The following is a 461,373-nucleotide window of genomic DNA, read 5'->3' as shown; positions in this document are numbered from 1 at the left end:
GTTTTTGAGATGACCCGGCTCTGACGCGCCGGTGGCCGTGGACAGCTTTCTTCTGGCCATCAAGTCGCGCCGGGACGTTCCGAGTTCCGAGCTCGATTTGCTGGTACGCCGCGTGGTGGTCATCTTGTCGAGTTCCCGCTGCGGGTCGAGTCTCTTCAAGGAAGCGCTCTCTCAGCATCCGCGCATTGCCTCGCTGGACGGTGAGCTGGATCCGCTGCTGGCGCTGTCCGGCAATGGCTTCAATCAGAACTCGGACAGCGATTGCCTCGAGTGGGTGGCCAACACGGCGGAGCTGACTAGCAGCATCATGGACGAACTTTCATTCGTCTCGACAGAGCTGCTGGACCATGAGTCGCTGCTGAGGAAGTGGAAGAACCGGCTGCTGCTGCAGTTTCCCACGCACTTCCTGAGGGCTGATGCCGCGCAAGGCCTGGAGCAATCGCTGGAGGTCGCGTTGAGCCAGATCGACCGTCATGACTGCCGCAGCGAGGCCGAGCTTCAGGCGTTGATCCTCGCCACCGTGTTCCACGACGAGCCCTGGCGCATCGGCTACTACGACGGCAGCGCAAGGCCGGCTGCGGGCCTCTATTTCGACGAGCCTGTGAAGATCGAAGAGCCGCCGTTCGTGGTGCCCACGCTGAGACGCCGTCGCTTCGGTCTGGCCGATCTCGGTAATTCCGTGCTGCTGTTCAAGTCCCCGTCCGATGCCTATCGGATTGGCACCTACGAGCAGCTCTTTCCCAATGCGAAGGTGACCTACATCCACCTGACGCGCGGCTTCGCGCAGTCCGTCAACGGCCTGATGGACGGTTGGCTCTACCCGCTGGGGTTCTTCTCTCACGATCTCAGCAAGATCGGCTGCCAGCTTGCCATTCGCGGCTATTCGGATGTGGTGCCATTCGGCGGCAAATGGTGGAAGTTCGATCTGCCTCGCAATTGGAGACATTACACGCGCGGCAGGTTGGAGAACGTCTGTCTGAACCAGTGGTACTCCGCGCAGGATGCCATTCTACAAAGTGGTGTCTGCAGCCTGCGCGTGTCTTTCGAGCAGTTCATGGCCGACCCCGCCGCGGTGCTGGGATCGATCACCGACCACCTGGGATTGCCCGCCATGACCTTGCCAGGCGAGCTTCCTGTGAAGATGGCGACCGAGGCACCGCGTGCCCGACGCTGGCAAAAGCGTAGCGATTTGATTCTGCAATTGGCGCAGCGGGCCGAGGTGCGAGAAATGATGAGCCGGTTGGGCTACACCATGGAGCCGGACACATGGGTATGAATGCCAGGTTTCTGCTGCCTTACCTGATGGGCCAGCGCCGCGACGGCTTGCGCCGCGTGCTCGACGTGGACCCGCATGAATGGGAGGTGATCGCCGATGACTCGCTGAACGCCACACGGATCGACGATGCCGTGGTCAAGTTGAACCACTTGGGCCGCCTCTACGCCATGCTGGCCGCACGTGTTGCAGCGGCGGCCCGCGGTGGCATGCGGCCTGTCAGCGTCGCCGGGGACTGTGTCTCCAGCCTGGGCATGTTGGCCGGACTGCGGCAGGCCGGTCGGGCACCTGAGCGGGTGCTGTGGCTGGATGCGCATGGCGATTTCCACACCTGGGCGACGAGCCAGACGCAATACATCGGGGGCATGCCGCTCGCGATGTTTGTCGGCCGAATCGACACCGGGCCGGATCCGCGCAACCAGGCGGTGCGCGATTGTCTGGCCTGCATCGGCGCGCAGGCCTATCCGGAATCACAGATTGTGTTGGCTGATGCGCGAGACCTTGACCCTGGAGAGCGGGAGGCTTTGCTGGGCTCTCGAATCGTTCGTGTCTCGCTGGACCAGGTGCTGGCGCAGCTGCAACCGCGGGAGCGGATCTATGTGCATTGGGATACGGACGTCATCGACGATCGCACCCGAATGCCGGCACTCAAGTACCACGTGCAGCAAGGCCCCAGCGCGGCAGATGTGCAGGCGCTCTTCAAGGTGCTGCGTGGCCATGACGTGGTGGCGGTGTCCGTGTCGGCGTGGCATGCGGAGCAGGATGTGGGGGACCAGACTGCGCGGAGCTGCATGGAGGTGTTGAACACGCTCATTGAGAGCTGATTTCCCTGGACGGCCCGACATTCTGGAATCCAGGACCGCGTTACGCTCGCCAAGTGAGGAATTGTTTGAAGTCAGCCGGATTGAGACTGGACCGGGTGGGGCGCTTCAATCGATTCGCGAAGGTGTCCTCACTTCACACGTCCGCCATTGATTGAGGTCACCGTCCGAAAGCAGGTGCCCTGAGTCGATCAATGCGCGGAGACGGCGCTCTGTGTCATCAAAGGCGTCGTCGTCGTCGTGAATCTGACGTGCCTTCAATGCGCGATCTACGTTCGCCATGATTGCGGCCACCTTCGTACCCCAGGGCTTGACCGACTCCAGTATGAGTGCGTCCAGTTCTTCTTGAGAGAGCGTCACAATGTCTGTTCCGAGCTTGCCAAAGCGAGCATTGTCATTCTGAAATTCTTCGACGGGATGACCGACGAAGCGGCCGGTCAGGCGCGGGGAGGTCATCGAGATGGATGGAATCAGCGATATGAGCCCCGGTGACGGCCCCGGACCTTCCCGATTCAAAGACGTTGATCGGCCACATCCCGTGGCGGCGGCGTGGCGCCCCTTGTTGAGAGACATCGTGCGTTGTTTTGCACACGGGGATTACGCCCTCTCCGCGGGTATCTCGGGCGTGGAGCCCATTTCGGCAGGGATCGCTGAACAGATTCGCGCCTACATCACGGAATACGGCGCCAGATTGACAGAGCTGCCGGAGGCCGCTTGGCAATCGTCGGTGTCGCAGTGGTATGACCCGCATTGGGAGGTGCTGGTCGACCTGTGGACCGTGGAAGAGGGCCCGAGTGACCTGGTGCTGAAGGCGCGGGTGCGGGAGACGGATTCGGGCGATCGAATCACCGTTGAGATGGTTTACGTCCCATAGCTGGCACAGGCGCACGCCATGCGTCAATCAAGCGCCGGTCAACGGGGAATGTCGACCGGCTGTGGCGGAGCAGGGTTTGGGCCCTCGTCAGCAGTTCGGGCCGTTGAAAGGACTTGGTCAGCCGCGCCGAGTCGCAATGCTTGTGGTGCACAGCAAGCCAGCATCGGATGCCAGGTCGGCGTTCTGGCGCTCGACGGCTCCCGAAGATGACGGCCTTTGGCGGAAATGTCCCTCAGCTCAGCGCCTTGGCCAGCATCGGCAGACTGATGTCCATCCGGTAGTCGACCGCCGTGTGGTCGTCGTCGAACTCTTCGTAGGTATGGCGGACGCCCAGGTCGTTCAGGCGCTGGTGCATGCGGCGAGCGCCGTAGACCAGGTTGTATTGATCGACGTCCCCGCAGTCGATGTAGAGCGCCTTGAGGGCTTTCAGGCCCGGACCGTGAGCCTCGACCAAGGTCAGCGGGTCCCAGGCCATCCAGTTGGCCCATCGCTCGGGAATCAGCTCGCAGGTGTCCAGGGTGACGGGCAGCCGGACGCCGTAGGCCGCAGAGGGATCGGGGTCGAAGCTGGCGGCCTGGGCCAGCATCATGATGATGTGGATGTCGCTGTCCTTGGGCTTGCGGGCCGCCCAGAAGGCGTCCACCCATCGTCCGATGTCTGGCTGCTTGGCCAGTGCGCGCAGCACGGGGACAAACTCGTGGCGGTAGAGCAGCTCGAAGCCCATATCGCCGGAATGCACGGCGGCCGCGCTCCAGAAGTCCGGATGCAGCAGGGCGTGGACCATGGCGCCGTAGCCGCCGCTGGACTTTCCGAAAAGGCCGCGTCGGCCGCTGCCGCCGCAGCTGAAGCGGTCCTCCACGAAGGGCACGACCTCGGCGCGAAGGAAATCGTCCCAGCGCCCCATGGCCACCGAGTTGACGTATTGATTGCCGCCGAGCTTGGTGAAGCAGTCCGGGAAGGCGACCACCACCGGCGGCATGGAGCCGGAGGCAATCAGGCGATCCAGCCGCTCGGGGACGTTCTCGCCGAAGCTCTTCCAGTTGGTGTGCGCCGGGCCGCCGGCAGTGAAGCCGACGATGTCGACCAGCAGGGGCAGATCCCGGCCGTCATGGCCGTGGGGAATGTAGACGTCCACGAGACGCCGGGTGGGGGCGTGGACGAGGTTGCCAGCGAGGACTTTGCTGTCGAGCGTCAGGCGATGGACAGTACCGGCGGGGGTGGTCGGGTCTTTGTGCATGGGGTCTGGTCTCGGGTGGAGGTGAGTGCACCGTGGGTGGGGACCATCATCGCGCAAGCGGGGAGGGTGGGGCTTGCGGTGGCGATCTCTTCGGGTCTTGAATGAGCCTCCGCAAAATCCGGCGCGGTTCACTACTTCATCGCGCCCAATGCCGCTTAAGAAGTACCTGGGCGCGCTAGAAGAGCTGGGGATGGACCGCAGCCGCGTCGAACTGATCACCGTGGGGGTTTGAATGGCAGTCAAGTTTTTTATCGGCGAGTACCGCGTTCTCTGGGAGGCCTTGACGCGCCATCAGGCGGAGTTGGAACGGGAGTCGGAAGCTACCGAGGACGAGGATGCCCAGTTGCTTGTGGATGACAAGCTGCAGAAGATCGAGGACATGCTTCGAAGTATTGCCATTGCCGCGAAAGCGGATTGGGACATCGACCTGGCGTGACTTGGTCGTCGCAGCGTGCAGAAGGTGCCTTATAGCGCAAGCCAACGGGCGCGAACGCACCTTCACGCGGTGGCGCTGCGGCCCACTGGCTCTCGCTTCGCGGCCTGTTCACCGGGGCGCGCATCGCCTATGAGTCCGCTGATTCACGGCGGTTGACGTCGTATAAGGACACCAGTGGGAACGGTGCCGTCCTTTGCCCGTTCTGGGAAGCCGAATGGGAAAAGGCCCCAAAACGACAAAAGCCCCAGAGGTTTCCCTCTGAGGCTCGAATCGGTTGGTGGAGAGGAGGAGGATCGAACTCCCGACCTTCGCATTGCGAACGCGACGCTCTCCCAGCTGAGCTACCCCCCCAACAAGCCAGCGACTATAGCAGAGAATCGCTGCACGCAAGGGCGTCCGGCCCTGCTCCTGGAGCGACCCGAATGAGCGTCCGTCCAACTCCCGAATGGCTGCAAGCCCAGTATGACAATCGCGCCCGCGTGACCAACAGCGCGGTGCTGCTGGACCGCTGGGCACGCGCGTCCGCACTCGCTCGCGAACATCTGTCCTCACGCCTGGATCTTGCCTACGGCAGCGATCCCGCCGAAACGCTGGACATCTTCCTGACCAACACCGCAGAGCCCGCGCCGGTGCTGGTGTTCCTGCACGGCGGCTACTGGCGCGCGCTGGACAAATCCGATCATTCGTTTCTGGCGCCCGTGTTCACCGATGAGGGCGCCATCGTCGTGGTGCCGAACTACAGCCTCTGTCCGTCGGTGACGATGGACCGCATTCCGCTGCAGATGACGCAGGCGCTGGCCTGGGTCTGGCGACACATCGCCGACTTCGGTGGCGATCCGAACCGGATCATCGTGGTCGGCCATTCTGCGGGCGGTCAGTTGGCCTGTCTGATGCTGGGCTGCGATTGGAAGTCCATCAGCGTGGAACTGCCGCGGCATCTGGTGAAGGGCGCACTCAGCCTGTCCGGCCTGCATGACCTGACCCCGCTGCCGCGGGTGCCGTTCCTTCAGCAAGACCTTCGCCTGGATGAAGCCACCGCCCGTCGCCTGAGTCCGGTGCGCATCGAGTCGCCCGAGCCGCCGTTGTATGCGGTGGTGGGCGGCCTGGAGAGCGAGGAGTTTCTGCGTCAGACCCAGGCGATCCGCGCAGCCTGGGGCGCTCGCGCGGTGTCAGTGTGCGAGGTGTTGCCCGGCTTCGACCATTTCACCGTGCTGCACGACCTGGCCGATGCCGAGGGGCGAAGCCATCAACTGGCGCGCCGGCTGCTCGATCTGCGTTGGTACAGCGCCTTGATGTGAGCGGCGGGAAGCCGCGCCCGGCACGCTACCAGCGGCAGCCCTTGTCGCGCGCCGCGTCGCGCACCAGCGGCACCACCGCCAGAACGCCGGAGTCCGCATAGGCCTTGCGACAGTCCTGTTGCTGCGCCTTCTTGATCTGCTCCGCCATCTTGTCGTCCGGCTTGGGCGGCGTGGGCACCGCCTGGAGCACGCCGTAGGCGTTGCCACGCGGCAGCGCCGGTCCCCGCTGCGGGCGCAGGTCCAGGTTGAGCCGCGGCGCGCTGGGCGGTGTGGAGGCCGGCGTGGCCACGTCATAGCCCACCCGCGAACCCGCATCCGGCGCCCCAACGCTGGGCTGCGTGGTCGTGGGCGTGGTGGAACCGTCCAGCGAGGTGCGATTGCTGGGTGAGGGCGCCGTCTTCGGCATGGATGGTGGCGTGGCGTTGGGCGTCGATGGGCTGTTCGTGGTCGTAGTGGACGGCGACAGGGTGGGTGCGGGCGTCTGCGGTACGGGAGCGGGCGCGGCTGCCGGCGTCGGCGCGGGGGCTGGCGCAGGCGCGGGTGTAGGTGCAGGTGCAGGCGCGGGTGCGGGCGCTGGCGCTGGCGCTGGTGCAGGTGCAGGTGCAGGTGCAGGTGCAGGTGCAGGTGCAGGCGCAGGTGCGGGCGCGGGCGCAGGCGTCAGCGGAGGCAATTGCGGAGGCGCCGTCAGATCGGCCGGCGGCGGATTGGCCAGGCGAGGGCGCACGCTCGGATCGCGATCCAGGCGACGCAAGCTGGTGGCTGGCGTCTCGGCGAGCGTGGGGAGCGGGGGCTCCGGCAGGTTGAGCGAGGTCGATGGCGCTTGCAGCGGTGCATCGGCGCTGCTGGCCGGCACTCGCTGCAGGCCGTCGCGCTGGGTGGTGAGGCGGGACGGGGCGGGCGTGCCCGTGTCAGGCAGCGTCAACGGCGTCGGGGTGGGTGCGGGTGGGGGCGTCAGCAGAGGTTCCGTGGGCGGCGCTGGGTCCACAGCCGCGGGCGCCGGCAATGGCGCTGGCTCCGGCTTGGGTGACGCCACGATGGGTGGCGTAGCGGCCGGTGTAGGGGCCGGCGGCGCAGGCGTGGGCGCTGCGGTCTGGGGGCCAGGACTTGCCGGGGCGGTCAGCGTAGGCGTGGCGCTGGGGGGCGTCGGAGCGGGTACCTTGCGCGATGGGTCCGGCGCACGCTCGGCGGGTTGCGTCGCTGCGGGCGCAGGGCGAGCGGGCTCGATGTCCCCCAGCAACTCGTCACCCTGTTGCTGGCGCCATTGGCCTTGTCGAGCCGCACCCGGTGCCGTGAGCCGCTCGTTGGGTGCCGGTTCGGGACGGACAGTGCCGCCAAAGCGCGGCTGCTGGGCGGTGCCGACCGGGCCGCGCTCCGGCACGATCTCGGCCGGCTCGCCGGAGCCGGGCTCCGGACGGTCGCTTTGCAGTCGGACATTCAACTGGCCCCAGACGCCCTCGCCGGGTTTGGCGCTGCCGCCCGGCGCGTTGCCGATCACCAGCACCAACAGCACATGCAGCAGCACGGCCAACAGCAGGGCCGAGCCCATCTGGTCGGGCACCCGAGCGGGTAAGGCCGGTGGAACGGGATGAAGGACGGCGGACAAGTTGGCGCGGGGCTGTCGGCGCGAAGGCCTTTCGGTCGATGGGAATCGCGCGCGGCGGGGCCGGCGGTTCAGCGAGGCGCGCGCGCATGCGTATCGAGGCGCAGCATAGCCCGGATCAACTGCCCACTCCTCGGAGGAAATACTTGATCAGGCCCTTGGCGACAAAGCCCACCAGCCCGAATCCCAGCCCCAGCAGCAGCACGAAGGTGCCGAAGCGGCCCGCCTTGGACTCCCGCGCCAGCTGAAGAATGATGAACACCATGTAGAGCATGAACGCCCCGACTCCGAAGGTCAGGCCGAACTGCGCGATTTCCGCTTCGGTATAGCCGAACATGTCAGCGCTCCGAGGCCACGGGCCGCACCAGATCGCGGTAGGCATGCCAACTGGCATGTCCCAGCCACGGCAGCACCACGATCAGGCCCAGCATGGCGGTGGCCATGCCGATCAGTGTCATCACCAGGATCAGCAGCGCCCACATCGCGAGCGGGGCGGGATGGGTCATCACCACCCGCCAACTGGTGAAGACCGCCGCCAGCAGGCTGACCGGGCGGTCCATCAACAAGGGCACGGCCACCACCGACGAGGCGAACACCGGGGCCGCCAGCAGCGCGCCCAGGGCCAGCCAGGTCTCGAACAGCCAGCCGCGCTCGGCCAGCACGACATGGCGCAGGAAGTCTTCAGGCGTGTCGATCGGGCCCGCAGCAAAACCGGTAATCAAGGCCGCCGAGCACAGCATCCAGCCACCGCCGGACACGGCCAGCAGCAGGCCGAAGGCGACCAGACGTCCCCGTGTGGGCTGCCAAGCCCGCAGGGCGGTGGCCACCGTCGCGGGCCGATGCTGCTCAAGCGCCCGGCTGCAGGCGTAGAAGCCGCCAGCGAGGATGGGCGCCACCAGCAGGAAGCCACTGAAGGCGCCCGCCAGCAGCCAGAAATGATCATGGGCGACCGCCACGATCAGCGCACCGGCCAGCGCCAGCAGCAGGCCTTGCAACAGCGAGGGGACGGGGCAGCGCCACAGGTCGCCCCAGCCGCGAGCCAGCCAGCTGATCGGCCGGAGCATCGGAATGGCGCGCACGCCGAAGCTGCGGGACTCGCGCAGCGCGTCCTCGGTGGGCAGGCCGAAGCGTGAGGCGCGGGGCTCCGGCGCGGGGCGGGGACGTTCAGGCGGAGGAGTGGTGGGCATGGTGCGCAATGCTGCCGTGCCCGCAAGGATCAGGGATTGATTCTGATCATGCAAGACGCCTGCAGAGGCGACTGCCTTGAATGAAAGGAAGCGGTGGCTGGACCGATGCCGGTCCATTCGCGGCCAAAGGCCCGTCCGCTGCCGCGTGGATGGACGCGGGCCGCCGCCAGGGGCGACTCAGGTGCCAGGTGTGGCCTGGGCCGCCAAGTCGGCGCGGCGAGCGCCAGTGAAGCGCTTGGCCCAGTAGGCCTCGCGCATGTCTTCCACCCGCACCGCACCGCCGACGCGTGGCGAGTGGATGAACTTGCCCTCGCCGACATAGATGCCGACATGGGAGAAGGTCGCGCGCATGGTGTTGAAGAACACCAGATCGCCCGGCTTGAGCTCGTCCTTGCTGATGGCCACCAGGCTGGACAGCTTGGCCTGCTCATCCGCGCGACGGGGCAGCACCAGGCCGACGCTTCGCTCGAAGATGTGACGCGTGAAGCCGCTGCAGTCGAATCCATTCGACACCGAATTGCCACCGCGACGGTAGGGCACGCCCAGGAAGTTCATCGCGGACATGACCAGGTCCGAAGCCTTGTCACGCACTTGGTTCAGCAGCCCGGCGTTCTCCGCCTGGGTTTGCGCCTGCGCTTGCGCGACGATGCCGCGCTGCTGCAGGAAGCGGGAGACCGAGTCCCCGGCGGCCACACCCGCCGCACCCATCATCGCGGTGGGCGGCAGGCCGTTGGGGGCTGTGGGCGCGGCGCTCGTGCTGTTCGCCGTGGCCGCGGCGAGGGTGGCCATCGCCGGGGCGACGGGCAGGGCCGCCGCTTGCGGCGCAGGGCTGGTCGCAGCGGTGGCCGTGCCGGTGGCGCGCATCAGGCTTTGGCCGTAGGCGCCCATCATGGTGCCGGCCGGCGGAGCGGCGTCAGGCTTGGCGTCGCTCTTGGTTTGTGCGGTCTGCGTCGCCGAGGGCTTGTCTTGTGCGCGGTCCGACGCCTTCTCCGCAGACTTCTCAGCGGTCTTGTCAGCCAACTTGTCCGAAGACTTCTCGCCGGCCTTGAGCTCGGCAGCCTTCAGATCGGTTGTCTTGTTGTCCGCCGACTTCTCTGCGGACTTGGACTCTGCTTTTTTGTCGGCCTTCTCAGCCTTGTCGGCCTTGCCTTCCGACTTGTCGTCGACCTTCGCCACTTTGGCCGACCCCGCCTTGCTGGACTTGGCGTCCTTGTCGCGAGCGGCCTGCGTTTTGGTCGAGTCGGCGGAGGACTTCTTGGTCGCCTTATCCGCCTTATCCGTCTTGTCGGCCTTGCTCGACTTCGAGGACTTGGCGCTCTGCGCGTGGTCTGCCGTGTGGGTGCCGTCTGCCTTCTCGGCCTTCTCGGCCTTCTCGGATTTCTCCGAGGCCTGCGATGCCTTGGCCGGCTCGGCCGCCTGCTCGCTCGCCGCTTGCGCCCAGCAGTTGCCGCCGATCAGGGCACATGTCAACCCCAGTGCGGCCGTGGCGCGCTGGACAGCTGTCTGGCGTGGGGAGGAGGGGGAGAGGAAGGAGACGTTTCTCATCGGTGTTGGGCGCGGAGCTTAGGAAGCCTCCGCCCCCCGGTCAAGCGTCGCGCCTCCGGGATTGCCCGTGGATGACGCCTGGCTGCGGGAAATCACGGACGCCTGGGCGGCCGGTCCTTCCCTCGGAAAAGCCTGGATTGGACCATAGGGCTTGTAACGAAGTCTGTTTGCAGACGTTTCAGAGCGTGTGCTTTTTTGCGCCTTATCGGTTTGAAAACCCGGGGACAGGTCAGGGTGTCGTCAGACCTTGCGCATGAAATCGAAGGACGGCGACTGAAGAACGCCGACACGGAGACCCGACATGCGCTATCAGGACTTCCACGATCGTTCCCTCAACGATCCCGACGGCTTCTGGACCGAGCAGGCCCGACTGATCGATTGGGAGCACCCGTTCGACGAGGTCTGCGATGTCAGCCGTCCCCCGTTCGCCCGCTGGTTCGTCGGGGGACGGACCAACCTCTGCCACAACGCGGTCGATCGCCATGCCGCGCAGCGGCCGGATGCACCGGCGCTGATCTGGGTGTCGACCGAAGTTGGCCAGGAGCGCACCTATTCGTTTGCCGAGCTGCTGCGCGAGGTCAGCGCCATGGCGGTGATCCTGCAGCAGCAGGGCGTGAAGGCCGGCGATCGGGTGCTGCTCTATATGCCGATGATTCCCGAGGCCGCTTTTGCGATGCTGGCCTGCGCGCGCTTGGGCGCGATCCATTCGGTGGTGTTTGGCGGCTTCGCCAGCCATGCGCTGGCCAACCGGATCGACGATGCACAGCCGCTGTTGATCGTCAGCGCCGATGCGGGCAGCCGCGGCGGCAAGGTGGTGCCCTACAAGCCCTTGCTGGACGAGGCGATCCGTCTGGCCGCCCACAAGCCGGCGCGCATGGTGATGGTGGATCGCGGCCTGAGCGCCTTCGAGCGCGTGCCCGATCGCGATCTGGACTACGCCCCGATGCGCGCGGCCGCCCTGGATGTGCCGCTGGACTGTGTCTGGATGCCGTCTGACGCGCCCAGCTACACGCTCTACACCAGCGGCACCACTGGCAAGCCCAAGGGCGTGCAGCGCGACACCGGCGGCTATGCGGTGGCGCTGGCGGCCAGCATGAAGCACATCTTCGATGGGCGTCCGGGCGAGACCTTCTTCTCCACCAGCGACATCGGCTGGGTGGTCGGGCACAGCTACATCGTGTATGGGCCGCTCATCGCGGGCATGGCCACGCTGATGTATGAGGGCCTGCCCACCTGTCCCGATGCCGGCATCTGGTGGCGACTGGTCGAGCAGTACCGGGTGACCGGCATGTTCAGCGCCCCGACCGCGGTGCGGGTGCTGAAGAAGCAGGATCCGGGCTTCCTCACCCGCTATGACCTGTCGTCGCTGCGGGCGCTGTTTTTGGCGGGCGAACCGCTGGACGAGCCGACGGCACGCTGGATCTCCGAAGGCATCGGCAAACCCATCGTCGACAACTACTGGCAGACCGAGACCGGCTGGCCAATCCTGACCCTGGCCCGTGGCGTGGCGCCGGCCGAGCCGCGGCTGGGGTCGCCGGGTGTGCCGATGTATGGCTATCGGGTGCAGTTGCTGGATGAGCAGTCGGGTGAGGTGCTCACCGGCGCGAATCAGAAAGGCCTGCTGGTCATCGAAGGTCCGCTGCCCCCAGGCTGCCTGCAGACGGTCTGGCGGGATGACGACCGCTTCGTGCGCACCTACTGGTCGGGCACGCCGGGCCGGCAGGTGTATTCGACCTTCGACTGGGCGGTGCGGGACGAGGACGGCTACTACTTCATCCTGGGCCGCAGCGACGACGTCATCAACGTGGCCGGCCATCGGCTCGGCACGCGCGAGATCGAGGAATGCATTGCCGGTCATCCCGCCGTGGCCGAGGTGGCGGTGGTGGGCGTGGCCGATGCGCTGAAGGGTCAGGTCGCGCTGGCCTTTGCGGTGCTGCGCGATCCGGCGCGTGCGGCCACGCCGGCGCTGGCCCTGGCGCTGGAGGGCGAGATCCTGAAGAAGGTCGACAGCGAGCTCGGTGCGGTCGCCCGGCCATCCCGGGTGCGGCTGGTGACGGCGCTGCCCAAGACCCGATCGGGCAAGCTGCTGAGGCGCGCGCTGCAGGCGGTGGCCGAAGGCCGCGAGGTCGGCGACCTCAGTACCATCGACGATCCCAGCGCGCTGGAGCGGATCAGGGAAGAGCTGTCGGCAGCCCGCTGACGATCGGGCGCAGGCCGCGCCAGTCCTCGCGGATGTAGTGCAGCACCGCATCCTCGTGATGCGGTCCGATGATGCGGTGCGCGGCCTGCTTGACGTCGTCGCTGGCATTGGCCACCGCGATCGCATGGTGGGCAGCGCGGAGCATGGTCAGATCGTTCACCTGATCGCCGAAGACCACCAGTTCGCGGTCATGCAACTGGTAGCGCTGCGCCAGGGTGGCAATCGCCTGGTCCTTGCTTGCGCGACGATCGTGGATGTTGAGCCACGGCCAGCCCGGCATGTAGAGGTCTTCGGCCAGATGGGTGGTGACCTGGTCGCCGCACAGCGCGTGGATCTCGGCCTGTAGCGCGGCCAGCGGCTCGGCACGGTCCACCACCAGCATCGTCACCAGCGGATCCTCCAGCTGATCCTGCAGCCGGTCGACCTGGCGCAGCCTGGGGTCGGCATTGCGTTGGCGCTCGGTGACGAAGCGCTGCTGGCCCGCGTTCTGGACCTCTTGCCAGAAGAGCTGGTCGCCCTTGGGACCGTGCGTGGCGATGAAGGGCATCAGGCCGTGACGCCGCACCAGCGCAAAGACCGCCTGGCCCAGTGCGGGCGCCATCGCATTGACGAGTTCATGGCGGCCGGTGCGCAGGTCGCTGATGTAGGCGCCATTGGAGGACACCACCGGCAGCGTGATCGGCAGGCCGTCGAGGATGCGCGCGATCGACACCACATGGCGGGCGCTGGCCACGGTGAAGGCCAGGCCTTCGGACAGCAGTTCGACCAGGCCGTCACGGGTGGCGGGGGACAGACGCGCCTGCGGATCGAGCAGGGTGCCGTCCATATCGGAGACATAAAAGCGCATGGTTCGGGAGCGACAGCAAAGACAAGAGCCCCGCCAGCGGCGGACGGTGCAGGCGTGCGAGGACCGGGCATGGCCAGCGGGCCGGAGGGCGGGTCTGCATCGTACGACGGTCGGGGCGTCAGATACTGGGGACCATGTCGACCGAAGTGCCTCAGGACGCCGCCGCCGGCGTCATTCCGCCCGCCGCCTTGCGTCCGGTGCTCGACCCGGCCACCCGCCGCTACCTGCCCTGGGTGGTGGCGTTGGCCTTCTTCATGCAGACGCTGGACACGACGATTCTCAACACCGCACTGCCCGGCATGGCCCGGGACCTGGGGGAGAACCCGCTGCGCATGCAGTCGGCGGTGGTGGCCTATCTGCTCACGGTCGCGCTGCTGATCCCGGCGTCCGGCTGGCTGGCGGACCGCTTCGGCACCCGCAGCATCTTTTTGTGGGCGATCGGCCTGTTCAGCGCGGGCTCGCTGCTCTGCGCCCTGGCGCCCAGTCTCCAGTTCCTGGTGATGGCGCGGGTGGTGCAGGGCGTGGGCGGCGCGCTGTTGGTGCCGGTGGGGCGATTGGTGGTGCTACGTGCGTTTCCGAAGGCGGAGTTCCTCTCGGTGATGACCTTCATCACCTTGCCCGGGTTGGTCGGGCCCTTGCTCGGTCCGACGCTGGGCGGGGTGCTGACCCAATACGCCAGCTGGCACTGGATTTTCCTGCTGAACCTGCCGGTGGGCCTGGTGGGCGGCTGGGCCTGCCGGCGCTACATGCCGCAGCTCAAGGGCCCGGCCGGTGCGCGCTTCGACTGGGGCGGCTATGCGCTGTTCAGTTTCGGGTTGATGCTGCTGTCGCTCGCGCTGCAGGGCTTCGGCGAGCATGTGGTGAGCGCAGCGATCTGCCTGCTGATGCTGGTGGCAGGCGTGGCCTGCATGATGAGTTACTGGCTGCATGCCAGCCGCACCGAAACGCCGCTGTTCTCGCCGGTGCTGTTCGCGGTGCCGACCTTCCGCATCGGGCTGATGGGCAACATCTTTGCGCGGCTGGGCAGCGGCGCCACCCCGTTCCTGACGCCGCTGTTCCTGCAGGTGGGACTGGGGTTCACGCCCAGTGAGGCGGGGCTGTCGATGATTCCGGCGGTGTTGGGCGCGATGTTCACCAAGACGCTGGCGATCCGGCTGATCCGCTGGGCGGGTTATCGGCGGGTGCTCATCGTCAACACCTTGCTGCTGGGCGCGCTGATTGCGAGCTTTGCGCTGATTCCCCGGGATGTCGGCCATGTCTGGCTGGCGATTCATCTGGGCACCTTCGGCATGGTGAACAGCATGCAGTTCACCGCGATGAACACGCTCACGCTCGGCGACCTGGATGAACGCACCGCCAGCAGCGGCAACAGCCTGCTGGCGGTGGTGATGCAGTTGTCGATGAGCCTGGGGGTGGCCACTTCCAGCGCGTTCTTGCTGATGTTCGCGCAAGGCGTGCCGCGCACCGACGGCGAGGCGATGGTGCCCGCGTTCCACGCTACCTACCTGGCTCTGGGCTTGATGGCGGCGATGGCGGCCTTCATCTTCCATCAGCTTCGGCGCGACGAAGGGACCTCCGACGAGAAGAGCGACTCCCGGTTGGTGGAGTAAGGCTCAGCAAGAAAAACGGGGCATCTTGCGGATGCCCCGGAGGTTGCGATCGATGCTGATGTCGGGGCAGATGTCGGGGCAGATGCCGATGTCGATGTCGAGGTCAACGCCAACGCCGATTTTTCGTCGGCATGACCGTACCGGCCGGCACCGGGGCCGACCGCTATCCGGCGAGTCGGCCCCGGGATTCAGCCGCAGGTCATGCCGGCAGGTCGAACACCAGCACTTCGGCGTCCTGGCCCTTTTCGATCACCAACCCGTCTTCCTTGGCCAGTTGCAGGGCGTCGCCGGCCTCGAGTGCCTCACCGTTGACGGTCAGATGGCCGCGCACCAGGTGCACATAGCTGAGCCGTCCGTTAGCCAACGGCAGTTCCGCCCGTTCATCGCCATTGAACAGTCCGGCATAGAGCTTGGCATCCTGATGGATGGACACCGAGTTGTCCGCACCGTCCGGCGAGGCGACCAGGCGCAGGCGGCCGCGCTTTTCCTCATCGGCGAAGTGCTTCTGCTCATAGCCCGGCGCCACGCCCTGGCGGTCCGGCATTACCCAGATCTGCAGGAAGTGGGTCTGGCCGTCCTTCGAATGGTTGTACTCGCTGTGCATCACGCCGGTGCCCGCGCTCATGCGCTGCACGTCGCCGGGGCGGATCACGCCGGCATGGTCGCCGCCGGGCTTGCCGTTGCCCATGCTGTCCTGGTGGGCCAGTTCGCCGCTCAGGACATAGCTGATGATTTCCATGTCCCGGTGACCGTGGGTGCCGAAGCCGGTGCCGCCGGCGATGCGGTCCTCATTGATCACGCGCAGCGGTCCGAAGCCCATGCGCTGCGGGTTGTAGTAGTTGGCGAACGAGAAACTGTGGAAGCTCTTGAGCCAGCCGTGATCGGCATATCCACGATCCGAGGACTTGATCAGTTCACGCATGTTGTTGCTCCTGTTTGGCTTGCGATGGGCTCACTGTAGGGAAGTGCGCCTCTGCCGAGGGGGAGGGGCGTTGAAGCCAACGTTCAAATAAGATGAAGGCATGTCACAACAAGACAAACGACGGGTGCTGACGCCCGAGGCGCTGGCCATGATGGACAGCATTGCCCGCAGCGGCAGCTTTGCGGCCGCAGCCCGGGAGATGGGGAAGGTGCCCTCGGCACTGACCTACAGCGTGCGCCAGCTGGAAGACGCGCTGGACGTGCTGCTGTTCGACCGCAGCTCCCGCCAGGCGGTGCTGACGGCGGCGGGCCATGAGCTGCTGACGGAAGGCCGCCGGCTGCTGCAGGAGATGGATGCGGTGGCCAACCGGGTGAAGCGGGTGGCCACCGGCTGGGAAAGCGAGCTGACGATCGCGGTGGACGACGCGATCGCGCGTCGGGCGCTGTTCGATCTGATGGAATCCTTCTATCTGCCCGCGGACGACGGCAAACCCCCGCCCACGCGCCTGAAGCTGCGCACCGAGGTGTTGTCCGGCACCTGGGAGGCGCTGCTGTCGGGCCAGGCGGACCTGGCGATCGGCACCAGTGCGCAGCCGCCGGGCAGCTCGGTGGTGTGCGAGGTGCTGGGCCCGATGGAGATGGTGTTCTGCGTGGCGCCGCACCATCCGCTGGCCGGGATCGAGGAGATCCTGACCTCGTCGCAGATCACCCAGCATCGCATCGTGGCCGTGGCCGATACGGCGCGGAATCTGGCGCCGATCACCGTGGGCGTGGTGCCGGGGCAGGAAGTGCTGACCGTGCCGTCGATGGCCACCAAGCTGGAAGCCCTGTTGCGCGGACTGGGCTGCGGCTTCCTGCCGACCTCGATGGTGCGGCGGCAGGTGGAAGCGGGCCGGCTGGTGATCAAGCCCACCTATCAGGGCAAGCGCATTTCACCGATGCAGTACGCATGGCGCAATACCGGCCATCCACCGGCCAAGGCGCTGTCCTGGTGGTTGAAGCAGCTGCAGAGCGAAACCACGCGGCGCGCCTTGCTGGAGCAGCATGAAGGGCTGCTGTTGTGACGCTGGCGGAGCGGGCGTCGGGCGGCTTGTCGGAGCCGCCGTCGGAGCGCACTTCGGGGCACACGACGGAGCCAACGACGGAGCCCACGTCGAGGCCTGCGTCGGGGCCTTATGTGGGCCGCTTTGCCCCATCGCCCACCGGTCCGCTGCATGACGGATCGCTGGTGGCGGCCCTGGCCAGTTGGCTGGATGCCCGGGCCCATGGCGGACGGTGGCTGATCCGAATCGAGGATGTCGACGGTCCACGCTGCCCGCCCGGCACGGATACGGTGGTGCTGTCCCAACTGGCCCAGGTGCGACTGCTGCCGGATGAGCCGCCCATCTGGCAATCCCGACGCGGCGCGGCCTACCAAGCGGCACTGGATCATCTGGTGGGCTCGGGCTGGGCCTATCCCTGCGCCTGTTCGCGCAAGGACATCGCCGAGGCGATCGCGGCGCGCGGCGACGAGCGGGCGCGCCATGGTGAGCTGGTCTATCCGGGCACCTGTCGGCATGGGTTGGCCGGCAGACCGGCCCGCGCCTGGCGTTTACGCACGACAGCCACGTTGTCGGATGAGCGGGATCGTCGGATCGACTGGACCGATCGCCGGCTGGGGCCTCAATCGCAAGACCTGACCCTGGACGTGGGGGACTTTGTGCTCCGGCGTGCGGACGGGCTGTGGGCGTATCAGTTGGCGGTGGTGGTGGATGACGCGTGGCAACAGGTGACGGATGTCGTGCGAGGTGAAGACTTGGCTGACAACACGCCGCGGCAGGTTCACCTACTGGAACGACTGGGTCTGCCGTGTCCTCGCTACCTTCACACGCCATTGGTGCTGGGCGACAACGGCGAGAAACTTTCCAAGCAGAACGGCGCACAGGCGCTGGATCTGAGCGATCCGCTCGCGGCCTTGCAGCGTGCCGGCGCTTCGCTTGGGCTCCCGCGCTTGTCCGCCGATGCCATCGGAGACTGGCTCGGTCAGGCGGTGAAGGCCTGGCCGTTTCGATCCTAGGCGCAGGCTGGCGCAAGGGCGTCGTGCTGGCGCAAGGTCGTGAGTCCTGGCCTTGGCCGGGAACTCGTCCGGTCGACAGACTCCGGTGCCCCTGGCCCCTCCTGTCTTGTCCATCTCATGCGATCCACTCCGTCCACCGCGTCCACCCCGTCCACTCCGCCCACTCCGCCCACTCCGCCCACTCCGCCCACCGTATCTCTCTCGACCCTCTCATCTGTTCTCTCGGCGCTCATCCCGGGTTGCCGCAGCAGTCTGGCTCGGCGCCTCGCCACGTTGGCGGCCTGCTGCCTGCCGCTGGCCGTCGCCCCCTCGGCCATGGCGCAGACCCTGTCCACCCTGCCCAGCGAGCCCGCGCCGGGACGGGGCGTGATTCCCCACATCAGCAGTCACCTGGCCGCCATGCCGTCGTTCTTCGAGCTGGACAAGCAGCCGATGGAGCAGGTCACCCCGCTGATCTTCCGCCAGTACGTCCACGGCACCGAAGGGTCGATCGTGAAATGGACCTTCAAGAAGGGGGCGGTGGTGCCGCTGCACCATCAGCCTCATGAGCAGCTCACCTGGATCACCCAAGGGCGCTGCGAAGTGTTTTCGCAGGGACGCAAGTTCGTGATGACGGCCGGAACCTTCATGCTGTTCCCGCCCAATGTGCCGCATGAGTTCCATTGCACCGAAGACACGGTGAACATCGATTTTTTCGCGCCGCGTCGGCAGGATTGGATCGATGGGGTGCAGCCGCCTTCAGCCCAGGCGTCGGCCCAGGCGGCGGCGCAGGCGCAGGCGGAGAAGCGTCCTTAAGCTCGCCGGGCCCTGGCGGCCCTGGGGCGCCGGACGTGGTGCTTCTCTGTCTGTACGCGCGCTCGGCAGCGCCCCACGCGGGCACACCGGTGGGGCGTCGCTCATCCGTGCGGCCCAAGGCCCGGCGGCACGTCAGGCGCGCGCGCAACTGGCATGATCTCGGTTTCCAGCTTTTTCGAATCAAGGAACACCGATGAAGACGACCGCCAGCGGCCTGCAGTATGACGACACCACGACCGGCACCGGCGCCACCGCGCGCGCCGGCCAGGACGTGAAGGTCCATTACACCGGCTGGCTCTACAAAGACGGCCAGAAAGGCGCCAAGTTCGACTCCAGCAAAGACCGCGGTGAACCCTTCGAGTTCGAACTCGATGGCGGCATGGTCATCAAAGGCTGGGATGAAGGCGTGCAAGGCATGCAGATCGGCGGCACCCGCGTGCTCGTCATTCCGCCCAACCTGGGCTACGGTGCCCGCGGCGCCGGTGGCGTCATCCCGCCCAACGCCACCCTGATGTTCGAAGTTGAACTGCTCGGTGTGAGCGGCGGTTCGGAAGCGGTTGAACTCAACAACCTGGTCAAGACCGACAGCGGTTTGCAGTTTGAAGACACCGTGGTCGGAGAAGGCGCCGTCGCCGAAGCCGGCAAGCGCGTGACCGTCCACTACACCGGGTGGCTCTTCAAGGACGGCCAACGTGGGCGGAAGTTCGACTCCTCCAAAGACCGCCGCGATCCCTTCCGCTTCCACCTCGGAGGCGGGGAAGTCATCAAGGGTTGGGATGAAGGCGTCCAAGGCATGAAGGTCGGAGGAACGCGGTTCCTCGTCATCCCCTCCGAACTCGGGTACGGCGCTTACGGCGCCGGGGGGGTGATTCCGCCGCATGCGACGTTGTTGTTTGAGGTGGAGTTGGTGGCGGTTTAATTGGCTTTGGCCTTGGCCTTGGCCGTGGCCCTGGCCTAGGGGGCTCTTCGGGTTTCGCCGGGAGCCCCACAGTTCGCTGCACCCCGCCGGGTCTCGCCCCGGCAGGCGAGTTCCTTTGTCAGCCGACAAAGGAACCAAAACGGCTTGGGTTCGACCCTTTTGCACTCGCTACCCATTGGTCGTCCCTCTCTCGCTTTTCGCTCGCGAGACTCCTCCGACGATGCCCTGCCACCCCCACCACCGCCTTACTCGCACCGCCTCTCTCTAAACGCTTGCCCGCTGATCGCGGGACGCGCCAACCGTTCAACGCATTCCTTCACCCATCTCCGACACTCGCCCTCGGCGGGCTCGTTCACGTAAGGCCCTCCAACACCGCAGTCTGCACACCTCGCTGCATCACCCCCTTAGCCTCCACCACACAGGCTCAGATCGCAGTGGTCCCCAACACTTCGCTCCCCCTCCCATCCATCGACCGCGTCACCTCCCTACGGGACATCCATCTCATGGTCACGCCACCTCGGTAAGGCACATCCACTGCATGGCCGCACCACCTCGGTGAGGGATATCCACCCCATGGCCGCGCCGCCTCGGTCGGGATCATCAATTTCATGGGCCCGCCATGCGGCGCGCATCAATGCAGTCCGTCCGAGGCGGTGGAGACCCTGAACATGCCTCCGAGCGGGGCGCTTTCCTCCCTCTAGCGCTCGGCAGCGCTCGACCGCTTTTATGCAGCGTCGGCCGCCCGCTCAGGACTTTCCCTGAGCCGTGATTTCGACAGGGATTTCTCACACAGCACGTTCCGTATGTAATAAAAATACATCTGCCTGCTTGATGTTTTGGGTGTGGCGGCAGGATTGGCGATCAATTCTGTACTTAAACAACATACGGAGACAGCGATGAAGCAAGGTTTGAAGCCCTCGGCGTGGCGCGTCGTGGCGCGGTGTGGGTTGATGGCGACGATGGCGGTGGCGGGGTCTGCAGTGCAGGCGCTGAACCCCAAGGACACGTCGGTGCAGATGTTCCAGTGGAGCTGGAACGACATTGCGACCGAATGCACCCAGTGGCTTGGGCCGCAGGGCTTTGGTGCCGTGCAGATTTCGCCGCCTGGCGCGTCGAAGGTGGCCAATGGCTGGTGGGGCGTCTATCAGCCGGTGAACTACGCGAACCTCACCAGCCGCATGGGAACGCCCGCCCAGTTGCAGTCGATGATCAACACCTGCCATGCCGCCGGCGTGCGGGTGTATGCGGACATCGTCGTCAACCAGATGGCCGACGGCGCCGGCACCGCCACCGATGGGTCGACCTGGAACGCGACCTCGCTGAGCTATCCGTACTTCAGCGCCAATGACTTCCACGGCAACTGCACCATCGCCGATGCGGACTACAGCTCGCCGGCCGGGCGCAGCAATGTGATGAATTGCCGGCTGGGCGGTCTGCCCGATCTCGCCACCGAGAACAGCTATGTCCAGGGACAGATCACCACCTACCTCCGCACGCTGCTGAACATGGGGGTGGATGGCTTCCGCATCGACGCCGCCAAGCACATGCCGGCCAGCGCCTGGCAGACGATCATGGCGTCGGTCCGTTCGACGAATCCGCTGACGCAGGCCGGCGAACCGATCTGGCTGACACAGGAAATCATCAACGACGGCGGCGTGAACCGGGCGGACTACCTGCCCGTGGGCACGATCAACGAGTTCCAGTTCACCTACGCCATGCGGGACATCTTCCGCGGCAACAACGGGCTGAGCCTGTCATCCATCCCGTCGGTGATGGGCACCTGGGGCAACTGGGGTGGCACCTGGGGCTTCCTGCAGCCGCAGAACGCCACGGTGTTCATCAACAACTGGGACACGGAGCGCAATGGCGGTTCATTGAATGCCAGCAACTTCACCGGCGCCATCAACGACACCCAAGGAACCAAGCGCTACGACCTGGCCAATGTCTTCATGCTGGCACAGGGCTACGGCGAAGTGCAGTTGCACTCGGGCTTCCGCTTCACCAATGCAGACAGTGACCGTCCGACCGTCAGTCCTTATGCGGGCGGCGCGCCGCAGATCAATGTCAACTGGGACTTCATCCACCGCTGGGCACCGATCGCCAACATGGTGAAGTTCCGCTCGGCCACCAGCGGGCAGGCACAGAGCAACTGGACGGTCGGCAACAACCCCAACCAGGTGGCCTTCAGCCGCGGGAATGTTGGTTTCGTGGCGCTGAACAACAGCACCGCTGCCTGGACCCGAACCTTCGCCACCGGCTTGCCCGCGGGCAACTACTGCAACGTGATCGATGGCAACCGCAACGGCGCCGGGACGGCGTGTACCGGCAGCACGGTCGTGGTGGATGCCAGTGGCAATGCCAGCATCACCGTCCCGGCCAACGGCGGCAGCGTCGTGCCCGCCGTGGCGATCTACACCGGGCAGACAACGTCCGGCTCGTCCGGAAGCGGCTCCTGTGCGGTGACCTTCACGATTGCCAATGCCAACACCACGTTGGGACAGAACCTCTATATGGTCGGCAATCAGACCTCACTGGGCAACTGGACGCCGGGCAGCGGGTTTGCCTTGGCCATCCAGGGATCCGGGGCCAATGTCCCCTGGTCCGGGACCGTCAATCTGCCTGCCGGTGCGGGTGTGCAATACAAATACGTGAAATGGAACGGCAGCAGCGCGGTCTGGGAAAGTAACCAGTCCACATCGAGCGGAAATCGTGAGTTCACCAGCTGCGCCTCTGGCGCGGTCAGCCGGGCGGATGGGAATTTCAAACCCTGACCCTTGAGGGCCCGCATCGGGCAGGGCACCTCGGGTGCTCTGGGGTGCGGGCCGAAGCAGTGTGTCTTCGATCCGCTTTGGCGCTGCGACGTACTGACCCGAGCTATGCGACATGGCGACCCGTCGAGACCTGTCTCGCCGCACGCGCAGCACCTGTCGCACGTGTTTCCACCACTTCCTTCATGGAGCGTGCTCATGACCTCATTGATGACAAGCATCCCGTCGCTCATTGTGTTGATTGCAGGCCTGAGCTGCGGAGGCGCCTGGGCAAAGGACCGGGACGAGCGATTGACGCTGAGTGACCGCACCACCTCGGCGAAGGGCCAGCTCAAGGGCCGAGATGGCGTGCGGTATTCCTTCGAGGCCAAGCCTGGTCAGCGGCTGGTGGTCCGGTTGACCACGACAAATCCCAGCGCTTACATCAACGTCTCCAAGGAGGGCGGGACCGAAGCCTTGTGCCAGGGCTCGCTGACTGAGAACGTGTGCACCGTGGAGGCTGCTGAGGCGACGGCGTATGTCGTCGACGTCTACTTGATGCGCAACGCGGCTCGACGAGGGGAAAGCGCACGCTATACCCTGTCCATCGAGCCGACCGCAGTCCATACCGAGAAGTCCGGCTGATCACTTCACGCGAGCAGGGACGGGCGCCGCCGACTATCGTTGCGAACAACGAGAACCCTGCAGCGATTCCACAACGGCTCATCAGCGGCATCAGCGACATCAGCGACCCCGCCGCTCGGAGGGCAGGGCTTCACCACCGTCCTGCGCGGCGATCAGCCCCAACGCCTGGACGCCAGAAGCCACGTCCTCCAAGCCCCCACCGGCGAGGCTGACCTTCGGCGCCTTCCCCAACTGCGGAAAGTGGTTCAGAAGCGACCGCTCGTACCCCGGGTCGTAGTGTTCAACGACGAGTTCCCGAAAGACGGACGCCCAATCCCCATCCTGCGCGAGCATCTGCCACCGCCCGACGCGTTCGCGCCCGCGCAGGGCGATGAGCCCTTCGAGGAGCCGGCCGAACCCGGCGGGGTCTGACTGGAAGTGTTGATAGTCTTCGAGCAGCAGCTGCACGCGCCCATCGAGTGCCATCTCGACCCAGACGCACCGCGCCTGCGACCTGAGCCGCGAGTGAAGCGACTCGGGCAACTGCACCCCGCCGATCTTCCGGCTTTCGCTTTCCACGAACACCGGCCGACTGGTATCCAGGGCCTGCATGGCTTGCCACAGCGCGGTGTCGAACGCTTTCTGACTGGGTTGCGGCTGCCCGGGCAGCGCTCCGAGGATGGAGCCTCGATGCCTGGCGAGGCCTTCCAGGTCGAGCACCTGATGGCCGGCTTCGCTGAGCGCATGGAGGAGTCGGGTCTTGCCGGTCCCGGTGCGTCCGCAGAGGACGATGAAGTTGATGGTACCGGGCTGGGAGCTCAGGGTCCGGATCACTTCCCCGCGAAAGGCCTTGTAGCCTCCCACGAGCTGAAGCGATTTGAAGCCGATCTGGTTCAGGAACCAGTTCATGGCGCCCGACCGCTGCCCACCGCGCCAGCAATAGACCATGGGTCGCCAGTGCTTGACCATCACCTCCCGATGCTGGTCCAAATGGCGTGCGATGTTGCGCGCCACCAGGGCGGCGCCGACCTTGCGGCCTTCGAGCGGATCCTGCTTGTAGAGCGTCCCGACCTGATGCCGTTCATCGTTCTCCAGCACGGGCCAGTTGACGGCCCCGGGCAGGTGGTCTTCAGCGAATTCGGCGGGCGACCGCACATCGATGACGGTGCTGAACTGCGCGAGCCGATCGAAGGCGTCGGCGGGTTGGATGACGTGATACTGGCTCATGCGGGGGGAGGGGGTGACGGCCGCGCCGATGCAGCGCCTGTGGGCAGGAGCGCCCGCGCAGAGGGCGCGTCCATCAGGTCGCGGACAGCACGTCCAGCAACTCGCCTTCGATCTGCAGTTGCAGGCGATTTTGCTGCAGCGCGGCGCCGTCGAGCAGGAAGGTATCTTCCACCCGCTCGCCCAGCGTGGAGACCTTGGCGAGCTGCAGGTTGATCTCGTGACGCGCCAGCACCCGGGCGATGCCGTAGAGCAGCCCGGCGCGGTCGGTCGCGCTGACCGACAGCAGCCAGCGCTGGGCGCGCTCATCGGGCCGCAAGGCAATCCGCGGCGTGAAGGGGAAGCTCTTCACCCGACGAGACAAGCGCCCCCTGCGCGGTTCCGGCAGCGGCCCCTGGGCGATCAAGGCCAGCCCGAGCTTGGATTCGACCAGCGCGGTCAGGTCGCGATGATGCAGGTCCAACTCCGGCGCGATGACCTGGAAGGTATCCAGCGCATAGCCGCTGCGGGTGGTGTGCACCTTGGCGTCCAGGATGTTGAAGCCGGCGCTGTCGAAATAGCCGCAGGTCCGCGCGAACAGGTCACGCTGGTCGCGGGCATACACCAGCACCTGCAATCCCTCACCGAGCGGCGAGGGCCGTGCCCGTACCACCGGCTCGGTGCTTTCGACATGCCGCCACAGCGCCCGCGCATGCCAGGCCAGGTCCTGCGCGTCATGCCGGGCGAAGTAGCTGAGGTCCAGCGTCTTCCACAGCGCATCCTCGGTGCCCGGCAGTTGCGCCAGCAGCGCCAGCGCGTGGCGGGCCTCGGTCTTGCGGGCCTCGATTTCCGCATCCATGTTGGGCTTGGCGCCACCGAGCGCGCGCAGCGTCAGCCGGTAGAGGTCCTCCAGCAGCTTGCCCTTCCAGGCGTTCCACACCTTCGGTCCGGTGCCGCGGATGTCGGCCACGGTGAGCAGATACAGCGCGGTCAGATGCCGCTCGTCCTTCACCAGCGCGGTGAAGTGCTGGATGACCTCGGGGTCGGAGAGATCTTCCTTCTGCGCCACGCGCGACATCGTCAGATGCTGCTCGACCAGGAATTCCACCAGCGCCGCATCTTCCTTCGACAGCTCGTGGGCGCGGCAGAAGCGGCGGGCCTCGATCGCGCCGAGGTCGGAGTGGTCACCGCCTCGTCCCTTGGCAATGTCATGGAAGAGGGCGGCGATGTAGAGCACCGACGGCCGATCGAACTGCGCGGCGAGCTGCGAGCAGAACGGATATTCGTGGTTGTGCTCCGGAATGAAGAAGCGCCGGATGTTGCGCAGCACCATCAGGATGTGCTGGTCCACCGTGTAGACGTGGAACAGGTCGTGCTGCATCTGGCCGACGATGCGCCGGAACACCCACAGATAGCGCCCCAGGACCGAGGTCTGGTTCATCAGTCGGAAGGCATGGGTCTGGCCCTGCGGTTCCTCCAGGATGCGCATGAAGGTTGCGCGGTTGGCGGGGTCGCGGCGGAAGGCGCTGTTCATCAGCCCGCGCGCGTTGTAGAGCGCGCGCAGGGTCTTCGCCGACAGACCCTTGATGCCGGGCGTCTGCTGGTAGATCAGGAAGGTTTCGAGGATCGCATGCGGATGGCGCTGGTAGAGATCGTCGCTGGCGATCTCCAGCATGCCGGAGCGCTCCAGGAAATGCGCGCTGACCGGCTGCAGGCCGTTGTCCCGCGTGCCGTTGATCTGGTCTTCCAGGTTGAGCAGCGTGATCTGGTTGAGCTGGGTCACCGCCTTGGCGGCCCAGTAGTAGCGCCGCATCAGGCGCTCGGAGGCGCGCAGCGTGCGGGTGGACTCATAGCCGAAGCTCTCGGCCACGGCCGTCTGAAGGTCGAAGACGAGCCGGTCTTCGCGGCGTCCCGCCACCAGGTGCAGCCGGCAGCGGATCAGCCGCAGCAGACCTTCGTTGCGCTGCAGCTGATGGGCCTCGAACGGCGTGATCAGGCCCTTGGTGGCCAGTTGCGGCCAGGTCTTGCCCAGCCCGGCACCCCGCGCGATCCACACCAGCACCTGCAGATCGCGCAGACCGCCGGGGCTTTCCTTGATGTTGGGCTCCAGCGCGTAGGGCGTCTCTTCGTACTTGTTGTGGCGCTGCCGCATCTCGAGCGTCTTGGCTCGCATGAAGGCGCGCGGGTCCATCGCCTGGCAGAAGGCCTTGTCGAACTGCTTGACCAGCGGCTTGGCGCCGGCGAGCCAGCGCGACTCCAGCAGGGCGGTCTGGATGGTGACGTCGCCCGCCGCTTCGTTGAGGCATTCCTCGACGGTGCGGACCGAGGAGCCGATCTCCAGACCGATGTCCCAGCAGGCGGTGATGAAGGATTCGATCGAGCGCTTCAGCGGCCCGGGCTGTTCGGGCGTCAAACCTTGCGGCAGCAGCAGCAGGACATCGACATCCGAATGCGGAAACAGCTCGCCTCGCCCATAGCCGCCCACCGCCACCAGGGCGGCTTCGGGTGTCACGGCGGACAGGCCGGAATGGCTCCAGAGCTGCTGCAGCGTGGCGTCCACATGCCGCGCCAGCAAGCGCATCAGCCGCGTGGCGGCGGACACGGTCGCCTTGGATTGGGCGAAGTCCTGCAGCAGTTGCTGCTTGCCGGCCTTGAATTGCTGACGCAGGTCAGCAATGGACATGGCAGCGGCATCGGCCGCGGAGATCATCCCGGCCACCTCATCGGACGGCGGCGCGTTCATGGCCTCAGGCCTGAGCGGTTTGCGGCAGGATGAACGCCGGCGGCGCGGGCGTGCCGGCCGACTGGGTCAGGATCTCGTAGCCGGTGTCGGTGACCAGCACGGTGTGTTCCCACTGGGCCGACAGCGAACGGTCCTTGGTCACGATGGTCCAGCCGTCGCCCATTTCACGGATCTCGCGGCGGCCGGCGTTGATCATCGGCTCGATGGTGAACACCATGCCGGGGACCAGTTCCTCCAGCGTGCCGGGGCGGCCGTAATGCAGCACCTGCGGCTCTTCGTGGAACTTCTGGCCGATGCCATGGCCGCAGAACTCGCGCACCACGCTGAAGCCGGCGTTCTCGGCGAAGGTCTGGATGGCGTGGCCGATGTCGCCCAGGCGCACACCCGGCTTGACCTTCTGGATGCCCTTCCACATGGCGTCGTAGGTGAAGCTGCACAGGCGCTTGGCGGCGATGCCGCCGTCGCCGACGACGAACATGCGGCTGGTGTCGCCGTGCCAGCCGTCCTTGATGACGGTGACATCGATGTTGACGATGTCGCCGTTCTTCAGCGGCCGGTCATTCGGAATGCCGTGGCACACCTGATGGTTGATCGAGGTGCAGATCGACTTGGGATAGGGCGTGTAGCCCGGGGGCTGGTAGTGCAGCGGGGCCGGAATGGCCTGCTGCACGTTCACGATGTAGTCGTGCGCCAGCTTGTCGAGGTGTTCGGTGCTGACGCCCGGCTTGACGTGCGGGGTCAGCATGTCCAGCACCTCGGAAGCCAGGCGTCCGGCGATGCGCATGGCGTCAATGTCGGCGCCGGTCTTGATCGTGATCGTCATAAGGCCGGCATTTTAGGCGCTCGCCCGAGTCCGCGCTGAGCTTGGGGCTCGGACAGTGCCAATTGCCGCACTCGGGGCCACCCCTGAGTCGCCGTTGAGTCGCCGTTGAGTCGCGGTTGGACCGCCGTTGCGCCGCCCGACAGCCGCCGTTGCGCCCAACTTCGGCCGCCCTTGAGCCGAAGTCGGACCACCTGCCGGCTTCATGCCGATGTCATGCCGACGTCACTCGGCCCAGCTCACTCGGCCCAGGTCACCACGCCGGTGAACGCGGTCACCAGCACCACGATGCCGAAGGCAATCCGATACCAGGCGAACGGTACGAAGCTGTGGCTGGCGATGTAGCGCAGCAGCCAGCGCACGCAGATCCACGCGCTGACGAACGAGAAGAACAGGCCGACGGCGAACAGCGGGATGTCGCCGGTCGACAGCACCGAGCGTTCCTTGTAGAGGCTGTACAGGCCGGCGCCAATCAGCGTCGGAATGGCCAGGAAGAAGCTGAAATCGGTGGCCGCCTTGCGCGACAGGCCCAGCAGCATGCCGCCGATGATGGTCGCCCCCGACCGGCTGGTGCCCGGGATCATGGCGATGCACTGCACCAGGCCGACCTTGAGGGCGTCCAGCGGCGTCATCTCGTCCACATCCTGGATGCGCACCGCACTCTGCGGCCGGCGCTCGGCCCAGAGGATGATCACGCCGCCGATGATGAAGGTGCTGGCCACCACGATCGGGGTGAACAGATGTTCCTTGATCGCCTTGCCGAACAGCAGTCCCAGCACGACCGCCGGCAGGAAACCGATCAGCACATTGATGACGAAGCGGCGCGCCCGCACGTCATTGCCCAGGCCGGCGGCGGTGTCTCGCAGCCGTTGCCAGTAGACGATGATGACCGCCAGGATCGCGCCGGTCTGGATGGCGATGTCGAAGACCTTGCCGCGGGCGTCCTCGAAACCGCCCAGCAGCGCACCGGCCAGGATGAGGTGACCGGTCGAGGAGATCGGCAGGAATTCGGTCAGGCCTTCGACGATCCCCATGATCGCGGCCTTGATCAACAGCACAGTGTCCAAAACGTCGGCTCCAAGAGCGGCGCCTCGCTCGGGTCCGGAGGCAGCCGGCCGGGATGATAGCCGTGACAGGCGTCACGTTTGGTGCGGTGCAGCACCCTGGGCAAGGGGGCGTGCGGATCCCGTCTTCACCGGATCTTCAGGTTGTGACGGGATGCGTCTGGGAGCACCGCCTCGCGGAACGGATGGCTTGCCCGCCGGCAGGGGCGCGGCTACAGTACTGACCGGTTAGTCAGTACGAGCCCGCTCTTCATGCCCCGCGCCCCCATTCCAGCCCCGATGCGGCAACGTCGCAAGGAAGCCCGTCCGCAGGAACTGCTGGACGCGGCGCTGGCGCTGTTCGTCGAGAAGGGCTTCGCCGCCACGCGCTCGGAAGAGGTGGCCGCACGCGCCGGCGTGTCCAAGGGCACGCTCTACCTGTATTACCCGTCCAAGGAAGAGCTGTTCAAGGCGGTGGTGCGCGAATCCATCGGCACCAAGATCGCCGAGGGCGTCGAGGAGTTGGGCAAGCACCAGGGGTCGATGGCCGACCTGGTCGCCTGGATGCTGCGCGAATGGTGGGAGCGCATGGGCCTGACCCCCGCCGGCGGCATCCACAAGATCATGCTGAGCGAGGCCCGCAACTTTCCCGAGCTGGCGAAGTTCTATGACGACGAGGTCATCGTGCCGAGCTGTGCGCTGCTGGCGGAGGTCGTGCGGCGGGGCGTCGCCAGCGGTGAGTTTCGCGAGGTGGATCCGGACACGGCGGTGATGGTGCTGATCGGGCCGGTCCTGCATCTGGTGCTGCACCAGCATTCGCTCGGTGCCTGCGGAATCGACGCCGGACCCAAGCCGGAAGCCGGCAAGGTGCTGGAACTTCAGCTCGAACTGATGTTCGAGGGACTTCTCAATCGCCCGCGCGGGGAGCGGACCCCCGCCTTCAAGGGACAACCATCCGCCTAGAATGTCGCCCGCATCGGTGCGCCATGGGGCCGCCAGAGGACTGAACATGAATTTCGAACAAGCTCGCTTCAACATGATCGAACAGCAGATCCGCCCCTGGGATGTGCTGGACACCTCGGTGCTGGCCCTGCTGGCGGTGGTCAAGCGCGAGGATTTCGTGCCTGCGGCCTACCGCAACATGGCCTTCACCGACGTCGAGCTGCCGCTGGCCGGTGGTCGGCGCATGGTGCCGCCGCGGGTGGAAGCCCGCTGGATGCAGGAACTGCAGGTGCAGCGCCATGAGAAAGTGCTGGAGATCGGCACCGGCAGCGGCTACATGGCCGCGCTGCTGGGCCACAAGGCGCAGCAGGTCTACACCGTCGAACCCGATCCGCAACTGGCGGCCCAGGCCCGCGACGCGCTGCGCCGCGCCGGCGTGCTGAACGTGACCGTGGTCGATGGCGACGGCGTGGCCGGTCTGCCGGCCGAGGCCCCGTTCGATGTGGTGCTGCTGTCCGGCTCGGTGGACGAGGTGCCTCAGGCGCTGCTGGACCAGGTCAAGGTTGGTGGACGACTGGGCGCGATCGTCGGCAGCGAACCGGCCATGGAAGCCCGCATCATCCGCCGCACCGGCGAGCGCGAGTTCCAGCGTGAAGACCTGTTCGAGACGGTCGTGCAGCGCCTGGCAGGGTTTGCCCCGGCGTCGACCTTCCACTTCTGATCCCCGCGATGCGTGAGCTGAGTGTCCGGGAGGTGGCCGCGCTGGCCGGGCAGCAGCCGCAGGCGCTGCTGCTGGATGTGCGCGAGCCCTGGGAGGTGGCGCTCGCCCGCATCGAGGTGCCGGGTCTGGCCTGGCTGCATGTGCCGATGGGCGATATTCCCGCGCGCATGCAGGAATTGGAGCCCGAGCAGCCTGTCGCGGTTTATTGCCATCACGGCATGCGAAGTCTGCAGGTCGTCGCATTTCTTTCGCGACAGGGGTTCGATGTCGTCTATAACCTCGCCGGCGGTATCGATGCCTGGTCGCGGGAGATCGACCCGACGGTGCCGCGCTACTGATCTCGTCAATGCCCTGATACCCACTGCGTCGCGTCGAGCCGATGAAGCCCGCGCACGCACATCAAACAGATAAGAGGAAGCCTCATGGCCGCTGATCGCCGTACGTCTCCGACCTTCCGCCTGCCGCGGTTCACGCTGCTGGTGGCCGCCCTGGGCCTGGCCGGCGCGGCCCAGGCCCAGAGCCTGCAAGAGCTGTACGACGCGGCGCGCGCCTATGACGCCACCTACCTCGCCGCCCGCGCGTTGGCGGACTCGGCCCAGTACCGCTACGGCCAGGCGTTCGCCCTGGAGCGACCCACCGTCGGCGTGGGCGCCAGCGCCACCCGCACCGAAACCGACCCGCCCGGCAGCGTGCCGCGTGACCGCTACGGCAGCACGGTGACCAATGTCGGCCTGACGGCCAAGTATGCGGTCTTCAATCGCGGCAACAGCGTCACCATCGAACAGTCGCGCCTGAATGTCGACGTCTCGCAGTCCGACCTGGAATCGGCGGAACAGGACCTGATCGTGCGCGTCGCGCAGGCGTATTTCGATGTGCTGGCCGCGCAGGATGCGCTGGGCACCTCGCGCGCCAACAAGGCGGCCATCGCCGAGCAACTGGCCTCGGCCAAGCGCAACTTCGAGGTCGGCACCGCCACCATCACCGACACCCGCGAAGCGCAGGCCCGCTTTGACCTGGCCACCGCCCAGGAACTGGCGGCGGACAACGATCTGCGGGTGAAGGGCGTGACGCTGGACCAACTGGTCGGCCGCGTGGGCGTTCAGCCCAAGCCGCTGGCCGCGCCGGTGGCGCTGCCGCCGGTGGTGCCGTCGTCGGTCGATGTCTGGGTCAGCCAGGCCGAGGGCAATCACCCGGTCATCCGCAAGGCGCGTCTGGGCCTGGATGTGGCGCGGCTGGAGATCGACAAGGCCAAGTCGGCCCGTCTGCCCACCGTCGACCTGACCGGCAACCTCGGCGCCCAGCGCCAGACCGGCACCGGCCTGACCTACACCGGCAACACGCCCAGCGCGAGCGTGGCGGTGGCCCTGAACATGCCGATCTACAGCGGCGGCGCCATCACCAATCGCATCAAGGAAACCGTCTCGCTGGAAGAGAAGTCCCGCAATGACCTGGACTTCGCCCGTCGCAGCGTGGAGGAGGGCACCAAGCGCGCCTTCTTCGGTGTGCAGTCGTTGCAGGCCCAGGTGAAGGCCTATGAGGCCGCGGAAGCGTCGACCAAGCTGGCCCTGGAGGCCACGCAACTCGGCTACAAGGTGGGTGTGCGGGTCAACCTGGATGTGCTGAATGCCCAGACCCAGCTCTACACCACCCAGCGCGACCTGGCCAAGGCCCGCTATGACGTGCTGGTCAACGGCCTCAAGCTGCGCCAAGCGTCGGGCCAACTCCGCCCTGAAGACGTCACCGCGGTGAATACGCTGCTGGCGCCGTGAGCGCCGGCCGGGTCGGTAGATGCATCGGCTGATCCGCGGGCTGATCTGATCCTTCACGGCGCCCCTCTCGGGCGCCGTTCACATTCTGACTTTGTGTCGCCAAGTGTGACTGGCGGGCGCTCCCGGGGACAGGTGTTGACACCTCTCGCCCTGTGTCGCCAAGTTGCTCGGCGACAATCGATGCCATGCTGTACGTGATTTCTCCCGCCAAGTCCCTGGACTACGACACGCCGACGCCGCCGGAGGTGGCCGCACTGGCGGCGCGTCCGCAGTTCGTGCCCCAGGCGGCCGAGCTGATCGAGATCCTCAAGATCAAGCGCCAGGCGGACATCGCCGGATTGATGGACATCTCCGACGCACTCGCCTCGCTGAACCTGGCGCGGTATGAGGCCTGGTCCCCGCGCTTCACCGAGCTCAACAGCAAGCCCGCCGTGCTGGCGTTCAATGGTGATGTCTATGACGGGCTGCAGGCCAGCTCGCTCAGCCTGGACGATCTGCAATGGGCGCAGCAGCATCTGGCGATCCTGTCCGGGTTGTACGGGGTGCTGCGTCCGCTGGATCGCCTGCAGCCGTACCGGCTGGAAATGGGCACCTCGCTGGCCAATCCGAAGGGCCGCAACCTCTATGCCTACTGGGGCGACACGATCGCGGAGCATCTGAACGAGCGCAGCGCCCAGTTGCAGACGCCGGTGATCGTCAACCTGGCATCGCAGGAATACTTCAAGGCGGCGGCGCGTCCGGCGCTCAAGCCGCGGGTGATCGACTGCCAGTTCGAGGACTGGAAGGGCGGTCGCTACAAGATCATCAGTTTCTTCGCCAAGCGGGCCCGCGGCCTGATGGCGCGTTATGCAATCCAGCATCGTCTCCAGACCCCGGCGGCGCTGCAGGATTTCGACCTGGACGGCTACGCTTACGCGCCGGATGCCAGCGAACCCGATCGGCTGGTGTTCCGCCGCCGTGTGTCGGATTGAGATCAGGGGCTTTTCATGAGCAGCTCACAACACCTCACAACCGAACTGCGCCAGTGGATCACGGCGCAGCTGCGCAACGGCATCACCCGCGAAGCGCTCTACCAGGCCATGCTGAGCAGCGGCTGGCAGGCTGATCTGGCCCGTCAGGCGCTGGAAGAGCAAAGCGAGGAGGCACCGCCTTCCGTCAGCCTGTCGCTGCCGGCGCTCCAGGAGCCACAGGTGGCGATTCCGGCCGGCAGCTTGCCGGAGCCCGATCTGGGTGATGGTCGCTCGGTGCTGTTGCCCGATGGCCACCGGGTGCAGGTGCTGACGACCCTGCAGCGGCCTCGGGTGGTGGTCTTCGGTGGTCTGCTGACCGAAGAAGAGTGCGATGCGGTGGTGGCGGCCGGACGGGTGCGTCTGGCGCGATCGGAAACGGTGGCCGCGCAGAAGGAGGGCAGCGAAGTCAATGCGGCCCGCACCAGCGAAGGCATGTTCTTCGAGCGTGGCGAGAACGAGGTGGTGCAGCGCATCGAGGCCCGTATCGCGGCCTTGCTGCGTTGGCCGCTGCGCAACGGCGAAGGGCTGCAGGTGCTGCGCTACCGGGTCGGTGCCGAGTACCAGCCGCATTACGACTATTTCGATCCCCGTCATGCCAGCAGCAAGGCCATTCTGGAGCGTGGTGGCCAGCGGGTGGCTACGCTGGTGATGTACCTGAACACGCCCACCCGCGGCGGCGCCACCGTGTTCCCTGACGTCAAGCTCGATGTGATGGCACAAAAGGGCAATGCGGTCTTCTTCAGCTACGACCGGCCCGAGCCCGGCACGCTCACCCTGCACGGTGGCGCGCCGGTGCTGGAGGGGGAGAAGTGGGTCGCGACCAAGTGGCTGCGCGAGGGCGAGTTCATCTGAGCATGGATCTGTGTGCTGTTTGGCGGACACTGACCCGCATCCTGGCCTCACCGGCGCGCGGGCGCGGTTGCTGAGGTCGGCCCCGCCGTAGGCTGTCTTCATCCCGTGGAGATCGCTTGCGATCGCACGTTCTGCTGGCGCTCGCCGTGGCGCTTATCTTGTCGAGGTTCACCATGAAATCGTTGATCGCCGCCAAGCGTGCCGCCCTGATGGGCCTTGTGATGAGTGCTTCGTTCGCGCTGGTTGCACCCGCTCAGGCGCGCATGCAGACGGCCGCGCCTGCGGCTCAGTCGGAACAGGCGCCCGCGGTGGCCGGCAAGAAGGCTGCCAAGAAGAAGCCGGCAAAGGTGGCGAAGAAGTCGTCGACAGCCAAGAAATCCGCAGCCAAGAAGTCGGGCGCGAAGAAGGCGCCCCAGCATGCGAAGAAGGGTGCGGGCAAGTCCGGCGCGCAAGCCACGCACGCCTCGGCGGCCAAGGTGGCGAAGAAGCGCAGCCCGGTGCATCGCCTGTCGGCCTGAGTCACGCAACGAGTCGCGCCACAAGCGCTTGGCCACGAGCGTCCGCGCTCTTCTACAAGCGCTACGTGACACGCGCTACGCGACAAGCGACAAGCGACACGCGCCAGCCGACATGCGCTGAGCGACATGCGCGGAGATACATGCGCTGAGTCAAAAGCCCAGACAACAAAAAGGCAGCCTCTCGGGCTGCCTTTTTTGCGTCATCCGCCGGAGCGGTGGGCGCTGCTGCCGGAGGCAGCGGGATGCTTGATGCGGTCTTGATCGATTCTGAGCTGGCTGTCGGGGCTGACGTCGCTGCGGACTGCAACGGTGTGGCCAGGCCCGGACGGCAGTGGGGGTGCTTCAGGGCGCCCCGACCGGCTCACGCCTTCCGATGGGGGAGGCTCGGGACATCAGACGCGCTTGCGGTATTCGTGGGTGCGGGTGTCGATTTCGATGTTGTCGCCCTGAGCCACGAAGATGGGCACGGGGATTTCGAAACCGGTGGCGATCTTGGCAGGCTTGAGCACCTTGCCCGAGGTGTCGCCCTTGACGGCCGGCTCGGTCCAGGTCACTTCACGCACGACGCTGGTCGGCAGCTCGACGGAGATGGCCTTGCCGTCGTAGAACACCACTTCAACTTCCATGCCGTCTTGCAGGTAGTTGATGGCGTCGCCCATGTTCTCGGCTTCCACCTCGAACTGGTTGTACTCGGTGTCCATGAACACATACATCGGGTCGGCGAAGTAGGTGTAGGTGCACTCCTTCTTCTCCAGGATGATCTGGTCCATCTTGTCGTCGGCCTTGAAGACGACTTCCGTGCCCGAGTTGTTCAGCAGGCTCTTCAGCTTCATGCGCACGGTGGCGGCATTACGGCCACCGCGGCTGTATTCGGTCTTCAGCACGACCATGGGGTCCTTGCCGTGCATGATCACGTTGCCGGCGCGAATTTCTTGAGCGATCTTCATGATGATTCCGGGAAAGAGTCCGGGGACAGTCACTGGATCAGAACTGTTCCGGCAGTGGCGCGTCCCACGATGTTGTCGCGGTCGATCCGTCTGGATCGACCCGCCAAAGTGAGTCCGTCAGGATGGGTCGGTCTGGACCGATCTTCCCGGGGGATCGCGGCGAGCGCGGTTTCCCTGGGAGTCGACCTCTGGATCTCGACCCGTCTGGCTGACGCAGGATTGCTTCAAGCGGGACGCGAAAAGCCGCGCATTCTAGCCCGAAACCCCAGCCTCGCGCGAAACGAACGCCTTCAGTTCACTGACCAGGTCGGACTGCGCGCCCAATCCGGCACGCCAGCGTTCGGCGTGCGCGGTCAGCTCAGGCCATCGGTGCAGCGCCTGTTCGGCCTCCTCCGACCACGGCGCGAGCCCGTTCCAGGCGCGGGACAGTGCAGACCAGCTTTCTCGCAGCGCAGGCGGCTCGAGCGCCAATTCGGTCGCCAGGAAGGCCTCCAGCTTGGCGCTGTGGGCGCCGTCGTCCTGGAAATAGATCTGCCAGAGCATCGGGCGACCCGCCCACTGGGCCCGAACGAAGGAGTCTTCGCCGCGCACCAGGTTCAGATCGCAGGACCAGAGCAGCCGGTCGTAGTCCGCCTGGCTGAGGTAGGGCAGCGCCAGGGCCCGCTGGCCTTCGCGCAGCAGCGGCGGCACGGCCTGCTGAGCGGCGCCGGGGCACATAAGCAACAGCCAGCGATCGCCTTGCCGGTCCAGTGCGTCCAGGAATTCGGCCCAGGGCGCATGCGGGTAGGCAAACAGGCTCAGCACCCGTTCGCCCGGGGCGGGCGCCCAGCCGCGCGTCGCCAGCCAGCGGTGCGGCTCATGTGCCTGCGCGGCGTCCAGGAGCGCCGGCTCCCGGAGCAGGCCGCCGGTGCGTTCATTGAAACCGGGGTAGAAGAACCATTTGTCCAAGCCTTTTCCGGGGCCGGACATTTGCGGCGACCGCAGGCCGTGGCTGCGCTCGACATAGTCCTCCGCGCTCAGGTATTCGAGGTTGATCCAGACCGGCGCCGTCGACCGGGCCGCCATCGCGCTGACGAAGGCCGGTGGCAGCTCGCAGCCGAAGGTTTCGATGACGACGTCGCCTGGCGCGGCGGTGTCCGCCTGCGTCCATGGCCGGCAGCTGAGTCCGGGCACGGGATCAGGCTGCATCCAGGCCAGTGCGGACAGATCGTCGCACCACAGCCGCACCGACTCGCCCCGCTGCGCCAAGTCGCGGCCCAGGCGCAGGCTCACGCCGATGTCGCCGTGGTTGTCGATGACGCGGCAGAAGAGATCCCACTCGCGCGGGGTGGCCGGTCCCACCGAGGTGGGTGCGGGCGAGGGCAGGTCGTTGATGGGGCCAGTCGGGCGATGAGGATGGGCAGGCACGGAATGGGCGGATGACGCTGAGGTGAGGAGACGGTGCGAAGCGCGGGTGGCGGGTGGCGGGTGGCGGGTGCAGCGAGGGGCACTGGCAGCTTGCCGAGGTGGCACCGGCCAGCGCGCCCGAGCGCGATGTGTGGATGGCACCATCAGCCACCTCGCTGGCCGGGCGATTATCCGGCGGCACAATTCCGGCCATGAGCAACATCCCAGCCGACACCCCGAGCCAGGTGCCGGAGTTTCCGTCCGCTGCTGACGATCTCCCCGCCGGAACCGTCGGCCCGTCCGACACCGAAGCGCAGCCCATCGACCATGCCGACGCCTGGAATGCGCAGAGCGACGCCATCGAGGCCGCTGAAGGTCGGCGCGTGGCCGACATGGAGTCGGCCGCGCGGGCGGCGCGCGACCGGGTGCTGGCCGAGGTCGCCGCACTGCCGCAACTGCCGGGCGTCTACCGGTATTTCGATGCGCAGGATCATGTGCTGTATGTCGGCAAGGCGAAGAACCTGCGCAAGCGGGTGTCCAGCTATTTCCAGAAGGATCATGGCGGCACCCGCATCGGCATGATGGTGGCCCGCATCGCGCGGCTGGAAACCACGGTCGTGCGGACCGAAGCCGAAGCGCTGCTGCTTGAGAACAACCTGATCAAGGCACTGAACCCGCGGTTCAACATCCTGTTCCGGGACGACAAGAGCTATCCCTACATGCGCCTGTCCAGTCATGCCTGGCCGCGCATCAGCTACTACCGCGGTGCGGTCGATCGTCGCCATCGCTACTTCGGCCCGTTCCCGACGGCCTGGGCGGTGAAGGAGTCGATCCAACTGATCCAGAAGGTCTTCCATCTGCGCACCTGCGAAGACACCGTCTTCAACAACCGCAGTCGGCCGTGTCTGCTGTATCAGATCCGTCGATGCTCCGGCCCGTGCGTGCCGGAGGGGCAGACCGACGACTACCGCCGCAACGTCAGCAACGCGGAGCGTTTCCTGCTGGGGGAGACTCAGGAGGTGATGGATGGGCTGCAGGCGCAGATGATGGCCCACGCCGAACGGATGCAGTACGAGCAGGCGGCCGAGCTGCGCAACCAGATCGTGTCCCTGTCCAAGGTGCTGCAGCAGCAGGCTGTGGATGAGAACAGCGCGACCGGGCGTGACCGGGATGTCGACATCCTGGCGGTGAAGCTGCAGGGCGGTCGGGCCTGTGTCAATCTGGCCATGGTGCGCGGCGGGCGTCATCTGGGCGATCGGGCCTATTTCCCCAAGCATGTGGAGGATGGGACGGCCGTCCAGTTGATCGATGACGACGATCTGCCCATGCCGGAGGCCACCGCAGAGGAGCAGTCCACCGGGCTCGCCGATGGCTCCGAAGCCGGCGAGCGAGCGGAGTTGGCTGACGCTGCGGAACGCGCTGCTGGCGCTGGTGGCGCTGATGGCGCTGATGGCGCTGATGGCGCCGAGGGTGCCCGAAGCGTGGAGGGCGCAGATACCGCCGGTGCCGCCGATGGCGCCGGCGAAGCGCTGGACGCGCAGGCCCAACCGGCCGCAGCGCCTGCGCAGACTGGGCGGGCAGCGCGGCCGCAGCGGCCCAGCCCGGAGCGCCAGGTGCTGGAGGCCTTCATTGCGCAGCACTATCTGGAGGCGCCGGTGCCGTCGTTGCTGGTGCTGACCGATGCAGTGGATCCAGCCTTGTCCGAAGCGCTGAGCCTGCAGGCCGGCTACCGGGTGACCACCCAGGCCCAGCCGCGAGGGCAGCGCCGCATCTGGCAGGAGATGTGTGCCAAGGGCGCCGAGCTGGCGCTGGCCCGTCTGCTGTCCGAAGAGGGTTCTCAGCAGGCCCGCACCCGTGCGCTGGTCGATGCGCTGGACCTGAGCGTGGCGGAACTGGACAAGTTCCGCATCGAATGTTTTGACATCAGCCACACCGCAGGCGAGGCGACACAGGCCTCGTGTGTGGTGTTCGAGGGGCACCAGATGCAGAGCAGCCAATACCGGCGGTTCAACATCGAGGGCATCACCGGCGGGGACGACTACGCGGCCATGCGTCAGGTGCTGACACGCCGTTACAGCAAGATGGCGGAGGCGGCTCAGAATGGGACGGGTCGGTTGCCGGACCTGGTGCTGGTGGACGGCGGCAAGGGTCAGGTGTCGATGGCGCGCGAGGTGTTCGAGGAACTGGGCCTGGACCTGAGCCTCATCGCGGGCGTCGAGAAAGGCGAGGGCCGCAAGGTCGGCCTGGAAGAGCTGGTGTTCGCCGATGGTCGCGAAAAAGTCTATCTGGGTCGCGACTCCGCCGCGCTGATGCTGGTGGCGCAGATCCGGGACGAGGCTCACCGCTTCGCCATCACCGGCATGCGGGCGAAGCGGGCGTCGGTGAGAACCGGCGGCTCGCGGCTGGAGGATGTGCCGGGCGTGGGGCCGAAGAAGCGGGCGCAGTTGCTGCAGCGCTTTGGCGGTGTGCGCGGCGTGGCCGGGGCCAGTGTGGAAGAGCTGTGCAGTGTGAAGGGCATCTCCCGCGAACTGGCGGAGGAGATCTACCGTGCGCTGCATTGATCCATGTGGCGGGGTGGCCGCAATGCGGGTGCGGACGGCGTGGCGGGGATCGATGCCGGGCGCGCCGTCGCTGCCGATGTCAGGTGAATGGATTTCAACAAGGATCAGGACATGTCGACACCCATCCGGGGTCTGAAGGGCGCGCCGATGGCGCGCAGCGGTCGATGGGCGGCCCGGTTGGGCCTGAGTCTGCTTCTGGCGGGCTGCGGCAACCAGGCGCCGCGTGCACCCGCGGCGCCCGAGCCGGCTGCCGAGCCGGTGCGTCCCAGCGCGCCTCGTCCGGCGCCGGCGCCGGATCTGGCATCCGGAAGCCGTGGTGGCGCGGGGGCCGGAGGGGCGGCGCCGATGCGGTCGCTCGGCGCACCGCTGCCGGTCAGCACCCATGAGGCGCTGCGGCGGCAGGCGGCGCAACGCCTGGTCGCCGCCAACCCGGATCGCATCTACATGGGCGAGGTGCCGGCGGTGCTGCTGGCGATCCCGGTGCTGGAGATCGAGCTCAACCGAGACGGTTCGGTCAAACACATTCGGGTGCTGCGTCGGCCTGGTCAGGCGGTGGACACCATCGATCTGGCCATCGCCGCCGTGCACAAGGCCGCGCCGTTCGGCGACGTGAGCCGGCTGCCTCATCCGTGGAAGTTCAACGAGGTCTTCCTGTTCAACGACGATCGCCGGTTCAAGCCGCGCACCCTTGACGAGTGAGGGTCGTCGCGGAGCGGCCTGAGAACTGCCTCGCGGAGGCGCCGCCGATGGGGTCCGCAAGGGGCGTCCCCAATCCAGCGATCCGGTGGCACGGGCTTGCCAAGCGACGTGCGACGAACGGCTTCATCGGGTTGACATCCGCCCGACTGATGCGAGGAAAGCGGCGTGACTCGGCGCATGATGGGGACCTCGTCGCTCGCGAGCGGGAGTCCGGAGGTTCCGGGCCACTGATTCAGAGGCGAAACCGCATAAAAAGGTGGGCACAATGCCGTCCATGTTTCTGACGCTGCCTACCTTGCTGACCTGGGCCCGCATCGTGGCCATCCCGCTGATCGTCGGGGTGTTCCATCTGCAGATGTCCCCCGCCCATCAGAACCTGCTGGCCACGGTGTTGTTCATCACTGTCGCGCTGACCGACTGGGCGGACGGTTATCTGGCACGCAAGCTCAACCAGACCTCGTCCTTCGGCGCCTTCCTGGATCCGGTGGCGGACAAGTTCCTGGTGTGTGCCGCGCTGCTGGTGTTGCTGGAGCAGCAGCGCGTCGATGCGCTGGTGGCGCTGGTGATCGTGGGGCGCGAGATCGCGATCTCTGCGCTGCGCGAATGGATGGCGCAGATCGGTGCGTCGCGGTCGGTGGCGGTCCACATGCTGGGCAAGCTCAAGACCACGGTGCAGATGGTGGCCATCCCGTTCCTGCTGTATGACGGCGTGCTGTTCGGTTGGGTGAACACCCGGCTGTGGGGCACCTGGCTGATCTACCTCGCCGCGGTGCTGACCATCTGGTCGATGGTGTACTACCTGCAGAAGGCGCTGCCCGAGATCCGGGCAAAGGTGCGCTGAGCCTGCGGGCGGTCCGTTCATCTCGGGCTGCATCGCGTCGTTCGGCGGCGAGCGCTGTCGCTCGGGCGACTGGCGCGCATGTCCCGGCTATCGGGACTTCTCCCTGATCGGGCGAGCGGGTGAATCCGTCTAGAATCCGCTTCCCGCGCCGCTCGGGATGTCGTCGGGCTTTGATCGATGAGATGTCGGCGGCGCGACCGGTTCGGTGGTGATGGCCGCCTGGGCGGTGGGCCGTCGCGGTGAAATCAAAGAGGGGGTACCTTCGTGAACAAGTCCGAATTGATCGAGCACATCGCCAAGCAGGCAGACATCTCCAAAGCCGCTGCCGGGCGTGCGCTGGAGGCTGTGATCGGCGGCGTGAAAACCACGCTCAAGAAAAACGGCTCCGTGTCGCTGGTGGGCTTCGGTACCTTCAGCGTCTCCGAGCGGGCGGCCCGCAGCGGACGCAATCCTCAGACGGGCGATGCGATCAAGATCAAGGCGGCGAAGGTGCCCAAGTTTCGTCCGGGCAAGGCCTTGAAGGATGCGGTCAACGGAGGATCGAAGCGCGGTGGTGAGCAGGGCGGCGCGTCAAAGCGTTGATCTGAACGCCTCCGCCACGCGGTGATGCGAAGGCCGAAGCCAATCGGTCTGGGGTGCCACCGCTGAGGGACCCGACCTCGGAGAGGTTCCTCGAATGTGTCCACGGGCATCTTGAGTGTCCGTGCGCTGGCCCAGCGACATGGGTGGTTGTACAGAATTCCTCGGGCGCTTAGCTCAGTTGGTAGAGCGGCTCCTTTACACGGAGTAGGTCGGCGGTTCGAGACCGTCAGCGCCCACCATTCCCGAGGCTAGAATGCCGCAGCTCAAAGGCGAACCCAGGTTCGCCTTTGTCGCATGTGATGTCATCTGTGATGCCGCCGGCAAGCGGGCTCCCTGGGAGCGCCGCCACCGGGCTCGGCTGCCGTGTCCACCTGAGGTTGTTGATGTTTGATTTCGTACGCAAGCACACCCGGCTGTTCCAGTTCGTGCTGTTGATCCTGATCCTGCCTTCCTTCGTGCTGCTGGGTGTCGAGGGTTACAGCCGTTTCCTGGACGGCAGCAATGCCGCCGTGGCGAAGGTCGATGGCCACAACATCACCCAGGCCGAATGGGATGTGGCCCAGCGTCAGCAGGTGGACCGCATGCGCGCCCAGATGCCGACGGTCGACGCCAAGCTGTTCGACTCGCCGGAAGTGCGCAAGAACGTGCTGGACAACCTGGTGCGCGAGAAGGTGCTGCAGGCGGTGGTCCGCAACGAGCATCGCACCGTCACCGATGAGCAGCTGATCAACCTGATTCGCAACGACCCGCAGTTCGCGGTGCTCCGGGGTCCGGACGGCAAGCTCAATGTCGCGCTGCTGGCGGCCCAGGGCATGACGGCCGACAGCTTCCTGGCCCGTCTGCGCCAGGACATCCAGAACAACCAGGTGCTGGCGCCGATCACCGAAAGCGCGCTGGCCTCGCAGGCCAGTGCCAATCTGGCCTTCGACGCCTTCCTCCAGCAGCGTGAGCTGCAGTTCCAGCGTTTCGACGCCAAGGACTTCACCGCCAGCCTGAAGCCCAGCGACGCCGACCTGGAAGCCTTCTACAAGGATTCGAAGGTCTCCGCCGCCTACCAGCTGCAGGAATCGGCCCAGATCGAGTACGTGATGCTGGACGCCAGCGCGCTGCAGGCCGGGCTGACCGTCAAGCCGGAAGATGTCCGCAAGTTCTATGACGACAAGGCCAACCAGGCGCGCTTCTCGCTGCCGGAAGAGCGTCGTGCCAGCCACATCCTGATCAAGGCCGGTGACGGCATGACGGCCGATGCCAAGGCCAAGGCCAAGGCACGCGCGGAGGCCCTGCTGGCGGAAGCCAAGAAGAATCCGGCCGGATTCGCGGAACTGGCTCGCAAGAACTCCGAAGACGAAGGCTCGGCCGCCCGCGGCGGCGACCTGGACTTCTTCGGTCGTGGCGCGATGGTCAAACCGTTCGAGGATGCTGCCTACGCGCTGAAGCAGGGTGAGATCAGCGAGTTGGTGCAGAGCGACTTCGGCTATCACATCATTCAACTGACCGCGGTGCGCGGCGGCGGCGTGCGCCCGTTCGAGTCGGTGCGCCCGGAGATTGAGGCCGAGCTGCGCAAGCAAGACGCCCAGAAGCGTTACGCCGAAATGGCTGAAGACTTCAACAACACCGTCTATGAGCAGAGCGACAGCCTGCGTCCGGTGGCTGAGAAGTTCAAGCTGACCGTCCAGAAGGCCACCGTGCAGCGCAAGCCGGCCGCTGACGCCACCGGGCCGCTGGCCTCGGCCAAGCTGCTGGACGCGGTGTTCAGCTCGGATGCGCTGAACAACAAGCGCAACACGCCGGCCGTCGAAACTGGCGCCAGCCAAATGGTGTCGGCCCGTGTGGTGTCGCACCAGGCAGCGCGTGTGCCGGCGCTGGCAGACGTCAAGGACAAGGTCGCGGCGCAATGGATGCGTCAGCATGCTTCGGAGGCGGCCGTGAAGGCCGGCCAGCAGCGCCTGGCCGATCTGAAGAAGAGCGGTGGCGTCGAGGGATTGGGTGAGGCGATCGTCGTGTCGCGTGCCAAGCCGGGCAACCTGCCGCAGAAGGCGCTGGTGGAAGTGATGCGCGCCGACGTGAGCAAGCTGCCGGCCTATGTCGGTGTGGATGCCGGTGAGGGCGCCTACCTGGTGGTGCGCATCGGCAAGCTGCTGCCGCGTGATCCGGCGGTGGTCGATGCCAAGCGGGCATCCGACCAATACGCCCAACTGTGGTCCGCGGCGGAAGCGCAGGCCTATTACGGCGCGCTGAAGACGCAATACAAAGCCACGGTGAAGCCGTCGGCATTGAAGGCGGCGGACGCGGCATCAGCTGCAACGAATTGATGGCCAGGCGCCGCTGAGGCGCTTGGCTGAATGGCCTGATCGGTCGCGCACGGCTTCATTGAAGCGGTGGGTCGGCCGGTCATTGAGAAGCGGCATGGTGATGAGAATGCCGCGAATGAAAAAAGATTCAGAAAGTACTTCCCAACAAGAGGAAAGTTGGCCATAATCTAAGGCTTCTCCGGTGGCTATAGCTCAGTTGGTAGAGTCCCAGATTGTGATTCTGGTTGTCGTGGGTTCGAGTCCCATTAGCCACCCCACCGAATAAGGAAACGCCGACAAGACGAAAGTCTTGTCGGCGTTTTTCTTTGTGCGTCGGGAGACGCTTTGAACCCATTGCCGCTGCCGCTCTGTCGAGACGGGGACGGGGACGGATACGGATACGGATACGGACCGGGGACAGCCAAGACGGACCGCATTGCCGGCAACGATCTGCGCTTTGGAGCGGTCGTCATCTCCTCATCCTCAGACCGTCAAGTTCTGCATTGCCGCATTGCCGCATTGCCGCGTTGTCAGCAGCGAAGCGTTGGGCCAGTCGAGCATCCCTCCCGGATGCCCCTGGAATCGGGTATGCGCGGCACTGGCGCGCGATTGGTGGCCTTTCCGCGGCTCACAATCGATTCATGTGCAACCTGTACCACATGAGCCCGAAGGACGACTTCGAGATCTACGTCCGCCGGCACATCGGCAAGCTGTGGCTGCCCGAAGTGGTGGATGACCGGGTCGGCGCTGGACGCGTCGCATCGCCGGTAGTGATCAAGCCGACGGTGGGGCCTTTCGATACCGGCTTCTTTCTCCGCGCGGTCGTGCAGGGCGGCCGTCTGGGGGTGAAAGGTGAATGGGGGCAATGGGGCTTGATCCGGCCGGGCGCGCCGTCTCGACGCGACATGGTCCAGCCGAAGGCTGTCCCCGGAAAGAAGACGCCGGCCCCGCGCCCGCGCAGCACCAACAACGCACGCGCCGAAACCGTCGCCACGTTGCCGACGTTTCGGGAGGCCTGGCGCAGCGGGCGACGGTGCCTGATTCCGGCCAGTTGGTACCAGGAGCCGAATTGGGAGACAGGGCGCAACCGCTGGTGGCAACTGCGTCGTGCCGACGGGCTGCCGTGGATGCTGGCCGGCCTCTGGAACGAATGGATCGACCCGGTCACCGGCGAGCTCGTTCCCAGCTACACCCTGCTGACCTGCAATTGCGACGACCATCCGCTGCTGCGGCGTCTGCATCGACCTGACCCCAAGCTGCCCCCGCAGGCGCAGGACAAGCGCGCCGTGATCCACATCGAGCCCCAGGATTGGATGGCTTGGATGGGCGGCGACGAGGCCCATGCGCGCGCGCTGATGCACCCGCCGCCGGCCGAGTTCTTCGACCTTTCTGATGCGCAGGCCACGGATGCTCTGCTTCGCGAGCGCGTGTTTGCGTCGCCCGATGACCTTCCCGATCACCTTTCCGATGACGGCCGATAAGACGCCATGGTCGACCGCGAGGCGCTCGACCGTGCGCCGGCCGCTGCCGTTGGACGCGCCGTGATCGCTTCCGATGTTCGGCGCCCTGAAGCGGTAGTAGAGTGCCGTCCTGACTTTGACCCTCAACCAGGACTGACCCATGCCAAAAGGCGAACAACGCAACGACAAGGCCAACAAGAAGCCGAAGAAGGACACTGGCTCCAAGGAAAGCACCTCGTCCTCGGTCTCCACACGCCCTGTGGCTCCCATGACCGCCGTCATGCCCAAGGGCAAGCTGAAGAACAAGCCGGGTTGATCGCCGGGCGAGCTGACCCGGGCCCGCGAGGACTCAGGGGCCTTGGGTCAGCACCGCACCGTCAGCGCTGAGATTCGCATCCGCCAGTGGGCGGAACACGCTTGCGCGCTTCGCAGCGGCTCAGACAAGGCCCTGTTTGCTCGCCAGCACGGCCGCTTCGGCCCGGCTGGAGACATTCAGCTTCTTGTAGATCGACTTGATGTGGTCGTTCACCGTGAACCACTTGATGCCCATCAGGTTGGCGATTTCCTTGATGGTGAAGCCCTTGCTGAGGTAGGTCAGCACCTCGTTCTCGCGAGGGGTCAGCCGTTCCCATTCGGGCAGCGGCTCCAGCGTGACGCCCCGCGTGCTGGGCGAGGCGCTGGAGGTGAGGGTGCCAAAGCCGGAATTCAGACCCATCGGACCGGAATCCCCGCTGGATCCGGGTCGGAAGTGCGACAGCAAGCGCCGCGCGATCGCCGGTGACAGCGGCGGCTGGCCGCGCACGATGCGCTGCAGCTCCTCCACCAGCACTTCAAATCGGTCTTCCTTCAGCAGGTAGCCGTCCGCACCGCGTTGCAGGGCGGGGAAGAGGTGATCGTCATCCGAATAGAGCGTGGTGACGATCTTGACCGCCGGCTTGTTGGCCAGCTCTCCCAGGAACTCCATGCCGTTGCCGTCGGGCAGCTCCAGGTCGACCAGGATGAGCTTGAAGCCGCTTCCCGGCCCACCTTCGGCCTCGACCTTGGCCAAATGGCGACGTGCGCCTTCGAGGTCGCCGGCTTCGGTGATCTCCATGCCGTCGCTGAAACTCTCGCGCACGACCCGGCACAGGAAGCTCCGGGCTACCGGGTTGTCTTCGACGATAAGTACTTTGACGGCCATGGTGTGGAGAAGCAAAAGCTTCTGCATCCTAGCAAAGGGCCGTCACCTTGCATGCCCCGCGAAGAAGGGTGTGGGCGGTTCAGGAATTGACCACGACCAGTTTGCCCACCACCTGGCGGGAGCTCATCCGCGCAAACGCCTTTGGCAGGTCCTGCATCGGCAGCACCTGATCGATGACCGGCTTGATCTTGCCAGCGGCATACCACTGGGCCAACGCGCCCATCATCGCGGCATTGCGCTGCGGTTCCCGCTTGGCGAATTCCCCCCAGAACACCCCCACCAGCGAGGCCCCCTTGAGCAGCGTCAGGTTCAGCGGCAGCGACGGAATTCCGCCCTGCGCGAAGCCGACGACCAGGTAGCGTCCGCGCCAGGCGATGGAGCGGAAAGCGGCTTCCGCCATGTCGCCGCCAACAGGGTCAAGGATCACGTCCGGACCTTTGCCCTCGGTCAGGGTCTTGAGCGCATCGCGCAGCGGCGTGGTGGTGTAGTTGATGGTGGCGTCGGCGCCCAGGGCCAGGCATTTCTCGCATTTCTCGTCGGTGGAGGCGGCTGCGATCACCCGTGCGCCAGCCGCCTTGGCGACCTGGATTGCCGCCGTGCCGACGCCGCCTGCCGCACCCAGCACCAGCACCGTCTCGCCCGCCTGCAGGGCCGCTCGATCGATCAGTGCGTGATGACTGGTCGCATAGGTGCAGATGAAGGCCGAGGCGTCCTCGAACGGAAATCCCGCCGGCAGCGGCAGGGCCAGTGCGGCCGGCACCAAGGCGTGGGTGGCAAACCCCCCGGTGCCGGTAAAGGCCGCCACTGAATCGCCCACCTTGAAGCCCGTCACCCCGTCGCCGACCGCCTCGACGATGCCGGCGAACTCGGTGCCCGGCACGAAGGGCAGCGGCGGCTTCATCTGGTATTTGTTCTGGATGATCAGCAGGTCCGGGAAATTGAGGCTGGCCGCCTGGATGGCCACCCGCAACTGACCGGGGCCGGGTGTGGGTGTCGGCAGTTCCTTCCATTGCAACGCATCGACCCCTGTGGGGTTCTCGCACAGCCAGGCGTTCATGGGGAGTCTCCTTGATGGAAGGGTCGGTAGGGATCCGGACCGTTGGCGGCGTGCCCCGGCGCTGAAGCAGCGTCGGGACCCGATGCGGTCGGGCGGATGATAGGCAGACGGGGAGAGACCCTGCGTCGCTGAGGTGACGTGCTGCCTACAATGCCCTCATGCGCATACTCATCGCCAATGACGACGGCTATCTGGCCCCCGGCCTGCATGCCCTGGTGGCCGCCTGCGAAGGGCTCGGCCAGATCGAAGTGATCGCGCCCGAGCAGAACGCCAGCGGCACGTCCAACTCCCTCACCCTGAGCCGACCGCTGTCGGTCTACACCGCCGCCAACGGCTTCAGGTATGTGAACGGCACGCCGTCGGACTGCGTCCATCTGGCGCTGACCGGCCTGTTGGATTACCGGCCCGATCTGGTGCTGTCCGGCATCAACAACGGCGCCAACATGGGCGACGACACGCTCTACTCCGGCACCGTGGCCGCCGCCACCGAGGGCTATCTGTTCGGCATCCCGTCGATCGCCTTCTCGCAAGTGGAAAAGGGCTGGTCCCATCTGGAGGCGGCGGCCGCGATGGCGCGTCAGTTGGTGCAGCAGGTGATTGCCGGCGGACTGGATCAATCCTTCCTGCTGAGCGTCAACATTCCGAACCGCTCGGATGCTGCCTCGCTGCCTCGGCGCGTGACCCGGCTGGGTCGACGGCATGCCAGCGAAGCCACCATCCAGCAGCGCAGCCCGCGCGGCGACATGATCTACTGGATCGGACCTGCCGGGGATGCGCGCGAAGCCGGCGAGGGCACGGACTTCCACGCCACGTCCAACGGCATGGTGTCGATCACGCCGTTGCAGGTCGACCTGACCGAGCATGCGTCACTCGGCAACTGGCGCCAACGTCTCCAGCTCGACGCCGGCACATGAGCGACCTGCCGCCGCGCGGCAAGCGCTTCCCGCTCTCGTTGGACCAGCTCGGCGCGCCAAAGGCCGCCGGGGCCAGCGATGCGCGCGAGCCGCTCAAGCCTCAGCGGCATTGGCAGCAGGCCGCGGCCATCAAGGCGCGCCAGGTGCCGCCCAGCGGGCTCGGTCTGGACTCGGTGGGCGTGCGTCAGCGCATGGTGCAGCGGTTGCGCCGCGACGGTCTGAGTGACGAGCGGGTGCTGCAGGCGCTGGCCACCGTGCCTCGGCATGCCTTCGTGGACACGGCGCTGGCCACCCAGGCCTATGAGGACACCAGCCTGCCGATCGGCCACGGGCAGACGATCTCCAAACCGTCGGTGGTAGGACGGATGATGGCGCTGATGCTGGCCGCACCGGGGGCGCAGCAGCGCGGCGATCTGGGCAAGGTGCTGGAGATCGGCACCGGCTGCGGCTACCAGGCGGCGCTGCTGATGCAGGTGGCGCGGCAGGTGGTGTCGATCGAACGCCTGCGCCCGTTGCACGACAAGGCCCGCACCCATCTCGCCGGTCATCCGCAGATCCGGCTGGTGTATGGCGACGGCATGCTCGGCCATCCCGCAGCGGCGCCCTACGACAGCATCATCGCCGCCGCCGGTGGCGATGACATTCCACCCGCCTGGCTCGATCAGCTCGCCCCAGGCGGCCGGTTGGTCGCACCGATGACGGCCCCGAGCGGGCGCGGTCAGGTGCTGGTGTTGATCGATCATGTTTGCGACGCACAAGGCTCGCGTTTTGTGCGCAGCCTGCATGAAGCGGTCCTCTTCGTGCCCCTAAAATCGGGCGTCATGTAGCGCCAGCTCGGGACAACCGAGGCGCACATGGCTCCGCAACGACAAACACGAACGCATGCAACAACTTCTTCGTCTTCCGCTGCTTTGGTCTTCCGTGCTGGCAATGGCCCTGGTGGGTTGCGCCGGTCCGGCGCATCGCGCACCGGTCGAGGAACGCAGCGTCGGCGGCCGGCCGGCCCCCGTCGTTTCGACGACCCCGCCGCCCAGCCCCGCCGCTGAGCTGCCCAAGCCGCTGCCCGGCGCGGAGAATGCGGGCAAGCCCGGCTACTACAGCGTCAAGCCAGGAGACACGCTCATCCGCATCGCCCTGGACAACGGCCAGAGCTGGCGGGATGTCGCCCGTTGGAACGGGATGGACAATCCCAACCTCATCGAAGTGGGTCAGGTGTTGCGGGTGGTGCCGCCCGGTGTGGATCCCACCGCGGTCACCACACGTCCGCTGACCTCGACCAAGGTCGAAGCCCGTCCGCTGGATGGCAAGGCCCCCATCGCCTCGGGCACGCCCGCCAGCGGCGCTTCCGCGCCCGCGGTGACGGCGGCCCCGGCCAGCACCCCGGCGCCGGCCACGGTGCCGGCCCTGCCGCGTGACGACGACGACATCACCTGGGGCTGGCCCGCGTCCGGTTCGGTGATTGCGGGCTTCGACGAAGTCCGTAACAAAGGCCTGGCGTTCTCGGGCAAGCCCGGTGATCCGGTGTTTGCTGCGGCCGATGGCCGCGTGATGTACGCGGGTGCGGGCTTGCGCGGATACGGCAACATGATCATCATCAAGCACAGCACGAACTATCTGACGGCTTACGCGCATAACCAGACCCTCCTGGTGAAGGAGGACCAAGTGGTGCGCAAGGGCCAGAAGATTGCTGAGATGGGTTCTACCGACGCGGATCAGACCAAACTGCACTTTGAGGTGCGGAAGCAGGGCAAGCCGATCGACCCTGCGAAACTGCTGCCCGCGCGTTAGTAGGCGCTGAAGGAGGCGCCGCGACATGAACCAACGCGCCGCCTCGATGAACGGGCACGACCTGCCCGATGGCCGGGACCCCGGCCCCGGTCGTTTTGTCATCCCACCGGGCCTGGCGGCGCGTTCGCTGTCGGGTGAGCCCGCGCCGGCAGAGACCGAACTGGATGCCGAGGCGGTCACCGGGTCCGATGTCGACGACGAGGCCCAGGCGCTGCGCAGCAACGGCGCGAAACGTGACACGGCCGCCGGCAATGCCTTGCTGGCCCCGGCCGATGGCGATGTCGGCAATGCGCTGCAGGCCTACTTGCGCGACATCCGGCGCACCCCGCTGCTGACCCCTCAGGAAGAATTCGAGACCGCCACCCGCGCCCGGGCCGGCGACTTCGAGGCCCGCCAGGCCATGATCGAGCACAACCTCCGCCTGGTGGTGAGCATTGCCAAGAACTATCTCGGTCGCGGTCTGCCGATGAGCGACCTGATCGAAGAGGGCAACCTCGGGCTGATGCATGCCATCGGCAAATTCGAACCCGAGCGCGGCTTTCGCTTCTCGACCTACGCCAGCTGGTGGATCCGCCAGGCGGTGGAGCGGGCGCTGATGCATCAGGCGCGCCTGGTCCGGCTGCCCGTCCACATCGTCCGCGAACTCAACCAGGTCTTGAAGGCGCGTCGCGCGCTGGAGGCCCTGGCCGCCGAGCGTGGCGGCGAGGGTCAGGTCCGAGCCGAGGATGTGGCGCAGGCCCTGGGGCGGCCGGTGGAAGAGATCGCGGAGCTGCTGGCCTATTCGGAACTGCCCAGTTCGCTGGATTCACCGGTCGACCGCAATGGCGAGGGCGGTGAGTCGATGGTGGATCTGGTCGCCGACGAGCAGGCCATGGATCCCGTCGGCCAACGGCTCAGCCATGAGTTGGAGGATCTGTTGAAGAACGGCTTGGCCGCGCTCAGCGAACGCGAGCGCGAAGTACTCGCCGGGCGCTACGGCCTGGCGGACCGGGAGCCGGAAACCCTGGACGTTCTCGCCGTTCGACTTCGACTGACCCGGGAGCGCATCCGACAGATCCAGATCGAGGCCTTGGCCAAGCTCAAGCGCAACATGATGCGGCTGGGCATCGATCGCGATTCGATCTTCTGATCGCGCAGCGCCATCGCGCGGCCATCGTTTCAGCCACGGCACGAGGAATCCACGACCCGATCCCGCCGCACGCAACGGCGGGCTGTGGTGCGGGGATAATCGCCGCCCATGACTGATGTATCGGAATGGCTGAAGGTCGAATCGCTGGACCTCGAAGCGCAGGGCGTCGCCCACAACAGCGAGGGCAAGGTGGTCTTCATCGAGGGCGCATTGCCCGGTGAGGAAGTGCAGGTCAGCGTCGGCCGCAAGAAGAACAACTGGGAGCAGGCCGCCTTGGTGGCCATGCGCCGTGAGAGTTCTCAGCGGGTGCGCCCGGTGTGCCCGCATTTCGGGCTGCATGCGGGCGCTTGCGGTGGCTGCAAGATGCAGCATCTGCATCCGGCGGCGCAGGTGGCCGTGAAGCAGCGGGTGCTGGAGGACAACCTCTGGCACCTGGGCAAGGTCAAGGCAGAAAGCCTGCTCCGCCCGATCGAAGGGCCGGCCACCGGTTATCGCTACCGCGCCCGCCTGTCGGTGCGCTATGTGCCGAAGAAGGGCCATGTGCTGGTCGGCTTCCATGAGCGCAAGAGCCGCTACATCGCCGACATGGAAGTCTGCAAGGTGCTGCCGGAGCGCGTCAGCGCGATGCTGATGCCGCTGCGGGAGCTCGTCGGCTCGATGGAAGCGCGTGATCGCCTGCCGCAAATCGAACTGGCGATTGGTGACAGCGCCGGCGTGCTGGTGATTGCCCTGGTGCTGCGTCACCTGGAGCCGCTGAGCGAGGGCGACGTCGGCAAGCTGCGGGCGTTCGGCGCCCTGCATGGCGTGCAGTGGTGGCTGCAGCCCAAGGGGCCGGAAACTGTTCATCTGCTGGACAAGGACGGCCCCGAGCTGGCCTACACCTTGCCGGAGTTCGGTGTCGTCATGCCGTTCAAGCCGACGGACTTCACCCAGGTGAACCACCACATCAACACGGTGCTGGTGGGGCGAGCACTTCGTCTGCTGGGCGTGCAGCCGGGGGAGCGGGTCATTGACTGGTTCTGCGGCCTGGGCAACTTCACGCTGCCGCTGGCCACGCAGGCGAGGGAGGTGCTCGGCATCGAAGGCAGCGAAGCGCTGGTCCAGCGTTCCCGCGAGAACGCCGTGCGCAATCAGCTCGACCACAAGGCATCGTTTGTCGCCCGCAACCTGTTCGAGATGACACCTCAACTGCTGGCCGCCGATGGCGAATCTGATCGCTGGCTGGTGGATCCGCCGCGCGAAGGCGCCTTCGCGCTGGTCAAGGCGCTGGCGGATCTGGTGCAGGATCCGTCGCTGGCACCGGGTTGGACGCCGCCCCGTCGCATCGTCTATGTCTCCTGCAATCCGGCCACGCTGGCGCGCGATGCGGGGTTGCTGGTCAACGTGGCGGGCTATCGCTGCACGAATGCCGGAGCGGTCAACATGTTCCCTCACACAGCGCACGTGGAATCGATCGCCGTCTTCGAGCGCTGAGGTGAGGGGTTAGGCGCGTGCGCTTGCCCATCGCCTTCGCCCCTGATCACAGGAGGGGCCGAACAAATGCCGCAGAGGTGACTCCGCGGCATTTTTTTCGTTTGATCGGCGCACACATCCCTCATGACCTGCCTGCGTCCTTGTGCCGCGCACTGCTGCGGCGTTGTGCGCGGATCGGGGCACGGTGGGGGGGGGGGGATGGTCGGCGGACTAGGGCAAAGAAAAAAGAGCCGCGAGGTTGCCCTCGCGGCTCTTTGGTTCTGGCGGGGCCCTCGATGTCAATCGAGCGCCTGTCGCCTCGAACCGCTCAGTCGCGGTCGCCGCCGAAAATTCCCAGCAGCTGCAGCAGCGCGGTGAACACGTTGTACAGGTCCAGGTAGATGTTCAGCGTGGCGCTGATGTAGTTGGTCTCACCGCCGTCGATGATGCGCTTGACGTCCACCAGCAGGAAGGCCGAGAAGATGCCCAGCACGGCCACCAGCAGCGCCAGTTGCACGCCGGTGGACTGCAGGAAGACGTTGGCAATGCCTGCGATCATCGCGATCACCGCGCCGACGAACAGGAACTTCGACAGGCCGGACAGGTCGCGCTTGACGACGGTGGCCAGCGTGGACATGGCAAAGAAGATGGCCGCCGTGCCGCCGAAGGCGGTCATGATCAGCGTGCCGCCGTTCTTGAAGCCCAGCACCGCGGCCAGCAGCCGCGACAGCATCAGCCCCATGAAGAAGGTGAAGCCCAGCAGGGCAATGACGCCGGTGGACGAGTTCTTGGTCTTTTCGACTACGAACATCAGGCCGAACGCCCCGACGAAGAACACCACCATGCTCAGTCCGGTGCCCATGGCGGCCATGAGGCCGGTCTGGACACCGATCCAGGCGCCCAGCACCGTCGGGATCAGCGACAGGGCCAGCAGCGCGTAGGTATTGCGCAGCACGCGCTGGCGGTCAGCGGCGAAAGAGGAATTCAGGCCGCCGAAGCCGCCCGGATTGCCTTGTGGTTGCAGGCTGTGGTCGTTCATGCGCGTGCGCCTCATGAAGTGGAAGTTGATGTCATTCTAGGCGTTCGTGTTTGGCCTTCGATAAAGTGCGACTCTCACCATTGACATGAACAGGATGACCATGAAGCAGAAGCCCTATCTGAGCCTGGAGGATGTCAAGCGCATCGCCGCTGCCGCCGAGGCCGAGGCGGTCAAGCACAACTGGGCGGTGACGATCGCGATCGTCGATGACGGCGGGCATCTGCTGTGGCTGCAGCGCCTGGACAATGCCGCCGCCACGTCGGCGGTCATCGCGCCCGCAAAGGCCAAGACCGCCGCGATGGGGCGGCGCGAGTCCAAGGTCTATGAGGACATCGTCAACAACGGCCGGGCCGCGTTCCTCAGCGTGCCGCTGGAAGGCCTGCTCGAAGGCGGCGTGCCGGTGATGGTGGAAGGCTTTTGCGTCGGCGCCGTGGGCGTGAGCGGTGTGAAGTCCAGCGAGGACGCGCAGATCGCCAAGGCCGGGATCGCCGCACTGGGCTGACCGGGGCGCCATCGCCCCTTGCCCAGCCTGGCGACAGAGGGGCGGGGAGGGGCGATTGGGGCGATTGGGGCGATTGGGGGGGGCCTGCTGGTGCAGGTCGGCGCGGCGCGGGGTGTCAATCGCACACCGGTGGTGTCCTGCTGATGACAGTTTGCGCAAATGTGCTCGGTAGATACCCTGGCGGGTTATACTTTGCAGGTTTACCCGCAACCTACCGCGTCCGGCAACCTCCACCCCCAATCCCCTCGGATTCACTCTCACGAGTGCCCCGATCAGCGTCCGTCACCTCGGTCGCCTCCGTCAGTCCCGTCAGTCCCGTCAGCTCCGTCAGTTCCTTCACTCGCTCGATCCAGCCGCGCCCCCGTTGTCCAGGGTGCCGAGGCGGCAAGCAGCGAGGCGGACGACCCAGCTCACGATTCGGCCGACGGTCAGGCTGACGATCAGGCACCGGACCGCTGTCGATCAGGGCCAGGAGCAGAGCAGGGCGCGCGCACAACAACGGAGTTCCCCGTGCTGCCCGATCTGCTTTCCGCTCCTCCCGCGATCCTCGCCCTGGCAGACGGCACGGTCTTCAAGGGTTCCGCGCTCGGCGCCGCCGGCCGGACCGTCGGTGAAGTGGTGTTCAACACCTCGCTCACCGGCTACCAAGAAATCCTCACCGACCCCAGCTACTGCCGCCAGATCGTCACCCTGACGTATCCGCACATCGGCAATTACGGCGTCAATGATGAGGACGTCGAGGCTTCGAAGATCCATGCCGCTGGCCTGATCATCAAGGAGGCGCCGGTTCTGGACTCCAACTTCCGCAAGAACCGCTCGCTCCGCCAATACCTGCGCGACGAAGGCACCGTCGCCATCGCCGACATCGACACCCGCCGCCTGACCCGCGTGCTGCGTGAAAAGGGCGCCCAGAACGGCTGCATCCTGGCCCTGGAGGCCGGTCAGCAGATCACCCAGGCCCACATCGACGAGGCGATCGCCCAGGCCAAGGGGGCGCCCAGCATGGCCGGTCTGGACCTGGCCAAGGTGGTCAGCCGCACCGAGCGTGAAGTCTGGACCGAAACCGAGTGGACCCTCGGCCAAGGCTACGGCCAGCAGACCGCGCCACGTTTCCATGTGGTCGCCTTCGACTTCGGCGTGAAGAGCAACATCCTGCGCATGCTGGCCTCGCGCGGCTGCAAGGTCACCATCGTGCCGGCACAGACGCCGGCCTCCGAGGTCTTCGACCTCGAACCGGACGGTGTCTTCCTGTCCAACGGTCCCGGAGATCCGGAGCCCTGCGACTACGCCATCAAGGCCACTGCGCAACTGATCGAAGCCGGCATCCCCACCTTCGGCATCTGCCTGGGTCACCAGATCATGGCGCTGGCTTCGGGCGCCAAGACCTTCAAGATGAAGTTCGGCCATCACGGCGCCAACCATCCGGTCAAGGATCTGGACAACAACCGGGTGAGCATCACCAGCCAGAACCACGGTTTCGCGGTGGATCCCGACAGCCTGCCGGCCAACCTGCGTGCGACGCATGTGAGCCTGTTCGACGGCACGCTGCAGGGCCTGGCCCGCACCGACAAGCCGGCCTTCTGCTTCCAGGGTCACCCCGAAGCCAGTCCCGGCCCGCACGATATTTCGTACTTGTTCGACCGCTTCATCGGTCTGATGTCCAAGGCCTGATGAAGAGAGAGACCCGTTATGGCAAAGCGTTCTGACATCCAAAGCATCCTGATCATCGGCGCCGGCCCGATCATCATCGGCCAGGCCTGCGAGTTCGACTACTCCGGCGCCCAGGCCTGCAAGGCGCTGCGCGAGGAGGGCTACAAGGTCATCCTCGTCAACAGCAATCCGGCCACCATCATGACGGACCCGGACACCGCGGACGTCACCTACATCGAGCCCATCACCTGGCAGGTGGTCGAGAAGATCATCGCCAAGGAGCGCCCCGATGCGATCCTGCCCACCATGGGCGGCCAGACCGCGCTGAACTGCGCGCTCGACCTGCACAAGCACGGTGTGCTGGACAAGTACAAGGTCGAGATGATCGGCGCCAATGAGAAGGCGATCGAAAAGGCCGAGGACCGTCTGAAGTTCAAGGACGCGATGACCAAGATCGGCCTGGGTTCGGCCAAGTCGGGCATCGCGCATTCGCTGGAAGAGGCCTGGAGCGTGCAAAAGCGCATTCAGGCCGACATCGGCGGTGACGGCTTCCCGATGGTCATCCGCCCCAGTTTCACCCTGGGCGGCACCGGCGGCGGCATTGCCTACAACCCGGAGGAGTTCGAGGAAATCTGCAAGCGCGGCCTCGACCTGTCCCCGACCAATGAGCTGCTGATCGAAGAGTCGCTGATCGGCTGGAAAGAGTATGAGATGGAAGTGGTCCGCGACAAGGCGGACAACTGCATCATCGTGTGCTCGATCGAGAACCTGGATCCGATGGGCATCCACACCGGTGACTCGATCACCGTGGCCCCGGCCCAGACGCTGACCGACAAGGAATACCAGCTGCTGCGCAATGCGTCGATCGCCATCTTGCGCGAGATCGGCGTCGACACCGGCGGCTCCAACGTGCAGTTCTCGATCAATCCGGTCGACGGCCGCATGGTGGTCATCGAGATGAACCCGCGGGTGTCGCGTTCGTCGGCGCTGGCGTCCAAGGCGACCGGTTTCCCGATCGCCAAGATCGCGGCCAAGCTCGCAGTGGGCTACACGCTGGATGAGCTGCGCAACGACATCACCGGCGGCATCACGCCGGCGTCGTTCGAGCCGAGCATCGACTACGTCGTGACCAAGATTCCGCGCTTCGCCTTCGAGAAGTTCCCGATGGCCGATTCGCGTCTGACCACGCAGATGAAGTCGGTCGGTGAAGTGATGGCCATGGGCCGCAACTTCCAGGAATCCTTCCAGAAGGCCCTGCGCGGCCTGGAAACCGGCATCGACGGCCTGAGCGAGCGCAGCAGCGACCGCGAGGAAATCATCCAGGAAATGGGTGAACCCGGTCCGGAGCGCATCCTGTTCCTGGGCGACGCCTTCCGCATCGGCATGACGCTGGAAGAAGTCTTCGAAGAGACCAAGGTCGACCCGTGGTTCCTGGCCCAGATCGAGCAACTGGTGAAGATCGAGCTCAGCCTGAAGGGTCGCACCCTGGCCGGCCTGAGCACCGATGAGCTGCGCCTGCTGAAGAAGAAGGGCTTCTCCGACAAGCGTCTGGCCAAGCTGCTGGGCACCAACCAGCATGAGGTCCGCAAGACCCGCCACGCGCTGAATGTGCGTCCGGTCTACAAGCGCGTGGACACCTGCGCCGCCGAGTTCGCGACCCAGACCGCCTACATGTACTCGACCTACGACGAGGAGTGCGAGTCCAACCCGACGGACAAGAAGAAGATCATGGTGCTGGGCGGCGGTCCGAACCGGATCGGCCAGGGCATCGAGTTCGATTACTGCTGCGTCCATGCCGCGCTCGCCATGCGTGAAGACGGCTACGAGACCATCATGGTCAACTGCAATCCCGAGACCGTCTCGACCGACTACGACACCTCCGACCGCCTCTACTTCGAGCCGGTGACGCTGGAAGATGTGCTCGAGATCGTGGCCAAGGAAAAGCCGGTCGGCGTGATCGTGCAGTACGGCGGCCAGACCCCGCTGAAGCTGGCGCTGGACCTGGAAGCCAACGGCGTGCCGATCATCGGCACGACCCCGGACTCCATCGACATCGCCGAGGACCGCGAGCGCTTCCAGAAGCTGCTGCATGAGCTGGGCCTGAAGCAGCCGCCCAACCGCACCGCGCGCAATGAAGACCAAGCCGTGGCGCTGGCCAACGAGATCGGTTACCCGCTGGTGGTGCGCCCGAGCTATGTGCTGGGCGGCCGCGCGATGGAAATCGTGCACGGCGACAAGGACCTCGAGCGCTACATGCGCGAGGCGGTGCGGGTCTCCGAGAAGTCGCCGGTGTTGCTGGATCGCTTCCTGGAGGATGCGGTCGAGGTGGATGTCGACTGCATCTGCGATGGCGCCGACACCATGATCGGCGGCATCATGGAGCACATCGAGGCGGCCGGTATCCATTCCGGTGACTCGGCCTGCTCGCTGCCGCCGTACACCCTGTCGCAGGAGCTGCAGGAAGAGCTGCGCCGCCAGACGGCGGCCATGGCCAAGGCACTGAAGGTCATCGGACTGATGAATGTGCAGTTCGCGATCCAGGGCGACGTCACCAAGGGCCTGGCCGAAAACACCGTCTATGTGCTGGAAGTGAACCCACGGGCCTCGCGCACTGTGCCGTTCGTGTCCAAGGCGACCAGCCAGCCGTTGGCCAAGATTGCCGCGCGCTGCATGGCGGGCGTCAAGCTGAAGGACCAGAAGGCTGCCCATGGCCGTCCTCCGGTGGAGATCCAGCCGCCGTATTTCAGCGTCAAGGAAGCCGTGTTCCCGTTCAACAAGTTCCCTGGCGTGGATCCCATCCTCAGCCCGGAAATGCGTTCGACCGGCGAGGTCATGGGGGCGGGGCGCACGTTCGGCGAGGCGATGCTCAAGAGCCAGCTGGGTGCGGGATCGCGCCTGCCGCGCCAAGGCAATGTGCTGATCACGGTGAAGAACGGCGACAAGGTCCGTGCGGTGCAACTCGCCCGCGATCTGACCGAGCTGGGCTTTGGCGTGGTGGCGACCAAGGGCACCGCCGCGGCCATCAGCGAAGCCGGCGTGCCGGTGCGCGTGGTCAACAAGGTCAAGGATGGTCGCCCGCACATCGTCGACATGATCAAGGGCGGCGACATCCAACTGGTGTTCACCACTGTGGATGAGACCCGCACCGCGATCGCCGACAGCCGCCACATTCGCCAGGCCGCCTTGGCCAACCGTGTGACTTACTACACCACCCTGGCGGGCTGTGAAGCCGCTGTGGAAGGGATGAAGCACAAGGACGGCCTGCTGGTGCAATCGCTGCAGGAACTGCACGCAGAACTGCATTAAACTGGTTCATCCATTCCGCCGCCGCTGCTCAGCGACCCTGAGCGGCAGCGGCGGTTTGTTTTGTTTTTCAAGGTTCTAGAGACATGGCCACGATCCCATTGACCAAGCGCGGTTCTGAAATGCTCAAGGAAGAACTGCATCGACTCAAGACGGTCGAGCGGCATGCGGTGATCAATGCGATCTCCGAAGCGCGCGCGCAGGGCGATCTGTCCGAGAACGCCGAGTACGAGGCGGCCAAGGACAAGCAGGGCTTCATCGAAGGCCGCATCCTCGAAATCGAGGGCAAGCTGGCGGCCGCGCAGGTCATTGACCCCGCGACGGTGGATGCGGGCGGCAAGGTGGTGTTTGGCACGACGGTGGACCTGGAAGAGGAAGCGTCCGGCAACGAGGTCACTTACCAGATCGTCGGTGACGACGAGGCTGACCTGAAGCAGGGCCTGATCTCCATCAGCTCGCCCATCGCGCGCGCGTTGATCGGCAAGGAAGCCGGCGACGTCGCCGAAGTGCAGGCCCCCGGTGGCATCAAGCGCTACGAGATCGTCGACGTCCGGTATGTCTGACGACCACCCCCTACCGGCTTGCGCCGGCCCCCTCAAGGGGGCGAGCCTGACGGTCCGGCGGAGCCGGTCCCGTGGGCTCCGCTGGGTTGGGGTTGAAGGCCTGCGCTGACGGGGCGCGTGCGGCCATGACCGGGGGCCCCTTACCGGCTGCGCCGGCCCCCTCATGGGGGCGAGCCTGACGGTCCGGCGGAGCCGGTCCCGTGGGCTCCGTTGGGTTGGGGCTGAAGGCCTGCTCTGACGGGCGCGTGCGGCCATGACCCGGGGGCCCGCTACCGGGGCTGCCCCGGCCCCCTCATGGAGGCGAGCCTGACGGTCCGGCAGAGCCGGTCCCGTGGGCTCCGCTGGGTTGGGCTGAAGGCCTGCTCTGACGGGGTGCGTCCGGACACTACCGGGGGCGACCCATCCCCTACCGGCTGCGCCGAAGGAGCTGAGAAATGTTGATTCGAATCCGCGCGTTGCTCGCCGCGCTGTGGGCCGGTGAGCTGATGGCGGTGGCGCTGCTTGCAGCACCCAACGCGTTCGCGACGCTGGAGCGCGCGATGGCCGGCAAGTATGTGGCGCGGCTGTTCGAGATGGATGCACGCGTGGCGTTGGCCGCCGGCCTGGTGCTGGCGATGATGTCACGCCGCCTGCAGCGCGACGGCGTCGTGCAGGGCTCCGTGATGAGCGGGGACCTGATCCTGCCGCTGCTGGCCATCGGCCTCACCGTGTTCGGCTACTACGGACTGCAGCCCATGATGGAAGCCGCTCGGAATGGGCAGGGCAGTTGGACCTTCCTCCAACTTCACGCCGTGTCACTCGTTTGCTTCGGCCTGCGGGCGCTCGCCGTCCTTGCATTGGCTTGGCGCGTGTTGCCTCGGGGCGCAGCCGCACAATGATCAACGCATGCCGGTTCTGATGCCGGGATCGGTTGGACGCCTGACCCGCGTCGGCACCGAACTACGATTCGCAGCATCCGAAGCTGAATGCAAAAGACGGCCCGTGGGCCGTCTTGCTGTTGGCGCCGAGGAGTACTGATCTGAGGGGATCAGGCTCCTTCGGCGGGGTTGGGCGCTGGATAGCGATGTCGAATGCGGGGCTGAATGCGGCCCCGAAAGGGACAGCTTACTGGGCGCCCTTTTTGACGCTGGTCTGCCGGGGCTTCTTGGCGCGCTTGACTTCGCCGCCCTGGGTCACGCGCTGGTTGCCCAGCACCTGGACCTTCTTGATCTGAGGGCGGTTGTTGCCACTCTTGGAGAACTTCACGATCTTGACGACCTTCGGTCCCGGGCGGGTGTCTTCCTTGACGGCCTTTTCCTTCTCCGGCATCGGGCGCCACAGCACCAGCAATTTGCCGATGTGCTGGATGGGCGCCGCATCGAGCTCCTCGGTCAGGGTGGCCAGGATCTGCTCGCGACCGTCTCGGTCGTCGGACATCACCCGGACCTTGATCAGTCCGTGGGCCTTCAAGGCGGCGTCCACTTCCTTGGTCACCGCAGCGGTCAGTCCATCCGCGCCTATCATCACCACAGGATCCAGGTGGTGGGCGTCAGAGCGTTTTTCCTTGCGCTGGGCAGGGGTCAATTGAATAGCAGGCATCTGCTTATTATCCGTGCAATGAAAGTCGATACCAAAAGCAAAAAGGTGAACAAGGCGTGGCTGAATCAGCACGTCAACGATCCCTACGTCAAATTGGCCCAAAAAGAAGGCTATCGCTCCCGTGCCGCCTTCAAGCTCAAGGAGATCGACGAGGAATTCCAACTGATCCGCCCCGGACAGGTGGTGGTGGACCTGGGCGCCTCACCCGGCGCCTGGAGCCAGTACCTCCGCCGGCGCTTCGCCCCGAAGGAGGCCGGCGTCGGCGGCGCCGCGGTAGGCGCCCTCAACGGCCGCATCATCGCCCTCGACCTGCTGGAGTTCGAGCCGATCGAGGGTGTGGAATTCATCCAGGGCGATTTCCGCGAGGACGAGGTGCTGGCCCAACTGGAAGCGGCCCTCGGTGGGGCCCAGGTGGACCTTGTGGTGTCGGACATGGCCCCCAACCTGTCAGGCATCGGCAGCACCGACGCCGCTCGCATCGCCCATCTGATCGAGTTGGCTCTGGATTTTTCGGCGCGTCACCTCAAACCCGATGGCGCGTTGGTGGCCAAGGTGTTCCACGGTGCCGGCTATGACGAACTGGTTCAGGCGTTTCGCGATCAATTCCGCAAAGTGAAAGTGGCTAAACCGAAGGCGTCCCGTGATCGGTCGTCTGAGAATTTCCTGGTCGGCGTGGGATTGAAGGTGCGCTGACCGGGGATTGACCTCTCAGCAGGTGCCCGCTCCCCGTCCAGGGCATTGGCGGCGGGGAGGGGCGGCAGCAAGGCTTGCTGATGAGGCAAAGGTTGAAGTTTTCCAGTCTTTTCAGGCTGGCAGCCAGGGCGTGAGCCCGACATCGATCAGAAATTTGCTGAAATTTCCGGCCTCAACGTCCCGGGTGGAGGAGGATGACGCTGGAAATGGACAGTGATTGAGTTGAAAAACCCGCCGGCTGGTCCGCTGGCTCCGCGGGATGACGGCGCGAAAGTGCGCTGCGAGTGGGGTCGAAACTGGGTGGCCAAAGGGATGGCAGGCTGTGCGGGATGACCCGCAAAGCCCCTGTTGATCGGGTAATTCGGCGATCAATGAGGAAAGTTGCTCTTGCTTTGGCGGCTCGGACAGGCGCGGCCATGGCAATATCTATCGACGCGCGTGGGATTGCCAATCATGGTCAGGCACTTGACTGCCATAGAATCAACCCCATGTGCCGTGAATGACCGGCGCCGCCGTTGTGAGGCGGCGCAGCGGTGACGGAATGACAAAGGAGTCGCGGTGAACAATCAGTGGTTCTCTAAGGTGGCTGTGTGGATGGTGATCGCCCTCGTGCTGTTCACCGTCTTCAAGCAGTTTGATCGCAGCGCAACGCAGGGGAATCCGATCGCCTACTCCGACTTCCTCGATGAAGTCCGCGCGAAACGGATCAAACAAGTCACGCTGCAAGAAGGCGGTACCGGCACCGAGATCGTCGCCCTGACGAACGACGGCACCAAGCTGCGCAGCACCGCGACCTATCTGGATCGCGGCCTGGTCGGTGATCTGATCAACAACGGCGTCAAGTTCGACGTCAAGCCCCGGGAAGAGCCCTCGGTCCTGATGAGCATCCTGCTCAGTTGGGGTCCGATGCTGCTGCTGATCGGCGTGTGGGTGTACTTCATGCGTCAGATGCAGGGCGGCGGCAAGGGCGGCGCCTTCAGCTTCGGCAAGTCCAAGGCACGCATGCTGGACGAAGCCAACAACACCACAACCTTCGCTGACGTCGCCGGTTGCGACGAAGCCAAGGAGGAGGTCAAGGAGCTGGTCGACTTCCTGAAAGACCCCCAGAAGTTCCAGAAGCTGGGCGGGCGCATCCCGCGTGGTGTGCTGCTGGTCGGCCCCCCGGGAACCGGCAAGACCTTGCTGGCCAAGGCCATTGCCGGTGAGGCCAAGGTCCCGTTCTTCACCATCTCCGGTTCTGACTTTGTTGAAATGTTCGTCGGCGTGGGCGCGGCCCGCGTGCGCGACATGTTCGAGCAGGCCAAGAAGAGCGCCCCCTGCATCATCTTCGTCGACGAAATCGACGCCGTCGGTCGCCACCGTGGTGCCGGCCTGGGCGGCGGTAACGACGAGCGCGAGCAGACCCTCAACCAGATGCTGGTCGAGATGGATGGCTTCGACACCAACCTCGGCGTGATCGTCATGGCGGCGACCAACCGTCCCGACATCCTGGATCCCGCCCTGCTGCGTCCGGGCCGCTTCGACCGCCAGGTCTATGTGACGCTGCCGGATGTGCGCGGCCGCGAGCAGATCCTGAACGTCCACATGCGCAAGGTGCCGGTCGGTCAGGACATCCGTGCCGACATCCTGGCCCGTGGCACGCCCGGTTTCTCCGGTGCCGATCTGGCCAACCTGGTCAACGAAGCCGCCCTGTTTGCTGCGCGCCGCAACGGCCGCGTGGTGGACATGCAGGACTTCGAGAAGGCCAAGGACAAGATCATGATGGGCCCCGAGCGCAAGTCCATGGTCATGCCAGAGGAAGAGCGCAAGAACACCGCCTATCACGAGGCCGGTCACGCCCTGGTGGCGCGTCTGCTGCCCAAGACCGATCCGGTCCACAAGGTGACGGTGATCCCGCGTGGTCGCGCCCTGGGCGTGACGATGCAACTGCCCGAAGGCGACCGCTACAGCATGGACAAGGAGCGCATGCTCTCGACCATCTCGGTGCTGTTCGGCGGACGCATCGCTGAAGAAGTCTTCATGAACCAGATGACCACCGGCGCGAGCAACGACTTCGAGCGCGCCACGGCCATCGCCCGCGACATGGTCACCCGTTACGGCATGACCGATGAGCTGGGCCCCATGGTCTATGCGGACAACGAAGGCGAGGTCTTCCTGGGCCGTTCGGTCACCAAGACGACCAACATGTCCGAAGAGACGATGCGCAAGGTGGATCAGGAGATCCGCAAGATCATCGACGAGCAGTACTCGACCGCGCGCAAGCTGATCGAGGACCACAAGGACAAGATGCACGCCATGGCCACGGCGCTCCTGGAATGGGAAACCATCGACGCGGAGCAGATCGAGGACATCATGGAAGGTCGTCCGCCCCGTCCTCCCAAGGACTGGACGCCGCCGAGCAACAAGACCGACAGCGGTGGCACGCCTGCGGTCAGCACCGGCAGCGCGCCTGCAGCGGCCTGATCCGCTGATGACACGGCCGGCAGCGCGGGTGCTTTGGGCACCAGTTCCGCCAGCACGGATCGGGGCCTGACGGCGGGCGAGACTGCGGCACGCCGCATCCACCGCCTCTGCCTAGTCGATCGCCTCAAGAGAAAGGCCGGTTCCTGCGAACCGGCCTTTCTTCATTTTCGACCTATGCTCTCGGTCGTTTCCCGTTTCCCGTTTCCCGTTTCCCGTTTCCTGGCCATCGGCTCAAGTTCTATCGATCTCGAACTCGCCGACGCGTCATCAGGAGTAGGGTGCGGGTCGTTGGGGATGCGTCGCTGCCGGCGGCCGCCACTGCAGACGTCTGCCCACCCGTTCTTCCGTTCTTCCGTTCTTCCGCCTTCCATCCATGAGTGCTTCGCAGATCTGGACCACCACCCGCTTCGACCTCGACCTGGCCGAGCGTCCGTTGGTCATGGGCATCGTCAATGTCACCCCTGATTCGTTCTCGGACGGCGGGCAGCACAACGATGCGGTCCGGGCGATCAACTTCTGCGAGCGCTTGCTGGGCGAGGGGGTGGACATCCTCGATCTGGGCGGTGAGTCGACCCGTCCCGGAGCGCCCAAGGTCACGGCCGAGGAGGAATGGAAGCGGCTGGAGCCGGTGGTTCGCGCGGCCTTGAGTCTGGGCATACCGGTCTCGGTGGACACCTGCAAGGCCGAGGTGATGCGTCGGGCGCTCGATTTGGGCGTGGACATCATCAATGACGTGCAGGCCCTGCGTGACGCCGGTGCGGAGGCGCTGGTGGCCGCGCATGGATCGGTCGGTCTTTGCCTGATGCACATGCGTGGCGATCCCGCCAGCATGCAGCAGCAGACCCAGTACACCGATGTGGTGGACGAGGTGCGCGACTTCCTTCAGGCGCGCCTGAATCGCATGCTGTCGCTGGGTGTGGCTCGGCAGCGGATCACGCTGGATCCGGGTTACGGCTTTGCGAAGACGGTCGAGCAGAACACCGAGCTGCAGCGGCGTCAGCATGAGCTGCTGGCACTGGGCTGTCCGCTGCTGGTGGGCTGGTCGCGCAAATCGACGCTCGGTGCCTTGACCGGACGCGCGGTCGATGAGCGCTTGCCGGCGAGTCTGTCGGCGGCGCTGGCGTCGGTGGCGCGGGGCGCGCGGGTGGTGCGGGTGCATGATGTGGCAGCCACGGTGGATGCGCTGAAGGTCTGGCAGGCCTTCGGAGGTCCCTTGAACACCGGCGCTTAGCCCGCGGAACCGTTCGCTGCATGGGCGACAATCCGTGAATCAGAGAATTCAGGAGGTCGCACCTTATGAGCCGGAAGTATTTCGGTACCGATGGGATCCGTGGCACGGTGGGTCAAACCCCCATCACCCCCGATTTCATGCTTCGCCTGGGTCATGCGGTGGGTCGCGTCCTCAAACGCAGCTATGCCAAACCCAGCGTCCTGATTGGCAAGGACACCCGCATCTCCGGCTATATGCTGGAGTCCGCCCTCGAGGCCGGCTTCGCGTCGGCCGGCGTGAATGTGCTGCTGACCGGACCGTTGCCCACGCCGGGCGTCGCCTACCTCACGCGGGCACTGCGCCAGCACCTGGGCGTGGTGATTTCGGCCTCTCACAATCCGTTCGCCGACAACGGCATCAAGTTCTTCTCGTCCAAGGGCGAAAAGCTGCCGGACGCCTGGGAGCTGGATGTGGAAGCGGTGCTCGAAGAGCCGCCCGTCTGGGTCGATTCCGCGAGCCTGGGCCGCGCCCGCCGGCTGGATGATGCGCAAGGCCGCTACATCGAGTTCTGCAAGGCCTGCTTCAGCGGGGACCTCAGCCTGCGCGGCATGAAGCTGGTGGTGGACGCTGCCAACGGGGCGGCCTATCAGGTCGCGCCGGCGGTGTTCCATGAGCTCGGTGCGGAGGTCATCTCCATCGGCTGCAAGCCGGATGGCTTCAACATCAACGACAAGGTCGGCGCCACCGCACCGGCGGCGCTGGTCGACGCCGTGCGAACCCACGGCGCGCATTACGGCATTGCCCTGGACGGCGATGCCGACCGGCTGCAGATGGTCGATGCCGACGGCCGCCTCTACAACGGCGACGAGCTGCTTTATGTCATGGTGGCCGATCGGCTGGCCCGCGGTGAGCGGGTGCCCGGTGCGGTCGGCACGCTGATGACCAACATGGCGGTCGAACTGGCCCTGCGCCAGCGGGATGTGGAATTCGTCCGCGCCAAGGTCGGCGACCGCTATGTCCTCGAAGAGCTGGCTGCCCGCGGCTGGCAACTGGGCGGCGAAGGCTCCGGCCATCTGCTGGCGCTGGACAAGCACACCACCGGTGACGGCATCGTCAGCAGCCTGATGGTGCTGGAGGCGGTGAGCCGCAGCGGTCGACCCCTGGTGGATCTGCTCGACGGTGTGTCGCTGTTCCCGCAGACGCTGATCAATGTGCGACTGCAGCCCGACCAGCAGGACTGGAAAAGCAATGCCGCCCTGGCGCGCACCGAGGCGGAAGTCACCGCCGAGCTGGGCGACCGCGGCCGTGTGCTGATCCGCAAATCCGGCACCGAGCCGCTGCTGCGGGTGATGGTCGAAGCCAGCGAGAAGGACCTCGCACAGCGCTGCGCCGAGCGGCTGGCCGAGGCGATTCGCGGCTGACCGTCGGAGCCCGGCCATCGGTTCGGGGCTGCGCAGACGAAAAAAAGCCGAGGCGTGAGCCTCGGCTGAAGTTGCATTGGTTCTGGCAGCGTCGAGGCGCTTACTTCTTCGGGGGCATCAGGACGCGGTCGATCACATGGGCCACGCCATTGGTGGCAGCCAGGTCGGCCTTCTGGACCATCGCGTCCTCCACAGTCAGGAAGCTGCCGGCACGGGCGACGGCCAGCGATGCGCCTTGCATTGACTTCAGGCTGCCGGCCTTGGCATCGGCCGAGGCGACCTTGCTGCCCACGACGTGATAGGTCAGGACCGACTTCAGCAGCGCCGGATCCGCCGCCAGGGCTTCCATTTGCTTGGCGGGCACCGCCTTGAAGGCCTCATCGCTGGGGGCGAAAACGGTGATCGGGCCGGCGGCGCGCAGTTGCTCGCGCAAGCCAGCCTGGTCGACCAGGCGGTTGAAGGTGCTCAGTTCCGGCTCGCGCTTCAGGCTGTCAGCCAGCGGGGCAGGGGCCGGCGCGGTGGCGCAGGCCGTCAGGGCCACCAACGCCGCAGCGCTCATCAGTCCCCCCATCGCACGCAGGGTCGTGCGCACAGTCAGCTTCGATGCAGTCATCATCAGTTCTCCTCAGGCTCCGTTGACGGGCCTCTCGCCCGACGGCCGCGAGCGTAGAGACCGAACATGACAACGGGGTGAATCCAATATGACAACTCGTCGCCAGTCCGGCTCTTCCGGGCGATTCCCCTCTGAGGGCGGGTGCCGCGCACCCCGGCGACGGTCTGTCACCAACGTCATGGTTGTGTCACATTCGGGTCATAGCATCTGGTTCCGTTCGCTTACCAACCCTCGCGATAGGACTGAATGACCATGAATCAATTCCGTGCTGGCTTGTTGTTCGCCGCTTGCGCCACCCTGTTTTCCGTGGCCCACGCCCAAGAGGTGACCGGTGCCGGCGCCTCGTTCCCCGCGCCGATCTACACCAAGTGGGCGGATGCCTACAACAAGGCCACCGGCGTTCGGATCAACTACCAGTCCATCGGTTCCGGTGCCGGCCTGAAGCAGATCCAGGCCAAGACGGTCGATTTCGGTGCCTCTGACGCGCCCCTGAAGGACGACCAACTGGCCAAGGACGGCCTGGTGCAGTTCCCGACGGTCATCGGCGGCGTGGTGCCGGTGGTCAACATCAAGGGCGTGGCCCCCGGCCAGATCAAGCTGACCGGCCAGGTGCTGGGCGACATCTACCTGGGCAAGGTCACCAAGTGGAACGATGTGGCGATCACCGGCCTGAACCCGGGCGTGTCGCTGCCGGATGCCACCATCGCCGTGGTCCGTCGCGCCGACGGCTCGGGCACCAGCTTCCTGTTCACCAACTACCTGTCGAAGGTGAACGCCGAGTGGAAGTCCAAGGTCGGTGAAGGCACGGCCGTGAACTGGCCCACCGGCGCGGGCGGCAAGGGCAACGAGGGCGTGTCGTCCTACGTGACCCGTCTGCCGAACTCGATTGGCTATGTCGAATACGCCTACGCCAAGCAGAACAAGATGACCCATGTGCAGATGAAGAACGCCTCCGGCGCCTTCGTCGCGCCCAGCGATGACGCCTTCAAGGCCGCCGCCGCCGGTGCCAAGTGGAACGAAAGCTTCTACCAGGTGCTGACCGAGCAGCCGGGTGCTGCCAGCTGGCCCATCACCGGTGCCACGTTCATCCTGCTGCACAAGCAACAGGACAAGCCGGCCGTGGCTGCCGCGTCGCTGAAGTTCTTCGACTGGGCCTTTGCCCAAGGCGACAAGATGGCCGACGATCTGGACTACGTGGCCCTGCCGGCCGCGGTGAAGGAACTGATCCGCAAGCAGTGGGCGGACAACGTCAAGGACAGCTCGGGCAAGGCGATCAGCTACAAGTGAGCCTGACCGAGTGACGACAGCCCGGTGATCCTGGTCCAGGGACACCGGGCTTTCGCACAAGACGGATCGGCCGCTGCGGCGCAGTCCTTGCCGGATGGCGCCCCGCGGATCGATCCCGGCGGACCGATCGAGGCGGCCGCCTGATGCGCGCGAGAAAATCAGAAGCAACCAAGAGCGGAGGCCCTGTGGCCGCAATACTTCCAGCCAATCCCCTTGACCATCAGCGTGCGGACGAGCACGCCCGCCAGCAGGGAAAGCCGCCCGAGCGCCGCCGCGTCGCGCCCTGGGCCGACACCGTGTTCGCCGTGCTGGCGCACAGCGCCGCCTGGCTGACCCTGGCCGTGCTGGCCGGCATCATCCTGTCGCTGGTCATCGGCGCGTCCCCGGCCATCAAGCAGTTCGGCCTGGGTTTCCTGACCAGCACCGACTGGGATCCGGTTCAGGAGAAGTTCGGCGGCCTGGTGATGATCTACGGCACGCTGGTGACCTCGTTCATTGCGCTGCTGATCGCTGTCCCCGTGAGCTTCGGCATTGCCCTGTTCCTGACTGAGCTGGCGCCCAACTGGCTGCGCCGCCCGCTGGGCATCGCGATCGAGCTGCTCGCTGCCGTGCCGTCGATCGTCTACGGCATGTGGGGCCTGTTTGTCTTCGGCCCGCTGCTGGCCACCTATGTGCAGCAGCCGCTGCAGTCGCTGCTGGGCGGCGTGCCTTACCTGGGCACGCTGGTCTCCGGCCCGCCGGTGGGGCTGGGCATTCTGTCGGCCGGCATCATCCTGGCCATCATGATCATTCCGTTCATCGCCTCGGTGATGCGCGATGTGTTCACCGTCACGCCGGCGATGCTCAAGGAATCCGCCTACGGACTGGGTTCCACCACCTGGGAGGTGGTCTGGAAGGTGGTGCTGCCCTACACCAAGACCGGTGTGATCGGCGGCATCATGCTCGGACTGGGCCGTGCCCTGGGCGAGACCATGGCGGTCACCTTCGTGATCGGCAACATGAACCAGCTGAACTCGCTGTCGGTGTTCGAGGCGGCCAACACCATCACGTCGGTGCTGGCCAATGAATTCGGCGAATCCGGCCCGGGCAGTCTGCACCAGGCCTCGCTGCTGTACCTGGCGCTGGTGCTGTTCTTCATCACCTTCGTGGTGCTGGCCTTCTCCAAGGTCCTGTTGAACAAGCTCAAGAAGAACGAAGGAGCTCGCACATGAGCGCGACCACCGCCGCCCGTCGGGCGATGTACCAGAAGCGACGTCGCGTCAACATCGTGGCGCTGACACTGTCGATGGCCGCCATGTCGCTGGGCCTGATCTGGCTGATCTGGATCCTGTTCGAAACCATCACCCAAGGCATCGGTGGCCTGACCTGGGCCACCTTCAGCCAGATGACGCCGCCGCCGAACTCGGAAGAGGGCGGTCTGGCCAACGCGATCTTCGGCTCCGCGCTGATGGTCTGCCTGGCCACGCTGATCGGCACGCCCATCGGCGTGATGGCCGGGGTCTACCTGGCGGAGTACGGCCAGAAGACCTGGCTGGGCAACAGCGTGCGCTTCATCAACGACATCCTGCTGTCCGCGCCGTCGATCGTGATCGGCCTGTTTGTCTACACCATGATCGTGCTGCGCTTCCGCGGCTTCTCGGGCTGGGCCGGCATCTGCGCGCTGGCGCTGATCGTCATCCCGGTGGTGATTCGCACCACCGAGAACATGCTCAACCTGGTGCCCAACGCCCTGCGCGAGGCCGCCTATGCACTGGGCACGCCCAAGTGGAAGCTGATCCTGACGGTGACGCTCAAGGCCGCCCGCGCCGGCGTGCTGACCGGTGTGCTGCTGGCACTGGCCCGTGTCTCGGGTGAAACCGCGCCGTTGCTGCTGACCGCCTTCAACAACCGGTTTTGGTCCACCGACCTCTCCGGTCCCATGGCCAACCTGCCGAAGGTGATCTTCGACTTCGCCATGAGCCCCTACGGCAACTGGCAAAAGCTCGCCTGGGCGGGTGTGTTCATCATCACCATCGGGGTGCTGGTGCTCAACATCGCGGCCCGCGTGCTGTTCAAGAACAAGCATTGAGGCGGTGGGCTCACCCGCCACGCCTCATCGTCCACCAGAATCAAGACATCCAGGAGGTCCGACCATGGACGCCAAAGTCGATATGCCAGTGACCGAGCGCGCAAAGCTTTCGGTGCGCAACCTGAATTTCTATTACGGCAGCTTCCACGCGCTGAAGAGCATCAACCTCGACATCCCCGAGCACAAGGTCACCGCCTTCATCGGCCCGTCGGGCTGCGGCAAGTCCACGCTGCTGCGCACGCTCAACCGCATGTTCGAGCTCTATCCCGAGCAACGCGCCGAAGGCCAGATCCTGCTGGACGGCGAGGACATCCTCACCAGCAAGGAAGATGTGTCGCTGGTGCGTGCCAAGGTCGGCATGGTCTTCCAGAAGCCGACGCCGTTCCCGATGTCCATTTACGACAACATCGCCTTCGGCGTGCGTCTGTTCGAGACCCTGTCCCGCGCCGAGATGGATGAGCGGGTGGAGTGGGCCCTGAAGAAGGCCGCGCTGTGGAACGAGGTCAAGGACAAGCTCAACCAGAGCGGCTCCGGCCTCTCCGGCGGCCAGCAGCAGCGTCTGTGCATTGCGCGCGGCATTGCGATCAAGCCGGAAGTCCTGCTACTGGACGAACCCTGCTCGGCGCTGGACCCGATCTCCACCGGCAAGATCGAAGAGCTGATCCATGAGCTCAAGCACGACTACACCGTGGCCATCGTCACCCACAACATGCAGCAGGCGGCCCGTTGCTCGGACTACACCGCTTACATGTATCTGGGCGATCTGATTGAATTCGGACCGACCGCCGAGCTGTTCATGAAGCCTAAGCGCAAGGACACCGAGGACTACATCACCGGACGGTTCGGCTGAACGCCTGACCGGGACGGGCGCCGCCGCCCGTCCGATGCCGGACCAGACCCGAGGCGCCCCAGGCGCCGCACCGGCGCAGGGATGGCGGCAGCACCCCGACGACATACGGAGAACCTGACATGACAGACAAACATCTCTCCACCCAGTTCGATGCCGAACTGAGCGGCATTTCCACCCGCGTCCTGGAGATGGGCGGCCTGGTGGAATCCCAGGTGGCGCAGGCGGTGGAGGCGCTGAGCACCTTCAGCGGCGACATCGCCAGCCATGTGCTCAAGCAGGAGGAGCTGGTCAATGCGATGGAGGTGGAGATCGATCGCGATCTGTCCACCATCATCGCCCGCCGCCAGCCGACCGCACGTGACCTGCGCCTGCTGATCGCGGTTTCCAAGACCATTGCGAACCTGGAGCGCGTCGGTGATGAGGCCGCGCGCATCGCCCGCACGGTCCAGCGCCTGATCAACACCGGCGTGTCGAGCCGGCTGCGTCTGCCGATGTCGGACCTGTCGTATGAGGCCGAGCTGGCCACTGCGCAGCTGCGCAAGGCGCTGGACGCCTTCGCCCGTCTGGATGTGGACCGCGCCCTGGAAGTGCTCAAGGCCGACGACCAGATCGACAAGGAATTCGACGGCCTGATGCGCAAGCTCATCACCTACATGATGGAAGACCCGCGCACCATTTCGTCCAGCATCGACCTGGTGTTCGTGGCCAAGGCGATCGAGCGGGTCGGCGACCACGCCAAGAACCTGGCGGAAGTGATCATCTATGTGGTGAAGGGCACCGACGTGCGTCACAACACGCCGGATGCCGTCGAGCACATGGTTCGCTGAGCCCATCGCGCACGCTGAACGCTGAGAACGCAAAGAGGAGACTCACGCATGAGCCGTATCCTGGTCGTCGAGGACGAATCCGCGATCGCTGAACTGATCTCGATCAACCTGCGTCACGCTGGTTTCGAGGTGACCCTGGCCGCGAATGCGGAACAGGCGCAACTGGAAGTCGATCGCGTGCTGCCGGACCTGGTGGTGCTGGACTGGATGCTGCCCGGTCAATCCGGACTGGGCCTGGCCCGTCAATGGCGCGGTGCGACCCGCACCCGCGAGCTGCCGATCATCATGTTGACCGCCCGCGCCGAAGAGGCCGACAAGGTCTCCGGCCTCGACGCCGGCGCGGACGACTACCTGACCAAGCCGTTCTCCACCAACGAGCTGCTGGCCCGCATCCGTGCGGTGCTCCGCCGCAAGGCGCCGGAGGCGCTGGATTCGGCGGTGGACGTGGGCGGCCTGGTGCTGGATCCGGGCACCCGTCGCGTCAGCCGCGAGGGGGTGGAGGTCAAGCTCGGTCCGACCGAGTTCCGCCTGCTGCACTTCTTCATGACCCATCCGGAACGGGTGCACAGCCGCTCGCAGCTGCTGGACCGCGTCTGGGGCGACCATGTCTTCATCGAGGAGCGGACGGTGGATGTTCACGTCAAGCGCCTGCGCGAAGCCCTGGAGAAGGTCAGCTGCCAACGCATGATTGAAACGGTGCGTGGCGCCGGCTATCGATTGACCCAACACAGCAGCGCCCTGTCCGCCTGAGACCGAGCTCATGACCTGGGTGTTGTCGCGGGTGCTGATGCTGGTGATGACCGCTGGCATCGGGGGGTGGATCGGTTGGTTCCTTGGTCACTGGATGTTGGCGGCCCCGGTGGCTGCCGCGCTGGGGGCAGGGGTGGCCGTCGGTCTGATGGCCTTGTGGGATTCGGTGCGGGCGCACCGGCTGGTGGTCTGGTTGCGGGGCGACCAGACCGAGGATGCGCCTCGGCTCGGCGGTCTGTGGGGCGAGCTCTCCTACCGCATGGAGCGCGGCCTGCGCGATCGCGAGCGGCGCTATGAGCGTGAGCGTCAGCAACTGGAGCAATTCCTGCTGGCGATCGAGGCCTCGCCAAACGGCGTGATCCTGCTGGATGAGAACGATCACATCCAGTGGTGCAACAGCGTGGCGGCGGATCATTTCCAGCTCGATCCGCAACGCGACAAGCTGCAGCGCATCACCAACCTGGTTCGGTTCCCGGCCTTTGTCTCCTATCTCCAGTCGCATCAGTTCGGCCAGCCGCTGGCCCTGCACAACGCGCGCGGACGGGCGCACCTGCAGGTTCTGGTGCGCGACTACGGCGTGGGGGGGGAGTGCCGCAAGCTGGTGCTCTCGCTGGACGTGACCGATCGGGAGCGCTCGGAATCGATGCGGCGGGATTTCGTGGCGAACGTGTCCCATGAGATCCGCACGCCGCTGACGGTGCTTTCGGGCTTCATCGAGACCATGGCCAGCCTCAACCTCACCGAGGTCGAGCGCAAGCGGGTGCTGTTCCTGATGCAGCAGCAGACCGCCCGCATGCAGTCGCTGGTGGGGGACTTGCTGACGCTGGCGCAGTTGGAGGGCAGTCCAAGGCCCTCCGCCGACCATTGGGTGGCGGTGGATCCGCTGCTGATGCGCATTGCGGCCGATGCGCAGGCGCTGTCGGCGGGTCGTCACGAACTGGCCTGCGAGCGTCAGACCCATGCGGAGCTGGCGGGCGTGGAGACCGAACTGCTCAGCGCCATCGCCAACCTCATGAGCAATGCGGTGCGCTACACGCCGGAAGGCGGTCGTGTGGAATTGCAGTGGCGCTGGCTGCCGGACCACGGGGCGGAGATCGCGGTGATCGACAACGGTCCCGGCATTGCACGCGAGCATCTGCCGCGCCTGACCGAGCGCTTCTACCGCGTGGACGGCAGCCGTGCGCGCGACACCGGCGGTACCGGCCTGGGGCTGTCCATCGTCAAGCATGTGGTGCAGCGTCACGGCGGCGAGCTGCGCATCGAAAGCGAACCGGGCAAGGGCTCGAAGTTCCGCCTGCTGTTCCCGGCCGCCCGGGTGCGACTGGCTGATGCGCCCGCCATGGGTGAAGAGTCTGCGCCGGCGGCCTTGGCCGGTGGCGAGGATCGTTGAGGGACTCGGTTTCATCGCGATGACTGCCGCCTGATCGGCAAGCACCAAAGCAAACGGCCGCTCGAGGGAGCGGCCGTTTGTCATTGGCAACGTCTCATCGTAGCCGGTGCAGCACCACATAGCTGCCGGTGCGCTCGGTCGGGCGGCGCACCACCGCGACGGCCTGCCAGCCCGCCGGTGGGGCCGCCGCAGCGTCGCCCTGGCTGATCAGGCCGAAGCTGCAGGCGCTGCGATCCAGCGGTTGGGTCGCCTGAACCGTCCAGCCGCCTTGGAACTCCAGCGCAGCCAGCACATGCAGAGGCAAACCCGGCGCGGCGATGCAATCCACCTCCGCGGGCAGACGGGCGCCGATGCGCTCCACCAGCGGTTTGTTGCTGCGGGCGTAATTGAGCGGATGCAGGCCCAGCGTCATGGCCAGCAGCCAGGCCAGGGCCACCCCGCCGGCCGGCAGCGCCAGACTCTTCCAGATCGCATGCCGATGGCGGGTTGTGCGCCAGCGCACCAGCCAGATCCAGGCCAGGGTGCCCAAGGTGGCCAGCACGAAGGTCAGCCACCCAAAATCAGGCTCATAGCCCTGCGCCAGCCGGCGCACGTTGGCCAGGAACTTCGCCGGCCAGCCGAGCTGCAGCGCGCTGTAGTAGAGCCAGAGGAAGATCGCACCCGCGCTGAAGAAGAAGACCGAGAACCAATCCAGCAGCGCGCTGGCGCTGCGTTGGAAGGTTGGCAATGCGAAGCTGGCCAGCACCGCAAGCGGGGGCAGGGCGAGCAGCAGGGCGCGCTCGTCCGCATTCATCAGCAGGCTGCACAGCAACGGCACCGCCGCCGCCAGCGCCGGCACCGACAGATGGCGACGTTGCAGATGTGCGCGCCAGCGCCACATCGACCACAGCGCCAGCGGCCAGGCGGGCCAGCAGAACCATCCGACCAGACGCAGCCATTCCAGCGGGCTGCGGCCATTGGCGTGAATGCGCCAGGCCCAGCCATGCATCGGCCAGGCCGCCAGCGTGGCCAGCACCATCGCCCCGAGCAGCCACGGCAGCAGTTGGCGGGCTTCGTCGTAGACGGACCGGTGGGTGAGCCACAACGCGCCCACGGCCAGCGCCAGCGCCACCGCGGGTGCTCCGCTGGTGGCCAGCACGGTGAGCGAGAGCAGCAGCGCCAGTCGGGACTTCCATCGCCGGAACGGCACGGCTGCCAAGCCGTAGACGAACAGGGTGATGCCCAGCAGCTGCAGGATTTCGGGCGTGGTCTCGTGCCCCAGGCGCAGCAGGCCCAGGCTGGCGATCAGGGCCAGCAGACTGCCGTCGGCCATGGCGCGGGCGTAATCAACCGCGTGGGCCTCGCCACCGAAGGCAAAAGCCACCGGCTGCGCGGCTTCGGTGCGGGCCAGATGCAGGCAGCTGTACCAGACCAGCGCCAGGACGGCGGCCAGCATCAGGCCGAAGGGAATCCGGGCCGCCAGCGACGGCTCGAGGAATGGGAGCAGCTTGATGAACAGGCCGCCGATCCAATAGGGCAGCAGGCCGCCTTCCGCAGGCAACCCGGCGATGGCGGGCTGCAGCCAGGGCGCATGGCCCTGCGCGATGCTCGCCATGTAGCCGAAGGCGGTGAGGTCCGCATTGCGCCAGGGGTCGCGGCCGAACAGACCGGGCAGCACATAGGCGGCGCACAGGAGCAGCAAAGCCCAGCGCGGGATCGGATGGGCGCTTCGCTCGGCCACGACGGCCGGGGTGGGCAGATTCATTCGCGTCTGTCTCGTTGTCGTTGTGGGATGCCGGAGCGCATCATGCCGCAGCTTGGGGCTGCCGATGTAAAGCAGCGCCGTCGCTGCGGCTGGGGTCGCTGTGCCGACGCAGGCCAGGTGGGCCAAGCTGGCTGCTGTGGCCCGTGCGTGGGGGCGCTGCGGACAAGAAAAAAGGCAGCCGGAGAGGCTGCCTTTGTCGGATGGCGTTCGAGGGGCGCGGAGCTTGTGATCGGGTCGGCAGCGGAGGGAACTCCGTGGGTGCCGCCTGAGTATTTGCCGCGCCGCCTGTCGGCGGTGCCCGATTACTTCTTGTTGGGGACCAGGCGCGAGAACTTGTTGCGGAACTTCTCGACGCGACCGCCCAGGCTGTCGATGCTCTTCTGGGTGCCGGTGTAGAACGGGTGCGATTCGCTGGAAGTTTCCAGCTTCACCAGCGGCAGCTCGCGACCATCGTCCAGCTTGATGGTGTCACGGGTCTGAACCGTCGAGCGGGTCACGAATTGGAAACCGTTGGACAGGTCGACAAAAGCGACGTCACGGTAGTTGGGGTGAATGCCTTCTTTAGCCATTTTGGGAGCCTCGCTGCAATGCCGCCAGCCACACCACACCGTGCAGTGCACTTATCGACAGCGGAAAAACGCGGAGTATAGCTGAAAAGCCTCGCCACCCCCAATGCCCGCACCAAATGAAGAAGCCGCCCCGAGGGGCGGCTTCGTGAAGTCCTGCGTTGGCATCGGCGGGCGTCTTCTGCCCGGGTACCGGTGCCGTGCGCCTGAGACGGGTCTCAGCCGCCGCGACGCATCATGTCGAAGAAGTCGATGTTGTTCTTCGAGGACTTCATCTTGTCGAGGATGAACTCCATCGCCTCGATCTCGTCCATCGGGTAAAGCAGCTTGCGCAGGATCCAGCTCTTTTGCAGGATTTCCGGCTTGAGCAGCAGCTCTTCGCGGCGGGTGCCCGACTTGTTCAGCAGGATCGACGGGTAGACCCGCTTCTCGGCCATGCGACGGTCCAGATGGATTTCGCAGTTGCCGGTGCCCTTGAACTCTTCGTAGATCACCTCGTCCATCTTGGAGCCGGTGTCCACCAGGGCGGTGCCGATGATGGTCAGCGAGCCGCCTTCCTCGATGTTGCGCGCGGCGCCGAAGAAGCGCTTGGGGCGCTGCAGGGCGTTGGCGTCCACACCGCCGGTCAGCACCTTGCCGGAGCTGGGCAGCACGTTGTTGTAGGCACGGGCCAGGCGGGTGATCGAGTCCAGCAGGATGATCACGTCCTTCTTCAGCTCGACCAGGCGCTTGGCGCGCTCGATCACCATTTCGGCCACCTGCACATGGCGCGCAGCCGGTTCGTCGAAGGTGGAGCTGATGACCTCGCCGCGCACGGTGCGCTGCATCTCGGTCACTTCTTCGGGGCGCTCATCCACCAGCAGCACCATCAGGTGGGCGTCGGGATAGTTGGCCGCGATCGAGTGGGCCAGATGCTGCATCATGACCGTCTTGCCGCTCTTGGGCGGGGCCACGAGCAGGGCGCGCTGGCCTTTGCCCAGCGGGGCGATCAGATCGATGATCCGGCTGGTGATGTTGTCGTCACCGCGGATGTCGCGCTCGAGCCTGAACTGTTCCTTGGGGAACAGCGGGGTCAGGTTCTCGAACATGATCTTGTGCTTGGATTCCTCCGGCGTCAGGCCGTTCACGCGGTCCACCTTGACCAGCGCGAAATAGCGTTCGCCGTCCTTGGGCACGCGCACTTCGCCTTCGACCATGTCACCGGTGTGCAGGTTGAAGCGGCGGATCTGGCTGGGGGAGAGGTAGATGTCGTCCGTCGAAGCCATGTAGCTGGCTTCGGGGGAGCGCAGGAAGCCGAAGCCGTCAGGCAGGACTTCCAGCACGCCGTCGCCGAACACTTGTTCGCCGGCCTTGGCGCGCTTTTTCATGATCGCAAACATCAGCTCCTGCTTGCGCAAGCGTGCGACGTTGTCGATCTCCAGTTCTTCGCCCATGTTGATCAGGGCGGAGACGTGAAGCGCCTTCAGTTCAGAAAGATGCATGGGTTGAACCCGGTGGTCTGTCGTCCAGAGCCTGCCAAGGCCAGGGACACAAACAACGGCGAACCCCAGGCGTCGCGCATCGCTTGTCGCGTCCCCATCGGTTCAGGGGGACGGGCCGTCCGGTCGCATGCGAGAGAGAAGGATTGCTCCGACTTCGCGTCACGCGGCGGCAAGGAATGAAACCTTGCGGGTCGCTTGAGCAGTCCTTTGGGGCACTGCGTGCCGCGACCAGCGGCAAAAAAAGTAATGCGGGAGCTTGGGCGCCGAGTCCACGCGCTCACCTGAGGGGCTGTCCGCCGAATTGCGCGAGGCGCTTTGCGGTCTTGAGCCGGCCCAGGAGGGCGTGTTGGCAAAAGTTCGTCGAGGCCGCTCGGCCCCGACGAATTGGAGAGATTATAGGTGGGCGTCCAGGAAGGACGTCAACTGGGCTTTGGACAAGGCGCCCACCTTGGTGGCGGCGAGCTGTCCGCCCTTGAAGAGCATCAGCGTCGGAATGCCGCGGATGCCGAACTTGGCGGGCACTTCGCGGTTGTCGTCCACGTTGAGCTTGGCGATCTGCAGGCGGTCGCCGTAGTCCTTGGCCACTTCGTCCAGGATGGGGGCAATCATCTTGCAGGGCCCGCACCATTCGGCCCAGTAGTCGACCAGAACGGGCTTGTCGGCTTGGATGACATCGGCCTCGAAGGACGCGTCGGAGATGTGTTTGATCTGTTCGCTGCTCATGTATGGGGTCCTTGCTTGAAGTCCCTGCTGGGTCGGCTGGGTGCGGCCCGCTCGACAATCCCGCCGCGCGAAGGCGTCAGGGATCAAGGCACAATGATTCTTACACAAGCCCAGAGCCCTCATGTCGAGTAGGCACTCGCCGCAGTTGCGGGTGCCCCGATGGAAGTCAAGGGGGCTGTGCCCGCGCCTTTTTGTGATCCCACCCGCCGCACCGTGCCGAACCGCCCATGACGCCTGATTTCCCGCTGGATGCCGCCCCCGAGAGCGCGGCCTTCTGGGACCGGCTGGCGCAGCGGGCCGCCGCCTGGCTGGAATCCCAGGAACTTTCCCCCCGGGATGCGGTGCTGCTGCTGCCCTTTGCGCAACATCTGGCGCCTGCCCGGCGCGCCTGGATGAAGCTGTCACGCTGGCAACCCCGGATCGAGACCACCCACAGTCTGGCCTCCGCCCTCGGCCCCAGCCCGCTGCCGCAGGCGCAGCAATTGAGTTTTGATGCCGCAATCGATGCGCTGGCCGCCTGGGCGTTGCTGCGCGAGCAAAGTTGGGCGCAGGCGCTGCGGCAGGAAGATCCGCGTGCGTTCGAGGCGGCCCTGCAGCGTCTGGTCGAAGCCGCTCATGCCTTGGCCCGCGCTGCTCAGCTTCGGTCGCCGCAGGCACGGCTTGAGTTCTGGGCGCTGGCCCGCCAGACGGTGGCAGCCCAGAGCGGCGCCGGTCATCTGGAGCGCGCCTTGCTGATGGTGGCCATCGAATGGGCGGCGGCCGATCCCCGCGAGCCGGCCACCGATGCCTTGTTCCAATTGCGCCCCAGCGCCTGGCTGCACCTGCAGTCTGGCGGTCCGGATGCGCTGGCGGATGCCTTGCTGTGCGAGGCGGCCGCCGCCGGCGTGCCCTGTCTGCGCCTGAATGCCGACCTGTCGCTGGACGCGGTGTTTGCCGATGCGCCGCCGCAGGCCCGGCTGGAGCAGACGGTCTGCGATGACTTCGAAGACCTGGCGCAATGCAGCGCCGCGTCGGTGCTGGACCATCTGCGCGCCGGCCGGGCGCCGGTGGCGCTGATTGCGCAGGACCGGGTGTTGATCCGCCGGGTGCGTGCATTGCTGGAGCGCCAGGCCGTGGGCATCGCCGACGAAACCGGCTGGACGCTCGCCACCACCGCGCCCGCGGCGCAATTGATGGCAATGCTGCGGGCCACGCGGCGCGAGGCGACCGTCGATGAATGGCTGGCCTGGCTGAAGACGCCGCTGGCAGCCTCGCTGCGCGAGCGCGCGGGCGGCGGGGCCTTGTCGGCCTTGGAGAGCCGATGCAGGAATCGCGGATGGTCGTCGCCGCAGGCCGTCCATCCGGAGCGCCTCACGCCGGGCAGCGCACGGTTGTGGACCTCGTCCCGCGAGGCCTTGCAGCCCTTGCAGGCCGGCACCGCCCGCAGTCTGGAGGACTGGCTCAAGGCGTTGGCCGAAGTGCTGGATCAGCTCGGCGCCGATGAACAACTCGATCGTCAGCCCGCCGGCGGCCCGCAACTGCTGGATGCGCTCTGGCTGCGTCGCTCGCCGTGGCCGGGCTCGGCGCACGAGGCGGTCTGGCGGGATTCGCAATTGAGTGCGTCGGAGTTCGTGGCCTGGGTGTCGGCCACACTGGAGGCGGCGCAGTACGTACCGCCGCTGCAGGGTGAGCTGCAGGTGATGATCACCCCGCTGGCGCGCGCCATGCTGCGGCCCTTCGGCGCGGTGGTGCTGCCGGGCGCGGATGCCGCGACGCTCGGCCCGGTCCCGCCCGGTCCCGTGCTGATCGGAGACAGCCTGGCCCGGCAGCTCGGGCTGCCCACGGTCGAGGACAAACGCAGCGCCATCGCCTGGCAGTTTGCCCAGCTGCTGCGGGCCCCGGCGCTGACCCTGTTGCGTTGCGGTCATCACGGCAGCGAGCCGCTGGCCGCCAGTCCGCTGCTGGAACGACTGGATCTGGCTCTGCAGAACGGCGGTCACGGCCGCTTGCCGCTCTGGCACGATCCCCGCATCGAGGTCGCCGTGCCGGTGCAGACCCACACCCGTGCCCAGGCACAGGCGCAGGGGCGGCTGCCGCGGGCGCTCAGTGCCAGCGCGGTCGAATCGCTGCGTCAGTGCCCGTATCAGTTCTTCGCCCGTGTGCTGCTGGGCTTGCGTGAATCGTCCGAGCTGGAGGTGCAGGCCGACAAGCGCGACTACGGCACCTGGCTGCATGAGGTCCTGCACCAGTTCCATCGGGAGCGATTGGAGGGCATCGACCCCGAGCTGGACGACCCCGCCCGGTTGGCCCGCGCCGGGGAGGCGCAGATGCAGGCACTGGGCCTGTCGGCCGCCGAATTCCTGCCGTTCTCCGCGAGCTTTGCCCGCTTTGCGCCGACCTACCTGCTGTGGCTGGCCGAGCAGGAGTCGAAGGGTCAGCAGTTCGCTGCGGGTGAACTGGACCGCGTGGTACATCCCTGGGCGCCGGTCGAGCCCGCGCTGGCGGGCCTCGCGCTCCGAGGGCGGCTGGACCGGGTCGACGACAGCCCGCAAGGCCGATGGTTGCTGGACTACAAGACCGGCAGCGTCAAAAGCCTGAAAGACAAGGTGGCCGATCCGCTCGAGGACACCCAGCTGGCCGTCTACGCGGTCCTGATGGGCGCGGAGGATGGCCGGCCCGTGCGCGCCGAATACCTCGCGCTGGACGATGCCAAGGGGCCGGTGGCGATCGAGCATGAGGACGTCGAAACGACGGCCAGCGTGATGCTCGACGGCCTGGGTGAGGACCTGATGGCGATCCGCCGCGGCGATCCTCTGCCCGCCCTGGGCGAAGGCGTGGCCTGTGACTACTGTGAAATGCGTGGGCTGTGCCGTCGCGACGATTGGGAAGGAGCGGCGCCATGAACCCCGCAGGAAAAGCGCCGGACGTATCGGACCTATCGGACGCATCGGAAGCACCAGACGCGCCCGCCGCCGTCAGCGCTTCGGCCGCCGCGCCCCTGCAGGCCGCCTACACCCTCAACGGTTCACCGGTGGCCCGGGAGCGCTTCTATGCGCTGGCCTGCGACCCGGCCCGCAGCGTGGTGGTGGAAGCCTGCGCCGGCGCAGGCAAGACCTGGATGCTGGTGTCGCGCATCCTGCGTGCCTTGCTGGAAGGCACGCCGCCGCAAGACATCGTCGCCATCACCTTCACCCGCAAGGCCGCCGGTGAGATGCGGCAGCGGCTCAACGAATGGCTGCATGAATTTGCGCATTGCGATCACGCGGGTCGCGTGGTGGCCTTGCGTCAGCGGGGCCTGTCGGAGGCGCAGGCCCAAGCCTTGGCCGCCGATCTGCGCGCGCTTCAGCAGCGGCTGCTGCAGGGTGCGCGGGCGGTGGAGATTCGCACCTTCCATGCCTGGTTTTCGCAGTTGCTGCGGGCCGCGCCGCTGGAGCTGCTGCAGGCGCAAGGACTGTCCCCCGAACTTCAGCTGATCGAGGATGAAAGCGACCTCATGCCGGAGCTCTGGCAGCGCTTTCATGCCGCAGTCCTGGAGGATGAAGCCTCGCTGGCGGACTATCAGCAGCTCAGCCTGGCCCATGGCCGCAACAAGCTGTTGGGATGGCTGGCGGCGGCCTTTGACAAGCGGGTCGAGATCCGTCTGGCCCATCAGCACGGCCGATTGCTGGACAGCATGCCCGGCCCCGAGGACGTGGTGCCCGAACTGGCCGCCTTTGACGATCCGATGCAGGCCTTCGCGCCGCTGCGCCCGGCGCTTCAGCAGCTTGCGATCGCCTGGGGCACCGCCAAGAACGCGACGCCGCGCAAGGCGGCCACCGCGATCGAAATGGCGCTGCAACTGGGCGATGACGAGGCGCTGGCCGCGATTCGGCAAGCGATCTTCACCGCGGAAGGCACCCCACGAAAGAACCTGGGCGACGACCCGGCCTTGATGGCGGTGGTCGATCGGCTGCAACGGCTGCAACTGGCCATCGACCAGGGTCAGGCGCGTGCCTGGCATCGACAGATGTGCGGCCTGGCCCTGCAACTGTTGGACCAGTTCGATGCGCTCAAGCGGGAGCGCGGCCTGGTCGACATGAACGACCTGGAGCGCGGCGCGCTGGCGCTGCTCGGCGATGCGGCGCTGTCGGGCTGGGTGCAGGAAAAGCTCGACAGCCAGGTCCGGCATTTGCTGATCGATGAATTCCAGGACACCAGTCCGCTGCAATGGCACGCGCTCTATGCGTGGCTGTCCAGTTACGTCGGGGCCGGTGGCGGCGCCAGTGGGCAGCGGCCGCCGTCGGTGTTCATCGTCGGCGATCCCAAGCAGAGCATTTACCGATTCCGGCGTGCCGAGCCCCGCGTGTTTGCCGCGGCGCGGGATTTCGTTCGCGAAGGCCTGGACGGCGTGCTGCTGGCCTGCGACCACACCCGGCGCAATTCGCCGCAGGTGCTGGCGGCGGTCAATGCGGTGTTTGAGTCGGCCACGCTGGCGCAGCAATACAGCGGCTTCCGGGCGCACACGACGGAATCCGGCGATGGCCATCCGCTGGACGGCGTCTTCCACATCGCCGATGACGGCCCTGAAGAGGCGATCGCCGGATCGTCCCGCGAGGAGGGCGTCTGGCGGCCCAGCCTGACGCAGGCGCGGCGCGAGCCCGAGCTGCATCGGCGAGAGGCGGAAGCCTGCCGCATTGCGGCGGCCATTTCGCAACTGCTGTCGGGCGGACAGGTGCTGCCGGGCGACATCTTCGTGCTCGCGCGCAAGCGGGACGGCCTGCGGGTGCTGGCGCAAGTGCTCAAGGCGCAGGGCATTGCCCATGCGGCGCCGGAGGACATGCCGCTGCTGGAGGCGCCGGATGTGCGAGATCTGCTGGCCTTGCTGGATGTGCTCGCCTCCAACGGACACAACCTGTCGCTGGCGCATGCGTTGCGCAGCCCGCTGTTCGGCGCGTCGGAAGCGGACCTGCTGACACTGGCCGCTGCATCAAACGCCGTGCGCTGGCTCAAGGATGCGGACGACGCTGCGGCCGATGAAGACGATCGACCCGCCAGCGACCCCGACGCGGAGCTGGATGTCGGCCTTTCAGAAGCGCGGTTGGAGGGCGTCGACGGACGCGACTTCGCGGACGCCGAAGTTGCCATGATCGAAGCGCAGGCCGTCGGTGAGCGTCCGAGCGAGCCGATGACGCTGGATCTGTTCGATCCGCCGCCGGTACCGGCGATGGAAACACCTGCGGCAGCGCCGGCCTCGGCGGATGACAGCCGGAGTTGGTGGGACGCGCTGATGCAGTCCGAGGCCGAGGCGCTCAGTCCTGCGCTGTGCCGTGCCCGGACCTTGTTGCAGCGCTGGAACACGCTGGCCATTCAGCGCAGCCCGCACGATCTGCTCGACGCGATCGTGCACGAAGGCGACTTGATGGCGCGCATCGCGGCGGCGGTGCCCACCAGTGAGCGGCGTGCGAGGCTGCACGCGGTCGAGGCCTTGTTGGCGTTGGCGCTGGAGCTCGATGGCGGTCGCTATTCCGGGCTCTATGGGTTTGTGCGGTCGCTCAAGGGGCGGGCCCTGAAGCTGGGCGCACCTGCCGAGCCCGATGCGGTGCAACTGCTGACGGTGCACGGCGCCAAGGGGCTGGAGGCTCGCGTCGTGATCATGATGGATGCGGAAGCCGGACCGGCCCGCGCCGAGCACATGGCCCTGGCGATTGCGTGGCCGGTGCATGAGCCGGTGCCTCGCACGGTGGCCTTCATCGTTTCCGAGACCCGACCGCCGCCGTCGCTGCAGGCCCTGTTGGATGACGAAAAGGAACAGCGTCAGCGCGAAGAGCTGAATGCGCTGTATGTGGCGATGACCCGCGCCCGCAGCCAACTGCTGTTGAGCCGCACCCCCGCCAAGCGCGTCAGCAGCACCGCAACCTGGTGGACGCGGGTTCAGCCGCTGGCCACGCCCGTGGTGGTGCCTCCGTTGGAGGAAGGTGGCAGTGCCTCTGAGGGCGAGACCGCGCTGCTCAGGCAACTGCCGCAGGCGCCACCGCGGGTGACGCCGGAGCCGTCCGAGCAGGTGGGCGCCGCCTCCGATGCGGCGGGGCTAGGGCAAGGGCCGGAGGCGGTCGACGACAGCGCGGCGCTGGGCGAGGCGCTGCACCGGGTGCTCGAATGGCACAGCGGGCCGCAGGGGCGGGCGCATCCGCTGGAGCGCCTGATGGCGGCCGCGGCGCAGATGTACGGCCTGGATGCACGCCGCGACGAGCGGCTGCAACGCAGCGTCCAGGCGATCCTGGGCAGCGACGCGTGCGCGCCGTTCTTCGATGCAGACCAACTGCTCTGGCAGGGCAATGAAGTGCCGCTGAGTTGGCGTGACCTGGACATGCGGCTGGATCGACTGGTTTGCCGACGCGACGGGGCGGATGCTGTGCCGACCTGGTGGGTGCTGGACTACAAGCTGCATCCGGCGCCGCAGAACAATCCGGAGTATTTGGCGCAGCTGTGGCGCTACCGTGAGGCCGTGCGGGCGCTGCAACCGGATGAGCCCGTGCGCTGCGCTTTCATCACCGGTCAGGGGCGGTTGATCGACTGCACGGAACGCGTCATTTCCGAATTTGGTTTGGAGCCGCAAATTTCAGGCTAGAATCGCGGTCTTGTTCGGGGCGTAGCGCAGCCTGGTAGCGCATCTGCTTTGGGAGCAGAGGGTCGCGAGTTCGAATCCCGCCGCCCCGACCATTTATTTCGAGAAGCCGCAATGTCTTTGGACCTTGCGGCTTTTTCTTTTTCCGTTCACGGTCACGGCTGGGCGAACGTTTCCCGCGTCGGCCACCTGACGGCTGGCAGATCGGCGCAGACCCGCGCGCCACTCGGCACCAGTGGCGCACCGGTGAGCGATTCCCGGTCGATCGGGCCCCGATTCGAAACCGGGTGACTCAGCCGCAGTCGCAGCTGTAGCCGCAGCGTCAGGCGTAGGTGTTGATGTTTCGCCCGAGCGTGCCTTCGGTCGCCAGGCTTGTCGGCTGGGGCAGGGCGTTCAGCAGTGCAGCGGCGCCGGCTTCCTGCGTGTCCAAAGCCTTGCGCAGCACCAGCAGGCTGGCGGCGTTGCCGACCGTGCCAGGCGTGCTGCTGGACGCATTGCTGACCGCTGCGGCGACGCTGGAGGAGGTGGTGATGTCCATGTTGAAGATATCGGCCATCCAATCACCGACTTGAGCGCGGCACGCACGAAGCCATACCGACGGCGCGGTCATCCTGCGTTGCAGCCACCATCGAGCGGAGCGGCCTGCGGGCAGAACGGCGATGTCTGCGCACATCCGCGCCCGTAACTAAGTGGAAACCCCAGTCGTTCTCTCATGTCATTCCGATGACGGCCGGAGACAATCCGCGCTGTTTTTTGTCAGCAAGGCGCCTGACGCCGGTCACGAGCCGGGCGGCGGGCGCCACCGAAGAATCGAGAGCAGAAGATGGCGCTACAGCACTTGACCGACGACGAGGTCCGCACCTGGTCGCGGCAGCAGAAAGACGAGTGGTGGTTCAAGAACGTCTTTCGCGGTGACATGGCGCAGCTCTCGCTGCGCTCGGGCTTCACCGGTTTCATCCTGGGCGGTGTGCTGGCGGCGACGTCGCTCTACATCGGCGCCAAGACCGGCATCAGCGTGGGCGTGGGCCTGACCTCGGTCATCCTGGCCTTCGCCATGTTCCGCATCCTGCACAACCTCGGTTGGGCGCAGGACTACACCATCCTCGAAAACAACTGCACCCAGTCGATCGCGACCGCGTCCGGTTATGTGGTGATGCCGCTGATCTCCAGCCTGGGCGCCTACATGCTGGTCACCGATCGCATCGTGCCGTGGTGGCAGATGATGATCTGGATGACGGTGACCGCCGTGCTCGGCGTGCTGGTGGCGTTCCCGATGAAGCGCCGCTTCATCAATGAGGATCAGCTGCCGTTCCCCGAAGGCCGTGCCTGCGGCGTGGTGCTGGATTCGCTCTACACCAGCGAAGGCGGCGAGGGCATGTTCAAGGCGGCGCTGCTGGCCAAGGTGGCCGGCGCGGCGGCGATCTACCAGGCCATCGTCAGCGACGGCTGGATGAAGCTGCTTCAGTTCAAGATCCTGCGCATGGACCAATGGGCCGGCATGAAGGAGCCCTGGGTCTTCCATGATCGCCTCGACGAGTACTACTACATGTGGGCGGTGAAGGCCGAGCTGTGGATTCCCAAGATTCTGGGCGTCGATTTCCGCGCGCTGGGCCTGCGCCTGACGCTGGACGCCGCAATGATCGGCGTGGGCGGCCTGATGGGCATCACGGTGGCGACCAGCCTGCTGGTGGGCGCGGTGGTGAACTTCGCGGTGCTGGCACCGCTGATGATCCAGGCCGGTGACATCGTGCAGCGCGTGGCGCCGAACGGGTCGCTGGTGCCGATCTCGCGGGTGGAGATCGTCAACCAATGGTCGATGTGGTGGGGCGTGACGATGATGGTCGCTGGCTCGCTGACCAGTCTGCTGGCCAAGCCCGACCTGTTCCTGGCGGTGTTCAAGGTGTTCAAGCGTCGCAAGGCCGCCGAGCCGGGCTCGGACCTGCTGCGCGACATCGAACTGCCGCTGTGGGTGTCGTATGTCGGCGTGCCGGTGTTCGGTTTCCTGGCCGCCTATTTCGCGCACGAGTTCTTCGGCGTGCCGTTCCTGATGGCGCTGGTCTCGCTGCCGCTGATCTTCGTGCTGACGGTGATCTGCACCAACTCGATGGCGCTGACCTCCTGGACGCCCACCGGTGCGCTGTCCAAGATCACCCAGTTCACCATGGGTGCGATTGACCGCGCCAATCCTGCGGCCAACCTGATCCCCGCCGGCATGACCGCCGACGTGGCCTCGAACGCGGCCAACCTGCTGTCGGACATCAAGCCGGGCTACATGCTGGGCGGCAAGCCGCGGCATCAGGCCATGGGCCATGTGATCGGCATCCTGGCGGGCGTGCTGTCGTGCGTGCCGCTGTACTTCCTGCTGTTCTTGCCCAAGGGCGCGGACGGCATCCGCAGCACGGCAACGATCATCTCGGAGCAGTTCGCAATGCCGGCGGCGGTGCAATGGCGCGGCGTGGCCGAGATCATTGCCAAGGGCCTGCAAGGTCTGCCGACCTCGGCCCTGATCGCGATGGCGGTGGCGGCGGTGGTGGCGATCGCCATCGAGGTCCTGCGCATGGTCACGCGGGGCAAGTTCCCGCTGTCCTCGGTGTCGATCGGCCTGGGCGTGGTGCTGCCGCCTGAGGCGACCTTCTGCATGTGGGTCGGCGCCATGCTGTTCTTCGTGCTGGGCAAGGTCTACAAGACGCCGGGCACCAAGGGCTGGAAGTACTGGGTGGATGGCTGCGAGCCGGTCTGCGCGGGCCTGATCTCGGGTGCGGCGCTGATGGGCATCGGCAATGCCATCGTGAATGTGCTGATCTAAGTCAGCGTCGTGGCCGCGCCGCCGGAAGCGGCGTGGCACAATCCGGGCCCTCAGGTCGGCATGGGAATGCTGACCGAGGGCCTGATTTTTTGGCTGATCTGTTTCTTGACCGTCATCCTTGATCGGTCAGTGCTGAAGTCACCGTCTGCCCGTAGCTCAACTGGATAGAGCAGCTGCCTTCTAAGCAGCAGGTCGGGGGTTCGAGTCCCTCCGGGCAGGCCAAAATTCGCTTTGAAAATCAACTACTTGGCGCGTTTCGCTGATTTCTGGGGAAGAGCCAGGGAAGAATTCGTGATCGCGCCTTCCAACTTGCCCATTTCCACAGCGTTCTGGCCGCCGTCGATCCACTTCGCGTAGGTCGTCAAAAACATCTGGATCGTGTGCCCCATCTGCTTGGCGGCGAACGCCGGCGTGACCCCCGACATCAGCATGATGGTCGCGTAGGTGTGCCGGGTCTCGTATGGGCTGCGGTAGCGGATGCCCAGGCGTCGCAGCGTCGGCCGCCAGTACATTTCCCGCGGCGGCTCGTCGTCAGTGAACCGGGCGCCGGTCCGGGGATCGAGGAAGACAAACCCGTCGAGCGACTTCATCAGCGTGTGCGCCTTCATCGCCTGGAGCGCGCTGCGAGACCGGCTGTTGAGCGAGACCGCGCGTGCCGTGCTCGTCTTGGTGCGGACTTCATGCTCCCTGAGGACGATGATCTCGCTCAAGATGAAGTGGTGGAGGCGCCCGTCGACAGGCCGCCATCGCAGCGCCAGGCTTAGCGAGAAACGCATGGCGTACAGGTCCTTGGCGGACCTGCATCAGCGGCTCACGACATGGGAGACCGCTTCCGTTCCTACAAATCCGGATCCGCCTGAGGCCCCGCATTCAGCATGACGCGGTTGCGCACCTGCGACGCAGGTATTGGCTGGATCCCCGCCGCACCTTTGGCCCAGGCGGAGGTCGCCGTCATCATTTGGACCGCAGATTGGTTGATGACAAAATCGACCGTGCTATTGCTGGCGCTGTTACGAGCGCAATCTCGCGACAACAGGGTTTTGCAGTAGCCATTCGCCGCACTGATGTTTGTGTCGTGTGGCGCGATGACGAGGCTTGAATCGTCTCGCCAGACGGGATAGAACGAAAGGTTGGTGGGCGTAAAGTCGTTGCCTTCGATAAGGGTCACCACATTCTCAGAGGCTGCAATGCCCATCCAAAAATTGTTGTCGTAGAGATTGTTGACCAAGTGAACCATGCCGTATTGGGTGGCCCATGGGCTGCGCCCCACCTCCGGCGAACGGCCAGAGGAGTTATAGATCTTGTTGCCGATGATGGTGATGGTCTGACCCTCGGCGATCAACAGCATGAACCAATAGCTGCGTCCATCACAGAAATGGCCGTAATCAGTGGTTCCGTCCAGGACGTTATTCGAAATTGTCACCCGGTCGGCCGGCCCCCAACCTGTCACGATCATCTGACGACCAATGCGTGCGAAGTAGTTGTGATCGATCCACACGTCACTTGCGCCGTCGATCGTGATGGCGTCACCACCCCAGATCACGCCATCATTAATGTCAGTCAGGGATAGGTTTCGAATGATGATGTTTGAAACGCCATCCCGGAGATAGAACCCTTTGCCCTTGATGCCCGCGTTCTTGCCGACACCCACAATGGTTTTGTTCGAACCGACACGAAGCGGCGTGCCGCCAGCGGTGTCGTAAGTCAAATCGAACAATTGGCGACCGCTGCAGTAGCTGTTCCAATCAAGGATCTTCTCCTGTTTCCCATTCACCGCGCAGTTGTTGCTTGAATATGCACAGGCTTTGCCGGTGGTGGAGCCCTCTGTGTTGATGAAGTCGATCACGCCAAGCACTCGGATCACTCGTGGAGTGCTGTCGATGCAGGTGGAGCCGTTATATCTGTCGCACAGCGCGGATTTCAGCTGTGCTGGAGTGGACACATCGACCACTTCTCCGCCCGCGCCACCCGTGACGCCTGCGCCGAATCCCACCGGGACAGTTTTGACCTTGAGACCCACGGACTTATTGGCGTCCAGCTTGACGGTGCAGGTGAGGGCGGATCCACATTCCGCCGCATCCCCAAGCCACTTATCGACGCCATACGTGCCATCCGTAACGGCCGTGAGCACAACCTTGGCGCCTGCAGCATAGGTCGAACCAGACGTCGCTCCAGCAATGGTGCCATTGGACGGAGGTTGAATCGTCAACGTGTGTTCAGCCAATGCAGAAGCATCGTTGGAGGGCGAACTTGCCGGAGTTGAGGGCGCTGGCGATGGTGAGGCAGGCGGTGAGCTCACAGGCGGTGGGCTCTCCGGGAGGGGATTGGCCGGGGGCGAACCCACCGGAGAGGAGCCCACCGGAGGGGAGGTACCCGTCTCGTTGTTGCCTGACTTCTCGTCCTTGGAGCCGCCACATGCGCCTAGCAGCGCCGACACTGAAATGACAAGCGCAGCGGCTGCGCTCCGGCCAGGCAACCAACGAGCAAGACAAAACATCGTGAATATCCAGGTTGCGGCCGAATGCGGGCGCGCCCAGATGACGAGCTTTCCCTTTTGCGAACGGCCTCTGCTTTAGTTAGGCACGAGGAAGTCGCCTTACCCAACGGCGCCCCTACGCAATCGCGGCGAATAGCCGCCCCTCGATAGGCGCGACATCATCTCGGTGCCGCGCTCAGTTCTTATGTCGTGAATCTTAGAAGCCCGGGGTTCGTGACGCGGTAAGCTCTTGTAAGAAGCACCCTGACGATGCTCGCCTCATGCGCCGGTTGTCGTTTCCATGCCGCTGTCTCCGCTGGCGCGGGCCGCCGACTGGCGAAACCTGATCGCCGAGTGCCTTCGCGACACGATCGGACCTCTCCGAATCCGGGCGAGATGCCCCTTTGGTTGATCGCGAACTGCTTGGTGCCCGGAAGCCGCCTGAATGCGGAGATCCGCAAGAACCACCCGGGGTGCTCAGGTCGTGGGAGGCGCCTTCACGATCAGGACCGGCATCGGTGCCAGCCGCGCGACCAGTTCCGCATCGCTGCCAAGCAAGGCCCGGCTCATGCCTCGGCGTCCATGGGAGCCCACAACGACCAGCCCCGCATGCACCTTGACCGCGTGAGACACGATGACCTCTGCGACCCGTCGGCCAGGATCGTCCAGGATGGCGGTGGAGGGCACGACGTCAGCCGCGCGGGCCTGGGCGATGGCCTCGTCCAGCAGGCGCTGGGCGGCGTCGTGCTGGGCCTGGATGGAGGACTCGACCAAGGCGGCGTTCGAGAAGGCCACGTTCAGGGGGAGGTCGAACAGCACATGGACCACTTCCAGCTCGGACGGTTGGCCACGTACCAGACGCAGGGCTTCGGTCAGTGCCGCTTTGGCGGGATCACTGCCATCGTAGGCAACGAGAACTTTGCGAAACATGGTGAACCTCCAGGGTCGTTTCCGTCTTCAGTCGCGGGTGATCAACAGCAAAACGATTGTCGACAGCAGGATCGAGAGCGCAATCGCCAACAGCGCAAGGATCACCACGCCGATCCAGTTCATTGCCATTTCGCAAGCTCCCTGAAGCGATCGCCCAGATGAGAGGGGTTGGGGTCTGACATATCGGAGCGTGCGATGCGGGGTCGCGGCCGTCTGTGCGTCAGCGCACCGCCGCTGGCTTGAGGATGTGGCGGCGCCAGCGTGCGCAGCCGGGGCATCAGTCCTCAGCTCTCAAGCCCTCAAGCCATGTCGTGGTCGCGCAGCATCACCGGCTCTCTGGAGCCTGACGCCAGCCGGCGACGCACCACGGCGTCGATCTCGTCGGCGTGAGCCATGTAGGTGGCCAGCGGATCGTCATTGGCCCCGTGCGGGTGATAGCGGTAGTGCAGCGTCTCCTTGCGGATGCTGGCTCCCACCGGCTGCTCGCCGACCAGCACCCAGAACCGCACGCATCCCGACATCAGGTGAAAGAACGCTTCCGGCTTCATGGGGATTCCCTGGACAGACGATGACGGTCGAGCATGCGCCTGTGCCAGCGCATTCGTCTGTTCGCTTGGACACCCACCTCCCCGCAGATCGTGGGAAGAACGCCGACCGCAGCAAACGACAGAGCTCTGCCTGCGAACTGTGGGTCAGACGGTGCAGCGGCGGGCCGTGCGTTGCCGCGATCGCCAGCAGGTTCCGCATCGACGCCCTTGAAGATCAGCATTTCACCGATCGCGCTGGGCGTCTGCGCCGCTAAGGATCCTTCGATCCCCATCAAGCGGAGCCATCCATGGAGCGCATCAGAACCGGCGACCCTCGGACCGAGCCGGCCTCGTCCGCGCCGGGGCTGCGACCCCGCCGGCAAGAGGCCTTGCAGGCGCAACTGGACGGCAGTCCACGCATGCTCGCTCAACGGCGCAGCCTGGCGGTCCCCCTGCAGGGCGGTGTGCCGACGCGCCGTCAGCGGCCGCTGTCGCACGAGTCCCACGCCACCGCCGCTGCGGTGGCCCCGGTGCAACGCATCCCGGACAAGGATCAGCTCTTCATCCAACGATTGCAGGAGGTGGCCGGCGTGGCCCCAGGGGGCATGGCGCCGGGCCCTCATCTGACGGCCTACATCCTGGCGCACCCCGCCGAGGTGGGACCGACCGTCTCTGCAGCGGTCATCGCGGCGGCGGCGGGTGGGGCGCTGAACTTCATGGCCTTGAGCGGCGTCATCGTCGCTGCCCTGGCGGGACAGCACGCCGCACCCGGCCAGTTTGCGGCAGATACCGCCTTCAATGCCCAGGTGACAGCCGCCTTGCTCGCCAATCCGTTCATGCAGACGGTGCTGAATGGCACGTTGCAAAGCCAGGTGCCGGGCCGGCGCGGCACTGCCCCGATTGGCGGGGCCATTCCCGCGTTTCCCGCCGGCACCGACGACCGCGTGCTCGAGTCTGCCGATCTGTTCAATCGACTCACCGCCCTGCCGGCGCCCCTGCCACCGGTCGCGGTGACGCCAACCACGCTGCTGCAGAATCCCGGCGCCGCCATGGGCAATGGCAATCTGGACATCGGGCCCGCCGCCGCCCGCGGCAACCTGGTGCATGAGTTCGGCCACCACCTGGAGGACAACCTGGCGCCGGCGGACTTCCTGACCGTGCACAACTTCCTCTCCGCCCGCACCCGTCCGCCCCCTGGCGGACCGGGCGTGGCCATGCCTGGCATGGTGGGCATGCGGGATGCAGGCTACGTGTTCGAGCACCATCCGGGCTATGACATCGAGATGCCGGAGATGAATGCCGGCGGATTGAACGGCCGTGCACCCGCCAATGGCCGTTTTCAGCAGGTGATGAAGGCGCTGGCGACACCGTTCGTGGCGGGTGGGCAGATGCTGTACCGCGCGCTGCAGGCCACGCCCTTGCGCTACCTGGGGCTGCTGGGCAGCGGGCTGACTCAGCAGGCGGGACGCCTGGTCAGTGCCGTGACAGGTCGGCGCGAGCCCCGCAACTGGGGTGGTCACGGCGTGGAGGATTTCTTCGCCTTCAATGCCAACAACCCGCAGCTCAGCTACAGCTCGGTGGTGCATCGATTTGGCGGGCCCGGCTACACGGGCACCACCGAATACCTGTCTACGACGGTCGAGTTCTTCAATCGGCCCAGCCACGCCCGCGAGCTGGTGAATCAGGATCCGCTACGGGCTGCCTTGTTTCTCTACCTCGGCAACCGACCGCAATACCTGCTGGTGAGGGCCGCGTTCAACCTGGCCAATGCGCCGACGGATCTGGATGATTTGATCCATGCCATTCGATAGGCGACCGGGATGGCGCTCCGTGGAGCGCCTGGCGCGGCAGCCCTGAGGCGCGACAGGTCACGCGGGTGCGTCGCGCTTCACGCGGCGGGTTCGAGTGGCTTTGCCGCCTGCAAGACCGTCGGCAGCAACTCGCTCACCGTCGGGTGGATGCGGACGCCATTCATCACCTCGGTCCACGGGCGCTTGGCCACCATCACGTCCAGCAGCGACTGCACCGCCTCGTCCCCGTCCACCCCGAGGATCGACGCCCCGACGATGGCCTTCGACGCTTCATCCACCAGCAGTTTGATGAAGCCCAGGTCCTCGCCCTTTTCGACTGCCCGGCCCACCCGGGTCATGGGGCGCGTCCCGATCAGCGCCGGCCGACCGCTCGCGCGCACCTCGCGCTCCGACAACCCGATTCGCGCCAGCGGCGGATCGGTGTAGAGCGCATAGGTCACGACGCGATCGCCGATGCCGCGATTCGCGCCATCGAACAGGTTGGCGGCCACCACCTCGAAGTCATTCCAGGCGGTGTGGGTGAAGGCGCCGCGACCGTTGCAGTCGCCCATCGCCCAGATGTGCGGCACATTGCTGCGCAGTTGATCGTCCACCTGCACATAGCCGCGCTCGTCCATCCGGACGCCGGCCTGATCCAGGCCCAGGTCGTCGGTGTTGGGTCGCCGACCGGTGGCCATCAGCAAATGGCTGCCCTGCACGCTGGGCTCGCCCTGAGTGCAATTGACGTCAATGCTCACGCCGTCAGGCTGGCCGTCACCGTCGATCCGCCTGGCTGCCCGCACGCAGTCGGCATTCAGTCGGATCGTGATGCCTTCCGCTTCCAGCATCGCACGCAGCGCTTCGGCGACATCGGTGTCCTCCCGCGGCACCAATTGCGCGCCGCGCTGCACCACCGTCACCTCGGCACCGAAGCGGCGGAACATCTGCGCAAACTCCAGGCCGATGTAGCTGCCGCCGACCACCACCAGGTGTTCGGGCAGCCGGTCCAGCCGCATCACCGACGCATTGGTCAGAAACGGCACCTGATCCAGGCCCTCGACGCCGAAGGTGGCCGGCCGTCCGCCGACATTCAGGAAGATCCGCTCGGCCTGCAGCCGACGCTCACCGACCACGACCGTGTGCGGGTCCACGAACCGGGCATGGCCGCGCACCAGCTCGACCTGCGGCATCGCACCGATCCACTTCTCGACGCTGTCGCGTGATCGGCCCGCAATGCGGTCCTTGCGCGCGAGCACCTCAGCCAGGTCGACGCTGGCACCGCCGGGAATGCGGATGCCCCAGCGCTGCGCATGGCGGACCATCCAGGCCGCATGCGCGCTGGCCACCATGGCCTTGGTCGGGATGCAGCCGGTGTTGACGCAGGTGCCGCCCACCCGGGCGCGTTCGATCACCGCCACCCGCCAGCCGGCTTGCGACATCCGCTCCGCCAGCGGCGGGCCGGCCTGTCCGGCACCGATCACCAGGGCGTCGAAGGAATCGGTCATGGGGGGGCTCCTGCTGCGGTCGATGGGGCCGGCCAGGGTAGGGTCGTCCTGCGCAGGGCGCAAGCCACCTTGGGGCCATGTCATGCGTGGCAAAGGGCGATCCCTCGTCCGAGGCGGGATGACCCCAGCGATGCGCACGTCGGTCTGCCGCAGTGGGCCGGGCGTCGGTCGATCTTCGGAGATACTGCCGACCGTTCAAAGCGCCCGTCACGTCCATGTCCCCGACCCCCATCTCTGAGATCACCGCGACGCTGCCCAATGGTGAGCCGCTGGTGATCACCGCCGACGAGCGCGCTGCGCTCTATTTCATCCCGCAAGCGCCCGGCGGCATGCCGGTGAGCGAAGCGATGCAGCAGCGCCTGCAGGACAAGGGCCTGGCGACCGGCATCCGGGAAGATGGCCGCCGATGGCTCACCGAGCTCGGTGACCGGGCCCGACTCGGGAAGATCTAAGGACAAGGCGCGCGGTCTCACTGCCGAAAGGCGTGTTCCGGAGCCCGCAGCAGGGAAGGTGTGGTGTCGCTGTCCCCCGAACAGGGGTCAGCGGCGCTGGTATTGGGTCGAACCGAACAAGGTCTCCCGGGCCTTGTCGTCCACCAGCGGGCGGCGCCGATCGGCCAGCACCTCCACCCCCAGCTTCACCGCCGGGCGAGCGGCGATCTCATCGAACCAGCCCTTGAGGTGCGGATAGTCCGACAGCTCCACGCCCTGGTTTTTCCAGCTGCGCAGCCACGGGAAGATCGCGATGTCGGCGATGGTGTAGGTCGATCCGGCGATGTACTTGCCGTGCGCCAGCTGCCGATCGATGACACCGTACAGCCGCTTGGCCTCGTTGGTGTAGCGGTCGATGGCGTACTCGATCTTCTCCGGCGCGTAGATCCGGAAGTGATGCGCCTGGCCCAGCATCGGCCCCACGCCGCCCATCTGGAACATCAGCCACTGCAGCACCTCATAGCGCCCCCGGGTGTCGGCCGGCAGGAACTGGCCGGCCTTGCCGGCCAGATACAGCAGGATGGCGCCGGACTCGAACAGGGCCATCGGCCGGCCGTCCGGCCCGTCGGGATCGATGATGGCCGGGATCTTGTTGTTGGGACTGATGCCGAGGAATCTGGACTCGAACTGCTCGCCCGCGCCGATGTCCACGGGAATGACCCGGTAGGGCAGCCGGCATTCCTCCAGCATGATGTGAACCTTGTGGCCATTGGGTGTGGGCCATGAATACACTTCGATCATCTCGCGTTCTCCATTGTGGCGCCGGGCGACGACCACACTGAACGCGCATCGACATCGGCACAGACAGGCTGTGACCGGATCGACAATCGGTGTGTCGCGCCGAAGCGCATCGTCCAGCCTCATGGTAATCAAACAAATCAAGCAGTGGTTCACCGTTCGCGCCAACGCAGCGCGCTGGCGTCCGCTGACCGAATGGGCCGAGGAGCGAGGCGGCCAACTGCGCCATGCGCGCGACGGTCGCGGTTTCGTGATCGATCTCCCGCGCCTGCTGCCCGGGCTCACCCGCATCGAGTGGGGACCGTCCCAGCGCAGTTACATCAGCGGTTTCGAGCTGCGCATGCGTTGTGAGCTCAAGCTCAATGCGGACATGCAGATGATGCTCATCGAGCGATCGCTGATGGACCAGCTGGAGCGCAGCGTCTTCGAGGCCTATACCGACACCTTGCGCACCCGTGCCGACACCGACACGCCGGAAGAGATGCGCTGGCTGGTGATGTTCCCCAAGCAGACCGCGATCGATGCCAAGCTCGTGCGCCAGCGCTTCGGCGCGGTGGGCGTCAACAGCGAGCTGTGCGCGGCCTGGCTGGATCCCGCACTGTCCGAGCGGCTCGGTCAGGCCACCCAGGACATCCTCACCGAGGGTCGCCCCTTCGTGCTGATGAGCCTGCGCGGCAACGTCTATCTGCGCACCGCCATGCCGCAGGTGTCGCTGCCCGAGGTGCAGGGCTTGCTGCAGGTGCTGGAGGCGGCTGCCCACAGCGCGCAGGCGGTGCACCTACGCATCGGCGAGGGCGGCCCATGGCCCACCACGACCTCGGTCGCCTGGCACAACCGCCCGTCCGAGGGTGACTACAGCGCCTCGGCCTGAGGTGAGCCGGCGCACTCAGCCGCGGGCCTGCTGGGCGAAGTGCCATCCCAATTCAGCCATCGGCTTCGCGCCTGCGCCGGCCTCGCGCGCCTGCGCGCTGGAGGCGGTGCCATCCTCCACCCGCTTGGCGATGCCCTGCAGGATGGCTGAGATCCGGAACAGGTTGTAGGCCAGGTAGAAGTTCCAATCCTTCATCACGGCGGCTGCGTCGCCGCGTCCGGTGCGGTCGCAATAGCGGCGCACATAGCTCAGCTCGTCCGGAATGCCCAGCGGGGCCAGGTCCACGCCGCCCAGACCGCGCGCGGCACCGCTCTTGCGGATGTGCCAGGACATGCAGTGATAGCTGAAATCCGCCAACGGATGGCCCAGCGTGGAAAGCTCCCAGTCCAGCACCGCAAGCACCCGGGGTTCGGTGGGATGGAAGACCAGGTTGTCGAGCCGGTAATCGCCGTGCACGATCGCCACCTCGCGCTCATCCCGCGCCGAATCGGGGATGTGCTGGGGCAGCCAGTCGATCAGCCGGTCCATCGCCTCGTTCGGACCGGTGACCGACGCCTGGTACTGCTTGCTCCAGCGTCCGATCTGGCGCTCGAAATAGTTGCCCGGCTTGCCGAAACCGGCCAGGCCCACCGCCTGCACGTCGACCTGATGCAACGCCGCAATGACCCGGTTCATTTCTTCATAGATGGCGGCGCGTTCGGCGGTCGATAGACCCGGCAGCGACTGGTCCCACATCACCCGCCCTTGGACGAAGGCCATCACATAGAAGGCCCGGCCGATCACCGATTCGTCCTCGCACAGCGCCAGCATGCGAGGCACCGGTACATCGGAGCCTGCCAGCGCACGCATGACGGTGAACTCGCGTTCAATGGCATGGGCGGACGGCAGCAGCTTGGCCACTGGCGCCGGCTTGGCCCGCATCACATAGCTGGTCTGCGGCGTGATCAGCTGGTAGGTCGGATTGGATTGCCCGCCCTTGAACTGCTCGATGCGCAGCGGCCCCGAAAAGCCGGGGATCTCGCGTGCCAGCCAGGCGGCCAGTGCCGCTTCGTCGATCGGATGCGTGGGGGCACGGGTGCCGGTGAATGCGTCGTCCACGGAGTCTCCTGTTGGATGTTGGGAACCGCGCTCCCCCAGGGCCGGGACGGGGAAGCGGTCAGCGGTTGGCAATCGCCAGCAGCTTGTCCTTGTTCAGCACGACCAGCCGGGTGGGTTCCACCCGTACCGCGCCTTCGCGCTCGAAGCCCTTGAGTTCCTGATTCACCCGTTGGCGGGAGGCCCCCAGCAACTGGGCCAGATCCTCCTGCGCCAGTTGCAGGCCGATCCGGATCTCCTCGGTGCCCTGGGTCACGCCGTAGCTGCGCGCGAGCAACAGGATCTGCTTGGCCAGCCGCGAGGCCAGCGGGCGGGTGTTGAGATCCTCGACCACATCGAACATCAACCGCAGGCGTCGGCAATTCAGCCGCAGCAGCGCTTCGTAGAGTTCGGTGTGGCGTTGCAGCAGGTCCTTGAAGTCGGGCTTGCGGATCACCAGCAAGGTGGTCTCGCCGTGGGCGCTCGCGTCGTGGGTGCGGGGCAGGCCGTCGAACAGGGCGATGTCGCCGAACCAGGTGCCAGGCTCGACATAGGTCAGCGTGACCTGCTTGCCGGAGAGCGAGACCGAGCTCACCCGCACCGCACCGCGGGCCACGCCCACCCATTCCTCGGCGGGCTCGCCGCGCACCGACATGAGGGCGCCGTCGCTGAGGCGTCTGACGAAGGCGCGCGCCAGAATGTCGCTGCGCAGCGGCAGTGACAGTTTGGAAAACCACGGCCCCGACTCGATGTTGTTGCGTTCGGAAATTGTAAGAACCGAGCTGTTCATGCTTTGTCGCTGGCGTGACAGGCCAGTCGTCTCCTTTTGTTGTCCTTCACTGTCCGGCCTATTGTGAATGACTCCTGCTTGCTGCCCATCGGCCGCAACCATGAGGCGCAACGCGGCAAGCGCTGTCCCCCATCTCTCCCGCTGTTAGGGGAAGGCAGGGGTGTTCGAGGCTTCTCCGCCAGGGTTGCCGTGCTAGAGTGAAACGCACCCTCAACAGCAGTCACAGCGGGAATGAACCGAGACCATCACGACCCGTGCGGGCAACCGCCAGCGCTCAGTGTCCTCGTGCTCGCGTGTTGTGCGGTGATGTCGACCCCCGCCTGGAGCCTGGGTGTGGGTCGTCCGCAAGCGGCCTCGGCACTGGGCCAGCCGCTGAACCTGTTGTTCCCCATCCAGCTCGGTCCGGGCGAGACGCTCACCGCAGATTGCATCCGTGCCGAAGTCCTGGCCGGTGACAACCTGGTGCTGCCCAGCGCCTTGCAGTGGCAACTGGAAGGTGATGGCGCGGCACCACGCGGCGTGCGACTCCGGAGCACCCAGGCGATCGATGAGCCGCTGGTCTCGGTGCAATTGAGCGTCGGCTGCCCGGCACGCCTCACTCGCCAATTCACCGCCTTCATCGATCCGCCCGGGCACAGCCAGGATGCTGCGGCCGCGGAGCCCGGCGCGGTGGTGACGACGCTCACCGCTCCCGCCGCCACGCCGACCGCAGGTCAGACTTCGCGTGAAGCCCGGGGCCGCGAGGAGGGCGCCAACTCGACCGGGCGGGTCAATCCTTCGCGGCTCGCCGAGGTCACTGCGACCGTGGCAGCCTCCGCGCCCACCGCCGCTGGCAGCGCGCCGCAGCGCGCGCGTCGGGCGGCGGCGCGTCGCGCGCCGGACCACGCCATGGTGGCGTCACCGCCATCCGCACAGCGGGCCACGGCGGCGCCACGCCTGTCGCTCGAACCCGCCGAGGCGCTGACCCTGCCCAGCCCAGCCCAACTGGCCGCAGAGGCCGCAGCCAGTGCGGCCAGCGCCGCCGAGTTGGCACAGCGGCAATTGCAGTCCATGGAAAAGCGGGTGGCGGACCTGCAGACGGAACAGCAACGCACCCAGGCGGCGCTGCAGGCCCTGCGCCAGGAACTGGTGATGGCCCGCGAGGCCGCGTCGGGCGACAGCGGCCGCATGACCTCGGTCTGGCTGCTTGGCCTGACGCTGCTCAGCCTGGGCCTGGCCGCCAGCACCGTGCTGCTGTGGCGAGGTCGTCGGTCGCCGCGGGATGCGGAACAGAGCTGGTGGAGCGAATCCAGGCAGGACGCCTCGGCGCTGGCCGATCCGACGGCGTCGGCCACAGGCGCTGACGGTGCGGTGTCGCGGCCCGGTGGACTGTCACCGCTGCCGGCGTCGGCGCCCGCAGTGGCATCGGCGTTCTCGTCGTCTGCGGCGTCGGGCAGTCCGTCCGCTGCGTCGGGTTCGTCGTTCTACGCGCCCATGCCCAACACCGTTCCCGCGCCGTTGCACGGCCATGAGCATGAGGGCGACCGTCCGGGGTCAAGGTATGAACGGCATGATGACGAGGCCGACGACGAACCGCTGATCGACACCAGCACGGTGCCGATGCCGCTGAACATCACCGATCCTGACCGCACGATCGAGTTTCCTCCGCGCGCGATGCGGCCGGCGGCTGTCCCGCACACGCGGCCGCCGGTCAGCTCTGCGGTGGACGACGCGATGGCGGCGCTCGACCATCTGGATTCTCTCGAGTTGCCCAGTCTGCCGTCGCCCAGCCCGAAGTCCTCCGGTCTGCAACTCGCGCCGCTGCACCTGGACACCCAGCCGATGCCGCTCGCGGTCGATCCCGGCTTCCCGGCGCCGGTGACGGTGGAGGAATTGATCGACCTGGAACAGCAGGTCGATTTCTTCATGGTCCTGGGCCAGGACGATGCCGCCATTGAGCTGCTGTCCGGCCGGTTGGGTGAGCGTGCGGCGGCCAGTGGCTTGCCCTATCTCAAGCTGATGGAGCTCTACCAGCGCCGCGGCGACCGCGACGCCTACGACCGCATCGCCTCCCGTTTTGCCCAGCATTTCCAGGCCCGTCCGCCGTCATGGAGCGAGGACCTGAACGAAGGCACCGGGCTGGAGGCGCATGAGGAATTGCTGCAGCGCCTGGAGGCCGCCTGGCCTGATCCGGCCGGCAGCATGAGCCTGCTGCAGGATCTGCTGTCGCGCCACCAGGAGTACAGCGGCGACCTGGGCCTGCCGGCTTACCGGGACCTGCTCATGCTCTATGCCGTCGCCCGCGACCGGGCCGAGCACGAATTGCGCAACGGGGATGTGGATGTGGTCCTGCCGCTGGACGCCACCACCAATCCGGACATGATGGCCACGATGGTGTTCCAGGCGCCTACGTCGCCGGGCAAGTCGCCGTTGCGAGCGGCCGTGGTGCAGTCGGTGGACCTGGACCTCTCGCTGGTCGACGACGAACCGCCCGAGGCGCCCAAGCCGCTCTGAGAGCGCCGCCCCATGCGGCATGCGCTTGTGGAGGACGGTTGCGGCGACCGTCAGGACAGCAATCGCGCGACCGTGGCCATGGCCATGACGTGACTCACGACGACCACGACGACCACGATCGGGATCGGGATCGGGGTCGGCATCAGGATCGCACGTGACGCCTCCTTCAGCCTCAGACCTTCTTCAAGCGGGCCAGCGCCAGATCCAGCGTCTCGTCCTTCTTCGCGAAGCAGAAGCGGATGATCTTCGCGTCGCTGCCGCGGCTGTAGAAGGCCGACATGGGAATGGCGGCGACGCCGATCTCCCGGGTCAGCCACTGGCACAAGGCCATGTCGCCCATCGCGGCCAGCGATTCGGGCAGGCGGCTGTAGTTCACCGACTGGAAATAGCTGCCGGGGCAGGGCAGCAGCTGGAATGCGGTGTCGGCGAGACCGGCGCGAAAACGGTCGCGCTTGTGTTGGTAGAAATCGCTCAGCCCCAGATAGGGTGCGGGATCCCGCATGTAGGTCGCCAAGCCGACCTGCATCGGCGCATTCACCGAGAACACGTTGTACTGGTGCACCTTGCGGAACTCGGCCATCAGCGACGCCGGCGCGGTGACATAGCCGATCTTCCAGCCGGTGACGTGATAGGTCTTGCCGAAGCTCGACACCACGAAGCTGCGGGCCGCCAGCGACGGCAGCCGGGCCACGCTCTGGTGCTGCTGGCCGTCGTAGACCATGTGCTCATAGACCTCGTCGCTGATGACGACCACCTCGGTGCCGTCCAGCAGCGCGGCCAACTGCTGCAGCTCATCGGCGGTCCAGACCGCGCCGCTGGGGTTGTGCGGGCTGTTGATCATCAGCGCCCGGGTGCGTGGCGTGATCGCGGCGCGGAGGCGATCGATGTCCGGGCGGAAGGTCTGCGGGTCCAGCGGCACCGGCACCATGGTGCCGCCGGCCAGGGCGATGTTGGGGGCGTAGCTGTCATAGGCGGGCTCCAGCACGATGACCTCATCGCCGGGATGCACGATGGACAGCAGGGCGGTGAGGATCGCCTGGGTGGCGCCGGCGGTGACGGTGATCTCGGTGTCCGGGTCATACCGATGGCCATACAGCGCCTCGACCTTGGCGGCGATGGCCTGGCGCAGTGCGGGAACACCTGGCATCGGCGGGTACTGGTTGTGCCCGGCCCGCATGGCGTCATTCACCGCATCGAGCAAGGCGGGGTCGCCCTCGAAGTCCGGAAAGCCCTGACCCAGGTTGACCGCCTGGTGCTGCTGGGCGAGCGCCGACATCACGCTGAACACCGTCGTGCCGAGCTGCGGCAGGCGGCTGGCGGGCGCTGGCGTGTAGGGGGGGCGGGGAGTGATCGAGGAGGTCGTCGTCATGCTCGGTGTCCGTAGAGGTCCTTGGATTCGAAGGGCGGGCCGGTGACCGGTGACAGACTGTGGTGATCAGCCGAGTTCACCGCCAGTGTGGACCGCCGTGATGACCGGTCGTGGGCCCGGGCGGGGGGCGCCTGCCATCGTCACAGGCCGTAATCAGTGGCGTCGCCGCTCATGGCGCGCTGCAGCAGCGTGCGGTTGAGCCGGTCCGACAGCAGCTCGGCGAAGCTGTAGACATAGTTGCGCAGGTAGGCGCCTTTCTTGAAGGCGATCCGCGCCACGTTCTGACCCAGCAGATGGCCCAGCGGACGCCACACCAGTTCCCCGTTGGGCGGGTCTTCCCGCACCGCCATCTCGGCGACGATGCCGATGCCCAGTCCCAGGCGGACATAGGTCTTGATGACATCGGAGTCGATCGCCTCCAGCACCACGTTGGGCGTCAACTGCCGTTGGGCGAAGGCGCGGTCGATGCGGGTGCGGCCGGTGAAACTCGGGTGGTAGGAGACCAGCGGCTCGGCGGCGATCTGCTCCAGGTGAACCCGCTCGACCTGCGCCAGTGGATGCTCCGCCCGCATCACCAGCACGTGCTGCCATTCGTAGGCGGGCAGGGTCACCAGCTCGTCGAACTGCGACAGCGATTCGGTGGCCAGGCCCACATCTGCGGTCTCGTCGATCAGCATGCGGGCGACCTGGTCCGGACTGCCTTGGTGCAGCCCGATGTTGACCTGCGGGAACTGCTTGCGCAGCTGCGTGACCGGCCCGGGCAGCACATAGCGGGCCTGGGTGTGGGTGGTGGCGATCGACAGGGTGCCGGCGTCCTGCTTGGAGTATTCCTCGCCGATGCGCTTGAGGTTACCGACCTCCCGCATGATGATCTCGACCGACTTGAGCACCTGCTGGCCCGGCTCGGTGATGCTGCGCAAGCGCTTGCCGTGGCGCGAGAAGATGTCCACGCCCAGCTCTTCCTCCAGCTCAAGAATGGCCTTGGAGACCCCGGGCTGCGAGGTGTAGAGCGCCTTGGCCGTCTCGGTGAGGTTGAGGTTGCGGCGCGCGGCCTCTTGCACGAAGCGGAACTGGTGCAGGTTCATGGCTTGATCGTGAGTGCTTTCCGGAGCGTCATTGGCGCGACCGTGGGTGGGGACCGTTCGCTGGGCTGGAGAGGGCTTTGACTGGCTTTGACTGGCTTTGGCGAGCTTTGGCAGGCTTCAGCGCGACACTGCTGACGTCACGGCTGCTGCGCGGCGGGACCTGTCGCGGGGCGATCGTCCACGCCGGAAATCACCTCCAGCGTCGCCGCCGACATCGCACGGATGACCGACGGCTGCTCACCGATCGCGTCATGCAGCACGAAGCGCACGGCGGGATGGTCCCGCTCCAGCGCCTCGATCAGCGGCGGCACATCGCGGCGCACATGGCCGCTGGAGCCCAGGAACATCGGCACGACCTGGATCCGGGTGCAGCCGCGTGCGATCAGAGCGCCGGCGGCGGTGGCGATGTCGGGGGCCATCAGCTCGAGGTAGCCCAGCGCCAGCGGCAGGTCGGGCCGCTGAGCCTGCAGTTCCGCCGCGATCGACTGGAAGGGGCGGGCCCAGGCCGGGTCGCGCGCGCCGTGGGCGAACAGGAGCAGGCCGTCTTGTAGAGAAGTGGTCATGGCAGTCATCGGAAACGCACCAGCCACCAGAAGGCGGCCATGGAAATGCCCAGGTACAGCAGGCTGGGCACCGAAGCCACCAGCCAGGGGGTCCAGTCGCGCAGCATGCCCAGATGGCCGGCCACCGCATTCAGCACCACGAAGCTGATGCCCAGCATGATGCCGCCGAACACCTTGACGCTGATGCCGCCCGCGCGGAAATGCAGGTAGGCAAAGGGCAGGGCCAATGCCACCATCACCATGCAGGCGAACGGATAGAACGCCTTGCGCCAGAACTGGATCTCCGGCTGCTGCGAAGACTGTTCCTGCGACGACAGATGGCGGGTGTAGCGGTAGAGCTCCAGCGTCGACATGTTCCAGGTCGGCTGAACCGCAGCCGACACCACACCGGCCGGCAACTGGCTCTGCCAGCTGTATTGCGGCAGGAGCAGCTCACGCACGGTGGGGTTGTCGGCCAGCTTGTCCTGCGGCGAGTCGGGATTGGGCGCGTCGGTGGTGCGGCCCGTCAGCCGGCCCAGCGGCGTCGGCGCGCGCGACCACTGCATCAGCCGCACATTCTGCAGCTGCCAGCGGCCGCCGGGGTCCACCGTGGCCTCCTTGGCGGTCAGGCGGGTGGCCATGGCGCCTTTGGGATCGAACTCCAGGATCAGCACCTCTTCCATCACGCCGTTGGCCTTGGCCCGGCCCACATGGACCGCATAGCTGTAGTCGCCGTCGCGGTCCTTCATCCAGGCGCCGGCAGCGTTGGTCACGCCGCCGCTGGCGCGTGACTTGAGCAACTGGGCCTGACGGTCCGCCCAGGGATTGACGTAGTCGCCCATCACGAAGGCCAGCGCCGCGAAACCCAGGGCCAGGGTGCTCAGCAATCCCAGGGCGCGCTGCGGTCCGAGACCGCCGGTACGCAGGATGGTGAACTCGCTCGACTGAGCCAGCCGGGCCAGGCTGAAGATGGTGCCGATCAGCACGGCGATCGGCATCAGCTCATAGAAGCGTCCCGGCAGCTTGAGGGCGCAGGACCACAGCGCCAGGCCGACGCCCAGGCCCAGGCGCTGGAAGCGGTCCAGGTCGTCGATGAAGTCGACGAAGAAGAACAGGCCCAGGAAGCCCGCCATGACCAGGGCGAAGGAACTGAGGATGTCGCGGTACAGCAGCCGCCGCACGGTCTTCATGCGGGCACTCCGGGAGTGGGATGGTGGATGGACATCGGGCCGCCCATGCCGGAGGCGGGGGCGATGATGGTGGAGGGCGGCGAGGAGGGATCGTCAGGCTCGCCCGGACCCGACGGCCCTGACGGACCGGAGGGCGTCGATGGTGGGGGCGGTGCGCTCTTGCTCGGGCGGCGCAGGGACAGCCGGTTGCCCATGTCGCGCCAGATCAGCAGCAGCACGGTGACGATGAAGGCCGCACCATGCAGCGCCAGCAGGCCGCTGCCCAGCTTCATCTTGCCGTTGGTCACCCAGCTCTGGCTGAGGTTGATCAGGTTGAAATACACGATGAAGGCAAGCAGCGCGAACATCAGGTTCCAGTTGCTGGCGCGACGGGGATTGGTGGCGGAGATGCCGATCCCCAGCAGCACCAGGTTCAGGCAGCCCAGCACCATGCCGAAGCGGTAGGCGAGTTCACCGTCGCCGATGTTGCTGCGGTCCAGCATCAGGTCGGCGGTGGTGCGGGTCTTGGGCGCGCGGGCATTGGGTGAGCGCATCACCTCGTCGTCCACCACGACGGTGTAGCGCTCGAAGCGGGCGATGGCCTTGTCGCCGTTGCGGGTGTCGACGTCATTGCGCTGGCCGTGCTCCAGCACCAGCAGGCGCTGGTTGTCCTTGTTGACCAACGTGCCGCGGGCGGAGGTGGTGACCGACTCCAGATGCTGGCTGTTGCTCATGATGAACACATTGCGGGCGGCGGTCTCGTCCGCCGGGTCGCGTTCGATGAAGAACACCCGGCTGCCGTCGCTGGAGGTCTGGAACTGGCCCGGTGCCACCCGCGAAAGATCGCTGCGCTGCTCGAACTGTTCGCGCAGCGCGGCGCTGCTGCTGTTGCTCCAGGGCAGGACCAGCGTCATCAGCACGGTCACCACCAGCATCACCGGGGAGGCCATGGTCAGCACAGGCCGAACGAAGCGCGACAGCCCCAGACCGCTGGAGAACCAGACGGTCATTTCCGATTCCTTGTACATGCGGCCCAGCGACATCACCACCGAGACGAACAGCGACAGGCTGAGCATCACCGGCAGCTGCGACAGGGTGAGATAGCCCAGCGACAGCAGCACATGCTGCGGGGCGACCGACCCCTTGGCGGCCATGCCCAGTGAGCGCACCAGCAGCATCGTCACCACGATGGTGAGGATGACCACGAAGGCCAGTCCGAAACTGCGGGCCAGTTCTTTGCGTACGGTTGAATCGAATAACATCCGGGCACTCTATCTACTTCTCGTCATTATGGACTTCCGTTCTCAGGTGGCGTCGATCGACGCGCTGGCGTCGCACGGTGCAGACGCTCTGCTGCTGGTGATCGGCGGGGATGCCTTGCCCGCCGGTCTGGACAAAACCGTCGCCGCCCTGATCAAGGACGCGATCAAACTGGGTGACTTCGAACTGAAGGCCGGTCAGGCCCTGACGCTGGTTCGTCCGGCTGGTCTGAAGGCCGCACGCCTGGTGGTGGCCGCCAGTGGCAAGTCGCTGAAGGCCGCTCGCTCGGCCGTGGCCAGCGCGCTGGGTCAGGTCAAGGGCCGCGGCGTGGTGAACGCCTCGATCGCCTTCGCCGGCTTCGACGACGGACTGACCGAATCGCTGATCGAGCAGACCGTGCTCGCCGCCGATGAAGCTGTCTACCTCTACCGTTTCACCAAGCCCAGCGCACCGGCCGCGCCCAAGCTCAGCAAGCTGACGCTGCTGGTGGGCAAGGACGATGCCAAGGCCGTCAAGGCCGGCCTGACCCGGGGTCAAGCCATTGCCGCCGGCATCGAACTGGCACGCGAGTGCGCCAACCGCCCACCGAATGTGGCCACGCCGACCTTCCTGGCCGATCAGACCAAGGCCCTGGTGCGCAGCCATGGCATCAAGGTCGAGGTGCTGGATCAGAAGGGCATCGAGAAGCTGGGCATGGGCTCCTTCCTGTCGGTGGCCAAGGGCTCGGACGAGCCGCCGCGGTTCATCGTGGCCCGTTATGAAGGCGCGCCCAAGACCCAGGCCCCGGTGGTGCTGGTGGGCAAGGGCATCACCTTCGACTCGGGCGGCATCTCGCTGAAGCCGGGTGCCGGCATGGACGAGATGAAGTTCGACATGGGTGGCGCGGCCAGCGTGCTGGGCACCCTGCGCGCCGTGGCCGAACTCAAGCCGAAGATCAACCTGGTGGTGCTGATCGCGGCCTGCGAAAACATGCCCAGCGGCCGCGCGGTCAAGCCGGGCGACGTGGTCACCTCGATGTCGGGCCAGACCATCGAGATCCTGAACACCGATGCCGAAGGTCGCCTGATCCTGTGTGACGCGCTGACCTATGCCGAGCGCTTCAAGCCTGCGGTCGTGGTGGATGTGGCCACGCTGACCGGTGCCTGCGTGATCGCCCTGGGCGGTGTGCGCAGCGGCATGTATGCCAGCGACGACGCCCTGGCCGAATCGCTGAGCGCCGCGGGCGAAGCCGCGCTGGACCCGTGCTGGCGCCTGCCGCTGGACGACGAGTACGCCGAAGGTCTGAAGTCCAACTTCGCCGATGTGGCCAACGTCGCGGGTCGCGAGGGCGGTTCGATCACCGCCGCCAAGTTCCTGCAGCGTTTCGCCAGCAAGTACCGCTGGGGTCACCTGGACATCGCCGGCACCGCCTGGAAGGGCGGCGGCGCCAAGGGCGGCACCGGCCGTCCAGTGGGTCTGCTGACCCATTTCGTGCTGTCGCAGGTTCGCTGATCGGCGCAGCGTTGCTGAGTCGCGATCGGAAAAGCAGAAAGGGCGCCGGGTGACGGAGGTCAACTTCTACACCGGCGTGCCGGACCGGCAGGTCTACGCCTGCCGGCTGCTGCGCAAGACGCTGGCCGCCGGCCTGAAGACCGGCGTCTGGGGACCGATGCGCTTGCTGGAACGTCTGGACCAGGCGCTCTGGACCTTCGAACCGGGTGAGTTCCTCCCCCATCTGCTGCTCCGTTCGGACAGCCCCGCGCCGCTGCGCGAGCGCACGCCGGTGCTGCTGTCGGACCGACTGGATGACCTGGTCGGCTGCCAGGCGCTGCTGAACTTCGAACCCGAGCCGCCGCCCGGGCTGGAACGCTTCGAGCGGGTGCTGGAACTGGTGTCGACGGATCCTGAGCAGGTGGCCGCGGGGCGCAATCGCTTCAAGGCCTACAAGCAGCTCGGTGTGACCTTGAACCACCATGTGATTGGCAGCTGATCCGGCCGGGCATCGGCGAGCCGCATCCCGCGGCACGCCAGCTCGGCGCACCACTGCAAAAAAAGACCGGCCTGTGCCGGTCTTTTTTTTGTCTGGATTTCACCGGTGCTGTCCTGTCTGGCGCTGTCCAGATCTTTCTGGATTCGTCTCGTCTCGTCTCGACTGGACTGGACTGGACTCGATTGGCCCGGCCCGGACCGGAGTGGAGTGGAGTGGCCAGGCCAGGACCTCTCCTCCTTTGTGCCGGGCTCGCCGCACGGTGCGGCGGCGGCATCGCTCAATCGGCGCGCATCGCCAGATCGCGCTCGGCATCACCCAGCCAGATCCATCCGCCCTCGGGCAGATCGGCGGGAAGTTCCAGGGCGCCGATGCGCTGCCGATGCAGCGTCAGCACGCGGTTGCCCACCGCTGCCACCATGCGCTTGGCCTGGTGGTAGCGGCCTTCGGTCAAGGCCATCTGCAGGCGGCCATCCGGCAGCACCTCGGCCGACGCGGCCTGCACCGGCTCTTCGGCCAGCGCCGGAATGCGCTCTTCCAGCAGCACGCCTTCCAGCAGACGGCGAATCTGCGTGTCATCCACCGGGGCCTTGCAGACGGCCTGATAGAGCTTGGGCACGTGGTACTTCGGGCTGGTGAGCTTGTGCTGCAGCGGGCCGTCGTCGGTCAGCAGCAGCAGGCCGGTGGTGTCCTCATCCAGGCGTCCAACGGGCTGCACGTCCCGCTCGCGCAGGGGTTCCGGCAGCAGGCTGAGCACGCTGGGATGGTGTTTGGGCTTGCGCGAGCATTCATAGCCGGCCGGCTTGTGCAGCAGGATCAGCGCTTTCTCGTGATACGGCCAGGGCTTGCCTTGGACTTCGAACACCAGCCCGGCGGTGTCGAAGGTCTCATGCGGATCGTCCAGCACGCGGCCCTGGATGGTCACCCAGCCGTGCGCGATCATCGCCGCGCAGGTGCGACGGGTGCCGAAGCCCTGGGTGAAGAGGATCTGCGCAATGGCCACCGGGCGCGCCGGGCGGGCGGCGCGGGGTGGCGTCACGGTGCCCGGCGCCACGGGGCCCGATGCGGCGGGGCTCGACGCAGCGGCCGGCGAGCCTGACGGATCGCCCGGATGGGTGGCGGCGGAAGTGGACGAAGAAGCAGACGAAGAGGGCGGAGCAGAGGCTGTCATGCGCGTATTGTCTCGCGCCACGCCGGAATGTCCGGCAAACCGGTGGCGCTGCGGATCGCGTCCACCACGGCCCGTGCGACCACTTCGGCGGCCACCGCCCCCAGCACGGTCATGTCGCCGTCGACGTCCTGGGCGCCGGTGGCCAGCGCGAACATCACATCGCCGTCCATCACGGTGTGCACGGGCTGGATGCTGCGCGCGAATCCGTCGTGCGCGATCTGTGCGAGTTTCGTGGCCTGGGCCTTGGTCAGTCGCGCATCGGTGGCGATCACGCCCAGCGTGGTCGCGCTGCCGGCCAGCGCACCGCCGGGCCGCTCGCCAGACAACAAGGCCTGTACCGTCGAACGCGGGTGTCCCTGCGCATCCCGACTGCCGGCCAGCACCTCGCCGGTGTGGGGATCCACCACATCACCCACCGCATTCACTGCCACCATCGCCGCCAGCGTCACCCCGCCGACCCGAACCGACGCCATGCCCAGGCCGCCCTTCATCGCCCGGTCCACGCCCAGCAGCTTGCCGACGGTGGCACCGGCACCTGCGCCGATGCTGCCGCGTTGGGCGTTGTCGGCGGTGGCGGCGTCACAGGCCGCGCGTCCGGCGTCGGCGGTGGGGGCGGTGTCAACACCGCCCAGCCAGAGATCGAACAGCACCGCCGCCGGCACGATCGGCACCCGCACCGCGCCGACCGCGAATCCGTGCCCGCGCTCCGCCAGCCAGCGCATCACGCCATCGGCGGCCGCCAGACCGAAGGCGCTGCCGCCGGTGAGCACCAGCGCATGAATCGCCGCCACCGTGTTCTCGGGGCGCAGCAGCTCGGTGTCTCGCGTGCCCGGTGCGGCGCCGCGCACATCAACACCGGCCACCGCGCCGGCCTCACACAGCACCACGCTGCAGCCGGTCGCCCGGCGGGTGTCGGTGAAATGCCCGACCCGCAGGCCCGCAACGTCGCACAGGCTGCCGGGTGAGGGCGAGGTGGGCGCGGATGGGGCGTCACGCCGGGGGGGCGTGGCGGGTGTGGAGCGCTGGGTCATTGGCGAGCGGTGGCTGGGTGCGGGCAGGGTGAGAGCGTGCAGTCGGATGATGCCTCGGCGCCCGCCCATCAACACGCGCTCAGAAGTTTTGATGATCCGATGGTCGCTCGATTCGATGATCGCTCGACTCGACATCGCTCGATCCGACATCGCTCGATCCGACATCCCGCACCATGAGCGACCGGCCACGGACCAGGTTCAGATGCAATGCCACGAGGTTTTCAGGGCCGCAAGCCTTGCACCGATCCCCATCGCTATCGGGTGCCCGTGCCGGTGGTGGTTGCCGGCTTGAGGTTGCCGCAGTCGCTGCCCAGCCATCGGGCTTCGCCGGTGGAGCGCAAGGTCTCGGTCTTGCCGCCGCGCTCGGTGCGAACCTCGGTCTTGGTGGTGTAGCGGTCATCGCCCTGGAAGACCAGCTCGGTATTGCCTTCCGAGGTGGGATCGGCGCAGCGGAAATGGCCGGTCATGACGTTGCCGTTGCGCTTGATGTCGTGGTCGCACTTGCCCTGGGTCTGCGGCAGCATCGCCTTCTCGGCCTGTTCTTTGCTGACGCAGGACTTGATGGTGATGGCGCCGCCGCTGCCGAGGTCCATGCTGACCCCGCGCGAGGCCATCATCTGTTCGACCATCTTGCGCTGCTCCGGGGGGAGGGCGGCCATCTGCTTCTGGGCCTGCTCCAACTGGGCCTGACGCGTGGCATCGAGCTGAGGTTGCTGCTTGATCTCCCACAGTCCGGGCTTGATGGTCTGGGCGACGGCGGGCACTGCGAGGCAGGCCGTCAGCAGCAGGGCCAGAGCGGGGCGAAACGGACGGTGACGGGACCAGGTGGGGACGCCGCCGACACGACACATCGCGTGCAGGCGGGCCCAACGGCGGGGAATCGGCATGACGAACTCCAGCGCCGCGAACGGCCGCGACGCGAGTCGGCAGTGTAGGTCGGTGATCCCCGGCGTCGACTCCCACCAAATGGTGCTTTGCGCAAGGAAAGCGCCTGCGGCGGCACGTTCACTGCGCCGGTTTCGCCCGCCCGCAGGTCCAGGCGACGGCCGGTGATGGCTGGTGATGGCCGGCGAATTCAGGCGGTCGCCCTGCCGTACCGTGGCGTACGGCTAGGGCCCTGGTGTCAGACGAAAACGCCGGCTTGGTCCTGCATCCGAGCGCTGACTTCGCCGAGGTGATGCAGCGAATCGCCGAACTGCATTTCCATCACGGTCAGCCGTTTGAAGTAGTGGCTGCCGACATATTCGTCGGTCACGCCGATGCCGCCATGCAATTGGACGCACTGCTGGCCGACGAAGCGCATGGACTGCCCGAGCTGGACCTTGGTCTGGGACAGGGCGCGGCGGCGGGCGGCGGATGGCTCGTTCAATTTGAGCGTGGCGAAGTAGCTCATGGAGCGTGCGAGTTCCAGCTGCATCTTCACGTCGGCCATGCGGTGGCGCAGGGCCTGGAAGCTGGCGATGGGCACGCCGAACTGATTGCGGGTGTTGAGATAGTCGGCGGTGAGCGTCACGAATCGGTCCATGACGCCGACGGCCTCGGCCGCTTGCGCGGCGATGGCGACATCGATGGCGAGTTCGAGCACCTCCAGGCCGCGGTCGGCGGCGACGAGGCGAAGGGCGGGGGTGTGGGACAGGGTCAGCTCGGCGGCGCGGGAGCCGTCATGCAGCGCATAGGGGCGAAGGCTGAGGCCTTCGGCGTCCTTGGTCACGAGATAGAGCGCGAGGCCTTCGGCGTCCTGTGCGGGCACGATGAAGGCATCGGCCTGATCGCCGGCGGGCACCAGGCTCTTGAGGCCGGTCAGGCGGCCGTCGGTGGCGCGGGTGTCGCAGAGATTGAGTTGGTAGCGTGCGCGGCGTTCCTGATGCGCGAGCACCACCAGCGCGTCGCCACTGGCGATGCGGGGCAGCCAGTCGGCCTGAACCGCGTCGGGCGCCTGGGAGAGCACGGCGGGCGCGACCAGGGCGGCCTGGGCATAGGGCTCCATCACCAGACCGCGGCCCAGTTCTTCCATCACCACCATGGCTTCCACCGGCCCGAAGCCCAGTCCGCCATGGGTGTCCGACACGGCCAATGCGGACAGGCCCAGCCCGGCCAGCCCGTCCCAGACGGCCCGCGAGAAGCCGCCGGCCGTGACGATCTGGCGCCGCTGATCGAAGGAATATTCCTTGTCCACAAAGCGCCGCACCGCATCCCGCAGCGAGGTCTGGTCGTCACTGAAGTCAAAGTTCATTGCTGTCTCCTGTCGTTTCTCGGTCCTGTCGATTCTCGGAAGCATCCGACAAGCCCGCCCGAATCAAGTTCCACGCCCCACCAGCATCGCCCACCGCGCCCACCGCGGCATTGCAAGAGGCGGCGCGCAGCGCTCGCCGCCCCCCAAGCGGAGCACGGAGATCCGGCTCTGCCGGGCTCCTGCTCGCCCCCCTGGGGGGCCGGCGTAAGCCGGTAGGGGGGCTCCCAGCCCAGCGGAGCACGGAGATCCGGCTTTGCCGGGCTCCTGCTCGCCCCCCTGGGGGGGCCGGCGTAAGCCGGTAGGGGGGGTCACCCCAACACCGTTTGGGCGACGATGTTGCGTTGGACCTCGTTCGATCCGCCGTAGATCGTGGTCTTGCGGTAGTTCAGGTAATGGCTGGCCAGCGGCGCGCAGTGCGCCGCACCCACATGGTCGCCTTGCCATCCGGCCTCCATCGCGTCCTGGATGAACGGCGTGGAAAACGGCCCCGCCGCCAGCATCAGCAGCTCGCTGTAGCGCTGCTGGATCTCGCTGCCGCGAATCTTCAGCAGGCCCGCCACATCCAGCGACTGCTTGCCGCTGGTCTCGGCCGAGAGCACCCGCAACACCATCATCTCCAGCGCCACGATGTCGACCTCCAGCAGCGCGACCTGGTCGCGGAAGCGGCCGCCGTCGGCCGCGCCGTCCAGCAGGCCTTCCGCCTTGGCAATGCGCTTGAGCCGCTCCAGCTCCCGCTTGGCGCGGTTCACATCGGCGATGTTGGTGCGCTCATGGGCCAGCAGATACTTGGCATAGGTCCAGCCCTTGTTCTCCTCGCCGACCAGGTTCTCCAACGGGACCTCGACGTTGTCGAAGAACACCTCGTTCACCTCATGCTCGCCGTCCAGCATGATGATCGGCCGCACGGTCACGCCGGGCGATTTCATGTCGATCAGCAGGAAGGAAATGCCGGCCTGGGGCTTGACCGACGCGTCGGTGCGCACCAGGCAGAAGATCCAGTCGCCGTACTGGCCCAGGGTGGTCCAAGTTTTCTGCCCGTTGACCAGGTAGTGATCGCCGCGACGTTCCGCCCGCGTCTTCACCGAGGCCAGATCGGAGCCGGAGCCCGGCTCGCTGTAGCCCTGGCTCCACCAGACGTCGCCACTCATGATGCCGGGCAGATGCCGGCGCTGTTGCTCCAGCGTGCCGAAGGCCATGATCACCGGTGCCACCATCACCGGGCCGAACGGCACCACGCGGGGCGCGCCGGCCAGGGCACATTCCTCTTCGAAGAGATGGCGCTGGATCGCATTCCAACCCGGACCGCCGAACTGCCGAGGCCAGGCCCAACCGTGCCAGCCCTGCTGGCCCAGGATCCGGGCCCAGCGCTGCAGATCGTCCTTGGTCAGCCGCAGGGCGTTGTGCACCTTGTGGCTGATGTCGGGGGGCAGGTGGTCGGCCACCCATTGCCGGATCTCGGCACGGAAGGCTTGTTCTTCCGGGGTGAAGTTGAGGTCCATCGCTTGTCTCCTGAATCGCTGGATCGCAACGCGGTCGCGACCGGCACTCGTCGGCGCCTGGGGTCACGCATCGCGGACTGCGGCAGTTTTTAGCACGCCCGTTCGCTTTTCCCCTGTCTCGACCGGGACAAAGGCTCATCCCGCCCGCGATGCAATGCCGGGGCATGACGGACTGCATCCTGCCTCGCTTCATGCACCGCTTCGTTCACCGCTCTGTTTACCGCTTCGTGCGCTCCGTCTTGCGTGATGCCGCGGCAGGGGCATGGCCGCGCGCCCACCCCGGCATGCGGTGACGCGGTGCATCCCTCTGCGCGCGGGCAGAATGCGCAGCCGACGACCCTTCACCAGCCGCTCCAGGAACCCCCATGACCCCAGCACAGCCACTTTCGCATCCGGTGCTCGCCATTCACGGCGGCGCCGGGACGCTGCTTCGCAGCGGCATGTCGCCTGAGATGGAAGCCCAGTACCGCGCGGCGCTGCAAGCCATCCTCGAGGACGGCGGTCGCGCACTGGCGCGCGGTGCGACGGCGATGGAGGTGGTCACCGAGGCGGTTCGCCGGTTGGAGGAGAACGAGCTATTCAATGCCGGGAAGGGCGCGGTCTTCACCGCTGATGCCCGTCACGAACTGGACGCCAGCGTGATGGACGGTCGCACCCGCGCCGCCGGTGCGGTGGCTGGGGTGCGGCGGCTGCGCAATCCCATCCTCGCGGCGCGCGCGGTGATGACCCACAGCGGCCACGTGATGCTGGTGGGCGAGGCAGCGGAGGCGTTTGCCGAATCGCACGGGCTGGAGACGGTCGCGCCCGATTGGTTCGACACCCCGCAGCGGCACGCGCAACTGCTCAAGGCGCGCGAGCTGGCGCGCGGCCAGATGCTGGACCACGACGGGCAGGCGGCGGTGGCCGGATTGGCGGCCGATCGGTCTGCTCAAGCGCCGTCGCAACTGCGTTCCCCCTCGCCGGGCGCCATTACCGGGCCGATCGACGAGCAGACAAAGTTCGGCACCGTCGGCGCCGTGGCGTGCGATGCGAACGGCCATCTGGCGGCAGCCACGTCCACCGGCGGGATGACCAACAAGCGGCCGGGACGGGTGGGCGATTCGCCCATCATCGGCGCCGGCTGCTATGCGGACGACCGCAGCGTGGCCGTGTCGTGCACCGGCACCGGCGAAGCCTTCATGCGGGCCTGCGCGGCCCATGAGGTCTCGGCCTTGATGCGGCATGCCGGCCTGTCATTGGCCGACGCCTGCCAGCGCGTGGTGTTCGAGGAGCTTGCATTGGTCGACGGCGATGGCGGACTGATCGCGGTCGATGCCGGGGGTCAGGTCTGGATGGGCTTCAACACCGAGGGCATGTACCGCGGCGCGGTCCGGCCGGGTGAGGCACCCGTTGTGGGGATCTATCGCGACGAATGACGAGCGGGGCGAAGGGTCCGTCGATCCATTGATTGAGGGATCGTCCGACTGACCCATCGACCCGACTGACTGATCATTTCAGCCCTTGGGCGATCGCAGCAAAAAGGCGACCCGAAGGTCGCCTTTTTATCATTGCCGACGTCGCTGCGGGTCAGGCTGCGGCCTTGTTGCGCCGACGGCGGATGCCGACCACACCCAACAGTGCGACAGCGGACAAGGCCAGCGTGGCCGGCTCCGGCACGCGCTGGTTGGTCGGCGGCGTGGTGGTGCCGCTGACCGAATAGAGCTTCACAAAGTCATAACCCGCGTAGGCGGTGCCCAGTCCTCGGGTCAGGCCGCCGGTGGTGCCGTCCTTGCCGGTTGCCGTGCCGCCGAGTTGCGAGTTGTAGGCGGTGATCAGCCACCAGCTGGAGCTGATGCCGGCGGCATTGATGGCCTTGTCGCTGCCGCTGACCAGATCGGCATAGCTGCCCACCAGGCTCCAGCCGCCGGACGAAGTCAAGGTGCTCGCGGTCTTGCCGGCGATGGTGGACGAGGGCGTGATGCCGGAGGTCGAGCCGGTGTAGGCCAGCACCGAGATGTCGCTGTCGTATTGCGACCAGCCGATCTTGACTTGCGTCAGCTTCACCAAGTCATCGAACTTCAGCAGGATCAGGTCCTGATAGCCATAGTTGTCGAGGGCATGGTTGGGCGAGGCGGTATCGCCGCTCGGCGCGACAACGCCAAAGCCGCTGCCCGAGTAGTACGCCAGGTTGCTCGCAGCAAACGCACCGGTGCTCACATAGGCGCCGGCGCTGTTGGTGTTGATCGCGGCAGAGTAGGCCGAGTAGCTCACATTGGGCGCCGCATCGCCGGTCTCGGCGCAGTTGGTGGCGCAGTTGCTGGCGGTCCAGGTGGAGGCGGCCTGTGCGCCCAACGGCAGCAAGGCCATCAGGGCCACGGAAGCCAGTCGTTGAATCAATCGTTGTGGTGCGTGTGCATGGCGCATGTCGTTCCCCGGTCCCGCCGACGTATCGGTGTCTTTGTTGGTGCAGTCGTGACCAGTAAAGCAAGCCCCGGGCCACCCGTCATGAATCCTTTGGCGACAGGCACTTGAATTGCCCTGGCGCCGATTCCTGGGGTGCCAATGTAAATTTTCCTGACAGCGCGATCAGCCCCTCACCTGAGGGTCTGGCTCAGGGCCAGCGCCTCCTTGTGGCTCTCGAATGACGTGCTGCGCAGGGCGGCGTCCAGTTCTTCCCGCGCCTCCGCCTTGCGACCGGCCTGTGCCAGCGCGGCGGCCAGGTGGTAGCGAATCTCCGGATTGGCGGGCTCGCGCAGGCGCGCATCCCGCAGCAGCTGCAGCGCACGATCGCGGTTGCCGGCCAGGTGATGGGCCCAGCCGGCAGTGTCGATGACCAGCGCATTGCGTGAATCCACGGCCAGTGCCCGGTCGCCCAGGGCGGCCGCGCCGGGCGCATCGCCCAGGCGGATCAGAACGTTGGCCTGGTTGTTCAGCGCTTCGACGTCCGAGGGGCGCAGCTTCAGCGCCCCGTCATAGCTGCGACGGGCCGCGCCGAAGTTGGCGGCGCGGGCCTGGGCATCGCCCAGCGCCTTCCAGGCAACGACGTCATTGGGATGGGTCTTGAGCCAGCGTTCCGCGAGGTCCTGGGTCGCCTTGCCGGCGCCGTCCTGCGCCGACATCGCCCGCATCAGCGCCAGCAGGCTGCCGCTGGTCGGCTCGACTTCATGCGCCTTGCGCAGCGACTCCAAAGCTTGCGCCGATTGATTGCGGGACTGCGCCACATCGGCCAGCAGGGTATGGCCTGAGGCCCGACCGGGTTGCAGCTGAAGAACCTGGCGCGCCTGTTTTTCCGCCAGCGTCGCATTGCCCTGGCGCAGGGACACGCTGGACGACAGCGCCAGCGCGGGGATGTGCTGTGGCGCGGCGGAAAGGGCCTTGTCCAGGCTGTAGGCCGCGCCGGTGAGGTCGTTGGCGGCGAGCTGCAGCGTGGCGATGTCCACCAGCGCCTGCGGCTCGAACCCGGAGCGCCGGGCGGCGCCGTTGAGCGTGGACCGCGCCCCCGTGGCATCCCGGTTGGCGAGCTGGGCGCGGGCATAGGTGGTCATCGCCTGAACATCGTCCGGCGTCTTGGCCAGCAGCCGCTTGGCCGCCTCCAGTGCCGCGCCCGCCTGGTCCTGGCGCATCAGCCAGGCGACCAGCGCCTGATCCGCCCGGGTCTGGCGGGGCGGACTGGCCTCCACCGCCTTCTCCAGCCAGCGGCGCACCTCGGCCGTCTGACCGCGCGCCTCGCCCAGCAGGGCAAGTTCATAGAGCACGTCAGGGTTTCGTTCGTCCGCTTTCAGCAGGGCGTCGAGCCGCTGCTGGGCCGCCTCCCACTGGCGCTGTGCGATGTCCAGGCGCGCCAGCCCCAACTGGGGTTCGACCAGCGAGGCATCCAACTGCAGTGCCTGCTGAAAGGCCAGACGCGCGCCGCCGAGATCGTTCGCCGCACGGCGGGCCACGCCCAGCATCATCCAGGCAGCGGGATTGGCGGGCTGCTGCTTGACCAGCCGTTCGCCCACGGCCACCGCCTTGGCGGGCTGTCGGTTGCGAAGGTGCAGGGTGGCCAGCGCCATGCCGGCATACGACTGCTTCTGATCGCGCTGGAAGGCTTTCTCCAGCTCATCGACCGCACCGCCCAGTTGACCGCCGCGCATCAGCGACAGGCCCAGCGCGGTGTGGAATTCCGGCGCATCCCGGCCCCGCAGCGCGTCCTGCATAAGGGCGGTGGCGCGCGCGTGGCGGCCCTGGGCCATCTGCAGCGAGGCCATCATCACCAGCGCCTGGGCGTCACCGGGGAAGGCCTTCAGGTAGGCCTCCAGCACCTCGCCGGCGCGTTCCAGATTCGGCTCGGCCGCGTAGACCTGGGCCAGCAACTTCGACAGCGGGCTGTTGGGTTGCTGACGCTGCGCAGATTCGAGATAGGGTTTGGCCTTCTGCAGTTCGCCCAGGCCGTAATGGGCCAGGCCGTTGAGCATCAGCGCCTGCGGGCGGTAGCGGATGAAGTCGATCGGCACCGGATCGAGCTGCGACGTCACCGCCTTCAGCGAGGCCTTTGCCGCCAGGCCGTCGCCACGCCGCTCGGCGAGCACCGCGTTCAGATAGAGCGCGCGCGGCTCGGTCGGCGCCTGCTTCAACAGCCGCTGGAGCACGGTTTGGGCGTCGTCGTTGCGGCCCAGGTCGACGAGGATGCCTATGCGCGCCAGTTGGGCCTCCAGATGGCGACCGTCCGCCGCGAGGGCGCGGTCGTAGCCTTGGAGCGCCTCCTCCAGACGGGCCTGGACATGCGCAATGCTGGCCCACTGGTAGAGCGCCTCGGCGCTGCTCGGCGCGAGCTTCAGCGCGCGTTCGGCCGCCACACGTGCGGCATCGAACTGGCGCAGGCGCAGGCGCAGCGGCACTTCGGCCAGCCAGGATTCGGCCGTGTTCGGGTTGAGCGCGCGGGCATCGTCGATGAGCGCCTGGGCTCGCGCGGTATCGCCCAGGTCCGACGCCGCACCGGCACGCACCAGCAGCAGCGGCTGTCGGATGGTGTCGGGCAGACCGTCAGGCGACAGCGCCGCCAGCTTGAATACCTCGGCCTGCTTGCCCTGGGCCACCAACGCCTGCGCCAGCGGCACCGCCACTTCGGCGCGGTTGATGCCCAGCTGCAGGGCTTCGTTGAACTCGATTTCCGCCGCCGCGGCCTCGCTGCGCGACAGCAGCGCCTTGCCCAGCAGCACATGCACGCTCAGCATCCGTGCGTCCTGCTGCAGCGCGTTCTTGAGCTGAAGGATGGCGCCGTCCACATCCCGCTGCTCGAAGCGCTTGAGCGCGTCCTCGTAGTAGCGCGAAGCCTTGACGCTGTCGGCCAGCGCCGGTCCGGTCAGCATGACCAGCACCGTGGTCGCGAAGGCGGCAGCGGTGCGGCGTCGGAATGAGCTCATGGGATTCCCGGGAACCCGCGCGGGCCGCTGTCCGCCGTCCGACGCCGCCCCTGGGGCAGGTGCGGCCCGTGGGGCGTGGCGCGGCCGGCGGGGCTTATTTGCGGTAGTTGTCGAAGGTCAGCGGCAGGTCCGCCAGGTCCTTGCGCAGCACGGCCTGGGCCGCCTGCAGATCGTCCAGGGCCTTGCCGGTGATGCGCACGGTATCGCCTTCAATGGCCGCCTGCACCTTCAGCTTGCTGTTCTTGATGGCGGCGACGATCTTCTTCGCTTCGGCCGCTTCCAGGCCGGCCTTGATCTTGTAGACCTGCTTGACGCGGTCGCCGCCGAGCTTCTCGATCTTGTCCTGCTTGTCGACGAAGCCCAGCACCACGCCTTGCTTGGTCAGCTTGGCATAGAGCACGGCCTCGATCTGCTCGAGCTGGAACTCGGCATCGCCGGTGGCGTGGATTTCCTTTTCCTTCTCCTTGAACTCGATGGCGGCGCTGGTGCCCTTGAAGTCGAAGCGGGTGGCGATTTCCTTGGTGCTGGCGTCCACGCTGTTGCGGACCTTGACCATGTCGGGTTCGAGAACGGTGTCGAAGCTGGGCATCGTGAGGTGTACGGCTGAGAGGGAAGAATGCCGGCCGGCGTCATCGAGACCGGTGCCAGCGCGCGGTGTGAACCGGCGCGGGCCGGGCGGCGGAGATATTGGGCGAGAATTCTGCCATGCAGTCCGCCCCCATCACCCCCCCGACCGAGCGCCGAGAAGGCCTGATCATCGAGACCGACGTCAACCTCAAGCCCTACAACACCTTCGGCTTGCCGGCGGTGGCGCGGCGGTTGGTGCGCATCCGCGAGGAACTGGACGTGCGCCGGGTGGTCGATCATCCGGAACTGGGCCGCTCGCCCAAGTTCGTGCTGGGGGGCGGCTCCAACCTGGTCCTGACCCGCGATGTCGACGCCGTCGTGCTGAAGATGGAGATCCCCGGCCTGCGGCTGATCGAGCGCGAGGACGCCTGGATCATCGAGGCCGGCGCTGGCGTGGGCTGGCATGAGGCGGTGGCCTGGTCGATTGAGCAGGGCATTCCCGGCCTCGAGAACCTGGCGCTGATCCCGGGCACGGTCGGCGCAGCGCCGGTGCAGAACATCGGTGCCTACGGCATCGAGATGAAGGACCGTCTGGAGAATGTCGATGTCGTGGACCTCACCACCGGCCGTCGCGTGACGCTGCCGGCCGAGGTCTGCCGCTTCGGCTATCGCGACAGCGTCTTCAAGCAGACCGGCTACGGTGGCCTGGCCGGCAAGAGCGTGATCACCACGGTGCGGCTGCGCTGCCCCAAGCCGTGGCAGCCGCAGCTCGGCTATCTGGACATCGAACGCAAGATCGCCGAGACCGGCATCGTGGCGCCCGACGCGCGGCAGGTGTTCGACTGGATCTGCGAGATCCGTCGCGCCAAGCTGCCCGACCCCGCGCTCATCGGCAACGCCGGCAGCTTCTTCAAGAACCCGGTGGTCAGTGCCGAACAGTGCCGGGACATCATCGCCCGGGATCCGCACATCGTTCACTATCCGATGCCCGACGGCAGCTTCAAGCTGGCCGCCGGCTGGCTGATCGATGCCTGCGGCTGGAAGGGCAAGAGCGTCGGCGGCGCCGCGGTCTATGAACGCCAGGCGCTGGTGCTGGTCAATCGCGGCGAGGCCCGGGGGGCGGAAGTCGTCACCCTGGCGCGGGCGATTCAGGAAAGCGTCTATGGCCGCTTCGGAATTCGGCTGGAGCCGGAGCCGGTGGTCGTTTGAAGCGCCGCAGGCGCCTGCGCGCCATCGGCTCTCTGAACCAACCGGCCATGCCCAGCCGTGTTTGGCCGCGCGTCGCTGCGTTTCGACGCGATCAGGTGGCCGCCTCGGGCCCCGCCGGCGGTGGAGCAAAGCGCTGCAGGCAGGCCTGCAGCGTCTCCAGGTCCACAGGCTTGGACAGGAAGGCGCTGATGCCGGCTTCATCCGCCCGCTGGCGAGATTCCTCAAAGGCATCGGCCGACAGCGCCACGATCGGCAACTGACCGCGCGGCGCCGGCAACTCGCGCATGGCGCGGGTGGCTTCGAAGCCATCCATCTGCGGCGTGTGCAGGTCCATCAGCACCAGATCGAAATCCTGCTGCCGCAAGGCATGCAGCGCCTGGAGTCCGTTCTCGCACAGGATCGGATGGTGGCCCAGCTTGTTGAGCATGGCCTCGATCACCAGCCGATTGGTCGGATGATCCTCCGACACCAGCACCCGCATGCCGGCCACGGGCGCCGCCGGCACCTCCAGCACTGAGGGCAGGGGACCCGGACGCGCCGCGGTGCCTGACTGAGGTCCCGGCCGCAGCGGCAGGGTGAGGGTGAAGCGGGCGCCCTGGCCGGGCGCGCTTTGCACATCGATGTCACCGCCCATGGCGCGGGCCAGGCGTCGGGAGATCTCCAGTCCGAGTCCGGCGCCGCCGTGGCGGCGGGAGGTGCTGGCGTCGCCCTGACTGAAGCGCTGGAACAGGCGCGCCAGCGTCTCCGCGTCGATGCCGGGACCGGTGTCGCTGACGTCGAAGATCAGCAGGTCCTCGCCCAGCGGGCCCACACCGCGCTTCAACTGACAGCCCACCTGACCGCGGTCACAGAACTTCAGCGCATTGCTCAGCAGGTTCATCAGGATCTGGCGCAGCCGTGTCGGATCGGCCTGGACCCAGGTGGGGACGTCGTCCTCCATGCGGAACTGCAGGGCCAGGCCCTTGGCGCTGGCCTGCGGCCGGCTCAGTGCTTCCAGTTCGCGCATCAGCGCACTGAGCTGCAGCGGTTCCGGCGCGATCGACAGCCCGCCCGCTTCCATGCGGGTCACATCCAGGATGTCGCCCAGCACCGCCAGCAGATGTCGGGCGCAGTCATTGGCGGCCTGCCACTGGCCCTGCTGGGCGGTGTTCAGTGGCGCCTCCTTGAGCATGCCCAGCATGCCCAGCAAGCCCTGCAACGGGGTGCGCAGTTCGTGGCTCATGTTGGCCAGGAAGACGGTCTTGGCGCGGTTGGCAGCTTCCGCATCCCGCTGGGCGTCCTGCAGCCGCGCGGCCAGCGCCTCCTGTTTCCGGCCATACCGCTCCAGGCGCCGGAACTGACGCATCGACACCCAGGCAAACAGCACAATCAAGGCCGACAGCACCGCCGTGAGACCGAGGCTCACCAGACTCTGGCTGCGGATGACCTCATTGCGATGGGTGACGTCCTCCGCCACGTGATGGGTGGAGGTCAGCGAGAGCTCGCGGATCGGCTCGGCCAGCGGCTCCATGCGTTCGATGACGTCGCCCAGCCGCTCCGGGTGCTGACGGATCAGGGCGGCATCCAGCGGCAGGGCGTCGGCCCATCGGATGAAGTCCTTGGTGCGCGCCAGGGTGCGCTGGTAATCGGGATGGCGGGAGAGCACGACGGCCGCATGCTCGCTCTCCACCAGGTTGAGCCGGCTGACGAAGATCTCGTAGCGCTGTGCCACCTGATCCGGGTCAACCACCAGGCTGGGACCGGCGGCCTGCTCCAGCGCCAGGCGCAGCTTCAGGTATTCGGTCTCGAACTGGAACAGGCTCCAGACGAGGTAGTCGTCCTGGTAGCGCCGCGTCCCGTTGAGCAACTGGTATTGCCGCGCCTGCAACCACGCGACGCCGACCAGCGCCAGCACCAGGAACAGGCTCATCGACGTCATCAACAGACGCCATCGACGGCGAAGGGCAAGGCTGCGGGACTGGGAGGCCATGGTCAGCGAAGCTCCAGGCGCTTGAGCTGCCAGGCGGAACGACCGTAGTAGACGCTGTTGCGGAGCTCGGCGTGGCGGTCGAAGGGGTAGATGATGAACAACGGTCCCTTGTCGCGCAGGGGCATGGGCTGGTCGTCGATCAGGCGCGCCACGATGACGTCGTAGCGCTGGATGTCCGCCACGGGCAGGATCACCTTGTAGTCGTTGATCGCCTTGGCCTCGATCGTCTGACCCTGCGCGCCGACCAGGTTCAGCACATCGCGCAGCAAGGGGCCGGTGAACTTGCGGGCGGTCGGGTACCAGGGCGTCTGGGTCCGGAAGCTGACCTGCGGCAGTCGCTCCAGCATTGCCATGTCGAATTCCGCCCGGCCGCCCTGGTTGGTGTGCCGCAGCGCGCCGCCGATGCTCAGCACGACCGGCCCGGTGGGCGCCGTCAGCGGCGGCGACGGCGCCGTGCCATCCGCCAGAACGGGCGATCCGCTCATCGACAGAGCACAGAGCAGCAGCCCGGTCAGGGCGGAACGGCGCGCGGGCAGCATGGGAGCGTTCGACAGCCCTTTGTGGGGGCGGCGGCGGTCAAAACCGCGCATGGTAATCGGCAGGGCCGGCGCCGCCAGCGCCGGTACCACCCGATTACAGGGGCCCGAGTCGGATTTACGCCACAGTGAGGGCATGACCCGATCCGGCCTCGCAGCGTCGCCCGACCCCCGTGTGCTGTCGCTGCGGCGACAAGGCCGCCACCGTCCAGCCCGGAAGATGCCACCATTCGAAAGACAACAGGAGACAAGCCCGATGATGCGCGTGGTCACCCCTCGTCCCGAACAGGCCGCTGTGCAGTACAGCCACTGGCCTGCCCGTCTGCCCCGCCAGTTGGCGATTCCGCAGACCTCGCTCTGGTTCAACCTGGAGGTGGCCGCCACGCGGTATCCGGACAAGGCGGCCACCCAGTTCCTGGGGGCCACGCTCAGCTTCGACGGCTTGCGCCGTCAGGCCGAGGCGCTGGCAGGCTGGCTGCAGGCCCAGGGCGTGACCAAGGGCGAACGGGTGGCGCTCTTCATGCAGAACTGCCCGCAATACCTGATCTCGTTCTATGCGGTGAACCGGGCCGATGCGGTGGTGGTGCCGGTCAACCCGATGAACCGGGAGGACGAGTTCATCCATTACCTGACCGACCCGCAGACCCGGGTGGTGATCTGCAGCGGCGAGCTGGCCGGCATCGTGCACGCGGCGGCGCAACGCCTGCCCGAGTCCCAGCGTCCGACGATCCTGGTCACCCACTATGGCGAGATGCTGCCCGAGGGCGGCCCCGATGCGGACTGCGGCGCGCCGGCGCCGATGGTGGCCTGGCTCACGGCCCGTCACGCGCTGCCACCGGGTGCCACCGCCTGGCCGCAGGCGCTGGCGGGCGGCCATTTGCCCGGGCCCCACACCGCCGGCCCGGATGACCTGGCCATGTTGCCTTACACCTCGGGCACCACCGGTTTGCCCAAGGGCTGTGTCCACACCAATGCCACGTTGATGTCCAACAGCTGCGGCGGCTGCCAGTGGGGCCATGCCAGCGCGGAATCGGTGGGCCTGGCCGTGGTGCCGATGTTCCACATCACCGGCACGCTCTACGGCGTGCTCGGACCGGTGTTCATCGGCATGACGCTGGTGATCATGCCGCGCTGGGATCGCGAACTGTGCGGACGGCTGATCTCGCGCTATCAGGTCACTCATTGGACCTGCATCCCGACCATGATCATCGACCTCTTCGCCAGCCCGAACTACCGCAGTTTCCAGCTGGGCAGCCTGCGCTACCTGAGCGGGGGCGGGGCGGCGATGCCCAAGGCGGTGGCCGAACGGCTGCAGGAGGAGTTCGGCCTGACCTTCGCCGAGGGTTACGGCCTGACCGAGACGGCCGCGCCCAGCCACGGCAATCCGCCGGAGCGCGCCAAGCTGCAATGCCTGGGCATTCCCCTCTTCGGCGTGGATTCGCGCATCGTCGATCCGACCTCGCTGGAGGAACTGCCGGTGGGTGAGGTGGGCGAAATCATCACCCGCGGGCCGATGGTGTTCAAGGGCTACTGGCAGCAGCCGGAGGCCACCGAGGCGGCCTTCGTGACGCTGGACGGCCAGCCGTTCTTTCGCACCGGCGACCTGGGCCGCATGGACGAGGAGGGCTATTTCTTCATCACCGATCGACTCAAGCGCATGATCAACGCGAGCGGCTACAAGGTCTGGCCCTCGGAGGTGGAGATGCTGCTCTATCGCCATCCGGCGGTTCAGGAGGCGTGCATCATCGCCGCCAAGGACGCTTACCGGGGCGAAACCGTCAAGGCCGTGGTGGTCCTGCGCGCGGAAGCGCGTGGCAAGGTCACCGATCAGGACATCATCGGCTGGGCCCATGAGCACATGGCCGCCTACAAGGCGCCGCGGGTGGTGGAATTCGTCGAATCGCTGCCCAAGTCCGGATCCGGCAAGGTGATGTGGCGACTGCTCCAGGAGCAGGAACCCAAGTAGGGCGCCCCCTCTCGCACCGAGGCGCAGCACCGACGCGTTGCCCCGCCCTCGGCGGCGACGCACTCCGACCCCCTCGCCGACGGCCCTCTGCGACGGCTCCCCCGCCGACTCCCCCATCGGCTCCCCCCTCCGAGGGCGCCTCTCCGACTGGCGTGGCGACGTGATTCGCGCAAGACTTCGTCCATGCGTTCCTCAGGGGCGCAAGGCATCCCGTCGAATCCATTCACAAGGAGTGATCGCATGAGCAGTACCGCCTCATTGGGCCTGGGTGTGAACCTGGGGGCCGGCCTGGGCACCGGCCTTGGATTGGGCCTTGGCGCCGGACTGGGCCAAGGTGCCCACGGCCTGGAAGTTCAAGGCGCCGGCCGGCACGGCCCCACGTGCGCGCCCGGCCCATCTTGCGAGTCCATCGCGCGCTGGAGGGATTCGCCTGCGCCGATCGAGGCCCTCGACCCGTTGGCGGCGGTCGCCCAGTCTCAGGACCTCGCCCTCAAAGTCGCCAAGCTGGAGACCACCGTGGATCACATCAAGTCAGAAACGAGCGAGCTCAAGACCGAGCTGCGGGACTTCCGCCAGGAGGTCCATTTGGCCATCACCGCCATCCGGACCCATGACTTCCGCATCCTGTTCGGCGCGCTGATCGCCGTGGCGCTGGGGTTGACGGCGGTCATGGCCAAGGGCTTTCACTGGATCTGAGGCCCCCGCGCTGGTGTTCGTCGCCCGCTGCGTGCGCCCCAGTGCGTGCGCCCCAGTGCGCGCGCCCCAGTTCACTCGCCCTGGTCGATCCCGGGCCGTGGGACTCAGAAGCCGGAGCCCGGCTGCTTCAGAAAGTCGATTTCCTGCGCCGTGCTCTCTCGGCCCAGGATGCGGTTGCGGTGGGGGAATCGGCCAAACCGCTCGATGACCTCGCGATGCCGGCGCGCATAGTCCAGCGCATCCTTCAAGCGTTCATCCTCTTCGGCCAAGGTCTCGAACCACTGCACGCTGCGTTGCTGCATCGACAGGTCTTCCGCATGCTCCAGCGGCATGGCGATGAACCAGCGCTCCAGCACCGTCATTCCCTGTACGCGAGGCAGCAGATCAAGTGACAGCGGGAGTGCCAGTGCGTCACCTGCAAAGGCCTTCGGCGTGTCCCGGTGGATGTTGCGGGTGAATTGGTCCAGCAGCAGCAGGCGAGCCAGTGCGCCCCAGGGCGTATGGTCCCATTCGCGCAGTTCGCCGCGCAGTGCCCGCTCCACCGGCTCACCAAAGCGCTCGCGCAAGGAGGCATCGAAGGCCGCGTCCTTCTTGAACCACTTTGGCTGGATCTGGCCGTCCTCGACGCTGCCCGGCACCCCGAACCATTCGTTCAGCACCCGCTGCGCGGCTGCGGGCGTGAGCAGGCGTTGCCAGCGGGGATGGCTGGCGAGCCAGTGGCGCACGTAGCTGCAGCCGGGCACCAGTTGCAGCGGCACCGGGGCCAGCCACCGCACAGCGGCCTCCACCAGTTGCCCGGCCAGGCCCTGACCGCGCAACTGGGCCGGCACCCCGGTGTGGGTGATGATCAGCTGTTCGCCATGGCGCTCATAGTCCAGTCGGCAATGCAGCCCGGGTTGCGGCTGCGCCAGAAAGCATCGGGTCTCGGGATGATGCTGGATGACGATATTCACGCTGCGACTCCATTCAAGGCCTCCCTGCCGAGTTGTTGCCACAAATAGCTGAACTCCAGGGCTTGCAACAGAGCGCGCTGCTGGTTGTCCGCAGCGCCTCCATGGCCGCCCTCGATGTTTTCGAAATAGAAGCAGTCCTGGCCCAGATCGGCCAGCCGCGCCGCCATTTTCCGCGCATGGCCGGGATGCACACGGTCGTCACGCGTGGAGGTGGCGAACAGCGCCCTTGGATAACGGACACCGGCGCGGAGGTTCTGATAGGGGCTGTACTTGGCAATGTGAGCCCAATCCTCGGCGTCATCCGGATCGCCGTATTCCGCCATCCAGGAGGCGCCCGCCAACAGCAGGTGGTAGCGCTTCATGTCCAGCAGCGGCACCTGGCAGACCACCGCACCGAACAGCTCGGGGCGCTGCACCATGCAGGCGCCCACCAGCAGGCCGCCGTTGCTGCCGCCCATGATGCCCAGTCGTTCAGGGCGGGTCAGGCCGCGGGCGACCAGATCCTCGGCCACGGCGATGAAGTCGTCGAAGCTGCGCTGCTTGTGCTCGCCGGTGGCAGCTTGGTGCCATTGCGGTCCGTATTCGCCGCCGCCCCGGATGTTGGCCACCACCAGCCGGCCGCCGCGGGCCAGCCACGCACGGCCGTTGCCGCCGGAATACCAAGGCTGCAGCGACACCTCGAAGCCGCCGTAGCCATACAGCAGCGTCGGCGTGTCGGCGCCGGCATCCGCACGTCCGATGACGAAGTAGGGCACCTGTTCACCGTCCGCGCTTTGGGCGAAGCGCTGCTGCACTGAAAGCCCGGTCGCATCGAACTGCGCGCCGCGCTGCTTGAGTGGCTCCCGGTCGTCGATGCCGGCCTGGGCCAGGCTGACGCTGTCCGGACTCAGGAAATCGCTGTAATGCAGCAGATAGCGGTCGCCGAGCGGATCGTCCGACAGCTCGGTGTCGTGCAGGCTCTGCACGCTGAGCGAGCCGGGGAAGGGCGCCTGCACCGCCCGCGGCGTCGGGGGCTGGGCCGACAGGTCCCACTCCTCCAAGCGGCTGGCCACATGTTCGCTGATGGTGAGCAGCACATGGTGATGGGTCAGCGAATAGTCATCCAGCGAGCGGCCGGACGAGGGGCTGAACAAGGTCCGGACCTGCCGGTCACCGAGCCAGAACGCGGCATCATCGAGCAGCAGCAGCGATCCGGCGGGATGGGTGCGGCCCGCCACCGTCCAGTCGCTGCGCGGGCGCAGCAGCCACCAGGCGCCATGGGCATGCACGCTCATGTCGCTGGGCAGGTCGATGGGCAGGAAATCCCCCTCGCGCCAGAGGAACCGGGCCTCGTTGTAGAAATCGAGTGAGCGGCTGAAGAACACGCGCTCGTGGCCCGGCGTACGGTCCACGCTGGCCGACACCGACACATCCGAGGCCTCGCCCTCGAACAGCACCGGTGCGGAGGCCAGCGGCGTGCCGCGCACCCATTGCCTGATCTGGCGGGGATAGCCGGAATCCGTCAGTGACCCGGGGCCGAAATCGCTGCCCACCAGCAGCGTGTCCTCATCCAGCCATTCCACATCGCTTTTGGCTTCAGGGACGAAGAAGCCGTCGGACTCGGGCGGAATGAACTGCAGCGTCTCCAGGTCGAATTCGCGAAGTTCATGGGCATCGGCGCCGCCGTCGGACAGCGACACCAGGCAGCGCCGATAGTCCGGTGCCAGTGCGATGGCGCCGTGGAACACCCAACTGCGTCCTTCTGCGCGCCCCAGCGCATCCAGATCCAGGGCCACGCGCCACGGCGGTTCGGCCAGACGGAACTCCTCCAGCGTGCAGCGCCGCCACAGGCCGCGGGGGTGCTGTTCGTCCTGCCAGAGGTTGTAGAACCACGCGCCACGTCGCGCCACATGCGGAATGCGGTCCTTGGCATTGAGCAGCTGCAGCAGGTCCTGGCGAATGGGCTCGAACTCCGGTCGCGCCTTCAACACCGCCAAGGTGGCCTCATTGCGCTCCCGTACCCATTGCAGCGCACGTTCGCCTTCGGCGCCGTCCAGGGCTTCGAGCCAGAGGAACGGATCGTCGGTGCCGGCGTCGGGCGCCGTGTCGGTGTCGGTGTTGGTATTAGCCGTCGATCCCGCGAGCCGGGCGGGTTGGCTGGGCGCAGCGTCGGCATCCGCGGGTCCGGCGGGGGCGGCGATGGCGTCGGTTCGGGGTTCTGTCTGCACGTCGGCGTCTCCTGGTTTCTTGCGTGTGCTGCGTGTCCTGCCCGTCACGATGGCTGCGGCCATCTCTGTGGCATGCGCGATGCCTGGGGGTGTGACTGCACCGTGGCGTGACGGGTCGCGGTGACCGGCCGCGCGTGAGTGATTGCGCGTGACTGACTGCGTTTTACTGGCCGCGTTCCTTCAGCAGCACGGGCGTGATGTCGACCGAGCCCTTCTCCGTACTGACATAAGCGGTGCCGTCCTGGATGCTGATCTGCAACTGCATGCTGCGTTCGGCCAGGCCGGCCAGTGCTTGCGACTGGTCAGCCGGAATCTGCCACACCGCCAGCTTGGGTGTGCGTTGCAATTTGTTCTGCAGCCCCGCCCACCACACCGGCGTGCTGCTGGCGAAGCCGATCACGGTGACTTCCTCGGACCGACCCTGCGCTTGGCGCAGCCGGCGCTCGTCGGGCTGGCCGAGTTCGATCCACTGGACGACGTCGCCGGTGAGGTCGAGCTGCCACAGGGCGGGCTCATCGGCATCGGACAGGCCCTTGGTGAACTCCAGCCGGCCCCGCCGATCGTCCGCCGGCTGGTACAGCGCATAGGCGAGGATGCGCATCATCATGCGCTCATCGGTTTCCGAGGGATGGCGGGCGATGGTCAGGCTGTGATCGCCGTAGACATGGCGGTCCATGTCCGAGATCTGGAGCTGGGCTTTGTGGATGGTGGCTTTGAGCGCCATGGCTGCGGTGGCTGGAAGCCGAAACGAACTGAAGCGGCGCATTATCCGGCTCGTGGCATCATGCCGACCGCGACGCGCGGCCCTGGCGCCGGGCGTCCTCCGTTTTGCCTCGGCGGCGGCCGGCCCTCCGACCCGGAGTGGCGCCTGCATCGGCTGCTCGAGGTGCCCTAGAACTGACCGACGAGACAGCATCCCACCGGATGCAGGAAAGCCCCACATGAACACATTGCGCACGATCGTCGCTGTGGCCGCCCTGACGGCCTGCGGCCTGACCATGGCCCAATCCGGCGCCACCGCCAAGCCCGATGCCAAGGCGCCCGCCAAGACGGCCCGTCCCGCCGAAGCCAAGCCCAAGGGCAAGCTGATGACCCGCGACGAGTTGCGTACCTGCATGGTCGAGAACCAGGCGCTGGAGGATGAGAACCTCGCGCTCAAGGCCAAGGAAAAGGACGTGCTGGCCGAGCGCGACGCGCTCAAGGCCTACAAGGCCGAGCAGGACAAGGCCGAGCAGGAACTCCAGGCCCGCGGTACCCAGCTCAAGGCCGACATCGAGGCCATCAAGGTCTTTGGTGCCGAGATCGAAGCTGGCGCCGCCAAGATGGAGAAGGACCAGCTCAAGGCCAAGCAGGAGGAATACACCACCCGCGCCAATGCGCTGCAGCCGCGCATCGATGCCTTCAACAAGGAACGCAACGAGCGCGTCGAGAAGTACAAGGGCTTCAACGAGCGGGTGGATGCCCAGACCAAGGCGCTGGACGACTTCAATGAGCGCGTCGAGACCATGCAGGACAAGCGCGACGAATGGAAGAAGACCTGCGCCAACAAGTCCTATGACGAGGCCGACGAGATCGCCATCAAGAAGGAACTGGCCGCAGGCAAGAAGTGATCGCGGTCGGTGCGCGTCACGGACGCTGACCGCACGCGCGTGATCGGGCCGGGTGTGACATCAGTCCCACCCGCCACATGGATACGGCGTCCCATCCCGCACAGGGGTTGGACGCCGTTTCTACAATGAGCTAACTGAAGACGGCGGTCGCTGACGCTGCTGCAGGTGCTGCGAATGCTGCTCCGCGTCAGCGCGCTGCCGCCGATCCACAGCGCACCAGCGCTGCCGCCGAAGACGAACCAAGGATTGCACCGCTCATGAACGTCGCCAGCACCAACCCCCTCCTGCAGCCCTGGACCGGTCCCTACGGCCTGCCGCCGTTCGAGTCGATCCGCGCCGAGCATTTCCAGCCGGCCTTTGCCCTGGCCCTGCAGGAGCACCGCGCCGAGTTGGCGGCCATTGGGTCGCAGTCGGCGGCGCCGGACTTCCAGAACACCTTGGCGGCGTTTGACCGCAGTGGGCGGCGCCTGGTCTCGCTGGAGCATCTGTTTTCCACCTTGAGCGCCTCGGCGAGTTCGCCTGAGCTTCAGGCGGTGCAGCGCGCCATGGCCGCGCCGCTGGCCGCTCACAACAATGCGGTCTATATGGATGCCGCGCTGTTCGCCCGCATCGAGGTGCTGCATGAGCAACGGCAGTCGCTGGGCCTGGACCCGCAGCAGCTGCGTCTGCTGGAGCGGGTCCATCTGGACTTCGTGCGCGCCGGCGCGCGGCTGCAGGGCCAGGCCAAGGCCCGTTACGCCACCATGATGGAGCGGCTGGCGGAGCTTCACACCCGTTTCGCCCAGAACGTGTTGGCCGACGAGAGCGGCTACCAGTTGTTGCTGCGCGGCGAGGCCGAACTCGCCGGACTGCCCGACTTCGTGCGCGCCGCCGCGCGCCAGGCGGCCCTGGACCGCGGGGTGACGGAGGAGGGCGTTCATGTCGTCACCTTGTCGCGCTCGCTGATCGTGCCGTTCCTCAGCTTCAGCGAACGCCGTGACCTGCGCGAGCAGGCCTGGCGTGCCTGGGTCAGCCGGGGCGAAGTCGCAGGTGCGAGTGATAACCGGGCCATCGTGCGCGAGATCCTGACCCTGCGCCGCGAGCAGGCCGCATTGCACGGCTACCGCAGCTATGCCGACTATGCGCTGGCCGACACCATGGCCGGGCGGCAGTCGGCGGTTCAGGGCTTGCTGGATCAGGTCTGGGAGCCCGCCAAGGCGGCGGTCGAGCGCGAACGTGCCTTGCTGGACGAGGTGCGCACGGCGCTGGGCCATGACTTCACCATCGAGGCCTGGGACTGGCGGTATTACGCCGAGAAGGTGCGCCAGCAGCGCTACCAACTGGATGAAGCCGAGGTCAAACCCTATTTCCCGCTGGACGCCATGGTGCCGGCGATGTTCGACTGCGCCCAGCGGCTCTTCGGCTTGCGGTTTGTCGCGCAGCCGGAGGTGGCGGGTTATCACCCGGATGTGAAGGTCTATGAGGTCCGCGGTGCGGATGACGCGCTGCGCGGCCTGTTCGTGCAGGACAACTTCGCCCGTCCCACCAAGCGAAGCGGGGCGTGGATGAATGCGCTGCGCTGGCAGGCCCGCAATGGCATCGATGCGCTGCCGATCATCCTGAACAACAACAACTTCGCCAAGGGCGCGCCCGGCGAGCCGACGCTGCTGTCCTTCGACGACACCCGCACCCTGTTCCATGAATTCGGCCATGGCCTGCACGGGCTGTTGTCGAATGTCGAGTTCGAACGGCTGTCCGGCACCCAGGTGCTGCGCGATTTCGTCGAACTGCCATCGCAACTGATGGAGCACTGGATGGCCGAGCCCGCGGTGCTCAAGCGCCACGCGCGCCATTACCGCACCGGCGAAACCATTCCGGATGCCCTGCTGGACAAGCTCAAGGCGGCTGCCACCTTCAACCAGGGCTATGAGACGGTGCGCTACTGCGCTTCCGCGCTGGTGGACCTGGCGATCCATGCGCTGGAGCAGGTGGAAGCGCCCGATCCGGTGGCTTTCGAGCGCGACACCCTGCAGCGCCTCGGGCTGCCGCATGCCGTCGGCATGAACCATCGCCTGACGCACTTCCAGCATCTGTTCTCGGGCAACAGCTATGCCGCCGGCTACTACGTCTACCTGTGGGCGGAGGTGCTGGACTGTGACGCCTATGAAGCCTTCGTCGAGGCCGGCGACCCGTTCGACGCGGCCACCGCGCGGTCCCTGGTGGACAACGTGCTGGCCGTGGGCAACAGCCGGGAACCCGGCGCGACTTACCGTGCCTTCCGTGGGCGGGATGCGGCCGTGGGGCCGATGCTCAAAGGGCGGGGGCTGGCCACCGTGTGACGGTCCGTGCCTATGATCGGGGCATGGACTCTGCCTACACCCCGCTCGATGCCGCTGCCGCCGAAGCCTCGATTCGCCCCGGCCTGACCACCCGTTTCGCTGTCGTCACCGGGGCGGGCTCCGGCATTGGTCGAGCCGCTGCTCGCAAGTTGATGCAGGCGGGATGGCAGGTGGCGCTGCTGGGCCGTCGCGAAGACGCGCTGCGCGAAACTGCGTCCATTGCGCCGGACCGCGCCTTGGTATTGCCCACCGATGTCACCGACGAGGCGCAGGTGGCGGCGGCCTTCCAGGCGGTCCAGGCGCGCTTCGGACGCCTGGACCTGCTGTTCAACAACGCGGGCATGGGTGCGCCCGCGTCCGACATCGATCAACTCACGGTGGAGAAGTGGCGCGCCGTGGTCGATGTGAACCTGACCGGCAGCTTCCTCTGCGCCCGTGAGGCCTTTGCGCTGATGAAGCAACAGACGCCGCGGGGCGGTCGCATCATCAACAACGGCTCGATTTCCGCGCATGCGCCGCGACCGGGCTCGGTGGCCTATACCTGCACCAAGCATGCGATCACCGGGCTGACCAAGACCTTGGCGCTGGATGGCCGCAAGCATGACATCGCCTGCGGGCAGCTTGACATCGGCAATGCCGAGACCGATCTCACCGCGCGATTCAAGCAGGGCGTTCCGCAGGCCCACGGCGATGTGATGGTGGAACCGGTGATGGACGTCGATCATGCCGCCAGCGCGCTGCTGTACATGGCGGAATTGCCGCTGTCGGCCAACGTGCCTTTCCTGACGGTGATGGCGACCAAGATGCCCTATATTGGTCGCGGTTGATTTGAGACTGTGATGAACCTGTTGTCCACGATCCTGAACCTGGCTGCCCGCATCCTGCTGGCGGTCGCTTCCCTGGTGCTGTTCTTCGTGATGCTGCTGGTCGGCCTGGCGGTGCTCGCCGGTGTGCTGGTCTGGAGCTTGCTGCGCGGCCGAAAGCCAGTGCTGCATACGGCCACCTTCAAGCGCGCCACCCACATGGGCGCGCACGCTTGGGGCCGCCGCCCCCCGCCGGGCGGTCGCATGACGGATTCGGCCGAGGTGGTGGATGTCGAAGTGCGGGAAGTACCGCACAACGACCCGCGCCTGGAGCGCTGAGCCGCCCATTCGATCGACCGCCTGGTACTGCTGAAACAGGGCGGAGAGCCTCTGCGAACTGAAGGACCAATCGACAGTCAGAGCAGTCAACAGTTTGCAGCCAACAGCCAACAGCCAGCAGGCAGCAGGCAGCAGGCATTAGGCAGCAGGCATTAGGCAGCAGGCAGATGCCGTCTCGAGACGGGTAAGCCCATGGCCCGCGGAGCGAATGCGGAGCGCCTGAGCGAAGCGGGCCATGGGCTTGCCCGTCTGCGCTCGGTGGTGCGACGAACGCGCTGCCACGGCCCGAGCGGTCGCGGGAGGTGCCGGCCCGCCTGTCCGTTCAGGCGCTCCGCATTCACTCCCAGGCGGGCCGGCACCTCCCGCTCGAATCACCGAGTGGATCGGGCCTTTGCCAAATCTACCAATCGTCTCGATTCTGATCTGGCTCTCGCGCTCGCGCTCGGTCTCGATCTCGGTCTCGATCTCGGTCGCTGCCTTGGCGCTGGTCGCGCGCTCGGCTCCGGCTCCGGCTCCGGGCCTCAACTTGTCTTCGGTTCGGGCATTCACTCAGCGGCGAGCTTCATGACGCCGTCAGTTTCAATACTTCGGCGGGCTGCTCAGTTCGTTCCAGAGCTCGTCGTAGATCCGATAGCGCGACGGGCTGATCTTGCCCGCCTCCAGCGCAGTCAGCACCGCGCAGCCCGGTTCATGCCGATGGCTGCAGTTGTGGAAGCGGCAGTCGCCCAGATAAGGCTTGAAGTCGGCCATGTAGCTCGCCAGGTTGGGAGCCGAGATCTGCCTCAATCCGAATTCCTGGAAGCCCGGTGAATCGAGCAGGGCGCTCTTGCGCTCACTGTCGATCCAATACCACTGGGTGGTGGTCGTCGTGTGCCGGCCGGAGTTGAGCGCATGGGAGATCTCGCCCACCTGCGCCTGCGCGTCCGGGATCAGCAGATTGATCAGGGTGCTCTTGCCCGTGCCGCTCGGCCCCAGCACCAAGGTCGCCTGGCCTTCCAGCAGCGGACTCAGGGCCGCGCGCGACGCGTCCTTCTGGCCCTTCAAGCTGAGTTCCAGCACCGAAATGCCCATGGCACGGTACGGCGCCAGGCGTTCCCGGGCCGCGTTCGCGCCCGGCAGGTCGGTCTTGTTGAGGATGATCTCCGCTGCGATGCCGGCGCTTTCTGCCGCGATCAGGGCGCGGGTGAGCTGCGATTCCGAGAATTGAGGATCGACCGCCACCAAAATCAGCAGGCGGTCCAGGTTGGCCGCGAAGCTCTTGGTCTTCCATTCGTCCTGCCGGAACAGCAGGTTGCGCCGGGGCTCGACCGATTCGATCACGCCCTCATGGTCGCTGCTGCGCTTCCAGCGAACCCGGTCGCCGACCACGCAATCACTCTTCTTGCCGCGCGTCAGGCAGTGCACCCGCACGCCGTCTTCATCCTCGATCAGATAGTGACGGCCATGGCCGCGCACCACCAGGCCGATTCGGGTGTCCGCGCTGCTCATGCCGGGCGTCCCGCCAGGACCTGCGGCGAGGCCGCACGTTGCGCGATCGCCGCCAGGCGCTCGCTCGCCGGTGGATGCGAGTAGTAGACCCGCGCAAACAACGGATCGGGCGTCAACGTGCCGGCATTGTCTTCATGCAGCTTGAGCAGCGCAGCGGACAGGTCCTGGCCGCTGGCCTGCTCGCAGGCATAGGCATCGGCTTCGAATTCATGCTTGCGAGACCAGTAGGACATCAGGGGCGTCAGGAAATAAGTGAAAGGGGGCAGGGCGAACATGAACAGCATCAGTGCCAGCGCGTCGTTGGGCGCATCCAGATTCGGACGCACCCCAAGCGACAGATAGAAACTGGCCTGGCCGCTCAGCCAGCCCAGCAGGGCAAAGCCCAGCAGACTCAACAGGAACATCAGCACCATGCGCTGCAGCACATGGCGCCGCTTGAAGTGACCGAGTTCGTGCGCGAGCACCGCCTCCACTTCGGCGGGATTGAGCCGCGCCAGCAAGGTGTCGAAGAACACCACCCGCTTGGAAGCGCCCAGACCGGTGAAATAGGCGTTGCCGTGCGCCGAGCGCCGGCTGCCGTCCATCACGAACAGGCCCTTGGCGGCGAAGCCGCAGCGGGTCATCAGCGCTTCGACGCGCTCACGCAGGGTGACATCGTTCAACGGCTCGAACTTGTTGAACAGCGGTGCGATCACCGTGGGGTAGATCACCAGCATCAGCAGATTGAAGCCCATCCACGCGCCCCAGGCCCACAGCCACCAGGCGCTGCCGGCGGCACCCATCAGCCACAGGATCAGGGCCGCGATCGGCAGGCCGAGTGCCGCGCCGACGGCCAGGCCCTTGAGACCGTCGAGGATGAACAGCCGCACCGTGGTCCGATTGAAGCCGAAGCGCTCTTCCAGCCGGAAGGTGTTGTAGACCGACCAGGGCAGGTCCAGCAAGCCGGACAGCAGTGCAAAGGCCGTCAGCAGCGCGATCTGATAGCCCATCGGTCCGAGATCGGGCAACCAGGACAGCGTCCAGCGATTGAGCAGATCCAAGCCGCCGAGCAAGGTCCAGCCGATCAGCAGCAAGGTGTCGAAGGCCAGATGCAGCGTGCCGATGCGACCCCGGGCCAGGGTGTAGTCCGCCGCCTTCTGGTGCGCCGACAGCGGCACCGTGCCCACAAATGCCGCCGGGACGGCCGCCCGGTGCAGGGCCACATGCCGCATCTGTCGCGAAGACAGCCACAGCTTGATCAGGAAGGAGGCGGCCACCGCCGCCGCGAAGGCCAGGCTCAGCGCCAGAGGCGGCAAGTCGTGCGGGAAGGCGACGGCGGGCGTCGCGGTGAGTGCATGCATGGCGGGAGTGTAGGGTGTTCGCCGCCGTGCGTCGGGAGGGAAAGGCGCATCTGCGAAGGGGAAACCGGGTTCGCGGCAGCGCTGGCGTCGGCGACAATCGCGCCCACGTTCAAGGACACACACAATGAGTAGCGACACCCTGACCGCTGGCAGCACGCTGGCACTGAATGATCAGAACCTGATCTGGATCGACCTGGAAATGACCGGCCTGTTCCCGGATCAGGACCGCATCATCGAGATTGCGGTCGTGGTGACTGACCCGCAACTCACGGTCCGGGTGGAAGGGCCGGTCTTCGCGGTCCACCAGAGCGATGAGACGCTGGACAAGATGGATGCCTGGAACAAGGGCACCCACGGCAAGAGCGGCCTGATCGACCGGGTCAAGGCGTCCACCATCAGCGAGGAAGAGGCCGAAGCCCGCGTCATCGAGTTCCTCAAGGCCTACATCCCGGCCAACAAGTCGCCGATGTGCGGCAACTCGATCTGCCAGGACCGCCGCTTCCTGGCCAACTACATGCCCAAGCTGGAAGACTTCTTCCACTACCGCAACCTGGATGTCTCCACGCTCAAGGAACTGGCGCGTCGTTGGAAGCCGGCCGCGATGGATGGCTTCAAGAAGGCCCAGAAGCACACCGCGCTGGCCGACATCCATGAGTCGATCGACGAACTGATCCACTACCGCGAGACCTTCCTCAAGCTCGACTGAGACCGCCATGACGACGGTGCGCCGCCCCAGCCTGTTGTGGGCGGCTTTCGACTTTCCGCGACATCCACTGGCGCGCGAGGACGGCGAGCGTCTGCGCGGCGCCTATTTCGTCGCGCCCGATCGGCGCCTGGTGGCCCGCGATGCAACGTCCCTGCGCGAGGTGCTGCGCCAGGCGCATGACGCCGCGCGCGAGGGCGCCTGGGTGCTCGGCGGCCTGCGCTACGAGGCGGCCGCCGCACTGGATGCCTCGCTGCCATCGCGCCCGCAGACATCCGGCGAGCCGCTGGCGGAATTCGCCGTCTGGCGCGACGCGCCCGCCCCCTGGCCGGCGGAGATCGAGGAGCGCGCACACGACCTCTCGCCTTGGCGCGACGCCCAGTCGGAGGCCGATGAGCAGTCCCAGGTGGCGCGCATCCGCGACTACATCCGCGCGGGCGACTGCTACCAGGTCAATCTGACGACGCGGCTCATGGCCGAAGCCGGGCCGGCGTTCGAGCTGTCGGACTATTTCTTCGCGCTGCATGCGGCGCAGCCGGGCGGGTTCTCGCTGATGCTGCGCCTGTCCGACGAGCCGCAGGCACCGGGCGAGGAGGGCGGTGAGACGCAGCGCGGGCATGCCGATGAACATCACCTGCCCGATGCCGACCGACCTGCCCGTGCGCGCGCGGTCGCCAGCGTGTCGCCCGAGCTGTTCTTCGACTGGCGCCCGTTGCCGGAAGAACCGACGGCGGTGCATACCTGGCTGCTGTCGGCCCAGCCGATGAAGGGCACGGCGCCGCGGGGCCGCGACCGCGCGGATGATGAGGCCGCCCAGGCCTATCTGCGCACCAGTCCGAAGGAACGCGCCGAGAACCTGATGATCGTGGACCTGCTGCGCAATGACCTGTCGCGCGTGGCGGTGACCGGCTCGGTGCGCGTGCCTCGTCTGTTCGAGCTTCATGCCCTGCCCACCGTCTGGCAGATGACCTCCACCATCAGCGCCGTGAGCCGCACAGGCCTGGGTCTGGATGAGCTCATGGCCGCGCTGTTTCCGTGTGGCTCGGTCACGGGCGCGCCCAAACGTCGCGCGATGCAGGTCATCGACGAGCTGGAGCCTGCCGAGCGCGGTTGGTACTGCGGTGCCCTGGGGGTGATGCAGCCCGGCGGCGTCGCCACCTTCAATGTGCCGATCCGCACCGTCACGCAGCGCGGTGCGGTGCTCACCTGCGGCGTCGGTAGCGGCATCACGCTGGATGCCGAGCCTCAGCCGGAGATCGACGAATGGCGGGCGAAGTCGCGGTTCCTGTCCCGGGCCCAGGCGCCGATCGCGGCGCTGGAAACCCTGCGGCTGGACGACGGCCGGTTTGCCCGTGAGGATCGCCATCTCTCACGCCTGTCCCGCACCGTGCGGCACTTCGGCCTTCATGCCTCCCTGGACGCGGTGCGGGCCCGGTTGCGCTCGATTGCTGCGGCCCATCCGCAGGGCAGTTGGCGTGTGCGTCTGACGGTGACGCGGCAGGGCGACATCAGCGATGAAGTTCGGCCCTTGCCCGTGACCGAAGCCACCGCGCTGGCGCCGCTCTGGATCACACTGGCGGACCGGCCCGTCGACACACGCGGGCCCGATGCTGAGTTCTTTCAACACAAGACCACACGGCGCGAGGTGTACCAGGCGTTCCTGGACCGCAAACCGGCCGATTGCTTCGATGTGTTGCTTCACAACCGGGACGGGGAGCTGACCGAAGGCTGCCTGACCAATCTCGCCGTGCAACTGGACGGTCCCGACGCGCCCTGGCTCACGCCGCGGGCGGCCGCCGGGCTCCTGCCGGGTGTGATGCGGGAGGAATTGCTGGAGCAGGGCCGCATTCGCGAGTCCCGGCTCCTGATCAACGATCTGCGGCGGGCCCATGCGCTCGCCATCTTCAACAGCGTGCGGGGCTGGCGCGAAGCGCGGCTGCTGCACGAGGAATTTCATGACCACCACACCCAACCGGCGCCGCCCGACGGCGCGCAAGCCCCGCGAGGCTGACACGTCCGCCACGAGCCCGATCGAAGGCCGCGAGGACCTCGCGTCCGACGCGGGCGTCGAGTCGCCGAGCGCGACCGCCTCGCTGGCGCCGCTCGATGTCGACGGCGCACTCAACGACGTCTTCCAGGCCTTGATGGCCGAGGACGATGCCCCCGATGCACCTCCGGCCGTCGACGTTCCGCCGGTCGCCAAGCCGCGTGGCCGGCGCGCTGATGCGGCCGCCAAGCCCGCTGCGGCCGCCAAGCCCGCTGCGGCCGCCAAGCCCGCCGCGGCGGCCAAGTCCAGCCGGAAGACCCCGTCGGCCTTGGGGACCGAGACCGTTGCGTTGATCGAGCCGACGGCGTCGGCTCCGATGAGCGGGGCGGTTGAGCGGAGTGAGCTGAGCGAGCCTGTCATCGAGGCGCCCATTCCGTCCGCCAAGCCCGCTCGCAAGCGGGCCGGCCGCTCACGGACTGCGGAGGTCGAGCTGGTGGCGCTGCCCGCTGAGTCGGAGGTGGCGGAGAGCCCAACGGCCTTTGCGCCCACCGAATGGATGGAAACCATCCCGGCGTCCGACGCGGCAGACGAATCGGAAGCCGCTGAAGTGCCTGTTGCCGCACCGGTGTCGCCGGGCCGCAAGCGTCCAGCCCGCAAGCGCGGGGCTGCGCTGCAGGCGGTGGACGTGTCGGTCGATCCGATTCATCCGGCTGATCATTCGGGGGCGCACGCACAGGTTGATGAGGCGGGTGCCACCTCGGAGGCGACTGCCGACCTGGCGTCAACCGCCGAGGAGGCGGTGACGGCACCCGCGGCCAAGCGCGGCCGTCGGTCCAGGAAGTCGGCGGCGATGGTCGATGAGGCTGAGCGGGCGCCGGTGATCGAAGCGGAGGTCGAGGTCGAGGTCGAGGTCGAGGTTGAGCTCGAGGTCGAACCCCCGGCACCTCCGGAGCCGCCACGTTATGCGCTGGGATCCCGTGAGGACGACGGCGTGTTCGGCGACTACGAGCTGCATCACCTCGAGACCGGTGCCACCGTCCGCCTGCGTTTGCTGGGCCCCGATGCCTGGCGCTGCGATTGCGGCGATTACGCGGCTCATGGCGAATGCGAGCACGGCGAAGCGCTGGTGTCGCTGCTGGGTGTGGCGCAGTTGCGCACCTTGGTGGCCGGCTGGCCGGCGCGCGAAGCCGAGGTGTGGCTGGTGCCCGGGGCGCAACGTCGCCTGCAGTGGGTGCCGGGGCGTGAGTTGCCGCCGGCCCTGCGCGAGCGGGCCGGGTTGGACGAGGAGGGCCGCGTCGATGCGGAGTTCTCTCACGACTGGCTTCAGCACTTGCTCAGCGACGCTCGTGCCCAGGGCGTGGTGCTGCGGGTCGATGCGCCGGTATGGCCGCAGCTTGCGTGGGCTCGCGATGCGCAGGCCCGGGTTCGACGCCTGGAGCGGCTGATGGCCGATGGCACCGCCATGGCCGGGCTGTTGGGTGAGGAACTGCCCGTCTATCAATGGGAAGCGGCGCTGTTTGCGGTCTGCGCGGGTCGCGCCCTGGTGTTTGACGATCTGGGTCTGGGCCAGCGCGGCGCGACGGTCGCTGCGGTCCGGCTGTGGAGCGAGCTGTTCGACGCCGGCCCGGTGCTGTTGGTGGCGCCTGCCGCGGCCCATGCCGCCTGGCGGCGAGATTTCCAGCGCTGGCTGGGCGAGGTGCCCGCCGGCTTGACCTTGGCGGCGCCGACGGCCGGCAAACCGCCGGCCATCAAGCAGCCGCCGGCGCTGGTGATCGTGGACGGCATCGAAACGCTGAGCGCGGACGAACTGCAGACGCTCCGCGACCTGGCAGCGCCGCATCTGCTGCTGCTCGCTGGGCAGGAGCCGCTCAGCGACCCGCGGCTGGGTGAGTGGGTCGACTGGCTGGACATCGCCCGGCGCGGTCCGCTCGCCCAATGGCAGGCCCTGCCGGCCGATGCCGGCAAGCGTGCCCGGCGCGAGGCGCTGGAGGCGATCGTGCTGTCGCGTCGCAAGCGGGAGTTGATCGACGAACTCCCGGCGGCGTTGCTCACGCCGATCTGGCTGGAAGCCGCCGGCGCGAGCTTGCCGCAGGCGCCGCTGAAGCAGCTGCGTCAGCAGATCGAGCGCTGGACGGCGAAGCGCTTCCTCGGCACGGCCGAGCAGCAGCAATTGCTGGAAGCGCTGGCGCTGCTGCCGCCCGCGTCGCGTCAGGCTCTGGCGGCCAAGGCGGAGGCGGTGCTCGCGCTGCGCCGGGACTGGGTGCAGTCGCCGGTGCCGGCCGCCGCGCGGTTGCTGCTGTGCGCGCGGTCCGAAACCCTGCTGGACAGCCTCGCCCAGTCGCCACAGTTGCGCCGCTTGCCGGCCTACCGTCTGCGGGCCGGCGATGCGGTGAACGACCGCGACGCGACCCTGCAAGCCTGGCGCGCGGCGGAGGCGGGTGTGCTGCTGGCCAGCGACGACGCATTGGCCAGCCTGCCCGAGGACCTGCTGGTTGAGGACCGGCTGGCGCTGGTGCATGCCGACTTGCCATGGCAGGCGCAGGCTTTGGCGCATCGCGTCGAGCTGGCCTGCGGCGAAGAGGCGGCGGGCGTGCCTGCGGCGCTCTTGCTGATCGAGGGATCGCTCGACGCGGCCTTGCTGCGGGCGCAGCGCGAGGGCCTGCAGTTCCCCGCCTGGCTGGATGCGGCGCCGGCCTGGCTGGACGTCGATCAGTTGGAGTCGCTGATGGCGGTGCTGCCGCCGCTGCTGGAAGGGCTCTGACCGCGTGCCCTGAAACCGGGGCTCGAAACCGCGTCTCGGATCCGGGGCGCGACATCGGCTCTTGAGACTGGCGCCCGAAACCGGCCCGACATCAGGGGGCAGATCGGCCATGAGAAAACGCCCCGATTGGGGCGTTTCTTTTTCCCCGAACGGCCCTTGCGCCGCGAGTCGGGCCGCCCGCCATCGGGGTCGATGGTCTCCATGGACGGCGTGCCAAATCCGTCTCGCAATAAAGGGTAGGTGGAAACCCGGAATGGGGCTATACTGCGCAGCTTCATTGCCCTACGAGGCAATGTTTCGTACGTCTCCTCTGACCTCTTTGCGGTCCGTAGCGCTCACGGCAAGCCCGTGATCCTCGCACCGCAAGCCCATCGGGTTCGGTCGGCGGCGATGCCGTCGCTTTGACTGTTCCCCGGCGCCTCACCAGCCTTGCGCACCGCGTTCTGCGGTCGCGTCCGCGTTCTGGTGTACGACGCGAGCTTTCTCCCAGCGACATTACCTTCCGCCGACAGTGCACTCACTGCAGCGGCGGACAGCGATTCGGCGCGACCCATGGCGGTCAGCAGCCGGAGCGTTTATTTGGACTTGAGATGACTTTCGATCACGACATGAACGCCGACGCCTCGAACGAAGCGATGGACCAGGACCTGGAGACGTCCGCACAACAAGACACCGCTGAGCCGGTGATCGACGCTGCGCCCGGCGGCGCCGCTTTCTCCACGCTGGGTCTGCACGAAGCGCTGCTGCGCGCCGTGAAGGACTCCGGCTATGACAACGCCACCGAAGTGCAGTCCCGCGCGATTCCGCCGGCACTGGGCGGCGCGGACCTGATGGTCTCGTCGCGCACCGGTTCGGGCAAGACCGCGTCCTTCATCCTCCCGGCCCTGCAACAGGTGCTGGATGCCCGCGCCGCTCGCGCCGCTGGCAACAAGGCCAAGGTGGTGGGCCCGCGCGTGCTGGTGCTGGCACCGACCCGTGAACTGGCGATGCAGGTCGCCAAGGCGGCCATGACCTACGGCCGTCACATCCAGGGCCTGCGCGTGGCCACCGTGCTGGGCGGCATGCCCTATGCGCAGCAGCTGCGCGCACTGGCCGGCCAGCTCGACATCCTGATCGCCACCCCCGGCCGTCTGCTCGACCACATCAACAGCGGCCGCTGCAAGCTCGACAGCGTGACGATGTTCGTGCTGGACGAAGCCGACCGCATGCTGGACATGGGCTTCATCGACGACATCAACTTCGTCGCCCAGCAGATCCCGGCCGAGCGCCAGACGCTGATGTACAGCGCCACCTTCGCCGGCAACACCGGCCGCCTGGCATCGCAGCTGATGAAGGATCCGCAGCGCATCGACGTGTCGGGCCACACCGAGACCCACGAGAACATCGAGCAGCGCCTGCACTGGGCGGACAACAACCAGCACAAGCGCAAGCTGCTGGAGCACATCCTGGGCGAGCGTGATGTCGACCAGGCCGTGGTTTTCACCAGCACCCAGCAAGACACCGAATGGCTGGCCGAGCAGCTCGAAGCCATCGGTCACCGCGTGGCCGCGCTGCACGGTGGCATGCCCCAGGGCAAGCGCACCCGCACCCTGATGGCCCTGCGTCGCCGTGACCTGCGCGTGCTGGTGGCCACCGATGTCGCCGCCCGCGGCATCGACGTCCCGACCATCTCGCACGTCATCAACTTCGGTCTGCCGATGAAGGCGGAGGACTATGTCCACCGCATCGGACGTACCGGCCGCGCCGGTCGCTCCGGCATCGCGGTGACCCTGGCCGAGCGTCAGGATCTGTCGATGATCAAGCGCATCCAGCAATTCACCACCCAGCAGATCCCGGTCTCGCGCATTGCCGGCCTGGAGCCGCGTGCCGATGATCCGCGCATCTTCGCGCCGCGCCCGGGTGACCGTGCGGACCGTGGCGACCGCGGCGGCTTCGGTGGTGGCAACCGTGGCGGCTTCGGCGGCAATCGCGGTGGCTTTGGTGGTGGCCGTCCGCAAGGCGGTGGCGGCGGTTATCGCGGCGGTGACAACCGCTTCGACGGCGGCGCCCGCTTCGAGCGTCCTGAAGGCGCCCGTCCGCCCTTCGGCGGTGAGCGTCGCGAAGGCGGCTTCGGCCAAGGCCCGCAGGCCAACCGTTTCGAGCGTCGTCCCGACGCGCCGCGTTTCGGCGATCGCCCGCAGGGTGACCGTCCGGCCTTCGGCGATCGTCCCCCGCGTGACGGCCAGGGCTTCGGCCAGAACCGTGGCGGCTTCCAGGGCCGTCCGGCTCACGGTGGCGACCGCTTCGGCGCGCCGACCGACCGCCCGGCATTCCGTGGCAATGAAGCCCGCGGCGAGAACCGCTATGAAGAGCGTCCGCGCTTTGAAGGCCGTCCGGCCAAGCCCGCCTTCGCTGGCAAGGGCGTGCCGGCACGTGGTCCCCAAGGCGGTGACCGTGGCGACCGCGGCGGTGATCGCGGCGGCTTCCAAGCGGCTCGCAAGGGCCCGCGCAAGGGCTATTGATCGACATCGCCAGACGTTGATCAACACGCCGATCAAGACGCGGCTCGAGTTGCCGACGGCACGCACCGGGAGCGCCTGACGCATGCGGGTGGAAGGGCGAATCGTCCAGTGGGACGACGCGAAGGGCTACGGCTTCATCGCGCCGTCGTCCGGTGGTCCGAAGATCTTTGCGCATGCAAGGGCTTTCGGGCTGCGGCCGCGCCGCCCCTTTGTCGGTGAACGGGTCAGCTATGAACCCGGCACCGATGCGCAGGGCAAACCCCGCGCGCTGAAAGTGCTCAGCCTGGAGCCCAAGCCCCAGGCCGCTGCGACCGCAGGCGCCGCCTCATCGGCGGCTGGCGGTCGCTCGGCCAAGGGCCGCGGCGCTTCTTCGCGTGCCTCCGGTGCGGGGCCGCGTGCATCGGCCGGAGCGGCCGGAGCGGGTGGCAAGCCCGGCGCCTCCTCGAGATCGTCGCCGGGATCGTCATCCGCATCGTCCTCGTCCTCGAGTGGCGGTGTCTGGCTGATCCCTGTCTTTGCCTCGTTGGTGCTGCTCACCCACCTGGCCTGGCCGATTCCCAACGGCCTGTGGGGCCTGTACATGGCCATGAGCCTGGCGACCTTCATCGTCTATGGCCTCGACAAGCGCGCCGCCCGCCTCGGGCACTGGCGCGTGAAGGAATCCACGCTTCACGGACTGGCGCTGCTCTGCGGCTGGCCGGGTGCGCTTCTGGCACAGCAATTGCTGCGGCACAAAAGCGCCAAGCCCCGCTTCCGGCGCGTGTTCTGGTTGAGCGTGTCGCTCAACATCCTGGGATTTGTTCTCGTGTTTACGCCGTTGCTCTCACCGCTGTTATCGCCGTGGATGGCACAGTGGCGGTCCATCGGTGGTTGAAGTGTGATGTTGCAGTTGAAAGTGATCGACACGGCCGATGTGCCTGCCGTGATGGCCCTCCAGGCCGAGTGCTACGGCCCGGAATTCCTGGAAAGCGCCGAGGCCTTCGAGGCCAAGCTGCGCGCGACGCGCGGCCTGCATTGTTCCTATCTCGCCGTGGAAGGCGATCGCATGTTGGGCTACGTGGTGAGCCTGCCGGTCGGCGCCGAGGGCCTGCCGGCGCTGGACGCCCCCCACATCGAACGCGCACGCACGCCCGACAGCCTCTATCTGCACGACCTGGCGGTCTCGCCCGCCGGCCGCGCCCAGCGTCTGGGCCACAAGCTGGTGCAGCAGGTGGTGCAACGTGCCCAGGACATGGGCCTGCGCCAGGTCTCGCTGGTGGCGGTTCAAGGTTCATCCGACTATTGGCGACGCCTGGGCTTCCAGGACGCCGATGCGCCGCTGTCGGCGGCTATCGCACAAAAGCTGGCCAGCTTCGGCCCGGACGCGCGCCTGATGCGGCGCGATCTCGTGCCGGCTTGAAAGATTGCGGGTTGTCCCGGTCTCCGGGTGCCGGGCAGGACCTTCAGGCCTGGGATAATCCCCCGCCATGACAGCGATCCCGGGAGGCGCGGTGCACGATACGCTGCGCGACGATCTCCCCGAACCTTCCTTCGAAGACTATTTCCGCGAGGGCCAACTGCCGCAGGACTCCCTGCTGTGGTGGCAACTCGAACGCAACGAAAGCCTGCTGACGGCACAGCGGGCGCTGTTCCACGGCCCGGCGTCGCTGGTGCGCCTGCGGGTGTGGGTGTTCATCGAACTGATGAGCCTGCCGCAGTCCCGTCTGGCCCGGGACGACCTGAACCGCCATTTCCATGTGCTGCGCGATGAAGCGCTCGAGCTGGTGCTCAAGCGCCTGCGCGATGGCCATCTGCTGGCCTGGGATCCGTCCAATCAGCATTACAGCGTCACGCCGCTGGCGCAGCAGCTGATGGCCTTGGTCTCGCCGCTCACGCAGGGGCTGGATCAGGATGCCGACCTGGCTGGCTTGCTGGCCAACGTGGCCGGCGCGCAGCAGCTCGGCACGCTGGAGCCCGCGCAACTGCAGCATCTGCTGGCCCAGCTCTCGCGGCTGTACAACGAATTTGCAGATGCCATTGCCTCGGGATCGGAGTTCCATCTTAGACGCGCCCGGATGCGCTTCGAGCGTGCGCTCAAGCTGGTCGAAAAGGCCAGCGAGGCGCTGTCCGCCATCATCCAGCAGGCCCAGACCGAGGGCAATGCGCGGCTGGAGCGCCTGGCCCGTGAGCTCGGCCTGGCGCAGGCGCGGCTGCTGGCGATGGCCAGCCAGTTCAATCGCGCGCTGCAGCAGGCCGACCGGCAACGAGTGACCCTGGGCTCCACCGGCATCACCACCACCGACGTGCGCCGCTGGCTGCAGGACGTTCCCTTCCTTGAAAACCTGGCGCTGGGGGCCTTGTCGCGCCCGGTGCATCCGGTCTTCGTGGCCCAGCATGAGTTGCTGGACAGCTGCGAAGCCGAGTTCGAACGCGATCGACCCAAGCCCCCCACACCCGAGCCGCTGCCGACCGGCCTGCAAGCGCCGACCGGCGAGCTGGCGGTGATGAGCCTCCCGCCCGAAATGGGCCAGTTGCAAGCGCTGCTGGGCCGCTGGGGCGGCGACGGCGTGCAGACCAACGACCTGCGACCGGCAGTGCTTGGCGGCAGCTATGCCCGAGCGGCCTACCGCGCCCAGTTGCTGCCCTTGCTGGGCGACCCGCAGGCGCAGCATCTGGCCGGGGCCACCGGCGACATGGCGCGCCAGCCGTGGCGGGTGCGCTGGTCGGTGCTGCAAGGACCGGTCGACGATGAATTCGTGTCCTGGATGAGCCAGGGCGTGCTGCACTCGACCGATGTCGAGCCGCCGGTCGATCCCGAGCCTGAACCCAAGCCAGTGCCCGCGGCCGATCGCCCCAAGCGGACCCGCCGCAAGGCGGGCAGCGCCCCCGCTGCCACTGCTGCGGCTTCCCCGGCTTCCATCCCTGCTGAGGAGGCGACGCCCGGGTCGCCACCCGTCGCTGCCGCTGACGCGCCTCCCGATTCCCAGTCCGATGCGGATGCCACCGCGCCGGCCGATCCTTCTTCTCCCCAGCCATGAGCAATCAACTTGATGACGCCGCCCAACTGGCGGCCCAACTCCTGGCGCGTCGCTGGTTGCCGCGCAGCCAGCCGCTGGTCAAGCGCGCCCTGATCGATCAGGAACTGTGGCGGGCCGTGAATGAGCGGGTGGCGGCCGTCGGCCTGCGGGTGGTGGACAACGTCTACGCCGATCACATCAGCGTGGCGATGCTGCGACCCGCCGAGGTGGCCGTGTTCGGCGAGACCGGCTTGGCGGCCAACAACAACCTGGACCTGCCACGCGACGGCGTGGCGCTGCTGGTGGTGGTGTGGGCGTTGATCGTGCTGCCCAAGCGTCAGCGTCAACTGGCGCGGGCGGAAGAAGCGGCGGAAGGGCAGGGCGAGATGTTCGCCACCGACAAGCCGCTGCCCAACGCCTCCAGCAGCGCACCCACGCTGTCCTACCGCAGCCTGCTGGCCGATTTCGGCAATCAGCTGGGCAAGAAGATGCGTCTGGACTCCAACCTGAAACTGCTGGAGCGCCAGGGCTTCATCACCCGCAAGGGCGAGGACATCGCCGAAGGCCCGCTGCTGGACCTGCTGCTGGACTACGACACCCTGGCCCCGCGCATCCTCGACGGTGCCCTGGCCGATGTGCTGGCCCGGAGCACCGACGGCGAGGCCAGCCCGATGCTGGCGGCCATTCTGGCCGCCCGCCACAACGAAGAATCCGATCTGAGCGACGCCTGATGTTTCATCTCCAATCCCTGGAACTGCTGCACTGGGACTATTGCCGCCGCGTCTCGATGCCGCTGGACGGCAACATCATCACCATCGCCGGGCCCAACGGCTCGGGCAAGACCACGCTGCTGGATGCGATGCGCACGCTGCTGGGGCTGGAATGCTCCGGTGGCCGCACCTACAAGACCTACGCCCGTCATGCCAATGCCGAGACCGCCTGGCTGCGCGCGCTGGTGGACAACCGTCCGCGCAATCGGCAGAACAGCAGCCGACCGTTCGCCAGCTCGCTGCTCTATGCCGACCAGGTGACCCTGGCCTGCCGCATCTCCCGCCAGGGCGGCGACTGGGTGCGCCGCTACACGCTGATGGACGGCGTGCATGAGATCGAGACGCTCGATCAGCGGGCCGACAAGGAATGGCTGGGCATCGAGGCCTGGAAGAAGCGCCTGGAAGCGGCCGGCCTGACCCGCGCCATCGGCCGGGTGCTGGCGCTGGAGCAGGGGCAGACCGATCGTCTGTGCGAGCTGTCCTCCAAGGAACTGCTGCGGCTGGTGTTCGAGGTCTTCGGCGACCAGGAAGTGCTGGACCGCTACGAACTCGCGCGCAACCACCAGCAGCAGCTGACCAAGGAAGTCGAGCAGGCCACGCACGAGCTCTCGCATTCGCAGGCGCAGCTCTCGGACCTGTCCAACCGCGTCACCAGCTACCAGCAGTACCAGCTGCGGCTCAAGGAGCGCGAACGCTTGGCCACTGAAGTGGTGCCGGTGCTGCAATGGAGCGAACAACGCCAGCGCACCGCGCAGCAGTTGCGGGAGATGCATCGCCAGCGCCTGTTCGCGCGTTCGGACCAGCGCGGCATGAGCGAAAAGCGGGCGCATCTGCTGTCGCTGTTCCAGGCCCAGGAGACCGCAAAGAATCGCCTGGCCGAGTTGGAAACCGACCGCAAGGCGGCCCGGCAGGCCTTCGAGGCGGCGCGCGACGGCGAGCGTCCGATGGAGCAGCTCGCCAAGCGCGAAGAAGACCTCAAGGCCCTGGCCGCAGTGGAAACCGACGGTGCCGCGTTGACCACCCGTCTGGAGGAGCTCGGCACCCGGCAGCATCAGTTGCGCGAGAGCTTCACCCGTCACAACGACCAGTCCCGCAAGGCGCAGGCGGCGATGGACGAGCTCACCGGCCAGCGCCTGCCGCCGCCGCCGGTGGAGGTGACCCGGTTCCGCAAGGCCCTCGACGAAGCTGGCATTGCGCACCATGTGCTGGCGGACTGCATCGACATTGCTGACGACCAATGGCGCGCCGCCGCCGAAGGTTTCCTGCGTCCGTCACGCTGGGTCGTGGTGCTGGCGCGCAGCAGCGATGAAGGCCAGGCCTATCGCATCGCCTCGCGCGAGCGCTACCGACACTATGTGGTCGCGGACGGCGAACATGCGCCTGCGGTCAGCCCCAAGGACAGCCTGCTGTCGGTCCTGAGGTTCAATGCGAAGGCGCCGGCCTGGCTGCTGCGTCAGCTGGCTTCGATCCGCTGTGTGGGCGATACCGACAAGGGTGCGCAGGCCGGCGGCGAGTGGATCACGCCCGAGGCCTATTACCGCGACGGCCGCGGTGGTCGCAGCTTGTGGGTCGAACCGCGCGAGTATCAATTCGGCGATTCGGCGCTGGATGCGCGTCGGGCGTCGCTGGAGAAGGAGCTGGCGCGATACGACCTGGAGTTGTCGAAGATCGCCAAGGAGCAGGTCGAGATCGAGCGGCAGCTCAAGGATGCGCAGCGCGCCGCGCAAGGCCACAAGGCGGCCCAGGAGCTGGTCGAGCGCGCTGAGGAATTCGCCGAAGCCCGCGCCCGGCTGCCGGGCCTGCGTCAGGCCCGCATCGAGGCGGCCACCCGGATGGCCGCGCTGGACCAGGAGCATGACCGCACCGTGGCCCAGTCCACCCGCACCGAACGGGACTACGAAGCCGCGCAAGCCGGCTTGAAGGCCAGCGAGGACAACGTATTGCGCGCCGAACGCGATTGGGCGTCACGCCGGGATGATCTGCTCGGCCAGGCCCGCGCTTCCCGCGAGGCGAAGGCGAAGTTCCCGGCGGCATGGCTGCATCCGGCGCGCCTCAACGCGCTGCGCGACGAGTTCGAGAATGCCAAGCAGGCGGAGATCGCCTCGCGGCATGTGCAGCAGGAGCTCGACACCGGCGTCTGGGAAACCGATCCGCAAGTGCAGGACCGTCATGCGCGGATGCACATGGCGGTGCTGGAGCAGACCTCGCAGTTGGACGACCGACGGGCCAGCAACGAAATGGCCCGGATCGCCGCCTTCAATGCGCGCGACCGCTACATCGACGTGCTGCGTGCCACGGTGCGCCGCTACAAGAAGAATGTTCAGGAACTGGGCGAACTGGCCGGCGTGCATGCGCAGGCCGAGCTGCCGCATCTGGACAACGACGACACCGTGCTCGCCCAGGCGGGCCTGCATGTGAAGTTCAACTTCGACGGCAAGGGCGAGGTCGGACTGAACGACGGCGAAGCCTCCGGCGGCCAGCAGGTGCTCAAGAGCTTGATCCTGCTGGTCGGACTGATGAAGGACGATGACGCGCCCGGCGGCTTCGTGTTCATCGACGAACCGTTCGCCCACCTGGATGTGCGCAACATCCAGCTGGTCGGCCACTTCCTGAAGAGTACCCGCGCGCAGTACCTGCTGACGACGCCGATCACCCACAACGTGGAGGTGTTCGAGCCGTCGGAGATCACGCTGGTCACCAGCAAGAAGCCGCGCGGCGAGCGCTGGGCGCCGCCGATCGCGGTGCTCGCGCGCAAGCCGGAGGTGTCGGTCTACGACTGATCAGCGGCGTGGTTCCCGTCTGTTCCAGGAATCGACGGCTGAGGGTCCGGGTACTCGTCGCCGCCCTGCGCGCGATGTCTTGCAGGTGCAGGGGTTGGTCGAGGTTCTGCGTCAGCCAGCCCAGCAGGGGTTGAAGCGGTGTTATCCGACTCGTTCTTCGCCCGCCTCTTTGCCTCGGGCGCCTCTCCTGGAGCTTGCCGCCAGGGGCGGTCCGGTCGTCACCGGCAGCCTCTGGAATGACGGCTGCTGGGACAGCGCGGGCGGCGACCGTCGCTGGATCTTGGCGCACAACAGCCTGCGTCGCTGAGCGGCGCGCTCGTTGTCGATCCGCCCACAACAAAGCCGGCACTCGGCCGGCTTTGTTGTTGAGCGCGTGACGCCTGGCGGTCACGCCGCCAGCGTCGTCAATCACTGTTTTATTGGTTGTACCAGGTGTGGACGCGAGACGTGCCGCTCTGGGCCAGGTAGTTCTGCAATTCCTGTTGGCTGCTGAACGTCATCCGCTGGCCGGATTGCCGATCGGTCACGACCAGTTGATCACCCGCCCGCTGCGCGGTCACCAGGTGCCCGATGCCGTTATTGCGCTCGATGCCGAGCGCGAACTGACCACCGTCCTGCAGATGCGGCAGGCTGGCCGCCAATGAGCTCGGCGAGCCTTGACGATGATGCACGCTGCCGTTGTTGCCGTTGAGGTGAGTCAACGCCGCAGTGAAGTCCTGGGGCTGCATGCCGTAGGCGCTGATGTGCTGAACCTGCTGTTGCGTCAAACCCAGTGACTGCACAACCTGTCGCTCCGACCAACCCGTCATCGCTGCAATCGTGTGAAGGCTGCAGTCATTTTGCGTGCCCGCATGGAACGGCGTGGTTTGCGCGGCGGCCGGTTGCTGGGCGTACTGCGGCTGGGCGTACTGCGGCTGGCTGTATTGCGGCTGGCTGTATTGCGGTTGGCTGTACTGCGGTTGCTGCGAATGGTGGGTGTGAGAGGAGCCATGCCGGCTGCTCGAATGATGACTGTGATGCCGGGCACCGAACGCGACGTTCGAGCCCGGCAATTCCGCGCGCACCCGCGAGGCGCTGGACTGCGACGGCGAGGCGTCTCGCGCTTTCAACTGGCCGAGCGGGCCTTCGCCGCTGGCAGATGTGCGCGCTGGCGTGTGGGTTGCTGAAGGGGTGGCGCTGCTGGCGCCGCCGGACGGGTGGAGACCTGATTCCTTGGTGGACGACGAGATTTTCATGGGATCGATCGCTTGGGTGTTGCGGCACCGGTATGACGACCGGCGCAGTTGGGAGGAGGTTTGCCCGGCGACATGGTGTCGCCACGCGAGACCGAGGCCTCCTGCGGATGCGAAGCGGTGAACGGCTGTGCGACGCGCTCCTCCCGCCTCCCGACGAAAGGTGTCGCAGCTCGCCTCACCAACCCGCGTTCCTGTTTTGACTTCGCCTCGCCCCACCGCGGCCGCGCAGAACATCGACGACCCAGCCATGGAAGAAGCGCTTCAGGGGCGTCCGCGGCATCGACGGCTTGCGTGGTGTCAACCTGCCCGACAACGCGGGTTTTGCAGACTGTCCCTAGAACCATGTCCAGCTGAAAGTGCCAGCCGCGTCGGAACTGCGCCAAGGCCGGGTATCGCCATTCGGCGCCACAGGTCAGGCCGTCCAGCACCTGCCAGCCGTGACGCGAGACGACCTCGATCCACCCGATCAGCCACGGACCTCCGACGCCGTCCTGGACCAGCGGAAACACTGCGACCCTCTGTGATGCGGCGCACCTCGGACAGCGGTTCGCCTGCGTCGAGCACCACGACGTGGGAGGCACCGGCTGCCAGCAGGGCGTCGCGTTTGGCGCGGCCCCGCCTGGCCGCTGACCCTGCGCTCACCCTGCGCTCACCCTGCGTTCAGCAGACGTTCGGCAGACGTCAGCAGACGCGTACGGTGTCGACGCAGTTCCTTCGTTCGGCCCTTACCCCCGCGCTGCCTGCTGCGCGCGCTGATAGCTCTCGATCACGGCCGCATAGTGCGGCGAGAACAGGGCATAGATCTCGGCATACTTGGCCGCGTCGGGTCGGGCCCAGGTTCGCTGAAGCTCGCACACCATCGCGTTGATGGTGGTCGGCACGACGCCGCCCTGGACGAAGCGGGCAAGGGTGGTGCGGGAGGTGAGGGCGCTGGGGTCGCCGGAGGCGTCGATGACCGCGTAGACCTTGAAGCCGGCCGCCACGGCGTCCAGGGCAGGCAACATCACACAGACGCTGGTCCAGATGCCGGCAATGACCAACGTCTTCTTGCCGGTCTCGTGCACCGCCTTGACGAAGTCCTCGTTGTCCCAGGCGCTGATCTCGCCTTTGCGGGAGACATACCGGGCGTTCGGGGCGAACTGCTCCACCTCGCTGATCAGCGGTCCGTTCGGACCGTCCGGAACCGAGGCCGTGGTGATGACCGGGAGGTTCATCAGCGCGGCCACTTTCGCCAGTGAGGCGACATTGGCCCGCAATTCGCTGATCTCGATGTCCTGGACGGTCTGCAGCAGACCGGATTGATGGTCCAGCAGCAAGACCGCGACATCGGCGGCATCCAGCAGCGCTTTGCCGCCACCGGTAGAGAGTAGGTGTGCCATCGTTGACCTCTGGGGATCGGCCTCGCACGGAGGCCTGGGTGAAGGAAGTTGCAGACGGATCCCGCGGCAGACGCCGCCCTGATCGCGCTGCTTTCGCATGCCCCCTGGCCCTCGGCGGAGACCGCCATCGAAAGCGCCCGCAATCGCTCATCGCGTTTGCGTGTCCTTCGATGGCCGCCATCGCGTCCAGCACTCGGAAGTCATGTGCTTCCACTTTGTCGGGCCGCGGGCTGACAGGCATCGACATCTCGGGAGATGGGCGCTATGTCTGAAGGACTACATGACGTCATCGACGGTCCGACGATTCACACGTGCGCAGCGGCGGAGGCGCGGCCGATCGACCGGTGGTACCGGCGCCAAGGGGACCTGCCGGTGGTGCGTCCGGACGATTGCAACCCGCTTGGCCACACCCGCCGCCCTGGCGTGGTGTGATGAATTCCGCTCATCAAGGTTGGTGATGTGCTTGGCGGACGCCGGAACTAATTTTGGGCCCGCGCTCAGACGATCCGAGGCAAGACCCCCAAGCCCTGCCAGCGCTCGTGGATCGCGCGGTCGGCGAACGAACCGCTGCGGCGCTCGTCGTGCGAAACCCCTAAGGTTGCAGCGCAAGCCTCCGTGTTCTGTGGTCACGGATGCACCTGATTCATATCCTGGAGAACGAAATGGCGGACACCTCACTTGAAGTGAAAACGGTTCAATCGCTGGCCCGCAAGCTGGATGAATTTGCCGAAGTCCTGAGCCCCGAGGAGCACGCGGTGCTTCTGGGTCTGATCGGCACAGCCGGCGCGACGCTATCCGCTGGCCACGCCGGCGCGGACACCGAGGGCGTGGACGTCAAAAGCGTGCTGTCCACACCCGGCCGGCTACCCAGCCTGTCGGTCGGTCTGAAGGATGCCTTCAAGTCGCTCCCGGGCTGGACGGATCCGGCGGGCCCGGTGTCCGATTCCATCGGTGTGGGTGTGGCGTGCGTCTCCTGGTCCAAGGACTACAACAAGCTCGGTCCCGCCGACGTCCGGGGTCTCTCCCAGATTCCGGGCCTCAGGCAATACCGCTGAGCGGCCAGGACGCATCGACGCCCGGTCAAGAAGGAGTGTGCCGTGGCGTCCATCATCCTGTGCAATCTGCCCTTCGCATCGGCCAAGCGCCCGTCGCTGCAGGCGGGCCTGCTCAAGGGTCTGGCCGAGCAGGCCGGCTGGCGGTGCAGCACCCTCCACCTCAATCTGGATTTCGCCGTCCTGATCGGCAGCGAACGCTATGAGCTGCTGTGCCAGCACCGAGGTGTTCAGCTCAGCGACTGGCTCTTCTCGGTGGCCGCGTTCGGGGCATCGGCACCCGACCCCGACGGGCAACTGCTGCAGGATCTGCCGCCGAGCTTCTTCACAGAGCTGCAGCGGCTGGACATCGACGATGCGCCGGCGTGGTTGCTGCGTCTTCGCCATGCGGTGGTGCCGGCCTACGTGAGTGCCTGCGGGCAAGCGGTGCTGGCCGCTGATGCCGAGGTCGTCGGGTTCACCTCCACCTTCCAGCAGAACACCGCGTCGTTCGCGCTGGCCCGATGGCTCAAGCAGGCGCAGCCGCGGATCCAGACCCTCTTCGGTGGCGCCAACTTCGACGATGTGATGGGGCTGGAATATGTGCGCAGCGTACCCGCCGTCGATTTCGCCGCGATCGGCGAGGCCGATGACAGCTTCCCCCGCTGGCTCAGGGCAATGGCCAAGGGGGAGGACGCTGGCGCTGTGGAAGGCATCGCCTCGCGCCGGCCCGACGGCAGCGTGCGCTACCAACCGGTTGGCAAGCCCTTCGAGCGGCTGGACGATCTGCCAGTGCCGGACTATGCCGAGTACTTCACCCGCGCCGAGCGCCTGGGTTTCTTCGATGGTCAGGCCGGGCGCGCAGTCGATCTGCCGGTGGAGGGCGCACGCGGATGCTGGTGGGGCGAGAAGCACCACTGTGTGTTCTGCGGACTCAATGCCGGGACGATGAAGTTCCGGTCCAAATCGCCACAACGGTTTGTGGATGAAGTGACCGCCCTGACGCGCAACTACCGCAGCCTGCACATCGAGACGGTCGACAACATCATCGACATGTCCTACTTCCAGACGGTGCTGCCGATCATGCAGCAGCTCAAGGCCAGCTGGAACATCTTCTACGAGGTGAAGAGCAATCTGACGCCCGACCAGATCGCCACCCTTGCCAACGCCGGCGTCCGACGCATCCAGCCTGGCATCGAGTCTCTCTCGTCACCGGTGCTGAAACTGATGCGCAAGGGCGTGCGCGGCATCCAGAACGTCAATCTGCTGCGGTGGTGCCGCTACCACGGCATCAGGGTCAGCTGGAACCTGCTGTGGGGCTTCCCTGGCGAGGCGCGCGAGCACTACGACGAACAACGCGCGCTGTTGCCCAAGCTGGTTCATCTCCAGCCACCGGACGGCTGCGGGCGCCTTTGGATGGAGCGCTTCAGTCCGCTCTACACGCAACGGGAACTGCTCGGCGTCACCGACATCCGACCGTCGGCGTCGTATCGCCACGTCTATCCCGAAACCGTGGATCTGTCGCGAGCGGCCTACTTCTTCGATTACGCGGTGCAGGGCGCGTTGCCGGACGAGACGTTTCATCCGATCGCCGAATTCATCGAGCAATGGCGCACCTGGGCCAAAGGCACGCCGCGGCCCCAGCTCAGCTGCCAGTCGGCGCCGGGCTATGTGCGAATCACCGACACGCGCACCCCCGACCGCACCGGTGCCTATGAACTCGGTGACGAGCTCGCCACGGTCTATCAGGCGTTCCTCGATCGTCCCACCAGCGCCGACATGGTGGCGCGCAGCACCGGCATCGAGGTGGGGCGGGTGCACGAGGCCGTGCAGGCCTTCGTCGACCGCGAGCTCATGATGCAAGAGGACACGCTGGCCCTGGCGCTGGCCGTTCCCGAAAGAGCGCCGACATGAATGCGAGCGTGTCCCGCGTCGAATGGCGGACGTCGAGCGGCGCGGCGCGCGCATGGCTGGCCACCCTCGACCATCCGTTGACGGCCGACCTGTTGACGCGGCTGGATCGTTTCGAGTCGTTGGTCGGGACCGCGGTGGCCGCCTGTCCACTGGTGCTGCCGGCCGATGAATCCAGCCTGGTCGCTTGGACCCCTCGCGCTTGGGGCCTGAAGGCGGGCGGCTGGTGCAGGCTTTTCCTGGAACGGTGGCGCACCGCGCCGCAGGCGCTGCAGCCGGCCATCCAGGCCTGTCTTCTGCGGGCCTGGCGCCCGTTCGGCGGCTTGATCACCTGTCCGCTGTCGGACTTGTTCTGGCCCGACGAAATCGACCAGCTGACCGCAGCGAGACAGGACATGGGCGAGATCGAGGTCACGCGGCTGAACCTCCGTGCCGGCACGAAGTCGGTGTACCGCGGCTATCTGTGCGTGATCCTCAAGGTCACCCGGCTGTGCAACTTGCGCTGCACCTATTGCCATGACTGGAGCGATGCGCCGCAGGACCATTCCCAGTTCCACCTGATCCTTCGTGCGGTGGGTCAGGCGCTGCAGTTGGGCAAGGGCACGGTGGACTTCGTCCTGCACGGCGGCGAACCTTTGATGCTCGGCCGGCGCGGCATGTTGCGCCTGCTGGCCATTCAGGCGCACCTCGCGCAGGGCGGGCAGACCGTCCACAACCACCTGCAGACCAACGGGACCCTGCTGGACGCAGCCTGGCTCGATGTCCTGGAGACCTTCGGCATCCGCGCCTCGGTCAGCATCGACGGGCCCCGTGAAGTGCACGACCGCAGCCGCCCCGACGCGCTGGGCCGAGGCACGTTCGATCGCGCCATGCACGGGCTGGAGCTGCTGCGCAGCCGGCACCTGCTGTCGGGCGTGCTGATGGTGGTGACCGCCGAGGTGCTGGCACGCGGCGCCGACGCGCTGCATGCCAGCCTGCAGGCGTTGGGACTGCTCGACGTCGGGCTCATTCCGCAACGGCCCGCGGCCGGCGAGACCGGGGGCATCGCGCACGCCGCGTTCGTTCGGTTTCTGGTCGACTTCGAGCACAGCGCCCGGGCGGCGAGCGCTGCGGGCCAGACGCGCGTCCACCTCCGTGAGTTGGACGCCGTGCAGCAGTTGGTGTCGGGCAAGCCCTCCGGGTTCTGCGAACTGGGCGGCAACTGCGTGGGCGCCTTCATCTCCATCGAAGCCGATGGCCGCGTCAGCCATTGCGACAAATACACCGGTGACGCGACCTATGTCTACGGCAATCTGTTCGAGACCGACCTCGGTGACCTGCTGCGCAGCGAGCGCGCTCAATCGATCGCGCGCCGGGCCGATGCGGGGCTGACCCGCTTGCGCGCCTGCCGGCACTTCGCCCTGTGCCAAGGCGGTTGTCCTCACGAGCGCTACCTCCAACCGTCCGGCGAGCAGGGCACTTGCTGCGGCATGGGGCCGCTGTTCGACCTGTTCGAGGCGCCTGCGTTGCGGCCGCTCGCCGCCGTCGTGGCCGGAGCGCCGACATGATTCGCGCCGACGCGCTCAGTGAGCAGGAACGCGTCGCGATGCAGGCGGCCACCGGAGGGCGGCGCCTGCCGTCGAGCGTGGAGGCCTTCGATCTCAATCTCGCCGAAGCCGAACTGCTGCTCAATGTCGGCCTGGGCGCCGAGGAAGTGGCGCATATCCGCTCGCAGCGGCCGTTCTACCGGGTCGAGGATGTGAGCGACACGGTGCCGCTCGGGTCGCACAGCGCCGCCCAACTCGCGCGGTTCTTCACCGTCTCGCGGCTGCGTTATATCGATCCCGCCTCGGGGCAGTGGTCCGAATTCACCGTCGATGCGGACGAGTGGATCGTGGAAGCCGCTCCGGTCACGACCACCGACCTGGAAGCGGCAGCGGCGCATCGCCCGGCAACGCCGCGCTACACATTGCGGGCCCAGCGGCCACGATTGACCGACGGGGAGGTGGTCGGGATCAAGTCCTTTCCGTCTTTCGTCGACGCGCAGGGCCAGCGCCGGCATCTGCACCCCGAGTTTGTGCAGGTGCAGGCGCGTTGTGCGGTCGAGGACCCCGTGCTGGGCGAGCTGCTGCAGACCCTCGGCCTGCGGGTGCACAAGACGTATCCCCTGAAGGGGCTCTTCATGGCCCGGGTCGGTGATGGCCGTCATGGACCTGCCGCGCTGTCGAATGCCTTGCTCGCGCTCAATGCGGCCCCCTGCATCGAGGCGGCCGAGCCCGCCTGGCTGGGCTTTGATGATGTCGAGGCGACCCGCGTGCGGATCCGCGATGCCGCTCCTCATGCCGCCGCGCCGCGCCCACCGAAGCCCCGCGCGTCAGCCACCGACATCGAAGCCAAGACCGAGACCGAGACCGAGACCGAGACCGAGACCGAGACCGAGACCGAGACCGAGACCGAGACCGAGACCGAGACCGAGGCTGAATCCGAAGCCGAAGCCGAAGCGGAAGCTGATACGCGTCTTCCCTGGAATCTGGACTTCCTGAGGGCATCGGTGTTCTGGGCTGCCACCCGAGGCAGCCCGGAGGTGACGCTGGTCTGCGTGGACAGCGGCGTGGCGCTGGCCCATGCCGGACTCCAGCCGCCCGCACCCCAGGCGCTGCGCTCGGCCTACGACTTCACCGACGAAGGACTGGCCGACGAGCTGGGCCACGGCACCAGCGTGGCCGGGCTGCTCGTGGGCAACGGCGGTCGGGGCGTCTGGGGACTGGCGCCCGGTTGCTCGCTGGCGGCGCTGAAGGTCTCGCTGTGGGCCGATCCAGGCGCTTATGCCAGCCGTCGGGCGGCGCTGATGAGCCTCGTGCCCTGGGCGCGCGACGGACGCCGTCTGGTCGTCAACCTGAGCTGGCGGACAGCGGGAGATGTGGCGCTCATCCGGCTGGCCATCGCGGACCTCGCCGCTGCCGGGGCACTGATCGTCTGCTCGTCGGGCAATGAGGGACTGGTGAAGGACCATCCCCACTTTCCGTCGGACTATCCGCAGACGGTGTCGGTGGGCGCGGTCGGGGATGACGGTCGCCGCGCGCCCTACAGCAACGTCTCGCCGCAGGTGGACCTCATGGCGCCCGGGGGAACCGATGCGGTGCCCTTGATCTGCGGCACGCCCGACGGGGGCGTGGTCACCCGCACCGGGACGTCCTTCGCGGCGCCGCAGATCGCGGCGGCTGCCGCGCTGGCCTGGTCGCTCATGCCCAATCTGAGCGCGCTCGACCTGCGCGCGAAGCTGGAACTGGCCACCCGCACGACGTCCGGTGAGCGCGTCCTGGACCTGGCCGAGTTGCTGCGCGTGCTGCGAGTTCCTGCCGACCCTGGCCCGATTTCGGAACCGCCGGTCACGCCCGGTACCGGAACTGGAACTGGCACCGGCACCGGCACCGGCGCGGGGCCGTTCCCGCTCTCCGGCACCGAGATGCTGCAGCGCTGCGCCGCCTGCGGCATCAAACCCATCACCGCACGCATCATGCTGTTGCGGCCGGTCTTTTCCAGTTGGGACGAGGTGGCGGCGCTCTTGGGCATGGATGCCGGCACGCTCTCACGCGTCAGGGCCACGATCGATGGTGCCCTGCGCTGAGCCGGAGATCCGCGTCGGCCTGCCGGACTGGCACATGGTCAAGGAGTGCGGCCCCGAGCCGGGCCGGATCGCCTTCGGGCCGTTCCTGCCGCAGGCGTCCTGCCTGGCCTGTTTCGCTGCGCGTCGCCAGGCCAGCGGTTTGGCGGTGGGGCAGTTGTCGGTGCTGCGCGTGCCCGGGGGCGACATCGTCCACTGGCGCGACAGCGCCTTGTGGGATCACCAGATGATGCCGGATGCGCAGCCCCAGCCGTTCATCGCTCCTGCGACGTGCGGCATGGACTGCGGAGGCCGCGCGACCCGTGCTCCGCGCAGCCATCTGGACGCCGTCGCGTCGCGAACCGGGCTCATCCGGGAGGTGCAGATGGTTCAGGCCACACCGGGCCACTGGACCGCGTTGGCAAGAGGGGCGTGGACGATCGGATCCGCCGGCGTGCCGGTGCTGTGCAATGGCACCGCCACCTCCTGTGATGCGAATGACGCGCGTGACCGTGCCATCTACGAGGCGTTGGAGCGCTACTGCGCGGGCTTCTGGCGGGCCGATGAGCTGCAGGCCGCTCCGGTCGAGACCGGTCGGGATGGCGCCACGGCCTCAGCCCCTCTGGTGCGGGTTCGGCCGCTGGACGGGGGACGCGCGGTGCTCGCGCCTGCGGACCGCGTGTACCTGCCGTTCGCGCATGAGGGGCAGTTTCACCACGGCGACTCGGTGGGCCTGGCCTGCGGCCGCAGCGAGCACGATGCGCGGGAGCGCGCCGTCGATGAGGTCATCGAACGCTGGGTGATCGATCCCTGGCTGCGCATGGCGCGGTCGATGTCGCCCCATCCCCCGCTCGATCGGCCGGCGCCTGACGGCCTGGCGGTGGTGGTCGCCCGGGTCGCGCTCGGTGCGACCTGGCGTCATGTGGCCGTGGCGATGTACGCAGCCGATCGGCCGCCCTTCGGCGCGCTGGGCTTTGGGTGCCATTCGTCGGCGCAGCAGGCCCTGAGCAAGGCGCGGCGCGAGGCCCGGCATGTGCAGGCGCACATGACCCTGCTGGCCGCACGTGGGCACCCGGCCTTGATCTCGACCGCAGAGGATGTGGAATCGACGCTGCTGCGGGCCGCGTTCGATGAAGACGTCGCCAACAGGTTGAAGGCAGCGCTGAGCGATGCCCGGCACCGCGACGCGGTGCCGCAGAAGGCACTCGCGCCGCACTCGATCCGATGGCGCACGGTGTCAACGGCCGATGTGCGCGCCCTGGGACTGGAAGTGGTGCGGGCCTTGCTGGCCGATGGGTGACCTGCTGCGGCCAGGCCGTGCGGGCGTCATGCAGTCATCGTCCGAGGGCTCTGGCGTTCAGCCCTTCACCCCACCCGCGGTCAACCCCGACACGATCCACCGCTGCGCCAGCAGAAACACCGCCGTGATCGGCAACCCCGACAGCACGGCCGCAGCCGCGAAGTCTCCCCACAGGAAGCGCTGATCGTGCAGGAAGTACTTGGAGCCCACCGCCAGCGTCAGATTGCCTTCCTCCCGCAGCAGCACCGAGGCCACCGGGTATTCGATGATGGTGCCGATGAACGCCAGCACGAACACCACCATGAGGATGGGCACCGCCATCGGCAGCAGCACCAGCCGGAAGGCCTGCCAGTGGCTGGCGCCGTCGACCTTGGCGTTCTCCTCGATCTCGATCGGGATGGTGTCGAAGTAGCCCTTGATCGTCCAGATGTGCGTGGCCACGCCGCCCAGGTAGGCCACCACCAGCCCCGCATGGGTCTCGATGCCCAGCCACGGCACGAAGGTGCCCAGCGTTTCGAAGATCGCGTAGATGGCCACCAGGGCCAGCACCGGCGGGAACATCTGCAGCAGCAGCATGCTGTTGAGGATCCCGCCCTTGAACCGGAAGCGCAGCCGCGCAAAGCCGTAGGCGGCGGTGGTGGAAATGCCCACGATCGCCAGTGCCGAGAGGCTCGCCACCTTGATCGAGTTCCACAGCCAGGTGAGCACGGGGAAGGGCGGCTGCACCAGCGAGCCGTCCGCCGCCTGGTAGGGAATGCCCAGCGCCAGCTTCCAGTGCTCCAGGCTGATGTCGGTCGGAATCAGGCTGCCGGTGGCGAAGTTGCCAGGCCGCAGCGAGATCGACACCACCGCCAGCAGCGGAAACAGCGTCAGCGCCAGGAACACCCACAGCAGGCCGTGGGCGAACCACACGCGCCAGCGGGCTTGCTTGCCTCGAACGATTGCCATGACCGGCCCTTATTCCCTTATTGATTGGCTTTGCGCATCAGGCGCAGATTGAGCAGCGACAGCGCCGCCACCAGCACGAAGATCAGCGTGGAGATCGCCGCCGCCAGGCCGAAGTCGGTGCCCGAATCGCGGAAGGCGATGCGGTAGGTGTAGCTGACCAGGATGTCCGTCTGTCCCGCCGGGATCTTGGTGGAGAGGTAATCGGGTCGCCCATCGGTCAACAGCGCGATCAGCACGAAGTTGTTGAAGTTGAAGGCGAAGGCCGACACCAGCAGCGGCGACAGCGGCTTGATGATCAACGGCGCCGTGATCTTGAAGAAGTTGGTCAGCGGCCCGGCGCCGGCGATCGCAGACGCCTCGTACAGGTCGGAGGGAATCGCCTTCAGCAGCCCCGCGCACAGGATCATGATGTAGGGATAGCCCAGCCAGACGTTCACGATCAGCAGCATCGTCTTGGCCAGCAGCGGATCGGCGAACCAGGCCGGCTTCACGCCGAACAGCGCGTCCAGGATCGCATTGATCTCGCCGAAGTTCTGATTGAACAGCCCCTTGAACACCAGGATCGAGATGAAGCCCGGCACCGCATACGGCAGGAACAGCAGGGTCCGATAGGTGGTGCGAAAGCGCAGGTCTTCCCAGTTCAGCAGCACGGCCAGCATCATGCCGATCGCGGTCGAGCACACCACGGTGAGCAGCGAGAACACCACCGTCCAGCTGAAGATGGACAGGAACGGCCCGCGGAACTCCGCATCCAGCACCATGCGCGCATAGTTCTGCGCGCCCACCATCACCTTGTAGCCCGGCGACAGATGGGTGCCGGCGGCTGCGCCTTCGCCTTGGTAGTAGCCGGTCTTGGCATCGGGTCGGAAGATCGCGCCGTCGGCCAGGCGCTTGAGCGCACCATCGGCCTGCTCCTGGAAGTGCGGCCGGATCGGACCGAATTCGCGCAGGCCCAGGTAGTGCAGGGTGGCGGCCTCGTCGGTCCGTCCGGGCAGGTGCAGGCGAAGTTGCGCGAGCGCGGCGCGATGGGCTACCAGGTCCTTCAATGAGAGCGCCGGCCCCCACGGGACCTCACCGCCCGACATCGTCGGCAGGCCCGCGTCGGGCGCGGCCTGCAGGGTGACGACGAACGGCTTGTCGACCTGCCGCAGCGCCAGCGACGGCGACACGAACCGCACCGCGCCGGTAGCGGGATCGCGCAGCACCAGGCGGAAGGCGGCACCGTCGGCGTGCAGGCTGTAGTCCCGCACCTCGTCCAGCACCGCGTCATGCTGCTCCAGCAGGTACTCGCGCACCCGCTCCTGGCTCAACAGGTGGGCCGACGAATAGTTGGTGAAGCCGATCTGCGTGGTGTAGGCCAGCGGAAAGGCGATGAACAGCAGCATCCCCGTCACGCCCGGAAACAGATAGCGATAGGCCAAGCCGGCCTGCGACAGATAGACCGCAAACCCGCTGCCGAACAGCGCCATCGCGCCCAGCGCCCACCAGGTCTGGCCGGCGACATAAAGCGTGAAGACGAGATAGAGGGCGGCCAAGGCGATCAGCGCGACGACCGGCCAATACAGCCCGCGCGCCAGGCGTTCCAGCAGGCCCGGCGCCTGGCGGCTGTAAGCCTCGGCCAGGGGCGAGTCGGGCAGGGTGGCGGCGAGCGCCGAAGTGGAGGCGGTGGTGGCGTTCATTGCTTGAGCAGCATGCGTCCGGCGGCGCCATCCAGCGCGTCCTTGGGGCTTTGGAGACCATTGGTGACGGCTTCCAGCGCCGCGTCCATCGCGGTCCAGAAGCGGCCCACCTCAGGGATGTTGGGGATGGGTTCGCCGAGGCGGGCGTTCTCCATGCTGGCGCGGATCAGCGGATTGACCGCCAGCGTTTGGTAGAAGGCCTTGTTGGCGGGCACTCCGATGGGCACGTCGTTGTCCAGCACCTGGAGCGCGGCGGGCCGCATCAGGTGCTGCTCGATGAACTCCCGCGCAATGTCCTTGTGCTTGGACGGGGCCGCGATCATGCAACCCAGCACCCCGACAAAGGGCTTGGACGGCTGGCCTGCGATCACCGCCGGAATCGGCGCCACACCGAAGTCGATGCCGGCCTTGCGGGCGTTGTCCCAGGCCCAGGGACCGGAGACCATCATCGCCACCTCGCCGCGGGCGAAGGCCGATTCCATCTCGGCATAGCGGGCGCCGCGCGGCATCACGCCTTCCTTGATCAGCCGTTCCAGCATCCGGCCGGCCTGCTGGGCGCCGGCGTTGTTCACCGCGACCTGGCGCGGGTCGAAGTCGCCTTGCGTATCACGCGCGAAGATCACCCCGCCCGCGCCGGCGAAGATCGGCCAGCTGAAGAAGCTCTTGTTGTAGTCCCACAGGATGGCGTGCTTGCCGCGCTGCCGGAGGATCTTGTCGAGCGCGATGACCTCGTCGAAGGTCTTGGGCGGCTTTGCCACCAGCGCCTTGTTGTAGATCAGACCGGTGGTCTCGATGGCGATGGGATAGCCCCAGTAGCGGCCCTGGTAGCGGAAGGCCTGCCAGGTGGTGGGTTCCAGTTCCTCGAACAAGGCGCGGCGCGGTTGCACCGGCGTCAGCAGGCCGGCCTTGGCCCATTCGCCGGCGCGGTCATGCGGCCAGCAGAAGATGTCCGGTCCCTTGCCGGCGCCAGCGGCCTGGGTGAACTTCTCCGGCGCGTCGACCGGATGCTCCACCACCACCTTGACGCCGGAGACCCGCTCGAAGGCGTCACCGACCTTCTGCAGGCCGTTGTAGGCCTTGTCCCCATTGATCCACACCAGCAGCTTGGGCGCGGTCTGCGCCTGGGCCGCAGGCAGGCCGAACAGCACGGCCAGAACCAAGACCGCCGCCCGTGGGCCCCAGGTCCGTCCCAGGGACGAGGGCCGGGATGCAGTCGAAGCCATCGATCGCCGCGCGGGGCGCGTCTGATCAGCGCGAGCCCCCGTCATGCGGGCACCCCCAGGCGCTGGAAGGCCAGCCCTTGCGCATCGAAGAGATAGCAGGCGTCGGGCGGCAGTTGCAGCGACAGGCTGTCGCCAGCGCGCACGCGGGTGCGGCCGTCGAATTCGCAGGTCAGCGCGTCCTCCACGCCGGGATAGGCGCAGTAGGCATGCGTGGTGCCGCCGAGCGATTCGACGAAGGTCACCGTGGTGTCGATCAGGTTGCTGTCGCCGCCCACCTGGAAATGCTCCGGGCGTACGCCCAGGGTCACGCGGTCGCCAGGGCGGGCGCGGGCGCCATCCACCAGCGCGCGGACGATGGCGCCGGTCCCCAGCCGGACGACGACCTGGGTGGCGGCGGCCTCGGTGACTTCAGCCTCGATCAGGTTCATCTTCGGACTGCCGATGAAGCCGGCGACGAACAGGTTGTCCGGATGCTCATACAGCTCGATCGGCGTGCCGACCTGCTCGATCTTGCCGGCGCTCAGCACCACGATGCGGTCGGCCAGGGTCATCGCCTCGACCTGGTCATGGGTCACATAGACCATGGTGGTCTTCAGGTCCTCATGCAGCTTGGCGAATTCATAGCGCATGCGCACCCGCAGGGCCGCATCCAGGTTGGACAGCGGCTCGTCGAACAGGAATACCTCCGGCTTGCGCACGATGGCGCGGCCGATGGCCACCCGTTGTCGCTGCCCGCCCGACAGGTCCTTGGGCTTGCGCTCCAGCAGATGCTCGATGTGCAGGATGCGGGCGGCGTAGCGCACCGCGCGATCGATCTCGTCCTTCGGCACCTTGGCCAGCTTCAGGCCGAAGGCCATGTTGTCGTAGAGATTCATGTGCGGATAGAGCGCATAGCTCTGGAACACCATCGCGATGCCCCGCTCCGCTGGCGGCACGTCATTGACCAGCCGGCCACCGATGCGCAGTTCGCCGCCGGTGATGTCCTCCAGACCGGCGATGGTCCGCAACAGGGTGGACTTGCCGCAGCCCGACGGGCCGACGAAGACCATGAATTCGCCGTCCCGAATCTCCAGGTCGATGCCATGCAGGATCCGGGTCTCGCCATAGGCCTTGGCCACGGCTTGCAGCTTCACATCCGCCACTTCAATACCTCCGCGGCCACCCGGTGGGGTGCCGCCTGTCTCACTCGTTGGTGTGCATGCAGGCCCGGGGGGCGCGAAGGCGCTCGCCGAGGCGTGCTGTTTGTAGAGAATATACATGCCACCTTGCCGATTCACAACGCGGCTACACCCTCGTGTTCGAAGTTGAATCCATCAAAATCAATCACTTGCATCATCATTCGGGATAACCCGATGTAGTCAAACTACATGAATTCGACGGGCTTGAGGGATACTCCAAATCGTCCTCCCGACTGTAGAGGTCGACCTGGGTCGCCCTCATCGCTGAACACCCTATGACCGTCGCCGCCCATGCCCTGTCCCCCAACTCGACCGGTAATGCCATGACGACTGCCGCTTCCCCCCGCCCGCTGCCGGATGCCTCGTCGGCCACCGCGCAGGACCTGGCACCGGCGAAGGCGTCGCTCACCGCCGGCGCGGCCTCGGCCGCCTCGCCCGCACTGATCGCCGCCTTCGGGCAGGCGCTGCAGCGCGAGCGCCTGATCGCCGGCACGGCAGACGGCCCGCAGGCCCTGATGCGTGCCGCCGCGAAGGCCTGCCGCGAGCTGCTCGGCCAGCGGTGGGCGCAGACCCAGGCGGCGGATGCGGCACGCGGCCCGGCGGCCGCGGTGCGGCGCGTGCACTACCTGTCGATGGAATTCCTGATGGGGCGCGCGCTCGGCAATGCGCTGGCTGCGTTGAAGCTGGACGACACCCTGCGCGCCGCCTTCGCCGCCGAGGGCCAGTCCTTGCCCGATGTGCTGGAGCGCGAGAACGACGCCGCGCTGGGCAACGGCGGACTGGGTCGCTTGGCGGCCTGCTTCCTGGATTCATTCGCCGAGCTGGGATTGCCGTCCTTCGGCTATGGCTTGCGGTATCAGTACGGCATGTTCAAGCAGAGCATCCAGCACGGCCGTCAGATCGAGGCGCCGGATGACTGGATGGCGCTGGGCAATGCCTGGGAGATCCCGCGGCCGGAGCTGCGCTATCCGGTCGGCTTCGGCGGCCGGGTGGAGGTGCAGGCCCATGGCGCCCGTCGCTGGCTGCCGCAAGAGCAGTTGGTGGCCCAGGCCTATGACTTCATCGTTCCGGCCCACCACAGCGAGCGGGTCTCGACGCTGCGCCAATGGCAGGCCCAGGCGCTGGCGCCGATCGACTTTGCCGTCTTCTGCCAGGGTGAGCATGCCGCCGCCGCCGCGCACCGGGTGCAGGCCGATGCGATCAACTGGGTGCTGTATCCGGACGACAGCACCGAATCGGGCCGCCTGCTGCGGCTCAAGCAGGAGGCGTTCCTGGTCAGCGCGTCGCTGCAGGACCTGATCGCGCGTCACCTGCGCGAATTCGGCTCGCTGGACCTGCTGGGTCGCGCCAATGCGATCCATCTGAACGACACCCATCCCGCGCTGGCCCCGGCCGAGCTGATGCGCCTGCTGCTGGACGAGCACGCAGTGGGCTGGGATCAGGCCTGGGCCATCACCCGCCAAGCGGTCAGCTACACCAATCACACGCTGATGCCCGAGGCGCTGGAGACCTGGCCGGTCCGCATGGTTGAAGCGCTGCTGCCGCGTCACCTTGAAATCGTCTACGAGATCAACCACCGCTTCCTGGAAGAGGTGAAGCAGCGCTTCCCGGGCGATGACGATCTGCTGCGCCGCGTCTCGCTGATCGATGAAGGGCAGGGGCAGGGTGACCACGGTGGCCACGGCGGACACGGCGAGCGCCGGGTGCGCATGGCCGCGCTGAGCATCGTCGCGTCGCACCGCGTCAATGGCGTGGCGGCGCTGCATTCGGACCTGATGGTGCAGACCATCTTTGCCGACTACGCCCGCATCTTCCCGGAGCGCTTCCACAACGTCACCAACGGCGTCACGCCGCGCCGCTGGCTGCAGCAGGCCAATCCGTCGCTGTCCGCGCTGCTGGACCGGCGCATCGGCCCCGCCTGGCGCAAGGACCTGGACGCACTGGCCGACCTGCGTCCGCTGGCCAGCGACCGCGCCTTCGGTGCGGAGTTGCAGGCGGTCAAGCGCGAGAACAAGCAGCGACTGGCCGACCGCATCCAGCGCGAACTCGGCGTGACGGTGCGGGTGGACAGCCTGTTCGATGTCCAGATCAAGCGCATCCACGAATACAAGCGCCAGTTGCTCAACCTGCTGCATGTCATCAGCCGCTATCAGGCGATCGTGGCGAATCCGCAGGCCGGCTGGGTGCCGCGCACCGTGGTGATCGCCGGCAAGGCGGCGTCTGCCTATGTGATGGCCAAGTCGGTGATCCAGCTCGCGCACGATGTGGGCCGGGTGATCAACAGCGACCCGCGGGTGGGCGACCGGCTCAAGCTGGTCTTCCTGCCCAACTACGGCGTGTCGCTGGCCGAAACCATCATCCCCGCCGCCGACCTGTCGGAGCAGATCTCCACCGCTGGCACCGAGGCCTCGGGCACCGGCAACATGAAGTTCGCCCTCAACGGCGCCCTGACCATCGGCACCTGGGACGGCGCCAACATCGAAATGGCCCAAGCCTTCGGTGAAGCCAACATGTTCACCTTCGGCCTGCGCACCGACGAGGTGGAGGCGCTGAAGCAGCAGGGCTACGAGCCGCGCCATCATGTGGAGAAGAACCCGCCGCTGCGGGCCGTCATCGACGCGATTGCCCGTGGCGATTTCTCGCTGGGCGACAGCGGCCGCTACCGCGCGCTGATCGACAAGCTGCTGGGCGAGGACGTCTACCTGCTCATGGCGGACTTCGCCGACTATGTGAAGGCGCAGGAGCGGGTGGATGCCCTGTTCCGTGATCCGCAGGCCTGGGCCGAGCGGGTGGTGTTGAACATCGCCGGCATGGGCATGTTCTCGTCCGACCGTACCATTCAGGACTACGTCGACCGCGTCTGGTCGGTGAAGAGCCTCGGCTGAGGCCGGACTCCGCGACCCTCAACTTCCTCCTGATCCCATGCTCGCCGATGAAGCGATCCAGGCCTTGCTGCAGGCGCGGCACGGCGACCCGTTTGCCGTGCTCGGTCTGCATGAGGCCGACGACGGCAGCGGCCGTCTGTGGGTGCGCACGGTGCAGCCCGGCGCGCGCAGCGTCAGCGTGCTGGATGCCGACAGCGGCAAGCGGCTGGGCGACCTGGCCGAGCCTGCGGGACCCGGCAGCGGCTTCTTCGAGCTGCCGGTACCGCGCCGCCGCAAGCGCTTCGACTATCGGCTGGCGGTGACCGGTGACGACGGCGTGGAGCGGGTGCTGCCCGATGCCTATGCCTTTGGTGCGCTGCTGCCCGAAGTCGAGCTGGCGCTGTTGGCACGCGGCGAGCATCCGCGTCCCTGGCTGTGGCTGGGCGCGCATCCCATGGCGGTGGACGGCGTGGACGGCGTGCGCTTCGCCGTCTGGGCACCCGCGGCGCGGCGGGTGAGCGTGGTTGGTGATTTCAACCGCTGGGATGGCCGTCGGCATCCGATGCGTCGTCGCCATGAGGCCGGTGTCTGGGAGATCTTCATCCCCAAGGCCAAACGCGGTCAGTTCTACAAGTTCGAGCTGCTGGATGGCGAGGGCCGATTGCTGCCGCTGAAGGCCGATCCCTATGCCTTCCGGGCGCAGATGCGGCCGGAGAACGCCAGCGTCATCGCCGGACTGCCGGCCCCGATGGGCTTGTCGGCCGCGCGTGCGGCGGCCAATCGGCGTGATGCGCCGATCTCGATCTATGAGCTGCATCCGATGTCCTGGCGCCGGACCGATGACGGCTTTCCCGATTGGGCGCTGCTGACCCGCGAACTGCCGGGGTATGCGGCCGGGCTGGGCTTCACCCATGTGGAGCTGATGCCGATCACCGAGCATCCGTTCGATGCCTCCTGGGGCTACCAGACGCTGGGCCTGCATGCGCCCACGGCCCGGCTCGGCGACCCGGACGGCCTGCGCCGCTTCGTCCGTGCCTGCCATGCGGCCGGCCTGGGCGTGCTGCTGGATTTCGTGCCGGCGCATTTCCCGGAAGACCCGCATGGCCTGGGCAAGTTCGACGGCACGCCGCTGTATGAATATGCCGATCCGCGCGAGGGCTGGCACCGCGACTGGCACACCCTGATCTACGACTTCGGCAAGCCGCAGGTGCGCCAGTTCCTGGCCGGCGCGGCGCTGTTCTGGGCGGAGCGCTACGGGCTGGACGGGCTGCGGGTGGATGCGGTGGCCTCGATGCTGTATCGCGACTATTCGCGCCCGCCCGGGGAATGGATTCCCAACATCCACGGCGGCCGCGAGAACCTGGAGGCCATCGCACTGCTGCGTCACACCCATGAGCTGCTGGGGCGCGAGGCGCCGGGCTTCATCACCATCGCCGAGGAGTCGACCGCCTTTCCGGGAGTGTCCGCGCCGACCTCGCTGGGTGGGCTGGGCTTTCACTACAAGTGGAACATGGGCTGGATGAACGACACGCTGCACTACATGCGTGAGCAGCCCATCCATCGCCGCTGGCACCACGAGAAGATCAGCTTCGGGCTGGTCTATGCCTTCAACGAGAACTTCGTGCTGCCGCTCTCCCATGATGAAGTGGTGCATGGCAAGGGCTCGCTGCTCGGCAAGATGCCCGGCGAACCGGGCGATCCGGCCGACTGGCAACGCTTCGCGCATCTGCGCAGCTACTACGGCTTCATGTGGGCGCACCCCGGCAAGAAGCTGCTGTTCATGGGCCAGGAATTCGGACAACGCAGCGAATGGAACTTCGAGCAGCCGCTGCCGTGGGCGTTGGTGGATGACGAGCGCCATGCCGGTGTGCTGCGCCTGGTCGGCGACCTGAACCGCCTGTACCGCGCCCAGCCCGCCTTGCACCGCAAGGACTGCGACAGCGCGGGCTTCGAATGGCTGCAGGCGGAGGATCGGGAGCAATCGGTCTTTGCCTTCGCGCGGTATGACGATGACGAGCGGCCGGTCGTCGCGATCTGCAACTTCACGCCGGTGCCGCGCGAGCGCTATCGCATTCCGCTGCCGACGCGCGTGCCCGACCGTGCCGACTCGTCCTCATGGCGGGTGTTGCTCGATACCGATGCGCGCCGGTACGGCGGCAGCGGCATCGGCGATGTCGAGCGACACATGGAGGTGACGGACGGCGAACTGGTGTTGGACCTGCCGCCGCTGGCCACGATCTTTCTGGGGCGGGTGTGACACCGGCGCGCAGGCACAACCCGCTGACCGTCGACGTCATCTGCTTCACGCCATCGGTCTCAAGCCATCCGCCTCAAGCCCTCGCATCACGTCCATCGCCCCCTCATCAATTTCCCACTGACCGCCTCGTCACCGCGCCCCATGAACGCCTTGCCCGAACTCCTGCTCCCTGGTCGCCATGAGCCGTTGGGCGCCCACGTCCGTGACGGCGGCGTCAACCTGGCCGTGTTCTCCGAGCACGCCCACCGGATCGAGCTGTGCGTGTTCGATGCCGACGGCCGGCAGGAGCTGCGCCGCTATCCGCTGCACGGGCCGGTGGATGGCGTCTGGAGCGGCTTCCTGCCGGGCGCGTCGGCCGGAATGGTCTACGGTCTGCGGGCGCACGGTCCGCATGCGCCGCAGGAGGGTCATCGCTTCAATCCGCACAAGCTGATGCTCGACCCCTATGCGCGGGAGATCGTCGGCTGCTTCGAATGGCGGGCCGAACATCACGGCTATCCGCTGGGTCATCCCGACGGACCGATGGCGCTGGACGAGCGCGACAACGCCGCCTGGGCCTTGAAAGCGAGAGTGGCCGCGCCGCGCCACGGACCCGATCCCCGCGCGCAGGCGCCGCGCCATGCCCCGCGCGACGTGGTGCTGTACGAGGTGCATGTGAAGGGCTTCTCGATGCGGCATCCGGACATTCCGGAAGCGCTACGTGGCAGCTATGCCGCCCTGGCCCATCCGGCGGCGATCGCGCATTTCAAGCGTCTGGGCGTGACCACACTGTCGCTGCTGCCGGTGCAATACACACTGGATGAGCCGCACCTGGCCGGCACCGGCCTGCGCAACTACTGGGGCTACAACACGCTGGGCTTCTTCTGCCCGGATCCGCGGCTGGCCTCCGGCGCGGTGCGGCACGATCCGGCGGCGGTGGCGGCGGAGTTCCGCGCCATGGTCGCCGCGCTGCACGAGGCGGGGCTGGAAGTGGTGTTGGACGTGGTCTACAACCACACGCCCGAAGGCAATGAGCACGGCCCGACGCTGTCGTTGCGCGGTCTGGACCAGAAGAGCTATTACCGGCTCGATCCCGCCGATCCGTCCAGGTTGGAGAACTTCAGCGCCTGCGGCAACACGGTGAATGTGCAGCATCCGCGGGTGACGCAACTGGTGCTGGACTCGCTGCGGCATTGGGTCGCCGACATGGGCGTGGATGGCTTCCGCTTCGACCTGGCGCCGGTGCTGGGTCGGACCGCCAGCGGCCATGATCCGCAGTCGGCGTTCTACACCGCGCTGAGACAGGATCCGCTGCTGTCGCAGGTCCATCTGATTGCCGAGCCGTGGGATGCGGGGCCGGAGGGCTACCAGTTGGGTCGCTTCCCTGGCCGCTTCATGGAATGGAACGACAAGTTCCGCGACACGGTGCGCGGCTATTGGCTGGGCCACGGCCCCAACGGCGCCACCATCGGTCGGGGCGAGTTCGCGCGGCGCTTCACCGCGTCCAGCGATGTCTTTCACCATGGACAACGAGCGCCGCAGGCCTCGATCAACTTCCTCTCGGTGCACGACGGCTACACCCTCCACGATGTGGTGAGCTATTCCCGCAAGCACAACCAGGCCAACGGGGAAGACAACCGTGACGGACGCGACGGCGAGCTCTGCGGCAACTTCGGTGTGGAGGGGGAGACCGACGACCCCGTCGTGCGCACCGCCCGCGAGCGGGCCCGGCGCGCGATGCTCGCCACGCTGCTGCTGGCGCAGGGCACGCCGATGCTGTATTCGGGCGACGAGTTCGGCAACAGCCAGGGCGGCAACAACAACGCCTACTGCCAGGACAACGAGATCGGCTGGTTGGACTGGCCCCGGGCGGATGCGTCGCTGATGGCCTTCGTCGGCGAGCTGCTGCGGCTGCGCGGCAGCCATGCCCTGCTGCGCCATGGTCAATGGTTCGCCGGCGCGGGTTGTGATGAGCAGGTGTCGCTGCGCTGGTTCCATCCCGATGGCCACGAAATGCGCCACCAGGATTGGCACGATCCCTGCGCCCACGGCCTGGCTGCGCTGTTGCGCGATGCCGCTCACGCGGATGCGCCAGCGCTGCTGCTGATCTTCAACCCGGATGCTCACCCGATGAAGGCCGCGCTCCCGGCCGGCCCGCAGGCCGCAGCGGGGCAGGGCGGCTGGACCCTGCTGCTGGACAGCAGCGGCGAATCGATGCCCGGCCCGCTGGTGGATCGCGCCTTCACCGTGCCCGCACGCAGCTTGCTGCTGCTGCAGGCCTGAAGCGCGGTCAGCCGCTCAGCCATTGACATCGCCATCTGGCACCGACGCGCCCTACCCAACAACTCGACCCTCAGAGACGCCCATGACCATCGATCTGAACCAGCGCCAATCCGGCGTGCTGCTGCACATCACCTCGCTGCCCGGGCCGCACGGCATCGGCGACTTCGGGCCGGAGGCCTACCATTTCGTCGACTGGCTGCAAGGCGCCGGCCAGGGCCTGTGGCAGTGGTTGCCCAGCACGCCGATCGGACCGGGCGACAGTCCCTATCAGGGCGTGTCCGCCTTCGCCGGCAGCCCGTGGATGGTGGCGCTGGAGCCCTTGGTCGAGAAGGGTTGGCTGGCCGCACCGGTGCTGCCGGCGGAGGGCTTCGATGCCCGTCAGGTCGACTACGGCCGCGTCCTGCCCTGGCGTGAACAGCAACTGCGCGCCGCCGCCGCCGGCTTCTTCGCCCAGGCGCTGCCGGCGGAGCGGGAGGCCTATGAAGCCTGGTGCGCCTCGCAGCCTCACTGGCTGCCGGACTATGCGCTGTTCATGGCGATCCGCTCGCCGCGCAACGGTCAGCCGTGGTGGGAATGGCCGCGCGACCTCGCGGCCCGGGAGCCCAAGGCCCTGGCCACCGCCCGCGAGCAGTATGCGGAAGAGGTCGCGTTCTGGCAGTTTGTCCAGTGGTGCTTCGACGTGCAATGCGCGGCGCTGAAAACCTATGCCAATGCGCGCGGCGTGCGCATCATGGGCGATCTGCCCATCTTCGTCGCCCACGACAGCGCCGACTGCTGGTCCCGCCCCGATCTCTATGAACTGGACGAGAATTTCCAGACCACGGTGGTCGCGGGCGTGCCGCCGGATGCGATGTCCGCCGCCGGCCAGCGCTGGGGCAATCCGCTCTACCGCTGGGACAAGATGGCTCATGAGCATTTCCGCTGGTGGAGCGCCCGGGTGCAACGGGCGCTGACCTCGGCCGACGTGTTCCGCATCGACCACTTCCGCGGGTTCGCGGCCTATTACGAGATTCCCGCCGACAGTCCCGATGCGACCCGCGGCCAATGGAAAACCGGTCCGGGCAAGGCGCTGTTCGATGCGATCGCCAAGTCGCTGGGCGAGTTGCCGATCGTGGCCGAGGACCTGGGCTTCATCACGCCGGATGTTCACGAACTGCGGGATGCGCTGAACTACCCCGGGATGAAGATCCTGCAGTTCGGATTCGGTGGCGACGGCAGCCACGAGTTCCTGCCCCACAACTGGCCCCGTGCGGCCGTGGCCTATACCGGCACCCATGACAACGACACGGTGCGCGGCTGGTGGAACCAGGCCGGTCCGCGCGAGCGCGCCTTCGCCGGGTCCTATCTGGCCTGCGGGGAGCACGACATCCACTGGGCCATGATCCGGGCTTGCGCCAATTCGGTGGCCAACATCGCGGTCTATCCGCTGCAGGATGTGCTGGGGCTGGGCAGCGAGCACCGGATGAACATCCCCGGCATCCTGGGCGGCAACTGGGGCTGGCGCTTCACCTGGGACATGGTCGGCGCCGAGCCCGGCCGGGTGCTCGGGTTGATCGCTGCGACCAGCGGGAGAGCCCCGATTGCCGGGGCCCATCTGCCGGGGTGAAATTCGTCCCCTCAGAGCCCGTTGCAACAGGGCCAGCGCAGGGGACACCACTTGACCACGACCGAGATCTTCCTGATCGCCATGGCGATCATCTTCACCGTCCCCTACCTGGTGTGGCGGTTGGGCGGCATCGACTATGCCGCGCCGCTGGTCGTGGTGCAGATCATCACCGGCATCCTGCTCGGGCCGGGCGTGCTGGGGCGCGCCTTCCCCGAGTACTACCAGTTCGTCTTCAGCGCGCCGGTGGTGCAGTCGCTCAACGGGGTGGCCTGGTGGGCGGTGATGCTGTTTGTCTGGATCGCCGGCATCGAGCTGGACCTCAAGAAAGCCTGGGTCCACCGGGTCGAGAGCGGGATCACCGCTGGCCTCGCGCTGGGCGTGCCGATGGCCTTGGGCGCCGTGGCCGCCGTGGCGATGCTGGGCCTGGGAAGCCAATGGATGGGGGCGAAGGCGCAGACCTGGCAGTTCATCGTCGGCGTGGGCATGTCCTGCGCGGTGACGGCGCTGCCCATCCTCATCCTGTTCCTGGAAAAACTGGAAATCCTGCGCCAGCCCATCGGACAGCGGATCCTGCGCTACGCCAGCCTGGATGACATCGCCATCTGGGGCGTCCTGGCGGTGATCCTGATGGACTGGTCACGGGTGGGCAAGCAGGCGCTGTTCCTGAGCGGCTTTGCGCTGGCCACGGTGCTGTTCCGGCGCCTGATGCGCGCCATCCCCGAGCGCGACCGCTGGTATGTCGGCCTGATCTGGCTGGCCGTGTGTGCCTTCGGTGCGGACTGGTCCGGCCTGCATTACATGGTGGGCGCCTTCCTGGCGGGGGTCGTCATGGACGCCGACTGGTTCGACCAGCGCCAGATGGACGCTCTGCGCCACCATGTGCTGCTGGTGGTGATGCCGGTCTTCTTCCTCAGCACCGGTCTGCGCACCCAGTGGGGACTGGAAGGCGGGATGGTGTTCGTGGCGGCGGCGCTGCTGTTGGTGGCGTCGATCAGCGGCAAGCTGCTGGGCGTGCACATCGCAGGACGTCTGCTGCGTTGGCAGCCGGGCGAGGCCGGCATCATCGGCTGGCTGCTGCAGACCAAGGCGCTGATCATGATCATCTTCGCCAATGTGCTGCTGGACAAACAGATCATCTCCAACGAGACCTTCACCGCGCTCTTGTTGATGGCCGTGGGCTCCACCATGCTGACCGTGCCGATGGTGGCGCCGAGGCTGGCGAAGATTCGGGAATTGGTGTTTCGCGCCAGTTGAGCTGGCGCACCTGACAATCGCCACGGCACCACGGCACCACGGCACCACGGCACCACGGCACCACGGCATCACCACATCAGGAGCTCGCCTTGATTGATCATCTCGACCATCTGGTTCTGACCACCGCCGATGAGGCGGGCTGCATCCGTTTCTATACCGAGGTGCTCGGCATGCAGCTGGAGCGCTTCGTGGGCGGGACACCGCCTGTCACCCGGCAGGCGTTCAAGTTCGGCCAGCAGAAGATCAATCTGCATGTGAAGGGCCGGGAGTTTGAACCCAAGGCGAACACGCCGGTGCCGGGTGCTTTGGACCTGTGCTTCATCGCCGCCATCCCGCTGGATCAAGTCATCGAACGCCTGGCGACGGCGCAGGTACCGATCGTTGAAGGCCCTGTCATGCGCACGGGGGCCACAGGAAAGATCCGGTCGGTCTATGTGCGGGATCCCGACCTCAACCTGATCGAGATCTCGGAACTGGCCGGTTGATGGCTGATGGCTGATGGCTGATGGCTGATGGCTGATGGCTGATGGCTGACCGCTGACCGCTGACCGCTGACCGCCGGGCTCAGTCTTCAGCGCGGTGCGCTCAGGGCCACGTTGGACACGGTGGCCATGAGCACGGCGGCGGTGGCGGTCCAAGGTAGGCCGATCCGGGCGTCGTCCAGCAGGCGCGAGGTGGTGGCGCCGTCATCACCCAGCGGCACGATGGTGAGGTGCTCATCGGCGCGGGCGAGCTCGATTTCCTCGGCGGTCAGGCCGTTGAAGATCTGGGCGAAGCCGCGTTCGATGGCGTCCAAGGCCGCTTCGGTGGCGCGACGCCAGCGTTTGACGGCTGCGCAGTCGCTGCGGGAGGCCGTGTCCGGAATCGGCCAGCGCGGATCGCCGCCGGTGATCGCGATGCAGGCCGCATGCGCATCCACCACGCCTTGCGGTCCGCCCAGACGGGCGTCCAGCACCTGCATGGCGATGGTGCGGGCCAGATCCCGTTCGTGATACGGGACCATGACCCGGTCCAGGATGACTTCATAACGTCGCATGGGGTCCTCTCTGAGCTTCTTGCTGTGTATGGAGAGCAAGAATACTGGATGGACATACAGTGCGACAAGGCAGCTCGTCGGCAAGCTAGGGGGTGCTGCCATGACTTGTCAGCAGGGCAAACTCGCTGACACGTGCCGACGTCTGCGGTCTGACCGTCTGAATCGGCGGCGGGTGCTCGCTCAGGCCGGTCAGGAGCCGGTCGCCGACAGCCGCCGCCGGATCATCCGCATCAGCGCGCCCAGCACCGGCACCCCTTCGTACAGTTGACGGGCCGGATCCCAGTGGTCGTGGTGCAGCGTGATGCGTCCCTGGTCGTCGAACACCAGCCGGCTCATGCCGTGGATGCGGTGCGTCTGTCCCCGGCTGCGGAAGTGCAGGTCCCAGAGCAGGAACCCATTGCAGCCTTGGATGGCGCCTTCCAGCACATCGAAGCGCGGCTGGTCCAGGGTGGCGTACATGTGCTCGAAGATCTTGCGGATCGTCGCCCGACCGATCACGTCATTGAACGGGTCGATGAAATGGGCGTCCGGAGCGAACAAGGACTCCAGCGCGTCCAGGGTGGTCGGGCTCAACTGTTCATAGACGCGGATCGCGCGGGTCAGTCGGTCGTCGTCGCAAATGCGGGCGGATTGGGTGCTCATCCTGCGATCTTCACTCATTGGCCATGCCCGGGCGTTCACAGCCCGGTCGCCCGATGCACCGCGCGGACATACAGCCCGTGCGGCAGCAGCCGCAGCAGCTTCAGCCACAGGCTGAAGCGCCAGGGGAAATGGATGTCGTAACGTCCCTTCGCCCAGCCGGTCAGAATGTGATCGGCCGCCTTGTCCGGGGTCAGCAAGGCCGGCATCGGGAAGGGGTTGCCGGCCGTGAGCGGTGTGTCCACAAAGCCCGGGTTGACCACCGAGACACCGATCCCCGCGGGGCGCAGATCCAGGAACAGCGTCTCGGCCAGGTACTGCATCGCCGCCTTGCTCGGCCCGTAGGCGAGCGCCTGAGGCAGGCCGCGATAGCCGGCCACGCTGGCCACCAGGCTCACATGGCCGCGCCCTTGGCTCAGCAGGACCGGCAGCAGCACTTCCAGCAGGCTGACCGCGCCCATCAGGTTGACCTCGATGTGCTGACGCATCACCGCGGTGCTGAAGTGGGTGGCACGCATCGGCTGATAGACACCGGCGCAGTACATCGCCAGGTCAATGCCGCCGTACTGCGCCAGGATCTGCCGCAGACCTTGGGGCAGGGCCTCGGGATCGCTGACGTCCAGAGGCAGGGCCATGCTGCCGGGATGCTCGCGAACGAACTGATGCAGCGCGGCGGCCTGACGCGCGGACACCACCACCTGCGCGCCTCGCGCATGCAGTTGCGCCGCAGTCGCCCGGCCGATGCCGGACGAGGCGCCCACGATCCAGACCACTTTGCCGGTCCAGTCGGTGATGGGGGGATTGGCGCTCATGGGGTGGGGTGTCCAGGGTGAACAGAAAAGAGAAGGCTGCGATCAAACACGGTCGACATGCCGGAAGGACAGCAGCACCTCGCCGACGCGCACCCCCAGCTTGCTCATCACCGCCTTGTTGAGCAGCGTGTCGTCGTCGATGAGGACCATCCAGTCGTCGAAATCCAGGTCGTAGACTGAGTCGCCCACCGGCACCTTCAGCGTGTAGCGCCAGTTGAAGGCCGGGCCAGTGGCGGCGCCGGTGGCCGTTCCGACCACGTCATCGGCGGTGCCGGTGTAGCGGCCGTTGGCCTCGCGGCGCACCCGCCACTTGCGTTGCTGGCGCTCGCCGTCGTCGTAGACGAAGGACTCGTCCAGCACGCCGGTGGTCTCGGGTCCGTCGGTCCAGCTGCAGTCCATCGTCACCACCATGCGGCGCAGCACCTTGCCCGAACGATTGAGCACCATGCCGTGGGCGACCAGCCGGCCATCGAAATAGCGGCGGAAATCGAAGGTCGGCTTCTGCCCGGAAAAGTCGGTCAGGTCCGCCCCCGCGCAGCCGCTGAGCAGCGGCATGCCCAGTCCGGCCGCACCGAGCGCCAGCAGGCCGCCGCCGAAGCGCCGCCGCGACGCCAGGGGCGCGGCCTGCGGCCGTCCGCCCCGGGGCGATTCAGGTCCGCCGACAGGGGGGCGGTCGGTCGGGTTGTGGGGATGACGTGCGTTCATGAGGCTTCCTTCACCAGTTCGCTCCGCCAGGTCGCCAGGGCGGCCACGGCCAGGAGCTTGAGCAGACAGGGAACCAGGACATAGGCGAGGCTCAGCGCCTGAAGCGCGTCGTCGTCGCGTCGACCTGGCGCATAGCCGGCGGCGGCCAGCAGCGGAAGCGCGAGCCCCGCCGCCAGTCCAAGATTCAGTTTGGTGGCAGCGGTCCACCAGCCGGCATAGGTTGCCGCCTGCGAGGTGCGTCCCTCGCGTTGCAGCAAGCCGGTGAGCAGCGCGGTGGGGGCCGCCAGATCCGCCCCGAGCGCCGCACCGGTGGCCAGACAGATCAACAGGAAGCCGGTGCGGTCGCCCGTTCCCAGGGCAAGTGCCGCGCCGAAGGCGGCCACCGAGGCCAGCATGCCGCCCGCCCAGGCCCGCACCAGTCCGACGCGCTGGATCACCCGCATCCACAGCGGCAGCGACACCACCGCCGCCAGGCAGTAGCCGCCCAGAAACAACGGCATCCCGTCCACAGCCTGCAGCCGGTCCTGCACGAAGAAGGCCAGCAGCGTGGCCGCCACCGCATTGCCGATGCCGTTGAACATGTAGACCGCCAACAGTGCCCGGAAGCGACCATGACGCCACGGGGTTCGCCAGGAACCGGCTTGCGCCGCGGCCGAACCGTCCGAGCCATGGGCTTCGGTGCCAGACGCCGCAGGGAAGGGCACCCGCCACAGCAGCGCCAGCCCCAGTGCCAGGCTCACGGCCAGCACGGTGGTGGCGACGCCGAAGCCAAGCAGCGCGGGCAGCACGCCGGCCAGCAGCAGCCCGCCGAGTCCGAAACCTTCCCGCCACGCGGCCACGCGGGTGCGCTGCGATTCATCACCGCCCAGCCGTGTGCCCCATGCCTGATGTAGCACCGACAGCGTGCTGTAGCCGATGTAGACCAGCACCAAATTCAGTCCGAGCCACAGCCACAGCGCGAGCGGTGTGCCGGTGGCGCTGGCCGAGGCGATGACCGGCACCACGGCAGACGACGACGTGGCGGCCAGGGCTGCGGTGGCCGCGGTTGCCGAGGTGGCCGCAGTCGATGTGTCAGACGGCACTGGCGAGGCCGCCAATGTCTGCGGTCCGAAGTTACCGAACGGCGCGAAGAAGAGGGCGCCGAAACCGCCGCCGATGGCAATCGCCGCCACCAGCGCCACGATCAGGAGTCGGCGCCGGGGACCGGCCAGTCCCTGGTCCACGCGCTGTCCGATCCACGGGTCCATCACCGTGTCCAGCAGACGCGCGATCAACAGGACCGCGCCCAGTGTGGCCAGCGACACCCCATGATGCTGCGCATAGTGCTGCGGCAGCGCGATGGTCATCGGCAAGGCGAGAAATGCCAGCGGCAGTCCCAGCGCGCCGTAGCGAAGGCCGTCGGCGGTGTTCACGGCCGCGCTTTCGCGGCGGGGCCGAGCAGAGCGTCACGCAGGCCGGTGGCCGACGTGGTGGGCAGCAGCCAGATGCCGAAGAAGCGCCGGGCAAAGTCCGCGTCCTCGAACGAGGCGGTCTGCCGGCCGTTATGGAAGAAGCGCACCAGGCCGCGTCCGTCGCTCAGACCGACCAGCCGATCGCCTTCCACGACATTCGGAAAAGCCGCGCGCATCGCGGCCAGCCAACGCGCTGCATCGGTCTCGGCGATGGCGCCTTGTCGACGCATCTCCTGCAGCGACCGGTCCGCAATCGCGGCGCCCTCGAGCGTGCGGGCATAACGCAGCTCCAGCGCCATGGGCTGCTGCAGCCATTTCGCCGGGTCGCCCTCGGCGGTCATCCACAGGCGGGTGTCATAGACCTTGAAGCCGAAATACCGGAACGGACCTTGACCCACCACCCGGGCCGATGGCCAGGCCTGCGCGACTTCCGCGGGCACGTTCGCGGGCATGGCCGGCGCCCCTTCGGCACTGCGGGCCGTGGCCTGCGGGGTGGGCGCGGCAGCCACCGCCGCCGGTGAGCCGGTCATGCCGGCCGTGGCGGGCGCCGAGGTCACTGGCGGCGCAGCCGACGACGGGGCTTGCGCATGGGCCCATGCTGCAGCGCCCAGCAGCAGCAGCAGCAGCGGCGCCAGCGACTTCATGCGGCGGCTCCGTCGCGACGCAGGGTGAACTGCACCACATCGGTGTTGCCCAGCGCGAACGCGGCTTCGCAGTACGCGAGGTAGAAGAGCCAGGTGCGCTGGAATTTCACGTCGAAGCCTTGGCGTTCCACTTCGGGCAGGCACTCGAGGAAGCGCTCGCGCCAGTGACGCAGCGTCTGCGCATAGTCGGCACCGAAGGCGAAGCGGCGCTCCACCTCGAAGCCGTGCCGCCGGGCCAGGGTCTCGAACACCGACACGCTGGGCAGCAGGCCACCCGGGAAGATGTATTGCTGGATGAAGTCGGTCGAGCGCACATAGCGGTCGAACAGGTCGTCGCGGATGGTGATGCTCTGGATGCAGGCGCGGCCGCCGGGCTTCAGGCAGCGGCGCAGGGTGGCGAAGTAGTCGTCCCAGTATTCGCGGCCCACGGCTTCGAACATCTCGATGGAGACCACCGCGTCATAAGGCTGGTGCCCGGGCTGGCTGGCGATGTCGCGGTAATCCTGCAGGCGCAGGTCGCAGCGGTCGGCCATGTCGGCGCAATCCACCCGCATCCGCGCCCAGCTGAGTTGCGCCGGGGACAAGGTCACGCCGGTGACCGAGGCGCCGAAATCGCGTGCGGCGGTCTCCGCCATCGCGCCCCAGCCGCAGCCGATCTCCAGCAGGCGGTCGCCGGAGGTCACACCCGCCTCGACCAGCGCACGCCGCATCTTGGCATGCTGCGCCTGAACCAGGTCGCCCTCCAGGTTGCCTTCGAACCAGGCGCTGGAGTAGCTCATGGTCGGGTCCAGCCACAGGCTGTAGAAGGCATTGCCCAGGTCGTAATGAGCATGGATGTTGCGCGCGCTGCCGGCCCGGGTGTTGCGGTTCAGGGCGTGGCGCAGCAGTCCGGTCAGACGACCCCACCAGGCGCCGTAGACCACGCGCTCCAGGGCCTCGCGGTTGGCCAGCATCAGTGAGAGCAGGGCGGTGAGGTCGGGGGTCTCCCAGCGGCCTTCGATGAAGTCCTCGGCAAAGCCGATGTCGCCGCGCCGAAGCGCCCGGGAGAAGACACGCCAGTCGTGCACCTGCAGCGTGGCCCGGCGGGCGCCGGTGCCCAGCCGATGGGTCTGGCCATCAGGGGTGCGGAGTTCCAGCACCCCCTCGGTCAAGGCGCCGAGCAGGCGCATGACCTGTCGAGCGGCCAGGGGCGCACCACGGCGGGTGGTCGCGGCGGGACGGGCGGACAGCGGGGACATCGGTTCGGACATGCTCATGATCGGCTGACGAATTGCTCCGGCGCGGACGGGCGCCGGTGGACCGGTACACGCCGCAGCCAGAGCCGCAGCGCATGCCAATGAATACGGAGAACGACCGCCAGCGTCATCAGCGGCAGGCCGAAAAAGGCGCGGCGGCGGCTGGCGGCGGTGAGCGGGACGAGGCGGCCGCCCTGGCTGGTCTGCAGCAGCGGGCCGTCGGCGTCGTCGTGATCGATGCGGACCAGGCAGCGGTCGGCGCTGCGGTGGAAACGGAAGCGATACCGGCCGTCGACCTTGCAGAAGGGCGACACATGGAAGACCTTGGTCGCCACGACGTCCTCGCCGCGCGCCAGCGCCGGTCCGCTCAGCAGATAGGCATGCCGATCGCCGAAGGTGTTGTTGACCTCGGCGACCACATGGGTGAGTTGACCGTCGCGCCGATGGATCCACCAGAAGCTCACCGGCTTGAAGGTGTGACCCAGCACCCGGGGCAAGGTCTGCAGCCAGATCTCGCCGTCGGTCTCCGCAGCGGGCACGCCCTCGGCGCGCAGCAGCTCGTCGACCCAGGCCAGCGCATCGTCGCCGCCGAGACCGTGATCGCGGTCATGAAAGCTGATCAGACCGAAGCGGTTGCGGCTCAGCGCCGCCACCGGCGAGCGGCGCAGCTGGCGCATCGGGAGCATCAGGAAATAGGCGTCGTAGCGGAACTCGTTCGCGGCCGGGCGGAGTCGACGGTGCCAGACCGGTCCGGTGCCGATCAACGCGGTCACCCTGTTCGCCGATGCCGATGCCATGCCGGCGGTGTCGATGGGCGAGGTGGCGCCGACGTGTCCGTCGCAATGATCGGCCGGGTCGGCGATGCCACGGGTGTCGCTCATGCGGCGCCCTTCATCGGCCAGGTGGTACGCGCCAGCAGGGCCTCCGCCGCCTGGACACCGGACTGCAGGCCGTCCTCATGGAAACCATAACGCGCCCAGGCGCCGCAGAACCAGCTGCGCTGCTGGCCCTGCAACTGCGGGAGCTCGCGTTGGGACTCGATGGCGGCGCGGTCAAACACCGGATGGGCATAGCTGAAGCTGTCGATCACCGTGTCCGGCGCGGGCTCGCGCAGCGGATTCATCGACACGATCACCGGACGCGTCCAAGGCAGCGGCTGCAGCCGGTTGATCAGATAGTGCAGGCAGACGGTGGCGCCCTCGGTGCGGGTATCGCCGGCGTCTTGGCGCGCCGCGTGGGCGCCGGTGCCGGCCGCAGCCTGGGCGGCTGCCGTGGCGTCTGCCGATTCATAGTTCCACGCGGCCCAGGCGCGCTGGCGCGTCGGCAGCAGCCGCGCATCGGTGTGCAGCACGGCGCGATTGGGCTGATAGCGGATGGCACCCAGCAAGCGCCGTTCGTCGGCGCTGGCGCCGTCGCCGAGCAGGGTCAGGGTCTGGTCGGTATGACAGGCGAAGACCACCTGGTCGAAATGCGCGGTGGCATTGGCGGTCACGACCTGCGGACCGCCGGGCAGACGCCGCACCGCCTGCACCGGCGTGCCCAGCCGCACATCGGGCAGGGAGGCGATCAGCCGGTTCACATACTGGCGCGAGCCGCCGCGCACCGTGCGCCATTGCGGCCGTTGGGTGATCCGCAGCAGGCCATGGTTGTGGCAGAAGCGGATCAGCGTGGCGATCGGGAAGTCCAGCATTTGCGCCGGCGGGCAGGACCAGATGCAGGCGACCATCGGCAGCAGGTAGTCATCGCGGAAGGCGGCACCGAAGCGATGCTGCACCAGGAACTCGCCGGTGGAGATCTGCAGCGCCGCGTCATCGCCGCGCTCGGCCAGCGCGGTGGTCAGGCGGTTGAAGCGCAGCAGGTCCGCCAGCATGCCGAGGAAGCCTGGACGCAGCAGATTGCGCCGCTGGGCGAAGACGCCGTTGAGGTCGCTGCCGGCCCACTCCAGCGCTTGCGCGGCCGACTCACCGGCGCGGCGGCGCTGCACCGAGAAGGACATGTCCGAGGTGGCGGTTTCCACGCCCAGGTCCTTGAACAACTGGATCAAGCCCGGATAGGTGTGGTCGTTGAAGACCAGGAAGCCGGTGTCGACCCCATGCTGGATGCCGTCCAACGTCACCGACACGGTGTTGGCATGGCCGCCGGCCTGAGGCAGTGCCTCGAACACGGTGACCGACGCACCGGCGGCGTGCAGGGTGCGTGCCGCCGATAAACCGGCAATGCCTGCCCCAATGACTGCGATGCGCTCCATGTCGTCCTCTCGTGCTCTGGTGCAGTGAACCCATCTTCCGACCCGGCGGGCCTTTCTGGAAGGGTTGAACTTGTTGGTATGGCGTGAATACTAGTCAGTTCACATTTAAACCGTCAAGTATAAATTTTGCACTGACGGGTCTGATCCACTAAGATTGGGGCATGAGCCGCGTCCCTTTCAAAGAACAGGTACTGCGCGTCCGGGAGGACGCGATCGTCGAAGCCGTGAACCGCCTGCTCGTCAGCAAGGGCTATGACCTGATGACGGTGGATGAGGTGGCGGCCGAGGCCGGCCTGTCCAAAGCCAGCCTGTACAAGCACTTCATGTCGAAGGAAGAGCTCGCGGCGGCGGCCATGGTGCGGGTGTTGGACCGGACTCTGGCGGTGGTGGAAGGCCGTCGGCAGCAATCGCCCGAGGCGTCTGCGGTGGACCAGTTGCGCGCGGTGGTGCGCTGGACGCTGCAGGTGCAACTGGCCGGCGAAATGCCCACGCTGCCGGCCCAGAACTCACGGCTGGTGTCGACCCTGAAGGCCCATCGCGGCTACATGGACCGGCTGCTGCAGTTGAGCGATCTGCTCGGCGAATGGATCACCGCATCCCAGGCGCAGGGCGACATCAACCCCGAGCTGCCGCCGGAGCTGGTGCTGTTCACCTTGTTCGCCCGGGCCTGCGATCCGGTGCTGCCGCTGCTCAAGGCGGGCGGCCAGCACAGCGACGAAGCCATCATCGAATGGGTCACCTCGACCACCTTCAGCGGGCTGGCGGGTCCGGTACAAGGGAAGGCGCGCAGGGTCCGAGCGGCTGCTTGAGGCGGTCGCCAGCCTTCGGTCGCCTGGGCTTGTCAGTCGGCCTGCTGACGTCGGGTTCGGCCCGCGCCTGCTGAATGTTGATCGATAGCAATGCGAAGCTGGTCGTAGGCGGCTAGTCTGACCCTACCCGAGCCCCAGTGGCCGGCTACAGGAGATCAGCATGGCAAACAACGTCGGGATGACGGACCGTATCCTTCGCGTCATGGTGGGTGCGACCTTGGCGGGTGCGGCTGCGTTCGGCTACATCGGTCCTTGGGGCTTCATCGGCCTGGTGCCGTTCCTGACCGGTCTGGCCGGCCATTGCCCGATCTACACCCTGTTCAGTCGCCGCGCGTGAGCGCCTTCAGTCGTCCGCTTCTGCACACGACATTGCTTCGCCCTTGACGACGTCGTCGTCCGGTCTGGTTCCAGACCTTCATTCCAGCCCTCATTCCAGCCTCATTCAGGCCTTCGTTCACGTCGCAAGGAGCCGCCATGCGCACCATGAAAGCTGCGGTCGTCCGCGCTTACCGAGCGCCACTCTGTCTCGAGGAAGTGCCGATTCCCGAGGTCCTGCCCGGTCGGATCCTGGTCAAGGTCGCCGCCTGCGGCGTCTGCCACACCGACCTGCATGCCGCGGACGGCGACTGGCCGGTCAAGCCGCCGCTCCCTTTCATTCCTGGCCACGAAGGCGTGGGCCATGTGGCGGCGGTGGGCGCCGGCGTGAAGGGCATCCGTGAGGGCGACCGGGTCGGCGTGCCGTGGCTCTACACCGCATGCGGCCATTGCGAGCATTGCCTGACCGGCTGGGAGACCCTGTGCGATGAGCAGCAGATGACCGGCTACACCGTCAACGGCGGGTTCGCCGAGTATGTGCTGGCCGATCCCGGCTATGTCGGCCATCTGCCGGCACGTGGCGCCTTCGAATCACTGGCACCGATCCTGTGTGCGGGATTGACTGTCTACAAGGGTCTGAAGGGATTGGATGCGCGTCCGGGCCAGTGGGTCGCCGTGGTGGGGGCGGGTGGACTGGGCCATCTGGCCGTGCAGTACGCGCGGGCGATGGGGTTTCATGTGGTGGCGGTCGACATCGACAAGACCAAGCTCGACCTCGCCGCCCGACTCGGTGCCGAGCTCTGCATCGATGCCACGCAGGAGGACCCGGTCGCGCTGCTGCAAAAGCAGATGCGCGGGGTGCATGGGGCGCTGGTGACGGCCGTCTCCCGCGAGTCCTTCGCCCAGTCCCTGGGCATGCTGCACAAGCGGGGCACGATGTCGATGGTGGGCCTGCCGCCGGGCGACTTCGCGCTGCCCATCTTCGATGTGGTGCTCAATGCCAAGACGGTGCGCGGCTCCATCGTGGGCACCCGCCAGGACTTGAATGAGGCCCTGCAGTTCGCCGCCGACGGCGTGGTGCATGCGAACACCACCCCCCATCGCCTGGAAGCCATCAACGACATCTTTGACGACCTCCGGCACGGGCGGGTGGACGGACGCGCCGTGCTGAATTTCGATTGACCGCTCACCGGTTCACGAGGCCCTTGCCGGGGAACTCCGGTGCCTATCCCCGCATAACTGCCGCATGACTGCCGCATGATCCTCGCGCGGGGCGCGCCGTCGGCCCCCCGGCTCAGATCTGCGTATCCCAGGCCTTGGACAAGCGCATCGCGCCATTGATGATGCCGACCATCGAATAGGTCTGCGGGAAGTTGCCCCACAGCTCGCCGGTCTCCGGATGGGTGTCCTCGGACAGCAGGCCCAGATGGTTGCGCGAAGCGAGCAGCGCCTCGAACAGCTCGCGGGCCTGTTCGGTGCGGCCGATGCGGGCCAAGGCGTCGATGCGCCAGAAGGCGCAGATGTTGAACGAGGTCTCGGGCCGGCCGAAGTCATCCGGCGCTTCATAACGGCGCATGTAGGGGCCGTCGCACAGGCTGGCCTCCAGGGCCTCCACCGTGCTGACGAAGCGCGGATCCTTGGGATCGATGAAGCCGACCTCCGCCATCAGCAGCACGCTGGCGTCCAGGTCCTTGCCGCCGAAACTCTCGACGAAGGCCTGCCGGTGCTCGCTCCAGGCGTTGTCCAGGATCTTGCGCTTGATGAGATCGGCCCGCTCGCGCCAGATCAGCGCGCGATCCGGCAGGGCCAGTTCCTGGGCGATCTTGGCCAGGCGATCGCAGGCGGCCCAGTTCATCAGCACCGACGAGGTGTGGACCCGCGACCGGGTGCGCAGCTCCCACATGCCGGCGTCCGGCTGGTCGTGGATCGCGAAGGCGCGCTCGCCGGCACGCTCCAGCAGCGCGAACTCGTCGACGCCGGCGCGCTGATGCAGCCGGTGGTCGAAGAAGGCCTGGGCGGAGCCGAGCACGATGTTGCCGTAGACGTCGTGCTGGAAGTGCTCGTAGGCCTGGTTGCCGGCCCGCACCGGTCCCATGCCCCGGTAGCCGCGCAGGTGCGGCATGATCCGCTCCACCAACTGGTCCTCCAGCCCGATGCCGTAGAGCGGCTGCACATGGCCGTCCTTGGACTGGGCCACCACATTGCGCAGCCAGCGCAGGTAGTCCTCCATGGTGCCGGTCTCGGACAGACTGTTGAGCGCCCGCACGACAAAGAAGGCATCCCGCAGCCAGCAGTAGCGGTAGTCCCAGTTCCGCTGGGTGCCGGGCGCTTCGGGAATGCTGGTGGTCATCGCCGCGACGATGGCGCCGGTTTCCTCGTACAGGCACATCTTCAGCGTGATCGCCGCACGGATCACCGCTTCCTGATACTCCAGCGGGATCGCCAGCCGGCGGGTCCAGTCCCGCCAATAGTGGATGGTGCGTTCCTCCAGCAGGCGGGCAGCGTCCTCGACGCCACGGTCCAGGGTTTCATCCGGGCCGAAGACGAAGCTCATCGGCATGTCCAGCGCGAAGGCCGTTTCGTTGCTGACGAAGGTCAGCGGCGCGTTTGTCGTCAGCCGCACGGTGAAGCGCGGGCCGACGAAGCGCATGTGGTTGCTGCCGCGGGTGCGTTCCGGCTTCTCAGTGCCCCATTGCATGACCGGGCGAAGGATCACACGGATGCGGGGCCGGCCCTGCAGCGGGCGGATGCGCCGCACCAGCATCATCGGCCGGAAGGGGCGGTCATGCAGAAAGAAGCGCGGCATGAAGTCGGTGACCTCGATCGCATCGCCATGGGTGTCATAGAGCCGGGTGCGCAGCACCGCCGTGCCATGGTCGTAAGACTGCTCGCTGTGGGAGAAGTCCTCCAGCACGACCTGGAAGGTGCCGTCCAGGCCCACGCCCTCGGGCGAGTCGATCAGGGCGTTGAACATCGGGTCGCCGTCGAACCGCGGCACGCAGGCCCAGACCACCCGGGCGCGGTCATCGACCAGCGCGCTGACCGCGCAGTTGCCAATCAGTCCCAGCTTCAGCGAGGCTGCTTCCATGCCTGTGTCCCCTTTCTATCGAATCGTTCGACGGTGAGTTGCAGGGAAGCGCTGCACCCCGCCTGGTGCCCGACTTGTGGCCGACGGAATGCGCGCTTGCCTGAAGAGATTAGGGTAATCCCGCGTGGGAGGCTGTGTCGAAATGAACACCGCCTCGCGCGCGAAGCGCCACCCGTCGCCCGGCCACACCGGCGCGGACGACCGCCTCGGAAGGCACGTGGCATGCCTGAGCGGCGATCCCCCAGTCGGGAGGGGAGGCCGTCGGTCGTCCAGCCGGGAGACAGGCCTGCGAAGCGGGGCTGTGCCCGTCGCCTGACGGACGGGATCATCCAGCACGCCATCGCGCGATCGCACTGCACCACTGCTGCGCCATCGCGCTTTGCTCACTCTCGCCTGCCCACGGGCCTCGACATCGCTTCCCATGACCCCCAGCCGCTTCCTCGATCGTCCCCGCCGTTGTCTACCCATCTTGGGCATCCGCCCGGCGGTTGCCGCCGTGTCCGCGTTGATGTTGGGGTCCGTGGCCCAGGCCGCAAACGGCGGGGGCGCAGGCCCGGTGGTCTACGGCCGGTTGAACCTGGGACTGGAACAGGTCGGCGGAGGCGGCCGCGGTTCGTTGAGCCGACTCAGCAACGACCGCTCGGTGCTGGGCTTTCGCGGGGAGGAGTCGCTCGGCGACGGCTGGTCGGCGGTCTGGCAGATCGAAGGCTCGGTGCTGGTGGACACGGGCGGCGGCACCAGCCTGGCCAACCGGGACACCCGCCTCGGCCTGTCCGGCCCGTGGGGCACCGCCTTCGGCGGGGTGTGGACCTTGCCCTACACCGCGGCGACCTCCGGCTTCGATCCGTTCTATCCGACCACCGCCGGCTACATGGCCCTGATCGGCAATGGATCGGCTTCGATTGCCGACAACCTGTCCGACAGCACCGCGTTCGACCGTCGACAGCAGAACGTGCTTCAGTACTGGACGCCGACCGCCGGCGGCTGGTCAGGCCGCCTGGCGTTCTCTCCGGGCGAGGAACGGTCGACGGTCACCGGCGCGCGACCTTCGCTGTGGTCGTCCTCGTTAACCTATGCCGCGAGCGACCTGACCGCGGTGTGGGCCCATGAGCAGCATCGGCGCTTCCAGACGGCCGACAGCACCGATCGCGCCTGGAAGCTTGGTGTGAGCGGCCAGCTCGGTGCGACCCGACTCTCCGCCCTGATCGAGCGGCTGGACTACCGCACCGCCACCGGCCCGTTGCGGCGGGACGCGCTGTATGTGTCCGCCGTCCACAAGATCGGACGGCTCAGCGTGATGGGTGGACTGTCGGTGGCGGGCGATGGCAAGGGCAGGGCGGTCACCCGGGTGGGGCCGCTGGCACGGGGCGCGCAGACCGGCGCGGTGCAACTGACGGTGGGTGTGGATCAGGCGCTGTCGCGGCGCACCAGCCTGTTTGCGTGGGTCAGCCGCATTCGCAATGACGCGGCGGCCCGTTATGACTTCGCCATCAACAGCCCAGGGGCGATGATGGGCTCGCATCCGAGCGTGCTGTCGGTGGGGATGAAGCACAGCTTCTGAGCCCGAGGGTCGGTGGCGCGGGACGGGTTCGCCGTGGTCGAACTGTCTGCAGGCGGGTGCGACTAGCCGGGACCGGCGCACCGCCGGTGCCACGTCTTGTCACCATGCGCCGTTGTACCAGTCCCGACCTTCATTCGCTCAATGTCATCCTCGGCACGCCCGCCTCGGACGAGGGCTCGGACGATGTGTCCGACACGTCCTCCGGTGACTGTGTCGCGCCGCCCTCCTACCAGGAGGCCCTTCGCATTCCGTCCGCCGAACCCGGTCAACCGATTTCGTTTGGTGATGTCCGCTACGTCGACCCGTCGGATGATCCGTATGCGCCCGCCCGGGGCGGCGCTCGACCCGTCTACCGGGGGCTGATCGACGTCTCCCCGATCCAGGCCCGGCAGGACCTCAGCGATCTGCTGTCGCAATGCCCGCAGCGCGATGGTCGGTTTGCGCTGCGTATGCTGGAGCGGCTTGCCGCCAACATCGCGCTGTCCGCGCCCAAGGACATTCCCAAGGTGGCGCTGATGCTGTCACCGCCGCTGCTCGAGGTGATGTCGGGTTGGCTGCCCCGTGGCGCCCAGGCAACCATGCCGCAGGAGCGCCGGCAACTGGACATCCTGGTGGACCATGTCCGGCTGATCTGCATGTTGCTCGATGCGAATGAGCTGGATGCCGACGCGGTGCTGCGGGCCACCTGCTTCAGCACCCACCCGCAGGTCCCTCCGCTGCTGATGGGCTTGGCGGGCGCCGTTCAGCATGAGCCCAACCTCGCCCAGGCGATGTGTGATCTGTTCGAGGCGATGGATCGCCAACGCACCCCGCAGTCCCCGTTCAAGCGCGAGGTGGTGCAGTGCCTGCTCAATCGCCATGAATGGCGCATCAGGCCGCCCCAGGACAGTGGCAGCGGCCGCTTCGGCCATCGCGACGGCCATGGGTCCCGCCACAGCCGGGAAAGCGGTCGCGGAACCGGAAATGACCACAGCATCTTCTACGGACGGCTGTTGGGGCCGGGATCGTTGGTGCGGGATCAGCCGGGGGCGGCGATGGCGATCCGGTGCCTGGATCGCCTGGGATTGATGCCGCCCGACCTGCGTGAGTCCTTCGGGCCCGTCTCTGACGCGGTCAGCGCCTGGCGAGAGGCACGGTCCTGCGTGCGTGACATGGTGGTGGAGATCGAGGAGGAGTCCGAGCCGCTGCTTGACGCTGAGGCGCAGGCTCGGCGCGTCGGCGAACAGGCCAGACGGCTGCACCAGCGCAGTTGGGAGGAACTGCGTTGGCACGACAGCGAATCCCCCCGCAGCGAGCAAGCATCTGATCGTCCCCCGATGCGCACGGCCCCCCGCACGCTGCCGGCCGTCCAGCGGCTGCGTCATCCTCAATAGCGTCGACGAGCTGCGTCGGCTGCGTCGGCTGCGTCGGCTGCGTCAGCTGCGTTAAGCGGGCGACTCGCCCGGATCGAAGCTGTCATCCAGCGCAAAGTCGCCGCGCTGCAGGGCGTCGATGGTGGCGCGCGCCTGGGCCAGGTAGTCGGCCGGCACCCGCACGCTGGCACCGCCCAAGGCCGGCGCCAGCAGCGAGTGGGCCTGCACGGTGTTGGTGTCCCCGGTTTCTGCAGGAATGCCGGCCGCACGCAACCGACCGCACAGCATGTGGGCTTCGATGGGCGTGAGATGGCGGGCCACGAAGGTCTGGTCGCCTTCGTAGTCGTCTGGATCCTGGGAGGAAGGCATGGCGAAGGGGGAGGGTCGGATGAGAGCCGGGTGAAAGTCGGGCTCTCGGAGTCTAGCGGCGACGGGCCCGGTTCCGTGAGCCCTGTTTGCGGCATGGGGCGCAGCGTGCGGTGACAGCGGGGCGTCCGGGGCTGTTCCTCGCCCGTATCGGGGGCGGTCGATCTGCTTCAGTATGCGGTCCGGCGCGCGCCTCTTTCGCCTGCTGGCCTTGAATGCCGACGGCAGGCAGACCGCGCTGCCCTCGGGCACACAGAGCAGCCGTTGGTGGCGTTACATCGGCCGACTCTGACCGCGTGGGGCGACGCGGTGACCGACCGCGCACGCTAGCCCGCACCATTTCGCTGCCCCGCGATGCGCCGACACGCCCTTGTTCAGCCGCCTGTCATTCGATGCTGAGCAGCAACGCCGACCGACCGGGCACCTGCAGCGTGGCGCCCAGGATGTGCCGTTGTCCGGTAAGGACATCGGTCGCGGATTCGCCGCCCCGGATCATCTCGGGAAAGCGATCCAGTGCCAGCGCATGGGGCTCCGGCCGCTTGTTCATCACCAGCATCAGGCGGCGCCCTGTGGGGGGCGCTTGCGCCGCCAGCGCTGCCTGCGCCACTTGTCCCCCTTGCGCCCCTTGCGCCTCGTTGCTGCCGGCGTAGCGGAACAGCACAAAGCAGCCGTCCAGCGGGGCGTACTGCATCAACGCCGCGTCGTGCGCCAGCGGTTCGTGCTTGCGCCAGTTCAGCAGCCGCTTGAGGAAGGCCTGCGCCCGGCGTTGGTCGTCCCGCAGGCCTTCTCCGGTGAAGGCATTGACCCGGTCGCCCGACCAGCCGCCGGGGAAGTCGGCGCGCACGGCGCCGTCGTCGCGTTCGCGCGGGCTGGTGAGCAGCACCTCGGTGCCATAGAAGAACTGCGGGATGCGTTTCACAAAGGCGAGATAGGTCCAGGCCATCGTCGTCAGGGCCAGGTCCTCATGCAGCATGCTGTAGAGACGCGGTGTGTCATGGTTGCCCTCGAACAGCACCAGGTTGCCGGGATCGGGATAGACAAAGTCATGCGCCAGGGCTTCATACAGCTTCATGAAGCCGCCGTCGTGGCTGTCGTGCTGGGTCATGCCGGCCAGCAGCGCCTCATGCAGGGGGAAGTCCATCAGGCTGGGCAGCGCGGAGACATAGCCGTCATGGTTGCGCTTGCCGGCCTGCCAGTAGGCGACCACCGCCGGATGCGGGCTCCATTCCTCGCCGACGATGTTGAGTCGCGGATATTCCTCCCGCAGGCGGCTGGACCAGGCGGTGAGGAAGGCTCGGTCCGAGTAGCTGTAGGTGTCGGTGCGCACGCCGGCCAGGCCGATCTGTTCGATCCACCACAGGCTCATCTGGGTGAGGTAGGTCTCCAGCAGCGGTTGGCGCTGGTTGAGGTCGGGCATGCCGGGGCTGAACCAGCCGTCCGAGAAGCGTTTGCGGTCGCTCGGCGCGGCATACGGATCCTGCAGGGACATGCGGGCGTGATGGGTTTCGGTGTACTGGGGCCAGGTGTTGATCCAGTCCGCGGTCGGCAGGTCCTTCATCCACCAGTGATGGCTGCCGATGTGGTTGAGCACGACGTCCTGGATCAGCCCCAGGCCCTTGGCGCGGGCCTCGACCGACAGCCGCCGGTAGTCGTCGTTGCTGCCGAAGCGGGCGTCGACGCGGTAGAAATCGGTCGCCGCATAGCCGTGATAGCTCCAGCGCGCGCTGTTGTTCTCCGACAGCGGCGTCGGCCAGATCATGGTGAAGCCCATGTCGGCGATGTAGTCCAGGTGGCGGGTCAGCCCGGCCAGGTCGCCGCCATGACGGCCGCCCGGGTCCGCGCGATTCGGGCCCTCGGTCAGGCCGTCCACACGGTCGAGGCTCGGGTCGCCATTGGCGAAGCGGTCCGGCACCACCAGGTAGATCGCATCCTTCGGACCAAAGCCCTGGCGCTGCGCCGAGCCCGGCTCACGCGCCTGCAGCGGATAGGCATGGGTGAGCACCACGGTGTCACCGCGCTTGAGCTGCAGCTGCAGCGCACCGGGCGTGGCGCTGGCGTCGAGGTGCAGGTCCACGAACAGGTAGTTGGGGCTGTCCCCGCGTTGCACGCCCAGCAGCGTGACGCCGTCCTTCGGCACCAGGGCCACCGTCAGCGCGCCGATGCCGGGGCCATGCAGCAGCACCTGCAGCGCCGGACGCTTCATGCCGATCCACCAGCTCGGCGGCTCGACATGGTCCAGGCGGAACGCCGACGCGACGGGCGAGGGCGCCTCGCTGGGCATCGACGTCGCGGCGGCGCCGGTGGGGGTGCCGCCGTCTGCGGGCGAGGGCGAGGGCGAGGGCGAGGGCGAGTAGGCGACGTCATGGGTGCCCGTTGAGGCACCGAGGTCAGCGGAAGCATTCGCCGGGGAGGCGGCCTGGGCGTGGTTCATGGCGAGGCAGAGCAAGAAGGCAAGGAGCGCGCGGCTGGCACCGGCATGCCGAAGCGGAGCCGAGGGCAGGCGCGGACGACGCAGAGCGGGCGTGGCGGCGATCATCACGATCATCGATCCCCAGAGGTCATTGCAACAGGTAGACCTGCACCGATTGGGGCGGCAGCGGCAGGGTGGCTTCGCCCTTCGAATTTGCACGGGGCGACCGGCGGGTGGTGCTGGATGAGGTCAAGGAGGCCGATGCGGCCGATGCGGCCGGCGCCGTCGAATCGCGCCCTGCATCATCCTTGGGATGCAGGCGCTGCAGCGCGGTGCCGGGGCGCAGCGACGGCACCGTCAGCGTCGCGGCTTCACGGCCGTAATTGATGACCACCAGTGTGCGCTCCTGTTTCCAGGCGCGCTGGAACGCCAGCACCTCGCCCTCGGCCATCGGGGCCTCATAGCGGCCGCGGGCGATCGACGGCAGGGTGTTGCGCAGCTGGAGCATCGTCCGATAGAAGTGCAGCAGCGAGGTGGGATCGGCCTCCTGCGCCTGGGCGTTGTGGGAGGCTGCGTTCGGCGACAGCGGTCGGAACGGCGTGCCGGTGCTGAAGCCGCGGCCGTCGGCCTCCCAGCTCATCGGCGCGCGCAGGGGCTCGTCGCCGGGCAGCGTCGTCACGCCGGCCTGGCCGATTTCTTCGCCGTAATAGATGAAGGGCGTGCCCGGCAGCAGCAGGTACGTGGCGGCGGCCAGGCGGTAGCGGGCCTCGTTGCCGGCGAATTGGTCCCAGGCGCGCTGGCCGGCAAAGATGTCGTGGTTGCTCAGCATCGTGGCCATGGTCAACGGCGCCTCGGTGAAGAATCGGGCGACCTGCTTGACCGCTTCGGCGGCGCGGGGCGGCGCGCCCTTCGCCGCATCGATCACCGCGCGTTCCAGGCCGAAGGCGAAGGCGCTGCCGCAGATCTCCGGTCGCGCATAGGTGCGGGGTTCCGCGGTCGCCTCGCACACCACATGGCGGCGCGGATAAGCCTGGATGAGCCGGGTGAAGCGGCCGGTGAGGGCGCGGCTTTCGGGCTGGTCGTTCCAGTCCCGGGCATTGTTTTCGATCAGGTGAGGCACCGCATCGAGGCGGTAACCGTCCAGGCCGCGGTTGAGCCAGAAGCGCAGGCTGTCCTCGTGGTAGCGCACGACTGCGGGGTTCCTCATGTTGAAGTCGGGCATCGGGGCACCGAACACCGCGAAGTAGCGGGCTTGGGCCGACGGTCCGCGCGAAGGGTTCGTGGGCCCGCCGGCGCTGGCCGTCGAGGCGGCGGCGACGGCACCTTCCGAGGGCAGATACCACGGCGTATGGCCCCAGATGTCCCAGTCCTGGAGGGTCTCCAGCGGCTGGTCGGTCCAGATGAACCAGTCACGCCACGGGCTCTGGGCATCGGCCAGTGCGGCCTGGAACAGCGGATGCTCGCGGGCGCCGTGGTTGAGGATGTAGTCCATCACCACGCCGATGCCGCGATGATGGGCCTCGCGGATCAGGTCATCGAAGTCGTCCAGCGAGCCGTACTGCGGTTCGATGCGGCGGAAATCGACGGTCGCATAGCCGTGGTCATGGTCGGCGCTGGCCTGGATCGGCATCAGCCAGAGGCCGCGGATGCCCAGGGCCTGCAGATAGTCGAGTCGGCTGATGAGCCCGCGCAGGTCACCGATGCCGTCGCCGTCGCTGTCCTGATAAGCACGGACGAAGATCTCCATGAAGGCGCCGTGCTGCCAGCCATCCGGCAAGGTGCTGCGGCCATGGCGGGCGGGCACGGGGCTGAGGTCGACCGGCGGGGAGGCTGTGCCGGCCCGGGGCGCGGGCGGGACGCTGGCCGAGGGCACCGGCGCGGCGCCAGCGATCGGGGTCGCCTGCAGGCCGATGCTTGCCAGCAGGACAGCCAGATGTCGCAGCACCGGGCGTGTCGGTCGGGAAAGAAGCGAGGCGCGGGTCATGGGAACGGTCTCCGGGATCTGGTGGCACCTCGGCCTGTGGGACGCGGGTGTCTTGTAATAAAAGTACGATGCCTGGTGTCGCTGAGGAGGGCCCGATCGTCGTTGGACCATCCCCGCCGTCGGCGCGCAGCATAGAGCGAAGTGCAGTGACTGGGAAGCCTGGGTCGCACGGGAATGTAGTTTTGCTACCATCTCCGCAAGCAGGACAACCCAGAATGACCAGGAGACATGGATGGAAGCGCGCAAGCCGCTCGGTCGGCTGTTGAGGGGTGAGCAGGGGGATCCGCTGAGCGCGGATGCGTGCGCGGTCGCGGGCCGTGGCTCGCGTCCCGCTGTGGAAGGTGCGGGACTTCGACGCTGCCGCGTGGCGTTTGCGTTGGCGTTGGCGTGGACGATGGTCGGCTTGGGGTGGAGTGCCCAGGGCGTCGCCGCGCCGTCGTCTGCCACGAGCCCCAACTCCCTGCCCCCAATGGCTCTGGCGAGCGCCACGATGACACGGGACGCCTGTGAGGCCTCGGAGGCCATGGTCCTGAATCCGGTGTCGCCCACGCTGACGTCGGCGCAAGCGTCCCGGGCGCTGACGCAGGCGGTCTGGCTCACGGCCGATCGCCTGCGCTGGCCCGCCCAGGCCTTGGCTGATGGCCAACAGGCGCGGCTGTATCACTCCCGAGCGGGGCGGCTGAGCATCGAGGAAGGGCGCATCACCGGCGCGGACGCCTCGATGACCTTGACCCCGTCACGTGAGCCGCTGCCGCCGGAGATCGAGCGGCAGGGCGCTTATCTGGGGGCTGCGCTCGACTTGGCGCTCGACCTCGCGGCGGGCGATGGGCGGGGTGCCGCCGGGGCGGATGAGGCGGATGAGGCGGCGCGTCGGCGATGGCTTGAGCAGGTCCATGTCGGGCAGTCGCTCATCGCGATCGAGGATGCGCAGGGGCGGCTGCAGCGCTGGAGCGGCTTGCAATCGGCCCGCGCGCTGGATGTGCTGTACGCGGCGGCGGAGGCGGACGATGCGCTGGGTGTGGGGGTCCATCCGGCAGGTGCGCAGTTTCGGCTCTGGGCGCCCACGGCGGCGCAGGTGGCGCTGTGTGTCTATCCGGACGCCGAGCGCGCCGCGCAGATGGTGCTGCCGATGCAGCGTGATGACCGCACGGGGGTCTGGTCGGTGCAGGCGGCCGGGGTGCGCCGTGGTGCGTATTACCGCTACTTGGTCGATGTGTTCGTGCCGACGCTGGGCTGGGTGCGAAATGCGGTGACCGATCCGTATGCCATCAGCCTGTCTGCCGACTCCCGGCGCAGCTATGTGGCGAACCTGTCGGACGCCTCGCTTCAGCCCGCCGGGTGGCGCGAGAGTCGCATTCCGGACCGGGTGAAGTCGCCGACCGACATGGTGGTCTACGAGCTGCATGTGCGCGACTTCTCCCGAGAGGATGACACCGTGCCGCCCACGCTGCGCGGCAAGTACCTGGCTTTTAGTCTTCCGGACAGCCTGGGCATGCGCCGCCTCAAGGCGCTGAGCGATGCCGGGCTGACCGATGTGCATCTGCTGCCGATCTTCGATCTGGCCACGGTGCCGGAGCAGGGGTGTGTGGTGCCGACGGTGCCGGTGGCCGCGCCGGATGGCGAGGCCCAACGGGCGGCGGTGACCGCAGTCGCCGCACAGGACTGCTTCAACTGGGGTTATGACCCCTGGCACTTCAGCGCGCCCGAGGGCAGCCTGGCCACCCGTGCGGACGACGGCGCGGTGCGGATCCGTGAGCTGCGGCGCATGGTGATGGGGCTGCATCGGGCCGGTCTGCGGGTGGGGATGGATGTGGTCTACAACCACACCACCGCCTCCGGCCAGCAGCCGCGGTCGGTGCTGGATCGCATCGTGCCGGGCTATTACCAGCGGCTGGATGTGCAGGGGCGGGTGGAGCGATCGACCTGCTGCGACAACACCGCGACCGAGCACCGGATGATGGGCAAGCTGCTGATCGATTCGGTGATGCTCTGGGCGCGGGAATACAAGATCGCGTCCTTCCGATTCGACCTGATGGCACATCAGCCGCGCGAGGTGATGGAGCGTCTGCAGTCCCGACTGAAGCGGGCGCTTGGCCGCGAGGTGCAACTCATCGGCGAAGGCTGGAACTTCGGCGAGGTGGCCGATGGTGCGCGCTTCGTCCAGGCGTCGCAGCTGTCGCTGAATGGGACGTCGATCGGCACCTTCAGCGACCGTGGGCGGGATGCGGTGCGCGGCGGCAGTGCGGGCGACGATGCCAAGACCTCGATGCAGCGGCCCGGCTTCCTCATTCCGGCGCCGGCGGGTGATGCGGCGCGGCAGGACGAACAACGCCGTCAGGCGGATCTGCTGCGGCTGGCGATGGCCGGCACCTTGCGCGACTTCGCCTTCGAGAATCTGGACGGCCAGGTGCGCACCGGTGCCCAGATGGCTTACGGGAACCAGCCGGCGGGTTATGCGTCCAGGCCGGCGGAGGTGGTCAACTATGTCGAGAACCACGACAACCAGACGCTGTTCGATGCGCTGGTGCTGAAGCTGCCGCGGACCACCTCGATCGAGGACCGGGCCCGGACCCAGGTGCTCGCGCTGGCGATCAATGCCTTCAGCCAGGGCGTGGCCTATTTCCATGCCGGTGGGGAGATGTTGCGCTCCAAGTCGATGGATCGCAACAGCTACGACTCCGGCGACTGGTTCAACCGGCTGGACTGGACCGGGCGCGACAACGGCTTCGGCCTGGGCCTGCCGCCCCAGGCGGACCCCGGCGGCGACGATGAGTGGCTGCGCCCGCTGCTGGTGGAGCGCTCGATCAAGCCGGGGCCGGCGGCGGTGGACTGGACGCGCCGGGTGTTCCTGGATCTGCTGCGTATCCGCGCCAGCACGCCGCTGTTCCGATTGACCGACGCCGGTGAGGTGCAGCGTCGCCTTCGGTTCTACAACACCGGGCCGTCGCAGCAGGCGGGCTTGGTCGTGGGGCGACTGGACGGGCGAGGGCGGCCGGATGCGGTCTTCGACCGCGTCCTCTATCTGGTCAATGCCAATGACGCGCCGACGAGCGTGACCGTGGCCGAGGAGTCCGGCCGGGCCTGGCGCTTGCACCCCGCCCAGCGCGGTGCGCGGGCGGCGGATCGGCGCGTGGCGCAGGGCGCCCGGGTGGATGGGGTGACGGGCAAGTTCGAGGTGCCGGCTCGCAGCGCGGTGGTGTTTGTGGTCGAGCGCTGAGCGGTCGCGGGTGGCTCCTCGGAGGGTCGTCCGAGCGATGGCTTGGATCGCTCGGTGGACGTCGGCCACCCGCCAGGCCCTGGGACACCCGCGATTTCCCCTTTCGTCGCGCGGAGGTGCATCCGCGTACGGACGGGACTAGCATCAGGCCGGGCAGCCCATGTCACCGGCTGCGGGGGAATGACCATGTCGCCTCTGGATTCGAAGGGTGTGGCGGGGCAGCGCCGCTCGGGTGGCCTGGCTCATTCGATCGATGCGCCGGCAACTGAGCGGCGGAATGCGGCCTTCCATGCGACATCCCACGGGGCAGTTGATCGGCCGTTGGGTGGGCGGCCGACGTGGCGCGCTGCTGTGGACCGGCGATGGCACTCCCAAGTGGTCCATGCGCTTCGATCGGTGGTGGTGGTCCTGTTCATCGGCACTTTGAGTGCAGCGCTGGCGGGCGGGCTGGCCGGTTGCGCCTCGACGCCAACTGCCCAGGCGCAGGGCGCGCCGGAGCGGATGCTGCGTGACGAGCACTTTCCACCCAACCAGGATCACATCGATCCGAATGAGGCGTTGGCGCTGAGTCCGGCGATGCGGGAGTTCATCCGCACCCGGCTGTCGGTGTTCTCCAAGGTGCGGGACCAGCGGGATGCGCTGCTGGATGCGCTCTACACCCGAGGCGACCTGCGCCTGGAGTACGACGCCGAGCGCACCCGCACGGCGGCTGAGGCCTTCGAGGCGCGGACCGGCAACTGCCTGTCGCTGACGCTGATGACGGCGGCATTTGCCCGCGCCATCGGCCTGCCGGTGAGTTACCGGCACATCTACCAGGAAGAGCAGTGGAGCCGTGTGGGTGACCTGCAGGTGGTGTCAGGACACGTCAACCTCGGGCTGAGCCGCCAGCCCACGGCGTACAAGGTGCTGGGCGGCGGGGAGCCGATGCTGGTGGTCGATTTCCTGCCTGGCGCGGAGATCCGGACTCAACGGGCGACGGAGCTGGATGAGGACACCATCGTGGCCATGTACCTGAACAACCGGGCGGCGGAATGGATGGCCCTGGGCCAGGTGGACCGAGCCTATTGGTGGGCGCGCGCGGCGTGGCTCCAGTCGCCCCGGCTGCTGTCGGCGCTCAATACGCTGGGGGTGGTGTATCGCCGGCATGGGGATGTGGCGGCGGCGGAGGCGGCCTTCCGAGAGGTGCTGCGGCGTGAATCGGGCAATGTGCAGGCCATGTCCAACCTGGCGCAGTTGCTGCGGCATACAGACCGGCTGGCCGAGGCCGAGCAGTGGGAGGCTCGGTTGGCGGTGCTGCAGCCCTATCCGCCGTTCAAGTTCTTCGACATGGGCATTGCCGCGATGCATGCCGGCGACTACGCCCGCGCGCGGGATCTGTTCACGCGGGAGATCGACCGGTCAGCCTACTACCACGAGTTCTATTTCTGGCTGGCGCTGTCGAATGTCGGCCTGCGCCACTGGGACGAGGTGCGGCAGGCGCTGGCCAAGGCGCAGGAGGTCAGCACCACGGTGAATCAACGCCAGCTGTATGCGGCCAAGCTGGCCAGTCTGAAGGCGCGGACGGTGGCACCGTAGGCCGGCGTCCTCCGGCCATCCTCGCTGCGGTGCGGGTTGCTCGCCCAGGTGATGGGCGCTGGGGACGGTCGTGCGGGGCGCCCATGAAAAAAGGTCCTGTCCCCGGGATGGGGCACAGGACCTCGCGGGTCGGGGGTGGGTCATCGGCGCCCTGTGGGGGGATGGGGCTCAGTGCATGGCCTCATCGCTGATTCCCTCACTGCAGACCAGCTCACAACTGACTGGCAGCGGCAAAGAGCTTGGTCGAGCGCGCACCGGAGCGGCAGAAGGCCAGCACCGGCTTGGGCAACTCGGCCAGCAGGGTCTGCATGGCGGCGATTTCCTCCGGCGACTGGTAGCCGCCTTGCACCGGCAGATGCCGATAGGCGAGACCGGCCGCTTCCGCGGCTTGCTGCATCTGGGCGCTGGTCGGCTGATCCGGACCGCCTTCGAAATCGGGACGGTTGTTGATCACGCTCTTGAAGCCGGCGCCCGCCAGGGCGGTCATGACCTCCGGGGCCAGTTGCGGGGCGACGCAGAAATCAGGCGTCAGCTGTTGAACGGTGAGTTCCATGCGGGGCTCCTGGTGCTCGTCATCCTCATCGAGGCCTTCATGATGCCTTGATGCCTTGATGCCTTGATCTGCAAGTGGACTGGCTGTGCGCTCAGCCCGCCAACGCGGCTTTGACGGCGGCGGAGACCTGTCCCATGTCGGCCTTGCCGGCCAGGCGGGTCTTGACTGCGCCCATGACCTTGCCCATGTCGCCCGGGCCTTTGGCGCCGAGCTCTGCGACGATGGCGGCGACCTCGGCCTTGATCTCGGCTTCGCTCATGCGCTGCGGCAGGTAGGCCTCCAGCACCTTCAGCTCGGCGGTTTCCTTGTCGGCCAGGTCTTGCCGTCCGGCGGCGCTGAACTGGCTGATCGAATCCTTGCGCTGCTTGATCAGCTTGTCGACGATGGCCACCAGCATCACGTCATCCACCTCGACCCGCTCGTCGACTTCCTTTTGCTTGACCGCCGCCAGCAGCATGCGGATGGTGCCCAGGCGCTCGCTGTCCTTGGCGCGCATGGCGGTCTTCATGTCTTCGGTGATCTGCTCTTTGAGGCTCATGGATGTGCTCCGGGAGTTGGCGTGTGGGGTCGACCGGCTGTCTGCGGTCTTGGAGAGAGTGGAATTCTGACGTGGGTCAGCGGGAGGTCTGCCCATCAACGGGTGCATTGGATGGTTGCAGACCACGCATGCTGGCAACGGGCGCAAAGCTTCGGAAAGCGTCGGAAACAAAAAAGCCCGCGGCAGCGTCCTGCGCGGGCTTTCTTGCTGTTCTGAACGGTTCGGGCGCGGAGGCGGTTGTCTTGCGACGGTGCCTGGAGGCCGGAGCCGTTGATCAATCGATCAGTACAGCTTCTTGGGCAGCTGCATGCTGCGCACGCGCTTGTAGTGACGCTTGACGGCCGCAGCCTTCTTGCGCTTGCGCTCAGCGGTGGGCTTCTCGTAGAACTCACGAGCGCGCAGCTCGGTGAGCAGGCCCAGCTTTTCAATGGTGCGCTTGAAGCGGCGCAGGGCCACGTCGAACGGCTCGTTTTCTTTGACGCGAATGGTGGTCATGAAAAAAGGATTCCTTCAAATAGCGCTCGGTGTTCGCGGGGAAGGTTGTCCACTGAATCAGTCGTTCAGAGAACCACTTTCGAAGCGGAGTATCCGGATTCCACTTCCGAATCGACGCGCAGGGGTTTGCCAGCAAAACGCGGATTCTAGCCTCAATTTTGGGTGGCTGTCATCAAACCGGGTGAGGCGGGCTGAAAACCCGTCGTGCGTCGCGCATTCTCGGGGGAAATCAAAGGGACCCGCGAGAAAAGACGCCGGTCCGACTGCCTTGCCGCCCCTCGGTGAACTCGCTGTCTCACCCGGTGGGCAACCATTCGCAACCGCGGCGACGGGATCGTGGTGGCGGGTGTGACATTTTCACGGCCGCGTTTCGGCAAGTTGCATTCCCGTCGACCTGCAAGGGTGTGACATCCTGCCCACCTGGGAGAGGCACGCTAGGATGCCGGAGCCCCAAGCTTAGGGGGAGTGAATGCGGTTCTCGGCGTTCAGCTCTTCCCCGGCTTGTTCAGGCCATCTACATTCGCCTCATCCACCATTCGAATGCCAGGGGCCACCTGGCCAGGCCCGCCTCATGGAATTTCCTGCCGCAGCGTCCCCCGCGCCTGCCAGCTTCGACGCTTGGCTCGCCTCCCAGGGACCGCAACAAGCGCCCGTCGCGGCCGGCCTGCTGGGTCTGTTGGAACCCACCGGCGCCTGTCTGGCGGTGAAGTCCATGGCGACCGGGCGCTACGTGTTCGCCAGCCCCGGCATGAGCGAGCTGTTCAGTCAGTCCGACCACGGCATCGTCGGCAGCACGGATGCCGAATTGATGCGTACCGACGAAGTCCAGGCCATGCGCCGCGCGGAGCAGGCTGCGCTGGCGCAACGCGGCGTGGTCAGCTCGGAGCACCGGCTTGAATTGGGCGGTCGGCGGCGGGAGTTCATGGTCACCCGCATCCCGCTGGGGTCCGAGCATGTGATGGCGCTGTGGAGCGACAAGACTGAGGAGCGCCATCGCGAATCCCATCTGCAGCGTGCGTTGCAGCAGCTGGAGCAGCAGCAGAAGGCGCTGGAGCAACTGCGTCGCGAGCTGCAGCAGGGCAGCGGACGCGACGATGTGTCCGGCCTCTACATGCGGGCGCAGTTCGACGACCAGTTGCTGCGCGAGATCGATCTCTCGACCCGCGAGCACCGCGAGTTCACGCTGGTGCTGATCGCGCTGGATCCGGTGCCCGAAGGCCAGGAGACGCTCGGCGACGAGGCCCGCCAGCGTTTGCTGGAAGGTCTGGGCCGGATGCTTCGAGCCAATACCCGTGCGATGGATGCGGCCTGCCGCATTGGCGAGGATCTGTTTGCGGTGCTGCTGTCAGGCGTGGGCCTGGCGACGGCCCATGCACGGATGGAGCAACTGCGCCGCCAGTGCCATGCGCAGATCGTGGTGCTGCATGGGCAGGATCTGGGGCTGTCGCTGTCGATGGGGGTGGCCAGCTTTCCGCATACCGCCTCGCGCCAGGAAGAGTTGCTGCAGGCCGCCGAGATGGCCGCCAAGGAAGCGCAGCGGCGGGGCGGCAACCAGGTGGTGCTCGCATCGATCCCGTTCGGCCTCGGCGGCTGAGCGTCGCATCCGGCGCGTGCCTGCGCCTGCTTGCAGGGGTCAAGCGGTCAAGCGGTCAAGCGGTCAAGCGGCTGAGCGCGCGAACGGCTGAACGGACAGGCCGCCTCATCGGCGGTGCTGCGCGCTTGGTCTCGGCCATGCGCATCAAGGGCGCTCCGGGTCACTCGGTCAGGCCAGCAACTGCAGCAGATGGGCCCACTCCTGCGGGGAGACCGGGGTGATCGACAGCCGGTTGCCGGGTTGCAAGGTGCGCATCTCGGTCAGGGCAGGGTCGCGCTTCATGTCAGCCAAGCTGAGCAGCCGGGTCTTGCGGACGAAGCGGACATCGACATGCAGCCAGCGCGGGGCTTCAGGCTTGGATTTGGGGTCGTGGTAGGGGCTGGTGGCGTCGAACTGGGTGGCGTCCGGATAGGCCGCGCTGCTGACTTCCGCCAAACCTGCAATGCCGGGCTCGGGGCAGGACGAGTGATAGAAGAGCACGCCGTCTCCGAGTCGCATCTGGTCACGCATGAAGTTGCGCGCTTGGTAGTTGCGCACGCCGGTCCAGGGCAGGGTGCCGGCCGCCTTCAGATGATCGATCGAGGCCTCATCGGGCTCGGACTTCATCAGCCAGTATTGACGCTGGGCTGAGGCCTCTTTCGTCGACCGCGTATCTGAGCTCATGGTGCTGGGCGAGGGGTGGGCTGGGTCGAGCGCCGCTTGTGCGTCCCAAGCGCGCGCCGAACGAAAAACCCGCCTGGCGTGGGCGGGTGATGTCGGCGGATTGAGGTCCACGCTGAAGCCATCGCAACCTTGTGCGAACCGCGCATGCCGGACGCCGCGCAGAAGTTCGATGGACTGGACGCCAGCGGATCAACGGATCAACAGGTTGGCGGACTTGCGGATCAGCGAGCCTACGGATCGGCGAACCGAGGGCTGGCGGATCAACTGCGCCGCAGCCTCATGAAATAGGTGTCCACGGCGAACCGTGAGCCGCATTCCTGAACCCTAGGGGTACAGGTGGGCGAGGTCAGCAAAGCTTCGGGTTCATCTGACGCGAGACGCTCACACCAGCCTTGCAATGTTCCAAGCCCTTGCTCGCGAAAGCATCGGTTCAAGGAAATATAAAACTCACGCGAACGCAGTGGACGGTCTGGATTCTACGCGCGGCAAAGCGCGCTCACAGCAACTGCCCATCCTGGACAAGGGCTTCATCGATGCGTTTCATCAATGCGTCAAGATCGGGTAGGGCCGCACCCTCCATGGGGCCGTCATGGGAGCCATCTTGGGCGCCGTTGAGCGAGCCGGGGGCGCCATGGGGCACCGAGGCGCCAGCGGCTTGCGCCGCATCGCTCAGCGAAAACGCCAGATTGAGCGCAGCCAGCACCGCAATGCGCTCGCGGGCCTTGATCCGGCCGGCATCACGGATGGCGCACATCTCCTTGTCGACCCGTCCCACCGCCTTGGCCAACGCCGCTTCGCCGCCCTCCGGGCATCCGAGCAGATAGCTCTGGCCCATGATCGTGACTTCCATCTGTTTCATGCGCTGCTCTTCTGGGAGGCTGTCGGGGTGTCAGACGGGGTGTCCGTGGCTTCGAGCGGCAGCCGGTCCAGCAGCGCATCGACGCGCGCACGGGCTGCGGCCAGCCGCGAGCGCAGGCTGTCGCGCTCCTGACCGAGGGACTGCACCTGCTGTTCCAGCAGGGCGTTCGTGCGCTTGAGCTCCTCATGGCGCACCAGCAGGCGCTCCACACGATCGACAAGGTCGTTGATGCTTGACATGGTTCCTCGAGCAGTTCCTCAGGCGGGCGGGATGCCGGGATTGTAGGCGGCGGTTGTCGCGGGAGACGTGAGCGGACGTTGTCGGCGGTGTCGATCAACGCGCGGCAGACAGGGGCGCGCTGTCGCATTGATCGATGACGGCGCAGCGCTCGCACAGCGGCCGACGTGCCTGACAGACATAGCGGCCATGCAGGATCAGCCAGTGATGGGCATCGACCAGGAACTCTTGCGGAATGCGCTTGAGCAACTGCTGCTCGACTTCCAGCACATTCTTCCCAGGCGCCAGGCCGGTGCGGTTGCCGACGCGGAAGATATGGGTGTCGACCGCCATCGTCGCTTCACCGAACGCGACATTGAGCACCACATTGGCGGTCTTGCGCCCGACGCCGGGCAGGGCCTCCAGCGCTTCCCGGCTGCGGGGCACCTGTCCGCCGTGCTGTTGGACCAGGATGCCGCAGGTGGCGTACAGGTTCTTCGCCTTGGTGCGGTACAGGCCGATGGTCTTGATGTGGTCGGCCAGGCGTTCCTCGCCCAGGGCCAGGATCTTGGCGGGGGTGTTGGCCACCACGAACAGCCGGCGCGTGGCCTTGTTGACACCGACGTCGGTGGCCTGCGCCGACAGCAGCACTGCGGCAAGCAGTTCGAACACACTGGCGTATTCGAGTTCGGTCTGCGGCGACGGATTGGCGCGGCGCAGGATCTCGAAGAATTCGCGGACTTGGGTCTTGTTCATGGCGGCAGGCGGGCGGAATCGAGCAGCATCGGCGGGCGCACTCATGCGCCTCGCTTGGCGCGGGCACGGGCCAGCGCGGCTTCGATGACGGCGCGTTTGCGGTCCAACTGGACGGTATCGGTGATGTGCGAGGCCTCTTCCAGGTTCGCCAGCTTGTGGGCGGCCTTGGCTTCGAGTCGGTCGTCGTGTTCCTGCTTTTGTCTAACCAGGCGAATCTCATGCGCCCGGTAGCGCTGGCGGGCTTGCTCGGCCTGATCGGCACGCCATGCGGCCCAGCCGCTGCGGCCGGGCGTGATGTCGGTCAACGAGATGCAGTCCACCGGGCAGACCGGGATGCAGAGCTCGCAGCCGGTGCAGGCCTCGTCGATCACGACATGCATCACCTTGTTGCTGCCCACGATCGCATCGACCGGGCAGGCCTTGATGCACAGGGTGCAGCCGATGCACCAGTCCTCATCGATGACCGCCAGGCGCAGCGGCCCCTCGACGCCGTGTTCAGGGTTGAGAGGCAGGGCGGGGCAACCGGTCAGGGCGGCCAGGCGGGTGATGCCCTCCGCGCCGCCGGGCGGGCACTGGTTGATGGCCGCCTCGCCTCTGGCGATGGCGTGGGCGTAGGAATGGCAATCGGGATAGCCGCAGCGGGTGCACTGCGTCTGCGGCAGAGCCTGGTCCAGCCGTTGGACCAGCTCGTCAAGGGCAACAGGATTCACTCAGCGGTTTGGCGCGATCGGCGTGCGGAGGTGGCACGCTTGGGCGCGGCGGTGGATGTCAACGGGGCCGCATCGTACTTGGCAATGAAGTCCCGAATCACCGGATAGACCTTTTCCCGCCAGCGGCGACCCGAGAAGATCCCGTAGTGGCCGGCACCCACCGCGTCGTAATGGAACTGGTGCTGGGTGCTGATGCCGTTGCACAGCTCATGGGCGGCGCGGGTCTGGCCGGCGCCAGAGATGTCGTCGAGTTCGCCCTCGACCGTGAGGAGGGCGGTGGTGGTGATGTCCTGCGGGCGGACCCGGTGGCCGCGCACGTCCCAGGTGCCGTTGACCAGCGCGAAGTCCTGGAAGACCGTCTTGATGGTGTCCAGGTAGTACTCGGCGGGCATGTCCAGGACCGCGTTGTACTCGTCGTAGAAGCGGCGGTGGGCATCGGCGCTGTCGTCGTCGCCGCGGACCAGGTCCAGGAAGTAGTCGTAGTGGGAGGTGAGGTGGCGATCCGGGTTCATGGCCACGAAGCCGGTGTGCTGCAGGAAGCCGGGGTAAACCTCGCGTCCGGCGCCTGGGTAGTTGGTCGGCACCCGGTAGATGACGTTGTTCTCGAACCAGCTGTAGCTCTTGTTCATCGCCAGGTTGTTGACCGCGGTCGGGCTGCGGCGGGCGTCGATCGGGCCGCCCATCATCGTCATCGAGCGCGGCGTGGGTTCGCCCTGGCTGGCCATGAGCGAAATCGCCGCCAGCACCGGGACGGTGGGCTGGCAGACGGAGATCACGTGGCAGTCGGCGCCGACATGGCGGATGAAGTCCTGCACATACTCGACATAGTCATCGAGGTGGAAGGGGCCGTTCTCGAGCGACACCATGCGGGCATCGGTCCAGTCGGTGATGAAGACCTTGTGGTCCTTGAGCAGTTGGGCGACGGTATCACGCAGCAGCGTGGCGTGATGGCCGGAGAGCGGGGCCACCACCAGCACGGTGGGCTGCGACTTCATCTTGCCCAGCACCTTCAGGTCGTCGGTGTAGCGCTTGAAGCGCAGCAGGCGACAGAACGGCTTTTCCAGGGCCACCAGTTCCTGGATGGCCACATCCACGCCATCGACCTTCACGCTGTGGAGGTTGAACTCCGGCTTTTCGTATTCCTTGGCCAGGCGGTGCATCAGGTCCAGGCCGGCAGACAGCCGATGCGACATCGGTGTGTGCGCGAACGGCGACAACGGGTGGCTGTACAGCTTGGCGGAGGCGCTGGCGAATTCCGAGAAAGGGCTCAGGAGCGCGCGCTGGGTTTCGTACAACTGATAGAGCATCTGGCTACCCCTGTGGAGGAACGGTGAGACCGCGGTGAGACCGCCGGGAATTGGCATTGTGCAATGCAGCAATTCTAGGCCCGCCGATGCCGGGAGTGTGCGCCGCGTGAGCCGCAGCGGCATGCGTCAAAGTCGTGTCAGTGCCCTCAAATCGTCACAAATCGCCGGAAAACCGGGCCCGTGCCCGCCGGCCCGCCGCATTGTGGGGTTGGAGGTGTCGCCAAGGTGACGGGGTGGGGCGGTGGTCGATCCAAAAAGCAAACGGGGTCGACCGCATGGTGACGGTCGACCCCGTTGGGATCGCTGTGCGGGTGAGTGGCTGCCCGGCGTGCGGATGACGCTTGAGCGGCTGGGCGGGCGTCAGGCCCCGCCCGTGTCGGTTCAGGCCTTCTTGACCGCGGCAATCGCGGCGGCCACCGCCTTGATGTTCTTGCTGTTCAATGCGGCGACGCAGATGCGGCCCGAATCGACGCCATACACGCCGAATTCGCTGCGCAGTCGCTGCATCTGCTCGGTGCTGAGGCCGGAGTAGCTGAACATGCCCTTCTGCCGGGTGACAAAGCTCAGGTCTTCCTGGATGCCGGCGGCCTTAAGTTCGATCACCAGGGCTTCGCGCATCTGGCGGATGCGCACCCGCATGCCTGCCAGCTCTTCTTCCCATTGGGCCCTCAGGGCCGGCGTGGACAGCACTGTGGCCACCACCTGGGCGCCGTGGGTGGGCGGGTTGGAGTAGTTGGTGCGGATGACGATCTTGAGCTGGCTCAGGACCTTGGTGGTCTCTTCCGCATTGGCGCAGACCACGCTCAGCGCGCCGACGCGCTCGCCGTACAGGGAGAAGCTCTTGGAGAAGCTGGTGGAGACAAAGAAGTCCAGGCCGGCGTCCAGGAACTGCTGGATCACCGCGCCGTCTTCGGCGATGCCCTCGCCGAAGCCCTGATAGGCCATGTCGAGGAAGGCCACCAGTTGGCGGGCCTTGACGGTCTCGACCACCCTCGCCCACTGGGCGGGCGTCAGGTCATAGCCGGTGGGGTTGTGGCAGCAGGCGTGCAGCACGATGACCGTGCCCGCTGGCGCCGCATTGAGCGCCGTCAGCATGCCTTCGACATGGATGCCACGCTGGGCGGCGTCGTAGTAGGGATAGGTCTCGACGGTGAAGCCGGCGTTGGTGAACAGCGCCCGGTGGTTTTCCCAGGACGGATCCGAGATCAGCACCTTGGCCGCCGGGTTCAGTCGCTTCAGGAAGTCGGCGCCGATCTTCAGGCCGCCGGTGCCGCCCAGGGCCTGGACGGTCGCCACGCGCTTGGCCTTCAGGACCTCCGCATCGGCACCGAACACCAGCGCCTGCACCGCTTGGTCATAGGCGACGATGCCGTCGATCGGCAGGTAGCCGCGTGCCTTCGGGGCGGCCTGCATCTGCGCTTCGGCGGTGGCCACGCAGCCCAGCAGCGGCAGTTTGCCGTTGTCGTCGTAGTACACGCCCACGCCCAGGTTGACCTTGTTGGGGTTGGGGTCGGCATTGAATTGTTCGTTCAGGCCCAGGATGGGGTCGCGAGGGGCCATGGCGACGGCGGCGAACAGGGACATGGAGGCTTTCCTGACAGTGCGTTGGCAAGAGCGAAGAGGCAGTGAGCCGACAGGGATCGCCGGCTGCGCTACGCTGTCGTGTTGAGACGCCCAGCGAAGCCTGCCGATTGTAGGCAGGGAATGGTCGTCATCCTGGGTAACCCTGAGCGTAGCCTGAGAGTAGTCTGATGAGTCGATCCACTGTTGCCAAGCCTGTTGTCCCGCCCGCCGCCGAGGCGGCGAGCGACCCGGCACAAGCGCTGCCGAAGGGCGAATTCGTCTCTTTCGAAGGCTCTCCGTTCCAGCTCTTCCAGCCGTATCCGCCGGCGGGTGATCAGCCCACGGCGATTCAGCAGCTCGTCGAAGGGGTGAACGACGGCGAGAGCTTCCAGACGCTGCTGGGCGTGACGGGCTCAGGCAAGACCTTCACGATGGCCAACACCATCGCGCGGCTGGGTCGCCCCGCGATCATCTTCGCGCCGAACAAGACGTTGGCGGCGCAGCTGTACAGCGAGTTCCGGGAGTTCTTCCCGAAGAACGCCGTCGAGTACTTCGTCAGCTACTACGACTACTACCAGCCCGAGGCCTATGTGCCGCAGCGCGACCTGTTCATCGAGAAGGACAGCGCGATCAATGAGCAGATCGAGCAGTTGCGGCTGTCCTGCACCAAGAGCCTGCTGGAACGTCGTGATGTGGTGATCGTGGCGTCGGTGTCGGCGATCTACGGCATCGGCAACCCCAGCGACTACCACCAGATGGTGATGACGCTGCGGGTGGGGGACAAAGTCGGTCAGCGCGATGTGATCGCGCAGCTGGCGCGGATGCAGTACACCCGCAACGAGATGGAATTCACCCGCGGCCATTTCCGCGTGCGTGGCGACACCATCGACGTCTTCCCGGCCGAGCACTCGGAGCTGGCGCTGCGCATCGAACTGTTCGATGACGAGCTGGAAGGGCTGCAGCTGTTCGATCCGCTGACGGGTCAGATCCGGCAGAAGATCCCGCGCTTCACGGTTTATCCCTCCAGTCACTATGTGACGCCGCGGGACCGTGTGGTGGCGGCGATCGAGACGATCAAGGAGGAGCTGCGCGAGCGTGTGGCCTTCTTCATCAAGGAAGGCAAGCTGGTGGAAGCGCAGCGGTTGGAGCAGCGCACCCGGTTTGACTTGGAGATGTTGCAGGAGGTGGGCCATTGCAAGGGCATCGAGAACTACACCCGGCACCTGTCGGGCGCGGCGCCGGGCGATCCGCCGCCGACGCTGGTGGACTACCTGCCGCCGGATGCGCTGATGTTCCTGGACGAGAGCCATGTGCTGATCGGGCAATTCGGCGGCATGTACAACGGCGACCGGGCCCGCAAGAGCACCCTGGTCGACTACGGCTTCCGTCTGCCGTCCGCCATGGACAACCGACCGCTGAAGTTCGAAGAGTACGAACGCAAGATGCGCCAGGCGATCTTCGTGTCGGCGACCCCAGGCGACTATGAAAAGCGCCAGGCCGGCAACGTGGTCGAGCAATTGGTGCGGCCGACCGGTCTGGTGGATCCGATTGTGGAGGTGCGTCCGGCCGTTCATCAGGTCGACGATGTCCTGCAGGAGATCCGTGACCGGGTGGAGATCCATGAGCGGGTGCTGATCACCACGTTGACCAAGCGCATGGCGGAGCAGTTGACCGAATACCTCAGCGACAACGGGGTGAAGGTCCGCTATCTGCATTCGGACATCGATACGGTGGAGCGGGTCGAGATCCTGCGGGACCTGCGCCTGGGGACTTTCGACGTGCTGGTGGGGATCAACCTGCTGCGAGAGGGCCTGGACATTCCGGAGGTCTCGCTGGTGGCCATTCTGGATGCCGACAAGGAAGGCTTCCTGCGCGCCGAGCGCAGTTTGATCCAGACCATCGGGCGGGCGGCGCGCAACGTCAACGGCAAGGCCATCCTCTATGCGGACCGCATGACCGAGTCGATGCGCAAGGCCATTGGGGAGACCGAGCGGCGCCGCGCCAAGCAGGTCGCCTTCAACGCCGAAAACGGGATCACGCCGCGCGGCGTCGTCAAGCGCATTCGCGACTTGATCGACGGGGTCTACAGCGACAAGCCCGGACGGGATGACGCCAAGCTGATCCACGAGGCCGCCGAGGTCGAGGCGATGAGCGAGAAGGATCTGAGCAAGCGCATCACGCAACTGGAAAAGCAGATGCTGGAGCATGCGCGCAACCTCGAATTCGAGAAGGCCGCGCGGCTGCGCGATCAATTGGCGCAACTCAAGGAGCAGGCTTTCGGCGCGGCGGTGCACGACAACGTCGTGCCGATCGCGTCGGGCAAGTCGTAAGGGGTGGTAACGAACCCACTGGTTCAGGTGGTATCCCTGACATCTTCCTGAGACGAAGAGGGGTTGCTCGTGCAGTGGCTGCTATTGAGCCTCGGGCGGCGCCGGATGACCATGTCCACATGGACAAACGCCTCATCACCCTTGAAACGAAGTGGCGCACGGTGATCCCGACGCTCGCCACCAAAGCTGACCTCAGTGACCTGGAGGGTCGCCTGCGAGCCGAGATGCACAAAGGCTTCGGCGAGATGCAGCGCTGGGTCATCGGCACGACCTTGGCCAGTGTGGCGGCATTCGTGTCGGTCGTTGCCTTGATCTTGAGCGTGCTGCGCGCGGGGTGGTCAGGTGGGTAAGCCTTGGGCGTTGTGTGACTGTTGGGCTGCCGAACTGTTGAGCTGCCGGACTGTTGAGGTGCCGAGCTGCTTGGATGAGGAATGGTTGCCGGCACAGCATGCCCTGAAATCCAGGCACGCGACGTCCGCGGAAGGGTCATCGTGGCTGCGATAGCGGCGGGTTGACAGTTTGTAAAGACGATGCAGGCCTGGAGAATCTCACCATGTCCAGCGTTGATCTGTCTGTTCTCTTCGTCTGCACCGGAAACATCTGCCGGTCGCCCACCGCTGAAGGCGTGCTTCGCTCGAAGCTGTCGTCGCTGGGATGGGCGGACCGAGTCCACATTGACTCGGCCGGCGTGCAGGGCTGGCACGCTGGGGAGCCTCCGGATCCTCGCAGCCAAGACCATGCCCGAAAGAGGGGCTACGAGCTCTCCGGCCAACGGGCGCGCGCGCTTCGCCCGAATGATTTCGAGCGCTTCGATCTGATCGTGGCCATGGACGCCGGGCACCTGCGTGAATTGCGCCGTCGCTGCCCAGCGCCCCTCCAGCACCGGCTGGGGCTGCTCCCCGGCGAGGTCGAGATCCCCGATCCCTACTACGGCGGCCCGGACGGCTTTGAGGATGTGCTTGACCGAATCGAGCAGGGTTGCGAGCGTCTGGCGCAGCAAATCGTCGCCCGCATCGGCCCTTGATCGCGCCTCCGGGCGCGTGTCGGGGGTAACCCGAGCAAGCTTTTGCTTACCCGAGTAGAATGCTCACCTATAGCGAGGGGTTAACCCTGCTTCGTGAGTCGGTCCGGGGTCGCCGGGCTGCCGCTTCAAGGTCCTGCTGCCTTCACCGGCCAAGGAGAAGTTCGATGCGTCTCACCACCAAAGGTCGTTTTGCTGTCACCGCGATGATTGATCTGGCGCTCCGTGAAAACGGCGGCCCGGTCGCACTCGCGGCCATCAGCCAACGCCAGCAGATCTCGCTGTCCTACCTGGAACAGCTGTTCGGCAAACTGCGCCGTCACCAACTGGTCGAAAGCACCCGAGGTCCCGGCGGAGGTTACTCGCTGGGCCGGCGTTCCGATGAGATCACCGTGGCCGACATCATCGTGGCGGTCGACGAGCCGATCGATGCCACCGGCTGCGGCGGCAAGGAAAATTGCATGGGTGACGACACCGGCCGCTGCATCACGCACGACCTGTGGACCGCGCTGAACAACAAGATGATCGAGTATCTCGACTCGGTCACGCTGCGCAAGCTGGTGGATGACCAGCTGGCCAAGGGCGTCACTGTGGAAGAAGCCCCGATCAAGCGCGCGATCTCCAGCACGCCGGTCGTCAAGCCGATCCGCATCACCGCACCCAATTCCGTGTTTGCACTGGGCAATGCCCTGAGCAAGTAGGCCATCGGTCCTCCGCCGGGCCGTCGGGCCACGACGGGCCACGATGGGCGGATGTGACTGCAAGCGCCAGTTTCCGTACCAGTTGGTCAGAAGAAGAAGCTATCCCATGGACATGACCCCGCATTTCCCCATTTACATGGACTACGGCGCCACCACGCCGGTGGATCCGCGCGTCGTCGACGCGATGATCCCGTGGTTGCGCGAACATTTCGGCAACCCGGCTTCGCGCAGTCATGCCTGGGGCTGGGAGGCGGAAGAGGCCGTCGAGAAGGCGCGCATCGAAGTCGCCAAACTGATCGGCGCGGATCCGCGTGAAATTGTCTGGACCTCCGGCGCGACCGAGTCCAACAACCTGGCGATCAAAGGTGCTGCGCACTTCTACCAGAGTCGCGGCAAGCATCTGATCACCGTCAAGACCGAGCACAAGGCGGTGCTGGACACCACGCGTGAGCTGGAGCGCCAAGGCTTCGAGGTGACCTACCTCGATGTCCAGGAAGACGGACTGCTGGATTTGGAAGCCCTCAAAGCGGCGATCCGCCCCGACACGATCCTGATCTCGGTGATGTTCGTGAACAACGAGATCGGCGTGATCCAGGACATCCCGACCATCGGCGCGCTGTGCCGTGAGAAGGGCATCGTGTTCCACGTCGACGCCGCCCAGGCGACCGGCAAGGTGGAAATTGACCTGGCGACGCTGCCGGTCGACCTGATGAGCCTGGCCTCGCACAAGTCCTACGGCCCGAAGGGCATCGGCGCGCTGTATGTGCGTCGCAAGCCGCGGGTGCGTCTGGAAGCGCAGATGCACGGTGGCGGTCACGAACGCGGTCTGCGTTCCGGCACATTGCCGACACACCAGATCGTGGGCATGGGCGAAGCCTTCCGCATCGCGCGGGAAGAAATGGCGACCGAGCTGCCGCGCATCAAGGCGCTGCAACAGCGTCTGCTGGACGGGCTGAAGGACATCGAGCAGGTGTTCATCAACGGCGACATGACCCGTCGGGTGCCGCACAACGTCAATGCCTCCTTCAATTATGTGGAAGGCGAGTCGTTGATCATGGGCATCAAGGGCATTGCCGTGTCGTCGGGATCGGCCTGCACCTCCGCGAGCCTGGAGCCCAGCTACGTGCTGCGTGCCTTGGGTCGCAGCGATGAGCTGGCGCACTCGTCGCTTCGGATGACGATCGGTCGCTTCACGACCGAGGAAGAAATCGATTACGCCGTCTCGCTGCTGAAGGACCGCGTGGCCAAGCTGCGCGATTTGTCGCCCTTGTGGGACATGTACAAGGATGGCGTCGACATCAGCACCATCCAGTGGGCGGCGCATTGAGCGTCCCACATCAGGCATCAAGCGACAAGCGGTCCGCGTGAACGCAGTGAACGCATAAACAAGACGTTGGAGAAACAGCCATGGCATACAGCGACAAGGTCATCGACCACTACGAAAATCCCCGCAATGTCGGCGCCTTCGACAAGGGCGACGACACCATCGGTACCGGCATGGTGGGCGCACCCGCCTGCGGCGACGTGATGAAGCTGCAGATCAAGGTGAACCCGGCCACGGGCCTGATCGAGGACGCAAAGTTCAAGACCTACGGTTGCGGCTCCGCGATTGCGTCGAGCTCGCTGGTGACCGAATGGGTCAAGGGCAAGAGCCTGGACGAAGCGCTGTCGATCAAGAACACCCACATCGCGGAAGAGCTCGCGCTGCCGCCAGTGAAGATCCATTGCTCCATCCTGGCCGAAGACGCGATCAAGGCGGCGGTGGATGATTACCGTGCCCGACACCACACCGGCAGCGCCGCTTCGGCGACCGCGGGTGCTGCTGTCGACGCGACCGCGACGGCCTGAGGTCGACATGTCCGTCACTCTGACCGAAGCGGCTGCCCGCCACGTCACGCGCTACATCAGCAAGCGTGGCCGTGGCGTGGGCGTGCGACTGGGTGTGAAGACCACCGGCTGCTCCGGCCTGGCCTACAAGCTGGAATATGCCGATGAGGTGACCCCGGACGATGTGGTCTTCGAAGGCCACGGCGTGAAGGTGCTCATCGATCCGAAGAGCCTGCCCTACCTGGATGGCACCGAGCTGGATTTCGTGCGCGAAGGCCTCAATGAGGGCTTCAAGTTCCGCAATCCACGGGAAAAGGACCGCTGCGGCTGCGGCGAATCCTTCCGCGTCTGAGTGCCGCCTCCTCGGGGGCGCGTCGGGACAGGGTCGGACATTGGCGCGGCGTGGATGCCGCGCCTTTTTCTTGGCCGTCTTCGCTGCAGCAGGGAGGTGAGCCGCCGGCTGGGGTGCGCGCAAGGTCTCATCCCCCAATGGACGCTGACCCAGCGCCTTCACTCTGATGCTTGGTTTGCAGGCGCCTTGACGGCGTGAATACCGTGAAACTCGACGACGACGACTTCAGCCTCTTCGGTCTGCCGCAGCAATTTGCCCAGGACAGTGCCGACATCGCCGCGCGGTGGAAAGCGCTGGTGGCCAAGGTGCATCCGGATCGGTTCGCCGCCGACGGTGTCGCCTCCCAACGGCTGGCCATGCAGTGGTCCCTGCGGGTGAATGAAGCACATCAGCGCCTGCGCGATCCGCTCAAGCGTGCGGCCTACCTCTGTGAATTGCGCGGCGCACCGCTGCAGGCCAACGAAAACACCCGGATGCCCGCAGCCTTCCTGATGGAGCAGATGGAGTGGCGCGAAGCGATGGATGAAGCGAAGGACGCCGAGGCTATCCAGCGCATCGACCGTCAGGTGGCCGAGCGGGAACAGTCGCTGCTGGCCCAGGCCGCGCGTCAGTTGGACGACGACCAGAATCCCGCCGCCGCGTCCGAGTCGGTGCGTGCCCTGATGTTCCTGACCCGTTTTCGCGCCGACATCGACCGGCGCCTGGAAGCCATCGAGCAAGCCTGACCGGGCGGCCAGCCGCCGGTGGCGGGACGGCGTCGGGAAGGTCGGCCCGCAGCCCGCAGCCCGCGATGCATTGACAACAACAAGCGCCGACCCGGCGCATCGACTCAGCGTTGAGATCCAGACACAACCATGGCCTTGCTTCAGATTTCCGAACCCGGCGCGTCGCCTGATCCGCATCAGCGTCGCATTGCTGTGGGCATCGACCTTGGCACCACCCACTCGCTGGTGGCTTCGCTTCGCAATGGCGTGGCCGAGTGCCTGCCGGACGACCAGGGGCGGGTGATCCTGCCCTCGGCGGTGCGGGTGCTGCCCGAGGGTCGCCGGCAGATCGGGTTCGAGGCCCTGGCCGCTCAGGCGGAGGATCCCGAGAACACCATCGTGTCGGTCAAGCGCTTCATGGGGCGTCGGGTGGAGGACATCGCCAACCGCGACAAGCTGCCGTACCGATTCGACGACACGCCCGGCATGCTCAGCATCGCCACGCGCGAGGGGTCGAAGTCGCCGGTGGAAGTTTCTGCGGAGATCCTCGCCACGCTGCGCCAACGCGCTGAGGACACCTTCAATGACGACCTGTTCGGCGCCGTCATCACCGTCCCGGCCTATTTCGACGACGCCCAGCGCCAAGCCACCAAGGACGCCGCCCAGTTGGCCGGCCTGAATGTGCTGCGTCTGATCAATGAGCCAACGGCGGCGGCCATCGCCTACGGCCTGGACAACGGCAGCGAGGGTCTCTATGCCGTCTACGACCTGGGCGGCGGCACCTTCGACATCTCCCTGCTGCGGTTGACACGCGGTGTCTTCGAGGTGGTGGCCACCGGCGGCGACGCCCAGCTCGGCGGCGACGACTTCGATCGCCTGCTGGCCGATTGGGCCTTGGCGCAGGCGGGGCTGACGGTGGAGAGCGCGCAGGACAAGCGTCGCGTGCTGGTCGCTGCGCGGGCGGCCAAGGAGGCGCTGACCGATGCCGATCAGGTGGTCTTGAGCAGTGCGCTGGACGTCGGCCCGTTGAAGGTCGAGGTGTCCCGCGAGCAGTTCGACGCCCTGGCGCAGCCACTGGTGGCCAAGACGCTGTCGGCGGTGCGCCGCGTGCTGCGCGATGCCCGGGTGTCCGCAGCCGAGGTGCAGGGCACGGTGATGGTGGGCGGATCCACCCGCATGCCGATCGTGCGCCGCGTGGTGGGCGAACTGTTCGGTCGCGAGGTGCTGACCAACCTGAATCCGGATGAGGTCGTCGCTCTGGGCGCGGCCGTGCAGGCCAATCAGTTGGCCGGCAACAGTGCCGAAGGCGACATCCTGCTGCTGGATGTGATTCCGTTGTCGCTCGGTCTGGAGACCATGGGTGGGCTGGTGGAACGCATCATCGAGCGCAACGCGACCATCCCGGTGGCCAAGGCCCAGGACTTCACCACCTTCAAGGATGGCCAGACCGCGCTGGCGGTTCATGTGTTGCAGGGCGAGCGTGAGCTGGTGAGCGAATGCCGGTCGCTGGCGCGCTTCGAGCTGCGCGGCATTCCGCCGATGGCCGCCGGTGCCGCCCGGATCCGGGTGACCTTCCAGGTGGATGCGGATGGCCTGCTGAGCGTGTCCGCCCGCGAGCTGGGCTCCGGCGTGGAAGCCGCTGTGCAGGTCAAGCCGAGTTACGGCCTGTCGGACGACCAGATCGCCGGCATGCTGCGGGAAGGGTTCGCCAGCGCAGAATCCGACATGCTGGCGCGCAAGTTGCGCGAGGCCCGGGTGGATGCCGAGCGCATGCTGCTGGCCACCGCTTCCGCTTTGCAGGCCGATGGCGATCTGCTCGAGGACGGTGAGCGGGCCGCGATCGCGACGCTGGAGGCCGAGGTGCGGGCCCTGGCCCAGGGCGAGGACGCCGACGCCATCAATGCGTCGGTCGAAGCCCTGGCCAAAGGCACGGAAGGTTTCGCTGCCGCGCGGATGAATCGCGGCATCCAGCAAGCTTTGACCGGACGCAGCATTGATCAGGTCTGACGGCCTGATCATCTCGCCCTCAGCACACGCAACGACGCACAACGCCGCACAACGCCGCACAACGCCGCAGCCTGACGCACAACGACACGGAACGACGCACAGCGACGCCGGACGCCAGCAGCAGCAAGCCCCAAGGACCTCTCCCATGCCCGTCATCAAGATCCTCCCCCATCCCGAATACGCGCCCGAGGGCAAGACCATCGAGGCGCCGTCCGGCACGTCCATCTGCGAGGCGCTGCTGGATCATCATGTGGACATCGAGCATGCGTGCGACCAGGTCTGTGCCTGCACCACCTGCCACGTGATCGTTCGCGAGGGCTTTGCCTCGCTCTCCGAGATGGAGGAGAACGAAGAAGACATGCTGGATCGGGCCTGGGGGCTGGAGCCGAATTCGCGCCTGGCCTGCCAGGCGATCCTGTCCAACAAGGATGTGACGGTGGAGATCCCCAAGTACTCCATCAATCACGCCAAGGAAAACCACTGATCCGCCGCCGGAGCGACTGACCTCATGCGTGTCCTGGGCATCGAATCCTCTTGCGACGAAACCGGCGTGGCGCTGGTCGACGCGTCCGGCGACGGCGTCCCGCGCCTGCTCGCGCATGCGCTGCACAGCCAGATCAGCATGCATCAGGCCTACGGCGGTGTGGTGCCGGAGCTGGCCTCGCGCGACCACATCCGGCGTGTGCTGCCGCTGACCCGGGAGGTCCTGGCGGGCTCGGGGCTGTCGCTGTCCGACGTGGATGTGGTGGCCTATACCCAGGGCCCCGGGCTGGCCGGTGCGCTGCTGGTGGGGGCGGGTGTCGCGGCCTCCTTGGGTGCGGCGCTGGACCGGCCGGTGATGGGCGTCCATCACCTGGAGGGGCATCTGCTCTCGCCGTTCCTGTCGGCCGATCCGCCGGAGTTCCCGTTCGTGGCCTTGCTGGTGTCTGGTGGGCATACCCAGCTGATGCGGGTGGATGATGTCGGCACCTATGAACTGCTGGGTGAAACCATCGACGACGCTGCTGGCGAAGCCTTCGACAAGTCCGCCAAGCTGATGGGTTTGCCCTATCCGGGCGGACCGCACCTGTCCCGTCTGGCTGAATCCGGCTGCGATGACGCCTATGCCTTGCCGCGCCCGTTGCTGCACAGCGGCAAGCCGGACTTCAGTTTCGCGGGATTGAAGACGGCCGTGCTCACCCAGGTGCGCAAGCTGGAGCAGCAGGCCGGCGGCATGACCGACGGGCAACGTGCGGATCTGGCGGCGTCCACACAGGCGGCGATCGTCGAAGTGCTGGTCAAGAAGTCGCTGCTGGCGTTGAAGGAGACCGGCCTAAAGCGGCTGGTGGTGGCGGGCGGCGTCGGTGCCAACAAGTCCTTGCGCGAGGTCCTGAATGCGGCCTGCGACAAACGCCGGGTGCGGGTGCACTATCCGGAGCTTCATCTGTGTACCGACAACGGCGCCATGATTGCGCTGGCGGCTGGCCTTCGCTTGCAGCGCGACATGGCGAGTCTGACCCGCGGTGGAGGCTTCGAGGTGCGGCCGCGTTGGGACCTGGCGCTGCTGTGAGACCGCAGGGCAGGGGTGCCGTGGCGCTGCTGGCCGCCGCGATGGTGGCGATGGCGTCGGCGCTGCCGTCGAGCGTCAGCGCCGCAGAGCCGATCCGGTTGGCGTTGATCGAAGGGTTGTCCGGGCCGCTGGGCAACGGCGGCGAGGCGGTGTTTCGCAATCTGGTCTGGGCGACCGAGCGCATCAATGCCCGTGGCGGCGTGAAGTTGCCGGGTGGGGCGCGGCCCCTCGCGCTGCTGCGGTTTGACAGCAAGGGCTCGGTCGAGGAGTCGCTGTCGATGCTGCGCGCGGCCACCGACCAGGGGGTGCGGGTGGTGCTTCAGGGCAACAGCTCCGCGGTAGCGGGCGCGCTGATTGCGGCACTCGACAAGCACAACGCCCGGGAACCTGAGCATCGCGCGCTCTTTCTGAACTACGCGGCCGTCGACCCTGCGCTCACCAACGCGCAATGCAGCTTCTGGCACTTCCGCTTCGATGCCGACACCGACATGCGCCTGGCCGCCCTGGTGGAGGTGATTGCGCAGGATCGCCAGCTCAAGACGCTCTACCTGATCAACCAGGACTACAGCTTCGGTCAGCATCTGCAGCGGCAGGCGAGGGCGATGCTGGCTCAGCGCCGTCCGGACTTGCAGATCGTCGGCGACGACCTGCACCCCCTTGGCCGGGTGAAGGACTTCATGCCCTATGCCTCGAAGATCCGCAGCAGCGGAGCTCAGGCGGTGCTCACCGGCAACTGGGGCAACGATCTGACTTTGCTAATCAAGGCGGCCAAGGACCTGGGACTGGACACGCGCTTCTACACCTTCTACGGCAACGCTCTGGGTGTGCCTGGTGTGCTGGGTGAGGCGGGTGTCGACCGGGTCCTGGCGGTGGCGGAATGGCATCCCAACGTCGGAACGCCGGATTCGGAGCGCTTCTATGCCGCGTTTCGGCAGCGGTTTCCGAAGCCGGAGCACGACTATCTGCATGCGCGGATGCAATTGATGGTGGAGATGCTGGTGGCCGCGATGGAGAAGGCCGGCAGCGATGATCCCATCCGCGTCGCGAAAGCCCTGGAGGGTCTGCGGCTGGATGGCCGGCCGCTGGGTGTGGCGCATCAAGGCTGGATGCGTCCCACGGACCACCAGCTCCAGCAGCCGCTGTATGTGAGCGTGATGCGGCGAGTGGGCGAAGCCGGAGTGCCGCATGACAATGAAGGCTCCGGGGTCGGCTTCCGCACGCTGCGGTACCTGGAGGCGGGTCAGGCGCAGCAGCCGACGGCGTGCCGGATGCGCCGTCCGGAGTGAGTCGGTCTGCGCAGGTGGCGCTTGTCAGTGCAATCGGGGCTGGCTGATCGCCGGCTGATGGCTGGCAGGACGCTGGCGGCTGGTTGGTGGCTGGCTGGCAGCCGGATGAAGGCTGAAGGCTGATGGTCGGGTCTGGATCGCGGCTGAGTGGCGGTCGGAGGGAGCGCCGGAGGGGCTTCATCGGGCGCGCTCGTCGACTAGGTCGCATCCGGCCGCGCTGCCGCTCACCGTTGTTATGTATACTGCGCGCTGTTTCCGCCTGGAACCCTGGGCGGGGACAACTAGCACGGCACGGGTCGGTTTCACCTGTGACCGCAAGTCAACCTCGGAAACCGTCTGCGCACCTGATGCCTGATTTGGCTATGCCAGCGGACCTTCCGAACCATTCCGGAACAAGGAACGCATCATGTCCATCGCCGATCTGAGCAAGGCTGACATCGTCAAGGCCAACGCCCGCAGCGCCAACGACACGGGATCCCCCGAAGTCCAGGTCGCCCTGCTGACCGCTCGCATCAACGAGCTGACCCCCCACTTCAAGCTGCACGCCAAGGACCACCACGGCCGTCGCGGTCTGCTGAAGATGGTCAACCAGCGCAAGAGCCTGCTGGCCTACCTGAAGAACAAGGACGCAGCCCGCTACACCGCGCTGATCCAGAAGCTGGGTCTGCGCAAGTAATCTGCGCATGAAAGCAAAGAGCCTGTCTGGAGACCCAACAGGCTCTTTGTCGTTTCTGAACGCCCGACCCGCTGCGCGGATTCGGGTGGTTCAATCACCTTGGAGTCGAGTTGACGTGGCGCTGCTGTGTCATTCCAACGCGCTTGGTCGGACGGCCGACGAAGCAGGCGCTCTGGAATGGCATCCCGCCAAACCCAGCTTCACTCCCGGTATTTCGCACCGCACCGCAAGCGGTCGCACAAACTGAGGAGATGCAATGAGCATGTTCAACAAGGTCGTCAAGAGCTTCCAGTGGGGCCCCCATCAAGTCACGATGGAGACCGGCGAGATCGCCCGTCAATCCAGCGGTGCCGTGCTGGTGAACATCGAAGACACCGTGGTGCTGGCCACCGTGGTCGCGAAGTCGGCCCCCAAGGCCGGCCAGGATTTCTTCCCGCTGACCGTCGACTACATCGAGAAGACCTACGCGGCCGGCAAGATCCCTGGCAGCTTCTTCAAGCGTGAAGGCCGTCCCAGCGAGCTGGAGACCCTGACCTCGCGCCTGATCGATCGCCCGATTCGTCCGCTGTTCCCCGAAGGCTTCTTCAATGAAGTCCAGGTCGTCGTTCACACCCTGTCGCTGAATCCGGAAGTCCAGGCCGACATCGCCGCGCTGATCGCCACGAGCGCTGCGCTGTCGATCTCCGGCATCCCGTTCAACGGCCCGATCGGTGCCGCCCGCGTGGGCTACATCAACGGCGAATACGTGCTGAACCCGGGCAAGACCCAACTGCTGGATTCCAAGCTGGATCTGGTGGTTGCCGGCACCGAAGGCGCCGTGCTGATGGTCGAATCCGAAGCCGATCAGCTGAGCGAAGACATCATGCTGGGCGGCGTGGTCTACGGCCATGAGCAAGGTCGCATCGCGATCGCCGCGATCAATGAGCTGGTCCGTGAAGCCGGCAAGGCCTCCTGGGACTGGGTCGCCCCGGCCAAGGACGAGCCGTTCATCGCCAAGGTCACCGCGCTGGCTGAAGAGTCGCTGCGCGCGGCCTACCAGATCCGCTCCAAGCAAGCCCGCACCCAGGCTTGCCGCGATGCCTATTCGCAGGTCAAGGCGGCCCTGACGGCTGAAGGCGTGACCTTCGACGGCGTCGAGGTCGATGGTCTGCTGTTCGAGATCGAAGCCCGCATCGTCCGCAGCCAGATCCTGGCCGGCGAGCCGCGCATCGATGGTCGCGACACCCGCACCGTCCGCCCGATCGAGATCCGCAACAGCGTGTTGCCGCGCGCCCACGGCTCTGCACTGTTCACTCGTGGCGAGACGCAGGCCCTGGTGGCGGCGACGCTGGGTACCGACCGTGACGCGCAAGTCATCGACGCGCTGGCCGGCGAGTACTCCGAGCGCTTCATGCTGCACTACAACATGCCTCCGTTCGCCACCGGCGAAACCGGTCGCGTGGGCAGCCCGAAGCGCCGCGAAATCGGTCACGGCCGCCTGGCCAAGCGCGCGCTGGTCGCGGTGCTGCCGACCAAGGAAGACTTCCCGTACTCGATCCGCGTGGTCTCGGAAATCACCGAGTCCAATGGATCGTCGTCGATGGCGTCGGTCTGCGGCGGCTGCCTGTCGCTGCTGGATGCTGGCGTGCCGCTGAAGGCGCACGTCGCCGGCATCGCCATGGGTCTGATCAAGGATGCCAACCGCTTCGCCGTGTTGACCGACATCCTGGGTGATGAAGATCACCTCGGCGACATGGACTTCAAGGTCGCGGGCACCACCACCGGCATCACCGCGCTGCAGATGGACATCAAGATCCAAGGCATCACCAAGGAAATCATGCAGGTCGCCCTGGCTCAGGCCAAGGAAGCGCGTCTGCACATCCTGGACAAGATGGTCGGTGCGATGGGTTCGGCCAATGCCGAGATCTCGCAGTTCGCGCCTCGCCTGTACACGATGAAGATCAATCCGGAAAAGATCCGTGACGTGATCGGCAAGGGCGGCGCGACCATTCGTGCGCTGACCGAGGAAACCGGCACGCAGATCGACATCGCCGAAGACGGCACGATCACCATCGCCTCCACCGACGGCGCCAAGGCTGAGATCGCCAAGAAGCGCATCGCCGAAATCACCGCTGAAGCCGAAATCGGCAAGGTCTACGAAGGCGCGGTCACCAAGATCCTCGACTTCGGTGCCCTGGTCAACATCCTGCCGGGCAAGGACGGTCTGCTGCACATCAGCCAGATCGCCCATCAGCGCGTCGAGAAGGTGACCGACTTCCTGAGCGAAGGCCAGATCGTCAAGGTCAAGGTCCTCGAGACGGACGAAAAGGGTCGCATCAAGCTGTCGATGAAGGCACTGCTGGACCGTGATGCAGCGCCTCAGCACGCGCACTCGGCACCGGAAGGCCAGGGCGAGTAATCGTCATGAAGGCGATCGCCATCAGCCACCCGGGTGGTCCGGAGGTGTTGCAACTGGTCGAGCGCCCTGATCCCGTCGCCGGGGCAGGGGAGTGCTTGATCCGGGTACACGCCTACGGCATCAACCGTCCTGATGTCCTGCAGCGCAAGGGTGCCTATCCGCCTCCGGCGGGCGCCAGTGACCTGCCGGGTCTGGAGGTGGCGGGTGAGATCGTCTCTGGCGATGCCGCCGCGCTGGCCGAGGCTGGCCTGAAGGTGGGCGATGCCGTCTGCGCGCTGGTCGCGGGTGGTGGCTATGCCGAGCTGTGCGTCGCACCGGTGGTGCAATGCCTGCCGGTGCCGGCCGGCTGGCGCATGGACGAGGCGGCGAGCCTGCCGGAGACCTTCTTCACCGTGTGGAGCAATGTCTTCGAGCGGGCCCGCCTGCAGCCGGGCGAGAGCCTGCTGGTGCATGGCGGCAGCAGCGGCATTGGCGTCACGGCGATCCAGATCGCCAAGGCGCTGGGGTCGACCGTGCTGGTGACCGTCGGCAGTGCGGACAAGGCGAAGGCCTGTCTGGCGCTGGGCGCCGATGTGGCGATCACCTACCGGGAACAGGACTTCGTCGCCGAGGTGAAGGCGGCCACCGGCGATCGCGGTGTGGATGTCATTCTGGACATGGTGGCGGGTGACTATGTCGCTCGCAACATCCAGTGTCTGGCGGACGATGGCCGTGCGGTCATCATCGCGGTGCAAGGCGGCGTCAAGGCCGAGTTCGATGCGGGGCAGGTGTTGCGTCGTCGGCTGACGATCACCGGCTCCACGCTCCGTGCGCGTCCGGTGGCGTTCAAGGCGGGCATTGCGCGCGCCCTTCGGGAGCGCGTCTGGCCCTTGCTGGAGCGGCGCGTGATCGGTCCGATCATCTATCGGCAATTGCCGGCGGCAGACGCTGCGGCGGCGCATGCCTTGATGGAATCCGGTGAGCACGTCGGCAAGATCGTGCTGACCTGGTGAGGCTGTGGCTGCAGGCAGTCACGGCGATCAAGTTTTAACGGAGTGGTTCTGATGCGCAAGAAACTGGTGGTCGGCAACTGGAAGATGCATGGCAGTCGTGCGTCCAATGCCGTGCTGCTGGCGGGCCTGAAGGAGGCCGGTCCTTGGAACGCCCAGGTGGCGGTCTGTGTGCCGTTCCCCTACATCACCGACACGGCACTGGCCTTGACTGGGCAACTGGTCAGCTATGGCGCGCAGGATTGCTCCACCCATGAGCAGGGCGCCTACACCGGTGAAGTGTCCTCGGCCATGCTGGCGGACCTGGGCTGCCGCTATGCCATCGTGGGTCATTCGGAGCGTCGCGCCTATCACCAGGAGAGCGATCAACTGGTGGCCGACAAGGCCAAGGCCGCGCTGGCGCACGGTGTGACGCCGATCGTCTGCGTGGGCGAGACGCTGGCTGAGCGCGAGGCGGGTCGCACGGAAGAGGTGGTCAAGCGCCAACTCGCGGCCGTGATCCATACGCTCACCCATTGCATTGGTGAGATCGTCCTGGCTTACGAGCCGGTGTGGGCGATCGGCACCGGCCTGACGGCCACGCCGGAGCAGGCGCAGCAGGTGCATGCGCTGCTGCGTCAGCAGCTGCGCGCGGCGACGCAGAAGGCCGAGCAGATGCAGATCCTGTATGGCGGCAGCGTCAAACCTGACAACGCCGCTCAACTGTTTGCCCAGCCTGACATCGACGGAGGCCTCATCGGGGGCGCCGCGCTGAAGGCGGCTGATTTCGCGGCGATCTGCCGCGCTGCCGGCTGATCCGCCGGTCTCAAGGTTTGTGGAGAAAGAAGCAAAATGCAAGTGTTGATGAATTTGGTGCTGGTGCTGCAACTGGTTGCAGCCCTCTCGATGATCGGTTTGGTGCTGGTGCAGCACGGCAAGGGCGCCGACATGGGCGCTTCCTTCGGTAGTGGCGCTTCGGGCAGTCTCTTCGGTGCCACGGGAAGTGCCAACTTCCTGTCGCGCAGCACCGCAGTTGCCGCTACGATCTTCTTTGTCTGCACGTTGGCGCTGGCCTATATGGGCAGCCATCGTGAAGGCGGCGTGGGTTCGGGTCCGTCTGCCGGTGAGCAACTGCTGGAGCGCGCGGTGACGCCGGCTCCGGTGGCTTCTGAAGCTGCTCCTGGCGCGGCTCTGAATCCGGCAGCCCCGGCATCCGGCGCTTCGAACTGACGGATGTGGGCGGCAGGCGCAAGTCACTCGACAAAATCATCTGAGTTCTTTATTGAGCGTCAGAAAGCGGTATAGAATTCGAGGCTGTCTGCAGCGCTAGCCGTAAAGACAAAGTCACTGAAGCAGTGACATCAAGCCGACGTGGTGAAATTGGTAGACACGCTATCTTGAGGGGGTAGTGGCGAAAGCTGTGCGAGTTCGAGTCTCGCCGTCGGCACCAAAATAAATCGGCCTGTCAAAGCCTGATTGATCGAGCCTCGGGGCATCGTGCCCCAGGTCGGAAGATCAGATCTGAAGCAGGTCGGGCCTTGTGAGATCTCTCGATGGGGAATCTCGGAAGGCGAAGGCGGGCGCGGTCCGTGAGCGATTGATTCAATCGCTGGCGGCGCGCCCGTTGCTTTTGCCGAATCGTTGGTCGGCTGCGACCAGGTTTCGGTGGCCCGTTGGGAATCGAGATCGACGGGGCGTCGGTATCCAGTCCGGGTATTGCCGGATATTGGGTATGTGACTGGCCCCAGGGTCGAGAAACCCGGCATCAAACGAAGAGCAAATCGTGAGCCTGGATCAATACCTCCCCGTCATCCTTTTCATCCTGGTCGGCGCCGGCGTGGGTATCGCCCCTCAGCTTCTCGGCTTCCTGGCCGGCCCGCGTCGTCCTGACGCGGCCAAGAACTCCCCCTACGAATGCGGCTTCGAGGCCTTTGAAGACGCGCGCATGAAATTCGATGTGCGCTACTACCTCGTGGCCATTCTCTTCATCCTCTTCGACCTCGAAATCGCCTTCCTGTTCCCGTGGGCGGTGTCGCTGCGCGAAATCGGCCCGGAAGGCTTCTGGGCGATGATGGTCTTCCTGGGCATCCTGGTCGTGGGCTTCGCCTACGAGTGGAAAAAAGGCGCGCTGGATTGGGAGTGATCTCCCGCTGAATGCGCAGGGGCTCGCGTCGGTGACGGCGGGCCTCCAACCGGGATGTCGGCGTTGGCCGGTCCCGCAAGGCTTCGACAGATTGGATATTCGATATGGGTAACGAAGGCGTATTGAAGGAAGGCTTCATGACCACCCAGCTGGACAAGCTGGTGAACTGGTCCAAGACCGGCTCGTTGTGGCCGATGACCTTCGGTCTGGCCTGCTGCGCGGTCGAGATGATGCATGCGGGCGCTGCGCGCTACGACATCGACCGTTTCGGCATGCTGTTTCGCCCCAGCCCGCGCCAGTCCGACCTGATGATCGTGGCCGGCACGCTGTGCAACAAGATGGCTCCGGCCCTGCGCAAGGTCTACGACCAGATGGCCGAGCCGCGCTGGGTCCTGTCGATGGGCTCCTGCGCCAACGGTGGCGGCTACTACCACTACAGCTACTCGGTGGTGCGCGGCTGCGACCGGATCGTGCCGGTGGATGTCTACGTCCCGGGCTGTCCGCCCACGGCCGAAGCGCTGCTCTACGGCATCCTGCAACTGCAGGCCAAGATTCGCCGCGAAAACACCATCGCCCGCTAAGCAGCACCGACGCAAGCCAAGCTCATGAGCATCAAACTCGATACCCTGCAGGCGGCGCTGGAGTCCGTCCTGGGCGGCCAGATCGTGTCGCTGAAGCGCGAACTGGGTGAGATCACCATCACCGTCGCGTCCAAGGACTACTTCAATGTCGCCAAGCTGCTGCGCGATCACTCGGAGCTGCGCTTCGAGCAACTGATCGACCTCTGCGGCGTGGACTACAGCACCTACAAGGACGGCGCCTACGAAGGCCTGCGCTTCGCCGCCGTGTCCCATCTGCTGTCGATCAACAAGAACTGGCGCCTGCGCCTGAAGGTCTTCGCGACCGACGACGACTTCCCCAGCGTGCCCGCGGTCACGCCGATCTGGAACTCGGCCAACTGGTTCGAGCGCGAAGCGTTCGACATGTACGGGATCATCTTCGAAGGTCACGAAGACCTTCGTCGCATCCTGACCGATTACGGTTTCATCGGCCATCCGATGCGCAAGGACTTCCCGGTGACGGGCCACGTCGAAATGCGCTACGACCCCGAGCAAAAGCGTGTCATCTACCAACCGGTGACCATCGAGCCGCGTGAGATCACGCCTCGCGTGATTCGCGAAGACAACTACGGCGGGCTGTGAACATGCGCCCCCTCACACGCGGCGCTGCCGCTTCCTTGCCCCCCGCGGGGGCGAAGGCCTCCCTCGGGATGGCCCGGCGAGAGTCCTGACCATGGCCGAAATCAAGAACTACACCCTGAACTTCGGGCCCCAGCATCCGGCCGCGCACGGCGTGCTCCGCCTGGTGCTGGAGCTGGACGGCGAAGTCATCCAGCGCGCTGATCCGCACATCGGCCTGCTGCACCGTGCGACCGAGAAGCTGGCAGAGACCAAGACCTTCATCCAGTCGCTGCCCTACATGGATCGTCTGGACTATGTGTCCATGATGTCCAACGAGCATGCGTACTGCCTGGCCATCGAAAAGATGCTGGGCATCGAGGTGCCCGAGCGTGCGCAGTACATCCGCGTGATGTTCGGCGAGCTGACCCGCATCCTGAACCACCTGCTGTGGTTGGGGGCGCACGGCATCGACTGCGGCGCGATGAACATCCTGATCTACTGCTTCCGCGAGCGGGAGGACATCTTCGACATGTACGAAGCGGTCTCCGGCGCCCGGATGCATGCGGCCTACTTCCGTCCGGGTGGCGTCTATCGCGACCTGCCGGACTCGATGCCGCAATACCAGGTCAGCAAGATCAAGAACGCCAAGACCATTGCGAAGCTCAACGAGAACCGTCAAGGCTCGTTGCTCGATTTCATCGAGGACTTCTGCAAGCGCTTCCCCGCCAATGTCGACGAGTACGAAACCCTGCTCACCGACAACCGCATCTGGAAGCAGCGGACCGTGGGCATCGGCGTGATGTCGCCCGAACGTGCGCTGAACCTGGGCCTGACCGGCCCGATGCTGCGTGGCTCCGGCATCGCCTGGGACACGCGCAAGACGCAGCCCTACGACGTCTACGCCAAGATGGATTTCGACATCCCCGTCGGCACCAACGGCGACACCTACGACCGCTATGTGGTCCGGGTGGAAGAGATGCGCCAGTCCTGCCGCATCGTCGAACAGTGCGTGAAGTGGCTCAAGGCCAATCCGGGACCGGTCATCACCGACAACCACAAGGTGGCGCCGCCCTCGCGCGTGGCGATGAAGTCCAGCATGGAAGAGCTGATCCACCACTTCAAGCTGTTCACCGAAGGCTTCCGCGTCCCCGAGGGCGAGGCCTATGCATCGGTCGAGCATCCGAAGGGCGAGTTCGGCATCTACCTGATCAGCGACGGTGCGAACAAGCCGTACCGCCTGAAGATCCGGGCGCCGGGCTATTCGCATCTGGCGGCACTGGATGAGATGGCACGCGGCCACATGATTGCCGATGCCGTCGCTGTGATCGGCACGATGGACATCGTGTTCGGCGAAATTGACCGTTGAGTGGTGATCGCATGAGCAGCACTGAAATTGTGAGCACCGGGTTTGTGTTGAGCGCGTCGACCCAGGCCCGCTTCGCCCGTGAAGTGGCCAAGTACCCGGCCGAGCAGGCGCAATCGGCCGTGATGGCCTGCCTGTCCATCGTCCAGCAGGAACAGGGCTATGTGTCCCGCGAGGCCGAAGACGCCATCGCCCACTACCTGGGCATGCCGGCGATCGCCGTCTACGAGGTCACGACCTTCTACAACATGTACAACCAGCGCAAGCTGGGCCAGTTCAAGCTGAACGTCTGCACCAACCTCCCGTGCCAGCTGCGCGACGGGCAGAAGGCGTTGGAGCACCTGTGCGGCAAGCTGGGTGTGGAGGAGGGCGGCACCACGGCCGACGGCCTCTTCACCGTGCAGAAGAGTGAATGCCTGGGCGCCTGCGCGGACGCGCCGGTGATGCTGGTGAACGATCGTCAGATGGTCAGCTTCATGAGCAACCAGCGTCTGGATGAACTGGTGGATGCGCTCAAAGCCCATGCCGCCGGCAAGAACTGAGGGAACTCGGATGAACATCGATCTCTCCAAGTGGCAGGCGACCGGCGTCGAGACCTGCTTCCATGAGCGCAACATCAGCCCGCAGATCTATGCCGGACTGAACGGGTCCAACTGGTCGCTCAAGGACTACGAAGCCCGTGGCGGCTATCAGGCGCTGCGCAAGATCCTGGGCAAGGATGGCGGCGAGGGGCTCACGCCCGATCAGGTGATTGCCGAGGTCAAGGCCTCCGCGCTGCGCGGCCGTGGCGGCGCCGGCTTTCCGACCGGGCTCAAGTGGAGCTTCATGCCCCGCCAGTTCCCGGGTGCGAAGTACCTGGTCTGCAATTCGGATGAAGGCGAGCCCGGCACCTGCAAGGACCGCGACATCCTGATGTTCAACCCGCACATCGTCATCGAAGGCATGGCGATTGCGGCGTACGCCATGGGCATCCGCACCGGCTACAACTACATCCACGGCGAAATCTTCGAGGTGTACGAACGCTTCGAAGCGGCGCTGGAGGAAGCGCGTGCCGCCGGTCTGCTGGGTGACAACATCCTGGGCAGCAATTTCAGCTTCCAACTGCACGGCCATCACGGCTTCGGCGCCTACATCTGCGGCGAAGAAACGGCCCTGCTGGAGTCGCTCGAAGGCAAGAAGGGCCAGCCGCGCTTCAAGCCGCCGTTCCCGGCCTCGTTCGGCCTGTACGGCAAGCCGACCACGATCAACAACACCGAGACCTTCGCGGCGGTGCCCTGGATCATCCGCAACGGCGGGCAGGCCTACCTCGAGATCGGCAAGCCCAACAACGGCGGCACCAAGATCTTCTCGATCTCCGGCGATGTCGAGCGTCCGGGCAACTACGAGATCCCGCTGGGCACCTCGTTCGAGAAGCTGCTCGAACTGGCGGGCGGCGTGCGCGGTGGTCGCAAGCTCAAGGCCGTCATTCCTGGCGGTTCGTCCGCCCCGGTGCTGCCGGCCGACGTCATGATGCAATGCACGATGGACTATGACTCCATCGCCAAGGCCGGCTCGATGCTGGGCTCGGGCGCGGTGATCGTGATGGACGAGACCCGTTGCATGGTCACCAGCCTGCTGCGCCTGTCCTATTTCTACGCGCACGAGTCCTGCGGCCAGTGCACCCCGTGCCGTGAAGGCACCGGCTGGATGCACCGCGTGATCGAGCGCATTGCCCACGGCCAGGGCCGCATCGAGGACATCGAATTGCTGAATTCGGTGGCCGACAACATCCAGGGCCGCACCATCTGCGCCCTCGGCGATGCCGCGGCCATGCCGGTGCGCGCCATGCTCAAGCACTTCAAGCAAGAGTTCGTCGCGATGATCGAGCAGGCGCAGAAGAACAAGTCCCAAGGATCGCCAGCCGCGCAGACGCCCCAGTCGCCTGCGCTGGCCTGACCGGAGCCGCTGAGAACAAGCTATGGTTGAAATCGAACTCGACGGCCAGAAGGTCGAAGTGCCCGAAGGCAGCATGGTCATGCATGCGGCCGAGAAGGCCGGCACCTACATCCCGCATTTCTGCTATCACAAGAAGCTGAGCATCGCGGCCAACTGCCGCATGTGCCTGGTGGATGTGGAGAAGGCGCCCAAGCCGCTGCCCGCCTGCGCCACGCCGGTCACGCAGGGCATGATCGTCCGCACCAAGAGCGACAAAGCCATCAAGGCCCAGCAGGGCGTGATGGAATTCCTGCTGATCAATCACCCGCTGGACTGTCCGATCTGCGATCAGGGCGGCGAATGCCAGTTGCAGGATCTGGCCGTGGGCTATGGCGCCGGCAAGTCGCGCTACTCGGAAGAGAAGCGGGTGGTGTTCCACAAGAACGTCGGTCCGCTGATCTCGATGGAAGAGATGAGCCGCTGCATCCACTGCACCCGCTGCGTCCGCTTCGGCCAGGAAATCGCCGGCCAGATGGAGCTGGGCATGGCCCACCGCGGCGAGCACAGCGAGATCCAGACCTTCGTCGGCCGCACGGTGGACTCGGAGCTGTCGGGCAACATGATCGACATCTGCCCGGTCGGCGCGCTCACCAGCAAGCCCTTCCGCTACAGCGCCCGCACCTGGGAACTGTCGCGTCGCAAGAGCGTCAGCCCGCATGACTCGACCGGTGCCAACCTGGTCGTGCAGGTCAAGAACAACGAAGTGCTGCGTGTCGTCCCGCTGGAGAACGAAGCCGTCAACGAGTGCTGGATCGCCGACCGCGACCGTTTCTCGTATGAGGCCCTGAACAGCGACGAGCGCCTGACCACGCCGATGCTCAAGCAAGGCGGCGAGTGGAAGCCGGTGGACTGGACCACCGCGCTGGAGTACGTCGCCAATGGCCTGAAGCAGATCAAGACGGAGAAGGGTGCTGCATCCATCGCTGCGCTGGGCTCCGAGCACAGCACCGTCGAGGAGCTGCATCTGCTGGCCAAGCTGGTGCGCGGCCTGGGCAGCGAGAACATCGACACCCGCCTGCGCGTGGTCGATCCCGCCCTGCGCGCCGCCGACGGCAAGGCCTTCTGGCTGGGCTCGTCGATCGCCGCCTTGTCGCAACTGGATCGCGCCTTCATCGTGGGCTCCTTCCTGCGCAAGGACCATCCGCTGTTTGCGCAGCGCCTGCGCCAGGCCGCTCGCCAAGGCGCTCAGATCGTTGCCCTGGGCGGTGTCGAGGACGACTGGCTGATGCGCGTGGCATCGCGCATCACGGCAGCGCCGAGCACCTGGGTTCAGGAACTGGCCAACATCGCTGCAGCCATCGCCACCACCAAGGGCGTGAACGCCCCGGTGCAGGGCGAGGCCACCGACGCCGCCAAGCGCATCGCCGAGACTTTGCTGTCCGGTGAGCGCAAGGCGGTGCTGGTCGGCAATGCCGCGATCCAGCATCCGCAGGCCGCGACCTTGCTGTCGCTGGCGAACTGGATTGCCGAGCAGACCGGCGCCAGCGTCGGTGTGCTCTCCGCTGCGGCCAACACGGTCGGTGCCCAGCTGGTGCATGCGCAGCCGGGGCAGGGCGGCCGTACCGCCGCCCAACTGCTGAACGACCAGCCGGCCAAGGCGCTGCTGCTGCTGAACACCGATCCGGTGCTCGATGGCGCGAATGCCGCCGCAGCCCGCAAGGCCATCCATGCGGCCGAGATGGTCGTGGTCCTGAGCCCGTTCAAGAGCGGTCTGGACTACGCCGACGTGCTGCTGCCGACCGCCCCGTTCACCGAGACCTCCGGCAGCTTCGTCAACGCCGAAGGCCGGCTGCAGAGCTTCGTCGGCGTGGTCAAGGCCCGCGGCGAGACCCGTCCGGGCTGGAAGATCCTGCGCGTGCTGGGCAACCTGCTGGGCCTGTCGGGCTTCGAGTTCGACAGCTCCGAACAAGTACGCACCGCCGCGCTGGGTTCGACGCTGGACCTCGGCGAGCGCCTGAGCAATGCCGTGGCCTCCCAAGCCTCCAGCGCTGCCGCAGCAGCGCCGGTGCAAGGCCTGGAGCGCCTGACCGCGGTGCCGATCTACGCGACCGACGCGCTGGTGCGTCGCGCCAGCTCGCTGCAGCTCACGCGTGACGGCCGCGACGGTGCGGTGGCCTTCCTGCCGCAAGCCCTGTGGAATGCCCTCGGCCTGGCCGACAAGGCGGCCCAGGTGCGGGTGTCGCAAGACGGCGGCGAGGCCGTGCTGGCCGCGCAACTGGACGCCAGCCTGCCTGCGACCGTGGTGCGCATTCCCGCCGGCATCCCCGAGACGGCGGCCCTGGGCGCGCTGACCGGTGCGATCGCGGTGACCAAGGCCTGAGGACAAGAAGACCATGGAAAACCTGTACAACCTCGGCGCCACGCACCTCGGCGTGCTCTGGCCGGTGATCTGGAGCGTGCTCAAGATCGTCGCGGTCATCCTGCCGCTGCTCGGCTGTGTCGCTTACCTGACCCTGTGGGAGCGCAAGGCCATCGGCTGGTCGCAGATCCGTCCCGGTCCCAACCGTGTCGGCCCGTTCGGCCTGCTGACCCCGATCGCCGATGCGGTGAAGCTGATCTTCAAGGAGATCATCGTCCCCGCAGCGGCCAACAAGGGCCTGTTCTTCCTCGGCCCGATCATGACCATCATGCCGGCGCTGGCCGCCTGGGCGGTGGTGCCGTTCGGCCCGGGCGTGGCGGTGGCCGACGTCAATGCCGGCCTGCTGTTCCTGATGGCCATCACCTCGCTGGAGGTCTACGGCGTGATCATCGCCGGCTGGGCCTCGAACTCGAAGTACGCCTTCCTGGGCGCGCTGCGGGCCTCGGCGCAGATGGTGTCCTACGAAATCGCGATGGGCTTCTGCCTGGTGATCGTGCTCATGGTCACCGGCTCGATGAACATGACCAGCATCGTGGTGAGCCAGGAGCAGGGCCGCTTCGCGTCGATGGGCCTGGGCTTCCTGTCCTGGAACTGGCTGCCGCTGCTGCCGATCTTCGTCGTGTACTTCATCTCCGGCCTGGCCGAGACCAACCGCCACCCGTTCGACGTGGTGGAAGGCGAGTCCGAGATCGTGGCCGGCCACATGATCGAGTACTCGGGCATGTCGTTCGCGATGTTCTTCCTGGCCGAATACGCCAACATGATCCTCGTCTCGGCCCTGGCCGTGGTGATGTTCCTGGGCGGCTGGGCAGCCCCGATCTCCTGGAGCCTGCTGGGCATGGACCCGCCGGCCTTCATCCAGCAGACCATGGCCTTCTGGAACTGGTTCTGGCTGTTCTTCAAGACCTTCCTCGTTGTGACCTGCTTCCTGTGGGTGCGCGCGACCTTCCCGCGCTACCGCTATGACCAGATCATGCGTCTGGGCTGGAAGATCTTCATCCCCATCACGCTGATCTGGCTGGTGGTCGTGGGTCTGTGGATCCAGTCCCCGTTCAATATCTGGAAGTAATCCGAGGTGCCTGCTGTGAGCTCCATCAAGGACGTCATCAAGAGCTTCATGCTCACCGAGCTGTTCAAGGGCATGGCCCTGACCGGCCGGTATTTCCTGTCGCGCAACATCACGGTGCAGTTCCCGGAAGAGAAGACCCCGCTGTCTCCCCGCTTCCGTGGCCTGCATGCGCTGCGCCGTTACGAGAACGGCGAGGAGCGCTGCATCGCCTGCAAGCTCTGCGAAGCCGTGTGCCCGGCGATGGCCATCACCATCGAGTCGGATGTGCGTGAGGACGGTTCGCGCCGCACCACCCGCTACGACATCGACCTGACCAAGTGCATCTTCTGCGGCTTCTGCGAAGAAAGCTGCCCGGTGGACTCGATCGTCGAGACCGACATCTTCGAATACCACGGCGAAAAGCGTGGCGACCTGTACTTCACCAAGGACATGCTCCTGGCGGTGGGCGATCGCTATGAATCCCATATCGCAGCCACCAAGGAGGCCGACGCCAAGTACCGCTGACCGGTCACGAGGCGTCGGGGGCCAGGGCCGTGAAGGCTCGCCCGGATGCCGCGTGCCGGCGGCCTGCTTGCAGGAACCCGCATGGATATCACTACCGCGCTGTTCTACGTTTTTTCGCTTGTGTTGCTGGGCGCTTCTTTCCGTGTCATCACGGCCAGCAGCACCGTGCACTCGGCCCTGTTCCTGATCCTGGCCTTCTTCAATGCGTCCTGCATCTGGATGCTGCTGAAGGCCGAGTTCCTGGCCATCACCCTGGTGCTGGTCTACATCGGGGCGGTGATGGTGCTGTTCCTCTTCGTGGTGATGATGCTGGACTTCGAGTCCACGCAAGTCCGCGAGAGCGTCTGGAAGCATCTGCCGCTGGCCGGCCTGGTCGGCGCACTGATCGCGCTGGAAATGGCCGTCATCCTGATCGGCGGCTTCAAGGTCGCGGATGCGCCGGTGGCTGACGCCGCCGCACAGCAGATGGGCAACACCAAGCTGCTGGGCATCGCCATCTACAGCGACTACCTGTTCCCGTTGCAGATCGCGGCGGTACTGCTGCTGGTGGCCATCATTGCCGCCATCGCGCTGACGCTGCGGGGCCGCAAGGACTCGCGTCATCAGGACGCCTCGCAGCAGGTCAAGGTGAAGAAGGCCGACCGCCTGCGCATCGTCAAGGTGGCCCCGACCATCGAACAACCGGCCGCGCCGGTCGAGAAGAACGAAGGAGCCGCATGATGGGCGCAGTCGCTACCAGCCTCACGCTGGGCCATTTCCTGACCCTGGGCGCGATCCTGTTCGCCCTGTCGGTGATCGGCATCTTCCTGAACCGCAAGAACCTGATCGTGCTGCTGATGGCCATCGAGCTGATGCTGCTGGCGGTCAACCTGAACTTCGTGGCCTTCTCGCACTATCTGGGCGACATGGCGGGTCAGGTGTTCGTGTTCTTCATCCTCACCGTGGCGGCCGCTGAATCGGCGATCGGCCTGGCCATCCTCGTCGTGCTGTTCCGCAACCGCAGCAGCATCAACGTGGAAGAGCTGGACGCCCTGAAGGGCTGACGCGCGTCAGGAAGCGAGAAAAACAATGTCTGCAACACTCTCTCAGAACATGCTGCTGGCCGTGCCGCTGGCGCCGCTGGTCGGCGCCGTCGTGGCGGGTCTGTTCGGCAAGCAGGTGGGTCGCCGCGGCGCACACACGGTGACCATCCTGGGCGTGCTGATCTCCCTCATCATTTCGGCGCTCACGCTGAAGTCGGTGATCCAGGACGGCGCCCGCTTCAACCAGACCGTCTATGAATGGATGGTGCTGGGCGGCCTGAAGATGGAAGTCGGCTTCATGATCGACGGGCTGTCCGCGATGATGATGTGCGTGGTGACCTTCGTCTCGCTGATGGTGCACATCTACACCATCGGCTACATGGAAGAGGATCCCGGCTACCAGCGCTTCTTCAGCTACATCTCGCTGTTCACCTTCAGCATGCTGATGCTGGTGATGAGCAACAACATGCTGCAGCTGTTCTTCGGCTGGGAAGCGGTGGGCCTGGTGTCCTACCTGCTGATCGGTTTCTGGTACACCAAGCCGACGGCGATCTTCGCCAACATGAAGGCCTTCCTGGTCAACCGCGTGGGTGACTTCGGCTTCATCCTCGGCATCGGCCTGCTGGTGGCCTACGGCGGTTCGCTGAACTACACCGAGACCTTCGCCAAGGCCAACGAATTGGCCGCCATCAAGTTCCCCGGCCAGGACTGGATGATGCTGACCGTGGCCTGCATCTGCCTGTTCATCGGCGCGATGGGCAAGTCGGCGCAGTTCCCGCTGCACGTGTGGCTGCCGGACTCGATGGAAGGCCCGACCCCGATCTCCGCGCTGATCCACGCCGCCACCATGGTGACGGCCGGCATCTTCATGGTGTCGCGCTTCAGCCCGCTGTTCGAGCTGTCCGATACCGCGCTGAACTTCGTCCTGGTGATCGGTGCGATCACGGCGTTGTTCATGGGTTTCCTGGGCATCATCCAGAACGACATCAAACGCGTCGTCGCGTACTCCACGCTGTCGCAGCTGGGCTACATGACCGTTGCGCTGGGCGCGTCGGCCTACTCGGTCGCCGTGTTCCACCTGATGACGCATGCGTTCTTCAAGGCGCTGCTGTTCCTGGGTGCGGGCTCGGTCATCATCGGCATGCACCACGACCAGGACATCCGCAACATGGGCGGCCTGTGGAAGTACATGCGCATCACGTGGTTCACCTCGCTGCTGGGTTCGCTGGCGCTGATCGGCACCCCGTTCTTCTCGGGCTTCTACTCGAAGGACTCGATCATCGAGGCCGTTGCCGCCAGCCATCTGCCGGCAGCTTCGTTCGCCTACTTCGCGGTGGTGGCCGGTGTCTTCGTGACCGCGTTCTACAGCTTCCGGATGTACTTCCTGGTCTTCCATGGCAAGGAGAACTTCCGTCACAAGCCGTTCCCGGGCGAGCATGACCACCATGACGACCACGGCCACGGTCATGACCACGACCACACTCCGCATGAGTCGAAGTGGGTGGTGACGGCCCCGCTGCTGCTGCTGGCGATCCCGTCCGTGGTGATCGGTTACCTGACGATCGGCCCGATGCTGCACGGCGACTTCTTCAAGGACGCCATCTTCATCAACCACGAACTGCACCATGCGATGCGTGAGCTGGGCGAGGAATTCCACGGCCCGGTGGCCATGGTGCTGCACAGCGTGAAAACGCTGCCGCTGTGGCTGGCCATCGCCGGGGTGCTGACCGCCTATGTGTTCTACATGGTGGCGCCGCAGATTCCGGCCTGGTTCGCACGGGTCTTCCGCCCGGTCATCACCGTTCTGGAAAACAAGTACTACATGGACTGGTTCAACGAGAACGTGCTCGCCCGTGGCGCACGCCTGCTCGGCACCGGTCTGTGGAAGGGCGGCGACCAGGGCCTGATCGACGGCGTGCTGATCAATGGCTCGGCCCGTACCGTGGGCGGCATTGCCGGCCTGGTGCGGTTGATCCAGACCGGCCACCTCTATTGGTATGCGCTGGTGATGATCCTGGGTGTCGTCGGTCTGATGACCTGGCAGCTGTGGCCTTACATGGGGCCCCAATTCAAGGCCGTGTTCGGCCTCTGACGCGGGCGGAGAATAAGAATGTTGCTAAGTCTGTCCATTTGGCTGCCCATCGTCTGCGGCGGTCTGCTGCTCGCGTTCGGCCGTGACGAGAACGCCGGCGCGGTGCGCTGGCTCGCGCTGGTGGGGGCGATCGTCAGCTTCCTGGTGACGCTGCCGCTGATCAGCGGCTTCGACACCACCACCGCCGCGATGCAATTCGTCGAGAAGGCGAGCTGGATCGAGCGCTTCAACATCAACTACCACCTGGGCGTTGATGGGATCTCGATGTGGTTCGTTCCGCTCACCGCCTTCATCAGCATCATCGTGGTGGTGGCGGCCTGGGAAGTGATCGACACCCGTGTGCATCAGTACATGGGCGCCTTCCTGATCCTGTCGGGCCTGATGGTCGGGGTGTTCTCGGCCCTCGACGGCATGCTGTTCTACGTGTTCTTCGAGGCCACGCTGATCCCGATGTACATCATCATCGGCGTGTGGGGCGGACCTCGTCGCGTGTATGCGGCCTTCAAGTTCTTCCTCTACACGTTGGCAGGTTCGCTGCTGATGCTGATCGCGCTGCTGTACCTGTACAGCCAGTCCGCCAGCTTCGACATCCAGGCCTGGCACCGCCTGCCGCTGCCGTTGAGCGCGCAGACCTTGCTGTTCTTCGCCTTCTTCGCCGCGTTCTCGGTCAAGGTGCCGATGTGGCCGGTGCACACCTGGCTGCCGGATGCCCACGTGGAAGCGCCCACCGGCGGTTCGGTGGTGCTGGCCGCGATCATGCTGAAGCTGGGTGCCTACGGCTTCCTGCGCTTCTCGCTGCCGATCGCGCCGGACGCCGCGCGTGAATACGCCTGGTTCATGATCACCCTGTCGCTGATCGGCGTGATCTACATCGGCCTGGTGGCGATGGTCCAGCGCGACATGAAGAAGCTGGTGGCCTATTCGTCGGTGGCCCACATGGGCTTCGTGACGCTGGGCTTCTTCATCTTCAACGAGCTGGGCGTGTCCGGCGCCATCGTGCAGATGATCTCCCACGGTTTCGTCTCCGGCGCGATGTTCCTCTGCATCGGCGTGCTGTACGACCGGGTGCATTCGCGTGAGATCGCCGACTACGGCGGTGTGGTCAACACCATGCCCAAGTTCGCCGCCTTCGCAGTGCTGTTCGGCATGGCCAACTGCGGACTGCCCGCCACCGCCGGTTTCGTGGGCGAGTGGATGGTGATCCTGGGTGCGGTCGCGCACAACTTCTGGATCGGCCTGCTCGCGGCCACGGCGCTGATCTTTGGCGCGGCCTACACGCTGTGGATGATCAAGCGCGTCTACTTCGGCCCGGTGAGCAACGACAACGTGCGCACCCTGACCGACATCAACGCTCGCGAGTTCGCGATGCTGGCGGTTCTGGCGATTGCGGTGATGTGGATGGGGGTCTATCCCAAGCCCTTCACCGACGTGATGCATCAATCCGTCACCGAGCTGCTCAAGCACGTCGCGGTGTCCAAGATTCAATAAGGGCCCAACACAATGAATGACATGAACTGGGTCGCGGTCTATCCCGAAATCCTGCTGCTGGTGCTGGCCTGCGTCGTGGCGCTGGTCGATCTGTTTGTCACCGATCCGCGCCGCACGCCGACCTACTGGCTGACGCAGCTGAGCCTGGCCGTGGTGGGTGCGATGCACTTCGCCGCGCTGGGAGGTAAGCCGGAAATCGCCATGCAAGGCATGCTGGTGATCGACTCGCTGAGCCATCTGCTCAGCGGGGTCTCCTGCATCGCCTTGATCATCACGCTGGTGTATGCCCGCCCGTATGCGGAAACCCGCGACATGCTCAAGGGCGAGCTGTTCACCCTGAGCCTGCTGGCCATGCTGGGCGTGGCGGTGATGGTGGCCTCCAACAACTTCCTGATGGTCTACCTCGGCCTGGAGTTGATGAGCCTGTCGCTGTATGCGCTGACCGCGCTGCGCCGCGACCACACCGTCTCCACCGAAGCCGCGATGAAGTACTTCGTGCTGGGTGCGCTGGCTTCGGGCTTCCTGCTCTACGGCTTGTCGATGATGTATGGCGCCACCGGGTCGCTGTCGATTCCGCGCGTGCTGGAAGTCGTCGGCTCGGGCGTGCCCAACAAGTCGGTGCTGGTGCTGGGCGTGGTGTTCGTGGTGGCTGGCCTGGGCTTCAAGCTCGGCGCCGCGCCGTTCCACATGTGGGTGCCTGACGTCTACCAAGGCGCACCGACAGCCGCCACGCTGCTGATCGGCGGCGCACCGAAGCTGGCGGCGCTGGGCATCACCCTGCGTCTGCTGGTCGAAGGCATGCTGGGCCTGGCCGTGGACTGGCAGCAGATGCTGCTGGTGATGGCGGTGGCCTCGCTGGTGGTGGGCAACCTGGCCGCGATCGCGCAGTCCAACCTGAAGCGGATGCTGGCCTATTCGACCATCTCGCAGATGGGCTTCGTCGTGCTGGGCCTGGCCTCGGGCGTGGTGAATGGTCAGATCGCCAATGCGATGAATGCCTACAGCTCGGCGATGTTCTATGCCATCACCTATGTGCTGACCACCCTGGGCAGTTTCGGCCTGGTGATGCTGCTGGCGCGTCAGGGCTTCGAGTCCGAACAGATCAGCGATCTGGCGGGCCTGTTCAAGCGCAGCCCCTGGTATGCGCTGGTCATGGCCATCTACATGTTCTCGCTGGCCGGCATCCCGCCGACCGTCGGCTTCTACGGCAAGCTCTCGGTGCTGCAGGCGATGGTGGCCACCGGACAGTCGCTGTATCTGTGGCTGGCGGTGATCGCGGTGGTGCTGTCGCTGATCGGCGCCTTCTACTACCTGCGCGTGGTGAAGGTCATGTTCTTCGACGAGCCGACCGACCGTTCCCCGCTGGTGGCACCGGCCGACGCGCGCGTGGTGATGTCGCTCAACGGTCTGGCCGTGCTGGTCCTGGGCATCCTGCCGGGCGGCCTGCTCGCCCTGTGCAACCAGGCGCTGGTTCGCGCGCTGTCGCACTGATCACGGGGCGGCACAGTCGATGGAGCAGGGCGCTTCGGTGTGGTTGGTTCTGGTGGTCGCGCTGGTCGCGGCCAATCTTCCCTATCTCAGTGCCCGCATCCTGCTGGTCGGACCGCGGCGCGAGCCGAAGTCCGCCGGCTGGCGGCTGCTGGAACTCCTGATCCTGGCGCTGCTGACGCTGGGCGTGGGCTTCGGACTCGAAGCCCGGCTCGGTCAGCGCTTTGTGCAGGGCTGGGAGTTCTATGCGGCGGCACTGGCTTTGTTCGTGACGCTGGGCTTCCCTGGCTTCGTGTGGCGCTATCTGCGCCGCTCGCGGTCGCAGGTGCGAGAGTTCGATGACGACGACCGCTGATTCAAACGCCGGCATCACGCCGGCACCCGACGCCGATCCGCATCTCCGTGAATTGCCGCTCGACTCCCAATGGGTGTTGCGCGGCAATTTTCTTCAGGTCAAGCGCGACCGCGTCGCGCTGCCAGACGGCCGTGAAGCCACCCGCGAGTACATTCGCCACCCTGGCGCGGCGGTGATCGTTCCCTTGCTGGATGATGGCCGTGTGCTGCTCGAGCGCCAATATCGCTACCCGATGGGGCGGGTGATGCTGGAACTACCGGCGGGCAAGCTGGACGCCGATGAGTCGGCGCTGACCTGTGCCCGTCGCGAGTTGCTGGAAGAGACCGGCTACACCGCCCGCGAATGGGCTCACGCGGGCGTGCTGCACAACGCCATTGCCTACTCCGACGAGCGGATCGAGATCTTCTTCGCCCGCGGACTGACCCAGGGCGAACGCCGCCTGGACGAGGGCGAGTTCCTGGATCTGGTGCTTCACACCGAGGCCGAACTCGATGCGATGGCCCTCAACGGGCAGTTGACCGACGCCAAGACGCTGATCGGCCTGCTCTGGCTGAGCCGTTGGCGTGCCGGCGCATGGCCTTTGACCTGGCAGTCAACGGAAAGCCTGCCGAATCGTTAGCATCCCGTCATGTTGGTGCTCAATCTGGCCTGCGAATCGGGCCACGGCTTTGAAGGATGGTTCGGCTCTGCCGCGGATTTCGAATCCCAGCAGGCGCGCGGACTGCTGAGCTGCCCGCTGTGCAACAGCGCGCAGGTGCGGCGCATGCCCAGTGCGCCGCGTTTGAATCTCTCCCAGGCTACCGAGCCTGTCGCCTCTGATCAGGCGCAGCGCGCACCGCAGTCGTCGTCCGGCGGCGTTTCGTCTGCGGGCGCTCCGACCGCGCTGACCCCCACCGGTGATGCGACGCCCATGCTCCCGGAAGCGCTGCAGCGTCAGGTCATCCAGGCTGTGCGTCACCTGATGGCCCACACCGAGGACGTCGGCACCGGCTTCGCGGAAGAGGCCCGCCGCATTCACTACGGCGAGACGGAACCGCGTGGCATCCGTGGTCAGGCCACCGCAGAAGAAGCGCGGGAGCTGGTGGAGGAGGGCATCGAGGTCCTTCCGTTGCCGATTCCTGATCTGCTCAAGGATCCGCTGCAGTAGTCCGTCGGACGTCGACCTGCGGTTGCGCCGCGGGCGGCGGCGCATGGATGTCGCCAGGCGCTGCGTCTGAGCTTGCCTGTGAAGCGGCACCGGCGCCATCCGGATCTAATCGCGCAGGTCGATGTCCAGTGCGGCTGCCGCCGCCTCGGACAACCGTGTGGCTGCGGTCTCGCCTTCAAGCGGTAACAGACCTCCCAAGAGGGCTAAGCGTTGCATGTCGTCGATGAGGTCCATGCAGGCGGCACTGCCGATGGACCAGGCCCCACTGCCCGGCGCGGTCGACGTGGTCCCCGACGACAAGAGATGCATGACCGTGGCGCCATCCAACGCATCTGTCAACCCGGCCCTCAGGACCTGTTTCAGGTAAGTGGCGAGCGTGGCGTCCTGGCTCTTTGCCAAGGCCCGTTGGGTGGCGGTTTCTCCGCTGGCGGAGGTCGCGCCCAACAGCGCCTTCAGGCCTTGCTGAAGCTCGGGTGACCGGGCGGGCGCCTCGGAGGACGGATTGGAGGTGTCCTGGATGCCGAAGACCGTCCACAAATGCCTCAAGTACACCGCCAAGGTCGTTGGATTCCCGCTTTCCATGGCGACCAGCAGCCCAGGCAGGCCGTCTCGATCCTCGGCGCGCCACAGCTCGATCAGTTCCGGCAGGCGCAGGGCACCCCGGCGCCATGCCTGCGCAGTCATGGTCATCAAGGCATCCACCCCTTCAGGGGCACCCTGCAAGGCCACACCCAGCAGCGGTCGTCCGTTGGGGCCGCTGCGGCACTCCAGCAGCGTCATCGCCATGTCGTCCTGAAGCGCCGGCGTGCTTGCAGAGGCCGCCACGGACGTCGCGGGGAGCGCCCGAGCCTTCAGCACCACATCGGCCAGCCGCAGATAGGCGGCTCGCAGAATGGTACTTGGCTCGGTCGCAGCCGGAGGCGTCTCACCGGGCACGCGTTGCGTCACGAGATCCGCGACATGACTCGCCGGGAAGCGGCGGGATGCCAGCATGGGGAGCATCGACGCCCAAAGAACGTCGAGCGCATGCGGCTGCGGTCCGCGTGGGTGGGTGCGCAGGTGCAGCCCCAAGCTGTCCACAGGTCGAGCCGGCGTGGTGGAGACGGCTGCCGACTGCTTGTCGTTGATCGCGCGGCGCAGCAGCTCAGCCACATCGTCAGCGCCGAGCAGTCCAGCGGACAGCGCGACGTCGAGCAGCGCCATGCATTGCTTCGTGACTGGCACCAGGTCGGCAGCGATGGCCGCCCCGATCACGCCCCCATCGGGCGCCCGGGCACCGCGGAGTTGCGACAGCAGCTCGGCGCGCGACAGTTGCCCGCTCTCGGTGAGCGTCCTCAGCCACCCCAGCACCGACTGCGCCACCTGGGTGTCCGGTGCCTGGAGCGAGGCGGCCAGCAAGGGCAAGCCCGAAGCACCCGGGGCGCTGTCGTCGGCATGCAGGAGCTGCATCATGGCGCCGTCGTCAATCAGCCTGTGCTGGTGGGCCTGCCGCAGGCCGTCCAGATAGATCATCAGGGGCCGGGCGAGATCCGCCTTGATGCACGGCGCCGTCACTTCCGTGATCTGCGCGGGTGTCAGCGCCGACGCCATCAGCCTGCCGGCCGTCTCGTGAGACAGCTGCTGGCCTGCGCATGAGAGCGCCCAGGCGGTGACCGCCTTGAGGTCGGCTTCCCGGTTCTGACGCAGCGCTCTGAGGGGCAGCGCGATCTGCGCCGATCCGGCGGGTGGCGTGTTCATCAGGGCAATCAGATCGGACTCACGTAAATGGCCGCGTTCGCACAGCTGCGCCAGTCGATCCAGCCAGGTCGTCAAAGGGGCGCCGCCGGCCATGCCTCGTTCCAGTCCGTGCGACACCGCGCTGCGGGTGTTCAACAGCGCGCCGACCTCCGACGGCATGAGCAGCGATTGCTCGCACAGCGACGTCAACAGCTCGAGGTAGGCCGTGATCAGGCCGTTGTTGAGCGCACTCGCCCGGTTGGCTACGGCCGGCAAGGTGAGTGCGGCGAGCCGTTCATGGGGGGGCATCTGCGGGATCGCGCCACCGAGCATGCACAGCGACGCGCGCACCAGCGGCTCCGCCCCGACCGTCGGCGCCAGTTGGACAAGCGGCTGGCGGCCGGGGGTCAGCGCCGTGAGGAGCAGGTCGCTGCCCACATGACGCCATAGATCACCCGCGATGGCGGGGGCGCGCTCCAGCAGCTGTTGCGTCGCTGCCAGGGGATCCGTGCGATGGGCCATGATCGCCAGGAGCGCCCTCGCGCCGACGGGTGACAAGGGGTGTGAGCCGCAGGTCGACAGCCACTTCGCCAGCGCCTGATCCGACAGTCGGTCGCTGAACCGCCGTGCGGTCTCGGCGTCGCGCATCCAGTCGGGTGACACCCCCTGCATGGCGTCCTCATCCATGCGGTCGATCGCAGTGTTCAACAACGCGGAGGTGAACGCCGGGGGCCAGTCGGCGGGTCCGTGGGCATCGGCCGTCCATCGGGGAGGGGCCTCGGAGAGGATTCTTTCCAGGTGCTCACGCTGGAGCGGGTGACGCTCTTCCAATCCCGGATCGCCGGCCTGCACATGGCAGAGATGGTCATCCATGACATGCACCGTCAGACACGTGTCGGCCTGTCCGATCGTCAGCACCGGACGCTCGTCGGGCGGGGGGGCCAGGCCCAGGTCGGCCATGCCGCGGCGGATGTCTCTGGCCACCAGGGTGGCATCCTGGGTCAGCTCCGGACACGCATCGCGGTTCAACTCGATCAAGCTCACGGCTTTCACCGGGCCGTAGGTGGCCGTGCGTTCGGCCACCAGGCTTTCGAGGAGACGTCGATGGGTCGACGTGCCCGAGAGATCCAGCGGGCCACGCATTCGCTGAAGCAGATCAGCGCGAATCCCGTGCACGCATTCCTCGGCCAGCCTCTGCGCGATCGCCATCGGGGTCACCTGCTCCTGGATGGTCTGCTGGCACCGGGCGACGGCCCGCTCGAACTCGGTGGCGGGCAAAGCGCGCGAAGCGCCTTGGCCGGCCGACTGGCGCAGCGCCTGCTGGAGGTGGACCAGTCGATGCGTGTCGATCGAGGACGGTCCCCGCAAGGTGAGGGTGGGATCGGCATCGACGCGCCGGATCACATCGTCGCGGCTGACCTCGACCATGCGCTGGACGGACGCCCGCAGATCGCCGCGATAGGCCGACAGCGCCCGGTCCGCGTCTTGCAGCTCCACCCGCACCCGCTCGCCGCATTCCGACAGCGCGCCCGACAGGTTCGACAGCACCACACGACGTTGGTCCAGGGGAATGCGCTCATCCTCGATGCCGTCCACCACCCGCGCCAGATGATGTCTTCCGTCACCCAGCAGGTTGATCCAGAAATCGATCGGCTGGCGACGCTCCACCGGCAGCCGGGTGGCGAAGATCCTCAATTCGCGCGCCGTCCGGCCCTCGTTGGCCTCCTGCGCAAATCGGATCAGTCGTTGCAGGTCCTCGACCATCGCCTTCACCAAGTCCTGTCCGGCCTCGGTTTGGACAAAGGCATCGGCGTCCCGGTCCAGGGACCTCAGCTGGTCGGGGGTCAGGGGTTGCACCACGCGATCGCGGGGCGAAGGCTCGCGGGGGAACATGCCCGATGTCGAGCTGAAATCGGCGGTCAGGCCCCAGGCGGGAGCGGGGGCCGTGCCAGAGGCCATGGGGTTCGGGTGCATGCGTGCTGCTCCAAAAGTTCGAGGGACTCGCGCGGGATCGCCACTTGCTTGCGTGTGCGCATCGGTGTTGAATCGACCGTTTTCAGCCTTTCAGGAAGTCGTTGCATGAAGTCCTTCCGTCTACTGCTTTGCGCCGCCTCGGTGAGTGCCTCGCTGGCGCTGGTTCCCTCTGATCCCGCGTGGGCCGCGTCGTCGGCGCCGGTTGCTGCGGAACATGGCATGGTTGTCACCGCCCACCACTTGGCCACCCGGGTGGGCGTGGACGTGCTGCAGCGGGGCGGCAATGCGGTCGACGCTGCCGTGGCGGTCGGTTATGCGCTGGCGGTCGTCTATCCGGCGGCCGGCAACCTCGGCGGCGGTGGATTCATGACGCTCCAGCTGGCCGATGGCCGGAAGACCTTTCTCGATTTCCGCGAGAAGGCCCCGCTGGCGGCCACCGCCAACATGTACCTGGACAAGGACGGTCAGGTGATCAAGGGTCTGAGCACCCTCGGCCATCTCGCGGTGGGCGTGCCGGGCAGCGTGTCCGGTCTGGAGTACGCCCGGGCGAAGTACGGCACGATGAAACGAAGCGCCTTGATCGCGCCGGCGATTGCGCTGGCCGATCGCGGCTTCGCGCTCGACCAGGGCGACATCGACATGTTCCAGACCGCCACCCAGGCCTTCCAGGCCGACCCCGCCTCGGCGGCGATCTTCCTGAAGCAGGGTCAGCCCTTTCAGGTCGGCGACCGGCTGATGCAGAAGGACCTGGCGAAGACGCTGCGGGAGATCAGCGCCAAGGGCACCGACGGCTTCTACAAGGGCTGGGTGGCCAAGGCGCTGGTGGCGTCCAATCAGGCGGGCAAGGGGATCCTGACGCAGGCCGACCTGGACCGCTACCAGACCCGTGAGCTCGCGCCCATCGAATGCGACTACCGCGGCTACCGTGTGGTGTCGGCCCCGCCGCCCAGTTCGGGGGGCGTGATTATCTGCGAGATGCTCAACATCCTGGAGGGTTATCCGCTGAAGGAACTGGGCTGGGGATCGGCCCAGGCGGTGCACTACCAGATCGAGGCCATGCGCCATGCCTACGTCGATCGCAACAGCACACTGGGCGATCCGGACTTCATCAAGAACCCGCTGGACCGCCTGCTGGACAAGGCGTATGCAGCCAAGATCCGCGCGGCCATCGATCCGTCGAAGGCCGCCGTGTCCGCCGACCTCAAGCCCGGCGTGCCGCCGCATGAGGGCAGCAACACCACCCACTATTCCATCGCCGACCAATGGGGCAATGCGGTCTCGGTCACCTACACGCTGAACGACTGGTTCGGCGCGAAGGTCACTGCGGGCAAGACCGGCGTCCTGCTGAACAACGAGATGGACGACTTCACCGCCAAGGTGGGCGTGCCCAACCTGTACGGGCTGATGCAGGGCGAGGCCAATGCGATCGCGCCGGAGAAGCGGCCGCTGTCGTCGATGAGCCCCACCATCGTCACCCGCGACGGCAAGCCAGTCATGGTGGTCGGCACACCCGGTGGCAGCCGCATCATCACGGCGGTGCTGCTGACGCTGATCCATGCGATCGACTACGACATGACGGTCCAGGAGGCGGTCGATGCCCCGCGCTTTCATCAGCAGTGGCAGCCGGACCTGACCAATGTCGAGCCCTACGCCCTGTCACCAGACACGCGCAAGCTGCTGGAGGGCATGGGGCACAAGCTCGGTGTGCCGCATCCGGCGAACCACCTGGCGGCGATCATCGTGGGTGCGCCGTCCCTCAACGGCAAGCCGGTCGGCCGCAACCGCTTCTACGGGGCGAACGATCCGCGGCGCAACACCGGCCTGGCCGCGGGGTATTGACGCCGCAGGCGTTTGAATCCGCTGCCGTGGGCCGTCACCCTGGCTGAAGCCACCCAAGCGACTGTGCCAACTGCCTTCGCTGTCTGAGCAGCGCCAGGCACTCGGCCTGTCGCTCGGTCGGCGGCGGAAGGGGAGCCGGCGACTGAGGTGCTGCCGGCGCGATCAGGGCGGCCAGCGCCTCATGGCTGATCAGCGTGAGCTGGCGCGCTTTGAACACCCCGTCCAGATAGACCGCCAGCATCCGCGGATCTCCGTGGCGTACCGCCGCCTGGCTTGGCGTCTCCGCGCCAAGATGGGTGGCCCCCAGCAGCGCGGTCAGCATGTGCTGCGCCTCGTGGGGCGCGGTCCTTGTGACGTGACGTCCACCGAAACGGAGCGACGGGTCGAACGCGGCCAGCAACTGGTCGATGAAGATCCTGAGGGTGTCCGGATCGTTGCTCGCGATGGCCACCTGAACAGCGGGCATGGCGTCATCGCCGGTGGCTTGCCACCACTGAACCAGGTCCGGCAGCGTCAGACGGCCGCTGCGCAGGTGGTCCACCGCCATCTCCATCAGTTGCGCCACCAACCGGTGCGCGCCCCCTTGCAGCGCGACGCAAAGCGCCGGGCGACGGCCGGGGCCGCTTCGGCATTCCAGCAGGGTCATGACCCAGGGATCCGGCAGCCGGGCGCCGGCGCTCGACCCGCCCTTCGCAGCGCCACCGGACGGCGCACGCCACCGAAAGATCGCCGCCGTCAGCCGTTGGTAGGCGCCGAGCAGGATTGCGGTCGGCGTCGGGCTGAGATGTGGCTGATGCGGGTCTCGCTGAGTCAGCAGGTTGGTCAGCAGCGATGGCGCGAATCGGCCTTCGGCGATCATCGGCAGCAAGGTCTCCCACAAGACATCCAACGCATGCAGGTGGGGGCGTGATTCGGGATGGACCAGGCGAATGCCGAGGTCAAAGGATTGACGCGGGACATGCAGTGTCGTCGCTGCGTTTTGCCTCCTGTTCACCGCATGCTGGATCACCTCGGCCAGGGTGGGCGCATCAATGAGTCCCCGCGCCATCGCTGCGTCCAGCACGGCCATGCAATGGAGGACTGAGGCCTGGAAGTCGGCGATCAGGGCCGTGCCCATCACCGCCCAGCCGGCGGTGTCGGGCTCGTCCAGCAGCCGGAGCAAGCCGTTCCGGTCGATGACACCGGCGTGTACGGCGGTTCGCAGCCAGTCCAGAAGGGCGAGACACGCGTGCTGCCCTCGGCGGTGGAGCAGGTAGACGAACAAGGGTTCCTGGCTATTGTTGTCCCCCGCCATCCATGCGAACAGCACCTGGGTCACGTCGGCGTCCCTGACCAGCCCCTGTTCCCGGGCCTTCATCAGACCGTTCAGGTAGTCGAGCAGCGGCAGATACCCATCGTCGACGCGTACGCCGCGCAGGATGACGCTGAGCACGCCGGGCGGTATCTCCGGGGCCAGCAAGCGCCGGGCCGTCTCCACCGAGATGTCGCGGCCGGCGCTGGACAGCACCCAGTCGATGAAGGGATTGATCGCCAGGCCCCCCTCCGTCCGGATCGCCTGGACCACATAGGGCACCGACCCGGATTGCTGGGGCGCCGTGTTCATCAGTGCGATCAGGTGGTCCTGGTCCAGGGTGCCACTGCGGCACAGTCGCGTCAGCGCGTCCAGCAAGGGCATCAGCGGCTTGTTGCGGAGAAAGGCGTTGGACAGGGCACGGGCCACCGGGCCGTCATTGCGCAGCAACGCTGCGGTTTGCGAGGGGGTGAGCAAGGCCTGCTCCCCGAGATCCACCAACAGGTCCAGGTAATGGCCGATGAAGGCGCTGGCGACGTCGTTCTCGCCTGTCGCCGAGAACGGCAAGGTGAGCCCGGCAGCGCGTTCATCCGGAGACAACTGTGCAGCGCATGCCCGCAGCAGTTCCAGCATGGCGCGAGTCAAGGGCGCCTGGGCCATCGTCAGCCCGGTCTCCAGCCACTCGCTCCCCAAGGATCGCCAGAGCGATGGCGGGACCTGCGGTGCGCAGCGTGCCAGCGCCTGGATGGCGGCAGTGGGTTCCGGGCGAGCGGCGATGACCGTCATCAAGGCGCGCAAGCCCGTCTCCGACAGGTCGGACGTCTCGCACCCGGCCATCCAGGCGTGCAAAGCGGGATCGGACAGCCGGGCGCCGAAGCGCCGCGCGGTGTCCGGGTCCGCCATCCAGTTGGGCGAAACCTGCAGCAGTGAGGGGTCGTCCATCTGCGCCAGGGAAGTCTCCAGCAGCGGCGTCAGGAAGGTTGCGGGCCATCGGCGCGGCGCCTGAGCCTCCGCACGCCAATCCAGGTTGCCGGCGGACACGATCGCGTCCAGGTGGGCCTGCCGGATCGGATGACGCTCATCGAGTGCGGGATCGCCGACTTGCGCATGGCAGAGGTGGTGGTCCATCGCATGAATGGCCAGCCGCGTGTCGCCCTGGCCGAGGACCAGCAGCTCCCGGCTCTCGGCCGGGCCGGCAATGCCGTGGCTGACCATGCCCCGACGGATGTCCAGCGCAATCAGGGCCGGATCGTCGATCAGTTCCGGCAGCGCGTCGTCGTTCAGCTCGATGAAGCTGGTGTCGCGAAGGGGGCCGTAATGCACCGAGAGGTCCTTGACGAGCATCGACAGGAGGGCCATGTGACGGTGGTTTTCGCCCAGGTTCAGCGGCTCTCGCACACGCGCTTGCAAGCCCGCGCGAACCGCATGGAGGCATTCCTCGGCCAATAGCCGTGCCACGGTATTCGGTGTGACTTGCGCCATCAGCGCCCGACGACAGGCCTTCACGTGATCCTTGAACGCGGGCCTGTCCCACACACCGGTGTTCTGCCGTGACGCAGCGATACCCAAGGCGTGATGGAGGCTCTCCAGTTCATGCACGTCGATGCGATGGTGGTCCCCTTCGCGCCGCATTCGTTGGGTCATGACCTGTCGGATGACATCATCCCGGCTTTCGTCGAACATGCGCCGCACGGTATGGCGCAGGTTGCCTCGGTAGCCGATCAGGGCCCGTTCGGCTCGAGCGAACTCGACGCGCAGCCGGAGTCCGCAGTTCGTGAGGGCGGTCGACAGCTCCCCAAGCGCCGCGCGCCGATCTTCCAGCGGAATGCACGGATCCTCGATCGCCTGGACGACTCTGGCCAGATGGATGCGGCCATCGGTGAACAGCTCGAGCCAGTAGTCGGGAGCGGCTCGGTCCTGGGGGAGCCGCTCGCACAGGTCCCGCAACTCCCGGCCGGCCCCGCCCAGGCTCTCCCGTTCCGCAAACGTCACGAGGCGGCCAAGGTCCGCGCAGATCTCCTCGATCAGGGCCCGACCTTCGGGGCCCCTGACGAACGCCTCGGTCTGGCGCTGAAGGGCTTGGATCTGTTCTCCCGTCATCGGCCGTACCACCCGGGCCTGCGGCTGCGCAGCGGCTGTTGTCGTCGCCTCATCGAGCGAGAGTCCCTGCAGGAATCCCAATGCGATCTGCAGGTCCGCCCCGCCTGCCACTGAAGTCGGTGCCATGGTCGCCCCTCCTGAAAATCGGATGAGTCGTCGGGGCATGCAACTGGCTCCCCGCCACGGTCGCCGATGCGGGATCCGCCGTGTTCGGCCCTCGGCACGCCGGGTCACGAGGCGATAGGGGCTGCCGCCTGGCGACGATGGGAGAGGGGCCGTGTCGCGCAGGGCGGCTCCACGGCAGGCGTGCGGTCGCGCATACTTCGGGCCGCATGAATCTTCACCGTGTCGATCTGGTCTCGCTGTCGCTGTTCAGCCTGGTGGCGCGCACCGGCAGCATCAGCAAGGGCGCGGCGCTGGCCGCGCTGGCGGTCGGTGCTGCGAGCAAGCGGCTCAGCGATCTGGAGCGATCGCTGGGCACGGCCTTGCTCGAGCGCCATTCCCGTGGCGTCACGCTCACCGAAGCCGGCCTGGCGCTGCAGCGGCATGCGCAACGCATCCTCAGCGATGTGGACCAGATGGCGGCCGATCTGTCGGACTACGCCTCCGGTCTGACCGGCGTCGTGCGGCTGTGGGCCAACACCTCGGCGGTGACCCAGTTCCTGCCGGCGCAGATCTCGGCGTTCGGGCGGGAGAACCCCCGCATCCGGATCGAGCTGGAGGAGGCCGACAGCCATGAGATCGTGGTGGCGGTGCTGGACGGCCGCGCGGCGCTGGGCATCTTCGCGGACCGCACCCCCGCCCTCGGCCTGCATGTACTGACTTACCGGCGCGACCGGCTGGCACTGGTGGCGCCGGCCGACCATCCGCTGGCCGGGCGTCGGTCGGTGCGATGGGAGCAGGCGGTCGAGTTCGACTTTGTCACCCTGGCCAAGGCCACCTCGCTGGCCAAGCGGCTGGAGATGGAAACCGAGAAGCTCGGCCGACGCCTCAAGAACCGCATCCAGGTCCGCAGCTTTGACGCGATGTGCCGGATGGTGGCTGCCGGCATGGGCATCGCCGTCCTGCCGGAGGCGGCAGTCGAGCCGTTGCTGCAGCCGCTGTCGCTGCGTCGGATCGCACTGGACGAGCCCTGGGCCGACCGCACCCTGCTGATCGGCGTGCGCGACCTCGATGCGCTGCCCCGCCACGTGCGGGTGTTCATCGACCATCTCTGCGATGAGGTCGGGTGAGGCCGACTGAGGCCGACTGAGGCCGGTTGAGGCTGGTTGAGGCTGGTTGACTTCATTGGCGACCGTCTGAGACCGAGCGAGTCTGTCGAGGGTCGAGGCGCGGCGGCAACGGCCGGCCCGGCTCGGTGGGGATGGGCGAGGGCGGGTGAACCCCAGGCGGCTTTCGCGAGCGGCGAAAGCAGGTGCCGTGCCTCGGTCATTCCGCTCCGGCGACAGGTTTCCCAGAATCCGGCTCCATCAGCAGGAGACACGGAGAGACTGGAACCATGGCAAGCAGCGAAGGACACGGACCCGGCGCACGGGCCGATGGCCCCCCGGGCTCGACGGGGGCGGCCGGCGTGCACCCATCCTCCCCGCCGGATTTCGCCCCCAGTCACGCCCCTGGCCGCCATGGCGCGCGAAGTCCTCAGGCGCTGGACGGTCTGCGGGTGGTGGAGATGGGCCAGCTCATCGCCGGGCCCTTTGCCGGGAAAACGCTCGGTGACTTCGGCGCGGACGTCATCAAGATCGAGGCACCCGGCAGCGGCGATCCGTTGCGCAACTGGCGGATGCTGCAGGACGGCACCTCGGTGTGGTGGCAGGTCCAATCCCGCAACAAGCGCTCGGTGGCGCTCGATCTGCGCCAGCCGGAGGGGCAGGACATTGCCCGCCGCCTGATTGCCGAAGCGGATGTGCTGATCGAAAACTTCCGCCCCGGCACGCTGGAGGGCTGGGGCCTGTCGTATGAGCAACTGTCGGCGGTGAATCCGGGGCTGATCATGTTGCGCATCAGCGGTTATGGCCAGAGCGGGCCGTATCGCGATCTGCCGGGCTTTGGCGTCATCGGCGAGGCCATGGGCGGATTGCGGCATCTGACGGGTGAGCCCGACCGCGTGCCGGTGCGTTGCGGCATCTCCATCGGCGACACCTTGGCGGCCCTGCACGGCACGGTGGGGGTGCTTACCGCGCTCTATCACCGGGAGGTCAACGGTGGCCGTGGCCAGGTGATCGACGTGGCGCTGTCCGAGGCCGTGCTGAATGTGATGGAGAGCCTCATCCCCGAGTACAGCGCCTTCGGTGCGGTGCGAGGTCCGGCGGGATCGGCGCTGCCGGGCATCGCGCCCTCCAATGCCTACCGCTGCCGCGACGGCGTGGTACTGATCGCCGGCAACGGGGATTCGATCTTCCGGCGGTTGATGCAGGTGATTGGCCGCGAGGACCTGGGGCAGGACGCGGCGCTGCAGAACAATGCCGGTCGCGTGACGCGGGTGGCGGAGATCGACGCTGCGATCGGCGCCTGGGCAGGAACGCGCACCGTGGACGAGGTGCTGGCGCCTCTCGCCGCCGCCAGCGTGCCGGCGGGGCGGGTCTACACCGCCAAGGACATCGTGGAGGACCCTCACTTCCAGGCCCGCGACATGATCCTTCCGCAGCAGACCCGTGCCGGGCACTCGCTGCAGGTGCCGGGCATCGTGCCCAAGCTGCTCGGAACCCCCGGCGAGGTGCGCCGCAGCGCGCCGGATCTGGGCGATGACACCGATGCGGTGCTGCGCGAGATCGGACTGACCGAGGACCAGATCGCTGCGCTGCGGGCGCGCCAGATCGTTTCCTGAGCGAGGTGGTGATGAATCCCTCGAGCATCAACTTGAACGTCGCCTCGGACGCTGCCTCGAAGGCCGACTCGACCCCAAACCCCAAACCGAACGCCAACGAGAGCTCAAACGTGACCGCCACTTCCCACCTCGACGCTACCGCCGACACCGCCAACACGGCCGCGACGGCCAGCGCCTGGACCGGCCACGGCCGCCGCGTGTTCATGCAGGACGTCGGGATGCGGGACGGGCTGCAGGCGGAGCCCGTGTTCGTGCCGACGGCCGACAAGATTGCGCTGGTCGATGCGCTGTCCGACGCCGGCCTGGCGAAGATCGAGGTCACCTCCTTCGTCTCGCCCATGGCCATCCCGGTGCTGGCCGATGCCTCGGAGGTCATGCAGGGCATCCGCCGCCGGCCGGGTGTCGTCTACACGGTGCTGGTGCCCAATGTGCGCGGCGCCGAGCGCGCCATCGAGGCGCGCGCCGACGAGCTCAACCTGGTGATGTCCGCCAGCGAGACCCACAACCTGACCAACCTGCGGATGACGCGAGCCCAGTCGTTTCGCGGACTGTCGGAGGTGGCGGCCTTGGCGCGCCAGGCCGCTGTTCCGCTCAACGTGTCCCTGTCGTGTGCCTTCGGTTGTCCGATGGAAGGCGACGTGCCGGTGCCGACGGTGCTGGGCTGGTGCGAGCGGTTCATCGACGAGTTGGGTGCGCGGGGCGTGACCTTGTGCGACACCACCGGCATGGCCTATCCGTCGCAGGTCCTCGCGTTGGTGCGTGTCTGCCGCGAACGATGGCCCCAAGCCGAATGGACGCTTCACTTCCACAACACCCGCGGTATGGGCCTGGCCAATGTGATCGCCGCCATCGAGGCCGGCGCGGATCGCTTTGATGCCTCGCTGGGCGGGCTGGGCGGCTGCCCTTATGCGCCGGGCGCGACGGGGAATGTCTGCACCGAGGAAATCGTCCACGCCCTGCAGTGCATGGGCTACGACAGCGGCGTCGATCTGCCGCGACTGGTGGCCGCCGCCAAGCGGCTGCCGGCCTTGATCGGCCACCCGGTGCCCAGCCAGATCGTCAGCGCCGGCCGGCGGCTGGACCTGCACCCGGTGCCGCGCGACCTCGACGCCATCCGGGAGCGCGCTTTGGCGCGTGACGGCTGAGCCTCGCGCCGTACCCGATTCTTCCCTCGGACCTCACACAACAAAGCCGCTTGAGCGGCGACCTCGGAGACAAACCATGACCCGCACCCCCCTCCCCATGCCCCGCCGCCTGCTGGCGCAGACCCTGCTGGCCGCGGCGGGCTCGGCCGCGCTGGGCCTGCTCGCGCCGGCGGCGCACGCTCAGACCCCGTATCCGAGCAAGCCGATCACGCTGATCGTCGGTGCGGCGCCCGGAGGCACGACCGACATTGCCGCGCGCCTGCTGGCCGAGCCGCTGGGCAAGGCGCTGGGGCAGACGGTGGTGGTGGACAACCGCGCGGGCGCCAGCGGCGCGCTCGCAGCGGTGGCGGTCAAGCGGGCCGAACCGGACGGCTACACGCTGTTGATGCAGTACTCCGGCTATCACGTGATCACGCCGCACATCCAGAAGTCCGCGCAGTGGGACCTGAAGGACCTTCGGCCGGTCGCCAATGTGCTGAGCGCCCCGCAACTGATCGTGGTGCGGGAAGGCCTGCCGGTGAAGACCACGGCTGAGCTGATCGCCTATGCCAAGAAGAACCCCGGCAAGCTGTCGTTCGCCTCGTCCGGCAATGGCTCGTTGCAGCATGTGACCGGCGTGATGCTGGAGCAGCAGGCCGGCATCGAGATGGTGCATGTGCCCTACAAGGGCACCGGGCCGGCGCTTCAGGATCTGCTGGGCGGCCAGGTGGACCTCACCTTCGGCACGCCGCCCCCGTTCATGCCCTTCATCGCCTCGGGCAAGGTCAGGGCGTTGGCGGTGACCGGGCTGGAGCGTCTCAGCTCATTGCCCAACGTGCCGACGGCCGCCCAGGCCGGGCTGCCCGACCTGGATGCCGGCTCCTGGTTCGCCGTCTTCGCGCCGTCGAAGACGCCGCCGGCGGTGGTCGACCGGCTGACCAGCGAGATCGCCCGGCTGATGGCCACCCCCGCGTTCAAGCAAAAGGCGGCGGAACTGGGCGCCACCGCCGACTACATGGACCCGAAGAAGCTGGACGCCCACAGCGCGGCCGAGTTCCAACGCTGGGGCAAGGTCATCACCTCGGCGAAGATCCAGGCGGATTGACGGCCTGTGACCACTTGCTGCGGGCCACGTGAGGGTGAATGGGTTGCATCGGCGGGCAGCCGCCGCGACCGGACCTCGACCGATCCCTCCGCAGAGCCTCTCGACCCATCGACACGGCTGAAGCGTCATGTGGCGCCAGCATCACGATCGGCACGCCGCGGTCTAGGACCACAGCTGATTTTGAGGTTCCGGAATCCCGCGATCGCGCGGACGCGCGCGCCGCGCGTGGCCTTCCGGGACATGATCTGGAGGACGCCGCGAAGGCGTCTTTCAGGAGCTGTCGATGTCGCGCATGAGTGTGTTGGTCCTGGTGGTGCTGGCCGCCCTGTGGTGGGCGGCAGCGGGCAATCTGGGGCGGGCGCTGCCGCCGGAGCAGGTCGTCATCCAGGCCGGCCCGCGGGGCGGGTCGTTCGACACGCATGCGCGTCTGTATGCCTCGCATCTGGCTGCGCAGCGACTGCGCGTCGAGGTGCGCAACCAGGACGACAGCCTGCGCATCATCGACAAGCTCGACAACGCGGCCACCGGCGTGCAGGTGGGCTTCACCGCCCAGCGCGTCGACCCGGCGCGCCATCCGAACGTGACCTCGGCCGGCGTGGTCGAGCTGCAGCCGCTGTTCCTGTTCCTGCGACGCGGCTGGGGCGAGCCGCCCACGCTCGCGGGCTTGGCCGGCCGGCGGCTGGTGATGCCGCTGGAGGGCAGCGCCACCGCGCAAGCGACCCATGATGTGCTGGCGCGCTATGAGGTGACGCCGCAGAACACCGCCTTTGCCTACCGCCAGATGAACGAGGCCGCCGCGGCACTGCAGCGCGGCGAGTTCGACGCCGGCTTCTTCATGCTGGCGCCGGACAACGCCCTGGTCCGCGGCCTGGCCGAAGACCCCGGCTTGATCATGTACTCGATCAACGACAGCCTGGGCATCGCCCGCAACATCGACTATCTGAAGCCCGCCACGCTGGTCCGAGGGTCCTTCGACCTGAAGGCCCCGCTGCCCGCGCGCGACATCCTGCTGATCGGCGCGACCGAGAACGTCGTCGTTCGGGATGACATCCATCCCGCCGTGCTCTATGCGCTGCTGCAGGCGATGAACGATGTGCACAAGGGCCAGACGCTGGTGTCGGATGCGGGGGTGTATCCGCGTCAGGCCGGTGCCGCGCTGCCGGTGCATCCGTTGGCCGTCGAATGGGCCAAGAGCGGAACGCCCTGGCTGTTTGCGCATCTGCCGCCATCGCTCGCCGGTCTGGTGGATGCCTATTGGGGACCCGCGCTGGCATTGCTGGCGCTGGTGTCGGCCTTCGGCACGCTGCAGTCGCTCAATGGCTTCATCGACGCGGCTGTGCTGGGCGTGGCGCTCCAGTGGCTTGGCTGGTTGCAGCGTCGCGTGGAGCGTGGCGTACGGCCGGGCTGGTTGGGCCGGATGATGTTCAGGCTGGTGGAGCCGGTGATCGTGCGTGAGGGGCGGGAACAGATCGCGAGGGATCGGTTGGAGCGGTTGCGTCCGCACATGTGAAGCGGTGGTGATCGCCCGGCCACTGCCCACTGCCTAACGCCCACTGCCTAACGCCCACTGTCCACTGCCGATTGCCGATTGCGGACCGCTGATTGCTCAATGCTCAACGCTGATCGCTGATCGCTGATCGCTGATCGCTGATCGCTGATCGCTGGGTGCTGGTGCCTGATTCGGAATACCGATGGCTGATCGCCAATCAGCCCGCCCGATCTCGCAGCAGGTGCGTTTCGACCAGGCGTCGCACCACGAAGATCGCGGCGTAGAGGCTCTGTCGGAGGGCGACAAAGACCAGCACCACGCCGCCGATGAGCAGCAGTCGGTCCGAGGTGGTGCCCAGCCGTTCCAAGGTGCGCAAGGTGACCGCCGTGGCCTCGGTGACGCCGATGGCCGCGCCGAAGCCGCTGGACAACACCATCACGAAGTACGCCCGAGCCAGTCCCAGGACGAAGAGCACCGCACCGCCGCGGGCGCCGGAGCGCCAATCCATCACCGCCACCAGCGCGGTGTCCGCGACGAAGGCCGCCGCATAGACCGCCAGCGACAGCGCCACCGCGCCCCCGGCCGACACCTCCCATCGCGTCGGCAGCGCATTCAGCAGCACGAACATCACCACAAAGGCCGGTGCCGCACGCATCAGCGCCAACGCGGCGGCAGCCCCCCGGGCTCCCAAGCGACGCCACACCGTGGTGTCGTCCGGTGTCCGCGCCGGCAGGCACAGCATCCCCAGCAGCACGCCGACCGGAAAGCCCAGGGCCAGCGCATCCGCCGCCAGGGACAGATTGGTGCCCAACGCACGCACAAAGGCCGGCGCGAACACCGGCAGCGTCTGGAGCAGGCTCGGTGTCATCGACCGTTCTCCGCGCGTTGCAGGCGACCCTGCACGACCTGCAGCACCGCCACCACCCCCGACACCAGCGCCATGTAGAAGATCAGCAGCAACGCAAAGGTCGTCACGCGCTCGCTGGAGAAGGAGGCAATGTCGGTCTGAGCGGCGAGCAGTTCCGGCACGCCGATCAGGGAAGCCACCGGACTGCCCCGCGTGGCATTCGCCGCAAAAGAAGCGATCTGCGCACGGGCCCGCACGGCCGCAGTCCGCAGGTGGCCCGGGTGGCCATCGGCGCGCAGCCGCTGGCGGGCCTCGGCCACGGCCTGACCGGCATTGCTGCCGTTGAACAGGCCCAGCACGATCACCGCCACGCCCCAGGCCATGCCGGGCGTGCTCCAGCCCAGGCTGGCCAGCACCATGCCGGCCGCCGCCATGAACATGACCATGGGCGTGGATTGCATCATCAGCAGCGTGGCCCACATCGGCCAGCGCAGCCAGCGGGAGCGCGCGGTCAGCCCGGCGCCGAAACCCAACGCCAGGACCACCGTGGCCAACACCGCACCGGCCACCAGGGCGATCGAATAGCCCACGCCCTCCATGAACAAGCGCAAGGCGACCTGCGTTTTCAGCATCGCCAGGGTGACGTCGACGCCGAATCGCTCTTGCAGCCATTGCTCCAGTCGCTCGACGCTGCCGGCGATGCGGGTGGGGACCAGTTGGTTGTCGCGCGGCGGATCGAGGCAACGCACCGGGTCCAGCGTCTGAGGGGTGTCGCAGGGCGGCGAACGCCACCGCGCCTGTTGCTGCCGCAGCCACGGGGTGGCCACGCCGTGGGCCTCGGCGAGCCGGAGCAGGGCGCCATCGGCATGCAAGCGTTGCATCGTGCGGCTGAGCCATCGCGCCATGACCGGCCCGTCGCGGCCCACGACCACGCTCCATGGCAACGGCGCGAACGACAGCTTCACCTCGTAGCTCGCCGGCAACTGCGGCAGGAGCAGGGTGTCGTCATGGGCGGCGAGGGCGCAGGTGCCGTTGTGGACCTGATCCACCAGCCGCCGGGCACTGCTGAACAACATCAGCCGGGCACCCTCGACGGCCAGGTCCGCATTGGTCGAATTCCCCACGGTGACACAGACCGTCAGCCCCGACAGCGCTTCCAGGTCCCGCGCCTGATGCGGCATCGACTTGCGCTGGCCGACCACGACGGTGCGCGATTCATAGTAGTGCGGCCGCACGAAGATCGCCTGGCTGTCCCGCTGCAGCGTGTGGCCGGTGGTGGCGATGAGCAGGTCCACCCGGCCGTCGCCCAGCGCGACCATGCGGTCGGCGGCGTTGACCTCGACAAAGCGCAGCCGTACCCCGAGGGCCTCCGCGATCCGACCCGCCAGCGCCGGCTCCAAGCCGCGAGGTCCATCCGGCGTGGCCTCGCCAAAGGGCGGGTAATCGCCGCGGATGCCCACCCGCAGTTCGCCCAGACACAGCACCCGCGACAGCGTCTCCAGCGTGGCCGCCGTGGCCGTGCAGTCCGACGGCAACGCGGCTCGGACTGCGGCCAAGGTCGCCGCGTCCGGCGCAGGAAGCGGTTCTGCAACCGAGCGCGACGCTGCCCACCATCCGCCCAGGAGCAGGACGAAGGCGGCGACCCAGCGAAGCCGATCAGCGCGCCAAGGTCGCGGCATCCGCATGTCGGATCTCGATCACCTGGAAGTCGCAGAAGACGTAGGGCCCGACGCTGTGCAGCGACTGTCCCAGGTGGCGCTCCAGCCAGCGTGGCGGCAGCAGCCGCAGTTTCCAGGCCGGCACCGGCACCGACACGGTCTGCGCCACCTCGGCGCGCAGCCCGCGGTCGCGCAGCCGCTCCAGCGTCAGGTCCAGGCCGACAAAGCTGCTGTGGGTGATCAGCGCCGACGCCTGCGGCGCGAGATGGTCCCGCAGGCCGTCCAGGAACCGGTCGAGCACGTCGCGGCCGTGCGGACCGCCGTCGCTCCAGGTCCGCAGGCGATGGCCGGCGACCCCGTCGTCCCGCACCGGCAGTTGGGGCGGATTGAAGACCACCAGGTCAAAGCGTTCACCCGCCAGCGGCGTCCACAGGTCCCCGCAGCGCACCGTGGCATGGGCGACGGCCTGCGCCTGCAGCAGGGCCTGGGTGCGGCGCACCGCCTCGGGTTCGATGTCCACCCCGACCACCTCCCGCGCGCCCTGCGCGGCCAGGGCCGCCAACACCACGCCGCTGCCGGTGCCGATCTCCAGCACCCGCCCGGTGCAGGGCGGGCGCAGCCGCAACTGGCGCAGCAGGGCGGCGGTGTATTCGGAGGGTCGGAACACGTCCTCGTCAGTCATGGCGATGGGATCAGGCAGCGGTGCGGTCATGGCTGGGCATGCTGAGCGCAACCGGGGCGCGGGCCTATCGGCAATTCGCTGAGATCGCGGGGCGGAAAGTCGCGGATGTGCCTGGCTTTGGTTCGACGCGCGATCCATCCATCGATCCATGGGTCGATCCAGCGGTCTATGGAGCTATCGATCGATCCATCGATCCATCGATCCGTGCGGGGGGAGCGCGTGGCGCCGCGCTTGCCCACAACCGGCCGACGTATGCGATCCTGTGGACCGGTCCGACGTTGAGTTCCCCGAACCTGACCTCATTTTCGAGCGATGCCCGTGGCCCATGAGTTCCATCCCGCCGTGCAAGGCTGGTTCGACCGCACCTTTGCCGCGCCCACCCCCGCGCAGGCCGCCGCATGGCCCGCGATCCAGGCCGGGCGCCACACACTGGTGGCCGCGCCCACTGGGTCGGGCAAGACCCTGACGGCCTTTCTGGCGGCGCTGGATGCGCTGGTCCGCCAAGGCACCAGCCAGGACGGGCTGCCCGACACCTGCAGTGTGGTGTACGTGTCGCCGCTCAAGGCGCTGTCGAACGACATTCAGCTGAACTTGGAGGGCCCGCTGGCGGGCATCCGGGAGGAACTGGCCCGGCTGGGTCTGCCGGAGGTGAAGATCCGGACCGCCGTGCGCACCGGCGACACCCCCGCCCATGAGCGCCAGCAAGCGCTGCGCCGCCCGCCGCATGTGTTCGTCACCACGCCCGAATCGCTGTACGTGCTGATGGGATCGGGCTCCGGACGCCGACTGCTGGGCACGGTGCGGACCGTGATCATCGATGAGATCCATGCGCTGGCAGCGAGCAAGCGCGGCAGCCACCTGTCGTTGACGCTGGAACGTCTGCAGGCGCTATGTCCGGCGCCGCTGGTGCGCATCGGGCTGTCGGCCACCCAGAAGCCGATCGAGGTGGTGGCCGGCTTCCTCACTGGTGGGCAGCCCTGCGAGATCGTCGACATCGGCTACAGCCGCGCCCGGGACCTGGCGTTGGAGCTGCCGCCGTCGCCGCTGTCGGTCGTCATGTCCAACGACCAGTGGGAGCAGGTCTACGGTCGCGTGGCGGAGCTGGTGCTGCAACACCGCACGACGCTGGTCTTTGTGAACACCCGTCGGATGGCGGAGCGAACGGCTCGGCACCTGGGTGAGCGGCTGGGGCGGGACTCGGTGGCGGCGCATCACGGCAGCCTGTCCAAGGAAGCGCGGTTGTTGGCGGAGCAGCAGCTCAAGCGAGGGGAACTGAAGGTGCTGGTCGCCACGGCCTCGCTGGAGCTGGGGCTGGACATCGGCGACGTGGACCTGGTGTGCCAGCTGGGGTCGCCGCGGTCGATCGCGACCTTCCTGCAGCGGGCGGGGCGGGCACGGCATCAGGTGGGTGGGGTGCCCAAGGCCCGGTTGTTCCCGCAGACACGGGATGAACTGGTCGAATGCGCCGCGCTGCTGGATGCGGTCGCGCGCGGCGAGTTGGATGCGCTGCGGGTGCTGCCGGCGCCGCTGGATGTGCTGGCCCAGCAGATCGTGGCGGAGGTGGCCAGCCAGGAGTGGGACGAGGACGCGCTCTATGCGCTGGTGCGCCGCGCCTGGCCCTACCGTGAGCTCAGCCACGGGTCGTTCATGGACGTGCTGCGCATGGTGTCGGACGGCTTCAGCACCCGCCAGGGGCCCCGCGCCGGGTATGTGCATCGGGACGCGGTGCATCACCGCCTGCGCGAGCGCAAGGGCGCCCGCATGACCGCGCTGACCTCCGGCGGCACCATCCCCGATGCCGGCGACTACACGGTGATCCTGGAGCCGCAGGCCGACAAGGTCGGCACGGTGAACGAGGACTTTGCGGTCGAGAGTCTGGCCGGCGATGTCTTCCAGCTCGGCAACACCAGCTACCGGATCCTGCGCATCGAGCCGGGGCGGGTGAGGGTGGAGGACGCGCAAGGCGCGGCTCCCAACATTCCCTTCTGGCTGGGCGAGGCGCCGGGACGGACCGATGAGCTCTCGTTTGCAGTCTCCCGATTGCGGGCGGCGTTCGAGGCGCACTGGCGAGGGGTGGTCGATGCCGGAGAGTCTGGCGCGCCCGCTCTGATCGCTCCAGTCGTCGAGGAGGCCGAAGCCGGAGAGGTCGCAGCGACTGCAAAGCCCGCGAAGGACCTCAATGCCGCCAAGGCCGCCAAGGCCGCCAAGGCCGTGAACACTGTCCAGGGCGCAAAGGCCGTTGCGCGGGTTCACCCGGTCGATCCCGCCGAGGTGGATCAGACCGATGGCACCGTGGAAGCCGCCATGCGCGCCTGGGCGCAGACGTCGCTGCGGCTGGAGGCTGATGCGGCCGCTCAGTTGGTCGATTACCTTGGGCGGACGTTGAAGGTGCTGGGTGGCTTGCCCACGCAGGACCGCGTGCTGCTGGAGCGCTTCTTCGATGAGAGTGGCGGCATGCAACTGCTGATCCACTCGCCGCGCGGCAGCCGTCTCAATCGCGCCTGGGGACTGGCCCTGCGCAAGCGCTTTTGTCGACAGTTCAATTTCGAATTGCAAGCGGCGGCCACCGAGGACGTGATCGTGCTGTCGCTCTCCACCAGCCACAGCTTCCCGCTGGAGGAGGTGTCGCGCTACCTCAACAGCCGGACGGCCCTGCAGGTGCTGGTACAGGCCTTGCTGGATGCGCCGCTGTTCGGGGTGCGCTGGCGCTGGAATGCCACCACCGCGTTGGCGCTGCCGCGCATGCGTGGCGGACGGAAGGTGGCGCCCCAGCTGCAGCGGATGAAATCGGAAGACCTGCTCGCGGCCGTGTTTCCGGACCAGGTGGCCTGCCTGGAGAACATCGTCGGTGAGCGCGAAATTCCTGATCACCCGCTGGTCCGCCAGACGCTGGACGATTGCCTGAACGAGGCGATGGATGCACAGGGCTGGCTGACCTTGCTGCGTCGGCTGGAGGCGGGTGAGATCGAGGTCCTGGCGCGCGACCTGAATGCGCCGTCGCCCATGGCCGCCGAAGCGTTGAATGCGCGGCCCTACGCCTTCCTGGACGATGCGCCGCTGGAAGAGCGCCGCACCCTGGCCGTGCAGAGTCGGCGGTATGCCGACCCGTCGCAGGGCGATGAGCTGGGTCAGCTCTCGGCCGAGGCCATCGCCGCGGTGCGCGAGGAAGCGTGGCCACGCGCCCGTGACGCGGACGAAATGCATGAAGCGCTGCTGATGCTGGGTGTCATCCCAGCGGCGGAGGCCGCCGGCCAAGCGCATTGGCCGGAGCAATTGACGGCGCTGGCCAAGGCACGGCGGGCGACCCGCCTTCAGCCGTCGTCCGTCAGCGGGGCGCGTGGGGTTGGTGGGGTTGGTGGGGTTGGTGGGGTTGGAAAGGGCGGCGAGCGCGGCGAGGGTTCCGTCGGTGCGGGCGCGCCGTCGTCTGCCCAGGGCGGGCTGTGGGTGTGCGCCGAGCGGCTTGCCGATGCGCGACAGATCTATGTCGGAGCGAGCGAGCATCCGCCGCTGACGCCGCCGGCCGAGTTTGCGCAGCCGTCCGGTGATCGCGACAAGGTGCTGCGGGATCTGCTGCGCGCGCGGCTGGGCGGGCTGGGGCCGGTGACGGTGGCCTCGCTGGCCGGCTCGCTGCAGCTCGGCATGGCGGACATCGAGCGCACCTTGATCGCGCTGCAGACCGAAGGCGTGGTGATGCAGGGCCGGTTCACGCCGGGGACCGACACCGTCGAATGGTGCGAGCGCCACCTGCTGGCCCGCATCCACCGCTACACCCTCAAGCGCCTGCGGCAGGAGATCGAGCCCTGCGAGCCGCGCGACTTCATGCGCTTCCTGCTGGAATGGCAACAGGCCGGCCCCGGCCGACAGCGCGAGGGACGCGAGGCGCTGCCCAGCGTGCTGGCGCAATTGGAAGGCTACGAGGCGGCCGCGGCGCTGTGGGAGTCCGACATCCTGCCGGCCCGGATCGCTGACTATGCGAGCCCGTGGCTCGATGAGCTGTGCACCTCGGGCCGCCTCACCTGGTCGCGCCTGCGTCCGTCCACCCGCACCGGGGTGGGTGCGAGCGGCTCGCTCAAGGCCACGCCGGTGCTGCTGGTGCCGCGTCGGCAGACGGGCGTCTGGGCCCGTGTGGCTCCGGTCGGCGATGACGACGCTTCACCGCCGGGCGCGCGTGCGCAGGCGGTGCTCGAATGCCTGAGGGCGCACGGTGCGGCATTCTTCGACGAGATTCGACAGGACACCCGCTTGCTGCCGGCGGAGCTCGAAGATGCCTTGGCGGAGCTGGTCCAGCGCGGTCAGGTCACCTGCGACAGTTTTGCGGGGCTGCGAGCCCTGATGCGGCCGCCGTCCAAGCGCACGCCGACGCGCGGCTCGACGGCGCGGTCCGGGCGACTTCATCAGCCGCTGGTGGGCGTGGCGGATGCGGGGCGCTGGTCGCTGGTGCCCACGCGGGCTGATTCGGCGACGCCGGAGGATCTGGAGCACGTGGTGCAGGTGCTGCTGCGGCGTTACGGCGTCGTGGCTTGGCGTCTGCTGGAGCGTGAGGCGGCCTGGCTGCCGCCCTGGCGGGAACTGGTGCGGGTGTGCAGACGTCTGGAGGCCCGGGGTGATCTGCGGGGCGGGCGTTTCATCGCGGGCGTGTCCGGCGAACAGTTCGCGCTGCCGGAGGCGGTGGCCCGGCTGCGCGAGGTGCGGCGTGAGCCGCATGACGCGCGCTGGACGGTGCTCGCCGCTGCCGACCCTGCGAACCTGCTGGGCACGCTGGTGCCCGGGACGCGGTTGCCGCGCACCGCCGGCGCACGGGTGCTGTGGCGCGACGGTGTGCCCATGGCCACGCTGGTGGCGGGTGAGCTGACCGATCTGGTGCCGCTGGCGCCGCACGAGCAGCGTGAGGCCCATCGGTTGCTTCAAGGCACGGTTGGGATGAGCGAATCCTTGCGGCTTGCGTTGGAGGCAAGTAGCGGCGATTGAGCCAGGCCGCAAAGACCTCGCGTGACGGGCCGGACATCGCGGCTTGCCCGCCTCGGCTCGGCCAAAGCCATCCAAGTCATGGAAGCCATCCCGACGCCCGCTCGCTTCAAGTGAGGGTTTGTCCTGGGTCAACCAGCGAAAGCGGCCGATGGACCAAGTCTCCCGGTCAAGGGTTGCGATGGAACGTCAGAAAGCAGGGATAGACCGCAGGTGTGACCACCTTCACGTGGGGTTATTGACGTTAAGCTAGCGCGCCTTTTTGCGCTTTGCGCCCGAAAAGTTTCTTTACGCCCATCTGACCAGAATCCCGGAGCCCGCTTCATGTTGCGTCCGACGCTGCTTGCCCTTGTCATTGCGTCCCTGCTCGCCGGTTGCGGCAAACCTGCCGAAGGCGACAAGAAGAAGGCAGACCCTGCCAGCGCCGCCGCCAGCGCACCCAGTCTGCTCGTTGCCCCCGAGGATCTTCAGACGCTGGGCGTCAGTGCGTACGCCAGCGGCCCGGTGATCACCGGGTCCATCCAGCCCGAGCGCCGCGCCGATCTGCGCGCCGAGCTGCAGGCCATCGTGCTGTCGGTGCACAAGGAGAACGGCGAACGCGTGAAGCGCGGCGATCTGCTGGTCCGTCTGGACGACACCGCCATCCGCGATTCCGTCCAGTCCGCCGACGAATCCGCCCGCGCCGCTTCCCAAAGCTTCGACCAGGCCGAACGGCAGTACCAACGGCTCAAGACCCTGCAAGCCCAAGGCATGAGCTCCATCCAGGCGATGGAAGACGCCGAGATCCGCCGCAACAACGCCCAGAGCGACCTGGTCGCCGCCAAGGCGCGGGTGGCCACCGCTCGCCAGCAGCAGCAACGCACCGAAGTGCGTGCACCGTTCGACGGCGTGGTCAGCGACCGCAAGGTCTCGCCCGGCGATTCCGCGCAACTGGGCAAGGAACTGATCAAGGTCATGGATCCCGCCAGCATGCGCTTCGAGGGCCTGGTGTCCGCCGACCGGATGTCCGAACTGAAACTGGGCCAGACGGTGTACTTCCGCGTCAACGGCTATCCGCAGGTGGACTTCCAGGGCAAGGTGCGCCGCATCGCCCAGGCCGCGAATGCCAACACCCGGCAGGTCGAAGTGCTGGTGGACTTCGCGGGCCAGCAGCAGCCCGGCGTGGCCGGTCTGTATGCCGAAGGCCGGGTGCAGTCCAGCAGCGTGTCCGCCTTGATGGTCGCCGACAGCGCCCTGATGCGAGAGGGCGACAAGGCCTATGTCTGGGCGGTCGCGGATGGCAAGATCGCCAAGACCGAAGTTCGACTGGGCGCTCGGGATGACCGGCAAGGCCTGTATGTCGTCAACAGCGGCGTCAAGCAAGGCAGCCAGATCCTGCGCAATCCGGCCAGCACGCTGATCAATGGCCAGCGCGTGGAACTGACCAAGCTGGCCGCCACGGGCAAGGTGCCCGCGATGACCGGCAGCACCGGCGCGCCCGCCGCCGGCACCGCCGTGCCTGCTCTGCCGATGGCGTCAGCCGCTTCGGCCCAATGACGCGCCCAGGAGGCTGAGCCATGTTCCTTTCCAATTTCTCGGTCAAGAAGCCGATCGCGATGATTGTGGTCATCATCGCGTTGATGGCGCTGGGCCTGCTGGCCCTGTCCAAGCTGCGGGTCAACGAGCGGCCCGATGTGGATCTGCCGTTGCTGGTGGTCAGCATCAGCTACCCCGGCGCGTCGCCAGAGACTTCCGAGCGCGAGATCATGAATCGCATCGAGAAGTCGCTGCAGAGCATCTCCGGCGTCAACGAGGTGCGGTCGACCTCCGGCGAAGGCTCCGCCCAGCTGCTGCTGTTCTTCAACTTCGACAAGAACATGATCGAGGCGGCCGACGAGGTCCGCAATGCGATCGCCGCCGTCCGCCACAAGCTGCCCACCGAAATGCGCGAGCCGGTGCTGCAGCGGGTCGATCCCTCGGCCCAGCCGATCATGCAGCTGGCGCTGTCCTCCAGCACGCTCACGCATGCCGAGATCTCGCGCATGGCGGAGGACCAGTTCGCCGACCGCTTCCGCGCCATTCCGGGCGCGGCCACGGTGACGGTCAACGGCTCGCTGTCGCGCGAGTTGTCGGTGCTGTTGAGCGCCCAGAAGCTGCGTGAGTTCAATGTCTCGGTCACCGAAGTCGTCAATGCGCTGCGGATGCAGAACACCACCGCGCCGGTCGGCAAGGTGCGCGGTCAGCTCGAAGACCAGAGCATCCGTCTGCTGGGCCGGATCGAGTCGCCGGACGCGTTCAATCAGATCGTCGTCAAACGCAGCGGCAACGAGCTGATCCGGCTGGGTCAGGTGGCCACGGTGAAGGACGGCTTCGCCGAGCAGAGCAGCCTGTCGCTGCGCAACGGTCACCCGAACGTCGGGATCATGGTCACCCGCTCCCGCGATGCCTCCACCGTCAGCGTGGCGCAGGAGGTTCGGGCGCTGGTCGACGAGATCGGCAAGACGCTGCCGCAAGGCACCAAGCTCGAAGTGATCCAGGATGGCGGACAGGATGCCCAGGACAGCCTGAACAACGTCATCCATGCCCTGGTGTTCGGCGCCGGCCTGACCATCTTCGTGGTGTATGTGTTCCTGAACTCCTGGCGGTCCACGCTGATCACCGCCTTGTCGCTGCCCACCTCGGTGATCGCGGCGTTCATCGCGGTGTGGCTGTGCGGCTTCACCCTCAACTTCATGAGCCTGCTGGGGCTGTCGCTGGCCATCGGGGTGCTGATCGACGATGCGATCGTGGTGCGGGAGAACATCGTGCGCCACATGGAGCGCGGCGCGGACCGACGTACCGCCGCCCTGAACGGCACGGCGGAAATCGGCCTGGCGGTGGCCGCGACGACCTTCTCGATCGTGGCCGTGTTCATTCCGGTGGCCTTCATGCCGGGCGTGTCGGGCGAATGGTTCCGTCCCTTCGGGCTCACGGTGGTGGCCTCGGTGCTGGTCTCGCTGTTCATCTCGTTCACCCTGGATCCGATGCTGTCGGCGTTCTGGGGCGACCCTCCGGGGCATCACGCGGCACCGAAGACGGGGTGGGTGTCCAGGAATCTGGCGCGCTTCAACGAATGGTTTGACCATCAGGCCGACGGCTACGGCCGCGTCATTGCCTGGGCGCTGCATCACCGCAAGTGGATGGCGGCGTTCGCCATCCTGAGCTTCGTCGCCGCGATCGGCCTGCAGGTCAAGTTCGGCGGCACCAGCTTCCTGCCGCAGTCGGATGCCGGCATGATCGCGATCGAGGTCCGCACGCCGGCCTCATCCAGCCTGGAATATGCACGCCTCAAGATGGGCGCGGCTTCTGCGCTGGCGCGAGAGATTGCCGAAGTCGAGGCGACCAATGAAAACGTCACTGCCAGCGGTGGCCGCATCTATGTGGATCTCGGCAAGAGCAGCCAGCGCAAGCGCAGCGCGGCGGAAATCGCCGCCGACCTGCGCACCCGCGTGGCGCGCCTGGTCGGCGCGGAGTATGTGGTGCTCGACGATCTGAACAACGGCGCGCAAAAGCCGGTGCAGATCCGCTTCTCCGGTGCGGACTCCCGCAAGCTGATGGAGATCACCACCGACTACATGGAGAAGCTGCGCCGCATCCCGGGTGCGGTGGATGTCGGTCTTTCCGAGCAGGATCCGCAGAACGAGCTGCAGATCGAGCTCAACCGCGGGCTGGCCAACACCCTGGGCATTTCGGTGGGTGATGCCGCCAGTGCGCTGCGGGTGGCCTTCGCCGGTGTGGAGGTGGGCGACTGGATCGATCCGAGCGGCGAAACCCGCGACGTGGCGGTGCGGCTGCTGCCGGAAGACCGGGTGGATGCCTCCAACATCGAGCGCCTGCCCATCGCCGTGACCGGCACCGGCATGATGGTGCCGCTGGAGCAGATCGCCACCGTGACCATGGGCAAGGGACCGGCCAAGATCCAGCATGCCGACGGCAAGCGGATGATCTCCGTGTCGGCCAATGCCCACGGCCGCTCGTCGGGAGAGGTCACCCGCGCCGCGCTGGACCTGGCGAAGTCCATCAACTTCCCGCCGGGCTACGGCATCGAGTTGGCGGGGGCGTCGAAGGATCAGAGCGAGGTCTTCAGCGCGATGGGCATCGCGCTGGCCTCCGGCATCGGTCTGATGTATTTGATCCTGGTGATGCAGTTCGGCAGCTTCACCGCGCCGCTGGGCGTGATGCTGTCGCTGCCGCTGTCGCTCATCGGCGTGGTGGTGGCGCTGCTGCTGACCAAGGGCACGCTGAACCTGATGAGCTTCATCGGCATCATCATGTTGGCCGGTCTGGTGGCCAAGAATGCCATCCTGTTGCTGGATGCCGCCCGCCAGGAGGAAGCCAACGGCGTGCCGCGCGAAGAGGCGCTGATGCATGCCGGCCGCAAGCGCTTCCGGCCGATCTTGATGACCACCTTCGCGCTGATCGCCGGCATGCTGCCGGTGGCGGTGGGCATCGGGGAGGGCGGTGAGTTCTATCGCCCGATGGCGGTGGCCATCATCGGCGGCACCATCACCTCGACCTTCCTGACGCTGCTGATGGTGCCGAGCTTCTACGACAGCATCGAGATCAAGCGCGACAGCTTCGCGGCGACCTTCCGTGCCCGCGATGCGCGCTGGAACACCTTCGCCGCGGTCGTGCTGGGCATCCTCGAAATCATCGCGTTCCTGACGCTGGTGCGCTTTGTCTATCGCGTGCTGAGGGCGGTGGTCCGCCGCGTGCGCGGCCAGACCGGGGCGACCGAGCTGCAGGCACACGGCGCGGATTGAGCGCCCGATAAGCTGCTGGAGGTGACAAGGAGCCGCCCAAATGGGCGGCTCTTTCTTTTCCGGATCGCGCCGAGCGGGTGACTTGGCCGAGCGGGATCGGCCGGCGCACTTGGCACCCAGACCTCCGCTCAGCGGATGCGAGCCCGTGGGCCGGCTGTCGACGCGATCGATGGGCGGCCTGTCACAGCACCCGGTTCGGGTTCAGCAGCCCCAGCGGATCCAGCGCCTGCTTGATCTGGCGCATCAGCTGCAGCGCGACCGGACTCTTGCGCTGCGCCAGTTCGTCGCGCTTGAGCTGGCCGATGCCATGCTCGGCGGAGATCGATCCGCCATGCGCCATCACCTGGTCATAGACCAGATGGTTGACGGCGTCTTCCTGGGCGCGCAGAAACTCGGCCGGATCCACACCCTCCGGCGATTGCAGGTTGTAGTGCAGGTTGCCGTCGCCCAGATGGCCGAAGTTGACCAGACGCGCGCCGGGGAACTGCTGGGCGAGCAGGGCGTCGCAGCGGTCGACGAAGTCCGGGATGCGAGACACCGGCAGCGCGATGTCGTGCTTGATGTTCAGGCCTTCCTCGCTTTGCGCCAGCGGGATGGACTCCCGCAGGTGCCACATGGCCTGGCTCTGGGCCAGGCTGCCGGCCACGGCGGCATCGGCAATGATCTCGCGCTCCAGCGCCTGCTCCAGCAGGCCTTCGAACTGGCCGCGGGCATGGGTCTCGCTTTCGCTGTCCGAGAGTTCGAGCAGCACGGTCCAGGGCTGTGGCCCCAACGGTTGCGCCAGTTGCGGAAAGTGCTTCTGGACCAGCGCCAGCGCACGCGCATTCATCACCTCGAACCCGGTGAGCGAGGCGCCGCATTGCGATTGCGCCAGGCCCAGCAGGTCGACCGCCTGACGCAGGGACTCGCAGGCCGCCAGCGCGGTCATCCGGGCCCGGGGTTGCGGGAAGAGCTTCAGCGTGGCGGCGGTGATCACGCCCAGCGTGCCCTCCGCGCCGATGAAAAGGTCGCGCAGGTCGTAGCCGGTGTTGTCCTTGCGCAGACCAGACAGGCCGTCCCAGATCTGGCCGTCTGCGGTCACCACCTCCAGCCCCAGGCAGAGCTCGCGGGCATTGCCGTAACGCAGCACCTGCGTGCCGCCGGCATTGGTCGACAAATTGCCGCCGATGGTGCAACTGCCCTCCGCGGCCAGGCTGAGCGGGAACAGCAGCCCGGCGTCCTGCGCAGCCTGCTGCACGTTCTGAAGCACGCAACCGGCGTCGACGGTCATGGTCAGGTTGGCAGGGTCCAGCGACCGCACCCGGTTCAGGCGCTGCAGGCTGAGCAGCAGCTGCGTGCCCGAGGCGTCCGGCACGCCGCCGCCCACCAGGCCTGTGTTGCCGCCTTGCGGCACCAACGCCACCCGGTGCGCCCGCGCCAACTGCACGATGGCGGCCACCTGGGCGGTGTCCGCCGGACGAAGCACCGCCAGCGCGCGACCGTGATAGCGCTTGCGCCAGTCACGCTGGAAGCCGTCCAGGTCGTGCGCGCCGTGCTCGGAGGGCAGCAGCACATGGGCCTCGCCCAGCAGCGCGCGCAGCGAGGACATCAGCGCGGCGTCCGGCCCTGAAGCTGACGCCGATGCAGACGTGGATGACGACGCAGATGACGACGTGGATGCAGAGGTGGACCCCGCCGCCGACGTGGATGCGAGCGTCGATGCGGAAGTGGCCTCGGAGGTGGGGAGGGACGTCATGGTGCCGCCTTGGCCTTGGCCTCGCCGAGCCGCTGGCGCACATGGGCTGCGCAGGCGATGAAGATGATCAGGGACAGCGCCACTTCGCCCGCTGCCAGACCGGCGGACAGGCCGCGGTCCGAGGTGCTGCGCACCAGGCCTTCGGTCATGTAGAGCCAGACCATCAGGCTGAGCCAGCGAAAGGTGTAGAGCCGGTAGCGCCACAGCCCCAACAGCGGCAGCAGCAGCGGCACGGCCTTGATTGCCAAGGTGCCTTGGCCAATCGGCGCCCACCAGAGTTCCCAGCCCAGGCACAGCACCGCCAGCGACAGGGTGCCGCCGAAGGCGACATGGCGGCTGAGGCGCTCACGCGGGGTGGGTTCGGTACGCGGCGTGGGCGCCGCGCGCAGGGGCGCGTCCAGGGTTGACATGGCTGGCATCATAGCCAGCATGAATATCAGAGAGAGTGTGGCGGATCACGGTTGGCGCGAGGGTTTGCGCGAAGTCGGGCGAGGACTGCTGAAATGGCCGTGGTTGCGCACCTTCAGGACCTTCGTTGAGCGATTTCGGGAGGAGCGGCTGGGCCTGACCGCCGGCAGCCTGACCTTCACCACGCTGATCTCTCTGGTGCCCTTGCTGACGGTGGCGCTGGCCTTGTTCACCGCCTTTCCGATGTTCTCGGCCTTCCAGGGCGCGCTGGAAAAGTACTTCCTCAAATCGCTGGTGCCGGACAACATCGCGCGCCCGGTGCTGGCGTCGCTGACCCAGTTCGCGGCCAAGGCCAATCGGCTGGGGGCGGTGGGCCTGGTGGTGCTGGCGGTGACGGCCTTGTCGCTGATGCTCACCATCGACCGCACCCTCAACCAGATCTGGCGAGTCCGGCGTCCGCGGCCGATCGCCCAGCGGGTGCTGGTCTACTGGGCCGCGCTGACCCTCGGCCCGCTGTTGCTGGGCGGTAGCCTGACGCTCACCAGCTACCTCATCACCACCGGCCGCGATCTGGTGGACAACTTGCCGCGCGGCTTGATCGTGCTGCTGTCCAGCGTTGACCTGCTGGTGCTCTGGGCCGCGGTGGCGGCGCTGTTCCACTATGTGCCCAACACCGATGTGCGATGGCGCCATGCCTTCCTGGGTGCGGGCTTCGTGGCCATTGCCTTCCATCTGGCCAAGTCGGCATTGGCCTGGTATGTCAAGCAGGTGCCGACCTTTTCGACGCTCTATGGGGCCTTCGCGGCGGTGCCGATCTTCCTGATCTGGATCTATGTGGGTTGGTCCATCGTGCTGCTGGGCGCGATCCTGGCGGCCAATGCGCCGGCGCTGGCCGGCGGCGTGAGCGTTCGGCGAAACACCCCAAGCATGCAGCTCGAGTTGGCGCTGGATGTCCTGCGGGAGCTCGTGCGCGCTCGCGCCGAGGGGGAGTCCGGCCTGACCATGCTGTCGCTGTCACAGCGGCTGTGCGTGGATTCGCTGCAGATGGAGCCGGTGATCGACCAGCTTCAGGAGCTCGACTGGATCGGCCGCCTGGAAGAGGACGGTGCCCAGCGGCTGGTGCTGCTCTGCGACCCGGAGACCACGCCGGCGAAGCCGCTCATCCGCACGCTGCTGGTGCCGCGCAACCAGGGCCTGGACGCGCTCTGGTCGCAGGCGGCCTGGGATCGGCTGAGCTTGCAGGCGGTGATGGCGAAGTAGGGGACTGGGGCGCTTCGGGGCGCCCATCGTCACTTCCAGAACGCGATCAGCAGCCCCACCAGAATGATCACCGTCGCCCCGAGCGGCACCGCATAGCGGCGCAGTGGGGAACGGTCGTGGTTGGGCATCAGGCGCCGCCCGGCAATACGGGGCGCCGTGTGGGTGGGCATGCCATCGGCAGGCGGCTGGCGGTCGATGTGCGGGGTGACCAGCCCGTCACGCACGCGCTGCTCGGCCCGACGCAAGCGCGCGGTGCCTTCGAGCATCGCCAGCTGCTTCATTTGGGAGTCCGTGTCCACGTTCGACGTGGGCGGGACCAGATGCAGGGTGCGGATGTTGCTGTCCGGGGAAGGGTTCGGTGTGGGGTCGGCTTTCGCTGAATGGGGTGAGCGCTGATGCATCTTGATGAACTGCCTTGATCGCTCCCTCGCCTCTCGAACGGATCATTGTGGCGAGGAGTCTACTCGCGCGCCGTAACAAGCCGTATGAGAATCGATGAGATTGATCCGGAGCAGCGTGTCGGGCCGCTGGCTCAGGCGTGCAGCACCACCAGCAACGCGGTGGCGGGCTTCTTGCCCGGATTGCGGATGGCGTGGGCGCCGTCCACCGCATAGCGTGCGGTCTCCCCGGTCTTGACCTGCTGCTTGCCGCCAGCGACCGTCACTTCCAGCTCGCCGACCAGCACGCTCAGGTGCTCCCGCGAGCCCGGCTCATGGGCGGCGGACTCCAGCGCGCCGCCCGGCTGCACTGTGAGCTCATACCACTCGAACTGCCCCGCCAGCTCGATCGGCCCCAGGATGCGCAGTCGGCATTGACCGTCCGGGCTGGACAGGCCGGGCGTCGAATGCGCAGCGACCACCTCGATCGGCGGCGCGGCGGGGCGCTCGCCGCCGAGTAGTTCGGACAGCTCGACCCGCAGCGCGTTCGCCAGGCGCCACACCACCGCCACTGTGGGATTGGCCTGATTGCGCTCGATTTGAGAGAGCATCGACTTCGAGACGCCGGCACGCCGCGAGAGTTCATCCAGCGACAGGCCCTGGGCTTGGCGCAGCGCCTGCAAGGTGGCGCCCACGCGGGGCGGTTCTAGCTTTTCGGAGGGGATGGCGGACATGAGGCGGATGGCGGCGAGAACGGTCACTGAAGCAGGGATTCAGACAGGGAAGCAAACCTGGACTGAGCGGGGACCTGAGCGGGGGCCTGATCGGGAACTGAACGCGACCCGCAGGCCTGGGCCGGCGCGGTACGCGGGACGGCCTCCGCTCGTGACGCAGGCTGCAGGCCATCTTGACCCGTTACGGCGATTCCTTGATACTGCACGGCTGTTCGATATAACGAACGCGTTCGATTTAACGGATTGTGCCGCAGGAGCTCCCGCATGACCACCCAAGCACCGACGACCGACGACTTCTACCGCCATCTGCAGACCGAGCTGCAGGGCATCCGCGACGCGGGCCTGTTCAAGAACGAACGCATCATCACCAGCCCGCAGGGTGCGATGGTCAAGACCAAGGACGGTCGCGAGGTGCTGAACCTGTGCGCCAACAACTACCTGGGACTGTCGGCGCATCCGCAGGTGCTGGAGGCGGCGCATGAGGCACTGCGCACGCATGGCTACGGCCTGTCGTCGGTGCGCTTCATCTGCGGCACCCAGGACATCCACAAGACGCTGGAGCAGCGCATTGCCCGTTTCCTGGGCACCGAAGACACCATCCTCTATGCCGCCGCGTTCGATGCCAACGGCGGCCTGTTCGAGCCGCTGCTCGGCGAGCAGGATGCGATCATCAGCGACGAGCTGAATCACGCCTCCATCATCGACGGCATTCGCCTGTGCAAGGCCAAGCGCTATCGGTACAAGCACAACGACATGGCCGACCTGGAGCGCCAGCTGACCGAAGCCCGCGGCGCGGGCGCCCGTCATGTGATGGTGTTCACCGACGGCGTGTTCTCGATGGACGGCACCATTGCGCAGCTCGACAAGATGCGCGAGATCACCGACCGCTTCGGCGCGCTGCTGGCCATTGATGAATGCCATGCGAGCGGCTTCATGGGCAAGACCGGTCGCGGCACGCATGAACACCGCGGCGTGTTCGGCAAGATCGACATCATCACCGGCACGCTGGGCAAGGCCCTGGGCGGCGCCTCGGGCGGCTTCACCACCGGCCGCAAGGAAGTCATCGAGCTGCTGCGCCAGCGCTCGCGTCCCTATCTCTTCTCCAACACGGTGGCGCCGAGCATCGTCGGTGCGTCGATCGCCGTGCTCGACCTGCTGGAAGCCAGCACCGCGCTGCGCGACAAGCTGGAGGCCAACACCGCCTACTTCCGTGAAGCCATCCAGCAGGCGGGTTTCCAGATCAAGCCGGGCACCCATCCCATCGTCCCGGTGATGCTGTTCGATGCGGTCAAGGCCCAGCAACTGAGCGCGCGTCTGCTGGAGCTGGGGGTGTATGCCGTCGGCTTCTTCTATCCGGTGGTGCCCAAGGAACAGGCGCGGGTGCGGGTGCAGATCTCTGCGGTGCATGAGCGTGAACACCTGGAGCGTGCCGTGGCCGCATTTGCCCAGGCGGGGCGCGAGCTCGGGCTGGTGGCTTGAGCGCCATCGGTCCCCTGATTTCCCAGTCGCGTGCAGTCAGCGCTCATCGGTCGCTGGCGAGCGGCAAATAGCAGCGGCAAATAGCAGCGGCAAGTGGCAGCGGCAAGTGGCAGCGGCAAGTGGCAGCGGCAAGTGGCAGCGGCAAGTGGCAGCGGCAAAGAGCAAGTAGCAAGTAGCAAGTACCAAGAAGTCCAATGACCAAGATTCTGTTGATCGGCGCGAACGGCCAGATCGGTTCCGAACTGGCGGTGGAGCTGGCCAAGCGCCACGGCAATGCCCAGGTGATCACCAGCGATGTGGCGCCCCAGGGCCGGGTGCCGCAACTCACCCACGAGATGCTGGATGTGACCGATGCGGCCGCGCTGGCCGCCGTGGTGAAGCGCCATGGCATCACCCAGATCTATCACCTGGCCGCCGCGCTGTCGGCCACCGGTGAAAAGCATCCGATGTGGGCCTGGGATCTGAACATGAAGGGCCTGCTCAATGTGTTGGAGCTGGCCCGCACGGTGAAGCTGGAGCGGGTGTTCTGGCCGAGCTCGATTGCCGCTTTCGGCCCGCAGACGCCCAAGCAGTTGACGCCGCAGACCACGGTGATGGACCCGACCACCATCTACGGCATCTCCAAGCTGGCGGGCGAGGGCTGGTGCCGCTGGTATCACGCCAATCACGGCGTCGATGTGCGCAGCCTGCGCTATCCCGGCCTGATCAGCTGGAAGACGCCTCCGGGCGGCGGCACCACCGACTATGCCGTCGAGATCTTCCATGAGGCACTCAAGCATGGCCGCTACACCTGCTTCCTGAAGGAAGACCAGGCGCTGCCGATGATGTACATGCCCGATGCGCTGCGCGCCACCCTGGAGCTGATGGAAGCGCCGACGGACCGGATCACCGAGTGGGGCAGCTACAACCTGGCCGGGGTGAGCTTCACGCCGGAACAGATCGCCGCCTCGATCCGCCGCAAGATCGCGGGGTTCGACATCGGCTACGCACCGGACTTCCGCCAGAACATCGCCGCCAGCTGGCCGCAGTCGATCGACGACACGGTGGCGCAGCGAGACTGGGGTTGGAAGCTGGGCTACGACCTTGATGCGATGGTGGACGACATGCTGGCCTCGCTGAAGGCGCAGCAGGCGGCCTGATTCCAACGTCCCAGCGGCATCCAACAAAAAAACCGACCCTGCGAGTGACTCGCCGGTCGGTTTTGTTTTGGGCGCCGCACAGTGCGCGGTGAGGCGTGATGGCGCCAGGATTGGGGCGAGGGCGCGTGCCCTGATGCGGAGGGGCGTGCGCCCGTTGCGGGCGGTCGCCCGGATCAACGCCACATCCACGTCCAAGGCAACGTCCCAGCCCATCGCTGGGGCCGGGCGCTCAGGTGCCGTGCTTGTCGGCTTCCGAGGTGAAGGCGTCGGCGTAGAACTCCTCCGCAGGCAGGGCGCAGCGGGCGACGAAGTCGCGCTGCGCGGACTCCACCATGATCGGTGCGCCGCAGGCGTAGATCTGGTGATGCGACAGATCCGGCAGGTCGGCCATCACCACCTGATGGACGAAACCGGTGCGGCCGGTCCAGGCGTCTTCCGGCTTGGGCTCGGACAGGACCGGTACATAGCGCAGGTTGGGCAGCGCCTCGGCCGCTTGCAGCGCCCAGTCGTGCAGATAGAGGTCGGACTTGGAACGGCATCCCCAGTACAGCGACACCGGGCGGGTGATGCCTTCATCCTGCATGCGCTCGATGATGGCCTTGATCGGCGCGAAACCGGTGCCCGAGGCCAGCAGCACGATGGGCTTGTCGCTGTCCTCGCGCAGGAAGAAGCTGCCGAACGGTCCTTCCATGCGGAGGATGTCCTTTTCCTTCAGCGCGCCGAAGACATGGTCGGTGAACTTGCCGCCGGGCATGTGCCGGATGTGCAGCTCGATCGCGGGCGGCGTGCCCAGGCGGCTCGGCGCATTGGCCATCGAGTAGCTGCGGCGGGCGCCGTCGCGCAGGATGAATTCCACATACTGGCCGGCGCGGAATTGCAGGTTCTGGTTGGCGGGCAGTTGCAGCTTGATGACCGCCACGTCGGTTGCCGGCTTGTCCACCGAGATCACACGGCTGGGCAATTTGAGCACCGGGAACTCGCCGGCGCCGGGGACGGTACGGGCCTCCAGCACGCAGTCGGTCTGGGGCCGCGCACAGCAGGTGAGCACCAGGCCTTGCGCCTCTTCCTCGGCCGAAAGCGCCTTGGGCTGGTGGTCCCCGTGAATGACCTGGCCCTCCATCAGTCGGCTCTTGCAGGAGCCGCAGGCGCCGTCCTTGCAGCCGTAGGGCAGGCCGATGCCCTGGCGGATGGCGGCGGCCAGCAGGGTTTCGTCGTCATCGACGGAATACGCACGACCGGCGGGCAGGACGGTGACCTGGAAGCTCATGATCTGAAGCGGGGCGCTGGGCACCCGGAAAAAGTCGGACAGAGGGCAGAAACAGAAGGCAGAAACGAGCGGGCCCGCGCGGCGTCGCGCACCGGGGTGCGGGGCATTCGCGCCGTGGCGCCAGTCGGTCGCACGACCGATGGATCAAACGATCGACCGGACGATCGACTGGACAGCGCCGCACCTGCTGACGCGAGACCCTGTCCGGCGCCTGGGCACAACCCGTAAACTGGTTCGCCATTTTGCCTGAGCCCTCGACCTCGATCCGATGTCCGTCACGAATCCTGCCCCGTTGTTCCGTCTGTCCCGTTCTCGCCGTGAGCGCCTCTTGATCGTGGGCTGCGGTGATGTCGGCCTTCGAGTGCTGCGACTGCTCGGTCAGCGCTGGACCGTGCTGGCGTTGACCAGCAGCGCGGCGCGCGCCGAGGCGCTTCGCGCGGCGGGTGCGATTCCGCTGGTGGGCAATCTGGATGACCCCGCCAGCCTGGGCCGTCTCGCAGGCCTGGCGGACCGTGTGCTTCACCTGGCGCCGCCGGCCACCCAGGGACGCACCGATGAGCGCACCCGCCATCTGCTGCAGGCGCTATCGCGCAGCGCGGCACCCAGGCGCCTGGTCTACGCCAGCACCAGCGGTGTCTATGGCGACTGCGGCGGCGCACGTATCGACGAAACCCGGGCGGTGAATCCTTCCAATGACCGCGCCTGGCGGCGGGTGGATGCCGAGGATCAGCTGCGCCAATGGGGGAGGGTGGTCGGCTGTGCGGTCACCGTGCTGCGGGTGCCCGGCATCTATGCCTACAACCGCGAGGGCGGCCATCCGCGGGAACGTCTGGCCAAGGGCCTGCCGGTCTTGCGCCAGGAAGACGACGTCTTCACCAACCATATCCAGGCTGACGACCTCGCCCGCGCCTGCCTGCTGGCGCTGATGCGCGGCCCGTCACAGGTGATGCATGCCAGTGACGACAGCGAAATGCGGATGGGCGACTATTTCGATCTGGCGGCATCGGTGTGCGGCATGGCGCCGCCCGGACGGATTGCGCGGGCCGAGGCCGCCACGGTGTTCTCGCCGATGCAGATGAGCTTCATGAATGAATCGCGCCGGCTGGACAACCGCCGACTCAAACGCGCGCTGCGGTTGCGGCTGCGGTATCCCACGCCGGCGGACGGCTTGCTGGCGGTCGAGCCCTGAGGCGGGCGTTCCAGAAACGTCGAAGGGCGCGCAAAGGGCGGAGATTGCAGAGGGCGCTGAAGCGGTAGAAGCGGTGGAAGCGGTAGAAGCGACAGAAGCCGCTGAGGCGGCTTCTGTTGGGGTGGCTGCGGCGGGGGCGGTCGCGCTGGGGATCAGGTATCCGATGCCGGCGGGCACATGGCCTTCATTGCGCTCGCGGTGCAAATGGAGCGCATGGGGCGCATGTCGGCAGGACGATCGGCCTGTCATCGCAAGCGGACCGCCATGGCGTCATGGCCGCCATGGCCCTCGCGATCAGCGACGGCGGGCGCCGCGCCAGTAATTGATCAGCAGCCAGGCGCCGAGCATGCCGCCGAGATGGGCGAAGTGCGCGATACCGCCACTGCCGGTGATGCCCAGCAGCAGTTCCAGTGCACCGAAGATCGCTACGAAGATCTTGGCCTTCATCGGGATCGGCGGGAACAGCGGCATGATGATGCGGTCGGGGAACAGCAGTCCGTAGGACAGCAGCAGGCCGAAGAGCGCGCCCGAGGCGCCTACGGTCGGGGCGGTGGAGCCCATGACCAGCGTGAACACCAGTTGAGCCGCCGCAGCGGTCAGTGTGCTGGCCACCAGCATCTGGGTGTAGCGCTTGGGACCCCAGACGGTTTCCAGCTCCGAGCCGAACATCCACAGGCCCAGCATGTTGAAGAACAGGTGCCAGGCGTCGCCATGCAGGAAGGCGTAGGTGATGGGCTGCCAGAAACTGAAGTTGCCGCTGTTGAGCGGCCACAGGGCCAGCATGACCTGAAGCCCGCCGAGGCCCGACACCAGTTCGAGCAGGCAGAACACCCCCACGCAGATGAGCATGAAGGCTTTGGTGACGGGGGGAATGAATGGCATGTCGGAGGGCGTCTTCAACAATGGCTTCTGAAGGCGCCGCCGCGCGGCGCAAGCGAATGCCCCAAGCGATGCGATCGACCTGGGGCGTTCGGGCGAGTGTAGCCGCGCTTGGCGCACTGCCACGTCGGCCCGGGCGCAGGTTGGTCTCGGTGTTCGCTTCAGCGTTCGTGCAGACGGCAATGGGTGCGGCCGCGACCAAACGGCCGCGACCAAACGGCCGCAACCAAACGGCCGCAACCAAACGGCCGCACCACAGCACCCCACGGGTACCGCACTGGCGGCCAGACAAATAGAAGACGGACTGAAGTGTTTGTTTGCTGATGACGCGGACCAGGTGAAGACCTGGTGCCCGGAGCCGGACTCGAACCGGCACACCTTGCGGCGGGGGATTTTGAGTCCCCTGCGTCTACCGATTTCGCCATCCGGGCGGCATCAGCAAAGGGGGCTGGATCACGGTTGCTGAACCACATCGCGTGGATCAGGCGCATTGCCAAAAAAAGCAACCCGGGGCCCCCGAAGAGAAAAGCATTATGCCATGCAAAGTGAAGCGGTCCTGAGAGAATGCGCGCCATGAGTGAAGCAAGCGCATTTGATCCTGCGGGCTATCCAACCCTCGAGGACGTGATCGGGAAGACGCCGCTGATACGGCTGCAACGGATGCTGGCCCCCGAGCTGGCCGCACGCGGCAACGTGCTGCTGGCCAAGCTGGAAGGCAACAACCCGGCGGGATCGGTGAAGGATCGGCCCGCCATCAGCATGATCCGACGCGCCGAGGAGCGCGGCGAGATCAAGCCCGGCGACACGCTGATCGAGGCCACCTCCGGCAACACCGGCATTGCGTTGGCGATGGCCGCCGCAATCCGCGGCTACCGCATGGTGCTGATCATGCCGGAGGACCTGTCCATCGAACGTGCCCAGACGATGAAGGCCTTCGGCGCCGAGCTGATCCTGACACCGCGATCCGGGGGCATGGAATACGCCCGCGACCTCGCCGAGCAGATGCAGCGCGACGGCAAGGGCCGGGTGCTCGACCAGTTCGCCAACAGCGACAACCCGCGCATCCATTACGAGACCACCGGACCGGAGATCTGGCAGGACACCGGTGGCCGCATCACCCATTTCGTCAGCGCCATGGGCACGACCGGCACCATCACCGGCACCTCACGCTTCCTGAAAGAACAGAACCCCGAGGTACGCATCGTCGGTGCGCAGCCGGCGGAAGGCTCACGCATCCCCGGCATCCGGAAATGGCCGCAGGCGTATCTGCCCAAGATCTACCGTCCGGAGTCCGTCGACGAACTGGTGTTGGTCAGCCAATCCGATGCCGAAGACATGGCGCGACGCCTGGCGCGGGAAGAGGGCCTGTTCGCGGGCATCTCCGCCGCGGGTGCCTGCTGGGTGGCGCTGCAGCTGGCTCGTCAGGTGTCCCATGCGACGATCGTGTTCGTGGTCTGCGACCGCGGCGATCGCTACCTGTCGACCGGCGTGTTCCCGGCTTGAGAGGATCCGGCCGATGATGACCCGGCATGAGATGACCCCGTCTGCCCGGAGGGCGGCCACTCGATCGCGAAGCGTCTTCAATCATCCTCGACCCTCACCGGGCCCTTGAGGCCGACCCCTGCGATGACCTTCCGCTACTGCCCCCAATGTGCTGCCGAATTGCAATGGATCGAGCGTCCGGAGGACGGCGGTCCCAAGACACGGTTGCGGTGTCCGGCCTGCGACTTCAGCCATTGGGACAATCCCACGCCGGTGCTGGCAGCCGTGGTCGAGTGCGTGGACCGCGAGGGCCAGGTCTTGCTGGCCCGCAATGCGGCCTGGCCGATGCGCTTCTTCGGCTTGATCACCGGCTTCATGGAGGCGGGCGAGACGCCGGAGGAGGGGATCCGGCGCGAAGTGCTGGAAGAGACATCGCTGCAGGCGCTGGGTTGCGAGTTGATCGGCGTCTACGATTTCCAGAAGAAGAATCAGGTCATCATTGCGTACCACGTGCCGGCCCGCGGTGACATTCAGTTATCGCCGGAATTGATTGAATACACGTTGACCCCGCCCGAACAACTGGAATGCTGGCCCGCCGGCACTGGCCAGGCCTTGGCGGACTGGCTGGTTCGTCGCGGCATCACGCCCCGATGGATGCCGCCACGCACTTGAACATGGATCACCGGGGCCGGGCGCAGGGCCCTGCGGCCCCACTGGATTGCCGGACTCGTCTGCCGGCCACAAGGAACTCATCATGGATATTCACAAGGAACTCGACACCCGCGGCCTGAACTGCCCCTTGCCCATCCTCAAAGCCAAGAAGGCATTGGCGGACATGGAAAGCGGCCAGTTGCTGAAGGTGGTGGCCACGGATCCTGGGTCCAACCGGGATTTCCAGGCGTTTGCGCGTCAGACCGGCAATGAGCTGGTGGAGCAATCCACGGTGGGCGACGAGTTCATCCACGTCCTGAAACGGCGCTGAATGGGGGGCGGTGATTCGGTCGGCAAGAATGACAAAGGCCACGCGAATGCGTGGCCTTTTTGCTGGAGCCCGTGCCCGAGTGCCGACCGGCGCTGGCGCCGTCCCTGAGCACGGCGCCAGCGCCCGGAGCGCCGGCTCAGTGCCGACTCAACCGCAGGTGCAGGCGGATCAGAACTCCAGACCGTGCAGGTACTCGCGGAAGCTGGCGCCCAATTCCGGGTGGGCCAGCGCCAGCTCGACGTTGGCCTGCAGGAAGCCTTCCTTGCTGCCGCAGTCGTAGCGCTTGCCTTCATAGCGATAGGCAAACACCTTCTCGCGGCGCATCAGCGCGGCGATGCCGTCGGTCAGCTGGATCTCGCCACCCACGCCGCGTGGCTGGCTGGCGATCTCGCGGAACACGCCCGGGGTCAGGATGTAGCGACCGGCCACAGCCAGACGCGAAGGCGCGTCTTCCGGTGCGGGCTTTTCCACCATGTGGGTCAGGTCCATCAGGCGGTCGCTGATCGGCGAGCCGGCCACGATGCCGTAGCGCTTGGTGTGCTCGGCGGGCACTTCCTGCACCGCGAGGATGGAGGCCTGCCATTCGGCAAACTGGTCCACCATCTGCTTGAGCACCGGGGGCTTGCCGACCATCAGGTCATCGGCGAGCAGCACGGCGAACGGTTCGTTCACCACGACGCATTGGGCGCACAGCACCGCGTGACCGAGGCCGAGGGCCTTGGGCTGGCGGATGTAGACGCACTCCATGTCGTCTGGCTTGATGGAGTGAACCATCGCCAGCAGTTCTTTCTTGCCGGCGGCTTCGAGTTCGGTTTCGAGTTCGAAAGCGGTGTCGAAATGATCCGGGATGGCGCGCTTGTTGCGGCCGTTCACGAAGATCATCTGGCGGATGCCGGCCGCATAGGCCTCTTCCACCGCATACTGAATCAGCGGCTTGTCCACCACCGGCAACATCTCCTTCGGCTGAGCCTTGGTGGCGGGCAGAAAGCGCGTCCCAAGTCCGGCGACGGGAAAGATTGCCTTGTTGATCAGGGCCATTTACGTACACTCCCACGGTTGTTGCGCTGGCATTGTTGCATGGCAGCATTGCAAGTAAATCAAACAAACATCTCAAGATCCCTCATGTCAGTGCTCGTCCTGGAACCGCTGGAGGCCGATGTCCTGGAGTGGCTGGCCGAGCGTCATCAGGTCCTGGCAATGCCCGAACTGGCGGCGGATCTCTCGGCCCTGAAAGAGCAGGTCTCGCAGGCCCAGGCAATTCTCTTGCCCGCCTCGATCGCGCTGGACGCCGAGATGATCCGGAGCGCCCCCCGTTTGAGGGCCGTCGGCCGCATCAGCGCCGGTGCGGAGAACATCGACATGGAGACCTGCCGCTTCGCCAACATCGAAGTGGTGCGTGCGCCGACCGCCACGGCCTCGGCAGAGGCGGAGTTCGTGGTGGGTGCGCTGCTGGCGCTGCTGCGCCGTGTGGCCGTGGAGACGGCCGATGGCGCGCTGGTGGGACGGGAACTGGGGTGCGCCACCGTGGGGCTGGTGGGCCTGAGTCCGGCCGCCCGGCAACTGGCCACGCTGCTGCCGGTTTTTGGTGCGCGCGTGATCGGTTATGACCCCGGCCTGCACCATGCTGATCCGCTGTGGGCGCAATGGGGCATCGAGCCCTATGGACTGAGGGAATTGATGCAGGCGGCCGATGCGGTCAGCGTGCAGTTGGCCTACTTCCCGCGCTACCGCGGATTGATGGGCGAGCGGGTGCTGGGCTATTGCAAACCGTCACAAGTGCTGGTGTCGACCTCTCACTCGGCACTGTTTGACGAGCAGGCGCTCGCCGATGCGCTGCACGGCGGCCGGTTGCTGGCCGCCTGGATGGACCTGATGGAGCCGGGGCTGATGGAGCCCGGCCGCCCGCTTCACGGGGCGCCGGGATTGCAGGTCACGCCCAGGTTGGCGGCCACCACCCGTGAATCACGGATGCGGGCCGCCTGGAGCGTGGTGCGGAGGATCTCGGAGATCCTCTCGACGCCCGAGCCCCAGGCCGAGTTCAGGCCGACGGTGCCAGGCGTGTTAGCTGTTCATTCAAGCGAACCAAAGTGGCGCTGAAATCGGCGATGCGCTGACGCTCCTGCGCCACCACAGCCTCCGGCGCGCGCGCCACAAAGCTTTCGTTGCTGAGCTTGGCGGTGGCCTTGGTGACTTCGCCTTCGAGGCGGGTGATCTCCTTGGCGATGCGGGCACGTTCGGCCTCGACATCGATATCCACCTTCAGCGCCAGACGCGTCGCGCCGTGCACCAGCACCGGCGACATCGCGCTTTGCTCGTTGAACGCGGCCTCATCCTCGATCAGCTCCACGCCTTGCAGCTTGGCCAGCACCTTCAGTGCCGGTGCGGCCTCACGCAGGAAGCTCAGGTCGCCGGTGACCAGCAACGGCACCCGGTCGGACGGGCTCAGGCCCATCTCGCCACGCAGGCTGCGGCAGGTGCCGACGACGGACTTCAGTTGCTCGACCCAGGCGATGGCCTTCTCGTCGATGCGCTCGGGCGCCGCGATCGGGTAGGCGGCGGTCACCAGGTAATCGGTGGACTTGCGGCCCGCAATCGGGGCGACGGTCTGCCAGAGCTCTTCGGTGATGAAGGGCGCGATCGGATGCAGCAGGCGCAGGATGGTCTCCAGCACCCGGATCAGGGTGCGGCGCGTGGCACGCTGGGCCGCCTCATCCCCGTGGGCCTGGGCGGTCTGGATCTGCACCTTGCTGATCTCGAGGTACCAGTCGCAGTATTCGTCCCAGACGAAGGAGTAGATGGCGTTGGCGACCTGGTCCAGCCGGTAGTCGGCGAAGCCCTGGGCCACCGCCTGCTCCACCTTCTGCAGTTCGCTGACGATCCAGCGGTCCGCCTGGCTGAATCGCAGGTAGCCATGGGCCGAGCCGCCCGGTGCGCATTGGTCCTTGGTGTGCTCGACCAGTCCGCAATCCTGGCCCTGGGTGTTCATCAACACGAACTTGGTCGCGTTCCAGAGCTTGTTGCAGAAGTTGCGGTAGCCCTCGCAGCGCTTGCTGTCGAAGTTGACGCTGCGGCCCAGGGTGGCCATGGCGGCGAAAGTGAAGCGCAGCGCGTCCGCGCCGTAGCCGGGGATGCCTTCCGGGAATTCCTTCTCGGTGGCCTTGCGGACTTTGGGCGCGGTCTCGGGGCGGCGCAGGCCTTGGGTGCGCTTGTCCAGCAGCTCCGGCAGCGCAATGCCGTCGATCAGGTCCACCGGGTCCAGCACATTGCCTTCGGACTTGCTCATCTTCTTGCCCTGTGCATCCAGCACCAGGCCGTGGATGTACACATGCTTGAAGGGCACCTTGCCGGTGAAGTGCTTGGTCATCATGATCATCCGGGCAACCCAGAAGAAGATGATGTCGTAGCCGGTCACCAGCACCGAGGACGGCAGGAACAGGTCCTGCTCGAGGGTCTTCTCCGGCCAGCCCAGGGTGGAGAAGGGCACCAGAGCGGAGGAGTACCAGGTGTCCAGCACGTCTTCGTCACGCGTCAGGGCGCCGGTGTAGCCGGCCTCAGTGGCCTTCGCGCGGGCCTCGGCCTCGTCATGGGCGACGAAGATCTGGCCGTTTTCGCCGTACCAAGCGGGGATCTGGTGACCCCACCAGAGCTGGCGCGAGATGCACCAGTCCTGGATGTTGGTCATCCACTGGTTGTAGGTGTTGACCCAGTTCTCGGGCACGAACTTGACCTCGCCGCTGGCGACCACCTCGATCGCCTTCTGCGCGATGCTCTTGCCATCGGCGCCCGGCTTGCTGGTGGCGACGAACCACTGGTCGGTCAGCATCGGTTCGATGACCTGGCCGGTGCGGGTGCAGCGCGGCACCATCAGCCGGTGCTTCTTGACTTCGACCAGCAGCGACTGGGCCTCGAGTTCGGCCACGATCTGCTTGCGGGCGACGAAGCGGTCCAGGCCCCGGTAGGCGGCCGGGATCTCGTCGAGGGTGTCGACCACCGTCGCATCCAGGGTGAAGATGGTGATCATCGGCAACTGGTGCCGCAGGCCGACCTGATAGTCGTTGGTGTCGTGCGCGGGCGTGACCTTGACCACGCCGGTGCCGAAGGCCTTGTCGACATAGTCGTCCGCGATCACCGGCACCAGGCGGCCGGTGATGGGCAGGCGGACCTGGCGGCCGATGAGGTGTTGATAGCGCTCGTCGTCCGGATGAACCATCACGGCGGTGTCGCCCAGCATGGTTTCGGGACGGGTGGTGGCAACCACCAGGGTTTCGTCACCCTCGGCCATCGGGTAGCGGATGTGCCACAGCGAGCCTTCCTCTTCCTCGCTCTCGACTTCCAGGTCGGAGACGGCGGACTTGAGGATCGGGTCCCAGCTCACCAGGCGCTTGCCGCGGTAGATCAGGCCTTCGGCATGCAGCTTGACGAAGGTGTCGGTCACCACCTTGGACAGCTTCTCGTCCATGGTGAAGTACTCGTGCTCCCAGGAGACCGAGTCACCCATGCGGCGCATCTGGCGGGTGATGGTGTTGCCGGACTCCTGCTTCCATTCCCAGACGCGGGCGACGAAGTTCTTGCGGCCGAGGTCGTGCCGGCTCTGGCCCTGGCCCTGCAGCTGGCGCTCGACGACGATCTGGGTGGCAATGCCGGCATGGTCGGTGCCGGGCACCCAGAGCGTGTTCTGGCCGCGCATGCGGTGGTAGCGGGTCAACGAGTCCATGATGGTCTGGTTGAACGCATGGCCCATGTGCAGCGTGCCGGTGACGTTGGGCGGCGGGAGCTGGATGCTGAACGATTCGCGGGACGGATCCAGCGTCGGCTTGTACAGGCCCTTGGACTCCCACAGCGGGCCCCAATGGGCTTCGAGGGAGGCGGGTTCGAAGGACTTCGCGAGTTCAGTCATGGAGCAGCGGCGCCGCCAGGGCGCAGTCAACAGGCGGGGAGGGCCGAGTCGGCCGGGGAATTCGGGGTGGAGCGCGATTGTAGAGGGCGCACAGAGGAGAGCGAGTGCCCCGGAGCGGCCCGGATGGGGGACGGCGATGGGGGAGGCAACTCCCTCCGGCATCCCGCCGGCATCCCGCCGGCATCCCTCCCGCGACCGCGACGAAACAAAACGACATACAGCGATACGGCGCCGAGATGCCCTCCCGGCCGGCGACGGGAATGATTCCAGACATGTTTTCACCGCCCCGACACCGGGGCTTTACCCAGGAATCGCACCATGTCCTTGTTTCATCGCTGGAGCCGCCACCATCATGAACATCACGCTCACCACGGCCACGATGCTCGCTTCGGCCCTTTCGGCCCTGTGCCTGACGCTGGCCCCTACGGCCCGTTGTCCTTCCATGCCATCTTCCATCGCTTCGGCGGCTTCGGCGGGCTCCCGCCCGGCTGGGGCTTCGGACGCCACGGTCACCGGCACCACGGCCACCACGGCCACCGCCACGGCGGGGGGCACGGTCGCCACGGTCACCCTGGCGGTCATGGGTGGGGTGGCTTCGGCGGGGGTCTGGGACCCGACACCGAAGGCCGCCACGGCCAGCGCCTGCAGGCCCGAGCCAGCGCCTTTCTGGACCTGAGCCCCACCCAGGAGGCGCTGCTGGCCACGCTGTTCGAGCATTGGCAGAAGCCCCGTCGGGCGATGAAGGCCTTGGCCCGTGGGCCCGAGGTGGCCCGCCTGTTCGAGGGCGACAACTTCCGCCGCGACGAGGCGCAGGCCTTGTTCGATGGCCAGGTCGAGGCCCTGCGGGCCACCAGCCCAGCGCTGGTGAATGCGTTGGCTGACTTCTTCGATGCGCTGGATTTCGACCAGCAGCAGGCCTTGCGCTTCCTGATGCGCCGCTTGCGGCGCCGAGGCTTCGATGCAGGTGCTGGCGCAGGTGAGGGGGCTGGCCTGTGAACGGTGCCCTCGACATGAACGGGCAGCCGCCGCGTCAGCCCTGCCGGCAGCCGCCCGGGTTGATCCAGCCGCGCATCGATCGCAATCGGTGCGAGGGCAAAGGGGATTGCGTGGAGGTCTGTCCCCACGGCGTCTTCGCTTTGGGCGTGCTGCCGAAGGCCGAGCGCCAGGGACTGAGCCTGATCGGCAAGCTCAAGGGCGTGGGCCACGGCTGGAAGCAGGCTTTCCTGCCGAATGCGGAGGCCTGCCAGGCGTGCGGCCTGTGCGTGAAAGCCTGTCCTGAACGGGCGATCACGCTGGTCCGCCGTGTGCACAATGGATGGCACGATGCACCGCTTGCTCTTGATTGACGACGACGAGGCCCTGGCCGCGCCCCTGACGCAGTACCTCGCGCGGTTCGATTTCGAACTCAGCGCCGTGACGCGTCCCAGTGCCGCGCTTCAGCGCCTGGCCAGCGAGCCGTTCGATGCCCTGATCCTGGACGGCATGCTGCCGGAGATGGACGGCTTCGCCTTCTGCAAGCAGCTGCGCGGCGGTCAGGCGCCGTGGCGGGAGATTCCCATCCTCATGCTCACGGCGCGCGGTGACCTCACCGATCGGGTGGTCGGCCTGGAGCTCGGCGCGGACGATTATTTGGCCAAGCCCTTCGAACCGCGGGAACTGGCGGCACGCCTTCAGACGATTTTGCGTCGCACCCGACGGGCCCCCGCCCCGGCCAGCCCGTCCACGCTGATGTGTTTCGACGGCCTTCAGATCGACACCACCCGGCGACAGGTGACGTCCGCTGCCGGCCTGCTGGAGCTGACCAGCACCGAATACGAGCTGCTGACGCTGCTGGCGCGCGAGCCGGGACGGGTGTTCACGCGCGACGAGATCCTGAACCGACTGCGCGGCCAGGAGGCCGATCTCTACACCCGTGCGGTGGACATCCTCGTCAGCCGCCTGCGCAAGAAGCTCGAGCCGGTGGAGGCCCTGAAAACCCTGCGCAATGCCGGCTACTGCTTTGCGTTGCCGGAGGTGGCCTCATGAGGGGACCGCGGCATCCGTACGACCATTGGCCCCGGCCGCCGGGGCCGCCCGGGCAAGGCGATCCAGCCGCGCCATGGGATCGCCGCGGTCCGATGAGCCGGATGAGCCGGTCCCGGGCGCGCAAGCTGTGGCGCCTCCAGCAAATGGCCCGATGGGCGGAGATGGAGACTGGTGCGGGCGCCTTCGGTTCCCGGCGCGACTGGCACTGGCATTGGCGGGCGCGCCATCGCTGGCATCAACGCTGGCATCGGCACCATGCGCAGTTCCGGCACTCGCTGGGGGCGCGGCTGATCGGGATCTTCATCGTGCTGGCGCTGCTGAGCAGCCTGATTCTGTGGGGGTCGATGCAATCGGACTACGGCCTGCTGTGGGCGGTGCCCGCGTTGTTTCTGGTGACCGGCGTGGCCTACGGCGGCATCCGCCACATGGTCGGCCCGCTGCGGGCGCTGGCGGCGGGGGCGGAGGCTTTCGGCCAGGGAGATCTGACCCATCGGGTACCGATCTTCCATCGCGATGAGATCGGCGACCTGGCGCATCGCTTCAACCAGATGGCTGCCGACATCCAGGCCATGCTCGACGGCAAGCGGGCGCTGCTGCTGGCCATCAGCCATGAGCTGCGCAGTCCGTTGACCCGGGCGCGGCTGCATGCCGAGCTGGTGGCCGAGGGCGGATCGAAGGACGCGTTGCTGGACGAACTCGCACAGATGCGCGACCTCATCAGTGCCTTGCTCGAGAGCGAGCGTCTGGGCAGCGGGCATCTCGCGTTGCAGGTGTCGCCGGTGGACCTGGGCGCGCTGGCCGAGGAGCAACTGCAGCCTGGCGTGGTGCTGGTCAGGGATTCGGATCTGCCGGTGTTGTCGTTGGATCGGATGCGCGTGCAATTGCTGATGCGCAACCTGATTCACAACGCGCTGCGACACAACGATCCGGCGGTCGGGCCGGTGAGGCTGTCCGTCCACCGCGTTGAGGGGGAGGGCGCCGCGCTGCGGCTGACCGTGCGCGACCATGGCTCGGGCGTGCCGCCGGACGCGCTGTCCCGCCTGGGGCAACCGTTCTATCGCCCGGACGAGGCCCGCGCCCGCAGCGATGGCGGTGTCGGCCTGGGCCTGTCCTTGTGCCGTCTGGTGGCCGAAGCCCATGGCAGCCGCCTGGAGCTGCGCAATGCGGCGCCGGGGTTCGAGGCGTCGGTTCGGTTCGGCTGATTGCTGATTGCTGATTGCCGCTCGCCGGTGACCGGTCACCGGTTGCGCGCCGCGTTTCGCGTTCCGCCCATGACAAAGCCCGCACCGGGTAACGGTGCGGGCTTTGTCATTCCGGCTTCTCGGGAATGCATCTTCTCCCGTTCGCAGGCGGCGCCTTGAGGGCAGGACCGGCTGATGCGATGCCACCGTGGCGGGGCATCGCATCACACCGGCTCAGGCGATCACATGAACAGGTGTTCCCCGGCGTTTTCGCCGCCCAGCACCACGTAGTTGACCTTCTTCAGGTCGCCCAGGCTGCGGCCGCCAGCGTAGGAGATGGAGCTTTGCAGGTCCTCCTCCATTTCGCGCAGGGTGTCGGCCAGCTTGCCCTTGACCGGTTCCAGGATGCGCTTGCCTTCGACATGCTTGTACTCGCCCTTGTTGAAGTCGGACGCGGAGCCGTAATACTCCTTGTAGAGCTTGCCGTCGACTTCCACCGTGGCGCCGGGCGATTCCTCATGGCCGGCGAACAGGGAGCCGACCATCACCATGGCCGCACCGAAGCGCACGCTCTTGGCGATGTCGCCATGGTGGCGGATGCCGCCGTCCGCGATGATGGGCTTGGTGGCCACCCGAGCGCACCACTTCAGCGCGGAGAGCTGCCAACCGCCGGTGCCAAAGCCGGTCTTGAGTCGGGTGATGCAGACCTTGCCCGGACCGATGCCGACCTTGGTGGCGTCGGCGCCCCAGTTTTCGAGGTCGATGACGCCTTCGGGCGTGCCGACATTGCCGGCGATGACAAAGGTCTGGGGCAGCTTGTGCTTGATGTGGGCAATCATCCGCTGCACCGAATCGGCATGGCCGTGGGCGATGTCGATGGTGATGTAGTCCGCGCCGACGCCTTCGGCGGCCAGGCGGTCGATCAGCGCATAGTCGGCGTCCTTGACGCCGGCACTCAGGGAGACGAACAGGCCCTTGTCGCGCATGCGGCGGGCGTAGGCCACGCCGTCCAGGTCGAACCGGTGCATCACATAGAAGTAGCCGTTGGCGGCCAGCCATTCGGTGATGGATTCGTCCACCACCGTCTTCATGTTGGCCGGTACGGCCGGCAGCTTGAAGCGGCGGGGGCCGAAGGCCACGGCCGTGTCGCATTCGCTGCGGCTGTCCACGCGGCATTTGCGAGGCAGCAGCAGGATGTTGTCGTAGTCAAAGATTTCCATGGTCCAAAGTCGCAAGTAGGGGCTGCGTTGATGCAGTGCATGCCCTGGGCTGCGAGCGCTTGACTTGGGACCTGGCTGTTCGTGGCGGGAGGGGATCTCCGGGCACAAAAAAACCGGGTCCCAAAATTTGGGCCCGGTGACCCATTCTACGCATGACGCGCACGGTCTGCGTCGCGCGGCGGTGCAGCACGCACCGATCAGGGGCTTTGTTCGGCATTTCGCTAAACTTGCGCCCTTGCTCCGCTACCGCGGGGCGCCACCACGTCCACATCATGCACTCCGTCGTCATCAGCGGTACCGGGCTTTATCAGCCGCCCCATGTCATCACCAACGCCGAGCTGGTGGAGGCCTTCAACCGTTACGTGGACCTGCAGAACACGCAGCATGCCGAGGCCATCGCCGCAGGCACACGTGAGCCGCTGGTCCACTCCAGTGTCGAATTCATCGAGAAGGCGTCGGGCATCAAGCAGCGCTATGTGATCGAGAAGGAAGGCGTGCTGGACCCGACCCGCATGTATCCGCGCTTCCAGGAACGGGCGGATGACCAGATCTCCCTGATGGCCGAAATCGCCGTGGATGCCTCGCGCAAGGCGCTTGCCGCGGCCGGCAGGCAGCCCGGTGAGGTGGATGCGGTGTTCTGCGCTGCGGCCAACATGCAGCGCGCCTATCCGGCGATGGCGGTGGAAATCCAGCAGGCGCTGGGGGCCGGTGGTTACGGCTTCGACATGAATGTGGCGTGTTCGTCGGCCACCTTCGCGCTGGAACAGGCGTTCAATGCGGTGCGTTCCGGCGCTTCCCGGTGCGTGTTGGTGGTGAATCCGGAAATCACCTCCGCCCATCTGGAATGGAAGGACCGGGATTGCCATTTCATCTTCGGCGATGTCTGCACGGCCGTGATCGTCGAACGGGCGGACACGGCCACCAGCGCCGACCAATGGGAAATCCTGGGCACCCAACTCGCGACCCAGTTCTCCAACAACATCCGCAACAACTTCGGCTTCATGAACCGGGCCGAGGACAGCGATCCCGATGCCCGCGACAAGACCTTCCGCCAGGAAGGTCGCAAGGTGTTCAAGGAAGTGGTGCCGATCGCGGCGGCGCACATCGAGAACCATCTCGCGACGCAACACATCCAACCCAGCGATGTGCGTCGCTTCTGGCTTCACCAGGCCAACCTGGGCATGAACCAGCTGGTGATCAAGAAACTGGTGGGCGGCGAGGCCGGCGCGGACATCGCGCCGCTGATCCTGGACACCTATGCCAACACCGCGTCGGCGGGGTCGATCATTGCATTCCATGAGCACCGCAGCGATCTCGCAGCGGGCGATCTCGGGGTGATCTGCTCCTTCGGCGCTGGCTATTCGGTGGGCAGCGTGATCGTCAAGAAGCGCTGATCGAGTGGGCTGTGCCGGTAGCGGCGTGGTGCGGGTGCCGCCTCGGGACTGGCACGACGACACAATCACCGGCACGGTCAGACGGCACGGTCAGAAGACCAACGATCGAACGACCCAGCCAAGAAACGACAAAACGGCGATCCGATGGATCGCCGTTTTCATGTGAGGATCGCGCCGGCAGGGTGTCGACCGGGGGCTTCGGGATGTTGTTCGAGTTATGTCCCGAGGCCGCCGGTTCAACGTTGGGTATCGACACCGGCCGAAGCCGGCTCGCCACCCCCCGCGGGGGAAATGAACCGTTGCGCGATGTCGAAAGGGCGGGCGGCGTCGAGGGAATCCGCGTGGTCGACCACCCGATCGATCGTGAGGCTTAACGCTGGTTGTAGCGGGCCTTGGCCGAGTTCACGCAGACATCCTTGGTGTCGCCCGACAGGGTGCTGCACTTCTCGGAGGCCAGCTTGTAGTCGGCCTTGATGCGGGTTTCCTCGGCGTCATCGACGGCCTCGGCCACCTTCTTGTTCATCTTCAGCTCGGCCTTGGCCTTCTCGTAAGCGGTCTTGGCTTCACGGCTGCAGACATCCTTGGCTTCGCCCGAACGGTCATCGCAACGTTCCTTGGCCACCTCGTAACGCGCTTCGTAGCGGGTTTCGACCAGCTTGGCTTCGTCCTTGGCGCTGCCGGAGTAGTTGTATTCCAACTGAGCCAGGGCGACCTTTTCGCGGCCCTTGGCTTCTTCCGTGCAGATGTCCTTGGCGTTGCCGGACAGCTTGCCGCACGCATCCTTGTCCGCCTTGTAGCTGGTCTTGATGTCGTCCTTCGCGCCGTCGTAGACCGACTTCGAGAAGTTGGCGGCTTGGGCCAGACCGCAGCACAGGCTGAGGGTGGCGGCGATGAGCGCAACGGTGGTGGGCTTGTTCATGGATGTCTACCTTTTCTGGAGTTGTCTTGGCGTCGCGAGACGAAAGGGAAAAACGGAAGGCTCGTGGGGCAGCGGTGCGTGCGACTATTTGCGCAGCAGGCTCATCACGAAGGTGGCAACGGCCATGATCACGAACACGAAGAACAGAATCTTCGCGATGCCGGCGGCGCCGGCGGCAATGCCGCCAAAACCGAACAGCGCAGCGATCAGGGCAATGACAAAGAACACGACGGCGTAGTGCAGCATCTCGATCTCCTGGCGCGGCACCGTGCCGCGATGAAGAGACTGTAGGGACTGCGGCTTGACGCCAGCGCAGGCTGGTGGCGCGTTCGGACGTCGGCAAGCGCACCGGGTGTGTGTAGGACAGCGCCGACTCCGCCTTCGGGCCCATGCGGGCCTGCCATCTCCCCCGAGCCGTTCCATGACGCTCGACCCACGCTTGCAGAAACGAGAACGCCCCGCCGGTTTGAATCGGCGGGGCGTTGCGGGGCGCCCGTTGCGGGGCGTGCAGGCGATGAGGCTACGCGCGCATCAGTCGCCGTGTCCGTGTCCGGCCTCGACGCCGGCGGCCTCCGCGTCCACCGGCGCATTGGCATTGCCACCGTCGAAGAAGAAGGGCTGGCGCGGCTTCTTGCGTGGCCAGACTTCGTTCATCGTCGGGATGTCGTAGAGCCGGCCGCCTTGCATGACCTTGCTGATGCGGTCGCTCTGACGGATGTCCTTGAGCACATCGCCGTCCAGGATCACCAGGTCGGCCAGCTTGCCGGGTTCGAGCGAGCCGACATCCTTGTCCAGGCCCAGGTAGCGCGCCGGGTTGAGGGTGGCGGTGCGCAGCGCTTCCAGCGGCGTCATGCCGCCCAGCGCGAACATCCACATCTCCCAGTGGGCGCCCAGCCCTTCGCGCTGACCGTGCGCGCCGATGTTGACCGACACCCCGGCTCGCTGCAGTTCGGTGGCGGTGCGGGCGACCTGGATGACGTTGAAGTCTTCTTCCGGAGCCGTTTCGCGCCGCACGCTGCGCGGCTCCAGCACGCCCTTGGGCACGAACTTGCTCAGGATGGGATGGCGCCAGACCTCGGTGCGCGCGTACCAGTAGTGCTCACCGTCCAGGCCGCCGTAGGCGACGTTGAGTGTGGGCGTGTAGCCCACCTGGGTCTGCGGCCAGAGCTGCTTGACGTCGTCATAGACCTTGGCGACCGGCAAGGCATGCTCGATGCCGGTGTGGCCGTCCACGATCATGTTCATGTTGAGCTGGAACAGCGAACCGCCTTCCGGCACCACCATCATGCGGGTCTCGCGCCCGGCCTCCAGCACCTGCTGGCGCTGGTCGCGGCGAGGCTGGTTGTAGCTCTTGACGCTGAAGGCGCCGGCGGACTTCAAGCGCTTGAGATGGGTCTGGGCATCGTCCAGGCTGTTGATGACGGTGGAGAAGTCCGCCTTGGCACCGTAGAGCACCGAGCCCGTGGAGAAGATGCGCGGGCCCACCACGCGGCCGGCGCGCTGCATTTCCGACTGGGTGAAGATGTCGCCGGTGCGGTTGGATGGGTCATGCAGCGTGGTCAGCCCGAAGGCCAGCGAGGCATAGTTCACCCAGCTCTGCTGCGGAATGATCTCGCTTTCGCCCATGGCGCCGTGCCAGTGCACATCGATCAGGCCCGGGATGATGGTCTTGCCGGCGGCCTGCACCGTCTCGGCACCGGCCGGGATGGCGACCTCGGCACGGGTGCCGATGGCCTGGATGCGGTCGTTCTCGATCAGGATGACGCCGTCCTCGATCACCTGGTCCGGTTGCTGCGCCTTCATCGTGACGATGCGGGCGCCGACGATCGCGATGCGGCCTTGCGGCTTGTCGGCCGTGAGCACCGGGCCGATCTTCTGGCCGCGTTCGGCGGGCTTGAAGCCGGGCTTGAACGCCTCGTCCAGGGCCACGGTGAACAGCTCGTTGCCGAGCGCATAGTGCAGCGACTTGCTGTCACCCGACCACTGCAGATAGTCGCCGGCATTGACGTCCAGCTTCTTGAGCGGCATGGCATCGGCCTTGGGGCCGATGCTCAAGGTCTTGCCGCTGGGCGTCAGCGGGGTGATGTAGGTGTGGAAGCGTTCGGTGAAGCCCAGCCACTGGCCGTCCGGCGAGACAGTGAAGGCGGTGGCGAACTCGCTCTTGGCCACCTGCTGCTCATCGTGCTCGTCCAGGCGCAGGCGGACCAGCAGGTGCTGCGAATCCACTTCGCTGCTGCGCTGGGTGCGCGCGACGTACAGGGTCTGGCTGTCCGCGCCGAACTGCGGGGCCTCGCCGTCCTTGGTGACGCGGCGCGGCTGGCCCTTGCCATCCGCCGACGCAACATAGACACCCGGTTCCAGGCTGTTCCAGGGCGAGGTCAGGTAGCCGCCCTTGGCCTTTTGATAGGCGACCGACTTGCCGTCCGGCGAGAACGCAGGGGCGAGGTACTTGCCGGGCTCCTGCGTGACGACGGTGTCCCGGCCCGAGGCCAGATCCAGGATGCGGACGCGACCTTGTTCGGTGTCGTTCCAGCTGACATAGACGACCTGCTTGCCGTCACGGGAGAGGCTGGGGAAATACTCGAAACGGTCGGTCTGGCGGGTGAGGCGGCGCGCCTCGCCGACCGGCTTGCCGTCGCGCAGGTCGTTGGCATAGAGGTAACCGGCGGCCGAATACACCACGCGCTTGCCGTCCGGTGCCACCTTGACCCAGCGCAGCACGCGGGACTCGAACTGCGCCGGGGCCACGTCTTGCGCGAAGCGCACGGCGGTCGAGATCTGCCGTTCGTCCTTCACATGGAAGCCGATTTCAGAGACGGTGGACTGGAACGGGTCGATGCGCCAGAGCTTGCCCTGGGCCCAGGCGACCAGGGTCTTGCTGTCGGGCGTCCAAGCGATGCCGGGATAGACGCCGTGCACCGACCAGGATTCCTGCAGGTCGCGCTCCAGGCCCTTCCAGGCCGGGAATTCACGGCCGGTCTTGAGGTCCTTGAGGAACAGGGTGGTGCGGCTGCCGGTGTCGTCACGCAGGCGGCGGATGAAAGCCAGGTACTTGCCATCGGGCGACGGGGTGGGGCGGATCGAGCCGCCCGCGCCGGTCACGAAGGGCTCGCTGCTGCCGTCGGTGAGGTCCTGCCGGTAGATGCGGAAGATCTCGCCGTTGCTGTCCTTGTTGTATTCGAAGACGCGGCCGGGGGTGCTGTCCTGCGAGTAGTAGAGGTATTTGCCATCAGGCGAGATGGCGGGTTCGCCCAGGTCCTTCTGCCAGTTCGGCTTTTCATTGAGCTGCTGGCCCTTGCCGCCGTCGAGGTGGTAGAGCCAGATCTCGCCGCTGCCCAGGGAGCGGGTGCCGGTGAAATGCTTGCGCGCCAGCAGATAGCGGCCGCTGGGATGCCAGACCGGGTTGTTCAGCAGCCGGAAATCCTCGGTGCTGATGGCGCGGGCGCCAGTGCCGTCGACATTCATCACCCAGATGTTGTCGCCGCCCCCCGCGTCGGAGACGAAGGCGATGCGTTGGCCGTCCGGCGAGAAGCGGGGCTGCATCTCCCAGGACATGGAGTGGGTCAGGGCCTTGGCCTCGCCACCGCCGATGGGCATGAGGTAGAGGTCGCCCAGCAGGTCGAACACGATCTGCTTGCCGTCCGGGCTCACGTCCACCGACATCCAGGTGCCGGTGCGCACATCCAGCTGCGCGGTGCGTTTTTCACCGGGGGGCTGGTTGACGTTCCATTTGGCGGCGGCCGGGGCGGAGGCGGCGGCGGCCGGGGCGTCGGGCGCATCGGCGGCCAAGGCGGCGCCGGCGGCCAGCGAGAGACCGCACAAAGCGATCACGCCCGCAGAGGCGGGCGTGCGGCGGACGATCTGATGGAGCTTGGTCAGCTTCGTGAGCTTCATGGAAAGGCGACCCTGGATTGAAGGTGCGGGCAGCATAGCCGCCGGGTATTCCCGGGTGCATGCTGGTTTCCGAGGGCATGACGAATGGCGGTGCGGACTGTGGATCGCGCCCGGCGGCGACGGTGAAACCGCCCGCTCGAGCCCGAGATCCGGCCTGACTCGGACCTGAAGCCGCGCGACTCAGACGGGACTCGAACGCGGGGCAGAGGGGGGCAGAGGTGAGGTAAATGTGGGGCAGCGGTTGGGGCGGCTGTGAGCCAGGCGCGATGCCGCCGTTCGCGCATCCCCCTTTTGGCGGTCCCTCGTGCCTCCGGCGCCACGGCCGGTCCTCTTGGCGGCGGGGTGTTTCATGCGGGCGGGTGGCAGGGGACATCCCTTGTGGGTACATTCGTCGGGTTCAGGACCTCAGCCGGGCAACGCCCGTCCCTGGGTCTCCCAACGCCCACTCTCTGGAGTTCGCCATGTCTCGCAAGACCCCCATCGAGCGCTATCGGAACATCGGTATCTCGGCCCACATCGACGCCGGCAAGACCACGACGACCGAGCGCATCCTGTTCTACACCGGGGTCAATCACAAGATCGGCGAGGTGCATGACGGTGCGGCCACCATGGACTGGATGGAGCAGGAGCAGGAGCGCGGCATCACGATCACTTCGGCGGCGACCACCTGTTTCTGGAAGGGCATGGACCTGTCGCTGCCGGAGCACCGCATCAACATCATCGACACCCCGGGGCACGTGGACTTCACCATCGAGGTGGAGCGCTCGATGCGGGTGCTGGACGGCGCGGTGATGGTGTATGACTCGGTGGGTGGCGTGCAGCCGCAGTCCGAAACGGTCTGGCGTCAGGCCAACAAGTACAAGGTGCCGCGGCTGGCTTTCGTCAACAAGATGGACCGGGTGGGGGCAGATTTCTACCGGGTGCGCCAGATGATGGTGGACCGGCTGAAGGCCAACCCGGTGCCGATCGTGTTGCCGATCGGGGCGGAGGACCAGTTCCGCGGCGTGATCGACCTGCTGAAGATGAAGGCGATCATCTGGGACGAAGCCTCGCAGGGCATGAAGTTCAGCTACGAGGAGATTCCCGCGGAACTGCGAGCCCAGGCCGAGGAGTGGCGCGAAAAGATGGTCGAGGCGGCCGCCGAGGCGGACGAGGAGATGATGAACAAGTACCTCGAGACCGGCGAGTTGTCCGAGGACGAGATCAAGCGCGCGATCCGTCAGCGCACCATCGCGGGCGAGATCCAGCCGATGCTGTGTGGCACGGCGTTCAAGAACAAGGGCGTGCAGCGGATGCTGGACGCGGTGATCGATTTCATGCCGTCGCCGATCGACATCCCGCCGGTGCACGGCACCGATGACGATGAGAAGGACACGGTCCGCCGGGCCGACGACAGCGAGAAGTTCAGTGCGCTGGCCTTCAAGCTGATGACCGATCCCTATGTGGGTCAGCTGACCTTTGTCCGGGTGTATTCGGGCGTGTTGAAGTCGGGCGACTCGGTCTACAACCCGACGCGGGGCAAGAAGGAGCGCATCGGGCGGATCCTGCAGATGCATGCCAACCAGCGCGAGGAGATCAAGGAGATCCTGGCCGGGGACATTGCGGCCTGCGTGGGGCTGCGCGACGTGACCACGGGCGAGACGCTGTGCGATCCGGAGGCCATCATCACGCTGGAGAAGATGATCTTCCCGGAGCCGGTGATCTCGCAGGCGGTGGAGCCCAAGACCAAGGCGGACCAGGAGAAGATGGGCCTGGCGCTGGGGCGTCTGGCGGCGGAGGATCCGTCCTTCCGGGTGCGCACCGATGAGGAATCGGGCCAGACCATCATTTCAGGCATGGGCGAGCTGCACCTGGAGATCATCGTTGACCGGATGAAGCGGGAGTTCAGCGTCGAGGCGAATGTCGGCAAGCCGCAGGTCGCCTATCGCGAGACGATCCGCAAGGCGGTGCAGGACGTGGAAGGCAAGTTTGTGCGGCAGTCCGGCGGCAAGGGCCAGTACGGCCATGTCGTGTTCTCGGTGGAGCCGCAGGAGCCGGGCAAGGGCTTCGAGTTCGTGGATGCCATCAAGGGCGGCGTGGTGCCGCGCGAATACATTCCGGCGGTGGAGAAGGGGGTGATCGACACCCTGCCCAACGGCGTGTTGGCGGGTTATCCGGTGGTGGATGTGAAGGTGACCTTGACCTTCGGTTCCTACCATGATGTGGATTCGAACGAAAACGCCTTCAAGATGGCGGCGTCGATGGGTTTCAAGGAGGCTTGCCGCCGTGCAAGCCCGGTGATCCTGGAGCCGATGATGGCGGTGGAGGTGGAGACGCCGGAGGACTATGCGGGCACGGTGATGGGGGATCTGTCGAGCCGTCGCGGGATGGTGCAGGGCATGGACGACATGGTGGGCGGGGGCAAGATCATCAAGGCGGAGGTGCCGCTGTCCGAGATGTTCGGCTATTCCACCTCGCTGCGTTCCGCCACCCAAGGCCGCGCGACCTACACGATGGAATTCAAGCACTACAGCGAAGCCCCCAAAAACGTCGCCGACGCCATCGTCACCGCAAGACAAAAATAGGCTCCCCCCCTACCGGCTTACGCCGGCCCCCTCAGGGGGCGAGGCCAGTGGCCCGGCCAAGCCGGTTCCACGGCCTCCGCTTGATTGGGCGGCCCCGGTGGGGCCTTGTGGGCACAGTGTTCGGTCGGCGGGATGGGCTCGGTGTCTCGGGACGGTGACACCGGCTGCCCGCGGAGCGAATGCGGCAGCGTCTGAGCGAAGCGGGCGGCCGGTGGCGCCGGCCACGCTCCACCCAGTGCAAGCCACCACCTGCGCGCGCAAGAGAGCACCGAAAACGCGAGCACATTGGCAGGAAGGCTGGTGGAAGGATTCGGTGTCTCGGGACGGTGGCACCGGCTGCCCGCGGAGCGAATGCGGCAGCGTCTGAGCGAAGCGGGCGGCCGGTGGCGCCGGCCACGCTCCACCCAGTGCAAGCCACCACCTGCGCGCGCAAGAGAGCACCGAAAACGCGAGCACATTGGCAGGAAGGCTGGTGGAAGGATTCGGTGTCTCGGGACGGGTGGCACCGGCTGCCTGCGGAGCGAATGCGGCAGCGTCTGAGCGAAGCGGGCGGCCGGTGGCGCCGGCCACGCTCCACCCAGTGCAAGCCACCACCTGCGCGCGCAAGAGAGCACCGAAAACGCGAGCACATTGGCAGGAAGGCTGGTGGAAGGATTCGGTGTCTCGGGACGGTGGCACCGGCTGCCCGCGGAGCGAATGCGGCAGCGTCTGAGCGAAGCGGGCGGCCGGTGCCACCGGCCACGCTACACCCAGTGCAAGCAACCACCGCTGCACCCAAACAGAGAAGCGAAAACCCGAGCCTTTCGGCAAGAAGCCTGGTGGAAGGACTCGGTGTATCGGGACGGTGGCACCGGCTGCCCGCGGAGCGAATGCGGCAGCGTCTGAGCGAAGCGGGCAGCCGGTGGCGCCGGCCACGCTCAACGGGTGCGACTGAAGCGGCTCAACGCCACCCACGCCCCGACGGCTGAGCGCTCCAACCCAACATCAACTCAACCCACCGCATTCACCCGACTATCGACGAGGGCGAGGAAGAAGATGAAGAAGAGGACGACCCGGAAGTCGATCCCCCCTCGGTCGGCAGCAGATCCAGGCAATAGGCGATGAGTTCGTCCAACTCGCTGGATTTGTCGAAGACCCGATCCGCCCCCAGTTGCTCGCAGCGATGCCGCATCTCCACGGTGGCGTAGTTGCTCAGGACGACCAGTTTGGCTTCGGGCTGCAGTTGCCGCGCCTTCGGCAGCAGGGACAGACCGGTGCCGCGCTTGAGGAAGAGGTCGATGATGACCAGGTCGCATGGAACGGCCTCGTCCTGCAGCCATCGCAGCGCGCCCGCTTCGTCCTCGGCCTGGCCGACCACCTCCATGTTGAGCATTTCCTGCAGCGTCGCGATGAGGTTCTCGCGGATGAGCGGGCTGTCCTCCACCAGGAAACAGGTGAGCGTACCGGTCGACGCGGCGGCTGACGAGGGAGTCGCGGAAGTCACTGGAGCGGACATGATGGCGCTCATTATCACGATCCGGAGGACGCCTTGGCACGGCCCCGCAACGTGGCGTTGCATTCAGACAGCGCCTGCCGGCTTTGCTCGTCCGGCTCCTCGCCGAGATCCACCAGCGGCAGCAGCGCCGCCAGCGGGGCCACCGCCACACCCAGGACAGCCGCCGGCACCAGTTTCTTCAGCAACGGCGTCTTTTCCAGGCTGACATTGGGGTCGCTCAGCGTGCCCTGCAGCTTGAGCGGCGTGCGCAGCGTCAGCGGGCTGACGTCCTTGGGCTGGACGTTGGCGGTGAGCATCAGCCGCTCGGTCGCCAGCGATATGTCGCCCTCCACCCGAACCAGGGAATCCCGGGTATCGATGAGCATGGGCTGCGGCGTCACCCGGCCTTGGCGGACCCGCAGGTCGGCCACGCCGCAGCTGACCGGCAGGCCGTCGTCGCCCTTGATCAGAACACCCAGCGCCTGCGCCACGTCGATGCCCGCCGCTTCGACGATCAGGTGCGACACGCTGCCCTGCGTCCAGAAGAGGACCATGCGGCCGTCCGCCGAAGCCAGCAGTTCCGCGGTCGATCGACCTCGTCCATCCAGCGCGATCCGGCCACCCATGACGCCGGTGACATACGGCGGCTGGCCCGGCTTGCGTTGCAGCTTCAGCCATTGCTCCAGCTGCACACCGTTGACTCGCAGTCGAACCTCCCATCGCGCCTGCGGTTGCCGTCCGTCCAGGAGGATGCGGCCGGCGAACTGGCCCTTGGCGACTCGGGCATCGATGTCTCGGATTTCGAGCACGCCGTCCTTCAGCACAATGTGCCCGCTCAGCGGCTGAGCCGCCTGGAGCAGGGCGGTGCCGGATTCGAATCGGTCCAGTCGCACCGTCACGTCCGCATCCATGGCCCGCAGGGAAGGCAGGTCAAAGTTGCGATCCGGCAGCACCCGGCCAGCGTGGCGGGGTTTGGTCGTTTCGTCCGCCGTCGGCAGACCGATGGATGGGCCCAGGTCGGCCATCCACAGCTCGCGTCCACGCAATTGGCCGGTCAGCTTGGACTTCTCATTCGGCGGGGCGGTGAATTCGAAATCGCCGTTGAGCTTGCTCTTGCCGATGGTGGCGGAGGCCACCGAGGTCCGCCAGCGCCAACCGTCCCGGCTGAGCGTGCCGTTCATGGCGAAGGGTGGAGTGGTGGGCAGCGTCACGCCCAGCGGCTCGCCGATGGCGGCCAGTGATGGCCCGGCCACTTCGAATCGACCGTTCAGGCCTTGGCTGACCAGCAGGTCGCGCACTTCCCCGTCAAACGACACTTTGGCGCGTCCCAGCCCGCCACGCAGGGTGACGGGCACCGACGGCGCCTTGGGATCGGAGGACAGCCAGGGCAAGGCCGATCCGGTGCGCAGGCTGGCCTTCAGTGGCAAGTTTCGGAAGTTGCCTTCCGCCTCGATGATCATCCCGTTGCGGGCGACGATGTCGGTGGCCGATGCTGGCGCTGAGGCGCCCGAACCCGCCGCCGCGACAGCAACCGCCGCGGCCGGCCGCTGCCCTTGAGGCGCGGAAGCACCCGAGGACGCCGACGCGGCACCCTTCGAGCCTGCAGCAGCGACCTGTTTGCCCGAAGCCGCAGGCGACTTCGCCGCCTCGCCGATGTCGATGTTCAGCCGCTGGGCGATGGCCGTGCCGCTGAGTGGGGCGCTGTCGGCGCCGGCCCGGCCGATCGAACCGGTTTCCCAGTCCTCACGGAGGGCGAAGCGCGCAATCAAGGCCAGGCGCTGGATCTTGTCGTCGATCAGCGCCGTGCCTTTCCGGACCTCCAGCAGGTCGAAACGCACGCCGTCCACATTGGGGCGCTTGCGGATCTGGGTGTCGCTGTCCGGCTGACGGCCGAACTGCCAACTGGCGCGGCCCTCGACATCGCGCTCCACCCGCAGCGTGAGGTCGTTGGCGCTGAGGGACTTCACCCGCAGCGCCTCGCCCTGGCGAAGCGCGAGCAGGTCACCGTAGCGCAGGGCCAGTTTGGCGTCCTCCACCACCAGCATCGGCCCCAGGGTGCTCCAGCTCGGGCCGCTGATCTGCAGGCTGTCGGTTTCGAGCCGCAGCCCGCCAATCAGGCGCAGCTGCCAGCGGGTGCTGCCGGACCCATCGAAGCTGACCATCCGGTCCAGCTTCTGGCTGAGCCAGTTCTCCATCGGCCGGCGCAGGAAGGGCCAGCCCATCCATTCGCAGACCAACACCGTGCCGACGAGCAGGGCCAGCACAGCCGCCACACCGGTGCCCCAGCGCCGCAGGGCGCGAGTGTGCGGGCGTGACGGGGGACGCGAATCCGGCGAGGGTGGCGACGCCGGTGTGGCGGCTGGCAGGGGCGTGGGCGGAGGAGAGTTCATGTCGATCACCACCAATGTTCGAAAAGTCCGGAGAAAAATTCCTTGCTGCGCTGCAGCCAGGGTCGGTGGCGCCAGGTATCCAGATCGATGGTGCGGGAGGCGGCGCGGTCTTGCTCGAACATGCGCGTCATCGCGCCGCCGAAGTCTTCGCCCAGCACCACCGCATTCACTTCGTTGTTGTAGACAAAGCTTCGCCAGTCCATGTTGCTGGAGCCGATGGTGGAGACCACACCGTCGATCACCGCGGTCTTGGCATGCAGCACAGCGTCCTGCAGCTCATGGATGTGGACGCCCGACTGGAGCAGTCGCTCGTAATGGGCGCGCCCTGCATGCATGACCGGCGAGAAATCGCTCTGCGAAGGCAGGATCAACTGCACATCCACACCGCGCTCGGCGGCTTCGCACAAGGCGTCCACCATGTCTTTGCCGGGCGCGAAGTAGGCCATGGTCAGATAGGCCGAGCGCTGGGCGGCGCGGATGCTGCCCAGCAGCAGGGTGTAGATGCGGTTTTCCTTGTCCTCCGGGGTGGACGGGACGATCCGCATCAGCTGTTGCCCAGGCGCGGTGGTCGCAGCCGGGATCTCATCGACCGCGCCTTCACAGCGTTGCTGCTGCCACACCTCGCGCACCAGCCCATGCAGCGCCTGAACGGCCGGGCCGCGCACCTGGATCATGGTGTCTCGCCAACCGGATTCCTTGCCGTCGCCATCCTTGTCGGTGATCTTGCGGCGGGAACCCTTGCTGCCGAAGGAGCCCGAGCCCGAGGAATACACCGCGCTGATGTTGATCCCGCCGGTGAAGCCGACCTCGTTGTCGACGACCAGGATTTTGCGATGGTCGCGATGGGTGATCTTGCTGTAGCGGGTGCCCTTGAGCGGATTGACCGGATTGAAGGCGCAGACCGAAATGCCGTTCTGGCGCATGCGTTCGAAATACGCCTCCTGGGTGGAGAGCGATCCCACCGCGTCATACATCACCGCGATCTGGATGCCTTGCCCACGTCGCGCAATCAGCAGGTCCGAGAGCTGCTTGGCCACATCGGCGTCTTCGATTATGTAGCTCTCCAGCACGATCTGGCGCTTGGCACGTTCGATGGCACTGAACATGGCCGCGAAGGTGGCCGGCCCGTCGATGAGCAACCGAGTGTCGTTGCCGGCGTACAGGTCCACGTCGCCGAAGGCCGACATGGCCGCCAACTGGCGCTTCAGCAGATCGGCACGGCCTTGGTTGGCCGCACTCTGGATGGCCTGTTCGCGCCGCTGCTGGCCCATCGGACCGCGCGCATCGTTCACATCCACCTGCGTGGCGACCTTGGCCACCGAGGGCGCACGAGCCGGTGGTTCCGGGATCGGGCCATTGATCGGCGGCTTCGGTGTGCCGCAGGCCATCATGCAGGCGCTCAGGCCAAAGGTCAGAAGCGACAGCTGCAGACGGGTGACCCCTGCGGCCCGCCGTTCGACCGCACGCACAGGCGAATCGTCCTGCAGCCGAGCGGACAGCTGATGATGACCAATGCACCGCCGCCACCACCCGGACCTCGGGGGTGTCGGGGTCGCGGGCCGAGGCGAGGGGGGCTTGATCATCGTTCGGCGCTCATTCCTTGAGAAGGTCGGCGAGCTCGTCGGCGTGCTCTTCCTCGTCGGCGAGGATCTGCTCAAGGATGCGGCGGGTGGTCGGGTCCTTCTCGCCGATCAGCTGAATCATCTGGCGATAGGCCTCGACCGCCACGCGCTCGGCCACCAGATTGGCGCGCAGCATGGCCTTGAGGTCCAACGAGGCGTCGTAGTCGGCATGGCTGCGGCGGGTCAGGGAGTCGGGCGAGAAGTCCGGCTCGCCGCCGAGCTGCACGATGCGCTCGGCCAGCTTGTCGGCATGGCCGCTCTCTTCATTGGCATGCTCGAGGAATTCCTCGGCAATGCGCGGCGAGGCCAGCCCGTGGGCGGTGAAGTAATGGCGCTTGTAGCGCAGGATGCAGACCAGCTCGGTGGCCAATGCATCGTTGAGCAGGTTGACGATCTGGTCCCGGTACGGACCGTAGCTGGGCGTGACCGGACCCTCGTCGAGGTGTGACCGGGCGCGGTCCAGTGCTTTCTCGTCCAGCTTCATGGTGGGGAGGTCGGCGACAGAATTCATGGGATGGCTCCTCTGTATGGCTAGGCCCGGGATGGGCTGGCGGCGGGGCGTGTCGGATGAGGTGTCGGTGGTCGCAGAGGCCGTCGTCTGCAGTCGATGACCCTCGGTGTGGCCTCAGTGGGGGCGTCCTCAGGGGAAGGGTTCCCGTGGCGCGTTCGCGGCAGGTCGCGTCGACGGAAGCCGGCGAGTGAGGGAGGCATCGGGGGCCGGTATGGCGTTCCGTGCCCGTCGGGTCATGCTCACCCGCTGCGGGTCCTTCCGCTCTCGGCCACCGGAGGGCGACGTGATGTGCGCTCTCTCAACGGGCCACGACGTTATTTGCGAAGCGCGTTCACGCCTGTGACGCCCAGCACCAGCAGCACCAGGAAGATCACCAGGAAGATGCCGAACAGGATCTTGGCGATGCCGGCAGCACCAGCGGCGATACCGGTGAAGCCGAGCACGCCCGCCACCAGGGAGACGACGGCAAAAATCAGGGCCCACTTCAACATGACGATGTCCTTTCACTGCGAAAGCCGCGGCGCGGCACATGGCATCCAATGTAGAAGCGAGGGCTGGACGGAGGGCATCAGCGGGCCCCACGTCGTCATGTAGGACGGGATGCCGCCGGCCGGTCTGCCGGACCTGTCCTACAGCAGACCCCGGCGCGGTATGACAGACAGGGCGCGGGCCCAGGGATAGCCTTCACTCATCCCTCCCGATGCGCCTGGCACCGCTGGCCTGACTTCCAACCTTCCACCTGAATCTGGCAACTGGCAGATGGCACCTGGCACCTGGCACCTGGCACTTGGGGATGTCCGACACCGATCTCAGCCCGCAGGGGCCGGATTCGACAGCGGTAAGGACAAACGCCCGAACCGACCCCGAACTGACCTCCAAACGACAGAAGGAGCCGACATGAAGCTGCTCACCCACACTTCCACGACCGCGTTGGTCACTGCGGGCGCCGTGTTGTCCGCGGTGATGATGATTGCCGCGCCGGTGTTTGCCGCTGAGGGCGACGCCAAGCCCAAGGCACCGACCACCGCCGCCACGACGCCCAGCTACCAGCAGGAGCGGGCCGATTGCCTCGCGGGCAAAGGCGGTCAGGACGTCAAGACCTGCCTGAAGGAGGCGGGTGCCGCGCGCGAGGAATCGCGCCGGGGCACCTTGAAGTCCGCCAGCACCGAGGAACTGGCCAACAACGCAGTGCTGCGCTGCCAGCGCGTGCCCGAGGCCGATCGGGACGATTGCCGGTCGATGGTGATGGGCCAGGGCCTGCGCGACGGCAGTGTCGAAGACGGCGCGATCCTCAAGCGCATCGATCGCATGGTCGAGGAGAACCCGACCGCCGCTGGCGCCCCGGTGCCCCCGGCGAGTGCTGCGAGCACACCGTGGGTCGGCGCCAGTGCACCCCGCCCGAAATCGCCGCCGCCGCTGCCGCCGCAACCGAAGGGCAGCGCGCCGGGTCGCTGATCGACTTCATCCCATCGGTCTCGTTCTGCCAAGCGTTGAGACTGAAGGGGCAGGTGATGTGGGCTCAGGCTCAAGGCTTGCCCGTCTGGTCCGTCGAATCATCCTGGGCGCCAATGGCGCCCATCATCTGAAGGAGAGCAGTCATGCTGTTGAAACGAATTCTTCCGTTGGCCCTGTCCAGTCTGGCCGGCTATGCACTCTGGCAATGGCAGGCCCGCAGCCATGAGAAGCGGCTGAAGTCGGTGAGCGCCAAGCCGCACGAGGTGACGACCTGGGAAGGCGAGGGCGGTGCGCTGCATCGCTCCGGTCCGCAGTTGGGTCCGGAGCCGGTGAAGCCGGTGCCTGGCGTCGCTGATTGAGCTGGCATGAGGCGATCGGCCGCGCAGCCGAGTCGCCGCGGACCGAGCGGTCACCGTGCCATGAAAAAGCCGAGCGCCAGGGTCATGCCTGGCGCTCGGCCTTTGTGCGGTCCTCGCTTGATCGGGGCATCAAGCCAGGCGCATCGACCCGCCTGGCGCGGGCTCGATGCGCCGGCCGTTCCCGCCTCAACCGCCTTGTTGTGGCTCGCGCAGGAAGATCTCGACGCGGCGGTTCTTGGACCGGCTTTCGGCCGTGTCGTTCGACACCAGGGGCTCGCGGGAGCCTCGACCCGCCACTTCCACCCGGTCGCCTCGAACGCCGCGATCCACCAGGTAGTTGCGCACACTTTCTGCGCGACGCAGCGACAGGGGATCGTTGATGGCGTCCGAGCCGGTGTTGTCGGTGTGGCCGATGACGCGAACGACGGTGGTTGGTCCGCTGTTCAGACCGTTGGCGAAGCCGTCCAGCACCGGACGCAGGCGCGGTTCCACCACGGCGCTGTTGGTGGCGAAGGAAATGTCGCTCGGCACTTCCAGCTTGAGTTGGTTGTCGGCGGTGCGGGTGACTTCCACGCCGGTGCCTTGGGTCGCCTGTTCCATGGCGCGGCGCTTGTCTTCCATGTGGCGTGACCAGACATTGCCGGCCACCGCGCCGAGCGCGCCGCCCACGATCGCGCCGGTGCCGGCCTTGCCGCCGGTGGCGGAGCTGAGCACCGCACCCGCGACGGCACCGATCGCCGCACCGCCGGCGGTGCCACGCTGACGCTCATCCATGTTGGCGCAACCGGCCAGGGCGGCCACCGTCGTGACCGCCGCCATCACCAGCGACAGGCGGCGCAGGCCGGCGCGGCGGACGGTTGGCGCGGCAACTTGAGGGGCGGCCTGAGGGTGGGCGTCGATCGAAACGTGGAGGGTGGTGCGAAGCATCTGGAGGGCTCCTCTGAGTTGTTGGAGAGAGTCATGAGTATCCACCGGGGGCACCTGGTGCGTCGTCCAATGGCGGCGGGAAGGAACCTGCAAAAGTTTGCTGGTCTGTATAGGCAGTTGGCAGAGTTGGGCTATTCGCCGAGAAGCGTCCCGTTCCTAGCATGACCGCAATCCATCAGCACTGCGGAGCGACTGTCATGCGCAACGAATATCCCTCTATCAGCCGGTCAGTGACCCCCTCTGGCAATCCGGATGCCATGCCCGAGTGGCGCGAGGTGTGTCCCCCGCCGTTCCAGGGCCGCAGTCACTTTCCCTCACCACTGTCCGCCGCCGATGATCGTCCGGTGACTGCCGCTCCCGGTCACCTGGCCGATGAGCACACCTCGGTGAATGTGCGTTACGCGCTGCAGCCGATCGTGGACGGTCGGGGGCGTCGCTTCGGCTCGGAACTGCTGTTTCGCTGGAACAGCCGTGACGGGGGCGTCAGCCCGCACCTGGGCGGCTATGCCACCAGCGTGGCCCTGTGCAATGCCCTGCTGGATGGTGAACTGCTCACCGCTGGCAACGTCGACGGCCAGCCGATCGGGCCTCTGTTTGTCAACATGGATGAGCGCTCCCTGCTCAGTCCGATGGCTGAAGCGGTGGACCCCCGCATTGGTGTCATCGAATTGCTGGAAACGATGCGGGTCACGCCCGCGGTCCGTCGACGGATTCAGGCCCTGCGCCAACGGGGCTATCGTTTCGCGCTGGACGACATTGAAACCCTGGACGATCCGCGGTGGAGCCTCGCGGAGGAGGCCGAATTCGTCAAGGTGGATCTGCTGCGGGTCAGCGACCGGACCCTGCAGGCGCTGGTCTCCATGTCGCATGCCATGGGCCTGCGTGTCATCGGCGAGAAGGTGGAGAGCGAGGACCAGCTGCAGCGGGTGCGCAGCCTGGGCGTCGATCTGTTCCAGGGCTATGCCGTGCAGGCGCCTCAGATCCACACGCCGCCGGCGCTGCCCGGTTGCGATGCGGTGATCCTTGGCAAGACTTACCTGATGACGCAGGCCGAGGTGTCCGACCAGGCGCTGGCCTTGCTGATCTGCAGCGATCCGGCGCTGATGGCGCGCCTGCTTCGACTGCAGGCGGTGTACGCACCGTCGCAGGTCGCGCGGTCGGAGACCTTGGTGGATCTGGTGGCGTCCATTCCTCGGCCGGTGCTGCTGGCGTGGTTGGCGATGATGAATGTCGCGGCGGTCCATGGCCGCGGCCGGCAGCGCAGCCTGCTGGTGCGGCGCGCGCTGATCGCTTACCGGGCCCATCTGCTGCAGCTGCCGATGAATCCGGCGTCCGAGGAGTTTTCCAGAGAGCTGTTCGATCACTATGTGATGCTGATCAACATCCACATGCAGGCGCGCATGCCTCGGGCGGCGGCGGCCTGAAGCGACGTCGAGCCCCAGCCCAGCGTGCTTGCGCTGGCATGGCGCTCGGAACTTCTGGATCGCCCCGCAGTCGATCTGCCCAAAAAAACGCCGTGGTGCTGAGGCATCCACGGCGTTTCTGTTTTCGATCCTGGCTCCGGCCCCAGCCGATGAAGAGTCAGAGGCTCAGCCGTCGATGCCAGGCATCGGTTAAGGCACCCAAGGCGTCTCTCTCTTCGATCCCGGCAAATGAGGCGGCTTGGGGCTCAGCCGTGGATGCCGGACATCGTTTGTCGTTGGCCCATCCGCCGACCGTGACCTACGGCCCAGCGGGCAGGCGCAAAAAAACCGCCGAGGTGCTGATGCATCCACGGCGGTTGGCAGCTTGAATGGAAGATCAATCGTCAATGAGCCCATGGATCCGCGCGACGCTGGTGGCCATGGCCCGCGAATTGACATTGAGCTTGCGATAGATCGATCGCAGATGCTGGTTCACCGTGAAGCGGGAGATGGACAGGCGGCTGCCGATGTCCACGATCGGATGACCTTCGATCAGCAGGTTCAGCACGCTCCATTCGCGCTGACCCAGCCCCAGCTCCTTGAGCTTCTGTTCCTTGTCGACCTTCGGCCGAACGCCGGTTTCCAGGCTCTCCAGCTTGTCCAGCACCAGGCGCGAGACCGCCGGGCTCAGCGGCGCATGGCCGTTGTGGGTGGCGATGATCTTGTCGATCAGCGAGGGCTGGATCTCTTCCTTCAGCAGATAGCCCGAGGCGCCAGCACGCAGGCTGCGCATGACGTGCTTGGTGTCGCCAAAGGTGCTGACCACGATGCTGTGGGCATCGGGGCATTTCTCCTTGATCAGCTTGATCAGGTCCACGCCGTCGACGTCGGGCAGACCCAGGTCGACCAGGTAGACGTCGGCGCGGTTGGCCAGAATCGCGGAAACCGATTCACCGCGGTTGCGACCGATGCCGACGATCTGGCAGGCGCTGCTGCCGGAGACGATGTCAATGATCCGTTGCAGGACAACTGGATCGTCTTCAATGATGGTGACGGTGATGCTCATGTTCTCGTTCCCTGAAGGTTGAGGTTGTCTTGAGGACTGATGACGGGTTGACTGATGACCAGGTGAACGATGGGCCGGGGGCTCATCGTTCGCCCATGGATTGGGACAGCGTTTTCTTGACCGGCTTGAGCAGGTAGTCCAGCACCGTGTGGCGGCCGGTGATGATTTCTGCGGTGGCGGTCATGCCGGGTTGGATCTGGATGGTGTGGGAGAGCTCGCCCTTGAATCGATTGGCGGTGATTCGGATTCGGGTGCGGTAGTACGCTTGCTCGCCGCCTTGCGGGGTGCGCTCGGTCAGGGCGTCGGAGCTCACATAGATGACCTCGCCCTGCATGGTCCCGTAGATGCTGTAGTCGAAGGCATCCAGCTTGACGTTGACCGGCATGCCGGGCCGCACGAAGCCGATGTCGGCGGCGCGAAGGCGGCTTTCGATCAGCAGATCCTCGCCGGTGGGCAGCAGCTGCATGATTTCGTCGCCCGGGCGCAGCACCGCGCCGACCGTGGTCAGGGTGATGAGGTTCACCACACCGTCCACCGGCGCCCGCAGCTGAGTGTGATCCAGCATGCCGCGGCGGTCGTTGAGTGCTTGCTGGATGCTGGCCAGATCTTCTTCGGCCTTGGCCATTTCGGTCTGCGCATCTTGCAGGAATCGGTTGCGGCGGGTCGTGACCTGGCCGGCGGCCTCGTTGGCGGCGCGCTGCAGGCGCAAGAACTCGGCGGCGCTGATGTCGCCGCTCTTGAACAGCGGCTCGTTGAGCGCGACCTCGTCCGCCGCCAGCCGGGCTGACTTCTCCAGCACGGCAATGTCTTCATTGATCGCCGTCTGGCGGCGTTCATGCAGCCGTCGCTGCACGGCGCTGAAGGTGCTTCCGCTGTCGTCGCGGTAGGCGACGCCCAGGGTTTCTGCCCGCAGGCGTGCCCGGGCCGCCTGCAGTGCCGCCGCCTTTTCCGAGGAATCGGCCAGGGCTGCGCGCGCCTTGGTGTCGTCCAATTGCACGAGCAGGTCGCCCTTCTTGACCGCATCGCCCTCGTGAACGAACACCTTCTCCACCACACCTCCATCTGGCGCCTGGATGACCTGCGTCCGTGAGGATGCCATGACCTTGCCGGTTGTGCGAGTCACCTCTTCGATCTCGGCTTTGGAAGCCCAGTAGGCGCCGGCGGAGAGCGCGGCCACCAGGGCGATGACGGTGATCCGCAAGCCGTGGCGTTGACCACCGGCGATGTTGGGTGTCTTTTTCATGTTGATTCCCCTGGATGGTTGGACTCAGGCCGCGGCGGGCGGGGCCTTGATGGCGGTGTTGGAGGCCGTGGCAGCGGCCGTCGTCGCGCCGGTGCCGGCGGGGGCCTTGATGGCGGATACGGCGGCTCCAGGCGCTGCGGCGGGGCGCCCCTGGAGCTGGGCCAGCACCTGATCGCGCGGGCCGTCCAGCATCACCCCCTGCGGCGACAGCACGATCACGCGGTCGACCATGCGCAGCATCGACAGGCGATGGGTCACCAGCAGCAGGGTGGAGGTCGGCGCCAGTTGTTGCTTCAGCAGTTGCACGGTGGCGTGTTCCAGGCCGTCGTCCATGCCGGAGGTCGGCTCATCAAGCAGCCAGACCGAACGCTCGGCCAGCACCAACCGGGTCAGGGCGACCAGTTGGCGCTGCCCGCCGGACAGGCCGCGACCGCCTTCGGTCAGCTTGCGGTCCAGGCCCATCGGATGGGCTGACACCATGGGCCACAGGCCGGTGCGTTGGCAGGCGATGATCAGTTGCTCATCGCTCACGTCGGTGAGGCCGAACGCCAGGTTCTCCCGCAGCGTGCCGGCAAACAGCCAGGCGTTCTGCGGGCAGTAGGCGATCTGGGCCGATCGCCAGCCGGCATGGATCTGCTGCTGGTCGACACCGTCCAGGTAGACGGTGCCCTTGGTGGGTTTGCTCTGGCCACAGGCCATCGACAGCAGCGTGGACTTGCCCGCGCCGATGCCGCCGATGATGGCCACCTTCTCGCCGGCGCGGATCTGCAGCCGGCCCACCCGCATCGATTGCTTGGAGCCGGGGTAGGCGAATTCCACATCGTCGAACAGGATGTCGCCGCGGATGGCTTCGGGCACCAGCGGCCGTTCCACGTCGTGGTTGTCGGTCTCCAGCCGGAAGATGGCGTCCAGCGACTTCATGGACGCCTTGGCGTTGCCCAACTGCACCAGCAGTCCGGGGATCGATGCCAGCGGCGACAGCACACGACCCGACAGGATCGAACAGGCAATGATCGCGCCCTGGGTGAGATCCCCACCGATGGCCAGGACCGCACCGATGCAGATCAGCGAGATGTAGCTGGCCTGCTGCAGGCCGGCGGCCAGATAGCTGGTGGCGTCGGTCTCATGTTTGAGGGCCAGGCTCTGGTCGGCATTCGATTCCGACAGTGCGGCCCACCGGGCTTCGAAGCGCCATTGCGCCCCCAGACCCTTGATGCTTTCCGCACCTTCGATGGTTTCCACCAGCAGGCCGGTCTTCGCATTCGCGCCGGTCAGGTGGGTGGCGCTGATGCGCGAGATCTTGCGCATGCGCAGCACGCCGGCCAGCAAGGTCAAACCAAACAGCAACACCGCCGGGGCGGCCATCCAGAAGCCGCCGATCATCCCGATCACCAGGGCGAAGAGGATCGCCATCGGCATGTCGAACAGCAGGAACAACGTGGAGGTGGACAGAATGCTCCGGATCGATTCGAAGCTCTGCATCTGCGAGGCCAGCGTGCCGACCGAGCCGGGGCGCTGGTCCATGCGCACGCTGTTCAGGCGCGCCAGCAGGGCCTGCGAGATGGAGACATCCAGTTGCTTGAGGCGCGGCTCCAGCAAGGTTGCACGGGCCAGCTTGAGCAGCCACTCGATCAGGATGGCCAAACCCACGCCCATCGTCAGCACCCACAGGGTGTCATGGCCCTGGCTGGGGATGACGCGGTCATAGACCTGCATCGAATAAAACGAGATGGAAATGCCGATCGCCGCCAGCACCAGCGACAGACCGGCCGCTTCGCCAAAGACCGGCCAGTTGCGACGGATCTCACGCAGCATCATGCCGCGGGCGGTCGGCTGCTCGACGGCGTTGGCACGGGTCTCGGCCACCAGGTGCAGACAGGCGACGCCATCCAGGACCAACTCGTGCCGTACGCCGTCCGCATCGACGCAGCGCCACAGCTGGCGGGCGTCCCGGCCGGTCACGATCAGCCAGCCGAGGTCCGGGTGCGGGCACAGGAGCGGCAGGGCTGCGAGTTGAGGCTGTTTGAGGGTCACAAAGCGGGCTGTGCTGCAGACGGCCTCGCCGAGCGAGTGCGCGGAGCGCAGCGCGTCATGCGACCGTGCGCTGGGCGCCACGGTCATGGCCGCCAGGTGTTGCTTGGCCTGTGCACTCGGCACGGGTTGCCCCTTCAGTCGCATCCACTGGACGAAGGTCTTGGCCAACTGGGCCCGCTCCTGCATGTGCGCTGCGCTGTGGGCGGCATGGCCGCCCTCATTCGCGCCGCTGGCTGCCTCAGTCGCAAATTTCGGCGCGGATTTCGGCGCGGATTCGTGCGCGGATTCGTGCGCTTCGACGACGTCCGAGGACGGGCGGCCGTCCGCGGCGTTTGGGGTACGGACCGTCTTCAGGTCGTCCGGCGCCGCCGGCGCGGCGGCCTTGGCCGAGGCTTCAGAGGTTGCCGCGGTCTCGGGCGGAAGCGACGAATGGGTCGCCGCCGGCGTTGCGGGCATGGGTTTGCCGGCGTTGCCGCCAAAGGGCGGCGGTGTGGTCTTGATCCAGTTCATGGTGAGAGCCCTTTCGCGCGGTAGCGCCTGGCTGACGAAGTCGGGGGATGGAAGGAAGAGGAATGGGTGGCCGGCGAATCAGGTGCCGCCGTTCTGGTCGATCAGCAGGCGCAACCGAAAGAGGCCGGCACGCTGGTCGATGCGCGCTTCCCGCTCGGACTGCCGCGCGGCGTGGGCCTCGCGCACCATGTTCAGCAGGTCCAGCCAGGCGCGTCGGCCGGCGTCGAACTGGCGGCGGTAGGAGCGCAGCACGTCATCGCTGGCCGCCGAGGTGGCGACCGCATTGCTGGCGGAGGCGGTGGCGGCCTGATAGCGGGTGAAGTCCAGTTGGTAGCGGTTGAACAGGTCCTGCTCGGTGGCCGCCACCGCGGCCTGCGCCGCCTGGATGCGTGCCCGGGACCCGCCCAGTGCCGCAATGCTGGCGAAGCCGCCATTCATGCTCGCCTGGACGACCACCCCGATGCGCTGGTCGCTGCGGGCACCGCTCTGGTGGTCGTAGCGCAGGCTGACCGTCGGCTTCAGGCCGGCCTTGGCGCGGGTCAGTTCATCTTGGGCGATGTCGACGCCGGCGCGGGCCATCATCATTTCCGGAGCGTTCTGGATGCCTTGCAGCACTTCGTTGAGCGCCGGCGCGGCGGGCAGGTCTCCGGCCAGGGCCTGCAGCAGCGTGTCGGTCACCGGACGTCGGGCCAGGCGCTGGAGTTGCTCGCGCTGCAGGGTTTCGTCCAGCCGGGCTTGTGCGAGTTCGGCCCTGACCGCGCTGAGCCGCGAGGTGGCGAGCGCGGCATCCGAGGCGGTCGAGACGCCGGCGCGGGTACGGCGCTCGATCATGTCGAGCAGTTGCTGATGGCTGGTTTCCAGGAGCTGGAGGTTGTCGACCCGGCCGCGGGCCTTGGCCCATTCCGCCCAGGTGGCGACGATGCGCTGCTTCAATTGCAGTTGCGCCGCCAACAGCTCCTGATGGCTGCTGCGCAGACTGGTCTTGGCCGCGCTCAGGCCGGCGGTCAGTGCGCCGCCGGTGTAGAGCGGCTGGGTGACCCGCAACACATTCACATAGGCGCCGGATGAGTAACCCATCCCCGCCGGTTCACGGCTGAAGCTGGGGGTCGGGCCGAACTGCCATTTGGCGGCGGACACGTTGCTTTCGGCAGCAGCGATGTCGGCACGGGCGCGCTCGATGGAGGGATCCTCCGCCAGTGCCGTCATCAGGAACTCGCTCATCGCCTGGCCCCAAACCGGGAGGGCGGCCGCGCTGGCGTGCGCAGTGGAGGGTTCGGGAACGCCCAGGGGGGCGACAACCGCCATTGAGGGAGCGTCGGCGGCGGTCGTGGCGCTGGCGTCCTGGGTCTGGGGGGCGCGGATCGATGCGGCGGCGTCGGACGCGGGCATCGAAGCGATTTCTGCCTGGACAACGGTGCTCACAGAGAATCCCACCAGAATCGCCGCGAGCGTGCCGATAATGGCGGCCGGTGCGGGGGTGGAAATGCCAGTAATTTCTGAGTTTGCAGTTGTTTTCATCAGAAGCTCGATGGGTTGTTGCGCGTCGGAATGCAGTTTCCATGCGTCCTCATCAGCCCCACAAGAGCACTTATTTGCTAGTGATTTAATGCAGACCAGCTCATGTGATTGATTTGTGTGGTTTAACTAGCAATGATTTGCTAACTACTGGGATTTCATCTCGCACCTGGTCCTCCCGACGGCGGGTTGCCAGGCGGGCCAGCACCGACCGCCGTGCACATGGCACCGGGGGGCACCGGGCACCGGGCACGATGTGAGGGGATCAGTTGACCGGCGGGCGCGGGGAAGTCCTGCCGGAATGGGCCTGCGGGTGGCGGCACGAGGGTTGCCGCTGTCGTGTGTCAACGACCCCCAGAAGGACCCCCGATGAATGCCCCTGTTGAATCTTCAGAAGCCTTGGCGGACTGCGCCGCCGCTTGTTCGCAAGCGCTGCAAGCGGCACTGGCCTGCGCGAATGCCTGCATCCGTTCCGGTGATCGCTCCCTGGAGTCCTGCACGCTGCTGGCCCTGGATTGCGCCGACATCTGCCAAGCGACCCTGGGCGCGCTGACTCGTGCGTCCGACCATCACGGTGATTTCTGCGCGTTGAGCGCCCATCTGTGCACGGTCTGCGCCGATGAATGCGAGCGTCATCCCCATGCACATTGCAAGCGTTGCGCCCAGGCCTGCCGCGCCTGCGCCGAGGCGTGCGCGGTGCACGCCGGCGAACGTCACTCGCTGCGTCCTGCTCATTGAACGGGCCGCCGGGCACGCCGTGAGGCGTTCCCGGTGGGGCGAACCTACAAACATTAACTAGTCACCCACATTCCACTGTTATTGTTTTTGGATTAATAGCAAATATTTGCTATCCGGAATGAAGTGGGTGGCTCCCTAGAATTTGGCGGAAGCGATCCCTGAATCTGTGAATCGAACCGCCGGCCTCTGATGAACTGAGGCATTTTCTGGATTTTTTGACCAAGGTCAATATCCTGCAGGCCACTTTGGCTGCGGAGGTGGCCAAGCGCTGGCGTCGAATATCTCGTGCCGTCGCCTCAAAGAATATAAAAAACAGAACATCTTGTCTTTCGTATTGAGCGGCTCCGGACCTGTCCGGTCCACGCTGAATCGAAGCGAGCGCCGTGCGGGCCGACCCCGTCTCCAGGGATCTCTCCAGCCGCTTGAGCCCTTGCCGGGGCTCACGCCGACCCCACCGCGATGGAAGAGCCAGATGACCAAGCCCCAACCCCGCCGTTTCGCTCCCGAGGCCGACGGCACGCGATCCGCTGCTTCGGATCCCGTCTACCGCAGCGTCAGGGGCAGCGCCGCACATGAACGCCTGCCGCAGGTTGCAGCGCATGCTGAAGCCGGTGTCGCCGCAGGCACGCCACGATTCTTTGGACTGGAAGCTGCCGCGGGACCGCAGTTTTCCTCGCGCAGTTCGGCGCGGCGGCGGCGAAACGTCTGGGAAGACGATCAAGCCGATGGCGCGCTCGCAGATGCGCCCGAACATGCACCAGAAGGCGAAGGCCGTGCGGACAACGTCATGGACACGTCCGTGGTCGATTCGACGCGGTCATCAGCCTCCGGCGATCCGACCGCGACGACCGACGATATTGCCGCCGCCTTGCAGGAATCGAGCGGCGCCCCCAGCCATGCCCACAACGCGCGCACCACAGGGACGGACGCCTCGGACTCCGGGGACAGCCACGCGCTTCTGCCGTTCTGGCTCAGCGCCGGCCTGGGCGCCACCCTGGTGATGGCACTTGCTGACGACGGCAGCCCCAGCGCCCCGGTCCCCAAGCCGCCGGCTGAGACCTCCGGCGGCGCCTCTGACAATGCGCCTGAAGGATCCGGCGGCGCCGGTGAGAACCGGCCTGAAGCACCAAGACCCGGGGTCGAGGAACCGCTGCCGCCTGGCGTGACGCCCTTGGCCCCGCCGAAGGTGGACGCGATCCGCGACACCGCAGGCACCGACCGGCCTGTGGCTACCGGCAGCGCGGAGCCGGGCGCGGTGCTCGAGGTGACATGGCCTGACGGGAGCCGCACCAGCGCCGTCGCCGACGAAAAGGGCCATTGGACCGTCATCGCGCCCACACCGCAGGGCAGCGGGATGGTGACGGTGGTGGCGCAGGTCGGTGATCTCAGCAGCTCGGCCGAGTTCGGTTATGAGGACATCACTCGGCCCACCCTTGGCATCCTGAGGGTGACCGAGTTCGACGACACCGGCCTCAGTGCGCTGGACAAAATCACCTCGGACAAGCAGTTTCAGTTGACCGTCAGCCGCCATGACGGCCGCTCCGGGCTGAGCTTCGAGTTCTCCAATGACGGCGGCCTTCAATGGACGCCCACGTCCGCTGGCATCAACGGCCTGCCGGATGGGCACTATCTCTTCCGTGCAGTCGCCACCGATGCCGCCGGCAACCAGACCCGCACCGCGCCGGTGGTGATCACCCTGGACGCGACCCCGCCCGCAGCAGGCGCCCTGACGCTGGACGCCGGCGAGGCCGGTGGCAGCCTCAGCGGCACCACCCACCTCACCGACTTCTCGTTGGCGATGGCGGACCGGGAGGCTGGCAGCGCCGTGCGATTCGACGTTTCGCTCGACGACGGAAAGACTTGGCAGGCCACGTCGGCCGATCAGCGCAATCTGGCCGATGGTCGCTATCAATTCCGGGCCGTGGTCAGTGATGCCGCAGGCAACACCACCACCGTCGAGACGCCGGTGCTGATCGTGGATTCGACGGTTCCCGCGCTCGGCGCCTTGCGGGTGCTCGGTGTGGGCGGCAAGCCGTTGAACGCGATCGGATCGGTGGGCAGTACCGGCGACCTGGCGTTGTCGGTCAAGTCGGAAGACGGCGCCACCGTGGCCTATGAGCATTCCACCGACGGGGGCATCACCCGGGACGAAGTGGGACCGAGCGTGAGCGGGCTGCCGGAAGGCGACCATTTGTTTCGCGCCGTCGCCACCGATGCCGCGGGCAATCAGACCGTTTCCGCCTGGACCCCGTTCCGCGTCCAGAAGACACCGCCGCCGATCTACGGGACCTTGGACCTGGTCAATTACTCAGGGACCGGGGACTCGGCGGGGGGCTATCAAGGGGACGACACCAACCTCACCTTCACCTCGCTCAGCACGGCATGGGGCTCCACGCTTCAGTACGAGGTGTCCACCGATGGGGTGAACTGGCGGCCCTGTGACCTGTCAACGAGTGGCGTGCTGGACGGCAGCTACCTGTTTCGCGCCACCGCGACCGACCCCGCTGGCAATGTCGCCCATTCCAACACCATCGCGGTGACGGTCGATACCGCCACCCTGAGCGCTGGCACCCTGACCCTGGAGGACTTCGTCGACACCGGGGCGAGTGCCCTGGACCGGCGCACCAGTGACCGCGCTTTCAAGGTGATCCCTGTCGGTCAGCCCGAGGACTCAACGACCACGGTGCAGATGTCCTTGAACGGCGGCGGCAGTTGGCAGGATCTGGGGCCCACGGCGGACAGCACCTTCCAGGACGGTCGCGTGCAGTTCCGCGCCAAGGTGGTCGATGCGCAGGGCACCATCAGCTACACGCGGACCCTCGAGGTGGTGGTGGACACGCTGCCGCCCAACACCGCCTCGCTGCGTCTCTTGATGAACTTCTACACCGACACCGGCGTCAGCAGCAGCGATCGGGACAGCCAGGATGGCGACTTCTTTTTCACCGTCCCCAGTGCCCCCAGCGGCGGCGGCACGACGGTGGGCTATCAGGTGTCCCTGGACAGCGGCGCCACCTGGCTGCGGACCATCGACACGCACATCGGGCTCTTGGCGGGGGACTATCTCTTCCGGGGTGTCCTGACGGATGTGGCGGGCAATGTGAACTACACGCCCGCGGTGGCCGTGACGGTGGACAGCCTGCCGCCGGCCTCCGGGCAGGTGGCGCTGATCGGCTTTGACGACACCGGCTTCGCGCTGGACCGGGTGACCCAGGACAACAGCTTCCTGCTCGGGATCACGGGTGCGGAAGCCGGCGCACAGGTGCAGCACCAGCGCTCCGTGGATGGCGGCATCACCTGGGACGACACGCCTCTCAGCCAGGACGCTCTGCCCGATGGCGACTATCAGTACCGCGCCGTCGTGACCGATGTCGCCGGCAATGTCAGCCTCACCCGGTCGGTGATGGTTCGGATCGACGCCACCCCGCCGGAGGCCGGCATCGCCTCGTTCGCCGGAGCTTCCAGCGAAGGCCACCTCAGCCAGGGCGATCCGCTGACCTTGCAACTGACCGGTCAAGAGGCTGGCGCGACGGTCAACTGGCAGATGTCGCAGGAGGGGAGCGACGTCTGGCTTCCTGTGACCGCCTCGATGGACGCGTTGCCGCCCGGGACTTATCGCTTCCGTGCGGTGGTCACCGATGCAGCAGGCAATGTGGCATTCAGCAATGAGCTGTCGGCAAACGCTCTGGCGCCGCTTGATTCGCTTGATCAGGTCGATGGCCTCGCGCGGCTGCGCGAGCCCGGCGCGGCCGTCGCGCTGGGTTCTGCGGGCGACAACGACGCAGACATCGACGACGTGTCGTGGCGGATCGGGCCGACGACCTCGTCGATCCACTGGGAGCTGACCTCGACGTTGGCGGTTCCTGCGGTGATCTGACCCCGGCTGCCCCTGGCGTCACCTCAAGGGGCAGCCTGTACGCCGTGCTCGGGCCTCGGCTCTTTGTCCTCTTTCTTCCTTTTTCGTCCCTCTTTCGTCCCATTTTTTGTCTCTTTTTCTTCCTCGTTCTGCCTCTTCTTGTGGCACCGACTTCAGGAGTCCCATCATGACCTTCGCAGATACCCTGCCGCTCGCATCGGCGGTTCCCCCCAGCCGGGCCGGTGACGCCGGCGCCCGACGGACTGGCGCCGTCAACGTGACGCTGCCGGCTTCCACCGAGGGCGCGAGGGCCGACGACGGTGATTCGGTTCGCTTCGTCAGCCAGGCCATCCTCGACGACCAGGGGCGGACCTTCGCCTATGAACTGTGGCCCCAGGGCGCCGAGGCGCCGCGTGCGCCGGGCAGCCCCCGCGATGAAGACATCGCGGCCGCATTGGCCCATGCCCTGCTGGATGCCGGCGTGGCCGGGCTGGCCCCGGAAGCGCCGCTGTTCGTGCCGATGAGCGAGACGCTGCTGATGAGTCCGCTCGCGGACGCGGTGACGCCGTCGGTGGGCGTCATTCAGTTGATGGCGCAGGTCGGCGCCGAGACCTCGGTGCTGATGCGCATCGCCCAACTGCGGTCACGCGGCGTGCGGTTCTGCGTTGCCGGCCTGCGTGACCTGGAGACGTCGCGCTGGCTGTTCGCACCCTATGCCGATTATCTGGAACTGGACCTGACCGCGATCCCGCCGAACCAGCTCGCGGCGTTGGCAGACCGGGCGGCGGAGGAGGGGATGATGGTCATCGGGAAGGGTGTGTTGTCGATGGCCGGCTACCAGCGGCTGCGGGAGCTCGATGTCACGCTGTTCCAGGGTACCTTTGTGGCTGCGCAGACCCGTTGCTCGGTGCCAGCACTGCCGGGTTGCGAGGTGGAGACGCTCACACGGGTGCGGCGTCTGCTGTCCAGCCGGGTGTCGGCGGAGGCGGTGGCGGTGGCGGTCTCTGCCGATCCGGCGTTGGTGTTGCGGCTGCAGGTGCTGCATTGGGGGCTGGGCGCGACCCTGGGCCAGTCGGCCCCGGGCACGCTGGCAGCGCTCCTGTCGAGCATGTCGGAACCGGTGCTGTCGGGGTGGCTCCACATCCTGGGCATGAGCGCCTGCCATGAGGGCGACCGGGACTGGCGGGCCTCGGTGCGCACGCAGGTGGAGCAATACCGACGCGCCTTGCGGCGACGCGCGCCTCATGAGCTCGAGTCGGCGCTGGAGGGCGCCGTCTGGGCCTTCCAGAGTCGCCTTTGCAGCCCGCGTCACTATCGGAAATCCCGGAAGTACCTGGACGAGCGGCTCGCTGCTTGAGCTGATTGATCCGCTTCGGTCGCTGGCGTGCCTTCGGTGGCGCGCTCAGCGCCGGTCACCCTCGCCCGGACGGTCGCGACATCGGCCGCGCCGGTTGACGCCACCGGGCTGACGCCACCGGGCAGCGTCGAGGCGTTGCGTCATGCAGCGGGCAGCTTCGGCGAAGGGGGCCCCGCCAGCGGCAGCGTCACGGTCGTCGTGGCGCCGTCGGGATGTTGGACGAAACTGAACACACCGCCCAAGCGTTGCATGCGCGCTTTCATGTTCTTCAAGCCCTGGCCGGTGGAGACACCGAAGTCAGACCGCACGCCGTGGCCCACATCCAGGTGGGAATCGCCGTTGTCGGAGATGGTGAGCGTCATGACGGTGTCGTCATGGGTGAGCGTGATGCGCAGCAGGGACGCCCGCGCGTACTTGAGCGTGTTGGCCACCGTCTCCTCGACGATGCGCAGCAGCTCCCGGGATCGGTCGTCCAGCAGCACGAACTCGTTGCCGTCCTGGATGTCGTATTCGATCTGGAAGTCCTTGGCGCTCAGCAGGGAGTCCAGGTTGACGCAGTAGTCGAACAGGATGTTCTGGAACTCCCGGTGTTCGGTGGTGTCGGTGCTGGAGATCACCTCCCTCACGCCCTGCAGAACGTCCAGCAGCCGCTGCTCCAGTTGGGCGCGGCTGGCGTTGCCCTCGCGGACGCTGAAGATGGTGGTCACCAGTTGGGAACCGATGCCGTCATGGAGCTCCCGATAGATGCGGTCGCGCTCCTCCTGGGCGGCTTCATTTCGTTCCAGTTCGCTCTGCCGGTCGTAGCTCACCGCCAGCGCCATCTCCCTGCGGCGCACCGTTTCCGCCAGGATGCGGTTGGCCTCGCGGACATGCTTGACGCTCTCCCGGTACTTCAGCAGATGCGCATGGGCCATCACCACCAGCAGCGGCGGGAGCGCCAGGTGGGTGAGATACACCGGGGTTCCCAGCAGGCGGAACAGCGATCCCGGGTAGTCCGGCACCGGCAGGGGCAACTGATGCGTCATCACGTTGTAGTCGTGCATCACCAGCACCCCGGCCAGCAGCAGCATCAGCAACATCACCAGGGCCGGTCGGCTGCGGGTGCGCCAGACATGGCGGGCCAGTTGCACCATCGCCCAGAGCTGGAAGGGGACCAGCAGCCAGATCCAGTAGAGGTCCAGGTCCAGTTCGGCGATTTCGCCGCCCAGGGGTTGCACGGCCACGGCCAGTGACGATGCGAGCAGCATCCCCCACCACAACGGTCGCGGGATCGGCTGGTCCACATAGCGCATCACGAACATCGTGCCCAGCAGGTTGAGCGCGCCGGTACAGAAGTAGAAGAACAGCAGCCAGACGGGACGCCAGTCCGGCGGCATGTACACCCACAGCGACAGGGTGTAGACCACTGCCCACAACAGCGCGACCAGCCCGATCAGCCCGAAGGTGCCGTCAGTGCGGTTGACCAGCCAGACCCCGATCATGAACACGCCGGCCAGGAAGCAGAAGGCTTTCGAGGCGTTGGCGAGTGAATTGCTGAAGAAGTCCACCACTTCGCTGACATAGGCGATGGGCTCCACATTTCCGATGTACACCGGCGAGAGCATGAAGTGAGGCTCCCAGGTGGTGTAGTCGATGATGAGCTCGTTCGGCCCGTCGCGGCGCAGCAGCTTGGCGGGCAGTTCCACCGGCAGGGGGCGGAACCACATGAACCGGGCCGTCGCGGTAGAGCGGGGATAGCCGTCCAGCCAGACGCCGTTGAGGTAGACATCCACGCCATGAATCGCCTGGCTGATGAGCAGGGCCTTGGTCGGCGCGCGGGGGACGGTCTGGCGATCGCCGTCGCGGCGTTCGTCGAAGACATCGGCGTCGGTGATGAACCGGGAGATGTCGAAACGCAGCCGGGCCTTGTGCAGCGCCCTGGGATGGCCGACGTTCTCGAAGTGGGGCAGCGGCAGATGATCTTGCCGCAGGTGCAGGGGCCCGTCGAAGCGCAACGCCTTGGGATCATCGGCAGGCACGGACCGCAGTTCATAGCGGTCGACCTGCAGGATCGGATCCACCTGGCCCAGGCGGTCGCTGGTGGTCCACAGCACCAGCTCGAACAGGCCCAGCGTAGCCAGCACGAGGGCCAGCGCCAGCCACGATCCCCACCGCCGTCGCCAGCGCGGCGGCTCCTTCAAGACCTCCAGGATCCCGGCCACACCCTGGGTGTGACCGGAGCCGTCAGACGTGCTCGCTTCAGCCATGTCTCTCCTGCGCAATCAGCAGCCCGGGCGCTCACACGCTTGTGGGGTTGCCGATCGTCTTGCGGCAGCTCACCCAGCAGGCGCGATTGCGCCGACGAACAGCACGTGGCGCCTGCCACCTCGGGGATGCACAACGTTACCAGCAGATACGGTTCAACCCGCAACCTCCACAGGCTGATGCCGGGCCTGGAATGCTTGTATCAAGGCTAACATCAACAGGTGGCAGCACAAGGAGGGGCGATGACAGGCATGGACGGCGTGCCGCAGGTCGACTGGGAGAGTGACCCGGTGGACGGCGGCAGGATGGACCTGGGGCATGACGCAGCGATGTGGCTGGCCGGGAGCCGCCTGACGCACTTTCATGTCTGCGCCTTCTTCAACAGTCGGGAGGAGGAGGACCAGGTGCTGGGCCCCTTCCATCTGGACGCTGCCCGTCAGGGCGAGCAGCTCCTGCACCTGTTGGCGGCCGATCAGAAGGATGTCCATCGTGCCCATCTGTCGGATGCGGGGCTTGCGACCTCGCACTGCGAGGCCTGCGGTCAGCTTGAATTGCGGGACTGGCGGACCGTTTGCTTCGACGACGAGGGCGATTTCGACAAGCAGCGCCTGCTGGAATCCATCGATCACTGGACCGGCCCCGCGAGGGACGTTGGTTTTCCCCGGGTCCGTCTGATGGCGCGGATGGGTCAGTTGCTGCAGGCCGCGCCGGACAAGGCCGACGTGATGGAATATGAAGCTGAAGTCAACGACATCCTGGCGCGTCATCGGCAACCCGCCGTTTGCGTCTACGACATCGCCACACTGGATGGCGCCACCATGATGGATTTGCTGAGAACACATCCGCTGACGCTGATTGCCGGCGTGCTGCGCGAAAACCCGTTCTACACCCCGCCGGCAGAAATGTTGCGCGAACTGGCGGCCCGGCGCGGCAGCCGGGGCGGTCGCCATGCCGGCCATCGGGAAACCAGGACGGGTGCGCTGCGAGCGCTGCGCTGAGGCATGGGACATTCCAATTTTCAATCCGGCGCCGCTGACGAGGCGTTGCGCGATCTGATGGGGCTGCTGGCGCTGCCGGCGCTGTGGGTCGGCCGGGATGCGGCGACCGTGCTGCAACTGACGACCGAGGCGGTGAACCGGATCGTCGGCACCGCCGTCTGCCTGGTGTGGGCCCCGCTGACGGCCGACGCCGCACCGGTCATCCAGATGCAGGTCGGCGGGGTGAAGGTGGCCCACGAACCGTACTGGGCTGATTTCATCCACGCCTGCCGCCAGATGCCGGAAGGGCCGGAAGACCCGCTGCCGCAGGAGTCGCCGCTGGGGCCGCTGCGGGTGGTGCGTCTGCACCTGGGGCCGGCGGGCCGCGCCGGCAGCCTGTGGTTCGGCTCCTCGCGACCGGACTTTCCGTCGGCCCACCAAAGCGCCTTCATGCGCGCCGCCGCCACCTTGGCCGCCACCGGTCTGCATGCGGCGCGGTTGGACCAGGAACGCGAGCGCGCCGCCAGCGCCAAGGACGAGTTCCTCGCCATGCTGGGCCATGAACTGCGCAATCCGCTGGCACCCATCTCCACCGCGCTGCATCTGATCAAGATGCGCGGCGACGGCCTGGGCCGGGAACATCAGATCATCGAACGCCAGGTCGGCCATCTGTCCAAGCTGGTCGATGACCTGCTGGACATCACCCGGATCACCCGCGGCAAGGTCGAACTGACCCGCGAAGCCATCGACATCCGGCTCCTGCTGACCGATGCGATCGAAGGCGTCAGCCCCTTGCTGGAAGAGCGCAACCATCTGCTGCGGGTGGAGTGCGAGGTCGATCCGGCCTTGCGCCTGATGGGCGACCGCGGCCGGTTGCGGCAGGTGCTGGTCAATCTGCTGAGCAATGCGGCCAAGTACACCCCGACGCAGGGCGAGATCCAGATTTCTGCCCGAGAGGTGGACAGCCGACTCCGGATCGATGTGGAGGACAACGGCGCCGGCATTGACAGCCACCTGCTGCCGCGCATCTTCGAGCTGTTCGAACAGGGCAGCACCACCCTGGATCGCTCCAACGGCGGGCTGGGCATTGGCCTGGCCATCGTGCGGCGGCTGGTGGAGATGCATGGCGGCGCGGTGGAGGTGCACAGTGCCGGGCCGGGGTTGGGCGCGCGGTTCCGGGTCGATCTGCCCGTCGAGCGGCACCTGCCCGCGCCGACCACCGGCGCGGCCGATGCGCAGGCCCCGGTGGCGCGCCCCGCGCAGGGGCGGGTGCTGGTGGTGGACGACAACCGGGATGCGGCAGAGACGCTTGGCATGGCCCTGCGCTACTGCGGCTTCGAGGTGGTGACCACCACCTTGCCGCAGGAGGCGCTGGACCGGGTGCGCACCGAGCGTTTCGACGCCGCGGTGCTGGACATCGGCATGCCGGTGATCGACGGCTATGAGCTGGCCGACCAGATGCGCCGGGAGCTCGGCGACGCCGCACCGCGACTGATCGCCCTGACCGGCTACGGCCAGTCGTCCGACCGAGAGAAGGCGCTCGCCAGCGGTTTCGACGAGCACCTGGTCAAGCCGATCGACCTGGACCTCCTGCTGCGCACACTTGAACGGCTGGTGCCGTCGGCGTCACCCTAGAATCGCGCCGTCTTCCCTCTGCGCTCTGCCGCGTCAATGTCCACGTCCGGCCTTCCACTTCCGCCCACCGCCGCATCCCCGGCGCCACTGCCGACCCATGTGGCCGTGGTCGACGACGAGCCGGACATCACCCTGCTGCTGGCCGGTTACCTCACCACGCACGGCTTTCGTGTCACGCAATTGCACAGCGGCGCTGCCCTGATGTCGCTGATGGCGGACGATCCGCCCCAACTGGTGCTGCTGGATCTGGGATTGCCCGGTGAGGATGGTTTCGCCATCGCCCGGCAACTGCGGCAGTACTGGAAGTGCGGCCTGGTGATCGTCACCGGCCGCGGCGATTCGGTCGACAAGGTGGTGGGGCTGGAGATCGGCGCCGATGACTACATCACCAAACCCTTTGACCTGCGCGAGCTGGCCGCCCGGGTGAAGGCGGTGCTGCGACGCCTGACGCCGGATCCCACCGCCGCCGCGCTGCCGCCATCCGCCGTCGCGTCGGTGGTGGCGGCGCCGCAGGACGTGGGCGACCCCCGCGAGCAACTGCTGTTCGAGGGCTGGTCGGTGGATGTCGCCGCCCGGCGGCTCAGCGATCCGGACGGCGCCGAAGTCCCGCTCACCACCGGCGAGTTCGATCTGCTGCATGCGTTCCTGCTGCATCCCGGCCGGGTGCTGTCCCGCGATTTCCTGTTGGAGCACACCCGGGGCCGGGAATCCTCGCCCTTTGATCGCACCATCGATGTCCAGGTCGGGCGGCTGCGCCGCAAGCTGGGCGCCGATTCGGGTGAGGGCCTCTGGATCAAGTCGGTGCGTGGCGCCGGCTATCTTTTCGTGCCGCGGGTGACCGCGAAGCGAAGCTCCGATTGAGCGCCGGGCGATGAGCGGTCCGTTGGTCACTCCGGAATGGCCTCCTGGCATCGAGGAGGCCAGCGTGTTTCGCGCCCTCTTCGTGGCCTCACCGGATGGTTTGCTGCTGGTTGACAGCGAGGGGCACATCTTGCTGGCCAATCCGGCGGCCTCCGCGCTGCTGGGCTATCCCATCGAAGAACTGCTCGGTCTGGGCGTCGAGACCCTGGTGCCCGACAGCATCCGACCACGGCATGCCGCATTTCGCGCCGACTATGGCCAGGCGCCTCGCGCGCGGCCCATGGGCACACAAATGGACCTGGTGGCCAAGCGGCGCGACGGCTCCGAGGTCATGGTGGAGATCGCCCTCAGTCCTTTGCAGGGACAGGGCCTGCCGTATGTGATGGCGGCCTTGCGTGGCGTCAGCGAATATCCGCGGGTGCGCCAGGCCTTGCAGCGCGCCCGCTACAGCGAACACCTGGCCGCGTTGGGCAAGCTGGTGGTCGATTCCGGCGATCCGCAGGACGTGCTGCGCCAGGTGCCGGCGATCGTCGCCCAAGCGGTGGAAGTGGATCAGGCGGTGGTCTATCTGCTGGCGCCGGGCAAGGCGACCGTCACTGTGGCGGGCGGCTTCGGGGTGGTGGCCACCGAGTCCATCGGCACCACCTTGCCCAATCTGCCGGACACGCCGGCCGGCTTTGTGCTGGCCCAGTCGGGCCCGGTGATCGTCACCGATTACCGGGAGGAGCGGCGTTTCGACGTGCCGCCGTCCTATCTTGCGTCGGGTCTGCGCTCGGCGCTGTCGGTGCCGCTGTCCGACCGCGGGCAGGTCGTGGGTGCGCTGGCGGCGCGCTCCAGCACGCCTCAGCGATTCGGGGATCCGGAGCTGCGTTTTCTGGAATCGGTGGCCAATCTGCTGGGCACCTGTCTGCAACGAGCGCAGACTGAAGAGGCACTGCGGCATTCGCAGCAACTGGAAGCGGTCGGCCAACTCACCGGCGGCATTGCCCACGATTTCAACAACCTGCTCACCGTCATCCAAGGCAACCTGCAGGTCATGGCGGACTTGCCGGCGGTGGCGGGCGACGCGGTGGCACCGTCCATGGTCGCCGCGGCCACGCGGGCGTCTCGACGAGGCGCCGAGCTCACCAGCAAGCTGCTGGCCTTCTCCCGACGCCAGGTTCTGCAGCCCAGCAGCATCGATGTCTGTGAACTGCTGCATTCGCTGGCCGACATGCTGCGCCGGACCCTGGACCAGCGGATTCGGATCCGGGTGGAGGTCGCCGACGGCTGTCCGGATGTGATGGCGGATGCGAGCCAGTTGGAGTCCGCGCTGCTGAACATCGCCATCAATGCGCGCGACGCGATGCCGGGCGGGGGGGATCTGGTTTTCGCCGCCCAGGCGCTGGGCGCGTTGAAGGACCTGCCGCCGGACTTGCGCGAGTCGCTTCTTGCGGGGGACCGGTCCGCCGCGTCCGGCGACGTTCACTATGTCCGGCTGACCGTGCGCGACACCGGCACCGGCATGCCGGATGAGGTGAAGGAACGTGCGTTCGAGCCGTTCTTCACCACCAAGCAGGCCGGTCGCGGGACCGGGTTGGGGCTCAGCACGGTGTATGGCTTTGCGCGTCAGTCGCGCGGGCAACTGTTGATCGACAGCGTGGTGGGCCAAGGGACAACGATCAGCCTGGTGCTGCCGCAGCCGCCGGTCGAGATGAAGTCCGTGAGCGAGGTCCCCTCTGCCAACGGCGCGCTGGCACCCGGATTGCGGGTGATGTTGGTGGAAGACGATGCGGCGGTGCGTGCGGTGGCCCGTCGCTTCCTGACCGACCTGGGCTGCGTGGTCACCGCCTGCGCCAGCGCGGAAGAAGCATTGCGCCGTCTGGATGAAATGACGACGGCTGCGGCGGCGATGGAGGCGGCGGCAGGGACGCAGCCAACCGGTGCTTCAGCCGTTCCGGACTGCCTGATCAGCGATGTGGCGCTCGGCGCCGGCATGCGCGGGACGGAGCTGGCCGAGCGGATTCAGCTCGAGCGGCCGCAGATGCGCATCCTGTTGATGTCCGGCTACTCGTCGGAATTGCAGGAAGGTGAGGCGCCCGCGTTGCCGTGGGACTTCTTGCCGAAGCCCTATACCCGCGACCAGTTGAGCGACGCGTTGGCACGCGTGATGTCGGCTGCTTAGCCTGCAGCTCATTTCATCCGCAGATGTGACGAGGCATCGCGATGCGTTGCCGCATGCGATGCCTCTGGAGGGAGTCGGAGTGGAAGGCAGGTGCTCCCGAACGCCGTCGCCGACGGGCCATGGCGGCCTTGGCGTGGCGCCCGGGATGTCTCCCGCGCTCACTGCAGGTGGGTGGACTTGCCGGCGGTGCCGCTGATCACATAGTTTTCCAGCCGGGCCAGATCCGGAATCGTGATTTGGCGACGGCCACGCTCGCCGAAGCGGATCAGCTGTTCACGGGCCAGGCGGGACAGGCAGCGGCTGACCGTTTCCAGCGTCATGCCCAGGTAGTTGCCGAGGTCGGCACGGGTCATGCGCAGCGTCAGTTCATCCGCCCGCAGGCCGCGTTGGGCCATGCTGCGGGCCCAGGCGCACAGGAATTCCGCCACTCGCGCTTGAGAGGCCAGGGTGCAGACCGACATCAGGGATTCGCGTTCGCGACTGATTTCGGTGCTCATCGCGCTGTGGACCACCGACATCAGCGGGGTATGGCGCGAGCAGCCTTCGGCCAGGGCGTCGTAGGGAATGATGGAGACGTTGCCGGTGTCCATGGCCACGGCGTCGCAGGCGTGGCGACCGTTGGCGATGCCGCTGAAGCCCAGCCAATCACCGCGGAACTTCAGGCTGACGATCTGTTCCCGACCGTCCAGGCTGCGGCTGACCAGCTTGAAGGCGCCGGCGTTGATCAGGAAGACCGTGTCGAATGGCTGTCCGGCGCGGTAGAGCACATCGCCTGCACGCACCACCTTGGCTGTCGGCTTGACCAGATCGCGGATGACCTGCATGGCCTCCAGCATGCGCTGATGGGCCTGGCGTGCTTGCAGATGGAGGTAGGGCGCATGGCTGTCCGAGTGGTCCGCCGACATCTCCGAGTCAAAGTGGTCGATGGACAAGTCATGCACGGTGTGGCGCGAGGGCAGGATCGGCGGCTTGACGGATGCGGAGGTGGGGAGGAAGTTGGCAGCGGAGGACATGATCGTTTCGTTGGTTGATGTGATGGGACTCATGCTAGGAACCCGCCGCAACCAGCAAGGCAATCGACAACATCGCTCCGTAACACTGGGTGAATGTTTGGTAACACGCAACCTGTTTGAGTCATGGATGCAGACGAATGACGGGTCGAACCTACCTATTTGGGCTGACCAATTGACATCGATCAACGATTGCTGGAGCGCCTGAACTACGCTTCCGGCCGATGCTCCCTTTGGGTGAACCCCGGAGGTGCCGTCCTCCGGTCCTGTGCCGCACGCTGCGGTGGTCCGGTTTTGCTCAGCTGCCGTCACTTCATGCCCGCTCCGTCCTCCCATTCCGCTCGCGCTCGATCAACGGCACCCCAGCCGCTGCAGGGGTGCCGGCTGGGCCTGGTGTGTGGCTCCGGGGAAAGCGACTGCGCCCAGCTGTTCCTGGATGTGGCCCAGGCGATGGGGGCGGAGGTGGCCTTGCTGCGGACCACGGACGTCGTTATGACCAGCGACGCACAGACCGACAAGCTCGGACATCTGCTCGCCCAGCTGTATGACGCGATCGAATGCCAGGACCTGCCGGCCTTGGTGGTCCGGCGGCTGGCGCAGGCGGCCAGCATTCCGGTGTTCGACAACCTGGCCGGCGCGCAGGGCGCGATCCCGAGCGGTCGCGAGACGGATGTGGACGGGGAGGGCGCCGTGGCCTCACCACGCGAGTCAGCACTCGATGAGGTCGACAACGTCGCCCGACGCAGCGAGCGGCTGCGGTTGGCGCTGCTGAGAGCGCTCGCGCGGTCTGACACCGCCTGAGGTTCGCTTCTGTGAGGACGACCGGGGGCGGCGGGTGGCTTCACAGCCTCCGGTTCCCTGCATCCATGTCAGGCGCTGGCGCCAAGGAAAGGGGCGGGCACGGCGGCTGTGCCCTTCAGGCACCCGCGCGCGCGCCTCGATCAACCGATCAGGCTTTGGGTAGCGTCCGATAGGACTGGCCGACCTCGGTCAGCACACCCGAGCCTGCCAGCAGGCTGGTGAAGTGCGGGTCGGGAGACCAGCGTCCGGTGAACCAGGCGTAGCGCGCCACATCGGTGCGCTTCTCGCAGATGTCCACCATCTGCGCCATCTGCGCCTTCTGCTTGGCGACGGTGTCGATCTGGGCTCCATCGTTCTGCGGATGCCAGTTCGCCATCTCGGTGACCCAGAACGGCTTGCCATACTTGGTCAGTCGATTGAGCTGGCCGTCCAGACCGTAGTCATACCAGTGGAAGGCCAGCGCGTCGATCTGCGGATCCCGGCCCCCGTTGGCGGCGCGGTAGGCCGCGTAGAACGCATCCATCCAGACGACCGGATCGCTGTAGCCGGACATCGTGCCCCAGGTGATGGCCGGTCCGACGATCGCCACACCCGTCGCTGCAGCCACCTCCTCGTAGCGAGGCCACTGAGCGGCGGCCTGGGCAGGGGTCTGGTTGGATTGATCGGTCAGATTGGGCTCGTTGAGTACCAGCAAATACTTCACCGACGGGCGCGCCTTCAAGGCGGCGATCACTTTGGCCGTGTCGAAATCGAAGTTCCACAGCATCGGCACGTGCTCCATCGAGCCGGCGATGCTGGGCGCAGCCTGCACTGCGGCACTCGGCTGGAGCGCCCAGTTGTACCACCAGCCCACCGGACCATTGAGCGCGGTGAAGTCGGCTGCATCCTTCAGGTCGTAGGCGATGCCGCGTTTGCCCACGGGCGGCGGGGCCGGGGTCGGAGATGGTGCAGGACTGGGCGACGGCGACGGGCTAGGGGAGGGCGACGGACTCGGCGACGGCGACGGCGACGGCGACGGCGAGGGCCCCGCCGATGGCGCCGCCGGCACCGTTTCGTTGCTGCTGCCTCCGCCGCCGCACGCGCTGAGGGTGGTGACCACCGCGCCGGCACCGGCAGCGGCCAGCAGGCGTCGACGCTGGGTGTTCACCGGGCTGGAGACACTCGCGTCCGATGCGGACTCGGCCAGCCCAGGTGGCTTCGGTGCAATCAGGGGCGCTTTCGGTTGCCGTTCGCTCATCGATGTCTCTCAGCGATAAAAGGAAGGTGACGATCGACGGGCGGTCGTCCTTCCGAAGGAGTCGTGCGGTGGGCGGCACCTGCGGGCGATGGATTCCAGATGGGTGACCGCGGACTGGAATCGGCGCCACGGCGGAGGCCGCCTCCGTGGATGGCCTTGTCCCTCAAATCAGGGTCAGGCATTGCGGGGCAGAGTATGGCGTGGTCGACCGATCCCGGCATAGCGCTGAAACACATTGTTTAGATTGATGACACAGCCGTTAAGGATGTCCCGGTGCTCACCGCGCAGTGTCGAAGGCGGTATCCGGCGCTATCCCTTTACAGTGGCGCACCCGGCCGCCCGCTGCGTGCGCCGGTGACCGCCCTCTGCTGGAGTTTCTGACTGCCCATGTCCGCCAACGCCCCTTCGACGATGCCGATGCCCCCCAGTTCCCCGAATGCCCAAGCGGATGCCGTGGCACCGAACGCACACCGTGCCGCGCCGCGCGAGGTGACGCGTGACGCTGGTCGCGCTCAGCCCGCGGCTGCAGATGAACCCCGTGGTGCCGGTGGGCCCGGTCACTCCGAGGCGCATCGGTCGGGAACTCCGGCACGTTGGCGTGCCGCAGCCTGGGCGCTGCGTGCGCAGTTCTTCGCATCCGGGGCGCTGTTTGCGACCTGGGGCGTGCACGTCCCCACGGTCAAGGCGCATTACGGGTTGGGCGAACAGGCGCTGGCGCTGGCGATGCTCGCTGGCGGCGTGGGCGCCTTGCTGTCACTCGCCCAGGCCGGACGGGTGGTGGCGCGTTTTGGTCCCAGGGCGCTGGCGGCGCTGGTGGGCTCCTTGTGCGCGGTCTGTGTGGCCAGTCTGCTGCTGCCGCAGGCGTACTGGGGCCTGCTGGGCTTGATGCTGATGTTTGGCGCCACCGCCAGCTTGTTCGACGTGGCCATCAATGCCGAGGCCAGCGAGATCGAGCGACTCAGCCAACGGCCGCTGATGAGCGGTTTCCACGCGATGTTCAGCCTGGGCGGCATGGTGGGCGCCTCCGCCGGCAGTCTGCTGCCGATGCTCGGGCTGCAGGCTCAGACCCATCTGCTGCTCGCCGGCGGCATCGGCATCGGGCTGATCGTGCTGGCCAGCGGCGCCATGTTGCCCATGACGACCGGCCCGGTCGAGAAGCAACCGCTGAGCCTGCCACGGGGCCCGCTCGCCTTGATCGGCACCCTGGCGGCGCTGGGCCTGATCGCGGAAGGCGCGATGTACGACTGGAGTGTGCTGTTCATGAAACAGGAGCGTGCCAGCTCCGCCAGTGTCTCGGCACTGGGTTACGCCAGTTTCAGCCTGGCGATGGCCGTGGGACGCTTCGGGGGCGACTGGGTCCGTGCCCGTGTGGCGCCGATTCCGCTGATGGTCATGAGCGGCCTGCTGGCGGCGCTGGGCATGGCCTTGGCCCTGCTGGTGCCGGTGGCCACCGTCGGCTTGGCGGGCTTCGCACTCGTCGGTCTGGGGCTGTCGAATGTGGTGCCGGTGCTGTTCAGCGCCGCCGCGACGGTGCCGGGTGTGAGCGCCGCCCACGGCATCGCTGCGGTGTCGGCGGTGGGCTACCTCGGCATGATGGCCGGGCCGCCGTTGATCGGCTTGATCGCCGAGCACAGTTCCCTCACCGTGGGTCTGGGCTGCGTGGTGGTGTTTGCCGTTTTCATGGCGCTGGCGGCGCGGCGGGCCCTGCATTGGACCAGCGCCCGCCCGGCCAATTGAAAAAGTGCCGCTGGGCGCTGCTTGTAGGTCAAACACCTACACGACTTTGAGGCAAAGCCAGCGCTGCGAAAGGGCGATTAGCGACGTGCCAAGCCCGAGACCGGTCCCTAGAGTACGTACCTGACAGCGGAACTCGAGCTTCGCTGTTCATGCTTCTCTCTCGCATGGTCCGCCTTTCTCCCTCTGCGGGCGGACACACTTTCAGCCCTGGTCGCAAGACCAGGGCTATTTTCTTTGGCGATCCTGTTTTGGCAACTCGGGTCGGGACGACGCCGTGCCTCAGCAGGGTGCCAACCACTCCCGCAGTTCGGTGGCTAGCACCGTATGGCCTTCTTGCTGGGCGCGTTGAGCCAGCGCCTCGGCGTTGGCATCAGTGACGCGCTCACGACCGACGCCCTTGACCAGTTGCTGATAGATCGCGTCGAGGTCGTCATCAGCGGTCAGGTTCGGGGCGTCGATGGGCTGCTGGACAGCGGCCGAGTGGGCTGGCGAGCGGTTGGACGCGGTGTTGGACGGGCGAGCAGTCATGGTGGATTTCCATCGGAGGTTCTGGATGAGCATCAGGCCGGCAAGGCTCATTCCCGATGCCCCTGCGATGCCCCTGCGATGGCCGCAGGGGCTGCTATGCGGCTATGGCGCCCATGGCAGGGTGGCCGTATCGGGCGACCTCATCCTCGACGGGCCGTCCGACCGTTTCAGACACGGATCGGTCGAATCGCCATGGGATGTGCAAATGCGTGCAGCGTCAGCGGCCGAACCCAAGACGACGCAGGGTGACGAATGAGGCTCTTTCCGCCTCCGCCACGATCCACACGATCGGCTCCCTTTTTCATGGACTTCCCCTGCACGTCCTGCGGCCGCTGCTGCCGCCAACTTCCTGCCGCCTCGGTGCTGAACCTGGGCGACGGCGTTTGTCGCCACCTGGACCCCGCCTCCCAACGATGCACGGTGTATGTGCAGCGGCCGCTGGTGTGTCGTGTGGATGACCTCTATCGCCAGCGGCTGGCGGGGTCGATCTCAAAACGGGTCTATTACCTGCTGCAGGCGCATGCCTGTGCGGAGATGGATGCCAGAAACCTGGCGATGCCCGCAGAGGTGGCCCTGCAATTGACCTTGGAGATGCGCTCGGGCGGCTCCGGCGTCGGCGCGGGCACGGCGGTCGACATGGAGGCGGGGCTGACTGAAGCCGTGGGCGGGCATCCCGCCGCGCATCGCGTCGGGGTACCTGTGCGGCTGGATCCGGATGAAGCCGCCGAGGCGATGAACAAGCTGATGGCCGTCGCGGCCACCCTGTTGGAGGAGCCCGCCGGGCCCCAGGCGGCGTTGCCGTCGGCGTCCATGGGCGTTTAACGGGAGGGCACCTTGACCCACGCCCATGGACCTGGGTTTGGTCCCTCGTCCTGACCCACCCCGCGCCCGGACGAACAGCGCCACTTCGCTGACCCGATTCGGTGATGAAATAGCAGCTTGTGTCGATGGCGCCTTCAGGATTTTCCGATGCAGACCGCACGGCGAGGACCTTTAGATTGCGCCACCGCTCTGTCTGCCCATGTCGCCCGCGTCGATGTCAGTCTCCCGTTCGTCGTTTCTGTCCCGGTCCCGTCTGTTGCGTGTGCCGTCATTCTCCGAGTTGAGCCCCTGGCGGGCCTGGATCCTCCTGACGGCGATCTTGTCTGGTGCGGTGGCGCTGGGATATGACGGCATTCGGATAGCGCAGATGCTGCTGCTCGCGCTGCCGGTGCTGACATGGTTGCTGTGGCCAGTGCGACGCCCCGCCTGGGTCTGGGTACGCGGGGGAGTGACCTTCGCCACGGTGACGGTCTTCCTCCTTGACGCGGCCTTGCGCCACTATCTACATGACCACTACCAGGCCGCCGCCGACAGCGCCTTGGTCATGAGCGCAGCCGCCAATACCAACTCACGGGAGACCTGGGAATATCTCGCCTCCCAGTGGCCGTCGCTGGCGGTCGTCGGCGCTGCGCTGGCGGTCGCCCTGGCCTTGGCCGGGCTGCTGTCGGCACGCGCCGGGCGACGCGAAGGTGAACTGGGGCGCGGCGCCCGCTGGGTCTTGATCCTGCTGTTGATCCTCGGCAGCGTGGGTTATGTGAGCAAGCCGTGGCGACGCCTCCATCCCGTGCTGTTCTGGCCCACCTGGTCGCTGAAGGTGGAGGCGCTTCGCCAGGGTTGGGCCGATCAGCAGGCGCAGCGCGAGCAGCTCATGGCAAACGCCCGCCGCGCGCAGCCGACGATGGCGTGGTCCGGATCCTCCACCGTGGTGTTGGTGCTGTCGGAAAGCCTGAACCGGGACAACATGAGCCTGTACGGCTATAGCCGCCCGACCACCCCGGGCCTGGTCTCGATGCGGCATGAGCTCGGCCATCAGTTGCTGCAGGTGCGTGACGCCTGGTCGGTGCAATCCGCGACCGTGCCCTCGCTCAGCGGCATCTTCAGCTTTGGTGAGCGTGATGAGACCCGTCCGGTAGGCCAGACCCAGCATCTGCTCGCACTCAGCCGTGCGGCGGGTTACAAGGTCTGGTGGATCAGCAACCACGACGATGTGGCGATCGAGCAGCAACATGCGCGGCTGGGCGACCATGTCTGGATGGTCAATCGGGCGCCGGGCCGTTCCAGCGCCATGCTGGATGGCGGCTTGCTGGATGAGTTCGAGACCGCACTGAAAGCGCCCGAGTCCCGCAAGCTGATCGTGCTGCATCTGCTGGGCGCGCATCCGCATTACCAACTGCGCTTCCCGGCAGGGGAGCATCCGTTCGACGAGGCCCAGGACGAGGTCGACCGCGGCATGGTCGCCGCCGGACGACCCTTTTGGCTGCGCGAGCTGCGACGGGACTATGACGCGGCCGTGCGCTATCACGATGGGGTGGTGGTGGACACGCTGCGCCGCACCCGGGCAGCAGTCGGGCCTGCTGATAACGCCGCCTGGATGCTGATGTCCGACCACGGCCAGGAGGTCGGCCACACCGTCAACCAGGCGGGCCACAGCCCCGGCACGGCGGCGGGCTATCGCATTCCGCTGCTGGTCTGGCGACAGGGCGGCCCCGACCCGCAGGATACACGGGCCGCCAAGGGCTTCGATCCCGCCCTGGCGCGTCGCCCCTTTCGCGCCGACTGGGCCGCCTGGACGCTGGCGGATCTGCTGCAACTGCGATGGCAGGGCCGTCAACCGACCCGCAACCTGCTCGATCCCGCCTACCGCTGGGAGGCCCCCACCATCCCGGTGCCGGGATGGCGGGCGGAGGGTTGAAGGCGCCCGTCCGCCGCACCGACCTGCGACCGATGTCCTCCGCCCGACGCCCCGGCGAAGACGGATGGCCGAACGCCCCTGCCATCGGTGCCGCGACGAGCGAGATCAGTCGTCCGTCGCTGCAGGGCCGTCCGAGCTGGCGCTGCCGTTTGGGAGCGGGGGCGCGCCCGTGGCGGCATCCGGTCCGGCTGCCAGCACGTTCAGCGGAATCTTCAGGTAGCTGACGCCATCGCACTCCGGCGGGGGTAATTGACCGGCTCGGATGTTGACCTGGATCGACGGCAGGATCAGTGTGGGCACATCCAGATGGGCGTCGCGGCCTTGTCGAAGCGCCACGAAGTCCACCTCGCTCACCCCATCATGCACATGGATGTTGCGGGCGCGCTGATCGGCCACGGTGGTTTCCCACGCGGGTGCGCGGCCGGCGGGTGGATAGTCGTGGCAGACGAAGAGACGGGTGTCGCCCGGCAGGGCCAGCAGACGGCGGATGGAGCGGAACAGCGTGGCCGCATCACCACCGGGAAAGTCCGCGCGCGCAGTGCCCACATCCGGCATGAAGAGGGTGTCGCCCACCCACACGGCATCGGCGATCCGATAGGCCATGTCCGCCGGCGTGTGGCCCGGCACATGCAGCGCGCAGGCTTCGATCTCGCCGATGAAGAAGGTCTCGCCGTCCTGGAAGAGGTGGTCGAACTGTCGGCCGTCGGGCAGGAACTCGCGCTCCAGGTTGTAGAGCTTGCGGAAGGTCGCCTGCACCTCGCGGATGTGCTCGCCAATGGCGATCCGCCCGCCTGCGCGGCCTTGCAGGTGATGCGCGGCGGAGAGGTGATCCGCATGCGCATGGGTCTCCAGGATCCATTGGAGCGACAGCCGATGCGCGTCCAGGTGGGCCAGCAACCGGTCGGCCTGCGTGGTGGTGGTGCGACCGGACTTGAGGTCGAAATCCAGCACCGGATCGACGATCGCCGCCTGGCGGGTTGCCGGATCGGACAGCACATAGGAGACGGTGCCGGTGCGGTCGTCGAAGAAGGCCTCAACCGCCAGTGGGTGCGGGCGGGCGGCGGACAGGGTGAGGGCGGGCGCGGTGGGGACGGTGGGCATGGGGCGCTCCGGTGAGGGAGGGGTCGGCGAACAGAAGAACAGAAGAACAGAAGAACGGAAGAACGGAAGAACGGAAGAACGGAAGAACGGACGTCGGTCGCGATGTTGACAGAGATGGCGTCAGGGAGCGAGGTGATCGACTCAAGGCGCATGACGGTGCGCAAGTTCGTGCGGTGACGTGGCATGAGGCCGCATCGCCCAGGAAGACTCAGCGCCGCAGGAACGCCCATTGACGGCTGAGCAGATAGGTCCCCGCAGCCACCCCGACCAGCACCATACCCAGCGCCAGTTGATAGGACTGTTGCGTCCAGCGGAGCATCGCGGCGTAGGCGACTTCATTGACCAGGAAGCCGGCAGCGGAGATCGCCGCAAAGCGGGGCGCGGTGGTCCCCATCGGCGCGCCATGGCCGCGAAAGGTGAACCCATGGTGTCCGGAAAATGACACGCACAGGGCGACCAGCCAGCCGCCCAGGTTGGCCACGAGAGGATGCCACTGAAGGCCTTCGACCAGCGCAGCCACCACCAGCCAGTGCACCAGCGCGGCCAGGCAGCCCACAGCGATGAATCGAGCGACCTGGATCATGATGAAGGTGTCGATGGCGGGCCTGAACCCGACGAAAGGGGTGACCGGTATCCGGAAAAGTGGGCCCGGCCTTGGGGACGCGATCCCCGCGCTCGGGGAGGCGAAAAGGGGGCTGGCCTTGAGCGGGAGCGCCCCTGCCCGCCCGCGGAGGGCGCGGCGTGCGATGGTAGCCGAGGCGGGCCCGCAGGCGGTCCGCCGCAGCGCCGGCCTCGGAGCGCGTCACGCGTCACGCATCAGGCAGAGTCGGTGGCGGAGGCGGTGGCGGAGGCGGAGGCGGTGGCGGAGGCGGTGGCGGTGGCGGAGGCGGTGGCGGAGGCGGTGGCGATCAAATGGCGTGACGCATGCCCTGCTGCGGGCGCCGCTGTGCGCCGGTGGCGGACCGAGGGCGCTTCCTTCAGCGTGCGTTGAGGTCGCCGCGCACAACATCGCGGCGTTCGCCCGAAACCAACCTCAGACCGTGCCCCCCGTTGATTTCTCATGCGTCGAGGGCACGCCCTGCGTGTCCTCCGCGTCCTCGTGGGCCGGAACTGACGCACTTCGCGAAAGATCTGAACCATTGACCTGATCGGGACGACCTAGGCGGCCCAATGACTGAAGGGAGTCGCCCGGACCGATCGGCGGCGGCGAAGTTGTCGCGAACCGGCGCACGGACGAGGTCCGTGCTCGCCTCGGCGCCGTATTTGCGCCGTAGGTTGCGCCGTAGTTTGCGCCGTCGCGCCGCCTTTGAAGCTGTCGATCGTTGACAGCTTCCTTAAGGAATCGATCAGGAGCGTCTCCCGATACTGACCTCATGACAGCCGTTCCCAATAGCCTGCCCACCCGCCGGAGCGAGTTGCGCCCCGCGACAGGCGAGCGAAGTGCCGCCGCGACGCGTCGCCAGACGATGGACACCGTCCGCCCCAGCCGACTCCGGCTGTCCTGCGTCATCCCTTGCCACAACGAGGCCCGCAATCTGCGCGACCTGTTGCCGCGCCTGTGCGAGACCTTGACCGACTGCTGCGACGCCTGGGAGTTGATCCTCGTCGACGATGGCAGCCGGGACGACACGGCGGCACTGCTGAAGATCTGTGCACGCCAGCCCGGGGTCCGCGCCATCCGGCTGTCACGCAACTTCGGCAAGGAGGCGGCGCTGACGGCCGGACTGACCGAGGCGGCGGGTGACGTGGTGGTGATGATGGATGCCGATCTTCAGCATGATCCCGCCCTGATTCCATCCTTCATCGCCCACTGGGCCCGCGGCGCCGACATGGTCTATGCCGTGCGCGAGCGCCGGGACGACGAGGCCTGGTTCAAGCGACTGGGCGTGCGGCTGTTCTACGGCTTGCTCAATCGCGCCGGCCGGTTCGAGGTCCCGGCCGGGGCCGGGGACTTTCGACTGCTGGACCGGCATGTCGTCGATGCACTGCTGGCCTTGCCTGAGCGCAATCGCTTCATGAAGGGGCTGTACGCCTGGGTGGGGCACACATCGGTCGCCGTGCCTTATCAACCCGATGAGCGGGCCCATGGCCGCAGCCATTTCCCGCCGCTTCGGCTGATTCAGCTCGCGCTGGATGGCTTGACCTCCTTCACCACCTGGCCGCTGCGCGCCGTCAGTGCCGTGGGCGTGATGCTGGCCTTGGCCGCCTTCATCTACGGCGCCTATCTCACGCTGGTGTTTTTCGTCTATGGCCACGTCGTCAGCGGATGGACCACCATCGTGGTGAGCCTGATGCTGTTCGCCGGCCTGCAGTTGCTGTCGCTGGGCATTCTGGGTGAATACATCGGGCGGATCTTCGAAGAGGTCAAGGCCCGCCCGCTGTATGTGGTGCGGGATCAGTGGGGACGGGGACTGCCCCCGGCGCAGGAATGAGGGCGCCGAGGGTGCCGCCCCGCCCTGAATGGTGGGGTGCGGTGACGCTCACCTTGATCTGGCTCGCCGCCACCGCCTGGGCGCGGCCGCTGATGCTCCCCGATGAAGGGCGCTACGTCGGCGTCGCCTGGGAGGCCCTGCGCAGCGGCCAATGGCTGGTGCCCACGCTCAACGGTCTTCCGTTCTTTCACAAGCCGCCCTTGTTCTACTGGATCACCGAGGTGGCGATGTCGTTGCTGGGTGTGAATGTCTTCAGTGCCCGGGCCGCGCCCATGCTGGGCGGTGCCGCCGGCGCGCTCAGCCTGTTCTGGCTGATCTATCGATGGCGCGGCGCCGCCCAGGCGCGTGCGGCGCTGGTCTCGCTGCTGGCCATGCCGCTGTTCTTTCTCGGTGCGCAGTTTGCCAATCTGGACATGCTGGTCGCGGGCTGCATCAGCGCCACGATCGTGCTGGCGGTGGATGCGTCGCTGCGCATGGAACACGGGTTGGCGTATCGCCGGCCGCTCACGGCGGCGTTCGCGATGGCGGGGGCGGGCATCCTGGCCAAGGGGCTGATCGGTGCGGTGCTGCCCGGCCTGGTGTTGTTGCTGTGGCTTGTCGTACGGCGGCAGTGGCGGGTGATCGGGGCTTTGCTCTGGTGGCCCGGCCTCTTGCTGATGCTGGCCATCGCCATGCCGTGGTTCGTGCTGATGCAACAGCGCTATCCAGACTTTCTGCACTACTTCTTCGTGGTCCAGCATTTCCAGCGCTTTGCCGCAGGCGGCTTCAACAACGTCCAGCCCGTGTGGTTCTACGGGGTGGTCCTGCCGTTGGTGAGTCTCCCGGCGTTGCCCTGGTTGTACCGAGGCTGGCGCGGGCGGCTTCGGCCCTTGGCGCCGGATGTCCATTCACTCGATGGCCTGATGGCGATCTGGTGGGTCGTGGTGGTGGCGTTCTTCTCGTTGCCGCAATCCAAGTTGGTCGGCTACATCCTGCCTGCCGTGCCGCCCATGGCCGGCCTGGTGGCGGCCGCCTGGTGCCGTCTCCTGCCCGTCGACTTCCGCACCCGAACCTGGGCAGGGGTGTCGTTGGCCGCCGGCGTCCTCATCGGACTGGCTGCGGTGACCGCCTATGCGCTGGGGGCAGGGCGGACGCACCGGGATTTGGCCCGCCAGCTCGCCGCGCAGCGCAGTGCTGACGAGCCGGTCGTGATGCTGGAGCGGTTCGACTATGACGTGCCGTTCTACGCCCGATTGACCACACCGATGTGGGTGGTGGAAGACTGGAACGATGCCGACCTCATGGCCCGCGACAACTGGCGCAAGGAGTTGGGCGACACCCGATTGTTCGCGCCTCCGGGCCAGGGCGACGCGAACTTCCTGACCCGCGCCAGCTTGCTGCCGGCACTGTGCGCGCATCCGGGCGCCTGGCTGGTGGGCGGCGAGCATCTGGCGCAGGAACTGCCATGGCTGCGAGGTGCCACCTTGATCACCCAGCAGGGCGGCAGCACGCTCTGGCATGTGCGCCGCGCCGATCTGGATTGCCGGTGGACGGGCGCAGCGCCATGACCGGCGACCGTGCGATCTGCATCGGCATCGACGACTTCGGCCTGCACGGCGACATCAATGCTGCAGCGATGTCGCTGATGTCGGAGGGCCGGGTGCATGCCGTCAGCTGCATGGTGGGCGCGTCCGCCTGGGCTGAGGGCGCCAGATGCCTTCGGCGAGACAGTGCTGGGCCGATCGACGTCGGTCTTCACCTGGACCTCACGGCCTATCCGCAGACCTTGCCGCCCAGCGAATGGCGGCGCCTCTGGGGCCAGGGCGTGATGGGACGACTGGATATTGCTGCGCTGCGCGGGGAGATCGGTGCGCAACTGGATGCGTTCGAACGCGAACTGGGCCGGGCGCCTGATTTTGTCGACGGCCATCAGCATGTCCATCAGTTTCCGCAGGTCCGGCATGCGTTGATCGACCTGCTGATGCGGCGCTTCCCCTATCGCAAGCCCTGGGTGCGATCCACGCGGGCGTCGGGTTGGGGGATCAAATCGCTGACGATCAACCATCTGGGCGGTCGTGCCTTCATCTCGGAGGCCGATACGCTGGACCTTCGACACAACCGCGCGCTGCTCGGTGTGTACGACTTCACCGGGGGGCCGCAGCGCTATGAGCGGCTGCTGTGCCGCTGGCTGAAGTCCGCCAGAGAGGGCGACTTGCTGATGTGCCACCCCAGCCGCGGTCTGATCCCAGGCGATGAGATTGCGCAGGCGCGTGTGGATGAGTACGCCGTCCTGTCCGGCAGCCGGTTCGACTGGATGGTGCGCTCGCGCGGGCTGCATCTCCGGCCGATGAGCCGCATCCTCGACGACGACCGCTGGGCCCAGGCGATGCGCCGGGCGGCCGGCGCGCCGGGAACATCGGTGCGCTGACGACGCTTCACAGGCGTTTCGGACCGCAGGGCAGGGCGGATCGGCGCCGCCCCTTGTCCGGGCGGGAGTCCGGGCAGGATCGCGGCGTGGATCCCGGGACTGGTGTCCCGTGCGGATTCGTTGGAAAAGGCAAGACCGGCAGGGAAACGAGCAAGTGGCTTGCGTCGCCGATGGGGACACTCCGGAGCACGGGATGGTTCGCGAAGGCTGTCCCACTGAACTGACTTACCGACGGAGAACCGCCCCATCATGAGCAAGCTCAATGTCAACGGCCGCGAGCACACGGTCGACATCGATCCCGGCACGCCCATCCTCTGGACGCTGCGTGACACGCTGGGGATGACCGGCACCAAGTTCGGCTGTGGCGCGGCCCTGTGCGGCGCCTGCACGGTCCATCTGGACGGCCAGGCCATTCGCTCCTGCGTCACGCCGATATCGGCTGCCGAGGGCAAGAAGATCCGCACCATCGAAGCCACCACCGACGGCAGCGACAAGGTCGGTGCGGCGGTGCACGCCGCCTGGGTCAAGCACGACGTGGCGCAATGCGGCTACTGCCAGAGCGGCCAGATCATGAGCGCGACCGCCTTCCTGAAATCGCTGCCCAAGGGCAAGAAGCCCACGCCAGAGGAAATCGACGGCGCCATGGCGGGCAACATCTGCCGCTGCGGCACCTATGCCCGGATTCGCGCCGCCGTGGCGGATGCCGCCCAATCCCTGGCCTGAAGGAACTGTTGCCATGATGCCTAAATTGAATGTGTCGGACCTGCCGCTCCACACCTTGGAAATGCCACGCGCCCTGCGCGAGCTGATGACGCGAGAACTCGCCGAGTCCGGGACCGCGCCCATGCCGCGACGCAGCTTCCTGAAGATGGCGGGTGCGGGCGGACTGGCGCTGGGGGCGTTTCCGCATCTGGCCAGCGCTCAGGCGGATGCGCCTGCCGCCGCCGGTCTCAAGCCCACGCAGCAGCCGTCCGCCTTTGTGCAGATCGCGCCGAGCGGCGAGGTCACGGTGACGATCAACCGGTTGGAGTTCGGGCAGGGCGTGCAGACCGGTCTGCCGATGATCCTGGCCGAGGAGCTGGACGCCGATTGGTCGCTGATCCGCACCCGCAACGGCTCGAGCGATCCGGCCTACATCGACCCGCTGTTCGGTCTGCACCTGACCGGGGGGTCCAACTCCATCAAGAACAGCTTCACCCAATACCGTGAACTCGGCGCCCGTGCCCGGGCGATGCTGGTGAGCGCGGCGGCCGCACGCTGGAAGGTGGATGCCGCCACGCTGCGAACCCAGGCCGGTCAGGTGATTGCGCCGGACGGCCGCAAGCTCGGCTATGGCGCGCTGGCCGAGTCTGCCGCCGCGCTTCCCGTGCCCGAACAGGTCGCGCTGAAGAACCCCAAGGACTTCCGACTGATCGGTCGTCCCACGACGCGGCTCGATGCGCGTGCCAAGAGCAGCGGTCGGCAGGACTTCGGCATCGATGTCCGACTGCCGGGTCAACTCACCGCCGTGGTGGCGCATCCGCCGGTGTTTGGGGCTCGTCTGAAGTCGGTGGATGACTCGGCGGCGCGTGCCATCAAGGGCGTCAAAGCCGTGCTGCGCATTCCCGGAGACCGAGGCGGCGAAGGCGTGGCCGTGGTGGCCGAGGGTTACTGGCCCGCCAAGCAGGGCCGCGACGCGCTGAAGCTGGCATGGGATGTGTCCAAGGTCGAGAAGGTCGACAGCGAACGGCAACTGGTGGACTACCGCGCCTTGGCCCAGACGCCGGGCCCCCGTGCCTTCGACGCCGACATGACCCCGCTGGCGACGGCGCCCCACCGACTGGAGGCCGAGTTCGTCTTCCCCTATCTGGCGCATGCCCCGATGGAGCCGCTGAACTGCACGGTGAAGCTGAGCGAAGGTCGGGCCGAACTGTGGGTCGGCACCCAGGGCCCGGGGCTGGACGGCGCGGCGGCGGCTGCGGTGCTCGGCCTCAAGCCGGAGCAGGTGGCCATGCATGTGCAGACGGCGGGCGGCGGCTTCGGGCGGCGATTCGTCGGGTCGAGCGACTATGTGGTGGAGGCCTGTCAGATTGCCAAGGCGGCGAGGGCGGCCGGACTGGATGCGCCGATCCGCACCCTGTGGAGCCGTGAGGACGACATCAAGGGCGGCTACTACCGCCCGATGCATCTGCACCGCGCCCGCATCGGCTTCGATGAGCGCGGCCAGGTACTGGCCTGGGACCATGTGCTGGTCGGGCAATCCATCACCGAAGGCACCGTCTTCGGCCAGTACCAGATCAAGAACGGCATCGACGGCACGGCCACCGAGGGTCTGCGTGATCCGTACCCGGTGCCGATGCGGCTGACGGTGCACCATCCCAAGCTGAATGTGCCGGTGCTGTGGTGGCGGAGCGTGGGATCGACCCATACCGCCTACGTGATGGAGACCTTGATCGACGAAATCGCCCGGACCACGAAGCAGGACCCGGTGGCGTACCGGATGCGCCTGTTCGGCGAGAAACATGCCCGTCACCGTGCGGCGCTTCAACTGGCCGTCGACCAGACCGGCTACGGCAAGCGCCAGTTGGCGGCGGGTCGGGCCTGGGGCGTGGCGGTGCATGAATCGTTCAGCACCGTGGTGGCATACGTGGTGGAGGCGTCGGTGAAGGACGGGCAGCCGGTGCTGCACCGCGCGACGGCCGGCGTGCACTGCAACCTGGCGGTGAATCCGCGCAGCGTGGAGGCGCAGGTGCAAGGCGCGGCGCTGATGGGCTTGTCGATGTGCCTGCCGGGTGCCGCGATCACCTTGAAGGATGGCGAGGTGCAGCAGAGCAACTTCGGCGACTTCCCGGTGCCGCGCATCACTGACATGCCGCAGATCGCGGTGCATGTCGTGCCGAGTGCCGATCCGCCCACCGGGATGGGTGAACCTGGACTGCCGCCGCTGGCGCCGGCGTTTGCCAACGCCATTGCGAGCTTGACGGGCAAACCGCTGCGGGAATTGCCGTTCAGGTTGGCGTGATGTGAGCGAGAGAAGGGTCCGGGGCGCGACGTCGGACCCTTCAACCGTGGATCTGGTCTGTTGCGACAGGCTGCCCTGTCACCAGTGACGTCACGCGCCGTGCCCTAGGCCGTAGCAACGCCTTTGGCTGGCAATGCCCAGACACTGTCAGGCTGCCCGTTCAGACCCCGGCGGAACGTCGCTTGTGCCAGACGGGCATAGGCCACCGCCAGCAGCAGCGCTGCCAAATCGACGCAGATTCGGTGGGCGTGCCCATCCAGCAAGGCGGCCACAGGAGACACCCCAGTACCGAGCCACGCCGCCGCCGGAACCGCGCCGGTCAGCACGGCGCAGAGCCACAGCAGCTCGTGTCCCCCGCGGGCGGGTGGACGAAGGAAGGCCCATGCCAGACTCGAGAAGAACACCGCCCAATAGACGGCGGGGTCCCAGCGCTCCGGCAGGGTTGCTCCGGAAATGAACAGCGACGACACGCCCGCAATACAGCCCAGGCAAACGCCCAGGGTCAGTCGTGCCATCAGTTGAGGTCCCCAGGCCTGTGCCGTCTGCTGGCGCCTGCGGCGTGATTCGATGTAGAGCAGATTGCCGCTATAGAACAGGAAGGCGCCCGACAGCCCAAGGACGAAATACATCCATTTCAGCAGGACGTCGCCAAAGTTTCCGTAATGCAGCGATATCAGGCCGTTCAGGAATCGCTTGCCCGGTGAATAGCTGCTGGGCTGATCCACGCCTTGAACCTCGCCGGACGCCCCATTCAGCGCGACCGCGACCCGTCGGCTCAGCATGCGCTGGTCGACCAGTCCGAACAGCGTGACCTGCGCATTCGCATCCCCGGGATCGTGGAAGGTCACTTCCGCCGGTTGGAAGCCTGGCACCTGATCTCGGCCGCGCTTCAGAAGCTCGGTCAACGGCAGCAGCGGACGGTCCTGCGGCTGCGTTTCCACATGCGCTGCCGTCTGCAGGTCGGGCTTGATGATCTTCAGCAGCTTGCCTTCGAAGACCAACATCTGGAAGGGCGCCAGCATCAGATAGCCAATGGCCAGCACCGCACCACTCCACGCAAAGATCACGTGAAACGGCAATGACAGCAGTCCGATGACGTTGTGCGCGTCCTGCCACAGCCGCTTGAGGTTGTGTCCGACGCGCAAGGCAAACAGGTCCTTGAGCAGCACCGGCGCATGAATCACCACACCGCTCACGAGCGCCAATCCATACAGGACACAGGCCAGCCCGAACAGCCGAGTGCCCCATGGCGCGGGCAGACCGGCGGTGAAGTGCAACCGGTAGATGAAATGAATGAAACCGCCGTGCGCTGCCGCCGGGGTCAGGCCTTGTCCGGAGTCATCCAGTCGATAGCGACGGTGCTCCGAATAGTCCTCGTTGTACCAATCCATCACCGGCTCGGCGGCTTCGAGATGCAGCTTGAGGTTGTGCGAATGCGGATGGGCGGCCTGCACCTGATCCAGCAGACGCTGCGCCCTGGCGAGCTTGTCCTCCTGATGGACGTCGCCAGACGGCCGGCGCCACCCGTCCAGTTCATGAGTGAAGACGGTTATCGCACCGGCGTAGAAGGCGATGAACAGCAGCAAGCCAGTGGCCAGGCCGACCCAGGTGTGCAGCGCCATGAAGCTGCGCAGCGTGGAGGATTTGAGCTTCATTTTGTTCAGGCGGCGACTTGGACCCAGCCGAGCAACTTGAGCAGGTGCAGCAGCCCATAGGACCCTGCGGTGAGCCCAGCCATCCATGCCCAGGCACGTCGTCCACTTTGGGCACTGAAAGCCGCGGACATCACCAAAATCCAAAGGGGGAAGGACAGCAGCAGCCACGGCAGGGTGATGACCTCCGGCCGGCCCGGCCAGCTCAGCGTGATCAGGCCGATGACCGCGGTAGTCAACGGCAGCCCCAGCAGCGCAGCGGCGAGCGATTTACCCCACATGGCTCGAAACTCCTTCCCCACCACGTCGCCAAGCCTGCAGGTAGGGCAGGCCCACGGCCACCAGCATGAAGGCGGTGAGCATGGCGAAACCGCCACTCCAAAAGCCGATCGACCACCATGCCGCGGCCCAAGCCAGCAGCAGCAGCAGCCATCCCGCTGAACGCCAGCGCGCCGGCGTGACGCTCATGCGCAACCGGTGATGGCGGCTTCCCAGAAAGAACGCCATGGCGGCCAGGGCGGCCAGTGCGGCATAGAGCAAGGACATCAGCGGACTCGTGCGAATCTGATACCGGCGCAGTGTAAATGACATTAATTCTCAAACGCGAGCAATTCTCGACTGGACGCGGGAATTCCCTGAATGCAGTGGCACGCGCTTGGCTCTCACTGCGGGCCCAGTGGCTGTCCTCAGTGCTGTCGTCATTGCGGTCCCCATTACGACATCCATGACGACATCCATTACGACGTCCATGACGACGTCCATGACGAGTTCCATGGCGACCTGCTCACGTCTCGATGCGGACCACCGCGGAGTGAACCAGGCTGCCAATCACTCGTGCCTGGACATGCACGCTCCGTAACTGGCTGGCCAAGTCGCCTTTTGTCTCGAAGCTCAGTCGAAAGGACGAACCAGCGGCATGTGCTGAATCGGCGATGAGCGTGGTGCTTGCTTCCAGGGGGAGGGGGGCAGGGGGGGGCATGGCGCACTCGGTCATTTGCACCTCGTCGAAATCCACGAACCGCTGCACCTGAGGGTGAATGGCTTTGTAGACGCATTCCTTGCCAGAGAAGAGGAGCGTGGCCCGCAATGCGCTCATCGGATCGAACCACCTTTCCCGTTCCCAGGGCGTGCAGCAAAGCGCCACGATGTCGCGCATCCCGCCCTCATCGACGATCCGCTCGCTGTCGATACCCAGGTGAAGATCCCCCGAGAACGGCCCCACCACGGCCCACGCCCCATCACCCGTGTGCGCGATCGAGCCGGTCACGCCCACTGGCCACCGCGGGGCCCCACCTTCGCCGATGGCAATCGGCTCGCACCGGCCGACCGCGTCCCGCATGGCTGTCTCTGCGCACAGCCGGCCGCCTACGAACGTGAGCTGACGTGCCCGGCTGGCGCGTTGAATCGACACCGGCAGTCCTTTCAGGACGAGGCCCTGAGTGCAATGGTCCAGATGCTGAAGATCCAGTCCGCGCCCGATCGCAGCGGGTGGCCGTGCATGCGGCGCCGGCGTGATGAAGCGCTCAATCGCGGCCAGCCGGTCCGGAGCCTGCGACTGGAACAGGTCGCGCACAGAGGCGCCCGGACTCAGCGGCGATGTCATGTCCCTGCATTGCGGACGGATAAGCGGAAATGGCGACAAGTTGGCAGGTGCGTTGTACATTGTTGAGAATTATTATCATCTACGTGACCTCGAAGTCACCAGGGAGACGCACTGTCATGACCACCGAGCAACAGGAGCCCGGGCTCACCCGGGTCTTCATTGAGAACCGCGCCCGCCTTCGACGCATTGCCCAGGGCATCGTCCGCACGCCCGAGCAGGCCGACGACGTCTTGCAGGACGCCTATCTGAAGCTGGCTCACGGGGAATGCCCTCGACAAGCCGACCGGCCGCTGGGTTATTGCACCCGGGTGGTTCGCAACATGGCGCTGGACCACTGCCGAAAGCACAGTGTGGAAGCGACCTACCGCTGCTTTGATGTGGAGGCCGATGCCTTGGACGTTCCTGACTCGGTGTCCCCGGAGCACTCGATGCGCGACAAGCAGGTGATCTGCTCGATTGACCGTGCCTTGCAGTCGGTCCCGCCGCAGACGCGGCGCGCCTTCGAGCTCTATCGACTCGAAGGACTGACCCAGCGCGAAATCGCCGAGCGAATGGGATGTGCACTCGGACTGGTGAATGCCTGGATTGCCGACGCCGCCCGTGCCATTGCCGGTTGCCGGCATCTGCTCACCGACGACTGAATGGGGGTGGCGGCGCTCCGCCGCTGCGGTAAGCTGGCGCGCTGGGGCCGATCGGGGCCCGTTGTATTGACAGTCGGGTCACGCCGCCGCCAACCCACCATGACACACGAGCAGGACGATCCAGTCTGGGCAGCCGCCTGGACCTGGGTGCAACGCGAGTTCGATCGAACCGCCTTCGACGCCAATGACCGAATGGCGCTGGCGCACTGGCGTGCCGAGCATCCTGCGCACGAACGGGCCTATCGTCAGGCCCATCACCTTTGGTCACTCGCCGGGAACATCCCCGCGAGAACCCAGGATCCCGATCGCTCCGGCTGACGCAGGGCGTTTCCCGCCTGAGCGAACCGGCCTGATCGAACCTGCATGATCCGACCGGCCGCTCGGCCGCGCGCGCCCGAGGGGATCGCATGTCCCCCGCCGGCAGGGAGGGCACAGCCGCTCCGCGTGAACATCTGCCTCGCTGAAACGTCATGACAGGACAGGGTTTCGCGCTGGTCACGCCAGCACGACAGCCCCCATTCCCATCCTGCAAGAGGCGTTCTCATGTCCACCAGCTGCTTCGATCGCGAAGACGACACCTTCATCGTTCTCGTCAACCATGAGGACCAGTATTCGATCTGGCCCCACTGGAAAGCCGTGCCCGGCGGATGGTCGGTGGTCCCCGACATCCGCGGCGACAAGAAGACGGTGCTTGACTTCGTCGATCGCACCTGGACCGACATGCGTCCGAAGTCGCTGCGCGACTGGATGGCGCAGCAGCCGCAGCCCGCACAGCCGGAGCAGCAGCCCGCCCCATCGCCGTCAGCCCCCTCCCACACCGCCCCCTGAGCGGAGGACCGCGCGATGACCATCACGCTGCTCTGTCTGCCCTGTGCGGGTGCGAGCGCCACGATGTACCTGCGCTGGCGGCGCTTGCTGCCGCACGGCATTGAGCTGCTGCCGGTGGAGTTGCCGGGCCGGGGAAGCCGTCTGGGTGAACGCGTCGTCGAAGACTTCGAGGTCCTGGTCGCCCAGCTCTGCGAAGAGCTGGCGAATGCGATGCAGACCGCGCCAGCGTTCGCCTTTTTCGGCCACAGCATGGGGGCGTTGCTGGCGCACGGCATGGCAAGACATCTGCAGGCGAATGACCAGCGCTTGCCGGTGGCCATCGTGGCTTCGGGGAGTGCGGCACCGTCGCGACGCGACGTCACCCGGCTGCGGGCGGCGCTCAGCGATGACGCCAGCCTGGCCGCCGACCTGCGGCGACAGGGCGGCACGCCGGAGGAGCTCTTCGAGCATCCGGAACTGCTGCGCATGACCCTCGACGTGCTCGCGGCGGACTACCGTGTCTGTGACAGCTTCCGCCACGTGCCGCGGCCACCGCTGCCGCTGCCGATCCATGTGTTCGCCGGCCGCCAGGACGACATCGCGCCCGACCGACTGGCCGCCTGGGGTCTCGAATCTGACCTGCCGCTCACGCTGGATTGGTTTGACGGCGGCCATTTCTTCATTCGGCAGCAGGAGGCCGCGGCACTCGCCGCGCTTGCCCGCCACCTTGCAGCACAGAGTCCCACCTCCGACGGTCGCCAGCCTCTCGACGCTCGGGAAATGAGCGCCACCGCCAGCAGGCGGGTGCTCAGCCCGTCTGCCTGAGCGACCCCCGCCCGACCGACGCCCCTGTGCCCTGGGGGGCTGGTCGTCCCCTGTGTCCCAACGAAAGAAGCGCGACATGCCTGCCGCGATGATGATGCCTTCGTCTTTGCCCGTGTCCGACACCACGCCGCTGACCTTCATCGAGCATGTCGATCGGATGGCGGTCGCGCAACCGAATGCGATCGCGGTGATTGCCCTCAGAACCACCCGGTCGCAGGGCCGTGCGGATGAGGATGCCGATGAAGACCATCGCCTGTCCTATGGGCAATTGAGAGCCCGCAGCCTGGCGATGGCCGCGGCGCTGGACGGGCAGGGCCTCGCACCGGGCGCACGGGTACTGATCGCGCTGGACGGCACGCCCGACTATCTCGTCGCATTCCTGGGCTGCCTGTACGCGGGCCTCATCGCGGTGCCGGTGCCACTGCCCCAAAGTGCCCGGCCTCAACATCTCGAACGATTCCTCGCGGTCGCGCGCGACGCCGGCGCTGCCCATGTGATCGGCACACGCGAGGACATCGACAGCAACGTCTTTGGCAACCTGGTCGGGATGGCGGTGGATGCACTCGACCCCGAGCTGCGGCCGGCGGCCCCCACGTGCCAGGCCGCCCCCGGTGACATCGCATTCCTTCAATACACCTCCGGGTCCACCGCCGCGCCCAAGGGCGTGATGGTCAGCCACGCCAACCTGCTGGCCAACGAACGGGCCATCCAGGCGGCACTGAAGACCACGGCCCGGGATGTTTACGTCTCCTGGCTGCCGCCGTTTCACGACATGGGCCTGATCGGCGGATTGCTGCAGCCCCTCTTCACCGGAGGCACCCTGGTCCTGATGACGACGGCCAGCTTCCTGGCCCGGCCGATGCGTTGGATCGAGGCGATGCACCGCTATCGCGGCACCATCACGGCCGGACCGGACTTTGCCTACCGGCTCTGTGCCGAGCGCCTGCGGCGCGGCGCGCGACAGGCGGGTCCGAACCGCGCCGATGGGCCGGACTGGGACCTGCGCCCCTGGCGCATTGCACTGTCCGGTGCCGAACCGGTACGGCCCGACACGGTCACCGAATTTCAGGCCGCTTTCGCGCCGCTGGGTTTTGCCGCGGGCGCGATCTATCCCAGCTACGGCCTGGCCGAAGCCACCTTGTTCGTCACCGGCGGACAGCGCGCGAACGGCGACGTGACGCGCCGCTTCTCGAGCGAGGCACTGGCTCGAGGCAAGGCCGTGGCCATCGATGCTGGCGACCCTCCACCGCAGGCGTCCCACGCGTCGCTGGCGCCGCAAGAGACGCCAGCGACATGGACACGGCTGGTCCGCTGCGGCCGTCCGGCGCCTGAGCATGGGTTGCGCATCGTCGATCCGGCCAACGGGTCGGGGCTCCCCGATGCCTGCATTGGGGAGATCCAGGTGCGTGGACCCAGTGTGACGCGTGGTTATTGGGGACAGCCCGACGCCAGCGCGCAGACCTTTCTGGAACTGGCGCCTGAGCGCTGGCTGCGGACCGGCGATCTTGGTTTCCTGCTCGACGGTGAATTGCACGTGACCGGCCGACTCAAGGACCTGATCATCCTGCGAGGCCACAACCTGTATCCGCAGGACATCGAGGCCGCGATTGAGCGCGAGCCGGAACTCGCCCGTCAGGGCCGTGTGGCCGCCTTTGCGGTACCGGGCGCGGACGGCGATGCGATCGGTATCGCCGCCGAAGTCTCGCGCGCAGCGCAGCAGTCGATGTCGCCCAGCAACCTGGTGGCCCGGATCGCGGCGGCGGTCGGTGAACACTGCGGACAGGCTCCTCGGCTGACGGTCCTTCTTCATCCCGGCGGCCTGCCGAAGACCTCCAGCGGCAAGATCCAGCGATCCGCTGCACGGCAGGGCTGGCTGGACGGCAGTCTCGACGCGTTGGCGATCCATGACAACGGCCGTTTCGTCATCGGCGGCGATACACAGGACCAGAGAGACGGGGAATCCGTCCGCGAGCCTTCATCAGCCCCCCCCGTCGACGGGCAGACGTCCGAACTCAAGAAGACCGAACAGGATCTTGCCGTGCTGTGGCGCGAGGTGATCAAGTTCCACGGCACGTCCGCAGGATTGGACGTGAGCGGGCCCACATCAGACACCCATTTCTTCGCCGTGGGTGGCAACTCCCTGACCGCGGTGGCGCTGGCATCACGCGTGTCGGCCCGATGGGAGATCGTGCTGACGCTGCGAGACCTGTTCGAGGCGCCGACGCTCGGCGAGCTGGCCGCCAGGATTGCGCAGCGGCGGGCCGGCAGGTTGCCCGGTTCGTGGGCGGAGCGGCCCAGGGCGCCCATGGCAGCGCGTCGGCCCGGCGAGCCGGCGTCGCTCGTCCTGTCGCCCGTGCAACAGCGCCTTTGGATGGTGGAGCGGATGACGCCTCGGCTGCAACGGGAGGCCCATCCGGCCTACAACATGACCGCCGCTGTGCATCTGGACGGCCCCCTGAACATCACCGCTCTCCGATCGGCCCTTGGGGCGCTGCTTGACCGCCACGACGTGCTGCGCAGCGTGTATCCGCAGGATGACGACGGTCAGCCGGTGGCGCAGGTGCGACGCTCCGTCACGCTGGATCTGGCGGTGAAGGACCTGACGAAGCTGCCGGCCCCGCAGCACCGCGACGCCATCGACCAGGCGCTCGCGGCTCTGGAGGGCCAGGCCTTCGACCTCGAGGCGGACCTGCTGCTGCGGGCCTCGATGCTGGCGCTCGAGGCCCAGCGGCATGTGCTGCTTTTGTGCGTGCACCACCTTGTTTTCGACGGCTGGTCCTTGGCCGTCTTTGCACGCGATCTAGCGGCGGCCTACACCGCTTTCCTGCGGTCGGAGGATGCCAGCCTCGCGTCCGCCGACCGTGCCTGCCCCGACTGGCCGCCGCTGCCCATGCAGTATGCCGACTACGCTGCATGGCAACAGCGAGAGCTGGAGGCGGCTCGCCCCGCGCTGTCGGCCTTCTGGCGCGAGACGCTGCGGGACGCACCGACGCTGTCCACACTGCCACCGGACCGACCGCGTCCGGCGGTCGCCTCGATGGCCGGGGACACCGTCACGGTGTCGATCGACCCGATGCTGGCATCGGCCATCGGCCAACTCGCCCGGTCGCAAGGCTGTACGCCGTTTCTCGTGATGCTGGCCGCGTTCCTCGCGCTGATGCACCAGCGCTGCGGACAGGACGATCTGGTCGTGGGCACCGATGTGGCCGGCCGCGACCGGCCCGAGTTCGAGCCGCTGATCGGCTTCTTCGTGAATGTGCTGCCGCTTCGCTCACGGCGGGTCCCACCGACTGTCGAGTCAGCCAGGCAGGAGCGCCTGGCCGATTGGCTGGCGCGTGTGCGCGACCTCAGCCTGGCGGCCTTCGAGCACGCCGCCATGCCCTTCGACCAGATCGTCGAGGCGGCGGCGGTGCCCCGCACGCGGCGGCACGGCCCGCTGGTGCAGACGCTCTTTGTTGTGCAGAACACCCCCGACGTCACGCTCCACCTGCCTGGACTTGCGGCGCGGCTGGAAGCTCGTCCGGCCGCAGGCGCCAAGTTCGACCTGGCTGTCTTCGTCACCGAAACGGGCGGGCAACACCGGGCCGACTGGGTGTTCTCGACCGCCTTGTATGACCGCGAGACGGTCCAGGCCGTAGCGCGGGATTGGCAACAGCTGCTGGGTTTGGCTGCCGCTCGCCCGCAGGCAGCGCTGTCCGCGTTGCTGGACGGCCTGCCCCCTTTCCCGGCGCGGCACGCGTCGGCTGCGCGTCTCCCGACTCCTTCGATCCTTCCGGAGCCCACCATGACCTCTCTGTCTTCTTCCACCCCCGACAAATTGGGCAAGCTGGCCAAGCTGGCAGCGATCCGCGCACCGGGGGATCGGACCCACAGCACCGCATCGACATTCACCTCCGCCGTGCGCCTGTCCACGCTCGCCGCCGACCGCCCCTTTCCGCTGATCGTTGAAGCCATGGCGCCAGACCTGGATGCGGTTGCCTGGGCGCGGGCGCATCGGGAACTGATCGAACGATCCCTGCTCACCCATGCAGGCCTGCTGCTGCGCAATTTCGGCCTCAGGACGCCGCAGGAATTCGAGTCCTTTGCCGAGGCCATCGAGCCGGAGCTGTTCGGCGGCTACGGCGACCTGCCCAAGAAGGAGGGCGGTCGCAACACTTACCGCTCCACGCCGTATCCGGAGCGGCAGATGATCCTCTTCCACAACGAGAGTGCCCATCTGGCGCGTTGGCCTCGCAAGCAGTGGTTCTTTTGCGAGCAGCCATCGCCGGTCGGCGGCGCCACCCCGATCGTCGATGGCCGGGAGATGCTGCGGCGGCTGCCCAAGTCCATCGTGGAGGAGTTCGAGCGCAAGGGGCTGCTCTACATCCGCACCTTCACGCCTCGCCTGGACGTTTCCTGGCAGGACTTTTTCAAGACGACCGTGCATGCCGAGGTGGAAGCGGGTTTGACCCAGGCCGGCACCCGCTTCCGCTGGCTCGATGCCGCCACGCTCCAAACCCGCCACCAGTGCCCCGCGGTCATTCGGCATCCCCTCACCGGGGAACGTGTGTTCTTCAATCAGGTGCAACTGCATCACCTCAGCTGCCTGGAGCCCGAGGTGCGCGCGGACCTGCAAGCCCTGGTCGGCCTGGACCGCATGCCGCGTCATGTGACCTTCGGCGACGGCTCGGAGATTCCTGACGAGGTCATGGCCGTCGTCGGCGCGACTTACGAGGCCTGCGCGGTGCGGCTGGCCTGGCGGCAGGGCGACATCATCATGCTGGACAACATGCTGGCGGCCCATGCGCGCGACCCCTATGAGGGACCGCGCAAGATCGTCGTTGCCATGGGCGCGATGTTCGACCGCGCTGCGTTGGTCGGGGAGGCGTGATCCGATGAACGCCATTCACATTCCACCGCTGAGCGACGCCTCGCCCCTCGACCAGTCGTTCGGCCAGTCGCTCGGCCAGTCGTTCAATCCAGGCCTCAGCCAGGGCGCCACCCGCGCCCTCAGCCCCGAGCAGCGCGCGGCGCTTGCCGCGATCGACGCGATCCCCGGCCTGACCGCTCATGTGACCATCGAGGGCCCCGTGGATCCAGTGCGTCTGCGCGGTGCGGTGGAGCGAGCGATTGACGCCCATGAGGTGCTGCGCACCGCCTTCGGTCCGGTGGACGGCTACCGCGGCTGGCGACAGTGGACCCTCAGCGAGCGGCCGGCACTCGACTGGTCGGAGACCACGCTGGCGAGCGACGATCCCAGCACAGTGGACGCGTGGCTGGACGAAATGGCACGGCCGCTGGACCTGGCTCAGGGACGAAGTGTGCGGGCCGGACTTGCGCGGCTGTCGGAAAGCCGGCATGTGCTGGCGCTGCGTGTCAGCACGCTGGTGGCGGACGAGGGCAGCGCACGGGGCCTGCTGACGCAAATGGCCGCCAACGAGGCACCGGAGGATGGCCAGGCCGCCGGCGAACTGCGCAAGCAGAACGGCGAGGAGGGCGCCCCGCCTCTCCAATATTCGCAGTACGTCGAATGGCGCGGCGAACTGGCCCTCGGGGAAGAGGCCGCGGCAGGAGCGGCGTATTGGGAGGCCCACCTGTCCGCGCACGGCGCTCCGCCGTCCTCCTGGCGGGGGCCGCAACTGCCGGCGCCGCTGAGGCCGGCGGCGGGCAGGGTGGAGGCGCGACGCGTGGTCGATGCGGCCCTGGCAGGCCAGATCGGGCGCAGCGCCCTGGGGGCGGAGCGGCTGTTGCATGCCGTGTGGTTGATGCTGCTGGCGCGCTTGAACGGCCACGAGCCGTTCCTGAGCGGCTGGCGCCATGATTGCCGCGACGACTATCCGGTCATGCAGGGGGCCGTCGGTCCCTACGACAAGCTGCTGCCGGTGGCGGTGACGGTCACTGACGACACCCGCGTGGGCGACTGGCTGGACCACTGCGCCGGCGTGGCGGCAGCGCATGTGCAGTCACAGGAATACTGGGCGGTTGACGCGCCGCCCGTGCCCGTCCCGCTGGAGGCGATCTTCCATTGGCGACGCCAGGGGGCGTGGCCGGTCCGGGCGTCCGTTCCCGTCGTCATTCGGCCGCCGGGTCCTTTGACCCTGGAAGTGCAAGGGGAGGGCGGCATCGAGCTCGTGATTCACGCGGACGGGCGGCGCCATTCCCAGCAGGCGGTCGAGCGGCTGCTGGGTCAGGTCATCACGCTGCTCCACCAGGTCCTGGAGCGACCGGACGCCCCGCTGCGGGCACTCGATCCGGTGGGCGCGGCCGAACGGGCCGCCTTGCTGCGATGGGCGCACGGGGACCACGGCGACGTGGGTGGCCTGACCGTGTCGCAGCAGATTGCGGCGTGGGCGGTGCGTTCGCCCCAGGCGCCCGCTCTGGTGGCGGACGGCATGTTGCTGGACTACCGCACCCTGAACGAGCGCGCGAACCGACTTGCCCGCGCGATGGGCAGGCTCGGCCTTCGTCCAGGAGGGCTGGTGGCCTTGAACCTGCCGCGTGGCGGCGACCTCATCGTGGCCATGTTGGCGACCTGGCGGGCAGGCGCCGCCTATCTGCCGCTGGAGCCGGCCTGGCCCGAGGCTCGCCGTCAGGCCCTGTTGGCCGAGGCGAGACCCGCTTTGACGATCGACGCCACGATGCTCGCCGGGGATCTGCTGACGCCTCACGGCCAGCCGCCGATCCAGCTGACCCAGTTGGACAGCGGCATGCCTGAGCGCGTGCCGCTACTGACGGATCTGGCCTATGTGCTCTACACCTCCGGCTCCACCGGCCAGCCCAAGGGCGTCGCCATCGAACAGGGGCAGTTGCTCCACTATGTCGCGGGCAGCACCGCCGCCATGGACCTGGCCAACAGCCGACGCTGGGCACTGACCAGCTCGGTCGTTGCCGACCTGGGCAACACAGCGCTGTTCGGTGCGCTCATCAATGGCGCCTGCCTCGTGGTGGCCAGCGAGGACGACACGCGCCATCCCGCGGCCTTCGCCCGCTTTCTCAAGGCGCATCGCATCGATGCGTTGAAGATGGTGCCCTCCCATCTGGAGGCCTTGCTGGCCGAGGCGGAGACCGACGCACCCGTGCCGGCGACGGTCATCCTGGGCGGCGAAGCGGCGCCGCGTGGCCTGCTCCAGCGCATTCGGCAGCTGTCGCCGGGCGCGGTGCTGCACAACCACTATGGACCGACCGAATGCAGCGTCGGCGTGCTGGTGCATCGGGTGCAGGATTCGGACCTGGCCGCCGATGCCGACGGCGCCTTGCCCCTGACCCGTGTGCTGCCCAACAACCGGGCCCTGGTGCTGGACGAGGCGATGCGGCTGGTGCCGGCCGGCGGCGTGGGCGAGGTCTACCTCGGCGGCCCGCAGTTGTGCCGGGGCTATCTGCGCGCGAGCGCCGACCCCCTGGCCCCGGCCAGCGCGAGCGAACCGGCCACCCGATTGACCGACGCCTTCGTCGATGACCCCTTCCATCCGGGCGAGCGGCTCTATCGCACCGGCGACCTCGCCCGCGTGCTGCCTGAAGGCGGTGTGCGCCTGACGGGGCGTGCGGACCATCAGGTCAAGCTGCGCGGCTTCCGGGTCGACCCGGCCGAGGTGGAGGTCGCGCTGCTGGGGCTGCACGGGGTGCGCCAAGCGGCGGTGCAGGCCTTGCCCGGACCGGCCGGCGAGCTTCAGCTGTGGGCCTGGGTGGTGGCGGCCGAGGGGGTTCCGCTGGAAGAGATCGCGCTCCGCCAGGCACTGACTTCGATCCTGCCGGAGCCGATGGTGCCGTCGTGCATTCACTGCATCCGCGAGCTGCCACGACTGCCGAACGGCAAGCTTGATCGGGCGGCGATTCGCGCCATGGCTGCGTCCGCGGGCGCAGAGCGTGCGCAGGGGCGGGTGGTCAGTCGTCCGCCACGCGATGCGCTGGAGGCGGTGCTCTCACAGGGCATGGGCCTCTTGCTGGGGCGTGAGTCCATCGGCATGGACGAGGACTTCTTCGAGCTCGGCGGCCATTCATTGCTGGTGATCCGGCTGGTGGCGCGGCTGCGCAAGCGGCTGGGCATCGAGATCGAGCCGGGACTGGTTTTTGACCATCCCACCGTGGCCGAACTGGCCGCCGCGCTACGTGCCGGGCCCTGGGATCTGTCTGGCTTTGACCGCCTGGCTGCCACCGATTGGCAGCCCACCGAAACGTCCACTGCGGCCCATCCATGAATGACCTGACCCTTCCTCCGACCCTGCCGACGGACGGCGCCGCCGACACCGCCACCTCCCCCTCCCCCTTCACGCCCGTGCCGCCCGGCAGGCCCGTCCGAGACGGCGAGGCCGTTCCGCTCTCCTTCACTCAGGAACCTTTGTGGATCCTGCAGCGGCTGGATGACCGGATGACCGCCTACAACCTGCCGCGGGTCATGCGGCTGTGCGGGCCGTTGCAGGTCGACGCACTGCAACGCGCCTTTGATGCGGTCATCGCGCGCCACGCGATCCTGCGCACGCGCTTCTTCGAGCAGGAGGGGGTGCCGATGGCCATGGCGATGGCCCCGGCCCAGGTGAACTTTGAATTGACGCAGGTGGACCTGTCCAACGAGGCCCCATCCTCCCGGGCCGCCGGGCTGTCTCGCGAGATCCAGGCGACCTTGACCCATGTCTTTGACCTCGGGACCGCACCAGCGATGGTGGCGCGCTTGATCCGCGTCGGCCCGCAGGAATTCATGCTTGCGCTGTGCCTGCATCACATCGTGTCGGATGCCTGGTCGAATCCGGTGTTTGCTGCGGACCTGTCGGCCGCCTATGCCCAGGCGCTTCGACAGCCCGGTGCGGTGGCACTGCCGGCCCTGCCGCTGCAATATGCCGATCATGCGCAGCGACAACGCGCCGGTCTGGCTGAAGGTCGGTTCGACCGCGCACTGGCGCACTGGAATGCCCATCTCGGTGACCAGGTGCCGGTGCTGGACCTGCCCACCGATGCCGCGCGTCCGCGGGTGCCCAGCTTCCGTGGCACCTCCATCGGCTTCGGGCTGGATCCGTCGATGGAGGCGGACCTGCGTCGCTTCTGCCGGGCGGAGCGACTCACGCCGTTCGTCGTGCTGTTCGCGGCCTGGCAGCTGCTGCTGTCCCGTTTCGCGCGGCAGTCGGAATTCGCGGTCGGCGTGCCGCACGCCGGACGTCAGGACGAAGACGTCTTTGGTCTCATAGGCTTTTTCGTCAACACCCATGTCTACCGCGCGCGGCTGTCGCCGGCGCAGAGCCTTCGGTCGCTGTGCCGCCAGATCCGTGCGGACGCGCTGGCCGCCATGGCCCATCCCGACCTGCCGCTGGACCTGCTGCTCGCGCAGCGCCAGGAGCGTCGGGATCCGTCCCGGTCGCCGCTGTTTCAAGTGCTGTTCGGGGTGCAGATGGGCGATCTACCCGCCTTGAACTTCGACGGCCTGAGCGTCGAGTTCATCGACGAAGGCGACGTGAACGCCAAATTCGACCTTCAGATGAATTTCCAGGTCGGCAGCCAGTCGACCCGGGGACGCCTGGTCTACAACACGGATGTGTTCACCGAGGTCACCGCCCGTCGACTGATCCGCGCTCAGATCGACCTGCTGGCCGTGGTGCTGCGAGAGCCCGATGCGTGCGTGGGCGCCGTGGGCCTGGCCGATGGCGACGATCTGCGACGGCTGGCGGCGTGGGGAACCGGGGTGGCCGCCTCCAGCGGACGGCCGGGCCCGCAGAGGTCTCCCGACGCGCAACGCCGCAGCGAGACGGCGATCAGGACAGTGTCGGCACAGGTGCGCCGACATGCCGCTTGCCATCCGACGGCCCTCGCCTTGGTTCATGAGGATGCCTCCCTGACCTGGGCCGAATTGAACCGCCACGCAGACCTGCTCGCCGCCCGGCTTCGCACACGGGGCGTGGGCATGGAGTCGCGGGTGGCGCTCTCGTTTGACCGTTCCCTGTCCCTGGTGGTGGCCATGCTCGGCGTGCTGCGCGCTGGCGCTGCGGTGGTGCCACTGGATCCAGCGCTGCCACCGGCTCGACTGGCCTTTCAACTGGAGGACAGCGACGCTGCCCTGATCATCGCGCCGCAGCGTCTGGCGTGGATGGGGCAGGTCCCTGATCTCGAATGGCGGGTGGCCGAGTCGCACGGACTCGATGTCGGTACGCAGGACCGGTCCGATGGCGAGCCGGACGATGGACGGATTCGTCCGGAGCAGGCGGCCTATGTGATTTACACGTCCGGATCCACCGGCCGTCCGAAGGGCGTCGTGGTCAGTCACGGCGCGCTGGCGCACTATCTGGACGGGGTGCTGCAGCGGCTGCAGGTGCGGGCCGCCCACGACGATGCCTGCCAGTCGGATCACGCGGATCACGGGCATCACGCGCATCACGCGCATCACGAGGACGCCCCGGTGGCGAGCATGGCGATGGTCTCCACCGTGGCCGCCGACCTCGGCCACACGGTGCTGTTCGGCGCGCTGTGGAGCGGGACGACGCTGCACCTGGTGTCGGGCGCGCGGGCATTCGATCCGGACGGTTTTGCCGCGCTGATGCAGGGCCACGCGGTCGACATGCTGAAGATCACCCCCAGCCACCTGCAGGCCCTGATGGGCGCGCAGGATCCGGCGCAGGTGCTGCCGCGCCGGCGGCTGGTGCTGGGCGGCGAGGTCACCCCCTGGTCGCTGCTGGAGCGCATCCACGCGTTGCGGCCGGCACTGCGGGTGTTCAATCACTACGGACCCACCGAGACGACGGTCGGGACGCTCACGCAGGACGCCGCCGAGGCGGACCGATCGGCGGGCAGGCTGCCGGTGGGCCGGCCGTTGCCCGGCAGTGCAGTGCATGTGCTGGACGCAGACCTGCAGCCCCTGCCGCCGGGGCTCCCCGGTGAGCTGTATGTGGCCGGACCAGGACTGGCCCGAGGCTATCACCGACGGCCCGGCCAGACCGCCGAGCGCTTCGTCGCCAACCCGTTCGACCCTCGCGGGGGACGGATGTACCGCACCGGCGATGTGGTGCGCTGGACCGCGGACGGCCAGCTGGAGTATTTGGGCCGGGTCGATCAGCAAGTGAAGGTGCGTGGGTTCCGGGTCGAGCCGGGCGAGGTGGAGGCCCAACTGCGCGCCGATCCGGCCGTCGGCGAGGCCGTGGTCACGGCGGTGCCCGACCTGGACGGTGCGCGTTTGGTGGCTCATGTCACCGGGCGGCAAGGCGTGCGGCCGGACCCCGTCGCCTTGCGGGAGCGGCTGTCGCAACTGCTGACGGAGGCGATGCTTCCGTCGGCCATTGTGGTGATGGACGCCTTGCCGCTGACGGCCAACGGCAAGATTGACCGGCAGGCCTTGCCGCCGCCGGAGGCGGGCCGCAGCGGCGGGCCGGGGGGCGACTTGCCCCACGATCCGCCCCTCGGTGCCCGCGAGATCGCCGTGGCGGCGGCATGGACCGATCTGCTGGGCGTGGCCCGCATCGGGCGGCGTGACCACTTCTTTGAACTGGGCGGTCATTCGCTGCTGGCGCTGCGGCTGGTCGAACGACTGCGTCACCTTGGCTACCACGCCCAGGTGCGTGAGGTCTTCGCGCATCCGCGACTGGAGGACTTCGCCCGCACGCTCTCCACCGCAGCTGAAGATGAGGTCACGGTGCCGCCGAATGCCATTCCCGATGGCTGCACCGCACTTGAGCCGGGGATGCTGCCCCTGGTCTCGCTGTCGGCGGAGGAGCTGGGTCGAATCGAGGCGCTGGTGCCAGGCGGGGCGTCCAACATCCAGGACATCTACCCGCTGGCGCCGCTGCAGGAAGGCATCCTGTTCCACCACTTGATGCAGCCGCACAGCGATGCCTATGTCACCTCGCGCGGACTGGCCTTTGACAGCCGGGAGCGGCTGCAGCAATTCGTGGGACATCTGGAGGCCGTCATCGGTCGGCACGACATCCTGCGCACCTCCGTCGCGTGGGAGGGCCTCCGCGAGCCGGTCCAGATCGTGCACCGTCGTGCGGCCTTGCGCCTGCAGTGGCTGGACGGGGAGGGTGCCGCCCCTACGGCGGATGCACAGGCGCGCCTGCAGGCTCATGTGCACCGCAGCCGGCTGCGCATTGACGTGCGCAACGCCCCGATGATCCGGGCCACCGCGGTGCAGCGGCTGGCCGGCGACAGCACGACGGATGGCGGCGCCTGGCTGTTGCAGCTGTCTCGCCACCACCTGGTGTCGGACCACACGACGCTGGAACGCATCATCGAGGAGATCGGTCTGATGGCCCGTGAAGCGCAGGCCGAGCTGCCGCGCCCCGTGCCCTTCCGGGAGCAGGTCGCCCGATCCCGTCGCGCGCCGGTCGGACTCTCGCATGAAGCGTTCTTCCGCCGTGAGCTGGGCGATGTGACCGAACCGACGGCGCCGCATGGCCTGGCGGACATCCAGGGCGACGGCGCCGGCGTGCGTGAGACCCGGCGGTCGCTGCCCGACTGGCTGGCCGGGGCCGTCCGGCGGGAGGCCCAGCGTCACGGCGTCAGCGTCTCCGCACTGTTTCACCTCGCCTGGTCGCTGGTGCTGGCGCGCGCCACCGGCCGTGCCGACGTGGTGTTTGGCACCGTGCTCCTGGGCCGCATGCAGGGCGGCGCCTCAGCGACCCGTGCCCTGGGGCTGTTCATCAACACCTTGCCGCTGCGGCTGCGTGTGGGCCCCACCCGCGTCTCGGCCGCTTTGCGCGAGGCCCACACCGCGCTGGCGGCGCTGCTGAATCATGAGCATGCGCCTCTGTCCCTGGCGCAACGCTGCAGCGGTGTGTCGGGCGGCACGCCGCTGTTCTCCGCGCTGCTGAACTACCGTCACAGCCGACGGCTGCCGGTCGGCGCTCAATTGGGCGACGGCGTGCAGCTGCTGGACGGTGAGGAGCGCACCAACTATCCGTACGCCCTGTCCGTGGACGACTTTGGCGATGGTTTCTCGCTGGTGGCTCAGGTCCATCGGTCGCTTGACCCTGACACGGTCGCAGCGTCGATGCAGGTCGCGCTGGAGGCGATCGTTCAGGCGCTGTCGACAGACCCGGATCGTGCCTTGTGCGAGTTGGAGAGCCTGGACCCGGCGGCCCTTGCGCAATGGCGAACTCTCGCCACCACCGTCAGCGGCCGTGATCATGAACCGACTGTCGTGGACGCCACGCCAGTGACCGACTGGATCACGCGGCAGGCGGTCGCGCGGCCCGACGCAATCGCGCTGATCGCAGGCAATGAACGGCTGCGCTACGGCGAACTCGAGGCGCGCGCCAACCGGCTGGCTCACCAACTCCTTTGCCACGGCGTGGGGCCGGAGCGCCGGGTGGGACTGGCCCTGCCGCGATCGAACGCGATGGTGGTGGGGCTGCTGGCCATCCTGAAAGCTGGCGGTGCGTACGTGCCGCTGGACCCTGCCTATCCGGCGGAGCGGCTCCGGCACATGATGGCCGACAGTGGCATGGCCCTGCTGCTCACCAGCGCCGGGCTCGCGGCGCGGCTGCCCGCGGTGGACGGCCTGCAGGTCCTGCACATCGAGGCGCTGGAGGCGCTGGGCAGGGCCGCAGCGCCCGTCACGTCCGATTCGTCGCAAGACAGGGTGGACGTGGGGTGCCTGCTGCCGGCGGTGTCGGTGTCGCCACACCAACTGGCCTATGTGATCTACACCTCGGGTTCGACCGGGCGTCCCAAGGGCGTGGCAGTGGCCCATGGCGCGCTCTCGATGCATCTGCAGGCGATGGGCAAGCGACTGGGCCTGACCCCGGAAGACCGGATGCTGCAGTTCGCGTCGGTCAGCTTCGATGCGGCCGGGTCCCAGTGGATGGCCCCACTGATGCACGGTGCCGCCGTGGTGATGCTCCCGGAGGACGGCTGGTCGACCGAGATCGTGGCACGCACGATTCGCCGGGATGGTGTCACGGCCCTGCACCTGCCCCCCGCCTACCTGCGCCAACTCGCGGCGGACCAGGCGGATGAACAATGGCCGGTGCGCCTGTGCATCGCCGGAGGCGAGGCCTGGCCGGCGGCCGACGCGCTGGCGGCGCAGGCGGCTTTCGGCGCACAGCGACTGGTGAATTCCTACGGGCCCACCGAAGCGGTGATCACCCCATGCGCATGGATCGTCGACCCGCGCTCGTCGGCGGCCACGGCCGGACTGACGCAGCGCCTGGAGGGACGGTCGGTCACGCCAATCGGGCACCCGGTCGGCGATCGCGCGGCATGGGTGCTCGACAGCCATTTGCAGCCGTGCCCACCCGGCGTGCCGGGAGAGCTCCATCTGGGCGGCAGCGGACTGGCGCGCGGGTATCTGGACCGTGCCGGGCTGACCGCCGAGCGGTTTGTCGCGGATCCCTACGGCCCGCCGGGCGGACGTCTCTACCGCACGGGGGATCTGGTGCGCTGGGGCGTGGACGGGGCCCTCGAGTACCTCGGTCGGCTGGACCATCAGATCAAGGTGCGGGGCTACCGCATCGAGCTGGGCGAAGTCGAAGCGGCACTGGCAGCACTGCCCGGTGTGCGCGAGGCAGTCGCCGTCGCCGCACGTGGCGCCACCGGCGACCGGTTGGTGGCTTATGTGACGGCGCGGCCGCATCAGACCCTGGAGGCGGAACGGCTGCGCCGGCTCCTCAGCGGCGTGCTTCCCGACTACATGGTGCCCAGCCGGGTGCTCGTGCTGGAGGCGCTGCCGCTCAGTCCGAACGGCAAGGTCGACCGAGCGGCGCTGCCGCAGGTCGATGCCGCCGCACCCGCAACCTGGGACCCACCTCGGAACGACACGGAAGCCGCTGTCGCCCTGCTGTTTGACGCGGTGCTGGGCGTGGGGGCGGTGGGCCGCGAGGACAACTTTTTTGCGCTGGGGGGCGACTCGATCCTGAGTCTGAGGCTGATCTCGCTGGCGCACCGCCGCGGATGGCAGCTCTCGCCCCGGGACGTGTTCGAGCACCCGACCGTGGCCGCGCTGGCTGCCGCCGTGCAGACTGGGACGGCGCCGTTGCCGCTGCAGGCACTGCCCGCGGCCTCCCGGAGCGGCGACCTGCCAGTGTCCTTTGCCCAGCAGCGGCAATGGTTCCTGTGGCAACTGGACCCGCAGAGCACGGCTTATCACCTTGCCGGGGCCGTGACCTTGCGCGGCGTGCTGGACAGGTCGGCGCTGCAAGCGAGCTTCGAGGCACTGGTCCGTCGCCATGAGGCACTGCGCACCACCTTCCACGCCGATGAGCACGGCCAGGTGGTGCAGCGCGTCGCCGGACCGGCCAAGTCTGGCCTGAGCATCGTCGACCTTGCCGACGAGACGGCCGCACACCAACTGGTGCAGACGCCCTTCCATCTGTCGGCAGGTCCCCTGATCCGGGTCGGGCTGCAACGACAGCGCGCCGATCAGCATCTCCTGGTGGTCGTGCTGCATCACATCGTGGCGGATGGCGCGTCGATGCGCATCGTGCTTGATGAGGTCTTTGCCGATTACGAGTCCGGACTGCGGGGTTCTCTCTCGACGCTGGCCCCCTGGCCGATCCAGTACCCGGACTACGCCGCTTGGCAACGGCAGCGGCTGAACGAGGCCGAGCAGCAGCGCCAGTTGGCATATTGGCAGGCCCGCCTGGGCGGCGAGCAGCCGGTCCTGCAATTGCCGACCGACCACGGGCGGCGCGCCGATGGTCGTTATCAAGCCGCACGCCATTCCCTGGTGCTGCCCGCCGATGCCACGGCCCGGGTGCGGCAGCGTGCGCGAGAGGCTGCTGCGACCGGTTTCATGGTGCTGCTGGCCGCTTTCCAGGCGGTCCTGGCGCGTTGGACCGGTCAGACGGAGATCCGCGTCGGCGTGCCGATGGCCAACCGGGATCGACCCGAGGTCGCGCCGGTCGTCGGTTTCTTCGTCAACACGCAGGTTCTGGACAACCAGGTGCACGGCCGGACGCCCTTGTCGCGGATCCTGGCGCAGGCGCGGGAGGCGGCGGTCGGGGCGCAGGCACATGCCGATCTGCCGTTTGAGCAATTGGTCGACGCGCTGCAGCCGGAGCGGTCACTGGCCGTTCATCCGCTCTTCCAGGTGCTGTTCAACCATCAAGCGACCCGGCAGGCGGATGCGCCCCAATGCTCCGGTCTGACGATGGAGCCCGTCATCGCCATTGAACGGTCGGCACAGTTCGAACTCGCCCTGCACACGACCGAGCAGCCGGACGGCACGATCCAGGCCAGCTTTGTTTATGCCGCCGAACTCTTCGAGCCGACCACGATCGAACGGCTGGCCCGCCACTGGGTCGCGATGGTCGAGGCCATGGCGGAGGTACCCGAGACCCCGGTGGGGGAAGTGGCTCTGATGTCGGCGGCCGAGTGGGAGGCGCTGACCCGGCTGAGCGTGAATGCGTCTCCGGTGGCGCCGCCGGTGCCGGTGCATCGGTTGATCGAGCAGCAGGCTGCGGCGGATCCGGACGCACCGGCGCTGGTCTTCGGCACGCACACGCTCAGCCGCGGCGAGCTCAACCGACGGGCCAACCGGCTCGCCCGTCGGCTGATCGGACTCGGTGTCGGACCGGACACCCGGGTCGGGCTGGCGGTGGAGCGATCGCTGGAGATGATGGTCGGCGTGCTGGCGATTCTCAAGGCCGGCGGTGCCTATGTGCCGCTGGACCCGGAGCTGCCGGTGGAGCGACTGGCCTACATGCTGCAGGACAGCGGCGTGGCGCTGGTGCTGACGCAGCCCCACCTGCGCGAGCGGCTGTCGGAGGGGGCAGGGCGCGTGTGGATCGACATTGACCTGGCTGCGCTGGCGGACGTCATCGTCGACAGCGACAGCGACATCAAAGCAAAAGCCAGCGCCAAGGGCGACGCCTCGGACGACGAGAACCCCAACGTCGATCTGCACGGCGAGCACCTGGCCTACGTGATCTACACCTCCGGCTCGACCGGCCGCCCCAAAGGCGCCGCCAACCGGCATCTGTCCCTGCACAACCGCCTGGCGTGGATGCAGCAGGCCTATGCGCTGGACCGCTCGGACACGGTGCTGCAAAAAACCCCGCTGAGCTTCGATGTGTCGGTATGGGAACTGTTCTGGGCCCTGGCCGAGGGCGCCCGGCTGGCGATCGCCGCGCCGGGCGATCACCGCGACCCCGCCCGGCTCGTGGCGCTGATCCAGGCGCATCAGGTCACGACCCTGCACTTCGTGCCGTCCATGCTGCAGGCCTTCCTCGCGCATGAGGGCATCGAGGCCTGCACCGGCTTGCGTCGTCTGATCTGCAGCGGCGAGGCCTTGCCGGTGGAGGCACAGAACGGCGTGTTCCGGCGTCTGCCTGGCGTCGGACTCTTCAACCTGTACGGTCCCACCGAAGCCGCCATCGACGTCACCCACTGGACCTGCCGCGACGACGGTCGCAGCCAGGTCCCGATTGGCGCGCCCTTGACCGGCCTCTCCACCTGGGTGCTGGATGGCGACCTGAACCCGGTGCCCGAGGGCGTACCGGGCGAGCTGTACCTGGGCGGCGTCGGATTGGCGCGCGGTTATCACGGCCGCCCCGGACTCACCGCGGAGCGTTTCGTGGCCCATCCGCTGGCCACGGACGGCAGCCGGCTTTACCGCACCGGGGACCTGGTCCGGTGGCAAGGGCAAGGGCAAGGGCAGCTCGACTATCTGGGCCGCACCGACCATCAGGTCAAGATCCGCGGCCTGCGGATCGAGCTGGGGGAGATCGAAGCCCAGTTGCTGGCGCAACCCGGCCTGCGCGAAGCGGTGGTGGTGGCGCAGCGGCTGCCCACCGGGGACCGGCTGGTGGCGTATGTCTCGGCACAGCCGGGCAACGACACGACGCCCGAGGTCGCGTCGTTGCGCGAGGCCCTGGGCCGTGTGCTGCCCGAGTACATGGTGCCGGCCGTCATCATGGTGCTGGACCAGTTGCCGCTCAATCCCAGCGGCAAGGTGGATCGCCGGGCGTTGCCGGCGCCGGAGGTTCCGTTGCGTGGTGGCGATGACGCCCCGGTGGGCGAGGTGGAGCAGACCGTGGCCGCGATCTGGGCCGAGGTGCTGGGCCTTGATCGCGTCGGGCGGCAGGACAACTTCTTCAGCCTCGGCGGCCATTCGCTGCTGGCCCTGGGCGTCCTGGAGCGACTCCGCCGCCAGGGCTGGCGGGCCGACGTGCGGCAGCTCTTCCTGCATCCCGAGCTGGCCGCCTTTGCGCGCGTGGTCGAGGTGGCGGAGCTTGCGTCAGCGAACGCAGCCCCTGAGCTGGCAGGGCCAGCGCAGGCGTTGCAGACCACTGCCGAGGATGCCGCGATGAGCCTGCTGCTGTCGCACGATCAGCGTCGTCGCCTCGAAGCGCAAATTCCCGGCGGCGCCGACAACCTCCAGGACCTCTATCCACTGGCGCCGCTGCAGGAAGGCATCCTCTTTCATCACCTGTTGCAGCCCCATGCAGATGCCTACGTCACGGCCCACCTGATCCACTTTGATCGGGAGGAGCGTCTGCGCCAGTTCGTCGCCACCTTCAATCGCGTCATCGAACGGCACGACATCCTGCGCACGGCCGTTCTGTGGGACGGTCTGGACGAGCCGGTGCAGGTCGTGTGCCGTCAGGCGACGCTGGAGCTCGAATGGCTATCCCCTGACGACGGCCCGGTGGCCGATCAACTGGAACGCCTGGCGCGCCCCGGAGGCTGCCGCATTGATGTGCGCCGCGCGCCGATGTTGCGCGCACTGGCGGCCCATGACGCGTCGCGGGCACGCTGGTGTCTGCTGCTGCCCAGTCATCATCTGGTGACGGACCACCGCACGCTGGCCGGCGTGGTGGAGGAAATCACGCTGATGCAGCAAGGCCGCGACCAGGAGCTGCCTCAACCGGTGCCGTTCCGGCGTTTCGTGGCACAGGCTCGCGGACGAGTCAGCCGGGCGGATCACGAGACCTTCTTCACCGCGATGCTGCGCGACGTCACCGAACCGACCACGCCGTTCGGCATGACCGATGTGCGCGGCGATGGGACCGGATTGCGCCAGGCGCGGGCCCGGCTGCCGCAGCCATTGGCGGCCGCCGCACGGCGGGAAGCGCGGCGCCACGGCGTCGGCGTCACCGCGCTGTTCCACCTGGCCTGGGCGCTGGTGCTCGGTCGCACGAGCGGCCGCACCGATGTCGTCTTTGGCACGGTGTTGCTCGGCCGTCTGGGCATTGAAGGGGCCGCAGCGACCTCGCTGGGCCTGTCGATCAACACGCTGCCACTTCGCTTGCAGGTGGGAACGGCCGGGGTGGCGGACGGCCTGCGGGAGGCCCACGCTGCGTTGTCCGCGCTGTTGCACCATGAGCACGCCAGTCTGTCCCTGGCCCAGCGCTGCAGTGGCCTGGCCGGCGGTACGCCGCTGTTCTCGGCCCTGTTGAACTATCGACACGCGAAGCGGCGCCAGGACCGTGCTGCCGCTGTCTGGGAAGGCATGGAGATCAGCGACGCGCAGGAACGATCCAACTATCCGTTCGGCCTGTCGGTGGACGATGACGGACAGGACTTCGGCCTGGTCGCCCAGGTGCAGACCCCGCTCGATCCGGAACAGGTGTGCCGGTGGATGCAGGCGGCGGTGAGTGCGCTGGTCGATGCCCTGGCTCATCGACCGGCGCAGGCGCTGTGTGAGCTGGATGTGCTGGATGCCCAGACGCTCGAATGCCTGGCGTCCTGGGGCGGTCCACGGTGGCGGGATGCGGGGACGCTGCCGGTGCCTCGTCTGGTTGAGCGACAGGCCGCCGAACGGCCCGATGCCGTGGCCTTGATCAGCGGCCATGGGTCGCTGACCTATGCGCAACTCAATGCACGGGCCAACCGCCTGGCGCATCGGCTGATGGCGTGGGGCGTGCGCCCGGAGGACCGGGTGGGTCTGGCGGTGGCGCGGTCACCGGACATGGTGGTCGCGCTGCTGGCGGTGCTCAAGGCCGGCGCGGCCTATGTCCCGCTGGACCCGACCTATCCGGTGGAGCGGCTGGCCTACATGGTGGAAGACAGCGGCTTGCGCTTGCTGCTGACCCAGGAGTCGCTCGCCAACCGGCTGCCGCTGCGACCCGGACTGGATCTCCTGAGACTGGACGGTCCGGACGCGTTCGACGGCCCGGACTCGAATCCCGCTGTGGCCATCCACCCGGCGCATCTGGCCTATGTCATCTATACCTCCGGCTCCACCGGACGGCCCAAGGGCGTCGCGGTGCCTCACGGCCCGCTGGCCATGCATGTGCAGTCCATTGGCGAGGTCTACGGCATGACACCGGCGGACCGGGAGCTTCAGTTCGCCTCCATCGCCTTCGATGGCGCGCATGAACGCATCTGGGTCCCGCTGGCATTCGGTGCGGCGCTGATGCCTCGTGATCAGGACCTGTGGCCGGTGGAGCGCACCGCTGCCGAGATCGAGCGTCACGGCATCACCATCGCCTGCTTCACCCCCGGCTATCTGACCCAGATGGCTGAACTGCTGGGCGAATCCGCCAGCCGGTTGCCGATCCGGTCCTACACCGTGGGAGGCGAAGCGATGTCCCGGGCTCATTTCGACCGGGTCCAGGCGGTGCTGCGGCCGCCGCGTCTGATCAATGGCTACGGACCGACGGAGACGGTCATCACGCCGACAGTGGGCATCGCCCTGGCGGGGGACCGGTTCGACGCGCCCTACATGCCCATCGGGCGGCCGGTGGGCGAGCGCACCGCCCATGTGCTGGACGCCGAGCTCAATCGGGTGCCGCCCGGCGTGCCCGGCGAGCTGTATCTGGCGGGCGGTCTGGCGCGTGCCTACCTGGGTCGTCCGGGCGCCAGCGCCGAGCGCTTCGTGGCCGATCCGTTTGCGGCCGGCGATCGCAGCGGCAGCCGCATGTACCGGACCGGCGATCTGGTGCGCTGGAATGCCAGGGGGGAACTCGACTACCTCGGGCGCATCGATCATCAGGTGAAGGTGCGGGGATTCCGGATCGAGCTGGGGGAGGTGGAGTCGCAGTTGCGTCGCCAGCCGGGGGTGAGCGAAGCCGTGGCCGTGGCCCAGGACAGCGCCGCAGGCGCCCGCCTGGTGGCCTATGTGTCGCCGCTGCCCGGCCAGACCCTCTCACCGCAGCGCCTGCGAGAGGGGCTGGCGACGAGCCTGCCGGAGCACATGGTGCCGGGACTGTTCGTCATCCTCGACGCCTTGCCCCTGAATCCGAATGGCAAGGTCGATCGCCAGGCGCTGCCAACGCCGCAGCCGGACCCTGGGCGGCCCTACGAACCGCCCGCTGGCGAGACCGAGTCCGGACTGGCCGCGCTGTGGGCGCAGGCGCTGTCGGTTGAGCGGGTCGGCCGGCACGACAACTTCTTCGAACTGGGCGGCCACTCGCTGACGTTGCTGAAGCTGCAGATGCAGGTGGACCGGCGATTCGGCGTGCAGTTGCCGATGCGTACCTACTTTGAACGCCCCACGCTGGCCGAAGCGGCCGCGGCGGTGCAGCACGAGATCGACACGGTGACGGCGGCGCAGGGCGGCGAGCTCGATCGTCTCGCGGCGCTGCTGGATACCTGGGAGAACTGAATGACCATCCTCGACAAGAACGATGCCGCGACGGTGGCGACTCGCGCGGTCGGCGCGCCACACGATGCCAGGCGGGCCCTGGCGGAGCGCTTCGCACAGTTGCCCGCTGAGCGGCAACGTGGCTTTCTGCAGGCGCTCAAGGCGCAAGGCATCGACTTCGCGCTGCTGCCCATCGTCCGAGCCGCCTCGCGCGACGCACGTCCACTGTCGCATGCGCAATTGCGTCAATGGTTCCTGTGGAGTCTGGAGCCGCAGAGCACGGCCTACCACCTCTCGCGCGTCCTGCTGCTGCAGGGCAGCCTCGATGTCGCGGCCCTGCGCGCGAGCTTCGCCGCCCTGGTGGATCGCCACGAGTCACTTCGCACCAGTTTTCATGCCGACCCGCAGGGCGTCGTGGGACAGCGGGTGCATGAGGCCGCCGAGTGCGCGCTCGACATCCCGCTGATCGACTTGAGCGCTCAGGACGATCCAGCCGGCGACCTGGAGGCCCTCACGCGGCGGCGGGCTCAGGCCCTGGTGTCCTGCCCCTTTGACCTCGGCGCGGCCCCGTTGCTGCGCGTGGCCTTGCTTCGTCAGTCGGCGCAGCGGCATGTGCTGGTGGTGGTGCTTCACCATATCGTCTCGGACGGCTGGTCGATGAAGGTGATCGTCGACGAATTCATGGCGATGTACCGGGCGCGGGTCCGTGGTGAGACGCTGACGCTGCCGCCCTTGCCGATCCAATACGCCGACTATGCGGCCTGGCAGCGTCATTGGCTGGAGGCCGGCGAGGCGGAGCGTCAACTGGCGTATTGGACGGACCGGCTGGGCGGCGAGCAGCCGGTGCTGCAGCTTCCGGCGGACCACACGCGCCGGCCGGACGGACGCTACACCGCCGCGCATCAGACGGTGACCGTGCCGGAGCGGGTGGTGAACGCCGTGCGACGGCGGGCGATCGACCACGGCACCACACTGTTCACCGCCTTGTTGGCCGCCTACCAGGCGGTCCTGGGCCGCCATGCGGGCTGGACCGACGTTCGTGTCGGCGTGCCGGTCGCCAACCGGCAGCGGCAGGAGACCGAGGGCGTCGTCGGATTTTTCGTCAACACTCAGGTGCTGAGCAATCGCATCGACGGGCGGATGACGCTGCGCGAGGTGCTTGAACACGCCAAGGAGGCCGCCCTGGGGGCCCAGGCCCATCCGGATCTGCCGTTTGAGCAACTGGTCGACGCGCTGCAGCCGGAGCGATCCCTGGGCATTCATCCGCTCTTCCAGGTGATGTTCAATCATGGCCACGGCGGGACCACGGCGCAGGCCGCGCTGCCGGGTCTGACGGTTCAGGCGGACGCCGCCGGGGAGCAGGCCGCGCAGTTCGAGCTGATGCTCACGACCACCGAGCAGCCCGACGGCACGCTGCGTGCGAGCCTGGCCTATGCCGCCGAACTCTTCGAGCCGACCACGATCGAACGGCTGGCCCGCCACTGGGTCGCGATGGTCGAGGCCATGGCGGAGGTACCCGAGACCCCGGTGGGGGAGGTGGTTCTGATGTCGGCGGCCGAGTGGGAGGCGCTGACCCGGCTGAGCGTGAATGCGTCTCCGGTGGCGCCGCCGGTGCCGGTGCATCGGTTGATCGAGCAGCAGGCTGCGGCGGATCCGGACGCACCGGCGCTGGTCTTCGGTACGCACACGCTCAGCCGCGGCGAACTCAACCGACGGGCCAACCGGCTCGCCCGTCGGCTGATCGGACTCGGTGTCGGACCGGACACCCGGGTCGGGCTGGCGGTGGAGCGGTCGCTGGAGATGATGGTCGGCGTGCTGGCGATTCTCAAGGCCGGCGGTGCCTATGTGCCGCTGGACCCGGAGCTGCCGGCGGAGCGACTGGCCTACATGCTGCAGGACAGCGGCGTTGCGCTGGTGCTGACGCAGCCCCACCTGCGCGAGCGGCTGTCGGAGGGGGCAGGGCGCGTGTGGATCGACATTGACCTGGCTGCGCTGGCGGACGTCATCGTCGACAGCGACAGCGACATCAAAGCAAAGACCAGCGCCAAGGGCGACGCCTCGGACGACGAGAACCCCGAGGTCGATCTGCACGGCGAGCACCTGGCCTACGTGATCTACACCTCCGGCTCGACCGGCCGCCCCAAAGGCGCCGCCAACCGGCATCTGTCCCTGCACAACCGCCTGGCGTGGATGCAGCAGGCCTATGCGCTGGACCGCTCGGACACGGTGCTGCAAAAAACCCCGCTGAGCTTCGATGTGTCGGTATGGGAACTGTTCTGGGCCCTGGCCGAGGGCGCCCGGCTGGCGATCGCCGCGCCGGGCGATCACCGCGACCCCGCCCGGCTCGTGGCGCTGATCCAGGCGCATCAGGTCACGACCCTGCACTTCGTGCCGTCCATGCTGCAGGCCTTCCTCGCGCATGAGGGCATCGAGGCCTGCACCGGCTTGCGTCGTCTGATCTGCAGCGGCGAGGCCTTGCCGGTGGAGGCACAGAACGGCGTGTTCCGGCGTCTGCCTGGCGTCGGACTCTTCAACCTGTACGGTCCCACCGAAGCCGCCATCGACGTCACCCACTGGACCTGCCGCGACGACGGTCGCAGCCAGGTCCCGATTGGCGCGCCCTTGACCGGCCTCTCCACCTGGGTGCTGGATGGCGACCTGAACCCGGTGCCCGAGGGCGTACCGGGCGAGCTGTACCTGGGCGGCGTCGGATTGGCGCGCGGTTATCACGGCCGCCCCGGACTCACCGCGGAGCGTTTCGTGGCCCATCCGCTGGCCACGGACGGCAGCCGGCTTTACCGCACCGGGGACCTGGTCCGGTGGCAAGGGCAAGGGCAAGGGCAGCTCGACTATCTGGGCCGCACCGACCATCAGGTCAAGATCCGCGGCCTGCGGATCGAGCTGGGGGAGATCGAAGCCCAGTTGCTGGCGCAACCCGGCCTGCGCGAAGCGGTGGTGGTGGCGCAGCGGCTGCCCACCGGGGACCGGCTGGTGGCGTATGTCTCGGCACAGCCGGGCAACGACACGACGCCCGAGGTCGCGTCGTTGCGCGAGGCCCTGGGCCGTGTGCTGCCCGAGTACATGGTGCCGGCCGTCATCATGGTGCTGGACCAGTTGCCGCTCAATCCCAGCGGCAAGGTGGATCGCCGGGCGCTGCCGGCGCCGGAGGTCCCGTTGCGTGGTGGCGATGACGCCCCGGTGGGCGAGGTGGAGCAGACCGTGGCCGCGATCTGGGCCGAGCTGATCGGTGTGCCGCAGGTGGGACGGCAGGATCATTTCTTCGAACTGGGCGGTCATTCGCTGCTGGCCATCCAGTTGCGCGCGCGGCTGCTCCAGGCCGGCTGGCAGGCGGAGATGCGTGATCTGTTCCTCCATCCGCGACTGGCCGACTTCGCTGCCGTGCTGACTCGGTCCGCTGCGACACCATCGCACCGGGACGAGCGCGCGGCGACCATCCCGGTGGGCTGTCCAGCGTTGGAACCCGGGATGCTGCCGCTGATGGATCTCGAGCCGGACGAACTGAGGTTGATTGAGGCCGCCGTCCCGGGCGGCGCCGCCAACATTCAGGACCTCTATCCGCTGGCACCGCTGCAGGAGGGCCTGCTCTTTCATCATCTGATGCAAGAGCAGGGCGACGCCTACCTCATCTCGCTGCTGCTGCGCTTCGACACCCAGCCTCGGCTGCTGCGCTTCATCGAGGCGCTCAACCAGGTGATCGCCCGGCATGACATCCTGCGCACGGCCGTGCTCTGGGAAGGTCTGCGCATGCCGGTGCAGGTGGTCTGTCGAGAGGCGCCGCTGACCCTGGATTGGCTGACGATCGACCCCGAGGACCAGGCGGCGGGACGCGCGGCGGAGCGGCTCGCGGCCCATGTCGACCGGCGGCGCTTCAGGATCGACGTCCGACAAGCCCCGCTGGTGCGAGCGATCGCGGTGCATGACTCGACCAGCGATCAGTGGTTGCTGCAACTGCCGAGTCATCACCTGGTGCTCGATCACACGGCAGAGAAGCTGATGATCGAGGAGATCGCGTTGATCCTTCAGGGCCGTCAGGCGGCGCTGCCCGAGCCGGTGCCCTATCGCCGCTACGTCGCGCAGGCGCGTAACGGCCTGTCGACCGAGGCCCACGAAGCGTTCTTCCGGTCCCGCCTGGGCGACATGGATGAGCTGACGGCGCCGTTCGGGCAGGTCGATGCGCGTCTGGACGGCAGCACCCAGGAGGAATGCCGTGTCACGCTGCCAGAAGCGCTGTCCAGCCGCTTGCGCGAACAGGCGCAGCGTCAGGGCGTCAGCGCGGCCACCCTGTTTCACCTGGCCTGGGCGCTGGTGCTGGGACGCACGTCGGCACGGGACGATGTGGTGTTGGGGACGGTGCTGTTTGGTCGCATGCAGGGCGGCGAAGACACCCACCGGGCGATGGGCATGTTCATCAACACGCTGCCGCTGCGGGTGCGGCTGCACGGGCGAAGCGTGGCGCAGGCTCTGCGAGAGACACACGAACACCTCACCGAGCTGCTGCACCATGAACATGCGCCGCTCGCGCTGGCGCAGCGGTGCAGCGGGCTGCCGGCCGGTACGCCGCTGTTCGCGAGTCTTCTGAACTACCGTCACAGTGGCCCGCGACGCACCGACGACGGCCAGGACGCTGTCTGGGAGGGCATCACGCTGGCGGCTGCCAAGGAGCGGACGAACTACCCCTTCACCTTGTCGGTCAATGATCGCGGCGCGGTGTTCGAGCTGGTGCTGCAAGTGGAGACCTCCGTCCCGGTCGACCGTATGGCCGGCTATCTCGACACCGCCGTGCGTGGACTGGTGCAGGCGCTGTCGGACGGCGGTGATCGACCGCTGCACACCCTGTTGTTGCTGGATCCCGCGGAGCAGGAGACGCTCTCGCGCTGGAGTCAGGGGCCCGGCATCGTGGCGCCGCCGGTGCCGGTGCATCGATTGATCGAGCAGCAGGCTGCGGCGGATCCGGACGCACCGGCGCTGGTCTTCGGTACGCACACGCTCAGCCGCGGCGAGCTCAACCGACGGGCCAACCGGCTCGCCCGTCGGCTGATCGGACTCGGTGTCGGACCGGACACCCGGGTCGGGCTGGCGGTGGAGCGGTCGCTGGAGATGATGGTCGGCGTGCTGGCGATTCTCAAGGCCGGCGGTGCCTATGTGCCGCTGGACCCGGAGCTGCCGGCGGAGCGACTGGCCTACATGCTGCAGGACAGCGGCGTCGCGCTGGTGCTGACGCAGCCCCACCTGCGCGAGCGGCTGTCGGAGGGGGCAGGGCGCGTGTGGATCGACATTGACCTGGCTGCGCTGGCCGAGGTCGTCGGCTCGCACGAGCCCTCGGACGATTACAACCCCGAGGTCGATCTGCACGGCGAGCACCTGGCCTACGTGATCTACACCTCTGGCTCGACCGGCCGCCCCAAAGGCGCCGCCAACCGGCATCTGGCCCTGCACAACCGCCTGGCGTGGATGCAGCAGGCCTATGCGTTGGACCGCTCGGACACGGTGCTGCAAAAAACCCCGCTGAGTTTCGATGTGTCGGTATGGGAACTGTTCTGGGCCCTGGCCGAGGGCGCCCGGCTGGCGATCGCCGCGCCGGGCGATCACCGCGACCCCGCCCGGCTCGTGGCGCTGATCCAGGCGCATCAGGTCACGACCCTGCACTTCGTGCCGTCCATGCTGCAGGCCTTCCTCGCGCATGAGGGCATCGAGGCCTGCACCGGCTTGCGTCGTCTGATCTGCAGCGGCGAGGCCTTGCCGGTGGAGGCACAGAACGGCGTGTTCCGGCGTCTGCCTGGCGTCGGACTCTTCAACCTGTACGGTCCCACCGAAGCCGCCATCGACGTCACCCACTGGACCTGCCGCGACGACGGTCGCAGCCAGGTCCCGATTGGCGCGCCCTTGACCGGCCTCTCCACCTGGGTGCTGGATGGCGACCTCAATCCGGTGCCTGCGGGCGTGCCGGGCGAGCTGTACCTGGGCGGCGTCGGATTGGCGCGCGGTTATCACGGCCGCCCGGGACTCACCGCGGAGCGTTTCGTGGCCCATCCGCTGGCCACGGACGGCAGCCGGCTTTACCGCACCGGGGACCTGGTCCGGTGGCAGGGGCAGGGTCAAGGGCAGGGGCAGCTCGACTATCTGGGCCGCACCGACCATCAGGTCAAGATCCGCGGCCTGCGGATCGAGCTGGGGGAGATCGAAGCCCAGTTGCTGGCGCAACCCGGCCTGCGCGAAGCGGTGGTGGTGGCGCAGCGGCTGCCCACCGGGGACCGGCTGGTGGCGTATGTCTCGGCACAGCCGGGCAACGACACGACGCCCGAGGTCGCGTCGTTGCGCGAGGCCCTGGGCCGTGTGCTGCCCGATTACATGGTGCCGGCCGTCATCATGGTGCTGGACCAGTTGCCGCTCAATCCCAGCGGCAAGGTGGATCGCCGGGCGCTCCCCGCGGCATCGCTGATCTCCAGCGTCGGGCATGAGCCGCCCCAGGGGGAAGCCGAAGAGGCCATCGCCGACGTCTGGGCAGAGGTTCTGAACACGACGCCGGTGGGCCGCCACGACAACTTCTTCGAGGTGGGCGGAGACTCCATCCTCAGCCTCCAGATCATCTCCCGTCTGCGCCGCCGAGGCTGGCTCCTCACGCCTCGCCAGGTCTTTGAGTTGCAGACCATTGCGCGGCTGGCTGAGGTGGCTGGGTGCGCGCCCGCGGTGCCCACCTCGGTGATGCCCTTGCCGCCCTCGACGTCCTCGCCAACACGCACGGCGTCCGAAGCCGGGCCTGCTTCCGAGGGCTCGACCCCCGATTCCCCCGCCGGCCAACTGCTCAAGGAACTGGGCGAGACCGCGCTCACCGCGCTGGGCATCGACCTCCTGCAAATCGAGGAGGTCTATCCCCTGGTCCCCACGCAGGAAGGGATGTTGCTCCATTCGGTGGAGGCCCCGGATTCGGGGCTGTATGTGAACCAGCTCAGCGTGGAGGTCCGTCATCTGGACACCGACCGCCTGGAGGCGGCCTGGCAAGTCATGGTGGCGCGCCATCCCATGCTGCGCACGGCGGTGCTCTGGCAGCCCGGCATGGCACGTCCGCTGCAACTCGTGCTGCGCGAGGTGCACGCCCGGGTGGAGCGTCTGGATTGGCGTCGCACCGGCGGCCGGGTTGCCGACGTCTGCCGGGCGGCGCTCACCCGCCCGGTTGACTGGCTGCGGCCACCGTTGTCGCAGGTGACCGTGATTCAGCTGGCGGAGGATCGGCATCACCTCGTGTGGACCCGCCACCATCTGCTGTCCGATGGCTGGAGCGACGCGCGTTTGATGGCCGAGTGGCTGCGGTGTTATGCCGGCGAGGCCTTGCCGCCGCCGCCGCCTCGCTATGGGGAGTTCGTCCGCTGGCTGCAGCGTCAGGACCCTGGCGCGCCGCAGGCCTTCTGGAGCGGCCTGCTGGCCTCCATGGACGGGCCCACCCTGCTGGCCGAAGCAAACCGCGCCGTTCCCGGACGATCCGGCTTCCACAAGCTCTACACCCGCTTCGATCCGGACAGGACCTCGGCCTTGCAGGCCTTCTCCCGGCGAGAGCGTGTGACCGTCAACACCTTGGTGCAGGCGGCCTGGGCCGTGGTCCTGCATCGGCACACCGGCCGGGATCAGGTGGTGTTCGGCGCCACCGTCGCTGGCCGTCCTGCTGCATTGCCCGGTGCCGAGGAGATGCTCGGGCTGTTCATCAACACCTTGCCGGTGCCGGTGCGCTGGCAGGCCGGGCAGCGGGTGGGCGAGTACCTGCGCGCGGTGCAAGACCTCAACCTGCGCATCCGCGACCATGAGCAGGTCGCCCTGGCGGATGTGCAGCGTTGGGCGGGGTCCTCCGGCCGGCCCTTGTTCGACAGCATCATCGTCTTCGAGAACGCCCCCATCGACCAGACGCTTCGCGCGCTGGGCCAGTACGGCCTGGCCTTCGCCGAGATCGGCGGCGAGGGCCTCACCGGCTATGCGATGGATCTCCAGGTGGTGGTGGGCGACCAGCTGATGATCGAGTATTGCTATGGCCGGCGCGAGATCGAGGACCGTTTCGCCGAGACCCTGCGCGCGGAAATGGCGCAGCTCCTGGAGGAGATGGCGGCGGATGCGGACCGTCCTTTGGGAGAACTGCCCTGGTGGGACGCGCGACCGCTGCAGGGGCTGGGGGCCTCGCCTCAGGATCTGACGCGGGTGCCGCAGGGCCCGCAACGGCCGGTCGCGGTCCATCGGCTGATCGAGCGTCAGGCCGCCGAGCGCGGTGAGGCGATCGCCCTGCTGTGTGGGGACGCCGAGCTGCGTTATGCCGAACTCAATGCCCGTGCCAACCGGCTGGCGCGTCGTCTGCTGCGGCTGGGTCTGGGCCGCGAGGCCCGGGTGGGTGTGGCGCTGGAGCGGTCCCTGGACAGCATCGTGGCCCTGCTGGCCGTGCTCAAGGCCGGCGCGGCGTATGTGCCGCTGGATCCTGCCTATCCGCCGGAGCGGCTGGCTTACATGCTGAAGGACAGCGGTGCGTCGCTGCTGCTCACGCAGCGCGGCCTGCTGTCGCGCCTGCCAACGGCGGACCGATGGACCATCGTCACGATGGAGGAGATGCAAGTGGCGTCGGATGTCCCGGTGCAGGGCGCTGCAGCGCCGGACGATCCCGAGGCCGCCAACCTGGCGCTGGTCGATCATGCCGATCAGTTGGCCTATGTGATCTACACCTCCGGCTCCACCGGCCAGCCCAAGGGCGTGGCGGTGACGCACGGGCCGCTGGCCATGCATTGCCTGGCGACCGCGGCGTTGTACGGCCTGACGCCCGCCGCCTGTGAGCTCCACTTCATGTCCTTCTCGTTCGACGGCGCGCATGAACGCTGGCTGACGCCCCTGTGCATCGGCGCGGCGCTGGCGCTGCGGGACAACGAACTCTGGACCGCGGAACAGACCACCGACGCCCTGCATCGCTATCGGGTCACCCATGCCGCCTTCCCGCCGGCCTACCTCGGCCAGATCGCCGATTGGGCCGCGCTGCAAGGCGACGCGCCCGCGGTGGAGCTGTATGTCTTTGGCGGCGAAGCCATGCCGAAGGCCGGCTATGACAAGGTCTGCCGTCATCTGCGCCCCCGTGACCTGATCAACGGCTACGGACCGACCGAGTGCGTCATCACGCCGCTCATCTGGAAGTCCGCCGCCTCCGAGGGGTTCGACTGCGCCTATGCGCCCATCGGCAAGCCGGTGGGAGACCGCCGCATTCAGGTGCTGGACCCCGATCTGCAGCCGGTGCCCGCCGGTGTCGTGGGCGAGCTGTACGTGGGCGGTTACGGCCTGGCCCGCGGTTACCTGGGACGCGCCGGCCTGACGGCTCAGCGTTTCGTGGCCGACCCGTTCGATCCGGCAGGCGGCCGGCTGTATCGCACCGGAGACCTGGTGCGGGAGATGGCGGACGGCCACATCGAATACATCGGCCGGGCCGATCATCAGGTGAAGATCCGCGGATTCCGCATCGAGCTGGGTGAGATCGAGGCCTGTCTGGCCCAGGTTCCGGGGGTGCGGGAAGCGGCCGTGGTCGCGCGCGAAGGCGGCTCGGGCCGACAGCTGGTCGCCTATGTGGCGGGAACGACCGAGGCGGGTGAGGCGGGTGAGGGCCGCGAGCGGGACGGCGCGGCGTTGCTGGCCCGCATCCGTCAACAGGTGGCCCAGACGCTGCCGGAGCACATGGCGCCGGCGCAGGTGGTCCTGCTGCCCCGGTTGCCCCGACTGATCAGCGGCAAACTGGACCGCGCCGCGCTCCCCGACTCGGCCGCGTCGGCGGAGTCGACCCATCGCGCGCCGCGCAACGAGCTGGAGCGGCGGCTGGTGGCCATCTGGCAGGAGGTGCTGGGCCTCGAGCAGATCGGGATTGGCGACAACTTCTTCGAACTCGGGGGCGATTCGATCCTGAGCCTGCAGGTGATCTCCCGGGTGCGGCAGGCCCGGCTGGGGGTCTCATTGCGGCTTCGGGACCTGATCCGTCACCAGACGATCGACGGACTGGCGGCCGCCATGGTGGCCGCTGCGGCCGAGGTGGCTCCGCCCACCCTGGCGCAGAATCTTGCGCCGGCTCCGTCGCCATCGGCGTCGGCGTCGGGCGACATCCCGCTCACCCCCATCCAGCGCTGGTTCTTCGAGGAGCCGATCCCGAATCGTCACCACTACAACCAGTCGGTGATGTTGCAGGCCCCGGCGTGGCTGGACGATGACCGGCTTCGCCGTGTGATCTCCCGCCTGACGCATCACCACGCCGGCTTGCGGCGACGCTTCACCCGGGATGCAGCTGGCGGATGGCGCCAGCAGGAGGACGCGGCGGACGCGGCGGACAGCGCCGGCGTCGCCGCTGCGGCATCCGCCGAGGTGCTGTGGACCCGTGAGGTGGCCAGCGCCGAGGAGATCCGCCGTGAGGCGGACCGCGCCCAGCGCAGCCTGAACCTGGAACAAGGCCCCTTGTGGCGCGTGCTGCATCTGCGACATGAGGACGGCAGCGCACGCTTGCTGATCGCTGTCCATCATCTGACGATCGACGGGGTGTCCTGGCGGGTGTTGCTGGACGATCTGCAGACCCTGTACCTGGGGCTGTCAGCGGGGCACGAGCCGATGCTGCCCGACCCTGGCGCTGAGTTCAGGGACTGGGCGCAGCATCTGCAAGGCTGGGCGGGGTCGGCGGCGTTGGCGGCCGAACGCCCGCATTGGCAGCGGGAACTCGCCGATCTGCCCGAACTGCCGCGTGACGATCCGCAGGCGGTGGGGCTGGTCCAGGACCGCCGGACCGCCTCGGTATCGCTGGAGCCGGCCCTGACCCAGCAGTTGCTGCGGCGGGTGCCGGCGATCCATGGCGGTGTGGGCATCGACGCGCTGCTGCTGACCGCGCTCGGGCGCACCCTGTCGACATGGACCGGGCATTCGGAGGCGCTGGTGTTGCTGGAGGGGCATGGCCGCGAAGGCGATCAGGCGGACCTCGACCTGAGCCGGACCCTGGGCTGGTTCACGAGCGCCTATCCGGTGCGCTTGCGCGGCCATGACCAGGACTGGCCACAGGCCGTGGCAGCCGTCGCGGCCCATTTGCGCGGCGTGCCGAATCGCGGCATCGGCTTTGGTGTGCTGCGCTACCTGCATGCGGAGGCGGCCGTGCGCGACGCCCTGTCCACCGTGCGGCCCGGCATCGCCTTCAACTACCTGGGCCAGTTCGACCAGGCCTTGAAGACCGGCGCGGGCTTCACCCGGTCGCGTGACTCCGGCGGCATGGCGCGGGATGAACAGGGCCCGCTGCCCAACTGGATCGAGGTGATCGGCCAGGTGATGGATGGCGTGTTGACGATGAACTGGAGCTACAGCGACCGCATGTACCGGCCGGAGACGATGGACCGGCTGGCCCAGCGCTTCCGTGCGGAGTTGATCGAGTTGATCCGTCACGGTGGCACGGCCCGTCACCCGCCGGACTGAAACGGGAAGGGCGGCCCCGGGCCGCCCTTCTGAGCCTCGAGCGCCGGTCCCCCGGCGGGCTCGATGGCCTCGGTGAGCCCGAACCTCAGAACCGGTAGCTGCCGCGCAGCCAGGTGCTGCGCGGCGTGCCAAACATGTAGCCGGACTGACCGCTCATCCAGACATAGGTCTTGTCGGTGACGTTCTCGACATTCAGGGACAGGGTCAACTGCGGGGTCACGTCATAACGGGCCAGCAAACCCAACAGCGTGTAGCCGCCCTGGGTCAGCGCAGGCTTGGAGACCACGTCCATCGAGGTGCGGTTCTGATAGCTCAGGTTGCCGCCGACGGTGACCCGATGCCATGCACCGGGCAGCCGGTAGCTGGTGGCCAGGTTGAGGGTGCGCGTGGCCAGTTGAGGCGAGAGCGCGCTGCCGTCGGCCTTGACTGGCGTGCCATAGGCATAGCCGGCCTGCAACTGCCAGCCGGTCAGCAGTTCACCAGCCACGCTGAATTCGTAGCCCTCGGTCACGGTGCCGCGCTCGCCGCGGAAGGCCGGCGAGCCATCCGGCTGGAGGGTGCCGGTCGCCACCGGCACGTGGTCCTGCTTGGTCCGGTAGACAGCGGCCGCAGTGGTCACTCGGCCGCCCAAGTGCTCGCCCTTCACGCCGAACTCCACATTGCTGCCGCGCTGCGGTTCGATCACCTCGCCGTTCACATCCTTGGAGGTGTTGGGCTGGAAGATCTGGGTGAAGCTGCCGTAGACCGACAGGGTAGGGGTCAGGTCGTAGATCACGCCGGCGTAGGGTGTGAACACGGCGTCTTCTTTCACCGGCGCTGCGTCGACGCGCGCGCCGTTGGCGGTGCCGGCCCAGGAGCGCTGATAGCCCTTGTTCTCATACCAGGTGACCCGTGAACCGACCACCAGGGCCAAGGCGTCAGCCGCCTGCAACCGCACGGCCCCGTAGAGCGCGCGCTCCTCGGTCTCGCCATACTGACGCAGTCGCGGATAGCGGAAGTCGGGCTTGGCGATCGCCCCCAGGTCAAAGACGGCGCCGGGACGGCGGTCCAGCCGGGTGCCGGTGTTGAGCGCACTGTTGTTGGCGATTTCACTGTCGAGCGTGTTGACGCTGACGCCCAGCACCGCCTGGTGGGTGCGGCCGAGCCACTGGAACGGCCCGGTGGCAAACACATCTGCGGACCGGTTGGTCCCTTCGGCCGGGTTGTCGCTCAGCGAGACCACGCCCAGTTGGGTGGCCGCATTGATGGGGAAGGTCGGCAGCGTGCTCTGCAGATCACCGCTGTAACGCTCCCGCTGGTTCTTCACCTGGGCCACTTCCGCCTTCACCTGCCAGCCGTTGTCGAAGTCATGCTGCAGGTTGAGGAAGGCACGTCGCGTCTGCATGTTCCACACGCTCCAGGGCGTGCTGAAGGAATAGGAACGTGGCACCACCAGCCGCGTCCCATTGCCGTAATAGGGCGGGATGTTGCCGAAGTTGGCACCGTCGATGTCGTTCTTCTGATACTCGAATCCCGCGGCCAGCACGGTCCGCGCGCCCAGATCGGTCTCGACGATGCCGTAGGCCAGACTGTCCTTGCGCTGCTTGCGGTCGATGAAGGTATCGCCGCCCGACTGCGAGGCCACCAGGCGGCCCCGCACGCCGCCCGAAGCCGTCAGGCTGCCGCCGACATCGACCTGGGCCAGCGCACGGCGCCAGTTGCCGGCGCCCACCGTGAGGCTGCCGGTGAAGTCCTTGGTCGGGCGTTTGCGCACCAGGTTGATCGACCCGCCAGGCTGGCCGACACCGTTGAGGAGGCCGGCCGGGCCACGGATCACCTCGACTCGTTCATACATGGCCATGCTGGTCATGCTGGCCTCCGCCGACACATTGTTGAACGCCAGCGTGGGAATGCCATCGACCATCTGGCTGAGCGAGAAACCGCGCGAGGTGAAATCGACCCGTTCGTCCCGTCGGTTGACGACGATGCCGGGCGTCTGGCGCATGACCTCGTTGAGCGTGTCCAGGTTCTGCTCATCCATCTGCTGCCGTCCGATGACGCTCAGCGACTGCGGCGTCTCTCGCGGCGAGAGCGGCATGCGCGTGCCGGCGCCGGTGCTGCGCGTGGCGTAGGAGCGGGGATTTGCGGCGAGGGCAGAGCGTCCGTGCACCGACACAGTCGGCAACGCAACCCCGGTGTTGTCCGCAGGGCCCGCCGCCCGCGAAGCCGTCGCGCTCGAAGCCGCCGCGCCCGGGGCTGCCGCGGTGGTCGCGGGCTGCCGCGTGTCCTGCACCGCGTCGGCGGCCTGGGACCAGGCCGGTCCGGCGGCGGCGAGGGCGGCGCTGCCGAAGGCGCCGGCCAGCGCGAGGGAGAGTCGGCGAGGGCGGGGCCCACGGGCGTGGACGAACGACGAGACAAGCGGCGACGACAGGGACATGGCGCGATCCTTCTGGGGATTCATGGTTGTGGTGGAAAAACTCGGCGGGAGCCCGACACGTGAAAAAGCGCGCGGCCACGAGATTCCCGTGTGGCAGCGCGCGTGGCGATGGGGCATGGATGAAAGGAAAAAGGGCGGCAGCGCCTCCTTGGTTCTGCGATCCTGCGAGGTGACCTGGCTCTGCGGACCCGGTACTAGGCGGCCTGACGTGGGCTTTCCTGGCGGGTGCCGGCAGGGTCCAGACTCACGGCCCCGCGCAGCGCGCCACGGATCTCCCCGGAGCGGATGGCGGTGACCGACAGCAGCGTGTCGCTCAGGCCGTGGGTCAGCTCGCAAGCGCCTTGCAGGAAGATGCTGGGATGGAATCCCGGCGTGGCCCGCAGGCGGTAGTGCCGGTCCACCTCGAAGTCGCCCAGGTAGGGCGCGAGGGGCGCCAGCAATGCGCGGTGCCGGTCACGCTCGTAACCGGTCGCCAGCACGATGGCGTCATAACGCTGGGTGGTCGTTCGTTCGTGGTTCAGATCGCGCAGGGTGAGCTGGACGCCGTCCTCGACCGCCTTCACCCCGGTCACCTCGTGACGTCGCAGGAAGCGATGTCGCTCTGCGCCCGCCACCCGCTGCCGGTAGAACACCTCGAAGATCTGCTGGATCAGCGCCAGATCGGGCGCCGCATAGTTGGTGTGCCAGAACTCGTTGAGCAGGTCATCGCGCTCGCTGCCGCTGCGGCTGAAGACGAAGTCGGTGAAGTCGGCGTTGAAGATCTCGTTGACGAAGGGGCTGTCGTCCGACGGCTTGATGGCACGCGCCCGCATGATCAGGTCCACCTGCGGCCGCTGCGGCCGGCCGTGCAGGTCCATGAAGATCTCTGCCGCGCTCTGACCTGCGCCCACGATGGCAAGACGCCGCGCCTGCGGATGGCCAGCGATGGCCTGCAGGTAATGGCTCGAGTGAAAGACCCGTGGATCCTCCTTGAAGCCCCTGAACTCCGCCGGGATGCGCGGCATGCCGCCCACCCCGACCACCAGATGTCGGGTCAGCCGCTCGCGCACCTGCCCCGACGCGTCGCGGGAGCGAACACGCAGCAGCTGGACTTCCCCCCCGCGCGGCTCGGGCAGCACCTCGACGATCTCCTCGCCGTAGACACACCGATCGGCGAACTGGGCCGCCGCCCAGGCCAGGTAATCGTTGAACTCATGGCGGCTGGGAAAGAAGGTCTTCAGGTTGATGAAGTCCTGCAGCCGCTCCTTCTGATGCAGGTAGTTCAGGAAGGTGAAGCGGCTGGACGGGTTGCGCAGCGTGGCCAGGTCCTTCAGGAAGGAGATTTGCATGTGCGCATGGTCGAGCAACATGTTCTTGTGCCAGACGAAGCCTGGCTGTCGCTCGATGAACAAGGCGTCCAGCGGTCGCTCGCGGGAGGCGGGGGCCTGGCCTTCCTCCAGCGCGATTGCCAGCGCGATGTTGGATGGGCCGAAGCCGATGCCGATCAGATCGTGGATATGCATGAAAGTGCCTCAGGAGTGCGGGACTGCAAAAGGGAAATCGCCGCGCGGGATCCAGAGCGCGTCGTCGAAGAAGCGCTCGCGCAGCAGCATGCCGAGCACGGCGCGCTTGTGCGGAAACTCGATCTCCTTGAGCGAGGCATAGCCGCAGCGATTCAGGCTGTGAATCATTCGGTGGTTGTCGATCCGCGGCTCGATGACGAGGCGCTGCGTGCGGCAGTCGTCAAGAAAGAGATAGTGGGAGACCCCTGGCATCCAGGCCGTGAGGAACTCGCGGCCCCGCAGCGACGGCTCGCCGACGAGCACATGCCAGCCGCGATCGTGATCGGCGGCGTCGTAGAACGGCGCGATGCGGTCCTCCTTGGCCCAGTAGACCTCGAAGTAGCTGAAGGGCTGATCGTCGAAACAGCCGATCAGGCCGAGGGTGTGCGGGTCCTGCGCGATGCCGCTCAGATAGCGGCGGTGATGGAGCAGGTCGCCGGTTTCTTGCCAGAAGTGCGCCACGGTGGGCTCATTCATCCAGCGGTTCACGTCGGCCAGGTCGCGCTCCACGTCCAGAGCGCGCAGGGTGAAGGTCCTGTCCAGCCAGGGAATGTGCCGGCGGTAGACGATGCCTTCGGGTTTGGGCGGTCGGCGCGGGTGACGGCGTCCGTCCTTGCTGAACTGGTACTGGATGGGCGGCGCGGGACGGCGTGAGACCCGCCAGCGTTCATCCCACTGCCAGAAGAGTTGCCGTGTGACGGTGACAGCCGCCGTGTCGGACGGCAGCGCCAAGCCGGCGGTCAGCAGGGCGGCGAGACCGGGCAGGGCAGTCGGCAGGCGGAGCGCCGGCAGGCCAGGGCGCAGCGAGAAGACGGCTTCCAACGCCGCCGGTAGGTGGTCGTCGGTCAGCGACGTGGGGGTTGCGGCGAGGCCCGACCCATGGAGATGCAGCGACGGCAACGGCATTCCGGATTCCAGCAGCCAAACGCTGGCGGCCGCACCGTCCAGCGGCTTGACGGTGACCTGCGGCCCCTCCATGACGGTGTCAAAGGCGCGCGCACCGGCGTGGCTCCGGATCCTTCCCGGCAGGCCCGCGAGGGCTTCGCGGCAATCAGCGGTGGCCTGGCCCAGCGGCGTGTCAAACATGGAGCGACCTTGCGAATGGAGGCGCGGCACCGACGGCACCGCCTGCCTGTGAGGAAGACGTTTGCGGCGCGGTTCTGTTCATCGGGGGCATCCGCAGTGCTCAGCGGAACGCCTGAGTCAGCACGGCGGCGAGGTCGCGGCGCAGCACGGCCGCGTCCTCGACCACATTGCCCAGCCGTGCGAAGTCATGGACCATGCCCGGATACACCTTCGTGGAGACCCTCACGCCGGCGGACCTCAGGGCCTCGGCATAGGCCAGGCCCTCGTCGATCAAGGGATCGAATTCCGCCAGGGCCAGATGGGTCGGGGCGAGTCCGTGCAGGGAGTGCGCCTGCAGCGGCGCAAAGCGCCAGTCAAGCCGGTCGCTTTCGTTGCGCAGGTAGTGGGCGAACATCCATTGCAGGGTGCGGGCCTCCAGCAGATGGCCACTGGCCAGGCGATGGTGCGACGGGCTGTCCTGGTGGGCGCTGACACAGGGATACAGCAGCAACTGCAGCACGGGCTGTGGCAGGTCCGCTGCTCGGTCGGCAAGGGCCAGGGCAGTGGCCAGGGTGCCGCCGACACTGTCCCCGCCGTACGCGAGGCGGGATGCATCCAGTCCCTGTCGGGCCGCATGCTCGCGCACCCATGCCGCCGCGTCCTGCGCATCTTCGAACGCGGTCGGAAAACGATGCTCCGGCGCCCGTCGGTAGTCCACGGCCAGCACGGCGCAGTCGGCGAGGTCCGCCAGATCCCGACAGAGCGAATCGTGCGAATCCAGACCGCCCAGCACGTAGCCGCCACCATGAAAGAACAGCAGCGTCGGCCGCGGCGCGGAGGCGCAACCCGGGTAGAGCCGTGCGGGCAAGGCGTGGCCGTCCCGCGCCGTGATGGTGAGCGAAGTGCTGGAAACCTCCGCGCCGGGCAGGTCCAGCGCGAGCGTCGACCGGTCGTAGGCCGTGCGCGCCTGGGCGGGCGTCATGGTGTGAAGCGCGGTGCCGTCGGCGTGGGCGTCGTTGACCAGTTCAAGGAAGGCGTCGAGGTCGGGATGGAGCGGCATGGGGCTGGGGCGCGACTGGAGCGGAAAGCCGGCGCAGTGGTGTCAGGACTAGGACGTCCTGGCGGCGCATTTGTTCATGGGCCCCGCGCCAACCAGGGACATTCCCATCGCCGTGAACATTCCGGCGGCTGAAACGTCTCCCTCCTGAGGACCTCACCGTCCGTCCCCGGTCTGCCGCCGGCTGAAAGACACGCTGATGAACACATCCCCAGTTCCTGACCCTGCCACCGCCAGCGCCAGCGCCAGCGCCACCCCCGATCCGTCGCGCAAGGCTTCCACCACCGGCGGCGAGGTGTCAGCGCTGCTGCGGCCCTTTTTGCCCTGGTTGCTGGTGTCGATGGTGACCGGCTTGGCGGCCGGAGCAGCCACGGTGGCGCTGCTGGGCACCATCAACACCGTGCTACACCGGCCCGGGGGCTTGGCGGGCGGGTTGTTGCTGACCTTCGTGGCCTTGTGCGTGGTGGCCCTGGTGGGACGAGCGACGTCGAGCATGTCCACGAACCTGGTCGGTCAACGGCTGGTGGCCCAGGTGCGCAAGACGCTGGCGCGCAAGATCCTTACCGCGCCCATCGACGCGCTGGAGCGCTATCGGACCCACCGGCTGATGCCGGTCCTGACCGGCGATGTGGACATGATCAGCGACGCCGCTTTCGTGCTGTCGTCGGCGGTCATCGCGTTGGCTATCACGCTGGGCTGCCTGGGCTACCTGGCCTGGTTGTCGGCGCCGTTGTTCGGTCTGCTGCTCGTCGCGCTGGTGATTGGCGTGGGCGTACAGACCTGGGCCCAGGCCCGAGGCATCCGCGGCTTCCACAAGGCGCGTGATGCCGAGGAGCAACTGCACAAGGCTTACCGCGCCATCAGCGACGGGGCCAAGGAACTGCGGATGCACCGGCAGCGGCGCGCCGGCATGTACGGAGGCCAGATCGAGGGCACGGTCGATCGCATCCAGGAGATCAATCGCCGCGCGATCGGCACGTATGTGCTGGCGACGGCCTTTGGCTCGGCGCTGTTCTTCCTGCTGATCGCGCTGATCCTTGGCTGGGCAGCGTGGCGGAGCATGGCGCCCGCTGTGCTGAGCGGCTTCGTGCTGGTGCTGCTGTTCCTGAAAGGCCCTCTGGACCAGATCGCCTCGGCCGTGCCCGGCATCGGACGGGCGCGGGTGGCATTTCAGCGCATTGCTGACATGTCGGCGCGATTCGCCACCCCGGAGCCCTTCCTGGATCTGAACACGCCCGGCGAAGCGGCGGTGCTGGCCGACACCATTGCGTTGCGAGGCGTTCGATACGCTTTCGCCAAGCCTGAGGGAGGCGAAGCCTTCGTGCTGGGACCGGTCGATCTGACGCTGCGGCGCGGCGAGATGGTGTTCATCGTGGGCGACAACGGCTCGGGCAAGACAACGCTGGTCAAGCTGTTGCTGGGTTTGTATGCGCCGCAGCAGGGCGAGGTGCTCTTGGATGGCGTCCCGGTGACCGACCAGACGAGGGACCACTACCGGCAGCTCTACACCACGGTGTTTTCGGATTTCTATCTGTTCGAGGATCTGGCCGCGCAGGCCGGGCAGGGTGGGAGTCTGCCGGCGAGGGCCTTGCCTTACCTGGAGCGGCTGGAGATTGCGCACAAGGTGTCGGTGAAGGACGGCTCGTTCAGCACAGTCGATCTCTCGACCGGTCAGCGCAAGCGGCTGGCGTTGGTGCACGCCTATCTGGAAGGTCGGCCGGTGCTGGTGTTCGACGAATGGGCGGCGGATCAGGATCCGACCTTCCGGCATCTGTTCTACACCGAACTGCTACCGGAGCTTCGGGACCAGGGGCATCTGGTGATCGTGGTATCTCACGACGATCGCTACTTCCATCTGGCGGACCGGGTGCTCCGAATGAACAATGGCGCACTCCTTGAATCTCCTGGATCTGCCGCGGAATCGGCAGACCAGGTAGGCGGCCGCGGTCTTCGTGGGGATGTGCCGCGACCAACGAGAGCGGGTGCCGCCGCGTGAGTGCTTCGCCGCGTGTGCGGACGCGGTGATCTGGTAATTCATCCCAACCTGCGGCTGGTGGCTGGACCAGGTCGAGCGCTTCTTGGCATTGAGCAACGACAAGGCCATCCGCTGCGGTTCGATCGCCAGCTCAGGTATCAGTGGGGCGAGACCCCAGGTTCGCGATCAACGGCTCGCTTGGCTGTACTGGGTTCGACAAGTTCGAGTCGGTGGTCGAAAGTCGGACAATGTGGATTATGTTGCGTCACGCAGCAAACGAATCGATCTTCGTGTGGTGAGCTAGGCGTTTGATGATCTAAACCACCTGAAATCGCACCTCGAGCCACTCGAAAAGCCGTCCCCAGTCGATTGCGCGCACCTTAGATCAGGGCCACCTGTCGCAGCGCACCTTAGATCATCCGACCTGAAGTGCGTTCCATGGCTGCCGGAACGAAATCGCTACGTGGATTGGTAGGAAACGCTGCACGTGATCCTGCGCAGGCTACGTACTGGCTACTTCGGGCAACCCACCTGGCTGTTGGCATTCAGTCCGCGCGGCCTCCGCAAGCGAATCTGCCGATCAGAAGTCGGCGGCGGCCCCGGATGAGCTGGCCTGCCCCACAACTACAATCCCGCGAGCTATTTTTGGGGAGCTAGATGTCGACAACTACCAACCAGGCCAAGGCAGAGTTCGCCCACGATCTACAGGTCGGGCTTGCTCGATCAAGCGTCCCTGAATTCGGGGAACTGCCGCTCGTCGGCATGGCGGGCAAGCTTGCGGTGAACATCCGCGGTCTGGGCGCCATTCAAGGCGACGTTCTGCGCCAAGTCGCTGATCATTTCTTCGACATTCCTGCACTTGCTCTGCGGCCTGTTCTCGACATCCTTGCCGAGATCGGCTACGTCGATCTGATCACGACTGGCAAGACGATCACTTCGGTTATCCCCAACATTCCGCACTTCTCGTCCGTCTACAGCGGACTCGGAGAGTACGTTGGAACGATCGCGCTGACCGAACACGAAGAAGTCGCGATTGCGGTTCTGAACGAGTTGCGAAGCAAGCCCGAGAAGCGCGACGCTATGATCGGCCGCTTGGGGGCGCCGATGCCGGTTTTCAACCGCGTTGAGCTCATAACGAAGACTGGTGGGCTCGTGCTGCCAAAGCGCGCTCGAGGCCAGGATGTTTTGGTCAGCCCGTACTACTTTGCAGACAGTCTAGACGCCCTTGCCTCTCAGGCTGCATCAGGCGGCGCTAGCGGCGTTCAGCGATTGCTGGACCTGCTGAAAAAGGCGCAAGGTTGGCCTCTCTCGATGATTCGTGCACGGGGAGAGATCAACGGCACGAAATTGAGCTCGAGCGAGCTTCAGTTGCTCGAAGAAATGGTTGCAGATGGCGTGCTTCGGCCGCCAAGTCTCCGCAACCCATCGGTGGACGAGCACTTCGTCTTTACTCCGAGGCCCGGTGCGGGTGTTATGGACGGGAGCAAGCGAGAGATTTACGAGCGGACCATGGCCATCGTTGCGGCAGTACGCAAGGGCCAATTGCTGCCGAGTCAATATGCGATCAAGTATCCCGTGGCCCTTCTCGAAAAGCTGGCCACCTACAAGAAGATCGGTGCGAGCACTGAGGCGGCATTGCAGTACACCAATTTGGTGACTTTGCGGGTCGGAAGGCTGGCGCCGCTTCCCCGCTCCGGCTGGTACGAGTTTCAGCTGATCGACACGCCAGAAAACGTCCAGGCGCTGCAGGATGCGATCTCTATCTTCAGATCGGGTGAGCCCCTGTCTGGTGGCGTCTCCGATGACGCGAGGATCGCCTTGCAGCGCGACGAGACCTATATTCAGTCGATTGTGGCGTCTACAGCGCTTAGACAAGTGGCGCGACCGCCGCTTGATGCCCAAGCTCGAGCCGAAATGGAACAACTGCTGCTGGATCTTCGATGATCAAAGATGCCATTCAAAAACAAAAGGCGGTTCGGTATTGCGTAGCGCACGGTTATGTCCCGTATATGGAGTGTCTCGTTCGCTACGGCGAAGACACAGCTGCCAAGCCCTCGGACATCACGGACGTCGACGTGCTCGGCTTGCGACCTGCGGGAGAAGCCCAAGAACGCCGCCTTATCTTCGACTGCAAAACGCTCGCGAAGACAAGTGGCGTGGGTCGCGCGCTCTGGGCTAGCGGACTACTCCAACTGATCCAAGCGGACGAAGCGTTTGTGATCCTCACTAAGCCTGCCCCGGACGGTCACCGACTGGCTGCGGGGAAAATTGGTGTGCATCTTTTCGCTGAAAAGCTTTTTGACGAATACGCCCGCTCCTCATCGACGAACTACCTGGAAGGGATCACCTACCTCGACAACCTTGAAGCATGGGATGCACTGTGGAAGCTACGCACGCAGCTCCCGCGAGTGGCCCCTCTTGTCGAATTTTTGTCGAGTGAGGCCGCGTTCGAGCGAAGCGCGACTGCGGGGTTCAGGACGCTCCTGTCGCGACTAAAGTCCGCGGAAGGCGAGTTCGATGTGACCAAACCGATTCACCGCCTGCTCTATGCCGTGGTCATAAGTCAAGCGATCACCTTCCTCAGCTCGATCGTGAGGGAATTCAGCACAGTCTTTGATCAAGGCATGGGTCTCGAAGCTTTTCAAACGACCTTGCGAAACCACGTTTGGGGTGGGCGTGAGGGCTATGAGCTCCGGAAGCGCCTACACATTGCACTTCAGGCCGGCAAACAGGAAGATGTCACGGACTTTCAACTCCCGGGATGGGAAAAGTTCGTTGAATTGGTCAGAGCTCTTCTTGATGCGCCGATGCTTACAGGAACGCCGGCTCTACCTGTAAAGGACATTGCGTTTCGAGAGATGGCCACGCCGAGCTCACTGGTGGACGCAAGAATCAAGTTCGAGCTTAGTTCGAACCCACGTGCACGGCAATTCGCAATGGGCGTAAATCGATACGTTGGCTCTCTATCTCGTCTACTCAAAGACTGCTCGGAAAACTTCGCAAGCGGGCTATCTAAGGTCGCGGCGTAGAGGCTTGCACAGGTTGCGAGGTATGTGCAACGGTGTGCACCCATGCCCTTGTACTAGTCTGGCGTACCCGAATCGAGTTGACTCTCGACCTACTCTCTGAGAATTCGCACGGTGATTGCGATCCAGAATGGACTTGGCAATGCTTATGAGGATGCCCTCGTCGGGCTCAGAAGTCGGGCTTTTCGCCCCGCAATTCTGCCGCCCTGGGCGTTAGTCCTTCGAGCTGGGAAGGCCTAGTGAGTAGCATTTGGCCAACTGCCTCCGCACCTGCCGCTGAGCTTCAGACCAAGACTTAGGGAGTCACCATGTCGACGAGCAGTGCGGGGCCTCACATGAGTGCCGAGATCGCAAGGAGGCTGCTGAGCCGGTTAACCCCGTCGGCATTCGCAGCCTTCACCGAAGCAATGTTCCAGAGCGACGAGGAGCCTCTCGCTGCCTTCAGGAACGCAGGCAACGGCGTCTTCGTGCGGCCACTTCGTTCCTCCTATGGCGGCTCACTTCACGAGGTCTTTGTCCGCCATTGGACGTGTGGTGTCCAGTCAACTCCATCGCTGAATTCGATCACCCGAGACCCCTTCTTGCGGAGCACGCTCCGACGTATCCGCAGCATCTATGGAAATCAACTCGGCGCATGGGGCATGGTTTCGCCATACATCGTGCCCGCCAAGCAACTTCAGTCCCTGGCGTTCCTGACCAACATCACGGGCAATGCAAAGGACGATTACGAGACGGAGATCGTGCCTCGGTATGCTGCCGCGGCGCGCAAGTGCGGCCTTCGACCTCCTCTGGTCCTAGTCGGCAGCTATGACTCGTATGTCGACAAAGTACTCGGCAAGACCAGCAGTACGCTGCTGGATTTGCTTTCCCGTCATTCCGATGGCGTCCGAATCGCATGTGAGAACGAGACTTTCTCGGTTCAGCGCTACGAGGTCGAGGGTTCGCTGACGGGGGCGATCCAACGATCGGAAGCTGTCGCGTACGAACCGGTGTACATCTTGTCGCCACAACCCGGAGACGATCTGCTTAGGGAGTTTGAACACCTCTTGAACAGCAATGCGGAGGAATCAAGGCTCGAAGCCTTCCTGTCAGCCAACTTCCGACAGGTGTTTGGCCAAAAGTACGATCGAATCGAGACTCAGCTATGGCTTAAGTACCCCGAACTCGATATTGCAGGCAGGACTCGTCGGACGGACCTCTTCATGCGCAACTCGATCACAAACGATTGGGAGCTACTGGAGCTAAAGCGCCCTGATACCCGCTTGGCAACCGCCTATCGTAGTGTCCCGAATCTGTCCCGCGACGTGATGGGAGGCGTCGAGCAACTTCGCAATTACGCCCGCATATTGGCCCAGCAATCCGTGCGGGACAGCCTTCGTCGGCGAGGCATAGAGTACTTCCAGCCGGATCTCACACTCGTTGTTGGTCGGTCGCCGACCATCTCTGTGGCGCAGTGGCGTTGGCTCGTCTCGTCGATACACGATGTGCAGGTCACGACCTACGGCAGCCTGCTCGACGAATTGCGAGTGCGCGGTGCGGAGCGGGGCGCAAACTGGTAAGCCGAAGACCAGCATGCCCAGGCGGCGTGGAGGAAATGAAGTCTGCGTGCGTTCGGTCTCCTACCAACAATCTGCTGCGCACTTTGTTTCCGCTGCGCTCCGAACCGCCTTGGATGCCGCAGAGGTCAGTGAAAGTGTCTGGGTTGATGGTTATCCGAGCGCCCATTGCAGTAGGCCGCAGTTCGTAGAGCCATCTACGGTTGCCATCCTCAGTCCTGTGCTGGCATACTGTTTGGATATACAGCTCATGGAATGATGTAGCGTATGGATGATGTGGCGACCCCCTTGATTCCGGCAGCCTATGACGGGCGAGAGCAGGCGCTGGTCAAGCACCGGCTTCTTGAGGACTATCTCGAGAAGCTCTTCCTCATCATCGGTATGGGGTCCAAGAGCGGAGGCGGCAGCATCGAGCTCTGCTACGTCGATTGCTTCGCCGGCCCCTGGGGCGATCCGTCCGAGGACATGCAATCCACATCGATTGCGATTTCGCTCAAAACGCTGGCCGCTTGCCGAAATGAGCTTGCGAGCAGGAAGGTCTACGTCAAGATCCGAGCCCTGTACGTCGAGGCCAAACCGTCGTCGTTTCGCAGGCTGCAGACCTACCTAACTACCGGCACGCCGCGCAGCATCAAATCGCACTGCATGCAGGGCGACTTCGTGACACTGCGGGAGCAGATCCTCGAATGGGTCGGCCCGGATGCCTTCACCTTCTTCTTCGTCGACCCGATGGGCTATACGCCGATCGCTGTGCCCATCCTGGCACCACTGGTGCGTCGCCCCAAGTCAGAGTTCTTGATCAACCTGATGTACGAGCATGCCAACCGCGCCATGTCGATTGAAGGCATGCGGCCAACGATGGCCACGGTCGTCGGCGAGGATCTGGATGTCGAAGGCTTGACGCCGCACGAACGCGAGCATGCCTTCGTCCACGCCTACCGCAAGAACCTGAAGCTGTGCGTTCCAGCATCGAAGTCGAGGCCCGCACGAGCAGCGCATGCGCGGGTGATGAACCCTGAGCGCGACCGCACGAAGTACCACATGGTCTACCTCACTTCGCACCCGAAGGGCGTGGTGGAGTTCATGAGAATTTCGGAAGAAACCGACAAGTTGCAGTGCCAGGTTCGCACCATGCTGCGCGACCAAAAGCAGGTCGAGTCGAAGGGCACTGGCTTGCTGTGGGCGCCAGGCTCGATGGTCGATTTCGACGCTGGACATGCCTCGGCTGCTGAAGTCGATATGTTTTGGCAGATGTTTCTGAGCGATGGCGATCGACACATCGACACGACGGTCTTCGCCGACATCCTGGAGGAGACCGGCTGGTTCGTCGGCGATCTACAGGCCTCGCTGGTTCGCCTGATCAAGTCCGGCAAGGTCGTGAATCGCACCACAGACGCAAGCCGGCGGTACAAGCACCCTCTTCACTTCGACGTCGGTGGCGGTGGCGGTGAGACGCTGGGCTGGATTGGCGCGGCGGCTTTGTTTTAGCCGCTGACCCACCGTTCAGAGAAAGAAGATCGGCCGCTGCTTGCCGGCGGTCAGTACATCGTCAAGCCGCAAGGTCGAGCCGCGGGTCCTCTTGCCGCCGCCGGCTGCTCCTGCCGCGGCGATGTCACCGTTGCGGATCGCTGCATCGAGCGACTGGCGGATCATGTCGGCCGTGCCCGGCGTCGAGCTGCCGATCTGCTGCAGCACGTCACCGAAACGCGTCGGCTTGTCCAAGCCGTAGATCGTGGGCACCAGCTTGGCGGTCAAGCCGTCCAGGCAGCGCTGATTGGCGATCGCGTCGAAATGATGCGCTTCGCCGAGGTCGATCGCTTCCTGCCCGGTCGCCGCGCGGTCCGCGTTGGTGCTGTAGCCCAGGGTGAAGATGTCGGGCTCGAGGTAGTGGGAGAAATGGTTGGCGTTCTCCCAGTGCAACTCCATCATGACGTCACGCGCCTTGAAGCTGTTCGACAAGTGCACGAGCCAGTAGGTCCAGGATGTGCTGCCCATCGGCGTAATGTAGAAGATCGTGTAGTGCTTGGCGCCGCTGATTTCGACTAGGCCCTTGGCGAGGTTGCGTTGGATCGCCGAGCGCCAGACGTTGCCTCCCGCGGCCTTCAGTCGGTCGAGGGATTCCCAGTCGATGTAGCGGGCCAGGCCGATCTCCTCGAGCTTCTTCCGGCTCTGCTCGGTGTTGCTCAAGAACGTGACCAGCGAATCCACGTTGAAGGTCAGCAGCACCTCCGCGCCCTTTACGTTCGAAAAGATCGTCTTGAGCAACGGTGCGGGCACCTGGTCGTACGCGTATTGGTCCAGGAGGAAGATCGCGCGCTCGCCGCCTGCGCGCTTGCGGATGTCGTTGATGATCGGGCCGACGCGCTCTTGGAACGTCCCTTGAAGCAGCTCGATGTCACGGCCGATTCGACTTGGCTCAACGGTAGCGCCGACCAGCTTGCTTAGGTATGCGAAGTTGCAGCGCTTCTTCTCGACAAAGTAGTACTTGGCATCGACGAATCGCGGCTTCTGACGGCCCACGTTGAGAGCCGCTTGTTGCTCGGCCACGGTCTTCATCGCAATCAGCGGCGAGCCGTCATGGAACTCGCCGGCGTTCTCGCCTGAATAGTCTCCACCGCCGGCGAAGCCGTCCACGACGGAAAGCGTCAGCTTTTCGATGAGCACGTTGCTCATCAACACCTGGATGTACCGCTCAAGGTAGCTTCTGACGATCTGGTGCTTGACCAGGCTATGTGGATCGATAGGCGGGGGACAGCTGCCTACGTGCCAAGAGTACTTGTCGTCTCGTTTGACCATCGTGGGTGGCGCAGTGCGGATGCCAGATCCTAACTGCGCGGTTTCACGTTGATCAACTCAAACGCCCAGTTGACTGGCCGTTCCGGCCGGCATTTCGTCCCAGGTGCGGCCATTGAGCAACCGGCCGTTGGCGTGCTTGGCGCGGCGCTTGCCGTCGGCGCCCCAGCCGCCCCACTGCTTGAAGAAGAAGGCGACTTCCTGTTCCTCGCACTGGGTGCGAATGCTGTCGGCCCACTCCTCCTTCATCGGGCGGGCCTTCGGACCCGACTCGCCGCCGACGATGACCCAATGGATGTCCGTGAGATTGAGCTCGCCAACGTCCTCGAGCAAGGGCTCCACGGACAGGAATCGGATCTTTGCCGGTACGCGTCGCAGATGGTCGATCCGCGGCACGCCGTGCTTGCGGTTCTCAACGGAGACGCCGAGCCAGGCGTTCTCGGGCACGGTGCGCGTCTTGAAGAAGCGGGCCATGCGGGCGCCCCGCTTCGTCAGGATTTGGTACGTGTGGTGCGGAGTGCGCGTGATCACGTCGAAGACCTGCTCGATGTAGGCGTCCGGGATCTTCTCGTGGAAGAGGTCCGACATCGAGTTGACGAAGTACACGGTCGGCTTTCTACGCTTGACCGGGTCTTCAAGCCGATCCGGCAGGATCTGCAGCGCAAAGCCGTTCTCGTAGCCGGGCGTGCCCATGGCCTTGAGGCGCTTGGCCATGGTCTCGGCGTAGCAGTTCTTGCAGCCCGCCGAGATCTTGGTGCAGCCGACAGCCGGGTTCCACGTCTGTTCGGTCCATTCGATGCGACTGATGGTGGTCATGTCTTGGCTCCTCCAAGCTGGGTGTATTTCGGGCTGCCCGCCAGGCCGCCTTTAAGTTTTCTGACGATGCCGCGCACAACGCCGAACACCTCCAGCTCGCCAGTGGGCCGGATGGGCTGGAAGTCCGCATTGTGCGCAATCAGGATCGGGCGCTTGCCCTGGTAACGAAGTTCCTTGAGCGTGAAATCCCCATCGACCAATGCGATGACGAATGCGCCGCCGGACGGTGCGAGGTCGCGATCGACGATGGCGAGGTCACCGTCGCGAATGCCGGCATCTTTCATCGAGTCTCCGCGAACCCTGACGAGCACGGTCGACGAAGGGGATTCGATCAGGTAGCTCTCGATCGTGACCAACTCGGCTGCGGCCTGTCCATCAATCGCTTGCGGCTGGCCTGCTCGAACAGGCGTGTCGAACAGTGGAAGCTCGAAGAAGCGCGCGGTCGGCACCAGTTTCCCGCCAGGCGCAGGCTGCAAGTAACCGGCGAGTGACAAACGTTGGGCGAGCTTCACCGCCGCGTTCTTCGCACGGAAGCCAAGCACCTCGCCCATACCAGCATAAGACGGCAAAACGCCATGCCTCGCGTAGTGGTCGCGAAGCCGGTTCAAGTGCGACGCGTCGGTGTTCGGTTGTCCCATGCTCGTATTGTGGTGTACGAACGTACACCATGACAATCACATCGTCTCGCTTCGGCGACACGTCTTTGGAACTCGTCGCAAAAAATGAAGAGGCCCCGCGACCGATCCGAAGATCGAGCGCGGGGCCTAGGGCCTTGAAACTAGAGCCGCCGAGGCAGTTGGCGTCATGCGCCGGAATTCTTGGATCTTGCGCCGCGCGGCTTCACAGAGCGTGATTCCTTGGGTACCGCGGATATTGGAGCCAGCTTGGCCACCAGCTCCGACATCAGCACCTCCTGTGCAGTGCGTCCCGCCAGTTCGCGTTGTGCGTCCACGAGCTCGGCTTCGAGCAGCCGGATCCGCGCGTCTCGGTCGTCCACCAGCGCCTGCAGGCTCTGCTCGCGCTGCCGCGCGTCGGTCTTCAGTTGGGTCAGTCGGCCCTCTACTGCATTCAACTGCTCGGAGGCGGCGATCTGGGCTTTCAGGGCTTCCTCGAAGCGCTTTGCGATGGATTCGGTCGATTTCTCCGCCTTCGAGCGAAGCAGGCGTTCGCGCTCGATCTCCAGCGCAGCGCGACGCTCGGCGCCGTGGGCGCGCTCATCCGCCGCACTGATGGCTGCGTCAGCACGCGCACGCGTCTCGTCGGCAGCTCGCCGGACCGCAGCAAGGTCCGCCTGGAGGTCGCCGGTCTGTAGTCGAGCGTCGTCCAGGCGCGCGGCCGTTGCAGCGTGCGCGGCACGCTCCCCGTCCAGCGCCTCTCGCGACTGAGCGAGCTCGGCCTGCAGCGCATTGGCCTTGATGGCAGCGGCTGACGCAGCCGCATCGGCCAGGGCGGCTCTGTCCTTTTCGATGTCGACGCTGGCAGCGGCCCCAGCGAGTCCGGCCTTGAGTCGGTCATCAAAATCGAGACGGGCTTCTGCCTGGGCGGCCTCCCAGAGATGTTGGGCGGCCTGGTAGACCGGGTCTGGCATGGACGCCGGCGCCGAGAAGGCTCGCGGGTCCTTGATCCGCCCGCCCAGGTGCTTGAACCAGGTCTCCAGCATCGGGCTGACGGTGTTTGGCGAGCCGCGACCGAGCTTCTGGCGCACGCGCTCGATCGTCGGCCGGGCGCCCTCGAGCAGCAGCGCGTCGCAGGCCTTCCAGACCTCGTCTTCAGTGATGCCGCGTGCCATGTTCTGCTCTCCTTGATCTGCGCCCTGCCCTTGGCCTAAATTAGTCACGATAATAAAATGTTATCGTTGACTAAGCACATTCGGTGTTAAATATCATACATATGATGTACTGAAAATAACATGATCAAACGCGCTGTCAAACTTGTGTTGCCCGATGTCCAGGTGGTCGCCGCGCTCGACCCGGCGGCGCTTGCACCGCTGGCCGAGGACGCTGTGAACGCGCTTCTGGCCGAGGGCGAATCGGAAAACACGGTGCGCAGCTACCAAGCCGCACTGCGGTACTGGGCCGCCTGGTTCTGGTTCCGTTACGCCCAGCCCATCGGCATGCCCGTGCCCGTGGCGGCTGTCCTGCAATTCATCGTGGACCACGTCGAGCGTCGCGTTGCCGGCGGCCTCGAGTCATCGCTGCCATCGGCTGTCGACCAGGCCCTCATCGCCTGTGGGGTCAAGTCAAAGCCCGGCCCGCTGGCCATATCGACGGTCCAGCACCGTCTCAGCGTGCTGTCCAAGGCTCACCAGCTCAAGAGCATGACCAGTCCGGTGCATGACCCCATGGTTCGCGAGTTGGTGGCCAAGACTCGGCGGGCCTACGCCAAGCGCGGGGTCACACCGGAGAAGAAGGCCGCACTGACGCTGGAACCCCTGCAGGCGATGTTGGCCACCTGCGACGATTCGCTGCGTGGAGTCCGTGATCGCGCCCTTCTCTTGTTCGGTTGGTCCAGCGGCGGCCGCCGGCGCTCCGAGGTGACCGCAGCCACCATCGAGAACACGCGCAAGGTAGGCCCGCGGGCCTACAGCTTCACGCTGCTGCACTCGAAGACGAACCAGTCAGGTGCCGCCAGGTCCGACGCTGAGAAGCCTGTGCTCGACGAAGCCGCAGACGCCCTCTCCTGCTGGCTGCGGCGATCGGGTGTCGAGACCGGTCCGATCTTCCGACGTATCCGGCGCGGGGATAAAGTCGGCGAGCCTCTCGCGGCCGGGGCGGTGCGCGACATCGTCCGTGAGCGGGCGGCGCTGGCCGGCTTGCCGGGCGACTTTGCAGCGCACTCGCTGCGCTCCGGCTTTGTGACCGAGGCGGCCAGGCAGAACGTGTCGATCGGCGACACGATGGCACTGACGGGCCACACCTCGCCGACGACGCTGGTGGGCTATTTCCGAGCGGCGGAATCACAGCGCAGTGCAGCGGCACGATTGTTCTCTCCTGCGAAGCCCGATCAAAATGGGACCGCTGCATTACTCACTCCCTCAAACGCCAAGGCAGGCAGCCGCCAGTGCGGATCATGAAAGCGCCCGCGGCTGACCGAAGTCGAGCGCGCAGGCTTAGGTGTTTAAGGCGTGTCGCTTCTGGCTATAGGAGCCGTCATGATCTGGATCCAAGACGGAAACGGCATCCAGGTCGGATTCGACCGGCGGGCTTTCCTGCATCCGGGAGTGTGCCCCCCGCCAGTCTGACCTTAATTGCGGCTAGTGGAACCAATGTCGTTCTATTTCCTGAAGCCAGTGTCATCAGCAAAGTGCACTTCCAAGTCGACGGCGATCAGCCCGAGTTCAGTGATGCCGACAAGCTGGCCTTCGTAGACCAATCGCTTCGCTTCCTTCAGGTCACGGCCATCAAGACGGAGGCGACCGAGCACGATGAAATCCACAGCCTTTTCATGAGTGATCAGACCCGCAATCGACTTGGATTGCCTCCACGATGAGCCGAATTCACACGCTCAACGCTCGTGGCAATCTACTCCCGGGAGCGATCCGGGAACACTACAAGTGGACGGACACAAGGACCTTCGTTGAGATCCAGCGGATCCATCAAGACTTCTTGGATATCCTCAGGGCCAAGGGCATCGACTACGACGAGCTGAGAAATGCGCTGACCCCGCAGACCGGCAAGCAAGAGGCGGCGTTCCTGTTTGATGAGCACCGCTGCAACCCCCATCGGATCGCTGGTGTGGATGCGGCCGATGCCGTCTTCAAGCTGCTACCGGCCGGCACCACGCACAGCGTCCTTGGAGGTGAGCTTATCGGGGACGACCGTGACGAGTTCGCCCGCAAGCTGCTGCGAGAGAAGGCCGTCATCGCCAAGGACTTGGACTTCAAGCACCCGACCTTCTGCTTCGTCGTCTACCTCAACAACCTCTCTGCGGCAGCACTGGAAAACCTGCATGAGGGTTTGAAGCCCCACTCGGGCTATCTCGGCTACGTGCCGTGCACGTATGCCAGTCTGACCAAGACCTTCGTGACGATGCACTTGATGAACTTCGGGATCAGGCACAAGAACACCATGATCCTGGGGCACGAGGATGACCGGCCCAACACCGATGACTTCAATCTCCACTTGCACGACTACACGGCCTTGGGGCTGAAAGTTCGCAGCGTCCAGCTCACGTATTTCGGCATCTTTCTCTCCTACAAGCCCGAGCAGATGCTGCTGCAGGAGACCGATGACGACCTTGAGATCGCTGTTCGCGCGATGTCAAAGGACGTGGCCGACTTCGGCGATTTCACTGTCCACATCGAGGACGCGAAGTTCACATACCTGACCACGGCAAAGGACGGCAAGCTGGCTTTGGCTGGGCTCAACACCTTGACCAAGCCAGAGCTGGAAGAAGCGATCAAGTCCAAGATGCGGTCGAGCTACCTCTACAGCCTGGATTGGCGCGCCGTGCCGGCATCCGAGTCATCGCCTGGCTATCGAGGCAGCTACTTCAACATCATGTTGGAGTTTCCCCGCGAAGTTGGCGATCCAGAACGCGTGACCGTTGCCCTCGAATACCAGCCCACCGTCAAGATCCTCCGCGTCGTGACGATGACCTAGAGCTCGCCGCTCTGCCATGGGAGCTTGGATCTGTAAACTCGAGTCGACTCGACTCGACATTACAGAAAGGGACGGACGATGACGACAAAGGGTAAGTATATTGAGCAGGATTGGAACAAGCTGAACTCGCAGCCGCCAGCTCTGCCTTGTTCACCGGACTTGGAGGCCGCACTCGCAAGCTGTAGTGGCGAGCAGGCATTTCAAGAATCGCTCGCCCGGCACAGCGAGTATTTGCCCCACCTCGCGAATCACCACCATGGCGTCTGGTTCGACTGGGTGCTGTACAAGTATCCGCTTCCGACAGGGAACGTAACGGACTTCGCCTACTTGGAGACCACCTCTGCGGAGAACACCATCGTCCTCATTGAGATCGAGGACCCCAGCAAGCGCATGTGGAAAGGCCCGCCAAACAAACCTGCAAAGTCGGTCGAATTCAACGCAGCGATCGAGCAGGTGACCCGGTGGAGGACCGACCTCAAGGATCCGCAAAAGCTGTCCGCGTTGATTGCAGATTTCAAGCGAATGCTCGGCGCGAGCGGCAAAGCCGCGAACCCCTGGAAGGTTGTCTATGGACTTGTCTATGGTCGCAGCAGCGAGAACATTACCGATGAGCAAAAGGCCGCGTACTCCGACCTACAGGATTCCCTGGGTATCAAACTGATGACCTTCGACCATCTGGTCACGCGACACAAGAACTCTGCGGGGCGCGTTAAGAATGTGATGAGCGTTTCCGTTCCCGGCCCGACCTTCTCGTACCTGTACCTGAACGCGCCTCCACGATCGGAGTTTGGGTACCTCACTTCCGGCGCACTGAAGGTTGGGAAGGAGGCCCGTGAGGTGATCGTTTCCATGGGATACGACCTGGATGCGTGGGAGCGTGGCGAGCCCTTGTCACTCAATGACAAGAAGCCAATAGGTCATATCAGTTCGATTTTTCCAAAGCAGGGGACCACTTGAGAGAGACCTAAGCCGGGCCCGTTGCATCGGCGAGATGCCCGAGCAGAAGCAGCGTGGGTCGCCCTGCCTGATACACGTCGATCTGATGCCGCATGCCCTTCAGCACCACGTGCCGAGCGTTCGGAATCGCTCGCCCAGTCGCGACGCCGCCGCTCGGGTGGACCATGCGATCCTCGTCGCCGTGGCTGACTATGGCGGGCGCTCGAATGGCAGCCAACGACGTAACGCGGTCGGCGGACTTTAAGATGGCGCCGACCTGTCGGAGGGGCGCGCGAGCAACCGCCCTGCCCCCGTTCCGATGCCAGGCCCGCGAAGCATACGCAGTCCAGTAGCCTTGAATCCCCGGCACGGTCGGGTCGCCGATGTGGCTCATCATCGCGATGTAGCGGTGGATCTTGTCCCGACCTCGCTCGAAGACGCGAAGGGGACGCGTGCACAGGGGGAAGAAAATTGTCTGAAGACAGAGCGGACCCGCAACTGGAACTGCTGGAGAAGCCGACCACGGAACTGCTCGACGCCTTTGGGGCTGGCAATGCGTCGCCAGGGTCTGGCAGCGCGGCCGCGCTGATGGGCCTGCTGGCGACCAAGCTGCTGATCACTGTGTGCGACAAGAGCCTGACCAAGGACGAGTGCAAGCCGCACGAGGTCGCGCTGAACTACATCAGGAATGAGGTTGCCGCCGCGGAGCCTCGCCTGAAGGCGCTATTCGAGAAGGACGCACGCGAGTTCGATCAGGTGGTGCAGCTGCGGGTGGCGCGGAACAACGCCGGAACTCCCTCAGAGAGAGCCAAGTTCTCGCGAGACTCCCAAGCCTTGCTGGAGACCGCGACCGACAACGCCTTCGCGGTGATCGATGAGTGCATGAAGCTGATCGAGCACGGGATTGTCGTGTTCGAGAACGGCTGGCACGCAGTCAGGGGCGACTCGGGCGCGGCGATCAGCGTGGCCGTCGCGGCCGTGTTGTCTGGCATCTTCATCGCGAACCTGAACATCAAGACGCTCAAGGGTCGCAGGTACGCCAACGCCAACCTTCAGCGCTGTGCCGATCTGTACCAGAGGGTGTCCGAGAAGCAAGTCCGTGCCATCGGCTGCGTCACTTCGCTCAACGCTGAGGCCGCAGCGGCAGTCACCGGCGCGGTCCAAACCGAGCTCGAGGAAGTCGAAGGGCCTGTGGCCAAGAAATGAGCTGCGATTGCGGCAGAGCCGGCACCACGGATTTCACCGGAGAAGTTTTGACCAATGAGTAATCGAGACCAATACATCTGCTTCGACTGTGTCACCGACCGCTTCCTTAGCCGGGAGATCAAGGGCTCCGGCGAAGTCAACACGTGCATGTGCTGCAACAGCGATGAGCACGAATGCTGGGAGATCGAGGAACTGGCCGAGCGGGTCAAAGGGGTCTTCGACGAGAACTACGAGTTGACTGCGAGCAACCCGGAGCCCTGGGAAGAGGCACTCATGCGCGACCGGGAATCGAGCTATGAATGGCAGCGGGATGGTGAATCGCCGGCCTCCATCGTGAACTACATGACAGGGCTTCCCGAGGACGTCTGCGCCGAGCTGGTCGATTGCTGGGACAGCGGAACGTATCGAGACTACAAGGACCCCGACTACGAAGATCCCTATGGATCAGAGGCTTGCTATGCCGCCGCCGGCGGCGCCAATCACAGCGCAGTCGAAGCGCGTTGGCGCGAGATCCAGGACGACCTGCACCATCGCTCACGTTTCTTCAGCCGTTCGACGGGCGAGTTTCTGAATGACATGTTCGGCGGCGTGCAGACGCTCAAAGGTTTTGACGGCGAAGTCGTCGAGACGCTGTCGCCGGAGACATTCAAAGGAATCTACCGCGGCCGGACTGCGTACGACGAGAGCGAGGTCCGCAAGATCCTTGAAGGGATCCCTGGCCAGCTCGGCGCCCTGCGTGGACGCGCTGTCAGAGCCGGGCGTATGAACGCCGCGGGTGTAACCGTCATGTATGGTGCCCTTGAAGAAGAGACCTGCATCGCCGAGGTTCGAGCGCCTGTCGGATCATTGGTGGTCACGGGCAAGTTCGACTTGCTGCGCCCGATCCGTGTGCTGAACCTAAAGCGTCTCGAACGCTGCTATGAGGATCTCAGCTTGTTCGACCCGAACATCCAGAAGCTGTCCGATCGGATGGCATTTCTGAGGAGTCTGTCCAGGCGCCTATCGGTGCCGGTGTTCAACCACGAGGCCCACCTCGACTACCTAGCCACGCAGTGCATTGCTGAGTACATCGCGGCGATGGAGCCACGCATAGACGGTGTGGCGTTCGCATCGGCCCAGGCAGGCGACAACGCCATGAATCTGGTGCTCTTCGACGATGCATGCCATGTGGCGCCCCTGCCCCACCCCGCGGGTACCAAGGCGCGGTTGCTCACGCACTACGAGCGCGAAGAGGAAGAAGAGGACGAACAGGACCAGGAGAATGAGCACAGTGGCGAACGTTGGCTTACCTTCGATTTCCCCGCGGAGCCGGACCCTTCGTCAGAAGAGGCCCGAGAGGCTGAGCGGGAAGCAAAATTCGTCACGGAACACTGGGATGAATTCGAGATGATCATGGCCTCCGAACGCCCTGCAGCGGCCCCTGGCCGTGCTCGGCCAAAGCCCACACTTGTCCTCGATCTGAAGTCCATCCAGGTACATCGCGTGAGGTCGGTCAAGTACGACGCCCCTCCGAAGCGAGTGTTCGTCTCCGAGCGCACCAGCCGCGAAGTTGAGGACACCGACCTCGGCTTCTAGGCCATGGCGCATGGAGCCCCACAGCGTGCTGCAGTGAACTGAAGCAAAACGAGCCGCATCGCCTGCCTTTCGCCGGTGTCGTAGGCCCGGCCAGCAGAATCTCCGCCAAGTCAGGAGCGCGCGTCCTGCATTGATGGACGGGGCACCTGAAGGTTCTCTACCTTGTCCTCTGCCCCGGTAGCAAAGTTCCGGAAAGCAAGCCGCCGCGGTCGGCTTCCAGTGCGAGCACAGCGAAGTCAACGAGGCGCTGGTCCGCCAGTTGCACTGCGGTGACTTCATGGAACAGGCGCAGAACGTCGTGCTGGTGGGCGGTCCGGGGACCGGTAAAACCCATCTGGCCACAGCACTTGGCGTGCAGGCAGTCGAGCATCTGCGCCGGCGTGTTCGGTTCTTCTCCACCGTGGACCTGGTCAACCAGTTCGAGCAGGAGAAGCTCTGCAACAAGAGTGGTCAGATGGCTCATCGACGGGCTCATGCCGACATGGTGGTCCTTGATGAGCTGGGCTATCTGCCCTTCAGTGCTTCCGGCGGGGCGCTGCTCTTCCACCTGCTGAGCAAGCTATACGAGCGCACCAGCTTCGTCATCACGACGAACCTGAGCTTCAGCGAATGGGCCACGGTCTTCGGCGACGCCAAGATGACAACGGCGCTGCTGGACCGCTTGACCTATCACTGCCATATCCTTGGGACCGGCAACGATAGCTATCGGTTCAAGAACAGCTCAGCCCAACCCACCAAGAAGGAGCCCAAGTCCAGAAAGTTATCCACAGCCTGAGCCGTTAGCGGCTCAACAAGGGTGGGTCAAGATTCGATGGAAATGGTGGGTCACCGGTACGCGGAACTGAACATTCCAGTGAAGCTTCCAGCTCCAGCGACGAGAGCTCAATAGATATGCAGAGAAACACGTCGCGCTGCCGAACATGGTGTTCGCACGTGAGGGCGTTCCAGGCGGTCCGCGACACGAGCTCCTCCACCAATGTCGACCAGTGGAGACCGGGGGCCACGGTGACGGGACTTAGTCCGATCAACCGCCTGAAAGCTTGATCTGCGTCGGCTGCTGTTTCATAGGATCCGATCAGCAGTCCGCGGCGATGGATGCCGTTTGCGTTGACGTCTGCAGATGCAGTCCAGATCTTCTTGCTCATGTCGACTGTCCTCTAGTCGCTTGTAATAAATCCGGGCGGACCGCCCTGCGAGCTTGGCACGCGCGTGCGCCCTGGGCCGCGTTGGCCCGGAGTCCTTTGCCAACTGATCCGGTCTCGATCAAAGCTGTCCTCTCGCAACACTTCCAGGTCATGCCAAGGCGCTCCGGCGGCCGCCATGCGAGTTTGGCCGGTGCGTCAGGATCGATCGATGAGAACTGAGATAGCGCATCGCTCAGCCACTCCTTTGTCGCCTCGCGAACGAGCAATGCAGTCAGCCAGGTGGGCGCTATGCTGACAGTGTTCCAGAGTACTGGCAGCGCGTTAGATCCACAGAATGTCGAATCCGGCCAGCCTCTGCGCCGCTCGTGTGTACAACCCAGCCAAGCAAGGGTCTGGGATACAGCTGCGCCGAGCGGGCACTTGAAAGAGGTTACTTCGAATTCGATGTGCGCTGCCGCCCATTCAGACTCAATACAGTCTTGGTGTTCTCCGTACAAGCAATCGACGACCGCGCTGCATTGCTCCCAAGCCAGTCGCCTGATCGACGCAGCCTCGCGTGCATATGGCCATTGCCACAGATCTGGCTCGTTGCGTCCGCAAGGGCCGATACGCGAGACCACAAGCCCATTCTCGCCTTGCTCTATTTCGATATCGACTCCGCATCTAGGCATGGCCTCGGAAGTGGGCTCAGCCGAGGTCGCCCGTCGAAGCGTCCTCTGCCAGTCCGAATTCAGATCGGGTGCAAACGCGTGGGCGCACACGGGACAGTGCCAACCGCGCAACATCAACGGATCGACATGGCGGAAGCACCTCGGGCACCGGTCCAGCAGCCGGTCGCCGTGTACGCGGCAGATGCCGTTGGTCCAATCCTGGAACTCCCACGTGTGATATCGCTCCGACAAGCAGGAGGGACACCACCGAAGTGCCAGGCAGGCACGCTCTCGTACCTGCAAGCTCGGCCTGCCGACGCCGACTAGCATCGTCGTAGCAACGCCCGACGGCAATCCAAGCATTCTGCAAACGCGTTCGGCAGTAGAGATATCGGCAAACATCGTCGGCAATCGGTTCGATGCGGATGCGCCCACAAGCCGCTCCAGGACCGCACCAACGGTGGTCGAGTTCCCATACGCGACCTTGACTGCCAACGAGATCAGAGACTCGCCATTCCTATACCAAGCGGGGTTCCAGCCGGCGATGCGCATCACCACTCCAGGCGACGTGAGCGCCGAAACGCACGAGCATCCAGCTCAGGATTGCCGAGCGTTGCTAGCGCCTCTCCAAGGCCACACTTGTCCACGCACCGTGCAGCAAACGCAGCCAGCATTGCCATGTCCTGCGGGGCAACCTCCTCGGCCGAGTAAAGGAAGCGGCGGACTGCCGAGGCGAAATACGCCATCGGCAACTCTTGAGCTCCGGTCCCCGAACCACTGAGAATCTTCGCGAAGCGCTGACGCATTGGATCGCCTAGTTGGACCAACCGCAGGCCGCGTCGCCAAAGTCCTGGGCAGAAGTGCTCGGTATAGCTCGGTCCGTCAGGCAATGGATAGCGAAGCGAGTCGTAGCCAGACAGGATGCCGTCCAGCTCTTCTAGGCGTGCTCCACGGAATCGATGCGGCCCTAGAAGGAAGTCTGTGATCAGCGAGTGCCTCAGCGACCGTCGCATTCGATCTTCCACCGCCAGCAACTCGCTCTGGCCCGCGATGAGGCAAAAGCACGAAAGGCGTCGTTCGGTTCGTAGTGAATCAACAAAAGTCCTGAGGTCTTCCCATTGACGCAGAGATAGGTTCTCGGCTTGATCGATCGCGACGAACACATGCTTGGTATTGAGGCGTTCAGCTTCAACTTCGACATGACGAAGAAGCACGTCCCTGGTGCTCCTCACGAAGCCATTCTGGATCGCCTCACAAGGAAGCATGAGGCGCCATAGCTGGTCCGGCTGAACTCGAACCGGAAGGTCGTCTGATCGGAGGGCTTGTGCGCGCAGAACGAGTGCTCTTCCGCCGGACTCGAGACCGTCACAGATATGTCGACAGGCAGTGGTTACACCTTGCTTCGGCGGACCATAGATCACCATGCCGCGCTCACCATTGGAAGCTCGGTCTTTGAACTCCGCGACGCACTCTCGAAGCGCGTTGGTCTCAAGCATGACGGAGTCCTCGATAACGGGATGCCTGCTCATGTCCGTCCCGCTACAGCTTGCCGAACAAGCTCGGATCCACAATAGCGTTGGAGAGCGGTGGACCTTCCGCCATGGGATGGCTATCTTCTTCACCAGCATCCGCACGCGATGTGTAGTCCTGCAGTTGCCGACGAACATCATCGGGCAACGATATGTAATGCTCGCTTCCGAGCCCGTACCTGTTCATGAAGCTGACCGTCCCAGCTAGCAGAATGGCAGCGCCGTCATTGCTTTTTGCAGCCTCCCCTAGCCCCTGGATAACACCCATGATCAGGTGAGGTGAGTCAGCCTTGGAGGCGCAGGCCGCATTCTTCGCGATCGCGAGGCATATCCGCCTGAACTCGAGGTCGTGAGGCATGCCACTGAATGCACCGATCAGCGAGACCGGAAAGACAAGGTCCGGTCTCTCTAGGGGGACAGCATGAGCAAATCGAGCATCCTCTTGTACGTAGAGATGAACGCGGGTGTTCCTCAGGTAGCGGAGCTCGGCATGGTCGGCGAGTGCAGGCGATCCGTACTTACCTAGAAAATTGATGCGGAACGGGCCGCTCTTTCCGCGAAGGCGCGTGATCGTTGCGTCGTACTTTGGCAGCAGCTTCCAAAGGGATGACGCTGTGATGGCATCGAGACGCTTGTCAAATGCATGGTGCGTGGCCAGCTTGTCTTGGAGCAGCGCCAGCGGGCTAACGCCGCCACACGCGGCCTTCGCTGTCGAGTTCCAGTTGCGGCAATAGACGTCGAGCAGTTCCTCCGCGAGCGGCAGCGCGATGTGATACCGGACCGCCGCACTGGAGGGATCTCGATATGCCGCCGATCTTGGATTGCTTCCCGTCGACGTCGGCATCGTCTCCATGAAGCTGGCCAGAGAGGTATAGAAGCCCTCGATGAAAGAACGGGCCGTTGGGTCTGCAATCCGCTCGCTGGCAACATTGCAGCGTAGAACCTCCTTTGCAGCCAACAGGCTCTCGGCGCTCAGATGGGAGGCATCCGCATCAAACGCGAGTTCCCGCCACAACCTGGGCCCAAGAACCTCTGCCGGATAAGCGGCGGCGTCTTGATAGCAGAAGTTCGCATTCTGGATGCTGAGCATGTAACGTGGAGGCGGTCGCAGCGCGCGAATCAGCAGTCGCTTGACGTCGTTGGTGTCGTACCGCGTGCGGTGGCTCAGTCCGCTCGCCACACATACCCAAGTCCCTCGATCGACAAGCGCAAGAGCCCAAGGGCGACGTGTTCCGCAAGGCATGAACTGACCACCTGGCCCGGGAACAAGCAAGCCAAACATGCTGTGGAGGCGGTGCTCGTCCAGTTCGAGTCGATCGAACGCAATACCCTCCCCTCGAACGGCATCACGAGCAGCCAATCGGTAGTCCCTGCGGGCCTGCTTCCCGGCTTCGTCGCCAAGCTCGTTGTCAGCACATTGAATGGGCCGCTCCCATTTCCGAGCGAGGTACCAAGACCAGATTGCGCCCTCACCCCGACGACGCGCATCGAAGGGCCATTCATTCCCGAGATGCAAACCCTCGTCTCGGCACAGCGCATGAAACGCATCAATGCAAGCTTTACGAGTAATGACCGATACGGGGGGGGACTTCCCGATGCTCCTTGTGCGAGCGAACTGCACCATGCCTCTCTCAATGGATGGGTACGTCGAGAAACAAGCCGTAAGAACGCCAGATCTTCCGCGCCCCTGCTCCGCAAGAGTTTTGCTGAAGTCCTTCTGTCGACGAGGCTTCCTGCGGCGGGGATTTCGGTATCCAGGTATGCAAACAACCAGGCCTCTTGGTTGGCCGGTCAACGGGTCCTTCTCGAGCGCCTTCTCGACCAGTCGTCGAGCGGCCATCGCAGAAAGGTGGGTTGTCTCGTTGATCTCGCGTTCAGACGCGCCCCGCCACCACATCCTGGCGGCCGAACTACGTGCTGCATAGGCGTCACGCTTCAATGCATCGATCGAGTCGATGGCTGGAAAGGGCAGGCTTTCTAGATCGCCAGCGTCCCGAAGGATCTCGTCACGGGAGCGACGAACGCGTGGCACCCGAGGCGTGGCATCCCTATCGCTCATGAGCGCTCCGCAGCGAGACGGGAAGATGTGGGCCTGGCAGCATCGACGCGATTGGCCAGTACACCGCGCCGCGACGCCAAAGCCGTGCAACTGCGAGAAGCATTTCGTGGTCGTCGACGTCGCAGACTTTGGCCAGCTCTGCCACCGTGCATGGGGATTGAGCGAGTCGCAACAGTGCTTCGGGCTCGACTTCCTCCGTACCCACCGCGAGTCCTGAGTAGAGGAAGTTTTGCAGAGCCAGACGACTTTTCAGCTCCGTGCGCTGGCGTGAAAAGAACGTCGTCCAGCAGAACAGCCGGTAGTCGGCATCGGCCGCTGTCGCGAAGGCGCGCTTCGCTGCAGTGCCAGGGCTCTCAGGGTCTGTGGCAGCGAACGCCGCATCCCAATAGCACTTGGATCCATCCCTCCACTCGACCAACAAGGGGATGTGCGCGGTCCTCTCTTTGAGGCCCTCGCGGAACCTCACTGTCTGGTTTGGCATTGCGATGGCTCGAACCAGAGGCTCAGTGTCAGCCCAAGCGAGCAACGCCTCGTGCAGCCGCGTCTTCAGGACGACTGCGCCTATGGAAGGGCTGAGTACGCAGTGATAGCTGTAGGACGTACGGCGAGGCTCTGTCGATGGCTGTTGCCTGACGGCACGCAGCCGTCGGTCGTCAGCGGCGTCACTGAAGACCAGGAGGGAGCCGCTTCTGTGCAACTGTGGCGATAGGCTCATGGTGCGCAACGCCCAGGAACAAATCGACAGGCAAAATGATTCCCCAATCCCCTTGACGCAGGTGATCCGGCGTCCGATACTCACTTTGCGATCCGCCAAGAACGCAGTGTTACCGAACGAGTTGTTTTTGCCAGCGAGCCGCCCTAGGCTTCCTTTCGGCAGATGAGATGTGGGTACCCCTGGCCTAGCGCCAGGGGGCTACCTCTCCAGAATCAATCAAATCTCGACCAATTCCGGGCAGGACTCGCTCAGGATACTCTGCGGCATTCGTTGTCGCAAGTTTTCTCAGCATGGGCGAGTGCGGCGTTTCTGTCGGAGCGCTAGAGCAAAAAACACGTGCAATGACAGTCGCTTAGGTCTTTCACGTGATTGCTGAAAGGGCGGCGTGAAGCTGCGACAAGGAGCTTTTGCAGCAAAACAAAATCATGTGTATGTACATACTAAAATGTACATTTCAATAATACATGAGCCGCACTGCCAAATGGCAAATGCGGCGGCTAGGGGAAGTCCGAAACTAATTCAAGAATTACCTTCGTGGCGCACGCTAGATCCATTTCTACCTGAGCTGCGCTTGAGATTGCATCCATTCAAAGTTGATGCACTTAAAAGCTTATCTTGCATCATGAACCACATGATTCGGCAAGCGATGCTGGCACCTGGGTGCATAGGACATGGACATGTCGACCGGGGGGGCACGGCGCACTAGATCAGCGACCACTGCGCTGACCATCGTGTTCGGCAACCCACGCGATGCGTTTAACTGGGTTGCGGCGTCGAGGAAGCTGGCCTAACCCGTTGATTCTTCGTTCGCGGTTTCGAGCCATCCCCGGATGCCGCGAACTGGGTTGAGACCGAATTCCCGGATGCACTTTCGGTGGGTTGGACACCCGGATGCGCTTCGACTGGGTTGAAATTCCTCGACCGGCGTACGAGTACTCCCGGATGCGCACTCGTGGGTTAAGTCTCCGACTTCCGGATGCACTTGCCCTCGGTTGCGCTGATGCCTGCTGGTGGCCAAGCGCTCCCGCGCTGGATGGCTGACTGGACGCTCCCGCGCCAGTTCGCTTTCAGGTCAGCTCGAAAACTCCGGCTCGATTTCGGGCTGAAAGCCTGCGCAGCTTTCACCCGCCTCCTGAAACGCTTTTAGGAGCTGGTCGTCCGAGGCCAAGCCTGAAAGCATCAATTCCCCTGACGCCATCTCGGCTTTTGCCTCTGGCGCGAAAGCTCGGCGCCAGAGGGCCTCGGACCAACCTCGCTTGCTGACCGACGCGAGGTGCTCGAGCGCGCTGAGTACAAACAGCCTCGACTGCTCCCGCGTCAGCGCTTCCGTGCCCCATGGTGGGCATTCTCGGTTCGGAAGCCAGCAAGAGCGGGTGACCGAACTCCTGAATTGAGGCCACTCACCCTTGATGGCTGCTGGCACGCCAAGCGCTAGCCCGCATTGAAGCAAGGCCGCAGCTACTGGGCACTTGAATTCAAAGCCGCCGTACTGACCCATAGCCGCGGCAGCCTCGACCTGGCCGCATCCGATATGGGCCGAAGCCATCGTTTCCCAAAGAGCGCTGAGGTACTCGAAACGCTGCATGACGTCTTCGTAGGCGTCCAGCTCCACACTGCTCCCCAGAGCAACACGGACTGACTCGCCATCCTCAGCTCTCCACCACGAGGACACCTCCAAGTGTCAGGCGACATCCAATACTGCCCCCCTGACGACATCCAGAACTGACCCCCTTCACTAGAAGGAGGTCCGCATGACGGACGTTGTGACCGATCCTTCCCGCGTCATGTACGACGGAGGGAGGCAGACGATGTTGGCTCCGCAGGAGGTGCAGAGGATGCTGGCGCTGCAAGCGCAGGGCTGGGGAGCCAAGCGCATCAGCAAGGAACTGGGCTGCAGCCGCAACACCGTGCGGGAGTACCTGCGCAGTGGCGGCTGGAAGCCTATGGACGTGTCGGGGCGCTCCAGCTTGCTCGAGCCGCATTGGGCGTGGCTGGAGCAGCGTCTTCGCCAGCACAAGGGAAATGCCGACGTGGTGCGCCAGGAGCTGCAGCGCGAGTTCGGCATCACTGTAAGCCTGCGCACCGTGCAGCGCGCCGTAGCGCCGATGCGAGTGGCGCTGCGTGCTCAGGCGCTCGCCCACGTGCGCTTCGAGACGGCGCCTGGCCTGCAACTGCAGGTGGACTTTGGCAGCACCCACGTGCAGGTCGGCGAGGAACTCACGCGCGTCTTCCTGTTCGTCGCAACGCTGGGCTACAGCCGTCGCACCTACGTGCTACTGAGCCTGCATGAGCGCCAGTCGGCCTGGCTGCTCGGCCTGGAGGGCGCGTTCCGGCATTTCGGCGGCGTGCCGCACGAGGTGCTCATCGACAACGCCAAGGCGCTCGTGGAGGAGCACAACCGCCAGACGCGCGAGGTCAAGCTCAACGACCGCTTCCGCGCCTTCTGCAGCTACTGGGGCGTGACGCCTCGGGCCTGTGCGCCGTATCGGGCCCAGACCAAGGGCAAGGACGAGCGCGGGGTCGGCTACGTCAAGCGCAACGCCATCGCAGGGCACACGTTCGCCAGCCTGGACACGCTGCAAGCCCACCTGGACCGCTGGATGCGCGACGTGGCTGATGTGCGCATGCACGGCACGACCGGCGAGCCACCCATCGAGCGGTTCGAGCGCGATGAGCGTCGGTCCCTGCGTCCGCTGCCGTCAAAGGCGCCGTTCCTGCAAATGCGCGAACTCGTGCGGCGCGTGCACACCGACGCCTGCATCGAGCTGGACACCTCCCGCTATTCCGTGCCCTGGAAGCTCATCGGTGAGCAAGTCAGCGTCGTGGTGTCCGACTGCGAGGTGCAGGTGCTGTACGCCGGCCAGGAAGTGGCGCGGCATGCGCAGAGCTCCTTGCGTCGCAGCAGCGTCATCGAGCGCAGTCACCTGGCCGGCATCGTCGGCAGCCAGTTCATCGGCGCGACCCGGTTGGCGCCGCCGTCCGCTGCGGCGCCTGCCGAGTTGCAACGCGACCTCGTCGAGTACGAGGCGCTGGTCGGGGGAGCTTGGTAATGGCACGCGTCAAGAAGACCGAACAAGCCATGCCTGTGGACGAACTCGACGGCATGCTGACGCGGCTGAAGCTGACCGCCATCCGCGACCAGCTCGACACGCTGCTGGATCAGGCCTCTCGCGCCGACATGACGCTGCGCGAGGCGCTGCAACTGCTGTGCGCCGCCGAGGTGGCACGCAAGGACGAGCGCCGCATCCAGATGGGCGGGCCTGTCCGAATTTCCGTGTGTAAGGCTCATTGAGCCTTCACTGAATTCGTGAAGCGCATCGAGATCTTACGGGTCTATCTCGTGAATCGATCTTCGTAGAGGATCGCGAACTGGTTCATCGCCGATTTCCAGTTGTGGGCCGCCCGCCCCCAGTCTTCGGTGATGTTGCGCAGCGCCAGCCAGATGAGCTTGGTGGCGGCATCGTCACTGGGGAAGTGGCCCCGGGTCTTGATGATCTTGCGCAGTCGCGCATTGATGCTCTCGATGGCGTTGGTCGTGTAGATCACTCGCCTGACCTCCGGCGGGAACGCGAAGAACGGGATGACCTTATCCCAGGCCCGCCGCCAGGCGCTGACGACGGTGGGGAACTTGCGCCCCCAGTCGCCAGCTTCAAACTCGTCCAGCGCGGCCTGGGCCGCCTCGGCACTCACGGCCTGGTAAATCGGCTTGATCGCTGTGGCCAGCGCCTTGCGATCCTTCCAACTGGCGAAGTCCAGACTGTTGCGGATCAAGTGGACGATGCAGGTCTGCAAGGTCGTGGCCGGGAACACCGCTCCCAGCGCCTCAGGCATGCCCTTGAGCCCGTCGGTGACCGCAATCAGGATGTCGTTGACGCCGCGCGTCTTCAGGTCGTTGAAGACCTTCATCCAGAACTTGGCGCCCTCGGTGTTCTCGATCCAGATGCCCAGGATGTCGCGCGTGCCGTCCGGCAGCACCCCCAGCGCCAAGTACACGGCCTTGGAGCGCACGACCGCGTCCTCCCGGATCTTCACGCGCAGCGCGTCGAAGAACACCACCGGGTACATCGATTCCAGCGGCCGGGTCTGCCAGGCCGTGACCTCGCTGATCACCTCGTCCGTGACCCGGCTGATGAGGTCCGGGGAGACATCCACCGAGTACATCTCGGCGAGAAAGCCCTGAATCTCGCGCACCGTCATTCCGCGCGCGTACATCGCAATGATCTTGTCGTCGAACCCGGTGAAGCGGCGCTCGTGCTTGCCAATGATCTGCGGCTCAAAGCTGCCTTCCCGGTCGCGCGGCACGTCGATGCGCAGCGCGCCGACATCCGTCACGACCGTCTTGGATCCCTCGCCGTTGCGGTGATTGGCCGGCGCGCCCTCAGGCTTCTCCTCGCCCGGCTTGTAGCCCAGGTGGTGGCTCATCTCGGCGCCCAGCGCCCGCTCCAGAACCGCCTTCTTGAAGTGCTGGAAGATATTCTCCAGCTCAGCAGGTGTGACCGGCCCCGGGATCAATTGCTCCAGTGCTTCAGCTGAGAACTGGACCGGGGTCTTGTCCGCCCCAGCAGCGGGTTTCGTCTTGCGTGGCATTCATGCTCCTTGTCGACATGCTATGCCTCACACACGAAAGTTCTGACAGGTCCGCCGTTTCATGGAAAAGCGCTGCAAGCACAGCCCTCCTGACTGCCTCCCTTCCACCAATTAGCGGTCAGCGTGCAAGTACCGACGCCACCTTATCGACTGCGGTCTTGACCAATTCTTTGTCGATTGCAGTGCAGTCCAAGCGTAGCTCGGTAAAGGGAAGTTCAGCAGTCGCCGTGCGCGACACGACGACGACCTCCCCTCGTTGTTCGATTGCTGAGACTTTCCCATACGCCCCAGTAAATTGGTCACCAAGCTCCATGTAAAGACCATCAACTGTTGCCTCGCTATCCGCCCATTGGAACTGCAGGCCTTCTTGGTCACTGCCCTCTTCAACCGGGAAGACGAAGAAGACATAGTTCACATCATCTTCTTGCTCAACGGAAACGAATTCGACAAGCTTTTTTAGTTCAGTCATTTCTTGGTAGTCCACGTTTTGGTTTTGCCATCTTCACGCCATTGGTATTTGATGGTTGCATCATTAGCATAGGCAGCTCTGTTCATATAGCCCCGGCAGTGTGTGCACGGTACTTTCTGACCAGTGATGGTCATGGAACCTCCTTGAGGAATTTCCATCTGTGTCGTAGCGCGTGCTTCTGTATGCGTCGCGTTTGTTGGCCCTCGGAAGCCGCCACCCACTGCAGCTTCTTCTGGTGTCATGTTTCCACTGACGAATCGTTGGTGCCCGACGATATTACCGTCGGCATCTCGAACCAACGCGTTCGCGTTGTGTCTCTTGGGAACAACGCCAACAGGTCCTGTGCGTGGGCAATTTGCCCCTCCGACGATGGTGCGAGCCTCCGCCGTGGTGATGGCTTGCATCTTTGAGGCAGCAGACACCTCTGCCGCCGCCCCACATCGAGCACATTCAGCCCGGCAAGCCTCAACAGAATGCCTACGTGGAGCGCTTCAACAGGACGGTCCGCTACGAGTGGCTGTCGCAGTACCATTGGTCGGACCTTGACGAGGTCCAGGAGTTCGCCACGCAATGGATGTGGCGCTACAACCATGAGCGCCCGAACACGGCCTTGGGCGGCATCACCCCGAAACAACGGCTGGCCATGGCCGCATAGCTCTACTTCTCGGAGCGGTGGATTTCGGGGGGATTACCCCCGTAAGCGTCACGAGGAAGGCTGGCGCGCCAAAGCACAGGTACCCGAAGCGCAGAGCTAATGTGCGCCGCCGGCGACCCAAGCCTGGCAGGTCCGCAGGCATGAGCATCTCAGCAAGCGCCGCATCCCTCTCGGGAGGGATATACGCGACCGTTCACCCTCTGCAGAGTGACAAGTGGAGGTTGCAGCTGATGATGTCCAAATTCCAATCCCGCCTATCCCGCTTATCCCGCCATTTCCGCCCTCAAAGCGTGCGACGCCCTCCGCATCATCGGGGCGACACCGCCCGTGTCATTCTCGTGGTCGCCCTGGTGCTGCCGCTGGTCCTGATGACGAGCAGTTGCACACCCACGGCCCACCAAGCTCGCGCCCCGCTCGCCTATCAAGTCACCATACAGATCGCCGTGAACGATGAGAAGCCGCAGCAGCAAAGCGCCACGGTGCTGCCCGGCAAAGCGACCGAACTCCGCTTCAACCAGCTTTCAACGCCGCTTGTGGTCCAAGTATCCGCCTCTGCGGCGGCGTGGCTCCACGATGTTGACCTGAAAGCAAGCTTCGTTGGTCGGACGCCCGAACTGTCGTTGGAATGGGCGGAGGCGCAGAACTTGGGCGTTCCGGCAGAGCTGACGGCAACCACCGGTAGCCCGCCAGTGCGTTATCGCTTCGTCATGACCGCGGACGCCGCAGTGCCGGCACCTGGAGAATCCGCCCTCTCCTTTCTGGGCTCAGTCCGGCGATGAGCGGAAGACGCCTCACATGCGGCGTCTCGCCGTCTTCCTGGCCGTGCGCCACGCACGGCCAACTGCACTACTGCTTGGCCCCTTCCGTCAGTCGTCGGCCCAGCGATACCGCGTAGGGAGCCGCGCGAGCGGCGAGCATCGGATCGCGACCGGCCTCGACACCTTTCGGCAGCACGAGCGGGTTGTACATGATCGTCAAACACGCGCCCGTGGCGTCGGGAGCGACCGACTTGATCGTCAGCCGGCCCAGATTGACCTTCTTGCGGGCGTCGGGAAGAGGCTTCACGGCGCTGTCGAGTTCGTCGCCTGGCTCAGCCAGTTGCAGGTTGAAGTCAAAGGCCACAGTGCCTGCAGCCACTCGCTGGCGCAGCTCGTCAAACAGGAACTGGGCTCCCTTTGCCTTCGCCTCATCGTCAGTGAGGTTCTCAAGGCCTCCCACCGGCTCGAAAATCCATTTACCGAACTGCTTCTTGCCTTTGGCGTCCACGAAGCCGAAGGTGTGCACCCCCCAATAGTTCACCGCACCGTAGCTGGCAGGCACCGGTTGGCTGGCGAAGTACTTGCCCTGCAGCAGGACCTCCGGGTTGGCGTCAGCGAACGCCTTGACTTTCTCCGGGTTGGCCTTCTTGGTTTCGGGGTCAGGCTGAAGGGACTCCAGCCTGCCCAAGAACTGCTCCGGCGTGGCCGCTCCGAAGACCGGGGCTGAAATGTTGCCCATCTGCCAGACCTCGCCCTTTGGCAAGTCGAACTGCAGCGCCAAGTTGCGCTGGCCTCGGGTGTTGTCAGGCGCCATGGGGTTGCCACCGCCTACAGAGAAACGAACGATCACCGGCACGGGCTTGCCGCTGAACGCAGATGCCGTGCTCAGCACGCGACCCTGCTGGCTGCCCACAAACTCCGCCGTGGCGCAGACGCCCTTGGCGCCCGAGCGTCGGTATCCCTCGAACTTGCCACCGACGACTTCCTGAGCATCGACAAGCTTCGTTGGGTCGACTTGTGCAAAGGCGGAGCCACTGGTCGCGGCTGCGATCATGGTCAGCGCGAAGAGATGAGCATGCATTTGGGTGTCCTTGAAAGAGATTTTCAAAGCGAACGTGTGCGCCAGACTGCAATGAGCCGCTGGCATCCAGCGGCTCCCGCTGCTGCGCTCAACCATTCTGACGGCGGCGCGGTCACTCGCAAACCCTCGGAAGAGCGACAGCCGGCACCGGGAGGCGTTGAACGGCGACCTGACCCGTCAGACGCGGTCAGACGCGGTCAGGCAAGGCGAACGCGCGTGCGCACCGTTGACGGGAAACGTCGCGGGACATATCAGGCCGCGGCCCGCGCTCCCACCGGCGTCGCTTGGCGGTTGAGCTCGCCAAGCTGCCCTGCCAGCGCAGTCTGTTCCCGCCGAAGCGCCTCGGCGGCCTTGGCGGCCTGCCGGGCCAGCAACGAGACGGCATGCCCCATGGCGGCCGCGTCAGCCTGGGCTTGTACCGGGTTCTCCGTCTTCCGGACCGGCTGGTGCGCCTTGAAGCCGCCTTCAAGCCGCACCAGCAGATCGATACGCGCCCTGACCGCATCAAGCTGTGCCGTCAGCGCAGCGCCGAGCGCCTGCTGCTCGGCCTCGGGAATTGCCGGACGTTGCCCGTCCGGCGCGCGGTCACGCTCGGCTGTCAGCGCGGCCGACCACGCCTTGCGCGCCGCCTCCGTGCGCTGTGCGGGCGTGTCGTCGTCGCTCTGTGACTCGTACAGGGCGAGCCAGCCGTCGATATGACCGGTCTCGACCGGGCTCAGTTGTGCGTGGGTCTCGGCCTGGCGCTTCAGCCGCGCCCAGGACGCCAGATTCAGCGTCAGGTCACGCGGCATCCAGCCCGGCGCCTCGTCGAGTTCGCGGTACAGCTGGGGATCGTCCTCGTAGAACGACTCCAGATACGCGACCACCTTGTCCACGTTCGAATCCTCGTTGTTGAGCGACGCTTCGTTGAGGTCGCAGGCCTTCATCGCGTTCCGGGCCAAGGGGTCTTTCAGCTCCACCGCCCCCCAGGCCATCGAATACTTCGCCAGCGAGCCGTTCAGCGCGCGCGCCTGAAGGCCCAGCTTGCGGTTGCCAGGGTTGCGGAGCGCCCTGGCGATGACCTGCCAGGCGGCCTCCAGCGCCTCACGATCCCTGTGCTGCTCGATGATCGCCTGCATGGTGCTGCCCGCGGTGGCCACGGCAGAGACGATCGTGCCGGCCGGGCCCGCCGCTCCGCTCGCCCCGGCGAGTTCAGCCGCAGCCCAGAGTGCCTGAGCGGCGTGATGTGCCAGCTGGTCTCCCTGGTTCTTGACGAAGTTGCGCGACGACGAGGCGAGCGCACTCTGCGCCGCCTCGAAATCGTCCTGCAGCTGCATCCAGCGGTGGAGCTGCTGCGCGCGCAGGCCCGCGGCATGCAGGCTCGCCGCCAGCTTGATGCCGGCGCCCACGGCACCCAGCGCTGGAACGAACTTGGCCAGGAAAGCGGCGCCGCCTTCGGCGATCTGCTGCGCGAGTTGCCACACCAGTCGATCGCGCGCCATCTTGGCGATCAGCGCGTCGATGCTGGACGCCTCCGCGGCAGCCTCCTGAGCGCCAGACAAAGCCTTCAGCTCAGCCTGCGCCTCCGCCAGGATCCGGGCAGCCTCGTCCTCGTCGGCGCTGCGTCTTGCGTCGGCCCTCCTCTTGATGAGCTCGGACTGGGCTTTTTGCAAGGCCTGGCGACTCTGCTCCGCAGCAGCGCCGCCGGCAGCGGCCTTGAGTTCCAGCAGCAGGTCGGAGACCGCATTCGCTGCGGCCTCGGCGCCGATCTCGGCCGGCGTGTCGTCGTCCGCGGTGACGTCGGCATTGTCGGTCCCGCCGAGCAGATCCAGCGCCCCGCCATCCCCTTCTTCCCCGCCCTTCTCAATCTCCGCATCCTGACCGCCGTCCAGCTGAAAAACAACGTCGAGCTGCTGCTTCACACCGTTGACGAAGGCCTCAATGCCCTCTCCGTACTGCTTCTCGACAAAGAACTGATGGGTCTGCAGCCCGGTGGCCACCGCGTTCAGGCTCGCGGCCAGGCCGGAGCCCAGCCGGGACAAGGTGTCGTTGCCGGCCTGAGCGCAGGCGGTGGCGACGCCGCCACTGAGTTTCTTCAGCGCGGCGTCCACTTTGGGCGGATCGGTCATGAGGCACTGAAGCGCGGCAGGCGCTGAAGCCGCCGCCTGATAGCAGTTCGCGATCATCCCGGCTTGGTCTCGTGGCAACCCGGCCACCACCAGCGTCTTGTTCAACGAACCGGCGATGCCGCCGATCAGCTCGTTCAGCGCGCCCAGGAACTCGCCGCGCCGGGCAGCGATGGCGGTCTTCACCGTGAGCTCGGCAACCGTCGCACCCAGTTCGAAGAGGTCGCCGAGACGTTGCGTCTGCTCACCCAGCTGGGCCCTGATGGCTGCGGCCTCCTGCTCGGTTTTGCCCTGCGTCATCTTGATCTCGCGCAGCGCTTGGGCGGACTGCAAGGCCGTCTTCATCGCCTCGCCCAGACAGGCGGCGACGCCGGCATAGTCCTGGTCCTCCACCTTGCGTCGGATCTCCCGGGCCTGGGCCGCCGCCACGAAGGCGTCCGGCACGGCGCGCGCAGCCAGGCTCAGGCCGGTCTGGGTCGAGCCGTCGGTGGCCGACGCCGCAACGCCCAGCGCCTTGGCGCACACCTCGGCCAGCGCGGTGAGGGCGTCGTCCACGCCCTCCGCGCCACGGGCAAATGCCTGCCCGGCCGCGATCGACGCATGGCCCGCACCGAACGCGGCTTTCACGAGGTCCGTCGTCGGCTTGTCGACGCCGCATTGCGCCAGCACCGTCTGGGTGAGACTGCCCATCACGTCCAGACCGGCGGCCGAGGCGTCGGCATATTGCCGGTCCTTGACCTGGCCATAGACCTCGGTGCCCTGCCGCAGCACGGCGGCGCCGGTGGTCAGGATCGTGGTGGCGAGTTGGAATTCCTGCGAGCCCAACGCGAACTTTTCGATCATCTGGCCGCTCAGGTCCATCAGGTCCGCGGCACTGCCCAGCAGGTCGTCGCCCCGGCTGCCGGCGGGCGTCAACGCGTCCTGCGCCTTGCGGTTCTCCACCTCGTCCAGATAGCGCTGGCTGGTCGCGTCCAGCATCTGCTGCGTTTCGGAGTACATCGCCGGGATGTAGGTCTCCGGCAGGATGCGCTCGCGCATCAGCGGGGTCCAGAACTCCGCCTGGATCTCCTGCGGGCCGAACAGCGGCTCGTCAGCGTCGCCCAGCCTGAAGCGGGCGTTGCGCAGCCGCTCGTTCTCGTTGATCACCAGACCGGTGCCTCGCGCGATGGCGGCGGTGATCTCCGGTGAGAGCTGCAACTGGTCGGCCGTGAAGTCCTCGGCTTCGATCTCGTCGAGCTGGGTCTTGCGGTCGTTCAGCAGTTTCTGGCCCTTGAGCCGGCCCGTCTTGATCTCGGTGGACATGGCGGTCTGGAACTCGGCCTTGAAGCCTTGCAGCCGTTCGCGCACCTCGCTCAGCAGTGCGCGTTGCGCCAGGCGCTTTTTCTCGAAGTGTTCACCCTGGTCGACCAAGCTCGTGGTGCCCGGCTTGGCCGAGCCGTCGACGAGGCTCATGCCGGTGAACTGTTCAATCCAATCGGTTTCTTTGCTCATGATGCGGTGTCGTCCTTGGCGCCGGCGTCAATGGACACTACGGCGAATGTTGGCTTCCAGGCTGGTCAAGCGCTGGCTCAATCGGCGGGCCGCCTGATGCAGCTGGACCGAGATCGGGTTGACCCGCAGGCCGGTCAGCACCGGGTGGTCGATCAGCAGCGACTGCAGTCCGCGCACCTTCTCCAGCGCCTGCTCGCGGTCCGCGCGGCGGGTGCGAATCGCCGCCTTGCCGTCGCTCAGCAGCGCGGCGTGGCTGTCGAAGAGGGTCGCATCGAAGCGGGCAGCAAAACTGTCGGTGGCCTGCGTGATGCGGTCGAGCACCGCGGGCGGCAGGCCCGGCACCTTGGCCGACACCTGTCCGGGGAAGGCCTGGAGCGCATCGATCATCTGCCGCGCGGCGTCGCCGTACTGGCGTGCGTTCTGCGGCAGCGCCCGGCGGGCGCCGATGCCCGGACCGCTGGGATCCGCCACCACCTCCGCCGCGCGCTGCTCGCAGAGCTTGAGCCGGCGCAATGCCTCCGCGTGGTCGCCGACCTGGGCGGACGTCTGCGCCAGGGCGAGCAGGCGGTCGACCTCCTCCAACTGGCTGGGATCGCCGCCTGGCGCCTCCACGGCCGCCGCGGCGCGAGGTCGCTTCGTCGACCGGAAAACCTTCAGCGCCGCCGTCCACTGGGTCTGCAGCAATTGCTGGTTCTGCACCTCCAACAGCAGCGCCTTCTGCTTGGCCAGGGCTTCCTCGGGCCGCTGGATCGCCGTTTCCACATCGGCGCGCAGGCGATCGAGCGCACTCGAAGCGGTGTGGAGCCGGTCGGGCATCTCGGCCTGCTGCTTGACGTCCTCAAGACGTCGCTGCAGGTCGCGACAGTAGTCGGGCGCTCGTCCGTCCGACCGCATCACCTCGATGCGACGCTGCAGGATCGGGATCGACGCGTGGATGCCCTGGCGCTTGGCCTCGTGGAGCGTGGCCTCGGCAACGGCCTGCTCCAGGGCGGATTGGAGCGCGGCCAGTTCCTTCAGGCTGTCGGCGACATCCGTGGTGTACAGCGCGCCCTGCACGTCGGCCAGCCGCTTCTTCAACGACACCAGGGTGCTGGGCACGTTGGCCTGCAGACGCGCGTCCTGATCCTTCAGGCGCTTCTTGAGGTCCTCCAGCGCGTCGGTGACCGACTGGAACGGGTCCTTGCCGTCCAGCGACTGATTGCGCAACTCGCCCATGCGGACATCCAGCGCGTTGATCGCTGCTTCATTGCGTTTCGCGGCCTCCAGGTTGGGCGAACGGGCCATCACCGCGAGGTCGGCGAGTTCATCGCGCATCGCCTGGAACATGCCCTCGAACTTCTTGCCTTCGCCCCCGCTTTTGACCAGCTCGTTCCACTGTGCGTCGAGCTGCACCTCCATCGCCTGGCACTTGAGTGCCATCGCTTCCTTGCGGGCCGAGCACAAGGCCTGCGCCGTCGTCACTGCCGCGTCGATGGCGGCGGACGTCCGCTCGAGTGCCCTCACCCGCTCGCTCCAGGGCGTTCCGGCATCGTCACCGATCCGGTCGGCTTCATCCCTGAGCCGTCGCGCCTGCACCGGATCCAGCGATTCGAGCAGAGCCATGGCGTTCTCCAGGCTGCGACGCACGGCGTCGAAGCGGCCGCGTTCCTCGTCCTGACGTTGGGCGTCCCGGGCCTGTCGCACACCTTCGGGCGAGCCTGCCGCGACGGCCTGCTTCTCCAACTGGGCCAGCGCCAGCAAGGTGGTGCCAAGATCCAGCGCCGCATTGTTCGACGCGCTGACCCACTTTCCTGACCAGGCGGACTCGATGGCAACGAGCTGCCGCTCCAGGGGAGCCAGCATCCGGGCTGGTTCCACCTGGCCGGCGGTCAAGGTCTGCCCCAGCGTGTCGAACCTCGTCCGCAACCGCTTGAACTCACTCCGCGCTTTCATGTCGCCCGCCTCGCGCGCCTCTGAAAACGACAGGAACGCCTCCTTGGCGGACTGAAACCCGTCCAGCGTCTGCCTGGCACTCGCATGCAGATCAAGCAAGCCGGCCCACTCTCGCGCCTCGACCAGCGCTGCGGTCGACGCAAGGCGCGCGCTTTGCCGCGCGGCGGCGTCCCGCAGGTCCTGCGGCGCGGTGGGGTCGGCCGCCTGCGCATCCAGCTCAGCGAGCAGGTCCACCATCGAGGGCGCCACCGCTTGCCACTGGCGATGCAGGTCCTCGGTGTTCTGCCGCATCCGCTCCAGGTCCGTCGCCAAGCCGTCGGCTTGCGCCGCCCCTTGCGCTTGTCGCTTCTGCGCGTGCAGATTCCTGAGCGCCTGCAAGCGGTCGGTCAAGCCCAGGAGGTCGCTGGTCCGAGCCAGCGCGCGCAGGTCAGACAGGCCACGGTCGATCGCATCGATCTGTTTCACAAGCTGCGCGTTGTCCTGCTCGGCTGACTGGACCCTGGCAGTGATCGCGTTCACCACGTCCTTGACCGCCTGTCCGGCCGCCTCGTCCGCCGTCGGACCCGCCAGGTCTGCGATCGCGCGCCACAGGCGTGCCTCCAGCGGTTGCCATGCCAGGGGCTCGACGAGCGTCTTCAACTGTCCGATCGCTGCACGACCCTGTGCGGCCGCGGGGTGACCGGCGTCGATCTGCTTCAGTGCCTTGTCGCGCAACGCTTCACACGACGTGCGGGTGGGCAGGCCGGCCAGGGCTTGCCTGGCACCGATCCAGTCGTTCGCGGCTTGCAGGTTCCGGGCTTTGGCCAAGCCTTGCGTCAACTGCTGCGCTTCGGCGGACAGACCCACGCCCTCGGTGTTCACAAAGGCCAGCAGGTCCGAGACCTCCAAGATCTTCTGCTCGCAATCGGGCATCGCTGCGTGTTGTTCCTGGATGCGGGCCGCGGCATCCCGCTGGGCTTTGCGGGCGCTCTCCATCGCTGCAGCGAAGGGCTCGCCCAATGCGTCGACAGCGCTCGTCAGCGCGGCCTTGCTGTCCATCGCTGCGGCGAGCTTGCGGGCCTCGCGGATCGCCTGGGTCGGCTTATCGGCTTGCGCGCCCGGCAGCGTCTTGAAGATGTCCAGCGTGTTCTCGCAATCCTTCAATCGCCGGAGGTAGTCATCGCGCGCCTGGGCGAGCGGCAGCTCGACCTCGATGCGCGCCTTCAGCTCAGCCAGCCGCTTTGCCATCGACTCGAACGCCTGCTCGCGGTCCGTCTCGCCGTCCTTGCTGCCCTTGTTTTTGGCACGGTCGGCCAGAGTCTTCGACTCGCGGGCGAGGGCTTCGTATTCGGTCATGAACCGGTCCCGCACGGCGCCTTGCGAGGCGAGTCTGGACAGGGCCTTCAGCCCCTCGGAGAGGTCGTCCGTCGTCAACTTCATGGACAGACGGCGCAAGGAGACGCCCAGCAGCTCGCGCGCCTCCTGGCACCAGCTGTCCAGTTCCTTGATATTGCTCATTGGGTGGTTTCCCGAAGAATGTGGTGGAGTGTGCGGACCCTGGCGCTTAGGCGCTCTGGCGCTCTGGCGCTCTGGCGCTCTGGCCGTCGGGCCGTCTCAGGTCGTTAGGCCGCCAGGCCGTTTTCGATCTCGTCCATCGTGTCGAGCACCGCCCGCTTGAAGCGCGAACCATCCATGACGGGGGTCTTCAGCAGGTGGGCCATCACGCCGTCAGATTCGACGCGGCCGCGCAGGCCCTGCAGGGCACTCATGTCCCCGGCATTGAGCGCGTCGTCGAGCTGAGCTTGGACCTCATCGAGCAGGTCCCGCAGGTGGCTGTCGATCACCTCGGCCAGTTGCTTCGGATCCGGGTCGCCGCCCTCGGCGATCAGCGCTTGAGTCAGCGTTCGGAGCTCCGCCCTCAGTTCGGCCGGGATGCGCGCCCATCGTTCAAGCATGAATCGGCGCTGTTGGATGAGGCCCGGCCCGGCCTTTGCCGGGGCCCCTGCGGCGGAGGTCTCCGCACCCGCACCCGCACCCGGGCCGGTTCCGGTGCCAGCGGCGCGACGCGCGGCGAGCAGGCGCGTCAGCGCCTCGCCTTCGCTCAAGCGCTTGAGGACCCGCATCGCCCGCGCGTGGTCGCGACGGCCGGCGAGTTCGTCGACCATGTCCCAGGCCGTGGCGATCGCCCTGACCTGCTCGGCCAGCGCGGCCGGCACGCCGGGCGCTACGGCTTCGCGCACGCGGGGCTCGACCTGGGCGCGCAGCGCGTCGAAGGCCTGGACCGCCGGATCGCTGGCCGGGCCGATCGCCATCGCCTCGGCCTCGTCCAGCAGTGCGTTGGCGCTGTCGAAGGCTTTTGCGCGGGCCTGCAGACCGGCTTCGGCGAGCTTCCGCTTGAGGTCGGCGGCGGCGGGATGGCCGGCGGCCACCAGGTCCTTCAACCGGGCCGCCAAGATGCCCAGGCGCGCCGTGAAAGCGGCGGTGGCCTCATGGTGGACCACAGCCGCTTCGGGCAACCGGGTCGCCGCTCCGTCGTTCGGCATGGACGCAGGCATGGATGCAGGCATCGACGGCGAAGGCGCGACGTCCTGACCGTCCTCGTGAAGGTCGGTCGCATCGTCGCCGCGCACGCGGACCTGGATGCGCTGCTCGACCTGTTTCAACAGCGCCGCCGAGATCTTCCTCGCCAGACCGCCCGCGCTGGCCTGCAGCACGAAGGTCAAGGCGCCCTCTTCCCAGAGGCAGTCGCCCACTGCGAATCTGACGCCGCCGGACACGCCAAGGTGGTCGCCCAGCACCTTGCGCTGTGCCGCGGTGGCCTCGCGCCGGCTCACCAGCACCGCTGCCTCCTGTCCGGCGAGGGCGACAGTGGCCTTCATCGGCTCGCCCTGCTTCACCAGACGCAGCAGCGGGATCATTGCGGTCGTCAGCAGCGTGGGGCTGTCCTGCGCGTCCTCGGCGGCGGCGGACTCTCGGGCCTTTGCCGCCTGCGACTGGCGGGCCTTGCCTGCCGCCTTGCCGATCTCGTCGAGCTGGCGCCCAAGGTCCTTGTCCGCCTTATTGGCCTTGCGCAGCACATCGGCCTGCTTCTCCACCTCGTCGAGCGCGGCAAGCGCGTCCTCGGGCGTCTTGACCTTCTCCAGCGCGGCCAGCGCCTTGATGAAGGCGGCATCCTTGTAGTTTGCGGACTTGGCGAACTTCTTCCAGTCCGATTCGGTGAGGACCCGGTCGTTCATCGGGTCAGTCCTTGCGAGCGTGCATGCATGGGCGCGATGTCCTTGATCAACGGCGATGACGATCGGCCGTCATCCCACCGCACACCTACGGCAAGGACAGATCTCCGGATGCGCCCGGCACTGAAACTAAATGCAACAGCCGCTCAGCCGTTGCCATCGGGTGATCGCTTGGGCGCCTATTGCGGGCGCGGACAGCGCGCTGCTGACGGGCGCTGACCGGCGCTGCTAGCGAGCCCGGAAAGGGCGCGCTGACCGTCGGCATTCACGGCTCGGTCCAGGCAGAGGCTGCACGCGCTGCAGCGTCAGACATCCGTGGGCAAGGCGTCAGAAGGAACGGGGGGCGCGACGCCGTCAAGCCGCGGAGGCTTGCTGCATGTCACGGCGGAACTGACGGCCGCGCGGCGTCCAGATCAACGTGCCGGCTGCAGCGGGTCGGGTGGCAGCAGCGCATCCGACGGCACCTGGATGCGGCCCGGCGAGGTGCGCCAGTTCACCGCCACCGGGTCAGCTCGCAGCTCCTGGGTCAGGCGCCATTCATTGCCCTCTTTGACGACCACGACGGTCGCCTCGGTCGGCGTCGTGCCGTCCGCCGGACTCACCCGGTACTGCAGCAGCACATAACGGCCGTAGGTGACCCAGTGGGTCAGCTCCATCTTGTGACCGGCATAGGCACGCGCCCAGACGGCTTTCCAGACGTCCTTCGTGCGATTGCCCCGCTTGTCCGCTGCCTCCATGAGTTGGCGCGACGCCGCCGTCCACAGCATGAAGTTCCGGTCATAGTCGCCCGTGCGGATGTAGTTGAAGTGGGCCTTCAACAGCTTTTCCGGATGACTCAGATCGGGCTGTTCGCCAGTCCCAAACAGCGGCACCTCGATCGCCGGCTGGTATTCGTAGACCGTATAGGGATACACCGTCTCCACCACCATGCTTTTACGGTTGGGCGGGCTGGTCTTGCCCAACGGGACATCGGCGGCCCACAACGCACCGGCGCAACACAGCAATGCAGCACCGGACAGGATTCGAGGCATCAACTTCATACGGCGCTCCGCCATTTCTTGATTTGCGACCATGCGGCCGCCAGGCCGAACAATGATCCGATGAGGATGAAGACATAGCCAAAGCCCGCCTTCGGCTGGGCCGGCTCCAGCACGCTGTAGGCGGGCTCGCTGGCAGACACCCACGCCGTCACCGACGGACCTGCGGCCAGCGAGGCGACATACGCCTCACACTCTGCCGAGGTCGAGAAGGTCGCGTCAGCGCGCCGCGCATATCGCTGGCCGTGATACGTCCGGCCGCCAGCTTCATAGCGGTAGCTCAGTACCGGCTTGGCATAGTAGAGCGGCGTCTTGCCGGGCGACGTGGCCCGCTCGACCGGCTCACAACGCCCCTGCTCCAGGACCGCCGCCACCGGCTGCAGGTCGGTGGGACCCGCCGACCGACGCTGGGTGTCCATGACATACAGCAGGCCGGCGCCCACGAAGAAGCAACATCCCATCCAACGCCACATGGCCGCTCCCTGGATCAGTGGACTGGGCCGTCAGTTCGGCAGGAACGGCCGTACGTCCGCAGTGCTTCGCTTGGTCAACTCGAAGTTCCGCTTCGCCACGGTGATGCTGCCATTGCCCAGGATCACATCCAGTTGGAGGTAGAAGGTCAGCGTGGATTCGATGTCGAAGATCGGCCTGTTGGGCGTCGTGTTGCTCAGGATCTTGCCCGCCGCTTCGATGCCGCCAAAACCTTCCACGGCCACGGTTGGCGTGCCGGAGCCCGTGCCCGGCGGCTTGAACCGCAGGCCAACCTCGCCGGCTGCGCTGACCTGGCCGGTCAGCCCGTATTGAACGGTCGAATCGTAGTCCAGCGGGCAATGATCGTCAGCGAAGGTGCCAGCACCCTGTCCACCCACCTTCAACCGAATGAACGCGTTCACACCAAAGGTATCCAGGATCCTGCCTGGGGGCGAGGCCTTGAGGATCTCCGCATCGACCATGCCCTCGACACCGAAGGCCAACTGGGCAGTGTGCTTCTCTCGCTTCTTCTGTCGGACCTCACAGCACGCGCCTTCGGTGCTGCTCTCCACCTTGATCTGGACATCCACTCGGCCGTCCACGCCCAGCACCTCTTTCAACAGCACTTCAAGCAGGCCGGACGGGCCCCAGCCCTTCGGATTGAAACCCAGACCGCGTGTGATCGGAGGCCACGGACCGCCTGCCGTCGCATCGAACACGCAGCAGGGTCCATTGCCACCCGGATTGGCCTTCTGGCACTCCTGGCATTTGGGCGTGGCGCACTTGTCAGGGTCGTACTGACACAGACCGCCCCAGCCCGCCTTGGTGATGCCGGAGCCGGCATCGGTCACCATCACCGCACCGTCTTCGCTGACGGTGGCACGGCCCATCGGCACATACTGCCCCAGGTCATGGTCCCATTGCACGATCGGCAGGTTATCGCCGGCGGGCTTGGCGCTGGCATTGGGCAAGGTCACCTCGATCGGCGGATCGAAGCGGGTGCCGGCGGGCTGGATGGTCCAGGCCGGGATGCCGAAGGTGGCGCCACCGGCGGGCGGTGCCATCGGGAGACGGTCGGCGGTGACCGGGCTGACCACCAAGGTGCCGACATGGGAGCCATCCGGGAAGGTCACGCTGTTGGCCTTGACCTTCATCTGGAAGCCCTCGATGCCGGGGATCTTCAGGATCACATCCTGGTTGCCACCCACGACCTTGGCTTCGCTGGTCAGCAGCGGCGGCAGATACACCGGGTGCGGCAGCTGATTGTCCTGACCCTTCACCACATAGGCTTCGAAGTGCAGGCTGGGCCATTGCTGACGCGACGGATCATTGGTCGGATTGACGGTGCGGCCGTCGATGAACAGGTCCACCCGGCCCGCGGGCACGTCGCGCAGCTCGAAGGCGCCGTTGTCGTCGGTGGTGCTGGACAAGGCGGTCCGCGCAATGCTCACCCGCACGCCGGGCAACGGCTGCCCCTTGTCGGTGTAGACATAACCCGCGAAGTTGGCCGGTCCGTCGACCGCCTGCTTGGCCTGCACCTGGAAGCTGGCTTCGCCGGTGAGGTCAGCCGGCACATCGGGATTGCCGCCTTCACGCATGACCGCACGCGCGACCACGCGCACCAGGCCCGGCTGGGTGCCGATCCACGGGCGCACGGCCGTCAGGCCGTTCTTGTCGGTGGTCATCACGATGCGACGACCGTTGTCCCGGGCGATCGCACCCGGGGTGTCGGCGAAGTAGGCATCGCCCTCCTCCACCGAAAACACGACTTGCACGCCAGGCAGCACGTTGTCGCTGCGGTCACGCACCACCACACTCATCAGTTCCAGCGGCTGCGCGCCGGTCTGGCCGAATTGGTGGATGCCCAAGTCGGCATTGACCAGGGCCACCGCGCCACGCTCGCTGGTGGCGACAAAGGTGACCGGCTCCACCAGCGAGGGATGGCTTGCCTGCACCACGTTGGCGCCCGGGCCGGCCACCTTGCCGAGCTTGAACCACACCTGCGCACGGCCGAACGCATCGGTCTGCACCGTCAGATTGCGGGACGGCGTCGCGCCGTTGCTCGTGGTGTCCACGGCCTCGGTCAGGCTGATGCTGCCGGTGCCCCGGGTGACATCGAACTTGACCGGCAGATTGGCCACCGGCTCGCCGGCCGCGTTCAGGGCCACCACGCTCAACGGCTTGGGCAACTGCGTGTCGATCGGTCCCCGTTGATGGTTGCCGCCGACTGGCGTCAGACGGGACGACCCCACCGCGATGCGGTTGATGCGGATTTCCTGGCTGCGTGCGTTGCCGAACTGGTCGCGGGCGGTGACGATCACCACGTTCTCACCGACGACCAAGGGCACATCGGCCAGCACGAAGTAACGGTCCGCCACCTGCGCGGGCTTCACGCCCGCGGGCTCCGCCCCATTGACCCACACGCTGACGATCGGCTCCGGCGCACCCGTGAAGCCCTCCACCGCATCGTTGACGATGCCGCGCACATCCACCTTCGCGGCACTGGTCACCGAGCCGTTCAGCGGCGCTTCGATGGACAGGATCGGGGCCGTCTGGTCGACGCTCACCGTGATCGCGGCGCTGCTGGTGCGACCCTTCAGATCCACCGCCACCACGGTGATCATGTTGGTGCCCTCGCGCAGGAAGAAGCGCGGGAAGCTGAATTCCGTGCCGTTGCTGTTGAGCACCGCCTGCTGCTGGTTCACGGTCACCGATTGGACCGGCTTGCTCAGACGTCCGGTGATGTCCACCGGGCGCTCGACGTTGCCGGTCAGATCGATCGGGCTGCTGCTCAGCGCGCGTCCCAGCATGGCCTTGTCGGCCGGGCTGGTGATGGTGATACGTGCCGGGGCGTCATAGCTCACCTGCACGCTGGCGCTGCGGGTTTCGCCATCCTCGAAGGTGGCGACCACCTGCAGTGTGTTGATGCCATCCACCAGGTCAACCGGCAGCGTGAAACGCAGGCCCGACTCGATCACCTCGGAACTCAGTTCCATGGGACGGCCAGCGACGGTCATGCTCACCGGCTTGGTCCGATTCGATGACGCTTGCGCGGTCACCTGGACCACCGGCTCGGTCACCGACTGGGCACCCGGGCTGACGATGCTCACCTCGTAGCGGGTCACCGGTTGCACCTCGAAGCCCCAGGTCTGGCTGGTCGCCGCATTGGCCCGGTTGGCCACTTGCAGCAGTACCGTGTAGGGGCCTTCCGGCAGCGGCTGCGCCGGGGTGTAGCGGATGCCGGTGTCGGTGATGGTCGCCTTGGCGGTCACATCCTCGTCATTCAGGCTCAGGTAGATCGACGCCCGGTCGATGCCCTGGCGCGTGTCAACGAAATCCGCTGCAATCGTCGGACGGCTGCCAGCCGGCAGCACCTTCTCCAACGGGCTCACCACGGTGACCACGGGCGCCTGGGCGGTGCCGAAACGCCATTCGTCGATGGTCTCGTTCCCGGCCCGGTCGACGACCGTCAGACGCAGCTGATGGCTGGCGTCCGGCAGCGCCGTCGGCACCATGTAGACGATGGCCGAATCGCTGACGCTCGACTGCGCGGTCACATCGGTGCCGTTGAAAAGCAGGCGCACATTGCTGGCGTCAATGCCGGCACCGATGTCGGTATAGGTGGCGCGAATGGTCGGCGTGGCGCCGGCGGGCAGGAAGATGTCCCAAGGCGTCTTGTGGGTGACCACCGGCGCGCTGCGCGTGATGAAGCTGCCGGTGCGGCTGCTGACGTTGCCGGACGGGTCTTTCAGCGTGACCGTCCAGGTATGCGCGCCTTCGGTCAGCGCCGCCGCGACGGTGGCGCTGAAACCATTGCCACTGATCTGGGCGGTCACCGGCTGGCCATCCAAGCGCACGGAAAGGGAAGAAGGATCGATGCCGGCCGGCGTGGCGGTCCATTGGCCGCTCAGCGTCGGCAGCGCGTCGGCCGCCAGGACTTCGCCTTCAGCCGGCGTGGTCAGCGTGAGCGCCGGGCCGGACGTCAGCACGCTGAAGCTCCAGGTCGCCGAGGCTTCATTGCCGGCGGTGTCGCGCACCTTCAGCCCCACGGTGTGCGCGCCCTGCGCCAGGTCGGCAGTCGGGACGTAGCGGATGCCGGTGGCGGTGACGGCCGCGCCGGTCACCACCTGGCCATCGACACTCAGCACGGCGCTGGCCGGATTGACCGCGCCGCCCGCATCCGCGTAGCTGGCCGAGATCACCGGACGCGCCGAGGCCACGTTGCCGACCGGCAGCGTGGCACTGATCACCGGCGCGGTGACGTCCGTGACCGGCTGCAGTTGCCATGCCAGCACGGCATTGAGCTTGGTCACGTACCAGGTGTTGATGACCACGTCCCCGAGGTCCAGCATCAGCGGCGCGAAGCCGGCGCGGGCATCGTCGGGGTCGGTGCCGGGCACGTCGTAGGTCATGCGACCGTTGCGGATCGACTTGGGATCCAGCCGCCGGTCGAAGAACTGGCCGGCGCGCAGGGTGAAGGTGTCGCCGCTGACCGCGAGCTGCCGCGCCTTGATCGCCGGGAAGCTCACCTCGGCATCGGTCGCCACGACCGAACTCCGCCGGCTGGTCGCCACGCCTTGCGCGCCCAGCACATCAGCGCCGGCATTGCGGATCTGAAGCCGGTAGACATAGTCGTGCTGCCCGGTCGAACTGCCGGCCACCGGTGTCTTGCTCACCAGTTGGACGTCCACCACCAGGAATTGCGATGGTGTCGTGGCGGCCATGGCCGTTCCCACGCCCACGATCCAGCTGAAAACAGCCATGCACAGCCACGCCGCGGCCAGCGCTGCGCGCCCGAATCCCTGCCTCATAGACCTCCCCTACAGGCGCCCTCTCGTCGTAGCGCGCCCTACCCCTTGAGCCGACTTGTGCGATCGAAGCCATTGCGGATTGCCAACCGCCCAAACAAGTCGTTGGTTTGCCGATATGCAAACGGAGCGCAATGTAACTTAACGATCTCGGCCGACCGAAATGACTTTCGTAACGCCAGGTGGCGGCTTGTCGCCTTTTTACGATTCGCACACATGAACGCGGGATAGGACCTTTCGCCGAAGGGGCATGCTGCGGTGACGTGCTGCGGGACGACCGGCCCCTCCCCGATTCAAACCGACGAGCCTGACGCCCCCTCGCTTGACGCCTCAGATGTTGATCTGGGGCCGAAGACGCGGTGTGGGCCCTTGGTCTGTCGACCAGACTGCGCGCAGCACACTCCTCGCCCTTCTCCCGGCCCTGCCCTGCTAACGTCATGGCGCCCTCGGTCAGTCGCCCTTGCTGCCTGACGGAGGACATCGCTTCAACAACGACGGAGAAAGGCGACCATGAGCCTTGAGGACATCCAACTGCTGGTCATCGCCTTGGTCAGCGTGCTTGGCCTGGTGGCGCTGATCGTGACCAAGCCGAGACTGCATCCGCTGGTCGCGCTGCTGCTCGTGTCGATCGCCGTGGGGCTGGCCACTGGCATACCCTTGAACAAGTTGGTCTCGGCCATCTCCGGAGGTGCCGGCAAGACGCTGGGCGCGGTAGGGCTGGTGGTGGCGCTGGGGGCGATGCTCGGCAAGCTGCTGGCGGACTCGGGGGTCACCACCAGCCTGGCCGACGCCATCGTGAGCCGGTCTTCCTACAAGGTCTTGCCCTGGACCATGGCGGGCGTGGCCTTCGTCATCGGCATCCCGATGCCGCATGGACCTGGCGGACGCTCAAACGGTGATGGCGCAGTTGCCCGCAGCGTTCGAGCACTTCAACGAGGTGCACCCGCACTCGAGTCTACGAATGAGGTCGCCTCGAGAGTTCAGACGTGAATTGAAAGACCAACAGCGCCTGGGAGTTCAGGCGCTGAATTGCGAATAGCCAGTGTCCGGTTGTGCGGGGGCAAGATCTCACACCCGAGGGTGAGATGTTCGAATTGCAGTTCCACACGCCGACAAGCTTCAAGATGAAGGACGTTATCAATCACGCAGCAGCGAGTCTTGCCAAGGACAGACCACGCATGGACAGATTTGCGAAACCAGATGATTGAGAACTCCGCAAGCGTTCCAGTTCCTCGAGACGCGTTGTCGATCAAGAAGCCTAAGTGAAGCCCATGAGTGAATACAAATACTACGTCGTAGATTACGCCACAGGCGTACCGCGCGAGGTCTATCGCAGTGACAAAGTTGCGGCGGCAGACTTCGGCACCGGTGGGCTATGGCGGGCGAGAAAGGACGGGGAGTGGTCGGATGCTGAAGCGGAGGTTAAGCCGCTGTTGAATCTGTGGATGAAGGGCGACTTCGATCCAGAGGATGACGAAATTAGCGAGGATCTGGCCACCGCTTATCTCAACGAATGGCGCACATCTGGCCGTTGGCCCGGTCGCGAGTAGAGCTGGGCCCGTGGAGGCCGGGTCCCGGGGAAGCCGGGGTCAGATACCGTCCTGCAATGCAACACTGCACTGAACAGCTGAATAGCTGCTAAGGGAAGAAGACCAACCCCAAGGGCCGCTGACGCGGGCCTTGTTGTATCTGGCTTCTGAAGCTCACCGCCGTGAGCGTCCAGCCGGCCCGTCTTGACGATCTGCGTCCTTCCGGTCGATTAAGCCATGTGGCTATTCGTGGCGCTGAGTATGCGAACGCGCTGAACTACTACCTCTCCAACGGGCAGGTGCGGCTGCGGGGTGCCGAGCTCAATGGCTAGGTCAATGTGGGCAGCGGGACGCGCGTGACCGCGAGTGCGGCGTACACGACGGGCACTTACCGCCGCACAGCCATACCTCTATGACGAATGTCGTGCCCGGAAACGGGCGCAGCATTGGAGATGGGCTGCGCAACTTGAATAACGGAGCCTGTGCTGACTTCGAGCGAGAGGTGACGCGACTCGCGAAGGATCCTTCAAACTCAGTGTAAGTGAGGATCGTGCCGGGTTATGCGGAAGGCAATATGCTCCGGCGCCCGCGACAGCGTCAATATCGTCCGAATGTCACCGGCGCCACTCGCATACAGGTTCGAGGTCGCCCGGGCCCCGATCCCGGAGGCGTGCGCTGATCCCGCCGCAGGCTCGCACCGGATGCCCTGATCGGGTTCACTCGATTGGGAGCAGGAGCGTTGGGGTCAATGACCCCAACCTACCGGGCTCGAAGCGAGCAGCTATCTGATAGCCAAATTGACAAGGTCTGACTTATTAGTTCGAACTCGTCAGGATCCATGCTTCCTTGGTCAACGAGAAATACACCTGCCTTTTCTCGGGCGATCAAAATCGATCTTCCACCGCTGTCATCACCGATGGCTATATAGCCCGGAGAATAGCGATCTACCTCGAACGTTGAGTTCCTCTCGAACAGTTCCGACGATGAATAAATAAATACTCCATTCTCCAGAGTGAATCCGTTCGCCATTTGAAGCAGCACTTTGTGCTCACTTGGGATGGTGTAACCGAGTTGCTGCTCGAGAGCGATTAACTCATTCGAATCGGCGCCGCGATTTAATTGACCAACTCGGGCTAATTGAGTGATTTTCATTTAAACGCTCCGAGAGAGTCAAAATACTTGTGGCTATCCTTGATGGCCTTCTTCGCGACACTTTCACACCAGCATTAAGCATCAGTTTGTAACTTCAGTTGAATTCCTGATCAATTGAAATCCCCCATGGGCACTTCCTGAAACGGCCCGCTCAAGATTGAAGTGCGACACCCCGCATATTGTAAGGTGTCGCGAAAATGGGAACTCACTACTCGCACTTGAGCCAGACGGATCGCGTCGCGATTCAGTTGCTGCTCCAAGCCGGATGTAGCCGACGTCAGATTCCGGACAAGCTCGGCTTCAGTCCCTCCACCATCCGTCGCGAAGTCATTCGCGGCAAGTCTTCTCCGACGGCTCTTGCCAGCAGCTATCGGGCTGCCCCGGCCCAGTGCCGCAGTGTTGAGCGACGTGCAGCGGCGGGTACCGCGCGGCGAAGGCTTGGCCTCGATCTCAAGACGCCTCTTTGGCGGACCGTGCTCGGTGCACTGGACAGTCTCAAATCTGAAGAGCAACATCCGCGAGTGCCCTCACTTTGTTTTTAGCTTCGCCCCAAAGCAAGCGAAGGGTTGCCCCAGTTCTTGCAGACGAGCTGTCCGTAACTCGGTTTCACGGTTCTCGCAGCGCGCCGCTTCTCCATGTCGAGCGGAACCGTCGTAGAAAGCGGTCTCATGGACTCGACAGTTGTGTTCGACTTGCTTGCGCCATATTTTCTCGCCTTCATCGAAAGCCTCAAGCTCTGCCTTGATTTGAGCTGCAGGCGCATCCTCGAGCCGATCTCGAACACACTTCTTCAGCTGTTCAGTTTTGTTGATGCGACTCTTGTCAAGCGAAAGTTGCCGCTTATGAAGACACTCTAAGGCAGTGTCATCGGGAAGCGAGTTGCATATTCCTTGTGCCGTTGCGAACAAGGGGGGAATTAGCAAAAAGATACATAGCCAACGCATGTAAATTAAACCCTAGGATTGATCAATTTCATGTTGTGAACGTCCAGGTATTGAACTGACCCCCAGAAGTTGGCCGGTTGGGCCCTAGGCCTTCCTGGCCCGCAGCAGGTACTGTACCGGGCCCAACCCGTTGAGCTTTATGCGCTGATGGTTGTAGTAGCGAATGTAGCGGCGCAGCCCGGACTTCAACGCTGCGATATCAACGAATTTGTTGCAAATGACCCACAGTATTACTTCATCCCATGAGGATGTAGCGATGACAGACAACCAAGAAAAGTACCTTATCGCACGGGTGGACATACCTGCCGTCGAAGCATTGGAGCTCGTCGCCGACCGGCTGAGTCAGTTGACCGGGTTTGTCTTTAAGGAAGAGGCGACAGGTCGCTATGACGAGGTCCCCGCGTTTATTGCCGAGCAAAACGAAGTTGAGTTCATCTTGTTTGGAGTTCCTGAGGGGGAGTCGGGTAGCTATGAGCTGAAGTTCCGATGTGAAACGGACCGATCCATTGAGGCGATGCTGACGCGTGACGCGGAAGGGTTCTTGCGCCAATTTGTCAGCGACAAGAGCGGCGCGTTCATGGACTACTCCGACACGCTCGCACAAGCACTTATCCGGCACGGGATTCAGGGATGTAGGCCGATTCAACCGGCAGGGGCGTAAAATGGTGACGTGAATCAACCTGGGTTTCGCGGAGGCCATTTGGCTTAAGTCAGGCCATCACGGCGGTGGCCTGATTGGCGAGTTGCCGATAGTAGTTTGCCTCGGCCTCAGCGGGCGGAATTTACGCCGACCAAACCTACTTGCTGCCCTGCGACCGTGGCTCATGGCATGGCTGCAACTGCGTCAGGGAAGTTTTGGTCTACGAAGGCCGCTGCAAATTCATTGGGGGCAATTACGGAACCACGGGTCGTCGCCATTTCAAGCTGCCCTTCCCACAGGGCCCGAATCTTGCCCGGCAACGATTCTGGCAGCACCATCTGAACACTGACGATTTGCTGCCATGTGCCCTTCATGCCGTAGGTCTCACCAAGCTTCGGCTCCATGCGTCGCAACACCTCAGCTTGGTCCGCCTCCAGTTTCCCAATCGCATCGAGCACATAACACTCCAACAGCCTGAGGAACGGCTTGCCAACATACCTGCTTGTCATAGCGAAGCTCTCAGATGAAGTCGGGGTTTGGCATCAATGAATCGATGAACGCATCCAAGCTGTTCGCAAGCTTCAATCGCATGCCGTTCTCGTGACGATACAACCATACTGACGCAGGCGTCTCACCGAGAGCGACATACACCTGGTTTCCTCCACCGTCCCGCCCAAGAGGCAGCATCCCACTACCCAGTAGTGACCCCCATCTTGCGTGTACATCTCTCACGTTCTCCACAGCAGGATTGGCAAGCGCATAGAAGCAATCTAGGTCAAATAGCCCATCCTCTGACTGCACGCCTTGCGGATAGCAACTCCCTACTTCTGGATGCCCCCCGTCAGCGTACCGGACAAGTTTTAGGTAGCTTGGTGGCAAGTCACCGCCAACCAACCGCCCGAGTTCGAGGAACTCCGCGGCATCACCGCCGAAGCCCGGGGTCGGCATGCCACCAACATTGATATTCAATCGACCGATGTCCATCTACTCACCTCTTCGGAGCGCCAGCGGGCCGTGCCCGCTCAGCGTACCCGCCCGCCGCTCCCGCCGGACTGACGAGTTGAGGCCGACCCCTGATCACGCCGCAGGCTCGCACCGGATGCCTTGACCAGGCTCACTTGGTCGGGAGCAGGTGCGTTGGGATCAATGACTCCAACCTACCGGGCTTCAAAGTCATCCGCATTGAGGGCAGTGATGTCTTCGTCGGTGAGAACTGTGACCTCTCCTGTTCTTGCATCGACCCGTGCAGCGAACAGCACCAGAGGCGGGACTGATGCTCGTCGATGGATGATCACCCGCTCCTTGCCTGTTTTCGGATCTGTTTTGCAAAGTACCTGACGACCGCCGATTTCTCTCCAGTACTCACCTGCATTCAACGGCTCTTTGTATGCGAGCGTGTACGACACCACCCAGTCACCTCCGTCTTGAGCCCCTCCTCGTGTCACGCTTGCGGCGAGCCAGTTTGGCCAAGTGCTTTGGGGATGTCGAGCGATGAACACTGTCTCACTCAGCGCTTGAGCATCATCGAATTTCATTCGCGAATCAGTTGAGCCCATACAAACGCATCCATTTCCTTTGTGCAATCTCGGTCGCGATTCGCGAGTCATCTGCCAGTCCGTGCTGCCCGAACGTATAGCGGGTCCCGTCATATCCCCAGATAGTGCTGCGCTCCTGACCGAGCGATGCAAGGAAGGGGCGATCTTGAGGGCCGGGCATCACAGAGTAGCCAAGCCGATGTGTGTGTCCAGAGAAGCGTCCGTATTCTCCGGCAAGCAAATCGGAATACATCTCCGGTGAAACCACCACATCACTACCGTCACCGCGAATAATCAAACGGCTCCCCTTGTTCGTGAACATGCTGTACTCATCGCCAGTGACTTTCCCGATTGCAACAAGGTCATTCATTGAGACATCCCGCTTGCGGAAGATAGCTGTACTGCCCGCTTCCGAGAGCTCAGTTTGGGTGGCGAGCTGCCGCTTCGTGAGTGAGTCCACGGGCAGCAACTCGGCCAGCTGGCCAGAGCGAGCGGTAGATATCACCTTAGGTGTATTGCCAAACGGCCGCAGCTCAGTCAGTTCGTCGATCAGCCCTGAGGACCTGGCGGCTACACCCGCGAGCACCACGCTTGGCGCCACAGTGTTCGTCACAACGCCAAGTGTCGCTTCAGTCCCAACCATCGACAGTTCAGTGAGTGGGACAAGGTTCCCCATGACCGCACCCCGGGCTCCGCCGCCCAGCCATCCGCCCCACGCAGCGACTTCAGCGTTCACCGCCATCGCGCCGCGCAGGAAAAGGCCCCCTGTGGCCAAGGTCAGCCCTCCGCCAACGCCCAGCTTCATGAAGTCGGTGACTGCCGTGTCGACACCCCTGAACGGGTTGCTTGGCGCGTTCTTGAAGTCTTCAACGGTGGGCGCGATGAAGGCTGCTGCATCACCAGTCTTCAATCTTCACAAAAGTGATATGCGATGCATCAAGGGAGCCCATTGCGACACAGGGCAACCCTCTGCACTCCCCGTTCCGGATATCAGGCCCGACACCACTTTCTGTGAAGTCAAGATCAGCCTCTGCTGCGGCGCCTTTCTTGAGCAACTCTTTTGCAGTATTCATTTGCCAGAATCCATTCAAATATATTCCAAACACACCGTTTTTTCGAATCGAGCCGCGCTCGCATTGCGCCCTATCACAGAGCGCATAACCGTGCTTTCTGTCTATCAATATGACGCGCCCCCCGCCGGCACTCCATACCCCGAAGGGGAGAGATTCATCATAATTAAATTTTGGCGAGTCGTGCTGCTTGCAAGAAGCAAGAAGCGCAAGAGCCATGATCAACACGAATTTCATCCACCACTCCCTTAGTTAAGACGGCCGGGAATTGGCCTTGTCCACTGAGATACTTGACGAGTAGGTGAATATCTCCCAGCGCCTGGACTCTCCACCCATGAATGACCAAGTGAGTTTTGCGCAGCGAAAGACCCCAACGTCATCATATTTCCAGCACTAAAGTACAAAGCTCCATTGTTCGCCACAACATGGATGCCGGTTGAAAACGTTCCCACAACATCCCCGACGTGAAAACCATCCCACGCCCCCTTCAATCCGTCGACCGCACCAAAACTCAATACTTGTATCTTGTTGGTGTTGCGCCGTCAGGTATTGTTACCCCATATTTTCGCAATATACTCAGTTGTTTTTTGGTTTCATTTTATAAATATTTTCCGGCCGTCCCACTAAAAAGCTATCTGGTGCCATCTGAATCCGGTCCAAAGACTCTGGATCGACCTTCTTTGGCACTCATAGATTCGGTTAAAAGCTCTTTGCCAGGGAGCCTCTTGGCTTCGTCCAATGTCGGCTGCCTGAACGAGTTGTAATCCAGCATCTGGCTGCTCGCCCAAGTCCCTGCGACGGCCGCGCTGGCCGATTCTGCGATCCTCGCCGCCGTGGCGCCAAACCCCTGCATCGCATCGCCGACTGCCCTGCCTGCGTAGTACCCGGCGCCGCCCGCCACCGTGGACGCGCCGACCTCGCGCCAGTTCCACTGGCCTTGGACTGCCAAACTCACTGCCGAGCCCATGCCGGCCTTGAGCATCGCACTGCCCGCTTTGCCGGTCTCAATCAAGCTGCCGACCCCCGTTCCGTTCAAGATGCCGCCGGAGCTCGCAGCAGCACTGAGCGCTGAGCCCACGCCTGCCGTGATGCCGGCAGATAGCGCGGACTGCCCCACCGCTTTCCAGCTGAACTGGGCGAAATTGCCCGTGGCCATGCCAACGACCTGACTGGCGTTCCCCCAGCGCGACGCCCATCGCCGACGGATCCAATCGCTTCGATGGCACTGTAGCCGTCCGGCGCTCCTGGGATTTCTCCCCTCCCTAACTCGGCGCCGCGCTGATGGCTTCCTGCGGGGTGCGCTCGTACTCTGGAAGAGCCGCCTGTTGCGATGCTATGCGTTTAACTCGGCTTGCCCCGACCCAGCAAGGGATCTCCATAAGGATTGGGTCGGTCAGACGTGACAACAAGCCGGTGGCGACTTCATCCGAGCGTTCAACAACATCGTTCCGACCGCCTTGACGGCTGGAGGCTCCCGGACGCATTGCGCTCGCTGGCGTTGAGGTCTTGCACGAGGTCCCGATCCTTGTGCCTATGTTGTCCGCCACAAGGCCAACCACCAGCGAGAATCCCCCGAATGATCTGGCTGCACGCTCTGCTGGTGATCTGCGGTTTCGGCGTCGCCATGATGCTGCGCCCCTGGCGCATGCATCTGCGCGACGGTCCGCCCTGGCCGTGGCTGCTCTGGTGCCTGGCCCTCCCGCCCCTCTGGAGCGCGGACCGATTGACCGAGGTCTCACTGGTGCAGCCCTGGTCCGGCGTCTACCTGCTCACCCTGATGGCCGGTTGGCCGTTGACGGTGCTGGCGGTGCTGCCAGTGACCGCCATGGCGGCCGTCCTGGGTCACCTGTCTCTGGAAGAGGCGTTGCAGCGCGCCGTCTGGCTCGGGCTGATGCCCGCCACCCTGACCCTCGCGCTGGGCGCTGCGGTGCGAAGCCTGTTGCCGCAGCATTTGATGGTCTACATCCTGGGGCGCGGATTCATGTCGACCTTCCTGGCCGGGGTGGTGTCCGGGGCCGCCGCGTTGCTGCTGACCGGCGGGTCCGCAGCGCTCAGCGATACCGACCTGATGTTGGGCCGTGGGTTGAGCGCCTGGGGAGAAGCCATGTTGACGGGCATGTTGACCGCCGTCCTCGTGGCGTTTCGGCCCGACTGGCTGTGCACCTATTCGGATCGGCTGTATCTGCCACGGTGAACCGGAGCCGAACGCGTCACCGCACGTCTGCGCTCCCGAACACCCGGTCCCAAAACCCGCTGGTCACACCGTAGCAGCCTCGGTGGAGGTGGTGATGCCGCGCATGCCAGGCCTTGCGCCGCCGCAGCCACCCGGCTCGGGCGCGCCAGTGGTGCGTCGCATGGTGCGTGACCGTGAACCCCAGGTAGCCCACCAGCATCCCCAGCGTCCACGCACTGGCGGGCCACACCCCGCCCCAGTGCATGACCGGCAGGAACACCAACAGCGCAAACAGGCCGGCGCTCAGCACCGTCGGCGTGTAGATCAGTGCGGTCGGCATCGCGTGGTGGGCCGCATGCCAGTGGCGAAACGGCGCCATGCCATGCAGGACAAAGCGATGCAGGCCGTACTCGACGAGCGTCCATCCCAGCAGCCCCGCCGCCGCCAGCCCGCTGGTCTGCCACCATGGCGTCGGCGGACTGTGCAGTGCCAGTGCAACCAGCAGCGCCACCACGGCGCCGAGGTACACCGCGACATCGGCACGGTAGGCCCAGACGCCATGCGCCAGGGTGAACCACCGCGTCATCCGTACCGAGCCGGCCACCATTGGCGACAAGTCGGAGACCGTCACGCAGCTCCACCGGCGGCCGAGGCGACCGGTTTGCGCCGCTTGGCGCCGCCGGCGCTCCCGCTGGACTGAGCGGCTCGCCACCGTGCTGCGTCGGCCAGCTTCAGCTCGGTCAGCTTGGCACTGGCGGACGGTCCTCCCGCCTGCGCCGCAGTGAACTGCGCATTCGACGCAATCTTCAATCGATGGTTCTTCATGACGTGCTTTCCCGCGCGCGCATGACCCCGAAACGTCGAGGCCGGATGCGCGCCCGACCGCTTTTAGCTCGCCCACGACCAACCGTCTGTCCGCCAGCGCACCCACCGCGGCACTCAGCGATCCCCGTCTCGGGACGACGCGCTCAGAGGACGGCCAAGGCGACCTGCCGGTCGGCGTTACAAATTTCTCCAGCGCCAGATGCGTCCGCCAGACGTCTGCTTCCGTAAATCCTGGTGACGACGACCGCCAGGGTCGCCACGACGATCAGCCGAGACAGAACCCATGAGCGGAACCGACACCTCCACCGGGCGCACCGGAACCCCCACCGGATCGCGGTCCGGGTCCGGCAGCGCGCCGCACTCCGGCCAACGCCGCTCCACCCGCAGCGTCGCGGGCGCCCTGCCCTGGTACCGGCTGCCCCACTTGAGCCTGTTGCTGAAGTTCAACTTGATCTTCCTGGTGGTGTTCACCATCGGCCTGACCGTCACCGGCGTGCTCGCGCGCGAATGGCTGCAGGCCGGCGCGCAGGAGCAGGTGGCCGACCGCGCGCGTCTGTTGATGCAAAGTGCCGATGCCGTCAACCGCTACACCGCGGATCATGTCCGCCCGCTGCTGGAGGGCCAACTGCGCGAGCGCTTCGTGCCCGAGGCGGTGCCTGCGTTCTCGGCCCATGAAGTGCTGGCCACCCTGTCCAAAGCCTACGAGGACTACAGCTACAAGGCCGCGATGCTCAATCCCACCAATCCGCGCAACCGCGCCGTCGGTTGGGAGGCGGACGTGATCTCGCAGTTCGCGCGCCGTCCCGCCTTGACCGAGTTCGTCGGCCGCCGCGATATTCCCGGCGGCGAGGCGCTCTACATCGCCAAGCCGATCCGCATCGCCAACGCCGCCTGCCTGGGTTGCCATGCCTCGCCGCAGACGGCACCACCCACGCTGGTCGCGCGTTACGGCCCTTCCAACGGCTTCGGCTGGCGACTCAATGAGACGCTCGGCGTGGAGGTGGTCACTGTGCCGATGACGCTGCCGCTGAAGCAGGCCTCGCAGACCTTCTGGCTGGTGATGGGCGCGCTCACCATGGCCTTCTTCCTGACGGGGGCGGCGCTCAACCTGATGCTGTGGCATTTGGTGATCCGTCCAGTGATGCACCTCGCGCAGATCGCGGACCGCGTCTCCCTGGGCGAGGACGCCCCGGACTTCGAGGTCCGCTCCGACGACGAAATCGGCGTGCTGGCCGCGTCCTTCGGCCGCATGCGGCGCAGCCTGGACCAGGCCATGGCGATGCTGGAGCGCGGGGCATGACGGCCGTCGCCCCCCCTGACGCCGGACTTCCGGCACGGATCGGCAAGTACCTGGTCCGCGGACGTCTCGGCGAAGGCGCCATGGGCGTCGTGTACCGCGCCTTCGACCCGCATATCCAGCGCGAGGTGGCAGTGAAGGTCATCCGCCGCCCTGTCGAGGACCTCGCCGGGCCCATTGCTGCGGACATTGCCGCGGACGCGTCGCGCGCGGACTCTCCGGCGGCGCGATTCCGCAACGAGGCGCGTGCCGTCGGCCGCATTGCCCATCCGGGCGTCGTGACCATCCACGACTTCGGCGAGGTCGCGCCCGCGCAGGCCGCCACCGCCGGCCCGCGCGGCGCCGTCGGAACGACCCTGGGGGGCTACGCCTACCTCGTGATGGAGCTCGTCGACGGTCGCGGGCTCGATCAGCTGCTCAAGCGCGACATGCCGACACCGCCGCTCACCTGGTCCCTGGGTGTGATGGACCAGTTGCTGGATGCGCTCACCTGCGCGCACGGCCAGGGCGTCTGGCACCGCGACATCAAGCCGGGCAATCTGCTCATCACCCGCGACGGCCGTGTCAAGCTGACCGACTTCGGCATTGCGCGTCTTGCCGACCGGCACCTGACGCAAGCGGTCTCCCAGATCGGCACGCCGGGCTACATGGCACCAGAGCAATACCTCGGCGGACCGATTGACCACCGCGCAGACCTCTTTGCGTGCGGCGTGCTGCTGTACCGTCTCGCGTCCGGCCGCATGCCGTTCAGCGGCGCGCCCGAGGCGGTCATGTACCAGACGCTCCATCAGGATCCGCCAGCGCCGAGCGCCTGGCGCCCCGGCGAATTGCCGACCGCGATCGACGCGATCGTGCGGCGCGCGATGGCCCGAGCGCCGCAGGACCGATTCACCGATGCGGCGGCGATGCGTGCCGCGTTGGCAGCGCTCGGCGCGCCGCAGCTGGACCACCCGGCCGGCATGGACGATCGCACGCGGGTGCTGACGCACGCCGGCGGCGCGGCCTTCGCATCGACCGTGGTCATGCCGTCGCGCGCCGGGACGGCCGGCCACGCCGTCAGGGTCGCCGGGACCGGTGGCGCCGCGACCGGATCGACCGGCAACGCCTCGACCGGCGGGCTCGATGCCACCCTGGTGTCCCAGGTCGAGCGCGCGCTCGCCACCCATATCGGGCCGCTGGCCCGGCACCTCGTGTCTCGGGACCTCGCGCGCAGTGGCAGTGTCGAGGACCTGTCGCGCTCCCTCGCTCGGCACATCGCGGACGCACCGGAGCGTGAGCAGTTCATCGCCACCACCGCCGCGCTGGCGGCTGCCGCCAACAGCGCAGGTGCGAGCCCCGAGCGCGCCACCTCCGGCGCAGGCACCGTGCGCCGCACGATGCTGGTCGATGCATTCCCCGCGCAGCAAATTCAGCTCGCGAAGTCGATCGACGGCAGTGGTGGCCCGTGCGAAGAAGCCGAGCCGCTCAATGACGCCTACCTGCGGGGTGTCACCGAAGCGCTTGCGCCGCGGATCGGTCCGATTGCACGGCTGCTGGTGCAACAGGCGGCGTCGGACGTCGGCGACCGGGACGGATTCCTGCGCCGACTGGCGCAGCAGCTCCCCGAGGGGTATCTCGTCGACACCGATCGGGCGTCCAGCCTTGATCCAGGCCGCTGACCTCCGGGCGAGCCGCATCATCCCGCTCACTCGGCTGATGACCACGCAGTGATGGCGCTTCAGCGGATCGAGCACATCGAACCCGGGCGGGCCCTGAGGTTCTGCCGACGCCATGCGAGAGGCGGGCAGACATCCAATCCGACAGAACGTCCGTATGTCTCACCGCCACAGATTGGCCGACGTGCCGACGGCTCGCAATGAAAGTGAAAGGAATCAGGATGTCCCCACCGTCGGAGGTGGCGCTGCGGGCGCGGATGTCGCCATGGGGCGCCACGAAGGCGCCCCAGTCGCACACGTTTGAAACCGGCGGCACGCTGTCCGGACGGCTTGACGTCGCCAGCAGCGGTGCCGCCCCGCGGGTTACCTGGAACGGGCCCGGCCGCGCGTTGCGGACCGGGCCGGTCCTTCTGCCCGGCCGGCGTGCCGGTCCGGGCATGAGACCACGCTCAGCTCCCACGCGACGGACGCGCGGGCTGGGCGATGCGGTCAGCCGTCTGCATCACGAGGAAGGCATATCGGTCACTCTGACGGAGCGCGGCATAGCGCTCACGCGCAGCGGCCAGCGCGGCGGTGTCGTGGCCTTGTTCCAGCGCCACGCGTTCCGCTTCGGCCAGACCGGACTCCTGGTAGATCTTGAGATCGGCCAGCACTTCGGCCCGCGTCAGCGGCGCGGGGGCCGCCGTGGAACGTCGTGTCAGCGCGGCATAGCGGTCGCGCGCAGCGCGCAGGCCATTCATCTCGTAGCCTTGCTCGAGCTGAATGCGCTCGGCGGCGGCCAGGCCCGACGCCTGGTAGGCCTTGAGGTCGGCCACCACTTGGGCGCGCGTCAGCGTCGACGGCGCGCTGTACCGGTCTGCGGGGTCGACCCGCGGGTAGTGGTCGGCGCGGGCGGCGGAGCTGCCGAAGGCTGCCAGGCCAACGGCCAGTGCAAGCGCAATTCGATTCAGGGTGTATGAGCGGTTCATGGAAATCTCCAGGTGCGGTGGGTGGGTCATCACGGGTGGAAGGATCCGGCGGGCGGTCACTTCGGCTGAACCTTGGCCGCGGCGATGATCGCGGCGGCGACTTCATTCGGCTTCGACAGCTGCGGCACATGACCGGCTTGCAGACGCACCGTCTTCGCCGAGATCTTCCGGGCGCTGTCCACTTGCTGGGCGGGCTGGATCATCAGGTCCTGGTCGGACACGACGAACCAGGACGGCTTGGTGCGCCATGCCGCAGCGGTCACCTTCTCTTCGAAGTTCTGGCCACGGATCGGGCCCTGCGTGGCGGCGATCAGCCGGGTCTGCGACAGCGGCAGGTCCTGAGCGAAGTGCTTGGTGATGCCCTCGAAGGACAGCGAGAAGAAGCCCTCCTTGTCGCTCACCACATGGGAGAGGCCGCTCGGCGCCGGATATTCCTTGTTCAAGTCGGCCACGGATTGACCTTCGGACGGCGCAAAGGCCGCGACATAGACCAGCGACTTCACCCGCGGGTGGTTGCCGATCTCGGTGATCACCATGCCGCCCCAGGAGTGGCCGACCAGCACCACCGGTCCGGTCTGGGCGTCCAGGGCCCGGCGAGTGGCTGCGACGTCGTCAGCCAGCGATGTCAAGGGGTTGTTCACGCCAACGACCTCGATGCCTTGGTCCTGCAACTTGGAGATGACCCCGTTCCACGAGGCCCCGTTGTCGAAGGCCCCGTGGACGACCACCACGGTGGTCTTTCCCACCGGGGTGGATGCGGCGGCGGGCTCGGTGCCGACGATGGCCGCAAAGCTGAGGGTGGCGATCAGGAACGGCAGTTTGATGGTGGGCTTCATTTGAATCT

350 protein-coding genes, 7 tRNA genes, 1 other RNA gene and 6 pseudogenes (1 of these 364 cut by a window edge) are annotated in these 461,373 nt (G+C 66.5%); 207 read left to right on the top strand and 157 right to left on the bottom strand.

Annotation, left to right across the window (positions count from 1 at the left end):
* The 3 genes in view from N4261_RS15700 to N4261_RS15690 are tightly spaced (at most 13 nt apart) and all read left to right on the top strand, a layout consistent with a single transcriptional unit that may run on beyond the window.
* A protein-coding gene (locus tag N4261_RS15700; protein WP_261756224.1) for a methyltransferase crosses the window boundary here: on the top strand, positions 1-24 show its final stretch. Its footprint begins 645 nt before the window's first position; the window shows 24 of its 669 coding nt (coding positions 646-669); the start codon falls outside the window, past its left edge; it ends in the stop codon at positions 22-24.
* Between the two features lie 13 nt (positions 25-37).
* Positions 38-1,276: a sulfotransferase family protein gene (locus tag N4261_RS15695; protein WP_261756223.1), complete on the top strand. Its 1,239-nt coding sequence runs from the start codon at positions 38-40 to the stop codon at positions 1,274-1,276.
* On the top strand, positions 1,273-2,097 hold the full coding sequence (locus tag N4261_RS15690; protein WP_261756222.1) for an arginase family protein: 825 nt from the start codon (positions 1,273-1,275) through the stop codon (positions 2,095-2,097). The genes N4261_RS15695 and N4261_RS15690 overlap by 4 nt, the downstream gene beginning before the upstream one ends.
* Positions 2,098-2,202: 105 nt before the next feature.
* On the opposite strand, the gene N4261_RS15685 is transcribed toward N4261_RS15690, so the two are convergent.
* A complete protein-coding gene (locus N4261_RS15685) occupies positions 2,203-2,550 on the bottom strand; it encodes a DUF3658 domain-containing protein (RefSeq protein WP_261756221.1) in 348 nt (115 codons plus the stop codon).
* Between the two features lie 4 nt (positions 2,551-2,554).
* Here N4261_RS15685 and N4261_RS15680 point away from each other — a divergent pair, with 4 nt between their 5' ends.
* Positions 2,555-2,968, top strand: a complete 414-nt coding sequence (locus N4261_RS15680; RefSeq protein WP_261756220.1) for a DUF7668 domain-containing protein — start codon at positions 2,555-2,557, stop codon at positions 2,966-2,968.
* Between the two features lie 232 nt (positions 2,969-3,200).
* Here the strand turns inward: N4261_RS15680 and N4261_RS15675 are convergent, their stop codons facing one another.
* Complete coding sequence (locus N4261_RS15675) at positions 3,201-4,205, bottom strand: alpha/beta hydrolase (protein WP_261756219.1); 1,005 nt, start codon at positions 4,203-4,205, stop codon at positions 3,201-3,203.
* Between the two features lie 232 nt (positions 4,206-4,437).
* Here N4261_RS15675 and N4261_RS15670 point away from each other — a divergent pair, with 232 nt between their 5' ends.
* On the top strand, positions 4,438-4,641 hold the full coding sequence (locus N4261_RS15670; RefSeq protein ID WP_261756218.1) for a hypothetical protein: 204 nt from the start codon (positions 4,438-4,440) through the stop codon (positions 4,639-4,641).
* Positions 4,642-4,916: 275 nt separating this feature from the next.
* On the opposite strand, the gene N4261_RS15665 is transcribed toward N4261_RS15670, so the two are convergent.
* Positions 4,917-4,992: transfer RNA gene (locus tag N4261_RS15665), tRNA-Ala, on the bottom strand.
* Between the two features lie 71 nt (positions 4,993-5,063).
* On the opposite strand from N4261_RS15665, the gene N4261_RS15660 reads away from it, so the two are divergent.
* Positions 5,064-5,939: an alpha/beta hydrolase gene (locus tag N4261_RS15660; RefSeq protein WP_261756217.1), complete on the top strand. Its 876-nt coding sequence runs from the start codon at positions 5,064-5,066 to the stop codon at positions 5,937-5,939.
* A 25-nt stretch (positions 5,940-5,964) separates the two neighbouring features.
* Here the strand turns inward: N4261_RS15660 and N4261_RS15655 are convergent, their stop codons facing one another.
* The 4 genes from N4261_RS15655 to N4261_RS26240 form a co-directional block, all read right to left on the bottom strand.
* Complete coding sequence (locus tag N4261_RS15655) at positions 5,965-7,542, bottom strand: hypothetical protein (RefSeq protein WP_261756216.1); 1,578 nt, start codon at positions 7,540-7,542, stop codon at positions 5,965-5,967.
* Positions 7,543-7,657: 115 nt separating this feature from the next.
* Positions 7,658-7,876, bottom strand: a complete 219-nt coding sequence (locus tag N4261_RS15650; RefSeq protein WP_261756215.1) for a DUF2788 domain-containing protein — start codon at positions 7,874-7,876, stop codon at positions 7,658-7,660.
* A gap of 1 nt (position 7,877) precedes the next feature.
* Complete coding sequence (locus N4261_RS15645; RefSeq protein WP_261756214.1) at positions 7,878-8,726, bottom strand: DUF2189 domain-containing protein; 849 nt, start codon at positions 8,724-8,726, stop codon at positions 7,878-7,880.
* A 177-nt stretch (positions 8,727-8,903) separates the two neighbouring features.
* The gene (locus N4261_RS26240) at positions 8,904-10,271 is read right to left on the bottom strand and encodes a C40 family peptidase (RefSeq protein WP_435531932.1); all 1,368 of its coding nucleotides are present in this window, start codon (positions 10,269-10,271) and stop codon (positions 8,904-8,906) included.
* A 301-nt stretch (positions 10,272-10,572) separates the two neighbouring features.
* Between N4261_RS26240 and N4261_RS15635 the strand changes: the two genes are divergently transcribed.
* Entirely contained in the window at positions 10,573-12,471 is a 1,899-nt protein-coding gene (locus N4261_RS15635; RefSeq protein ID WP_261756213.1) for a propionate--CoA ligase, read from the top strand.
* Here N4261_RS15635 and N4261_RS15630 read toward each other — a convergent pair.
* Positions 12,443-13,318: an HAD family hydrolase gene (locus tag N4261_RS15630; RefSeq protein ID WP_261756212.1), complete on the bottom strand. Its 876-nt coding sequence runs from the start codon at positions 13,316-13,318 to the stop codon at positions 12,443-12,445. The two genes, N4261_RS15635 and N4261_RS15630, sit on opposite strands and share 29 nt — an antisense overlap.
* A 134-nt stretch (positions 13,319-13,452) precedes the next feature.
* On the opposite strand from N4261_RS15630, the gene mdtD reads away from it, so the two are divergent.
* Positions 13,453-14,928 carry a multidrug transporter subunit MdtD gene (mdtD, locus tag N4261_RS15625; protein ID WP_261756211.1) on the top strand — a complete coding sequence of 492 codons (1,476 nt, stop codon included), beginning with the start codon at positions 13,453-13,455 and terminating at the stop codon, positions 14,926-14,928.
* A 199-nt stretch (positions 14,929-15,127) separates the two neighbouring features.
* Here mdtD and N4261_RS15620 read toward each other — a convergent pair whose 3' ends face one another.
* Positions 15,128-15,850 (bottom strand): pirin family protein, encoded by a 723-nt coding sequence (locus N4261_RS15620; protein WP_261756210.1) that lies wholly within the window; start codon positions 15,848-15,850, stop codon positions 15,128-15,130.
* A gap of 100 nt (positions 15,851-15,950) precedes the next feature.
* Between N4261_RS15620 and N4261_RS15615 the strand changes: the two genes are divergently transcribed.
* The 7 genes and pseudogenes from N4261_RS15615 to N4261_RS15585 all read left to right on the top strand — a co-directional run bounded on the left by N4261_RS15615 (position 15,951) and on the right by N4261_RS15585 (position 23,011).
* A complete protein-coding gene (locus N4261_RS15615) occupies positions 15,951-16,913 on the top strand; it encodes a LysR substrate-binding domain-containing protein (RefSeq protein WP_261756209.1) in 963 nt (320 codons plus the stop codon).
* A 113-nt stretch (positions 16,914-17,026) separates the two neighbouring features.
* Complete coding sequence (gene gluQRS / locus N4261_RS15610; protein ID WP_261756208.1) at positions 17,027-17,905, top strand: tRNA glutamyl-Q(34) synthetase GluQRS; 879 nt, start codon at positions 17,027-17,029, stop codon at positions 17,903-17,905.
* A gap of 315 nt (positions 17,906-18,220) precedes the next feature.
* On the top strand, positions 18,221-18,700 hold the full coding sequence (locus tag N4261_RS15605) for a cupin domain-containing protein (RefSeq protein ID WP_261756207.1): 480 nt from the start codon (positions 18,221-18,223) through the stop codon (positions 18,698-18,700).
* 193 nt (positions 18,701-18,893) lie between these two features.
* A pseudogene (locus N4261_RS15600) lies at positions 18,894-19,238 on the top strand (FKBP-type peptidyl-prolyl cis-trans isomerase); the annotation flags it as partial.
* A gap of 33 nt (positions 19,239-19,271) precedes the next feature.
* Positions 19,272-19,619, top strand: coding sequence for an FKBP-type peptidyl-prolyl cis-trans isomerase (locus tag N4261_RS15595; RefSeq protein WP_261760726.1), 348 nt, complete (start codon positions 19,272-19,274; stop codon positions 19,617-19,619).
* 896 nt (positions 19,620-20,515) lie between these two features.
* Positions 20,516-22,390, top strand: coding sequence for a carbohydrate-binding module family 20 domain-containing protein (locus tag N4261_RS15590; RefSeq protein ID WP_261756206.1), 1,875 nt, complete (start codon positions 20,516-20,518; stop codon positions 22,388-22,390).
* A gap of 195 nt (positions 22,391-22,585) precedes the next feature.
* Positions 22,586-23,011, top strand: coding sequence for a hypothetical protein (locus N4261_RS15585; RefSeq protein WP_261756205.1), 426 nt, complete (start codon positions 22,586-22,588; stop codon positions 23,009-23,011).
* 99 nt (positions 23,012-23,110) lie between these two features.
* On the opposite strand, the gene mnmH is transcribed toward N4261_RS15585, so the two are convergent.
* The 4 genes from mnmH to N4261_RS15565 form a co-directional block, all read right to left on the bottom strand.
* Positions 23,111-24,217: a tRNA 2-selenouridine(34) synthase MnmH gene (mnmH, locus tag N4261_RS15580; RefSeq protein WP_261756204.1), complete on the bottom strand. Its 1,107-nt coding sequence runs from the start codon at positions 24,215-24,217 to the stop codon at positions 23,111-23,113.
* A 73-nt stretch (positions 24,218-24,290) separates the two neighbouring features.
* The gene (locus N4261_RS15575; RefSeq protein WP_261760725.1) at positions 24,291-26,903 is read right to left on the bottom strand and encodes a [protein-PII] uridylyltransferase; all 2,613 of its coding nucleotides are present in this window, start codon (positions 26,901-26,903) and stop codon (positions 24,291-24,293) included.
* 37 nt (positions 26,904-26,940) lie between these two features.
* Complete coding sequence (gene map / locus N4261_RS15570; protein WP_261756203.1) at positions 26,941-27,759, bottom strand: type I methionyl aminopeptidase; 819 nt, start codon at positions 27,757-27,759, stop codon at positions 26,941-26,943.
* A gap of 236 nt (positions 27,760-27,995) precedes the next feature.
* Positions 27,996-28,823 carry an undecaprenyl-diphosphate phosphatase gene (locus tag N4261_RS15565; protein ID WP_261756202.1) on the bottom strand — a complete coding sequence of 276 codons (828 nt, stop codon included), beginning with the start codon at positions 28,821-28,823 and terminating at the stop codon, positions 27,996-27,998.
* Between the two features lie 249 nt (positions 28,824-29,072).
* Here N4261_RS15565 and N4261_RS15560 point away from each other — a divergent pair, with 249 nt between their 5' ends.
* The 7 genes from N4261_RS15560 (at position 29,073) to N4261_RS15530 (ending at position 34,611) form a co-directional block, all read left to right on the top strand.
* Positions 29,073-29,762, top strand: a complete 690-nt coding sequence (locus N4261_RS15560; RefSeq protein ID WP_261756201.1) for a TetR/AcrR family transcriptional regulator — start codon at positions 29,073-29,075, stop codon at positions 29,760-29,762.
* Between the two features lie 46 nt (positions 29,763-29,808).
* Complete coding sequence (locus tag N4261_RS15555; RefSeq protein WP_261756200.1) at positions 29,809-30,462, top strand: protein-L-isoaspartate O-methyltransferase family protein; 654 nt, start codon at positions 29,809-29,811, stop codon at positions 30,460-30,462.
* An 8-nt stretch (positions 30,463-30,470) separates the two neighbouring features.
* Positions 30,471-30,800: a rhodanese-like domain-containing protein gene (locus N4261_RS15550; protein WP_261756199.1), complete on the top strand. Its 330-nt coding sequence runs from the start codon at positions 30,471-30,473 to the stop codon at positions 30,798-30,800.
* Positions 30,801-30,884: 84 nt separating this feature from the next.
* A complete protein-coding gene (locus N4261_RS15545) occupies positions 30,885-32,231 on the top strand; it encodes a TolC family outer membrane protein (RefSeq protein ID WP_261756198.1) in 1,347 nt (448 codons plus the stop codon).
* A gap of 185 nt (positions 32,232-32,416) precedes the next feature.
* The gene (yaaA, locus tag N4261_RS15540) at positions 32,417-33,202 is read left to right on the top strand and encodes a peroxide stress protein YaaA (protein ID WP_261756197.1); all 786 of its coding nucleotides are present in this window, start codon (positions 32,417-32,419) and stop codon (positions 33,200-33,202) included.
* 15 nt (positions 33,203-33,217) lie between these two features.
* Complete coding sequence (locus N4261_RS15535; protein ID WP_261756196.1) at positions 33,218-34,093, top strand: 2OG-Fe(II) oxygenase; 876 nt, start codon at positions 33,218-33,220, stop codon at positions 34,091-34,093.
* Between the two features lie 173 nt (positions 34,094-34,266).
* On the top strand, positions 34,267-34,611 hold the full coding sequence (locus N4261_RS15530; protein ID WP_261756195.1) for a hypothetical protein: 345 nt from the start codon (positions 34,267-34,269) through the stop codon (positions 34,609-34,611).
* A 392-nt stretch (positions 34,612-35,003) separates the two neighbouring features.
* Here the strand turns inward: N4261_RS15530 and efp are convergent, their stop codons facing one another.
* Complete coding sequence (efp, locus tag N4261_RS15525) at positions 35,004-35,558, bottom strand: elongation factor P (protein ID WP_261756194.1); 555 nt, start codon at positions 35,556-35,558, stop codon at positions 35,004-35,006.
* A 252-nt stretch (positions 35,559-35,810) separates the two neighbouring features.
* Complete coding sequence (gene earP / locus N4261_RS15520; protein WP_354005369.1) at positions 35,811-36,965, bottom strand: elongation factor P maturation arginine rhamnosyltransferase EarP; 1,155 nt, start codon at positions 36,963-36,965, stop codon at positions 35,811-35,813.
* 371 nt (positions 36,966-37,336) lie between these two features.
* Here earP and uvrC point away from each other — a divergent pair, with 371 nt between their 5' ends.
* From uvrC to N4261_RS15475, 9 genes are all read left to right on the top strand, one after another.
* Positions 37,337-39,505 (top strand): excinuclease ABC subunit UvrC, encoded by a 2,169-nt coding sequence (gene uvrC, locus N4261_RS15515; protein ID WP_261760723.1) that lies wholly within the window; start codon positions 37,337-37,339, stop codon positions 39,503-39,505.
* A gap of 111 nt (positions 39,506-39,616) precedes the next feature.
* Positions 39,617-40,204: a hypothetical protein gene (locus N4261_RS15510; RefSeq protein WP_261756193.1), complete on the top strand. Its 588-nt coding sequence runs from the start codon at positions 39,617-39,619 to the stop codon at positions 40,202-40,204.
* Positions 40,205-40,478: 274 nt separating this feature from the next.
* The gene (pgsA, locus tag N4261_RS15505; RefSeq protein ID WP_261760722.1) at positions 40,479-41,045 is read left to right on the top strand and encodes a CDP-diacylglycerol--glycerol-3-phosphate 3-phosphatidyltransferase; all 567 of its coding nucleotides are present in this window, start codon (positions 40,479-40,481) and stop codon (positions 41,043-41,045) included.
* A 264-nt stretch (positions 41,046-41,309) separates the two neighbouring features.
* Complete coding sequence (locus N4261_RS15500) at positions 41,310-41,627, top strand: HU family DNA-binding protein (RefSeq protein ID WP_261756192.1); 318 nt, start codon at positions 41,310-41,312, stop codon at positions 41,625-41,627.
* A gap of 163 nt (positions 41,628-41,790) precedes the next feature.
* A tRNA-Val gene (locus tag N4261_RS15495) sits at positions 41,791-41,866 on the top strand.
* Between the two features lie 144 nt (positions 41,867-42,010).
* Entirely contained in the window at positions 42,011-43,939 is a 1,929-nt protein-coding gene (locus tag N4261_RS15490; protein ID WP_261756191.1) for a SurA N-terminal domain-containing protein, read from the top strand.
* Between the two features lie 181 nt (positions 43,940-44,120).
* Positions 44,121-44,196: transfer RNA gene (locus tag N4261_RS15485), tRNA-His, on the top strand.
* A gap of 225 nt (positions 44,197-44,421) precedes the next feature.
* The gene (locus tag N4261_RS15480; protein WP_261756190.1) at positions 44,422-45,399 is read left to right on the top strand and encodes an SOS response-associated peptidase; all 978 of its coding nucleotides are present in this window, start codon (positions 44,422-44,424) and stop codon (positions 45,397-45,399) included.
* Positions 45,400-45,538: 139 nt separating this feature from the next.
* Complete coding sequence (locus tag N4261_RS15475) at positions 45,539-45,694, top strand: hypothetical protein (protein WP_261756189.1); 156 nt, start codon at positions 45,539-45,541, stop codon at positions 45,692-45,694.
* Positions 45,695-45,814: 120 nt separating this feature from the next.
* On the opposite strand, the gene N4261_RS15470 is transcribed toward N4261_RS15475, so the two are convergent.
* Together N4261_RS15470 and N4261_RS15465 are read right to left on the bottom strand one after the other, a co-directional pair.
* Positions 45,815-46,558, bottom strand: coding sequence for a LuxR C-terminal-related transcriptional regulator (locus N4261_RS15470; protein WP_261756188.1), 744 nt, complete (start codon positions 46,556-46,558; stop codon positions 45,815-45,817).
* Between the two features lie 79 nt (positions 46,559-46,637).
* The gene (locus N4261_RS15465; protein WP_261756187.1) at positions 46,638-47,615 is read right to left on the bottom strand and encodes an NADPH:quinone oxidoreductase family protein; all 978 of its coding nucleotides are present in this window, start codon (positions 47,613-47,615) and stop codon (positions 46,638-46,640) included.
* A gap of 158 nt (positions 47,616-47,773) precedes the next feature.
* Between N4261_RS15465 and surE the strand changes: the two genes are divergently transcribed.
* From surE to rlmD, 5 genes are all read left to right on the top strand, one after another.
* On the top strand, positions 47,774-48,529 hold the full coding sequence (gene surE / locus N4261_RS15460) for a 5'/3'-nucleotidase SurE (RefSeq protein ID WP_261756186.1): 756 nt from the start codon (positions 47,774-47,776) through the stop codon (positions 48,527-48,529).
* Positions 48,526-49,356 carry a protein-L-isoaspartate(D-aspartate) O-methyltransferase gene (locus N4261_RS15455; RefSeq protein WP_261756185.1) on the top strand — a complete coding sequence of 277 codons (831 nt, stop codon included), beginning with the start codon at positions 48,526-48,528 and terminating at the stop codon, positions 49,354-49,356. Before surE ends, N4261_RS15455 begins: the two co-directional genes overlap by 4 nt.
* A 55-nt stretch (positions 49,357-49,411) precedes the next feature.
* Entirely contained in the window at positions 49,412-50,317 is a 906-nt protein-coding gene (locus tag N4261_RS15450; RefSeq protein ID WP_261756184.1) for a peptidoglycan DD-metalloendopeptidase family protein, read from the top strand.
* Between the two features lie 25 nt (positions 50,318-50,342).
* Positions 50,343-51,446 carry an RNA polymerase sigma factor RpoS gene (gene rpoS, locus N4261_RS15445; protein WP_261756183.1) on the top strand — a complete coding sequence of 368 codons (1,104 nt, stop codon included), beginning with the start codon at positions 50,343-50,345 and terminating at the stop codon, positions 51,444-51,446.
* Between the two features lie 108 nt (positions 51,447-51,554).
* Complete coding sequence (rlmD, locus tag N4261_RS15440; RefSeq protein ID WP_261756182.1) at positions 51,555-52,919, top strand: 23S rRNA (uracil(1939)-C(5))-methyltransferase RlmD; 1,365 nt, start codon at positions 51,555-51,557, stop codon at positions 52,917-52,919.
* A gap of 307 nt (positions 52,920-53,226) precedes the next feature.
* Here the strand turns inward: rlmD and N4261_RS15435 are convergent, their stop codons facing one another.
* Positions 53,227-53,937 carry a Bax inhibitor-1/YccA family protein gene (locus N4261_RS15435; RefSeq protein WP_261756181.1) on the bottom strand — a complete coding sequence of 237 codons (711 nt, stop codon included), beginning with the start codon at positions 53,935-53,937 and terminating at the stop codon, positions 53,227-53,229.
* Positions 53,938-54,037: 100 nt separating this feature from the next.
* On the opposite strand from N4261_RS15435, the gene N4261_RS15430 reads away from it, so the two are divergent.
* The 5 genes from N4261_RS15430 (at position 54,038) to N4261_RS15410 (ending at position 60,833) form a co-directional block, all read left to right on the top strand.
* Positions 54,038-54,439 carry a GlcG/HbpS family heme-binding protein gene (locus N4261_RS15430; RefSeq protein ID WP_261756180.1) on the top strand — a complete coding sequence of 134 codons (402 nt, stop codon included), beginning with the start codon at positions 54,038-54,040 and terminating at the stop codon, positions 54,437-54,439.
* 510 nt (positions 54,440-54,949) lie between these two features.
* Positions 54,950-56,110 (top strand): glutamine-hydrolyzing carbamoyl-phosphate synthase small subunit, encoded by a 1,161-nt coding sequence (gene carA, locus N4261_RS15425; protein ID WP_261756179.1) that lies wholly within the window; start codon positions 54,950-54,952, stop codon positions 56,108-56,110.
* An 18-nt stretch (positions 56,111-56,128) separates the two neighbouring features.
* A complete protein-coding gene (gene carB / locus N4261_RS15420; protein WP_261756178.1) occupies positions 56,129-59,395 on the top strand; it encodes a carbamoyl-phosphate synthase large subunit in 3,267 nt (1,088 codons plus the stop codon).
* A gap of 83 nt (positions 59,396-59,478) precedes the next feature.
* Entirely contained in the window at positions 59,479-59,955 is a 477-nt protein-coding gene (gene greA / locus N4261_RS15415; RefSeq protein WP_261756177.1) for a transcription elongation factor GreA, read from the top strand.
* 434 nt (positions 59,956-60,389) lie between these two features.
* The gene (locus tag N4261_RS15410) at positions 60,390-60,833 is read left to right on the top strand and encodes a DUF4149 domain-containing protein (protein ID WP_261756176.1); all 444 of its coding nucleotides are present in this window, start codon (positions 60,390-60,392) and stop codon (positions 60,831-60,833) included.
* Positions 60,834-61,059: 226 nt separating this feature from the next.
* Here N4261_RS15410 and yhbY read toward each other — a convergent pair whose 3' ends face one another.
* On the bottom strand, positions 61,060-61,533 hold the full coding sequence (gene yhbY / locus N4261_RS15405; RefSeq protein ID WP_261756175.1) for a ribosome assembly RNA-binding protein YhbY: 474 nt from the start codon (positions 61,531-61,533) through the stop codon (positions 61,060-61,062).
* 18 nt (positions 61,534-61,551) lie between these two features.
* Between yhbY and N4261_RS15400 the strand changes: the two genes are divergently transcribed.
* The 4 genes from N4261_RS15400 to glmM all read left to right on the top strand — a co-directional run bounded on the left by N4261_RS15400 (position 61,552) and on the right by glmM (position 67,320).
* Positions 61,552-62,226 (top strand): RlmE family RNA methyltransferase, encoded by a 675-nt coding sequence (locus N4261_RS15400; protein WP_261760721.1) that lies wholly within the window; start codon positions 61,552-61,554, stop codon positions 62,224-62,226.
* Between the two features lie 558 nt (positions 62,227-62,784).
* Entirely contained in the window at positions 62,785-64,689 is a 1,905-nt protein-coding gene (gene ftsH, locus N4261_RS15395; protein ID WP_290428823.1) for an ATP-dependent zinc metalloprotease FtsH, read from the top strand.
* A 373-nt stretch (positions 64,690-65,062) separates the two neighbouring features.
* Positions 65,063-65,920 (top strand): dihydropteroate synthase, encoded by an 858-nt coding sequence (gene folP, locus N4261_RS15390; RefSeq protein ID WP_261756174.1) that lies wholly within the window; start codon positions 65,063-65,065, stop codon positions 65,918-65,920.
* A gap of 65 nt (positions 65,921-65,985) precedes the next feature.
* The gene (gene glmM / locus N4261_RS15385; RefSeq protein WP_261756173.1) at positions 65,986-67,320 is read left to right on the top strand and encodes a phosphoglucosamine mutase; all 1,335 of its coding nucleotides are present in this window, start codon (positions 65,986-65,988) and stop codon (positions 67,318-67,320) included.
* Positions 67,321-67,420: 100 nt separating this feature from the next.
* On the opposite strand, the gene N4261_RS15380 is transcribed toward glmM, so the two are convergent.
* On the bottom strand, positions 67,421-67,933 hold the full coding sequence (locus tag N4261_RS15380; protein ID WP_261756172.1) for a fasciclin domain-containing protein: 513 nt from the start codon (positions 67,931-67,933) through the stop codon (positions 67,421-67,423).
* A gap of 252 nt (positions 67,934-68,185) precedes the next feature.
* On the opposite strand from N4261_RS15380, the gene pstS reads away from it, so the two are divergent.
* The 7 genes from pstS (at position 68,186) to phoR (ending at position 75,105) form a co-directional block, all read left to right on the top strand.
* Positions 68,186-69,220: a phosphate ABC transporter substrate-binding protein PstS gene (pstS, locus tag N4261_RS15375; RefSeq protein WP_435531931.1), complete on the top strand. Its 1,035-nt coding sequence runs from the start codon at positions 68,186-68,188 to the stop codon at positions 69,218-69,220.
* A gap of 143 nt (positions 69,221-69,363) precedes the next feature.
* Positions 69,364-70,431 carry a phosphate ABC transporter permease subunit PstC gene (pstC, locus tag N4261_RS15370; protein WP_435531930.1) on the top strand — a complete coding sequence of 356 codons (1,068 nt, stop codon included), beginning with the start codon at positions 69,364-69,366 and terminating at the stop codon, positions 70,429-70,431.
* Positions 70,428-71,288: a phosphate ABC transporter permease PstA gene (gene pstA / locus N4261_RS15365; protein WP_261756170.1), complete on the top strand. Its 861-nt coding sequence runs from the start codon at positions 70,428-70,430 to the stop codon at positions 71,286-71,288. Before pstC ends, pstA begins: the two co-directional genes overlap by 4 nt.
* Before the next feature lie 64 nt (positions 71,289-71,352).
* A complete protein-coding gene (gene pstB / locus N4261_RS15360) occupies positions 71,353-72,138 on the top strand; it encodes a phosphate ABC transporter ATP-binding protein PstB (RefSeq protein WP_261756169.1) in 786 nt (261 codons plus the stop codon).
* A 119-nt stretch (positions 72,139-72,257) separates the two neighbouring features.
* Positions 72,258-72,965, top strand: a complete 708-nt coding sequence (phoU, locus tag N4261_RS15355; protein WP_261756168.1) for a phosphate signaling complex protein PhoU — start codon at positions 72,258-72,260, stop codon at positions 72,963-72,965.
* A gap of 48 nt (positions 72,966-73,013) precedes the next feature.
* Complete coding sequence (phoB, locus tag N4261_RS15350; RefSeq protein WP_261756167.1) at positions 73,014-73,715, top strand: phosphate regulon transcriptional regulator PhoB; 702 nt, start codon at positions 73,014-73,016, stop codon at positions 73,713-73,715.
* A gap of 10 nt (positions 73,716-73,725) precedes the next feature.
* Positions 73,726-75,105: a phosphate regulon sensor histidine kinase PhoR gene (phoR, locus tag N4261_RS15345; RefSeq protein ID WP_261756166.1), complete on the top strand. Its 1,380-nt coding sequence runs from the start codon at positions 73,726-73,728 to the stop codon at positions 75,103-75,105.
* 94 nt (positions 75,106-75,199) lie between these two features.
* Here phoR and N4261_RS15340 read toward each other — a convergent pair whose 3' ends face one another.
* The 4 genes from N4261_RS15340 to trxA form a co-directional block, all read right to left on the bottom strand.
* On the bottom strand, positions 75,200-76,849 hold the full coding sequence (locus N4261_RS15340) for a hypothetical protein (RefSeq protein ID WP_261756165.1): 1,650 nt from the start codon (positions 76,847-76,849) through the stop codon (positions 75,200-75,202).
* A 302-nt stretch (positions 76,850-77,151) separates the two neighbouring features.
* Positions 77,152-77,418 carry a type B 50S ribosomal protein L31 gene (locus tag N4261_RS15335; RefSeq protein ID WP_261756164.1) on the bottom strand — a complete coding sequence of 89 codons (267 nt, stop codon included), beginning with the start codon at positions 77,416-77,418 and terminating at the stop codon, positions 77,152-77,154.
* Positions 77,419-77,633: 215 nt separating this feature from the next.
* Positions 77,634-78,896, bottom strand: a complete 1,263-nt coding sequence (rho, locus tag N4261_RS15330; RefSeq protein ID WP_261756163.1) for a transcription termination factor Rho — start codon at positions 78,894-78,896, stop codon at positions 77,634-77,636.
* Between the two features lie 393 nt (positions 78,897-79,289).
* Positions 79,290-79,619 (bottom strand): thioredoxin TrxA, encoded by a 330-nt coding sequence (trxA, locus tag N4261_RS15325; RefSeq protein WP_261756162.1) that lies wholly within the window; start codon positions 79,617-79,619, stop codon positions 79,290-79,292.
* Between the two features lie 227 nt (positions 79,620-79,846).
* On the opposite strand from trxA, the gene N4261_RS15320 reads away from it, so the two are divergent.
* The 3 genes from N4261_RS15320 to N4261_RS15310 all read left to right on the top strand — a co-directional run bounded on the left by N4261_RS15320 (position 79,847) and on the right by N4261_RS15310 (position 86,297).
* The gene (locus tag N4261_RS15320; RefSeq protein ID WP_261756161.1) at positions 79,847-82,501 is read left to right on the top strand and encodes a PD-(D/E)XK nuclease family protein; all 2,655 of its coding nucleotides are present in this window, start codon (positions 79,847-79,849) and stop codon (positions 82,499-82,501) included.
* Entirely contained in the window at positions 82,498-86,205 is a 3,708-nt protein-coding gene (locus tag N4261_RS15315; protein WP_261756160.1) for a UvrD-helicase domain-containing protein, read from the top strand. Before N4261_RS15320 ends, N4261_RS15315 begins: the two co-directional genes overlap by 4 nt.
* 15 nt (positions 86,206-86,220) lie before the next feature.
* Positions 86,221-86,297 (top strand) — tRNA-Pro (locus N4261_RS15310).
* Between the two features lie 227 nt (positions 86,298-86,524).
* Here the strand turns inward: N4261_RS15310 and N4261_RS15305 are convergent.
* The gene (locus tag N4261_RS15305) at positions 86,525-86,758 is read right to left on the bottom strand and encodes a YjfB family protein (protein WP_261756159.1); all 234 of its coding nucleotides are present in this window, start codon (positions 86,756-86,758) and stop codon (positions 86,525-86,527) included.
* A gap of 267 nt (positions 86,759-87,025) precedes the next feature.
* Between N4261_RS15305 and N4261_RS15300 the strand changes: the two genes are divergently transcribed.
* Both N4261_RS15300 and N4261_RS15295 read left to right on the top strand, forming a co-directional pair.
* On the top strand, positions 87,026-89,008 hold the full coding sequence (locus N4261_RS15300) for an OPT family oligopeptide transporter (RefSeq protein ID WP_261756158.1): 1,983 nt from the start codon (positions 87,026-87,028) through the stop codon (positions 89,006-89,008).
* A gap of 145 nt (positions 89,009-89,153) precedes the next feature.
* Positions 89,154-89,230, top strand: a tRNA-Arg gene (locus N4261_RS15295).
* A gap of 20 nt (positions 89,231-89,250) precedes the next feature.
* On the opposite strand, the gene N4261_RS15290 is transcribed toward N4261_RS15295, so the two are convergent.
* The 4 genes from N4261_RS15290 to N4261_RS15275 all read right to left on the bottom strand — a co-directional run bounded on the left by N4261_RS15290 (position 89,251) and on the right by N4261_RS15275 (position 92,962).
* Entirely contained in the window at positions 89,251-89,784 is a 534-nt protein-coding gene (locus N4261_RS15290; protein WP_261756157.1) for a tyrosine-type recombinase/integrase, read from the bottom strand.
* A gap of 62 nt (positions 89,785-89,846) precedes the next feature.
* Positions 89,847-91,232, bottom strand: a complete 1,386-nt coding sequence (locus N4261_RS15285) for a pectate lyase family protein (RefSeq protein ID WP_261756156.1) — start codon at positions 91,230-91,232, stop codon at positions 89,847-89,849.
* Between the two features lie 729 nt (positions 91,233-91,961).
* Complete coding sequence (locus N4261_RS15280) at positions 91,962-92,414, bottom strand: universal stress protein (RefSeq protein WP_261756155.1); 453 nt, start codon at positions 92,412-92,414, stop codon at positions 91,962-91,964.
* Between the two features lie 299 nt (positions 92,415-92,713).
* Positions 92,714-92,962: a DUF1488 family protein gene (locus N4261_RS15275; RefSeq protein ID WP_261756154.1), complete on the bottom strand. Its 249-nt coding sequence runs from the start codon at positions 92,960-92,962 to the stop codon at positions 92,714-92,716.
* Positions 92,963-93,249: 287 nt separating this feature from the next.
* Between N4261_RS15275 and N4261_RS15270 the strand changes: the two genes are divergently transcribed.
* On the top strand, positions 93,250-94,752 hold the full coding sequence (locus N4261_RS15270) for a hypothetical protein (RefSeq protein ID WP_261756153.1): 1,503 nt from the start codon (positions 93,250-93,252) through the stop codon (positions 94,750-94,752).
* A 77-nt stretch (positions 94,753-94,829) separates the two neighbouring features.
* On the opposite strand, the gene N4261_RS15265 is transcribed toward N4261_RS15270, so the two are convergent.
* Complete coding sequence (locus N4261_RS15265) at positions 94,830-96,236, bottom strand: FAD-containing oxidoreductase (RefSeq protein WP_261756152.1); 1,407 nt, start codon at positions 96,234-96,236, stop codon at positions 94,830-94,832.
* Between the two features lie 215 nt (positions 96,237-96,451).
* On the opposite strand from N4261_RS15265, the gene N4261_RS15260 reads away from it, so the two are divergent.
* Positions 96,452-96,688: a hypothetical protein gene (locus tag N4261_RS15260; RefSeq protein ID WP_261756151.1), complete on the top strand. Its 237-nt coding sequence runs from the start codon at positions 96,452-96,454 to the stop codon at positions 96,686-96,688.
* An 87-nt stretch (positions 96,689-96,775) separates the two neighbouring features.
* Here N4261_RS15260 and N4261_RS15255 read toward each other — a convergent pair whose 3' ends face one another.
* Positions 96,776-97,468, bottom strand: coding sequence for a glutathione binding-like protein (locus N4261_RS15255; RefSeq protein ID WP_261756150.1), 693 nt, complete (start codon positions 97,466-97,468; stop codon positions 96,776-96,778).
* Between the two features lie 121 nt (positions 97,469-97,589).
* Here N4261_RS15255 and N4261_RS15250 point away from each other — a divergent pair, with 121 nt between their 5' ends.
* Positions 97,590-98,336, top strand: a complete 747-nt coding sequence (locus N4261_RS15250) for a hypothetical protein (RefSeq protein ID WP_261756149.1) — start codon at positions 97,590-97,592, stop codon at positions 98,334-98,336.
* A gap of 15 nt (positions 98,337-98,351) precedes the next feature.
* On the opposite strand, the gene N4261_RS15245 is transcribed toward N4261_RS15250, so the two are convergent.
* Both N4261_RS15245 and N4261_RS15240 read right to left on the bottom strand, forming a co-directional pair.
* A complete protein-coding gene (locus N4261_RS15245) occupies positions 98,352-99,434 on the bottom strand; it encodes a phosphotransferase (protein WP_261756148.1) in 1,083 nt (360 codons plus the stop codon).
* A gap of 58 nt (positions 99,435-99,492) precedes the next feature.
* A complete protein-coding gene (locus tag N4261_RS15240; protein WP_261756147.1) occupies positions 99,493-100,200 on the bottom strand; it encodes a Crp/Fnr family transcriptional regulator in 708 nt (235 codons plus the stop codon).
* Positions 100,201-100,506: 306 nt separating this feature from the next.
* Between N4261_RS15240 and N4261_RS15235 the strand changes: the two genes are divergently transcribed.
* The gene (locus N4261_RS15235; RefSeq protein WP_261756146.1) at positions 100,507-102,693 is read left to right on the top strand and encodes a type IV pilus assembly protein FimV; all 2,187 of its coding nucleotides are present in this window, start codon (positions 100,507-100,509) and stop codon (positions 102,691-102,693) included.
* Between the two features lie 172 nt (positions 102,694-102,865).
* On the opposite strand, the gene N4261_RS15230 is transcribed toward N4261_RS15235, so the two are convergent.
* The 5 genes from N4261_RS15230 to lptF all read right to left on the bottom strand — a co-directional run bounded on the left by N4261_RS15230 (position 102,866) and on the right by lptF (position 108,120).
* Positions 102,866-104,062, bottom strand: a complete 1,197-nt coding sequence (locus N4261_RS15230; protein WP_261756145.1) for a pyridoxal phosphate-dependent aminotransferase — start codon at positions 104,060-104,062, stop codon at positions 102,866-102,868.
* Positions 104,063-104,202: 140 nt separating this feature from the next.
* A complete protein-coding gene (locus N4261_RS15225; RefSeq protein ID WP_261756144.1) occupies positions 104,203-105,147 on the bottom strand; it encodes a CysB family HTH-type transcriptional regulator in 945 nt (314 codons plus the stop codon).
* 137 nt (positions 105,148-105,284) lie between these two features.
* Positions 105,285-105,710, bottom strand: coding sequence for a sirohydrochlorin chelatase (locus N4261_RS15220; RefSeq protein ID WP_261756143.1), 426 nt, complete (start codon positions 105,708-105,710; stop codon positions 105,285-105,287).
* Between the two features lie 5 nt (positions 105,711-105,715).
* A complete protein-coding gene (gene lptG, locus N4261_RS15215; RefSeq protein WP_261756142.1) occupies positions 105,716-106,879 on the bottom strand; it encodes an LPS export ABC transporter permease LptG in 1,164 nt (387 codons plus the stop codon).
* Positions 106,876-108,120, bottom strand: a complete 1,245-nt coding sequence (gene lptF, locus N4261_RS15210) for an LPS export ABC transporter permease LptF (RefSeq protein WP_261756141.1) — start codon at positions 108,118-108,120, stop codon at positions 106,876-106,878. Before lptF ends, lptG begins: the two co-directional genes overlap by 4 nt.
* A 28-nt stretch (positions 108,121-108,148) precedes the next feature.
* Between lptF and N4261_RS15205 the strand changes: the two genes are divergently transcribed.
* Together N4261_RS15205 and N4261_RS15200 are read left to right on the top strand one after the other, a co-directional pair.
* Entirely contained in the window at positions 108,149-109,609 is a 1,461-nt protein-coding gene (locus N4261_RS15205; protein ID WP_261756140.1) for a leucyl aminopeptidase, read from the top strand.
* Positions 109,610-109,658: 49 nt separating this feature from the next.
* Entirely contained in the window at positions 109,659-110,087 is a 429-nt protein-coding gene (locus tag N4261_RS15200; protein WP_261756139.1) for a DNA polymerase III subunit chi, read from the top strand.
* A 277-nt stretch (positions 110,088-110,364) separates the two neighbouring features.
* Here N4261_RS15200 and N4261_RS15195 read toward each other — a convergent pair whose 3' ends face one another.
* The 5 genes from N4261_RS15195 to N4261_RS15175 form a co-directional block, all read right to left on the bottom strand.
* Positions 110,365-111,087, bottom strand: a complete 723-nt coding sequence (locus N4261_RS15195; RefSeq protein ID WP_261760718.1) for a pseudouridine synthase — start codon at positions 111,085-111,087, stop codon at positions 110,365-110,367.
* Between the two features lie 164 nt (positions 111,088-111,251).
* A complete protein-coding gene (locus N4261_RS15190) occupies positions 111,252-112,286 on the bottom strand; it encodes a P1 family peptidase (RefSeq protein WP_261756138.1) in 1,035 nt (344 codons plus the stop codon).
* Between the two features lie 254 nt (positions 112,287-112,540).
* Positions 112,541-113,173, bottom strand: a complete 633-nt coding sequence (locus N4261_RS15185) for a DUF3617 domain-containing protein (protein ID WP_261756137.1) — start codon at positions 113,171-113,173, stop codon at positions 112,541-112,543.
* 236 nt (positions 113,174-113,409) lie between these two features.
* Positions 113,410-114,519: an acyl-CoA dehydrogenase family protein gene (locus tag N4261_RS15180; RefSeq protein WP_261756136.1), complete on the bottom strand. Its 1,110-nt coding sequence runs from the start codon at positions 114,517-114,519 to the stop codon at positions 113,410-113,412.
* Between the two features lie 308 nt (positions 114,520-114,827).
* A complete protein-coding gene (locus tag N4261_RS15175; protein ID WP_261756135.1) occupies positions 114,828-116,018 on the bottom strand; it encodes an acyl-CoA dehydrogenase family protein in 1,191 nt (396 codons plus the stop codon).
* Positions 116,019-116,383: 365 nt separating this feature from the next.
* Between N4261_RS15175 and N4261_RS15170 the strand changes: the two genes are divergently transcribed.
* On the top strand, positions 116,384-117,433 hold the full coding sequence (locus N4261_RS15170) for an isoaspartyl peptidase/L-asparaginase family protein (protein ID WP_261756134.1): 1,050 nt from the start codon (positions 116,384-116,386) through the stop codon (positions 117,431-117,433).
* A gap of 151 nt (positions 117,434-117,584) precedes the next feature.
* Here the strand turns inward: N4261_RS15170 and xdp1 are convergent, their stop codons facing one another.
* The 3 genes from xdp1 to N4261_RS15155 form a co-directional block, all read right to left on the bottom strand.
* Complete coding sequence (gene xdp1 / locus N4261_RS15165; protein ID WP_261756133.1) at positions 117,585-118,394, bottom strand: exosortase-dependent surface protein XDP1; 810 nt, start codon at positions 118,392-118,394, stop codon at positions 117,585-117,587.
* Between the two features lie 197 nt (positions 118,395-118,591).
* Positions 118,592-121,402 carry an XrtA/PEP-CTERM system TPR-repeat protein PrsT gene (prsT, locus tag N4261_RS15160; protein ID WP_261756132.1) on the bottom strand — a complete coding sequence of 937 codons (2,811 nt, stop codon included), beginning with the start codon at positions 121,400-121,402 and terminating at the stop codon, positions 118,592-118,594.
* A 94-nt stretch (positions 121,403-121,496) separates the two neighbouring features.
* Entirely contained in the window at positions 121,497-121,991 is a 495-nt protein-coding gene (locus tag N4261_RS15155) for a YajQ family cyclic di-GMP-binding protein (RefSeq protein WP_261756131.1), read from the bottom strand.
* Between the two features lie 161 nt (positions 121,992-122,152).
* On the opposite strand from N4261_RS15155, the gene murB reads away from it, so the two are divergent.
* The gene (gene murB / locus N4261_RS15150) at positions 122,153-123,178 is read left to right on the top strand and encodes a UDP-N-acetylmuramate dehydrogenase (RefSeq protein ID WP_261760717.1); all 1,026 of its coding nucleotides are present in this window, start codon (positions 122,153-122,155) and stop codon (positions 123,176-123,178) included.
* Between the two features lie 91 nt (positions 123,179-123,269).
* Here murB and N4261_RS15145 read toward each other — a convergent pair whose 3' ends face one another.
* Together N4261_RS15145 and N4261_RS15140 are read right to left on the bottom strand one after the other, a co-directional pair.
* A complete protein-coding gene (locus tag N4261_RS15145) occupies positions 123,270-125,147 on the bottom strand; it encodes an ATP-binding protein (protein ID WP_261756130.1) in 1,878 nt (625 codons plus the stop codon).
* 2 nt (positions 125,148-125,149) lie between these two features.
* Positions 125,150-125,686, bottom strand: a complete 537-nt coding sequence (locus N4261_RS15140) for a putative pterin-binding protein (protein ID WP_261756129.1) — start codon at positions 125,684-125,686, stop codon at positions 125,150-125,152.
* Between the two features lie 256 nt (positions 125,687-125,942).
* On the opposite strand from N4261_RS15140, the gene N4261_RS15135 reads away from it, so the two are divergent.
* Complete coding sequence (locus N4261_RS15135; protein WP_435532067.1) at positions 125,943-127,649, top strand: long-chain fatty acid--CoA ligase; 1,707 nt, start codon at positions 125,943-125,945, stop codon at positions 127,647-127,649.
* Between the two features lie 240 nt (positions 127,650-127,889).
* Positions 127,890-128,345, top strand: a complete 456-nt coding sequence (locus N4261_RS15130) for a hypothetical protein (protein ID WP_261756127.1) — start codon at positions 127,890-127,892, stop codon at positions 128,343-128,345.
* Positions 128,346-128,449: 104 nt separating this feature from the next.
* Here the strand turns inward: N4261_RS15130 and N4261_RS15125 are convergent, their stop codons facing one another.
* From N4261_RS15125 to N4261_RS15115, 3 genes are all read right to left on the bottom strand, one after another.
* A complete protein-coding gene (locus tag N4261_RS15125) occupies positions 128,450-129,298 on the bottom strand; it encodes a DUF924 family protein (protein ID WP_261756126.1) in 849 nt (282 codons plus the stop codon).
* Positions 129,295-131,505, bottom strand: coding sequence for a prolyl oligopeptidase family serine peptidase (locus N4261_RS15120; RefSeq protein WP_261756125.1), 2,211 nt, complete (start codon positions 131,503-131,505; stop codon positions 129,295-129,297). The genes N4261_RS15125 and N4261_RS15120 overlap by 4 nt, the downstream gene beginning before the upstream one ends.
* Before the next feature lie 163 nt (positions 131,506-131,668).
* Complete coding sequence (locus tag N4261_RS15115; RefSeq protein WP_261756124.1) at positions 131,669-132,229, bottom strand: YaeQ family protein; 561 nt, start codon at positions 132,227-132,229, stop codon at positions 131,669-131,671.
* A gap of 217 nt (positions 132,230-132,446) precedes the next feature.
* Here N4261_RS15115 and N4261_RS15110 point away from each other — a divergent pair, with 217 nt between their 5' ends.
* From N4261_RS15110 to N4261_RS15095, 4 genes are all read left to right on the top strand, one after another.
* Positions 132,447-133,115: a hypothetical protein gene (locus N4261_RS15110; protein ID WP_261756123.1), complete on the top strand. Its 669-nt coding sequence runs from the start codon at positions 132,447-132,449 to the stop codon at positions 133,113-133,115.
* A gap of 257 nt (positions 133,116-133,372) precedes the next feature.
* Entirely contained in the window at positions 133,373-135,433 is a 2,061-nt protein-coding gene (locus N4261_RS15105; protein WP_261756122.1) for a M3 family metallopeptidase, read from the top strand.
* 23 nt (positions 135,434-135,456) lie between these two features.
* Positions 135,457-136,260, top strand: a complete 804-nt coding sequence (locus N4261_RS15100; RefSeq protein WP_261756121.1) for an SDR family oxidoreductase — start codon at positions 135,457-135,459, stop codon at positions 136,258-136,260.
* A gap of 12 nt (positions 136,261-136,272) precedes the next feature.
* A complete protein-coding gene (locus N4261_RS15095) occupies positions 136,273-136,575 on the top strand; it encodes a hypothetical protein (protein WP_261756120.1) in 303 nt (100 codons plus the stop codon).
* 579 nt (positions 136,576-137,154) lie between these two features.
* Here N4261_RS15095 and rsgA read toward each other — a convergent pair.
* Together rsgA and N4261_RS15085 are read right to left on the bottom strand one after the other, a co-directional pair.
* A complete protein-coding gene (gene rsgA, locus N4261_RS15090; protein ID WP_261756119.1) occupies positions 137,155-138,063 on the bottom strand; it encodes a ribosome small subunit-dependent GTPase A in 909 nt (302 codons plus the stop codon).
* Positions 138,060-139,403, bottom strand: coding sequence for a M48 family metallopeptidase (locus N4261_RS15085; protein WP_261756118.1), 1,344 nt, complete (start codon positions 139,401-139,403; stop codon positions 138,060-138,062). The genes rsgA and N4261_RS15085 overlap by 4 nt, the downstream gene beginning before the upstream one ends.
* A 124-nt stretch (positions 139,404-139,527) precedes the next feature.
* Between N4261_RS15085 and orn the strand changes: the two genes are divergently transcribed.
* The 9 genes from orn (at position 139,528) to N4261_RS15040 (ending at position 153,901) form a co-directional block, all read left to right on the top strand.
* A complete protein-coding gene (orn, locus tag N4261_RS15080; RefSeq protein WP_261756117.1) occupies positions 139,528-140,109 on the top strand; it encodes an oligoribonuclease in 582 nt (193 codons plus the stop codon).
* Between the two features lie 7 nt (positions 140,110-140,116).
* On the top strand, positions 140,117-142,117 hold the full coding sequence (locus N4261_RS15075) for a chorismate-binding protein (RefSeq protein ID WP_261756116.1): 2,001 nt from the start codon (positions 140,117-140,119) through the stop codon (positions 142,115-142,117).
* A complete protein-coding gene (locus tag N4261_RS15070; protein WP_261756115.1) occupies positions 142,062-144,854 on the top strand; it encodes a hypothetical protein in 2,793 nt (930 codons plus the stop codon). Before N4261_RS15075 ends, N4261_RS15070 begins: the two co-directional genes overlap by 56 nt.
* Before the next feature lie 590 nt (positions 144,855-145,444).
* Entirely contained in the window at positions 145,445-147,355 is a 1,911-nt protein-coding gene (locus tag N4261_RS15065) for a DEAD/DEAH box helicase (protein WP_261756114.1), read from the top strand.
* A gap of 82 nt (positions 147,356-147,437) precedes the next feature.
* Positions 147,438-148,229: a DUF1294 domain-containing protein gene (locus N4261_RS15060; RefSeq protein ID WP_261756113.1), complete on the top strand. Its 792-nt coding sequence runs from the start codon at positions 147,438-147,440 to the stop codon at positions 148,227-148,229.
* Positions 148,230-148,235: 6 nt separating this feature from the next.
* Positions 148,236-148,754: a GNAT family N-acetyltransferase gene (locus tag N4261_RS15055; protein WP_261756112.1), complete on the top strand. Its 519-nt coding sequence runs from the start codon at positions 148,236-148,238 to the stop codon at positions 148,752-148,754.
* Positions 148,755-148,821: 67 nt separating this feature from the next.
* Positions 148,822-150,372 carry a hypothetical protein gene (locus N4261_RS15050; protein ID WP_261756111.1) on the top strand — a complete coding sequence of 517 codons (1,551 nt, stop codon included), beginning with the start codon at positions 148,822-148,824 and terminating at the stop codon, positions 150,370-150,372.
* Positions 150,369-151,082, top strand: coding sequence for a hypothetical protein (locus N4261_RS15045; protein WP_261756110.1), 714 nt, complete (start codon positions 150,369-150,371; stop codon positions 151,080-151,082). Before N4261_RS15050 ends, N4261_RS15045 begins: the two co-directional genes overlap by 4 nt.
* Entirely contained in the window at positions 151,082-153,901 is a 2,820-nt protein-coding gene (locus N4261_RS15040) for an ATP-binding protein (protein ID WP_261756109.1), read from the top strand. The genes N4261_RS15045 and N4261_RS15040 overlap by 1 nt, the downstream gene beginning before the upstream one ends.
* A gap of 416 nt (positions 153,902-154,317) precedes the next feature.
* Here the strand turns inward: N4261_RS15040 and N4261_RS15035 are convergent, their stop codons facing one another.
* Together N4261_RS15035 and N4261_RS15030 are read right to left on the bottom strand one after the other, a co-directional pair.
* Positions 154,318-155,385, bottom strand: a complete 1,068-nt coding sequence (locus tag N4261_RS15035) for a hypothetical protein (protein ID WP_261756108.1) — start codon at positions 155,383-155,385, stop codon at positions 154,318-154,320.
* Positions 155,386-155,861: 476 nt separating this feature from the next.
* On the bottom strand, positions 155,862-156,515 hold the full coding sequence (locus N4261_RS15030) for an isochorismatase family protein (protein WP_261756107.1): 654 nt from the start codon (positions 156,513-156,515) through the stop codon (positions 155,862-155,864).
* A gap of 662 nt (positions 156,516-157,177) precedes the next feature.
* On the opposite strand from N4261_RS15030, the gene N4261_RS15025 reads away from it, so the two are divergent.
* From N4261_RS15025 to N4261_RS15005, 5 genes are read left to right on the top strand one after another with little or no spacing between them, the layout of a single operon-like run.
* Entirely contained in the window at positions 157,178-157,570 is a 393-nt protein-coding gene (locus N4261_RS15025; protein WP_261756106.1) for a hypothetical protein, read from the top strand.
* Between the two features lie 42 nt (positions 157,571-157,612).
* Positions 157,613-159,460, top strand: coding sequence for a RiPP maturation radical SAM C-methyltransferase (locus N4261_RS15020; protein ID WP_261756105.1), 1,848 nt, complete (start codon positions 157,613-157,615; stop codon positions 159,458-159,460).
* Positions 159,457-161,004 (top strand): radical SAM/SPASM domain-containing protein, encoded by a 1,548-nt coding sequence (locus N4261_RS15015; protein ID WP_261756104.1) that lies wholly within the window; start codon positions 159,457-159,459, stop codon positions 161,002-161,004. The genes N4261_RS15020 and N4261_RS15015 overlap by 4 nt, the downstream gene beginning before the upstream one ends.
* Positions 161,001-163,064, top strand: coding sequence for a S8 family peptidase (locus N4261_RS15010; protein WP_261756102.1), 2,064 nt, complete (start codon positions 161,001-161,003; stop codon positions 163,062-163,064). Before N4261_RS15015 ends, N4261_RS15010 begins: the two co-directional genes overlap by 4 nt.
* Positions 163,048-164,340, top strand: coding sequence for a YcaO-like family protein (locus tag N4261_RS15005; protein WP_261756101.1), 1,293 nt, complete (start codon positions 163,048-163,050; stop codon positions 164,338-164,340). Before N4261_RS15010 ends, N4261_RS15005 begins: the two co-directional genes overlap by 17 nt.
* A 57-nt stretch (positions 164,341-164,397) precedes the next feature.
* On the opposite strand, the gene malG is transcribed toward N4261_RS15005, so the two are convergent.
* The 4 genes from malG to N4261_RS14985 all read right to left on the bottom strand — a co-directional run bounded on the left by malG (position 164,398) and on the right by N4261_RS14985 (position 169,332).
* Positions 164,398-165,288 (bottom strand): maltose ABC transporter permease MalG, encoded by an 891-nt coding sequence (malG, locus tag N4261_RS15000; protein WP_261756100.1) that lies wholly within the window; start codon positions 165,286-165,288, stop codon positions 164,398-164,400.
* Positions 165,289-165,305: 17 nt separating this feature from the next.
* The gene (gene malF, locus N4261_RS14995; protein ID WP_261756099.1) at positions 165,306-166,967 is read right to left on the bottom strand and encodes a maltose ABC transporter permease MalF; all 1,662 of its coding nucleotides are present in this window, start codon (positions 166,965-166,967) and stop codon (positions 165,306-165,308) included.
* Positions 166,964-168,127, bottom strand: a complete 1,164-nt coding sequence (malE, locus tag N4261_RS14990) for a maltose/maltodextrin ABC transporter substrate-binding protein MalE (RefSeq protein WP_261756098.1) — start codon at positions 168,125-168,127, stop codon at positions 166,964-166,966. Before malE ends, malF begins: the two co-directional genes overlap by 4 nt.
* Before the next feature lie 104 nt (positions 168,128-168,231).
* Positions 168,232-169,332 (bottom strand): ABC transporter ATP-binding protein, encoded by a 1,101-nt coding sequence (locus N4261_RS14985; protein WP_261756097.1) that lies wholly within the window; start codon positions 169,330-169,332, stop codon positions 168,232-168,234.
* Between the two features lie 311 nt (positions 169,333-169,643).
* Here N4261_RS14985 and N4261_RS14980 point away from each other — a divergent pair, with 311 nt between their 5' ends.
* The 6 genes from N4261_RS14980 (at position 169,644) to N4261_RS14955 (ending at position 180,096) form a co-directional block, all read left to right on the top strand.
* Entirely contained in the window at positions 169,644-172,253 is a 2,610-nt protein-coding gene (locus N4261_RS14980; RefSeq protein ID WP_261756096.1) for a glycogen/starch/alpha-glucan phosphorylase, read from the top strand.
* Positions 172,254-172,290: 37 nt separating this feature from the next.
* Entirely contained in the window at positions 172,291-174,489 is a 2,199-nt protein-coding gene (glgB, locus tag N4261_RS14975; protein WP_261756095.1) for a 1,4-alpha-glucan branching protein GlgB, read from the top strand.
* Between the two features lie 141 nt (positions 174,490-174,630).
* Entirely contained in the window at positions 174,631-176,751 is a 2,121-nt protein-coding gene (gene glgX / locus N4261_RS14970) for a glycogen debranching protein GlgX (protein WP_261756094.1), read from the top strand.
* 82 nt (positions 176,752-176,833) lie between these two features.
* Positions 176,834-178,357 carry a 4-alpha-glucanotransferase gene (gene malQ, locus N4261_RS14965; protein ID WP_261756093.1) on the top strand — a complete coding sequence of 508 codons (1,524 nt, stop codon included), beginning with the start codon at positions 176,834-176,836 and terminating at the stop codon, positions 178,355-178,357.
* A 51-nt stretch (positions 178,358-178,408) separates the two neighbouring features.
* Positions 178,409-179,611: a cation:proton antiporter gene (locus N4261_RS14960; RefSeq protein ID WP_261756092.1), complete on the top strand. Its 1,203-nt coding sequence runs from the start codon at positions 178,409-178,411 to the stop codon at positions 179,609-179,611.
* An 89-nt stretch (positions 179,612-179,700) separates the two neighbouring features.
* Positions 179,701-180,096, top strand: a complete 396-nt coding sequence (locus N4261_RS14955) for a VOC family protein (RefSeq protein WP_261756091.1) — start codon at positions 179,701-179,703, stop codon at positions 180,094-180,096.
* An 86-nt stretch (positions 180,097-180,182) separates the two neighbouring features.
* Here the strand turns inward: N4261_RS14955 and N4261_RS14950 are convergent, their stop codons facing one another.
* The 9 genes from N4261_RS14950 to N4261_RS14910 all read right to left on the bottom strand — a co-directional run bounded on the left by N4261_RS14950 (position 180,183) and on the right by N4261_RS14910 (position 188,381).
* Complete coding sequence (locus N4261_RS14950; RefSeq protein ID WP_261756090.1) at positions 180,183-180,647, bottom strand: hypothetical protein; 465 nt, start codon at positions 180,645-180,647, stop codon at positions 180,183-180,185.
* A gap of 189 nt (positions 180,648-180,836) precedes the next feature.
* Positions 180,837-181,289 (bottom strand): nuclear transport factor 2 family protein, encoded by a 453-nt coding sequence (locus N4261_RS14945; RefSeq protein WP_261756089.1) that lies wholly within the window; start codon positions 181,287-181,289, stop codon positions 180,837-180,839.
* A gap of 35 nt (positions 181,290-181,324) precedes the next feature.
* The gene (locus N4261_RS14940; protein ID WP_261756088.1) at positions 181,325-182,098 is read right to left on the bottom strand and encodes an SDR family NAD(P)-dependent oxidoreductase; all 774 of its coding nucleotides are present in this window, start codon (positions 182,096-182,098) and stop codon (positions 181,325-181,327) included.
* 42 nt (positions 182,099-182,140) lie between these two features.
* A complete protein-coding gene (locus N4261_RS14935) occupies positions 182,141-182,803 on the bottom strand; it encodes a DUF3833 domain-containing protein (RefSeq protein WP_354005367.1) in 663 nt (220 codons plus the stop codon).
* Positions 182,800-184,215, bottom strand: a complete 1,416-nt coding sequence (locus N4261_RS14930; protein WP_261756087.1) for an MFS transporter — start codon at positions 184,213-184,215, stop codon at positions 182,800-182,802. The genes N4261_RS14935 and N4261_RS14930 overlap by 4 nt, the downstream gene beginning before the upstream one ends.
* Entirely contained in the window at positions 184,212-184,898 is a 687-nt protein-coding gene (locus tag N4261_RS14925; protein ID WP_261756086.1) for a chalcone isomerase family protein, read from the bottom strand. The genes N4261_RS14930 and N4261_RS14925 overlap by 4 nt, the downstream gene beginning before the upstream one ends.
* The gene (locus N4261_RS14920; RefSeq protein ID WP_261760715.1) at positions 184,895-186,148 is read right to left on the bottom strand and encodes an SAM-dependent methyltransferase; all 1,254 of its coding nucleotides are present in this window, start codon (positions 186,146-186,148) and stop codon (positions 184,895-184,897) included. The genes N4261_RS14925 and N4261_RS14920 overlap by 4 nt, the downstream gene beginning before the upstream one ends.
* A gap of 2 nt (positions 186,149-186,150) precedes the next feature.
* Positions 186,151-186,930, bottom strand: a complete 780-nt coding sequence (locus N4261_RS14915) for a DUF1365 domain-containing protein (protein WP_261760714.1) — start codon at positions 186,928-186,930, stop codon at positions 186,151-186,153.
* 80 nt (positions 186,931-187,010) lie between these two features.
* Entirely contained in the window at positions 187,011-188,381 is a 1,371-nt protein-coding gene (locus N4261_RS14910) for an NAD(P)/FAD-dependent oxidoreductase (protein ID WP_261756085.1), read from the bottom strand.
* Between the two features lie 161 nt (positions 188,382-188,542).
* Between N4261_RS14910 and N4261_RS14905 the strand changes: the two genes are divergently transcribed.
* The 3 genes from N4261_RS14905 (at position 188,543) to N4261_RS14895 (ending at position 190,687) form a co-directional block, all read left to right on the top strand.
* On the top strand, positions 188,543-189,190 hold the full coding sequence (locus N4261_RS14905) for a TetR/AcrR family transcriptional regulator (RefSeq protein ID WP_261756084.1): 648 nt from the start codon (positions 188,543-188,545) through the stop codon (positions 189,188-189,190).
* 160 nt (positions 189,191-189,350) lie between these two features.
* A complete protein-coding gene (locus N4261_RS14900) occupies positions 189,351-189,527 on the top strand; it encodes a YgaP family membrane protein (protein WP_261756083.1) in 177 nt (58 codons plus the stop codon).
* A gap of 137 nt (positions 189,528-189,664) precedes the next feature.
* The gene (locus N4261_RS14895) at positions 189,665-190,687 is read left to right on the top strand and encodes a zinc-dependent alcohol dehydrogenase (protein ID WP_261756082.1); all 1,023 of its coding nucleotides are present in this window, start codon (positions 189,665-189,667) and stop codon (positions 190,685-190,687) included.
* A gap of 112 nt (positions 190,688-190,799) precedes the next feature.
* Here N4261_RS14895 and N4261_RS14890 read toward each other — a convergent pair whose 3' ends face one another.
* Positions 190,800-192,593, bottom strand: a complete 1,794-nt coding sequence (locus N4261_RS14890; protein WP_261756081.1) for a glycoside hydrolase family 15 protein — start codon at positions 192,591-192,593, stop codon at positions 190,800-190,802.
* A 421-nt stretch (positions 192,594-193,014) separates the two neighbouring features.
* Between N4261_RS14890 and N4261_RS14885 the strand changes: the two genes are divergently transcribed.
* Together N4261_RS14885 and N4261_RS14880 are read left to right on the top strand one after the other, a co-directional pair.
* Positions 193,015-194,154: a porin gene (locus tag N4261_RS14885; protein WP_261756080.1), complete on the top strand. Its 1,140-nt coding sequence runs from the start codon at positions 193,015-193,017 to the stop codon at positions 194,152-194,154.
* Between the two features lie 104 nt (positions 194,155-194,258).
* Positions 194,259-195,527, top strand: a complete 1,269-nt coding sequence (locus N4261_RS14880; RefSeq protein ID WP_261756079.1) for a hypothetical protein — start codon at positions 194,259-194,261, stop codon at positions 195,525-195,527.
* A gap of 51 nt (positions 195,528-195,578) precedes the next feature.
* Here the strand turns inward: N4261_RS14880 and N4261_RS14875 are convergent, their stop codons facing one another.
* From N4261_RS14875 to N4261_RS14865, 3 genes are all read right to left on the bottom strand, one after another.
* Positions 195,579-195,875, bottom strand: a complete 297-nt coding sequence (locus N4261_RS14875; RefSeq protein ID WP_261756078.1) for a DUF2007 domain-containing protein — start codon at positions 195,873-195,875, stop codon at positions 195,579-195,581.
* 382 nt (positions 195,876-196,257) lie between these two features.
* The gene (locus N4261_RS14870; RefSeq protein ID WP_261756077.1) at positions 196,258-198,303 is read right to left on the bottom strand and encodes a glycoside hydrolase family 13 protein; all 2,046 of its coding nucleotides are present in this window, start codon (positions 198,301-198,303) and stop codon (positions 196,258-196,260) included.
* A 127-nt stretch (positions 198,304-198,430) separates the two neighbouring features.
* The gene (locus tag N4261_RS14865) at positions 198,431-200,266 is read right to left on the bottom strand and encodes an alpha-amylase family glycosyl hydrolase (protein WP_261756076.1); all 1,836 of its coding nucleotides are present in this window, start codon (positions 200,264-200,266) and stop codon (positions 198,431-198,433) included.
* Between the two features lie 490 nt (positions 200,267-200,756).
* Between N4261_RS14865 and N4261_RS14860 the strand changes: the two genes are divergently transcribed.
* Both N4261_RS14860 and N4261_RS14855 read left to right on the top strand, forming a co-directional pair.
* On the top strand, positions 200,757-203,483 hold the full coding sequence (locus tag N4261_RS14860; protein ID WP_261756075.1) for an alpha-1,6-glucosidase domain-containing protein: 2,727 nt from the start codon (positions 200,757-200,759) through the stop codon (positions 203,481-203,483).
* 375 nt (positions 203,484-203,858) lie between these two features.
* Complete coding sequence (locus N4261_RS14855; RefSeq protein WP_261756074.1) at positions 203,859-205,058, top strand: tetratricopeptide repeat protein; 1,200 nt, start codon at positions 203,859-203,861, stop codon at positions 205,056-205,058.
* A 211-nt stretch (positions 205,059-205,269) separates the two neighbouring features.
* Here N4261_RS14855 and N4261_RS14850 read toward each other — a convergent pair whose 3' ends face one another.
* The 3 genes from N4261_RS14850 to rpsU all read right to left on the bottom strand — a co-directional run bounded on the left by N4261_RS14850 (position 205,270) and on the right by rpsU (position 206,644).
* A complete protein-coding gene (locus N4261_RS14850) occupies positions 205,270-205,611 on the bottom strand; it encodes a protein tyrosine phosphatase family protein (RefSeq protein WP_261756073.1) in 342 nt (113 codons plus the stop codon).
* 91 nt (positions 205,612-205,702) lie between these two features.
* Positions 205,703-206,149 (bottom strand): GatB/YqeY domain-containing protein, encoded by a 447-nt coding sequence (locus N4261_RS14845; protein WP_261756072.1) that lies wholly within the window; start codon positions 206,147-206,149, stop codon positions 205,703-205,705.
* Positions 206,150-206,431: 282 nt separating this feature from the next.
* Positions 206,432-206,644, bottom strand: coding sequence for a 30S ribosomal protein S21 (gene rpsU / locus N4261_RS14840; RefSeq protein WP_012346814.1), 213 nt, complete (start codon positions 206,642-206,644; stop codon positions 206,432-206,434).
* A gap of 571 nt (positions 206,645-207,215) precedes the next feature.
* Between rpsU and N4261_RS14835 the strand changes: the two genes are divergently transcribed.
* Entirely contained in the window at positions 207,216-208,238 is a 1,023-nt protein-coding gene (locus N4261_RS14835) for a GGDEF domain-containing protein (RefSeq protein WP_261756071.1), read from the top strand.
* A 168-nt stretch (positions 208,239-208,406) separates the two neighbouring features.
* Here the strand turns inward: N4261_RS14835 and N4261_RS14830 are convergent, their stop codons facing one another.
* From N4261_RS14830 to N4261_RS14795, 8 genes are all read right to left on the bottom strand, one after another.
* The gene (locus N4261_RS14830; RefSeq protein WP_261756070.1) at positions 208,407-208,901 is read right to left on the bottom strand and encodes an EVE domain-containing protein; all 495 of its coding nucleotides are present in this window, start codon (positions 208,899-208,901) and stop codon (positions 208,407-208,409) included.
* Positions 208,902-209,189: 288 nt separating this feature from the next.
* Positions 209,190-209,368: non-coding RNA, 6S RNA (ssrS, locus tag N4261_RS14825), on the bottom strand.
* 29 nt (positions 209,369-209,397) lie between these two features.
* Positions 209,398-209,760 (bottom strand): cell division protein ZapA, encoded by a 363-nt coding sequence (locus tag N4261_RS14820; RefSeq protein ID WP_261756069.1) that lies wholly within the window; start codon positions 209,758-209,760, stop codon positions 209,398-209,400.
* Positions 209,757-209,999: a cell division protein ZapB gene (gene zapB, locus N4261_RS14815; RefSeq protein WP_261756068.1), complete on the bottom strand. Its 243-nt coding sequence runs from the start codon at positions 209,997-209,999 to the stop codon at positions 209,757-209,759. The genes N4261_RS14820 and zapB overlap by 4 nt, the downstream gene beginning before the upstream one ends.
* 94 nt (positions 210,000-210,093) lie before the next feature.
* Positions 210,094-210,732 carry an endonuclease III gene (gene nth / locus N4261_RS14810; RefSeq protein ID WP_261756067.1) on the bottom strand — a complete coding sequence of 213 codons (639 nt, stop codon included), beginning with the start codon at positions 210,730-210,732 and terminating at the stop codon, positions 210,094-210,096.
* A 41-nt stretch (positions 210,733-210,773) separates the two neighbouring features.
* A complete protein-coding gene (rsxB, locus tag N4261_RS14805; protein ID WP_261756066.1) occupies positions 210,774-211,442 on the bottom strand; it encodes an electron transport complex subunit RsxB in 669 nt (222 codons plus the stop codon).
* The gene (locus N4261_RS14800) at positions 211,439-212,749 is read right to left on the bottom strand and encodes a polyhydroxyalkanoate depolymerase (protein ID WP_261756065.1); all 1,311 of its coding nucleotides are present in this window, start codon (positions 212,747-212,749) and stop codon (positions 211,439-211,441) included. The genes rsxB and N4261_RS14800 overlap by 4 nt, the downstream gene beginning before the upstream one ends.
* A gap of 381 nt (positions 212,750-213,130) precedes the next feature.
* Positions 213,131-214,333 (bottom strand): amino acid aminotransferase, encoded by a 1,203-nt coding sequence (locus tag N4261_RS14795; RefSeq protein ID WP_261756064.1) that lies wholly within the window; start codon positions 214,331-214,333, stop codon positions 213,131-213,133.
* Between the two features lie 167 nt (positions 214,334-214,500).
* Here N4261_RS14795 and uvrB point away from each other — a divergent pair, with 167 nt between their 5' ends.
* The 35 genes from uvrB (at position 214,501) to N4261_RS14620 (ending at position 248,316) form a co-directional block, all read left to right on the top strand.
* Positions 214,501-216,642, top strand: coding sequence for an excinuclease ABC subunit UvrB (gene uvrB, locus N4261_RS14790; RefSeq protein WP_261756063.1), 2,142 nt, complete (start codon positions 214,501-214,503; stop codon positions 216,640-216,642).
* Between the two features lie 119 nt (positions 216,643-216,761).
* Positions 216,762-216,992 carry a hypothetical protein gene (locus N4261_RS14785; protein ID WP_261756062.1) on the top strand — a complete coding sequence of 77 codons (231 nt, stop codon included), beginning with the start codon at positions 216,762-216,764 and terminating at the stop codon, positions 216,990-216,992.
* Positions 216,993-217,195: 203 nt separating this feature from the next.
* Positions 217,196-217,666, top strand: a complete 471-nt coding sequence (locus tag N4261_RS14780) for a low molecular weight protein-tyrosine-phosphatase (RefSeq protein WP_261756061.1) — start codon at positions 217,196-217,198, stop codon at positions 217,664-217,666.
* Positions 217,667-217,830: 164 nt separating this feature from the next.
* Positions 217,831-218,364 (top strand): Fe-S cluster assembly transcription factor, encoded by a 534-nt coding sequence (locus N4261_RS14775; RefSeq protein WP_261756060.1) that lies wholly within the window; start codon positions 217,831-217,833, stop codon positions 218,362-218,364.
* A 106-nt stretch (positions 218,365-218,470) separates the two neighbouring features.
* Positions 218,471-219,691 carry an IscS subfamily cysteine desulfurase gene (locus N4261_RS14770; protein WP_261756059.1) on the top strand — a complete coding sequence of 407 codons (1,221 nt, stop codon included), beginning with the start codon at positions 218,471-218,473 and terminating at the stop codon, positions 219,689-219,691.
* A gap of 80 nt (positions 219,692-219,771) precedes the next feature.
* Positions 219,772-220,212: a Fe-S cluster assembly scaffold IscU gene (iscU, locus tag N4261_RS14765; protein ID WP_261756058.1), complete on the top strand. Its 441-nt coding sequence runs from the start codon at positions 219,772-219,774 to the stop codon at positions 220,210-220,212.
* A gap of 7 nt (positions 220,213-220,219) precedes the next feature.
* A complete protein-coding gene (iscA, locus tag N4261_RS14760; RefSeq protein ID WP_261756057.1) occupies positions 220,220-220,543 on the top strand; it encodes an iron-sulfur cluster assembly protein IscA in 324 nt (107 codons plus the stop codon).
* A gap of 203 nt (positions 220,544-220,746) precedes the next feature.
* Complete coding sequence (hscB, locus tag N4261_RS14755) at positions 220,747-221,268, top strand: Fe-S protein assembly co-chaperone HscB (protein ID WP_261760713.1); 522 nt, start codon at positions 220,747-220,749, stop codon at positions 221,266-221,268.
* A 129-nt stretch (positions 221,269-221,397) separates the two neighbouring features.
* Positions 221,398-223,254 (top strand): Fe-S protein assembly chaperone HscA, encoded by a 1,857-nt coding sequence (hscA, locus tag N4261_RS14750; protein WP_261756056.1) that lies wholly within the window; start codon positions 221,398-221,400, stop codon positions 223,252-223,254.
* A gap of 145 nt (positions 223,255-223,399) precedes the next feature.
* Positions 223,400-223,738 carry an ISC system 2Fe-2S type ferredoxin gene (fdx, locus tag N4261_RS14745; protein ID WP_261756055.1) on the top strand — a complete coding sequence of 113 codons (339 nt, stop codon included), beginning with the start codon at positions 223,400-223,402 and terminating at the stop codon, positions 223,736-223,738.
* 24 nt (positions 223,739-223,762) lie between these two features.
* On the top strand, positions 223,763-224,803 hold the full coding sequence (gene tsaD / locus N4261_RS14740) for a tRNA (adenosine(37)-N6)-threonylcarbamoyltransferase complex transferase subunit TsaD (RefSeq protein WP_261756054.1): 1,041 nt from the start codon (positions 223,763-223,765) through the stop codon (positions 224,801-224,803).
* Positions 224,804-224,844: 41 nt separating this feature from the next.
* Positions 224,845-226,089: a branched-chain amino acid ABC transporter substrate-binding protein gene (locus tag N4261_RS14735; protein WP_261760712.1), complete on the top strand. Its 1,245-nt coding sequence runs from the start codon at positions 224,845-224,847 to the stop codon at positions 226,087-226,089.
* A 406-nt stretch (positions 226,090-226,495) separates the two neighbouring features.
* Complete coding sequence (rpsO, locus tag N4261_RS14730; protein ID WP_261756053.1) at positions 226,496-226,765, top strand: 30S ribosomal protein S15; 270 nt, start codon at positions 226,496-226,498, stop codon at positions 226,763-226,765.
* 256 nt (positions 226,766-227,021) lie between these two features.
* Complete coding sequence (gene pnp / locus N4261_RS14725) at positions 227,022-229,163, top strand: polyribonucleotide nucleotidyltransferase (protein ID WP_261756052.1); 2,142 nt, start codon at positions 227,022-227,024, stop codon at positions 229,161-229,163.
* Between the two features lie 5 nt (positions 229,164-229,168).
* Positions 229,169-230,155, top strand: coding sequence for an NAD(P)H-quinone oxidoreductase (locus tag N4261_RS14720; protein ID WP_261756051.1), 987 nt, complete (start codon positions 229,169-229,171; stop codon positions 230,153-230,155).
* Positions 230,156-230,206: 51 nt separating this feature from the next.
* The gene (gene tpiA / locus N4261_RS14715) at positions 230,207-230,947 is read left to right on the top strand and encodes a triose-phosphate isomerase (RefSeq protein ID WP_261756050.1); all 741 of its coding nucleotides are present in this window, start codon (positions 230,207-230,209) and stop codon (positions 230,945-230,947) included.
* A gap of 36 nt (positions 230,948-230,983) precedes the next feature.
* Positions 230,984-231,361, top strand: coding sequence for a preprotein translocase subunit SecG (gene secG, locus N4261_RS14710; protein ID WP_261756049.1), 378 nt, complete (start codon positions 230,984-230,986; stop codon positions 231,359-231,361).
* 135 nt (positions 231,362-231,496) lie between these two features.
* Positions 231,497-231,581 (top strand) — tRNA-Leu (locus N4261_RS14705).
* A gap of 333 nt (positions 231,582-231,914) precedes the next feature.
* On the top strand, positions 231,915-232,274 hold the full coding sequence (locus N4261_RS14700) for an NADH-quinone oxidoreductase subunit A (RefSeq protein ID WP_261756048.1): 360 nt from the start codon (positions 231,915-231,917) through the stop codon (positions 232,272-232,274).
* Between the two features lie 104 nt (positions 232,275-232,378).
* Positions 232,379-232,855, top strand: a complete 477-nt coding sequence (locus N4261_RS14695; RefSeq protein WP_067067101.1) for a NuoB/complex I 20 kDa subunit family protein — start codon at positions 232,379-232,381, stop codon at positions 232,853-232,855.
* Positions 232,856-232,879: 24 nt separating this feature from the next.
* The gene (locus tag N4261_RS14690) at positions 232,880-233,476 is read left to right on the top strand and encodes an NADH-quinone oxidoreductase subunit C (RefSeq protein ID WP_261756047.1); all 597 of its coding nucleotides are present in this window, start codon (positions 232,880-232,882) and stop codon (positions 233,474-233,476) included.
* 91 nt (positions 233,477-233,567) lie between these two features.
* Positions 233,568-234,821: an NADH-quinone oxidoreductase subunit D gene (locus N4261_RS14685; RefSeq protein WP_261756046.1), complete on the top strand. Its 1,254-nt coding sequence runs from the start codon at positions 233,568-233,570 to the stop codon at positions 234,819-234,821.
* A gap of 11 nt (positions 234,822-234,832) precedes the next feature.
* A complete protein-coding gene (locus N4261_RS14680) occupies positions 234,833-235,360 on the top strand; it encodes an NADH-quinone oxidoreductase subunit NuoE family protein (protein WP_261756045.1) in 528 nt (175 codons plus the stop codon).
* Positions 235,361-235,370: 10 nt separating this feature from the next.
* Positions 235,371-236,753, top strand: a complete 1,383-nt coding sequence (gene nuoF / locus N4261_RS14675) for an NADH-quinone oxidoreductase subunit NuoF (RefSeq protein WP_261756044.1) — start codon at positions 235,371-235,373, stop codon at positions 236,751-236,753.
* Positions 236,754-236,775: 22 nt separating this feature from the next.
* Positions 236,776-239,112: an NADH-quinone oxidoreductase subunit NuoG gene (gene nuoG / locus N4261_RS14670; RefSeq protein WP_261756043.1), complete on the top strand. Its 2,337-nt coding sequence runs from the start codon at positions 236,776-236,778 to the stop codon at positions 239,110-239,112.
* A gap of 13 nt (positions 239,113-239,125) precedes the next feature.
* Positions 239,126-240,220, top strand: a complete 1,095-nt coding sequence (gene nuoH, locus N4261_RS14665; protein WP_261756042.1) for an NADH-quinone oxidoreductase subunit NuoH — start codon at positions 239,126-239,128, stop codon at positions 240,218-240,220.
* A gap of 6 nt (positions 240,221-240,226) precedes the next feature.
* Complete coding sequence (gene nuoI, locus N4261_RS14660; protein WP_261756041.1) at positions 240,227-240,724, top strand: NADH-quinone oxidoreductase subunit NuoI; 498 nt, start codon at positions 240,227-240,229, stop codon at positions 240,722-240,724.
* 81 nt (positions 240,725-240,805) lie between these two features.
* Complete coding sequence (locus N4261_RS14655) at positions 240,806-241,444, top strand: NADH-quinone oxidoreductase subunit J (protein WP_261756040.1); 639 nt, start codon at positions 240,806-240,808, stop codon at positions 241,442-241,444.
* Positions 241,444-241,767 (top strand): NADH-quinone oxidoreductase subunit NuoK, encoded by a 324-nt coding sequence (nuoK, locus tag N4261_RS14650; RefSeq protein ID WP_261756039.1) that lies wholly within the window; start codon positions 241,444-241,446, stop codon positions 241,765-241,767. The genes N4261_RS14655 and nuoK overlap by 1 nt, the downstream gene beginning before the upstream one ends.
* A 25-nt stretch (positions 241,768-241,792) precedes the next feature.
* Positions 241,793-243,838, top strand: a complete 2,046-nt coding sequence (nuoL, locus tag N4261_RS14645; RefSeq protein WP_261756038.1) for an NADH-quinone oxidoreductase subunit L — start codon at positions 241,793-241,795, stop codon at positions 243,836-243,838.
* Positions 243,839-243,856: 18 nt separating this feature from the next.
* A complete protein-coding gene (locus tag N4261_RS14640; RefSeq protein ID WP_261756037.1) occupies positions 243,857-245,326 on the top strand; it encodes an NADH-quinone oxidoreductase subunit M in 1,470 nt (489 codons plus the stop codon).
* Between the two features lie 12 nt (positions 245,327-245,338).
* A complete protein-coding gene (gene nuoN, locus N4261_RS14635) occupies positions 245,339-246,817 on the top strand; it encodes an NADH-quinone oxidoreductase subunit NuoN (protein WP_261756036.1) in 1,479 nt (492 codons plus the stop codon).
* Between the two features lie 37 nt (positions 246,818-246,854).
* Positions 246,855-247,169: a DUF2818 family protein gene (locus N4261_RS14630; RefSeq protein WP_435531929.1), complete on the top strand. Its 315-nt coding sequence runs from the start codon at positions 246,855-246,857 to the stop codon at positions 247,167-247,169.
* On the top strand, positions 247,153-247,788 hold the full coding sequence (locus N4261_RS14625; RefSeq protein WP_261756034.1) for an NUDIX domain-containing protein: 636 nt from the start codon (positions 247,153-247,155) through the stop codon (positions 247,786-247,788). Before N4261_RS14630 ends, N4261_RS14625 begins: the two co-directional genes overlap by 17 nt.
* Before the next feature lie 9 nt (positions 247,789-247,797).
* Positions 247,798-248,316: a DUF1178 family protein gene (locus tag N4261_RS14620; RefSeq protein WP_261756033.1), complete on the top strand. Its 519-nt coding sequence runs from the start codon at positions 247,798-247,800 to the stop codon at positions 248,314-248,316.
* 105 nt (positions 248,317-248,421) lie between these two features.
* Here the strand turns inward: N4261_RS14620 and N4261_RS14615 are convergent, their stop codons facing one another.
* Positions 248,422-252,006 (bottom strand): hypothetical protein, encoded by a 3,585-nt coding sequence (locus N4261_RS14615; RefSeq protein ID WP_261756032.1) that lies wholly within the window; start codon positions 252,004-252,006, stop codon positions 248,422-248,424.
* A 105-nt stretch (positions 252,007-252,111) separates the two neighbouring features.
* On the opposite strand from N4261_RS14615, the gene ggt reads away from it, so the two are divergent.
* Positions 252,112-253,845 carry a gamma-glutamyltransferase gene (ggt, locus tag N4261_RS14610; protein ID WP_261756031.1) on the top strand — a complete coding sequence of 578 codons (1,734 nt, stop codon included), beginning with the start codon at positions 252,112-252,114 and terminating at the stop codon, positions 253,843-253,845.
* Between the two features lie 34 nt (positions 253,846-253,879).
* Here ggt and N4261_RS14605 read toward each other — a convergent pair whose 3' ends face one another.
* Entirely contained in the window at positions 253,880-257,362 is a 3,483-nt protein-coding gene (locus N4261_RS14605; RefSeq protein ID WP_261756030.1) for a hypothetical protein, read from the bottom strand.
* 206 nt (positions 257,363-257,568) lie between these two features.
* Between N4261_RS14605 and N4261_RS14600 the strand changes: the two genes are divergently transcribed.
* The 5 genes from N4261_RS14600 (at position 257,569) to N4261_RS14580 (ending at position 263,799) form a co-directional block, all read left to right on the top strand.
* Positions 257,569-258,468, top strand: a complete 900-nt coding sequence (locus N4261_RS14600; RefSeq protein ID WP_261756029.1) for a LysR substrate-binding domain-containing protein — start codon at positions 257,569-257,571, stop codon at positions 258,466-258,468.
* A 266-nt stretch (positions 258,469-258,734) separates the two neighbouring features.
* A complete protein-coding gene (locus N4261_RS14595; RefSeq protein WP_261756028.1) occupies positions 258,735-260,060 on the top strand; it encodes a CaiB/BaiF CoA transferase family protein in 1,326 nt (441 codons plus the stop codon).
* A 203-nt stretch (positions 260,061-260,263) separates the two neighbouring features.
* Positions 260,264-261,205 (top strand): hydroxymethylglutaryl-CoA lyase, encoded by a 942-nt coding sequence (locus tag N4261_RS14590; RefSeq protein WP_261760711.1) that lies wholly within the window; start codon positions 260,264-260,266, stop codon positions 261,203-261,205.
* A gap of 76 nt (positions 261,206-261,281) precedes the next feature.
* Positions 261,282-262,289 carry a Bug family tripartite tricarboxylate transporter substrate binding protein gene (locus tag N4261_RS14585; RefSeq protein WP_435531928.1) on the top strand — a complete coding sequence of 336 codons (1,008 nt, stop codon included), beginning with the start codon at positions 261,282-261,284 and terminating at the stop codon, positions 262,287-262,289.
* A 292-nt stretch (positions 262,290-262,581) separates the two neighbouring features.
* Positions 262,582-263,799: a type 2 periplasmic-binding domain-containing protein gene (locus N4261_RS14580; RefSeq protein ID WP_261756027.1), complete on the top strand. Its 1,218-nt coding sequence runs from the start codon at positions 262,582-262,584 to the stop codon at positions 263,797-263,799.
* 196 nt (positions 263,800-263,995) lie between these two features.
* Here the strand turns inward: N4261_RS14580 and N4261_RS14575 are convergent, their stop codons facing one another.
* From N4261_RS14575 to N4261_RS14565, 3 genes are all read right to left on the bottom strand, one after another.
* Positions 263,996-264,646 (bottom strand): hypothetical protein, encoded by a 651-nt coding sequence (locus N4261_RS14575; protein ID WP_261756026.1) that lies wholly within the window; start codon positions 264,644-264,646, stop codon positions 263,996-263,998.
* Positions 264,643-266,181, bottom strand: coding sequence for a transporter substrate-binding domain-containing protein (locus N4261_RS14570; RefSeq protein ID WP_261756025.1), 1,539 nt, complete (start codon positions 266,179-266,181; stop codon positions 264,643-264,645). Before N4261_RS14570 ends, N4261_RS14575 begins: the two co-directional genes overlap by 4 nt.
* Positions 266,182-266,281: 100 nt before the next feature.
* Positions 266,282-266,965 carry a HemK2/MTQ2 family protein methyltransferase gene (locus N4261_RS14565; protein ID WP_261756024.1) on the bottom strand — a complete coding sequence of 228 codons (684 nt, stop codon included), beginning with the start codon at positions 266,963-266,965 and terminating at the stop codon, positions 266,282-266,284.
* A 312-nt stretch (positions 266,966-267,277) separates the two neighbouring features.
* Between N4261_RS14565 and N4261_RS14560 the strand changes: the two genes are divergently transcribed.
* The 3 genes from N4261_RS14560 (at position 267,278) to N4261_RS14550 (ending at position 276,711) form a co-directional block, all read left to right on the top strand.
* The gene (locus N4261_RS14560) at positions 267,278-271,933 is read left to right on the top strand and encodes a DEAD/DEAH box helicase (protein WP_261756023.1); all 4,656 of its coding nucleotides are present in this window, start codon (positions 267,278-267,280) and stop codon (positions 271,931-271,933) included.
* Positions 271,934-272,254: 321 nt separating this feature from the next.
* A complete protein-coding gene (locus N4261_RS14555; RefSeq protein WP_261756022.1) occupies positions 272,255-273,466 on the top strand; it encodes an efflux RND transporter periplasmic adaptor subunit in 1,212 nt (403 codons plus the stop codon).
* A gap of 20 nt (positions 273,467-273,486) precedes the next feature.
* A complete protein-coding gene (locus N4261_RS14550; protein WP_261756021.1) occupies positions 273,487-276,711 on the top strand; it encodes an efflux RND transporter permease subunit in 3,225 nt (1,074 codons plus the stop codon).
* 181 nt (positions 276,712-276,892) lie between these two features.
* On the opposite strand, the gene N4261_RS14545 is transcribed toward N4261_RS14550, so the two are convergent.
* The gene (locus N4261_RS14545; protein ID WP_261756020.1) at positions 276,893-278,299 is read right to left on the bottom strand and encodes an FAD-binding oxidoreductase; all 1,407 of its coding nucleotides are present in this window, start codon (positions 278,297-278,299) and stop codon (positions 276,893-276,895) included.
* A 143-nt stretch (positions 278,300-278,442) separates the two neighbouring features.
* Positions 278,443-278,856, bottom strand: coding sequence for a DUF2069 domain-containing protein (locus N4261_RS14540; RefSeq protein WP_261756019.1), 414 nt, complete (start codon positions 278,854-278,856; stop codon positions 278,443-278,445).
* A 19-nt stretch (positions 278,857-278,875) separates the two neighbouring features.
* On the opposite strand from N4261_RS14540, the gene N4261_RS14535 reads away from it, so the two are divergent.
* Complete coding sequence (locus tag N4261_RS14535) at positions 278,876-280,114, top strand: YihY family inner membrane protein (RefSeq protein ID WP_261756018.1); 1,239 nt, start codon at positions 278,876-278,878, stop codon at positions 280,112-280,114.
* A 29-nt stretch (positions 280,115-280,143) separates the two neighbouring features.
* Here the strand turns inward: N4261_RS14535 and N4261_RS14530 are convergent, their stop codons facing one another.
* The gene (locus N4261_RS14530) at positions 280,144-280,395 is read right to left on the bottom strand and encodes a hypothetical protein (RefSeq protein WP_261756017.1); all 252 of its coding nucleotides are present in this window, start codon (positions 280,393-280,395) and stop codon (positions 280,144-280,146) included.
* Positions 280,396-280,646: 251 nt separating this feature from the next.
* Positions 280,647-281,225, bottom strand: a complete 579-nt coding sequence (locus tag N4261_RS14525) for a helix-turn-helix domain-containing protein (RefSeq protein WP_261756016.1) — start codon at positions 281,223-281,225, stop codon at positions 280,647-280,649.
* A gap of 264 nt (positions 281,226-281,489) precedes the next feature.
* On the opposite strand from N4261_RS14525, the gene kbl reads away from it, so the two are divergent.
* Both kbl and N4261_RS14515 read left to right on the top strand, forming a co-directional pair.
* Positions 281,490-282,704, top strand: coding sequence for a glycine C-acetyltransferase (gene kbl / locus N4261_RS14520; protein WP_261756015.1), 1,215 nt, complete (start codon positions 281,490-281,492; stop codon positions 282,702-282,704).
* Positions 282,705-282,898: 194 nt separating this feature from the next.
* Entirely contained in the window at positions 282,899-283,843 is a 945-nt protein-coding gene (locus tag N4261_RS14515; RefSeq protein WP_261756014.1) for an NAD-dependent epimerase/dehydratase family protein, read from the top strand.
* Between the two features lie 229 nt (positions 283,844-284,072).
* Here the strand turns inward: N4261_RS14515 and N4261_RS14510 are convergent, their stop codons facing one another.
* On the bottom strand, positions 284,073-285,110 hold the full coding sequence (locus N4261_RS14510) for a CDP-6-deoxy-delta-3,4-glucoseen reductase (protein WP_261756013.1): 1,038 nt from the start codon (positions 285,108-285,110) through the stop codon (positions 284,073-284,075).
* A gap of 268 nt (positions 285,111-285,378) precedes the next feature.
* On the opposite strand from N4261_RS14510, the gene N4261_RS14505 reads away from it, so the two are divergent.
* Entirely contained in the window at positions 285,379-286,299 is a 921-nt protein-coding gene (locus tag N4261_RS14505) for an NAD-dependent epimerase/dehydratase family protein (RefSeq protein ID WP_261756012.1), read from the top strand.
* Between the two features lie 294 nt (positions 286,300-286,593).
* Here the strand turns inward: N4261_RS14505 and N4261_RS14500 are convergent, their stop codons facing one another.
* Together N4261_RS14500 and N4261_RS14495 are read right to left on the bottom strand one after the other, a co-directional pair.
* Positions 286,594-287,181, bottom strand: coding sequence for a rhomboid family intramembrane serine protease (locus tag N4261_RS14500; protein WP_261756011.1), 588 nt, complete (start codon positions 287,179-287,181; stop codon positions 286,594-286,596).
* A gap of 343 nt (positions 287,182-287,524) precedes the next feature.
* Positions 287,525-287,609: transfer RNA gene (locus N4261_RS14495), tRNA-Leu, on the bottom strand.
* Between the two features lie 142 nt (positions 287,610-287,751).
* Between N4261_RS14495 and cysM the strand changes: the two genes are divergently transcribed.
* The 3 genes from cysM (at position 287,752) to N4261_RS14480 (ending at position 289,642) form a co-directional block, all read left to right on the top strand.
* Positions 287,752-288,681 carry a cysteine synthase CysM gene (cysM, locus tag N4261_RS14490; RefSeq protein WP_261756010.1) on the top strand — a complete coding sequence of 310 codons (930 nt, stop codon included), beginning with the start codon at positions 287,752-287,754 and terminating at the stop codon, positions 288,679-288,681.
* Positions 288,682-288,804: 123 nt separating this feature from the next.
* Entirely contained in the window at positions 288,805-289,332 is a 528-nt protein-coding gene (locus N4261_RS14485) for an NUDIX hydrolase (protein ID WP_261756009.1), read from the top strand.
* Between the two features lie 82 nt (positions 289,333-289,414).
* Positions 289,415-289,642, top strand: coding sequence for a sulfurtransferase TusA family protein (locus tag N4261_RS14480; RefSeq protein ID WP_261756008.1), 228 nt, complete (start codon positions 289,415-289,417; stop codon positions 289,640-289,642).
* 168 nt (positions 289,643-289,810) lie between these two features.
* Here N4261_RS14480 and galU read toward each other — a convergent pair whose 3' ends face one another.
* On the bottom strand, positions 289,811-290,680 hold the full coding sequence (gene galU / locus N4261_RS14475; protein ID WP_261756007.1) for a UTP--glucose-1-phosphate uridylyltransferase GalU: 870 nt from the start codon (positions 290,678-290,680) through the stop codon (positions 289,811-289,813).
* Between the two features lie 84 nt (positions 290,681-290,764).
* On the opposite strand from galU, the gene N4261_RS14470 reads away from it, so the two are divergent.
* Positions 290,765-291,739: an NAD(P)-dependent oxidoreductase gene (locus tag N4261_RS14470; RefSeq protein WP_261756006.1), complete on the top strand. Its 975-nt coding sequence runs from the start codon at positions 290,765-290,767 to the stop codon at positions 291,737-291,739.
* Here the strand turns inward: N4261_RS14470 and N4261_RS14465 are convergent.
* The gene (locus tag N4261_RS14465; RefSeq protein WP_261756005.1) at positions 291,681-294,539 is read right to left on the bottom strand and encodes a valine--tRNA ligase; all 2,859 of its coding nucleotides are present in this window, start codon (positions 294,537-294,539) and stop codon (positions 291,681-291,683) included. The two genes, N4261_RS14470 and N4261_RS14465, sit on opposite strands and share 59 nt — an antisense overlap.
* Before the next feature lie 318 nt (positions 294,540-294,857).
* On the opposite strand from N4261_RS14465, the gene N4261_RS14460 reads away from it, so the two are divergent.
* The 4 genes from N4261_RS14460 (at position 294,858) to N4261_RS14445 (ending at position 297,766) form a co-directional block, all read left to right on the top strand.
* On the top strand, positions 294,858-295,535 hold the full coding sequence (locus tag N4261_RS14460; RefSeq protein ID WP_261756004.1) for a hypothetical protein: 678 nt from the start codon (positions 294,858-294,860) through the stop codon (positions 295,533-295,535).
* A gap of 59 nt (positions 295,536-295,594) precedes the next feature.
* Positions 295,595-295,885 (top strand): 4Fe-4S dicluster domain-containing protein, encoded by a 291-nt coding sequence (locus N4261_RS14455; protein WP_435531927.1) that lies wholly within the window; start codon positions 295,595-295,597, stop codon positions 295,883-295,885.
* Positions 295,863-296,564 carry a response regulator transcription factor gene (locus N4261_RS14450; protein WP_261756002.1) on the top strand — a complete coding sequence of 234 codons (702 nt, stop codon included), beginning with the start codon at positions 295,863-295,865 and terminating at the stop codon, positions 296,562-296,564. Before N4261_RS14455 ends, N4261_RS14450 begins: the two co-directional genes overlap by 23 nt.
* A 161-nt stretch (positions 296,565-296,725) precedes the next feature.
* A complete protein-coding gene (locus N4261_RS14445; RefSeq protein WP_261756001.1) occupies positions 296,726-297,766 on the top strand; it encodes a sensor histidine kinase in 1,041 nt (346 codons plus the stop codon).
* 221 nt (positions 297,767-297,987) lie between these two features.
* On the opposite strand, the gene N4261_RS14440 is transcribed toward N4261_RS14445, so the two are convergent.
* Positions 297,988-298,965, bottom strand: coding sequence for a GMP reductase (locus N4261_RS14440; protein WP_261756000.1), 978 nt, complete (start codon positions 298,963-298,965; stop codon positions 297,988-297,990).
* 272 nt (positions 298,966-299,237) lie between these two features.
* Here N4261_RS14440 and N4261_RS14435 point away from each other — a divergent pair, with 272 nt between their 5' ends.
* A complete protein-coding gene (locus N4261_RS14435) occupies positions 299,238-300,359 on the top strand; it encodes a beta-ketoacyl-ACP synthase III (RefSeq protein WP_261760709.1) in 1,122 nt (373 codons plus the stop codon).
* A 370-nt stretch (positions 300,360-300,729) separates the two neighbouring features.
* On the opposite strand, the gene N4261_RS14430 is transcribed toward N4261_RS14435, so the two are convergent.
* The 3 genes from N4261_RS14430 to N4261_RS14420 all read right to left on the bottom strand — a co-directional run bounded on the left by N4261_RS14430 (position 300,730) and on the right by N4261_RS14420 (position 305,172).
* Entirely contained in the window at positions 300,730-301,278 is a 549-nt protein-coding gene (locus N4261_RS14430) for a hypothetical protein (protein WP_261755999.1), read from the bottom strand.
* 84 nt (positions 301,279-301,362) lie between these two features.
* On the bottom strand, positions 301,363-301,524 hold the full coding sequence (locus tag N4261_RS14425; RefSeq protein WP_091733447.1) for a DUF1328 domain-containing protein: 162 nt from the start codon (positions 301,522-301,524) through the stop codon (positions 301,363-301,365).
* 285 nt (positions 301,525-301,809) lie between these two features.
* Positions 301,810-305,172: an amidohydrolase family protein gene (locus N4261_RS14420; RefSeq protein ID WP_261755998.1), complete on the bottom strand. Its 3,363-nt coding sequence runs from the start codon at positions 305,170-305,172 to the stop codon at positions 301,810-301,812.
* A 461-nt stretch (positions 305,173-305,633) separates the two neighbouring features.
* On the opposite strand from N4261_RS14420, the gene fusA reads away from it, so the two are divergent.
* Positions 305,634-307,736 (top strand): elongation factor G, encoded by a 2,103-nt coding sequence (gene fusA / locus N4261_RS14415; protein WP_261755997.1) that lies wholly within the window; start codon positions 305,634-305,636, stop codon positions 307,734-307,736.
* Positions 307,737-308,739: 1,003 nt separating this feature from the next.
* On the opposite strand, the gene N4261_RS14410 is transcribed toward fusA, so the two are convergent.
* From N4261_RS14410 to N4261_RS14390, 5 genes are all read right to left on the bottom strand, one after another.
* Entirely contained in the window at positions 308,740-309,231 is a 492-nt protein-coding gene (locus N4261_RS14410) for a response regulator transcription factor (protein WP_261755996.1), read from the bottom strand.
* A gap of 14 nt (positions 309,232-309,245) precedes the next feature.
* Positions 309,246-311,600, bottom strand: a complete 2,355-nt coding sequence (locus N4261_RS14405) for an AsmA family protein (RefSeq protein WP_261755995.1) — start codon at positions 311,598-311,600, stop codon at positions 309,246-309,248.
* A 5-nt stretch (positions 311,601-311,605) separates the two neighbouring features.
* Positions 311,606-313,069 (bottom strand): phospholipase D-like domain-containing protein, encoded by a 1,464-nt coding sequence (locus N4261_RS14400; protein WP_261755994.1) that lies wholly within the window; start codon positions 313,067-313,069, stop codon positions 311,606-311,608.
* Between the two features lie 124 nt (positions 313,070-313,193).
* Positions 313,194-313,733: a ferritin-like domain-containing protein gene (locus tag N4261_RS14395; protein WP_261755993.1), complete on the bottom strand. Its 540-nt coding sequence runs from the start codon at positions 313,731-313,733 to the stop codon at positions 313,194-313,196.
* 314 nt (positions 313,734-314,047) lie between these two features.
* Complete coding sequence (locus N4261_RS14390) at positions 314,048-314,224, bottom strand: DUF1328 family protein (RefSeq protein WP_092946619.1); 177 nt, start codon at positions 314,222-314,224, stop codon at positions 314,048-314,050.
* 406 nt (positions 314,225-314,630) lie between these two features.
* On the opposite strand from N4261_RS14390, the gene N4261_RS14385 reads away from it, so the two are divergent.
* Together N4261_RS14385 and N4261_RS14380 are read left to right on the top strand one after the other, a co-directional pair.
* Positions 314,631-315,188 carry a hypothetical protein gene (locus tag N4261_RS14385; protein WP_261755991.1) on the top strand — a complete coding sequence of 186 codons (558 nt, stop codon included), beginning with the start codon at positions 314,631-314,633 and terminating at the stop codon, positions 315,186-315,188.
* Positions 315,189-315,331: 143 nt separating this feature from the next.
* Positions 315,332-315,547: a hypothetical protein gene (locus N4261_RS14380; protein WP_261755990.1), complete on the top strand. Its 216-nt coding sequence runs from the start codon at positions 315,332-315,334 to the stop codon at positions 315,545-315,547.
* 186 nt (positions 315,548-315,733) lie between these two features.
* On the opposite strand, the gene N4261_RS14375 is transcribed toward N4261_RS14380, so the two are convergent.
* On the bottom strand, positions 315,734-316,366 hold the full coding sequence (locus N4261_RS14375; protein ID WP_261760708.1) for a YiaD family glycine zipper/OmpA-like lipoprotein: 633 nt from the start codon (positions 316,364-316,366) through the stop codon (positions 315,734-315,736).
* A 452-nt stretch (positions 316,367-316,818) separates the two neighbouring features.
* Between N4261_RS14375 and N4261_RS14370 the strand changes: the two genes are divergently transcribed.
* Positions 316,819-317,898 carry an EAL and HDOD domain-containing protein gene (locus N4261_RS14370; protein ID WP_261755989.1) on the top strand — a complete coding sequence of 360 codons (1,080 nt, stop codon included), beginning with the start codon at positions 316,819-316,821 and terminating at the stop codon, positions 317,896-317,898.
* 376 nt (positions 317,899-318,274) lie between these two features.
* Here the strand turns inward: N4261_RS14370 and N4261_RS14365 are convergent, their stop codons facing one another.
* The 4 genes from N4261_RS14365 to N4261_RS14350 all read right to left on the bottom strand — a co-directional run bounded on the left by N4261_RS14365 (position 318,275) and on the right by N4261_RS14350 (position 324,119).
* Complete coding sequence (locus N4261_RS14365) at positions 318,275-318,943, bottom strand: response regulator (RefSeq protein WP_261755988.1); 669 nt, start codon at positions 318,941-318,943, stop codon at positions 318,275-318,277.
* 82 nt (positions 318,944-319,025) lie between these two features.
* Positions 319,026-320,186, bottom strand: coding sequence for an HlyD family type I secretion periplasmic adaptor subunit (locus N4261_RS14360; protein ID WP_261755987.1), 1,161 nt, complete (start codon positions 320,184-320,186; stop codon positions 319,026-319,028).
* A gap of 24 nt (positions 320,187-320,210) precedes the next feature.
* Positions 320,211-322,730, bottom strand: a complete 2,520-nt coding sequence (locus N4261_RS14355; protein ID WP_261755986.1) for an ATP-binding cassette domain-containing protein — start codon at positions 322,728-322,730, stop codon at positions 320,211-320,213.
* A 78-nt stretch (positions 322,731-322,808) separates the two neighbouring features.
* The gene (locus N4261_RS14350; RefSeq protein ID WP_261755985.1) at positions 322,809-324,119 is read right to left on the bottom strand and encodes a TolC family protein; all 1,311 of its coding nucleotides are present in this window, start codon (positions 324,117-324,119) and stop codon (positions 322,809-322,811) included.
* Between the two features lie 495 nt (positions 324,120-324,614).
* On the opposite strand from N4261_RS14350, the gene N4261_RS14345 reads away from it, so the two are divergent.
* The 3 genes from N4261_RS14345 (at position 324,615) to N4261_RS14335 (ending at position 330,193) form a co-directional block, all read left to right on the top strand.
* The gene (locus N4261_RS14345; protein WP_261755984.1) at positions 324,615-324,983 is read left to right on the top strand and encodes a four-helix bundle copper-binding protein; all 369 of its coding nucleotides are present in this window, start codon (positions 324,615-324,617) and stop codon (positions 324,981-324,983) included.
* Between the two features lie 787 nt (positions 324,984-325,770).
* Positions 325,771-328,857, top strand: coding sequence for an Ig-like domain-containing protein (locus N4261_RS14340; protein ID WP_261755983.1), 3,087 nt, complete (start codon positions 325,771-325,773; stop codon positions 328,855-328,857).
* Positions 328,858-329,023: 166 nt separating this feature from the next.
* Positions 329,024-330,193, top strand: a complete 1,170-nt coding sequence (locus tag N4261_RS14335; protein WP_261755982.1) for a YuxH family protein — start codon at positions 329,024-329,026, stop codon at positions 330,191-330,193.
* 140 nt (positions 330,194-330,333) lie between these two features.
* On the opposite strand, the gene N4261_RS14330 is transcribed toward N4261_RS14335, so the two are convergent.
* The gene (locus N4261_RS14330; RefSeq protein WP_261755981.1) at positions 330,334-332,439 is read right to left on the bottom strand and encodes a sensor histidine kinase; all 2,106 of its coding nucleotides are present in this window, start codon (positions 332,437-332,439) and stop codon (positions 330,334-330,336) included.
* 240 nt (positions 332,440-332,679) lie between these two features.
* Between N4261_RS14330 and N4261_RS14325 the strand changes: the two genes are divergently transcribed.
* The 4 genes from N4261_RS14325 (at position 332,680) to N4261_RS14305 (ending at position 338,074) form a co-directional block, all read left to right on the top strand.
* On the top strand, positions 332,680-333,435 hold the full coding sequence (locus N4261_RS14325; protein WP_261755980.1) for an MEDS domain-containing protein: 756 nt from the start codon (positions 332,680-332,682) through the stop codon (positions 333,433-333,435).
* A gap of 3 nt (positions 333,436-333,438) precedes the next feature.
* Positions 333,439-335,049 carry a hybrid sensor histidine kinase/response regulator gene (locus N4261_RS14320; RefSeq protein ID WP_261755979.1) on the top strand — a complete coding sequence of 537 codons (1,611 nt, stop codon included), beginning with the start codon at positions 333,439-333,441 and terminating at the stop codon, positions 335,047-335,049.
* Between the two features lie 36 nt (positions 335,050-335,085).
* Positions 335,086-335,910 carry a response regulator gene (locus N4261_RS14315; RefSeq protein ID WP_261755978.1) on the top strand — a complete coding sequence of 275 codons (825 nt, stop codon included), beginning with the start codon at positions 335,086-335,088 and terminating at the stop codon, positions 335,908-335,910.
* Positions 335,911-335,974: 64 nt separating this feature from the next.
* Complete coding sequence (locus N4261_RS14305) at positions 335,975-338,074, top strand: PAS domain S-box protein (protein WP_290428821.1); 2,100 nt, start codon at positions 335,975-335,977, stop codon at positions 338,072-338,074.
* A gap of 158 nt (positions 338,075-338,232) precedes the next feature.
* Here N4261_RS14305 and N4261_RS14300 read toward each other — a convergent pair whose 3' ends face one another.
* Entirely contained in the window at positions 338,233-339,087 is an 855-nt protein-coding gene (locus N4261_RS14300; RefSeq protein ID WP_261755977.1) for a Crp/Fnr family transcriptional regulator, read from the bottom strand.
* Between the two features lie 312 nt (positions 339,088-339,399).
* Between N4261_RS14300 and N4261_RS14295 the strand changes: the two genes are divergently transcribed.
* Positions 339,400-339,885 (top strand): Rossmann-fold NAD(P)-binding domain-containing protein, encoded by a 486-nt coding sequence (locus N4261_RS14295; protein ID WP_261755976.1) that lies wholly within the window; start codon positions 339,400-339,402, stop codon positions 339,883-339,885.
* Positions 339,886-340,033: 148 nt separating this feature from the next.
* On the opposite strand, the gene N4261_RS14290 is transcribed toward N4261_RS14295, so the two are convergent.
* On the bottom strand, positions 340,034-341,122 hold the full coding sequence (locus N4261_RS14290; protein ID WP_261755975.1) for a glycosyl hydrolase: 1,089 nt from the start codon (positions 341,120-341,122) through the stop codon (positions 340,034-340,036).
* A 387-nt stretch (positions 341,123-341,509) separates the two neighbouring features.
* Here N4261_RS14290 and N4261_RS14285 point away from each other — a divergent pair, with 387 nt between their 5' ends.
* Positions 341,510-342,859 (top strand): MFS transporter, encoded by a 1,350-nt coding sequence (locus N4261_RS14285; RefSeq protein ID WP_261755974.1) that lies wholly within the window; start codon positions 341,510-341,512, stop codon positions 342,857-342,859.
* A gap of 279 nt (positions 342,860-343,138) precedes the next feature.
* On the opposite strand, the gene N4261_RS14280 is transcribed toward N4261_RS14285, so the two are convergent.
* On the bottom strand, positions 343,139-343,387 hold the full coding sequence (locus tag N4261_RS14280; RefSeq protein ID WP_261755973.1) for a hypothetical protein: 249 nt from the start codon (positions 343,385-343,387) through the stop codon (positions 343,139-343,141).
* Positions 343,388-343,690: 303 nt separating this feature from the next.
* Between N4261_RS14280 and N4261_RS14275 the strand changes: the two genes are divergently transcribed.
* Together N4261_RS14275 and N4261_RS14270 are read left to right on the top strand one after the other, a co-directional pair.
* Positions 343,691-344,209: a YkgJ family cysteine cluster protein gene (locus N4261_RS14275; protein WP_261755972.1), complete on the top strand. Its 519-nt coding sequence runs from the start codon at positions 343,691-343,693 to the stop codon at positions 344,207-344,209.
* 367 nt (positions 344,210-344,576) lie between these two features.
* A complete protein-coding gene (locus N4261_RS14270) occupies positions 344,577-346,121 on the top strand; it encodes a phosphoethanolamine transferase (RefSeq protein ID WP_261755971.1) in 1,545 nt (514 codons plus the stop codon).
* Between the two features lie 105 nt (positions 346,122-346,226).
* On the opposite strand, the gene N4261_RS14265 is transcribed toward N4261_RS14270, so the two are convergent.
* Positions 346,227-347,222: an MBL fold metallo-hydrolase gene (locus tag N4261_RS14265; RefSeq protein WP_261755970.1), complete on the bottom strand. Its 996-nt coding sequence runs from the start codon at positions 347,220-347,222 to the stop codon at positions 346,227-346,229.
* A gap of 208 nt (positions 347,223-347,430) precedes the next feature.
* Positions 347,431-347,805 (bottom strand): GtrA family protein, encoded by a 375-nt coding sequence (locus N4261_RS14260; protein ID WP_261755969.1) that lies wholly within the window; start codon positions 347,803-347,805, stop codon positions 347,431-347,433.
* A gap of 790 nt (positions 347,806-348,595) precedes the next feature.
* Here N4261_RS14260 and N4261_RS14255 point away from each other — a divergent pair.
* The 5 genes from N4261_RS14255 to N4261_RS14235 all read left to right on the top strand — a co-directional run bounded on the left by N4261_RS14255 (position 348,596) and on the right by N4261_RS14235 (position 355,062).
* Positions 348,596-349,654 (top strand): glycosyltransferase family 2 protein, encoded by a 1,059-nt coding sequence (locus N4261_RS14255; RefSeq protein WP_435531926.1) that lies wholly within the window; start codon positions 348,596-348,598, stop codon positions 349,652-349,654.
* A gap of 41 nt (positions 349,655-349,695) precedes the next feature.
* Positions 349,696-351,201: an ArnT family glycosyltransferase gene (locus N4261_RS14250; RefSeq protein ID WP_261755968.1), complete on the top strand. Its 1,506-nt coding sequence runs from the start codon at positions 349,696-349,698 to the stop codon at positions 351,199-351,201.
* Entirely contained in the window at positions 351,198-352,061 is an 864-nt protein-coding gene (locus tag N4261_RS14245) for a ChbG/HpnK family deacetylase (RefSeq protein ID WP_261755967.1), read from the top strand. The genes N4261_RS14250 and N4261_RS14245 overlap by 4 nt, the downstream gene beginning before the upstream one ends.
* A 249-nt stretch (positions 352,062-352,310) precedes the next feature.
* A complete protein-coding gene (locus N4261_RS14240) occupies positions 352,311-352,784 on the top strand; it encodes a (2Fe-2S)-binding protein (RefSeq protein ID WP_261755966.1) in 474 nt (157 codons plus the stop codon).
* Positions 352,785-352,800: 16 nt separating this feature from the next.
* The gene (locus N4261_RS14235; RefSeq protein ID WP_435532066.1) at positions 352,801-355,062 is read left to right on the top strand and encodes a xanthine dehydrogenase family protein molybdopterin-binding subunit; all 2,262 of its coding nucleotides are present in this window, start codon (positions 352,801-352,803) and stop codon (positions 355,060-355,062) included.
* A gap of 104 nt (positions 355,063-355,166) precedes the next feature.
* Here the strand turns inward: N4261_RS14235 and N4261_RS14230 are convergent, their stop codons facing one another.
* The 4 genes from N4261_RS14230 to N4261_RS14215 all read right to left on the bottom strand — a co-directional run bounded on the left by N4261_RS14230 (position 355,167) and on the right by N4261_RS14215 (position 358,377).
* Entirely contained in the window at positions 355,167-356,717 is a 1,551-nt protein-coding gene (locus tag N4261_RS14230; protein WP_261755964.1) for a PepSY-associated TM helix domain-containing protein, read from the bottom strand.
* A gap of 5 nt (positions 356,718-356,722) precedes the next feature.
* Positions 356,723-356,995, bottom strand: a complete 273-nt coding sequence (locus N4261_RS14225) for a hypothetical protein (RefSeq protein ID WP_261755963.1) — start codon at positions 356,993-356,995, stop codon at positions 356,723-356,725.
* Positions 356,985-357,260 (bottom strand): hypothetical protein, encoded by a 276-nt coding sequence (locus N4261_RS14220; protein WP_261755962.1) that lies wholly within the window; start codon positions 357,258-357,260, stop codon positions 356,985-356,987. Before N4261_RS14220 ends, N4261_RS14225 begins: the two co-directional genes overlap by 11 nt.
* A gap of 238 nt (positions 357,261-357,498) precedes the next feature.
* Positions 357,499-358,377: a 4'-phosphopantetheinyl transferase family protein gene (locus N4261_RS14215; RefSeq protein ID WP_261755961.1), complete on the bottom strand. Its 879-nt coding sequence runs from the start codon at positions 358,375-358,377 to the stop codon at positions 357,499-357,501.
* Positions 358,378-358,433: 56 nt separating this feature from the next.
* Between N4261_RS14215 and N4261_RS14210 the strand changes: the two genes are divergently transcribed.
* The 8 genes from N4261_RS14210 (at position 358,434) to N4261_RS14175 (ending at position 393,474) form a co-directional block, all read left to right on the top strand.
* Positions 358,434-358,958 (top strand): sigma-70 family RNA polymerase sigma factor, encoded by a 525-nt coding sequence (locus tag N4261_RS14210; RefSeq protein WP_261755960.1) that lies wholly within the window; start codon positions 358,434-358,436, stop codon positions 358,956-358,958.
* A gap of 99 nt (positions 358,959-359,057) precedes the next feature.
* Positions 359,058-359,276 (top strand): FecR/PupR family sigma factor regulator, encoded by a 219-nt coding sequence (locus N4261_RS14205; RefSeq protein WP_261755959.1) that lies wholly within the window; start codon positions 359,058-359,060, stop codon positions 359,274-359,276.
* Positions 359,277-359,501: 225 nt separating this feature from the next.
* On the top strand, positions 359,502-359,786 hold the full coding sequence (locus N4261_RS14200; protein ID WP_261755958.1) for an MbtH family protein: 285 nt from the start codon (positions 359,502-359,504) through the stop codon (positions 359,784-359,786).
* Between the two features lie 15 nt (positions 359,787-359,801).
* Complete coding sequence (locus tag N4261_RS14195; protein WP_261755957.1) at positions 359,802-360,590, top strand: thioesterase II family protein; 789 nt, start codon at positions 359,802-359,804, stop codon at positions 360,588-360,590.
* A gap of 76 nt (positions 360,591-360,666) precedes the next feature.
* The gene (locus N4261_RS14190) at positions 360,667-365,460 is read left to right on the top strand and encodes a condensation domain-containing protein (RefSeq protein WP_261755956.1); all 4,794 of its coding nucleotides are present in this window, start codon (positions 360,667-360,669) and stop codon (positions 365,458-365,460) included.
* Positions 365,461-365,464: 4 nt separating this feature from the next.
* Positions 365,465-368,764, top strand: a complete 3,300-nt coding sequence (locus N4261_RS14185) for a non-ribosomal peptide synthetase (RefSeq protein ID WP_261755955.1) — start codon at positions 365,465-365,467, stop codon at positions 368,762-368,764.
* On the top strand, positions 368,761-382,029 hold the full coding sequence (locus N4261_RS14180; RefSeq protein WP_261755954.1) for a non-ribosomal peptide synthetase: 13,269 nt from the start codon (positions 368,761-368,763) through the stop codon (positions 382,027-382,029). Before N4261_RS14185 ends, N4261_RS14180 begins: the two co-directional genes overlap by 4 nt.
* Positions 382,030-393,474: a non-ribosomal peptide synthetase gene (locus tag N4261_RS14175; protein WP_261755953.1), complete on the top strand. Its 11,445-nt coding sequence runs from the start codon at positions 382,030-382,032 to the stop codon at positions 393,472-393,474. It abuts the gene before it with no gap.
* A gap of 85 nt (positions 393,475-393,559) precedes the next feature.
* Here N4261_RS14175 and N4261_RS14170 read toward each other — a convergent pair whose 3' ends face one another.
* From N4261_RS14170 to N4261_RS14155, 4 genes are all read right to left on the bottom strand, one after another.
* Positions 393,560-395,890, bottom strand: a complete 2,331-nt coding sequence (locus tag N4261_RS14170; protein WP_261755952.1) for a TonB-dependent siderophore receptor — start codon at positions 395,888-395,890, stop codon at positions 393,560-393,562.
* A gap of 194 nt (positions 395,891-396,084) precedes the next feature.
* Complete coding sequence (locus N4261_RS14165) at positions 396,085-397,392, bottom strand: lysine N(6)-hydroxylase/L-ornithine N(5)-oxygenase family protein (protein WP_261755951.1); 1,308 nt, start codon at positions 397,390-397,392, stop codon at positions 396,085-396,087.
* Between the two features lie 9 nt (positions 397,393-397,401).
* On the bottom strand, positions 397,402-398,517 hold the full coding sequence (locus N4261_RS14160; protein WP_261755950.1) for a GNAT family N-acetyltransferase: 1,116 nt from the start codon (positions 398,515-398,517) through the stop codon (positions 397,402-397,404).
* A gap of 100 nt (positions 398,518-398,617) precedes the next feature.
* A complete protein-coding gene (locus tag N4261_RS14155) occupies positions 398,618-399,556 on the bottom strand; it encodes an alpha/beta hydrolase (RefSeq protein ID WP_261755949.1) in 939 nt (312 codons plus the stop codon).
* Between the two features lie 337 nt (positions 399,557-399,893).
* Here N4261_RS14155 and N4261_RS14150 point away from each other — a divergent pair, with 337 nt between their 5' ends.
* The 5 genes from N4261_RS14150 to tcmP all read left to right on the top strand — a co-directional run bounded on the left by N4261_RS14150 (position 399,894) and on the right by tcmP (position 407,598).
* Positions 399,894-401,549, top strand: a complete 1,656-nt coding sequence (locus N4261_RS14150) for a cyclic peptide export ABC transporter (protein ID WP_435532065.1) — start codon at positions 399,894-399,896, stop codon at positions 401,547-401,549.
* Positions 401,550-402,185: 636 nt separating this feature from the next.
* Positions 402,186-403,472, top strand: a complete 1,287-nt coding sequence (locus tag N4261_RS14145; RefSeq protein WP_261755947.1) for a hypothetical protein — start codon at positions 402,186-402,188, stop codon at positions 403,470-403,472.
* Positions 403,469-404,557: a hypothetical protein gene (locus tag N4261_RS14140; RefSeq protein WP_261755946.1), complete on the top strand. Its 1,089-nt coding sequence runs from the start codon at positions 403,469-403,471 to the stop codon at positions 404,555-404,557. The genes N4261_RS14145 and N4261_RS14140 overlap by 4 nt, the downstream gene beginning before the upstream one ends.
* Positions 404,558-404,889: 332 nt before the next feature.
* On the top strand, positions 404,890-406,113 hold the full coding sequence (locus tag N4261_RS14135) for a DUF4263 domain-containing protein (RefSeq protein ID WP_261755945.1): 1,224 nt from the start codon (positions 404,890-404,892) through the stop codon (positions 406,111-406,113).
* 264 nt (positions 406,114-406,377) lie between these two features.
* Positions 406,378-407,598, top strand: coding sequence for a three-Cys-motif partner protein TcmP (tcmP, locus tag N4261_RS14130; RefSeq protein WP_261755944.1), 1,221 nt, complete (start codon positions 406,378-406,380; stop codon positions 407,596-407,598).
* Between the two features lie 15 nt (positions 407,599-407,613).
* On the opposite strand, the gene N4261_RS14125 is transcribed toward tcmP, so the two are convergent.
* From N4261_RS14125 to N4261_RS14110, 4 genes are all read right to left on the bottom strand, one after another.
* Complete coding sequence (locus N4261_RS14125) at positions 407,614-408,906, bottom strand: three-Cys-motif partner protein TcmP (protein WP_261755943.1); 1,293 nt, start codon at positions 408,904-408,906, stop codon at positions 407,614-407,616.
* Between the two features lie 57 nt (positions 408,907-408,963).
* The gene (locus N4261_RS14120) at positions 408,964-409,719 is read right to left on the bottom strand and encodes a DUF5131 family protein (protein WP_261755942.1); all 756 of its coding nucleotides are present in this window, start codon (positions 409,717-409,719) and stop codon (positions 408,964-408,966) included.
* The gene (locus tag N4261_RS14115) at positions 409,716-410,357 is read right to left on the bottom strand and encodes a LexA family protein (RefSeq protein WP_261755941.1); all 642 of its coding nucleotides are present in this window, start codon (positions 410,355-410,357) and stop codon (positions 409,716-409,718) included. The genes N4261_RS14120 and N4261_RS14115 overlap by 4 nt, the downstream gene beginning before the upstream one ends.
* Before the next feature lie 164 nt (positions 410,358-410,521).
* Positions 410,522-411,508 carry a DNA-binding protein gene (locus N4261_RS14110; protein ID WP_261755940.1) on the bottom strand — a complete coding sequence of 329 codons (987 nt, stop codon included), beginning with the start codon at positions 411,506-411,508 and terminating at the stop codon, positions 410,522-410,524.
* A 120-nt stretch (positions 411,509-411,628) separates the two neighbouring features.
* Here N4261_RS14110 and N4261_RS14105 point away from each other — a divergent pair, with 120 nt between their 5' ends.
* On the top strand, positions 411,629-412,792 hold the full coding sequence (locus N4261_RS14105) for a site-specific integrase (protein ID WP_261755939.1): 1,164 nt from the start codon (positions 411,629-411,631) through the stop codon (positions 412,790-412,792).
* Positions 412,793-412,992: 200 nt separating this feature from the next.
* Here the strand turns inward: N4261_RS14105 and N4261_RS14100 are convergent, their stop codons facing one another.
* Positions 412,993-413,154, bottom strand: a complete 162-nt coding sequence (locus N4261_RS14100) for a hypothetical protein (RefSeq protein ID WP_261755938.1) — start codon at positions 413,152-413,154, stop codon at positions 412,993-412,995.
* Positions 413,155-413,204: 50 nt separating this feature from the next.
* Here N4261_RS14100 and N4261_RS14095 point away from each other — a divergent pair, with 50 nt between their 5' ends.
* The 5 genes and pseudogenes from N4261_RS14095 to istB all read left to right on the top strand — a co-directional run.
* Positions 413,205-414,320, top strand: coding sequence for a hypothetical protein (locus N4261_RS14095; RefSeq protein ID WP_261755937.1), 1,116 nt, complete (start codon positions 413,205-413,207; stop codon positions 414,318-414,320).
* Between the two features lie 78 nt (positions 414,321-414,398).
* Positions 414,399-415,277, top strand: coding sequence for a DUF4263 domain-containing protein (locus N4261_RS14090; RefSeq protein ID WP_261755936.1), 879 nt, complete (start codon positions 414,399-414,401; stop codon positions 415,275-415,277).
* Positions 415,278-415,727: 450 nt separating this feature from the next.
* A complete protein-coding gene (locus N4261_RS14085; protein WP_261755935.1) occupies positions 415,728-416,462 on the top strand; it encodes a cyclodeaminase/cyclohydrolase family protein in 735 nt (244 codons plus the stop codon).
* Between the two features lie 54 nt (positions 416,463-416,516).
* Positions 416,517-418,037 (top strand): RES family NAD+ phosphorylase, encoded by a 1,521-nt coding sequence (locus N4261_RS14080; protein WP_261755934.1) that lies wholly within the window; start codon positions 416,517-416,519, stop codon positions 418,035-418,037.
* 211 nt (positions 418,038-418,248) lie between these two features.
* Positions 418,249-418,812 (top strand): annotated as a pseudogene (istB, locus tag N4261_RS14075) (IS21-like element helper ATPase IstB); the annotation flags it as partial.
* A gap of 4 nt (positions 418,813-418,816) precedes the next feature.
* Here the strand turns inward: istB and N4261_RS14070 are convergent.
* The 4 genes from N4261_RS14070 to N4261_RS14055 form a co-directional block, all read right to left on the bottom strand.
* A complete protein-coding gene (locus N4261_RS14070; RefSeq protein WP_261755933.1) occupies positions 418,817-419,182 on the bottom strand; it encodes a hypothetical protein in 366 nt (121 codons plus the stop codon).
* A 1,201-nt stretch (positions 419,183-420,383) separates the two neighbouring features.
* On the bottom strand, positions 420,384-421,328 hold the full coding sequence (locus N4261_RS14065) for an ATP-binding protein (RefSeq protein ID WP_261755932.1): 945 nt from the start codon (positions 421,326-421,328) through the stop codon (positions 420,384-420,386).
* A 43-nt stretch (positions 421,329-421,371) separates the two neighbouring features.
* Positions 421,372-422,985, bottom strand: coding sequence for a hypothetical protein (locus N4261_RS14060; RefSeq protein WP_261755931.1), 1,614 nt, complete (start codon positions 422,983-422,985; stop codon positions 421,372-421,374).
* Positions 422,986-425,207: 2,222 nt separating this feature from the next.
* Complete coding sequence (locus tag N4261_RS14055) at positions 425,208-425,720, bottom strand: hypothetical protein (protein WP_261755930.1); 513 nt, start codon at positions 425,718-425,720, stop codon at positions 425,208-425,210.
* A 166-nt stretch (positions 425,721-425,886) separates the two neighbouring features.
* Here N4261_RS14055 and istA point away from each other — a divergent pair, with 166 nt between their 5' ends.
* Together istA and N4261_RS14045 are read left to right on the top strand one after the other, a co-directional pair.
* Positions 425,887-427,185 carry an IS21 family transposase gene (gene istA / locus N4261_RS14050; protein ID WP_261755929.1) on the top strand — a complete coding sequence of 433 codons (1,299 nt, stop codon included), beginning with the start codon at positions 425,887-425,889 and terminating at the stop codon, positions 427,183-427,185.
* A complete protein-coding gene (locus N4261_RS14045) occupies positions 427,185-427,427 on the top strand; it encodes a hypothetical protein (RefSeq protein WP_290428820.1) in 243 nt (80 codons plus the stop codon). Before istA ends, N4261_RS14045 begins: the two co-directional genes overlap by 1 nt.
* 41 nt (positions 427,428-427,468) lie before the next feature.
* Here N4261_RS14045 and N4261_RS14040 read toward each other — a convergent pair whose 3' ends face one another.
* From N4261_RS14040 to N4261_RS14030, 3 genes are all read right to left on the bottom strand, one after another.
* Positions 427,469-428,722, bottom strand: a complete 1,254-nt coding sequence (locus N4261_RS14040; protein ID WP_261755928.1) for an IS256 family transposase — start codon at positions 428,720-428,722, stop codon at positions 427,469-427,471.
* A gap of 118 nt (positions 428,723-428,840) precedes the next feature.
* Positions 428,841-429,206 (bottom strand): hypothetical protein, encoded by a 366-nt coding sequence (locus tag N4261_RS14035; RefSeq protein WP_261755927.1) that lies wholly within the window; start codon positions 429,204-429,206, stop codon positions 428,841-428,843.
* On the bottom strand, positions 429,188-429,595 hold the full coding sequence (locus N4261_RS14030) for a hypothetical protein (RefSeq protein WP_261755926.1): 408 nt from the start codon (positions 429,593-429,595) through the stop codon (positions 429,188-429,190). The genes N4261_RS14035 and N4261_RS14030 overlap by 19 nt, the downstream gene beginning before the upstream one ends.
* A 35-nt stretch (positions 429,596-429,630) precedes the next feature.
* Here N4261_RS14030 and N4261_RS14025 point away from each other — a divergent pair.
* Both N4261_RS14025 and N4261_RS14020 read left to right on the top strand, forming a co-directional pair.
* A pseudogene (locus N4261_RS14025) lies at positions 429,631-429,846 on the top strand (integrase core domain-containing protein); the annotation flags it as partial.
* A 233-nt stretch (positions 429,847-430,079) separates the two neighbouring features.
* Positions 430,080-430,625: a hypothetical protein gene (locus N4261_RS14020; protein WP_261755925.1), complete on the top strand. Its 546-nt coding sequence runs from the start codon at positions 430,080-430,082 to the stop codon at positions 430,623-430,625.
* Positions 430,626-430,692: 67 nt separating this feature from the next.
* Here the strand turns inward: N4261_RS14020 and N4261_RS14015 are convergent, their stop codons facing one another.
* The 7 genes from N4261_RS14015 to N4261_RS13985 form a co-directional block, all read right to left on the bottom strand.
* Positions 430,693-431,685, bottom strand: a complete 993-nt coding sequence (locus N4261_RS14015; protein WP_261755924.1) for a catalase family peroxidase — start codon at positions 431,683-431,685, stop codon at positions 430,693-430,695.
* 251 nt (positions 431,686-431,936) lie between these two features.
* The gene (locus tag N4261_RS14010) at positions 431,937-435,281 is read right to left on the bottom strand and encodes a hypothetical protein (protein ID WP_261755923.1); all 3,345 of its coding nucleotides are present in this window, start codon (positions 435,279-435,281) and stop codon (positions 431,937-431,939) included.
* Positions 435,282-435,308: 27 nt separating this feature from the next.
* Positions 435,309-438,710, bottom strand: coding sequence for a hypothetical protein (locus N4261_RS14005; protein ID WP_261755922.1), 3,402 nt, complete (start codon positions 438,708-438,710; stop codon positions 435,309-435,311).
* Between the two features lie 104 nt (positions 438,711-438,814).
* Positions 438,815-440,428, bottom strand: a complete 1,614-nt coding sequence (locus N4261_RS14000) for a hypothetical protein (RefSeq protein WP_261755921.1) — start codon at positions 440,426-440,428, stop codon at positions 438,815-438,817.
* Between the two features lie 410 nt (positions 440,429-440,838).
* Complete coding sequence (locus N4261_RS13995; RefSeq protein ID WP_261755920.1) at positions 440,839-441,465, bottom strand: hypothetical protein; 627 nt, start codon at positions 441,463-441,465, stop codon at positions 440,839-440,841.
* Positions 441,462-441,935 carry a DUF3592 domain-containing protein gene (locus tag N4261_RS13990; protein ID WP_261755919.1) on the bottom strand — a complete coding sequence of 158 codons (474 nt, stop codon included), beginning with the start codon at positions 441,933-441,935 and terminating at the stop codon, positions 441,462-441,464. The genes N4261_RS13995 and N4261_RS13990 overlap by 4 nt, the downstream gene beginning before the upstream one ends.
* 30 nt (positions 441,936-441,965) lie before the next feature.
* Complete coding sequence (locus N4261_RS13985; RefSeq protein WP_261755917.1) at positions 441,966-446,696, bottom strand: hypothetical protein; 4,731 nt, start codon at positions 446,694-446,696, stop codon at positions 441,966-441,968.
* Between the two features lie 555 nt (positions 446,697-447,251).
* Here N4261_RS13985 and N4261_RS13980 point away from each other — a divergent pair.
* The 3 genes and pseudogenes from N4261_RS13980 to N4261_RS13970 all read left to right on the top strand — a co-directional run.
* Positions 447,252-447,608, top strand: a pseudogene (locus N4261_RS13980) (GntT/GntP/DsdX family permease); the annotation flags it as partial.
* 4 nt (positions 447,609-447,612) lie between these two features.
* Positions 447,613-447,780: pseudogene (locus N4261_RS13975) on the top strand (integrase core domain-containing protein); the annotation flags it as partial.
* A gap of 232 nt (positions 447,781-448,012) precedes the next feature.
* A complete protein-coding gene (locus tag N4261_RS13970; RefSeq protein ID WP_261755916.1) occupies positions 448,013-448,291 on the top strand; it encodes a hypothetical protein in 279 nt (92 codons plus the stop codon).
* A gap of 738 nt (positions 448,292-449,029) precedes the next feature.
* Here N4261_RS13970 and N4261_RS13965 read toward each other — a convergent pair.
* Positions 449,030-449,422 (bottom strand): SMI1/KNR4 family protein, encoded by a 393-nt coding sequence (locus N4261_RS13965; protein ID WP_261755915.1) that lies wholly within the window; start codon positions 449,420-449,422, stop codon positions 449,030-449,032.
* Positions 449,423-449,619: 197 nt separating this feature from the next.
* On the opposite strand from N4261_RS13965, the gene N4261_RS26145 reads away from it, so the two are divergent.
* Positions 449,620-449,964, top strand: coding sequence for a helix-turn-helix domain-containing protein (locus tag N4261_RS26145; RefSeq protein WP_354005363.1), 345 nt, complete (start codon positions 449,620-449,622; stop codon positions 449,962-449,964).
* Here the strand turns inward: N4261_RS26145 and N4261_RS13960 are convergent.
* Together N4261_RS13960 and N4261_RS13955 are read right to left on the bottom strand one after the other, a co-directional pair.
* The gene (locus N4261_RS13960; RefSeq protein WP_261755914.1) at positions 449,950-450,330 is read right to left on the bottom strand and encodes a lysozyme inhibitor LprI family protein; all 381 of its coding nucleotides are present in this window, start codon (positions 450,328-450,330) and stop codon (positions 449,950-449,952) included. The genes N4261_RS26145 and N4261_RS13960 overlap by 15 nt on opposite strands.
* Positions 450,331-450,450: 120 nt before the next feature.
* A pseudogene (locus tag N4261_RS13955) lies at positions 450,451-450,579 on the bottom strand (IS3 family transposase); the annotation flags it as partial.
* A 43-nt stretch (positions 450,580-450,622) separates the two neighbouring features.
* Between N4261_RS13955 and N4261_RS13950 the strand changes: the two are divergent.
* Complete coding sequence (locus tag N4261_RS13950; protein WP_261755913.1) at positions 450,623-451,027, top strand: hypothetical protein; 405 nt, start codon at positions 450,623-450,625, stop codon at positions 451,025-451,027.
* Positions 451,028-451,188: 161 nt separating this feature from the next.
* On the opposite strand, the gene N4261_RS13945 is transcribed toward N4261_RS13950, so the two are convergent.
* The 6 genes from N4261_RS13945 to N4261_RS13920 form a co-directional block, all read right to left on the bottom strand.
* Positions 451,189-451,515 (bottom strand): hypothetical protein, encoded by a 327-nt coding sequence (locus N4261_RS13945; RefSeq protein WP_261755912.1) that lies wholly within the window; start codon positions 451,513-451,515, stop codon positions 451,189-451,191.
* A gap of 10 nt (positions 451,516-451,525) precedes the next feature.
* Entirely contained in the window at positions 451,526-451,990 is a 465-nt protein-coding gene (locus tag N4261_RS13940; protein ID WP_261755911.1) for an SMI1/KNR4 family protein, read from the bottom strand.
* 173 nt (positions 451,991-452,163) lie between these two features.
* Positions 452,164-452,541 carry a hypothetical protein gene (locus N4261_RS13935; protein ID WP_261755910.1) on the bottom strand — a complete coding sequence of 126 codons (378 nt, stop codon included), beginning with the start codon at positions 452,539-452,541 and terminating at the stop codon, positions 452,164-452,166.
* A gap of 7 nt (positions 452,542-452,548) precedes the next feature.
* The gene (locus N4261_RS13930; RefSeq protein WP_261755909.1) at positions 452,549-453,451 is read right to left on the bottom strand and encodes a hypothetical protein; all 903 of its coding nucleotides are present in this window, start codon (positions 453,449-453,451) and stop codon (positions 452,549-452,551) included.
* Positions 453,438-453,848 carry a hypothetical protein gene (locus tag N4261_RS13925; RefSeq protein ID WP_261755908.1) on the bottom strand — a complete coding sequence of 137 codons (411 nt, stop codon included), beginning with the start codon at positions 453,846-453,848 and terminating at the stop codon, positions 453,438-453,440. Before N4261_RS13925 ends, N4261_RS13930 begins: the two co-directional genes overlap by 14 nt.
* A 394-nt stretch (positions 453,849-454,242) precedes the next feature.
* On the bottom strand, positions 454,243-454,767 hold the full coding sequence (locus N4261_RS13920; RefSeq protein WP_261755907.1) for a hypothetical protein: 525 nt from the start codon (positions 454,765-454,767) through the stop codon (positions 454,243-454,245).
* Between the two features lie 420 nt (positions 454,768-455,187).
* Here N4261_RS13920 and N4261_RS13915 point away from each other — a divergent pair, with 420 nt between their 5' ends.
* A complete protein-coding gene (locus tag N4261_RS13915) occupies positions 455,188-455,805 on the top strand; it encodes a hypothetical protein (RefSeq protein WP_261755906.1) in 618 nt (205 codons plus the stop codon).
* 16 nt (positions 455,806-455,821) lie between these two features.
* Here the strand turns inward: N4261_RS13915 and N4261_RS13910 are convergent, their stop codons facing one another.
* Entirely contained in the window at positions 455,822-456,415 is a 594-nt protein-coding gene (locus N4261_RS13910; RefSeq protein WP_261755905.1) for a sterol desaturase family protein, read from the bottom strand.
* Positions 456,412-456,609 (bottom strand): hypothetical protein, encoded by a 198-nt coding sequence (locus tag N4261_RS13905; RefSeq protein ID WP_261755904.1) that lies wholly within the window; start codon positions 456,607-456,609, stop codon positions 456,412-456,414. Before N4261_RS13905 ends, N4261_RS13910 begins: the two co-directional genes overlap by 4 nt.
* Positions 456,610-456,892: 283 nt before the next feature.
* Here N4261_RS13905 and N4261_RS13900 point away from each other — a divergent pair, with 283 nt between their 5' ends.
* Entirely contained in the window at positions 456,893-457,909 is a 1,017-nt protein-coding gene (locus tag N4261_RS13900; protein WP_261755903.1) for a Tll0287-like domain-containing protein, read from the top strand.
* Positions 457,906-459,564: a serine/threonine-protein kinase gene (locus N4261_RS13895; RefSeq protein WP_261755902.1), complete on the top strand. Its 1,659-nt coding sequence runs from the start codon at positions 457,906-457,908 to the stop codon at positions 459,562-459,564. Before N4261_RS13900 ends, N4261_RS13895 begins: the two co-directional genes overlap by 4 nt.
* Positions 459,565-460,010: 446 nt before the next feature.
* Here the strand turns inward: N4261_RS13895 and N4261_RS13890 are convergent, their stop codons facing one another.
* Positions 460,011-460,529, bottom strand: a complete 519-nt coding sequence (locus N4261_RS13890; protein WP_261755901.1) for a DUF4148 domain-containing protein — start codon at positions 460,527-460,529, stop codon at positions 460,011-460,013.
* A gap of 56 nt (positions 460,530-460,585) precedes the next feature.
* Positions 460,586-461,365, bottom strand: a complete 780-nt coding sequence (locus N4261_RS13885) for an alpha/beta fold hydrolase (protein WP_261755900.1) — start codon at positions 461,363-461,365, stop codon at positions 460,586-460,588.
* Positions 461,366-461,373: the final 8 nt, after the last annotated feature.

The sequence above is a fragment of the Roseateles amylovorans genome, assembly GCF_025398155.2.
Taxonomy (GTDB): Bacteria; Pseudomonadota; Gammaproteobacteria; order Burkholderiales; family Burkholderiaceae_C; genus Roseateles; species Roseateles amylovorans.
Note: the sequence above shows the minus strand (reverse complement) of the source record. Positions and strands in the feature narration are given on the sequence as shown.

What these genes read in the sequence shown, in the direction of transcription:
- N4261_RS15660 (WP_261756217.1), top strand. Translation starts at nt 5,064, where the DNA reads ATGAGCGTCCGTCCAACTCCCGAATGGCTGCAAGCCCAGTATGACAAT.
- N4261_RS14030 (WP_261755926.1), bottom strand. Translation starts at nt 429,595, where the DNA reads ATGCAAGCCATCACCACGGCGGAGGCTCGCACCATCGTCGGAGGGGCA.
- N4261_RS15260 (WP_261756151.1), top strand. Translation starts at nt 96,452, where the DNA reads ATGTCCCCGACCCCCATCTCTGAGATCACCGCGACGCTGCCCAATGGT.
- N4261_RS14925 (WP_261756086.1), bottom strand. Translation starts at nt 184,898, where the DNA reads ATGAAGTCGCTGGCGCCGCTGCTGCTGCTGCTGCTGGGCGCTGCAGCA.
- N4261_RS15135 (WP_435532067.1), top strand. Translation starts at nt 125,943, where the DNA reads ATGCGCGTGGTCACCCCTCGTCCCGAACAGGCCGCTGTGCAGTACAGC.
- zapB (WP_261756068.1), bottom strand. Translation starts at nt 209,999, where the DNA reads ATGTCAAGCATCAACGACCTTGTCGATCGTGTGGAGCGCCTGCTGGTG.
- N4261_RS15470 (WP_261756188.1), bottom strand. Translation starts at nt 46,558, where the DNA reads ATGGCCGTCAAAGTACTTATCGTCGAAGACAACCCGGTAGCCCGGAGC.
- glgB (WP_261756095.1), top strand. Translation starts at nt 172,291, where the DNA reads ATGCTCGCCGATGAAGCGATCCAGGCCTTGCTGCAGGCGCGGCACGGC.
- N4261_RS14795 (WP_261756064.1), bottom strand. Translation starts at nt 214,333, where the DNA reads ATGTCCCTGTTCGCCGCCGTCGCCATGGCCCCTCGCGACCCCATCCTG.
- N4261_RS26145 (WP_354005363.1), top strand. Translation starts at nt 449,620, where the DNA reads ATGGGAACTCACTACTCGCACTTGAGCCAGACGGATCGCGTCGCGATT.
- N4261_RS13945 (WP_261755912.1), bottom strand. Translation starts at nt 451,515, where the DNA reads ATGACAAGCAGGTATGTTGGCAAGCCGTTCCTCAGGCTGTTGGAGTGT.
- N4261_RS14195 (WP_261755957.1), top strand. Translation starts at nt 359,802, where the DNA reads ATGACCATCACGCTGCTCTGTCTGCCCTGTGCGGGTGCGAGCGCCACG.
- N4261_RS15275 (WP_261756154.1), bottom strand. Translation starts at nt 92,962, where the DNA reads ATGAAGCCGGAAGCGTTCTTTCACCTGATGTCGGGATGCGTGCGGTTC.
- tsaD (WP_261756054.1), top strand. Translation starts at nt 223,763, where the DNA reads ATGCGTGTCCTGGGCATCGAATCCTCTTGCGACGAAACCGGCGTGGCG.
- efp (WP_261756194.1), bottom strand. Translation starts at nt 35,558, where the DNA reads ATGAAGATCGCTCAAGAAATTCGCGCCGGCAACGTGATCATGCACGGC.
- N4261_RS14885 (WP_261756080.1), top strand. Translation starts at nt 193,015, where the DNA reads ATGACCCCCAGCCGCTTCCTCGATCGTCCCCGCCGTTGTCTACCCATC.
- N4261_RS14005 (WP_261755922.1), bottom strand. Translation starts at nt 438,710, where the DNA reads ATGAGCAATATCAAGGAACTGGACAGCTGGTGCCAGGAGGCGCGCGAG.
- N4261_RS14365 (WP_261755988.1), bottom strand. Translation starts at nt 318,943, where the DNA reads ATGAGCATCACCGTCACCATCATTGAAGACGATCCAGTTGTCCTGCAA.
- N4261_RS14270 (WP_261755971.1), top strand. Translation starts at nt 344,577, where the DNA reads ATGCTGCTGCTCGCGCTGCCGGTGCTGACATGGTTGCTGTGGCCAGTG.
- N4261_RS13920 (WP_261755907.1), bottom strand. Translation starts at nt 454,767, where the DNA reads ATGGCCACGGGCAATTTCGCCCAGTTCAGCTGGAAAGCGGTGGGGCAG.
- N4261_RS13895 (WP_261755902.1), top strand. Translation starts at nt 457,906, where the DNA reads ATGACGGCCGTCGCCCCCCCTGACGCCGGACTTCCGGCACGGATCGGC.
- N4261_RS14870 (WP_261756077.1), bottom strand. Translation starts at nt 198,303, where the DNA reads ATGAACCACGCCCAGGCCGCCTCCCCGGCGAATGCTTCCGCTGACCTC.
- N4261_RS14230 (WP_261755964.1), bottom strand. Translation starts at nt 356,717, where the DNA reads ATGAAGCTCAAATCCTCCACGCTGCGCAGCTTCATGGCGCTGCACACC.
- N4261_RS15290 (WP_261756157.1), bottom strand. Translation starts at nt 89,784, where the DNA reads ATGCGTTTCTCGCTAAGCCTGGCGCTGCGATGGCGGCCTGTCGACGGG.
- N4261_RS14890 (WP_261756081.1), bottom strand. Translation starts at nt 192,593, where the DNA reads ATGGAAGCAGCCTCGCTGAAGCTGGGACTGATTGGCAACTGCGCGGTC.
- N4261_RS14190 (WP_261755956.1), top strand. Translation starts at nt 360,667, where the DNA reads ATGCCTGCCGCGATGATGATGCCTTCGTCTTTGCCCGTGTCCGACACC.
- N4261_RS15145 (WP_261756130.1), bottom strand. Translation starts at nt 125,147, where the DNA reads ATGGCCTCCCAGTCCCGCAGCCTTGCCCTTCGCCGTCGATGGCGTCTG.
- yaaA (WP_261756197.1), top strand. Translation starts at nt 32,417, where the DNA reads ATGCTGTACGTGATTTCTCCCGCCAAGTCCCTGGACTACGACACGCCG.
- N4261_RS13990 (WP_261755919.1), bottom strand. Translation starts at nt 441,935, where the DNA reads ATGTGGCGTTGGATGGGATGTTGCTTCTTCGTGGGCGCCGGCCTGCTG.
- N4261_RS14235 (WP_435532066.1), top strand. Translation starts at nt 352,801, where the DNA reads ATGCCTAAATTGAATGTGTCGGACCTGCCGCTCCACACCTTGGAAATG.
- N4261_RS14425 (WP_091733447.1), bottom strand. Translation starts at nt 301,524, where the DNA reads ATGCTGCACTACGCCGTCGTGTTCTTTGTCATTGCCCTGATCGCTGCG.
- N4261_RS14775 (WP_261756060.1), top strand. Translation starts at nt 217,831, where the DNA reads ATGCGTCTCACCACCAAAGGTCGTTTTGCTGTCACCGCGATGATTGAT.
- N4261_RS14555 (WP_261756022.1), top strand. Translation starts at nt 272,255, where the DNA reads ATGTTGCGTCCGACGCTGCTTGCCCTTGTCATTGCGTCCCTGCTCGCC.
- N4261_RS14090 (WP_261755936.1), top strand. Translation starts at nt 414,399, where the DNA reads ATGACGACAAAGGGTAAGTATATTGAGCAGGATTGGAACAAGCTGAAC.
- N4261_RS14875 (WP_261756078.1), bottom strand. Translation starts at nt 195,875, where the DNA reads ATGCCTTCCTCCCAGGATCCAGACGACTACGAAGGCGACCAGACCTTC.
- N4261_RS14245 (WP_261755967.1), top strand. Translation starts at nt 351,198, where the DNA reads ATGACCGGCGACCGTGCGATCTGCATCGGCATCGACGACTTCGGCCTG.
- N4261_RS15015 (WP_261756104.1), top strand. Translation starts at nt 159,457, where the DNA reads ATGAATGCGAGCGTGTCCCGCGTCGAATGGCGGACGTCGAGCGGCGCG.
- N4261_RS15550 (WP_261756199.1), top strand. Translation starts at nt 30,471, where the DNA reads ATGCGTGAGCTGAGTGTCCGGGAGGTGGCCGCGCTGGCCGGGCAGCAG.
- N4261_RS13900 (WP_261755903.1), top strand. Translation starts at nt 456,893, where the DNA reads ATGAGCGGAACCGACACCTCCACCGGGCGCACCGGAACCCCCACCGGA.
- N4261_RS14280 (WP_261755973.1), bottom strand. Translation starts at nt 343,387, where the DNA reads ATGACTGCTCGCCCGTCCAACACCGCGTCCAACCGCTCGCCAGCCCAC.
- N4261_RS14070 (WP_261755933.1), bottom strand. Translation starts at nt 419,182, where the DNA reads ATGAGCAAGAAGATCTGGACTGCATCTGCAGACGTCAACGCAAACGGC.
- N4261_RS14040 (WP_261755928.1), bottom strand. Translation starts at nt 428,722, where the DNA reads ATGCCACGCAAGACGAAACCCGCTGCTGGGGCGGACAAGACCCCGGTC.
- N4261_RS14335 (WP_261755982.1), top strand. Translation starts at nt 329,024, where the DNA reads ATGACCTTCGCAGATACCCTGCCGCTCGCATCGGCGGTTCCCCCCAGC.
- N4261_RS14200 (WP_261755958.1), top strand. Translation starts at nt 359,502, where the DNA reads ATGTCCACCAGCTGCTTCGATCGCGAAGACGACACCTTCATCGTTCTC.
- N4261_RS15035 (WP_261756108.1), bottom strand. Translation starts at nt 155,385, where the DNA reads ATGGCTGGGTCGTCGATGTTCTGCGCGGCCGCGGTGGGGCGAGGCGAA.
- N4261_RS14505 (WP_261756012.1), top strand. Translation starts at nt 285,379, where the DNA reads ATGTCCGTCACGAATCCTGCCCCGTTGTTCCGTCTGTCCCGTTCTCGC.
- N4261_RS14880 (WP_261756079.1), top strand. Translation starts at nt 194,259, where the DNA reads ATGCGCCGTTGTACCAGTCCCGACCTTCATTCGCTCAATGTCATCCTC.
- surE (WP_261756186.1), top strand. Translation starts at nt 47,774, where the DNA reads ATGCGCATACTCATCGCCAATGACGACGGCTATCTGGCCCCCGGCCTG.
- N4261_RS15620 (WP_261756210.1), bottom strand. Translation starts at nt 15,850, where the DNA reads ATGCGTGAACTGATCAAGTCCTCGGATCGTGGATATGCCGATCACGGC.
- N4261_RS15110 (WP_261756123.1), top strand. Translation starts at nt 132,447, where the DNA reads ATGAACACATTGCGCACGATCGTCGCTGTGGCCGCCCTGACGGCCTGC.
- N4261_RS14140 (WP_261755946.1), top strand. Translation starts at nt 403,469, where the DNA reads ATGATCAAAGATGCCATTCAAAAACAAAAGGCGGTTCGGTATTGCGTA.
- tpiA (WP_261756050.1), top strand. Translation starts at nt 230,207, where the DNA reads ATGCGCAAGAAACTGGTGGTCGGCAACTGGAAGATGCATGGCAGTCGT.
- N4261_RS15240 (WP_261756147.1), bottom strand. Translation starts at nt 100,200, where the DNA reads ATGAACAGCTCGGTTCTTACAATTTCCGAACGCAACAACATCGAGTCG.
- N4261_RS14395 (WP_261755993.1), bottom strand. Translation starts at nt 313,733, where the DNA reads ATGAATTCTGTCGCCGACCTCCCCACCATGAAGCTGGACGAGAAAGCA.
- N4261_RS15030 (WP_261756107.1), bottom strand. Translation starts at nt 156,515, where the DNA reads ATGGCACACCTACTCTCTACCGGTGGCGGCAAAGCGCTGCTGGATGCC.
- N4261_RS15645 (WP_261756214.1), bottom strand. Translation starts at nt 8,726, where the DNA reads ATGCCCACCACTCCTCCGCCTGAACGTCCCCGCCCCGCGCCGGAGCCC.
- N4261_RS14435 (WP_261760709.1), top strand. Translation starts at nt 299,238, where the DNA reads ATGCACTCCGTCGTCATCAGCGGTACCGGGCTTTATCAGCCGCCCCAT.
- N4261_RS15230 (WP_261756145.1), bottom strand. Translation starts at nt 104,062, where the DNA reads ATGACGACGACCTCCTCGATCACTCCCCGCCCCCCCTACACGCCAGCG.
- N4261_RS13890 (WP_261755901.1), bottom strand. Translation starts at nt 460,529, where the DNA reads ATGAACCGCTCATACACCCTGAATCGAATTGCGCTTGCACTGGCCGTT.
- cysM (WP_261756010.1), top strand. Translation starts at nt 287,752, where the DNA reads ATGAGTGAAGCAAGCGCATTTGATCCTGCGGGCTATCCAACCCTCGAG.
- N4261_RS15190 (WP_261756138.1), bottom strand. Translation starts at nt 112,286, where the DNA reads ATGACCCAGCGCTCCACACCCGCCACGCCCCCCCGGCGTGACGCCCCA.
- N4261_RS14095 (WP_261755937.1), top strand. Translation starts at nt 413,205, where the DNA reads ATGAGCCGAATTCACACGCTCAACGCTCGTGGCAATCTACTCCCGGGA.
- N4261_RS14410 (WP_261755996.1), bottom strand. Translation starts at nt 309,231, where the DNA reads ATGTCCGCTCCAGTGACTTCCGCGACTCCCTCGTCAGCCGCCGCGTCG.
- N4261_RS14275 (WP_261755972.1), top strand. Translation starts at nt 343,691, where the DNA reads ATGGACTTCCCCTGCACGTCCTGCGGCCGCTGCTGCCGCCAACTTCCT.
- N4261_RS14115 (WP_261755941.1), bottom strand. Translation starts at nt 410,357, where the DNA reads ATGGGACAACCGAACACCGACGCGTCGCACTTGAACCGGCTTCGCGAC.
- N4261_RS14915 (WP_261760714.1), bottom strand. Translation starts at nt 186,930, where the DNA reads ATGGCATCGGCATCGGCGAACAGGGTGACCGCGTTGATCGGCACCGGA.
- N4261_RS15250 (WP_261756149.1), top strand. Translation starts at nt 97,590, where the DNA reads ATGGTAATCAAACAAATCAAGCAGTGGTTCACCGTTCGCGCCAACGCA.
- secG (WP_261756049.1), top strand. Translation starts at nt 230,984, where the DNA reads ATGCAAGTGTTGATGAATTTGGTGCTGGTGCTGCAACTGGTTGCAGCC.
- N4261_RS14565 (WP_261756024.1), bottom strand. Translation starts at nt 266,965, where the DNA reads ATGACTGACGAGGACGTGTTCCGACCCTCCGAATACACCGCCGCCCTG.
- N4261_RS14175 (WP_261755953.1), top strand. Translation starts at nt 382,030, where the DNA reads ATGACCATCCTCGACAAGAACGATGCCGCGACGGTGGCGACTCGCGCG.
- N4261_RS15335 (WP_261756164.1), bottom strand. Translation starts at nt 77,418, where the DNA reads ATGGCTAAAGAAGGCATTCACCCCAACTACCGTGACGTCGCTTTTGTC.
- nuoK (WP_261756039.1), top strand. Translation starts at nt 241,444, where the DNA reads ATGGGCGCAGTCGCTACCAGCCTCACGCTGGGCCATTTCCTGACCCTG.
- N4261_RS14820 (WP_261756069.1), bottom strand. Translation starts at nt 209,760, where the DNA reads ATGAAACAGATGGAAGTCACGATCATGGGCCAGAGCTATCTGCTCGGA.
- N4261_RS14020 (WP_261755925.1), top strand. Translation starts at nt 430,080, where the DNA reads ATGTCCAAATTCCAATCCCGCCTATCCCGCTTATCCCGCCATTTCCGC.
- N4261_RS14515 (WP_261756014.1), top strand. Translation starts at nt 282,899, where the DNA reads ATGACCAAGATTCTGTTGATCGGCGCGAACGGCCAGATCGGTTCCGAA.
- N4261_RS14125 (WP_261755943.1), bottom strand. Translation starts at nt 408,906, where the DNA reads ATGGTCAAACGAGACGACAAGTACTCTTGGCACGTAGGCAGCTGTCCC.
- N4261_RS14440 (WP_261756000.1), bottom strand. Translation starts at nt 298,965, where the DNA reads ATGGAAATCTTTGACTACGACAACATCCTGCTGCTGCCTCGCAAATGC.
- N4261_RS15435 (WP_261756181.1), bottom strand. Translation starts at nt 53,937, where the DNA reads ATGAACGACCACAGCCTGCAACCACAAGGCAATCCGGGCGGCTTCGGC.
- N4261_RS14340 (WP_261755983.1), top strand. Translation starts at nt 325,771, where the DNA reads ATGGACACGTCCGTGGTCGATTCGACGCGGTCATCAGCCTCCGGCGAT.
- N4261_RS14605 (WP_261756030.1), bottom strand. Translation starts at nt 257,362, where the DNA reads ATGGCACCGACTTCAGTGGCAGGCGGGGCGGACCTGCAGATCGCATTG.
- N4261_RS14640 (WP_261756037.1), top strand. Translation starts at nt 243,857, where the DNA reads ATGTTGCTAAGTCTGTCCATTTGGCTGCCCATCGTCTGCGGCGGTCTG.
- N4261_RS14470 (WP_261756006.1), top strand. Translation starts at nt 290,765, where the DNA reads ATGTCAGTGCTCGTCCTGGAACCGCTGGAGGCCGATGTCCTGGAGTGG.
- N4261_RS14300 (WP_261755977.1), bottom strand. Translation starts at nt 339,087, where the DNA reads ATGTCCTCCGCTGCCAACTTCCTCCCCACCTCCGCATCCGTCAAGCCG.
- iscU (WP_261756058.1), top strand. Translation starts at nt 219,772, where the DNA reads ATGGCATACAGCGACAAGGTCATCGACCACTACGAAAATCCCCGCAAT.
- phoR (WP_261756166.1), top strand. Translation starts at nt 73,726, where the DNA reads ATGACCTGGGTGTTGTCGCGGGTGCTGATGCTGGTGATGACCGCTGGC.
- N4261_RS15535 (WP_261756196.1), top strand. Translation starts at nt 33,218, where the DNA reads ATGAGCAGCTCACAACACCTCACAACCGAACTGCGCCAGTGGATCACG.
- N4261_RS15065 (WP_261756114.1), top strand. Translation starts at nt 145,445, where the DNA reads ATGACTTTCGATCACGACATGAACGCCGACGCCTCGAACGAAGCGATG.
- N4261_RS14220 (WP_261755962.1), bottom strand. Translation starts at nt 357,260, where the DNA reads ATGTCCTTGCTCTATGCCGCACTGGCCGCCCTGGCCGCCATGGCGTTC.
- N4261_RS14390 (WP_092946619.1), bottom strand. Translation starts at nt 314,224, where the DNA reads ATGTTGAAGTGGGCCCTGATTTTTGCCGTCGTCTCCCTGGTGGCGGGC.
- fdx (WP_261756055.1), top strand. Translation starts at nt 223,400, where the DNA reads ATGCCCGTCATCAAGATCCTCCCCCATCCCGAATACGCGCCCGAGGGC.
- N4261_RS14845 (WP_261756072.1), bottom strand. Translation starts at nt 206,149, where the DNA reads ATGAGCCTCAAAGAGCAGATCACCGAAGACATGAAGACCGCCATGCGC.
- N4261_RS15140 (WP_261756129.1), bottom strand. Translation starts at nt 125,686, where the DNA reads ATGCTGCCCGCGCGCCGTTCCGCCCTGACCGGGCTGCTGCTCTGTGCT.
- N4261_RS14905 (WP_261756084.1), top strand. Translation starts at nt 188,543, where the DNA reads ATGAGCCGCGTCCCTTTCAAAGAACAGGTACTGCGCGTCCGGGAGGAC.
- N4261_RS15225 (WP_261756144.1), bottom strand. Translation starts at nt 105,147, where the DNA reads ATGAACCTGCACCAGTTCCGCTTCGTGCAAGAGGCCGCGCGCCGCAAC.
- N4261_RS14405 (WP_261755995.1), bottom strand. Translation starts at nt 311,600, where the DNA reads ATGAACTCTCCTCCGCCCACGCCCCTGCCAGCCGCCACACCGGCGTCG.
- N4261_RS14045 (WP_290428820.1), top strand. Translation starts at nt 427,185, where the DNA reads ATGGCACGCGTCAAGAAGACCGAACAAGCCATGCCTGTGGACGAACTC.
- N4261_RS15575 (WP_261760725.1), bottom strand. Translation starts at nt 26,903, where the DNA reads ATGATCTCCGCGGCCGATGCCGCTGCCATGTCCATTGCTGACCTGCGT.
- N4261_RS14450 (WP_261756002.1), top strand. Translation starts at nt 295,863, where the DNA reads ATGCACCGCTTGCTCTTGATTGACGACGACGAGGCCCTGGCCGCGCCC.
- N4261_RS15530 (WP_261756195.1), top strand. Translation starts at nt 34,267, where the DNA reads ATGAAATCGTTGATCGCCGCCAAGCGTGCCGCCCTGATGGGCCTTGTG.
- N4261_RS14105 (WP_261755939.1), top strand. Translation starts at nt 411,629, where the DNA reads ATGATCAAACGCGCTGTCAAACTTGTGTTGCCCGATGTCCAGGTGGTC.
- phoB (WP_261756167.1), top strand. Translation starts at nt 73,014, where the DNA reads ATGAGCCGTATCCTGGTCGTCGAGGACGAATCCGCGATCGCTGAACTG.
- N4261_RS15270 (WP_261756153.1), top strand. Translation starts at nt 93,250, where the DNA reads ATGGAGCGCATCAGAACCGGCGACCCTCGGACCGAGCCGGCCTCGTCC.
- N4261_RS15100 (WP_261756121.1), top strand. Translation starts at nt 135,457, where the DNA reads ATGGACTCTGCCTACACCCCGCTCGATGCCGCTGCCGCCGAAGCCTCG.
- greA (WP_261756177.1), top strand. Translation starts at nt 59,479, where the DNA reads ATGGCCACGATCCCATTGACCAAGCGCGGTTCTGAAATGCTCAAGGAA.
- N4261_RS14980 (WP_261756096.1), top strand. Translation starts at nt 169,644, where the DNA reads ATGACCGTCGCCGCCCATGCCCTGTCCCCCAACTCGACCGGTAATGCC.
- N4261_RS14350 (WP_261755985.1), bottom strand. Translation starts at nt 324,119, where the DNA reads ATGCCCGCGTCCGACGCCGCCGCATCGATCCGCGCCCCCCAGACCCAG.
- N4261_RS14325 (WP_261755980.1), top strand. Translation starts at nt 332,680, where the DNA reads ATGACAGGCATGGACGGCGTGCCGCAGGTCGACTGGGAGAGTGACCCG.
- N4261_RS14545 (WP_261756020.1), bottom strand. Translation starts at nt 278,299, where the DNA reads ATGTCCTCGCTGCGCGCGCTGCTGGGCGAGGCCCATGTGCTGCTGCCC.
- N4261_RS14430 (WP_261755999.1), bottom strand. Translation starts at nt 301,278, where the DNA reads ATGAACAAGCCCACCACCGTTGCGCTCATCGCCGCCACCCTCAGCCTG.
- N4261_RS14010 (WP_261755923.1), bottom strand. Translation starts at nt 435,281, where the DNA reads ATGAGCAAAGAAACCGATTGGATTGAACAGTTCACCGGCATGAGCCTC.
- N4261_RS15155 (WP_261756131.1), bottom strand. Translation starts at nt 121,991, where the DNA reads ATGCCCAGCTTCGACACCGTTCTCGAACCCGACATGGTCAAGGTCCGC.
- N4261_RS15635 (WP_261756213.1), top strand. Translation starts at nt 10,573, where the DNA reads ATGCGCTATCAGGACTTCCACGATCGTTCCCTCAACGATCCCGACGGC.
- N4261_RS14530 (WP_261756017.1), bottom strand. Translation starts at nt 280,395, where the DNA reads ATGAAGCAGCTGGCGATGCTCGAAGGCACCGCGCGCTTGCGTCGGGCC.
- N4261_RS14290 (WP_261755975.1), bottom strand. Translation starts at nt 341,122, where the DNA reads ATGAGCGAACGGCAACCGAAAGCGCCCCTGATTGCACCGAAGCCACCT.
- N4261_RS13905 (WP_261755904.1), bottom strand. Translation starts at nt 456,609, where the DNA reads ATGAAGAACCATCGATTGAAGATTGCGTCGAATGCGCAGTTCACTGCG.
- N4261_RS14015 (WP_261755924.1), bottom strand. Translation starts at nt 431,685, where the DNA reads ATGCATGCTCATCTCTTCGCGCTGACCATGATCGCAGCCGCGACCAGT.
- N4261_RS14375 (WP_261760708.1), bottom strand. Translation starts at nt 316,366, where the DNA reads ATGGCGGCGGTCACGACGGTGGCCGCCCTGGCCGGTTGCGCCAACATG.
- N4261_RS14355 (WP_261755986.1), bottom strand. Translation starts at nt 322,730, where the DNA reads ATGAACTGGATCAAGACCACACCGCCGCCCTTTGGCGGCAACGCCGGC.
- N4261_RS14120 (WP_261755942.1), bottom strand. Translation starts at nt 409,719, where the DNA reads ATGACCACCATCAGTCGCATCGAATGGACCGAACAGACGTGGAACCCG.
- lptG (WP_261756142.1), bottom strand. Translation starts at nt 106,879, where the DNA reads ATGAAGACCGTGCGGCGGCTGCTGTACCGCGACATCCTCAGTTCCTTC.
- N4261_RS14465 (WP_261756005.1), bottom strand. Translation starts at nt 294,539, where the DNA reads ATGACTGAACTCGCGAAGTCCTTCGAACCCGCCTCCCTCGAAGCCCAT.
- N4261_RS14680 (WP_261756045.1), top strand. Translation starts at nt 234,833, where the DNA reads ATGAGCAGCACTGAAATTGTGAGCACCGGGTTTGTGTTGAGCGCGTCG.
- N4261_RS15055 (WP_261756112.1), top strand. Translation starts at nt 148,236, where the DNA reads ATGTTGCAGTTGAAAGTGATCGACACGGCCGATGTGCCTGCCGTGATG.
- rlmD (WP_261756182.1), top strand. Translation starts at nt 51,555, where the DNA reads ATGACTGATGTATCGGAATGGCTGAAGGTCGAATCGCTGGACCTCGAA.
- N4261_RS15475 (WP_261756189.1), top strand. Translation starts at nt 45,539, where the DNA reads ATGCCAAAAGGCGAACAACGCAACGACAAGGCCAACAAGAAGCCGAAG.
- iscA (WP_261756057.1), top strand. Translation starts at nt 220,220, where the DNA reads ATGTCCGTCACTCTGACCGAAGCGGCTGCCCGCCACGTCACGCGCTAC.
- N4261_RS14785 (WP_261756062.1), top strand. Translation starts at nt 216,762, where the DNA reads ATGGACAAACGCCTCATCACCCTTGAAACGAAGTGGCGCACGGTGATC.
- N4261_RS13970 (WP_261755916.1), top strand. Translation starts at nt 448,013, where the DNA reads ATGAGTGAATACAAATACTACGTCGTAGATTACGCCACAGGCGTACCG.
- N4261_RS14260 (WP_261755969.1), bottom strand. Translation starts at nt 347,805, where the DNA reads ATGATCCAGGTCGCTCGATTCATCGCTGTGGGCTGCCTGGCCGCGCTG.
- N4261_RS14110 (WP_261755940.1), bottom strand. Translation starts at nt 411,508, where the DNA reads ATGGCACGCGGCATCACTGAAGACGAGGTCTGGAAGGCCTGCGACGCG.
- N4261_RS14315 (WP_261755978.1), top strand. Translation starts at nt 335,086, where the DNA reads ATGTCCACGTCCGGCCTTCCACTTCCGCCCACCGCCGCATCCCCGGCG.
- N4261_RS14615 (WP_261756032.1), bottom strand. Translation starts at nt 252,006, where the DNA reads ATGCACCCGAACCCCATGGCCTCTGGCACGGCCCCCGCTCCCGCCTGG.
- N4261_RS14935 (WP_354005367.1), bottom strand. Translation starts at nt 182,803, where the DNA reads ATGAACGCACGTCATCCCCACAACCCGACCGACCGCCCCCCTGTCGGC.
- N4261_RS15455 (WP_261756185.1), top strand. Translation starts at nt 48,526, where the DNA reads ATGAGCGACCTGCCGCCGCGCGGCAAGCGCTTCCCGCTCTCGTTGGAC.
- N4261_RS15555 (WP_261756200.1), top strand. Translation starts at nt 29,809, where the DNA reads ATGAATTTCGAACAAGCTCGCTTCAACATGATCGAACAGCAGATCCGC.
- N4261_RS15115 (WP_261756124.1), bottom strand. Translation starts at nt 132,229, where the DNA reads ATGGCGCTCAAAGCCACCATCCACAAAGCCCAGCTCCAGATCTCGGAC.
- N4261_RS14180 (WP_261755954.1), top strand. Translation starts at nt 368,761, where the DNA reads ATGAATGACCTGACCCTTCCTCCGACCCTGCCGACGGACGGCGCCGCC.
- N4261_RS15450 (WP_261756184.1), top strand. Translation starts at nt 49,412, where the DNA reads ATGCAACAACTTCTTCGTCTTCCGCTGCTTTGGTCTTCCGTGCTGGCA.
- N4261_RS14550 (WP_261756021.1), top strand. Translation starts at nt 273,487, where the DNA reads ATGTTCCTTTCCAATTTCTCGGTCAAGAAGCCGATCGCGATGATTGTG.
- N4261_RS15130 (WP_261756127.1), top strand. Translation starts at nt 127,890, where the DNA reads ATGAGCAGTACCGCCTCATTGGGCCTGGGTGTGAACCTGGGGGCCGGC.
- N4261_RS14420 (WP_261755998.1), bottom strand. Translation starts at nt 305,172, where the DNA reads ATGAAGCTCACGAAGCTGACCAAGCTCCATCAGATCGTCCGCCGCACG.
- N4261_RS14080 (WP_261755934.1), top strand. Translation starts at nt 416,517, where the DNA reads ATGAGTAATCGAGACCAATACATCTGCTTCGACTGTGTCACCGACCGC.
- lptF (WP_261756141.1), bottom strand. Translation starts at nt 108,120, where the DNA reads ATGTTATTCGATTCAACCGTACGCAAAGAACTGGCCCGCAGTTTCGGA.
- N4261_RS14590 (WP_261760711.1), top strand. Translation starts at nt 260,264, where the DNA reads ATGCAGGACGTCGGGATGCGGGACGGGCTGCAGGCGGAGCCCGTGTTC.
- glmM (WP_261756173.1), top strand. Translation starts at nt 65,986, where the DNA reads ATGAGCCGGAAGTATTTCGGTACCGATGGGATCCGTGGCACGGTGGGT.
- N4261_RS14620 (WP_261756033.1), top strand. Translation starts at nt 247,798, where the DNA reads ATGTTGGTGCTCAATCTGGCCTGCGAATCGGGCCACGGCTTTGAAGGA.
- N4261_RS14720 (WP_261756051.1), top strand. Translation starts at nt 229,169, where the DNA reads ATGAAGGCGATCGCCATCAGCCACCCGGGTGGTCCGGAGGTGTTGCAA.
- N4261_RS15545 (WP_261756198.1), top strand. Translation starts at nt 30,885, where the DNA reads ATGGCCGCTGATCGCCGTACGTCTCCGACCTTCCGCCTGCCGCGGTTC.
- N4261_RS13915 (WP_261755906.1), top strand. Translation starts at nt 455,188, where the DNA reads ATGATCTGGCTGCACGCTCTGCTGGTGATCTGCGGTTTCGGCGTCGCC.
- N4261_RS15025 (WP_261756106.1), top strand. Translation starts at nt 157,178, where the DNA reads ATGGCGGACACCTCACTTGAAGTGAAAACGGTTCAATCGCTGGCCCGC.
- N4261_RS15690 (WP_261756222.1), top strand. Translation starts at nt 1,273, where the DNA reads ATGAATGCCAGGTTTCTGCTGCCTTACCTGATGGGCCAGCGCCGCGAC.
- galU (WP_261756007.1), bottom strand. Translation starts at nt 290,680, where the DNA reads ATGGCCCTGATCAACAAGGCAATCTTTCCCGTCGCCGGACTTGGGACG.
- rpsU (WP_012346814.1), bottom strand. Translation starts at nt 206,644, where the DNA reads ATGACCACCATTCGCGTCAAAGAAAACGAGCCGTTCGACGTGGCCCTG.
- N4261_RS14900 (WP_261756083.1), top strand. Translation starts at nt 189,351, where the DNA reads ATGGCAAACAACGTCGGGATGACGGACCGTATCCTTCGCGTCATGGTG.
- nuoL (WP_261756038.1), top strand. Translation starts at nt 241,793, where the DNA reads ATGTCTGCAACACTCTCTCAGAACATGCTGCTGGCCGTGCCGCTGGCG.
- N4261_RS15400 (WP_261760721.1), top strand. Translation starts at nt 61,552, where the DNA reads ATGAAAGTCGATACCAAAAGCAAAAAGGTGAACAAGGCGTGGCTGAAT.
- istA (WP_261755929.1), top strand. Translation starts at nt 425,887, where the DNA reads ATGACGGACGTTGTGACCGATCCTTCCCGCGTCATGTACGACGGAGGG.
- N4261_RS14360 (WP_261755987.1), bottom strand. Translation starts at nt 320,186, where the DNA reads ATGAAAAAGACACCCAACATCGCCGGTGGTCAACGCCACGGCTTGCGG.
- N4261_RS14225 (WP_261755963.1), bottom strand. Translation starts at nt 356,995, where the DNA reads ATGTGGGGTAAATCGCTCGCCGCTGCGCTGCTGGGGCTGCCGTTGACT.
- N4261_RS14895 (WP_261756082.1), top strand. Translation starts at nt 189,665, where the DNA reads ATGCGCACCATGAAAGCTGCGGTCGTCCGCGCTTACCGAGCGCCACTC.
- N4261_RS14000 (WP_261755921.1), bottom strand. Translation starts at nt 440,428, where the DNA reads ATGAACGACCGGGTCCTCACCGAATCGGACTGGAAGAAGTTCGCCAAG.
- nuoH (WP_261756042.1), top strand. Translation starts at nt 239,126, where the DNA reads ATGGAAAACCTGTACAACCTCGGCGCCACGCACCTCGGCGTGCTCTGG.
- N4261_RS13950 (WP_261755913.1), top strand. Translation starts at nt 450,623, where the DNA reads ATGACAGACAACCAAGAAAAGTACCTTATCGCACGGGTGGACATACCT.
- rpoS (WP_261756183.1), top strand. Translation starts at nt 50,343, where the DNA reads ATGAACCAACGCGCCGCCTCGATGAACGGGCACGACCTGCCCGATGGC.
- N4261_RS14135 (WP_261755945.1), top strand. Translation starts at nt 404,890, where the DNA reads ATGAGTGCCGAGATCGCAAGGAGGCTGCTGAGCCGGTTAACCCCGTCG.
- N4261_RS15040 (WP_261756109.1), top strand. Translation starts at nt 151,082, where the DNA reads ATGTTTCATCTCCAATCCCTGGAACTGCTGCACTGGGACTATTGCCGC.
- N4261_RS15005 (WP_261756101.1), top strand. Translation starts at nt 163,048, where the DNA reads ATGGTGCCCTGCGCTGAGCCGGAGATCCGCGTCGGCCTGCCGGACTGG.
- N4261_RS13940 (WP_261755911.1), bottom strand. Translation starts at nt 451,990, where the DNA reads ATGGACATCGGTCGATTGAATATCAATGTTGGTGGCATGCCGACCCCG.
- glgX (WP_261756094.1), top strand. Translation starts at nt 174,631, where the DNA reads ATGAACGCCTTGCCCGAACTCCTGCTCCCTGGTCGCCATGAGCCGTTG.
- N4261_RS15205 (WP_261756140.1), top strand. Translation starts at nt 108,149, where the DNA reads ATGGACTTCCGTTCTCAGGTGGCGTCGATCGACGCGCTGGCGTCGCAC.
- N4261_RS14240 (WP_261755966.1), top strand. Translation starts at nt 352,311, where the DNA reads ATGAGCAAGCTCAATGTCAACGGCCGCGAGCACACGGTCGACATCGAT.
- N4261_RS14460 (WP_261756004.1), top strand. Translation starts at nt 294,858, where the DNA reads ATGTCCTTGTTTCATCGCTGGAGCCGCCACCATCATGAACATCACGCT.
- tcmP (WP_261755944.1), top strand. Translation starts at nt 406,378, where the DNA reads ATGGATGATGTGGCGACCCCCTTGATTCCGGCAGCCTATGACGGGCGA.
- rpsO (WP_261756053.1), top strand. Translation starts at nt 226,496, where the DNA reads ATGTCCATCGCCGATCTGAGCAAGGCTGACATCGTCAAGGCCAACGCC.
- nuoG (WP_261756043.1), top strand. Translation starts at nt 236,776, where the DNA reads ATGGTTGAAATCGAACTCGACGGCCAGAAGGTCGAAGTGCCCGAAGGC.
- malQ (WP_261756093.1), top strand. Translation starts at nt 176,834, where the DNA reads ATGACCATCGATCTGAACCAGCGCCAATCCGGCGTGCTGCTGCACATC.
- N4261_RS26240 (WP_435531932.1), bottom strand. Translation starts at nt 10,271, where the DNA reads ATGAGAAACGTCTCCTTCCTCTCCCCCTCCTCCCCACGCCAGACAGCT.
- fusA (WP_261755997.1), top strand. Translation starts at nt 305,634, where the DNA reads ATGTCTCGCAAGACCCCCATCGAGCGCTATCGGAACATCGGTATCTCG.
- pgsA (WP_261760722.1), top strand. Translation starts at nt 40,479, where the DNA reads ATGTTTCTGACGCTGCCTACCTTGCTGACCTGGGCCCGCATCGTGGCC.
- N4261_RS15680 (WP_261756220.1), top strand. Translation starts at nt 2,555, where the DNA reads ATGGATGGAATCAGCGATATGAGCCCCGGTGACGGCCCCGGACCTTCC.
- N4261_RS13925 (WP_261755908.1), bottom strand. Translation starts at nt 453,848, where the DNA reads ATGAAATTCGTGTTGATCATGGCTCTTGCGCTTCTTGCTTCTTGCAAG.
- prsT (WP_261756132.1), bottom strand. Translation starts at nt 121,402, where the DNA reads ATGAGCTCATTCCGACGCCGCACCGCTGCCGCCTTCGCGACCACGGTG.
- N4261_RS14210 (WP_261755960.1), top strand. Translation starts at nt 358,434, where the DNA reads ATGACCACCGAGCAACAGGAGCCCGGGCTCACCCGGGTCTTCATTGAG.
- nuoF (WP_261756044.1), top strand. Translation starts at nt 235,371, where the DNA reads ATGAACATCGATCTCTCCAAGTGGCAGGCGACCGGCGTCGAGACCTGC.
- N4261_RS14265 (WP_261755970.1), bottom strand. Translation starts at nt 347,222, where the DNA reads ATGCCCACCGTCCCCACCGCGCCCGCCCTCACCCTGTCCGCCGCCCGC.
- N4261_RS14170 (WP_261755952.1), bottom strand. Translation starts at nt 395,890, where the DNA reads ATGTCCCTGTCGTCGCCGCTTGTCTCGTCGTTCGTCCACGCCCGTGGG.
- N4261_RS15605 (WP_261756207.1), top strand. Translation starts at nt 18,221, where the DNA reads ATGGCGCAGACCCTGTCCACCCTGCCCAGCGAGCCCGCGCCGGGACGG.
- N4261_RS15305 (WP_261756159.1), bottom strand. Translation starts at nt 86,758, where the DNA reads ATGGCCGATATCTTCAACATGGACATCACCACCTCCTCCAGCGTCGCC.
- N4261_RS14525 (WP_261756016.1), bottom strand. Translation starts at nt 281,225, where the DNA reads ATGTCCGCCATCCCCTCCGAAAAGCTAGAACCGCCCCGCGTGGGCGCC.
- N4261_RS15050 (WP_261756111.1), top strand. Translation starts at nt 148,822, where the DNA reads ATGACAGCGATCCCGGGAGGCGCGGTGCACGATACGCTGCGCGACGAT.
- N4261_RS14500 (WP_261756011.1), bottom strand. Translation starts at nt 287,181, where the DNA reads ATGCCATTCATTCCCCCCGTCACCAAAGCCTTCATGCTCATCTGCGTG.
- N4261_RS15085 (WP_261756118.1), bottom strand. Translation starts at nt 139,403, where the DNA reads ATGCATGCACTCACCGCGACGCCCGCCGTCGCCTTCCCGCACGACTTG.
- rsgA (WP_261756119.1), bottom strand. Translation starts at nt 138,063, where the DNA reads ATGAGCAGCGCGGACACCCGAATCGGCCTGGTGGTGCGCGGCCATGGC.
- N4261_RS14910 (WP_261756085.1), bottom strand. Translation starts at nt 188,381, where the DNA reads ATGGAGCGCATCGCAGTCATTGGGGCAGGCATTGCCGGTTTATCGGCG.
- N4261_RS15510 (WP_261756193.1), top strand. Translation starts at nt 39,617, where the DNA reads ATGTCGACACCCATCCGGGGTCTGAAGGGCGCGCCGATGGCGCGCAGC.
- N4261_RS15045 (WP_261756110.1), top strand. Translation starts at nt 150,369, where the DNA reads ATGAGCAATCAACTTGATGACGCCGCCCAACTGGCGGCCCAACTCCTG.
- N4261_RS14160 (WP_261755950.1), bottom strand. Translation starts at nt 398,517, where the DNA reads ATGTTTGACACGCCGCTGGGCCAGGCCACCGCTGATTGCCGCGAAGCC.
- N4261_RS14575 (WP_261756026.1), bottom strand. Translation starts at nt 264,646, where the DNA reads ATGACACCGAGCCTGCTCCAGACGCTGCCGGTGTTCGCGCCGGCCTTT.
- N4261_RS15320 (WP_261756161.1), top strand. Translation starts at nt 79,847, where the DNA reads ATGACGCCTGATTTCCCGCTGGATGCCGCCCCCGAGAGCGCGGCCTTC.
- pstS (WP_435531931.1), top strand. Translation starts at nt 68,186, where the DNA reads ATGAATCAATTCCGTGCTGGCTTGTTGTTCGCCGCTTGCGCCACCCTG.
- pstC (WP_435531930.1), top strand. Translation starts at nt 69,364, where the DNA reads ATGCGCGCGAGAAAATCAGAAGCAACCAAGAGCGGAGGCCCTGTGGCC.
- N4261_RS15430 (WP_261756180.1), top strand. Translation starts at nt 54,038, where the DNA reads ATGAAGCAGAAGCCCTATCTGAGCCTGGAGGATGTCAAGCGCATCGCC.
- trxA (WP_261756162.1), bottom strand. Translation starts at nt 79,619, where the DNA reads ATGAGCAGCGAACAGATCAAACACATCTCCGACGCGTCCTTCGAGGCC.
- N4261_RS14860 (WP_261756075.1), top strand. Translation starts at nt 200,757, where the DNA reads ATGACACGGGACGCCTGTGAGGCCTCGGAGGCCATGGTCCTGAATCCG.
- N4261_RS14685 (WP_261756046.1), top strand. Translation starts at nt 233,568, where the DNA reads ATGGCCGAAATCAAGAACTACACCCTGAACTTCGGGCCCCAGCATCCG.
- N4261_RS15590 (WP_261756206.1), top strand. Translation starts at nt 20,516, where the DNA reads ATGAAGCAAGGTTTGAAGCCCTCGGCGTGGCGCGTCGTGGCGCGGTGT.
- N4261_RS15220 (WP_261756143.1), bottom strand. Translation starts at nt 105,710, where the DNA reads ATGACCACTTCTCTACAAGACGGCCTGCTCCTGTTCGCCCACGGCGCG.
- N4261_RS14145 (WP_261755947.1), top strand. Translation starts at nt 402,186, where the DNA reads ATGTCGACAACTACCAACCAGGCCAAGGCAGAGTTCGCCCACGATCTA.
- N4261_RS14945 (WP_261756089.1), bottom strand. Translation starts at nt 181,289, where the DNA reads ATGAGCACCCAATCCGCCCGCATTTGCGACGACGACCGACTGACCCGC.
- N4261_RS14330 (WP_261755981.1), bottom strand. Translation starts at nt 332,439, where the DNA reads ATGGCTGAAGCGAGCACGTCTGACGGCTCCGGTCACACCCAGGGTGTG.
- N4261_RS13965 (WP_261755915.1), bottom strand. Translation starts at nt 449,422, where the DNA reads ATGAAAATCACTCAATTAGCCCGAGTTGGTCAATTAAATCGCGGCGCC.
- map (WP_261756203.1), bottom strand. Translation starts at nt 27,759, where the DNA reads ATGACGATCACGATCAAGACCGGCGCCGACATTGACGCCATGCGCATC.
- N4261_RS14950 (WP_261756090.1), bottom strand. Translation starts at nt 180,647, where the DNA reads ATGCGACGTTATGAAGTCATCCTGGACCGGGTCATGGTCCCGTATCAC.
- N4261_RS15235 (WP_261756146.1), top strand. Translation starts at nt 100,507, where the DNA reads ATGTCGACCCCCGCCTGGAGCCTGGGTGTGGGTCGTCCGCAAGCGGCC.
- yhbY (WP_261756175.1), bottom strand. Translation starts at nt 61,533, where the DNA reads ATGCCTGCTATTCAATTGACCCCTGCCCAGCGCAAGGAAAAACGCTCT.
- N4261_RS14255 (WP_435531926.1), top strand. Translation starts at nt 348,596, where the DNA reads ATGACAGCCGTTCCCAATAGCCTGCCCACCCGCCGGAGCGAGTTGCGC.
- pnp (WP_261756052.1), top strand. Translation starts at nt 227,022, where the DNA reads ATGAGCATGTTCAACAAGGTCGTCAAGAGCTTCCAGTGGGGCCCCCAT.
- N4261_RS15010 (WP_261756102.1), top strand. Translation starts at nt 161,001, where the DNA reads ATGATTCGCGCCGACGCGCTCAGTGAGCAGGAACGCGTCGCGATGCAG.
- uvrC (WP_261760723.1), top strand. Translation starts at nt 37,337, where the DNA reads ATGGAGTCGGCCGCGCGGGCGGCGCGCGACCGGGTGCTGGCCGAGGTC.
- N4261_RS14595 (WP_261756028.1), top strand. Translation starts at nt 258,735, where the DNA reads ATGGCAAGCAGCGAAGGACACGGACCCGGCGCACGGGCCGATGGCCCC.
- N4261_RS15585 (WP_261756205.1), top strand. Translation starts at nt 22,586, where the DNA reads ATGACCTCATTGATGACAAGCATCCCGTCGCTCATTGTGTTGATTGCA.
- N4261_RS15300 (WP_261756158.1), top strand. Translation starts at nt 87,026, where the DNA reads ATGGCGCTACAGCACTTGACCGACGACGAGGTCCGCACCTGGTCGCGG.
- N4261_RS14215 (WP_261755961.1), bottom strand. Translation starts at nt 358,377, where the DNA reads ATGTACAACGCACCTGCCAACTTGTCGCCATTTCCGCTTATCCGTCCG.
- kbl (WP_261756015.1), top strand. Translation starts at nt 281,490, where the DNA reads ATGACCACCCAAGCACCGACGACCGACGACTTCTACCGCCATCTGCAG.
- N4261_RS15075 (WP_261756116.1), top strand. Translation starts at nt 140,117, where the DNA reads ATGACGACGGTGCGCCGCCCCAGCCTGTTGTGGGCGGCTTTCGACTTT.
- ggt (WP_261756031.1), top strand. Translation starts at nt 252,112, where the DNA reads ATGAAGTCCTTCCGTCTACTGCTTTGCGCCGCCTCGGTGAGTGCCTCG.
- malF (WP_261756099.1), bottom strand. Translation starts at nt 166,967, where the DNA reads ATGAACGCCACCACCGCCTCCACTTCGGCGCTCGCCGCCACCCTGCCC.
- N4261_RS15070 (WP_261756115.1), top strand. Translation starts at nt 142,062, where the DNA reads ATGACCACCACACCCAACCGGCGCCGCCCGACGGCGCGCAAGCCCCGC.
- N4261_RS15175 (WP_261756135.1), bottom strand. Translation starts at nt 116,018, where the DNA reads ATGGACCTCAACTTCACCCCGGAAGAACAAGCCTTCCGTGCCGAGATC.
- nuoN (WP_261756036.1), top strand. Translation starts at nt 245,339, where the DNA reads ATGAATGACATGAACTGGGTCGCGGTCTATCCCGAAATCCTGCTGCTG.
- folP (WP_261756174.1), top strand. Translation starts at nt 65,063, where the DNA reads ATGAGTGCTTCGCAGATCTGGACCACCACCCGCTTCGACCTCGACCTG.
- N4261_RS14155 (WP_261755949.1), bottom strand. Translation starts at nt 399,556, where the DNA reads ATGCCGCTCCATCCCGACCTCGACGCCTTCCTTGAACTGGTCAACGAC.
- mdtD (WP_261756211.1), top strand. Translation starts at nt 13,453, where the DNA reads ATGTCGACCGAAGTGCCTCAGGACGCCGCCGCCGGCGTCATTCCGCCC.
- N4261_RS15280 (WP_261756155.1), bottom strand. Translation starts at nt 92,414, where the DNA reads ATGTTTCGCAAAGTTCTCGTTGCCTACGATGGCAGTGATCCCGCCAAA.
- N4261_RS14285 (WP_261755974.1), top strand. Translation starts at nt 341,510, where the DNA reads ATGTCCGCCAACGCCCCTTCGACGATGCCGATGCCCCCCAGTTCCCCG.
- N4261_RS14585 (WP_435531928.1), top strand. Translation starts at nt 261,282, where the DNA reads ATGACCCGCACCCCCCTCCCCATGCCCCGCCGCCTGCTGGCGCAGACC.
- N4261_RS13935 (WP_261755910.1), bottom strand. Translation starts at nt 452,541, where the DNA reads ATGAAATTCGATGATGCTCAAGCGCTGAGTGAGACAGTGTTCATCGCT.
- N4261_RS14205 (WP_261755959.1), top strand. Translation starts at nt 359,058, where the DNA reads ATGACACACGAGCAGGACGATCCAGTCTGGGCAGCCGCCTGGACCTGG.
- N4261_RS14835 (WP_261756071.1), top strand. Translation starts at nt 207,216, where the DNA reads ATGGAATTTCCTGCCGCAGCGTCCCCCGCGCCTGCCAGCTTCGACGCT.
- N4261_RS14510 (WP_261756013.1), bottom strand. Translation starts at nt 285,110, where the DNA reads ATGAGCTTCCAGGTCACCGTCCTGCCCGCCGGTCGTGCGTATTCCGTC.
- N4261_RS14695 (WP_067067101.1), top strand. Translation starts at nt 232,379, where the DNA reads ATGGGTAACGAAGGCGTATTGAAGGAAGGCTTCATGACCACCCAGCTG.
- N4261_RS14600 (WP_261756029.1), top strand. Translation starts at nt 257,569, where the DNA reads ATGAATCTTCACCGTGTCGATCTGGTCTCGCTGTCGCTGTTCAGCCTG.
- N4261_RS15465 (WP_261756187.1), bottom strand. Translation starts at nt 47,615, where the DNA reads ATGAACGCCTGGCTGTGCGAGAACCCCACAGGGGTCGATGCGTTGCAA.
- N4261_RS13995 (WP_261755920.1), bottom strand. Translation starts at nt 441,465, where the DNA reads ATGAAGTTGATGCCTCGAATCCTGTCCGGTGCTGCATTGCTGTGTTGC.
- N4261_RS14535 (WP_261756018.1), top strand. Translation starts at nt 278,876, where the DNA reads ATGAATATCAGAGAGAGTGTGGCGGATCACGGTTGGCGCGAGGGTTTG.
- N4261_RS15095 (WP_261756120.1), top strand. Translation starts at nt 136,273, where the DNA reads ATGAACCTGTTGTCCACGATCCTGAACCTGGCTGCCCGCATCCTGCTG.
- N4261_RS15615 (WP_261756209.1), top strand. Translation starts at nt 15,951, where the DNA reads ATGTCACAACAAGACAAACGACGGGTGCTGACGCCCGAGGCGCTGGCC.
- N4261_RS15380 (WP_261756172.1), bottom strand. Translation starts at nt 67,933, where the DNA reads ATGACTGCATCGAAGCTGACTGTGCGCACGACCCTGCGTGCGATGGGG.
- N4261_RS14625 (WP_261756034.1), top strand. Translation starts at nt 247,153, where the DNA reads ATGACGACGACCGCTGATTCAAACGCCGGCATCACGCCGGCACCCGAC.
- N4261_RS15180 (WP_261756136.1), bottom strand. Translation starts at nt 114,519, where the DNA reads ATGAACTTTGACTTCAGTGACGACCAGACCTCGCTGCGGGATGCGGTG.
- N4261_RS14165 (WP_261755951.1), bottom strand. Translation starts at nt 397,392, where the DNA reads ATGCATATCCACGATCTGATCGGCATCGGCTTCGGCCCATCCAACATC.
- rho (WP_261756163.1), bottom strand. Translation starts at nt 78,896, where the DNA reads ATGCATCTTTCTGAACTGAAGGCGCTTCACGTCTCCGCCCTGATCAAC.
- N4261_RS14735 (WP_261760712.1), top strand. Translation starts at nt 224,845, where the DNA reads ATGGTGGCGATGGCGTCGGCGCTGCCGTCGAGCGTCAGCGCCGCAGAG.
- N4261_RS14540 (WP_261756019.1), bottom strand. Translation starts at nt 278,856, where the DNA reads ATGTCAACCCTGGACGCGCCCCTGCGCGCGGCGCCCACGCCGCGTACC.
- N4261_RS15060 (WP_261756113.1), top strand. Translation starts at nt 147,438, where the DNA reads ATGCGGGTGGAAGGGCGAATCGTCCAGTGGGACGACGCGAAGGGCTAC.
- N4261_RS14345 (WP_261755984.1), top strand. Translation starts at nt 324,615, where the DNA reads ATGAATGCCCCTGTTGAATCTTCAGAAGCCTTGGCGGACTGCGCCGCC.
- N4261_RS15650 (WP_261756215.1), bottom strand. Translation starts at nt 7,876, where the DNA reads ATGTTCGGCTATACCGAAGCGGAAATCGCGCAGTTCGGCCTGACCTTC.
- pstA (WP_261756170.1), top strand. Translation starts at nt 70,428, where the DNA reads ATGAGCGCGACCACCGCCGCCCGTCGGGCGATGTACCAGAAGCGACGT.
- N4261_RS14780 (WP_261756061.1), top strand. Translation starts at nt 217,196, where the DNA reads ATGTCCAGCGTTGATCTGTCTGTTCTCTTCGTCTGCACCGGAAACATC.
- N4261_RS14485 (WP_261756009.1), top strand. Translation starts at nt 288,805, where the DNA reads ATGACCTTCCGCTACTGCCCCCAATGTGCTGCCGAATTGCAATGGATC.
- N4261_RS14295 (WP_261755976.1), top strand. Translation starts at nt 339,400, where the DNA reads ATGCCCGCTCCGTCCTCCCATTCCGCTCGCGCTCGATCAACGGCACCC.
- N4261_RS14800 (WP_261756065.1), bottom strand. Translation starts at nt 212,749, where the DNA reads ATGCTCTATCAGTTGTACGAAACCCAGCGCGCGCTCCTGAGCCCTTTC.
- N4261_RS14655 (WP_261756040.1), top strand. Translation starts at nt 240,806, where the DNA reads ATGGATATCACTACCGCGCTGTTCTACGTTTTTTCGCTTGTGTTGCTG.
- N4261_RS14480 (WP_261756008.1), top strand. Translation starts at nt 289,415, where the DNA reads ATGGATATTCACAAGGAACTCGACACCCGCGGCCTGAACTGCCCCTTG.
- N4261_RS14320 (WP_261755979.1), top strand. Translation starts at nt 333,439, where the DNA reads ATGGGACATTCCAATTTTCAATCCGGCGCCGCTGACGAGGCGTTGCGC.
- N4261_RS14690 (WP_261756047.1), top strand. Translation starts at nt 232,880, where the DNA reads ATGAGCATCAAACTCGATACCCTGCAGGCGGCGCTGGAGTCCGTCCTG.
- N4261_RS13985 (WP_261755917.1), bottom strand. Translation starts at nt 446,696, where the DNA reads ATGGCTGTTTTCAGCTGGATCGTGGGCGTGGGAACGGCCATGGCCGCC.
- N4261_RS15670 (WP_261756218.1), top strand. Translation starts at nt 4,438, where the DNA reads ATGGCAGTCAAGTTTTTTATCGGCGAGTACCGCGTTCTCTGGGAGGCC.
- N4261_RS14850 (WP_261756073.1), bottom strand. Translation starts at nt 205,611, where the DNA reads ATGGAACTCACCGTTCAACAGCTGACGCCTGATTTCTGCGTCGCCCCG.
- N4261_RS14830 (WP_261756070.1), bottom strand. Translation starts at nt 208,901, where the DNA reads ATGAGCTCAGATACGCGGTCGACGAAAGAGGCCTCAGCCCAGCGTCAA.
- N4261_RS15105 (WP_261756122.1), top strand. Translation starts at nt 133,373, where the DNA reads ATGAACGTCGCCAGCACCAACCCCCTCCTGCAGCCCTGGACCGGTCCC.
- N4261_RS14185 (WP_261755955.1), top strand. Translation starts at nt 365,465, where the DNA reads ATGAACGCCATTCACATTCCACCGCTGAGCGACGCCTCGCCCCTCGAC.
- N4261_RS14385 (WP_261755991.1), top strand. Translation starts at nt 314,631, where the DNA reads ATGAAGCTGCTCACCCACACTTCCACGACCGCGTTGGTCACTGCGGGC.
- nth (WP_261756067.1), bottom strand. Translation starts at nt 210,732, where the DNA reads ATGAACAAGACCCAAGTCCGCGAATTCTTCGAGATCCTGCGCCGCGCC.
- N4261_RS14380 (WP_261755990.1), top strand. Translation starts at nt 315,332, where the DNA reads ATGCTGTTGAAACGAATTCTTCCGTTGGCCCTGTCCAGTCTGGCCGGC.
- N4261_RS14940 (WP_261756088.1), bottom strand. Translation starts at nt 182,098, where the DNA reads ATGAGCGCCAATCCCCCCATCACCGACTGGACCGGCAAAGTGGTCTGG.
- N4261_RS15685 (WP_261756221.1), bottom strand. Translation starts at nt 2,550, where the DNA reads ATGACCTCCCCGCGCCTGACCGGCCGCTTCGTCGGTCATCCCGTCGAA.
- N4261_RS14865 (WP_261756076.1), bottom strand. Translation starts at nt 200,266, where the DNA reads ATGACCCGCGCCTCGCTTCTTTCCCGACCGACACGCCCGGTGCTGCGA.
- N4261_RS15255 (WP_261756150.1), bottom strand. Translation starts at nt 97,468, where the DNA reads ATGATCGAAGTGTATTCATGGCCCACACCCAATGGCCACAAGGTTCAC.
- N4261_RS13885 (WP_261755900.1), bottom strand. Translation starts at nt 461,365, where the DNA reads ATGAAGCCCACCATCAAACTGCCGTTCCTGATCGCCACCCTCAGCTTT.
- N4261_RS14770 (WP_261756059.1), top strand. Translation starts at nt 218,471, where the DNA reads ATGGACATGACCCCGCATTTCCCCATTTACATGGACTACGGCGCCACC.
- uvrB (WP_261756063.1), top strand. Translation starts at nt 214,501, where the DNA reads ATGAGTCGATCCACTGTTGCCAAGCCTGTTGTCCCGCCCGCCGCCGAG.
- N4261_RS14055 (WP_261755930.1), bottom strand. Translation starts at nt 425,720, where the DNA reads ATGCAGCGTTTCGAGTACCTCAGCGCTCTTTGGGAAACGATGGCTTCG.
- N4261_RS15185 (WP_261756137.1), bottom strand. Translation starts at nt 113,173, where the DNA reads ATGCCGATTCCCCGCCGTTGGGCCCGCCTGCACGCGATGTGTCGTGTC.
- N4261_RS15265 (WP_261756152.1), bottom strand. Translation starts at nt 96,236, where the DNA reads ATGACCGATTCCTTCGACGCCCTGGTGATCGGTGCCGGACAGGCCGGC.
- N4261_RS15170 (WP_261756134.1), top strand. Translation starts at nt 116,384, where the DNA reads ATGACCCCAGCACAGCCACTTTCGCATCCGGTGCTCGCCATTCACGGC.
- N4261_RS15315 (WP_261756160.1), top strand. Translation starts at nt 82,498, where the DNA reads ATGAACCCCGCAGGAAAAGCGCCGGACGTATCGGACCTATCGGACGCA.
- pstB (WP_261756169.1), top strand. Translation starts at nt 71,353, where the DNA reads ATGGACGCCAAAGTCGATATGCCAGTGACCGAGCGCGCAAAGCTTTCG.
- N4261_RS15630 (WP_261756212.1), bottom strand. Translation starts at nt 13,318, where the DNA reads ATGCGCTTTTATGTCTCCGATATGGACGGCACCCTGCTCGATCCGCAG.
- N4261_RS14920 (WP_261760715.1), bottom strand. Translation starts at nt 186,148, where the DNA reads ATGTCCGAACCGATGTCCCCGCTGTCCGCCCGTCCCGCCGCGACCACC.
- N4261_RS14445 (WP_261756001.1), top strand. Translation starts at nt 296,726, where the DNA reads ATGGAGACTGGTGCGGGCGCCTTCGGTTCCCGGCGCGACTGGCACTGG.
- N4261_RS15490 (WP_261756191.1), top strand. Translation starts at nt 42,011, where the DNA reads ATGTTTGATTTCGTACGCAAGCACACCCGGCTGTTCCAGTTCGTGCTG.
- N4261_RS14065 (WP_261755932.1), bottom strand. Translation starts at nt 421,328, where the DNA reads ATGCTTGAGACCAACGCGCTTCGAGAGTGCGTCGCGGAGTTCAAAGAC.
- N4261_RS15560 (WP_261756201.1), top strand. Translation starts at nt 29,073, where the DNA reads ATGCCCCGCGCCCCCATTCCAGCCCCGATGCGGCAACGTCGCAAGGAA.
- N4261_RS14560 (WP_261756023.1), top strand. Translation starts at nt 267,278, where the DNA reads ATGCCCGTGGCCCATGAGTTCCATCCCGCCGTGCAAGGCTGGTTCGAC.
- phoU (WP_261756168.1), top strand. Translation starts at nt 72,258, where the DNA reads ATGACAGACAAACATCTCTCCACCCAGTTCGATGCCGAACTGAGCGGC.
- malG (WP_261756100.1), bottom strand. Translation starts at nt 165,288, where the DNA reads ATGGCAATCGTTCGAGGCAAGCAAGCCCGCTGGCGCGTGTGGTTCGCC.
- hscA (WP_261756056.1), top strand. Translation starts at nt 221,398, where the DNA reads ATGGCCTTGCTTCAGATTTCCGAACCCGGCGCGTCGCCTGATCCGCAT.
- N4261_RS14580 (WP_261756027.1), top strand. Translation starts at nt 262,582, where the DNA reads ATGAGTGTGTTGGTCCTGGTGGTGCTGGCCGCCCTGTGGTGGGCGGCA.
- N4261_RS14150 (WP_435532065.1), top strand. Translation starts at nt 399,894, where the DNA reads ATGGTGACCGGCTTGGCGGCCGGAGCAGCCACGGTGGCGCTGCTGGGC.
- N4261_RS15340 (WP_261756165.1), bottom strand. Translation starts at nt 76,849, where the DNA reads ATGAATCTGCCCACCCCGGCCGTCGTGGCCGAGCGAAGCGCCCATCCG.
- N4261_RS15410 (WP_261756176.1), top strand. Translation starts at nt 60,390, where the DNA reads ATGTTGATTCGAATCCGCGCGTTGCTCGCCGCGCTGTGGGCCGGTGAG.
- N4261_RS15675 (WP_261756219.1), bottom strand. Translation starts at nt 4,205, where the DNA reads ATGCACAAAGACCCGACCACCCCCGCCGGTACTGTCCATCGCCTGACG.
- orn (WP_261756117.1), top strand. Translation starts at nt 139,528, where the DNA reads ATGAGTAGCGACACCCTGACCGCTGGCAGCACGCTGGCACTGAATGAT.
- N4261_RS14060 (WP_261755931.1), bottom strand. Translation starts at nt 422,985, where the DNA reads ATGGTGCAGTTCGCTCGCACAAGGAGCATCGGGAAGTCCCCCCCCGTA.
- mnmH (WP_261756204.1), bottom strand. Translation starts at nt 24,217, where the DNA reads ATGAGCCAGTATCACGTCATCCAACCCGCCGACGCCTTCGATCGGCTC.
- carB (WP_261756178.1), top strand. Translation starts at nt 56,129, where the DNA reads ATGGCAAAGCGTTCTGACATCCAAAGCATCCTGATCATCGGCGCCGGC.